The sequence below is a fragment of the Acidovorax sp. AC410 genome, from assembly GCF_979253235.1.
The window spans coordinates 2,781,249-3,231,678 of the sequence record NZ_CEEDCG010000001.1 but is presented as its reverse complement, the minus strand read 5'-3'; the positions used below and the strand labels follow the sequence as shown (position 1 = coordinate 3,231,678).

General features: G+C 67.0%; 413 protein-coding genes, 6 tRNA genes, 1 other RNA gene, 5 pseudogenes and 1 riboswitch (2 of these 426 only partly in view). Of the genes and pseudogenes, 186 read left to right on the top strand and 239 right to left on the bottom strand.

From position 1 onward, the window contains the following. A protein-coding gene (locus AC0IZS_RS15095; RefSeq protein WP_471636346.1) for a tripartite tricarboxylate transporter substrate-binding protein crosses the window boundary here: on the bottom strand, nt 1-825 show its 5' portion. The gene continues 168 nt to the left of window position 1, outside the view; the window shows 825 of its 993 coding nt (coding positions 1-825); its start codon is at nt 823-825; its stop codon lies beyond the left edge, outside the window. Nucleotides 826-997: 172 nt separating this feature from the next. On the opposite strand from AC0IZS_RS15095, the gene AC0IZS_RS15090 reads away from it, so the two are divergent. Together AC0IZS_RS15090 and AC0IZS_RS15085 are read left to right on the top strand one after the other, a co-directional pair. Beyond that, nucleotides 998-1,747, top strand: coding sequence for a TetR/AcrR family transcriptional regulator (locus tag AC0IZS_RS15090; RefSeq protein WP_471636345.1), 750 nt, complete (start codon nt 998-1,000; stop codon nt 1,745-1,747). 249 nt (nt 1,748-1,996) lie between these two features. Further along, nucleotides 1,997-3,151, top strand: a complete 1,155-nt coding sequence (locus AC0IZS_RS15085; protein WP_471636344.1) for a porin — start codon at nt 1,997-1,999, stop codon at nt 3,149-3,151. Here AC0IZS_RS15085 and AC0IZS_RS15080 read toward each other — a convergent pair whose 3' ends face one another. After that, nucleotides 3,152-3,964, bottom strand: coding sequence for a metallophosphoesterase family protein (locus AC0IZS_RS15080; protein ID WP_471636343.1), 813 nt, complete (start codon nt 3,962-3,964; stop codon nt 3,152-3,154). 49 nt (nt 3,965-4,013) lie between these two features. Then, nucleotides 4,014-5,111 (bottom strand): diacylglycerol/lipid kinase family protein, encoded by a 1,098-nt coding sequence (locus tag AC0IZS_RS15075; protein WP_471636342.1) that lies wholly within the window; start codon nt 5,109-5,111, stop codon nt 4,014-4,016. A 234-nt stretch (nt 5,112-5,345) separates the two neighbouring features. On the opposite strand from AC0IZS_RS15075, the gene AC0IZS_RS15070 reads away from it, so the two are divergent. Then, a complete protein-coding gene (locus AC0IZS_RS15070; RefSeq protein WP_471636341.1) occupies nt 5,346-6,191 on the top strand; it encodes a phosphatase PAP2 family protein in 846 nt (281 codons plus the stop codon). A gap of 20 nt (nt 6,192-6,211) precedes the next feature. Here AC0IZS_RS15070 and AC0IZS_RS15065 read toward each other — a convergent pair whose 3' ends face one another. Genes AC0IZS_RS15065 through AC0IZS_RS15055 form a run of 3 tightly spaced genes read right to left on the bottom strand, consistent with a single transcriptional unit; the run spans nt 6,212 to nt 10,134 of the window. After that, complete coding sequence (locus AC0IZS_RS15065; RefSeq protein ID WP_471636340.1) at nt 6,212-8,071, bottom strand: CocE/NonD family hydrolase; 1,860 nt, start codon at nt 8,069-8,071, stop codon at nt 6,212-6,214. Nucleotides 8,072-8,084: 13 nt separating this feature from the next. Beyond that, nucleotides 8,085-9,053, bottom strand: a complete 969-nt coding sequence (locus AC0IZS_RS15060) for a Bug family tripartite tricarboxylate transporter substrate binding protein (RefSeq protein WP_471636339.1) — start codon at nt 9,051-9,053, stop codon at nt 8,085-8,087. A gap of 58 nt (nt 9,054-9,111) precedes the next feature. Next, nucleotides 9,112-10,134 carry a porin gene (locus AC0IZS_RS15055; protein ID WP_471636338.1) on the bottom strand — a complete coding sequence of 341 codons (1,023 nt, stop codon included), beginning with the start codon at nt 10,132-10,134 and terminating at the stop codon, nt 9,112-9,114. A 179-nt stretch (nt 10,135-10,313) separates the two neighbouring features. Between AC0IZS_RS15055 and AC0IZS_RS15050 the strand changes: the two genes are divergently transcribed. Continuing rightward, nucleotides 10,314-11,258, top strand: coding sequence for a LysR family transcriptional regulator (locus tag AC0IZS_RS15050; protein ID WP_471636337.1), 945 nt, complete (start codon nt 10,314-10,316; stop codon nt 11,256-11,258). Between the two features lie 12 nt (nt 11,259-11,270). Here AC0IZS_RS15050 and urtE read toward each other — a convergent pair whose 3' ends face one another. The 6 genes from urtE to AC0IZS_RS15020 form a co-directional block, all read right to left on the bottom strand. Continuing rightward, nucleotides 11,271-11,963, bottom strand: a complete 693-nt coding sequence (gene urtE, locus AC0IZS_RS15045; protein ID WP_471636336.1) for an urea ABC transporter ATP-binding subunit UrtE — start codon at nt 11,961-11,963, stop codon at nt 11,271-11,273. An 861-nt stretch (nt 11,964-12,824) separates the two neighbouring features. Continuing rightward, nucleotides 12,825-13,700 carry an urea ABC transporter ATP-binding protein UrtD gene (urtD, locus tag AC0IZS_RS15040; RefSeq protein ID WP_471636335.1) on the bottom strand — a complete coding sequence of 292 codons (876 nt, stop codon included), beginning with the start codon at nt 13,698-13,700 and terminating at the stop codon, nt 12,825-12,827. Next, the gene (urtC, locus tag AC0IZS_RS15035; protein WP_471636334.1) at nt 13,697-14,836 is read right to left on the bottom strand and encodes an urea ABC transporter permease subunit UrtC; all 1,140 of its coding nucleotides are present in this window, start codon (nt 14,834-14,836) and stop codon (nt 13,697-13,699) included. Before urtC ends, urtD begins: the two co-directional genes overlap by 4 nt. Before the next feature lie 16 nt (nt 14,837-14,852). Then, a complete protein-coding gene (gene urtB, locus AC0IZS_RS15030) occupies nt 14,853-16,433 on the bottom strand; it encodes an urea ABC transporter permease subunit UrtB (protein WP_471636333.1) in 1,581 nt (526 codons plus the stop codon). A gap of 122 nt (nt 16,434-16,555) precedes the next feature. Next, nucleotides 16,556-17,818 (bottom strand): urea ABC transporter substrate-binding protein, encoded by a 1,263-nt coding sequence (gene urtA, locus AC0IZS_RS15025; RefSeq protein ID WP_322595112.1) that lies wholly within the window; start codon nt 17,816-17,818, stop codon nt 16,556-16,558. Between the two features lie 237 nt (nt 17,819-18,055). Next, nucleotides 18,056-18,514, bottom strand: a complete 459-nt coding sequence (locus tag AC0IZS_RS15020; RefSeq protein WP_471636332.1) for an Lrp/AsnC family transcriptional regulator — start codon at nt 18,512-18,514, stop codon at nt 18,056-18,058. A 150-nt stretch (nt 18,515-18,664) separates the two neighbouring features. Between AC0IZS_RS15020 and AC0IZS_RS15015 the strand changes: the two genes are divergently transcribed. The 3 genes from AC0IZS_RS15015 to AC0IZS_RS15005 all read left to right on the top strand — a co-directional run bounded on the left by AC0IZS_RS15015 (nt 18,665) and on the right by AC0IZS_RS15005 (nt 22,126). Next, a complete protein-coding gene (locus AC0IZS_RS15015) occupies nt 18,665-19,273 on the top strand; it encodes a glutathione S-transferase (protein ID WP_471636331.1) in 609 nt (202 codons plus the stop codon). A gap of 96 nt (nt 19,274-19,369) precedes the next feature. Then, a complete protein-coding gene (locus tag AC0IZS_RS15010) occupies nt 19,370-21,643 on the top strand; it encodes a xanthine dehydrogenase family protein molybdopterin-binding subunit (RefSeq protein WP_471636330.1) in 2,274 nt (757 codons plus the stop codon). 21 nt (nt 21,644-21,664) lie between these two features. Beyond that, nucleotides 21,665-22,126: a (2Fe-2S)-binding protein gene (locus AC0IZS_RS15005; RefSeq protein ID WP_471636329.1), complete on the top strand. Its 462-nt coding sequence runs from the start codon at nt 21,665-21,667 to the stop codon at nt 22,124-22,126. A 37-nt stretch (nt 22,127-22,163) separates the two neighbouring features. Here the strand turns inward: AC0IZS_RS15005 and AC0IZS_RS15000 are convergent, their stop codons facing one another. Both AC0IZS_RS15000 and AC0IZS_RS14995 read right to left on the bottom strand, forming a co-directional pair. Further along, a complete protein-coding gene (locus tag AC0IZS_RS15000; RefSeq protein ID WP_471636328.1) occupies nt 22,164-23,219 on the bottom strand; it encodes a sensor domain-containing diguanylate cyclase in 1,056 nt (351 codons plus the stop codon). Nucleotides 23,220-23,233: 14 nt separating this feature from the next. Continuing rightward, the gene (locus AC0IZS_RS14995) at nt 23,234-24,424 is read right to left on the bottom strand and encodes an S-methyl thiohydantoin desulfurase domain-containing protein (protein ID WP_471636327.1); all 1,191 of its coding nucleotides are present in this window, start codon (nt 24,422-24,424) and stop codon (nt 23,234-23,236) included. A gap of 165 nt (nt 24,425-24,589) precedes the next feature. Between AC0IZS_RS14995 and AC0IZS_RS14990 the strand changes: the two genes are divergently transcribed. Together AC0IZS_RS14990 and AC0IZS_RS14985 are read left to right on the top strand one after the other, a co-directional pair. Beyond that, a complete protein-coding gene (locus tag AC0IZS_RS14990; protein WP_471636326.1) occupies nt 24,590-25,291 on the top strand; it encodes a DUF3334 family protein in 702 nt (233 codons plus the stop codon). Nucleotides 25,292-25,314: 23 nt separating this feature from the next. Next, nucleotides 25,315-26,133 (top strand): helix-turn-helix domain-containing protein, encoded by an 819-nt coding sequence (locus tag AC0IZS_RS14985; RefSeq protein ID WP_471636325.1) that lies wholly within the window; start codon nt 25,315-25,317, stop codon nt 26,131-26,133. Here the strand turns inward: AC0IZS_RS14985 and AC0IZS_RS14980 are convergent. Beyond that, complete coding sequence (locus AC0IZS_RS14980; protein WP_471636324.1) at nt 26,093-26,818, bottom strand: glutathione S-transferase family protein; 726 nt, start codon at nt 26,816-26,818, stop codon at nt 26,093-26,095. The genes AC0IZS_RS14985 and AC0IZS_RS14980 overlap by 41 nt on opposite strands. A gap of 74 nt (nt 26,819-26,892) precedes the next feature. On the opposite strand from AC0IZS_RS14980, the gene AC0IZS_RS14975 reads away from it, so the two are divergent. Together AC0IZS_RS14975 and AC0IZS_RS14970 are read left to right on the top strand one after the other, a co-directional pair. After that, complete coding sequence (locus tag AC0IZS_RS14975) at nt 26,893-27,777, top strand: LysR family transcriptional regulator (protein WP_471636323.1); 885 nt, start codon at nt 26,893-26,895, stop codon at nt 27,775-27,777. A gap of 98 nt (nt 27,778-27,875) precedes the next feature. Further along, entirely contained in the window at nt 27,876-28,508 is a 633-nt protein-coding gene (locus AC0IZS_RS14970; RefSeq protein ID WP_471636322.1) for an FMN-binding negative transcriptional regulator, read from the top strand. A 72-nt stretch (nt 28,509-28,580) separates the two neighbouring features. Here AC0IZS_RS14970 and AC0IZS_RS14965 read toward each other — a convergent pair whose 3' ends face one another. After that, nucleotides 28,581-31,502: an EAL domain-containing protein gene (locus tag AC0IZS_RS14965; RefSeq protein ID WP_471636321.1), complete on the bottom strand. Its 2,922-nt coding sequence runs from the start codon at nt 31,500-31,502 to the stop codon at nt 28,581-28,583. 330 nt (nt 31,503-31,832) lie between these two features. Then, nucleotides 31,833-32,729, bottom strand: a complete 897-nt coding sequence (locus AC0IZS_RS14960; protein WP_471636320.1) for a hypothetical protein — start codon at nt 32,727-32,729, stop codon at nt 31,833-31,835. Between the two features lie 405 nt (nt 32,730-33,134). On the opposite strand from AC0IZS_RS14960, the gene AC0IZS_RS14955 reads away from it, so the two are divergent. Continuing rightward, nucleotides 33,135-33,461, top strand: coding sequence for a plasmid stabilization protein (locus tag AC0IZS_RS14955; protein WP_471636319.1), 327 nt, complete (start codon nt 33,135-33,137; stop codon nt 33,459-33,461). Here AC0IZS_RS14955 and AC0IZS_RS14950 read toward each other — a convergent pair. Together AC0IZS_RS14950 and AC0IZS_RS14945 are read right to left on the bottom strand one after the other, a co-directional pair. Further along, nucleotides 33,458-34,504, bottom strand: coding sequence for a response regulator (locus AC0IZS_RS14950; protein WP_471636318.1), 1,047 nt, complete (start codon nt 34,502-34,504; stop codon nt 33,458-33,460). The two genes, AC0IZS_RS14955 and AC0IZS_RS14950, sit on opposite strands and share 4 nt — an antisense overlap. Beyond that, a complete protein-coding gene (locus AC0IZS_RS14945) occupies nt 34,501-38,112 on the bottom strand; it encodes a hybrid sensor histidine kinase/response regulator (RefSeq protein ID WP_471636317.1) in 3,612 nt (1,203 codons plus the stop codon). Before AC0IZS_RS14945 ends, AC0IZS_RS14950 begins: the two co-directional genes overlap by 4 nt. A gap of 200 nt (nt 38,113-38,312) precedes the next feature. Between AC0IZS_RS14945 and AC0IZS_RS14940 the strand changes: the two genes are divergently transcribed. The 9 genes and pseudogenes from AC0IZS_RS14940 (at nt 38,313) to AC0IZS_RS14900 (ending at nt 44,218) form a co-directional block, all read left to right on the top strand. Then, entirely contained in the window at nt 38,313-38,615 is a 303-nt protein-coding gene (locus tag AC0IZS_RS14940; RefSeq protein ID WP_055399013.1) for an urease subunit gamma, read from the top strand. 24 nt (nt 38,616-38,639) lie between these two features. Continuing rightward, nucleotides 38,640-39,236 (top strand): HupE/UreJ family protein, encoded by a 597-nt coding sequence (locus tag AC0IZS_RS14935; RefSeq protein WP_471636316.1) that lies wholly within the window; start codon nt 38,640-38,642, stop codon nt 39,234-39,236. A gap of 28 nt (nt 39,237-39,264) precedes the next feature. Beyond that, nucleotides 39,265-39,570 carry an urease subunit beta gene (locus AC0IZS_RS14930; protein ID WP_057201498.1) on the top strand — a complete coding sequence of 102 codons (306 nt, stop codon included), beginning with the start codon at nt 39,265-39,267 and terminating at the stop codon, nt 39,568-39,570. Nucleotides 39,571-39,644: 74 nt separating this feature from the next. Continuing rightward, complete coding sequence (gene ureC / locus AC0IZS_RS14925) at nt 39,645-41,363, top strand: urease subunit alpha (RefSeq protein WP_471636315.1); 1,719 nt, start codon at nt 39,645-39,647, stop codon at nt 41,361-41,363. Between the two features lie 32 nt (nt 41,364-41,395). Next, nucleotides 41,396-42,037, top strand: coding sequence for a LysE family translocator (locus AC0IZS_RS14920; RefSeq protein ID WP_471636314.1), 642 nt, complete (start codon nt 41,396-41,398; stop codon nt 42,035-42,037). 31 nt (nt 42,038-42,068) lie between these two features. Continuing rightward, a pseudogene (gene ureE, locus AC0IZS_RS14915) lies at nt 42,069-42,620 on the top strand (urease accessory protein UreE); the annotation flags it as partial. Nucleotides 42,621-42,662: 42 nt separating this feature from the next. Further along, nucleotides 42,663-43,379: an urease accessory protein UreF gene (locus tag AC0IZS_RS14910; RefSeq protein WP_471639532.1), complete on the top strand. Its 717-nt coding sequence runs from the start codon at nt 42,663-42,665 to the stop codon at nt 43,377-43,379. Beyond that, entirely contained in the window at nt 43,379-44,074 is a 696-nt protein-coding gene (ureG, locus tag AC0IZS_RS14905) for an urease accessory protein UreG (RefSeq protein WP_471636313.1), read from the top strand. Before AC0IZS_RS14910 ends, ureG begins: the two co-directional genes overlap by 1 nt. A 56-nt stretch (nt 44,075-44,130) precedes the next feature. Then, a tRNA-Ser gene (locus tag AC0IZS_RS14900) sits at nt 44,131-44,218 on the top strand. A 177-nt stretch (nt 44,219-44,395) separates the two neighbouring features. Here the strand turns inward: AC0IZS_RS14900 and AC0IZS_RS14895 are convergent. Further along, on the bottom strand, nt 44,396-44,893 hold the full coding sequence (locus tag AC0IZS_RS14895) for a hypothetical protein (RefSeq protein ID WP_471636312.1): 498 nt from the start codon (nt 44,891-44,893) through the stop codon (nt 44,396-44,398). 206 nt (nt 44,894-45,099) lie between these two features. Here AC0IZS_RS14895 and AC0IZS_RS14890 point away from each other — a divergent pair, with 206 nt between their 5' ends. Together AC0IZS_RS14890 and AC0IZS_RS14885 are read left to right on the top strand one after the other, a co-directional pair. Further along, nucleotides 45,100-45,417, top strand: a complete 318-nt coding sequence (locus AC0IZS_RS14890; protein WP_471636311.1) for a hypothetical protein — start codon at nt 45,100-45,102, stop codon at nt 45,415-45,417. Between the two features lie 210 nt (nt 45,418-45,627). Then, nucleotides 45,628-45,813, top strand: coding sequence for a hypothetical protein (locus AC0IZS_RS14885; protein ID WP_471636310.1), 186 nt, complete (start codon nt 45,628-45,630; stop codon nt 45,811-45,813). A gap of 1 nt (nt 45,814) precedes the next feature. On the opposite strand, the gene AC0IZS_RS14880 is transcribed toward AC0IZS_RS14885, so the two are convergent. Then, complete coding sequence (locus AC0IZS_RS14880; RefSeq protein WP_471636309.1) at nt 45,815-46,327, bottom strand: hypothetical protein; 513 nt, start codon at nt 46,325-46,327, stop codon at nt 45,815-45,817. A gap of 215 nt (nt 46,328-46,542) precedes the next feature. Between AC0IZS_RS14880 and AC0IZS_RS14875 the strand changes: the two genes are divergently transcribed. Both AC0IZS_RS14875 and AC0IZS_RS14870 read left to right on the top strand, forming a co-directional pair. Then, nucleotides 46,543-46,983, top strand: coding sequence for a hypothetical protein (locus AC0IZS_RS14875; protein WP_471636308.1), 441 nt, complete (start codon nt 46,543-46,545; stop codon nt 46,981-46,983). Next, on the top strand, nt 46,980-47,558 hold the full coding sequence (locus AC0IZS_RS14870) for a recombinase family protein (RefSeq protein WP_471636307.1): 579 nt from the start codon (nt 46,980-46,982) through the stop codon (nt 47,556-47,558). Before AC0IZS_RS14875 ends, AC0IZS_RS14870 begins: the two co-directional genes overlap by 4 nt. Before the next feature lie 4 nt (nt 47,559-47,562). Here AC0IZS_RS14870 and AC0IZS_RS14865 read toward each other — a convergent pair whose 3' ends face one another. Then, nucleotides 47,563-48,138, bottom strand: a complete 576-nt coding sequence (locus tag AC0IZS_RS14865) for a hypothetical protein (protein ID WP_471636306.1) — start codon at nt 48,136-48,138, stop codon at nt 47,563-47,565. A 249-nt stretch (nt 48,139-48,387) separates the two neighbouring features. Here AC0IZS_RS14865 and AC0IZS_RS14860 point away from each other — a divergent pair, with 249 nt between their 5' ends. Beyond that, nucleotides 48,388-49,152 (top strand): glutamine amidotransferase, encoded by a 765-nt coding sequence (locus AC0IZS_RS14860; protein WP_471636305.1) that lies wholly within the window; start codon nt 48,388-48,390, stop codon nt 49,150-49,152. Between the two features lie 9 nt (nt 49,153-49,161). Here the strand turns inward: AC0IZS_RS14860 and AC0IZS_RS14855 are convergent, their stop codons facing one another. Both AC0IZS_RS14855 and AC0IZS_RS14850 read right to left on the bottom strand, forming a co-directional pair. After that, complete coding sequence (locus AC0IZS_RS14855; RefSeq protein WP_471636304.1) at nt 49,162-49,566, bottom strand: hypothetical protein; 405 nt, start codon at nt 49,564-49,566, stop codon at nt 49,162-49,164. A 278-nt stretch (nt 49,567-49,844) separates the two neighbouring features. Beyond that, nucleotides 49,845-50,438 carry a Csu type fimbrial protein gene (locus AC0IZS_RS14850; protein ID WP_471636303.1) on the bottom strand — a complete coding sequence of 198 codons (594 nt, stop codon included), beginning with the start codon at nt 50,436-50,438 and terminating at the stop codon, nt 49,845-49,847. Nucleotides 50,439-50,719: 281 nt separating this feature from the next. Here AC0IZS_RS14850 and AC0IZS_RS14845 point away from each other — a divergent pair, with 281 nt between their 5' ends. The 5 genes from AC0IZS_RS14845 (at nt 50,720) to AC0IZS_RS14825 (ending at nt 54,410) form a co-directional block, all read left to right on the top strand. Then, complete coding sequence (locus AC0IZS_RS14845; RefSeq protein WP_471636302.1) at nt 50,720-51,025, top strand: hypothetical protein; 306 nt, start codon at nt 50,720-50,722, stop codon at nt 51,023-51,025. A gap of 16 nt (nt 51,026-51,041) precedes the next feature. After that, the gene (locus tag AC0IZS_RS14840; protein WP_471636301.1) at nt 51,042-51,329 is read left to right on the top strand and encodes a hypothetical protein; all 288 of its coding nucleotides are present in this window, start codon (nt 51,042-51,044) and stop codon (nt 51,327-51,329) included. A 5-nt stretch (nt 51,330-51,334) separates the two neighbouring features. Next, nucleotides 51,335-52,135 (top strand): aminoglycoside adenylyltransferase family protein, encoded by an 801-nt coding sequence (locus tag AC0IZS_RS14835; protein ID WP_471636300.1) that lies wholly within the window; start codon nt 51,335-51,337, stop codon nt 52,133-52,135. 1,084 nt (nt 52,136-53,219) lie between these two features. After that, the gene (locus AC0IZS_RS14830; RefSeq protein WP_471636299.1) at nt 53,220-53,756 is read left to right on the top strand and encodes a hypothetical protein; all 537 of its coding nucleotides are present in this window, start codon (nt 53,220-53,222) and stop codon (nt 53,754-53,756) included. 39 nt (nt 53,757-53,795) lie between these two features. After that, nucleotides 53,796-54,410, top strand: coding sequence for a hypothetical protein (locus AC0IZS_RS14825; RefSeq protein ID WP_471636298.1), 615 nt, complete (start codon nt 53,796-53,798; stop codon nt 54,408-54,410). Nucleotides 54,411-54,427: 17 nt separating this feature from the next. Here the strand turns inward: AC0IZS_RS14825 and AC0IZS_RS14820 are convergent, their stop codons facing one another. Then, nucleotides 54,428-55,813 carry a hypothetical protein gene (locus AC0IZS_RS14820; protein ID WP_471636297.1) on the bottom strand — a complete coding sequence of 462 codons (1,386 nt, stop codon included), beginning with the start codon at nt 55,811-55,813 and terminating at the stop codon, nt 54,428-54,430. Nucleotides 55,814-55,991: 178 nt separating this feature from the next. Between AC0IZS_RS14820 and AC0IZS_RS14815 the strand changes: the two genes are divergently transcribed. Continuing rightward, nucleotides 55,992-56,927, top strand: a complete 936-nt coding sequence (locus AC0IZS_RS14815; protein ID WP_471639531.1) for a LysR family transcriptional regulator — start codon at nt 55,992-55,994, stop codon at nt 56,925-56,927. Next, nucleotides 56,911-57,945: a Bug family tripartite tricarboxylate transporter substrate binding protein gene (locus AC0IZS_RS14810; protein ID WP_471636296.1), complete on the top strand. Its 1,035-nt coding sequence runs from the start codon at nt 56,911-56,913 to the stop codon at nt 57,943-57,945. Before AC0IZS_RS14815 ends, AC0IZS_RS14810 begins: the two co-directional genes overlap by 17 nt. 9 nt (nt 57,946-57,954) lie before the next feature. Here AC0IZS_RS14810 and AC0IZS_RS14805 read toward each other — a convergent pair whose 3' ends face one another. Continuing rightward, nucleotides 57,955-59,109 (bottom strand): ABC transporter substrate-binding protein, encoded by a 1,155-nt coding sequence (locus AC0IZS_RS14805; RefSeq protein ID WP_471636295.1) that lies wholly within the window; start codon nt 59,107-59,109, stop codon nt 57,955-57,957. Between the two features lie 190 nt (nt 59,110-59,299). Here AC0IZS_RS14805 and AC0IZS_RS14800 point away from each other — a divergent pair, with 190 nt between their 5' ends. Continuing rightward, entirely contained in the window at nt 59,300-59,734 is a 435-nt protein-coding gene (locus tag AC0IZS_RS14800; RefSeq protein ID WP_471636294.1) for a hypothetical protein, read from the top strand. A gap of 108 nt (nt 59,735-59,842) precedes the next feature. Here AC0IZS_RS14800 and AC0IZS_RS14795 read toward each other — a convergent pair whose 3' ends face one another. Then, on the bottom strand, nt 59,843-60,184 hold the full coding sequence (locus AC0IZS_RS14795; protein ID WP_471636293.1) for a hypothetical protein: 342 nt from the start codon (nt 60,182-60,184) through the stop codon (nt 59,843-59,845). A 23-nt stretch (nt 60,185-60,207) separates the two neighbouring features. After that, a complete protein-coding gene (locus AC0IZS_RS14790; RefSeq protein ID WP_471636292.1) occupies nt 60,208-60,387 on the bottom strand; it encodes a hypothetical protein in 180 nt (59 codons plus the stop codon). 277 nt (nt 60,388-60,664) lie between these two features. Here AC0IZS_RS14790 and AC0IZS_RS14785 point away from each other — a divergent pair, with 277 nt between their 5' ends. Then, on the top strand, nt 60,665-61,003 hold the full coding sequence (locus AC0IZS_RS14785; RefSeq protein ID WP_471636291.1) for an I78 family peptidase inhibitor: 339 nt from the start codon (nt 60,665-60,667) through the stop codon (nt 61,001-61,003). Nucleotides 61,004-61,118: 115 nt separating this feature from the next. Then, complete coding sequence (locus tag AC0IZS_RS14780; RefSeq protein ID WP_471636290.1) at nt 61,119-62,312, top strand: MFS transporter; 1,194 nt, start codon at nt 61,119-61,121, stop codon at nt 62,310-62,312. Here AC0IZS_RS14780 and hemW read toward each other — a convergent pair whose 3' ends face one another. The 5 genes from hemW to AC0IZS_RS14755 form a co-directional block, all read right to left on the bottom strand. Beyond that, nucleotides 62,313-63,590, bottom strand: a complete 1,278-nt coding sequence (gene hemW / locus AC0IZS_RS14775) for a radical SAM family heme chaperone HemW (RefSeq protein ID WP_471636289.1) — start codon at nt 63,588-63,590, stop codon at nt 62,313-62,315. Nucleotides 63,591-63,610: 20 nt separating this feature from the next. Beyond that, nucleotides 63,611-64,210, bottom strand: a complete 600-nt coding sequence (gene rdgB / locus AC0IZS_RS14770) for an RdgB/HAM1 family non-canonical purine NTP pyrophosphatase (protein WP_471636288.1) — start codon at nt 64,208-64,210, stop codon at nt 63,611-63,613. A gap of 55 nt (nt 64,211-64,265) precedes the next feature. Beyond that, nucleotides 64,266-64,997 carry a ribonuclease PH gene (gene rph / locus AC0IZS_RS14765; RefSeq protein WP_471636287.1) on the bottom strand — a complete coding sequence of 244 codons (732 nt, stop codon included), beginning with the start codon at nt 64,995-64,997 and terminating at the stop codon, nt 64,266-64,268. 126 nt (nt 64,998-65,123) lie between these two features. Continuing rightward, nucleotides 65,124-66,026, bottom strand: coding sequence for a PP2C family protein-serine/threonine phosphatase (locus AC0IZS_RS14760; protein ID WP_322595153.1), 903 nt, complete (start codon nt 66,024-66,026; stop codon nt 65,124-65,126). 76 nt (nt 66,027-66,102) lie between these two features. Then, on the bottom strand, nt 66,103-67,119 hold the full coding sequence (locus tag AC0IZS_RS14755) for a serine/threonine protein kinase (protein ID WP_007855567.1): 1,017 nt from the start codon (nt 67,117-67,119) through the stop codon (nt 66,103-66,105). 75 nt (nt 67,120-67,194) lie between these two features. Between AC0IZS_RS14755 and AC0IZS_RS14750 the strand changes: the two genes are divergently transcribed. The 4 genes from AC0IZS_RS14750 to AC0IZS_RS14735 all read left to right on the top strand — a co-directional run bounded on the left by AC0IZS_RS14750 (nt 67,195) and on the right by AC0IZS_RS14735 (nt 71,372). Then, entirely contained in the window at nt 67,195-68,112 is a 918-nt protein-coding gene (locus AC0IZS_RS14750) for a YicC/YloC family endoribonuclease (RefSeq protein WP_471636286.1), read from the top strand. Nucleotides 68,113-68,148: 36 nt separating this feature from the next. After that, on the top strand, nt 68,149-68,769 hold the full coding sequence (gene gmk, locus AC0IZS_RS14745) for a guanylate kinase (RefSeq protein WP_471636285.1): 621 nt from the start codon (nt 68,149-68,151) through the stop codon (nt 68,767-68,769). Nucleotides 68,770-68,788: 19 nt separating this feature from the next. After that, nucleotides 68,789-68,992 carry a DNA-directed RNA polymerase subunit omega gene (gene rpoZ / locus AC0IZS_RS14740; RefSeq protein WP_005794722.1) on the top strand — a complete coding sequence of 68 codons (204 nt, stop codon included), beginning with the start codon at nt 68,789-68,791 and terminating at the stop codon, nt 68,990-68,992. A gap of 103 nt (nt 68,993-69,095) precedes the next feature. After that, the gene (locus tag AC0IZS_RS14735) at nt 69,096-71,372 is read left to right on the top strand and encodes a RelA/SpoT family protein (RefSeq protein WP_471636284.1); all 2,277 of its coding nucleotides are present in this window, start codon (nt 69,096-69,098) and stop codon (nt 71,370-71,372) included. 25 nt (nt 71,373-71,397) lie between these two features. Here AC0IZS_RS14735 and greB read toward each other — a convergent pair whose 3' ends face one another. The 8 genes from greB to hrcA all read right to left on the bottom strand — a co-directional run bounded on the left by greB (nt 71,398) and on the right by hrcA (nt 76,691). Continuing rightward, complete coding sequence (gene greB / locus AC0IZS_RS14730; protein WP_471636283.1) at nt 71,398-71,991, bottom strand: transcription elongation factor GreB; 594 nt, start codon at nt 71,989-71,991, stop codon at nt 71,398-71,400. 62 nt (nt 71,992-72,053) lie between these two features. Then, a complete protein-coding gene (locus AC0IZS_RS14725) occupies nt 72,054-72,521 on the bottom strand; it encodes a hypothetical protein (protein ID WP_471636282.1) in 468 nt (155 codons plus the stop codon). Between the two features lie 279 nt (nt 72,522-72,800). Next, on the bottom strand, nt 72,801-73,013 hold the full coding sequence (locus AC0IZS_RS14720) for a hypothetical protein (RefSeq protein ID WP_471636281.1): 213 nt from the start codon (nt 73,011-73,013) through the stop codon (nt 72,801-72,803). Continuing rightward, entirely contained in the window at nt 73,003-73,359 is a 357-nt protein-coding gene (locus tag AC0IZS_RS14715; RefSeq protein ID WP_471636280.1) for a hypothetical protein, read from the bottom strand. Before AC0IZS_RS14715 ends, AC0IZS_RS14720 begins: the two co-directional genes overlap by 11 nt. 198 nt (nt 73,360-73,557) lie before the next feature. Beyond that, nucleotides 73,558-73,634 (bottom strand) — tRNA-Arg (locus tag AC0IZS_RS14710). Nucleotides 73,635-73,904: 270 nt separating this feature from the next. Further along, entirely contained in the window at nt 73,905-74,966 is a 1,062-nt protein-coding gene (locus AC0IZS_RS14705) for a hypothetical protein (protein WP_471636279.1), read from the bottom strand. Nucleotides 74,967-75,563: 597 nt separating this feature from the next. Then, nucleotides 75,564-75,640: transfer RNA gene (locus tag AC0IZS_RS14700), tRNA-Ile, on the bottom strand. A gap of 52 nt (nt 75,641-75,692) precedes the next feature. Further along, nucleotides 75,693-76,691 carry a heat-inducible transcriptional repressor HrcA gene (hrcA, locus tag AC0IZS_RS14695; RefSeq protein WP_471636278.1) on the bottom strand — a complete coding sequence of 333 codons (999 nt, stop codon included), beginning with the start codon at nt 76,689-76,691 and terminating at the stop codon, nt 75,693-75,695. Between the two features lie 202 nt (nt 76,692-76,893). On the opposite strand from hrcA, the gene AC0IZS_RS14690 reads away from it, so the two are divergent. Genes AC0IZS_RS14690 through rapZ form a run of 3 tightly spaced genes read left to right on the top strand, consistent with a single transcriptional unit; the run spans nt 76,894 to nt 80,379 of the window. Next, nucleotides 76,894-77,799 carry an NAD kinase gene (locus AC0IZS_RS14690; protein WP_471636277.1) on the top strand — a complete coding sequence of 302 codons (906 nt, stop codon included), beginning with the start codon at nt 76,894-76,896 and terminating at the stop codon, nt 77,797-77,799. A gap of 2 nt (nt 77,800-77,801) precedes the next feature. Beyond that, a complete protein-coding gene (gene recN, locus AC0IZS_RS14685) occupies nt 77,802-79,511 on the top strand; it encodes a DNA repair protein RecN (protein ID WP_471636276.1) in 1,710 nt (569 codons plus the stop codon). After that, nucleotides 79,501-80,379 carry an RNase adapter RapZ gene (gene rapZ, locus AC0IZS_RS14680; protein ID WP_471636275.1) on the top strand — a complete coding sequence of 293 codons (879 nt, stop codon included), beginning with the start codon at nt 79,501-79,503 and terminating at the stop codon, nt 80,377-80,379. The genes recN and rapZ overlap by 11 nt, the downstream gene beginning before the upstream one ends. Nucleotides 80,380-80,550: 171 nt before the next feature. Here the strand turns inward: rapZ and mutY are convergent, their stop codons facing one another. The 3 genes from mutY to mutM all read right to left on the bottom strand — a co-directional run bounded on the left by mutY (nt 80,551) and on the right by mutM (nt 84,564). Continuing rightward, the gene (gene mutY, locus AC0IZS_RS14675; RefSeq protein WP_471636274.1) at nt 80,551-81,621 is read right to left on the bottom strand and encodes an A/G-specific adenine glycosylase; all 1,071 of its coding nucleotides are present in this window, start codon (nt 81,619-81,621) and stop codon (nt 80,551-80,553) included. Further along, the gene (locus AC0IZS_RS14670; RefSeq protein WP_471636273.1) at nt 81,618-83,594 is read right to left on the bottom strand and encodes a dynamin family protein; all 1,977 of its coding nucleotides are present in this window, start codon (nt 83,592-83,594) and stop codon (nt 81,618-81,620) included. Before AC0IZS_RS14670 ends, mutY begins: the two co-directional genes overlap by 4 nt. Nucleotides 83,595-83,748: 154 nt before the next feature. Then, complete coding sequence (gene mutM, locus AC0IZS_RS14665; RefSeq protein ID WP_471636272.1) at nt 83,749-84,564, bottom strand: bifunctional DNA-formamidopyrimidine glycosylase/DNA-(apurinic or apyrimidinic site) lyase; 816 nt, start codon at nt 84,562-84,564, stop codon at nt 83,749-83,751. Between the two features lie 29 nt (nt 84,565-84,593). On the opposite strand from mutM, the gene AC0IZS_RS14660 reads away from it, so the two are divergent. From AC0IZS_RS14660 to pth, 7 genes are all read left to right on the top strand, one after another. Beyond that, nucleotides 84,594-86,393: a tetratricopeptide repeat protein gene (locus AC0IZS_RS14660; protein WP_471636271.1), complete on the top strand. Its 1,800-nt coding sequence runs from the start codon at nt 84,594-84,596 to the stop codon at nt 86,391-86,393. Beyond that, nucleotides 86,393-86,926, top strand: a complete 534-nt coding sequence (locus AC0IZS_RS14655) for a lipoprotein insertase outer membrane protein LolB (protein ID WP_471636270.1) — start codon at nt 86,393-86,395, stop codon at nt 86,924-86,926. Before AC0IZS_RS14660 ends, AC0IZS_RS14655 begins: the two co-directional genes overlap by 1 nt. 29 nt (nt 86,927-86,955) lie before the next feature. Further along, entirely contained in the window at nt 86,956-87,819 is an 864-nt protein-coding gene (gene ispE / locus AC0IZS_RS14650; protein WP_471636269.1) for a 4-(cytidine 5'-diphospho)-2-C-methyl-D-erythritol kinase, read from the top strand. A 24-nt stretch (nt 87,820-87,843) separates the two neighbouring features. After that, nucleotides 87,844-87,920: transfer RNA gene (locus AC0IZS_RS14645), tRNA-Gln, on the top strand. Nucleotides 87,921-87,970: 50 nt separating this feature from the next. Beyond that, nucleotides 87,971-88,945: a ribose-phosphate pyrophosphokinase gene (locus tag AC0IZS_RS14640; RefSeq protein WP_471636268.1), complete on the top strand. Its 975-nt coding sequence runs from the start codon at nt 87,971-87,973 to the stop codon at nt 88,943-88,945. A 183-nt stretch (nt 88,946-89,128) separates the two neighbouring features. Further along, entirely contained in the window at nt 89,129-89,761 is a 633-nt protein-coding gene (locus AC0IZS_RS14635; protein ID WP_471636267.1) for a 50S ribosomal protein L25/general stress protein Ctc, read from the top strand. A 955-nt stretch (nt 89,762-90,716) separates the two neighbouring features. After that, the gene (gene pth, locus AC0IZS_RS14630) at nt 90,717-91,373 is read left to right on the top strand and encodes an aminoacyl-tRNA hydrolase (RefSeq protein WP_471636266.1); all 657 of its coding nucleotides are present in this window, start codon (nt 90,717-90,719) and stop codon (nt 91,371-91,373) included. A 13-nt stretch (nt 91,374-91,386) separates the two neighbouring features. On the opposite strand, the gene AC0IZS_RS14625 is transcribed toward pth, so the two are convergent. Next, on the bottom strand, nt 91,387-91,644 hold the full coding sequence (locus AC0IZS_RS14625; RefSeq protein ID WP_471636265.1) for a YfhL family 4Fe-4S dicluster ferredoxin: 258 nt from the start codon (nt 91,642-91,644) through the stop codon (nt 91,387-91,389). Nucleotides 91,645-91,877: 233 nt separating this feature from the next. Here AC0IZS_RS14625 and AC0IZS_RS14620 point away from each other — a divergent pair, with 233 nt between their 5' ends. The 12 genes from AC0IZS_RS14620 to AC0IZS_RS14565 all read left to right on the top strand — a co-directional run bounded on the left by AC0IZS_RS14620 (nt 91,878) and on the right by AC0IZS_RS14565 (nt 104,998). Beyond that, complete coding sequence (locus tag AC0IZS_RS14620; RefSeq protein ID WP_322595174.1) at nt 91,878-92,840, top strand: ABC transporter permease; 963 nt, start codon at nt 91,878-91,880, stop codon at nt 92,838-92,840. Between the two features lie 21 nt (nt 92,841-92,861). After that, entirely contained in the window at nt 92,862-93,746 is an 885-nt protein-coding gene (locus tag AC0IZS_RS14615) for an ABC transporter permease (RefSeq protein ID WP_471636264.1), read from the top strand. A gap of 15 nt (nt 93,747-93,761) precedes the next feature. Next, complete coding sequence (locus AC0IZS_RS14610; RefSeq protein ID WP_471636263.1) at nt 93,762-94,802, top strand: ABC transporter ATP-binding protein; 1,041 nt, start codon at nt 93,762-93,764, stop codon at nt 94,800-94,802. Beyond that, the gene (locus AC0IZS_RS14605) at nt 94,799-95,677 is read left to right on the top strand and encodes an ATP-binding cassette domain-containing protein (RefSeq protein WP_471636262.1); all 879 of its coding nucleotides are present in this window, start codon (nt 94,799-94,801) and stop codon (nt 95,675-95,677) included. Before AC0IZS_RS14610 ends, AC0IZS_RS14605 begins: the two co-directional genes overlap by 4 nt. A gap of 95 nt (nt 95,678-95,772) precedes the next feature. Then, nucleotides 95,773-97,263, top strand: a complete 1,491-nt coding sequence (locus AC0IZS_RS14600) for an ABC transporter substrate-binding protein (protein ID WP_471636261.1) — start codon at nt 95,773-95,775, stop codon at nt 97,261-97,263. A 150-nt stretch (nt 97,264-97,413) separates the two neighbouring features. After that, nucleotides 97,414-98,817: an amidase gene (locus AC0IZS_RS14595; RefSeq protein WP_471636260.1), complete on the top strand. Its 1,404-nt coding sequence runs from the start codon at nt 97,414-97,416 to the stop codon at nt 98,815-98,817. Nucleotides 98,818-98,823: 6 nt separating this feature from the next. Further along, complete coding sequence (locus AC0IZS_RS14590; RefSeq protein ID WP_471636259.1) at nt 98,824-99,432, top strand: hypothetical protein; 609 nt, start codon at nt 98,824-98,826, stop codon at nt 99,430-99,432. 44 nt (nt 99,433-99,476) lie between these two features. Then, nucleotides 99,477-100,820, top strand: a complete 1,344-nt coding sequence (locus tag AC0IZS_RS14585; RefSeq protein ID WP_471636258.1) for a tetratricopeptide repeat protein — start codon at nt 99,477-99,479, stop codon at nt 100,818-100,820. 173 nt (nt 100,821-100,993) lie between these two features. After that, the gene (locus AC0IZS_RS14580) at nt 100,994-101,635 is read left to right on the top strand and encodes a biliverdin-producing heme oxygenase (protein WP_471636257.1); all 642 of its coding nucleotides are present in this window, start codon (nt 100,994-100,996) and stop codon (nt 101,633-101,635) included. After that, the gene (locus AC0IZS_RS14575; protein ID WP_471636256.1) at nt 101,632-103,863 is read left to right on the top strand and encodes an ATP-binding protein; all 2,232 of its coding nucleotides are present in this window, start codon (nt 101,632-101,634) and stop codon (nt 103,861-103,863) included. Before AC0IZS_RS14580 ends, AC0IZS_RS14575 begins: the two co-directional genes overlap by 4 nt. 5 nt (nt 103,864-103,868) lie before the next feature. Then, on the top strand, nt 103,869-104,270 hold the full coding sequence (locus AC0IZS_RS14570) for a response regulator (protein WP_471636255.1): 402 nt from the start codon (nt 103,869-103,871) through the stop codon (nt 104,268-104,270). Between the two features lie 26 nt (nt 104,271-104,296). After that, the gene (locus AC0IZS_RS14565; protein WP_471636254.1) at nt 104,297-104,998 is read left to right on the top strand and encodes a hypothetical protein; all 702 of its coding nucleotides are present in this window, start codon (nt 104,297-104,299) and stop codon (nt 104,996-104,998) included. Between the two features lie 126 nt (nt 104,999-105,124). Here the strand turns inward: AC0IZS_RS14565 and AC0IZS_RS14560 are convergent, their stop codons facing one another. From AC0IZS_RS14560 to AC0IZS_RS14550, 3 genes are all read right to left on the bottom strand, one after another. Then, nucleotides 105,125-105,811 carry a histidine phosphatase family protein gene (locus tag AC0IZS_RS14560; RefSeq protein WP_471636253.1) on the bottom strand — a complete coding sequence of 229 codons (687 nt, stop codon included), beginning with the start codon at nt 105,809-105,811 and terminating at the stop codon, nt 105,125-105,127. 113 nt (nt 105,812-105,924) lie between these two features. Continuing rightward, nucleotides 105,925-106,722 (bottom strand): VOC family protein, encoded by a 798-nt coding sequence (locus AC0IZS_RS14555; RefSeq protein ID WP_471639530.1) that lies wholly within the window; start codon nt 106,720-106,722, stop codon nt 105,925-105,927. A 23-nt stretch (nt 106,723-106,745) separates the two neighbouring features. Further along, nucleotides 106,746-107,324 (bottom strand): OsmC family protein, encoded by a 579-nt coding sequence (locus tag AC0IZS_RS14550; protein ID WP_471636252.1) that lies wholly within the window; start codon nt 107,322-107,324, stop codon nt 106,746-106,748. Between the two features lie 298 nt (nt 107,325-107,622). On the opposite strand from AC0IZS_RS14550, the gene AC0IZS_RS14545 reads away from it, so the two are divergent. From AC0IZS_RS14545 to AC0IZS_RS14515, 7 genes are read left to right on the top strand one after another with little or no spacing between them, the layout of a single operon-like run. Further along, complete coding sequence (locus AC0IZS_RS14545; protein WP_471636251.1) at nt 107,623-109,299, top strand: TIGR04028 family ABC transporter substrate-binding protein; 1,677 nt, start codon at nt 107,623-107,625, stop codon at nt 109,297-109,299. A gap of 29 nt (nt 109,300-109,328) precedes the next feature. Continuing rightward, nucleotides 109,329-110,270, top strand: a complete 942-nt coding sequence (locus AC0IZS_RS14540; RefSeq protein ID WP_471636250.1) for an ABC transporter permease — start codon at nt 109,329-109,331, stop codon at nt 110,268-110,270. Between the two features lie 3 nt (nt 110,271-110,273). After that, nucleotides 110,274-111,227, top strand: a complete 954-nt coding sequence (locus AC0IZS_RS14535) for an ABC transporter permease (protein WP_471636249.1) — start codon at nt 110,274-110,276, stop codon at nt 111,225-111,227. After that, on the top strand, nt 111,224-112,945 hold the full coding sequence (locus tag AC0IZS_RS14530; protein ID WP_471636248.1) for a dipeptide ABC transporter ATP-binding protein: 1,722 nt from the start codon (nt 111,224-111,226) through the stop codon (nt 112,943-112,945). The genes AC0IZS_RS14535 and AC0IZS_RS14530 overlap by 4 nt, the downstream gene beginning before the upstream one ends. Continuing rightward, nucleotides 112,869-113,984: a putative FMN-dependent luciferase-like monooxygenase gene (locus tag AC0IZS_RS14525; protein ID WP_471636247.1), complete on the top strand. Its 1,116-nt coding sequence runs from the start codon at nt 112,869-112,871 to the stop codon at nt 113,982-113,984. The genes AC0IZS_RS14530 and AC0IZS_RS14525 overlap by 77 nt, the downstream gene beginning before the upstream one ends. Further along, complete coding sequence (locus AC0IZS_RS14520; protein WP_471636246.1) at nt 113,981-114,655, top strand: CMD domain protein; 675 nt, start codon at nt 113,981-113,983, stop codon at nt 114,653-114,655. The genes AC0IZS_RS14525 and AC0IZS_RS14520 overlap by 4 nt, the downstream gene beginning before the upstream one ends. Next, on the top strand, nt 114,652-115,263 hold the full coding sequence (locus AC0IZS_RS14515) for an alkylhydroperoxidase domain protein (RefSeq protein ID WP_471636245.1): 612 nt from the start codon (nt 114,652-114,654) through the stop codon (nt 115,261-115,263). Before AC0IZS_RS14520 ends, AC0IZS_RS14515 begins: the two co-directional genes overlap by 4 nt. On the opposite strand, the gene AC0IZS_RS14510 is transcribed toward AC0IZS_RS14515, so the two are convergent. The 7 genes from AC0IZS_RS14510 to AC0IZS_RS14480 all read right to left on the bottom strand — a co-directional run bounded on the left by AC0IZS_RS14510 (nt 115,264) and on the right by AC0IZS_RS14480 (nt 120,723). Further along, complete coding sequence (locus tag AC0IZS_RS14510; RefSeq protein WP_471636244.1) at nt 115,264-115,506, bottom strand: hypothetical protein; 243 nt, start codon at nt 115,504-115,506, stop codon at nt 115,264-115,266. It abuts the gene before it with no gap. Then, the gene (locus AC0IZS_RS14505) at nt 115,503-116,360 is read right to left on the bottom strand and encodes a DUF429 domain-containing protein (protein ID WP_471636243.1); all 858 of its coding nucleotides are present in this window, start codon (nt 116,358-116,360) and stop codon (nt 115,503-115,505) included. Before AC0IZS_RS14505 ends, AC0IZS_RS14510 begins: the two co-directional genes overlap by 4 nt. Before the next feature lie 3 nt (nt 116,361-116,363). After that, nucleotides 116,364-117,245, bottom strand: coding sequence for a DMT family transporter (locus AC0IZS_RS14500; RefSeq protein WP_471636242.1), 882 nt, complete (start codon nt 117,243-117,245; stop codon nt 116,364-116,366). Between the two features lie 104 nt (nt 117,246-117,349). Then, nucleotides 117,350-117,772, bottom strand: coding sequence for a BLUF domain-containing protein (locus tag AC0IZS_RS14495; protein WP_007855842.1), 423 nt, complete (start codon nt 117,770-117,772; stop codon nt 117,350-117,352). A gap of 2 nt (nt 117,773-117,774) precedes the next feature. Beyond that, entirely contained in the window at nt 117,775-118,503 is a 729-nt protein-coding gene (gene folE / locus AC0IZS_RS14490; protein ID WP_471636241.1) for a GTP cyclohydrolase I, read from the bottom strand. A 118-nt stretch (nt 118,504-118,621) separates the two neighbouring features. Next, nucleotides 118,622-119,839 (bottom strand): cardiolipin synthase ClsB, encoded by a 1,218-nt coding sequence (clsB, locus tag AC0IZS_RS14485; protein ID WP_471636240.1) that lies wholly within the window; start codon nt 119,837-119,839, stop codon nt 118,622-118,624. Nucleotides 119,840-119,985: 146 nt separating this feature from the next. Next, entirely contained in the window at nt 119,986-120,723 is a 738-nt protein-coding gene (locus AC0IZS_RS14480) for an endonuclease/exonuclease/phosphatase family protein (RefSeq protein WP_471636239.1), read from the bottom strand. Nucleotides 120,724-120,856: 133 nt separating this feature from the next. On the opposite strand from AC0IZS_RS14480, the gene AC0IZS_RS14475 reads away from it, so the two are divergent. Beyond that, on the top strand, nt 120,857-122,668 hold the full coding sequence (locus AC0IZS_RS14475) for a response regulator (protein ID WP_471636238.1): 1,812 nt from the start codon (nt 120,857-120,859) through the stop codon (nt 122,666-122,668). A 265-nt stretch (nt 122,669-122,933) separates the two neighbouring features. Here AC0IZS_RS14475 and hpaH read toward each other — a convergent pair whose 3' ends face one another. From hpaH to AC0IZS_RS14455, 4 genes are read right to left on the bottom strand one after another with little or no spacing between them, the layout of a single operon-like run. Beyond that, nucleotides 122,934-123,749, bottom strand: a complete 816-nt coding sequence (gene hpaH, locus AC0IZS_RS14470) for a 2-oxo-hept-4-ene-1,7-dioate hydratase (RefSeq protein ID WP_471636237.1) — start codon at nt 123,747-123,749, stop codon at nt 122,934-122,936. A 2-nt stretch (nt 123,750-123,751) separates the two neighbouring features. Continuing rightward, complete coding sequence (locus AC0IZS_RS14465) at nt 123,752-124,708, bottom strand: fumarylacetoacetate hydrolase family protein (protein WP_471636236.1); 957 nt, start codon at nt 124,706-124,708, stop codon at nt 123,752-123,754. After that, a complete protein-coding gene (locus AC0IZS_RS14460) occupies nt 124,705-125,607 on the bottom strand; it encodes a DODA-type extradiol aromatic ring-opening family dioxygenase (RefSeq protein ID WP_471636235.1) in 903 nt (300 codons plus the stop codon). Before AC0IZS_RS14460 ends, AC0IZS_RS14465 begins: the two co-directional genes overlap by 4 nt. A gap of 31 nt (nt 125,608-125,638) precedes the next feature. Then, a complete protein-coding gene (locus AC0IZS_RS14455; protein ID WP_471636234.1) occupies nt 125,639-127,114 on the bottom strand; it encodes an aldehyde dehydrogenase family protein in 1,476 nt (491 codons plus the stop codon). Between the two features lie 171 nt (nt 127,115-127,285). On the opposite strand from AC0IZS_RS14455, the gene AC0IZS_RS14450 reads away from it, so the two are divergent. Next, nucleotides 127,286-128,191 (top strand): LysR family transcriptional regulator, encoded by a 906-nt coding sequence (locus AC0IZS_RS14450; RefSeq protein WP_471636233.1) that lies wholly within the window; start codon nt 127,286-127,288, stop codon nt 128,189-128,191. On the opposite strand, the gene nudB is transcribed toward AC0IZS_RS14450, so the two are convergent. The 15 genes from nudB to serA all read right to left on the bottom strand — a co-directional run bounded on the left by nudB (nt 128,166) and on the right by serA (nt 147,473). After that, entirely contained in the window at nt 128,166-128,654 is a 489-nt protein-coding gene (gene nudB, locus AC0IZS_RS14445) for a dihydroneopterin triphosphate diphosphatase (RefSeq protein ID WP_471636232.1), read from the bottom strand. The genes AC0IZS_RS14450 and nudB overlap by 26 nt on opposite strands. Continuing rightward, nucleotides 128,651-131,314, bottom strand: a complete 2,664-nt coding sequence (locus AC0IZS_RS14440; protein WP_471636231.1) for a chemotaxis protein CheW — start codon at nt 131,312-131,314, stop codon at nt 128,651-128,653. The genes nudB and AC0IZS_RS14440 overlap by 4 nt, the downstream gene beginning before the upstream one ends. Before the next feature lie 223 nt (nt 131,315-131,537). Beyond that, complete coding sequence (locus tag AC0IZS_RS14435; protein WP_471636230.1) at nt 131,538-132,344, bottom strand: curli production assembly/transport component CsgG; 807 nt, start codon at nt 132,342-132,344, stop codon at nt 131,538-131,540. 140 nt (nt 132,345-132,484) lie between these two features. After that, nucleotides 132,485-134,299 (bottom strand): aspartate--tRNA ligase, encoded by a 1,815-nt coding sequence (aspS, locus tag AC0IZS_RS14430; protein WP_471636229.1) that lies wholly within the window; start codon nt 134,297-134,299, stop codon nt 132,485-132,487. Nucleotides 134,300-134,343: 44 nt separating this feature from the next. After that, complete coding sequence (locus AC0IZS_RS14425) at nt 134,344-134,964, bottom strand: DUF502 domain-containing protein (RefSeq protein ID WP_471636228.1); 621 nt, start codon at nt 134,962-134,964, stop codon at nt 134,344-134,346. A 10-nt stretch (nt 134,965-134,974) separates the two neighbouring features. Further along, nucleotides 134,975-135,322 (bottom strand): FmdB family zinc ribbon protein, encoded by a 348-nt coding sequence (locus AC0IZS_RS14420; RefSeq protein ID WP_471639529.1) that lies wholly within the window; start codon nt 135,320-135,322, stop codon nt 134,975-134,977. A 97-nt stretch (nt 135,323-135,419) separates the two neighbouring features. Beyond that, the gene (locus AC0IZS_RS14415; RefSeq protein WP_471636227.1) at nt 135,420-136,865 is read right to left on the bottom strand and encodes a high affinity choline transporter 1; all 1,446 of its coding nucleotides are present in this window, start codon (nt 136,863-136,865) and stop codon (nt 135,420-135,422) included. Nucleotides 136,866-136,907: 42 nt separating this feature from the next. Further along, nucleotides 136,908-138,491 carry a ubiquinone biosynthesis regulatory protein kinase UbiB gene (ubiB, locus tag AC0IZS_RS14410; protein ID WP_471636226.1) on the bottom strand — a complete coding sequence of 528 codons (1,584 nt, stop codon included), beginning with the start codon at nt 138,489-138,491 and terminating at the stop codon, nt 136,908-136,910. Further along, entirely contained in the window at nt 138,488-139,120 is a 633-nt protein-coding gene (locus AC0IZS_RS14405) for a ubiquinone biosynthesis accessory factor UbiJ (RefSeq protein ID WP_471636225.1), read from the bottom strand. The genes ubiB and AC0IZS_RS14405 overlap by 4 nt, the downstream gene beginning before the upstream one ends. A 75-nt stretch (nt 139,121-139,195) precedes the next feature. Continuing rightward, nucleotides 139,196-140,245, bottom strand: a complete 1,050-nt coding sequence (locus AC0IZS_RS14400) for a Tim44 domain-containing protein (protein WP_471636224.1) — start codon at nt 140,243-140,245, stop codon at nt 139,196-139,198. Nucleotides 140,246-140,281: 36 nt separating this feature from the next. Next, entirely contained in the window at nt 140,282-141,013 is a 732-nt protein-coding gene (gene ubiE, locus AC0IZS_RS14395; protein WP_471636223.1) for a bifunctional demethylmenaquinone methyltransferase/2-methoxy-6-polyprenyl-1,4-benzoquinol methylase UbiE, read from the bottom strand. Nucleotides 141,014-141,249: 236 nt separating this feature from the next. Further along, entirely contained in the window at nt 141,250-141,675 is a 426-nt protein-coding gene (locus tag AC0IZS_RS14390) for a gamma-butyrobetaine hydroxylase family protein (protein WP_471636222.1), read from the bottom strand. A 101-nt stretch (nt 141,676-141,776) separates the two neighbouring features. Continuing rightward, nucleotides 141,777-142,211, bottom strand: coding sequence for an HIT family protein (locus AC0IZS_RS14385; RefSeq protein ID WP_471636221.1), 435 nt, complete (start codon nt 142,209-142,211; stop codon nt 141,777-141,779). Further along, complete coding sequence (locus AC0IZS_RS14380; RefSeq protein WP_471636220.1) at nt 142,208-146,122, bottom strand: DUF3683 domain-containing protein; 3,915 nt, start codon at nt 146,120-146,122, stop codon at nt 142,208-142,210. Before AC0IZS_RS14380 ends, AC0IZS_RS14385 begins: the two co-directional genes overlap by 4 nt. Before the next feature lie 121 nt (nt 146,123-146,243). Continuing rightward, nucleotides 146,244-147,473, bottom strand: a complete 1,230-nt coding sequence (gene serA / locus AC0IZS_RS14375) for a phosphoglycerate dehydrogenase (protein WP_471636219.1) — start codon at nt 147,471-147,473, stop codon at nt 146,244-146,246. A 300-nt stretch (nt 147,474-147,773) separates the two neighbouring features. On the opposite strand from serA, the gene ugpB reads away from it, so the two are divergent. The 6 genes from ugpB (at nt 147,774) to AC0IZS_RS14345 (ending at nt 155,411) form a co-directional block, all read left to right on the top strand. Continuing rightward, nucleotides 147,774-149,084, top strand: coding sequence for a sn-glycerol-3-phosphate ABC transporter substrate-binding protein UgpB (gene ugpB / locus AC0IZS_RS14370; RefSeq protein ID WP_428002391.1), 1,311 nt, complete (start codon nt 147,774-147,776; stop codon nt 149,082-149,084). Nucleotides 149,085-149,207: 123 nt separating this feature from the next. Then, nucleotides 149,208-150,089 (top strand): sn-glycerol-3-phosphate ABC transporter permease UgpA, encoded by an 882-nt coding sequence (gene ugpA, locus AC0IZS_RS14365; protein WP_057265118.1) that lies wholly within the window; start codon nt 149,208-149,210, stop codon nt 150,087-150,089. A gap of 1 nt (nt 150,090) precedes the next feature. After that, nucleotides 150,091-150,942, top strand: coding sequence for a sn-glycerol-3-phosphate ABC transporter permease UgpE (ugpE, locus tag AC0IZS_RS14360; protein ID WP_057265119.1), 852 nt, complete (start codon nt 150,091-150,093; stop codon nt 150,940-150,942). A gap of 78 nt (nt 150,943-151,020) precedes the next feature. Continuing rightward, on the top strand, nt 151,021-152,031 hold the full coding sequence (ugpC, locus tag AC0IZS_RS14355; RefSeq protein WP_471636218.1) for a sn-glycerol-3-phosphate ABC transporter ATP-binding protein UgpC: 1,011 nt from the start codon (nt 151,021-151,023) through the stop codon (nt 152,029-152,031). Nucleotides 152,032-152,036: 5 nt separating this feature from the next. Next, entirely contained in the window at nt 152,037-152,804 is a 768-nt protein-coding gene (gene ugpQ, locus AC0IZS_RS14350; protein ID WP_471636217.1) for a glycerophosphodiester phosphodiesterase, read from the top strand. 72 nt (nt 152,805-152,876) lie between these two features. Then, nucleotides 152,877-155,411, top strand: a complete 2,535-nt coding sequence (locus AC0IZS_RS14345; RefSeq protein ID WP_471636216.1) for a DUF3772 domain-containing protein — start codon at nt 152,877-152,879, stop codon at nt 155,409-155,411. Nucleotides 155,412-155,419: 8 nt separating this feature from the next. Here the strand turns inward: AC0IZS_RS14345 and AC0IZS_RS14340 are convergent, their stop codons facing one another. After that, entirely contained in the window at nt 155,420-155,698 is a 279-nt protein-coding gene (locus tag AC0IZS_RS14340; protein WP_471636215.1) for a hypothetical protein, read from the bottom strand. A 73-nt stretch (nt 155,699-155,771) separates the two neighbouring features. On the opposite strand from AC0IZS_RS14340, the gene hemA reads away from it, so the two are divergent. From hemA to paeA, 6 genes are all read left to right on the top strand, one after another. Further along, the gene (gene hemA / locus AC0IZS_RS14335; RefSeq protein ID WP_322595220.1) at nt 155,772-157,073 is read left to right on the top strand and encodes a glutamyl-tRNA reductase; all 1,302 of its coding nucleotides are present in this window, start codon (nt 155,772-155,774) and stop codon (nt 157,071-157,073) included. Between the two features lie 88 nt (nt 157,074-157,161). Next, nucleotides 157,162-158,250: a peptide chain release factor 1 gene (gene prfA, locus AC0IZS_RS14330; RefSeq protein ID WP_322595221.1), complete on the top strand. Its 1,089-nt coding sequence runs from the start codon at nt 157,162-157,164 to the stop codon at nt 158,248-158,250. A gap of 23 nt (nt 158,251-158,273) precedes the next feature. Next, on the top strand, nt 158,274-159,128 hold the full coding sequence (gene prmC, locus AC0IZS_RS14325; protein WP_471636214.1) for a peptide chain release factor N(5)-glutamine methyltransferase: 855 nt from the start codon (nt 158,274-158,276) through the stop codon (nt 159,126-159,128). A gap of 52 nt (nt 159,129-159,180) precedes the next feature. Next, on the top strand, nt 159,181-159,504 hold the full coding sequence (gene grxD, locus AC0IZS_RS14320; RefSeq protein ID WP_322595223.1) for a Grx4 family monothiol glutaredoxin: 324 nt from the start codon (nt 159,181-159,183) through the stop codon (nt 159,502-159,504). 158 nt (nt 159,505-159,662) lie between these two features. Further along, entirely contained in the window at nt 159,663-160,670 is a 1,008-nt protein-coding gene (locus tag AC0IZS_RS14315) for an AAA family ATPase (RefSeq protein WP_322595224.1), read from the top strand. 100 nt (nt 160,671-160,770) lie between these two features. Next, nucleotides 160,771-162,099: a polyamine export protein PaeA gene (gene paeA / locus AC0IZS_RS14310; protein WP_471636213.1), complete on the top strand. Its 1,329-nt coding sequence runs from the start codon at nt 160,771-160,773 to the stop codon at nt 162,097-162,099. Between the two features lie 10 nt (nt 162,100-162,109). On the opposite strand, the gene AC0IZS_RS14305 is transcribed toward paeA, so the two are convergent. Both AC0IZS_RS14305 and AC0IZS_RS14300 read right to left on the bottom strand, forming a co-directional pair. Further along, entirely contained in the window at nt 162,110-162,781 is a 672-nt protein-coding gene (locus tag AC0IZS_RS14305; RefSeq protein WP_471636212.1) for a lytic transglycosylase domain-containing protein, read from the bottom strand. Continuing rightward, nucleotides 162,778-164,520 (bottom strand): proline--tRNA ligase, encoded by a 1,743-nt coding sequence (locus AC0IZS_RS14300; protein WP_471636211.1) that lies wholly within the window; start codon nt 164,518-164,520, stop codon nt 162,778-162,780. The genes AC0IZS_RS14305 and AC0IZS_RS14300 overlap by 4 nt, the downstream gene beginning before the upstream one ends. Before the next feature lie 92 nt (nt 164,521-164,612). Between AC0IZS_RS14300 and AC0IZS_RS14295 the strand changes: the two genes are divergently transcribed. Beyond that, on the top strand, nt 164,613-165,317 hold the full coding sequence (locus AC0IZS_RS14295; RefSeq protein WP_471636210.1) for an RNA pyrophosphohydrolase: 705 nt from the start codon (nt 164,613-164,615) through the stop codon (nt 165,315-165,317). A gap of 54 nt (nt 165,318-165,371) precedes the next feature. Here AC0IZS_RS14295 and proB read toward each other — a convergent pair whose 3' ends face one another. From proB to rplU, 4 genes and pseudogenes are all read right to left on the bottom strand, one after another. After that, nucleotides 165,372-166,514 (bottom strand): glutamate 5-kinase, encoded by a 1,143-nt coding sequence (gene proB, locus AC0IZS_RS14290; protein WP_471636209.1) that lies wholly within the window; start codon nt 166,512-166,514, stop codon nt 165,372-165,374. 92 nt (nt 166,515-166,606) lie between these two features. Continuing rightward, nucleotides 166,607-167,676: pseudogene (gene cgtA, locus AC0IZS_RS14285) on the bottom strand (Obg family GTPase CgtA). 181 nt (nt 167,677-167,857) lie between these two features. Then, on the bottom strand, nt 167,858-168,115 hold the full coding sequence (rpmA, locus tag AC0IZS_RS14280) for a 50S ribosomal protein L27 (protein ID WP_007854552.1): 258 nt from the start codon (nt 168,113-168,115) through the stop codon (nt 167,858-167,860). Nucleotides 168,116-168,130: 15 nt separating this feature from the next. Further along, entirely contained in the window at nt 168,131-168,442 is a 312-nt protein-coding gene (rplU, locus tag AC0IZS_RS14275; protein WP_007854550.1) for a 50S ribosomal protein L21, read from the bottom strand. A gap of 226 nt (nt 168,443-168,668) precedes the next feature. Between rplU and AC0IZS_RS14270 the strand changes: the two genes are divergently transcribed. The 8 genes from AC0IZS_RS14270 to AC0IZS_RS14235 all read left to right on the top strand — a co-directional run bounded on the left by AC0IZS_RS14270 (nt 168,669) and on the right by AC0IZS_RS14235 (nt 175,486). Continuing rightward, a complete protein-coding gene (locus AC0IZS_RS14270; RefSeq protein WP_471639528.1) occupies nt 168,669-169,598 on the top strand; it encodes a polyprenyl synthetase family protein in 930 nt (309 codons plus the stop codon). A 48-nt stretch (nt 169,599-169,646) separates the two neighbouring features. After that, nucleotides 169,647-169,723: transfer RNA gene (locus AC0IZS_RS14265), tRNA-Pro, on the top strand. A gap of 139 nt (nt 169,724-169,862) precedes the next feature. Next, nucleotides 169,863-171,599, top strand: a complete 1,737-nt coding sequence (gene pilB, locus AC0IZS_RS14260) for a type IV-A pilus assembly ATPase PilB (protein ID WP_471636208.1) — start codon at nt 169,863-169,865, stop codon at nt 171,597-171,599. Nucleotides 171,600-171,627: 28 nt separating this feature from the next. Beyond that, entirely contained in the window at nt 171,628-172,848 is a 1,221-nt protein-coding gene (locus AC0IZS_RS14255; protein WP_471636207.1) for a type II secretion system F family protein, read from the top strand. Continuing rightward, nucleotides 172,848-173,804, top strand: a complete 957-nt coding sequence (locus AC0IZS_RS14250) for a prepilin peptidase (protein WP_471636206.1) — start codon at nt 172,848-172,850, stop codon at nt 173,802-173,804. The genes AC0IZS_RS14255 and AC0IZS_RS14250 overlap by 1 nt, the downstream gene beginning before the upstream one ends. 3 nt (nt 173,805-173,807) lie before the next feature. Continuing rightward, nucleotides 173,808-174,407 (top strand): dephospho-CoA kinase, encoded by a 600-nt coding sequence (gene coaE, locus AC0IZS_RS14245; protein ID WP_471636205.1) that lies wholly within the window; start codon nt 173,808-173,810, stop codon nt 174,405-174,407. A gap of 87 nt (nt 174,408-174,494) precedes the next feature. After that, on the top strand, nt 174,495-175,250 hold the full coding sequence (zapD, locus tag AC0IZS_RS14240; protein ID WP_471636204.1) for a cell division protein ZapD: 756 nt from the start codon (nt 174,495-174,497) through the stop codon (nt 175,248-175,250). A 14-nt stretch (nt 175,251-175,264) separates the two neighbouring features. Continuing rightward, the gene (locus AC0IZS_RS14235) at nt 175,265-175,486 is read left to right on the top strand and encodes a DNA gyrase inhibitor YacG (protein WP_471636203.1); all 222 of its coding nucleotides are present in this window, start codon (nt 175,265-175,267) and stop codon (nt 175,484-175,486) included. Nucleotides 175,487-175,519: 33 nt separating this feature from the next. Here the strand turns inward: AC0IZS_RS14235 and AC0IZS_RS14230 are convergent, their stop codons facing one another. The 5 genes from AC0IZS_RS14230 to AC0IZS_RS14210 all read right to left on the bottom strand — a co-directional run bounded on the left by AC0IZS_RS14230 (nt 175,520) and on the right by AC0IZS_RS14210 (nt 182,082). After that, nucleotides 175,520-175,993 (bottom strand): NUDIX domain-containing protein, encoded by a 474-nt coding sequence (locus tag AC0IZS_RS14230; RefSeq protein WP_471639527.1) that lies wholly within the window; start codon nt 175,991-175,993, stop codon nt 175,520-175,522. Beyond that, a complete protein-coding gene (locus AC0IZS_RS14225; RefSeq protein WP_471636202.1) occupies nt 175,971-176,843 on the bottom strand; it encodes an ATP-binding protein in 873 nt (290 codons plus the stop codon). Before AC0IZS_RS14225 ends, AC0IZS_RS14230 begins: the two co-directional genes overlap by 23 nt. Before the next feature lie 19 nt (nt 176,844-176,862). Then, a complete protein-coding gene (gene argJ / locus AC0IZS_RS14220) occupies nt 176,863-178,092 on the bottom strand; it encodes a bifunctional glutamate N-acetyltransferase/amino-acid acetyltransferase ArgJ (RefSeq protein ID WP_471636201.1) in 1,230 nt (409 codons plus the stop codon). 104 nt (nt 178,093-178,196) lie between these two features. Further along, nucleotides 178,197-180,962, bottom strand: coding sequence for a preprotein translocase subunit SecA (gene secA / locus AC0IZS_RS14215; RefSeq protein WP_471636200.1), 2,766 nt, complete (start codon nt 180,960-180,962; stop codon nt 178,197-178,199). A gap of 139 nt (nt 180,963-181,101) precedes the next feature. Continuing rightward, nucleotides 181,102-182,082, bottom strand: a complete 981-nt coding sequence (locus tag AC0IZS_RS14210) for a M23 family metallopeptidase (protein WP_471636199.1) — start codon at nt 182,080-182,082, stop codon at nt 181,102-181,104. A gap of 32 nt (nt 182,083-182,114) precedes the next feature. On the opposite strand from AC0IZS_RS14210, the gene AC0IZS_RS14205 reads away from it, so the two are divergent. After that, complete coding sequence (locus AC0IZS_RS14205) at nt 182,115-182,414, top strand: hypothetical protein (RefSeq protein WP_471636198.1); 300 nt, start codon at nt 182,115-182,117, stop codon at nt 182,412-182,414. Between the two features lie 56 nt (nt 182,415-182,470). Here the strand turns inward: AC0IZS_RS14205 and AC0IZS_RS14200 are convergent. The 6 genes and pseudogenes from AC0IZS_RS14200 to petA form a co-directional block, all read right to left on the bottom strand. Further along, nucleotides 182,471-182,546, bottom strand: a tRNA-Thr gene (locus AC0IZS_RS14200). A gap of 60 nt (nt 182,547-182,606) precedes the next feature. Further along, nucleotides 182,607-183,166, bottom strand: a pseudogene (locus AC0IZS_RS14195) (ClpXP protease specificity-enhancing factor). A gap of 44 nt (nt 183,167-183,210) precedes the next feature. Beyond that, nucleotides 183,211-183,822, bottom strand: a complete 612-nt coding sequence (locus tag AC0IZS_RS14190) for a glutathione S-transferase N-terminal domain-containing protein (protein WP_007854512.1) — start codon at nt 183,820-183,822, stop codon at nt 183,211-183,213. A gap of 103 nt (nt 183,823-183,925) precedes the next feature. After that, nucleotides 183,926-184,681 (bottom strand): cytochrome c1, encoded by a 756-nt coding sequence (locus tag AC0IZS_RS14185; protein WP_471636197.1) that lies wholly within the window; start codon nt 184,679-184,681, stop codon nt 183,926-183,928. 16 nt (nt 184,682-184,697) lie between these two features. Continuing rightward, a complete protein-coding gene (locus AC0IZS_RS14180) occupies nt 184,698-186,113 on the bottom strand; it encodes a cytochrome b (RefSeq protein WP_471636196.1) in 1,416 nt (471 codons plus the stop codon). 13 nt (nt 186,114-186,126) lie between these two features. Next, on the bottom strand, nt 186,127-186,723 hold the full coding sequence (gene petA, locus AC0IZS_RS14175; RefSeq protein ID WP_007854498.1) for a ubiquinol-cytochrome c reductase iron-sulfur subunit: 597 nt from the start codon (nt 186,721-186,723) through the stop codon (nt 186,127-186,129). A gap of 145 nt (nt 186,724-186,868) precedes the next feature. Between petA and mscL the strand changes: the two genes are divergently transcribed. Next, nucleotides 186,869-187,306, top strand: a complete 438-nt coding sequence (gene mscL / locus AC0IZS_RS14170) for a large conductance mechanosensitive channel protein MscL (protein WP_471636195.1) — start codon at nt 186,869-186,871, stop codon at nt 187,304-187,306. A 10-nt stretch (nt 187,307-187,316) separates the two neighbouring features. On the opposite strand, the gene pdxA is transcribed toward mscL, so the two are convergent. Further along, on the bottom strand, nt 187,317-188,348 hold the full coding sequence (pdxA, locus tag AC0IZS_RS14165; protein ID WP_471636194.1) for a 4-hydroxythreonine-4-phosphate dehydrogenase PdxA: 1,032 nt from the start codon (nt 188,346-188,348) through the stop codon (nt 187,317-187,319). Next, entirely contained in the window at nt 188,345-189,103 is a 759-nt protein-coding gene (locus tag AC0IZS_RS14160; RefSeq protein WP_471636193.1) for a Nif3-like dinuclear metal center hexameric protein, read from the bottom strand. The genes pdxA and AC0IZS_RS14160 overlap by 4 nt, the downstream gene beginning before the upstream one ends. Before the next feature lie 139 nt (nt 189,104-189,242). Here AC0IZS_RS14160 and AC0IZS_RS14155 point away from each other — a divergent pair, with 139 nt between their 5' ends. Next, nucleotides 189,243-190,406: a Do family serine endopeptidase gene (locus tag AC0IZS_RS14155; RefSeq protein WP_471636192.1), complete on the top strand. Its 1,164-nt coding sequence runs from the start codon at nt 189,243-189,245 to the stop codon at nt 190,404-190,406. Nucleotides 190,407-190,621: 215 nt separating this feature from the next. Here AC0IZS_RS14155 and tatC read toward each other — a convergent pair whose 3' ends face one another. The 9 genes from tatC to AC0IZS_RS14110 form a co-directional block, all read right to left on the bottom strand. After that, nucleotides 190,622-191,428, bottom strand: coding sequence for a twin-arginine translocase subunit TatC (gene tatC, locus AC0IZS_RS14150; protein WP_471636191.1), 807 nt, complete (start codon nt 191,426-191,428; stop codon nt 190,622-190,624). A gap of 62 nt (nt 191,429-191,490) precedes the next feature. After that, on the bottom strand, nt 191,491-191,952 hold the full coding sequence (gene tatB / locus AC0IZS_RS14145; RefSeq protein WP_471636190.1) for a Sec-independent protein translocase protein TatB: 462 nt from the start codon (nt 191,950-191,952) through the stop codon (nt 191,491-191,493). Between the two features lie 22 nt (nt 191,953-191,974). Next, a complete protein-coding gene (gene tatA, locus AC0IZS_RS14140; protein ID WP_471636189.1) occupies nt 191,975-192,217 on the bottom strand; it encodes a Sec-independent protein translocase subunit TatA in 243 nt (80 codons plus the stop codon). Nucleotides 192,218-192,290: 73 nt separating this feature from the next. Continuing rightward, on the bottom strand, nt 192,291-192,647 hold the full coding sequence (locus tag AC0IZS_RS14135) for a histidine triad nucleotide-binding protein (protein WP_471636188.1): 357 nt from the start codon (nt 192,645-192,647) through the stop codon (nt 192,291-192,293). 45 nt (nt 192,648-192,692) lie between these two features. Further along, entirely contained in the window at nt 192,693-193,733 is a 1,041-nt protein-coding gene (locus AC0IZS_RS14130; RefSeq protein WP_471636187.1) for a patatin-like phospholipase family protein, read from the bottom strand. Further along, on the bottom strand, nt 193,726-194,112 hold the full coding sequence (locus AC0IZS_RS14125; RefSeq protein WP_471636186.1) for a DUF4870 family protein: 387 nt from the start codon (nt 194,110-194,112) through the stop codon (nt 193,726-193,728). Before AC0IZS_RS14125 ends, AC0IZS_RS14130 begins: the two co-directional genes overlap by 8 nt. Next, nucleotides 194,109-194,486: a phosphoribosyl-ATP diphosphatase gene (locus tag AC0IZS_RS14120; RefSeq protein WP_471636185.1), complete on the bottom strand. Its 378-nt coding sequence runs from the start codon at nt 194,484-194,486 to the stop codon at nt 194,109-194,111. Before AC0IZS_RS14120 ends, AC0IZS_RS14125 begins: the two co-directional genes overlap by 4 nt. 4 nt (nt 194,487-194,490) lie before the next feature. Then, nucleotides 194,491-194,889 (bottom strand): phosphoribosyl-AMP cyclohydrolase, encoded by a 399-nt coding sequence (gene hisI, locus AC0IZS_RS14115; RefSeq protein ID WP_471639526.1) that lies wholly within the window; start codon nt 194,887-194,889, stop codon nt 194,491-194,493. 107 nt (nt 194,890-194,996) lie between these two features. Continuing rightward, entirely contained in the window at nt 194,997-196,682 is a 1,686-nt protein-coding gene (locus tag AC0IZS_RS14110; RefSeq protein WP_471636184.1) for an RCC1 domain-containing protein, read from the bottom strand. Between the two features lie 166 nt (nt 196,683-196,848). Here AC0IZS_RS14110 and AC0IZS_RS14105 point away from each other — a divergent pair, with 166 nt between their 5' ends. Further along, entirely contained in the window at nt 196,849-197,538 is a 690-nt protein-coding gene (locus AC0IZS_RS14105) for a response regulator (protein ID WP_471636183.1), read from the top strand. 14 nt (nt 197,539-197,552) lie between these two features. Then, nucleotides 197,553-199,535, top strand: coding sequence for a sensor histidine kinase (locus AC0IZS_RS14100; protein WP_471636182.1), 1,983 nt, complete (start codon nt 197,553-197,555; stop codon nt 199,533-199,535). 12 nt (nt 199,536-199,547) lie between these two features. Here the strand turns inward: AC0IZS_RS14100 and AC0IZS_RS14095 are convergent, their stop codons facing one another. The 9 genes from AC0IZS_RS14095 to AC0IZS_RS14055 all read right to left on the bottom strand — a co-directional run bounded on the left by AC0IZS_RS14095 (nt 199,548) and on the right by AC0IZS_RS14055 (nt 206,412). Further along, nucleotides 199,548-200,129 carry a hypothetical protein gene (locus AC0IZS_RS14095; protein ID WP_471636181.1) on the bottom strand — a complete coding sequence of 194 codons (582 nt, stop codon included), beginning with the start codon at nt 200,127-200,129 and terminating at the stop codon, nt 199,548-199,550. Then, entirely contained in the window at nt 200,129-200,929 is an 801-nt protein-coding gene (hisF, locus tag AC0IZS_RS14090; RefSeq protein ID WP_471636180.1) for an imidazole glycerol phosphate synthase subunit HisF, read from the bottom strand. The genes AC0IZS_RS14095 and hisF overlap by 1 nt, the downstream gene beginning before the upstream one ends. A gap of 38 nt (nt 200,930-200,967) precedes the next feature. Then, nucleotides 200,968-201,708 (bottom strand): 1-(5-phosphoribosyl)-5-[(5-phosphoribosylamino)methylideneamino]imidazole-4-carboxamide isomerase, encoded by a 741-nt coding sequence (gene hisA, locus AC0IZS_RS14085; protein WP_471636179.1) that lies wholly within the window; start codon nt 201,706-201,708, stop codon nt 200,968-200,970. Nucleotides 201,709-201,770: 62 nt separating this feature from the next. Continuing rightward, complete coding sequence (gene hisH / locus AC0IZS_RS14080) at nt 201,771-202,439, bottom strand: imidazole glycerol phosphate synthase subunit HisH (RefSeq protein WP_471636178.1); 669 nt, start codon at nt 202,437-202,439, stop codon at nt 201,771-201,773. Between the two features lie 54 nt (nt 202,440-202,493). Continuing rightward, complete coding sequence (gene hisB, locus AC0IZS_RS14075) at nt 202,494-203,129, bottom strand: imidazoleglycerol-phosphate dehydratase HisB (RefSeq protein ID WP_305741935.1); 636 nt, start codon at nt 203,127-203,129, stop codon at nt 202,494-202,496. Then, nucleotides 203,126-204,238, bottom strand: coding sequence for a histidinol-phosphate transaminase (gene hisC, locus AC0IZS_RS14070; protein WP_471636177.1), 1,113 nt, complete (start codon nt 204,236-204,238; stop codon nt 203,126-203,128). Before hisC ends, hisB begins: the two co-directional genes overlap by 4 nt. After that, nucleotides 204,235-204,690 carry a PIN domain-containing protein gene (locus tag AC0IZS_RS14065; RefSeq protein WP_057205060.1) on the bottom strand — a complete coding sequence of 152 codons (456 nt, stop codon included), beginning with the start codon at nt 204,688-204,690 and terminating at the stop codon, nt 204,235-204,237. The genes hisC and AC0IZS_RS14065 overlap by 4 nt, the downstream gene beginning before the upstream one ends. Continuing rightward, on the bottom strand, nt 204,687-204,911 hold the full coding sequence (locus tag AC0IZS_RS14060) for a hypothetical protein (RefSeq protein WP_057205247.1): 225 nt from the start codon (nt 204,909-204,911) through the stop codon (nt 204,687-204,689). Before AC0IZS_RS14060 ends, AC0IZS_RS14065 begins: the two co-directional genes overlap by 4 nt. Nucleotides 204,912-204,960: 49 nt before the next feature. Beyond that, entirely contained in the window at nt 204,961-206,412 is a 1,452-nt protein-coding gene (locus AC0IZS_RS14055; RefSeq protein WP_471636176.1) for an aminotransferase-like domain-containing protein, read from the bottom strand. Between the two features lie 183 nt (nt 206,413-206,595). Here AC0IZS_RS14055 and AC0IZS_RS14050 point away from each other — a divergent pair, with 183 nt between their 5' ends. Continuing rightward, on the top strand, nt 206,596-206,952 hold the full coding sequence (locus AC0IZS_RS14050) for a DUF2917 domain-containing protein (protein WP_471636175.1): 357 nt from the start codon (nt 206,596-206,598) through the stop codon (nt 206,950-206,952). 9 nt (nt 206,953-206,961) lie between these two features. On the opposite strand, the gene hisD is transcribed toward AC0IZS_RS14050, so the two are convergent. From hisD to AC0IZS_RS13925, 25 genes and pseudogenes are all read right to left on the bottom strand, one after another. After that, on the bottom strand, nt 206,962-208,344 hold the full coding sequence (gene hisD, locus AC0IZS_RS14045; RefSeq protein ID WP_471636174.1) for a histidinol dehydrogenase: 1,383 nt from the start codon (nt 208,342-208,344) through the stop codon (nt 206,962-206,964). Between the two features lie 41 nt (nt 208,345-208,385). Continuing rightward, nucleotides 208,386-209,030, bottom strand: coding sequence for an ATP phosphoribosyltransferase (gene hisG, locus AC0IZS_RS14040; RefSeq protein ID WP_369819501.1), 645 nt, complete (start codon nt 209,028-209,030; stop codon nt 208,386-208,388). 29 nt (nt 209,031-209,059) lie between these two features. Further along, nucleotides 209,060-210,352 (bottom strand): UDP-N-acetylglucosamine 1-carboxyvinyltransferase, encoded by a 1,293-nt coding sequence (murA, locus tag AC0IZS_RS14035; protein ID WP_471636173.1) that lies wholly within the window; start codon nt 210,350-210,352, stop codon nt 209,060-209,062. Nucleotides 210,353-210,399: 47 nt separating this feature from the next. Then, on the bottom strand, nt 210,400-210,642 hold the full coding sequence (locus tag AC0IZS_RS14030; RefSeq protein ID WP_471636172.1) for a BolA family protein: 243 nt from the start codon (nt 210,640-210,642) through the stop codon (nt 210,400-210,402). A gap of 79 nt (nt 210,643-210,721) precedes the next feature. Beyond that, nucleotides 210,722-211,477: an ABC transporter permease gene (locus AC0IZS_RS14025; protein WP_471636171.1), complete on the bottom strand. Its 756-nt coding sequence runs from the start codon at nt 211,475-211,477 to the stop codon at nt 210,722-210,724. After that, entirely contained in the window at nt 211,474-212,430 is a 957-nt protein-coding gene (locus tag AC0IZS_RS14020; RefSeq protein WP_471636170.1) for an ABC transporter ATP-binding protein, read from the bottom strand. Before AC0IZS_RS14020 ends, AC0IZS_RS14025 begins: the two co-directional genes overlap by 4 nt. Nucleotides 212,431-212,660: 230 nt before the next feature. Then, complete coding sequence (locus AC0IZS_RS14015) at nt 212,661-212,936, bottom strand: STAS domain-containing protein (protein WP_471636169.1); 276 nt, start codon at nt 212,934-212,936, stop codon at nt 212,661-212,663. 16 nt (nt 212,937-212,952) lie between these two features. After that, nucleotides 212,953-213,600, bottom strand: a complete 648-nt coding sequence (locus AC0IZS_RS14010; RefSeq protein ID WP_471639525.1) for an MlaC/ttg2D family ABC transporter substrate-binding protein — start codon at nt 213,598-213,600, stop codon at nt 212,953-212,955. A 123-nt stretch (nt 213,601-213,723) separates the two neighbouring features. Next, nucleotides 213,724-214,560 (bottom strand): MlaA family lipoprotein, encoded by an 837-nt coding sequence (locus tag AC0IZS_RS14005; RefSeq protein WP_471636168.1) that lies wholly within the window; start codon nt 214,558-214,560, stop codon nt 213,724-213,726. Then, the gene (gene mlaD / locus AC0IZS_RS14000; protein WP_471636167.1) at nt 214,557-215,045 is read right to left on the bottom strand and encodes an outer membrane lipid asymmetry maintenance protein MlaD; all 489 of its coding nucleotides are present in this window, start codon (nt 215,043-215,045) and stop codon (nt 214,557-214,559) included. Before mlaD ends, AC0IZS_RS14005 begins: the two co-directional genes overlap by 4 nt. Before the next feature lie 39 nt (nt 215,046-215,084). After that, on the bottom strand, nt 215,085-215,867 hold the full coding sequence (mlaE, locus tag AC0IZS_RS13995) for a lipid asymmetry maintenance ABC transporter permease subunit MlaE (protein ID WP_471636166.1): 783 nt from the start codon (nt 215,865-215,867) through the stop codon (nt 215,085-215,087). Further along, nucleotides 215,864-216,682: an ABC transporter ATP-binding protein gene (locus tag AC0IZS_RS13990; protein ID WP_471636165.1), complete on the bottom strand. Its 819-nt coding sequence runs from the start codon at nt 216,680-216,682 to the stop codon at nt 215,864-215,866. Before AC0IZS_RS13990 ends, mlaE begins: the two co-directional genes overlap by 4 nt. Before the next feature lie 315 nt (nt 216,683-216,997). Continuing rightward, nucleotides 216,998-218,476, bottom strand: a complete 1,479-nt coding sequence (locus AC0IZS_RS13985; RefSeq protein ID WP_471636164.1) for a glutamate synthase subunit beta — start codon at nt 218,474-218,476, stop codon at nt 216,998-217,000. 54 nt (nt 218,477-218,530) lie between these two features. Continuing rightward, entirely contained in the window at nt 218,531-223,267 is a 4,737-nt protein-coding gene (locus AC0IZS_RS13980) for a glutamate synthase-related protein (RefSeq protein ID WP_471636163.1), read from the bottom strand. 176 nt (nt 223,268-223,443) lie between these two features. Next, the gene (locus AC0IZS_RS13975; protein WP_471636162.1) at nt 223,444-224,148 is read right to left on the bottom strand and encodes a transposase; all 705 of its coding nucleotides are present in this window, start codon (nt 224,146-224,148) and stop codon (nt 223,444-223,446) included. Between the two features lie 123 nt (nt 224,149-224,271). Continuing rightward, complete coding sequence (locus tag AC0IZS_RS13970) at nt 224,272-225,210, bottom strand: class I SAM-dependent methyltransferase (protein WP_471636161.1); 939 nt, start codon at nt 225,208-225,210, stop codon at nt 224,272-224,274. Next, on the bottom strand, nt 225,207-225,872 hold the full coding sequence (locus tag AC0IZS_RS13965) for a DUF1415 domain-containing protein (RefSeq protein WP_471636160.1): 666 nt from the start codon (nt 225,870-225,872) through the stop codon (nt 225,207-225,209). Before AC0IZS_RS13965 ends, AC0IZS_RS13970 begins: the two co-directional genes overlap by 4 nt. 104 nt (nt 225,873-225,976) lie before the next feature. After that, complete coding sequence (locus tag AC0IZS_RS13960) at nt 225,977-227,176, bottom strand: deoxyguanosinetriphosphate triphosphohydrolase (RefSeq protein ID WP_471639524.1); 1,200 nt, start codon at nt 227,174-227,176, stop codon at nt 225,977-225,979. Between the two features lie 39 nt (nt 227,177-227,215). Then, complete coding sequence (gene aroB, locus AC0IZS_RS13955; RefSeq protein WP_471636159.1) at nt 227,216-228,367, bottom strand: 3-dehydroquinate synthase; 1,152 nt, start codon at nt 228,365-228,367, stop codon at nt 227,216-227,218. A 174-nt stretch (nt 228,368-228,541) separates the two neighbouring features. Next, nucleotides 228,542-230,065 carry an Ig domain-containing protein gene (locus AC0IZS_RS13950; protein WP_471636158.1) on the bottom strand — a complete coding sequence of 508 codons (1,524 nt, stop codon included), beginning with the start codon at nt 230,063-230,065 and terminating at the stop codon, nt 228,542-228,544. After that, nucleotides 230,062-232,181: pseudogene (gene pilQ, locus AC0IZS_RS13945) on the bottom strand (type IV pilus secretin PilQ). Before pilQ ends, AC0IZS_RS13950 begins: the two are co-directional and overlap by 4 nt. 17 nt (nt 232,182-232,198) lie before the next feature. Further along, nucleotides 232,199-232,744 carry a pilus assembly protein PilP gene (locus tag AC0IZS_RS13940; RefSeq protein ID WP_471636157.1) on the bottom strand — a complete coding sequence of 182 codons (546 nt, stop codon included), beginning with the start codon at nt 232,742-232,744 and terminating at the stop codon, nt 232,199-232,201. Next, nucleotides 232,741-233,451 (bottom strand): type IV pilus inner membrane component PilO, encoded by a 711-nt coding sequence (locus tag AC0IZS_RS13935; RefSeq protein WP_471636156.1) that lies wholly within the window; start codon nt 233,449-233,451, stop codon nt 232,741-232,743. The genes AC0IZS_RS13940 and AC0IZS_RS13935 overlap by 4 nt, the downstream gene beginning before the upstream one ends. A gap of 3 nt (nt 233,452-233,454) precedes the next feature. Continuing rightward, nucleotides 233,455-234,063 carry a PilN domain-containing protein gene (locus AC0IZS_RS13930; protein ID WP_471636155.1) on the bottom strand — a complete coding sequence of 203 codons (609 nt, stop codon included), beginning with the start codon at nt 234,061-234,063 and terminating at the stop codon, nt 233,455-233,457. Next, nucleotides 234,060-235,139, bottom strand: coding sequence for a pilus assembly protein PilM (locus AC0IZS_RS13925; protein WP_184859710.1), 1,080 nt, complete (start codon nt 235,137-235,139; stop codon nt 234,060-234,062). Before AC0IZS_RS13925 ends, AC0IZS_RS13930 begins: the two co-directional genes overlap by 4 nt. 265 nt (nt 235,140-235,404) lie before the next feature. On the opposite strand from AC0IZS_RS13925, the gene AC0IZS_RS13920 reads away from it, so the two are divergent. Further along, nucleotides 235,405-237,816, top strand: coding sequence for a penicillin-binding protein 1A (locus AC0IZS_RS13920; protein ID WP_471639523.1), 2,412 nt, complete (start codon nt 235,405-235,407; stop codon nt 237,814-237,816). An 80-nt stretch (nt 237,817-237,896) separates the two neighbouring features. Here the strand turns inward: AC0IZS_RS13920 and cyaY are convergent, their stop codons facing one another. After that, nucleotides 237,897-238,226, bottom strand: coding sequence for an iron donor protein CyaY (cyaY, locus tag AC0IZS_RS13915; RefSeq protein ID WP_471636154.1), 330 nt, complete (start codon nt 238,224-238,226; stop codon nt 237,897-237,899). Between cyaY and lptM the strand changes: the two genes are divergently transcribed. Both lptM and AC0IZS_RS13905 read left to right on the top strand, forming a co-directional pair. Then, nucleotides 238,200-238,448 carry an LPS translocon maturation chaperone LptM gene (gene lptM, locus AC0IZS_RS13910; protein ID WP_471636153.1) on the top strand — a complete coding sequence of 83 codons (249 nt, stop codon included), beginning with the start codon at nt 238,200-238,202 and terminating at the stop codon, nt 238,446-238,448. The two genes, cyaY and lptM, sit on opposite strands and share 27 nt — an antisense overlap. 118 nt (nt 238,449-238,566) lie before the next feature. Further along, the gene (locus AC0IZS_RS13905) at nt 238,567-239,391 is read left to right on the top strand and encodes an oxygen-binding di-iron domain-containing protein (RefSeq protein WP_471636152.1); all 825 of its coding nucleotides are present in this window, start codon (nt 238,567-238,569) and stop codon (nt 239,389-239,391) included. 5 nt (nt 239,392-239,396) lie between these two features. On the opposite strand, the gene AC0IZS_RS13900 is transcribed toward AC0IZS_RS13905, so the two are convergent. The 5 genes from AC0IZS_RS13900 to AC0IZS_RS13880 all read right to left on the bottom strand — a co-directional run bounded on the left by AC0IZS_RS13900 (nt 239,397) and on the right by AC0IZS_RS13880 (nt 245,508). Next, nucleotides 239,397-240,053: a protein-methionine-sulfoxide reductase heme-binding subunit MsrQ gene (locus AC0IZS_RS13900; protein ID WP_471636151.1), complete on the bottom strand. Its 657-nt coding sequence runs from the start codon at nt 240,051-240,053 to the stop codon at nt 239,397-239,399. 29 nt (nt 240,054-240,082) lie between these two features. Then, complete coding sequence (gene msrP / locus AC0IZS_RS13895; protein WP_471636150.1) at nt 240,083-241,087, bottom strand: protein-methionine-sulfoxide reductase catalytic subunit MsrP; 1,005 nt, start codon at nt 241,085-241,087, stop codon at nt 240,083-240,085. 131 nt (nt 241,088-241,218) lie between these two features. Further along, a complete protein-coding gene (ccsB, locus tag AC0IZS_RS13890; protein WP_471636149.1) occupies nt 241,219-242,559 on the bottom strand; it encodes a c-type cytochrome biogenesis protein CcsB in 1,341 nt (446 codons plus the stop codon). Next, nucleotides 242,556-244,709: a cytochrome c biogenesis protein ResB gene (locus AC0IZS_RS13885; RefSeq protein ID WP_471636148.1), complete on the bottom strand. Its 2,154-nt coding sequence runs from the start codon at nt 244,707-244,709 to the stop codon at nt 242,556-242,558. Before AC0IZS_RS13885 ends, ccsB begins: the two co-directional genes overlap by 4 nt. 154 nt (nt 244,710-244,863) lie before the next feature. After that, nucleotides 244,864-245,508 carry a c-type cytochrome gene (locus tag AC0IZS_RS13880; RefSeq protein ID WP_035203946.1) on the bottom strand — a complete coding sequence of 215 codons (645 nt, stop codon included), beginning with the start codon at nt 245,506-245,508 and terminating at the stop codon, nt 244,864-244,866. Nucleotides 245,509-245,584: 76 nt separating this feature from the next. Here AC0IZS_RS13880 and yihA point away from each other — a divergent pair, with 76 nt between their 5' ends. Together yihA and AC0IZS_RS13870 are read left to right on the top strand one after the other, a co-directional pair. After that, nucleotides 245,585-246,334 (top strand): ribosome biogenesis GTP-binding protein YihA/YsxC, encoded by a 750-nt coding sequence (gene yihA / locus AC0IZS_RS13875; RefSeq protein ID WP_471636147.1) that lies wholly within the window; start codon nt 245,585-245,587, stop codon nt 246,332-246,334. A gap of 56 nt (nt 246,335-246,390) precedes the next feature. After that, nucleotides 246,391-247,296, top strand: coding sequence for an alpha/beta fold hydrolase (locus AC0IZS_RS13870; RefSeq protein WP_471639522.1), 906 nt, complete (start codon nt 246,391-246,393; stop codon nt 247,294-247,296). Between the two features lie 7 nt (nt 247,297-247,303). Here AC0IZS_RS13870 and AC0IZS_RS13865 read toward each other — a convergent pair whose 3' ends face one another. Both AC0IZS_RS13865 and AC0IZS_RS13860 read right to left on the bottom strand, forming a co-directional pair. Further along, entirely contained in the window at nt 247,304-248,170 is an 867-nt protein-coding gene (locus AC0IZS_RS13865) for a lysophospholipid acyltransferase family protein (RefSeq protein ID WP_471636146.1), read from the bottom strand. Beyond that, on the bottom strand, nt 248,167-249,036 hold the full coding sequence (locus AC0IZS_RS13860) for a lysophospholipid acyltransferase family protein (protein WP_471636145.1): 870 nt from the start codon (nt 249,034-249,036) through the stop codon (nt 248,167-248,169). The genes AC0IZS_RS13865 and AC0IZS_RS13860 overlap by 4 nt, the downstream gene beginning before the upstream one ends. A gap of 132 nt (nt 249,037-249,168) precedes the next feature. On the opposite strand from AC0IZS_RS13860, the gene metK reads away from it, so the two are divergent. From metK to AC0IZS_RS13845, 3 genes are all read left to right on the top strand, one after another. Further along, nucleotides 249,169-250,350, top strand: coding sequence for a methionine adenosyltransferase (metK, locus tag AC0IZS_RS13855; RefSeq protein ID WP_057205150.1), 1,182 nt, complete (start codon nt 249,169-249,171; stop codon nt 250,348-250,350). A 350-nt stretch (nt 250,351-250,700) separates the two neighbouring features. Beyond that, complete coding sequence (locus AC0IZS_RS13850; RefSeq protein ID WP_007855816.1) at nt 250,701-250,886, top strand: DUF1328 domain-containing protein; 186 nt, start codon at nt 250,701-250,703, stop codon at nt 250,884-250,886. Between the two features lie 64 nt (nt 250,887-250,950). Next, complete coding sequence (locus AC0IZS_RS13845; RefSeq protein ID WP_471636144.1) at nt 250,951-251,406, top strand: hemerythrin domain-containing protein; 456 nt, start codon at nt 250,951-250,953, stop codon at nt 251,404-251,406. Between the two features lie 28 nt (nt 251,407-251,434). Here the strand turns inward: AC0IZS_RS13845 and AC0IZS_RS13840 are convergent, their stop codons facing one another. Then, on the bottom strand, nt 251,435-252,676 hold the full coding sequence (locus AC0IZS_RS13840) for a diguanylate cyclase (protein WP_305741899.1): 1,242 nt from the start codon (nt 252,674-252,676) through the stop codon (nt 251,435-251,437). A 331-nt stretch (nt 252,677-253,007) separates the two neighbouring features. On the opposite strand from AC0IZS_RS13840, the gene AC0IZS_RS13835 reads away from it, so the two are divergent. From AC0IZS_RS13835 to AC0IZS_RS13820, 4 genes are all read left to right on the top strand, one after another. Further along, complete coding sequence (locus AC0IZS_RS13835) at nt 253,008-253,862, top strand: cysteine hydrolase family protein (RefSeq protein ID WP_471636143.1); 855 nt, start codon at nt 253,008-253,010, stop codon at nt 253,860-253,862. 31 nt (nt 253,863-253,893) lie between these two features. Then, nucleotides 253,894-255,081, top strand: coding sequence for a nicotinate phosphoribosyltransferase (gene pncB, locus AC0IZS_RS13830; RefSeq protein ID WP_471636142.1), 1,188 nt, complete (start codon nt 253,894-253,896; stop codon nt 255,079-255,081). A 145-nt stretch (nt 255,082-255,226) separates the two neighbouring features. Continuing rightward, on the top strand, nt 255,227-256,927 hold the full coding sequence (locus AC0IZS_RS13825; protein ID WP_471636141.1) for an NAD+ synthase: 1,701 nt from the start codon (nt 255,227-255,229) through the stop codon (nt 256,925-256,927). A 13-nt stretch (nt 256,928-256,940) separates the two neighbouring features. Then, the gene (locus AC0IZS_RS13820) at nt 256,941-257,987 is read left to right on the top strand and encodes a bifunctional nicotinamide-nucleotide adenylyltransferase/Nudix hydroxylase (RefSeq protein WP_471636140.1); all 1,047 of its coding nucleotides are present in this window, start codon (nt 256,941-256,943) and stop codon (nt 257,985-257,987) included. Nucleotides 257,988-258,044: 57 nt separating this feature from the next. On the opposite strand, the gene AC0IZS_RS13815 is transcribed toward AC0IZS_RS13820, so the two are convergent. The 6 genes from AC0IZS_RS13815 to AC0IZS_RS13790 all read right to left on the bottom strand — a co-directional run bounded on the left by AC0IZS_RS13815 (nt 258,045) and on the right by AC0IZS_RS13790 (nt 267,003). After that, complete coding sequence (locus AC0IZS_RS13815; RefSeq protein ID WP_471636139.1) at nt 258,045-259,568, bottom strand: methyl-accepting chemotaxis protein; 1,524 nt, start codon at nt 259,566-259,568, stop codon at nt 258,045-258,047. A gap of 249 nt (nt 259,569-259,817) precedes the next feature. Next, nucleotides 259,818-261,074, bottom strand: coding sequence for a Zn-dependent hydrolase (locus AC0IZS_RS13810; RefSeq protein ID WP_471636138.1), 1,257 nt, complete (start codon nt 261,072-261,074; stop codon nt 259,818-259,820). 22 nt (nt 261,075-261,096) lie between these two features. Next, entirely contained in the window at nt 261,097-262,548 is a 1,452-nt protein-coding gene (gene hydA, locus AC0IZS_RS13805; RefSeq protein WP_471636137.1) for a dihydropyrimidinase, read from the bottom strand. A gap of 73 nt (nt 262,549-262,621) precedes the next feature. Then, nucleotides 262,622-264,079: an NCS1 family nucleobase:cation symporter-1 gene (locus AC0IZS_RS13800; protein ID WP_471636136.1), complete on the bottom strand. Its 1,458-nt coding sequence runs from the start codon at nt 264,077-264,079 to the stop codon at nt 262,622-262,624. 213 nt (nt 264,080-264,292) lie between these two features. Next, entirely contained in the window at nt 264,293-265,606 is a 1,314-nt protein-coding gene (gene preA, locus AC0IZS_RS13795; RefSeq protein ID WP_471636135.1) for an NAD-dependent dihydropyrimidine dehydrogenase subunit PreA, read from the bottom strand. A gap of 44 nt (nt 265,607-265,650) precedes the next feature. Then, entirely contained in the window at nt 265,651-267,003 is a 1,353-nt protein-coding gene (locus tag AC0IZS_RS13790) for an NAD(P)-dependent oxidoreductase (protein ID WP_471636134.1), read from the bottom strand. Nucleotides 267,004-267,323: 320 nt separating this feature from the next. Between AC0IZS_RS13790 and AC0IZS_RS13785 the strand changes: the two genes are divergently transcribed. Continuing rightward, entirely contained in the window at nt 267,324-268,052 is a 729-nt protein-coding gene (locus AC0IZS_RS13785) for a TetR family transcriptional regulator C-terminal domain-containing protein (RefSeq protein ID WP_471636133.1), read from the top strand. A gap of 13 nt (nt 268,053-268,065) precedes the next feature. Here the strand turns inward: AC0IZS_RS13785 and AC0IZS_RS13780 are convergent, their stop codons facing one another. After that, a complete protein-coding gene (locus AC0IZS_RS13780) occupies nt 268,066-268,779 on the bottom strand; it encodes a Crp/Fnr family transcriptional regulator (RefSeq protein ID WP_471636132.1) in 714 nt (237 codons plus the stop codon). A gap of 208 nt (nt 268,780-268,987) precedes the next feature. Between AC0IZS_RS13780 and AC0IZS_RS13775 the strand changes: the two genes are divergently transcribed. The 8 genes from AC0IZS_RS13775 to AC0IZS_RS13740 all read left to right on the top strand — a co-directional run bounded on the left by AC0IZS_RS13775 (nt 268,988) and on the right by AC0IZS_RS13740 (nt 276,129). Beyond that, nucleotides 268,988-269,521, top strand: a complete 534-nt coding sequence (locus AC0IZS_RS13775; RefSeq protein ID WP_471636131.1) for an ester cyclase — start codon at nt 268,988-268,990, stop codon at nt 269,519-269,521. Then, nucleotides 269,518-270,303 carry an SDR family NAD(P)-dependent oxidoreductase gene (locus AC0IZS_RS13770; RefSeq protein ID WP_471636130.1) on the top strand — a complete coding sequence of 262 codons (786 nt, stop codon included), beginning with the start codon at nt 269,518-269,520 and terminating at the stop codon, nt 270,301-270,303. The genes AC0IZS_RS13775 and AC0IZS_RS13770 overlap by 4 nt, the downstream gene beginning before the upstream one ends. 9 nt (nt 270,304-270,312) lie before the next feature. Further along, nucleotides 270,313-271,401, top strand: coding sequence for an MBL fold metallo-hydrolase (locus AC0IZS_RS13765; protein ID WP_471636129.1), 1,089 nt, complete (start codon nt 270,313-270,315; stop codon nt 271,399-271,401). Between the two features lie 48 nt (nt 271,402-271,449). Further along, entirely contained in the window at nt 271,450-272,787 is a 1,338-nt protein-coding gene (locus AC0IZS_RS13760; protein WP_471636128.1) for an MFS transporter, read from the top strand. An 81-nt stretch (nt 272,788-272,868) separates the two neighbouring features. Then, nucleotides 272,869-273,231, top strand: coding sequence for a hypothetical protein (locus tag AC0IZS_RS13755; RefSeq protein ID WP_471636127.1), 363 nt, complete (start codon nt 272,869-272,871; stop codon nt 273,229-273,231). Between the two features lie 124 nt (nt 273,232-273,355). Then, nucleotides 273,356-274,006 carry an SCO family protein gene (locus AC0IZS_RS13750; protein WP_471636126.1) on the top strand — a complete coding sequence of 217 codons (651 nt, stop codon included), beginning with the start codon at nt 273,356-273,358 and terminating at the stop codon, nt 274,004-274,006. Between the two features lie 33 nt (nt 274,007-274,039). After that, nucleotides 274,040-274,516, top strand: coding sequence for a copper chaperone PCu(A)C (locus AC0IZS_RS13745; protein ID WP_471636125.1), 477 nt, complete (start codon nt 274,040-274,042; stop codon nt 274,514-274,516). 176 nt (nt 274,517-274,692) lie between these two features. After that, the gene (locus tag AC0IZS_RS13740) at nt 274,693-276,129 is read left to right on the top strand and encodes a sensor domain-containing diguanylate cyclase (RefSeq protein ID WP_471636124.1); all 1,437 of its coding nucleotides are present in this window, start codon (nt 274,693-274,695) and stop codon (nt 276,127-276,129) included. 69 nt (nt 276,130-276,198) lie between these two features. On the opposite strand, the gene AC0IZS_RS13735 is transcribed toward AC0IZS_RS13740, so the two are convergent. Next, the gene (locus AC0IZS_RS13735; RefSeq protein WP_471636123.1) at nt 276,199-277,758 is read right to left on the bottom strand and encodes an RCC1 domain-containing protein; all 1,560 of its coding nucleotides are present in this window, start codon (nt 277,756-277,758) and stop codon (nt 276,199-276,201) included. A gap of 445 nt (nt 277,759-278,203) precedes the next feature. On the opposite strand from AC0IZS_RS13735, the gene AC0IZS_RS13730 reads away from it, so the two are divergent. The 8 genes from AC0IZS_RS13730 to AC0IZS_RS13695 all read left to right on the top strand — a co-directional run bounded on the left by AC0IZS_RS13730 (nt 278,204) and on the right by AC0IZS_RS13695 (nt 286,665). Then, a complete protein-coding gene (locus tag AC0IZS_RS13730; RefSeq protein WP_471636122.1) occupies nt 278,204-279,313 on the top strand; it encodes an ABC transporter substrate-binding protein in 1,110 nt (369 codons plus the stop codon). Between the two features lie 277 nt (nt 279,314-279,590). Further along, nucleotides 279,591-280,772 carry an ABC transporter substrate-binding protein gene (locus tag AC0IZS_RS13725; protein WP_471636121.1) on the top strand — a complete coding sequence of 394 codons (1,182 nt, stop codon included), beginning with the start codon at nt 279,591-279,593 and terminating at the stop codon, nt 280,770-280,772. A gap of 37 nt (nt 280,773-280,809) precedes the next feature. Further along, the gene (locus AC0IZS_RS13720; protein WP_471636120.1) at nt 280,810-281,730 is read left to right on the top strand and encodes a branched-chain amino acid ABC transporter permease; all 921 of its coding nucleotides are present in this window, start codon (nt 280,810-280,812) and stop codon (nt 281,728-281,730) included. 16 nt (nt 281,731-281,746) lie between these two features. Continuing rightward, complete coding sequence (locus AC0IZS_RS13715; protein ID WP_471636119.1) at nt 281,747-282,772, top strand: branched-chain amino acid ABC transporter permease; 1,026 nt, start codon at nt 281,747-281,749, stop codon at nt 282,770-282,772. Then, complete coding sequence (locus AC0IZS_RS13710) at nt 282,769-283,539, top strand: ABC transporter ATP-binding protein (RefSeq protein WP_471636118.1); 771 nt, start codon at nt 282,769-282,771, stop codon at nt 283,537-283,539. Before AC0IZS_RS13715 ends, AC0IZS_RS13710 begins: the two co-directional genes overlap by 4 nt. Beyond that, nucleotides 283,536-284,249, top strand: coding sequence for an ABC transporter ATP-binding protein (locus tag AC0IZS_RS13705; protein ID WP_471636117.1), 714 nt, complete (start codon nt 283,536-283,538; stop codon nt 284,247-284,249). Before AC0IZS_RS13710 ends, AC0IZS_RS13705 begins: the two co-directional genes overlap by 4 nt. A gap of 30 nt (nt 284,250-284,279) precedes the next feature. Beyond that, complete coding sequence (locus tag AC0IZS_RS13700) at nt 284,280-285,071, top strand: alpha/beta fold hydrolase (protein ID WP_471636116.1); 792 nt, start codon at nt 284,280-284,282, stop codon at nt 285,069-285,071. A gap of 124 nt (nt 285,072-285,195) precedes the next feature. Next, nucleotides 285,196-286,665 carry a methyl-accepting chemotaxis protein gene (locus tag AC0IZS_RS13695; protein WP_471636115.1) on the top strand — a complete coding sequence of 490 codons (1,470 nt, stop codon included), beginning with the start codon at nt 285,196-285,198 and terminating at the stop codon, nt 286,663-286,665. Between the two features lie 28 nt (nt 286,666-286,693). On the opposite strand, the gene AC0IZS_RS13690 is transcribed toward AC0IZS_RS13695, so the two are convergent. The 3 genes and pseudogenes from AC0IZS_RS13690 to aceF all read right to left on the bottom strand — a co-directional run bounded on the left by AC0IZS_RS13690 (nt 286,694) and on the right by aceF (nt 291,336). After that, a complete protein-coding gene (locus AC0IZS_RS13690) occupies nt 286,694-288,226 on the bottom strand; it encodes an amidohydrolase family protein (protein ID WP_471636114.1) in 1,533 nt (510 codons plus the stop codon). 135 nt (nt 288,227-288,361) lie between these two features. After that, nucleotides 288,362-289,846, bottom strand: a pseudogene (gene lpdA, locus AC0IZS_RS13685) (dihydrolipoyl dehydrogenase); the annotation flags it as partial. A 5-nt stretch (nt 289,847-289,851) separates the two neighbouring features. Further along, a complete protein-coding gene (gene aceF, locus AC0IZS_RS13680; protein ID WP_471636113.1) occupies nt 289,852-291,336 on the bottom strand; it encodes a dihydrolipoyllysine-residue acetyltransferase in 1,485 nt (494 codons plus the stop codon). 115 nt (nt 291,337-291,451) lie between these two features. On the opposite strand from aceF, the gene AC0IZS_RS13675 reads away from it, so the two are divergent. Next, the gene (locus AC0IZS_RS13675) at nt 291,452-292,582 is read left to right on the top strand and encodes an iron-containing alcohol dehydrogenase (protein ID WP_471636112.1); all 1,131 of its coding nucleotides are present in this window, start codon (nt 291,452-291,454) and stop codon (nt 292,580-292,582) included. Between the two features lie 37 nt (nt 292,583-292,619). Next, nucleotides 292,620-294,080, top strand: coding sequence for an aldehyde dehydrogenase family protein (locus AC0IZS_RS13670; protein WP_471636111.1), 1,461 nt, complete (start codon nt 292,620-292,622; stop codon nt 294,078-294,080). Nucleotides 294,081-294,239: 159 nt separating this feature from the next. On the opposite strand, the gene AC0IZS_RS13665 is transcribed toward AC0IZS_RS13670, so the two are convergent. From AC0IZS_RS13665 to AC0IZS_RS13650, 4 genes are all read right to left on the bottom strand, one after another. Continuing rightward, a complete protein-coding gene (locus AC0IZS_RS13665; RefSeq protein WP_471636110.1) occupies nt 294,240-295,235 on the bottom strand; it encodes a Bug family tripartite tricarboxylate transporter substrate binding protein in 996 nt (331 codons plus the stop codon). Further along, on the bottom strand, nt 295,232-296,131 hold the full coding sequence (locus AC0IZS_RS13660; RefSeq protein WP_471636109.1) for an alpha/beta hydrolase: 900 nt from the start codon (nt 296,129-296,131) through the stop codon (nt 295,232-295,234). Before AC0IZS_RS13660 ends, AC0IZS_RS13665 begins: the two co-directional genes overlap by 4 nt. A 151-nt stretch (nt 296,132-296,282) precedes the next feature. Then, entirely contained in the window at nt 296,283-297,188 is a 906-nt protein-coding gene (locus AC0IZS_RS13655; RefSeq protein WP_471636108.1) for a LysR substrate-binding domain-containing protein, read from the bottom strand. 121 nt (nt 297,189-297,309) lie between these two features. Then, nucleotides 297,310-298,347 (bottom strand): amidohydrolase family protein, encoded by a 1,038-nt coding sequence (locus tag AC0IZS_RS13650; RefSeq protein WP_471636107.1) that lies wholly within the window; start codon nt 298,345-298,347, stop codon nt 297,310-297,312. Between the two features lie 256 nt (nt 298,348-298,603). Between AC0IZS_RS13650 and AC0IZS_RS13645 the strand changes: the two genes are divergently transcribed. After that, nucleotides 298,604-299,653: a porin gene (locus AC0IZS_RS13645; RefSeq protein WP_471636106.1), complete on the top strand. Its 1,050-nt coding sequence runs from the start codon at nt 298,604-298,606 to the stop codon at nt 299,651-299,653. Between the two features lie 121 nt (nt 299,654-299,774). Here the strand turns inward: AC0IZS_RS13645 and AC0IZS_RS13640 are convergent, their stop codons facing one another. After that, entirely contained in the window at nt 299,775-301,400 is a 1,626-nt protein-coding gene (locus AC0IZS_RS13640; protein WP_471636105.1) for an FAD-dependent monooxygenase, read from the bottom strand. A gap of 233 nt (nt 301,401-301,633) precedes the next feature. Between AC0IZS_RS13640 and AC0IZS_RS13635 the strand changes: the two genes are divergently transcribed. From AC0IZS_RS13635 to groL, 5 genes are all read left to right on the top strand, one after another. Next, nucleotides 301,634-301,987 (top strand): putative antibiotic biosynthesis monooxygenase, encoded by a 354-nt coding sequence (locus AC0IZS_RS13635; protein WP_471636104.1) that lies wholly within the window; start codon nt 301,634-301,636, stop codon nt 301,985-301,987. A 10-nt stretch (nt 301,988-301,997) separates the two neighbouring features. After that, complete coding sequence (locus tag AC0IZS_RS13630; RefSeq protein ID WP_471636103.1) at nt 301,998-302,837, top strand: fumarylacetoacetate hydrolase family protein; 840 nt, start codon at nt 301,998-302,000, stop codon at nt 302,835-302,837. A gap of 30 nt (nt 302,838-302,867) precedes the next feature. Next, nucleotides 302,868-303,449 (top strand): VOC family protein, encoded by a 582-nt coding sequence (locus tag AC0IZS_RS13625; protein ID WP_471636102.1) that lies wholly within the window; start codon nt 302,868-302,870, stop codon nt 303,447-303,449. Nucleotides 303,450-303,818: 369 nt separating this feature from the next. Next, nucleotides 303,819-304,109 carry a co-chaperone GroES gene (locus AC0IZS_RS13620; protein ID WP_057200209.1) on the top strand — a complete coding sequence of 97 codons (291 nt, stop codon included), beginning with the start codon at nt 303,819-303,821 and terminating at the stop codon, nt 304,107-304,109. 170 nt (nt 304,110-304,279) lie between these two features. After that, complete coding sequence (gene groL, locus AC0IZS_RS13615; RefSeq protein ID WP_007854022.1) at nt 304,280-305,932, top strand: chaperonin GroEL; 1,653 nt, start codon at nt 304,280-304,282, stop codon at nt 305,930-305,932. Nucleotides 305,933-306,035: 103 nt separating this feature from the next. Here the strand turns inward: groL and AC0IZS_RS13610 are convergent, their stop codons facing one another. Next, nucleotides 306,036-306,683, bottom strand: a complete 648-nt coding sequence (locus AC0IZS_RS13610) for a bifunctional 4-hydroxy-2-oxoglutarate aldolase/2-dehydro-3-deoxy-phosphogluconate aldolase (RefSeq protein ID WP_471636101.1) — start codon at nt 306,681-306,683, stop codon at nt 306,036-306,038. Then, nucleotides 306,674-308,443 (bottom strand): phosphogluconate dehydratase, encoded by a 1,770-nt coding sequence (gene edd / locus AC0IZS_RS13605; RefSeq protein ID WP_471636100.1) that lies wholly within the window; start codon nt 308,441-308,443, stop codon nt 306,674-306,676. The genes AC0IZS_RS13610 and edd overlap by 10 nt, the downstream gene beginning before the upstream one ends. Before the next feature lie 102 nt (nt 308,444-308,545). Between edd and AC0IZS_RS13600 the strand changes: the two genes are divergently transcribed. Then, nucleotides 308,546-309,463, top strand: a complete 918-nt coding sequence (locus tag AC0IZS_RS13600) for an SMP-30/gluconolactonase/LRE family protein (protein ID WP_471636099.1) — start codon at nt 308,546-308,548, stop codon at nt 309,461-309,463. 8 nt (nt 309,464-309,471) lie between these two features. Here the strand turns inward: AC0IZS_RS13600 and AC0IZS_RS13595 are convergent, their stop codons facing one another. Both AC0IZS_RS13595 and pgi read right to left on the bottom strand, forming a co-directional pair. Continuing rightward, complete coding sequence (locus AC0IZS_RS13595; protein ID WP_471636098.1) at nt 309,472-310,686, bottom strand: AGE family epimerase/isomerase; 1,215 nt, start codon at nt 310,684-310,686, stop codon at nt 309,472-309,474. Between the two features lie 90 nt (nt 310,687-310,776). Further along, nucleotides 310,777-312,339, bottom strand: a complete 1,563-nt coding sequence (gene pgi, locus AC0IZS_RS13590; RefSeq protein WP_471636097.1) for a glucose-6-phosphate isomerase — start codon at nt 312,337-312,339, stop codon at nt 310,777-310,779. A 189-nt stretch (nt 312,340-312,528) separates the two neighbouring features. On the opposite strand from pgi, the gene zwf reads away from it, so the two are divergent. Further along, entirely contained in the window at nt 312,529-313,983 is a 1,455-nt protein-coding gene (gene zwf / locus AC0IZS_RS13585) for a glucose-6-phosphate dehydrogenase (protein ID WP_471636096.1), read from the top strand. 155 nt (nt 313,984-314,138) lie between these two features. Here the strand turns inward: zwf and AC0IZS_RS13580 are convergent, their stop codons facing one another. From AC0IZS_RS13580 to AC0IZS_RS13540, 9 genes are all read right to left on the bottom strand, one after another. Then, nucleotides 314,139-314,432 carry a DUF4148 domain-containing protein gene (locus AC0IZS_RS13580; RefSeq protein WP_471636095.1) on the bottom strand — a complete coding sequence of 98 codons (294 nt, stop codon included), beginning with the start codon at nt 314,430-314,432 and terminating at the stop codon, nt 314,139-314,141. Between the two features lie 57 nt (nt 314,433-314,489). Next, entirely contained in the window at nt 314,490-314,783 is a 294-nt protein-coding gene (locus AC0IZS_RS13575; protein ID WP_471635633.1) for a DUF4148 domain-containing protein, read from the bottom strand. 239 nt (nt 314,784-315,022) lie between these two features. Next, a complete protein-coding gene (gene gloA2, locus AC0IZS_RS13570) occupies nt 315,023-315,436 on the bottom strand; it encodes an SMU1112c/YaeR family gloxylase I-like metalloprotein (protein ID WP_471636094.1) in 414 nt (137 codons plus the stop codon). Between the two features lie 2 nt (nt 315,437-315,438). Further along, nucleotides 315,439-316,410, bottom strand: a complete 972-nt coding sequence (gene glk / locus AC0IZS_RS13565; RefSeq protein WP_471636093.1) for a glucokinase — start codon at nt 316,408-316,410, stop codon at nt 315,439-315,441. Between the two features lie 172 nt (nt 316,411-316,582). After that, a complete protein-coding gene (locus AC0IZS_RS13560; RefSeq protein WP_471636092.1) occupies nt 316,583-317,644 on the bottom strand; it encodes an ABC transporter ATP-binding protein in 1,062 nt (353 codons plus the stop codon). Nucleotides 317,645-317,659: 15 nt separating this feature from the next. Beyond that, nucleotides 317,660-318,499, bottom strand: a complete 840-nt coding sequence (locus tag AC0IZS_RS13555; RefSeq protein ID WP_471636091.1) for a carbohydrate ABC transporter permease — start codon at nt 318,497-318,499, stop codon at nt 317,660-317,662. A gap of 18 nt (nt 318,500-318,517) precedes the next feature. After that, the gene (locus AC0IZS_RS13550; protein ID WP_057266202.1) at nt 318,518-319,402 is read right to left on the bottom strand and encodes a carbohydrate ABC transporter permease; all 885 of its coding nucleotides are present in this window, start codon (nt 319,400-319,402) and stop codon (nt 318,518-318,520) included. Nucleotides 319,403-319,563: 161 nt separating this feature from the next. Next, a complete protein-coding gene (locus AC0IZS_RS13545) occupies nt 319,564-320,682 on the bottom strand; it encodes a carbohydrate porin (RefSeq protein ID WP_471639521.1) in 1,119 nt (372 codons plus the stop codon). A gap of 91 nt (nt 320,683-320,773) precedes the next feature. After that, nucleotides 320,774-322,024 (bottom strand): ABC transporter substrate-binding protein, encoded by a 1,251-nt coding sequence (locus AC0IZS_RS13540; RefSeq protein WP_471636090.1) that lies wholly within the window; start codon nt 322,022-322,024, stop codon nt 320,774-320,776. Nucleotides 322,025-322,262: 238 nt separating this feature from the next. On the opposite strand from AC0IZS_RS13540, the gene AC0IZS_RS13535 reads away from it, so the two are divergent. Together AC0IZS_RS13535 and AC0IZS_RS13530 are read left to right on the top strand one after the other, a co-directional pair. Continuing rightward, entirely contained in the window at nt 322,263-322,991 is a 729-nt protein-coding gene (locus AC0IZS_RS13535; protein ID WP_471636089.1) for a response regulator transcription factor, read from the top strand. A gap of 42 nt (nt 322,992-323,033) precedes the next feature. Continuing rightward, on the top strand, nt 323,034-324,443 hold the full coding sequence (locus AC0IZS_RS13530; protein ID WP_471636088.1) for a sensor histidine kinase: 1,410 nt from the start codon (nt 323,034-323,036) through the stop codon (nt 324,441-324,443). Between the two features lie 183 nt (nt 324,444-324,626). Here AC0IZS_RS13530 and tal read toward each other — a convergent pair whose 3' ends face one another. The 4 genes from tal to AC0IZS_RS13510 are packed head-to-tail and all read right to left on the bottom strand — an operon-like array spanning nt 324,627 to nt 329,954. Beyond that, nucleotides 324,627-325,574, bottom strand: coding sequence for a transaldolase (tal, locus tag AC0IZS_RS13525; protein WP_471636087.1), 948 nt, complete (start codon nt 325,572-325,574; stop codon nt 324,627-324,629). Nucleotides 325,575-325,599: 25 nt separating this feature from the next. Continuing rightward, nucleotides 325,600-326,664: an ABC transporter ATP-binding protein gene (locus tag AC0IZS_RS13520; RefSeq protein ID WP_471636086.1), complete on the bottom strand. Its 1,065-nt coding sequence runs from the start codon at nt 326,662-326,664 to the stop codon at nt 325,600-325,602. 42 nt (nt 326,665-326,706) lie between these two features. Continuing rightward, nucleotides 326,707-328,941: an ABC transporter permease gene (locus AC0IZS_RS13515; RefSeq protein ID WP_471636085.1), complete on the bottom strand. Its 2,235-nt coding sequence runs from the start codon at nt 328,939-328,941 to the stop codon at nt 326,707-326,709. Next, nucleotides 328,941-329,954 (bottom strand): ABC transporter substrate-binding protein, encoded by a 1,014-nt coding sequence (locus tag AC0IZS_RS13510; protein WP_471636084.1) that lies wholly within the window; start codon nt 329,952-329,954, stop codon nt 328,941-328,943. The genes AC0IZS_RS13515 and AC0IZS_RS13510 overlap by 1 nt, the downstream gene beginning before the upstream one ends. Nucleotides 329,955-330,186: 232 nt before the next feature. On the opposite strand from AC0IZS_RS13510, the gene AC0IZS_RS13505 reads away from it, so the two are divergent. Then, nucleotides 330,187-331,032 carry a MurR/RpiR family transcriptional regulator gene (locus AC0IZS_RS13505; RefSeq protein ID WP_471636083.1) on the top strand — a complete coding sequence of 282 codons (846 nt, stop codon included), beginning with the start codon at nt 330,187-330,189 and terminating at the stop codon, nt 331,030-331,032. Nucleotides 331,033-331,044: 12 nt separating this feature from the next. On the opposite strand, the gene fabF is transcribed toward AC0IZS_RS13505, so the two are convergent. Then, nucleotides 331,045-332,370, bottom strand: coding sequence for a beta-ketoacyl-ACP synthase II (gene fabF, locus AC0IZS_RS13500; protein ID WP_471636082.1), 1,326 nt, complete (start codon nt 332,368-332,370; stop codon nt 331,045-331,047). 114 nt (nt 332,371-332,484) lie between these two features. Here fabF and AC0IZS_RS13495 point away from each other — a divergent pair, with 114 nt between their 5' ends. Next, the gene (locus AC0IZS_RS13495; protein WP_471636081.1) at nt 332,485-333,081 is read left to right on the top strand and encodes a TetR/AcrR family transcriptional regulator; all 597 of its coding nucleotides are present in this window, start codon (nt 332,485-332,487) and stop codon (nt 333,079-333,081) included. An 82-nt stretch (nt 333,082-333,163) separates the two neighbouring features. Here the strand turns inward: AC0IZS_RS13495 and AC0IZS_RS13490 are convergent, their stop codons facing one another. From AC0IZS_RS13490 to AC0IZS_RS13455, 8 genes are all read right to left on the bottom strand, one after another. Continuing rightward, nucleotides 333,164-334,192 (bottom strand): ABC transporter ATP-binding protein, encoded by a 1,029-nt coding sequence (locus AC0IZS_RS13490; protein WP_471636080.1) that lies wholly within the window; start codon nt 334,190-334,192, stop codon nt 333,164-333,166. Next, nucleotides 334,189-335,169, bottom strand: coding sequence for an ABC transporter ATP-binding protein (locus tag AC0IZS_RS13485; RefSeq protein WP_471636079.1), 981 nt, complete (start codon nt 335,167-335,169; stop codon nt 334,189-334,191). The genes AC0IZS_RS13490 and AC0IZS_RS13485 overlap by 4 nt, the downstream gene beginning before the upstream one ends. Before the next feature lie 26 nt (nt 335,170-335,195). Beyond that, nucleotides 335,196-336,107 carry an ABC transporter permease gene (locus AC0IZS_RS13480; protein WP_471636078.1) on the bottom strand — a complete coding sequence of 304 codons (912 nt, stop codon included), beginning with the start codon at nt 336,105-336,107 and terminating at the stop codon, nt 335,196-335,198. 112 nt (nt 336,108-336,219) lie between these two features. Next, on the bottom strand, nt 336,220-337,797 hold the full coding sequence (locus AC0IZS_RS13475; protein WP_471636077.1) for an ABC transporter substrate-binding protein: 1,578 nt from the start codon (nt 337,795-337,797) through the stop codon (nt 336,220-336,222). An 87-nt stretch (nt 337,798-337,884) separates the two neighbouring features. Then, nucleotides 337,885-339,102 (bottom strand): M20 aminoacylase family protein, encoded by a 1,218-nt coding sequence (locus AC0IZS_RS13470; protein ID WP_471636076.1) that lies wholly within the window; start codon nt 339,100-339,102, stop codon nt 337,885-337,887. Between the two features lies 1 nt (nt 339,103). Then, a complete protein-coding gene (locus AC0IZS_RS13465) occupies nt 339,104-340,084 on the bottom strand; it encodes an ABC transporter permease (protein ID WP_471636075.1) in 981 nt (326 codons plus the stop codon). Between the two features lie 132 nt (nt 340,085-340,216). Beyond that, entirely contained in the window at nt 340,217-341,797 is a 1,581-nt protein-coding gene (locus AC0IZS_RS13460; RefSeq protein WP_471636074.1) for an ABC transporter substrate-binding protein, read from the bottom strand. A gap of 509 nt (nt 341,798-342,306) precedes the next feature. Continuing rightward, nucleotides 342,307-343,356 (bottom strand): porin, encoded by a 1,050-nt coding sequence (locus AC0IZS_RS13455; RefSeq protein WP_471636073.1) that lies wholly within the window; start codon nt 343,354-343,356, stop codon nt 342,307-342,309. Nucleotides 343,357-343,685: 329 nt separating this feature from the next. Between AC0IZS_RS13455 and coq7 the strand changes: the two genes are divergently transcribed. Then, nucleotides 343,686-344,303 carry a 2-polyprenyl-3-methyl-6-methoxy-1,4-benzoquinone monooxygenase gene (coq7, locus tag AC0IZS_RS13450; RefSeq protein WP_471636072.1) on the top strand — a complete coding sequence of 206 codons (618 nt, stop codon included), beginning with the start codon at nt 343,686-343,688 and terminating at the stop codon, nt 344,301-344,303. Nucleotides 344,304-344,410: 107 nt separating this feature from the next. Here coq7 and AC0IZS_RS13445 read toward each other — a convergent pair whose 3' ends face one another. Beyond that, nucleotides 344,411-344,860: an OsmC family protein gene (locus tag AC0IZS_RS13445; protein WP_471636071.1), complete on the bottom strand. Its 450-nt coding sequence runs from the start codon at nt 344,858-344,860 to the stop codon at nt 344,411-344,413. 355 nt (nt 344,861-345,215) lie between these two features. Here AC0IZS_RS13445 and ilvA point away from each other — a divergent pair, with 355 nt between their 5' ends. From ilvA to AC0IZS_RS13430, 3 genes are read left to right on the top strand one after another with little or no spacing between them, the layout of a single operon-like run. Continuing rightward, entirely contained in the window at nt 345,216-346,775 is a 1,560-nt protein-coding gene (gene ilvA / locus AC0IZS_RS13440) for a threonine ammonia-lyase, biosynthetic (protein WP_471636070.1), read from the top strand. A gap of 28 nt (nt 346,776-346,803) precedes the next feature. Next, a complete protein-coding gene (locus tag AC0IZS_RS13435) occupies nt 346,804-347,610 on the top strand; it encodes an adenosylcobinamide-GDP ribazoletransferase (RefSeq protein ID WP_471636069.1) in 807 nt (268 codons plus the stop codon). A gap of 10 nt (nt 347,611-347,620) precedes the next feature. After that, a complete protein-coding gene (locus AC0IZS_RS13430; RefSeq protein ID WP_471636068.1) occupies nt 347,621-348,187 on the top strand; it encodes a histidine phosphatase family protein in 567 nt (188 codons plus the stop codon). A gap of 105 nt (nt 348,188-348,292) precedes the next feature. Here the strand turns inward: AC0IZS_RS13430 and AC0IZS_RS13425 are convergent, their stop codons facing one another. Further along, entirely contained in the window at nt 348,293-348,748 is a 456-nt protein-coding gene (locus tag AC0IZS_RS13425; protein WP_471636067.1) for a type II secretion system protein N, read from the bottom strand. An 89-nt stretch (nt 348,749-348,837) separates the two neighbouring features. Here AC0IZS_RS13425 and gspG point away from each other — a divergent pair, with 89 nt between their 5' ends. From gspG to AC0IZS_RS13375, 10 genes are all read left to right on the top strand, one after another. Further along, nucleotides 348,838-349,266: a type II secretion system major pseudopilin GspG gene (gene gspG / locus AC0IZS_RS13420; protein WP_471639520.1), complete on the top strand. Its 429-nt coding sequence runs from the start codon at nt 348,838-348,840 to the stop codon at nt 349,264-349,266. A 246-nt stretch (nt 349,267-349,512) separates the two neighbouring features. Beyond that, a complete protein-coding gene (locus tag AC0IZS_RS13415) occupies nt 349,513-349,911 on the top strand; it encodes a type II secretion system protein GspH (RefSeq protein WP_471636066.1) in 399 nt (132 codons plus the stop codon). An 11-nt stretch (nt 349,912-349,922) separates the two neighbouring features. Next, nucleotides 349,923-350,282 (top strand): type II secretion system minor pseudopilin GspI, encoded by a 360-nt coding sequence (gene gspI / locus AC0IZS_RS13410; protein WP_471636065.1) that lies wholly within the window; start codon nt 349,923-349,925, stop codon nt 350,280-350,282. A gap of 2 nt (nt 350,283-350,284) precedes the next feature. Then, the gene (locus AC0IZS_RS13405) at nt 350,285-351,013 is read left to right on the top strand and encodes a prepilin-type N-terminal cleavage/methylation domain-containing protein (protein WP_471636064.1); all 729 of its coding nucleotides are present in this window, start codon (nt 350,285-350,287) and stop codon (nt 351,011-351,013) included. Beyond that, nucleotides 351,013-352,011 carry a type II secretion system minor pseudopilin GspK gene (gene gspK / locus AC0IZS_RS13400; protein WP_471636063.1) on the top strand — a complete coding sequence of 333 codons (999 nt, stop codon included), beginning with the start codon at nt 351,013-351,015 and terminating at the stop codon, nt 352,009-352,011. Before AC0IZS_RS13405 ends, gspK begins: the two co-directional genes overlap by 1 nt. A 50-nt stretch (nt 352,012-352,061) precedes the next feature. Further along, a complete protein-coding gene (gene gspL, locus AC0IZS_RS13395; protein WP_471636062.1) occupies nt 352,062-353,318 on the top strand; it encodes a type II secretion system protein GspL in 1,257 nt (418 codons plus the stop codon). Beyond that, nucleotides 353,315-353,971 carry a type II secretion system protein GspM gene (gene gspM / locus AC0IZS_RS13390; RefSeq protein ID WP_471636061.1) on the top strand — a complete coding sequence of 219 codons (657 nt, stop codon included), beginning with the start codon at nt 353,315-353,317 and terminating at the stop codon, nt 353,969-353,971. Before gspL ends, gspM begins: the two co-directional genes overlap by 4 nt. Nucleotides 353,972-354,036: 65 nt before the next feature. Beyond that, nucleotides 354,037-354,807, top strand: coding sequence for a type II secretion system protein N (gene gspN, locus AC0IZS_RS13385; RefSeq protein WP_471639519.1), 771 nt, complete (start codon nt 354,037-354,039; stop codon nt 354,805-354,807). A 3-nt stretch (nt 354,808-354,810) separates the two neighbouring features. Next, nucleotides 354,811-357,423 carry a type II secretion system secretin GspD gene (gene gspD, locus AC0IZS_RS13380; protein ID WP_471636060.1) on the top strand — a complete coding sequence of 871 codons (2,613 nt, stop codon included), beginning with the start codon at nt 354,811-354,813 and terminating at the stop codon, nt 357,421-357,423. A 3-nt stretch (nt 357,424-357,426) separates the two neighbouring features. Continuing rightward, nucleotides 357,427-358,815 (top strand): GspE/PulE family protein, encoded by a 1,389-nt coding sequence (locus tag AC0IZS_RS13375; protein WP_471636059.1) that lies wholly within the window; start codon nt 357,427-357,429, stop codon nt 358,813-358,815. A 111-nt stretch (nt 358,816-358,926) separates the two neighbouring features. Here AC0IZS_RS13375 and AC0IZS_RS13370 read toward each other — a convergent pair whose 3' ends face one another. The 9 genes from AC0IZS_RS13370 to AC0IZS_RS13330 all read right to left on the bottom strand — a co-directional run bounded on the left by AC0IZS_RS13370 (nt 358,927) and on the right by AC0IZS_RS13330 (nt 368,386). Next, the gene (locus AC0IZS_RS13370) at nt 358,927-360,609 is read right to left on the bottom strand and encodes a methyl-accepting chemotaxis protein (protein ID WP_471636058.1); all 1,683 of its coding nucleotides are present in this window, start codon (nt 360,607-360,609) and stop codon (nt 358,927-358,929) included. Nucleotides 360,610-360,784: 175 nt separating this feature from the next. Beyond that, a complete protein-coding gene (thiC, locus tag AC0IZS_RS13365; protein ID WP_471636057.1) occupies nt 360,785-362,680 on the bottom strand; it encodes a phosphomethylpyrimidine synthase ThiC in 1,896 nt (631 codons plus the stop codon). Nucleotides 362,681-362,795: 115 nt separating this feature from the next. After that, nucleotides 362,796-362,919, bottom strand: a riboswitch (TPP riboswitch). 31 nt (nt 362,920-362,950) lie between these two features. Beyond that, nucleotides 362,951-363,124: a hypothetical protein gene (locus tag AC0IZS_RS13360; RefSeq protein ID WP_305741838.1), complete on the bottom strand. Its 174-nt coding sequence runs from the start codon at nt 363,122-363,124 to the stop codon at nt 362,951-362,953. Between the two features lie 10 nt (nt 363,125-363,134). Further along, on the bottom strand, nt 363,135-364,058 hold the full coding sequence (lpxC, locus tag AC0IZS_RS13355) for a UDP-3-O-acyl-N-acetylglucosamine deacetylase (RefSeq protein ID WP_057266235.1): 924 nt from the start codon (nt 364,056-364,058) through the stop codon (nt 363,135-363,137). 57 nt (nt 364,059-364,115) lie between these two features. Next, nucleotides 364,116-364,850, bottom strand: coding sequence for an anti-sigma factor (locus tag AC0IZS_RS13350; RefSeq protein WP_471636056.1), 735 nt, complete (start codon nt 364,848-364,850; stop codon nt 364,116-364,118). Continuing rightward, nucleotides 364,847-365,440 (bottom strand): sigma-70 family RNA polymerase sigma factor, encoded by a 594-nt coding sequence (locus tag AC0IZS_RS13345; protein ID WP_471636055.1) that lies wholly within the window; start codon nt 365,438-365,440, stop codon nt 364,847-364,849. Before AC0IZS_RS13345 ends, AC0IZS_RS13350 begins: the two co-directional genes overlap by 4 nt. Next, complete coding sequence (locus tag AC0IZS_RS13340; RefSeq protein WP_471636054.1) at nt 365,437-367,047, bottom strand: DUF4384 domain-containing protein; 1,611 nt, start codon at nt 367,045-367,047, stop codon at nt 365,437-365,439. The genes AC0IZS_RS13345 and AC0IZS_RS13340 overlap by 4 nt, the downstream gene beginning before the upstream one ends. A 91-nt stretch (nt 367,048-367,138) precedes the next feature. Beyond that, nucleotides 367,139-367,963: a hypothetical protein gene (locus AC0IZS_RS13335; RefSeq protein ID WP_471636053.1), complete on the bottom strand. Its 825-nt coding sequence runs from the start codon at nt 367,961-367,963 to the stop codon at nt 367,139-367,141. A gap of 60 nt (nt 367,964-368,023) precedes the next feature. Next, entirely contained in the window at nt 368,024-368,386 is a 363-nt protein-coding gene (locus tag AC0IZS_RS13330; RefSeq protein WP_471636052.1) for a COG4315 family predicted lipoprotein, read from the bottom strand. Nucleotides 368,387-368,683: 297 nt separating this feature from the next. Between AC0IZS_RS13330 and AC0IZS_RS13325 the strand changes: the two genes are divergently transcribed. Further along, nucleotides 368,684-369,379 carry a response regulator gene (locus AC0IZS_RS13325; protein ID WP_471636051.1) on the top strand — a complete coding sequence of 232 codons (696 nt, stop codon included), beginning with the start codon at nt 368,684-368,686 and terminating at the stop codon, nt 369,377-369,379. A 12-nt stretch (nt 369,380-369,391) separates the two neighbouring features. Further along, on the top strand, nt 369,392-371,245 hold the full coding sequence (locus AC0IZS_RS13320; protein ID WP_471636050.1) for a sensor histidine kinase: 1,854 nt from the start codon (nt 369,392-369,394) through the stop codon (nt 371,243-371,245). 81 nt (nt 371,246-371,326) lie between these two features. Here the strand turns inward: AC0IZS_RS13320 and ftsZ are convergent, their stop codons facing one another. The 21 genes from ftsZ to AC0IZS_RS13215 form a co-directional block, all read right to left on the bottom strand. Then, nucleotides 371,327-372,586: a cell division protein FtsZ gene (gene ftsZ / locus AC0IZS_RS13315; RefSeq protein ID WP_471636049.1), complete on the bottom strand. Its 1,260-nt coding sequence runs from the start codon at nt 372,584-372,586 to the stop codon at nt 371,327-371,329. 154 nt (nt 372,587-372,740) lie between these two features. Continuing rightward, nucleotides 372,741-373,970: a cell division protein FtsA gene (ftsA, locus tag AC0IZS_RS13310; protein WP_057200162.1), complete on the bottom strand. Its 1,230-nt coding sequence runs from the start codon at nt 373,968-373,970 to the stop codon at nt 372,741-372,743. 66 nt (nt 373,971-374,036) lie between these two features. Continuing rightward, a complete protein-coding gene (locus tag AC0IZS_RS13305) occupies nt 374,037-374,837 on the bottom strand; it encodes a cell division protein FtsQ/DivIB (protein WP_471636048.1) in 801 nt (266 codons plus the stop codon). Next, nucleotides 374,837-375,826, bottom strand: coding sequence for a D-alanine--D-alanine ligase (locus tag AC0IZS_RS13300; protein WP_471636047.1), 990 nt, complete (start codon nt 375,824-375,826; stop codon nt 374,837-374,839). The genes AC0IZS_RS13305 and AC0IZS_RS13300 overlap by 1 nt, the downstream gene beginning before the upstream one ends. Continuing rightward, nucleotides 375,823-377,265 (bottom strand): UDP-N-acetylmuramate--L-alanine ligase, encoded by a 1,443-nt coding sequence (gene murC / locus AC0IZS_RS13295; RefSeq protein ID WP_471636046.1) that lies wholly within the window; start codon nt 377,263-377,265, stop codon nt 375,823-375,825. Before murC ends, AC0IZS_RS13300 begins: the two co-directional genes overlap by 4 nt. Then, complete coding sequence (gene murG, locus AC0IZS_RS13290) at nt 377,262-378,332, bottom strand: undecaprenyldiphospho-muramoylpentapeptide beta-N-acetylglucosaminyltransferase (RefSeq protein ID WP_471636045.1); 1,071 nt, start codon at nt 378,330-378,332, stop codon at nt 377,262-377,264. Before murG ends, murC begins: the two co-directional genes overlap by 4 nt. After that, nucleotides 378,329-379,609, bottom strand: a complete 1,281-nt coding sequence (gene ftsW, locus AC0IZS_RS13285) for a putative lipid II flippase FtsW (protein WP_471636044.1) — start codon at nt 379,607-379,609, stop codon at nt 378,329-378,331. Before ftsW ends, murG begins: the two co-directional genes overlap by 4 nt. Continuing rightward, nucleotides 379,609-381,636: a Mur ligase family protein gene (locus AC0IZS_RS13280; protein WP_471639518.1), complete on the bottom strand. Its 2,028-nt coding sequence runs from the start codon at nt 381,634-381,636 to the stop codon at nt 379,609-379,611. The genes ftsW and AC0IZS_RS13280 overlap by 1 nt, the downstream gene beginning before the upstream one ends. A 65-nt stretch (nt 381,637-381,701) precedes the next feature. Continuing rightward, nucleotides 381,702-382,880, bottom strand: coding sequence for a phospho-N-acetylmuramoyl-pentapeptide-transferase (gene mraY, locus AC0IZS_RS13275; protein WP_471636043.1), 1,179 nt, complete (start codon nt 382,878-382,880; stop codon nt 381,702-381,704). Nucleotides 382,881-382,928: 48 nt separating this feature from the next. Next, nucleotides 382,929-384,368 (bottom strand): UDP-N-acetylmuramoyl-tripeptide--D-alanyl-D-alanine ligase, encoded by a 1,440-nt coding sequence (locus AC0IZS_RS13270; RefSeq protein WP_471636042.1) that lies wholly within the window; start codon nt 384,366-384,368, stop codon nt 382,929-382,931. Continuing rightward, the gene (locus AC0IZS_RS13265) at nt 384,359-385,855 is read right to left on the bottom strand and encodes a UDP-N-acetylmuramoyl-L-alanyl-D-glutamate--2,6-diaminopimelate ligase (protein ID WP_471636041.1); all 1,497 of its coding nucleotides are present in this window, start codon (nt 385,853-385,855) and stop codon (nt 384,359-384,361) included. The genes AC0IZS_RS13270 and AC0IZS_RS13265 overlap by 10 nt, the downstream gene beginning before the upstream one ends. Further along, a complete protein-coding gene (locus AC0IZS_RS13260) occupies nt 385,855-387,600 on the bottom strand; it encodes a peptidoglycan D,D-transpeptidase FtsI family protein (RefSeq protein WP_471636040.1) in 1,746 nt (581 codons plus the stop codon). Before AC0IZS_RS13260 ends, AC0IZS_RS13265 begins: the two co-directional genes overlap by 1 nt. Further along, nucleotides 387,597-387,923 carry a cell division protein FtsL gene (gene ftsL, locus AC0IZS_RS13255; RefSeq protein ID WP_471636039.1) on the bottom strand — a complete coding sequence of 109 codons (327 nt, stop codon included), beginning with the start codon at nt 387,921-387,923 and terminating at the stop codon, nt 387,597-387,599. The genes AC0IZS_RS13260 and ftsL overlap by 4 nt, the downstream gene beginning before the upstream one ends. Further along, on the bottom strand, nt 387,920-388,849 hold the full coding sequence (rsmH, locus tag AC0IZS_RS13250) for a 16S rRNA (cytosine(1402)-N(4))-methyltransferase RsmH (protein ID WP_471636038.1): 930 nt from the start codon (nt 388,847-388,849) through the stop codon (nt 387,920-387,922). The genes ftsL and rsmH overlap by 4 nt, the downstream gene beginning before the upstream one ends. A 9-nt stretch (nt 388,850-388,858) precedes the next feature. Continuing rightward, complete coding sequence (gene mraZ, locus AC0IZS_RS13245) at nt 388,859-389,287, bottom strand: division/cell wall cluster transcriptional repressor MraZ (protein ID WP_007857381.1); 429 nt, start codon at nt 389,285-389,287, stop codon at nt 388,859-388,861. Between the two features lie 252 nt (nt 389,288-389,539). After that, nucleotides 389,540-390,871 (bottom strand): ATP-dependent protease ATPase subunit HslU, encoded by a 1,332-nt coding sequence (gene hslU / locus AC0IZS_RS13240; protein WP_471636037.1) that lies wholly within the window; start codon nt 390,869-390,871, stop codon nt 389,540-389,542. Nucleotides 390,872-390,970: 99 nt separating this feature from the next. Continuing rightward, on the bottom strand, nt 390,971-391,534 hold the full coding sequence (hslV, locus tag AC0IZS_RS13235; RefSeq protein WP_471636036.1) for an ATP-dependent protease subunit HslV: 564 nt from the start codon (nt 391,532-391,534) through the stop codon (nt 390,971-390,973). A gap of 82 nt (nt 391,535-391,616) precedes the next feature. Beyond that, on the bottom strand, nt 391,617-393,338 hold the full coding sequence (locus AC0IZS_RS13230; RefSeq protein ID WP_471636035.1) for an STAS domain-containing protein: 1,722 nt from the start codon (nt 393,336-393,338) through the stop codon (nt 391,617-391,619). 53 nt (nt 393,339-393,391) lie between these two features. Next, a complete protein-coding gene (gene dksA / locus AC0IZS_RS13225; protein WP_471636034.1) occupies nt 393,392-394,177 on the bottom strand; it encodes an RNA polymerase-binding protein DksA in 786 nt (261 codons plus the stop codon). A 233-nt stretch (nt 394,178-394,410) separates the two neighbouring features. Continuing rightward, nucleotides 394,411-395,481: a CobW family GTP-binding protein gene (locus AC0IZS_RS13220; RefSeq protein WP_471636033.1), complete on the bottom strand. Its 1,071-nt coding sequence runs from the start codon at nt 395,479-395,481 to the stop codon at nt 394,411-394,413. 218 nt (nt 395,482-395,699) lie between these two features. Continuing rightward, nucleotides 395,700-396,935 (bottom strand): class I SAM-dependent rRNA methyltransferase, encoded by a 1,236-nt coding sequence (locus tag AC0IZS_RS13215; protein WP_471636032.1) that lies wholly within the window; start codon nt 396,933-396,935, stop codon nt 395,700-395,702. A gap of 299 nt (nt 396,936-397,234) precedes the next feature. Here AC0IZS_RS13215 and AC0IZS_RS13210 point away from each other — a divergent pair, with 299 nt between their 5' ends. Continuing rightward, nucleotides 397,235-398,848: a methyl-accepting chemotaxis protein gene (locus AC0IZS_RS13210; RefSeq protein ID WP_471636031.1), complete on the top strand. Its 1,614-nt coding sequence runs from the start codon at nt 397,235-397,237 to the stop codon at nt 398,846-398,848. Between the two features lie 54 nt (nt 398,849-398,902). On the opposite strand, the gene lepB is transcribed toward AC0IZS_RS13210, so the two are convergent. Beyond that, on the bottom strand, nt 398,903-399,568 hold the full coding sequence (gene lepB / locus AC0IZS_RS13205) for a signal peptidase I (RefSeq protein ID WP_471636030.1): 666 nt from the start codon (nt 399,566-399,568) through the stop codon (nt 398,903-398,905). A 291-nt stretch (nt 399,569-399,859) separates the two neighbouring features. Between lepB and AC0IZS_RS13200 the strand changes: the two genes are divergently transcribed. Further along, the gene (locus tag AC0IZS_RS13200) at nt 399,860-402,217 is read left to right on the top strand and encodes a putative bifunctional diguanylate cyclase/phosphodiesterase (RefSeq protein ID WP_471636029.1); all 2,358 of its coding nucleotides are present in this window, start codon (nt 399,860-399,862) and stop codon (nt 402,215-402,217) included. Nucleotides 402,218-402,224: 7 nt separating this feature from the next. Here the strand turns inward: AC0IZS_RS13200 and AC0IZS_RS13195 are convergent, their stop codons facing one another. Genes AC0IZS_RS13195 through dapF form a run of 3 tightly spaced genes read right to left on the bottom strand, consistent with a single transcriptional unit; the run spans nt 402,225 to nt 404,821 of the window. Continuing rightward, nucleotides 402,225-403,223 carry a tyrosine recombinase XerC gene (locus AC0IZS_RS13195; protein ID WP_471636028.1) on the bottom strand — a complete coding sequence of 333 codons (999 nt, stop codon included), beginning with the start codon at nt 403,221-403,223 and terminating at the stop codon, nt 402,225-402,227. 24 nt (nt 403,224-403,247) lie between these two features. Further along, nucleotides 403,248-403,946 carry a DUF484 family protein gene (locus AC0IZS_RS13190; protein ID WP_471636027.1) on the bottom strand — a complete coding sequence of 233 codons (699 nt, stop codon included), beginning with the start codon at nt 403,944-403,946 and terminating at the stop codon, nt 403,248-403,250. Next, nucleotides 403,943-404,821, bottom strand: coding sequence for a diaminopimelate epimerase (dapF, locus tag AC0IZS_RS13185; protein WP_471636026.1), 879 nt, complete (start codon nt 404,819-404,821; stop codon nt 403,943-403,945). The genes AC0IZS_RS13190 and dapF overlap by 4 nt, the downstream gene beginning before the upstream one ends. Nucleotides 404,822-404,948: 127 nt before the next feature. Between dapF and AC0IZS_RS13180 the strand changes: the two genes are divergently transcribed. Next, nucleotides 404,949-405,653: a glutathione S-transferase N-terminal domain-containing protein gene (locus tag AC0IZS_RS13180; protein WP_471636025.1), complete on the top strand. Its 705-nt coding sequence runs from the start codon at nt 404,949-404,951 to the stop codon at nt 405,651-405,653. On the opposite strand, the gene AC0IZS_RS13175 is transcribed toward AC0IZS_RS13180, so the two are convergent. Then, nucleotides 405,650-406,534, bottom strand: coding sequence for a LysR substrate-binding domain-containing protein (locus tag AC0IZS_RS13175; protein WP_471636024.1), 885 nt, complete (start codon nt 406,532-406,534; stop codon nt 405,650-405,652). The genes AC0IZS_RS13180 and AC0IZS_RS13175 overlap by 4 nt on opposite strands. 114 nt (nt 406,535-406,648) lie before the next feature. Here AC0IZS_RS13175 and AC0IZS_RS13170 point away from each other — a divergent pair, with 114 nt between their 5' ends. Both AC0IZS_RS13170 and dkgB read left to right on the top strand, forming a co-directional pair. After that, complete coding sequence (locus AC0IZS_RS13170; protein WP_471636023.1) at nt 406,649-407,851, top strand: MFS transporter; 1,203 nt, start codon at nt 406,649-406,651, stop codon at nt 407,849-407,851. 39 nt (nt 407,852-407,890) lie between these two features. After that, nucleotides 407,891-408,703 (top strand): 2,5-didehydrogluconate reductase DkgB, encoded by an 813-nt coding sequence (gene dkgB, locus AC0IZS_RS13165; protein WP_471636022.1) that lies wholly within the window; start codon nt 407,891-407,893, stop codon nt 408,701-408,703. A gap of 5 nt (nt 408,704-408,708) precedes the next feature. On the opposite strand, the gene AC0IZS_RS13160 is transcribed toward dkgB, so the two are convergent. After that, a complete protein-coding gene (locus AC0IZS_RS13160; RefSeq protein ID WP_471636021.1) occupies nt 408,709-409,578 on the bottom strand; it encodes a LysR substrate-binding domain-containing protein in 870 nt (289 codons plus the stop codon). A gap of 99 nt (nt 409,579-409,677) precedes the next feature. Between AC0IZS_RS13160 and AC0IZS_RS13155 the strand changes: the two genes are divergently transcribed. The 6 genes from AC0IZS_RS13155 (at nt 409,678) to AC0IZS_RS13130 (ending at nt 416,611) form a co-directional block, all read left to right on the top strand. Then, entirely contained in the window at nt 409,678-410,640 is a 963-nt protein-coding gene (locus AC0IZS_RS13155; protein WP_471636020.1) for a Bug family tripartite tricarboxylate transporter substrate binding protein, read from the top strand. 91 nt (nt 410,641-410,731) lie between these two features. Next, nucleotides 410,732-411,484, top strand: a complete 753-nt coding sequence (locus tag AC0IZS_RS13150) for a maleate cis-trans isomerase family protein (RefSeq protein WP_471636019.1) — start codon at nt 410,732-410,734, stop codon at nt 411,482-411,484. Nucleotides 411,485-411,556: 72 nt separating this feature from the next. After that, a complete protein-coding gene (locus AC0IZS_RS13145) occupies nt 411,557-413,224 on the top strand; it encodes an MBL fold metallo-hydrolase (protein ID WP_471636018.1) in 1,668 nt (555 codons plus the stop codon). Beyond that, on the top strand, nt 413,217-414,005 hold the full coding sequence (locus AC0IZS_RS13140) for an rRNA pseudouridine synthase (RefSeq protein ID WP_471636017.1): 789 nt from the start codon (nt 413,217-413,219) through the stop codon (nt 414,003-414,005). The genes AC0IZS_RS13145 and AC0IZS_RS13140 overlap by 8 nt, the downstream gene beginning before the upstream one ends. A gap of 102 nt (nt 414,006-414,107) precedes the next feature. After that, a complete protein-coding gene (locus AC0IZS_RS13135; protein ID WP_471636016.1) occupies nt 414,108-415,376 on the top strand; it encodes a YjgN family protein in 1,269 nt (422 codons plus the stop codon). Beyond that, entirely contained in the window at nt 415,376-416,611 is a 1,236-nt protein-coding gene (locus AC0IZS_RS13130) for a M48 family metallopeptidase (protein WP_471636015.1), read from the top strand. Before AC0IZS_RS13135 ends, AC0IZS_RS13130 begins: the two co-directional genes overlap by 1 nt. Before the next feature lie 73 nt (nt 416,612-416,684). On the opposite strand, the gene rnpB is transcribed toward AC0IZS_RS13130, so the two are convergent. Beyond that, nucleotides 416,685-417,134: RNase P RNA component class A (gene rnpB, locus AC0IZS_RS13125), an RNA gene on the bottom strand. A 10-nt stretch (nt 417,135-417,144) separates the two neighbouring features. Continuing rightward, a complete protein-coding gene (gene rtcR, locus AC0IZS_RS13120; protein ID WP_471636014.1) occupies nt 417,145-418,776 on the bottom strand; it encodes an RNA repair transcriptional activator RtcR in 1,632 nt (543 codons plus the stop codon). Nucleotides 418,777-419,494: 718 nt separating this feature from the next. Here rtcR and AC0IZS_RS13115 point away from each other — a divergent pair. The 14 genes from AC0IZS_RS13115 (at nt 419,495) to AC0IZS_RS13050 (ending at nt 434,349) form a co-directional block, all read left to right on the top strand. Further along, entirely contained in the window at nt 419,495-420,634 is a 1,140-nt protein-coding gene (locus tag AC0IZS_RS13115) for a slipin family protein (protein WP_471636013.1), read from the top strand. Nucleotides 420,635-420,923: 289 nt separating this feature from the next. Next, the gene (locus tag AC0IZS_RS13110) at nt 420,924-421,670 is read left to right on the top strand and encodes a hypothetical protein (protein ID WP_471636012.1); all 747 of its coding nucleotides are present in this window, start codon (nt 420,924-420,926) and stop codon (nt 421,668-421,670) included. A 52-nt stretch (nt 421,671-421,722) separates the two neighbouring features. Further along, the gene (locus tag AC0IZS_RS13105) at nt 421,723-422,532 is read left to right on the top strand and encodes a hypothetical protein (RefSeq protein ID WP_471636011.1); all 810 of its coding nucleotides are present in this window, start codon (nt 421,723-421,725) and stop codon (nt 422,530-422,532) included. A gap of 41 nt (nt 422,533-422,573) precedes the next feature. Next, entirely contained in the window at nt 422,574-423,791 is a 1,218-nt protein-coding gene (locus AC0IZS_RS13100; protein WP_471636010.1) for an RtcB family protein, read from the top strand. Between the two features lie 3 nt (nt 423,792-423,794). Beyond that, nucleotides 423,795-424,520, top strand: coding sequence for a DUF5677 domain-containing protein (locus AC0IZS_RS13095; RefSeq protein ID WP_471636009.1), 726 nt, complete (start codon nt 423,795-423,797; stop codon nt 424,518-424,520). A gap of 37 nt (nt 424,521-424,557) precedes the next feature. Further along, entirely contained in the window at nt 424,558-425,406 is an 849-nt protein-coding gene (locus tag AC0IZS_RS13090) for a nucleotidyltransferase domain-containing protein (RefSeq protein WP_471636008.1), read from the top strand. Continuing rightward, nucleotides 425,400-426,452, top strand: a complete 1,053-nt coding sequence (rtcA, locus tag AC0IZS_RS13085) for an RNA 3'-terminal phosphate cyclase (protein ID WP_471636007.1) — start codon at nt 425,400-425,402, stop codon at nt 426,450-426,452. The genes AC0IZS_RS13090 and rtcA overlap by 7 nt, the downstream gene beginning before the upstream one ends. Nucleotides 426,453-426,540: 88 nt before the next feature. Beyond that, nucleotides 426,541-427,458 carry a cysteine synthase A gene (gene cysK / locus AC0IZS_RS13080; RefSeq protein ID WP_471636006.1) on the top strand — a complete coding sequence of 306 codons (918 nt, stop codon included), beginning with the start codon at nt 426,541-426,543 and terminating at the stop codon, nt 427,456-427,458. 160 nt (nt 427,459-427,618) lie between these two features. Beyond that, nucleotides 427,619-428,386: an endonuclease/exonuclease/phosphatase family protein gene (locus AC0IZS_RS13075; protein ID WP_471636005.1), complete on the top strand. Its 768-nt coding sequence runs from the start codon at nt 427,619-427,621 to the stop codon at nt 428,384-428,386. After that, a complete protein-coding gene (clsB, locus tag AC0IZS_RS13070) occupies nt 428,383-429,612 on the top strand; it encodes a cardiolipin synthase ClsB (protein ID WP_471636004.1) in 1,230 nt (409 codons plus the stop codon). The genes AC0IZS_RS13075 and clsB (AC0IZS_RS13070) overlap by 4 nt, the downstream gene beginning before the upstream one ends. A 9-nt stretch (nt 429,613-429,621) precedes the next feature. Beyond that, entirely contained in the window at nt 429,622-430,680 is a 1,059-nt protein-coding gene (locus AC0IZS_RS13065) for a lysylphosphatidylglycerol synthase transmembrane domain-containing protein (protein ID WP_471636003.1), read from the top strand. Nucleotides 430,681-430,733: 53 nt separating this feature from the next. Then, complete coding sequence (locus tag AC0IZS_RS13060; protein ID WP_471636002.1) at nt 430,734-431,816, top strand: J domain-containing protein; 1,083 nt, start codon at nt 430,734-430,736, stop codon at nt 431,814-431,816. A 254-nt stretch (nt 431,817-432,070) separates the two neighbouring features. Then, nucleotides 432,071-433,801 (top strand): NAD(P)/FAD-dependent oxidoreductase, encoded by a 1,731-nt coding sequence (locus AC0IZS_RS13055; RefSeq protein ID WP_471636001.1) that lies wholly within the window; start codon nt 432,071-432,073, stop codon nt 433,799-433,801. An 11-nt stretch (nt 433,802-433,812) separates the two neighbouring features. After that, complete coding sequence (locus tag AC0IZS_RS13050; RefSeq protein WP_471636000.1) at nt 433,813-434,349, top strand: VUT family protein; 537 nt, start codon at nt 433,813-433,815, stop codon at nt 434,347-434,349. A 9-nt stretch (nt 434,350-434,358) separates the two neighbouring features. Here AC0IZS_RS13050 and AC0IZS_RS13045 read toward each other — a convergent pair whose 3' ends face one another. Continuing rightward, nucleotides 434,359-435,702, bottom strand: coding sequence for an amidohydrolase (locus AC0IZS_RS13045; RefSeq protein ID WP_471635999.1), 1,344 nt, complete (start codon nt 435,700-435,702; stop codon nt 434,359-434,361). A 108-nt stretch (nt 435,703-435,810) separates the two neighbouring features. On the opposite strand from AC0IZS_RS13045, the gene AC0IZS_RS13040 reads away from it, so the two are divergent. Next, entirely contained in the window at nt 435,811-436,860 is a 1,050-nt protein-coding gene (locus AC0IZS_RS13040) for a GlxA family transcriptional regulator (RefSeq protein ID WP_471635998.1), read from the top strand. Nucleotides 436,861-436,866: 6 nt separating this feature from the next. Here AC0IZS_RS13040 and AC0IZS_RS13035 read toward each other — a convergent pair whose 3' ends face one another. Both AC0IZS_RS13035 and AC0IZS_RS13030 read right to left on the bottom strand, forming a co-directional pair. Continuing rightward, nucleotides 436,867-438,441, bottom strand: coding sequence for a methyl-accepting chemotaxis protein (locus tag AC0IZS_RS13035; protein ID WP_471635997.1), 1,575 nt, complete (start codon nt 438,439-438,441; stop codon nt 436,867-436,869). Nucleotides 438,442-438,589: 148 nt separating this feature from the next. Next, complete coding sequence (locus AC0IZS_RS13030; protein WP_471635996.1) at nt 438,590-439,171, bottom strand: TetR/AcrR family transcriptional regulator; 582 nt, start codon at nt 439,169-439,171, stop codon at nt 438,590-438,592. 91 nt (nt 439,172-439,262) lie between these two features. Between AC0IZS_RS13030 and AC0IZS_RS13025 the strand changes: the two genes are divergently transcribed. Continuing rightward, nucleotides 439,263-440,396: a thiolase family protein gene (locus AC0IZS_RS13025; protein ID WP_471635995.1), complete on the top strand. Its 1,134-nt coding sequence runs from the start codon at nt 439,263-439,265 to the stop codon at nt 440,394-440,396. Between the two features lie 63 nt (nt 440,397-440,459). After that, on the top strand, nt 440,460-441,158 hold the full coding sequence (locus AC0IZS_RS13020; protein ID WP_471635994.1) for an SDR family oxidoreductase: 699 nt from the start codon (nt 440,460-440,462) through the stop codon (nt 441,156-441,158). A 90-nt stretch (nt 441,159-441,248) separates the two neighbouring features. On the opposite strand, the gene htpX is transcribed toward AC0IZS_RS13020, so the two are convergent. The 5 genes from htpX to AC0IZS_RS12995 all read right to left on the bottom strand — a co-directional run bounded on the left by htpX (nt 441,249) and on the right by AC0IZS_RS12995 (nt 446,493). Beyond that, nucleotides 441,249-442,121, bottom strand: coding sequence for a protease HtpX (gene htpX, locus AC0IZS_RS13015; protein WP_471635993.1), 873 nt, complete (start codon nt 442,119-442,121; stop codon nt 441,249-441,251). Nucleotides 442,122-442,434: 313 nt separating this feature from the next. Further along, entirely contained in the window at nt 442,435-443,124 is a 690-nt protein-coding gene (locus AC0IZS_RS13010; protein ID WP_471639517.1) for a DUF3025 domain-containing protein, read from the bottom strand. Nucleotides 443,125-443,180: 56 nt separating this feature from the next. Then, nucleotides 443,181-444,227 (bottom strand): dihydroorotase, encoded by a 1,047-nt coding sequence (pyrC, locus tag AC0IZS_RS13005; protein WP_322595485.1) that lies wholly within the window; start codon nt 444,225-444,227, stop codon nt 443,181-443,183. A gap of 46 nt (nt 444,228-444,273) precedes the next feature. Next, nucleotides 444,274-445,263, bottom strand: a complete 990-nt coding sequence (locus AC0IZS_RS13000) for a Bug family tripartite tricarboxylate transporter substrate binding protein (RefSeq protein ID WP_471639516.1) — start codon at nt 445,261-445,263, stop codon at nt 444,274-444,276. 60 nt (nt 445,264-445,323) lie between these two features. Continuing rightward, nucleotides 445,324-446,493 (bottom strand): M20 family metallopeptidase, encoded by a 1,170-nt coding sequence (locus AC0IZS_RS12995; protein WP_471639515.1) that lies wholly within the window; start codon nt 446,491-446,493, stop codon nt 445,324-445,326. A gap of 101 nt (nt 446,494-446,594) precedes the next feature. Here AC0IZS_RS12995 and AC0IZS_RS12990 point away from each other — a divergent pair, with 101 nt between their 5' ends. Continuing rightward, nucleotides 446,595-447,515, top strand: a complete 921-nt coding sequence (locus tag AC0IZS_RS12990) for a MurR/RpiR family transcriptional regulator (RefSeq protein WP_471635992.1) — start codon at nt 446,595-446,597, stop codon at nt 447,513-447,515. 21 nt (nt 447,516-447,536) lie between these two features. Here AC0IZS_RS12990 and AC0IZS_RS12985 read toward each other — a convergent pair whose 3' ends face one another. From AC0IZS_RS12985 to AC0IZS_RS12975, 3 genes are all read right to left on the bottom strand, one after another. Next, nucleotides 447,537-449,021 (bottom strand): hypothetical protein, encoded by a 1,485-nt coding sequence (locus AC0IZS_RS12985; RefSeq protein WP_471635991.1) that lies wholly within the window; start codon nt 449,019-449,021, stop codon nt 447,537-447,539. 81 nt (nt 449,022-449,102) lie between these two features. Further along, nucleotides 449,103-450,122 carry a hypothetical protein gene (locus AC0IZS_RS12980; RefSeq protein ID WP_471635990.1) on the bottom strand — a complete coding sequence of 340 codons (1,020 nt, stop codon included), beginning with the start codon at nt 450,120-450,122 and terminating at the stop codon, nt 449,103-449,105. 151 nt (nt 450,123-450,273) lie between these two features. Beyond that, nucleotides 450,274-450,430 carry the final stretch of an amino acid ABC transporter ATP-binding protein gene (locus AC0IZS_RS12975; RefSeq protein ID WP_471635989.1) on the bottom strand. It continues 581 nt past the right edge of the window, so 157 of the gene's 738 nt are visible here — the last part of the coding sequence; the start codon falls outside the window, past its right edge; the stop codon is at nt 450,274-450,276.

Below are 450,430 nucleotides of genomic sequence, written 5' to 3'. Positions count from 1 at the left end.
GGCCGCGCGCTTGACGGTGTCGGGCGAGGCCTTGCCAGGCAGGAAGAAGCCATACCACTCGTTGACCTTGAGCGGGTAGCCCAGCTCGTTGAGCGTGGGTACCTGCGGCAGAAAGGGCGAACGCCGGGGCCCGGAGATGGCCAGCACACGCAGCTTGCCGCCCTTTTGGTGCTGCAGGTAGTCACCGATGGGGCCCCAGAACGCGGGGATCTGCCCGCCCAGCAGGTCTTGCATGCCCGGCACCGTGCCGCGGTAGGCGATGTGCCGCAGATCCTGCTTGCTGAACTGGCCCAGCAGCACGCCCACCATGTGCGGCATGGAGCCCGCGCCGGGGCTGCCGTAGTTGGCGCTGTTGGGGTGGGCCTTGGTCCAGGCCAGAAAGTCTGCCAGGGTGCGCACGCTGTCGGGGGTGCTGGGGCCCACGGCCAAGCCGTGGTCCATCATGGCGCCCAGGGATACGGGGGCCACGTCGTCCAGCGTATAGCGCAGCTTGGGGTAGGTGTAGGGGTAGATGGAAAGCATGGACGAGGGTGTGATGAGCAGGCTGGTGCCGTCGGCCGGCGCGTCGCGCAGCGTGAGGATGCCGATCTGCCCGCCCGCACCGGGCTTGTTCTCCACCACCACGGCGCCGGCGTAGCGGTCGCGCATGCGGTCTGCCACGCGGCGCGCCAGGGCATCGACCGTGCCGCCCGCGGGAAAGCCGGTAAAGATGCGCGCCACCTCGGGCAGCGGCGCCTTGGGCGCCTGGGCCCGGGCGGCCATGGCCCAGGTGGAGGGCAGCAGCGCTGCGGCAGAAAGCTGGGTGAACCGGCGGCGGGTGGTCATGGTTTTTGTCTCCTGGTGAAAGGGCTGCAATGGCGGATGCGAACGCGGCGAGTCGGTGGTGCAAGGACCTGGCGACACGCCTCGGTGAAAAAATTATACGAACGTACAAACTTGCGGCCACTGGGGTTTGTACGAGTGTTCAATTGTTTTGTACATCCGTATAAATCGGACCATGCCACGCACCAAATCCAACTCCCCTGCCCCGGAAGCTGCTGCCGCTTCCTCAGCCGCCGTAGCCGCTGCACCGCGCAAGCGCACCACCGGCAAGGCCCTGCCCGGCGCCGACGACGCGCTGGCACCGAACCGCCAGGCCAACATCCTGCAGGCGGCCGAGCGGCTGTTTGCAGCACGCGGCTTCCACGGCGTGTCGATCCGTGACATTGCCGACGAGGCCGGCGTGCCGCTGGCGCTGGTGGGCTACTACTACGGCCCCAAGCTGTCGCTGTACCACGCGATCTTTCGCGCGCATGCGGGCTACATCGGCGTGCGGCTGCAGTCGCTGGGGGAGGCGCAGCGCGCCGCCGCGCCCGAGGCGCTGCTGGACGAGATCGTCCGGGCCTTCGTGCTGCCCGTACTCGAGGTGGCCAGCCAGCCGGCCGGCCAGCACTTCCTGCGCCTGCTGTCACGCGGCATGAGCGACCACCTGGAGGAGGACGAGCCCATCATCCGCGAGCTGTTCGACCCGCTGGCGCATGCCTTCATCGACGCCCTGGCCGCCGCCCTGCCCCAGGCCACGCGCAGCCAGGCGGCCTGGTGCTACCAGTTCGCGCTGGGCGCGCTGCTGCACCATGTGAACGACCGGCGCATCGAGCGCCTGTCGCTGGGCCAGAACCAGCCGGGCGACGAGGCCGTGGCCGGGCCGCTGCTGGTGCGCTTCATCGCGCACGGCATGCGCGGCGCCTGCGGCGGGCCGGTGCATTGATGGCCCCGCAGTCGATGCGCCTGACCGGCGCGCCCTGACCCAGCGCCGGGGTCTTACCAACCGATCACACCGCTGCGTGCCGGTGGCATGCCACCGGTGCGAGCGCCTGCGTGCGTGCCCGCCGCAGACAGCGCCCAACCGGCGCTGACCCAGCCCACCACAGCCCTTGGAGCGCTCGCATGGCGAACGCGCCAGGGAGCCGTGCGCCCTCTTCCCCCATCCACCCACCACAACGACTGGAGACACACCATGCAAACCCACTTCCTTTGCGCCCCTGCCGCACGCCACGCAGCCCTTCTGGCCCTGCTGGGCATCACCGCCACCAGCGCACACGCCCAACCGGCCGCCGGCCCGAGCCTGCAACTCTATGGCCTGGTGGATGCGGCCGTGGGCCGCTTCGAGGGCGCGGCCACCGGCGTCAACACGCAGGACGGGCCCGTGGGCAAGCTCGAAGGCGGCGGCATGTCCACCAGCCACTGGGGCGTGCGCGGCAACGAGGACCTGGGGGGAGGGATCACGGCGGCGTTCGAGTTGTCATCCTTCATGCGCAACGACTCGGGCGCCAGCGGGCGCAGCGATGCGCTGCCCGCGCCGGTGAACCTCGCGGCCGACCCGGTGTTCTCGCGCGCAGCATGGGTGGGGCTGGCGCACCCCACGTGGGGGCGCGTGCGGCTGGGCAATGTCACCTCGCTGCTGTTTCTCAACAGCATCACCTCGAATGCCTTCGGCGATTCCACCGTGTTCGGGCCTCTGAACCTGGTGACCTTCATCGGTGCGCCGCTCACGGGCGGCACGGGTTGGACGAATTCGGTGGTGTATGACAGCCCCAATTGGGCGGGTTTCAGCCTGTCCGCAGCGCATGCGCTGTCGGAGGGCCAGGGCGGGGGCAACAGCGCGCTGCGCGCAGCCTATGGCCAGGGCCCGTTCGCCACATCGCTGGCGTGGCAGAGCGTGAAGAAGAACCCGATCACCTTTGCCGACGGCACCTCGCCCAACGACACGCGGGCCTGGCAACTGGCGGCCTCGTACGACTTCACGGCGGTGAAGGTGTTCGCCCACCTGGGCCACATACGGAACCGGGGTACGGCGGCGGCGCCGCTCAAAGTAGGCTACCGCGTGTGGGATGTGAGTGCGGCCGTGCCCATGGGTGCGGGCCGGTTGCTGGCAGGGTATGCATCGCGCCGCACGGCTGACGCCGTGGGGCCGGTGCCGGCCACCGTGGCCGGAGGCAATGTGCAGCGGCGGGTGTTCACCGTGGGGTACGACTATTTCCTGTCCAAGCGCACCGACGTCTACCTGATGGCTATGCGCGACAGCACGCGCACGCAGACGCTGCCGGCCCCGCCACGGGCGGTGGATGCGCACGGCACCAGTTTTGCGCTGGGCATGCGCCACCGCTTCTGATCAGGCGGCCAACGCCCCCTTGGGGTCATCCACCCACTGGCGCTGCACGCAGTGGAAGGCGGCGCGCGCGGGGTCGTAGTCCCAGCGCGCCGCCCAGCGCAGCACCTTGTCGGGGTCGTGCGCATCGGCCTCGTGGCTAAGGATGACCAGGCTGTTGGGGTAGCCATGGCGCAGGCGGTGCGATACGGCCGTGCCGGCCTGGCTGACCCACAGGCCGGGCAGCGGCTGCAGCAGGCCGGCGGCGTGGGCATGGCCCGACAGCAGCATCTGCGCGCCGGCGTCGCGCCAGCGCAGCAGGGCTTCATCGGCGCGCGCCGGGCGGTGCTCCTTGTCCTGCGTGTTGCGGGCGGTGAGCGGGTGGTGGGCGACAACGATGCGCCAGGGCTCTTCGTAGGCCTCGGCCAGTTGCTTCTCGACTCGGGCGATCTGCGCGCTGGAGAGGCTGCCGCGCTCGTGCCGCCAAGGCCGCGTGGTGTTCACGCCGACGATGAAGAAGCGGCCCAGCTGGCGCACGGGCTCCAGGTCCTTGCCGAACTCGTGTTCGAAGCGGTCATAGGCCCGACCCCAGCGCAGCCACCAGGCGAACAGCGGCAAATCATGGTTGCCCGGCAGCACCACCGTGGCACCGGCATCAAGCCCACGGATGAAGCTGGCCGCCTGCGCGAACTGGGCCGCGGTGGCGCGCTGCGTGACATCGCCCGAAACCACTACCACCGACACCCCGAGCTGGCGCGCCAGGGCCTGCACCGCCCGGCAGACCACGGGCTCGTGCGCGCCGAAGTGCAGGTCGGACAGGTGCATCAGTACGGACATGGGCGTAGGGTACAGGCGCCAGGGCGTGAGCGGGTGAATCCGTGCCCGGTCAGCCGGCGGCCATGGCGCCACCCAGCGCGGGCAGGGGCACGATCGCAGGGGACTCGGGCTCGGCACCAACGTGGTCGGGCTCCTGTTCTGCCTGCGGCGCGGCAGAGCTGTCGCGGTCGAGCGTGGTGCGGGTGACCAGCCACAGCGGCTTGTCGTGTACCCGAAAGCGCAGCGGCGGCGCCATCCATTCACGCTCGCCGTCAAAAGCCACCTTGACCTGCGCAGGGCGCCAGCTGGCGGGGGCCACAGTCATCTCGGCACAGGCCATGCTCATCACGGCACTGTCGCGGGCCAACTGGCCGGTGGCCGCATTCCAGACCGTGCGGGCCACGGCCCAGCGGTCCTGCGGCTGTAACAACACCACGGCGAGCTGGCCACCATCGGCCACCGACCGGGCTTGTTCCAGCCCCATGCGGCCCAATTGCAGCGGGTTGTTGCCGACGAACAGCGTGGTGACCAGGTGCTCCTCCTGCTGCGCCTGGGCGCCTTCGTGCGTGCGCATGATGACGCGCCAGCGCCGCCCTCCGGCGGGGCGGAACATGCTCCACACAGCCGACAGGATGGCCACCATGCGCGAGCGGCCAAAGCGCCTGGAGGCCATCTCGCGCTCGGCCAGCAGGCGCGGGTACAGGCCCACGGCGGCGTTGACCACGAACATGCGCTCGTTGACGAAGCCGACCTGCACGGGGCGCATGTCGCTGTGCTGCATGGCGTGCAGCATGTCCTGCACGGCGATCTCGGGGTCGAGCGCCAGTCCGTGCTCACGGCTGAAGTAATTGAAGGTTCCCATGGGCACCACGCCCATCGGCACACCCGCCTGCAGCGCTGCAGAAGCCACCGCATTGATCGTGCCGTCGCCACCGGCGGCCACCACCAGCCCGCCATCGGCCTGTGCATCGCGCACCGCCTGGTAGGCCAGCTCGACGATGTCACCGCGCTCGTCGGGCACGTGCCACACCACGTCGTGGGCATGGGCCGCAAAGGCGCCTTCGAGCTTGGCGCGCACCAGGTCGAAGTCGGCGCCCGGGCGCTTGGGCACCACGAGGTGGATGCGCCCGTGGGGGTGGACGGCGGGAGGGCGTTGGGCAATGGTCATGGGTGAAAGGCAAGGCTCCGGTGGGGCAACGGCATGGCGCCGCTAACGGGCCACGGTGGCACATGACGCCGCTATCGCTCCATGGTGCCCGGCTCTGGCGCCTGGGCCTGTCAGCCACGGCGCTGTGAGCCTGTCGGCTCCTTGTCCTACATTCACAGCCGGTGCGAAGGGGTGATGGGCAGTGCGATACAAGCGCAGTATCCACCCGAAACCGAACGCTTGCCATTGAATCCCATGAACACCACCGCCATCGGCCACCTCATCGCCAGCCACCCTATGGGCTGGTGGCTGGCGGGCTTGGCGCTGGCCGGCTTGGCGGGGCCCCTTGCGCTGTGGGGCCTGCGCACGGTGCGCCGGCACGGCGGGCCGCTGCTGCAGCGCACGCTGCCCACGGCCATCGACCCGCGCTGGGCCCTGCTGGCAGGCATGCTGGCCGCCGCCTGCGCGGTGGTACTGGCCGGCAGCGTGATGGCCGAGCTGGCCGAGAGCGGCAGTGAGCAGGACGGTGACTGGGGCGCGGTGGACGATGCCATTGCCGACGCCCTGCGCCTGCACGCCGCCACCGGGGTGCTGCGTTTCTTTGCCGCCCTCACCCACCTGGGCGACACCGCCGTGCTCACGGCGCTCACGGCCCTGGTGGCCGCCGGCCTGTGGTGGCGCGGCCACCGCCTGCTGGCCACGGGCTGGCTGGCGGCCCTGGCGGGCAATGGGGCGCTGACGCGCATTTTGAAAAGCATTTTTGAACGCGCCCGGCCCGAGCACCTGCACCATGGCGTGGCGCAGGCCGATGGCTACAGCTTCCCCAGCGGGCACAGCAGCGCCTCGATGGTGGCCTACACCCTGCTGGCCTACCTGGCCACGCGCCTGCTGCCGCCACGCTGGCATGTGCCCTGCGTGGTGCTGGCGGGCATGCTGGTCTTCACCACCGGCTGGAGCCGCATGGTGCTGCAGGTGCACTATGCCAGCGACGTGCTGGCCGGCTGGCTGCTGGGCGGCACCTGGATGGTCTGCACGGTGCTGGTGATCGAGAGCGTGGCGCGCTGGCGGCACCGGGTGGGCAGCGCGCCGGTGCCCGGCTGAAATCAGGCCCCGGCCCTGGTTCAGCGCCGTGCCGCAATCACCGGCAGCACCACCCGCGACGGCGCGCCCGGCCCCATGTGTACGCTGTTGCGCGCCACCACGCGCTGCCCCGCGCTGCCCTCCGATGCACCGGTGTTGGGGTTGACGTCGAAGCGCGGGAAATTGCTGCTCGAGATGTCCAGCCGGATCCGGTGCCCCCTGCGAAACAGGTTGGAGGTGGGCATGGGCTCGATGGTGATCTGCACCATTTCGCCGGGCTGCATCATCTCGGGGGCCTCCCAAGAGCGCCGGTAGCGGCAGCGCAGGATGCCGTCCGTGAGGTTCATCGCATACCCCTCAGGATAGTCTTCGCTGGGCGGGTACTGGTCGATCAGCTTGGCGGTGAAGTCCGTGTCGGGGGCGGTGGAAGACACCCACAGCGCGATGGTGATGGGCCCCGAGACCTCCATGTCCTCGTCGAGCACCGGTGTCTGGAAAACCAGCACATCGGGCCGCTGCGCCAGGGGCCCATGGGGTGCCCGGGCCCCGAAGGTCTGCCCACTGGTGCGCTGGTCGTAGGCACCGGCCACCATCAGGGGCTCGCCCGAGGTGATGGAGCCGCCGATGGTGGGCACCGGCGACGCCGGATCGAATTCGAAGCCCAGTGCCTCATCACACTCGGGCTGCACGGGCGAGAGGGTGCCGTCCGCCCCCAGGTACCAGGGCGCGAAGGCGGTGCCGGGCAAGGGCCAGTGGCCGGCGCTGCGCCAGGTGCCACCATGGTCGAGCCGACCGGCGGGCGTGCGCCGCCCCGAGCCGCCACCCATGCGAAAGTAGCGCACGCTGTCGTCCATCGCCGGCGGCAGGGGCTGGCCCTTGAGCCAGTGGTCGAACCAGGCCAGCCGCATGGCCACGTAGTCCGGCGCGAGCGATCCGTCGAGCACGGCGCTGGGGCCGAAGTCCACGTCCCCGGCGTACGGCACGCTGCGTTCGCCGTGGGTCCAGGGGCCTAGCACCATGCGCAGGCCACCCTGGCGCCGCTGGGCGAGCCCCTGGTAGTTGTCCGTCGTGGTCTGGGCGTAGGGGTCCCACCAGCCGCACATCAGCAGGGCGGCGACGCCTTCTAAGGCGTCATAGTGCCCCGCCGCATACAGCTCGGGCTGGCGCCAGTAGTCGTCGAAGGCGCCACGCTCCCACTGCCCGAAGAGATAGTCCTCGTACTCGGGCGCCCATTGCAGCGGCGAATCGCCGCGCGACCAGGGCAGCCGCAGGAACCAGTCTCCGATGTCGGCCGCGTCCAGGGCCTGGCGCGCGGACGCGCTGAGGCGGTTGCTGCCGTTGCGCGCATTGCGCAGCGCCCAGACCGCCTGCTTGAGCTCGAACGCACCGCCGTGGCGGATGCCGCCGCGGTAGGCGTTAGAAAAACCCCCGCATTCGAGGAACATGGCTTTGAGCCCCGCCGGCCGCTGACTGGCCAGCGCCGTCTGGGTGTGGGCCGCGTACGAAAGGCCATAGGTGCCTACCGCGCCGTTGCACCAGGGTTGGGCCATGATCCATTGCAGGGTGTCGGCACCGTCGTGGGCCTCGCCCAGGTACTTGGTGAACTGCCCATCGGAGTCGAAGCGGCCGCGGCAGTCCTGCACGACCACGGCGTAACCTGCCTCGGCAAAGCGGGCTGCCACTTCGCCGCGCCGCAGGGGCGCGGGGTTGGTGGCCGTGCGCTCGCGCCGGGTCTCGGCGTCCTTGCCGTAGGGCGTGCGCTCCAGCAGCACGGGCCAGGGGCCGGGTGATTGCGCGGGCAGGTACAGGTCGGTGGCGAGGTGCACCCCGTCGCGCATGGGCACGCGGTGGGTGTGCCGGGTCACGCTGCCGTGGGCGGCAGCCGTCGAAGTCGTGTTCATGGAATGGCCCCGCTCAGTCAAGCTTGAGATTGCGTTCCTTGACCAGCTTGGCCCAGCGCGCGGTGTCTTGCTGGATGAAGCGCGCCAGTTCCTGCGGCGTGGTCGGGGCCGGCTCTGCGCCCTGGGCCACGAGCAGGTTGCTCACCTCGGCATCGGCCAGCGCGGTGTTGAGCGCCTTGCTGACCTTGTTGACCACATCGGGCGGCGTGCCCGTGGGGGCGAACAGGGCGTACCAGATGTCGTACTCGAAATCCTTCACGCCGGCCTCGGCCATCGTCGGCACCTGGGGGAAGGCGCGCGAGCGCTTGGCGCTGGCCACGGCCAGCGGCACCAGCCTGCCGGCCTTGATGTGCGCGAACACGCTGGGCACGGCATTCATGCCCAGCTGCACATGGCCGCCCACCAGCTCGTTCACGGCGGGGCCACCGCCCTTGTAGGGGATCTGGACCATCTTGGTGCCTGTGGCCGCCTGGAACATCTCCATCGACAGGTGGCCGGGGCTGCCATTGCCGCTGGTGCTGTAGTTCAGGGTGCCGGGGCTCTTGCGGGCCAGCTCGACCAGTTCGCGCACGGTGCGCGTCTGCAGGCCCGGGTGCGTGGTCAGGATGGGGACGTTGACCACCACGCGCCCCACGGGCATGAAGTCGCGCGAAGGGTTGTAGGGCAGCTTGCTGGACAGCAGCGGGGCCGTCACCATCCCCGAGCCGGCGCCCATGAGCAGCGTGTACCCGTCCGCCGCCGACGAGGTGACCGCCTGGAAGCCGTGCGCACCGGGCCGGTTGTCCACGACGACGGGTTGCCGCCATTGCTCCGACATCTTGCGTGCCACCACACGCATGGCCGTATCGGCAGCTGCCCCTGCCGGAAACGGGACCACGATGCGCACGGGCTTCTCGGGAAAATCGGCCGCCCCTGCGACCAGGGGCTGGGACAACACGAAAGGGAGCAGCATCAACGCGATGGCTCGCTGGATTCGGGGCATGAAGAAACTCCTGCAAGATGGCTGGACCTGGTGTTGCGCAACGAGGCGTTCTGGCGGGTTAGAAATCATGGCGAACTCCTGCACCCACCACGCGCACGGCCACATTGCGGCGGCTGGAGTCGATGCCGTCGCGGTCGACGAAGGCCTGCAGTTCGGTGCGCTTGGACAATGCATAGGTATAAGCCACCTGCTGGCGCTTGCGAAGCCCCCGCAGCGAGGCCTGCACGTCGCGTTGCATCACGTTGACCACCAGGGCGTGCGGGCCCGTGGAGAAGCGGCTGCCCACCAGCCAGTAGTCCACGTCGGCACGCACGGTGGCGGAGGCTGCTGCATAGCGGTCGCGGCCCAGCAGCACATAGGGCTCGACGGCGCCGAAGTCGTAGCGCAGGCCCAGTTGCCATTTGCTCGCAAACTCGTTGGCCAGCAGGCCGCCCGGGCGCGTGTCCTTGGCATAGCCGATGCCGGCGGACCAGGGGCCATCGGCATAGTTCAGGCCCAGGTCAAGCGACTTGGCGCCGTTTTCCTGCTCGGGCGTCTTGGCATCGCCGCGCAGGTAGTAGCGCGCACGCAGGTTCACGCCGCCCCAACTGGGGCTTTGGTAGCCCAGCGAATTGGAGGTGCGGTTGCGCGCATTGAGGATGGACGTGCCGATGGCCGTGGCGCCGGCATCGTTGGCCGCGAACGAGGTGATGCGCGTGACCTGCGAATACAGCGGCGAGCCCGTGGGGTTGGCCGAATCGAGCCGGCCCAACGCCAGCGTGCCCAGGCCACCGCGCAAGGCCAAGTAGCTGTTGCGGAACGCGGGCGTGGTGGCGGCGCCCGAGTCGGCTTCGAGCCCCATCTCCAGGCCGAACAGGGCGGCCATGCCATCGCCCAGGTCCTCCCTGCCGCGAAAGCCCAGGCGCGACGCGTTGTCACGCTCTTCCATGACAGAGCCGGCGTTGCCGGTCTTGGTGTTGTTGACGGTGAGCCGCACCTGGCCGTAGACCTGCAGGTCTTGCGTTTGCGCCGCGGCGGGCGTACCCGCAGACAGGAATGCCAGGACGCTGGCAGCCAGCGTGGCGGGGGAAATGGGCCTCATGAATCTCGCTCCTCGAATGGATGGGTGACGTCTGACGCCACGAATTCTGTGGAGCGAAGGAGGTCCCTACAACGCTATGACGAAGCCGTATTACCCTATGCGGATTGCTGTGTGTTTGCGCCCGCGCGGTACCGGTGCAAAGATGCGCACACAGGCCTGTCCACACCGTTCAAGCACCCATGAATTTCAAGCAGCTCGAAGCCTTCCAGGCCATCATGCTCAGCGGCTCGACCACCGGTGCGGCCGAACGCCTGGGGCTGTCGCAACCCGCCATCAGCCGGCTGCTGGCGCAGTTGGAAGAGAGCCTGGCGCTGCGCCTGTTCGTGCGCGAGAAGGGGCGCCTGACGCCGACGGCCGAAGCGCAGGCTTTGCGCAACGACGCCCAGGGCCTGATGGATTCGGCCCAGTGCTTTCGCCGGCATGCCGAGCAGCTGCGCCTGGGTGGTTTCAAGCGGCGGCTGCTCAAGGTGGCCGTACCCAACACACTGGCCACCACGCTGATGCCCACCCTGGCCAGGCGCTTCATGCAGGCGCACCCCGATGTGGTGCTGGAGGTGCTCTCGGGCTCGTACAGCGATGCGGAGCACGCCCTGCTCGGCCGCGAGGCCGACATCGGTCTGGTACGCCTGCCGATGGAGATGCAGGGGCTCAGCACGCTCGCAACCCTCGAATCCGAGGCTGTTTGCATCATGCCCAAGGGGCATGCGCTGGAGCAGCTCGCGCAGGTGAGCCCCGACGACCTGATCGACTGCAGCCTGATCCTGCTGGGGCGCCAGCGCCAGATACGCCACGAGATCGACATGGCGTTCCGCCAGAAGCGCGTGCAGCCCCGCGTCGCGCTGGAGGTGCACTCGGTCAGCGAGGCCTGCGCCCACGTGGCGCAGGGCCTGGGGGTGTCCATCGTCAACGCGCTGCTGGCACGGCATTGCCCGCAGGCCGGCATCAGCTCGCGTCCGTTCCGGCCGCACATCGGCTACCAGTTGGGCATTGCCACCCTGAGCAATGCACCGGCCTCGCCCTTGCACGGCACCTTCACCCGCTTGCTGGTGGAGGCGATGGTGTTGCCTGCCGCTTCAGTCAAGGAGCACCCGGGCAAGCGCACCAAGCCCGCCAAGGCAGGCTGATCCCGGGACCGATCAGATGGCGACGAGGTTGCGGATGCCCTTGGACTCCATCTCGCTGCCAGGGCCTCGCGCGATGACTTCGCCGCGCTCCATGACAAGGTACTGGTCGGCCAGCTCCTGCGCGAAGTCGTAGTACTGCTCGCACAGCAGGATGGCCATCTCGCCCTTGTCGGCGAGCATGCGGATGACGCGGCCGATGTCCTTGATGATGCTCGGCTGGATGCCTTCGGTGGGTTCGTCCAGGATCAACAGGCGTGGCCCCGGTGCGAGCGCGCGCGCAATGGCCAGCTGCTGCTGCTGCCCGCCCGAGAGGTCGCCACCGCGGCGGCGCAGCATCTGCTTGAGCACCGGGAACAGTTCGTACAGGTGCGGCGGCACGGGGGTGGAGCCGCTCTTGTAGGCCAGGCCCATGCGCAGGTTTTCTTCGACGGTGAGGCGGCCGAATATCTCGCGGCCTTGCGGCACGAAGCCGATGCCGGCGCGGGCGCGGTCGTAGGGGGTGGCCTTGTCGATGGGTTTGCCATCGAAGTGGATGGCGCCGCTCTTGATGGGGACGAGGCCCATGAGGCTTTTGAGCAGGGTGGTCTTGCCGACGCCGTTGCGGCCGAGCAGGACGGTGACCTTGCCGGGTTCGGCGGTGAGGCTCACGTCGCGCAGGATGTGGGAGCCGCCGTAGTACTGGTTGATGTTTTGGACGGTGAGCATGTTGGTTGGCCTATGTCTGGTGCGCCGGGGCAGGGTTGCTTTGCGGTTCGAGGTGGTGGTTGCTTCGGCTATCTACTCAAAGGGCGGGAGCCGGGGTGTGCGCCCGGCGGCGCAGTAACTTTCTCTTGCGTCGCCAAGAGAAAGTCACCAAAGAGAAGGCGACCCCCAGTCTGCGTCCCCCGCTCGCCCTGTCGGGCGAACGGGGGCAGCCTGCGATGCTCGGATCTGGGGTGGTGCCGATGAACTCGCTCCGTTCCCCCTGCGGGTGAACTCCGCTCAAACAGCATCGGCAAGCCAGATCACGAAGCGTGTGTGTCCTTCGGCACACACGCCCACCCCAGCTCCTGCGCTTCTCGGCGCAGCCAGCAGGGGTGGGGGGCGGGTACCGAACGGCTGCTGCTGCGCAGCTGCGCCCGGTGTCAGTTACGCGCTGCGCGCTGCCGACGGTGGGGGCGCAATCGCTCTGGCGAGCCGAGCGCAGCGAAGGGCCGCTAGGCCGAGCGAAGCAATGGCCCGTGTGGAGCCCGTTCCCACCCCCTTCTGACCGTGCCGAGAAGCGCAGGGCCTGGGGTGAGCGCGTGCCGAAGGACACGCGCATCGTTGTCTGGCTCGCCGAAGCTGTTTGACCGGAGCTGCCTCGCAGAGGCAGCGCAGGAAGTTCTTCGGCGCCACCCCAGGACCGAGCATCGCAGGCTGCCCCCTCGCCCCTCGGGCGAGGGGGACACGGGCAGCGGGGTCGCCTTTCTTTGGGGTACTTTTCTTTGGCGAAGCAAAGAACAAGTACCTCGGCCGCCGGGCCGAGACCCGGCCTCCACCCTTGGCAAAGGCATGCAGCAACAACAGGAAGCACAGACGAACCCATCACCGCCCCAAATAAACCTCAATCACCCGCTCATCCGACTGCACCTGGTCCAGCGTCCCCTGCGCCAACACAGCTCCATCGCACAGCACCGTCACGATCTCAGAAATGGTGCGGATGAACCCCATGTCATGCTCCACCACCATCAGCGAGTGCTTGCCCTTCAGGGTCAGGAACAGCTCGGCCGTGCGAGCCGTCTCGTCATCCGTCATCCCCGCCACGGGTTCGTCCAGCAGCAACAACTTCGGGTCCTGCATCAGCAGCATCCCGATCTCCAGCCACTGCTTTTGCCCATGGCTCAAATTACCAGCCATGCGCGCCACGCTGCCCGCCAGGTGAATCGTGTGCAGTATCTCGGCCAGGCGATCGGACTGGGCGGAGTCGAGCTTGAAAAACAGGCTCGACGACACGCCCTTGTGGGTCTTGAGCGCAAGTTCGAGGTTCTCGAACACGGTGAGCTGCTCGAACACCGTGGGCTTCTGGAACTTGCGGCCTATCCCCAGGCTGGCGATCTCGGGCTCGTTGTGGCGCAGCAGGTCGATGGTGCTACCGAAGTACACGGTGCCGCTGTCGGGCCGGGTCTTGCCGGTGATGATGTCCATCATCGTCGTCTTGCCAGCGCCGTTGGGGCCGATGATGCAGCGCAGCTCGCCGGGGGCGATGTCGAGGCTCAGGTTGTTGATGGCCTTGAAGCCGTCGAAGCTCACGTTCACGTCTTCGAGGTACAAAATGCGGCCGTGCGTCACGTCCACCTCGCCCGGCGTGGCGATGCGCGAGAAGCCGGCGGCGCGGCCGCCCGATTCGGTCTGGCCCATGGGGGTCGGAGCGGCGTGGCCCGCTACTCGGCGTGCGCCCTCTTCCATCAGGTCCGGGGTCATTCGGTGCCTCCCTTCTTGTCATCGTTCTTTTTGCCGAAACCGAATTTCTTCACCAGGCCCACCACGCCATTGGGCAGGAACAGCGTGACGGCGATGAACAGCGCACCGAGGAAGTACAGCCAGAACTCCGGCGCGGTGACGGTGAGCCAGCTCTTGGCGCCGTTGACGATGAAGGCGCCCACGATGGGTCCTATCAGCGTGGCGCGGCCACCCACGGCGGCCCACACCGCGATCTCGATGGAGTTGGCGGCGCTCATCTCGCCGGGGTTGATGATGCCGACCTGGGGAACGTACAAAGCCCCGGCCACGCCGCACATCATGGCGCTGATGGTCCAGATGGTGAGCTTGTAGGGCAGCGGCGAGTAGCCCGAGAACATGACGCGCGTTTCGGCGTCGCGCACGGCCTGCAGCACGCGGCCGAACTTGCTGCGCACCAGCCAGCGCGCCAGCAAAAAGAAGCCGAGCAGGGTGAGCCCCGTGAGCACGAAGAGCAGCATGCGCATGTTCTGCGTGGCAATGGGCTGGCCCAGGATGCGCTTGAAGTCGGTGAACCCATTGTTGCCGCCAAAACCGGTCTCGTTGCGAAAGAACAGCAGCATGGCCGCGTACGTCATGGCCTGGGTGATGATGGAAAAGTACACGCCCTTGATGCGCGAGCGGAAAGCGAAGTAGCCGAACACGAAGGCCACGATGCCGGGCACGGCCACCACCAGGATGAGCGTGGCCACGAAGCTGTCGGACAGCATCCAGTGCCAGGGCAGTTCCTTCCAGTCGAGGAAGACCATGAAATCGGGCAGCTCGCTCTTGTAGTTACCATCGCGGCCGATCTGGCGCATGAGGTACATGCCCATCACGTAGCCGCCGAGCGCAAAGAACAGGCCGTGGCCCAGGCTCAGGATGCCGGTGTAGCCCCAGATCAGGTCCATGGCCAGCGCGCAAATGGCGTAGCACATGATCTTGCCGAGCAGGGCCACGGCATAGTCGCTCATGTGGAACACGCTGCCAGCGGGCACCACCAGGTTGAGCAGCGGCGCCAGGGCGCAGACCACGATGAGGGCGACGATGAAGGCCGACCAGCCGGTGCGCGTGAGCAGCGGGGCCGGGGCGGGCAGTTGGAGAGAAGGCTTGGTAGTCATGGTATGTCTTGCCCGCTCAATCAGCAGTGCGGCCCTTCACCGCGAAGATGCCCTGCGGCCGCTTCTGGATGAAGATGATGATGAACACGAGCACGGCGATCTTGGCCAGCACGGCGCCGGCCCAGCCTTCGAGGAACTTGTTGAGCACTCCGAGGCCCAGCGCCGCGTACACGGTGCCGGCCAGCTGGCCCACGCCGCCCAGCACCACGACCATGAAGGCGTCGACGATGTAGCTCTGGCCCAGGTCGGGGCCGACGTTGCCCACCTGGCTCAGTGCGCAGCCGGCGAGACCCGCGATGCCCGAGCCCAGCGCGAAGGCCATGGTGTCCACGCGCGCGGTGTTCACGCCCATGCACGAGGCGATCGGCCGGTTCTGCGTGACGCCGCGCACGAACAGGCCCAGGCGCGTGCGCCCGATGAGCCAGCCCATGGACAGCAGCACGGCGATGGCAAAGCCGATGATGACCAGGCGGTTGTAGGGCAGCGTGAGGTTGGAGAGCACCTGCACGCCGCCGCTCATCCAGGCGGGGTTTTCCACGCCCACGTTCTGCGCGCCGAAGACCGTGCGCACCAGCTGCATCAGCACCAGGCTGATGCCCCAGGTGGCCAGCAGCGTCTCCAGCGGGCGGCCGTAGAGGAAGCGCAACACGCTGCGTTCGAGCACCGCGCCCACCAGGGCCGATGCGCCGAAGGCCAGCGGCACCGCGGCCACCAGGTACCAGTCGAAGGCACCGGGCAGGTACTTCTGGAACAGGCCCTGCACCACGTAGGTAGCGTAGGCGCCGATCATCATCAGCTCGCCGTGGGCCATGTTGATCACGCCCATCAGGCCGTAGGTGATGGCCAGGCCCAGCGCCACCAGCAACAAGATGGACCCGAGGCTGATGCCCGAAAACGCGGCACCCAGGCGCTCGCCCCAGGCCAGTTCGCCGTCGATGGCTTTCAGGGCTGCCTGCAGTGCGGCCTTGACCTTGGCGTCCTCTTCCACCGTGGCGCGCTCGTTGAGCAAGAGGCGCGTGTCGGGCGTGGCGCTCAGCGACAGGGCCTGCGCGGCGGCAATGCGCTGGGCGGCGTCATCGCTGCCCAGCAGCGTGGCGGAGCGGGCCAGTTCGAGCTGGGCCTTGATGGCGGCTTGTGTCTCTTGCGCGAGGGCCTTGTCGAGCAGCGGCAGGCGGCCAGCGTCGGGCTCGCGGGTAAGGGCCTTGGCAGCAGCCAGGCGCTTGACGTCGTCCTTGCCGAACAGGGCCAGGCCGGCCATGGCAGTGTCGATCTCACCGCGCATGCGGTTGTTGTTGATGACGTCTTCGGCGTCGTCGGGCACGGGCACCTCGGTGCCGGTGGCGGGGTCGATGCCCTTGCCACCCTGCACGATGATGGCGGCCTTGCCCGCGCCGACGATCTTCACCTCGTCATCGGCCAGGGCCTTGAGGAAGGCGGCGATGCGCTCGTCGGGCTGCACGATGGCCTGCTGCACGGCGGCCACGCGCTCGTCGGTGTCGCCGGCGGCCATGGCCAGCGCCTGCTCGGCCGTGAGTGCCTGCGCGGGGCCGGCCCACGCGAGCAGGCACAGCCATGCCATCGAAAGAAATCTGAACATAGTGCGTCAGTCAATGCCTGTGGAGGCACCCCGCAAGGCGGGGTGCGCCCGGAAAGAAAAAAGGGAGGGGCACGGCAGCGCCCCTCCCCTTGCAAGGCGCCTGTCCGCCTTGGGCGATGCCGTTACTTCTTCGCAGGTTCGTCGGGCTTCTTGTCGTTGCCTTCGATGTAAGGGCTCCATGGCTTGGCCTTGACGGGGCCAGGCGTCTTCCACACCACGTTGAACTGGCCGTCGGCCTTGATTTCGCCGATGAACACGCTCTTGTGCAGGTGGTGGTTCTTTTCGTCCATCTTGGAGACGATGCCCGACGGTGCCTTGAAGGTCTGGCCGGCCATGGCGGCAATCACCTTGTCGACATCGGTGCTCTTGGCCTTTTCGACAGCCTGCTTCCACATGTTGATGCCGATGTAGGTGGCTTCCATCGGGTCGTTGGTGAGCGGCTTGTCCTTGTGGCCGGCAATGCCCTTGGCCTTGGCGTAGTCACCCCACTTCTTGATGAACTCGGTGTTGGCCGGGCTCTTGATGGACTGGAAGTAGTTCCAGGCGGCCAGGTGGCCCACCAGCGGCTTGGTGTCCACGCCGCGCAGCTCTTCTTCGCCCACGGAGAAGGCGACCACGGGCACGTCCTTGGCCTTGAGGCCCGCGTTGCCCAGTTCCTTGTAGAAGGGCACGTTGGAGTCGCCGTTGATGGTGGAGACCACGGCCGTCTTGCCGCCCTGGCTGAACTTCTTGATGTCGGCGACGATGGTCTGGTAGTCGGAATGGCCGAAGGGGGTGTACTTCTCGTCGATGTCGCTGTCCTTCACGCCCTTGGACTTGAGGTAGGCGCGCAGGATCTTGTTGGTGGTGCGGGGGTACACGTAGTCGGTGCCCAGCAGCACCCAGCGCTTGGCGCTGCCGCCGTCCTTGCTCATCAGGTAGTCCACTGCGGGGATGGCCTGCTGGTTGGGCGCGGCGCCGGTGTAGAACACGTTCTTGGACAGTTCCTCACCCTCGTACTGCACGGGGTAGAACAACAGGCCATTCATTTCTTCGACCACGGGCAGCACCGACTTGCGGCTCACCGAGGTCCAGCAGCCGAAGATCACCGAAACCTTGTCCTGGCCCAGCAGCTGCTTGGTCTTCTCGGCGAACAGGGGCCAGTTGGAGGCCGGGTCCACCACCACGGGTTCGAGCTTCTTGCCGAGCACACCGCCCTTGGCGTTGATCTCGTCGATGGCCATCAGCACGGTGTCCTTGAGCACGGTTTCCGAGATGGCCATGGTGCCCGACAGGCTGTGCAGGATGCCGACCTTGATGGTGTCCTGGGCGTGGGCTGGCAAGGCAGACAGGCCAGCGAGCGCAGCGACGGCCGCGAGGGCCTTGAGGGAATAACGACGTTGCATGTGTGCTTCTCCAGTAGAGGGGTTCAAACCGCTTCGCCCGATGGCGCCTTGGTGGGCGCATGGTTCGGTCGATGGAATGGATTCTGGAGACAGCCCCCCGGATCGGAAATACGCCGGGTGGCGTACACGGCCAGTTACAAGCGGGGAAAAAATCGCCACTTCACCTAGGCTGGCAGGTCGCTTTCAGCTACCAAAAGCAGAGCAAAAACCTTCCCCTCGGCATACGCCACCGCCCGCTCAGCGCGCCGGCCGCTTGAGCGCATGCACGGTGGTGGTCTTGCGCACCGGGCTGGACAGCACCAGTGAGGTGGTCACGCCGCCGTGCCGGGCCAGCGCATCGACCACGCGCTGCAGGTCCTCGGGCTCGGGGATGGCGCAGCGCACGATGAAGCAGTCCTCGCCCGTGACGCGGTCGGCTTCGAGCACCTCGGGCATGGTCTCGAACAGCTTCACATAGGGCGCAATGCCGGCATGCGTGGTCTGTATGCGGATGAGCGCCTGCAGGCGCACGCCGACGGCGCGCAGGTTGACGCGCGCGCTGTAGCCTTCGATCACGCCAGCATCTTCGAGCTTGCGCACACGCTCGCTCATGGCGGGCTGCGAGAGGCCGATGCGCTTGCCCAGGGCGGCCAGGCTCTGGCGGGCGTCGGCCTGCAGGGCTTCGAGGATGAGCCAGTCTTTCTTGTCGAGTTCCATGGTGCGTTCTGAACAGGGATTGCGCTGTGGCCGATCATCCATCGGTTTGCGGCGGATTATTCCGATGCCCGCTGCTTCCCGCAGCACCGGCATGTCCCTATCGTGCAAGACCTGCGGCCAGTGGTGGCCGCTTTCAGAGGAAACGATCCCATGCAGTTGGTTGGAATGCTCGATTCGCCCTATGTCCGCCGCGTCGCCATCGCGCTCACGGTGCTCGATGTGCCGTTCACGCACCTGCCGCTGTCGGTGTTCAGCACCTTCGATGTGTTCGGGCGCATCAACCCCGTGGTCAAAGCCCCGACACTTGTCTGCGACGACGGCGGCGTGCTCATGGATTCGACGCTGATACTGCAGTGGGCGGCCACGCTGTCAGCGCGCCGGCTGCAGCCCGCAGGCGGCCCGGTGCTGCAGCGCGCGCTGCGCCTCACGGGCCTAGCGCTGGCCGTGTGCGAAAAGGCGGTGCAGATCGTCTACGAGCACCAGTTGCGCCCCACCGAGAAGCTGCACACGCCCTGGCTAGAGCGCGTGACGGGCCAGTTGCTGGCTGCCTGCGCGCTGCTGGAGGCAGAACTGGCGCGCGAGCCCCTGCCCGCGCCCGCGCAGGACATCGGTGACGCCGGCATCACCATCGCCGTGGCCTGGGATTTCACGCAGATGATGGTGCCCGATACCGTGGCGGCGGCGGGCTACCCGGCGCTGGCCGCCTATGCAGAGGAGGCGGAGAGGTTACCGGCCTTTGCCGCATGGCCTGCGCGCTGAATCGGGCGCTTGTGTCGCCTGGGCGCATCGCGCCCGGTACCCTGCCGGTATACGATGGCCCCTACCCATCGCTCCGACGAGAGGCAGGCAACAACCATGGTGAAACGACGCACAGTGCTCTGGGGGGGCGCCGCCACGGCGGGCGCGCTGGTGATCGGCTGGGGGGCATTGCCGCCACGCCAGCGCCTGCGCACGGGCGCGCCGCTGCCCACGGCGGGCGGCCAGGCGGCGCTCAATGGCTGGCTCAAGATCGGCGCCGACAACACCGTCACGGTGATGATGGCGAAGGCCGAGATGGGCCAGGGCACGCACACCGGGCTGGCCGCCATCCTGGCCGAGGAGCTCGATGCCGACTGGCCCCAGGTGCGGCTGGAGATGGCGCCCATCGATGACATCTACAACAACCTGGCCACCGTGGTCGATGGCCTGCCCTTCCACCCCGACAACGATGGCTCGATGAAGGCCGTGGCCGGCTGGCTCACCGCCAAGACCATGCGCGAGGTGGGCGTGATGATGACCGGCGGCTCCTCCAGCATCAAGGACCTGTGGCTGCCCATGCGCGAGGCCGGCGCCAGCGCCCGGGCCATGCTGGTGCGTGCGGCGGCCGCGCAGTGGAACGTGCAGGCCACCGAGTGCAGCGTGCAGGCCGGCGTGGTGGAGCATGCCGCGGGCCAGCGCGCGAGCTTCGGCGAACTCGCGGCCCTGGCCGCGCAGCAGCCGCTGCCGGGCAAGGTGGCGCTCAAGGAGGCGGCGCAGTTCCGCCTGATCGGCAAGCCGCTCACGCGCATCGAGGCGCGCAGCAAGCTCGACGGCAGCGCCGTGTTCGGCATCGACGCCAACCCGCCCGGCCTGCTGCATGCCGCCGTGGTGGTGTGCCCCACGCGCGGCGGCAAGGTGGCGCGCATGGAGGGCGCGGCGGCCGAGAAGCTGCCCGGCGTGAAGAAGGTGCTGGCCGTGGATGCGCTGAACGGCGGCACCGGCGCCGTGGCCGTGATCGCCGACACGCCCTGGCACGCGCGCAAGGCCGTGGCCGCCGTCACGGTGGAGTGGGACCACGGCCCGGCGGCCGCGCTGTCGAGCGCGGCGGTGTACACGCAACTGGCCCAGGCGCTGGACCAGGCCAAGGGCTTTGGCTACCACCAGAGCGGCGATGCCGAGGTGGCCATGCAGGGCGCGGCGCGCACCCTCATGGCCGACTACCGCGCGCCCTACCTGGCGCACGCAGCGCTGGAGCCGATCAACTGCACGGTGCAGTTCAAGGATGGCGCGGCCACGGTGTGGACCTCCACCCAGGTACCCGACCTGGCGCGCGCGGCTGCCGCCAAGGTGCTGGGCATTGCCGAGGATAAGGTGGACGTGCAGCAACTGCTGCTGGGCGGCGGCTTTGGCCGCCGGCTGGAGGTGGACTATGTGGCCCAGGCCGCGGCCATTGCGCGCGCCGCCGGTGGTGCGCCGGTGCAGACGCTGTGGACGCGCGAGCAGGACACGCAGCACGACTTCTACCGCCCCGCGTGCATGGCGCGCTTCAAGGCCGGCTTTGATGGCGAGGGCCGGCTGGTGGCCTGGGACAACCTCTCGGTGGGCCAGGCCATCGTGCCGCAGGTGCTCGGGCGCATCTTCGGCCTGCCCGGGGCCGGGCCGGACAAGACCACGTCGGAAGGCGCCTTCGACCAGCCCTACGAATGGCCCCATGCACGCATCGCCCACGAAATCATCCCGCTGCCGCTGCCCGTGGGCTTCTGGCGCTCGGTCGGGCATTCGCACCAGGCCTTCTTCAAGGAAAGCTTCATGGACGAGGCCGCAGCTGCGGCCAAGCAGGACCCGGTGGCCTTTCGGGCCGGCCTGCTGCAAAAGCACCCGCGCCACCTGCATGTGCTCACCAAGGCGGCCGAGCTGGCGGGCTGGGGCCAGCCGCTGGCAGCCGATGCATCCGGCGCGAAACGCGCCCGGGGCATTGCGCTGCACCAGTCCTTCGGCTCCATCGTGGCGCAGGTGGCCGAGGTGTCGGTGGCGGCGGACAGCAAGGCCATCCGCGTGCACCGTGTGGTCTGCGTGATCGACTGCGGCGCGGCCATCAACCCCAACCTCATCACCCAGCAGATGGAGAGCGCCGTCGTCTTCGGCCTCACGGCCGCGCTGCATGGCGAGATCACCGTGGACAAGGGCCAGGTGCAGCAGGCCAACTTCCACGACTACCCGCTGCTGCGCATGGCCGAGTGCCCGCGCATCGAGGTGCATATCGTGCCAAGCGCCGAGCCGCCCGAGGGCGTGGGCGAGCCGGGCGTTCCGCCCATCGCCCCCGCCGTGGCAAACGCCCTCTTCGCGCTGAACGGCCAGCGCCTGCGCAGCCTGCCGCTGCGCCTGGCCTGACCCCCTACAGGAGCCCCACCCATGCCCACCACCCTTCGCATCAACGGCAAGGCCATTGCCGTCAACGCCGAGCCCGACACCCCCCTGCTGTGGGTGCTGCGTGGCGAGCTGCACATGAACGGCACCAAGTTCGGCTGCGGCATGGCGCTGTGCGGCGCCTGCACCGTACACCTGAACGGCGAGCCCACGCGCGCCTGTATCACGCCGCTGTCCGCCGTGGGCGAGGCCGACGTGACCACCATCGAAGGCCTGGTCGGCCCGCAGGCCGAGTCCCTGCGCAATGCCTGGACCACGCTGGACGTGGCCCAGTGCGGCTACTGCCAAAGCGGCCAGCTGATGTCGGCCTGCGCGCTGCTCACCAAGACCGCGCGGCCCAGCGATGCCGACATCGACGCCGCCATGTCGGGCAATGCCTGCCGCTGCGGCACCTACCCGCGCATCCGGGCGGCCATCCACCAGGCCGCAAGCAAGCAACCCGGCTGACAGCCCCTGTCGGAAAGCGCCAGCGGCACGGCCCCGCTCAACTGGCCAATGCGCCCTGGGTGTGCCCCGGATCGTGCAGCATGTGGGCCGCTGCACGGGCGGCAGACTCTGCAGCCACCGCCGACTGGACATTGTTGCGCCCGGCCTGCTTGGCCCGGTACAGGGCCTTGTCGGCGGTGTTGACCAGTTCCTCGAAGCTCGCACCGCGCACGTCGTACAGGGTGGCCACGCCGATGCTCACGGTGACGGTGACGCAGGCGCCGTCCGCATCCACCAGCACGTTGTGGTCCGACACGCCCGTGCGCAGCGACTCGGCCAGGCGCAGCGCGCTGGGGGCATCGATGCCCGGCAGCACGATGACGAACTCCTCGCCACCGAAGCGGGCCACGATGTCCACTGCCGTGCGCGCGCGTGCCAGGCAGGCCTGGGCCACGGCACAGATCACGCGGTCACCGGCCAGGTGGCCCCAGGCGTCGTTGACGGCCTTGAAATGGTCGATGTCCACCACCATCAGCGACAGCGGCTGGCCCAGTTGCCCGGTGCGCAGGCACTCGCGCGCGCCCAGGTCCATCAGCGTGCGCCGGTTGGACAGGCCCGTGAGGGAATCGCACGCGGCCAGTTGCTCCAGCGCGGTGTTGAGCTGCTGCAGCAAGGCGTTCTGCTCGCGCAGCTGGCGGTTGATCTGCGCAATCTCATCTTCCTTGCGCTTGCGGTCGTCAATGTTGAAGGTCACCCCGATCAGGCGCTTGCCCGGCGTGTCGGTATGGCCGTCCATGATGCGGCCGTAGTTGGCATACCAGACCCATTCGCCGCTCTTGGCGCGCAGCCGAAACTCGCAGCGGTACTGCGGCGTGACGCCCGACATGTGGTCGGCAACGGCCGTCTGCACCGTTGCCAGGTCATCGGGGTGGAACAGGCCGTAGACGTCCTGCAGGCCCGAGACGATCTCCTCCTCGGTGAAGCCCAGCTCCAGGAAGGTCTTGGTGGCCTTGCGGGTGACGTTGCCGGTGAGCAGATCGTTCTCCCACAGGTCCAGGCCGGCCGCCTCCAGCGCCAGCTCCAGCCGCTCTCGGTTCAGATCTGCTTCGCCCATGGTGGCCCATTCACTCAGGCCGAGGGCATGGCACCGGCGTAGCCGATGTTGCGCAGCAGCCCGGCAAACGATGCCACCACGCCCGGCGTGTTGTACAGCTGGGGCGCGGTCTGCACCTGGATGACGCTGACCTGCTTGCCGGTGCTCTGGCCCGTGGTGGTGTCGAAGTAGAGGGCCAGGTCATCGCTGGCGTTGGAGAAGCCCCGGCCCGTGCTTTCGGAGTAGTAGCAGATCGAGTCGGGCGCGATGATGTCGGGCGAGGTGCTCGCCGTGCTGTACATGATGAGGTTCTCGTTCAGGTTGTACAGGTAGTGGGTTTCGGTACTCTGCGACGGGTCCTGCGCGTTGTCCAGGCGGATGATCCCGGAATCGAGCGAGGACGCGCTGGAGGTGGACTGCGTGACCGCCGTGATATAGAAATTGGTCAGCACCGCCTTGGCCGGCCGACCGGTCAGCTGGGTGATGTTGGCCGCCACGGACGCCGTGGACGGCGGGCTGGCCGCCTGCAGCAGCGAAAACCCCAGTTGGCGCGCCTGCTCCAGCGTGCCGGGAATGTAGTTGCCCGACAGCGCATAGCCGTTGCCCTGGTTGGACGGCCACATGGCAATGCCCGAGTACCCCCCGAAGCCGCCGACCACGCCGCCCGCCAGCGTTTCCACCTTGTCCGCGGTGGGTGCACCCAGCACGGCCGATTCGACCAGCGGCGAAGGGGGGGCGTCGCTGGCCAGCGCGCAGGGGCATGGCGCCAATTGCGCGCTGCCGGTGAAGGTGGTCTGCGGCAGCTCGGGCACCGCGCGGCCGGCACCGTCGCCGTTGACCACGTAGATCGTGCCGCTGGACATGCCGGCCCCGATCAGAGGCACCAGGGAGTTGATGGGGCCGATCTCGACCGGGATCACGCAGCCCAGTGGCGACCCGGTGGCCTGCTCGAACACCTGCGAGGTGTTGGTAATGGAGTTCTGGATGGCCGCCAGGGTCAGCCCGTCGGCGGCGTCGGGCGAGCCCATGATGGCCAGCACGCAGGAAGCGGTGGCACCGTCGTAGTCCTTGACGGTGACCGGCGTGAAGCTGCCCTGCTGCGCCAGCTGCTGCAGGATGGTGCAGGCATCGTTGTAACTGCCACCACCGCCACTGGCCAGTATCGCGGCGCCCGCCGCGACAGCCTCCAGATCGCCCAGCCCATAGGTAAACACTGCAGCCGCCATTGGATTCCTCCCTGTTGTATTGGTTGGCTGGCACGATACGCCTTGCCGCTTGATTGTCAACCCGAAGCAGGCCACAGTGACAGGAAAGCCCACTGGCCGACGGCGGCGGCTTCGCCTATGCTCTGCACAGCCCCCTTTTTCCCGAGTAGCAACCCTGCGAACACCATGAGCCACACCGAAACTTCCGTCATCTACGGCACCGAAGACCTGCTGATCAGCCTGTGCAACTCGGTCACCCGCGTGCTCAACGTCGCTACCCACAGCCAGATCCACTACTCCGGGATGGTGCAGCGCATCAGCAAGACCTGCCTGAAACCCGACATCGGCTGCTTCGTGCTGTTCGACGGCGGCTTCTCGGGGCTGGTGATCATCAATTTCTCGGCCCAGGCGGCCATGGAGCTGTATTCGAGCTACCTGCTGAACATGGGCATGTCCAAGGACGACCTGGTCTCCTCCTACACCTCGGACGAGGTGTCCAACGTCATGGGCGAGCTCATGAACCAGGTGGTGGGCGACTTCACCGGCAAGGTGCGGCGCGAGCTGCAGACCCACATCACCCAGAACCAGCCGAAGATGCTGGTGCTCAACAAGCAGGTGATGCTGAGCGTGGACGCCAACCTGGACAAGCCTGAAGCCCGGCGCGTGACCTTCTACACCGCCAGCAACAACATCTTCTACCTGGAGCTGGCCATCGACCGCACCGAATTCATCAAGATGGTGGATTTCGAAGCCCAGGACACGCCCGATGCGGATGCGCTGATGTCCCAGAACGCGCAGGGTACACAGAGCGCCCCGGCCCCGGCGCCAGCGGCGGACAGCGGCGGCGGATCCGATACGGACGAACTGCTCAAGTCCCTCGGGATGTAGTCCCGGCCCCCGCACCTGCCGGCATGCGCCAGCGCCCCTCGCGGGAGCTCCTGCCCTACGAGGAACTGCCCCTGGGCGTGCTGGACAGCGCGCGCATCGAGGCGCTCTGGCGCTACCGCCCGGGCGTGCCGCGCCGGCAGACTGTGCTGCCCGACGGGCGCATGGACCTGGTGGCCCACGCTGCACTGGAGGATGGCTCCAGCGACCGAGCCACCCGCATCACCCGCGTCACCCTGGCCATTGCCGGCCCGGCCGACCGCCCCGCCGCCGTGGCCCACCGCGGCCCCGCCTGGAGCGTGGGTGTGCGCTTCCAGCTCGGCTGGGGCGGCGCCTGCCTGGGCCTGGAGCCGGCCACACTGGTGAACCGGGTGCTGGCCGGGCCTGCAGCAGAGCAGGCGCTCGGCCCGCTGGCCGCCCCGCTGCTCGCCGCGACCGATACCTGCGCCCTGCAGGCTGCTCTGGTAGCTGCTGCGGCGGCCCTGGCGCAACGGGGCGGCCCGGCCCCGACTACCAACCCATCGCAAGCCCGCGCCCTGCAGGCCCTGCAGTGGCTGCGCCAGCACCCCGGCGCCCCGCTGCACGCGCTGTGCGCCGCCCTGGCCCTGCCCGAGCGCACGCTGCGCCGCGACGTGCTGGCCGCCGTGGGCCTGCCACTGCGCAGCCTGGCGGGCATCCTGCGCTTCCAGCGCGCCATGCTGCTGTTGCAGGGTGGGGCCCTGCCCTCGCTGGCCCATTTGGCACACGAGGCAGGCTATGCCGACCAGGCGCACATGACGCGGCAATTCCGCAAGCTGGGCGGCTTCACGCCGGCACTGCCGCAGCCCGTGCCGGTGGTGGTGTAGCGCCACCCGCCTGCGCAACGCGTGCCGCCAGCGCCCCCTGGCGCGCACGCAGAAAAGCGCGCAACCAGTCCCCATAGTCCGCGTCCACGGCGCCCGCCACCGAGGGCCGGTCCGCCAGCGCCGTGCGCCAGGCCGCCACGCGCGGCAGGCCGGTGAAAACACCGAAGTCGCCGATCCGGTCGAACACGTCGAAGTAGCGAAACACCGGGCCGAACACCGCATCAACCAGCGTGAAATCCGCCCCGGCAAAGTAAGGACCCGCTTCTCCGCGCGTGGCCAACTGTGCATCGACCTGCGTGAACAGGCGCTGCAGGTCCGCGGCCCGGACGGCCAGCGCGGCTTCGTCGGGCGCGCTGTAGAAGGCGCCAATGGCATGGAGCACCACAGAACCGAATTCCATCCAACCCCGGTGCCGGGCCCGGGCCAGCGCATCCTCTGGGTGCAGCCGGGGCGCCACCGTCTCGTCCAGGTACTCGCAGATCACGGCCGATTCGAAGACGGGCTGGCCGTCGACCAGCAGCACAGGGGTTTTGCCGAGCGGTGAAATCTTGAGGAACCAGGCGGGCTTGTCGGCCAGGTCGATGTCGATGCGATGGAATGCGATGCCTTTTTCTGCCAGGGCGATGGCGGCCCGCTGGACGTAAGGGCACAGAGGGTGGCTGACGAGGGTGAGTGCGTGCGGCATGGGGGTCCTTGAAGGCTGGGAGCCCTGAATCTATGATTGCACAAACGAAATACAAATAGGCACTCTTGCAAGTCATGATTGCACCAACGCAATATCAGCTGGGACCCGCCGACTTGGAGAATGTGCTCGCCCTGGTACGCGCCGGCACGCTGGCCGGAGCCGGCGAGCGCCTGGGGGTGGACCCGTCCACCGTCTTTCGCACACTGCAGCGCATCGAGCGGGGCATGGGGCAGGCGCTGTTCACGCGCTCGCGCACGGGCTACCAGGCGCTGGAGCTGGCGCAGACCCTGGCCGGCCATGCCGAGCAGCTGGAGTCGGCGCTGGAATCAGCGCGCTCCGCCGCACAGGCGCAGCAGCCCGAGCGCGTATCGGGTACGGTGCGCATCACCACCACCGACACCATCCTGCACGGCCTGGTGGCGCCCGCGCTGCAGGCGCTGCGGCGGCAGCACCCGCTGCTGGAGTTCGAACTGCATGCGGGCAACGACCTGGCCAGCCTGACCCGGCGCGACACCGACATCGCCGTGCGCGCCACGCGCCGCCCGCCGGCGCACCTGGTGGGGCGGCAGGTAGGCCCCATCCGCATGGCGCTGTATGCCGCGCGCCAGGGTCCCGTGCAGCAACTGGCCGACATGCACACCGGCCAGGACTGGGTGGCGCCCGACGATGCACTGCCCGAGCACCCCTCGGTGCTGTGGCGCAAGCGGCATTTTCCGAAGGCCGTGGCGCGCTACCGCGTGGGCAGCATCCTCACCGTGATGGAGCTGGTGGCGCTGGGGCTGGGCGTGGGCGTGCTGCCGGTCTTTCTGGCGCAGCCGCACCCCGGCCTGGTGGCGCTGACCGACGCGCTCGACGAGTGCGAGACCGGGTTGTGGCTGCTCACCCACCCCGAGTCGCGCCACCTGCGCCGCGTGGCCACGGTGTACGGCCACCTGGCGCGCACGCTGGTGCTGGAGTGAGCAGGCTGAATGGGGGCCATTGGCCGCAACGTTCAATACGCCAGACGCACTGCGTCCGATACTGGACACCATTCCTCGCCCGCCAGACTTCCTCTGCCATGCATATCCAGCCCCTTTTCGCCGAGAACGATCCTGCCACCCTCTACACGCATGTGGCGACCTATCCGCTGGCCACCTTGGTGACCACCAGCGCGGCAGGGGCCACCGATGTCCATCTGCTGCCGCTGGAGCTGCACACCCCCAAAGAGGGCCCGGCATGCCTGCGAGGCCATGTGGTGCGCAGCCACCCGTTGCGCCTGGCGGTGGGCGAAGGCGCGCACATGCTCGCGCTGTTCCAGGGACCCAACGCCTACATCTCACCGCGCTGGTATGTGAACGGCCAGCGCAGCGCGCGCCTGGCACCGAGCTGGAACTACGTGGCCGTGCAGGCGCGCGGGCGCCTGCGCTGGGTGGAGGATGACCCCGCGTGGGTGCTGGCCCACCTGGCGGCCCTCACGAGCGCGCAGGAGGCCGGGCGCTCCCCGCCGTGGTCCCTGGAAATGGCAGCGCCCGACTACGTGGAGAGCGCGGCGCAGCACCTCCTGGGTTTCGAGATCGAGGTCACGGCACTCGAAGGCAAGCGGTTCCTGTCGCAGCAACGCACCGAGGCCGATCGGCGCAGCCTCGCGGAGCACCTGGCGCGCGAGCCGTCGGGCATGGCGCGCGACGTGGCGCGGCTGATCGTGCCCTGACACCGGTCCCCGCGGGGACGGGGCGTGTCATACGGATTTGCACGACGTTAAACGGTTGAAGGCAAATCCGTATCAGTGGGCCGAGTCGGAGCGGCGCTCGCCAAACAGCCCGGCCTGTCCCGACGGCGGGCCGGACGCCCCGAGCAGCTGCACGAACTGCGCCAGCTGCGGGTCTTCGATGAAGCTGGCGGCGGAGGACGCGTTCAGCAGCTTCTCCGGCGACTGGGGCCGCGCCACGACGAAGCCCTGCACATAGTCCACGCCGATCTCGGCCAGGGTCTGCACCGTGGCGTGGTCTTCGGCCCACTCGGCAATGGTCTTCATGCCCAGGTTGCGCGCCAGGCTCACGATGGCCTCGACGATGGCCACGTTGGCCGGGTGGCGGTTCATATTGACGATGAAGTTGCCGTCGATCTTGAGCAGGTCCGAAGGCAGGTCCTTGAGGTAGGAGAACGAGGTGTAGCCGGCGCCGAAGTCGTCGAGCGCCACCTTGGCGCCATAGGAGCGCACCTGGCTGATGAAACGGCGCGTGTTCTCCAGGTCGTGCAGGGCCACGCTTTCGGTGATCTCCAGGCACAGCCAGCTGGCCAGGTGCGGGTGTTCGTCGAACAGGGCGAACACGTCGTCGATGAAGGCCTCGTCATTGAGCGAGGCGCCGCTCAGGTTCAGGCACACGAACTGGGTGCGCCCGAGTTGGCCGTGGTGCTTGCCCAGCCATTCGAACACGGTGCCCAGCACCCAGCGGTCGATGACGCCCATGCGCCCGCTGTGCTCGCCCGCAGCAATCAGCCGTGGGGTGGGCACCAGTGCACCACTGGCATCGCGCATGCGCAGCAGAACCTCGAAGTTGAGCGACTCGGTCGGCGCCGTGAGCGACATGATGGGCTGCATCTCCAGGTACAGGCCCTCGATGCGTTCGTCCGACGACAGCCGCTCCACCAGCTTCATCTCGGTCTCGTGGGCAATCAGTCCGGGCGCGTCGCGCTCGTACACCGCCAGGCCTTGGTGCAGGCCGCGCTTGGCGTCGCGGCAGGCGTGGTCGGCGGTGGACACCACGTCGCGGATGGTGCTGCCCGGCGCCACCTCGATGAGGCCGATGGAGCCGCGCACATGGAACGAGCGCGCGCCCACCCGGTAGGGGCTGGTGCAGATGCTGGAGACGATGCCCTGGCTGATGAGCCGGGCTAGCGTGATGTGCGTGTCCGGGAAGACGATGAGGAATTCGTCGCCCCCCACGCGCCCGATCTGCATGTTGCCCGAGAGCATCTGCGAGACGCGCGCACACACCTGCTGCAGCACGTCGTCGCCAGCCGCATGGCCGAACAGGTCGTTGATGAGCTTGAAGCGGTCCAGGTCCAGGTAGGCCAGCGCCAGCGGCTTGCCCTGGTTGCGCTGGGCCAGGGCCGATTCGAGCACCTGCTCGATGCCGCGGCGGTTGAGCACGCGCGTGAGTGCATCGTGATGGGCCAGCACGCGCAGGTTTTCGGTGGCGCGCGATTTCTCGGTCACGTCCTGCAGCGAGCCTTCGATGCGGCCGCGCGCCTGGGTGGCACGCACCATGAAGCGCCGGGTCAGCTCTCCGTCATCGCGCCCACTCACGGCGAACTCGGTTTCCGTCTCGCCCTGGCCATGCACCATCTGGTCGAGCTGCAGCCAGGCCGCGTCGCCGAACTGCGCGCGCCAGGTGCGCCCGCCGTTGTCCAGCAGGCCATCGCCCAGCATGTCCACCAGCGCGGGGTTGGCACTCAGGAAGCGGCCCTGCAGATCGAGCGTGAACAGGCCGATGGGCATGGCCTCGTAGGCATACTGCAGTTGTGCCTGCACCTCCAGGCGCTTGACGTGCTCCTGGCGCATCTGTTCGGCAATCGCCAGCGCCGCCAGCAGGCTGGACGACAGGGCCGCCGTGACGTGGTTCACGGTGCCCACCAGCACCTTCATGCCGTAGGCCGCCGCCACGATCTCCGAAAAGCTCGACAGGAAGGTGACCCCCAGCGATGCGCCGTACCACAGGGCCACGCGCGAGCGGGTCTTGAACACGATGCGCACCAGGCTCACCGTCATCAACAGCAGCCCCACGCCCGTGGACACCCACATCATGGGCAGGTACAGGCCATAGGGCAGGAACACGGCTGCCAGCAGCAGCGGAACGCAGGCCCATTGCGCACCGCGTATCCAGGGCCCCAGGCGCGAGCGGTCCAGGTCTTCCTGGAACAGGTTCTTGTACAGCGTGATGGTGAGAAAGCCGTAGACCGCCACCGTGAGCGCACGGGTCGGAAACAGCCAGGGCGTGGGCACCAGGTGGCCCAGCCACTGCACGTCCCAGCCGGCAGAGATGGCCCCCACCCGCAGCGTGACCACCAGCCAGGCGGCGAACAGCACGTACAGCGACTGGCGATTGATCAGCGCCGTCATGAGCACGAACATGCCCAGCACCACGAGCCCGCCCTCGAGCAGGCCCAGGTTGCGGTGGAATTCGAGCACCGAGGCCTGCAGGTCGGCCTGCGCCCACCAATCGGCCTGCAGGCGCGCCGGCCCGACAAAGGCCGCACGGCACAGCACGCGCTGGCCGGCACTGGCCTCGGGCAGGCCGAAACCGGCCTTCATGGGGATCAGGCTGCCGCTGGCCTGCTCACGCGTGGCCTGGCCGAGCGACACCAGGCTCTTGCCATCCCAGCAGGCCATGTCCACGGCGTGGCGCGAGGGAAACAGCACCGCTGGGGGCTGCGCCATCGACACCGGCAGATCCACCAGGAGCCAGACCGGCTCCTCGGACAGGTTGGTATCGTGGAAGGACTTGAGCGGCTTGCTCTCCAGCGCGGCCAGCGCCTGCTCGGGTGTGAGCTGCGCCGCTGCCTGGGGCAGCACGCGCATCATCAGGGTGTGGCCGCCGGCCGACAGGTAGTTACTCTGCCAGAACAGCAGCGCCCACACGGCCACGCCAGCCATGGCAATGGGAATGATGTAGATGGACATCGCGCGCAGCAGCCAGTCCATCAAGACTACGCCGCGCCGTACCCAATGCCGTGCGTGCTCCTGCAATCGCGCTGACCCCATGTTTTCGTGTGGATGCGCAGCCCCCACGGCCACGCGCTGGATGGCGCATGGGCCACGGCCAGCCAAGGCCGCAGTCACGCGCAAACTTCCATCTTGTCACGGAACACACGGCCTGCATCGCAAGTCTTTGCGCGTTCCCCCTTTTTGTGGGAGTTTACAAAGCAACCGGCACAAAAAAAGCCACGGCAGGTGTGGCCTTTTTACCAACAGGTGATTTTTCTGGAGGGACCAGGGCGCACCTTTCACCCCACCCAGCGGGGGTGGGATCGCTCAGGCAAATGCCCGGTTGCTGATGCGCGGGGGCAGCTCACGACCTCGGCCACTGGCCGACGCACGGCGCGGAGTCGGTGCCACCACGGTCGGCTTGTCGCTGGCTGGCAGGCCATGGACAGGCACCGGGCCCATGTCGATGTCCGGATGGCGGGTGTGGCAAAAGAAGTTGAGCGCCGGGTGCTGCGCCTGCTGCCAGCGTGCCGGGCCGCTGTCGATGTCGAAAGCCATCACCCGGTGTGGCAGGTTGCCCGCGTGGGCCAGGGGAATGAAGCCCTTTGCAGGGAACAGGTCTTCGAACAGCAGTTGCTCGTAGTGCCGGTCGATGGGCGCGCGGCCGGCGGCAATGGCCTGCTCGATGCCCTGGCGCTCGCAGTACTGGAAGGCGGCCTTGATGAGCACCGTCTTCACCAGCCGGCCCATGGTGCCGCCGACGATGCCCAGGCGCGTCACTTCGGCCAGGTGCATGCCGTCCATCCATGCCGGCAGCTCCACCGACTGCTCCACGCTGAGCGCGCGAAAGCGGTTGCTCTGGATGCGCGCCGTCCCCAGGGGAGAGCCGTCGAGCTTGGATTCGGCCAGCAGCACCACGACCCCGTCTTCGTAATCGGTGGCCTCGGGCTCCTGCAGTTGGAGCGCCAGGTCGGGCACATGGCGCGCGTAGGCCGCGTGGCGGATATGCACGGCCTTGCGCAGGTCGACATCGTTCCTGACCAGCCGCACCCAGAAGGGCAGGCGCTCCTCCTTGGTGGCCAGGCGGTTGAGCGCGTCCATGCGCGTGGGGCGCAAGGCAGTGCGCGCGCCCCGCTCCCTGGAGGCCACGCCAAAGGCCCGCGACGGCAGCGGCGGATGCACGCGCACGGTGGGGGCGGGAGCTGTGGCGATGGACTCAAACATGATCGGGCCTCGGTGACAAGAAAAAATTGGCAAATTGCGCAATTCCACTGTAGAGGCCGCTCCGGTTTTCTTGAGTCAGGGCCGGGATGGAAACCCTGTCTCTTTTTTTCGGACACGCCCAGTCCGAAGTTGCCAGACAGGCTTGTCTCCCTGGCCGGTAGTGGCGCGTCTCCCTTGTGATCGATGGCATTCGAAGAGCTTGCAAACGGGCCGCCCGCATCCCCGAAAAAAAGCCCTGGCGCAACACCTGGGCGTGACGCCCGCGGGGCTCAACGCATCGTGATGCGGGTGCGCAGGGCGCGCGGTCGCAGGCCTGTCCTACACAGGGGCAATGGGCCGTCCTATCCGGGCTGCGCGCCATGGCGCATAAGTTGGGGTACTGGACACATCACCATGGAGGATCCCATGCCCCGGACCACTTGGAGCGCCAAGCGCGAACGCCAGTACGGCCACATCAAGGACAGCCTGCTCGAGCGCGGCAAGAGCGAGCGCACGGCCGAGCAGATCGCCGCGCGCACCGTGAACAAGGAGCGCGCGCAGCACGGCGAGGCCGAGAAGGCCAACCCCAAGACCCTGAAGGACACACCCGCCCCGGTGCGCGGCGGCCAGCGCTCGCACCAGGGCGCGCAGGGCCGCACGCGTGAGCAGCTTTATGAGGATGCCAAACGCAAGGGCATCCAGGGCCGCTCGAAAATGAACAAGGCCCAGTTGCAGAAGGCCGTAGGCCGCTAGCCCTCGAATTGCGGGTGCAGCTGCCGAATGCGGTTCATCGCCATACCGGCAGCGGCCGTGCGCGTCTCCACCCCGAGCTTGGCGAACACGCGCTCCAGGTGCTTCTTGACGGTGGCGGGGCTGGCACCCAGGATGTCGCCGATATCGCGGTTGATCTTGCCCTTGACGACCCAGTAGAGCACCTCGGCTTCGCGCGCGGTGAGCTTGAAGGCCAGGCTCATGGATTCGATGATCTTGGCGTCGGACACCTCACGCATCACGAGCAGCCAGTCGCCGCCGCCCTCGCTGTCGCCGGCCTGCTGGTGCAGGCGGAAAGTCAGGCGCCGCGCACCCTGGTCGATGGCCAGGCGCGGTGGCTCGGCCTGGGCCTGGGCCAGCAACTCGGCCGCGTTGTCGGCCAGCACGTGGCGGCGCAGCCAGGCCTGCACAGTCTCAGGTGCCCAGGGGCTGGCTTCGCCGAAGTAGGCCTGCAGCAGCTCGCGCGCCAGCGGGGTCTGCCAGACGATGCGCCCGTCCACTGCACGCACGGTGATGCTGGCGTAACCGAAGGCATCGAGCGCGTTGCGCGCCTCGCGTGCCTGGCTGGCGTCGGCCCGGGCCTTGCGCGCGGCGCCCAGGTGTACGCCCATGCGCGCCATCACCTCGCGCGGCTTGATGGGCTTGGTGACGTAGTCCACCCCGCCCGCCTCCAGCGCGGCCACCAGGTGCTCGGTCTCGGTCAGGCCGGTCATGAAGATGATGGGAATGTGCGCAGTCGCCGGCGATGCCTTCAGGCGCCGGGCAACCTCGAAGCCGTCCATGCCCGGCATCATGGCGTCCAGCAGCACGATGTCGGGCAGGGCCTGGGCAGCGCGCTGCAGCGCGGCCTCGCCGTGCATGGCAACGAGCACGGTGTAACCCGATTCGTCGAGTGCGTCGTGCAGCACGGCCAGGTTGTCAGGCACATCATCGACGATGAGCACGACGTCGCTGTCACCCCGGTCGAGCGCGTCGGCGGGGGAGGATGCGGCCAGGGGTCCGGTGATGGGTACTGCGGTGTTCACGGTGGTGCCTGCTCAAGTATCTGCCCCATGGCGTCGAACTGGAACTGCCGGGCCAACCCGCGCATGGTATGCACGAAAGCGCCGTGGGCGGGCTGGTGGCGCTCGATGTCTTCCAGGGCGTTGAGGATGCCACGGTAGTAGCCCAGCGACACCGCCTGCGACAGCGCAGCCAGAGCGCCGGGATCGGGGTAGGTCAGCAGCCCACCGCCCGCCGCAGCCGCGTTGGGGGCGGCAAGTGCTGGCGCGGGCCCGGATTCGCCCAGCCACTGCAGCGCCAGGCGCCGCTCCAGCCAGTCGAGCAGCTCGCTGTGGCGCACGGGCTTGACGATGAAATCCTCGGGGCGGATATCGACGTCGTTGTCCAGCGCCTTGTCGAAGGCGTTGGCGGACACGATCGCACATTGCACGTTGGGCAACTGCATCTGCCGCACGCGCCGCAGCGTCTCCCAGCCGTCGATGCCGGGCATGGCCAGGTCCATGAAGAGGGCGTGCGGCCGGTAGCCGGCGGCCAGCAGGTCGAGCGCATCGTGGCCGCTGGCGGCCTGGCGCAGCTCGAAGCCCAGGGGTTCGAGCAGTTGCACCAGCAGTTCGCGGTCGGGCTCTTCGTTGTCGACCACGAGGATGCGGCGGCGCTCGCCTGCGTAGCCCTTGCGCACCCGCTGCACCCGAGCCAGCGGCGCCGCTGCGGCCTTGCCCAGGGCATCGGCATGCACCTCTGGCAGAAACAGCTTGACGTGGAAAACCGAGCCCAGGCCGGGCTCGCTGGTCACGGTGAGCTCGCCGCCCATGAGCGCGGTGAGCATCTTGGCGATGGTCAGGCCCAGGCCGGCACCCGGCGCGGCGGCCACGGCCGCAGCGCTGCTGGCACCACCGCCGCGCGCAAAGGGCTCGAAGATGCGCTCGATCTCGTCGGCACTGAGGCCCGGCCCCGTGTCCTGCACGTCGATGCGCGCGATCTCGCGGGCGTAGCGCACGCGCAGCGTGACCCGGCCGTGGGCGGTGAACTTGACGGCATTGCCCAGCAGGTTGATGAGGATCTGGCGCAGGCGCTTTTCATCGGCGCGCACGACTTCGGGGATCACGCCCTGCACATCGAACTGGAAGGACAGGCCCTTGGCGGCGGCCTGCAGCTCGAACAGGCCGGCCATCTCGTGCAGGCCGTCGGCAAAGCGCATGGGCGTGACATCCAGGGTGAGCTTGCCCGACTCGATGCGCGCGATGTCGAGCGTGCCCTCGATGAGCGACAGCAGGTGCTCGCCACCGCGGCGGATGACATGCACGGCCTGCTTGCGGTGCGGCGGCACGCCGGCGTCTTCGCCCATGAGCTGGGCATAGCCCAGGATGGAGTTGAGCGGGGTGCGGATCTCATGGCTGATGGCGCTGATGTAGCGGCTCTTGGCCTGGTTGGCCTGGTCGGCGGCGCGTTTCGCCTCCTCGGCCACCTGGCGCGCCTGCTCGGCCACGCTGCGGGCGTTCTGCAGGGCCTCGTCGGTCTGGCGGTGCAGCTCGATCTCGCGCACCAGCAGGCCCGTCTGGCGGTTCGATTCTTCCTGCGCCACCTGGCGGCTCTTGTGCGCCAGCACCAGCCACCAGGCGACGATGCCCGAGATGACCAGCAGCGCGAGGTAGGCCTTGAGCAACCCGGAGCGCAGCGCCACCTCGGGCGCGGCCAGCACCTCGGTGTCGGTCATGGCCTGGGCGATGGTGTTGAGTTCCTGGTGGTACAGCAGGCCCATGACGGAGGCCAGCAGCGGCGCGATCACCAGCATGAGCAGCAGGAAGTGGCCCAGGCCCGTGTCCAGGTAGCGCCAGATGGCGCGCGGCAGCACCCAGCGCAGGGCCGACGACCACTGCACAGCCATGCTCGCGTGGGGCTTGCACAGGTCGCCGCAGCGCGCATCCAGCGTGCAGCACAGCGAGCAGATGCCGCCGCCGTAGGCCGGGCACTGGGCCATGTCCGGCGCCTCGTACTCGCGCTCGCAGACCACGCAGCGCTGCACGGTAAAACGTGTGTACGCACCCAGGTCCGCCGCGACCTGGCCACTGACCGGGCCATGCATGGGCACGGCCACAGGCTCGGGCTGGCGCGCGATGTAGTAGCGCCCCTGGGTGGCCCAGGCGATGAGCGGCGCGGTGACGAAGGCCACGGCCATGGCGATCACCGCGGAGAAGGCCTGCGGCAGCGGGCCGAACAGGCCCAGGTGGGCGCTGATGGAGAGCACGGAGGCCAGCGCCATGGAGCCCACGCCCACGGGGTTGATGTCGTACAGGTGGGCGCGTTTGAATTCGATGCCCTTGGGCGACAGGCCCAGAGGCTTGTTGATAACCAGGTCGGCCACCACGGACATGATCCAGGCGATGGCGATGTTGGAATACAGGCCCAGCACCTCGCCCATGGCGCGAAAGACGTTCATCTCCATCAGCATGAAGGCGATGAGGGTGTTGAACACCACCCACACCACGCGCCCCGGGTGGCTGTGCGTGAGGCGCGAGAAGAAGTTGGACCAGGCCAGCGAGCCCGCGTAGGCGTTGGTGACGTTGATCTTCATCTGCGAGACCACCACGAACAGCGCCGTGGCCGCCACCGCCCAGCCGTAGTGCGGGAAGACGTATTCGTAGGCCACCAGGTACATCTGGTTGGGGTCTACTGCGCGGTCGGCCGGCACCATGTGGGTGAGGGCCAGGTAGGCCAGCAGCGCGCCGCCCAGCATCTTGAGCACGCCCAGCACCACCCAGCCGGGCCCGCCCGCCAGCACGCCCAGCCACCAGCGCCCGCGCGTGGCCGGCGTGCAGGCCGGCATGAAGCGCAGGTAGTCGGCCTGCTCCCCCATCTGGGTAATGAGCGCAATACCGACCGTGAGCGCCGCACCAAACAAGGGCAATTGAAAGGTGGCACCGCGCCCAGATTCACCACCGTAGTGCGATATGCCCGTGAATGCACCAGGATCGTGCGTGATGACGTAAACGAAGGGCACCACCAACATCACCAGCCACAGCGGCTGGCTCCACATCTGCAGCCGGCTGATGGCCGAGACGCCATGGGTGACCAGCGGAATCACCACCACGGCGCAGATCAGGTAGCCCCAGGTGGGCGGGATGTCGAGCGCCAGCTCCAGCGCATAGGCCATGACGGCCGCCTCGAGCGCGAAGAAGATGAAGGTGAAGGAGGCATAGATCAGCGAGGTGAGCGTGGAGCCGATGTACCCAAAGCCCGCGCCGCGCGTGAGCAGGTCCATGTCCACCCCATACCGCGCGGCATATACGCTGATGGGCAGACCCGCCAGAAAAATGATGAGCCCCGTGGCGACGATGGCCCAGAAGGCGTTGACAAAGCCGTACTGCACCAGCAGCGTGGCGCCCACGGCCTCCAGGATCAGGAACGAGGCCGCGCCGAAGGCGGTGTTGGCCACGCGCCATTCGGACCACTTGCGAAAGCGCTGGGGCGTGTAGCGCAGCGCATAGTCTTCCATGGTCTCGGTGGCCACCCAGCTGTTGTAGTCGCGCCGGACCTTGACGACCTGCTGCGGGGCCTGGGCGTCCACGTCCATGCCAGACGCTGCCGTGCCCGCTTCGGGAGGCGCGATGGTGGCAGCGGTGGGGGAAGGCATGGGGCGGGAGGGGCGGCGGGCGGCAGTCCCTTTGCTGGTGCAGTTTCCATGCCACTGGCGCCACCCCAAGCAGGGCGGATGCGCCAATCGACGTATGGCCGGCACGGGGCTTGCTCACTATGATGGTGCGGACCAGGGCGAGCCCTTGCTCCAGCGCACGGCACCGCACCGCCCTATCCGATCACCACACCGCCAAGACCATGGAACTCACCCCCCGCGAAAAAGACAAGCTGCTGATCTTCACCGCGGCCCTGCTGGCCGAGCGCCGCAAGGCGCGGGGCCTCAAGCTCAATTACCCCGAGGCCATGGCCCTGATCAGCGCCGCCGTGATGGAGGGCGCGCGCGACGGCAAGACCGTGGCCCAGCTCATGAGCGAGGGGCGCACGGTACTGACCCGCGCCGACGTGATGGACGGCATCGCCGAAATGATCCCCGACATCCAGGTCGAGGCCACTTTTCCGGACGGGACCAAGCTGGTCACGGTCCATCAACCCATCGTCTAAGTATTCTTCCTGGAGATCCACTTCATGCGCGCATCACGCACCTTTGCCCTCATCGCCCTGGCCACGCTGGCCACGGCCGCCCGCGCCCACACCGATGGCGGCGCGCACATGCACAACGACTTCTTCAGCGGCTTTACCCACCCGCTGTTCGGGCTGGACCACCTGGCCGCCATGGTGGCCGTGGGCCTGTGGAGCGCGCTGGCCGCGCGCCGCGCCGGGCCCGAGCTGCTGTGGGGCCCGCTGGGCTTTGCCAGCCTGCTGCTGGTGGGTGCGGTGATGGGCCTGCAGGGTGTGGCTTTGCCGGCGGTGGAGCCGATGATCGCCGCCTCGCTGCTGGCCACGGGGCTGCTGGTGGCATCGCGCCTGCGCGTGCCGGGCATCGTGGCGGCGCTGGGCGTGGGTGTCTTCGCGCTGTTCCACGGCCTGGCCCACGGCTATGAGCTGGCCGGCAGCGACAGCGCTGGGCAGACCCTGGCCGGCATGCTCTGCGCCACGGTGCTGCTGCACTGCGCCGGCCTGGCCGCAGGCTGGGCGCTGCGCCACCGCACCGTGTGGCTGACCCGCGCGGCCGGCGCCGGCGTGGCCGCCCTGGGCGGCGCCATGCTCTTGCAACTGGCTTGACCCCAACAACGCACAAGGACACGCCACCATGATCCCAGGCGAGCTGCTGATCGATGCGGGTGAACACGCCCTGAACCCCGGGCGCCGCACGCTGACCGTGCTGGTGCGCAACACGGCGGACCGGCCCATCCAGGTGGGCTCGCACTACCACTTTGCCGAGACCAACGGCGCCCTGGGCTTTGACCGCGAGGCCGCGCGCGGCATGCGGCTGAACATCGCCTCGGGCACGGCCGTGCGCTTCGAGCCCGGGCAGGAGCGCACCGTGGAGCTGGTGGACTATGCGGGCGACCGCACGGTGTACGGCTTTCGCGGGCTGGTGCAGGGGCCGCTGTGATGCCGCGCCCTGACCCGATCACCATCCATAACCTCTCCAGCCCCGCGTCGGGCATCAGCAAAGGGTTTTGAACCATGGCAACCATTGGACGACGCGCCTATGCGGAGATGTTCGGCCCCACCGTGGGCGACCGCGTGCGCCTGGCCGACACCGACCTCATCGCCGAGGTGCAGGCCGACTACACCCTGCGCGCTGGCGGCTACGGCGAAGAGGTGAAGTTCGGCGGCGGCAAGACCATCCGCGACGGCATGGCGCAGAGCCAGCGCACGCGCGATGCGGGTGCGGTGGACACGGTGCTGACCAATGCCCTCATCATCGACCACTGGGGCATCGTCAAGGCGGACATCGGCCTCAAGGGCGGGCGCATCGTGGCCGTCGGCAAGGCCGGCAATCCCGATACGCAGACGGGCGTGGACATCATCATCGGCCCGGGCACCGAGGTCATCAGTTGCGAGGGCAACATCGTCACCGCGGGCGGCATCGACAGCCACATCCACTTCATCTGCCCGCAGCAGATCGAGGAGGCCCTGGCCTCGGGCGTGACCACCATGCTGGGCGGCGGCACGGGCCCGGCCACGGGCACGCTGGCCACGACCAGCACCTCGGGCACCTGGAACATGGAGCGCATGCTGCAGGCGGCCGACGCCTTCCCGATGAACCTGGGCTTTCTCGGCAAGGGCAATGCCAGCCTTCCGGCACCGTTGCGCGAGCAGATCGAGGCCGGCGCCATTGGCCTCAAGCTCCACGAGGACTGGGGCACCACGCCCGCCGCCATCAGCAATTGCCTGGACGTGGCGGAAGAGACGGACACGCAGGTGGCCATCCACAGCGACACGCTCAATGAATCGGGCTTCGTCGAGAACACCATTGCCGCCGTGGGCGGGCGCGGCATCTGCGCCTTCCACACCGAAGGCGCAGGCGGCGGCCATGCGCCGGACATCCTTCGTGTGGTGGGCGAGGCGAACTTCCTGCCGTCATCCACCAACCCCACCATGCCCTACACGGTGAACACGCTGGACGAGCATGTGGACATGCTCATGGTGTGCCACCACCTGGATGCCGGCATTGCCGAGGACCTGGCCTTTGCCGAAAGCCGCATCCGCAAGGAGACCATCGCGGCCGAGGACATCCTGCACGACCTGGGCGCCATCAGCATGATGAGCAGCGACAGCCAGGCCATGGGCCGCGTGGGCGAGGTGATCCTGCGCACCTGGCAGACGGCGCACAAGATGAAGGCGCAGCGCGGCACGCTCGAAGGCGACAGCGCGCGCAACGACAACACGCGCATCAAGCGCTACGTGGCCAAGTACACCATCAACCCGGCCATCGCCCACGGTATCAGCCACGAGGTGGGCTCCATCGAGGTGGGCAAGTGGGCCGACCTCGTGATCTGGAAGCCGGCCTTCTTCGGCGTGAAACCGGCGCTGATCTTGAAGGGTGGCTTCATCGCCATGGCGGCCATGGGCGACCCGAATGCCTCCATCCCCACGCCGCAGCCGGTGCACTACCGGCCCATGTTCGGCGCCTTCGGCGGGGCCATTGCGCGCACCTCGCTGACCTTCGTCTCGCAGGCGGGACTGGCGGCGGGCATTGGCGAGCGCTTCGGGCTGGCCAAGAACCTCGTTGCCGTGCGCAACATCCGCGGTGTGCGCAAGGAGCACATGGTGCACAACAGCTACACCCCGCGCATGGAGGTGGACGCCCAGACCTACACCGTGCGCGCCGATGGCCAACTGCTCACCTGCGCGCCCGCCACCCAACTGCCCATGGCGCAGCGATACTTCCTGTTCTGACCGATCGCTGAACGAACCCCGGAGTGCCGCCCATGCTGCCCGAAACCCATCTGCTGCTCGCCTTTGCGGGCGCCAGCCTCGTCCTTGCGCTCACCCCCGGCCCCGCGGTGGTCTACATCGTGGCGCGCACGGTGGCCCAGGGCCGCGCCTGCGGCCTGGCCTCGGTGCTGGGCGTGGCCCTGGGCAACCTGGGCAATGCGATTGGCGCGGCGCTGGGCTTGGCGGCGCTGTTCGCCGTATCGTCGGCCGCCTTCACCGTGGTGAAGTGGGCCGGCGCCGCCTACCTGGTCTACCTGGGCTTGCGCATGTGGTTCGCGGCCCCGGCAAGTGCCGGCGATGGTGCGAAGACCGGCGCACGGCAGCCGCTGGGCCGGGTGTTCCGCGACGGCTTCGTGGTGGCCCTGCTCAACCCCAAGACCAGCCTGTTCTTTGCCGCCTTCCTGCCCCAGTTCATGGACGCGCAGGGCAGTGCGCTGGCGCAGACCCTGGCACTGGGCTGTACCTTCGTGGCCATAGCGGCCTGCACCGATCTTTTCTATGTGCTGGCCGCCAGCCTGGTGGCCCCCCGCCTGGGCCAGGCCACGCGCCATGCGGTGTGGGGCAACCGCCTGGCCGGCACCTCCTTCATCGGCCTGGGCGTGCTCACGGCCATGGGCTCGCGCCCCACGCGCTGAGCCCGCCCCCTTTTTCTCTCCCTTGGCATCCATGATTTCCGTCGGCAAACTCCTCGCGCAAGGCCATGGCCTGGCCCCCGTGCTGCTCAAGCGCGCCACCACGGTCGAACTCGACTGGGACGTGCGCCAGAAGAGCCGCTTTTCCACCACCGACTCCAGCGGGCGGGAGCTGGGTGTGTTCCTGCCCCGCGGCACCGTGGTGCGCGGCGGCGACGTGCTGGTGGCCGAAGACGGCTCGCTGGTGCGCGTGCTGGCGGCCCCGCAGGCGGTGCTCTACATCACCCACTGCAAGAACCACGGCACGCCCTTCGACCTGGTGCGCGCGGCCTACCACCTGGGCAACCGCCATGTGCCCATCGAGTTGCAGCCCGACCACCTGAAGATCGAGCCCGACCATGTGCTGGCCGACATGCTGCGCGCCATGCACCTGATCGTGCATGCCAAGGACATGGCCTTCGAGCCCGAGGGCGGCGCTTATGCGCCAGGGCATGGCGGCGGGCACGGACACCATGGGCATGACCATGGACACGATCACGCGCATGGCCACGAGCATGGTGACGGGCACGGCCACGAGCATGCACACTGAGCGCAGCACCACGCGGGGTTGCAGACCACCCATACCATGATGATGCGCGAGCCCCCCGCCCCCACGGCGCTGCCCGCGGCCAGCCTGCTGCAGCTGATCTGGCTGGCCTCGCCCGCGCTGCCCGTGGGCGGGTTCTCGTATTCCGAGGGGCTGGAGAGCGCGATTGAAAGCGCGGGCGTCGCGTCCGAGGCGGCGGTGGCCGCCTGGCTGCTGGACCAGTTGCACATCACCCAGGCGCGCGGCGACATGGCCGTGGTGGCCCAGGCCGTGGGCGCCTGGCGCCAGGGCGACATGGCGCATGTGCGCGAACTCAACGACTGGGTGCTGCACACGCGCGAGACCAGCGAGCTGCGCCTGCAGACCGAGCAGATGGGCCGCTCCCTGGCCGACTGGCTGCGCAACCAGCACCAGGGCGATGCGGCGCGCATGCCCTCGGTGCAGGCCCTGGCCGCGCTGCCGCCCACCTACCCCGTGGCCTTCGCGCTGGCAGCATCCACCACCGAGGCATCGGTGTACGACGTGCTGCTGGCCTTTGCCTTCGGCTGGGCCGAGAACATGGTGCAGGCCGCGCTCAAGTCCATGGCGCTGGGCCAGAGCGCGGGCCAGCGCATCCTGGCCAAGCTCGCCCAGGCCATCCCCGAAGCCGCCACCCACGCGCTGGCGCTGCCCGATGGCGAACGCCAGGCTTTTTCACCGATGCTGGCCATCCTCTCGGCCCGCCACGAAACCCAGTACTCCCGCCTTTTCAGATCATGATGACCACCACGACCCACGCCAGCGCGCTGCACCACGTTCCCAACCGCACCAAGCACCTGCCCCCGCTGCGCGTGGGCATCGGCGGCCCTGTGGGCTCGGGCAAGACCACCTTGCTCGAAATGCTGTGCAAGGCCATGCGCGACGACTACGACCTGATCGCCATCACCAACGACATCTACACGAAGGAAGACCAGCGCCTGCTGACGGTGAGTGGTGCCCTGCCCGCCGAACGCATCCTGGGCGTGGAGACCGGTGGCTGCCCGCACACGGCGATCCGCGAGGACGCCTCGATCAACCTCGAAGCCATCGACCGCATGCTGGAGCAGTTCCCGAACGCCGACGTGGTCTTCGTCGAGAGCGGCGGCGACAACCTGGCCGCCACCTTCAGCCCCGAGCTGTCGGACCTGACCATCTACGTGATCGACGTCGCCGCGGGCGAAAAAATCCCGCGCAAGGGCGGCCCCGGCATCACCAAGAGCGATCTGTTCATCATCAACAAGACCGACCTGGCCCCGCACGTGGGCGCCGACCTCGGCATCATGGAGTCGGACACCGTGCGCATGCGCACCACGCCCCAGGGCCTGCGCCCTTTCGTGATGACGAACCTGAAAACCCTGACCGGCCTGGCCGAGGTGGTGCGGTTCATCGAAACCAAGGGAATGCTGACCAAGGCGGGGGCGCCAGCGGGCGCATAGGCAGTCGTCCGCCAGGCAGGTGGTTTGCGTGGACTAGAATACGCGCCTTCCCTCCCGGAGACTTGGGTGAGTGGTTTAAACCAGCAGTCTTGAAAACTGCCGACGGGCAACCGTCCGTGAGTTCGAATCTCACAGTCTCCGCCAGGTATCAAGCAAACATGCGCCTTTCAGGGCGTTTTTTTGTTTCATTCACCATTCACGCACCCAATGTGAAGGGTCGCAAGCAACTGCGGGTGCGGAGGCTGCTATGCGCGGGCGAGTGCTTATTTGTGCACCAAAGAACAAGCCACCCGACGGCGGCATGCTGCGGTATGACCGGACCTACACTTTTCCCTCGCGAAGGTCTTCAAGCCGGGACATCAACTCATCGAACACAAGGTGCATTGAGTCCACGCGCCGGTGAAGTGCCGTAAGGTCAACCATTGACATGTGCGCATACCAAGCCTCATCCCTCGGGCACACTTCAGTCACCGTCTTTTTGATGTCGGCGACCTTCTCGCGCTGAGACTGGATCTCGGCCTCGAATAATTTGTACCGTGAGTCGCCGAATCCACCGGCCTCTATGAATCGCGAGCGCACACTAGCCATCGCTGAGTTAGCCAGCTTCCCATGGGCAATCACAGCGACCGTCACGCGGTCAACTGCATACAAGATGGCGGACAGCAATCTCGCTCGCTCAAGCTCGGCCGCCCTTCGCTCCGCCCTATCGGCAATATCCGCAGATTTTGCGGCTGCCCGATAAGCAAACACCGCCGCGACGGCACTCGCAACGGCACACACCACTGATGTCACCACCCCAACGTCAGCCCAATCAGCCATACGCACCTCACTTTGAGGCAACTGTACTCGCCAAGCTGTGAAGTTGTAGCCCTACGGCGGTGTTGCTTTAAGGCAGGGCTGACCGTTCGCTTTCCAGCACCGAGCTTTCGGCGAAGTTCCACCGCCTGGTGGCCCACGCTGGCTGCGGGGATGTCGCGTGAAAGGAGGCCCTGCGATACTCACCTTCAATCGAAAAGAGGTGATTTATGCAAAAGTCTCTGGAAGACCGAGTGGCCATACTTGAAGGCAGATCTGAAGCAGAGCAGAACCACGACATTGCGCTTCGGGTGGTTCTCGGAGCAGCACTACAAACAATTTGTAGCAGCGAAACAATGGAGACGGCCTTCATTGGTCACCTGAAAACAATGGTGGACAAATTCGACGGGCACATGCTTGGGGTGGAATGGTCAGACAAGCGAATTGCCGCGACCCGCAAAGCCATCGCAAACTATTTGAGTTCCCCCATCGCCATCAAGGCAGGACTTGAGCAACCGAAAGATGGAAGTGCAACGCGCGGGGGGTGACCCCGATGCAATGCATTCCTTGCCCATTCAGAGGAAACAGAAAAGACCCGCTGGGCGAGCCATGCGGGGCCGGTGCTCACCGCGCAGCGAAGGAAGCTGCTGCGTGCTCTCGGGTTTTGATCGTTCCGGGTCACTCGTCAAGTAACACCCCATCGCTTTGGTCCATGCCGGTGCTCTTGACCCAATGGCCAGAGCGGCTCCCTGCAGAGCGTGGAGCACAAGCAAAGCGGTGTCATCTTCGACCTGTCGCCGCAGGTTTTCAAAGACGCTGTGCGCCTCACCCTCTTGCCCTTCCTCCCGAGCTGGTTTGACAGCAACAGCGCGGACCAGGCCGGCAGCGAACTGCTAGTGCTTCTGCAGGTCACTCGCCAGGCCTCCGCAGCTGTATTGCCTTGAATCAGGCCTTCATCGCGTCAAGCGCTGCTGACAGACCTGCTAGCGACTTGGTGCTTTTGCCAAAGACGATCCATTCGAAGTACTCCATCACGAGTGCGGACAGCTCGCCCATGCTCACGAAGTACTGTGAAAACTCGATATGAACCATATCTCCTTCGAAGTAGGAATCCCACCCAGAACACATGGGTTCCGTTACGAACGACACAACCTGTCGATTCAAGCTCCTTTTGTTAGTAAGTTGCCAATGTTTGCACCCGTTAGACATATCGGTAATTGCTTGAAAAACGTCCTTTGCATCTGCTGGCAGCTGGTTTGCGCGATCCCGTTGGTCTGCGGTGGCAGGGCTGTTCGGGTGAGTGATCCAGTCGTAGTACAGGTGGTGTGCTGTGACGATGAAGTTGTAGGACTCGTATGTACCCCAGGTCTCGCTGAGTCGTGCCAGATCCCATTTCAATTTGTCGAACAGGTCTTCAACCGTGTGCAAAGGAAGGCGTGTCGGTGGGTTCGTAGTCATGGTGTTTCTCCATCTTGGGATCAGCGCATTCTGCGGGATTGGGCGACCTGTTGTCTGGCAAACCGAGGGCCCCGGGCCGGAGACCTTGTGTCGTAGATCCTGGGGTCGGGGTATGGGGTGACAAACCCCATGTTGGGGAGTCGTGCAACCCGTGCCCGGCCCACTCTCACGGGCCTCTCCATCGGTTGTTACACTATTTAACAGGAGGGAAAAGCATGCATAGAATTATTTACCGACCTGACAGCACTTGGTTTTTTCTGGTCGATGTGGTGAAGCTCGCACTGGGTATTTTTATGGGCGGCCTGATGCTCTTTTTTGGGCATGAAGCCCTGCTTGCTCACCGGCTGCAGGCCGCCATGAATCAGCAGGTAAGTCAGCCGCTCTACGGCTCTGACGCGGCCAGCGCCACCAACTCAACCCGCAATCAGGTGCTTGCCCCGCCCCAACAGGCTCAACGCCCTGGCGAGGCCATTTCTCCCGCCACTCAAGCCCTGATCGAGCGAAACAACCGAGCGCGCCAGGACCGCAAGCAGGCCGCGTGGGAAGCCTTCTACCAGCCCCATCCAACCTGCAAGGCTGATCCCAATGCATACGGGTGCGCAAACGCGTTTCTTGCGGCTCGCAAACAGTTCGATAGCCAATACCAAGACCGTTGACCATTTACGGCTACGCCAGGGTTTCGACCACAGAGCAAAACACCGCTGTTCAGCTCGCCGCCTTCAAGCGCGCCGGCATCACGAACGTGGTGCAGGAGAAGCGCAGCGGCGTAGCAAAGCGGCCCGAGCTGCAGGCCCTTCTCGCGCGCCTTCGGCCTGGTGATGTGCTCGCGGTCTACGAGCTGGATCGGCTGTTTCGCAGCCTGCGCGATCTGCTGCGACTGCTGGAAGCACTTGAGCAACGCGGCATCAGCTTCCGCAGCCTCACCGAATCCATCGACACCAGCACACCGGCCGGCCGCATGTTCTGCCACATGCTGGGCGCCTTCGCAGAGTTTGAGCGGGCCATGATCCGCGAGCGTTGCGCTGCAGGATTTGAAGCGGCCAAGGCCAGGGGCCAGAAGTTCGGCCGGGACCGCTCGATGCCCGCCAAGACCGAGGTCAAGCTAGTGCGCATGTACCAATCGGACAAGTACACCATGCAGGCCCTGGCCGACTACTTCGAGGTCCACGTGTCAAGCGTGAAGCGCGCTATCTATCGTGTCACCAAGCCAGATCACAGCAGCCTCAAATAGGATCTCAGGTAGCACTCGCACCTGCGTTGAAAAGGCCTTGCAGCACGGGCCACCATTTCAAACACACTTCCGAAATGTCGTTTGCAACTGAGACTGTCTGAATGACTTTTTCGAGCAACGATTTTCCAACTGCATTGCTTCGGGTTGCTTCTGGTGTTGCAGCTTCCTTAGCGATGACATTCATGCACTCGATGAGCTCATTCTTTTGAGTTGCAGTTAGATCCGAGCTTCCCAATATCGCTTCTGACACACCCTTCACCGCGTCTGCAGCAGCAGTATTTCCAATCCCGTTCAGTGCACTTATGGTCACGTCAACTGACTGCATGACGCCTGTGTTGATCGCGCCAACAACGCTGTTGTTTACATTGATGTTCTGCATCTTGACTCCTTGGATGACAACCGGGACAGGGCTTGACTGCATGCGGGGAATGGTGTGCAGAAAGCCAAACTGCGAATTCATTTGGTCAATCGCAAGGTTTGCAAGCATTCTTGCGTTGTCCATCTCTTGCTGATTGAGAGCCTGCACCTTTGAGAAGCATTCGAGGCATAGAGGGATTTTTTGTTCTCCTACTTGATACATCGCGGGTTTTCCGCATTGATGACACGGCATATGGGTCCTCTACAAGCACCAGGGCGACGACGGTCATCACCCTTCATTTGCTCGTTTTAGCACGCCTTGTTGCTGCTCTGCACGTTCTCGATTGCATCCAGCGTCCCATTGACTTTGCTAGAGTTAGCTTTTTTCCTTGGTTCGAAAACCACAGTCAGTGGCTGGAAGCCAGGCGCCTTCCAGGCGCTTTTTTTATTTGCCGACCCTGCTGCCGCACGCATGACCGAAAGCCCCAACGCCAGGCCCGTCGCTCTGGCAAACAAACCCATCCTCATCGTTTCCGCAGGCGAAACCTTCGCCGACATCCGCGACGCCTTGGGCGATTTCGACGACTGGATTGCTGCCGGGCTCGGTAGCACCCATGCCCAGCGGCGGATGGATGCGCGAAAAGCATCCGCCCTCCCCGATCCGTCCGAACTGGCCGGGGTCGTGGTCAGCGGCTCGCACGCCATGGTCTCGCACCGAGAGCCCTGGAGCGAGCAACTGGCGCTGTGGATGAAGCGCTGTGTCGAGGCCGGGGTGCCGGTACTCGGCATCTGCTACGGGCACCAGTTGCTCGCCCATGCGTTCGGCGGGGAGGTCGATGACCTGCCCGGGGGGCCGGAGGTAGGAACACAGTCCATCCACCTGAGCCAGGACGCGCGCGAGGACGCATTGCTGGCGGGCCTGCCCGATCGGTTTCCTGCGCAGCTGGTCCACTACCAGTGCGTGCTGCGGCTGCCCGACCAGGCGGTGCTGCTGGCCTGCAGCGATCTGGAGCCGCACCAGGCCTTTCGCGTGGGCGGCTGCGGCTGGGGCGTGCAGTTCCACCCCGAGTTCTCGGCGGATGCGATGCGTGCGTATGTCGGGCATGTCAACAGCACGCGCGATGCAGCCAGCCAGTTGGACGGCGGCCTGGTCAGCGCTACGCCTGATGCCGGCAGCGTGCTCGGCAGGTTTGCAGCGATGGTGCAGGCGCCTGAGGCATCGAGCCAAGGCGCCTGATCGACCGGTTCAGCGTGCGGCTGTACGGCGAAGCACATGGCATTCGCCCTCATGGTTCTCGTAGTAGGCCAGGCCGGCGCCGGGAAAGAAGACGATGCAGTCCGTGGATGTGCCGACCAGGGCTTCGAGCACTGGCGCGGTGTCTGCCACGCAGTTGTCGAATTCTCCATGGCTTGCAGCAACGACGAAGCAGCGCGGGCCTGCGCCGAGCGACTTGAGCAGCGCAGCGACCTTGGCGGCAACGGCGTCGACCGCCGGGATCTGCTGCATGAACTTGCGCTCCAGGTGGCGACCATCGTGCGCCAGCGCCGAGATGAAGTCGCGTCTTCGGGATGGCTTGCTGGCAAGCGCCAGGTAGCGCTCTTGCCGCTCTGCAGCGACGAAGGTTCGGATGAACTCTTGTGCGGGCCCCATCGATCCACCTTGCCGAGTGAGTTGTCTGGCATGCATCATGGCATGCGGATCAGCTCAAAATGGAGGCTAGGAGCGTGCGCGGCAGAAGGCATCGAAGCGAAACGTCCGAAAACCGAGGATCGCTGGGTAGCACCGACAAGCACAGGGTGGCCCCCTGGGCGCCGGAGGTGATACCCGGCGAGACCGGTTTGTCGGGCGTTGCAGCCGATGCTCCTTCTGCCGCGCACGCTCCTAGGCGCGAGGCATGCACGCGACCATCTTCATCCCTGCGCCGGGGCTCAGTAGGTCACCGTGACCTGCAGCGTGTCGGTGTACATGCCTGCGGGCAGCGCCGCCGGATTCGACTTGTTGATCTGGCCGTGGATGGGCCACGAGAACGCCGCGCCATTGGCCGGCACGTTGACACCGGTGATGGCCGTGCCGGCGGGATAGGGCTGCGTGTGCCCGGCGTCACGGTACAGCTCGTAGGGCACGTAAGCGGCGGTGCTGCCGTTGCGCATGGCGCGCGAGCCGGTGCCGATGCCCGTGCCCTGGCCCGCATAGGAGCCGGGACCGACCTGGATGCTGATGCCCAGCACCTCGGGCGAGCAGACAAGCTGGGTAGGGCCGGACACACCCTCGGCCCCCGAAGGGGTGGCCGTGACGATGCCCGTGAAGGTGCCAGGGCGCGTGCCGAAGTCCAGGGTGCCGAAGCTCACGCCGGTCGTGGCGCCGGCACTGCCAGCGACCATACAGCCTGCCGTGAGCTGCATCTGCGCTTGCAGGGTACCGCCCAGGGTGCCCGCCACCGCTGGCCCTGCCGCCAAGGCCAGGGCCGCGGCTGCAAGCCGCCCGCATGCCAACGGGTGTTGTCTTCGTGCGCCCGCGTCCATCGCGTGTTTCCTCGAAAAATGTCCCAGATGCCCTTGCCTGTGAGAGCACGCATTGAATCCCCCATGGACTGCACATCCCACGGAGCACCCGGCTCGATCCGCGCAAATCGTATCAGGTTGTAAATTGAATCTGTAGAGGGTTCTCCTCAGACGGCGCTGCCGCCTCCTGCAGGCGGCCGAAAGGACGGCCATGCACGGAGCACCGATCTCCCCGCAGCACCATGGGATTTGCCATGCTGGACATATGCTCGTCCACATCCCTGTCGAAGCGACGAACTCCCATGCCCTTTGAGCCCTACTCCACCGAGGTACCGCCGACGCCATTTGAACGGGTCGGCTACTGGGCATGCCTGATCATCGTCGCCGGCATTGCAGCGCTATTCACTTACGGTATCTGTGTGAGCCTTCTCGATGGCGTGGCCCAAAAATGGGGGAAAGGAGGTGGCGGCAGCTTGGTGTTTCGCGCCAAGGATCCGGTGGGCTTTTACGCGGCACAGGTACCGTCCCTCTTGATTGGAGGATTCTTCTGGTACGCGGTGTACTGGGTGTACCGGACCTACCTGAGCGCTTCGCGCACCAAACCTTGATGGCGCAACCCCACCCATGAACACACTCCCCACGACAGGCGACCTGGCATCCCGGCGACTTGCGAAGCAGGTCCGCAAGCTCGAAAGCCAACTGGCGCGCCTGAACCCGCAACGCGATGCTGCGCTACACACCCAGTTGCAGGAGGAACTGGACCTCACCCGGGCCACCCTGGTGTCGTACGCCGAGTTCCTGGCAGAGCGGCCCAAGCCACCACCCGTGAGGTCATCGCGGGTCGTTGTCGCAGCGGCTTTGCTGGGGCTCGCGGGGCTCATCGGCTTCTTCGTCTTCAGCAAATACGCGTGACGGGCATGGCCACTCTCCCTGCCCACATCGCTTCCCAGCTCACCCGGGTGCGCGGCGTGCTCGCCCACCACCTGGGCGACGACCTGCGAGCCATCCACCTGTACGGCTCGGCCATGCATGGCGGCCTCCAGCCGCGCAGCGACATCGACCTCATGGTGACATTGGCGCGGCCTCTGGGCGAGGCCATGCGCCAAGCGCTGATGCGCGAACTGCTGGCCCACTCGGCCCCGCCCGGCAGCCCCGGCACAACGCTGCGCGCTCTGGAGGTGACGGTGGTGGCGCTCGGCGAGGTCGTGCCCTGGCGCTACCCAGCGCGGCGCGAGATGCAGTTTGGCGAATGGCTGCGCGAAGACATCGTGGCCGGCCACTTCGAACCCGCGATGGTGGACCCGGACCTGGCCATTCTGCTCACCAAGCTGCGGCTGCACAGCACCGCCTTGCTGGGCCCGACCGCCATGGATCTGTTCGCCCCCGTGCCCGCCGGTGACTTCCGCAAGGCACTGGCCGACACCATCGCGCAGTGGAATGCACCGCCCGACTGGCAGGGCGAAGAGGCCCCGATCCTGCTCGCCCTGGCGCGCATCTGGTACAGCGCCAGCACCGGCGCCATCGCCTCGAAGGATGCAGCAGCCGCCTGGGCAGCACAGCGCATGCCGCCCAAGCACGCAGCCCTGGTGCAGCGCGCGGCGCGCGCCTACCTGGGCACAATGGAAGACGATGGGCTGGCGGCCATGCCCGATGCAGTGGAGACCACCATCCATTGGTGCAAAGCACGCATCGCGCAGCTGCTGCGGGCAACGGCATAGCGCGCCACCCCCTGCCGCAAATGCCTGTCGCAAATGACTGCCGCCACACACGGTGCTGCATGCGCGGACAGAGAGTCCACAGCCACCGTGGATGACCCTGTGGAAAACCGCGATGGATACGGCGCAAAGCCAAGGCTGGCGCGACCTGCAACGCGGTGCCTGCGATTTCATCAATGCCGCATGCAGGGCGTGCAGCATGCGCACACACCGTCCACAGACGGCGTGGATGACCCTGTGGACAAGCACTGGGCCTGCGCGCCAAAGCCAGCACCGGCGCGGCCTGCAACGCAGTGCCTGCGAATTCATCAGCCTTGCGCAGCCACCAGCGCCTCTGCCCGTCCGCAGCGAACCTGCCCTGCCCCTTGCCATGCCTCATGCGCCTGCACAGCACAATGAGTCCACAGCCACCGTGGATGACCCTGTGGAAAAGGCCTGTGCATGCTGCGCAGAGCCAATGCTGGCGCGGCTTGCAACGCGGTGCCTGCGAATTGACCAATGGCCGTGCAGCGGGTGAAACAGGGCCGCCACAGGCACCCGCAAACTCCACAGCCGGCGTGGATGACTTTGTGGATAACCCCTGTGCAGACACGCCAGACCCAGCACTGGCGCGGCCTGCAACGCGGTGCCCGCGAATTCATCAGCCACGCGCCGCAGCCACCCCCGAGGCCGGCCCCAAAGCGCGCCGATGGCGCGGCGTGCAGGCACAGACACGCCATCCACAGCTGCCGTGGATGACTCTGTGGAAAACACCCGTGGATACGTCGCAAATCCAGCACTGGCGCGGCTTGCGACGCGGTGCCTGTTCTTTCATCAGCCCGCTGCTGCGCGGCGAGGCACGGCGGTCCGGGCAATTTTTCGGCCCTGGCACAGGGCTGGAAAAAGCCCACCCGTGGTGCTGCGCACAGCCCCGGTGCGCAACGCCCCGCGGCGGGTGGCAATCGTCCACAGCCACCGTGGATGACCCTGTGGATAACACCTGTGCATGCCCGCCGGACCCAGCACTGGCGCGGGTTTCAACGCAGTGCCTGCGATTTGACCAGTGCACTGGCGCATGCACGGCTACACTGCCCGCAGGAGGTGTGCCATGCAACCAGATTCGTCACCCGCGGCCGGCAGAGGCCCCTTTCTGCCGGACGTTGCCAGGATCGCGCTGGGCGTGTTCATCGGCGGCCTGGCGGCCCTGTTCGCCCACGATGCCATCGTCGACCCGCGCCCGCCGGCACCCATTGCCACGCCCACGGCGCTGACACCGCCACGGCCCGTGGGAAACGAAAGCAGCACCAGCAACACACAGCCCCCACCGCCACCCGTGGTGGCCCAGCCCGCGCCGCCCCCAGCACCATCCGCCCCCGAGCCCGCCCCGCCTCCCCCTGCACCGCCGCAGGCCGAGGCCCCGCAGCCCGCGCAGGACCCAGGCCAGAAGAAGGCCGACGAGGATCTCAAGACCGCCCAGGCCCTGTCCGCCCGGCTCGAGGCCGAACGCCAGCAGCGCCGGGCCGACGCCTGGGCCCGCTACTTCCAGCCCAGCCCGGTGTGCCGCGCCGACCCGGCCACCGGCCCCTGCGCCGACGCGCATCTGGCGGCGCGCAAGCGCTTCGATGCGCAGTACGTGGACCGCTGACGGCGCATTCCAGAGAGACGCCCCCGCCCTTCTTCGCCGATGAACAGCCAGCTGCGCTTTGTGATGCACCCCGACGACGAGCGCGAGTTCGCGGCGCAGATCCTTGCCGATCCGGCGGTGGTCTTGATCGACGGGCCGCGCTGGAAGACTGCGGCGCCGCAGACGTACCGCTCCCTCGATGCCATCGGCGGCAGCTACTGCATCCTCTGGTCGCCAGACGATGAGGCCACGCTGGACGCACGCTACATCGCGGGCTGCAATGACTGGTACTGCGAATCGGAATGGGCCACCGTGCAGTTCCTGCGCTCCGAGTCCTTCGCGGACGGCGTGCTGACCGAAGGACGCATTGCGGTAAGCACCGGCAAGGCCAGCGCGCATGCGGCCCAGGGTGTGGAGCTGCGCTACAAGGCACTGAGACGCTTTGTCCGCAAGCACTACATCAACTCGGTGGTCCGCTGGTGCAACCCCGGCATTCCTTTTGGACCTGCCATACCAGGGCGGTCGGCCAACCCCGGCGAGCCGGACGCGCAGGTCTGGGTGGGCCCGCATGCGCTGCAGTGGCTGCGCGACGATGCACAGCAGCGCCGCGTCAAGCAATTCCGCAGTACGGTGGTGGAAGCCCGCCTGGCAGACACCCTGCCCGCCCCGGCGTAACCGCTGCGCAAACCCACTCAGGGCCGCATGCGCACAGGCACCCGCGTCTCCAGTGCGCCGGGCACATACGTCGGCGCAAAGCTGCAGCCGGCTCCGAACTGCGCCTGCATCGCTGTGCAGCGCTGGGCCACGCTCGCGGGCGTGGGCTTGGTGCGCGTTTCCACCCAGTCGAGCAGCGAGGTCACCAGGGCCGGGTAGGTCGGGTCGCTGATGTAGCTGTGCGTACCCGTGGTCACGAAGGTCTGCACCAGGCGGTCGCCGCTGCCGCCGCGGTCCATCACGGTCTTGAAGTACGCGTCCAGCTCCACGAAGGCCGTGGGGTCGCTGATCCACTTGGTGGTGAGCACCGGCACGGGGATGGTGCCCTTGGGGTCGGTGTCGTCGGCGAAGCGCTGCACGGCGACCGGGTCGGCGCGGTAGCGCAGCACGCCGGCATTGAGCGCAGCGTCGTCGGCCGAGCCGCTGTAGACCACGCCGGTGTTGCCAAAGGGGCTGGCGCCGCCGGTGCGCTTGGCGGTCACGTCCTGGAAGTGGTAGGTGCCCCAGCTCAGGTGCGCCGAGATGGCGCTGGCGGGGATCTTGATGACCTTCTCGATGGTCTCGACCTTGCGCTGCTGCTCGGGCGTGCGCTGTGCGGCGGTCTTGTCCAGGCCCAGGCACTCGTTGGCGCGGGCGTTGAAGTCGTCGCGCGCCAGGGTCAGCGTGGCGGGCAGGCCGAGGTTGAGCGCGTAGCTCGCCTCGGTGGGCCGCGGGTGGTTGTTGCACAGGTACTGGTAGACGGCGCGCAGGTCCAGGCGGAAGTCGTACGAGCGCGTGCCGCCGGCCAGCACGCCACTGGTGAGCAGCACCGCGTCGTACGGCTGCGCGCCCACGGTCTGCGCGGTGAACATCTCGGCGGCCTTGGCGGCAACGCCCGCGCCCCACGACTGGCCGTGCAGCACCGTGCGCTTGGGCACCGCCACGTGTTCGTTGAAGATGCGGCGCAGGCGCTCGGTGTCCTCGGCTGCGGCGCGCACTTCCACCCCGCCCTGGCGGAAGGTGGAACCCGCCCAGGCGTAGCCGGCCTTGACCATGATGGCCCAGCGCACCAGGTCTTCCTGCGCGCGCTCAGCCGTGGGGGCGGCCAGGTCGGGCCCACCGTGGGCGTGCAGGATCAGGTTGCCGCCCCAGTCCTTGGGCGTGGCGATGAGGTAGTAGGCGCCGGCCGAGTCGCGCCCGCCCAGGCAGGTGGCGGTGGCGGGCAACTCGGCCGGGCAGGCCACGGCGACGGGCTTGGCCTCGGGTGGGTACGCGGGGCTGTCGCTGCCGCCGCAGGCCGACAGCAAGGTGATGGCCGACAGGGTGGACAGGACGGACAGGGTCGACGAAGCGACCGGGCTGCGCGAGCCGGTGGTGAAACGCATGGATATGTCTCCGGTTGTTGTAGTGGCAAAAGCGTGATCCCCTGCGGGATGCACAGGCGGGCGCGAAGCCCGCCACAGGGAAACCGACGGGGCCGGTCGCAGGGAACAGGGCGTATCCTAGGAGCGTAGGCTGCACATGCCAAACACCTGAATAATCTGTGGTCCATACGTTATGAATATCGAGTTCCGGCACCTGCGCTACTTCGTCGCCGTTGCGGATGCCCGGCACATCACCCGCGCCGCCGAGCGCCTGGGCATGCAGCAGCCCCCGCTGAGCCAGCAGATCAAGGGGCTGGAAGTGGAGCTGGGCGTACCCCTGTTCCTGCGCCACCCCAAGGGTGTGACGCTCACCGATGCGGGCCAGCTGTTCTACGCCGAGGCCACGCGCCTGCTGCGCGACTGCGCGGCCATGCAGGAGCGCATGCTGGCCTTTGCCGACGGCAGCCAGGGCATGCTCTCCATCGGCTTCACCAGCTCGTCGGCGGCGCACGACTTCACGCCCGAGGCGCTGCGCATGTGCCGCGCCACCTACCCCGGAATCCAGTTGGTGGTGAGCGAGAACAACGCCGCCGAGATCACCGATGCGGTGGCCTCCTCGCGCCTGCACTGCGGCTTTCTGCGCGTGCCCGTGGCCTGGCCCAAGGGCGTGGTGCTCAAGACCCTGCTGCAGGAGCCCGCCGTGCTGGCCATGCCGCGCGACCACCCGCTGGCGCAGGCGCCTGCGGGCAAGAAGCAGCCACCCGTGCAGCTCAAGGAACTGCAGGGCGAAAAGTTCATCTTCGTGCGCAAACCCGGTGCGCCGGGCTTGTACGCCAACCTGCTGGAGCTGTGTACGCGCGAGGGCGTGGCCATCAACGTGGTCTCGGAGGTGGACCGCATGATGACCAACCTGAACCTGGTGGCCGCCGGTGCCGGCATTTCGGTGGTGCCCTCGTCCATGCAGGGCACGCACCACAACGCCATCGTCTACCGGCCGCTGGCGCGCGCGGTGAAGCTGGGCGCGCCGCTGACGCTGGCCTGGCGCAAGAGCGATTGCCACGGCCCCACGGCGGCCTTCGTCGAACTGGTCACCAAAATCGCGGCCGGGAGGGCCAAAGTTGCTGCGCCTGCCTGAGCCCCCGCCCTTCCCGGCGCGCCGGCGCCTGCTGCGCTGGGCCACGGGCGGTGCGGCCTTGCTGGCTGGCGGAGTGCCGCCTGCCCTGGTGCAGGCTGCCACCCTGGCCGCACCGCGTTGGCCCAGCCGCCCGGTGCGCCTGATCGTGGTGTACCCGCCCGGTGGCGTGAGCGATGCCACGGCACGCGCCCTGGCACAGCCGCTGGCGCGCGCCCTGGGCGTGCCGGTGCTGGTGGACAACCGCGCAGGTGCCGGCGGCTCGGTAGGCATCGACCTGCTGGCCCGCGCCGCGCCCGATGGGCACACGCTGGCGTTCTCGGCCATCACGCCGGTCACGCTGCAGCCGCTTTTGGTGCCCGGCGGCCTGCGCGACCCAATGGACCTGGTGGCGCCCATCGTCGGCATCATGCACACGCCGGTGCTGGTGATGGGCACGCCGGCCCTGGGCCCGCGCTCGTTCACCGAGATGGTCGCCCTGGCCCGCGCGCGGCCCGGCGCCGTGCGCTGGGCGAGCTCGGGCGTGGCCACCACCGGCCACATGGTGCTGGTGCAGACGCGCCTGCACAGCGGCGCCGACATCACCCACGTGCCCTACCAGGGCGGCGGCGCGCAACTCAACGACGCGCTGGGCGGCCAGTTCGAGGTGCTGTCCTCCAACCTCGCGGCGCAGCAGCTCGAGTATGTGGCCGCCGGCCGCCTGCACGCGCTGGCCGTGGGCTCGCCCACGCGCCTGCCGGCGCTGCGCGAGGTGCCCACGCTGGCCGAGCTGGGGTACCCGCGCGCCAACCTGAGCTCGCTGTTCGGCCTGTTCGCACCCGCGCACACGCCCGCGGCCGTGGTGCAGGGCCTGAACGAGGCGGTCAACCGCATCCTCGGTGCCGGCGGCTTCGCCGCGGTGCTCAGGGACAAGCACCTGCTGCCCGCAGGCGGCACGGTGGCCGCCTTCGCGCAGCAGATCACCGCCGACCGGCAAGGCAACGAGACACTGGTGCGCCAGAGCGGCGCCGTGCTGCGCTGAGGTTGATGGTTACTGCCGGATGCGGCCGGTAGCGCTCACGATGGACAGTTCCACGAAGCGCGAGCCCCCGCGCTGGCCAGGGCGGTAACCCACGGTGTAGCCGCCCAGGTCCAGGCTGTCGATGCTGTCCAGCGCGGCGGCCAGGTTCTCGCGCGTGGGCCGGGCACCCGCGCGGCGCGCGGCCTCGGCGATCACCTTGGCGGCGATGTAGCCTTCCATCATGGCGTAGCTCACGGGCACGTCGGGGTCGCCGCTCTTGGCCTGCACCTCGCGGAATTCCTTGCTCAGCTTGCTGGAGGCGCGGTACGGGTTGGGAGTGACCTGGGCGATGGAGATGCCCTGCATATGCTCTTCGGCCAGGCGCTTGGCGAGTTGCTCCAGGTCCACGTCGGACGAGGCGAAAAGCCGTGCCGTGCCACCCTCCAGGCGGTACTTCTCGATGAAGGCCGAGGCGGCCGCACCGCTGGTGATGAGGATGATGGCCTGGGGCTTGGCCGCCTGCAGCAGCTTGTTGGCGTTCTCCATGCGCAGGGTGTCCATCTCGTAGGAGCCCTTGGCCATGAGGCTGCCGCCGTTCTTCTTCACGGCCTCTTCGGCACTGGCCAGCAGCGCCGGGGCGTCGGGCCCCTCTTCGTACAGCAGGCCCAGCTTGGTGATGCCCACGGTGGCCAGGTGCTCGGCGATCTTGCCGATTTCGTCGCGCAGGCCGGCGCGCACGTTGTAGAGCAGGGGCGAGTCGGGCTGGAAGGTGCTGCTGCGGTAGCCGACCAGCGCGATCTTCTCCTTGGCCAGCAGGCCGGACTTCTGCAGCGCGGCCAGGTTGCCAGCGCCCATGTAGCCGGCCAGCAGCAGCGGGCGCTGCTCGGCCAGCAGTTGCTGGGTGGCGGCCAGCGTCTGGTCGGCGCGGCCGCTATCGTCCTTGCGGGCCAGCACCAGGGTGTTGCCGTTGATGCCACCGGCCTTGTTGACGTGGTTGAAGTACATCTGCATGCCCGCCGAGTAGCCCCGGCCGTCGCTGGCCTTGAGGCCCGACAGCGGCGCCACCTGGCCGACCACGATGGGCGCCGCCTGTGCTGCCCCCAACGCGGCCAACAGGGCGCCGGCACAGAGAACGGGGCTCAAAAGCCATGGACGGGCAGGGGTCGCGGCAGCGCTCGGGTTCATGTGTCTCCTCGGTTTTTCTCGTTATGGACATGCCGACGCAGGCGCGCCGGTGGCCGAGCGCGTTTATACCAGCACCCGTACGCGACCGACAGCCTTCTGTCAGCTTCGATTTCGGAGAAAACTGGCCATGCGGGCTTGCACTCCTGCCCGGAGAGTGCAACCATGGATACCCAATTCCCGGGGGAATACCATGAAGAAGCTGCTCTTGCTGCTGTTGGCCTTGGTGGTATCGCATGGCGCGCTGGCGCAGGCCAGCGAGGCGCCGAACCTCGATGCACTGCAGCTGCCGCCCATCGCACGGCCGGCGGCCAGCCCGGCCGCCAAAGGCGCCACCAGCCAGGCCCTGGCGATCGAGCCCACCTACTTCTACACCTACCTGCTGAGCACCAGCACGGGCACCACGTACCCGGTGGGCACCCAGAGCCTCGGCTACCTGACGCGCAACGATGCCTTCATCGAATTGACTGGCTCGCTGGGATGCACGACAGCCGGTACTTTCATCCCGTTCGATGGCTACTTCGCGGACCGGTACAACTGCCCCTTCTACAACGGCATCATCGTCGTGGCGTGGGCGCCCAGCCTGGTCTATGCGCCCTGGATCTGGTACTACTACCTGATCCCCTGACAGGGCAACGCGCCGCGCCCGCCCAGAGGGCAGCACAGCGCATCGGCAAAAGCGACAGGAAGAGTGCCGGCAGCAGCGCGCGCGGCGGCGCGAGGGGAAACGACCCGATCAGCGCGCCACGACTGCCAGCACCAACAGGCGCTCGGCAATGTCGTCGGCGTCCTGCTCCATTTCTGCCAGGCTGAAGCTGCCCGCGCACCATCCCCCGTACCAGATGCGGAAGGCCTTCACGCCCGCGACAGGCGAATGCTCGCCATACCAGCGGATGGCCTCGTCGATGCGCGAGTGGTACGTGGGTGGGCCAACCTGATCGCGCTCGTCGAACATGCGCGCACGGTAGCTGTGCGCGCCGTCGTGGGCGATGTGCAGGATGAGGCTGCCCGGCAAGGTGCTGTCGTCCTCACGCGCCGTGCGCTGGCGCAGGCCGGGGCTGGCAATGGCGGTAAACATGGTGGTGTGCTCCTGCAAGGCCATCAGCCCATGGCCTGGAATTCGCCATGGAGGGTGTCGCCGAACTGCGGCTCCACCTGCACATGGGCCATGTCGGTTCGGCCCACCATGAGGTACTCGCTCTGCTGGGACTGGGAGGCCGCACGCATGGGCTGGCCCATCTGCAGGGGGTTGGGCTCGCCGATCAGGTCAAGGCGCCTCATCTGAAGATCTTCGAAGTGCATGGTTTCATCCTCGCATGCGGCAAAAACAGGGGGTGTGAATGCATTGGCGCACTTTCAATGGGCGCGCGGGGTCGGAGAGCCGAGGAGGCCCGCGTAGGAAATGTCCTGCACAGCGCCAGCTCCCCAGTAGGCAGCGCCATGGCGGTTACGCCGCGTCACAAATGGGCGGCACGCAAGGCGGTATGGTGGTGGGGTACCACCCTTGTTCCAACGGGTGCCCGCACACCCTTCCGCCCCCCTTTCAGGAGATCATTCCATGCGCCGCAGTCCCCACCGCCCCCTTCTTGCCACCTGCGCGGGCCTCGCCCTGGCCCTGCTCGCGGGCTGTGCCGGCACACCCGCGCGCGCGCCAGTGGCCGACACGCCCTCGGTGGGCCCCGGCCCCAAGGGCGGCACCTGCAATGCCGCGCCGGCCCAGGGCGCCAAGGGCAAGCAGCCCACCGCCAGCACGGTGGAACAGGCGCGCGTGGCCTCGGGCGCGGCCATGGCGCGCGTGCTGCGCGACAACCAGCCTGTGACCATGGAGTTCAACGCCGAGCGCCTGAATCTGGTGACCGACGCGAGCGGCAAGATCACCACCGTGCGCTGCGGCTGAGCGAGCGCCCGAGCGAGCAGGTGCCGGGGAGGTGCGGCACAGGGCCGGATATCATTCCCAGGGCGGCCCGCTCTTTCCCTCCTTTCCACCCCTTCGCGCCGCAGATCCTTGCCCGATGCCGCTGCGCTCGCTCACCACCCCGTCCCCTGCCACCCGCGCCATCGCCGCGCTATCGCTCACCCAGCTCATCGGCTGGGGCTCCACCTTCTGGCTGCCTGCCGTCACGGGGCCGGCCATGGCGGCCGAACTGGGCATGGGGCTGCCACTGGTGATGGCCGGGCCCACGGCCATGCTGGTGGTGATGGCCCTGGTCTCGTGGCCGCTGGGCGCCGTGTTCGAGCGCCATGGCGCGCGCCCGGTGATGGTGCTGGGCTCGCTGCTGGGCGCGCTGGGCCTGGCGCTGGTGGGGCTGGCGCAGGGCCCCGTGTCCTACCTGCTGGCGTGGACGGTGCTGGGCCTGGCGGGTGCCGGCATGCTGAGCACTCCGGCGCAGATCGCCGTGACCGAAATCGCGGGCGACAAGGCGCGCCGGGCGCTGGGGGTGCTGATCCTCGCCGGGGGCCTCACCTCCACCCTTTTCTGGCCGCTCACGGGTCTGCTGCAGGCCCAGTGGGGCTGGCGCGTGGCGACGCTGGCCTTTGCCGCGCTGGTGCTGCTGGTCTGCCTGCCGCTGCACTGGGCCACGCTGGCGCGCCGCCCGCGCCAGAAGACCGTGGCGCACGCCAGCGCCGAGCCCGTGGCCATCGACCGGCCGCGCTTCGCCCTGCTGGCCGTGGGCTTTGCGGCCAATGGCTTCGTGACCTGGGGCTTCGCCCTCACCATCATCATCCTGTTCGAGGCTTCGGGGCTGAGCCATGCGAGCGCGCTGGCGGCTGCGTCCTTCATCGGCATTGCCCAGTGGGCGGGGCGCCTGTTCGACTTCCTGGGCGGTGGGCGCTGGTCGGGCTTTGTCACGGGTCTGGCCGCTGCGGCGCTGTTCCCCTTGAGTTTCATCGTGCTGATGCTCACCAGCAGCTTCACCGGCGCGCTGCTGTTCGCGCTGGTCTACGGCATGGCCGGCGGGGTGATCGCCGTGAGCCGCGCCACGCTGCCGTTGCTGGTGTTTCCGGCCGCGGCGTATGCGCGCGCGTCGGCGCGGCTGGCCATGCCGCTGAACCTGTCGTTCGCCGCCGCACCGCCGGTGTTCGCAGCCATCCTGACCTCGGCCGGGCCCCATGCGGCGCTGTGGCTGGCCTTCGGCATCTCTTTGGTGGCGCTGGGGGCGCTGTTCGGGCTGTGGCGGCTGCAGAGCGCCAGCCCCACCGCCTGATCAGTCGGCCAGGAACAGCTCCTGCAGGTCGCTCAGGAAGTCGAAACCCCGCTCCGTGGGCCGCACCTGGCCACCCGGCTCGCGCACGATCAGACCCTTGGCCTCGGCCTTGTCCAGCGCCTTGGCGATGGCGGTGACGGGCAGGCCGGTGCGCTCGGTGAAATCCTTGAGCGCGAAGCCCTCGCGCAGGCGCAGGGCGTTGAGCATGTACTCGAACGGCAGGTCGGCGCGGCGCACCTCTTCGTCCTGCGCCACGGCGTGGCCGGCCAGGGCGTTGTCCATGTAGCGGCCCGGGTCGCGAAAGCGCACCTGGCGCACCACGCGGTGGGCAAAGCTGAGCTTGCTGTGCGCGCCCGCACCAATGCCCAGGTAGTCGCCGAACTGCCAGTAGTTGGTGTTGTGCCAGCACTGGTGGCCGGGCCGCGCATAGGCCGATATCTCGTAGCGCGACAGGCCCGCCGCTCCCGTCATCTCGGTGATGCGGTCGAGCATGGCGTAGGCCTGGTCGTCCTCGGGGATGGCCGGCGGGTACTTGGCGAAGTAGGTGTTGGGCTCGATGGTCAGGTGGTAGATGGAGATGTGCGGGGGTTTCAGCGACAGAGCCAGGGCCATGTCCTCCTCCAGCTCCGCCGGGGTCTGCCCCGGCAGGGCGTACATGATGTCGAGGTTGAAGGTGTCGAAGGCCTCGGCCGCCTCCTGCACGGCGGCCAGGGCCTGGGCGCGGTCGTGTACGCGGCCCAGGGCCTTCAGGTGCCGGTCGTTGAAGCTCTGCACGCCGATGGACAGGCGCGTGACGCCCGCGGCGCGAAAGGCCTTGAAGCGGTCCTTCTCAAAGGTGCCGGGGTTGGCCTCCATGGTGATCTCGCAGTCGGCCTCCAGGCGCAGGCGCGCGCGGATGTCACCCACCAGGCGGTCGATGGCCGCCGGCGAGAACAGGCTCGGGGTGCCGCCGCCGATGAAGATGCTGTGCACCGAGCGCCCCCAGATGAGCGGCAGCGCAGCCTCCAGGTCGGCCATCAGGGCGTCGATGTAGCGCTGCTCGGGCACCTCGCCGGGCGCGGCATGCCCTGCATCGGCCCCTGCGGCAACGCCCCGGTACTCATGTGAGTTGAAGTCGCAGTACGGGCACTTGCGGATGCACCAGGGCAGGTGCACGTACAGCGACAGCGGCGGCAGGCTCTGCAGCTGCAGCAGGCCGGCGCGCATGTAGTGCTGGATGTCGCGCACCACGGCGGGCTCGGCCGCCTCGGTGTCGGGGACGATGGGGATGTGGGCCATGGGGAAGTCGCTGTAGCCGCTCAGAACCAGCGCTCGCGCATCAGCGCCAGCATCTGCTGGGCCGAGCGGCCGCGGTGGCTGTGGGCATTCTTCACTTCCACGGGCAGCTCGGCAAAGGTCTTGCCGAACTCGGGGATGAACATCACGGGATCGAACCCGAAGCCGTTGCTGCCGCGCGGCTCGCGCGTGATCTCGCCGACCACGCGGCCCACGGCAATCAGGGGCTCGGGGTCTTCGGGGCTGCGCACCGCCACCAGGGTGCTGACCATGGCGGCGCGGCGCTGGTCGATGCCCTGCATCTGCTCCAGGATGGCGCGCACGTTGGTGTCGTCGCCCTTTTCGTAGCCAAACTGCGTGGCGTAGTAGGCCGTGTCCACCCCCGGCAGGCCGCCGAAGGCGTCCACGCACAGGCCGGCATCGTCGGCCAGGGCCGGCAGGCCGGTGTGGGCGGCGGCAAAGCGCGCCTTGGCCAGGGCGTTCTCGACAAAGGTGCGAAACGGCTCGTCGGCCTCGCCCACGCCCAGGTCACCCTGGCGCACAAGTTCGACCGAGAGCGGCGCCAGCATGGCCTGCAGCTCGGCCAGCTTGCCACGGTTGTTGGATGCGAGGACCAGTTTCATCGTGCAAAAATCGTTGTTGTCAGGGCCGACCGGCGGCCAGCCTGGGGGAATCGGATCAGTCGCGCAGTGCCTGCTGCTGCAGGGTGATCAGCTCGGCAATGCCTTTTTCGGCCAGGGCCAGCAGTGCGTCCATTTCCTTGCGCGTGAAGGCCACGCCCTCGGCCGTGCCCTGCACTTCCACATAGTGTCCCGCACCGGTCATGACCACGTTCATGTCGGTGTCACAGCCCACGTCTTCCACATACTCGAGGTCCAGCAACGGCGTGCCTTCGACGATGCCCACCGAAATGGCGGCCACGGGCTGCAGCAGGGGCGACTTCGTGATCTTGCCGCTGGCCAGCAGTTTGCTGACTGCGTCCTGCGCGGCCACCCAGGCGCCGGTGATGGCGGCGGTGCGGGTGCCGCCGTCGGCCTGGATCACGTCGCAGTCAAGCTGGATGGTGCGCTCGCCCAGCAGCTTGAGATCGAACACGGCGCGCAGGCTGCGGCCGATGAGGCGCTGGATCTCCTGCGTGCGGCCGTTCTGCTTGCCGCGCGCGGCCTCGCGGTCGCTGCGGCTGTGGGTGGCGCGCGGCAGCATGCCGTACTCGGCCGTGACCCAGCCTTCGCCACTGCCGCGCTTGTGCGGGGGCACGCGCTCTTCGACCGAGGCGGTACACAGCACCTTGGTGTTGCCGAACTCGATCAGCACCGAGCCTTCGGCATGCATGGTGTAGTGGCGCGTGATGCGCACGGGGCGCAGCTGGTCGACGGCACGGGCGCCGGTGCGGGTGAAGGTGGTGGTCATGTGGTTTCCAGTGTCAAAGGGAAAGCCCGCGCGCACCGGCCCAGGCCGTGGTTCGCGTGCGGGCAGGCAGGCGGGCTTCGGGGCGCGCGGAGGTTCGTCCAGGGCGCTGCGCGCCTGTTCGTTCGGTCAGGCTTTCCGGGCTGCGGAGCGGCGGATGGCTTCGTTGATCTCGGCGATCGAGCGCTCGATGGCTGCATCGTCCAGGTCGTCCACCAGCCCGTCGAGCGGGCCGGCCTGGATGGTGGAGGCGAACACGTCGTCGCTGATGCTGTCGGTGGACACGCCCTGGGTGGACTCGAACGCATCGGGCGTCTCCCATTCGAGCGCCACCACGGTCACGTTGTCGCTGCTGTCACCCGCAGTGCGCAGGGCTTCTTCCACCAGCTCGGGTACGGCGTGCGACACCGTCTGGCGCGACATCTGCTTGGAGATCTCCTCGTCGCTGAGCGTGCCCCACAGGCCGTCGGAGCACAGCAGGATGCGGTCGCCCTGCTCCAGGTACACCGGACCGGTGATGTCGTAGATGGGCTTGGTCGGCGAGCCCAGGCAGGTGAACAGCACGTTGCGGTTGATGCGCTCGAGCCCCGGCGGCGGGTTGTTGCGCAGCTCCATGTACGAGTGGTCGCGCGTGCGGGTGAGCAGGTCACCGTCGCGCACCATGTACAGGCGCGAGTCGCCGCAGTGGATCCAGGTGGCCGTGCCGGCCTGGATGACGGCCGCCACCAGCGTGGTGCGCGGCGTGTCCAGCATGCCCTTGTCGGTGGCATAGCGCAGGATCTGGTGGTGCGCAGCCAGCAGCGCGCCCGAGAGGAACTCCTGCACGTCCTTGAGCTGGGGCTTGGCCTCGCGCTGGAACAGTGCAGAGATGGTCTGCAGCGCGATCTGCGCCGCCACCTCGCCCTCGGGGTGGCCGCCCATGCCGTCGGCCAGCACGAACAGGCCCGATTCGCGCGTGTAGCAATAGCCCATGCGGTCTTCGTTCTTCTCGCGGCCGCCGCGGCGGCTGATCTGGAACACGGAGAACTTCATAGTGATTCACCCAGGCAAGAGGGCACCAGGATGGACAGGCACCTCGTCGCCTGGACCCGCTTTGCGTGCGCCGTGTTCATTTGGGCTTGGCTCCGATACCGGTGGCTTCACCCACCTTCTGCACATTCTTCTTGGTGTCGGACACCAGGGTGTCGAGCTGCAGGCGCATCTTCTCGGCCACCGTGAGCTTGGTGTAGCGGCGCTCGCCCTCGCGGCTGAGCTCCTTTTGCAGGGCGAACACCGACTGCGGGCGCGACAGCGGGTCGAGCGCCATGCACCACTCCACCACCTCGATGAGGTTGTCGGAGTACACGCCGCGCAGCTTGGTCAGCGCCAGCGACAGGCGGTCCTTTTCGATGCGCTGGGGCGCCTCGTTGGGCGGAAAGCCCTGCATGCAGGCATAGATGCAGGCGCCGATGGCGTAGATGTCGGTCCACGGGCCCATGGACGAGTCGCGCCGGTACATCTCGGGCGCGGCAAAGCCGGGCGTGTACATGGGGCGGATGAAGTTGCCCTCCTTCGACAGCACCTCGCGTGCCGCGCCGAAGTCGATCATCACCGCCTTGTTGTCGTCGGTGATGAAGATGTTGGCCGGCTTGATATCCAGGTGCAGCATCTTGTGCTGGTGCACGATGCGCAGTCCGCGCAGCACCTCGTCGAACAACGAGCGGATGGTGGACTCGCGGAACACCTTCTGCGTCTTGAGGTCGCGCGCGGTGATGATGAAGTCCTGCAGGGTCGCGCCCTCCAGGTAGTTCATCACCATATAGACGGTTTCGTTCTCGCGAAAGAAGTTGAGCACGCTCACCACGGAGGCGTGCGAGATCTGCGCCAGCGCGCGGCCTTCCTCAAAGAAGCTCTTGAGGCCCAGGCGGTACAGCGACAGCTTCTCGGACTGCACCTTGGGCAGCAGCTCGCCCGGGGCGCGGGTGGCCAGGGACGAGGGCAGGTATTCCTTGATGGCAACCTGCTGGCCTTCGGTGTCGAGGGCCAGGTAGACCACCCCGAAACCACCGGAAGACAACCGGCGCACCACACGGTAACCACCAATCGCGGTATCGGGTGGCAAGGGGGCCGGTTTGATTTTTGACATATTTTGCGAAGATGACTCGGGGGTAAGGCGGAACCCGGATAATCGCCGGATCGCAAGCAACCATCAAAAAGTCCAATGCCAGTTTACAGCATGACCGGCTATGCCAGCGCGCAGCACGGCACGTCCGCCGCCGGCGCTGAAACCGAAGGCCGCGCCACCCAGGCGCGCCGCCTGGGGCTGGAGATCCGTTCGGTCAACAGCCGCTTCCTGGACCTGTCGTTCCGCCTGCCCGACGAATTGCGTGCCATGGAGCCCGCCCTGCGCGCCCTGCTGACCGCGCGCTTGAAGCGCGGCAAGGTGGAGGTGCGCGCCGCGCTGGAAAACGAAGACAGCAACACCCTGCAGGACCCGCCTGCCCGGCTGTTGCAGCGCCTCAATTCCCTGCAGGACTCGGTCAAGTCCTGGCTGCCCAACGCCGCGCCCTTGAGCGTGGCCGACGCCCTGCGCCTGTGCGCCAACGCGCATTCGGGCAACGAGGACTGGAGCGAGGCCGTGCCCGCCCTGGCCGAAGAGGCCCTGACCGCCCTGATGTCGGCCCGGGAGCGCGAAGGCAAGCGCCTGGCCGCCATGCTGCTGGACCGTTTGAAGCAATTGCGCGCCCTGGCCGAGCAGGCTGTGCCCATGGTGCCCCTGTTGGTGGAGCAGCAGCGGCAGCGCTTCATGGAGCGCTGGAAGGAGGCCATGGCCCTGACCGACGGCGCCACCCTGCCCGAGGCCGCGCGCGACCGTGCCCTGACCGAAGCCACCGCCTTCGCCATCCGCATCGACGTGGCCGAGGAGATCACCCGCCTCGACTCCCACCTGGACGAGATCGAGCGCCTGCTCAAGAAGGGCGGTGAAGTCGGCAAGCGCCTGGATTTCCTGATCCAGGAACTGCACCGCGAGGCCAACACCCTGGGCTCCAAGTCAGCCGCCCTGGACCTGACCCGCATCAGCGTGGACATGAAGGTCCTGATCGAGCAGATGCGCGAGCAGGTGCAAAATATCGAATGACACTCATGTTTTGATAGCGCCCGGCGCACATCATCTATGGACTACCCAGGAAATCTCATCGTAGTGGCAGCCCCCAGCGGCGCCGGTAAATCCAGCCTCGTGAAGGCCTTGCTGGAGCTGGACTCGCACGTCCATCTGTCCATCTCGCACACCACCCGCCCCCCGCGCGGGCAGGAAAAGCACGGGCGCGACTACTATTTCGCGTCGCAGTCCGAGTTCGACGCCATGGTCGAGGGCAATGCCTTCGTCGAGTGGGCGCACGTGCATGGCAACCGCTACGGCACCTCCAAGAAGGCCATCGAGGAGCGCATCGCCCAGGGCTCGGACGTGATCCTGGAGATCGACTTCCAGGGCGCGCTGCAGATCAAGGAGGCGTTTTCCAATGCCCTGCTGGTCTTCATCCTGCCGCCGAGCTGGGAAGAGCTGCGCTCGCGCCTGGAACGCCGGGGCGAGGACTCCCCCGAGGTGATCGAAGTCCGACTCAAGAATGCGGCTACCGAGATGGCCCAGGTCAGCAAATTCGACTTCGTTATAATCAATGAGTTGTTTGAGCGCGCGCTTTTCGACCTGAAAGCCGTCGTGCACGCCCAGCGCCTGAAGTACGCCGCCCAGCGACGCGCCCGTGCTGACACCTTCCAGTCGCTCAATATCACCTGAATCCCCGGAGTACCCACCGATGGCACGCATCACCGTAGAAGACTGTCTGGAAAAGATCCCCAACCGCTTCCAGCTCGTTCTGGCCGCGACCTACCGCGCCCGCATGCTGAGCCAGGGCCATGCCCCGCGCATCGAAAGCCGCAACAAGCCTGCCGTGACCGCCCTGCGCGAGATCGCCGAAGGCAAGGTCGGCCTGGAGATGCTCAAGAAGGTTCCTGGTTGAATCATCGACGGGCCTGTTCGCGGCCCCCGGAGAGCACCGCTGCCATGCGGTGCTTTTTTTTGCCCTGCCGACCCGCATGGCGTACCCGCGCTACATTTAAGGCATGAACGCGGTGTTCAACACTCCCTCGGCATCACCTGCCCGGCCTGGCGACGGCACCCACGCCCCGGTCAGTGCCTCTGCGGCAGCGGCCAACGCCGCGGCTGCCAGCTTTGCCGCGCTCACCGACAACCTCGACTACCTGGACGCCCACAGCATCGAGCAGGTGCGCCAGGCCTACCGCTTCGCCGATGAGGCCCACCTGGGCCAGCTGCGCAACAGCGGCGAGCCCTACATCACCCACCCCATCGCGGTGGCCGCCCAGTGCGCCACCTGGAAGCTCGACGCCCAGGCCCTGATGGCGGCGCTGCTGCACGACGCGATGGAAGACTGCGGCGTCACCAAGGTGGACCTGATCGAGCGCTTCGGCGCGCCGGTGGCCGAGCTGGTGGACGGCCTCACCAAGCTGGACAAGCTGCAGTTCAACACCCGCGAGGAAAACCAGGCCGAGTCGTTTCGCAAGATGCTGCTGGCCATGGCGCGCGACGTGCGCGTCATCCTCATCAAGCTGGCCGACCGCACGCACAACATGCGCACGCTGTCGGACATGCCGCGCAGCAAGTGGGGCCGCATCTCGTCCGAGACGCTGGAGATCTACGCCCCCATCGCCCACCGCCTGGGCCTGAACCAGACCTACCGCGAGCTGCAGGACCTGTCGTTTCGCCACCTGCACCCCTGGCGCTACGCCACGCTGGCCAAGGCAGTGAACAAGTCGCGCAACCGCCGCCGCGACCTGGTGCAGCGCGTGCAGAGCGAGGTGGACGCGGCGTTTTCGCGCATCGGTATGCAGGTGCGCCTGGCTGGCCGCGAAAAGACGCTCTACGCCATCTACCAGAAGATGGACCAGAAGCACCTGAGCTTTGCCCAGGTGACGGACATGTACGGCTTTCGCGTCATCGTGCCCACGGTGACCGACTGCTACACGGCCCTTGGCGTGCTGCACCAGATGTACAAGCCGGTGCCCGGCAAGTTCAAGGACCACATCGCGATCGCCAAGCTCAACGGCTACCAATCGCTGCACACCACGCTGGTGGGCCCCTCGGGCGTGAACATCGAGTTCCAGATGCGCACCGACGAGATGCATGTGATCGCCGAGGCCGGCGTGGCCGCGCACTGGCTGTACAAGGCGCAGGACGGCGACGGCACCTCGGCCGAGCGCCTGGGCACCAAGTGGCTGCAGTCGCTGCTCGACATCCAGAACGAGACGCGCGACGCCGCCGAGTTCTGGGACCACGTGAAGGTGGACCTGTTCCCCGATGCGGTCTACGTGTTCACCCCCAAGAGCCAGATCATGGCCTTGCCCCGGGGCGCGACGGTGGTGGATTTTGCCTACGCCATCCACAGCAATGTGGGCGACCGCACCACGGCCGCCAAGATCAACAACGAGCAGGTGCCGCTGCGCACCGAGCTCAAGAACGGCGACGTGGTGGAGATCATCACCGCCCCCATCTCCACGCCCAACCCGGCGTGGCTGGGCTTTGTGCGCACGGGCCGCGCGCGCTCCAAGATCCGCCACTACCTCAAGACCCTGGCGCATGCCGAGTCCGAGGGCCTGGGCGAGAAGCTGCTGACCCAGGCCATCCGCTCCGAAGGCCTGGAGCAGTTGCCTCCGGTGAACAGCGAGACCCAGCCGATGTGGGACAAGCTGCTGCGCTTCACGGGCAACCGCACGCGCAGCGAGCTGATGACCGACCTGGGCCTGGGCAAGCGCATCGCCAGCATCGTGGCCAAGCGGCTCATGGTGCTGATGAGCGAGCACGGCCACCGGCCCGACGCGCTGCTGCTCAGCCGCGAGCGCTACACCTCGCATGAGCGGCTGTCGCAGGGCGCCGTCACCCTGGACGGCAGCGAGAACGCGTCGGTGCAGTACGCCCACTGCTGCCGCCCCGTGCCGGGCGACGCCATCGTGGGCTACCTGGGCCGGGGCGAGGGCCTGGTGGTGCACAACACCCACTGCGCCGTGGCCAAGCGCCTGCAGCACAAGGACAGCGAACGCTTCATCGCCGTGGATTGGGCGGACGAACCCGTGCGCATGTTCGAGACCGGCATCGTCGTCACCATCACCAACAGCAAGGGCGTGCTGGCCCGCGTGGCCGCCGACCTGGCCAGCGCCGAGGCCGACATCACGCACGTGGACATGGACGACGAAGTGGCGCTGGACACCACCGACCTGCGCTTCATCGTCGCCGTGCGCGACCAGGCCCACATCGAGGCCGCGTTGCGCAACCTGCGCCGCACGCCAGCGGTCATCCGCGCCAGCCGCATCACTCCGGCAGCCTGAACTCGCTGGCACTGCGATTCGGCGATCAGGAGGCCGTTGCATCCTGCGCCGGAGGCGGGGGATCGTGCCGCTCGTAGCGCACCTCCAGTACCTCCAGCGAGCGCACGCCGCCCGGCGTGGGCAGCGGCACCTCGTCGCCCACCCGGCTCTTGAGCAGGGCCCGCGCCACGGGCGACACCCAGCTCACCTGGCCGCGGCCGCTGTCGGCCTCGTCGATGCCCATGATGGTGATGGTGCTGGTCACGTCCTCCTCGTCCACATAGGTCACGGTGGCGCCGAAGAACACCTGGTCGCTGCCGGCATGGACCAGCGGGTCCACCACCTCGGCCACCTCCAGCCGCTTGGTGAGGAAGCGGATGCGCCGGTCGATCTCGCGCAGGCGCTTCTTGCCGTAGAGGTAGTCGCCGTTCTCCGAGCGGTCGCCGTTGCTGGCGGCCCAGTGCACCACCTCGACGATCTTCGGGCGCTCGTTGTCGATCAGGTCCAGCAGTTCGCCGCGCAGCCGGGCATAGCCCGCAGGTGTCATGTAGTTGCGCGCCCCGGCAGGGATGGGGGGCAGTGCCGGCCCTTCGTCGTCATCGGCCTGCGCGTCGGATTCCTTGGTGAAAGCCTTGTTCATGGCGGCATGTTACCCGTGCGTCGGCACGGCTTGCCAGGCGCCCCCACCCGCCACCCTTGGCTTCAGCTGTTCGCCGGGCAGGCGGACGCCTTGTTGCCGAACTCCACGAAGTTCTCGTTCATCAACCGGGTCTTGGCCGTGGTGTAGGCGCGCAGGGCCTCCTTGTCCATGTCGGCGCGGATGAAGGCCACGACGCCCTCAAGTTGCGCATCCATCCCCGCAACGAAGTGCTCGCGGCTTTTCTCCAGGCACCGGGGCAACGCCAGGCCCTGCACCTCCTGGCGCAGCGCCTGCATGGTCAGCACCGGGGTGGACAGGCCGAAGCGCGGCGTGCTGCGGACCACCTGCATGGCTTCCATCCACTGCTTGTGCGCCTTGTCCAGGCGCTCGTTGGCCACCACGATGGCCTGGGCGGCCTCGGCCTTGCGCTGCGCCTTCTGGTAGCCACCCCAGGCAAAGGCCGCCACCAGCACCACGGCCAGCCCTCCCATGAAGGCCAGCGTGGACACGCCCCTCGCGCGCCCCGCCATCGTCGTTTTTCTTGCGCCGTGCATTCCCATCCCTTCCATTGGCGGCAGCTCGAAGCGGCTGCGCACCTTGATGAAGCCGCAGCATAAGGCAGTCGAGGGGGCGCCAGCAGGGTTCATGCATCCCCCAAAAAGGTCATCCAGCCGGGCGTTGCATGGCCTGCCAGGCCCACGGTGCCGGGACTCGCGCCCACTGCCGCCCCGTTGCCACAGGTTTGCCGGGACATTGCCGCAACGGATGGGTGGAGCTTTCCGACTTTGAAGGGCGTCGCAGCGGCACCCTCACATCCTGGGCGGCTTGCCCACAGGATCTCCGGCTTCGTTCTCCGGCTCGCCGGCGAAGGGGCCGGCACCATCTGGCAACGGCACTGCACCGGGTGGCTGCTGCGGATGTGGGGAGGAAGGTGGCGTGCTGACGGGCGGCAGGTCGCCAGGCGGTCGAGGCAAGTGCGTGGGCACCTGGTGCACCGGGTGGTCCTTGGGATCAGTGGCCATGGGGGTCAACTCCTGGGGTAAAGGTCCCATTGGGCCCTTGTCCAGCCGCACCCACTGTAGGAGGAGTCCACGCAACATCTGCCATGGAAGCCGCAGCCACCCAGGTGAGCCCGAGTGCCCGGCACTGCAGGTCCAGCTCCTCGGTGGCAGCATCGCGTTCCTGCACGTCGAAGCGAAGCGTGGCCACCAGCCGGCCTCCCTCGCGCAGCAGCACCTCGTACCCCCGGCCCTCCTGGTCCGTCCAGCTGAAAAGAACGGCTTCCGCGTCTGCCTCCACCGAGGTGGAGGCAAGGTGCTCCGATCCGGGATCGCGCTTGAATTGGCAGGTGACGGCGTGGGTGGGCATGGATGGGAGCCTGTGGCCTGTGCAGTGAACTCACCCCCAGGGTGCGCCGACTGGGACGGTAAATGCGTAGGAAGACGGCGCGACGTGCGCGCGGTGGTGAACTGAATCCCCCCAAATCCCCCAGCCTGGCCAGGCGGCGTGAAAGCAGAAGCCCCAAGGAAAAAGCCCTGATACCTTGCGATATCAGGGCTTACCTGTTGGTGCGGCTGGCAGGAATCGAACCCACGACCCCTTGGTTCGTAGCCAAGTACTCTATCCAGCTGAGCTACAGCCGCTAAGCTTCGAATTATAGCATGGATTTTTCAACATTTCAAAAAATCGCTGCTTTCTGTGTTTGCCCCAACGTAAACCCCTGGAGCAATCACAGAACTCGTCTGCTGCACGTATTGTAGCGCACGCAAAAGGTGCCTCCAGGCAAAAAGGCCAAATTTATTGGCCAGCGCCCCTGATCGGCCGGCGTCCCCTCTGGTCGGTGGCCCCATGCAAAAAGGCCCCGAAGGGCCTTTTTTGTGCAAGCGGGGGAGGCGCCGCGCGCGCCAACCCGTTTACTGGGGCCAGACCTTGCCCTTGCTCACAAAGGCGCCTGTGCTGGTCTTGTAGCCGAAGTAGATCTCGACATTGAAGGCGCGCAGGTCCGTGTCCGTCAGGTCCAGCGAGGGCGAGAACTTCAGGGAGGCCGCATTCGTGCCCAGGCTGGAGTAGGCCACGAGCTCGGGGTTGGGCAATACCAATTGGGCCCAGCCGTCGACCTTGCGGAAGAACCAGACGTCCGTCGTGTAGAACAGGCCGTTGGCGGGGATGCGTGCAGCCACCCAGGTGCTGATCCGCGGATTGGCAGCGACCTCTGTGGCGGACTGGGTCATCGTGATATCCAGCTTGAGGGGCTGACCGGCGGTAGAGGCCACGGACGTGGTTACTGTCGTGCCAGCAACCGGTGGATTGGTGGTGCCACCGCCGCCGCCAGGGCTTGCAGTGTCCACGGGGTCCGGGAAGGGGCTGGTGGTCCAGGTGATGGCGTTGTAGCCGGCCGCGTACTTGGGCATGTCCACGTCCAGGGCGCCCTGGTAGTCGAACAGCGCGGAACCGCTCAGTTGGCGCACATAGAGCCACTGGCCCTGGTTGGTGCTGCCACGGTTGGCGTCGAGCTGGCCGCCCACGAAGCGCAGCGTGCCGCCACCATCGTGCACGACGAAATGGTCAACGTCTTGGGTGACCAGGCGCGCAAACGAGGTGTCGATGCGCTCGCCCGTCTGTGCAGCCTGGTATTCGCTGCCACTCAGGGCTGCGGCACGGGTCGGCTCCTTGCCGTAGCGCAACACGAAGGCCGACTGGGTGCCTTGGGCCGCATAGCCCGAGAACAGGAACGAACGGGTTCCTGCGGGGATGAAGATCTTGAATTCCTGGTTCTGCATCTGGAAACCGGTGAATTCAGGCAGGGAGAGGGAACCACCGCCAGGGAAGGCGCAGCCGCCGGTACCAAAACCGATGGCGCAACCCGTCACCCCGGTAGGCGCGTACTGCTCCTTGAAGCCAACCTTGGTATCGAAGGTGTAATTGAAACTGCCGGGTGCCGGAGGCAGGGCAATCTTGTGCGCCGACTGGTGCATCGAAACGAAATTTGCTGCCTGGGCAAAGGTGGTCACTGCCGCTAAGAACAAAACAATTAGATACCGCATTGAATGGACTCCAAAAACAAAAATGGCCGAGCAGTGTCGGCAGGCTTCCTCCAGCAAAGCCCACCACCCTTTGGGTGAAAGTAGCGCAGACCAGGACGGCCCCGACCCTGCGTCCTGCACACTGGCACCCGGCGCCTGCACACCCCGATGGCCTCAGGGCTTGCAAGAAGCGTGACATTGCGTGTCTTCAAATGGTATCGATGGCCCGATGTCAATGCAGTGACGTGGCGCACAAGTTACATGCTGACACCCGGTCGCGGCAAATGCCTACAGACATGCGTAGTTTGACAGTGCTGGCCTTGAAAAGGGGCAAGACCGACTTCCCATGAAGGGTTTCCACGCGCGCCAGGAGCTCACAGGGGCGTGGCCCAGGGCGCAACGATGTAAAGGCACATCGCTTCAACTGTTGCGGCAGAACGTGACAGCTATCGACGAGAGAGCGTCAAAGCCATTGGCATGGCATTGGGCCATCTGGCCGACTTTTGTGGATTTGCTGCAAAAACAAGCGCAAATCATCCAGGCTGTATATGGTAGGGCGTGAGGGACTTGAACCCGCGACCAAAGGATTATGAGTCCTCTGCTCTAACCAACTGAGCTAACGCCCCGTGTACCTGACCGAAGATGGGGCACGCGGTATTGTAGGGTGTATCCAGGGGCTCAGCGCCGGTGGCTGAGCGCGTTGGACACCAGCTTGGAGGTGATGTCCACAATCTGGATCATGCGGTCGTAGGGCATGCGCGTGGGGCCGATCACGCCCAGCGTGCCGACAACCTTGCCATCCACCTCGTAGGGGGAGCTCACGATGGAGAGTTCCTCGAAGGGCACGACCTGGCTTTCGCCGCCGATGTAGATGCGCACGCCCTCGGCCTGGCTGGAAAAATCCATCAGGCGCAGGATCTGCGTTTTCTGCTCGAAGAGGTCGAAAGCGCGGCGCAGGTTGCCCATGTCGCTGGAGAAATCGCTCACCGACAGCAGGTTGCGCTCGCCGGAGATGACCACCTCGTCCTGCGCCTCGCCCTCCGAGCCCACGTTGACGGCCGCCTGCATCAGCGTGCCGATCTCGCCGCGCAGCGCGTCCACCTCGGACTTGAGGCGCTCGCGCACCTGCTCCATCGCCAGGCCGGCGTAGTTGGCATTGAGAAAATTGGCCGCCTCGATCAGTTGCGACTGCGAGTGGTCGATGTCCGTGAAGATCACACGGTTCTGCACATCGCCCTCGGGCGAGACGATGATCACCAGGAAGCGCCGCTCCGACAGCCGGAGGAATTCGATGTGCCGGAAAACCGAGGTGCGCCGTGGCGCCATCACCACACCCACGAACTGCGACAGGTTGGACAGCAGGTTGGCGGCATTGGCAATCACCTTCTGCGGCTGCTCGGGCGCCAGCGGGGGTGAAATCAAAGGGTCACGCTGCACGGTCAACATGGTGTCCACGAACAGCCGATAGCCTCTGGCCGTGGGAATGCGCCCGGCCGAGGTGTGCGGGCTGGCGATCAGGCCCAGCTCTTCGAGGTCGGCCATCACGTTGCGGATGGTCGCCGGCGACAGGTCCATGCCGGAGGCGCGCGAGAGCGTGCGCGAGCCGACGGGCTGCCCATCGGCTATGTAGCGCTCCACGAGCGCTTTGAGCAACAACTTGGCGCGGTCATCGAGCATGCGGTCGATTTTAATGAGGGAAGTGGGTGATCCCCTGTCGGGTTTCGTCTATCGTTGTACGGAGAAGTCCGCATGGGATGCACTAGCATTAAACACCGAGCCCGGTTGGGGCGGCCCGCACTGTGCCTTCCCGCGACGAACTGCGGCGCGCGCAAGGCCCCGCCCAGGCCCGGTGTTCCTACAACAATGATGTAATTTGACGATGACCTCCAATTTCCGCCACGTAGCGCTCATCGGCAAGTACCAGCAGGCATCGGCTACCGGCGCCTCCTCCATGACCGAAAGCTCGCGCCAGGCCCTGCAGGACATCGCCCAGTTCCTGCAAGGCCAGGGCTGCACCGTGGTACTGGAGGCCGAAACCGCCGCCAACACCGGTCTGTCCGGCTACCCCGCGATGGACGTGGACACCATCGGCGCGCGCTGCGACCTGGGCCTGGTGGTGGGCGGCGACGGCACCATGCTGGGCATAGGCCGGCAGCTGGCGCGCCACAAGACGCCGCTGATCGGCATCAACCAGGGGCGGCTGGGCTTCATCACCGACATCCCCTTCGGCACCTACCAGACCACCCTGCCCCCGATGCTGCAGGGCGAGTACGAGGAGGACCTGCGCCCGCTGATGCATGCCCGCGTGGTGCGCGACGGCCAGGTGGTCTTCGAGGCGCTGGCCATGAACGACGTGGTCGTGAACCGGGGCGCCACCTCGGGCATGGTGGAGTTGCGCGTGGAGGTGGGTGGCCGCTTCGTGGCCAACCAGCGGGCCGACGGCCTGATCATCGCCTCGCCCACGGGCTCGACGGCCTATGCATTGTCGGCCGGCGGCCCCATGCTGCACCCGTCCATTCCCGGCTGGGTGCTGGTGCCCATCGCGCCGCACACCCTGTCCAACCGGCCCATCGTGCTCTCGGACGCAACGGAGATCGCCGTCGAGGTGGTCAGCGGCCGCGACGTGAGCGCCAATTTCGACATGCAGTCGCTGGCCTCGCTGCTGCACGGCGACCGCATCCTGGTGCAGCGCTCCGAGCACTGCGTGCGCTTCCTGCACCCACTGGGCTGGAACTACTTCGCCACCCTGCGCAAGAAGCTGCGCTGGAACGAAGGGGGCTCCTGACCATGGCCTTGAGGCGCATCACCCTGCGTGATTTCGTCATCGTTGAGGCGCTGGAGCTGGAGCTGCAAAGCGGCTTCACCGTGCTCACCGGCGAGACCGGGGCCGGCAAATCCATCCTGATCGACGCCGTGCAACTGGTGCTCGGCGCCCGGGCCGATGCCGCCCTGGTGCGCGAGGGCTGTGCGCGCACCGACGTCTGCGCCGAATTCGACGCGCCAGGCCACATCCGGCCCTGGCTCGAAGAGGCGGGGCTGGAGGGCGAGGACCTGTTGCTGCTGCGCCGCACGGTGGACACCCAGGGCAAGAGCCGCGGCTGGATCAACGGCACGCCCGCCACGGCCACGCAACTGCGCGCGCTGGGCGAGCTGCTGCTGGACATCCACGGCCAGCATGCCTGGCAGAGCCTGACCCGGCCCGAATCGGTGCGCGGCCTGCTGGACGCCTACTCGGGCACCAGCGACCGGGCGACGCTTGCGCGCTGGAACCAGTGGCGGGCAGACCAGAAGGCCCTGGCCCAGGCCCGCGCGGCCCAGGCCACCCTGCAGCAGGAGCGCGAGCGCCTGCAGTGGCAGATTGCCGAGGTGGACAAACTGGCGCCCGGCGACGACGAATGGAGTGAGCTGGACGCCCAGCACAAGCGCCTGTCCAACGCCTCGGCGCTGATGGACGCGGCCAACGCCGCCATCGCGGCCTTGTCGGGCGGCGACGCGGAGGGCGGGGGCGCGCTGGACGGTCTCTCCCGCGCGCAGGACCTGCTGCAGGGCCACGAGCACCTGGAAGCCGAATTCGCCAGCGCCGCCGACATCCTCGACTCCGCCGTGGCGCAGGCCAGCGACGTGGTGCATTCGCTGCACGCCTACCTGCGCCACAACGACCTGGACCCTGAGCGGCTGGCCGCCGTGGATGCGCGGCTGTCGCTGTGGATGACGCTTGCGCGGCGCTACAAGCGCAGCCCGGTGGAGTTGCCCGTGCTGCTGCACGGCTGGAAGGCCGAGCTGCAGCAACTCGACGCCGCCGCCGACCTGGTGGCGCTGGAAAAGGCCGAGGCCGCCAGTGCCCGGGCCTACCAGGCCGCGGCGCGCGCCTTGTCGCTGGCGCGGGCCAAAGGCGCGCCACGGCTGTCGGCCGCCATCACCCAGGCCATGCAGGGCCTGGGCATGGCCGGCGGCCAGTTCGAGGTGGCCCTGGGCAAGCTGGCCGAGCCCGCAGCCCACGGCACGGACGATGTGGTCTTCCTCGTGGCGGGCCACCCGGGCGCGAGCCCCCGGCCCATCGGCAAGGTGGCCTCGGGCGGCGAGCTGTCGCGCATCTCGCTGGCCATCGCGGTCACCACCAGCGCCCTGGGTGAGGCGCCCACCCTGATCTTCGACGAGGTGGACTCAGGCGTGGGCGGGGCCGTGGCCGACACGGTGGGCCGGCTCATGCAGCAGTTGGGGCGCGACCGCCAGGTGCTCACCGTCACCCACCTGCCCAAGGTCGCGGCGCGGGCCGACCACCACCTGGTGGTCTCCAAGCGCAGCGGCGCCAAGGGTACGGCCAGCCAGGTCGTGGCCGTGCAGGGCGAGGACCGCATATCCGAAATGGCGCGCATGCTGGGCGGCGACGACTCCAGCAAGGTGACCGTGGCGCACGCGCGCGAGATGCTCGCCATCGCGCCGCCCGCCGCCCCCGTGCGCCGCCCCAAGAGAAGGAAGCAGACCGATGGCGCTTGAGATCGTGCTGATCACCGGCATGTCCGGCTCGGGCAAGTCGGTGGCCTTGCATGCCCTGGAGGATGCCGGCTACTACTGCGTGGACAACCTGCCGCCCGAGCTGCTGCCAGCCTTCGTGTCGCTGGAGCACCGGCACCACGGCAACCGCGTGGCCATCGCCATGGACGTGCGCAGCGCCACCTCGCTGCCGCTGGTGCCCCTGGAGCTCGACCGGCTGCGCAAGCAGGGCGTGGTGGTGCATTCGCTGTTCCTGGACGCGACCATCGACACCCTGGTGCGGCGCTTTTCCGAAACGCGCAGGCGCCACCCGCTGTCGCACGACGAACTGACCCCGGACGCGCTCAAGCAGGGCCGGCGCGCGCTGGTGCAGATCATCGAGCTCGAGCGCGAGCTGCTGGCCGATCTGCGCGAGGAGGCGCACGTCATCGACACCAGTGCCATCCGCGCCTCGCAATTGCAAAGTTACGTAAAGACCTTGATGGCGACGGCGCCCGGACAGCTGACCCTGGTGTTCCAGTCGTTCGCCTTCAAGCGCGGCATACCGGTGGATGCGGACTATGTGTTCGACGTGCGCATGCTGCCCAACCCGCACTACGAGCCCGAGCTGCGTGAAAAAACCGGGCTGGATGCCCCTGTGGCCGATTTTCTGCGCGCTCAGCCCGATGTGGCGCTGATGCAAAGCCACATCGAGGGTTTTCTGGCCCATTGGCTGGAGATGCTGGACCGCAACCACCGCAGCTATGTGACGGTGGCCATCGGATGCACCGGTGGCCAGCACCGCTCGGTGTACTTGGTGGAACGGCTGGCCGAGGCCTTCGGCAAGCGCTGGGCGACGCTGCGGCGCCACCGCGAGCTGGACGGGCGCTGAGAGGCTGCGAATCTTTCATCCATGCCCGCCTTGCACGCCAAAACACCCCGGCTCGTCGTTGCAAATGCTCGCCATAGCCCGAGCTATGGCTGTGCTTTGCGCCTAGATCCAGTGCGTTTTGACGCGCCATTCGGACACGGCCAAAAAATTCCCAGCCTCTGAGCGGACGCCTTACAACAGGCCGCCGAACAGATTGCCCAACAGCTTGCGGATGGGCGCAGGCAGTCCCATCGCCTCCCACTCGCTGGCGCCGAACCAGCCGCCTTCCCCGGCCGCATCGCGCGCCACGGGCGCCGTGAGCACCACGGGGTGCAGGTGCAGGTCGCGGTGGGTCAACACGTGCAGGAAAGCGCTCAGCGCCTCGGTCTGCCCCGGGGCCACCGGCTCGGGCAGGTGGGCCAGGTGCTCGTGCAGGTGCGCCTCGTCGGCAAACACCGGCAGGCAGAACAAACCGGCCCAGATGCCCGAGTCGGGCCGGCGCTCCAGCCACACGCGGCCCTCGCCATCGCGCATCACCAGCAGCCACCAGGATTCGGCCCGGCGCTTGAGCTTGCGCGTGCGTACCGGGTAGCGCTCGGCATCGCCGGCCTGGCCGGCCACGCAGAGGTCCACCAGCGGGCACGGCGGACAGTCGGGGGCGCGCGGGCTGCACAGCGAGGCGCCCAGGTCCATCAGGCCCTGGGTGTAGCGCGGCATGGCGTTGGCGAGGTCGTCCACGGGCAGCAGCGCCTCGGCCTGGTCCCAGAGCAGGCGCTCGTTCTTCGCCACGGCCAGGTCGGCATCGAAGCCCAGTACCCGCGTGAGCACGCGGCGCACGTTGGCATCGAGGATGGGCGTGCGCTCGGCAAAGCAGAAGGAGGCGATGGCACCGGCCGTGGAGCGGCCAATGCCTGGCAGGGTGGCCAGCACCTCGGCCGTGCGCGGGAAGGCGCCGCCGTGCAGGGCCACCACGGCCTGGGCGCAGGCGTGCAGGTTGCGTGCCCGGCTGTAGTAACCGAGGCCGCTCCACAGGCCCATGACCTCGTCCTGCGGGGCTGCGGCCAGGGCCTGTACGTCGGGAAATTTCTCCAGGAAGCGCGCGTAGTAGCCCAACACCGTGCTCACCTGGGTCTGCTGCAGCATGATCTCGGACAGCCAGACCCGGTACGGGTCGCGCGTGTTCTGCCAGGGCAGGTGGTTGCGCCCGGCCGTCGCCTGCCAGCGCACCACGCGCCGGGCGACCTCCCCTGCCGCAACGCTCATGAAAGCGGCAGTGCCAGGTCCACGGCGGACTCTTCGGGCGCGGCCTGCTCGGTCGCCGGCGGCGCGATCAGTTGGGCGGTCAGCTCCTGCAGGCGGTGCTCCAGCTGGATCAGCTCACCCTCGCCCTGCTCGATTTCGGCGATGCGCTCGACCAGCCCGCTGGCGGCCTGCTGGATGCGGTCCACCGCCTCCATGCGGCGGGCAAAGCTGCGGCGCCGCTCGCGCAACTGCGCGTCGAGCTGCGCCGTGGCGGACTTGCTCCACAGCTCCAGGTCGTTGGCGGCGGATTCGTACACCGTGCGCAGGCGCATGGCCAGTGCGCGCACCAGGCGCTCGGAAAACTCGGGTTGGGCCAGCTTGAGCGAGTTGCCCAGGCCCAGGTACTGCAGGTGGCTCTGCTCGATCTGCGACAGGTCGTGCGAAAAATGTTCCAGTTGCGGGGGCGGTGGCACCTGCAGCGAAAAGCCGAACTCGGCATTGAGCTGGCGGAAGGTACCGCCCAGCATGGCCTGGATCTCGGTGCCCGAGGCCTGGGCCTTGTCCAGCGTGCCACGCAGCTTGTCGAAGGTCTGCACGTAGATCTTCTTCACCCCGAGCTTGAGGCCCTTTTGCTGCAACAGCTGCGCCAGCTCGGCCAGCTCCACCTTGAGCGCCTTGGAGCCCAGTTGCTGGAACACATCGCGCAGGAGCTTCAGATGCACCGCACGCACGGCCTGGATCTTGGAGGCGGAGAGATCGAACTCGTGCTGCTCCTGCTCGATGCGCTGGCGCATGGACTCGATGACCGAGGCGTTCTTGCCGCGCAGGCTGCGCAGCTCGGCCATCTGGTCGTCCAGGTCGCGCCGGCGGATGTTGATGACCCGCCCAGTCTCGGCGCGCAGGCCCGCGACGCCCGTGGCCACGGCCGCGCGCAGGATGGCCTGGCGCTGGCCCATGATGCCCTTGGCCAGCGCTTCCTCGAGCACGGGCAGGCCGCTGGTCTCCAGCAGCAGGTCATCGGCCGAAATCTTGGCCACCAGGCCCTTCTGGGCGGACACGGGCACCACCTTGTCGGGGGATACACCCAGCATCTCGGCCGCCGTGTTGACCTGGCGCACCATCTGCGCCTGGATCTGCTCGGCGGAGTTGAGTGAATCCCACAGGGTGTCGATCTTGTTGAGCACGACCAGCCGGCCGTCCAGGCTCTCGGCCGAGGTGGCCAGGTGTTCGCGCCAGATGGACAGATCCGAGCGGGTCACCCCGGTATCGGCGCTCAGGATGAACACCACGGCATGGGCCTGGGGAATCAGGTTCACCGTGAGCTCGGGCTCGGCGCCCACGGCGTTCAGGCCCGGGGTGTCCAGGATCACCAGCCCCTGCTTGAGCAGGGGGTGAGGGATGTTGATGATGGCGTGGCGCCACATGGGCACCTCGACCAGGCCATTGGCGTCGGGAATCGGGTTCTCGTCCACCAGGTCGTCGTGCCAGAAACCCAGCGCGCGGGCGTTGTCCAGGCTCACGCGGCGCACTTCGGCCACCTTTTCGAGGGCCTTGGCGATCTGGTCCGGGTCGTTCACGTCCAGCGGGATCTCCTGCCAGCGCTCGGGCCTCAGGCGCCATTCGGCCAGGCCGTGCATCTGCAGGCGCGTCTCGATGGGCAACAGGCGCAGGCTGGGGGCGAACTCGGCGTCGTAGCCCAACTCGGTCGGGCACATGGTGGTGCGCCCGGCGCTGGCGGGCATGATGCGCCGGCCATAGTCGGCAAAGAAGATGGCGTTGATCAGCTCGGACTTGCCGCGCGAGAACTCGGCAACGAACGCGACCATCACCTTGTCGGTGCGGACCTGGCTTTCCAGGCGCTGCAGGCGCTCCTGCACGGATGCGTCCATCAGCTCGTGCGAAGACATCCACTCGGCCAGCTGCTTGAGCTGCTGAGCGAACGCACGTCTCCACGCGCCATGCTGGTCAAACTGCTCGTTGAATGAAGGTCCCACTTTGCTCCCGGCGTTCGATAACGACTGTTTCTGTTCTGAACTGAACAAAATATAGCATCGACTGCGCGCCAGCCATAGCTGTGGATGGTGCTTACCCGTCACGATGGGCCGCATACACCACACTCGGCCGGGCAAGCCGCCCTCCGGCGGCCCCTCAGGCGCGCTGGCAGAGCGGGCAGAAAAAGCTGCTGCGCTGGCCCTGGCGCAGGGCCCGGATGGGGGTGCCGCAGACCTTGCAGGGCGCGCCCTCGCGCCCGTACACATTGGCGTGGGCCTGGTAGCTGCCATAGGCGCCGTCGGCGTTGGAGAAGTCCTTGAGCGTGCTGCCCCCCAGCTCCACGGCGCGCTCCAGCACCTGGCGTATGGCGGCATGCAGACGCCCCATTCTGGCGGGGCCGATGCGCGCCGAGGGGGTCTGCGGGCGAATACCCGACAGAAACAGTACCTCCGACGCATAGATGTTACCGACGCCCACCACCACCTTGCCCGCCAGCAGCATCTGCTTGATGGGCGCGCGGCTGGCCTTGATGCCCCGGCTGAAGGCGTCCAGCGTGAAATCATCGGACAGGGGCTCCATGCCCAGGCCACCGAGCAGCTTGTGCGCCACAGCGTCGGCCTCGCCCGCCGCATGCACCACCGCGCCGAAGCGGCGCGGGTCATGCAGACGCAGGGTGCCCTGGGTGGTGACCAGGTCGAAATGGTCGTGCGGGCCCGGCGACGGCAGCCCGTGAGCGAAGCGCAGGCTGCCGGACATGCCCAGATGCACCAGCAGGATGCCCTCGTCCAGGTCCACCAGCAAATACTTGCCGCGGCGGCGCACGCCCAGCACCCGCCGCCCCACCAGGGCATCGCCATCGGCCCCCAGCGGCCAGCGCAGCGGCTTGCCCAGCCGCACGCCCGTGACCCGGGCGCCGGCGATGGCCTGCGCAAAACTGCGCCGTGTTACTTCCACTTCGGGCAACTCAGGCATCCAAAGCCCTCACGAACAGGTAGTCATGCATGGATTATTATGGGTCGATGGTGCCTTCAAACTACTTTCGGTCTGCCGTGTTGACAGTTGCTCTTGCAGCCATCGCCAGCGTGGGCTATGCGCAGCAGCCACCCAGTGGAGCAGCAGCCCCGGCGACCGCGCCGCCATCCGACGACGCCCCTTCGAGCAACCCTGCCCTGGATGCAGAGCTGTTCTATGAAATCCTCATGGGCGAGATCAACGCCCGCACCGGCGAGGCCGGCACGGGCTACGCCCTGATGCTGGAGGCGGCGCGGCGCACCAACAACCCCCAGCTCTACCAGCGGGCCGCCGACATGGCCCTGCAGGCGCGGGCGGGCGACCATGCGCTGGCAGCTGCCAAGGCCTGGCGCGACGCCCAGCCAGACTCGCGTGAAGCCAACCGCTATGTGCTGCAGATCCTCATCGCACTGAACCGCATTGGCGAAACGCCGGAGTTGCTGCGCCAGGAACTGGCCCAGGCCCCGGTTCAGGCCAAGCCCACCATCCTGGGCATCGTGCCCCAGATGTTTGCCCGCGCCAGCGACAAGCCACTGGCCGCCAAGGTGGTCGAGCAGGCCCTGGCCGACGAACTGGCCAAGCCCGCCAACGCGGCCGCTGCGCACATTGCCATCGGGCGCGTGCGCCTGGCCGCTGGCGACAAGACCGGCGCGCTCGCCAGCGCCCGCGCCGCCCAGGATCTGGACCCGGCCAGCGAAGGCCCCGCCCGGTTGGGCATGGAGCTGCAGGAAGAGGGCGTGCCCGAAGGGGAGGCGCTGGTGACCCGCTATTTCGCCAGCCAGCCCCAGGCCACGCCCGAGATGCAGATGGCCTACTCGCGCGTGCTGCTGGGCCAGCAGAAGTATGCCGAAGCCAAGACCCAGCTCGAAGCCGTGACCCGCGCCAAGCCGGACCTGCCAGAGCCCTGGCTGATCCTGGCCACGCTGCAACTGCAGGACAACCGCCTGGACCTGTCCGAAACCTCGCTCAAGCGCTTTCTGACGCTCATCGAGGGCCCGGACATCAACCGCGAAGCGCGCCAGCGCAGCCTGAACCAGGCCTACCTGCTGTACGCGCAGATAGCCGAAAAGCGTGGGGATTTCGCCGCGGCCGAAGGCTGGCTCGCCCGCATCGAGAATTCGAGCGAGCTGTTCAGCGCCCAGAGCCGCCGCGCCTCGCTGCTCGCCAAGCAAGGCAAGATCGCCCAGGCGCGCGCGCTGCTGCGTGCCCTGCCCGGCGTGACCGAAGACGACAAGCGCATGAAGCTGCTGGCCGAAGTGCAATTGCTGCGCGACCAGCGCCTCTTCAAGGAAGCCTACGAGGTGCAGACCGAGCTCGTGGCCCTGGCCCCCGAGGACGGAGAGCTGCTCTACGACCAGGCCATGCTGGCCGAGAAGGTCGGCCGCTTCGACACCATGGAAAAGCTGCTGCGCCAGATCATCGCGCGCCAGCCCGACTACCACCACGCCTACAACGCGCTGGGCTACTCGCTGGCCGAGCGCGGCCAACGCCTGCCCGAGGCCCGCCAGCTGATCGCCAAGGCCCTGGAGCTGGCCCCGGGTGACCCCTTCATCACCGACAGCCTGGGCTGGGTAGAGTTCCGCATGGGCAACAAGGCCAAGGCGCGCGACCTGCTCGAGACGGCCTTCAAGGCCCGGCCCGACGCCGAGATCGCCGCCCACCTGGGTGAGGTGGTCTGGAGCATGGGCGAGCGCGACAAGGCCCTGGGCATCTGGCGCGAAGGCCTGCGCCTGAACCCCGAGAACGACAGCCTCAAGGACACCTTGAAGCGCCTGGGGGCCAAGCCCTGATGCGCAGCAGCACTGGCAGCGCCGCCGGCAGGCCGGGCGATGGCCTGCCGCTGCGCCGGTGGCTGGCATGGCTGGCCCTGGCCTGCACGCTGTGGCTCACGGGCTGCGCCCAGCCGCCCCGCGCTGCCGAATCCGGCTCCGCATCCTGGTCGGGCCGCCTGTCACTGCAGGTGGAGGGCCAGGCAGCGCAATCGTTCTCCGCGCTGTTCGACCTGCAGGGCAACCCCGGCAAGGGCGAACTGGTGCTGACCAGCCCCCTGGGCAATACCCTGGCGCAACTGCGATGGGAAGACGGGCGCGCCCAGCTCACCACCGGGCAGGAGACGCGCGAATCCACCTCGCTCGATGAACTGCTGCGCCAGGCCACCGGCACCGCCATCCCGGTGGCCGCCATCTTCGAATGGCTCAATGGCAACCAGGCCACCGCCGCCGGCTGGCAGGCCGACCTCTCGGGCAGTGCCGACGGCCGCTTGGTCGCGCGCCGCCACGACCCCACCCCCGAAGCCACGCTGCGCATCGCGTTCAGCCGCTGAGCGGCGCCCCGCCCTCCCCCTTTCTTTCCATGCAAGCGCTGTACGACATAGCCGCCCCGGCCAAGCTCAATCTTTTTCTGCACATCACGGGCCGGCGTGCCGATGGCTACCACCTGCTGCAGTCGGTGTTCATGCTCATAGACTGGTGCGACACCCTGCACTTCGAACGCCGGCCGGGCGGCGCCCTGAGCCGCGAAGACCTGGGCCCGGCCCTGCCCGAGATGGACCTGGTGCTGCGCGCCGCGCACGCCCTGCAGGCGGCCACGGGCTGCACCGAGGGCGCGCACATCGGCATCACCAAGCGCATCCCCGCGCAGGCCGGCATGGGCGGCGGCTCGTCGGACGCGGCCAGCACGCTGCTGGCGCTGAACCGGCTGTGGGGCCTGAACCTGTCGCGCCAGGCGCTGCAGAAGATCGGCTTGGCCCTCGGCGCGGACGTTCCATTTTTTTTATGCGGCACGAACGCTTTTGTCGAAGGAATTGGTGAGACAATCACGCCGCTTGAGAATGCACAGCAACTTCCGCAAGCACGCTTCGCGGTCGTCAAGCCCGCAGCAGGGTTGGAGACAAAAGCAATTTTTTCTTCGCCGAGTTTGAAACGCGATTCTGGCTGTGCTACAATCTTAGGCTTTGCTGCAACACACTTTGACTTCGGTCGAAACGATCTGCAGCCAGTTGCCGAGGCGCTGTGCCCCGATGTTACGCAAGCCCTTTCGTGGCTTTCGCAGCGCGGGATGCGACCCAGGATGACAGGCTCAGGAAGTGCTGTGTTTGCACAAATGCCACATGCAGCGGATCTGGAAGGCGCCCCCGGCGACTGGCAGGTCAGGGCATGTGACAATTTGATGGTTCATCCTCTGGCAGGGTGGGCATCAGACGAGAATTTCGGTTAGCTGCTTTCGGCAGTTGACCCGTGTAGGGGAGTCGCCAAGCTGGTTAAGGCACCGGATTTTGATTCCGGCATGCGAAGGTTCGAATCCTTCTTCCCCTGCCAAATATCTACTCGCGTAGTACGGGCTTTTTTTTCAGACCGCTGGGACGCTCATGCAAGGCAATCAACCCGACTTCATGGTATTCACCGGCAATGCCAATCCTGGCATGGCAGCTGAAATTGCCCAACACCTCGGGACCACCCTCGGCGCCGCCGATGTGGGCCGGTTCTCCGACGGTGAAGTGACCGTCGAGATCAAGCAGAACGTCCGTGCGCGCGATGTGTTCGTGGTGCAGTCCACCTGCGCCCCGACCAACGAAAACCTGATGGAATTGCTGATCATGGTCGATGCGCTCAAGCGTGCATCGGCAGAGCGCATCAGCGCCGTGATCCCCTACTTCGGCTACGCCCGCCAGGACCGCCGCCCCCGCTCGTCGCGCGTGCCCATCACCGCCAAGGTGGTGGCCAACATGCTGCAGGCCGTGGGCGTGGCCCGCGTGCTGACCATGGACCTGCACGCCGACCAGATCCAGGGCTTCTTCGACATCCCTGTCGACAACATCTACGCATCGCCCGTGCTGCTGGGTGACCTGCGCCAGAAGAACTACGAAGACCTGATCGTCGTTTCGCCCGATGTCGGTGGCGTGGTGCGCGCCCGTGCGCTGGCCAAGCAGCTCAACTGCGACCTGGCCATCATCGACAAGCGCCGCCCCAAGGCCAACGTGTCCGAAGTCATGCACGTGATCGGCGAGATCGAAGGCCGCAACTGCGTGATCATGGATGACATGATCGACACCGCCGGCACGCTGGTGAAGGCCGCCGAAGTGCTCAAGGAACGTGGCGCCAAGAAGGTGTACGCCTACTGCACACACCCCATTTTCTCGGGTCCAGCCATCGAACGCATCGCCAAGGGCTCGGCCCTCGATGAAGTGGTGGTGACCAACACGATTCCCCTGAACGACAACGCCAGGGGATGCGCAAAAATCCGCCAGCTCTCCGTGGCCCCGCTGATCGCCGAAACGATCCAGCGCATTGCCAAGGGCGAGTCGGTGATGAGTCTGTTCTCGGACCAGGACAACCTGTTCTGACATGCCCCGGGCCTCGCAAGAGGCCCTCGGTCTTGCAAGACGGTTGTTGTTGACATCAAGCCTCCTTCGGGAGGCTTGTCTGTTGGTTCGGGAACGCAATGTGGCCTGCCTGCCCCAGGGCAACGCAGGTCTTTTTAAAACAGGGCAAGACTGGTCGCGGTCTGTCCTTTTCAGGAGCTAGTTATGAACTTCGTCGCTTTTGAGCGCGCCAAGCAAGGTACGGGTGCGAGCCGCCGTCTGCGCAATTCGGGCAAGACGCCTGGCATCGTCTACGGCGGTGCTGCCGAACCCCAACTGATCGAGATCGACCACAACGCACTGTGGCACGCCCTCAAGAAGGAAGCCTTCCACTCCAGCGTGCTGGACATGGAAGTTGCCGGCGCCACCAGCAAGGTTTTGCTGCGTGACGTGCAATACCACCCCTACAAGCAACTCGTGCTGCACATCGACTTCCAGCGCGTGGATGCCAAGACGAAGCTGCACATGAAGGTGCCACTGCACTTCAGCGGCGCTGAAGAGTCCAACGCCGTCAAGGTGGACCACTGCCTGGTGAACCCCGTCGTGAACGAACTCGACGTGACCTGCATGCCTTCGGACCTGCCTGAATTCATCGCTGTGGACCTGTCCAAGCTGCAAAAGGGCGCTTCGCTGCACCTCAAGGACATCAAGCTGCCCAAGGGCGTGAGCGCCGTGATCCGCGGTGGCCAGAACAACCCCGTGCTGGTCTCCGTGACCAACCCGGTCGTGGTTGTCGAAACCCCTGTGGAAGCCGCTCCTGCTGCGGACGCCAAGGGCAAGGGCAAGGGCAAGAAGTAATTCTTGGCTTTTTCCTGGCCGGAGCAGTGCTGCCTACCTGGTGGTGCTGCTTCCAGCAACAAGAACGGCTCACTTCGGTGGGCCGTTTTTGTTTTGTTCGAGCGGTATTGTGTGAAGAGTTTGTGGACGCTTGTTTGTCTGTGGTGGCTGCGTGCGTGTGTAAAGGTTGGAGGCCGGGATGTGCGCCCGGCGGCGCAGTAACTTTCTCTTGGCCGCCAAGAGAAAGTCACCAAAGAGAAGGCGGCCCCCAGTCTGCGTCCCCCATCGCCCTGTCGGGCGATGGGGGCAACCTGCGATGCTCGGGCCTGGGGTGGGCGTCGCTGAACTCGCTGCGTTCTTCGAACTCCGCTCAGACAGCAGCGACGAGCCAGACGACGAAGCGTGTGTGTCCTTCGGCACACGCACCCACCCCAGCCCCTGCGCTTCTCGGCGCAGCCAGCAGGGGTGGGGAGCGGGGTCACAGACGGCTGCTGCTTCGCAGCTGCGCCGGGTGTCGGGTCGCGCTGCGCGCTGCCGACGGCTGGGGCGCAGCCGCCCTGTCCAGGCCAAGCGCAGCGAGGCAGTTGGGGCCGAGCGAAGCAATGGCCAGAGTGGAGCCCGTTCCCACCCCCCTTCTGACCGTGCCGAGAAGCGCAGGGCCTGGGGTGAGCGCGTGCCGAAGGACACGCGCATCGTTGTCTGGCTCGCCGAAGCTGTTTGACCGGAGCTGCCTCGCAGAGGCAGCTCAGGGAGTTCTTCGGCGTCACCCCAGGACCGAGCATCGCAGGCTGCCCCCTCGTACGCAGTGCGAGGGGGACACGGGCAGCGGGGTCGCCTTCTGTTGGGGTACCTTTCTTTGGCGACTCAAAGAAAGGTACCTCGGCCGCCGGGCCGAGACCCGGCCTCCGCCCTCAACCACGGCACGCAGCAACCACAGTCAACAAAACCCACGCGGCAAGCCACCGATAATCTCCCCATGATCAAGCTGTTTGTAGGCCTGGGCAACCCAGGCCCCGATTACGAAGCCACCCGCCACAACGCCGGCTTCTGGTGGATCGACGCCCTCGCGCGCGAACTGAAGGTACACCTGGTTCCCGAGCGTAGCTACCATGGCCTGGCCGCCCGTGCCACCGTGCACGGCCAGAGCGTGTGGCTGCTGCAGCCGCAGACCTTCATGAACCTGTCGGGCAAGTCCGTGGCATCGCTCGCGCGCTTCTTCAAGATCGCTCCCGAAGAGGTCCTGGTGGTGCACGACGAACTCGACATCCCGCCGGGCCAGGTCAAGCTCAAGCGCGGCGGCAGCCATGCGGGGCACAACGGGCTGCGCGACATCCATGCGCAACTGGGCTCGCCCGACTACTGGCGCCTGCGCGTCGGCATCGGCCACCCGGGCGTGAAGTCGGAAGTCGCCAACTGGGTGCTCAAAAAGCCCGCGCCCGACCAGCGCACGCTGATCGAGGACAGCATCAGCCACTCGCTCAAGTCCTACCCGGCCATGCTGGCCGGCGAGATGGACAAGGCCACGCTGCTGATCCACACGGTCAAGCCGCCGCGCCCCAAGCCGCCCCGCCCACCCGAGCTGGCAACAGCAACCCCGCCGCTTGCCGCCAAGCAGCCGGACGCGGCGAGTTGAGAGGGTTTGCGGTTCAGCCCTGAGCGGGAGCCTGCAAGCGCTGGAACTTTTGCCAGAGGGTTTCCCGGGTCTCCACATGCTGGGGATTCACGGGGATGCAGGCCACAGGGCAGACCTGCACGCACTGGGGCTCGTCGAAATGCCCCACGCACTCGGTGCATTTGCGCGGGTCGATCTCGTAGATCTCTTCGCCCAGGTAGATCGCGTCGTTGGGGCACTCGGGCTCGCAAACGTCGCAGTTGATGCACTCGTCGGTGATCATCAGCGCCATGGCACGCCCCCTTGCACGCAGGGTGCGACAACGACCAGGGGAGACAGTGCGCGCTTCATGGGGCACATTATCGTAGGTCCGGGCATGTACCTTGCGAGCCACACCACAACACAACACCGCCGGCGGGGTGTTTTTGCCGTTATGCTGTGTATACACATTAATTGTGACGCCAGGGGATTCACCGCCCAGGGCGCCACGCACAACAACCAACACCACCCACACGACACCCCACCATGGGACTGTTCTTCCTCAAGCGGTTCATCACCCTCCTGGCGACGCTGATCGGCGCCTCCATCGTCGTCTTCCTGGTGCTGGAGATCCTGCCGGGCAATGCGGCGCAGATGCTCATGGGCCCCGACGCCTCGCCCGATGCCGTGGCCGCCCTGGCCACCAAGCTGGGGCTGGACCAGCCGGCCATGCAGCGCTACTGGGAGTGGATCAGCGGCCTGGTGGTGGGCGACATGGGCAACAGCTACGCCTACAGCACGCCGGTGCTGGAACTGGTGCTCGAACGCCTGGCCCTGACGGTACCGCTGGCGCTGATGGCCATGGTGATCACCACCGTGCTGGCGCTGATCGCAGGCGTGTACGCGGCCTCGCGCCACAACAAGGTGGGCGATGTGGGCGTGATGGGCCTGGCGCAGATCGGCATCGCCATCCCCAACTTCTGGTTCGCAATCCTCTTGATCCTGCTGTTCTCGGTCAAGCTGCAGTGGTTCTCGGCCGGGGGCTTTCCGGGCTGGACGGAAGACGCTGGCGGCAGCCCGCTCGAAGCCCTCAAGGCCCTGCTGCTGCCCGCTATCGCACTGGCCGTGGTGCAAGCCGCCATTCTGGCGCGCATCACGCGCTCGGCCGTACTCGAGGTTCTGCGCGAGGATTTCGTGCGCACCGCGCGCGCCAAGGGGCTATCGCAGCGTGCAGCGCTCTGGGGCCACGTGCTGCGCAATGCCATGATCCCGGTGATCACGGTGATGGGCCTGCAGTTCGCCAACCTGCTGGCGGGCACCATCGTGGTCGAGAATGTGTTCTACCTGCCGGGCCTGGGCCGGCTGATCTTCCAGTCCATCTCCAACCGCGACCTGATCGTGGTGCGCAACTGCGTGATGCTGCTGGCGGCCATGGTGGTCATCGTGAACTTCGTGGTGGACATCCTCTACGCAGTGATCGACCCGCGCGTCAAAGCCAGCGATATCTGAGAACGTGTGAACCGATTCACCATGAGCGCCGCTTCCTCCACCTCTCCCATCCGCCCCGCCGGCACACCACCGCCTGGCTGGTGGCACCGCGCGCTGCGCCACCGCAGCTTCGTCATCGGCGCCGCACTGTCGCTGCTGCTGCTCGTCGCGGCCGCCCTGTCCCTGGTCTGGACTCCCTGGTCCCCCTACGAGATGGACCTGGCCGTGAAGCTGCAGCCGCCATCGCTCGCGCACTGGCTGGGCACCGACGCCTTCGGGCGCGACGTGGCATCGCTGCTGCTGGTGGGCGCGCGCAACTCCATCCTGGTGGGCGTGATCGCGGTCGGCATCGGTCTGTCCATCGGCACGGCGCTGGGCCTGCTGGCTGCTGCCAAACGCGGCTGGGTGGAAGAGCTCATCATGCGGCTGGCGGACTTCACCTTCGCCTTCCCGGCCATCCTCTCGGCGATCATGATGACGGCGGTGTTCGGTGCGGGCATCGTCAACTCCATCATCGCCATCGGCATCTTCAACATACCGACCTTCGCGCGCGTCACGCGCGCCTCGGCCAATGCCGTGTGGTCGCGCGAATACATTCTGGCTGCGCGCGCCTGTGGCAAGGGCAGCTGGCGCATCACCATCGAGCATGTGCTGCCCAACATTTTGTCGGTGCTGATCGTGCAGGCCACGATCCAGTTCGCCATCGCCATCCTGGCCGAGGCCGCGCTGTCCTACCTGGGTCTGGGCACGCAGCCGCCCCAGCCCTCATGGGGACGCATGCTCAGCGAGGCCCAGACGCTGATGTTCCAGGCACCGCTGCTGGCCGTGTGGCCGGGCCTGGCCATCGCCTTCGCCGTGCTGGGCCTGAATTTGCTGGGCGACGGCCTGCGCGACCTGCTGGACCCGCGCCTCTCTCGCAAACGATGAAGACGACCTTCTGCCATGCCCTTGCTTGAAGTCTCCAACCTGCAGATCCGCCTGCAGACCCACCGGGGCCCTGCCGACGCCGTGCGCGGCGTGAGCTTTGCCCTGGAGCGCGGCGAAACCCTGGGCCTGATCGGTGAATCGGGCTGCGGCAAGTCCATCACCGCCATGTCGCTCATGGGCCTGCTGCCCGACAGCGCCCAGGTCAGCGGCAGCATCCGCTTCGATGGTGAAGAACTTGTGGGCCGCACCGATGCGCAGATGTGCCGCATGCGCGGCAACCGCATCGGCATGGTGTTCCAGGAGCCCATGACGGCCCTGAACCCCGTGCACAGCATCGGCCGCCAGGTGGCCGAGCCGCTGCGCCTGCACCGCAGCATGGGCGCCGCCCAGGCACGTCAGGAAGCGATATCGCTGCTCGACCGCGTGGGCATACCGAATGCCGCGCAGCGCTTCGACGCCTACCCGCACCAGTTCTCGGGCGGGCAGCGCCAGCGCATCACCATCGCCATGGCCCTGGCCTGCGGGCCCGACCTGCTGATTGCCGACGAGCCCACCACCGCGCTGGACGTGACCATCCAGCAGCAGATCCTGGACCTCATCAGCGACCTGGTGGCCGAGCGCAACATGGCCCTGATCCTGATTTCGCACGACCTCGGGGTGATCTCGCAGAACGTGGACCGCATGATGGTCATGTACGGCGGCAGCGTGGTCGAGAGCGGCTCCACCGCCTCGGTCTTCTCCGCCATGGCCCACCCCTACACGCGCGGCCTGTTCGCCGCCCGCCCACACCTGGGCGCGGTGCATGCACCTGGCCAGCGCCCGCGCCTGTCCACCATTGCCGGCACCGTGCCCGAGCTGGTGGACCTGCCCGCCGGCTGCCCTTTTGCCGGCCGCTGCAGCTACACCGTGGACGCCTGCCACCACGAACGCCCTGCGGCCACCCTGGTGGCCACCGATGCCGATGGCGACCACGAGGTGCGCTGCCTGCGCCGCGATGCCATTGCCCAGGCACTGAGCGCGCAGCAGGCGGTCGAAGTCGTCGAGGTGGCCGCATGAGCAGCAAGCAGCCCCAGGCGCCGGCCAGCGCCGACACCGCCCTGCTCCAGGTCACGGACCTGGTGCGCGAATACACCCTGCCGCGCGAGCACCTCTTCCAGCCACCGGGCAAGGTGCATGCCGTCAATGGGGTGAGTTTCTCCATCGCCTCGGGCCGCAGCCTGGGCATCGTGGGCGAATCGGGCTCGGGCAAGTCCACCCTGGCGCGCACGGTGATGGCGCTCGACGCGCCCACCGCCGGCACGGTGCATCTGCTCGGGCGCAATCTGCACGCGCTGGCGCCGGCCGAGCTGCGCCAGGCACGGCGCGACTTCCAGATGGTGTTCCAGGACCCCTATGGCTCGCTCGACCCGCGCCAGACCGTGGAGCGCATCGTCACCGAGCCACTGCAGGCCCAGGGCGAGACCAGCCGCGCCGAACAGCGCGAGCAGGCCGGCCAGGTGCTCGCGCAGGTGGGCCTGCGCACCAACGACCTGGGCAAGTACCCGCACGAGTTCTCGGGCGGGCAGCGCCAGCGCATCGCCATCGCGCGCGCACTCATCACGCGCCCGCGCCTGATCGTGGCCGACGAGCCGGTGAGCGCGCTCGACGTCTCGGTGCAGGCCCAGGTGCTCAACCTGATGCAGGACCTGCAGCAGCAGTTCGGCATCACCTACATGCTCATCAGCCACGACCTGGCGGTCGTCAACCACCTGTGTGACGAAGTGGTGGTGCTCTACCAGGGGCGCATCGTCGAGCGCGGCTCGCCGGCCGAGCTGTTTCGCAATGCGCAGCACCCCTATACCCGCTCGCTGGTGGGCGCCGTGCCCCAGGTGCAGCCCGGCCGCGCGCGTGCCCGACGCGCCGCTGCGGCCGCAGCCGCGAAAACCGCATAACCATAAGCACCACCAATGGTGTACAAAGCTTCCGTGCTCCCCGGTAACAAATTGCACCGGGGTCTTCGTCAGTTTTTTGTCTGGAGAGTCCGAACATGCTGAACCGCCGTACCGTTCTTGCCACTGGCGCCATCGCCACCGTGCCCCTCGCCACCCCGTTCGGCGCCCTCGCCCAGAGCCGCAAGGACGCCGTGGTGCTGGCCATGACGCTGGAGCCGCCAGGGCTGGACCCGACGGCCGGCGCCGCCTCGGCCATCGCCGAGATCGTGCAGTACAACATCTTCGAGACGCTCACCAAGATCAATGCCGACGGCAGCGTCTCGCCGCTGCTGGCCGAGAGCTGGGAAGTCTCGCCCGACCTCAAGACCTACACCTTCAAGCTGCGCCGCGGTGTCACCTTCCAGAACGGCGAGCCCTTCAACGCCAACACCGTCAAATTCTCGTACGACCGCGCCGGCGGCGAGAAGAGCACCAACAAGGACAAGCGCACCTTCGCCAACCTCACCACGCAGGTGGTGGACGACTACACGGTGGTGGTGCTCAACAAGGACATCGACCCCGACCTGCTGTTCATCCTGGGCCAGGCCACGTCCATCATCGTCGAGCCCAAGAGCGTCGAGGGCAACGCCACCAAGCCCGTAGGCACCGGCCCCTACCAGCTCAGCGCGTGGAACAAGGGTTCTTCCGTGGTACTCGCTGCCTGGAGCGGCTTTCGCGCCCCGGCCAGCATCAAGATCAAACGCGCCACCTTCCGCTTCATCTCCGACCCGGCCGCCCAGGTCGCTGCGCTGCTGGCCGGCGACGTGGACGCCTTCCAGCGCGTCACGCCACGCAGCGTGAGCCAGTTCAAGGCCAACCCGCGCTTCCAGGTGCTGGTGTGCGGCTCCCGCGCCAAGACCATCCTGGCCATCAACAACGCCAAGAAGCCGCTCGATGACGTGCGCGTGCGCCGTGCCATTGCCGCTGCCGTGGACCGCAAGGCCGTGATCGAAGGCGCCGCCGACGGCTATGGCGCGCCCATCGGCAGCCACTACGTGCCCGGCGCCTTCGGCTACGTGGACACCACGGGCGTGAACCCCTACGACGTGGAAAAGGCCAAGAAGCTGCTGGCCGAGGCCGGCGTGAAGACGCCGCTGGAGCTGACCGTGACCCTGCCGCCCACGCCCTATGCGCGCCAGGGCGGCGAGGTGATCGCGGCCCAACTGGCCAAGATCGGCATCACCGCCAAGCTGCAGAACGTGGAATGGGCGCAGTGGCTCAGCGGCACCTACGGCAACAAGAACTACGACCTGACCATCATCTCGCACGTGGAGCCGTTCGACCTGGGCAACTTCGCCAAGCCCGACTACTACTGGGGCTACAACTCGCCCAAGTTCAACGAAATTTTCAACCAGATCAAGAACGCCGCCCGCCCGGCCGACCGCTCGCGCCTGCTCGGCGACGCGCAGCGCCTGCTGGCGCAGGACTCGGTGCATGCCTTCCTGTACTCGAACCAGTGGATCACGGTGGCCAACAAGAACCTCAAGGGCCTGTGGAAAGACATGCCCGTGTTCGTGAACGACATCTCGGTCCTGTCCTGGGCCTGACCGCCACCCGGCGGCTGAGCGGCCCTTGCGGGCCCGCCGCCGCCAGTGCGGCAGGGGCGCCAGCCACAGGCTGTGTGCCCCTGCCGCTGTATCGCTGCCACGCCGCCGGGCAGCCACCTTTCTCCCCCTCTCCTGCCCCTGCCTCCTGCCATGAGTGACCTCCACGACCTGCCCGCCCACGCCCTGACCGCAGCCTACCGCCAGCGCACGCTGTCCCCCGTCGAGGTCACCCAGGCCGTGCTCAGGCACATCGAGGCCTGGGAGCCGCACATCCAGGCCACCTACCTGCTGCGCCCCGACCTGGCGCTGGAGCAGGCCCGTGCCTCCGAGGCCCGCTGGAAGCGCGGCGAGCCCATGGGCCTGCTGGACGGCGTGCCCGCCACCATCAAGGAAAACATCGCCACCCGGGGCGACCCGCTGCCGGCAGGCACAGCCGCGGTGGACCTGGTGCCCGCCGCAGCCGATGCGCCCCCCGCCGCGCGCATGCGCGAAGCCGGCGCCGTCATCGTGTCCAAGACCACCATGCCCGACTACGGCATGCTGTCCTCGGGACTGTCGAGCTTTCACCCGCTGGCGCGCAACCCCTGGGACACGAGCAAGGGCCCCGGCGGCTCCAGCGCCGGCGGCGGTGCGGCCGCGGCGGCCGGCTATGGCCCGCTGCACATCGGTACCGACATCGGCGGCTCGCTGCGCCTGCCGGCCAGCTGGTGCGGCATCTTCAGCCTCAAGCCCAGCCTGGGCCGCATCCCCATCGACCCGCCCTATACCGGCCGCGCCGCCGGCCCCATGACCCGCACCGTGGCCGATGCCGCGCTGATGATGCAGGTGCTCAGCCAGCCCGATGCCCGCGACAGCATGGGCCTGCCCGCACAGGACATCGCCTGGAACCAGTTCGACCAGGGCAGCGAGCGCCTGCGCGGCCTGCGCATCGGCCTGCTGCTGGACGCCGGCTGCGGCCTGCCCGTGGACCCCGAGGTGCGCGCTGCCGTGGAAAACGCCGCGCGCCTGATGGAGGCCGCCGGTGCCACCATCGTGCCCATGCAGCCCTTCATGACGCAGGCCATGCTCGACGGCATGGACCACTTCTGGCGCATGCGCTCCTTCACCGACCTGCAGGCCCTGCCTGCCGTGAGGCGCGAGAAGGTGCTGCCCTACATCCGCGCCTGGGCCGACAGCGCCGAAGGCCTGTCGGGCACGGCGGTGTTCAACGCCAGCCAGCAGTTCCACCTCACCCGCGTGGCCGCCGTAAAAGCCTGCAATGCGTTCGACTATGTGATCTCGCCGGTGGCGCCCAACGTCGCCTTCCAGGCCGAGCTGCCCTCGCCCACCAACGACCCACTGCGCCCGCTGGAGCACATCGGCTTCACCGTGCCGTTCAACATGTCCGAGCAGCCGGCCGCGTCGGTCAACTGCGGCTACACCGAGGCCGGCCTGCCCATCGGACTGCAGATCGCGGGCGTGCGCTTCGACGACCTCGGCGTGCTGCAGGTCTCGCGCGCTTTCGAGCTGATCCGCGGGCCACAGCGCCCCTGGCCGCAGCCGCCCAAGGGTTGATCCGCCATGGACGTCCTGATCCTGTCGATCCTGATCGCCAGCGGCATCTACATGCTCAATGCCAAGGAGCAGCGCAAGCGCATTGCGCTGCTTGGCAGCCATCTGGCCAACTACCAGATCGAAAAGCTCATGGAGGCGTTGACCGAAGGCTACCTGCGCGCCCTGGGCGAGGGCACCGACGAGCGGCGTGGCCAGATCTGGTCGCTGCTGGAGACCACCGAATCCCAGCTGGCCGAGCAGTTCGCGCGCTTTGCAGCCGACTTTGCCAAGGTGGACGAGGCCCAGTCCCGCGTGAGCCGCCTGGCCCTGGCCATTCCCTTCGCGCAGGCCATCCTGCCCGCCGCCACCTTCGACATGCGCCGCGCCCTGGCTGTCCACGCACGCGGCATCGCCGGCGCGGCGGAAAACAGCGAACACCGCACGCCCAAGGACAAGGCCTTCGTGATGACGGCCGAGCTGCTGCTCATGCAGCACAGCTGCCACTGGTTCTGCAAGTCCAAAACCATCGCCACCGCGCGCATGCTGGCCCGCCACAAGACGCCGCACGAGCAGCTCGTGGCATCCGTTTCGGCCCCCACGCGCACGGCCTACCTCGCGCTCATCCACGGGAAATGAGTGACCCCGAGACGGGGTAAGGCCTTGCCCCGCACAATGCACCCATGCACACCGCCACCGACAGCCTGGGCAACCCCGTCACCCTGCACGACCCGAGCAGCCTTGCGGCGCTGAACGACTTCGTCGAGGGCTTCATCGCCTGCGAAGCGCGCGCGGTGAACGTGCTCGCGGCCGAGCAGGACCACAGCGCCATCGTGCAGGCCTGTTGCGCGGCGCTGCACATGTTCGCCGAATCGGCCGACGCGCCGCGCAACGCACAGCCCTACCTGGCGCGCGCGCAGGCGGCCGCCGGCCAGGCCAGCGAGCGCGAGCAGCGTTTCGTCGCCGCCGTGGCCGCCTGGGCGGCGGGCAACCTGCCCGGCGCGATCGCGCTGCACGAGGAGCAGGCCCGGCTGCACCCGCGCGACCTGGCCTCACTCAAGCTGGGGCAGTACCACCTGTTCAACCGCGGCGACTCGCCGGGCATGCTGCGCATCGCGCTGGCAGCGCTGCCCGCAGCAGCCGAGGTGCCCTACCTGCACGGCATGCTGGCCTTCGGCTGGGAGCAGTGCCACTTGCTCGATCGCGCCGAGACCTCGGCACGCCATGCGGTGGCCCTGTGCCGCAAGGAGCCCTGGGCCCACCATGCGCTGGCGCATGTGATGCTGACCCAGGGCCGCATCGCCGAGGGCAGCGATTTCATGGCCAGCGTGAGCGACACATGGACGGGGCTGAACTCCTTCATGGTCACCCACAACTGGTGGCACCAGGCCCTGTTCCTGCTGGAGCAGGAGCGCCATGCCGAGGTGCTGGCGCTCTACGACCAGCAGGTTTGGGGCGTGGTCAAGGAATACACGCAGGACCAGATCAACGCCGTCTCGCTGCTGGCCCGGCTGGAACTGGCCGGCGTGGACGTGGCCGCGCGCTGGGCCGACGTGGCCGACCACCTTGCGCTGCGCCTGTCGGACCAGGTACTGCCCTTTCTGGACCTGCAGTACCTCTACGGGCTGGCGCGCGCCGGGCGTGTGGACGAAGCGCGCACGCTGCTGCGGCACATCGAGGCCCACGCCGCCAGCCGCACCGAGGCCCACGAGCGCAAGGTCTGGCAGCAGGTCTGCGTTCCCGCCGCCCACGGGCTGCTGGCGCACGCGTCCGGGGACTGGGCCACAGCGGCATGGCAACTGGGCCTGGCTCTGCCGCAACTGGTGGCAGTGGGCGGCAGCCATGCACAGCGCGACCTGTTCCACCAGATCTACCTCGACGCCCTGGCCCGAAGCGGCCAGTGGGCCACGCTGCAGAACCTGCTGCAGCCCCAGGCCAACGCCCAGCCCGAATCCCTGCGCCTGGCGCGCCAGCTCCAGGGGGTGTACTCGGCCCTGGCCCTCGACGGCGCCCTGGCCCGCGCGTAGGACAACGCCGCATGGCGTCGTAGCCGCGCAGCCCGCCCCTACGGCGGCACGCCACAGACCGGTGCAAACCCCGGTGGGCACGGGGTCTGCGCAGGGCAATCCGGTTCTAGAATGGGAAAGCACGGTGCCCTGGGGTGCGGTGCCCCCTCCCCCCTCTACAGGTCACCCGTACCTTGCTGCACACCGTCCTCACGCCACTCCAGCCCGCCACTGCCGATGCATTGCAAGCGCTGCGACACGCCACGGCCGCGCGGCATGCGCAGCTCGACTCCGGCCTGCCCATCGCCCGCATGGACGCCAGCCTGGCCGACTACCTGGAGCACGTCCAGGCACTGTCTGCCTGGCTGCAGGCGCTTTGGCCTGCGCTGCAGTGCCTGCAGGCGCAAGAGCCCGGGTTTGGCTTCGCGCCTGCGGGTCGGCTGGGGGCGCTGCGCGAGGACCTGGCGCACCCAGGCCAGGCCAACCTGCCATGGCCCCAGCCCAGCGCGGCCACCGCGCTGGGCTTGGAGCAGGCCTTGTCGCACCACCCGGAGCAGGTCGATGCCGTGCGCTGGGGCCTGGCCTATGTGGTCGAAGGCTCGCAGCTCGGCGGACAGGTGCTGTACCGCGGCCTCGCGCCCCGGCTGGCGCCGCACCCTCTGCGCACCCTGCAGGGCAATGGCGCCGGCACCGGGGCGCGCTGGAAGGCATTCACGGCGCTGCTGCGCGCGCACGTGGCGTCGCCCCCGGCCATTGCGGCTGCGTGCGACGGCGCGCTGGCTGCTTTCCAGGGCCTGCAGGTGCATTTCGATGCCGCACAGGGAACGCCGGCATGAGCTCCGGCACCGCCCCTGTGCAGCCCACCACGCTGGAAAACTGCGACCGTGAGCCCATCCACATCCCGGGCTCCATCCAGTCCCACGGCGTGCTCGTGGCCGTGGATGCGAGCGGCCTGGTGTGCCATGCCAGCGGCAATGCCCAGGCGCTGCTCGGGGTTGCGCTGCAGCCGGGCGAGCTGCTGCGCGGCAGCACACTGGTGGCGCAGCACCCGGTGCTGGGAGAAATGCTCGACGAAGGCCTGGCCGCCCTGGGCGCTGCGGCCGACCTGCCCATGCCGACCGAGCTGGAAGCCGCAGGCCGCAGCTTCGACGTGGTGCTGCACCAGTCGCACGAGCTGCTGGTGATCGAGTTCGAGGCCCGCCAGGCATCCTCCGACGCACTCACCGGCTTTGCCATGCAGGCGCACCGCGCCATGGAGAAGCTGCGCCGCCCGCGTGCCTCCATCGACGACCTGCTGCAACTGGCCACCCAGGAGCTGCGGGCGCTCACGGGATTCGACCGCGTGATGGCCTACCGCTTTCGGCCCGACAGCAGCGGCGATGTAGTGGCCGAATCGCGTGCGGACTTCCTGGACCCCTACCTGGGCCGGCGCTACCCCGCCAGCGACATCCCGGCGCAGGCGCGCGCACTGTACGTGGCCAATACCTTGCGCCTGATCGCCGACGTGCGGGCCGCACCGGTGCTCCTGGCGCAGGCCGCAGGCAGCAAGCCGCTGGACTTGAGCGCCGCCATCCTGCGCAGCGTCTCGCCGATCCACATCGAGTACCTGAGCAACATGGGCGTGGGCGCGTCCATGAGCATCTCCATCGTCATCAACAACCGGCTGTGGGGCCTGCTGGCCTGCCACCACATGGGGCCGCGCCAGGTGCCCTACAGCGTGCGCATGGCCTGCGACGTGATGGCACAGATGCTGGGCGCCACCATCCAGGCGGCCCTGGCGCGCAAGCAGGCCGAGCGCCAGCAGCAGGTGGCCGAGCTGCGCACGCGCGTGATGGAGAGCGTGCTGCACTCCGACGATGAGTTCGCCGCGCTGTGTACCCATGCGGCCGCCCTGGCAGCCTCGATGCACGCAGGGGCCATCATCGTTTCCGAAAGCAGCAAGCTGTGCACCGAAGGCGAGATCAGCGACTCGGCCGCCCAGGCCCTGCTGCACTGGCTCGATGCAACACACGCCGGCGGCACGCTCTACGCGACCCATGCCCTGCCGCTGGAGGCACCCGAGGTCGGCGTGCAGCTGTCCCCCTGGTGTGGCGTGCTGGCCCTGCCGCTGGACATGCACCGCGGCAGTTGGCTGGTGTTCCTGCGCAAGGAGCAGATCGAGACCATCCATTGGGGCGGCAAGCCCGAGAAAGAGGTGCGCGCCGGCCCGCTGGGCCCGCGCCTGACGCCGCGCGGCTCGTTCGACCTGTGGAAGGAGACCGTGCGCTCCACCGCCGAACAATGGGCCGGTGACGACCTTGACATCGCCCGCCAGCTGCTCGCCGAGCTGGTGCGTGCGCAGAGCGCGCGCCACGCCGAGCTGAACAACGCCCGCGCCCACCTGATGGCCGTGCTCGGCCACGACCTGCGCGACCCGCTGCATTCCATCAGCATGGCGGCGCGGGTGCTCGAGAAGAACAACGGCACCGACGGCAACACCGGCAGGCTGGGCCAGCGCATCCAGTCCAGCAGCACCCGCATGCAGCGCCTGGTGAGCCAGGTGATGGACATGTCGCGCCTGCAAAGCCGCCTGGGCCTGGACCTGAGGCCCGCCACCATCGACCTGGTGCAGCTGCTGGCCGACCTGATGGACGAGGCGCGCACCGCCCACCCTGGCATGCAGCTGGTGGGGCATCTGCCGGACAGCCTGCGCGCCGAGGCCGACCCCGACCGCATCGCGCAGGTGTTCGCCAACCTCATCAGCAACGCACGCCACCATGGGGATGCGGGCCACCCGGTCGAGGTGCATGCGCATGGCACACCGACCGGGCCCGTCATCCAGGTGCGCAACGTGGCGCCGGCCATCGCGCCCGAGGTGGCGGCAGACCTGTTCACCCCGTTCAAGTCCTCATCCGTGGGCAAGGTGCGCAACCGTTCCGGCCTGGGCCTGGGCCTGTATATCGCACACCAGATCGTGCAGGGCCACGGCGGCCGCATCGGCTACGCGCACGAAGCGCCGCACGTGGTCTTCACCGTGTACCTGCCCCTGCGCCCCCCGGGCGCCGCCAACAACCCCCTTGCCTGACCACCATGCCGCTAGAGATCCTCGTCATCGACGACAACCAGGACGCCACCGAACTCCTGGAAGAACTGCTGTCCATGGAAGGCCATGCCGTGCGCACGGCCGCTACCGCGGCCCGCGCCCTGGCGCTGGCCCGCGAAAAGCCGGTGCAGATCTTCCTGGTGGACCAGAACCTGCCGGACATGAGCGGCTCGGACCTCGTGCCGCTGCTGCGCGAAAGCGTGGCTGCGCACGGCGGCGGCCCCTGCTTTGCGATCGCCATCACCGGCATGGCCTCGGGCAACGCCCGCACGGCGGCGGGGCAGATGGGCGTGTTCGACTACATCCTGGGCAAGCCGCTCGATTTCGACGCCTTCGATGCGCTGCTGGCGCGCTGCGCCGCCGCGCTGCAGGCACCTCCCGCTCCCTGAGCACCTCCACCCGAACCCTCCACCCCATGCCTGCCCAGAAATCTGCGCCCCCTGTGCCCGACCACGAACGGGAGCTGACGGATGCCGGTCTGCAGCATGCCGTGCTGATGCGTGCCATGCCGGTGCTGCGGCACGACGTGGCCAGCCCCTTGTCGGTGATGCGCATGGGCACCATGCTGCTCAAGCGCCGCCTGGGCCAGGGTGACATGGCACCCGAGCAGGCCGTGGAGCGCGTGGAACAGCTGGAAGAACAACTCAACGAGATTTCGCGCCATATCCGCCGGCTGCGGCTGTGGGACCTGCAGATCAACGACCGCCATACTGTGCTGGAGCTGGCGCGCGAAGCGGTGGAACTGGCACGCCCGATGCTGATGGTGCGCGGTGCCGAGATGGAACCTCTGGCCGAGAACGCGGCCGGCTGGGAGGGTGATGCCAAGGTGCCGCACACGCTGCTGTACCTGGTGCTGGCCGCCATCTACCACCTGGCCGAGCAGCCCGGCCCGGCGCCCGCGCAGGTCACGGTGGAGCCCGTGGGCGCCCTCGGCGTGCGGGTCCGCTCGCACGGCACCTCGACCGCGTCGCAGGACTTTCTGCCCCCACCCGAGGCAGGAGGCCCCGCGCGGCCTCCGGCGCTGGACCTGGCCGCACTGCTGCGGCTGGCCCAGCCCCTGGGCGTGAAGGTACAGGCGAACGAGCGACAGATCGACATCACCCTGCCCGGAGCCTGATGGCTCCAGCGCGCGGCAGGCTCATGCGGATTTGCATTCGATCGTATGACTAGGCGGGAGCCGCAGACAGTGCTGTAGCACGGCAAGGCGAACCAACGACGTCATACGGTTGAAGGCAAATCCGCATCATTGCGTGCTGCCTTCCGTGACCAGCAGCTTGGCCTGGTCATACACCGGCTGCGGCGGCAGGTCCGCCAGGTGGCGCACGTCGCCCCAGTGCAGCAGCTCGATGGCATCTCCATCCAGGCGCACGCGGTTGAAGCCGGCATTCGGGATGTCGCTCTGGCGCGGACCGTGCAGGCCCACGCCGCGGGCCGTGCGCCAGACCATGTCGAGCACGCCGCCATGGGTCACCACCATCAGCGTCTTGCCCGCATGCTCCTGCGCCAGGCGGCGCACCGCATCCATCACCCGGGTATGGAACTGGCGCGTGGTCTCACCGCCGGGCATGCCGCCATCGGCGTCGAAGCGCAGCCAGTTCTCCCAGGCGTCGGCATGCTGCAGCTTGATGTCGTCCACGCGCATGCCGTCGACCAGGCCGAAGCTCTGCTCGCGCAGGCTGGCGTCCACCAGGTCGTCGATGTGCAGCTGCGGCAACAGGGCGCCCAGCACGGGCTGGGCCGTCTGGCGGGTGCGGATGAGGTCGCTGCAGACCAGGTGGTCCACCGCCAGGCGCTCGGCCCCCAGGCGCTCGGCCAGGCGGCGCGCCTGCTCGTGGCCGGTGGCGTTCAGGGGCACATCCACCTGGCCCTGGAAGCGCAGTTCACGGTTCCAGTCGGTTTCGCCGTGGCGTATCAAGATCAGTTCGGTCATCCCGTCCATTATCGAATGCATGCACAGTATTGCAAGCAAGTCCCCTGCCAGTGCTTTCCCTGAAAGCGCTGGCAACGGGTCATGGCAGCGCGCTCCGGGGCTGCCGGCTCGGCTCAGAACCGGATCGGGGCGCCGTGCGTGAGTGCCGGATCGAGCACTTGCGTGGCACCTTGGGCCCCTGCAAGCACGAGCGCATAGGGCCCCTCGCCGCGTGTGGCCAGGTGCCGGGCCAGCGGACCGACCTCGGTGCGTGGCGCGCTCAGCACCAGGGTGGAGGCACCCGCGCGCACCAGCGCCACCTGCACGTCGCTGTGCGGCAGGTCCACCGCCGCACTCGCATGGCTGGCCGGAGCCCCCTGCGGTGGCTCGCCCAGCAAGGCGCGATAGCGCGCCAGGCTGGCGGGCAGGTCATGCACGGCAATGGACAGGCTGGCCACACCGAGCGCGCCATTGGGATGCACGCGTGCATCGCCCTCGGGCACGCGCAGCGTGCGCGGCGTGAGGTCGCCGCACAAAAAGGGCAGGTCGTGCGAGGGCGGGCGTGCCGTCTGCCAGCGCAGCTGTTCGCCGTCGGGCCGCACGCGGCCGCCGTCGTGCGGGCCGCTCAGCGCCAGGCCGCGCGCCTGGGCAGCGGCCACGGTGGTGGCGGTGCCCGGTGGCAGCAAGGCAAAGTCGATGATGCCCTCGCCATGCTGCTGCAGCAGTTGCCACCAGCGGTCGGCGGGCGCCGGCTCGCGCCAGGCGATCAGCTCGAAGTAACTGCCGTCGGCAAACACCACCAGCGCGTTGTGCGTGGGCCGGCCGGGGTGGTCGCCACCGCGCAGCACGTTGAAGCCCAGCGCCTGGTAGTCGGCGATGGCCTTGTCGAGGTCGCTGACCGCGATGACCACATGGTCCAGCGGCAAGCTCAGGACTTGGGCGGGAGTACCTGCGCTCATGCGGCCACCGCCTCTTCGCTTTGCAGTGCGGCGGCAGGTGCCGCAGCCTTGGAGTTGGTGAGCTTCACCTCGGCGCGGATGGTCTGCGGGTTGCGCAACAGGTTCAGGATGGGGCAGTTGCGCTCCACCGCCTCGAACAGGGCATCGATGTCGGCGCGGCTCGCGGGCGAGTCGATGTGCACCGTGTAGGCGATCTCGTGCGGCCAGATGGGCGTGGCCTCGTGGCCCGGCTTGCCGCCGCGCGGGTCGATGATGCCCGTGACCTCGACCTCCAGGCTCTCCAGCGGCACCTGGCGCTCGGCCGCGTGGATCAGGAAGATATGGGTCACGCAGGTACCCAGCACTCCGAGCTGCAGCTCGGGCGAGCTCGGCCCCAGGTTGTAGCCCGCGAAGTCGGGCGGGCTGTCGCTGATGACCTGGTGGTCGCGGATGCGCAGGCGGCGCACACCGCTGCGGCCCTCGGCGCTCACACGCGCCTTCAAGGCGGCGGGCTGGGCGGTGCCCGCGTCGATGGCGGTCTGGCGCGCCAGCACGGCGGCGCGCTTCTCGGCCAGGTAGTCGTTCAGATGGGTCATGGCTCGGCGGTTCTCCAATGCGTGCGCGCCGCCGCTGACATCGGGCGGATCACGGACGGTCAGGCCATTGTTCGGGCCACCGCACCCGCTTGGGAAGCCAGAAAACCGAGCGCGCTTATGCGCATTTCAGATATGCCGCCCCGCGGCGCCAACCCTCGTTTTTCAGATAACGATCCTACTTTATATACCGATACGTTTATGTAGCGTCGCTACCATGAAATGCGTGAACCGGGTCCGCGCCATAGGGCGGGTCGCGGTGTTTTCCAGGCCATTTTGACTGCCGTTGCGGCGACGAGGTATGAACGTGTTTCCCCTGAAAAAATCGTTGGGCTGGGCTGCCGTGGGCATCCCGGTGTTGGTGCTCGGCGCGCTGCTGGCCGGCTGCTCCAAGAAGCAAGCGGAATCCACCGCAGCAGCCGGGGGCGGCCCCGTGCAGGGCGGCACGCTCGTGTACCTGGAGCAGCAGGCGCACACCAACCTGTACCCGCCGGCCGGGGGCTTTTACCCCAACGGCGGTGTGCTCAACCAGATCACCGACAAGCTCACCTACCAGGACCCCAAGACGCTGGAGATCCAGCCCTGGATCGCCGAATCCTGGGAGGTGAACGCCACTGCCACCGAGTACACCTTCAAGCTGCGCAAGGGCGTGAGCTTCTCCGACGGCACGCCGCTCGACGCAACCGCGGTGGCCAGGAATTTCGACACCTACGGCCTGGGCAACAAGGAGCTCAAGCTGCCGGTCTCGGAGGTCATCAACAACTACGACAAGAGCGAGGTGGTGGACCCGCTCACGGTGAAGTTCTATTTCAAGAAGCCCTCGCCGGGCTTCCTGCAGGGCACCTCGGTGATCGGCTCGGGCCTGGTGTCGCTGGCCACGCTGGCGCGGCCCTTCGAGGAGCTGGGCGACGCGACCAAGATCATCGGCTCCGGTCCGTTCGTGGTGACCAGCGAAACCCTGGGCAAGGAGCTCACGCTCTCGGCGCGCAAGGAATACGCCTGGGGCCCGACCAAGCTGGCCCAGCAGGGCCGCGCACGGCTCGACGAGGTCAAGTTCATCGTCACGCCCGAGGACAGCGTGCGCATCGGTGCGCTGCTGGCCGGCCAGGCCGGCTTCATCCGCCAGGTGCAGGCCTATGACGAAAAGCGCGTGCAGGAGCAGAAGTTCCAGGTCTACGCACCCTCCACGCGCGGTGTGAACAACAGCGTGGTCTTCCGCCCCGACAACGCCCTGGTGGCCGATGTGAAGGTGCGCAAGGCCCTGCTGCATGCCACCAACACCCAGGAGATCGTGCAGACCCTGTTCTCGGCCAACTACCCGCAGGCGAAGTCGGTCATTGCCTCCACGGCGGCCGGCTATGTGGACCTGTCGGCCAAGCTGGCCTACGACGAGGCCGCCGCGAAGAAGCTGCTGGACGAGGCTGGCTGGACCCTGGGCGCCAACGGCCTGCGCCAGAAGGACGGCAAGGAGCTGGTGCTCGCGGCCTACGAATCCCTGCCCCAGCCGCAGAACAAGGAGACCCTGCAGCTCATCGCCCAGCAATGGGCCAAGGTGGGCGTCAAGCTCAACGTGCTGGCCGGCGACAGCGGCAGCCGCACGGTGGACAACCTCGACCCCGAGAAGACCCCGGTCTCGCCCGGCATGGTCGGCCGCGCCGATCCCGACGTGATCAAGAGCAACTACTACCCCACCAACCGCAACGTGCTGCTGCAAAAAGGCGGGGTGAGCAGCAAGGTCAAGGGCTTCGTCGACGACAAGCTCAACGGCCTGCTCGACGCCATCGCCGCCGAGACCGACCCGGCCAGGCGCCTGGCGCTGGCGGGCGAGGTGCAGAACTACCTGATCGACCAGGCCTATGTGATCCCGGTGTTCGAGGAACCCCAGGCCTTTGCCGGCGCGCCCTGGGTGCGTGACGTGGGCTTCGAGGCCGTGGGCCGCCCCAGCTTCTACGGCACCTGGGTCAGCAAGCAGCCCTGAACACAACCTGCACTGCCAGGGACACGAGCATGAACCTGCCCTACCTCGCACGCCGCATCGGCCAGGCCCTGTTGGTGCTCTGGGCGGCCTTCACGGCCTCCTTCGTGCTGCTGCAGCTGCTGCCAGCTGATGCGATCCTGATCAAGTTCCTGAGTCCCGAGTTCGCCCTGGGACCGCAGGAGATCGCGGACATCCGCGCCTCCTATGGGGCCGACACGCCCGTGTGGCGCCAGTACCTGCACAGCCTCACCGGCTTTCTCACGGGCAACTTCGGCTACTCGGTGCAGGCCGGCGTGCCGGTCAGCCAGGGCCTGGCCACCAACCTGCCACCCACCCTGCGGCTGGCCAGTTTCGGCTTTGCCACGGCCCTGCTGTTGGCCGTGGCGCTGGCCTTCGCGGCGCAGCTGGCGCCGCTGCGCTGGCTGCGCTCGGCCCTTCAGTCGCTGCCCTCGCTGTTCGTCTCGGTGCCGGTGTTCTGGCTGGGCATCATGCTGATCCAGGTCGTGTCCTTCCGCCTGGGCTGGATCCCGGTGATCAACCCCGGCCGCTGGGAGGGTCTGGTACTGCCCACGCTGACCCTTGCCGTCCCGATTTCGGCGCCGCTGGCGCAGATCCTCTTGCGCAACATCGACGAGGTCCTCACCCAGCCCTTCGTGGCGGTGGCGCGTGCCAAGGGCGCCACGCGCCACTGGGTGCTCTGGAAGCACGTGGCGCGCAATGCGCTGCTGCCCACGCTCACCATCGCCGGCGTGCTCTTCGGCGAGCTACTGGCCGGTGCCGTGGTGACCGAGGCGGTCTTCGGCCTGAACGGCCTGGGCAGCCTGACCCAGCAGGCGGTGGGCAACCAGGACACCGCCGTGCTGCAGGCCGTGGTGGTGTTCTCGGCCACCGCCTTCGTGCTCATCAACCTGGCCGTGGACCTGCTCTACCCGGTGCTCGACCCACGGTTGCGCCACGCCCCCGGAACCTGACCCATGACCACCCACGCACACACCGCAGGCGAAGGCCTGCTGGCAGGGCCCGCACCCTCCTCGGCCGCACCGGTCCTCCAGCGCGTTGCCGCGGTATCGCCCGTATCCTCGGCGCCCCACGCGGCACCTGCGTCGCTCCTGGCACGCAGCACCCGCGCGCTGCGCGCCACGCCGCCCACGCTGCTGCTCGCCTGGGCGGTGATCGCCCTGGTGGCACTGTGGGCGCTGGTGCCGGGCCTGTTCACGGGCCACAACCCCATCCAGGGCACGGCCGGCCACCAGCTGCAGGGCCCGAGCGCCGCGGACTGGCTGGGCACCGACGCCCTGGGCCGCGACGTCTACGCCCGCGTGGTGCATGGTGCCGTGCACTCGCTCTCGGGCGCCTTCGTGGCCGTGGCCGTGGGCCTGGTGCTGGGCACGCTGCTGGGCCTGGTCGCGGGCTCGGTGGGCCGCTGGGTGGACGACGCCCTCATGCGCACGGTGGACGTGCTGCTCTCCGTGCCCCCGCTGCTGCTGTCGCTGTCCATCATCATCATCCTGGGCTTTGGCACCATCAACGCGGCCATCGCCGTGGGCGTGGCCTCGGTGGCGACCTTCGCGCGGCTGGTGCGCTCGGAGGTGGTGCGCGTGCGCCGCACCGAGTACGTGGAGGCGGCTTTCGGCAGCGGCGGGCGCTTCAGTGCCGTGCTGTGGCGCCATGTGCTGCCCAATTCGCTGACTTCGGTGATCGCCATGGCGGCGCTGCAGTTCGGCTCGGCCATCCTGTCCATCTCCACGCTGGGTTTCCTGGGCTACGGCGCGCCGCCGCCCACGCCCGAATGGGGCCTGCTGATCGCCGAGGGGCGCAATTACATTGCCACCGCCTGGTGGCTCACCACCGTGCCCGGCGTGGTCGTGGTGGCCGTGGTGCTCTCGGCCAACCGCATCAGCGCGGCCATCGCGAAAGGCCGCCCATGAGCACCAGCCCTCCCCGCCCCACGCCGGTCCTCGAGGTCGAGGACCTGGCCATTGCCTACCACGACGAGCAGCAGCACGCGCAGCGCGTGGTGCACGGCGTCTCGTTCTCCATCGCGCCCGGCGAGGTCGTGGCGCTGGTCGGCGAGTCGGGCTCGGGCAAGACCACCACGGCACAGGCCGTGATCGGCCTCCTGGCCGACAACGGCCGGCTCGAGCACGGCGCCATCCGCCTGAACGGCACCGACATCGCCGGCTGGCCGCAAAAGCGCCTGGACGGCATCCGCGGCAGCGTGGTGAGCCTGATCCCGCAGGACCCGACCAGCTCGCTCAACCCTGTGCGCACCGTGGGCGAACAGGTGGGCGAGATCCTCAAGATCCACCGCCGTGACGACCGCCGCGCCATCGCGGCACGCGTGTTGGAGCTGCTCGAGCGCGTGGGCCTCTCCCAGCCCGCGCTGCGCGCGCGCCAGTACCCGCACGAGCTCTCGGGCGGCATGAAGCAGCGTGTACTGATCGCCATCGCCATCGCACTGCGACCAGCGCTCATCATTGCCGACGAGCCCACCAGCGCGCTGGACGTGACGGTGCAGCGCCGCATCCTCGACCTGATCGACGACCTGCGCCGCGAGGACGGTACGGCCGTGCTGCTGGTCACGCACGACCTGGGCGTGGCGGCCGACCGGGCGGACCGCCTGGTCGTGATGCAGGGCGGCCGCATCCAGGAGCAGGGCCCTACCCAGGCGCTGCTGCGCGCGCCGCAAAGCGCCTACACACGCCAGTTGCTGGCCGATGCGCCCTCGCTTTCGACCGGCTCCTTTCGCCCGGCGTCCAGGGGCGCCACTGCCTATGGCGGGGACTTCGCCATCGTGGTCGACCAGTTGGTCCACGAATTTCCCGTGGCGGGGCAGACGCCCCCTTTCCGCGCGGTGGACCAGGTCTCGTTCAAGGTGCGCCGCGGCACCACGCATGCGCTGGTGGGCGAGTCGGGCTCGGGCAAGACCACCACCATCCGCGACGTGGTGGGCTTTGCGCGCCCCACGGCGGGCCGCATCCTCGTCGAGGGGGTGGACCTGACCACGCTGCGCGGCGAGGCGCTGCGCCAGGTGCGACGACGCATCCAGCTGGTGCACCAGAACCCCTTCAGCTCGCTGGACCCGCGCCAGACGGTCTACCAGATCATCGAAGAGCCGCTGCTCAACTTCGAGCCCATCGCGCGGACCGAGCGCGAGCGCCGCGTGCACGACATCCTGGCGCGCGTGGGCCTGCCGCCTGCCGTGCTGCAGCGCCCGCCGCGCGCCCTTTCGGGCGGGCAGCGCCAGCGCGTGGCGATTGCGCGCGCCCTGGTGCTGGGCCCGCAGGTGCTGGTGCTCGACGAAGCCGTCTCGGCACTGGACGTGACCGTGCAGGCGCAGATCCTGGCGCTGCTCGACCAGCTGCAGCGCGACCTCGCGCTGACCTACCTCTTCATCTCGCACGACCTGGCTGTGGTGCGCCAGATCGCGGACACCGTCTCGGTGCTGCAGGCCGGCCGCCAGGTGGATGCCGGGCGCGTGCAGGACGTGTTCCTCTCGCCCGGCAGCGACTACACGCGCGAACTCATCAACGCCATCCCCGGCCATGCCGCCCCAAGGAACAACAACCGTGCCCTCCACCCTACCCACGACACCCACCACCACGCCGGGTCCGAAACGCCTGGGCTTCTTCAGCAGGCTGCTTGACGACGCCCCGGCGGGCGAGCGCTACCGCCTGGTGGCCGAGCAGATCGCCCATGCCGAGGCCCTGGGCTTCGACTCGGCCTGGGTCGCGCAGCACCACTTCCATGAGCACGAGGGCGGCCTGCCCTCGCCGCTGGTCTTCCTGGCGCATGTGGCGGCACGCACCCACCGCATCCGGCTGGGCACGGGCATCATCACCCTGCCGCTGGAAAACGCCGTGCGCGTGGCCGAGGACGCCATCGTGCTCGACCTGCTCGCGGGCGGCCGGCTCGAAGTGGGCGTGGGCACGGGCGGCACACCCAAGTCGTTCGCCGCCTTCGGCCTCCACAGCGAGGATCGCTCGGCGATCTTTGACCGGCAGCTGGCCGTGCTGCGCACAGCCTGGGCCGGCCAGTCCCTTCCGGGCGGCGACACGCTCTACCCCGCGGGCCGGCAACTGCTGGGCCGCATCTGGCAGGCCACCTTCTCCGTGGCGGGGGGCACACGGGCCGGGCTGGCGGGCGACGGGCTCATGCTCTCGCGCACCCAGCCGCGCACCGACGAGGCGCCCCATGCCACGCTGGCCGAGATCCAGAACCCCATCGTCGACGCCTACCTGGCCGCCCTGCCCGCGGGCAGCACGCCACGCATCGTGGGCTCGCGCAGCCTGTTCGTGGCCGAGAGCCGGCAGGAGGCGCTGCGCCTGGCCGATACCGGCCTGCGCCGCGCGGCCGCGCGCTTCGCAGCGCAGGCCACCAAGTCGGGCACCGCGCCCCGGCTAGGCCCCGATGCACCGCTGGAACAGCTGATCGCCGCCTACGACGTGCACCTGGGCACGCCCGAGGACGTGATCGCATCGCTGCGCGCCGACACCACGCTCGAGCGCGTGACCGATCTCGTGTTCCAGGTGCACTCCATCGACCCGCCGCACGCAGCCATCCTGCGCTCCATCGAACTCACGGCCACCGCGGTCGCGCCCGCCCTGGGCTGGGTGCCACGGCACCCGCCCACGGCCGCGCCCCGCGCCGTCATCCCCCAACAAGCGACCACGGAGCCTGCATGACCCAGCCCCACGACACCACGCCCGATGTGATCGACCTGCTCACCGGCATCCAGCCGGGCGACCGGCTCGACGCCATCCGCCGCCACCGCCTGCAGGCGCGCACCCATGCCCAGCAAAGCCACCTGGCCCTTTTCGAACCAGCACAGTTGCTGCCAGGAAGCCGCTTCACTCTGGCCGACCGCCAGGCCGTGGCAGCCTTCGTGGCCGGCCTGCACCAGCAGCCCGATGCCACGGCCTTCTACAACGCCGCGCTGGCCTCCGAAGGCGCGCGCCAGGCCCGCCCCGGCGTGCCCCAGGCCATCGCGGCCGAGGTGGTGCGCGGCGCAGCCAGCGGCCCCTATGGCAGCTACCCGCCCGGCCCGCTGAGCGAAGAGGACCAGGCCGGCCCGGCCTACACCGTGGGCGAGGTGCAGCGCGCCGTGCTGGGCAAGCCGCTGTCGGCTGCGCTCGAACACGCGCACCTGCTCACCTTCCACCCACGCGACGCCAGCCCGGCCGCGCTGCAAGCGCTGCTCGACGCGGGCTGGGGCACGACCGATATCGTGACCCTGTCGCAGCTGGTCGCCTTCCTGGCGTTCCAGATCCGCGTGGTGGCCGGGCTGCGTGCCCTGGCTGCTGCCCCCGCGCCACGCGGGCAAGCCACCCTGTCCAACGAGGAGACGCAGGCATGAGCGACACCACCCTTTCGCACCCCGGCAACAATGAGCCGGTGGCCTTCACGCAGGCGCAGCTCAACTGGCTGCCCTGGCTCGCGCCCCTGCCCGAGGCCGAGCTGACCGACCGCCACCTGGCCGGCCTGGTGGACGCAGCGCGCGCCAAGTCGCCCTACTTCATGCTGCTGGCGCGCGACCCTGACATCCTGGGCGCGCGCACGCGCACCGACAAGGACATCTTCTACAACCCCGACGCCGGCCTGCCGCGCGCCGAGCGCGAGCTGTCGGCCACCGCCACCTCGCGCCACAACGGCTGCATCTACTGCGCCTCGGTGCACGCGCGCTTCGCGGCGCATTTCTCAGGCCGCGCGGACGATGTGCAGCGCCTGCTCGACGAGGGCACCAACACCGACCTGGGCCCGCGCTGGAACGCCATCGCACAGACCTCGGTGGCGCTCACGGACACACCGCTCGATTTCGGTACCGAGCACATCACGGCGCTGCGCGAAGAGGGGCTGGACGATTTTGCGATTTCGGACGCGCTGCACGGCGCGGCCTTCTTCAACTGGGCCAACCGGCTGATGCTGTCGCTGGGCGAACCGCAGGAAGCCGCAGTGAAGGTTTAGCTAACGCATCGGCACGATGAGCACCTTGCGGCGCGGAGCGCAGCCGGGGCCGTCGTAGGCCGGGCTGTCCTTCTGCCAGCCGCTGCCGGGCGAGGTCTGGGCGCAAACGCGGGCGCCATCGACCTTGCTGCGCCAGTAGAACCAGGGGGCGGGCGCTGCAAGTGCCGCCGTCGCGGCGAGCGTGCAGGCCAGCACACCGGCCCACAGCCGGTATGCCTGCAGGGAAGTGGCAGCACCTGTCATGGCGCCATTGTGGCCGCCCCTGCGCCCGCCAGGGGCATGGGCGCGGTGACGATCCAGCCCTCCAGCGGGTCCAGGCCGGGCGGCAGGCCGTAGAGCGCATCGCCCTGGGCATGGCGCTGCTCGGCCCAGCCTGCCTGCAGCATGCACAGCACGGCGTCCAGGCTGTCGCCGCTGGCGTCGGCCACCAGGGCGTCGCGCTGGGCGTGGCTGAGTTTGAGGCGCAGGGCCAGGCGGGTCTGCCCCAACTCCAGTGCGGTCAGCAGGTCCTTGCGCGCGATGAGGCGCTCGGGTGTCTGTTTCGCCACGTCGTCGCTCTTGTAGCTGCGCCGCTGCAGCACCTCGCGCGCGAGCAGGCCGGGGTAGGCCTCCAGCGCCACGCGCGTGGGGTCACCGGCATGCAGGCCGGGCAGGTGCGCGCCGGCATCGAGCAGCAGCGGCACGCCCGCATGCAGCATGTAGGCCACGGGCGGGTTGACCCATTTCATCGACGGGCTGGAGCCCGCGGGTCCATCGGTCGCGCGGTGCGCGAACTTGCCACCCACCGGACGCGCGTCGCAAAAGGCGGCAAAGGCATCGCGGATCTGCGCGCGGGTGAGCGACTGGTAGTGCTGCATGCTGGGCAGCCACTGCAGCGGCCAGCCCAGGGTCTGCAGCAGCTCGCGCGGCAGGCCGAAGGGCAGGTCGAACCCGCCCACCCAGTGGCGCGGCTCGGCCAGCCAGGTGCCCACCGCAGCCAGGGTTTCCAGCCGCACCAGTTCCGTGAGCTGCACGCGCGCACCCTCGCGCCGGCCCAGGGCCAGCACCACCGGCTTGCGGCGCGTGGGGCTGCTCGAAAAGTCGCACCCGAGCAGCATGAATCACCCCAGGGCGAGCGCAGTGACGCCGGCCGCGATGAGCACAGCCCCGCAGATGCGCGCCACCCGGTCGCCTTCGCCCAGCAGGTGCCCGCCGATCAGCGCGGCAAAAAGCATGGAGACCTCGCGTGCGGGCGCGACGTGGGACAGGGGCGCCTCTTTCATCGCATACAGCACCAGCACATAGGCCACGGGGCTGACCATGGCCACCAACAGCGCAAAGCGCCACTGCGCGCGCCACAGCTGGCCCGCGGTGGGCAGGTCGCGCAGCACCACGGGCGCGAGCAGCGCCACGCGCACGAAGTTGCCCATGTAGTCGACGAGGATGGGCGACATCAGCAGGATCTTGACGGCATAGCCGTCCACCACCGTGTAGCTGGCGATGAAGGCACCCGTGAGCAGGCCGTAGAACATGCCCTTGTGTACGCGCTCGCGCGCGGCCGGGTCGTGCGCAGCGCGCAGCAGGCCGGGGCCGCCCGCGATCAGAAACACCCCGCCCACCACCCCGGCGATGCCGGCCACGCCCAGCGCCGAGATGCGCTCGCCCAGCAGCGTGATGGCCACCAGCGACGACATCAGCGGCCCCGAGCCGCGCGCCAGCGGGTACACCACCGTGAGGTCGGCCTTGCGGTAGCCGCGCAGCAGGATGACGAAGTAGCCCACGTGCAGCAGCCCGCTGGCCACCACGAAGCCCCATTCCACCGCGCCCCACAGCGGCACCGCATCGCGCCCGAGGTACCAGCCCAGCGGCGCCCAGACCAGCATCATCAGCACCGAGGTGAAGAACGCGAAGCGCGAATCCCCACCCGCCTTCTTGGCCACGATGTTCCAGCAGGCATGGATCAGGCCCGCCAGAATGATGAGGCCGAAGGCATTGAGGGTCACGGTGGGAAGGCGGAAAAAGGAATGCAAAAAGCCGCAGCGCGTCGGCAGCTGCGGCCCAGGCCAGGGTGTCTGGAATGACGGACAGGCCGGCAGGCCCGGCCCTTTTACGCTCTACCGATGATCGAGGCCGTGGCCATGAGTTCTTCGAGCAGCGCGAACGATACCCTGCCGGACACCGCATACGGGTCGAGCTCGGGCTTCTCGGAGTACTTGAGCAGGATCGAGTGGTTGATCTTGGACAGGTTCACCTGGCCCATGGTCCAGCCGCCGAAACGGCGCTCGGTGATCTCCTCGTAGTGCAGCAGTTCCACGTTCTGGTGCCGTGCATCGCGCTGGATGTGACCGTACAGGTCGCTCACGGCCGAGCGGCCGCCCTCGATGGCCTGCAGGAAGATACCGCCGCCGTAGCAGAGCACGCCGGTGATCCCGCTGCCCGGGTTGTGCTGGCGCGACTGCGTCAGGATGGCTTCGATGGCGGCGGGCGAGGTGTCCACCGCGCGGCTGGCATAGAGCAGGCGTACGAGCATGGTCAGTTCTTTCCGGGGATGAGGGACAGGAATTCACGGCGCAGCGAGGGGTCCTTGAGGAACACGCCGCGCATCACGGAGTTGATCATCTTGCTGTCCATCTCGCGCACACCGCGCCAGGACATGCAGAAGTGGCTGGCCTCCATCACGATGGCCAGGCCGTCGGGCTGGGTCTTTTCCATGATCAGGTCGGCCAATTGCACCACGGCCTCTTCCTGGATCTGCGGGCGGCCCATGACCCAGTCGACCAGGCGCGCGTACTTGGACAGGCCGATCACGTTGGTGTGCTCGTTGGGCATCACGCCGATCCAGATCTTGCCGATCACCGGGCAGAAATGGTGGCTGCAGGCGCTGCGCACGGTGATGGGCCCGACGATCATGAGCTCGTTCAAGTGCTCGGCGTTGGGGAACTCGGTGATTGGCGGCTGCGCCACGTAGCGGCCCTTGAACACCTCGTTGAGGTACATCTTGGCCACGCGGCGCGCGGTGTTGTGCGTGTTGTGGTCGCCCGCGGTGTTGATGACCATGCTGTCAAGCACGCCCTGCATCTTCACTTCGACCTCGTCCAGCAGCTTCTCCAGCTCGCCCGGCTCGATGAATGCCGCGATGTTGTCGTTGGCGTTGAAGCGCTTGCGCGCGGCGGCAAGGCGTTCTCGGATCTTGACGGAGACGGGCGTGCCTTCTTCGTCCGGCGGGGTGGTCGTCATATCGGCGGCAGTGGGACTGGACATGTCCGGCATCGTAACAGTGATCGAGGTGGGCCGCCTTGCAAAGGTTTTGCGCAGCTATCGCCCATGGAACATCACCATATAGCTCCTATATATATAGCAAAAAATCGATGCATGGCGCTCAATAGCGCTTTCCCGTAATCCACAGCGCCAGGCGCATCAGCGCATAGGCCGCGCCATCGAGCAGACGCTGGCGCAGCGGGCGGCCCGCGTAGCGCGCCGGCTCCATGCGCCGGCCGGCCTGCTGCATGGCCTGCACCAGGCGCTCGCGCAGGTCGATAGCGAACGCTGCGTCCTCCACCACCACGTTGGCCTCGCGCGCCAGCAACAGGCTCAGCGGGTCGAGGTTGGACGAGCCCACCGTGGCCCAGGGCCGCTCGCCCAACGCATCGACCACGGCCACCTTGGCGTGCAGGAAGCTCGGCGCGTACTCGTGGATCTCCACCCCCGCCTCGAGCAGCGCGCCATACACCGGCCGCGCCGCGTGGTACTGCATGAAGTATTCGTAGCGCCCCTGCAGCAGCAGGCGCACGCGCACGCCGCGGCGCGCCGCCATCAGCAGCGCGCGGCGCAGCTTGCCGCCGGGCAGGAAGTAGGCATTGGCGATGATCACCTCGTGCCGCGCCGCCCCGATGGCGCGGCGGTAGGCCCGCTCGATGCGGCTGCGGTTGCGCACGTTGTCGCGCAGCAGCAGCGCCGCGCGCATGGTCGGCCCCTCCTGTGCCGCCTGGGCCGCATGCTGAGCGGCGCTGGCCGAGCGCAACGCCTGCAGGGCCTCGGGCAGGCGGCGCTCGCGCATGTCGCGCACAGCCTGCATGCGCCACCACAGCTGGTCCATGGTGTCGCTGGCCACGGCCACCAGGCTGCCCGTGGCCTGCACGGCAAAGTCGAAGCGCGGCGCGGCCAGTGTGCCGAAATGGGGATCGTGCAGGTCGTCGAGCACGTTGATGCCGCCGCAGAACAGCATGCAGCCATCCACCACGCACAGCTTGCGGTGCAGGCGGCGCCAGCGGTGCGGCAGCAGCAGGCCCAGCGGCCCGAGCGGCGAATAGACGCGAAACTGCACGCCAGCGGCCGAAAAGCGCTCGGTCCACTCCAGCGGAAACGCACCCGTGCCCACGCCATCCACCACCAGCTGGGTGCGCACGCCACGCCGGGCCGCCCGCTCCAGGGCCTGCGCCACACTGGCGCCGCTGCCGGTGAAGTCGAAGATGTAAGTCTCGAACTGGATGTCGGAGAGCGCCGCATCCATGGCCTCGACCAGCGCGGGAAACAGTTCCTGCGCGCCCTGCAGCAGGCGCACCCGGTGGTCGGCGGTAAAAGCCCGCGACAGAGTCAACGCAGCGGCTCCACCGCGTGGCGCGCCACCCACAGCCTGCGAAACTGGCGCGGCCAGGGCCAGAGCCCCCGTGCAAGGGCCGCCCCGCCGCAGTGGGGGCGTCCCCCTTCAAGGGGGAAAGCGCGAAGCGACTCAAGGGGTGACATTCAGAGCCGGAATTCGGCGATGAGGGGCAGGTGGTCCGACATGCGCCACCAGATGCGGCCCCGCGGCACATGCAGCGACAGGGGCGTGAGGCCGCGCACGTAGACATGGTCGAGCTGCACCAGGGGCAGGCGCGCGGGGTAGGTGAAGGCACGGGCCTCCTCGAACTCGTACAGGCCGAAGCCGGCCAGCATGCGCTTGACCTGCAGGCCCCAGTCGTTGAAATCACCCGCCACCACCAGCGGCGTGCCTGCGGGAATCTCGCGCTCGATGAAGCGCTGCAGCCGCTCGATCTGGCGGATACGGCTGCCCGGTATCAGCCCCAGGTGGACGACGATCACATGGATCTTGCGGCCATGGGCGTCCACCTCGACGTGCAGCAACCCGCGCTGCTCAAAGCGGTGGTCGGAGATGTCTTCGTGCTGGTGGCCGATCACGGGCCAGCGCGAGAGCAGCGCGTTGCCGTGCTCCCCGTGGCGCGTGAAGGCGTTGGTGCGGTAGACCGCTTCGTAGCCCTCGGGCGCCAGGTACTCGGCCTGGGGCAGCTCAGGCCAGCGCTGGAAGTACTTCGCCTCCTGCCGGTTCAGCCGGCGCACTTCCTGCAGGCAGACGATGTCGGCATCGAGCTGCTCGACCGCGTGGCCCAGGTTGTGGATCTCCAGCCGGCGCGCGGGGCCCAGGCCCTGCACCCCTTTGTGGATGTTGTAGGTCGCCACCCGCAGGATGTCTGTGTTGTCCATGGTTGCCATTGTGTCGCAAGCAACCGACAGTTGGCGGGCCGGGCGGTGGTTACCCGCATCGCACAATGCGCAGACCGGGCATACACTGTGCTTGCAGTGAGCAGTTACTTTTAATTACATCACCCGACTGCAGATGGCCACAGCCAAAGACCCGGATCCACCAGAGAGCCTGGCACTGATCATTGACAGCAATGCCACCTCGCGCAGCATTCTGGTGGGGCAGTTGCGTGAGTACGGAGTCACCAAGATCGTGCAGTGCAGCCGCGTGCGTGACGCCCGTGCCCGGCTGGAACACACCGTGTTCGACTATGTGCTGTGCGACCAGTTTTTCAGCGAATCTGGCGACTCCGGGCAGACCCTGCTGGATGACCTGCGCCGTGCGCAGTTGCTGCCGTTCTCCACCGTGTTCTTCATGGTCACCGCCGAGGCCTCGTATGCAGCCGTGGCCGAGGCCGCCGAGTCGGCGCTGGACGGCTACCTGCTCAAGCCCTTCACCCCGAGTGCCCTGTTCGAGCGGCTGAGCCTGGCGCGCCTGCGCAAGATCCACCTCAAACCCATTTTCGACGCCATCGAGCAGGAGGACTTCGAACTCGCCTCGCGCCTGTGCGTGGAACGCTTCGAGGCACGCAAGCCCTACTGGCTGTATGCCGCGCGCATCGGCACCGAGTTGCTGCTGCGCCTGAACCGCCACGACGAGGCGCGCACCCTGTTCGAGGCCGTGATTGCCGCGCGCGCCCTGCCCTGGGCCAAGCTCGGCGTGGCGCGCGCGCAGATCGAATCCGGCCAGGCCAACCGGGCCATCACCACCTTGCAGGGCCTGATCGGCGAAGACGCCTCGTTTGCCGATGCCTACGACGTGCTGGGACGCGCCCAGGTGGAGCTTGGTAACTTCTCCGATGCCATCGAGACCTACCGTACTGCCAGTGCGCTCACGCCCGACTCGGTGGTGCGGCTGCAGAAGCTGGGAATGATGTCCTACTACATGGGTGACCGCAAAACGGCCGCCAGCGTGCTCGCGCGCGCAGCCATGCTGGGCATCGACTCCAAGCTGTTCGACTTCCAGGCCCTGGTGCTGCTGGCCTTTTCCTACTTTTCCGACAAGGACCGCAAGGGCATCGAGCGCTGCGTGGCAGACTTTGCCCGGATCCTGGAGCGCCACCAGGACAGCCAGCGCATCCAGCGCTTTTCCAGCATTGCCCAGACCCTGCTGCTGATCCAGCAGCGGCAGTTCTCTGCCGCCGTGGCGGCGGTGCGCGACATGGCGCGCGAGATCGGCGAGGCCAGCTTCGATTTCGAAGCCGGCTGCAACCTGGCCAGCCTGCTGGCCGTGCTGGCGGCCACCTCCATCGACCTGTCGGACGGCGAGAAATGGGTGCGCTCCCTGGGCATGCGCTACGCCAACACGCGTGGCCTCACGGAGCTGATGGCCAATGCCTGCAACGTCTACCCCGCGCACGCCGACATCGTGCGCGACTGCCTGCCCCAGATCAACCAGGCCGCCGAGAAAGCCATGGCCCAGAGCCTGGCCGGCGATGCCGAAGGGGCCGTGCGCAAGCTGCTGCAATTGGCCGAAAGCTCCCTGAACTCCAAGCTGGCGGACATGGCCCAGCAGGTGCTGCTGCGCCAGCGCGAACGCATTGCGGATGCCGATGCGCTGCAGGAGAATGTGCAGGCCGTGCGCGCCCGCTGCGGCAACGCCCCGACCCGCGCGGTGCTGGGGCAGGACGGCGACCGCCGGCCCGGCGGCGTGGTGATACGCACGCGCACGCCACCGCCGCCCGAAGCGGCGGCGTCTGCCGCGCTGGCGGCCATTGCAGCCCGCACTGAACTGTCGGCAGACCAGATCCTGGACATGCCCGACGAGCCCTCCATCGACGACATCCTGGGCGTGCCCACACCCGAGCCCCCCGATCCGGCGGAGAAGCTCAGGCTGCGGCCCCTTTAGCCCGGCAGGAGCGCTCCTGCCCACCAGAGCCTGTGCAGCGGCCTCCTGATACGGATTTGCCTTCGATCGTATAAGTTATCCACTGCGCTGCGCGCCACCCACGACGCATGAAACTGGCGCTGCCCAGGCCAGTGCCCCCGCGCAAGGGCCGCCCCGCCGCGAAGGCGGCGTATCCAGCCCTTGCGCTGGGCGCGTCCCCCTCCCGACTCGCGCAGCGAGTCGAGAGAGAGGTGAAGGCGCGAAGCGACTCAGGGGGTGTTTCACTTCAAACAAAGCGGAAGGCGATATTGCCCAGCGGCCCGTAGTCTGCATGAAAGGTGTCGCCTGCGGCGGCCGCCACCGGCCGCGTGAACGAGCCACCCAGCACCACTTCACCGGCCGCAAGCCCCTCGCCGTAAGGCGCGAGCTTGTTGGCCAGCCAGGCCACGCCCGTGGCCGGGTGGTTGAGCACGGCAGCGGCCAGCCCGGATTCCTCGATCACCCCGTTCTTGTAGAGCAGCGCGCCACACCAGCGCAGGTCCACCGCATCGGGACGCACGGGCCGACCGCCGGTGACGATGCCGGCATTGGCCGCGTTGTCGGAGATGGTGTCGAACACCTTGCGCATCACGCCGGTGTGGCGGTCGTGCTGCTCGATGCGCGCGTCGATGATCTCGATGGCAGGTACCACGTACTCGGTGGCGGCCAACACGTCGAAGATGTTCACGGGCGGGCGTCCCGGCTCGCCGCGCAGCGGCCGGTTGAGCACGAAGGCCAGTTCCACCTCCACGCGCGGCAGGATGAAGCGCTGCATGGGGATGTCGCCGCCCTCGGCGAAGAACATGTCGTCGAGCAGGGTGCCGAAGTCGGGCTCGGTGATCTGGCTGGCGATCTGCATGGCGCGCGAGGTCAGGCCGATCTTGTGGCCGCGCACCGTGCGCCCCTCGGCGATCTTCATCGCCACCCAGGCGCGCGAGATCGCGTAGCCGTCCTGCACCGTCATGCCGGGATGGCGTTTGGAGAAATGCTCCACCTGCACACGGGTCTTCTCGGCCTGGTGCAGCTCATGGGCGAGTTGCTGGATCAACGCATCATGGAACATCGTCAATCCTTCCCGCTGTTTTTGGCGGCCTGCCGGTAGTTGGCCTTCAGATGCTCGGGCACGCGCTCGTCGAAGCCGCAGGCCACGCGCCGTACCTCGGGGCTGTCGGTGGGCTGGTGGCCCACGCCCAGGGCCGAGGCGCGCGGCGCATCGATCGCGACCACGGTGCCCGCCAGGCGGCCCAGGCCCGTGATCTCGCATTCGACCAGGTCGCCCGGGTCCACCGAGCGCGAGTGGCAGGGCGTGCCCATCAGAATCACGTCGCCCGGCACCAGGGTGATGTGGCGCGCAATGTCGGCCACCACGTAGTGCGGGCCCCAGATGGTCTCGTCGCCAATGTGCGCTTCCTGCACCACCAGGCCGTTGCGGTAGGTGCGCAGCGTCTGTTCGAACAGGTTCACGCCGCGCACGATGCCGGGGCCTATCGGCAGCAGGGTGTCGGCCCCCTTCACGCGCAGCATGCTGCCCTGGTCGGTGTCGCGGTAGTTCTGCAGGCCCATGTCGAGCGCCGGGCAAAAGCCCTCGATGTAGTCCCAGGCCTCGTCGGGCAGCACGTTGCGGCAGGTCTTGCCGATGACCACGGCGTACTCGCCCTCGTAGTTCAGGTACAGGCTGTCGGCGGGCTTATGGATCTCGCAGCCATGGCCGTTGACGGAGGTCGGCGGCTTGGTGAAATAGGTGGGCGTCTCGGTCGGCCTGGGCTGGTTGCGGGTTTCCATGCTGCGCGAGCGGTACGAGATGTGCACGGCGATGACCTTGCTGGGCGAGACCGGCGGCAGGTGCTGCACCGTGGCCGGGTCGAGCACGCGGCCATCGTCCAGGCGCAGCTGCCCCTGCTGCGCGCCCTCTTCCACCATGGTGCCCCAGCAGGCGCTGCCGCCCACCAGCACGCGGCGGCGCTCCACGCGCGGGCCGCGCATCACGGCGGGCAGTTCGGTGACCGGGAATTCGAAGTTCATGCCACCACCTCCGCTGGGGCCGTCGTGGCGCCCTCGCCATCGAACCACATGTGTACATTGCCCGTGCCGCGTGCATTCTCGTAGGCCGACAGGGCCACACCGCGCGCGCGGCAGTCGGCACCGCCCATGGCGCCCAGCATCTGCAGGTAGTGCGCGCCAAAGGCCTCCCAGGGCATCTTGCGGTACTCGTCCTGCCAGCGATCGAGCACCATGTCGTGCCGGCCCTGCTCCATCAGCGCGATGGCGCCCTTGTCGCTCACGATGTTCTCGGGGCGCGAGACATTGCTCTCGTGGAAGATACGTGGGTGCTTGGGCTTCCAGTCGATGGGGTTGAATTTGTGGCTCAGCGCGCCCGATGCCAGCAGCAGCACGCGCAGGTCGCTGCGGCGCACGGCCTCGGCAATCGCCTCGCCCGATTTGAGGAAATGGTGCCAGTCGCAGTTCTGGCACGAGCTCACGGTGACCACCGGGGTATCGCTGCGCTCCAGGCGCAGGTGCTTGACCAGGTTGATGGTGGCGTACTGCTTGCCCAGGTCCGGGTGGTTGATGGCGCGGTTGTAGCCCTTGTGCTCGCGCGAAACGGCCTCGATTGAAAGCGCAAGATCGGGGTGGCCCCGGTAGTCGTAGGGCACGCCGTGCAGGTACCAGGGCATCTCGTCGGAGATGAACATGCCCTGGTAGCGCGGCGCGCCGTCCACCAGGTGGTAGCCGGTGGTGAACCAGTGCGAGTCGAAGATGATGACCACGTCGGGCCGGGCCGCAGCGATGCGCTCGCGCAGGCGCGCATAGCCGGGGATCAGGTCCGAGTCGGCCCCCGCGCCCTGCAGCACGCGAAACTCTTCGCACTGCATCAGGCCGGGGTGGTGCGAGACGATGGCGGCGCCAACGATGCTTCCCATAGTGTGTGTCTCCTGTGTGTTCTGGTTGTACTCAGCGATGGCTGAAACTCGCGCGAAAGGGCTTCTTGGGAACGACGACATCCTTCACGTCGCAGAAGAACTCGAAGCTCCAGTCCCCGCCCTCGCGGCCCACGCCGCTGCGCTTGATGCCACCGAAGGGCGCGGCCAGGTCGCGGATGCCGAAGCTGTTGACCCAGATGAAGCCGGTGCGCACCTGCTGCGCCACGGCGCTGGCGTGTGCCGTTTCGCCGTAGCAGACGCCGCCCAGGCCGTAGTCGGTGCCGTTGGCCAGTGCGATGGCCTCCTCGTCGCTGTCGAAGGCCTGCAAGGTGAGCACCGGGCCGAAGACCTCGTTCTGCACGATCTCGCTGTCCTGGCGCACATTGGTGAGCAGCGTGGGCTGGTAATACTGCGCGCCGAAAGGGTGCTGCGCCCCACCCCAGAGCAGCGTGGCACCATCGGCCACGGCGCGCTGCACGAAGCCGTGCACACGCTCGACCTGGCGCGGGTGGATGATGGGGCCGACCTCGGTGGCCTCGTCGCGCGGGTCGCCCACGGTGAGCTTTTCCACATGGCCGCGCAGGGCCGCCACGAAGGCATCGTGTACCTTGCGGTGCACCAGGAAACGCGTGCCCGCCAGGCACACCTGGCCGGCGTTGCGGTACATCAGCGCGCCGGTGGCGGCGGCGTTGTCGATGTCAGCGTCCTCCAGCACGATGAAGGCCGACTTGCCCCCGAGCTCCAGGCTGCAGGGCACGAGGTTGGCGCCCGCAGCCTGTGCGATCCACTTGGCCGTGGGCACCGAGCCGGTGAACGAGATGCGCGCCAGCCGCGGGTCGCTGACCAAGCGCGCCCCGGTGCTGGCGCCCGCGCCCTGCACGATGTTGAACACCCCGGGCGGCAGCCCGGCGGCGTGCGCGCAGTCGGCCAGCAGGCTGCTGGTCAGCGGCGCCCATTCCGGCGGCTTGACGATGGCGCAGTTGCCCGCGGCCAGCGCCGGGCCGAGCTTCCAGGTGGCGAGCATCAGCGGCGCGTTCCACGGCGTGATGATGGCCACCACGCCGGCCGGGTCGTGGCGCACGAGGTGGGAGGCCTGCTCGGTCTCGATGGGCCGGTCCTGCAGGGTCAGCGCATGCTCGGCGAACCACGTGATGTTGAGCATGGCGCGCGGCACCACGCCGTGCTTCATGCGCGAAAGCAGCACGCCGGCGTCGTTGGATTCGAGCGTGCAGAAGGCCTCGGCGCGCTGGCCGATCTCGGCCGCGAAGCGGTCGAGGTAGGGCTTGCGCTCGGCCGCCGTGAGCGCGCTCCACGCCGGGAAGGCGCGCGCTGCGGCGGTGACGGCTGCATCCACATGGGCCGGCGAGCCTTCGCTGATACGGCCCAGCAGCGCCTGGTCGATGGGCGAGTGCAGGTCGAAGCGCATCTCGGACGCCACGCGCTGGCCGTCGATGTAATGGTGGGGCGACACGGCGATGCCGGCGACGTTCAGCGTCTCATTGCTCACGGGGTTCTCCAGAGGGACAAAGGGACCCTGCAGGCGCCAGCCGCACCCGCGCAGGATTGCCGCGAAGTATCGGCAGCCCGCCTGCCAGCCACAATCAATGCTTTTTGATGGATTGTGAAGATGGTCTAATGAATGGGCTCGTCGTCCATGCACAGCCATTCACCCCGAGACATGTCCCTGCCCCACTTCACGCCGCGCCAGCTCGAAGCCTTCGCCACCGTGGCCGAGATGCGCAGCTTCACGGCCACGGCGGACCGGCTGGCGCTCACCCCCTCGGCCGTGAGCCAGCTCGTGGGCGAGCTGGAGGATGCGCTCGGCTTCAAGCTCTTCGAGCGCAGCACACGCCGCGTGGCCATCACCAGCGCTGGGCGCGAGTTCCTGGGCTCGGCCGAGTCAGTGCTCAAGCACCTGCGCATGGCGCAATCGGCCGCCAGCGACGTGCGCAACCGCGCGGCGGGCATCGTGCGCATTGCAGCGCCCCTGGTCGTGGCCAGCGTGATCCTGCCCCAGGCCATCAAGGCCTACCTGCAGGAGCGCCCCAAGGTGCGCATCCACATCCGCGACGTGCCGGTGGAAAAACTGGTGGATGCGGTCGCCAGCGGCGATGCCGACCTGGCCCTGGGCCCGGACCGGGCCTGCGGCGACGATGTGGCGCGCACGCAGCTATTTCAGAGCCCCTGGGTGCTGTGGTGCGCCCCTGCGCACCCGCTGGCACGCCAGCGCAGCGTGACCTGGCAGCAACTGCACGCCCACCCGCTGGTGGCTGCCGGCCGCGACCACGAGCGCAGCGTGGCGCAGATGCACACCGGCCTGCCCAGCGAACAGCGCGTGACACCGGTGGAGATCGTGGACAACATCTCCACCGCGCTGGGCCTGGCCGCCGCCGACGTGGCCGCCACGCTGGCGCCCGACTACGTCGGCGCACTGGCCAAGCCGCTCGGGCTGGTGCGCCGGCGCATCCTTGCGCCCGAGGCCATGCGCTACGTGTGCCTGTACAGCCCCACGCAGCGCGCCACGTCCCCGGCGGCCGAGGGCTTTGCGGAGCACCTGGTCAAGGTGCTGCCCCAGCGCCGCTGAAGCGGGGAAGCAGCAGGCAGGCCTCGGCGTTGCTGGCAGAAAAGCAGCGGTCCGCCGCATCGCGCCAGGGCAGCCACTGCCAGGCAACGTGCTCGCGCGGGCTCAGCACCACGGGCGTGCCTGCAGGCACGCACAGGCCGAAGACGCGTTCACGGTTGAGTACCACGCCTGGCGCATAGCGATGGCGCCACTGGGGCCAGATGTCGTAGACGTTCTCCAGCAGCCAGTCGCTCAGCACGCAGCCGCTGGCCCGCACGTCGATGCCGGTTTCCTCCTGCACCTCGCGCGCGGCGGTGGCTTCCCAGGGTTCGTCCTCGCGGTCCTTGCTGCCGGTGACGGACTGCCAGTGCTCAACCCCGTCCGCACGACGGATGAGCAGGATGTCGAGGGCTGGCGTGTGCACCACGACCAGCACGGACTGCGGCAGCTTGAAAGGCCGCGCCCCGGCCTCCTGGCCACTCATGCCGCAGCCACGAGCGCGTCGACGTCGTGCGCAGGGCCTTCGGCCAGCGCGCCCAGGGCGCACTGCAGCAGCCACTGCGGGGAGATGCGGCACAGCAAGCCGGGGGCCTGTTTGCCGCCAGCGGTGGGGACCGGGATCACGGCATCGATCAACGCAGTGCCCGCAGGCCCGCCGGCCATGCCCACGGGGCGCAGCTCCCGCCGGTCCAGGTCGAGCATGGCGCCCAGTGCATCGACGCGCAGGACGAACTCGCGCGTGCCGCCGCCTTCCAGCGGCACACGCACCAGCACCATCTGGCGGTTGGGGTCGGCCGCACGCAGCACGGGCGCATCGCCCGGCCCCGCTGCCACCACGCTGCGCAGATCCACCACGGAGTAGACACGCTCGCCGATCTGCGCGAGCCCCAGGAAAGGAACGCGCGATCCCCCGCCATGGAGCACCGCCACGTCGGGGGCAGCCGTGACGACCTGGGTCGCCTCGACCCCCAGCCAGTGGGAGCCGATCAGGAAGGTCGCCATCTGCACGCGGTGGCCGGCCTCCACCCGTGCAGCGCCCGCATGCGCATCGACCATGGGCGCGGGAGGGGTTGCCAGGCGGCGCTCGCACAGGTGGCGCAGCACCAGGCAGCCCAGACCATGGTCGTAGCCATCGCTGGTGCAGAACTCGCGATAGCCCTGGCCGCGCGCCCGGCCCATGCCGTACAGATGGCCGCCGAGCGCAGCCGTGCGTCCGCCCTGTCGGCTGGTGGCGATGGCCTCGGGTGCCTGCAGAACCGCCGCGTCACCGCTGGCGCGCACCAGGCGGTCCTGCGCATCGACGAAGGCCAGCGTGTCTCGCGCGGCCGTGCCCACGGCGCAGTCATCCAGGATGGACTGGAGCTGGTTGGCAGCATCCCAGACGATGGCGATGCCGCCGAGCACCGGTCCACCCGCACTGCGCCCCATCCCGTCGCCGACATCGGCCCGCACGGCTGCGGCATACACGAAGGTGGGACCCTCGGCGTAGAAGCGGCTGGCCTCGTAGCGGCTCACGGTGTAGGCCTGGCTACCCTGCAGGCGCAGGCAGCGCTGCGCCCAGTCCTCGTCCAGCCGGGTGCCCACCTGGTGGGCCTGCCCCGGTTGCGAGACGGCGACGACCCGGCCATCGGTGCCGAACAGCACCAGGCAGGCATACACCGTGTACAGGCTGTTGATCTCCGCCAGCACCGCCGTGGCCTGGCTGCAGCCCTGGGTGCCTGCGGCGAGGGTGCGGGCGAACTGCGGCGTGAGCGCCCACCAGCGGCAGTCGTTGGCCCGCTCGTAGAGGTTGCGGTCCAGGATCTGCATGGCCAGCGCGGCGCGGCCCTGGGCATCGCGCAGCAGGGAGCGCAGCACCACGCTGTAGAGGTCTTGCAGGGCACTGGCAAAGGCCTGCGCGGTCTTGCGCGCGGTGGCACCGATCTCGGACAGCAGGGTCTTGGCAAACAACAGTTCGCGCGGGGCCGCTGCATCCCGGCCACCGCCATCGCCCGAATCGCCGATCTGGTTGAGCTCCAGCAGCCCATTCCAGACCGAGCGCTCCAGCGCCGACTGGATGGTGGCCGAGCGCCGCGGAATCTCGCGCAGTTCCTGCGACAGCAGCTGTGCCTGGCCCGACAGCTCGTTGGCCAGCGCACTGCGCTCGTCGTGCGAGGCCTCGTCGAAAGCGATGTCCAGCGGCAGCAGCGCCACGCCGCGCCAGCCCGGCCCCTGGTAGCCCTGGAAGCCCTGGGTATCGCGCACGGCCATCAGGTAGCGCCGGCTGGCATGGCGCACCGCATGCACCCCAGCGCTGCCCGCCTGGGGCAATAGCCAGCCGGCCGGCAGCTGCAGCGGGTCGCCCGACACGAGCACGCGCCCCGAAGCATCGACCAGGGCCAGCACCACATCACTGCCTTGCAGGGTGCCCTGTGCATCCTCTTGCTGCACCGAGTCGAAGATGGCCGGCATCTCGTCAGCCAGCTTGAATTCCAGGCACAGCAGGCCCACGATGCGCCCGCCCGAGTGCACACGCCGGGCATAGACCAGGGTTTCGGCACCGGTGCCGCAAAAGCCATGCACGGCGTGGTGCTCGACATAGCCCGCATCGCTTTGCAGCACCGAACGCAGGAATGCGGCGTCGGCATCCACCTGGTCGAGCCCGCCCACCGGGCTCACGGCACGCAGGCTGGCACAGGGCTGCAGGTCGGTGTCAAAAAGGAAGATGTTGCCGTAGACCGTGTACTTGCTGGCGTACTCGGCCAGGCGCGCCTCGATCAGCGGGCGCAGGGACGGGTCCGGGTCGGCGAGGTACTCGGCCACACCCACGTCGGTGGCGAAGAAGCCGATGTCGGCCGTGCGCTCGAACAGGTTGCGCACCAGCACGTCGATGCACACCTGGGCGCGGGCGGCCAGGTCTTCGGTGCGGTTTTTCAGGGCCTCGCTGACCAGGCCCTGCATCAGGTCGCTGGAGAGGGCCGCGAAGTCCCTGCGCGCCTGGGCCAGGTCACCGCCCGATGAGGCCTTGGACGACAGCAGCGACAGCGAGGACAGCAGCGAGAGCTGGTCCCAGGCGCTTTCGACCAGGCGAAGCTCCTGGCGCTGGTGCTGGGCGGACGGCATGTAGCGCAGCCATTGTTCGGAGGAATTCGGGGAGGATTGCACGGGAAAAGTCCTTTGCGCGATGGGCCCGGTGACGCTGCATTGTGCGGCGGGGCCTGCCGCCCTCCAACTAGCATATTGCATGCCTTTTGCAAATATATTGCCCAGCTTGGCGCAAGGCTGACGGCAGGGACTCCGCAGCATGCGGCGAGACCTTGCTTCGGGGCACGCCAAGACGACCTGGCCAGGTCCCGGATAGATCGTCAACAGGCCCATGGGCCCGAGCTCAGGGCCTTGACTTGGTCGCCACGGGTGGCGGCAGTTCCTTGGCCTGCAGCTGCTGTACCTGGGTCACGAGCTTGTTGTGCGCATCGAGGAAGGCCGCAGCGATGACCTTGCCCTCGTTGGTGTTGCTCCAGCCCGCGCCGCCGGCGCCGCCCATGCGGCCCCAGAGCAGGCCCGCCGCACCCAGATCGGTGCTGCGCGCGGCGCCGGTGGCGGCGGCCACCTGCTCGGTGGTCTCGTTGTCGGTGAGCAGCAGTGCGGTCTGCGCCTCCTTGAACTTGACCTGCTCGGCCAGGCCCACCAGGCCGGCGATATCGCGCAGCACGGGGATCATGGCGATGATGCCGGCAATGCTGCGGCCCGCGTCCTGTTCGCTGAAGGTCAGGCTCGGGGTCAGGGTGTACTGCGCCTCGTAGCCCTTGCCCTTGGCCACGGTGGAGTTCTTGCGCAGGATGCCGGCGTCCTTGAGCTCCTGCTCCTGCACGGTGCCGCGCAGGCCGGCCGCGCGGTCGACGATGCGAAAGCAGCCGCTCTGCTGGGCGATCAGGCGGATCAGCGGCACGGGCGATGCCGGCAGCTGGTAGCTGCTGGAGACGGTGTAGCCGTTGGGGTTCTCGGCCAGGGCCAGCGTGGCCACGGGCTGGCTGCACTGGGTGAGCTCCTTCGCCGCGTCCTTGGCGCCCGCTGGCCCGGCGGAGCCGGTGACCACCGAGCCGCCCTGGCCCAGCTCGGTCTTCTTTTCACCGCAGCCGGCCAGCACGAGGGACAGTACGGCAAGGGCCAGGGGGACTTTGACGGAAGAACGCATGGGCGACCTCGTATCGGTAGGGTGCAACGGCTTGGAAACAGGGGGCTCCATGAAAAAAGCGGCACCGGCCACAGGCCGCTACCGCTTTTCCTCAGGGATGCCCGGTCATGGAAATGACGGGGTAGATACTATCCGCTGGCTCAGGCCGCCTTGACGGCGTCCACGTTGCGCAGGCGGATGTGCAGTTCGCGCAGCTGTTTTTCGTCCACGGGCGACGGGGCCTGGGTCAGCAGGCACTGGGCGCGCTGGGTCTTGGGGAAGGCGATCACGTCGCGGATCGACTCGGCGCCGGTCATCAAGGTCACGATGCGGTCCAGGCCGAAGGCCAGGCCACCGTGCGGGGGCGCGCCGTACTGCAGCGCGTCCAGCAGGAAGCCGAACTTCTCCTGGGCTTCCTCGGGCGAGATCTTCAGGGCGTCGAACACTTTCTGCTGCACGTCGGCGCGGTGGATACGGACCGAACCGCCACCCATTTCCCAGCCGTTGAGGACCATGTCGTAGCCCTTGGAGATGCACTTCTCGGGGGCCGTGACCATCCAGTCCTCGTGGCCATCCTTGGGGCTGGTGAAGGGGTGGTGAACCGAGTTCCAGCGCTGGTTGTCCTCGTCGAACTCGAACATCGGGAAGTCCACCACCCACAGCGGGGCCCAGCGGTCTTCGAACAGACCGTTCTTCTTGCCGAACTCGCTGTGGCCGATCTTGATGCGCAGCGCGCCGATGGCGTCGTTGACGATCTTTTCCTTGTCGGCACCGAAGAAGATCAGATCGCCGTCCTGGGCACCGGTGCGCTTGAGGACTTCTGCGATCGCCGCGTCATGGATGTTCTTGACGATGGGGCTCTGCAGGCCGTCACGGCCCTTGGACAGGTCGTTGACCTTGACCCAGGCCAGGCCCTTGGCGCCGTAGATCTTGACGAACTCGGTGTAGGCGTCGATTTCGCCACGCGACAGGCCCGAACCTTCCTTGGCACCACCGGGCACGCGCAGGGCCACCACGCGGCCGCCCTTCATGTTGGCCGCGCCGGAGAAGACCTTGAAGTCCACGTCCTTCATGGCGTCCGTCAGGTCCGTGAACTCAAGCTTCACGCGCAGGTCGGGCTTGTCCGAGCCGAAGCGGTAGGCCGCGTCCTGGTAGGTCATGACCGGGAACTCGCCCAAGTCCACGCCCAGCGTGTTCTGGAACACGGTCTTGATCATGCCCTGGAACATGTCACGGATGTCCTGCTCTTCCATGAACGAGGTTTCGATATCGATCTGGGTGAACTCGGGCTGGCGGTCGGCACGCAGGTCTTCGTCGCGGAAGCACTTGGTGATCTGGTAGTAGCGGTCGAAGCCGGCCACCATCAAGAGCTGCTTGAACAGCTGCGGCGACTGGGGCAATGCGAAGAAATGGCCGTCGTGTACGCGGCTTGGCACCAGGTAGTCGCGCGCGCCTTCGGGCGTGCTCTTGGTGAGCATGGGGGTCTCGATGTCCACGAAGCCGTTGGCGTCGAGGAACTTGCGCACCTCCATGGACACCTTGTAGCGCAGCATCAGGTTGTTCTGCATGTAGGGGCGGCGCAGGTCCAGCACGCGGTGCGTGAGGCGCGTGGTTTCGCTGAGGTTTTCCTCATCGATCTGGAACGGAGGCGTGACCGAGGGGTTGAGCACGTTCAGTTCGTGGCACAGCACTTCGATCTGGCCGGTCTTGAGCTTGTCGTTGGTGGTGCCAGCGGGGCGTGCGCGCACCACGCCCTTGACCTGCACGCAGTACTCGTTGCGCACTTCTTCGGCGATCTTGAACATCTCCGCGCGGTCCGGGTCGCACACCACCTGCACATAGCCTTCGCGGTCGCGCAGGTCGATGAAGATCACGCCACCGTGGTCGCGGCGGCGGTTCACCCAGCCCGACAGGGTGACGGTTTGGCCCAACAGGGCTTCGGTCACAAGACCGCAATAGTGGGAACGCATGGCCATGGCAGAACTTCCGGCGCCACTGTGGCGCATTGAGAGAAAAAGGGTTACTTGAGAGGCAACTGGGTCGGATCGACCGGGGCCACCACGCCCATCGAAACAATGTACTTGAGCGCGGAATCCACGCTCATGTCGAGCTCGACGCAGTCGCTCTTGCGCAGCATCACGAAATAGCCGCCCGTCGGGTTCGGGGTGGTGGGCACGTAAACGCTCACGAACTCATCGCGCAGGTAGGCTGCAATCTCCCCATTGGGCGCGCCGGTGACGAAGGCCACCGTCCAGACGCCTTCGCGCGGCCACTGCACCAGCACGGCCTTGCGAAAGGCGTTGCCGTTCTCGGCGAACAGGGTGTCGGAGACCTGCTTGACGCTGGAGTAGATCGAGCGCACCACCGGGATGCGATGCACCAGGGCATCGCCCCACTGCACCAGCTTGCGGCCGGCGAAATTGCTGGCAATGGCGCCCACCACGAGCAGGATGGCCAGCGTGAGCACCACGCCAAAGCCGGGCACATGCACGCCCAGCACCCGGTCAGGCTGCCAGGCCTCCGGCAGTATCTGCAGGGTCTGGTCCAGCGTGCTGACGATCCAGTGCAGCACCCAGGCGGTGATGACACCGGGCACGATGACCAGCAGACCGGTGAACAACCATTTGCGCAAGGAAGGCATCCGCTGAGACTCAGGTTTTGGGGGTGGAGCCCGTGCTGGCGCTCGGAGCGCTGGCGGGAGGGGTGGATTCCTTCTTGGGTGCGGCGTCCGTGCTGGCGGCCGCTGGCGCCGCTGCCGGGGCGTCGCCGCCCTTGGCATCGGCAGCGGGTGCCGCCGCAGGCGCGCCGCCTGTGTTTCCACCGCGAAAATCCGTCACGTACCAGCCCGAACCCTTGAGCTGAAAGCCCGCAGCGGTGACCTGCTTGGAAAACGCCTCGGCGCCGCACGCCGGGCACACCGAGAGTGGTGCGTCGGAGAGTTTTTGCAGCACATCCTTGGCATGGCCGCAGGAGCTGCATTTGTAGGCGTAGATAGGCATGTCGGGCGCGTCGTTGAAGGCAAAGTGCAAAACCTTCAATTATAGGCGTGCAGGGGTAGCCCTTGTACAGCCCACCCCGCCGCCCCGCCCCCGCGCCCTACTCCACACCCACCACGCGGTGGTGCCCGGCGTGGCGATTGGCCAGCAGTTGCGGCAGCAGCGAGCCTAGCAGCATGCCCACAACGGCGGCCAGCAGGCCGGCGAGCTGGGCCGGGAACACTTCACCCCATGGGGTGTTGAGCAGCAGCAGCCAGGTTCCCAGGCCGAGCACGATGGCCAGGATGGCGCCCTGGGTGGTGGCGCGCTTCCAGTACAGGCCCGCCACCAGCGGCACGAAGGCGCCCACCAGGGGCACCTGGTAGGCACCCGATACCAGCTCGTAGATGGACGTGCCTTGCATGCGGATCGCATAGGCCAGCACGCAGCCGCTGAACACCAGGGTGGTGATGCGCATGGTGCGCAGGTGTTCCTTGTCCGTCATCGTGGGCCGGAACTGGCGCCAGATGTTTTCGGTGAAGGTGACGCTGGGCGCCAGCAGGGTTGCCGAGGCGGTGGATTTCAGGGCCGAAAGCAGCGCGCCGAAGAACAGCACCTGCATGATGAAGGGCATCTTGGCCATCACCAGCGTGGGCAGCACCTTCTGCGGGTCTTCCTTGAGCAGCGCCGCCGTCTCGCCCGGCATGATGATCAGCGCGCTGGCCACGAGGAACATGGGCACAAAGGCGAACAGGATGTAGCAGATGCCGCCGATGATCGGGCCGCGCGTGGCGGCTTTGACGTTGTTGGCCGACATCACGCGCTGGAACACGTCCTGCTGCGGGATGGAGCCGAACATCATGGTGATGCCCGCCGCAATGAAGAACACCACGTCGTGGAACTTGGGCTCGGGCAGGAAGCGGAACAGCTCGCGGCTGGACGCGAACTCGATCACCTTGTCGGCCCCGCCGGCCATGTTGCCCGCGAACACCGCGATGATGGCCAGGCCCACCACCAGGATGATCATCTGGATGAAGTCCGTGACCGCCACCGACCACATGCCGCCAAACAGCGTGTAGGCCAGGATGGACACCACGCCAATGGTCATGCCCACCGGGATGCTGATGGCATCACCCGACAGCAGGTTGAACACCAGCCCCAGCGCCGTGACCTGCGCCGAGACCCAGCCCAGGTAGCTGAGCATGATGATCAGCGAGCAGACGACTTCGACCGTGCGGCCGAAGCGCTCACGGTAGTAGTCGCTGATGGTCAGCAGCGTCATGCGGTAGAGCTTGCCCGCAAAGAACAGGCCCACCAGGATCAGGCAGAAGCCTGCGCCGAAGGGGTCTTCGACCACGTTGCCCAGCCCCCCTTCGATGAACTTGGCCGGTATGCCCAGCACCGTCTCCGAGCCGAACCAGGTGGCGAAGGTGGTGGTGATGATCATGTACAGCGGCAGGTGCCGCCCGGCGATGGCGAAGTCCGCCGCGTTCTTCACGCGACGGGCCGCCACGAGGCCGATGGCAATGGTGATCAACAGATAGACAATGACCAGGGTCAACAGCACGGCATGCTCCTCGATGTCGCGAAGGGGTGGAAAAGAGAACGGCTAGAAAATCCGGAAACGCTGCAGCACTTGCAACTGCTGTACCAGCATGAAGAACAGCCAACCCAGGAAGAAGCCGATCCCGGAATAGATGATGCCGTTCAACAGGCGATTGGTGCGTTTTTGCTCGGCCAGCAGCTCCATCAGCTCGCGCCGGTGGTCCTGGGGCCGGTTGCGCAGGTAGTCGTGCAGCAGGCGTGGCAGCTCGGGCAGCATCTTGGCGAAATGCGGGCTCTCGGCCTGGATTTCGCGCCACAGGCGCTGCGGACCCATCTGGTCGAGCATCCATTTCTCGAGGAAGGGCTTGGCGGTGCTCCACAGGTCCAGTTCGGGGTCGAGCTGGCGGCCCAGGCCCTCGATGTTGAGCAGCGTCTTTTGCAGCAGCACCAACTGCGGCTGGATCTCCACGTGAAAGCGCCGCGAGGTCTGGAACAGGCGCATCAGCACCATGCCCAGCGAAATCTCCTTGAGCGGCCGGTCGAAGTAGGGCTCGCAGACGGTGCGGATCGCGGACTCGAGGTCGTTCACCCGCGTGTCCGGCGGCACCCAGCCGCTTTCGATGTGCAGCTCGGCCACGCGCTTGTAGTCGCGCCGGAAGAAGGCCGTGAAGTTCTGCGCCAGGTACTCCTTGTCGAACTCGGTCAGCGTGCCCACGATGCCGAAGTCCAGCGAGATGTAGCGCCCGAAGGTGGCCGCGTCCAGGCTCACCTGGATGTTGCCCGGGTGCATGTCGGCGTGGAAGAAGCCGTCGCGGAACACCTGCGTGAAGAAGATGGTGACGCCATCGCGCGCGAGCTTGGGGATGTCCACCCCGGCATCGCGCAGCCGCTCGATCTGGTTGATGGGCACGCCGTTCATGCGCTGCATCACCATCACCTCGGCATGGCAGAAGTCCCAGAAGATCTCGGGGATCAGCACCAGGTCCAGACCCGACATGTTGCGGCGCAGCTGGGCGGCGTTGGCCGCCTCGCGCACCAAGTCCAGCTCGTCGTGCAGGTAGTTGTCGAACTCGGCGACCACCTCGCGGGGCTTGAGGCGCTTGCCATCGGCGGAGAGGCTTTCCACCCAGCCGGCCATCATGCGCATCAACGCCAGGTCTTTCTCGATCACCGGCAGCATGCCCGGGCGCAGCACCTTCACGGCCACTTCACGCGCGATGCCATGGCGGTCGCGCAGCGTGGCGAAGTGCACCTGGGCGATGGAGGCACTGGCCACGGGTGTGCGGTCGAAGAAGGTGAATACTTCGTCCACCGGGCGGCGGAAGGCACGCTCGATGGTGGCGATGGCGATGTCGGGATGGAACGGCGGCACCCGGTCCTGCAGCAGCGCCAATTCGTCGGCGATGTCCGCAGGCAGCAGGTCGCGCCGGGTGGAGAGCACCTGGCCGAACTTGACGAAGATGGGCCCCAGGCGCTCCAGCGCCTCGCGCAAGCGCTGGCCGCGCGGTGCGTCCAGGTTGCGCCCGACGGAGACGATGCGCGAGACCAGGCGCAGCCACGGCTTCTGGAAGCTGTCGAGCACCAGCCCGTCCAGCCCATAGCGGAACACCACCCAGAGGATGGCCACACCCCGGAGAAAACGCTTCATGGACCGGTCCGGTCGGCGCCAGGGCTGTTGTTGGTGCTGCTGCCCGCCGGTGGCACGGGCGCCGGCGCAGGCGGGTACGCGGCGGTGGGGCTGCTGCCATCGGCCGGCGGCACGCGCGAGCCGACGAACTGGCGCAGCGCCTGCGCTGCCTTGCGCGCCACTTCGCTGATGGTGTGCGCGGGCGCATCACCGACCACGCGGGAGAGGTCTTCCTCCAGGTCCCAGCGCACGTTGTCCACCAGCCAGTTGATCTCGGCCGCCAGTTGCACGTCGCCCTCGATGCGGATGGCGGGCTTGTCGCCGCGCAGCGCCACCTGGGCCAGCGCCAGGGGCGAGGTCTCGGTGATTTCGAGCTGCAGATCGGGCGTGGCGCCTTCGGCCGCCAGGTTCAACAGGCCTGCCGGCGTGACCACCAGCGCCATGGAGAACGCACGCCACTGCACCCGCGCCACACGCCCGCGCTGGCGCACCAGGCGCTCCATGGCCTCGCGCTCCTGCATGAGCACATGGTTCAGGAACAGCACCAGCCGCTGCTGCACCTCGTGCACGAGCCATTGCGGCGGCTGCGGGCCTGCGGCCAGGCGCTCGAAGAGGCCGTCCAGGAACGAAAAAGGGGACTGTGTTGCCATAGTCCCCGATTATTCCCTGAACTCGGTCCAAAACATGGGTTTTGGACCGATCCGAGGTGATTTACAAAGCCGTGCTCACTGCAGGGCCTGCACGCCGGCCACGAGCCAGCCGCTGTCACCGCTCTTGGCCTTGGTCATGTTCCACACTTCGCGGAAGGGGCTCGGGCCTGCCGAGAGCTCTTCGCGGATCATGCCCGAGAACTCCACGCTGGCCATGTAGCCATCGTCCAGCTCTTCGATGCCGAGCAACTGCGCATCGATCATCACCACGTCGGTGTGGTTGGGCTCGGCACCGCGGTGCGTCTCGCGCTCGGCCAGCTGCGAGCGGATCTCTTCGAGCATGCTGTCGGTCATCATCGAGCGCAGGGTGTTGATGTCCGAACGGTCCCAGGCCGCCTGCAGGGTCACGAAGTTGCGCTTGGCAGCTGCGAGGAAACCGGGCGTGTCGAAACCCTCGGGCACGCCCCAGTTCTGCGAACCGGACAGCGCTGCCGCACCGGCGGCGGCACCGCCCAGGCCGGAACCGATCACCACGCCAGAACCGGCCGCAGCGGGTTGTGCGCGCGCCGCCTCGAAGGCCATGCTGTTGCGCTCCCAAGGACGGGCCGATGCATCGTTGCCGACATTGTTGGGGCTGTACTGCGGGGGCACCTGGGCTGCGGCCGGCGTGGCCGCACCGGCGCCCTGGAAGGCGAAGGGCGAACCACCCGCCGCTGCACCGCCCTGGTTGCCAGTGCCGCTGCGCAGGCGCATGACCATCTTGAAGATGGCAAACGCCGCCACGGCCAGCAGCAGGATCATCAGGATGTTGCCGAAGCCTGCGCCCAGGCCCAGGGAGCTGGCCAACCAGGCCAGGCCCAGACCCGCGGCCAGGCCGCCGAGCATGGCGCCCCAGGGCTTCTTGGGAGCGGCGGCCGCAGGGGCCGCAGCCGGCGTGGCCGGCGTGGCCGGTTTGGCCGCGTTGTTGGCGTTTTGGGCAGGGCCGCCGGGCGCCGCGGATTCGCGCTGCGTCACGTTGCTGGACTGCTTGCCCACAGAGTTGCCGCCACCCAGGCGGCGGGCGTCGGCATCCGCATGCGCGAACGCCAGCATTGCCACCAGAACCACAGACCACAGTTTCATCATGTCATCTCCATCTTGTATACGGCTGAACTTTGCTGCTCAGCACTTGATTCCAACATGCAAGGCCACTATGCCGCCAGTCATGTTGTGATAGTCCACATGCCCAAAGCCACTTTGTTGCATGAGGCTTTTGAGCTCCTCCTGGCCCGGGTGCATGCGGATGGACTCGGCCAGGTAGCGGTAGCTCGAGTCATCGCCAGCCACCAGCTTGCCCAATTGCGGCAGCACCTTGAAGGAGTACCAGTCGTAGGCCTTGGTCAGCGGCTTGGCGACCTTGGAGAATTCGAGCACCAGCAGCTTGCCGCCGGGCTTGAGCACGCGGCACATTTCCTTGAGCGCAACATCCTTGTGCGTCATGTTGCGCAAACCAAACGCCACGCTCACCACGTCGAAGTGGGCATCGGGAAACGGCAGCTTCTCGGCATCGCAGACCAGGGTGGGCAGCACCACGCCCGCATCGATCAGGCGGTCGCGCCCGGTGCGCAGCATGGCCTCGTTGATGTCGGTGTGCACCACGCGGCCGGTGGTGCCGACCTTCTTCGAAAACGCCAGGGCCAGGTCGCCCGTGCCACCCGCGATATCCAGCACCTGGCTGCCTTCGCGCAGGTTGGCCACCATCACGGTGTAGGCTTTCCAGGCGCGGTGCAGGCCCGCCGACATGAGGTCGTTCATGACGTCGTACTTGGACGCCACCGAATCGAACACACCGCGCACGTGGCGCGCTTTGTCCTGCTCGTCGACGGACTGGAAACCGAAGTGGGTGCTGCTCATGGGATTCATGCTAGGCGCGTGGGCGCCCAAGGTACAGCGACAACCCCGCACTGAAACGGGGCATCTGCCGCAGGGGTTTTTCAATACCCAGCATCAAAAGACAGGCAACACCTGTCCATGCATGCCGGGTTTGCTATTGTAAGAAGAGCGCCAAAGGCCAGCGCACCGGGCGCCACAGTGGTGCGCGCGGGCCACAGTGCCTGCGCCGGCCCGGCCCATACGGGGTTGGGTGGGTATCAATGGCTGCCGCAGGCGCCGCCGCCGTGGTCGTGGCCCTTGGGGGCCATGGGCGCATCGCGGTCCACGCCGGCATCGGCCAGCCGGCCTTCGTACTGCGCCCACAGCGCGGCCTCCTGCTGGCCCAGCTCGTACAGGTATTCCCAGGTGAAGATGCCCGTGTCATGCCCATCCGAGAACGTGGGCTTGACGGCGTAATTGCCGATGGGCTCCAGGCCTTCGAGGGCCACGTCGCGCTTGCCGGTCTGCAGCACCTCCTGGCCGGGCCCGTGCCCTTTCACCTCGGCCGAAGGCGAGTACACGCGCATCAGCTCGAACGGGATGCGAAATGCCGCGCCATCCGAAAACACCACTTCAAGCACCCGCGACTTGCCATGCACCGTGAGCGCCTGGGGCGTGGGCGAACCCGTTTTCAAACCTGCCATGGATATCCACCTGTGAAAAACGGCCTTGGCGACGACCGCCACGCCGGCCTGCATTGTCCCACCCACAGGCTGTACAGCATGCAACCCGCGGGGCTGCGCGGTTACTGCAGCGCCTGCAGCGCGGACACCATGGCGGCCTCGGTCGCCGGCAGGCGCGCACGCAGCGCGGCTTCCTCGTCCGCTGGGCCGGGCCGCTGGGCCGCCGCCCACACCGGCGCGGGGAAATGGCTGTCCCAGGCGAAGCGCGCAATCACGTGCCAGTGCAGGTGCGGCACCATGTTGCCCAGTGCCGCCAGGTTGACCTTGGTGGGCGCCAGGTGCTGGCGCAGCACCTGCTCCACGGCCGTGACGGCCTCCATGCAGTGCACGCGGTCGGCGGCCGGCAGATCGGAGAACTCGGCCGCGTGCGCATTCCACACCACGCGGTAGAAGGCCGGAAAGCCGGCTTCGTCCGCGCGGATCACGCGCACGCGCTCACCACGCCAGACCAGGGTGCCGCCCTCCGTAGCGCACAGGGGGCAAATCCCCTGGCTCATACCAGAACCCGCTCGATGCCGCCCTGGTTGGCGCGCTCCACGTACTCGGGCATCCAGTTCTCGCCCAGGATCTCGCGCGCCATCTCGACCACGATGTAGTCGGCTTCGAGCAGGCCGTTGTTCAGATCGTCCTGGTAACGGTTCAGGCCCTGCAGGCAGCTCGGGCAGCTGGTGAGGATCTTCACGTTGTCCTTTTCGCCCACGGCGCCGCTGGCACGCAGGGCGGCTTCGCCCTTCTTGATCTCCTCTTCCTTGCGAAAACGCACCTGGGTGGAGATGTCGGGCCGGGTCACGCCCAGCGTGCCCGATTCACCGCAGCAGCGCTCGCTCTTGAGCACCTGCTCGCCCACCAGCGCCTTGACGGTCTTCAAGGCGTCCTGCTGCTTCATGGGGTTGTGGCAGGGCTCGTGGTACAGGTAGGCGCCCTTGCCCTGCAGGGCAATGCCCTTTTCCAGCAGGTACTCGTGGATGTCGATGATGCGGCTGCCCGGAAAGATCTTGTCGAACTCGTAGCCCTGCAGCTGGTCGTAGCAGGTGCCGCAGCTGACCACCACGGTCTTGATGTCGAGGTAGTTCAGCGTATTCGCCACGCGGTGGAAGAGCACCCGGTTGTCGGTGATCATCTTCTCGGCCTTGTCGAACTGGCCGCTGCCGCGCTGCGGGTAGCCGCAGCACAGGTAGCCCGGGGGCAGCACGGTCTGCACGCCCGCATGCCAGAGCATGGCCTGCGTGGCCAGGCCCACCTGGCTGAACAGGCGCTCCGAGCCGCAGCCGGGGAAGTAGAACACCGCCTCGGCCTCGGCCGTGGTGGCCTTCGGGTCGCGGATGATGGGGACGTAGTCCTTGTCCTCGATGTCCAGCAGCGCGCGCGCGGTGCGCTTGGGCAGGCCGCCGGGCAGCTTCTTGTTGATGAAGTGGATCACCTGCTCCTTGACCGGCGCGGTGCCCACGGTGGCAGGCGGCTTGGCGGTCTGCTTGCGGCCGACCTTGCGCAGCAGGTCCACGGCCATGCGCTGCGCCTTGAAGCCCACGCCCACCATGGCCGAGCGCATGAATTTGATGGTCTCGGGGTTGGTGGCGTTGAGCATGGTCATCGCCAGCGCATTGCCGGGGCGGAAGGTCTTCTTGCCCATCTTGCGCAGCAGGTTGCGCATGTTCATGGTGACGTCGCCGAAGTCGATCTTCACCGGGCAGGGGCTCTCGCACTTGTGGCACACCGTGCAGTGGTCAGCCACGTCCTCGAACTCCTGCCAGTGCTTGATGCTCACGCCGCGGCGGGTCTGCTCCTCGTAGAGGAAGGCCTCGACCAGCAACGAAGTGGCCAGGATCTTGTTGCGCGGGCTGTACAGCAGGTTGGCACGCGGCACGTGCGTGGCGCACACGGGCTTGCACTTGCCGCAGCGCAGGCAGTCCTTGACGGAATCGGCGATGGCGCCGATGTCGCTCTGCTGCATGATCAGCGACTCGTGCCCCATGAGGCCGAAGCTCGGCGTGTAGGCGTTGGTCAGGTCGGCGTGCAGCAGCGCCGGGTCGCGCGCCTGGCCTCCGGGGGTGGCGTCCATGGCCAGCACCGGCGCGGCATCGCGCAGCAGCTTGCCCTTGTTGAAGCGGCCCTCGGGGTCCACGCGCTGCTTGTACTCGGCGAAGGGACGCAGCTCCTCGTCGGTCAAAAATTCGAGCTTGGTGATGCCGATACCGTGTTCGCCCGAGATCACGCCATCGAGGCTGCGCGCCAGCACCATGATGCGCTCCACCGCGCGGTGCGCGGTCTGCAGCATCTCGTAGTCGTCGCTGTTGACCGGCAGGTTGGTGTGTACGTTGCCGTCGCCTGCGTGCATGTGCAGGGCCACCCAGACGCGGCCCTTGAGCACGCGCTTGTGGATGGCGGTGGCCTCGTCGAGGATGGGCTTGAAGGCCGCGCCCGCGAAGATGCCTGAGAGGGGCGCACGCAACTGGGTCTTCCAGCTCGCACGCAGGGTGTGGTCCTGCAATTGGGGGAACAGGCTGTCCACGTTCTGCAGCCAGGTGGCCCACAGCGTGCGCACCTCGGTCACCAGGGCGATGGCCTGGGCCACGCGGTCTTCGAGCAGTTCGGCCGAGGGGATCTCGTTGGCGTCGTCCTGCTTTCCGAGGGGCAGATTGCCGCGCTCGAAGAAGTCGGTGAAGGCATCGCACAGCTTGATCTTGTTGCGCAGCGACAGCTCGATGTTGATGCGCTCGATGCCGTCGGTGTACTCGGCCATGCGCGGCAGCGGGATCACCACGTCTTCGTTGATCTTGAAGGCGTTGGTGTGGCGGCTGATGGCCGCCGTGCGCTTGCGGTCGAGCCAGAACTTCTTGCGCGCCTCGGGGCTGATGGCGATGAAGCCCTCACCGCTGCGCGAGTTGGCGATGCGCACCACCTCGCTGGTCACGCGCGCCACCTCGTTGGCGTTGTCGCCCGCGATGTCGCCGATCAGTACCATCTTGGGCAAACCACCGTTGCCCTTCTTGCTCTTGGTGGCGTAGCCCACGGCCTTGAGGTAGCGGTCGTCCAGATGTTCCAGGCCGGCCAGCAGCACGCCGGAGCGCTTTTGCTCGGCGAACATGTAGTCCTTGATTTCCACGATGCTGGGCACCGCGTCCTTGGCGTTGCCGAAGAACTCCATGCACACGGTGCGCGTGTGCTCGGGCATGCGGTGCACCACCCAGCGCGCGCTGGTGATCAGGCCGTCGCAGCCCTCCTTCTGGATGCCGGGCAGGCCCGAGAGGAACTTGTCCGTCACGTCCTTGCCCAGGCCTTCCTTGCGGAAAGTCTTGCCCGGGATGGCCAGGCGCTCGGTGCGCACGGGCGTCTTGCCGTCGGCCTCGAAGTACTGCAGCTCGAAGGTGGCGGTCTCCACATCATGGATCTTGCCCATGTTGTGGTCCAGCCGGGTCACCTCGAGCCACTGGGCCTCGGGCGTCACCATGCGCCAGCTGGCCAGGTTGTCGAGCGCCGTGCCCCAGAGCACGGCCTTTTTGCCGCCGGCGTTCATGGCGATGTTGCCGCCGATGCACGAGGCCTCGGCGCTGGTCGGGTCCACGGCGAAGACGAAGCCCGCGCGCTCGGCCGCATCGGCCACGCGCTGGGTGACCACACCGGCCTCGGTCCACACCGTACCCACCTCGCTGTCCATGCCCGGCAGGCGGCGCATTTCCACCTCGGTCATGGCTTCGAGCTTCTCGGTGTTGATGACCACGCTCTTCCAGGTCAGCGGGATGGCGCCGCCGGTGTAGCCGGTGCCGCCTCCGCGCGGGATGATGGTCAGCCCGAGTTCGATGCAGCCCTTGACCAGCAGGGCCATCTCGACCTCGGTGTCGGGCACCAGCACCACGAAGGGGTACTCCACGCGCCAGTCGGTGGCGTCGGTCACGTGGCTCACGCGCGAAAGACCGTCGAACTTGATGTTGTCCTTGGCCGTCAGGCGCCCCAGCGTGCGCTGGATGCGCCGGCGCAGCTCGGTGGCCTGCACGAAGGTGGCGTTGAAGGCGGACACGGCCTTGCCTGCGGCCTGCACCAGCTCGCCCACCAGGCGGTCGCGCCCGGCGTCGTCGCCCGGGGTGCGGCGCTTGTCGATCTCGGCCAGGCGGTGCTGCAGGGCTTCCACCAACTGCTTGCGCCGGCCGGGGTTGTCCAGCAGGTCATCCTGCAGGTAGGGGTTGCGCTGCACCACCCAGATGTCGCCCAGCACCTCGTAGAGCATGCGGGCGGAGCGCCCGGTGCGCCGTTCCTTGCGCAGTTGGTCGAGAACCTCCCAGGCCGGGGACCCCAGCAGGCGGATCACGATCTCCCGGTCGGAGAACGAGGTGTAGTTATAGGGGATCTCGCGCAGACGCACAGGCTCGGCGGCCTGCGTCTGCAAGGCAGCCAACGCTATCGGAACATTCATGGGGGTCTACCTGGGGTGGGCGCTGCGCGCCCATGAGCCTCGGGGGCGTGATTTTACGCCAGAGGCCCGGCGGGCGCAGGGCAGGCCCCTGCCCCACCCCGCGCACCCGCTCAGGCGCCGTTCAGAACAGCACCCGGCTGCGCAGCGTGCCGGTGACGCCGGCGAGCTTGTCCAGCGCCAGATCGGACGAGGCGGCATCGATGTCGATCACCACGTAGCCGACCTTCTCGTTGGTCTGCAGGTACTGGGCCGAGATGTTGATCTGGTTGTCCGAGAAGATGCGGTTGATCTCGGACAGCACGCCCGGCACGTTGCGGTGGATGTGCAGCAGGCGGTGCTTGCCAGGGTGGGCGGGCAGCGCTACCTCGGGGAAGTTGACCGACGAGGTGCTGGTGCCGTTGTCGCTGTACTTCACGAGTTTTTCGGCCACTTCCAGGCCGATGTTGGCCTGCGCCTCCATGGTGGAGCCCCCCACGTGCGGGGTGAGGATCACGTTGTCCAGGCCGCGCAGGGGCGACAGGAACTCGTCCTTGTTGGTGCGCGGCTCCACGGGGAAGACGTCGATGGCGGCGCCCAGCAGCTTGCGCGACTTGAGCGCCTCGGCCAGGGGCTCGATCTCGACCACCGTGCCGCGCGCAGCATTGATCAGGATGCCGCCTTGCTTCATTGCGGCGATCTCGGCGGCGCCGATCATCCATTGCGTGGAGGGCAGCTCGGGCACGTGCAGGGTCACGATGTCGCTTTGCGCCAGCAGGTCGTGCAGCTTGTGCACCTGGCGCGCATTGCCCAGGGGCAGCTTGTTGACCACGTCGAAGAAGGCCACGTGCATGCCCAGGGCCTCGGCCAGCACCGACAGCTGCGTGCCGATGGAGCCATAGCCGACGATGCCCAGGGTCTTGCCGCGGATCTCATAGGCGTTGTCGGCCGACTTGAGCCAGCCGCCACGGTGCGCCACGGCGTTCTTCTCGGGCACGCCACGCAGCAGCAGGATGGCTTCGGCCAGCACCAGCTCGGCCACGGAGCGGGTGTTGGAATACGGGGCGTTGAAGACGGCGATGCCGCGCTCGCGCGCGGCATCGAGGTCCACCTGGTTGGTGCCGATGCAAAAGCACCCCACGGCCACGAGCTTGCTGGCCTTCGCAAAGACTTCCTCGGTCAGTTGCGTGCGCGAGCGGATGCCCAGAAAGTGCACGTCGGCGATCTTGGCCTTCAACTCCTCGTCGGGCAGGGCGCCGGAGACGGTTTCGATCTGGGTGTAGCCTGCGGAGCGCAGCACGTCCACCGCCGACGGGTGGATGCCTTCGAGCAGCAGGAATTTGATCTTGTTCTTGTCCAGAGAGTTGTTGGCCATGGCAGTTGGTGGTTGCGTATGAAGTCGGAACAGGTCAGGGCATGCGGCCGCGCACCGGATGTGTGCAGCGCATGCACCAACTATGCACCAAGGATGGTGCAATGCACAAAACCTTGCAGGGCTCCGTGAATGGCAAAATGCTGTCACAAAAGCGTCACAATTGGACACATTGCACCTGGTGCAAGGGGATTTCCCCAGTTGTGACCACTACAGTGCTGTGCGACAACGACACATCACTGTCACAAGGGCTGCCTAGCATCCGCCCTTTGTGCATTTCGCCATCTCCGGAAGGAACCATCCATGCAACTCAAGCACCTGGCACTGTCTGCTGCCGTCGCCCTGTCCGTCTGCGCCCCCGCGCAGGCCCAACAAGTAGAAATCCAGTGGTGGCACTCCATGAGCGCCGCCCTGGGTGACTGGGTGAACGACCTGGCCAAGCAGTACAACGCCAGCCAGACCAAGTACAAGGTCGTGCCCACGTACAAGGGCACCTATGACGAGTCGATGACCGGCGCGGTCGCGGCCTTCCGTGCGGGCAATGCCCCCCACATCATCCAGGTGTTCGAAGTGGGCACCGCCACCATGATGGCCAGCAAGGGCGCCATCGTGCCCGCCGCCAAGGTGCTCAACGACGGCGGCTTCAAATTCGACCCCACCCAGTACGTGTCGGCTGTGGCCGGCTACTACACGGCGCCCAATGGCCAGATGCTGAGCTACCCGCTCAACAGCTCCACGACCATCTTCTACTACAACAAGGACGCCTTCAAGAAGGCCGGCCTGGACGCCGACAAGCCGCCCAAGACCTGGCCCGAAGTGTTCGCTGCCGCGTCCAAGCTCAAGGCCAGCGGTCACAGCTGCCCGTTCACCACCAGCTGGATCAGCTGGACGCAGCTGGAGAGCTTCTCGCTGTGGCACAACACGCTGTTCGCGTCCAAGAACAACGGTTTCGACGGCAACGACGCCCAGCTGCAGATCAACACGCCGCTGCACGTGCGCCACTTCGAGAACCTGGCCAAGGCCTCCAAGGACGGCAGCTTCGTCTACAAGGGCCGTGCCAACGCGCCCGATGCGTCCTTCCCGTCGGGTGAGTGCGCCATGATCACCGGTTCGTCGGGCCTGTACGCCCGCGTGGCCAAGGAAGCCAAGTTTGCCTATGGCATCGCCCCCCTGCCCTACTACGACGATGTGAAGGGCGCGCCCCAGAACACCGCCATCGGTGGTGCCAGCCTGTGGGTGATGTCCGGCAAGAAGGCCGAGGAGTACAAGGGCGTGGCCGACTTCCTGAACTTCCTGAACGACACCAAGGTGCAGGCCGCCAGCCACCAGCGTACCGGCTACCTGCCGGTGACGACGGCAGCCTACAAGCTGACCGAAGCCTCCGGTTTCTATGAGAAGAACCCCGGCACCGATGTGGCCGTGACGCAGATGATCCGCAAGGCCACCGACAAGTCGCGCGGCATCCGTCTGGGCAACTTCGTGCAGATCCGCACCATCATCGACGAGGAAACCGAACAGATCTGGTCCGGCAAGAAGTCCCCCAAGGAAGCCCTGGACACGGCCACCACCCGCGGCAACGAGCAACTGGTGCGCTTCGCGCGCGCCAACAAGTAAGCGCTCTCTGAGCGCATATGGCAGCAGCCCTGGCACACCGGCCAGGGCGCTGCCGAAAGCCCGCCTCCCTCGCAAACCGACCCGGTTTGCTGGGTGGCGGGTTGTCTTTTTGAGAGTCTGGACATGGAAAAACGCGTTCTCTTCCGCTCAGCGTGGCTGCCGTGGGTGCTTCTGGCACCCCAGTTGGTCATCATCAGCGTCTTCTTCTTCTGGCCGGCCGGCCAGGCCCTGGTGCAGTCGTTCCAGGTGCAGGACACCTTCGGCTTCTCCAACGAGTGGGTGGGCTTCGACAACTTCAAGGCCCTGTTCCAGGACGAGGGTTACCTGGCCTCGTTCAAGACCACGGCGTTTTTCTCCATTCTGGTGGCGGTCAGCGGCATCAGCCTGTCCCTGATCCTGGCCATCTTTGCCGACCGCATTGTCAAGGGCGCCCTGGCCTACAAGACCGCGCTGCTGCTGCCCTATGCCGTGGCCCCGGCCGTGGCCGGCGTGCTGTGGATGTTCATGTTCTCGCCCTCGCTCGGCGTGGTGTCGTACATGCTGCGCCAGTCGGGCTTCAACTGGAACCACATGCTCAACTCCGACCACGCCATGGCGCTGATCGTGGTCGCAGCCGTGTGGAAGCAGATCTCCTACAACTTCCTGTTCTTCCTGGCAGGCCTGCAGTCCATCCCCAAGTCGCTGATCGAAGCCGCCGCCATCGATGGGGCCGGCCCCTGGCGCCGGTTCTGGAGCATCCAGTTCCCGCTGCTCTCGCCCACCACGTTCTTCCTGCTGGTGATCAACGTGGTCTACGCCTTCTTCGATACCTTCGCCATCGTGGACTCGACCACGCAGGGCGGCCCGGGCCGTGACACCTCGATCCTGGTCTACAAGGTGTATTACGACGGCTTCAAGGCCATGGACATGGGCGGCTCGGCTGCGCAGTCGGTGGTGCTGATGTTCATCGTCGTCACGCTCACCGTGATCCAGTTCCGCTACGTGGAAAAGAAAGTGCAGTATTGAGATGGTTGAACGCAGTCCTTACCTGAAACTCTTCTCGCACCTGATCATGGTGCTGGGGGTGATCATCGTCGGCTTCCCGCTGTACCTGGCGTTCGTGGCCTCCACGCACACGGCCCAGGACATCGTGCAGGCGCCCATGCCCCTGCTGCCCGGCAGCAACTTCTGGCAGACCTACCATGACACGCTGTTCGGCGGCGGCGCGGGCGCGGGCTCTACCGCACCCGTGGCGCGCATGATGTGGGTGAGCTTCGTCACCGCCATCGTGATCACCGTGGGCAAGATCGCGATCTCGCTGCTGTCGGCCTTCGCCATCGTGTACTTCCGTTTCCCCTTCAAGGGCATCTGCTTCTGGCTGATCTTCATCACGCTGATGCTGCCGGTGGAAGTGCGCATCGGGCCCACCTACCAGGTGGTCTCCAACCTGGGCATGCTCAACAGCTACGCGGGCCTGACGGTGCCGCTGATCGCATCGGCGACCGCGACCTTCCTGTTCCGCCAGTTCTTCCTCACGGTGCCGGACGAGCTGGTGGAGGCCGCCCGCGTGGACGGCGCCGGCCCCATGCGCTTCTTCAAGGACATCCTGGTGCCGCTGTCGCGCACCTCGATCGCCGCACTGTTCGTGATCCAGTTCATCTACGGCTGGAACCAGTACCTGTGGCCGCTGCTGGTGACCACCTCGGAAGACATGTACCCCGTGGTGATCGGCATCAAGCGCATGATCGCCGGCGGCGATACCGGCAACGAGTGGAACATCGTGATGGCCACGGCCCTGCTGGCCATGCTGCCGCCCGCGCTGGTGGTGGTGTTCATGCAGCGCTGGTTCGTCAAGGGCCTGGTCGATACCGAAAAGTAAGGCGACTACCCCGCAACCCAATGACCGTGGCGGCCACCACACGTGCCGCCCAGACACAACCCAGATCCCAAAGTTGTTATGGCATCCATCTCCCTTCGCAATATCGTCAAGCGCTACGGCACCGGCCCCAAGGCCAACCAGGTCATCCATGGCGTGAACGCCGAGGTCAAGGACGGCGAGTTCGTCGTCATCGTCGGCCCCTCGGGCTGCGGCAAATCCACCCTGCTGCGCATGGTGGCGGGCCTCGAAGAAATCTCGGGCGGCGAGCTGCGCATCGGCGACCGCGTCGTGAACGATCTGGAACCGGCCCAGCGCGACATCGCCATGGTGTTCCAGAACTACGCGCTCTACCCGCACATGACGAACTTCGAGAACATGGCCTATGGCCTGAAGATCGCCAAGGTGCCCAAGGACGAGATCAAGGCGCGCGTGGACAAGGCCGCCAAGATCCTGGAGCTCGGTCACCTGCTCGAGCGCAAGCCGCGCGAGCTCTCGGGCGGCCAGCGCCAGCGCGTGGCCATGGGCCGCGCCATCGTGCGCCAGCCCCAGGTGTTCCTGTTCGACGAGCCGCTGTCCAACCTGGACGCCAAGCTGCGCGCCCAGACGCGCCTGGAGATCCAGAAGCTGCACCGCGAGCTGGGCATCACCAGCCTGTTCGTGACCCACGACCAGGTCGAAGCCATGACGCTGGCCGAGCGCATGATCGTGATGAACGCCGGCAACATGGAGCAGTTCGGCACGCCCGAAGAGGTCTACCACACGCCCGCTTCGACCTTCGTGGCCAGCTTCATCGGCTCGCCACCCATGAACCTGCTCAAGAACGCACCGAGCGGCAAGCCCGGCACCATCCTGGGCATCCGCCCCGAGCACCTGGACGTGCGCAGCGAGGGCTGGGAAGTCACCGTGGAAACCGTGGAACTGCTGGGCGCAGAGCGCCTGATCTACGGCCGCGTACATGGCGAGCAGCTCATCGTGCGCGTGGAAGAAGGCACACACTCGCCGGCCCCCGATTCGATCATCCACGTCGTGCCGCGCGCCGACCGCCTGCACGCCTTCGACGCCACCACGGGCAAGCGCATTCCGGGCTGAACTCCATGAGTGACGCGCAAACCGAAGCCGGCCTGGCCACTGCCTGGCCCTACCCGCGCTGGATCGCGCACCGCGGCGCGGGCAAGCTCGCGCCCGAGAACACCCTGGCAGCGTTTCGCCTCGGGGCCCAGCACGGCTACCGCATGTTCGAATGCGATGCCAAGCTCAGCCGCGATGGCGTACCCTTCCTGATGCACGACGCCACGCTGCAGCGCACGACCAATGGCCAGGGCACCGGCGGCGACCTGGACTGGAGCGCCCTGTCCCAGCTCGACGCCGGTGGCTGGCATTCGCGCGCCCATGCGGGCGAGCCCCTGCCTACCCTGGAGGCCCTGGCGCGCTACTGCATCGCCAATGCCTACTTCCTGAACATCGAGATCAAGCCCACGCCCGGACTGGAAGAGACCACCGGCCGCGTGGTGGCCGAGACCGCCGCCCGCCTGTGGCAGGGCCAGGCCGTGCCGCCGCTGCTGTCGTCCTTTCAGCCGGCCGCGCTGGCGGGCGCACGTGCCACGGCACCGCATCTGCCGCGCGCACTGCTGGTCGACGTGCACCGCCAGGGCTTCGTAGACGAAGCCCACGGCCTGGGCTGCGTGGCCATCGTCTGCAACCACGCGCTGTGGGATGCCGCGCTGGTGGCCACCGTGCATGGCCAGGGCATGCGCACGCTGAGCTACACCGTGAACGACCCCTGGGCCGCGCAGCGCCTGATCGCTCTGGGCACGGACGGCATCATCACCGACCGGGTCGATCTGTTCAGCCCCGCAGGCTGACCCACCGTTCCAGCCTTGCCGGGCTGGAACACTCTCACACAAGTGGTGCGGCGCGCGCGCCACAATGCACGCATGACATTGCACTGCTTCCGTGACCGCCTTGCGGCCTGCACGGCCCTCCTTTCTGCGCCCCGGTATTCCAGCCGCCTGACCGGCCTGCTGCAAGCCGCCCTCCTGGCGCTGCTGATCGGGCCCTTCGCCCTCCCGTCCACATCGGCCCAGGGCCGTGGAGCCGCGGCACCCGCCGCCGCAGCCAGCAGCGCCGCCGGCGAAAAGCCCGAACTGCCCAGCGTGGACGCGCTGCGCGAGCGCTTCGAGGCCATCCCGGCCAAGATCGGCGAAGACGACGACTACCGCCAATGGCTCAGCGATGTCTCGGCCATCGGCACGGCAGCGAGCCAGGTGGCCGCGCGGCGCGCCGAGGCGCTGGCGGATGTGGACTCCCGGCTTGCGGGCCTGGGCCCCGCGCCGGACAAGGGCGCATCGGCCGAGGCGCCTGACGTGGCGCAGCAGCGCAGCGCGCTGACCAAGGAGCGCAGCGGCATCGACTCCGAACTCAAGCTGGCGCGCCTGATCGCAGTGGATGCCGAGCAGCGCAGCGCCGAGATCATCCGCCAGCGGCGCGAGCTGTTCCAGACGGCGCTGACGACCCGCATCGACTCGCCGCTGACCGGCACCTTCTGGCGCAATGTGCGCAGCTCGTTCCCCAGCGACTGGATGCGCCTGCAGTCCCTGGGCTCCGAAATGCAGGAGGCGGTGGGAAAAGCCTGGGAGCCCCGGCACCGCACAGGTTTTGCAGTGAGCCTGGCCATGGCGCTCTTCGTGGCGATTGCCGGCACCTGGCTAGCAGAACGCCTGCTGCTGCGCCTGGCCCCGGCGCGCCTGCCACAAGGCCGCCTGCGCCGCTCGCTGCTGGCCTTTGCCTCGGTGGTGGTGCATACCCTGCTGCTCGGGCTGGCAGCCCAGTTGGCGTGGAGCAGCCTCACGGTGGATGGCGGCCTGGGCCCGCGCCTGCAGGCGCTCGAGCGGGCCACCATGCAACTGGTGGTGTTCGCCGCCTTCATGATTGCGCTGGGCCATGCGCTGATCTCGCGCAAGCGCAGTTCCTGGCGCCTCACAGCCCTGTCGGACGAGCTGGCCACGCGCCTGGCCCCCTACCCCTGGTGGATGGCGTTCACGGCCCTGCTGGGCGGGCTCATCATCGAGGTCAACCGCGTGGTGGGCGCCAGCCTGTCGGCCGAGGTGTCGGCACACACCCTGTCGGCCCTGCTGATGGCGCTGGTCATCCTGTGCGCACTGCGCCATCTGCGCGCGCCCGCAGCGGCTGCGGGGGACACTCCGGCCACCGAAGCCCCTGCGCAGGAGCCGCCGCCCGCGCCCCGTCCCATCTGGGTGGGCCTGCTGGTGGCTGCGGCAGCCGCCACGGCCTGCGCCATCCTGGTGCTGCTGGTGCTGGGCTTCGTGGCCCTGGCGCACATGCTGGCCGGCCAGATGGTCTGGACCGGCGTGGTGTTTGCCACCACTTACCTCCTGTTCGAGCTGGTGGAAGACCTGGCGCAGGCCGTGCTGTCCTCCCGCGGTGGCTTCGGACAGCGCCTGCACAAGGGCCTGGGCATCGACGGCAAGCTGCTGGACCAGAGCGCTGTGGTGGCCTCGGGTGCGCTGCGTGTGGTGCTGCTGTTCTACATGGTAATTGCCCTGCTGGCCCCGCTGGGCACGGCGCCCGACGAAGTGTTCCGCCGCGGTGGCAGCGTGAACCAGACCCTGCAGGTGGGCAGCGTCACGCTGGCGCCGCAGGCACTGCTGACGGCGCTGGCGATCGCCTGCGCCGGCTTCGTGATGATCCGCATCCTCAAGCGCTGGCTCAGCGACCAGTTCTTTCCGAACACCTCGCTGGAGCCGGGCATGCGCAGCTCCATCGTCACCCTGCTGGGCTACGTGGGCGGCGTGGCGGTGGTCGCGGTGGCGCTGGCGGGCCTGGGCATCAGCGTGGAGCGCATCGCCTGGGTGGCCAGTGCGCTCTCTGTGGGTATCGGCTTCGGGCTGCAGGCCATCGTGCAGAACTTCATCTCGGGCCTGATCCTGCTGGCCGAACGGCCGGTGCGCGTGGGCGACTGGGTGGTGCTGGGCGAGACTGAGGGCGACGTGCGCCGGGTGAACGTGCGCGCCACCGAGATCCAGCTCGGGGACCGCTCCACCGTGATCGTGCCCAACTCCGAGTTCATCACCAAGACCGTGCGCAACATGACACTGACCGGCGCCCCCGGCCGCGTGCTGCTGCGACTGCCGGCGCCGCTCGATACCGACGCCCAGCGCATGCGCGAGGTGATCCTGGCGGCCTTCACGGCCCACGAAGGGATCATGGCCGACCCCGAGCCCATCGTGCAACTCGAAGGCATCCTGAACGGCACGCTGACCTTTTTGGCGATCGGCTATGTGAGCAACCCGCGCAATGCGGGCGGGGTGCGCAGCGACCTGCTGTTCTCCATCCTGGACAGCCTGCGCGATGCGGGCCTGGCGCTGTCACCACCCGCCACCACGGCCATCACGCATGGAACCCGCGCACAGGGGGGAGACACGCCGCTGGCGCCGGTTGCCCAGGCCTGAGGGCGCGCTCAGGCGCGCCAGCTCTTGCCCATGGCCCACTGGCAGGTGGCGCAGGCCAGCACCAGCGCGGCGTAGGTGGCCATCTTGCCGTCGCGGCCCAGCAGCACCAGTCCGCCCAGCAGCACGGCGCTGCCCACTGCGAATTGGATAGCAGCCTGGGCCCACTTGGCGCGGTAGGCGCCGGATTTCCAGCCCAGCAGGCGCGCGCCCAGCACCATCAGCACGGCCATGGCGGCAGCGGGGGCGAAGAAATTCAGCAGGTGGTTGAGCGTGTCCAGAGGACCCATGGCAATTGACCCAGATCAAGGCTTTCCCAGGCAGTTGTACCGGGATGTGCCAACAATTTTATAATCAGCGTCTATGGCAGTCTGGGCCCTCGGCATCAACCACACCACCGCGCCCCTCGATTTGCGCGGCAGGTTCGCGTTCGCGCTCGACCAGATCGCCCCCACACTGCACGGCCTGCGCCAGTCGCTGGGCCAATCCAGTCGCCACCCCGGTGTGGAAACCGCGATCATTTCCACCTGCAACCGCACCGAAATCTATTGTGCGGGCGAGCAGGCGGCCATCGACCACACCCTGGGCTGGCTGGCGCAAAGCGGCGGCGTGAGCCCGGCACTGCTGCGCTCGCATTCCTACTCGCTCGAAGACAGCCTGGTGGCGCGCCATGCCTTTCGCGTGGCCAGCGGGCTCGACTCCATGGTGCTGGGCGAAGCCCAGATCCTGGGCCAGATGAAGGACGCCGTGCGCGCCGCCGAAACCGCTGGCGTCCTGGGCACCACCCTGAACCAGTTGTTCCAGCGCAGCTTTGCCGTGGCCAAGGAGGTGCGCACCTCCACCGAGATCGGCGCGCACAGCATCAGCATGGCGGCTGCCGCCGTGCGCCTGGCCGGCCAGTTGTTCGAGGACCTCGGCAAGATCCGCGTGCTCTTCGTGGGCGCGGGCGAGATGATCGAACTGTGCGCCACCCACTTCGCGGCCAAGAACCCCAAGCAGATCGCGATTGCCAACCGCACGCTGGAGCGCGGCGAAAAGCTCGCCACGCGCTTTGGTGGCGAGGTCATGCGCCTGGCCGACCTGCCCGAGCGGCTGCACGAGTTTGACGCGGTGATCAGCTGCACCGCCAGCAGCCTGCCCATCATCGGCCTGGGCGCCGTGGAGCGCGCGCTCAAGAAGCGCCGCCACCGCCCCATGTTCATGGTCGACCTGGCGGTGCCGCGCGACATCGAGCCCGAGGTCAAGGCCCTGGGCGACGTCTACCTGTACACGGTGGACGACCTGGCCAGCGTGGTGCAGACCGCCCAGGCCAACCGCCAGGCGGCCGTGGAGCAGGCCGAAGCCATCATCGATGCGGGCGTGCAGAGCTTCATGCACTGGATGGACCAGCGCCACCCCGAGGGTGGCGTGGTGCCCCTGATCCAGCAGCTCAACGCCCAGACCGACAGCTGGCGCGCCGCCGAGATCGCGCGCGCCAAGAAGCTGCTGGCCCGTGGCGAGGACGTGGATGCCGTGCTCGAAGCGCTGTCGCGCGGCATCACGCAGAAGATGCTGCACGGCACCATGGCCGAGCTGCATGCGGGCGATGCCGAGATGCGCGCCCAGACGGCGCAGACCGTCTCGCGCCTGTTCCTGCGCTCGCAAAGCAAGAACAGCGGCCTGTAGCGGCGCCCGCCGCTCCTCCCGGCCCGCTGCCCGCCGCAGGGCAGCGCCCGCTACGAACGCGTAGCAGCCCCTCCCCCTTTTTCACCGCATGAAGACATTTCTTAGAAACCAGCTGGAGCGCTACGCCCAGCGCTTGGGCGAGCTTGATTTCCTGCTCTCGCGCGAGGACATCATGGGCGACATGGCCCAGTACCGCCTGCTCTCGCGCGAACATGCCGAGGTGACCCAGGTCGCGGGCCGCTATGCGCGCTACGTGCAGCGCGAGGCCGACCTGGCCGGCGCGCGCGAGATGCTGGCCGACCCCGACATGGCCGAAATGGCGCAGGAGGAAGTCACCAGCGCCGAGGCCGAGCTGCTGCAGCTGGAAGACGAGCTGCAGCGCCTGCTGCTGCCCAAGGACCCGGACGACACGCGCAACGCCTTCATGGAAATCCGCGCGGGCACGGGCGGCGACGAGTCGGCCCTGTTCGCAGGCGACCTCACGCGCATGTACTCGCGCTATGCCGCCAACGTGGGCTGGAAGGTCGAGGTGGTGAGCGAGAACGCGGCCGAGCTCGGCGGCTACAAGGAAATCGTGCTGCGCATCGAGGGTGACAACGTGTATGGCACGCTCAAGTTCGAATCGGGCGGGCACCGCGTGCAGCGCGTGCCAGCGACCGAGACGCAGGGCCGCATCCACACCAGCGCCTGCACGGTGGCCGTGATGCCCGAGCCCGACGAGACCGAGGCCATCAAGCTCAACCCGGCGGATCTGCGCATCGACACCTTCCGCGCCAGCGGCGCCGGGGGCCAGCACATCAACAAGACCGACTCGGCCGTGCGCGTGGTGCACTTGCCCACCGGCATCGTGGCCGAATGCCAGGACGGCCGCAGCCAGCACAGCAACAAGGCCAAGGCCCTGCAGGTGCTGCAGGCGCGCATCCAGGAAAAGGAGCGCAGCGAGCGCGCCGCCAAGGAAGCCGCGCTGCGCAAGGGCCTGATCGGCAGCGGCGACCGCAGCGACCGCATACGCACCTACAACTTCCCGCAAGGGCGGCTCACGGACCACCGCATCAACCTCACGCTGTACAAGCTGCTGCTGGTGATGGAGGGCGACCTGGCCGACGTGCTGCAGGCCATGGCCCATGCCCGCGAGGCCGAGCAACTCGAAGAGCTGGAAATGGGCGCGGCGGGCTGATCCTGCACCCACCCACCCCCGCCATGGACGACACCACCCCCAACCCGCCCGCCACCGTGGCCGACGCCCTGGGCCAGGCCCGCACCCTGGGCCTGGCGCGCATCGACGCGCAACTGCTGCTGCTGCACGCGCTGGGCCGCGCCACCACCGACCGCGCCTGGCTGCTGGCGCACGACACCGATGTGCTGGCACCGGATGCTTCGGACCGCTACCAGGCTCTGTGCCTGCGCCGTGCCACGGGCGAACCGGTGGCCTACCTCACGGGCCGCAAGGAGTTCTACGGTCTGGCGCTCTCGGTGGACGCCCGTGTGCTGGACCCCCGCCCCGACACCGAGACGCTGGTGGACTGGGCCCTGGAGGTGATCGCCCCCCTGCCCGCCCCGCGCGTGGTGGACCTGGGCACAGGCAGCGGCGCCATCGCCCTGGCGCTCAAGCACCAGTGCCCAGCGGCCCGCGTGCTGGCCGTGGATGCCAGCACCGATGCGCTGGCCGTGGCCCAGGCCAACGCACAGCGGCTGGCGCTGCCGGTGCAGTTTGCGCACGCCGACTGGCTGCAGGGGGTGGAGGGCCGGTTCGACGCCATCGTCTCCAATCCGCCCTACATCGCCGCAGCCGACCCGCACCTGGCCGCGCTGACCCACGAGCCGCTCTCGGCACTGGCCAGCGGCACCGATGGGCTGGACGACATACGCACCATCGTGGTGCAATCCCCCGATCACCTGCTGCCCGGAGGCTGGCTGCTGCTGGAACACGGCCATGACCAGGCAGTTGCCGTGTGCCAACTGCTGCGCGAGCGCGGCTTCGGCGCGGTGCAAAGCCGCATGGATCTGGCCGGCATCGCCCGCTGCTCGGGCGGACAGTGGCCGACAGTGAAATAATCGCGCTGTTGCGGGCCTGCGAGGCCCGCCAGCCCTTTCAAGGAGTATCCCCATGAGCGACACCCAGCAACGCATCGACGCCCTCGTGAAATCCAGCGACATCCTGCTGTTCATGAAGGGCAACGCCAGCTTCCCCATGTGCGGTTTTTCGGGCCGCGCGATCCAGATCCTCAAGGCCAGCGGCGTGGACCCCAAGTCCGTGGTCACGGTGAACGTGCTCGAGGACGACGAGATCCGCCAGGGCATCAAGGAATACAGCCAGTGGCCCACCATCCCGCAGCTGTACGTCAAGGGCGAGTTCATCGGCGGCTCGGACATCATGATGGAGATGTACGAATCGGGTGAACTCAAGCAGGTGCTGGGCACCGGCGCGTAAGCGACTCTTCGCCTGGCACAAGGCCGCCTTCGGGCGGCCTTGTGCTTTGCGGGCAACACCCAGCGTTGTCAGGGCTTGCCCTGCATTTGCGCAGGCATGTTGTGTGCTTGAATGCTTGCGTGACGTGACGTTTTTGCAACTCACAAGGAGAGCATGCGATGACCAGCCATAGCCTTGTTCCCCAAGCACCCACCCTGCGCCTGCCGGTGGCCCAGATGCGCAATGTGTTCCACCCTGGCGATGTGGAGCGCAAGCTCTCGCGGCTGCAGGAGTCGGGCAACCAGCGCGAATACGAAACCCTGCGCACCGTCTACGAGCGCATGCTGGAGCGCGGGCCGGAGCGCTTTCAGGTGAAGCCCTCGGGGGTGCCCGACATGGTGAGCCTCTACGAACAATTGCCCAATTTCACGGACGTGCTGGACGACGTGAAGCGCCATGTGGCCCTGGCCCAGGACAGCTGCGACGGGCTGGAGGTGACGCCCATGCTGCTGCTGGGCCCCCCGGGCATCGGCAAGACCCATTTTGCGCGCCACCTGGCCGAGCTGCTGGGCACGGGCATGAACCTGTTGCCCATGAGTTCCATGACCGCAGGCTGGCTGCTGTCGGGCTCGTCGGCCCAATGGAAGGGGGCACGCCCCGGCAAGGTTTTCGAGGCCCTGGTGGAGGGCGAGTACGCGAACCCGGTGATCGTGGTCGACGAGATCGACAAGGCCGCGTCGGACGCGCAGTACGACCCGCTGGGCGCGCTGTACAGCCTGCTCGAGCACGACACCGCGCAGAGCTTCACCGACGAGTTCGCCGAGGTGGCCATCGACGCGAGCCAGGTCATCTGGATCACAACGGCCAACGACACCCGGGGCATTCCCGACCCCATCCTGAACCGCATGAACGTGTTCGAGGTGGAAGCCCCCACGCTGGCGCAGGCGCGCACCATCGCGCGCAACCTGTACCAGGGCATACGCGCCGGGCACGACTGGGGCCGCCTGATCGACCCCGAGCCGCAGGGCGATGTGCTGGACCTGCTGGCCACGATGCCGCCGCGCGAGATGCGCCGGGCGCTGATGACGGGTTTTGGCAACGCGCGGCTGGAGCGGCGCTCCACGGTGGAGATCGCCGACCTGCCGCGGGCGGCCTCGGGGCGCAATCGCATCGGCTTCGTGCAGTAGGGTTCTGCCAAGGCGCGCTGCACGCGGCCTGTTGGGGCGCCGGGCTCCCAGATACACTCTGTAGCCCGGTGTGCCGCAGCGCCACGTTCTGTCGCTCTTCATGTCCCTGACCCAAAGCTTTTTCGTGATCGGGCTGCTGATTGCAGCCAGTGCCTTCTTCTCCATGGCCGAGATTTCGCTGGCGGCCGCGCGCCGCCTGCGCCTGCGCCAGATGGCCGACGAGGGCGACGCGCGCGCCGACCGCGTGCTGCGCATGCAGGAGCAGCCGGGCGACTATTTCACGGTGGTGCAGGTAGGGCAGAACGCAGTGGCCATCCTCGGCGGTATCGTGGGCGAGGGGGCGCTGAGCCCGCACTTCAGCACGCTGTTCGGCTGGTGGCTGAACGAGGGGCATGCGCAGAAGGCGGGCTTCCTGGCGTCGTTCCTGGTCATCACCTCGCTGTTCATCCTGTTTGCCGACCTGTTTCCCAAGCGCCTGGGCATGGCCGAGCCCGAGCGGCTGGTGGTGCGGCTGGCCAAGCCCATGGCCTGGTGCATGGCGATCCTGCGCCCGGTGGTGTGGTTCTACAGCCGGCTGGCAGATGCGCTGTTCCGCGTGCTGGGGCTGTCTTCGCTGCGCGATGACCGCATCACGTCCGACGACATTCTGGCCATGATGGAGGCCGGCACCCGTGCCGGCGTGCTGGCAGCGCGCGAGCAGCAGGTGATCACCAACGTGTTCGAGCTGGACACACGCATGGTGTCGAGCGCCATGTCGCAGCGCGACCGGGTCTCCTTCTTCCTGCGCGACGAGTCGGACGCGGTGATACGCCTGCGCATCGCGGCAGAGCCGTTCTCGACCTACCCGGTGTGCGAGGGCGACATCGACCACGTGGTGGGCTATGTGGATGCCAAGGACCTGTTCCAGCGCGTGCTCAACAACCAGCCGATATCGCTGGCCGACGACAGCCTGGTGCGCAAGGTGCTCATCGTGCCGGACCGGCTCACGCTGTCCGAGGTGCTCGAGCAGTTCCGCCAGGTGCACGAGGACTTTGCGGTCATCGTCAACGAGTACAGCCTGGTGGTGGGCGTGGTCACGCTCAACGACGTGATGAGCACGGTGATGGGCGACCTGGTTTCGCCGCTGGACGAGGAGCAGATCGTGCGGCGCGACGAGAACTCGTGGCTGATCGACGGCGTGACGCCCATCGGCGACGTGCTGCGCGCCCTGTCGCTGGACGAGTTGCCGCATGCCGAGGAGTACGAGACCCTGGCCGGCTTTTTGATGGTGATGCTGCGCCGCGTGCCGCGCCGTACGGACAGCGTGAGCTGGGGCGGCTACAAGTTCGAGGTGCTGGACGTGGACAGCTACCGCATCGACCAGGTGATGGTGTCACGGCTGTCCCAGTCCGCTAACGACAATGCGAACACCCCCGGCACGATAGTGTGAAGCGGGATTGCTAGCCTGCGGCTGGCCGGTCGACGTACTCCCAGCTGCGCTGGGCACCGAAGACGGCATTCGGGTAGGGAGGGCGCCCCCGGCTGCCGTTGTAGCGGCCGAGCGCCATGAACAGGTCGCCGCGCTCGCGGTCGATGTAGTGGCGCAGGATCACGCAGCCAAAGCGCAGGTTGGTCTGCATGTGGAACAGCTTGCCGGCGTCGCCGTCGCCGATCACGCGCGTCCAGAACGGCATGACCTGCATGTAGCCGCGCGCCCCCACGCTGGAGACGGCGAACTTGCGGAACCCGCTTTCCACCTGGATCAGGCCCAGCACCAGGGACACGTCGAGCCCCGCACGCTTGGATTCGTACCAGACGGTCTGCAGAAAGTCACGCCGCACCTGCCACTCGGGCTTGCGCCGACGCAGGCGGTCGCTCATCGCGGCCAGCCAGCGCACGTAGTGCAGGCGGGTGTCGGTGGTGAAGAACTCGGGCTCGGGCGGGGCCTGGTTGGCGATGGCGGAGCTCAGTGCGGTGCGCACCGAATCCATCAGCGGCTCTTCGAGCTGGCCGCCGGCATGCGCCGCGCTGGGCGCCCCCAGCCACGCCGATGGCCCCGCCAGCGAAGCGGCCAGGCAGGCGCGGCGGGAAAGGCCGCGGCCCTCGCCGCCCAAGCCGTGCACCCCGTTCATACCGCCATGCGGCCCTTCACGTGGGCCCAGATGTCGGTGATCGCCACCTTGGTGGCAGCGCTGTCGCGGCGGTGCTGGTACTCGACCTGGCCTTCCTTGAGGCCGCGGTCGCCGATCACCACGCGGTGGGGCACGCCGATCAGCTCCCAGTCGGCGAACATGGCGCCAGGGCGCTCGCCACGGTCGTCCAGCAGCACATCGACGCCGGCCACCAAAAACTCGGCGTACAGCTTTTCGGCCGCGACCTTGACCTCTTCGCTGCGGTCCATGCCGATCGGGCAGATGACGACGGTGAAGGGGGCGATGGCGTCGGGCCAGATGATGCCGCGCTCGTCATGGTTCTGCTCGATGGCGGCAGCGGGCAGGCGGGTGATGCCGATGCCGTAGCAGCCCATCTCCAGCGGCTGGGGCTTGCCGTTCTCGTCCAGGAAGGTGGCGTTCATGGCGCGGCTGTACTTGGTACCGAGGTAGAACACATGGCCCACTTCGATGCCGCGCTCGATGGCCAGTTCCCCCTTGCCGTCGGGCGAGGCATCGCCCGCCACGACGTTGCGCAGGTCGGCCACGGCGTCGGGCTCGGGCAGGTCACGGCCCCAGTTCACGCCGGTCATGTGGAAATCGGCCTCGTTGGCGCCGCAGATCCAGTCGGCCATGAGCGCCACGTCGCGGTCGACCACGGTCTTCACGGGCTTTTTCAGGCCCAGGGGGCCCAGGTAGCCGGGCTTGCAGCCGAAGTGCTCCTCGATCTCGCCAAGGGTGGCGAAGCGAAAGCCCGCCAGGCCCGGCACCTTGCCAGCCTTGATCTCGTTCATGTCGTGGTCGCCGCGCAGCAGTAGCAGCCAGACCTGGGTCTTGACGATTTCGCCCGCTTCGTTGGTCTCGTCGGTGGCCAGCACCAGCGACTTGACGGTGGTGTTCAGCGGTACGTTGAGCAGTTGGGCCACATCGGCGCAGGTGCTCTTGCCGGGCGTGGGGGTCTTGGTGAGCGCCTGGCTGGCGGCACCGCGCGGGCCGGCGGGCGCCAGGGCCTCGGCCTTTTCCATGTTGGCGGCGTAGTCGCTGCCGGGGCAGTAGACGATGGCGTCTTCGCCGGTGGCGGCGATCACCTGGAATTCTTCGCTCAGGTCGCCGCCGATGGCACCGCTGTCGGCGGCCACGGCACGGTAGGTCAGGCCGAAGCGGTCGAAGATGCGGCGGTAGGCCTGGGCCATGACCTGGTAGCTCGCCTTGGCAGCAGTCTGGTCGCGGTCGAAGCTGTAGGCATCCTTCATGGTGAATTCGCGCCCGCGCATCAGGCCGAAGCGGGGACGGCGCTCGTCACGGAATTTCGTCTGGATCTGGTAGAAATTCTTTGGCAACTGTTTGTAGCTGCGCAGTTCCTGGCGAGCGATGTCAGTGATCACTTCTTCGCTGGTGGGCTGGATGACGAAGTCGCGGCCATGGCGGTCCTGGATGCGCAGCAGCTCGGGGCCCATTTTTTCGAAGCGGCCCGTCTCCTGCCAGAGCTCGGCTGGCTGCACCACGGGCATGGCCAGTTCCACAGCGCCGGCACGGTTCATTTCCTCGCGCACGATGGCCTCGACCTTGCGCACCACGCGCAGGCCCATGGGCATGTAGTTGTAGATGCCGGCGCCCAGCTTCTTGATCAGGCCGGCCCGCGTCATCAACTGGTGGCTGACCACCTCGGCGTCGGCAGGCGCTTCCTTGAGGGTGGAAATAAAGAATTGGGAGGCTTTCATCGGCTTCGGCAGAGGGCGTCTGGGTGCAGCCCACTTGCTGCGCTCAAAGCGCCGTGCATAATGGACACAGTTTAAAAATTTGGGGTTTGATTATGCTTGACCGGGACGGCTTTCGGCCGAACGTCGGCATCATCCTGCTCAACCAGAAGAACCAGGTGTTCTGGGGCAAACGCATCCGCACCCACAGCTGGCAGTTTCCACAGGGTGGCATCGACCGGGGGGAAACCCCGGAACAGGCCATGTTCAGGGAGCTGCACGAAGAAGTGGGCCTGCACCCCAACCATGTGCGCTTGGTGGCCCGGACACGGGACTGGTTGCGCTATGAGGTGCCTGACCGGTACATCCGCCGCGATGCGCGCGGACACTACAAGGGCCAGAAGCAGATATGGTATCTGCTGCAACTGGTCGGACACGACTGGGATCTGAACCTGCGTGCCACCAACCATCCGGAGTTCGACGCCTGGCGTTGGAACGACTACTGGGTTCCGCTGGACGTGGTGGTGGAGTTCAAGCGCGGCGTCTACGAAATGGCGCTGACAGAGCTGGCGCGTTTCCTGCCCCGCAACGAGCAGCGCAACCGCTACCTGCGCAGCGGCATGCGCGCGCGCGATGGCGAGCATGCGGGCAGCGCCATGTTCCGCACCGGCTCACTGCTGGTGAATCCGGGCATGGAGCTTCCGCCGGGCGCGAGTTTCGACCCTGATCCGCAGAGCAGCCGGCCCATGGGGCTGGAGGGCTTGCCTGCGTCCTCTCCAGAGCCAATGGTGGCCAGCAGCGCCCCGCCCCCTCTCAAGTAGCTGGGGCTGGCGCACGCGCCGGGAGAATGCCCATGCCCCGGCATCGGTCCACCATCAAGCGATGGTGAGCACCATGTTGTCGCGGTGTACCATCTCGGCCTCGGCCACATAGCCGAGCAGGCGCTCGAACTCTGACGAAGACTTGCGGCACAGCAGGCGCGCCTCGGCGCTGGCGTAGTTGGCCAGGCCCCGGGCGATCTCCACCCCGGCCAGGTCGCGCACGGCGATCACGTCGCCGCGCGAGAAATCTCCCTCGACGGCCGTCATGCCGATGGGCAGCAGGCTCTTGCCTTCATCGCGCACCTTGGCCGCCGCTCCGGCATCGACCAGCACGGCACCGCGCAGCTGCAGGTGGTCGGCCATCCACTGCTTGCGGGCCTGCTTCTTCTGCGTCTGCGCGACCAGCAGGGTCCCGAGGGCTTCGCCCTTGACGAGGCGCACCAGCACGTCCTGCTCACGCCCCCAGGCGATGACAGTGGAGGCGCCGGAACCGGCTGCGCGCTTGGCCGCCAGGATCTTTGTGATCATGCCGCCCCTGCCGATGCTGGAGCCGGCGCCGCCGGCCATGGCTTCGAGCGCAGGGTCTCCAGCCTTGGCCTCATGCACGAACTGTGCGGCAGGGTCACGGCGCGGATCGGCCGTGTACAGGCCCTTCTGGTCGGTGAGGATGACAAGGGCGTCGGCCTCCACCAGGTTGGCCACGAGCGCACCCAGGGTGTCGTTGTCGCCGAACTTGATTTCGTCGTTGACCACCGTGTCGTTCTCATTGATCACCGGCACCACGCCCAGGCGCAGCAGGGTGAGCAGGGTGGAGCGGGCGTTCAGGTAGCGCTCGCGGTCGGCCAGGTCGGCGTGGGTGAGCAGCACCTGGGCGCTGCCCATGCCCTGCTCGCGCAGCTTGGTCTCGTACATCTGGGCCAGGCCCATCTGGCCGACGGCGGCGGCGGCCTGGAGCTCATGCACTTCATGCGGACGGGTGGTCCAGCCCAGGCGTTTCATGCCCTCGGCAATGGCTCCGCTGGACACCATGATGACCTCGCGCGGCGCCCCACCGCCCTCGCCGCGCACCAGCGCAGCGAGTTGCCGGCTCCACTCGCCGATGGCTGCCTCGTCGAGGCCCCGCCCCTCGTTGGTGACCAGGCTGGAGCCTACCTTGACGACGATTCGGCGGGCATCCCGCAGCACACTGGAAACCATTTTTGCTTCTTTTGCCTCTGTCGCTGGGCGGCCAGGACGGCTGCCATCAGTGCATTGTTGTCTGGGGGCCCTAGGGCCGTGCTGCCCGGCTTTCAGTCGGGCGCATCACCTGCAAAGCGCGGATCGATCTCCTCGGGCGTGTTTTCAACGCGCTGTTGCGTCTGCACATGCCGGTAAATGGCATGGATCAAAGGCTCGCAGCCTTCGCGGGTGAGCGCGGAGATCTGGAACACCGGGCCCTTCCACTTGAAGCGCTTGACGAAATCCTTCACCCGCTGCTCGCGCTCTTCGGCGGGCACCATGTCCAGCTTGTTGAGCACCAGCCAGCGCGGCTTGTCGTGCAGTTGCTGGTCGTACTTCTTGAGCTCACCCACGATGGCCTTGGCCTGCGCCACCGGGTCGACCGCGTCGTCGAACGGCGCCAGGTCCACGATGTGCAGCAGCAGGCGGGTGCGCTGCAGGTGGCGCAGGAACTGGTGGCCCAGGCCCGCCCCCTCGGAGGCGCCCTCGATCAGGCCCGGGATGTCGGCGATCACGAAGCTCTGCTCGGGTGCCACGCGCACCACGCCCAGGTTGGGGTGCAGGGTCGTGAAGGGGTAGTCCGCAATCTTCGGCCGTGCATTGGACACGGCAGTGATGAAGGTGGACTTGCCCGCATTGGGCATGCCCAGCAGGCCGACGTCGGCCAGCACCTTGAGTTCCAGCTTGAGGTTCTTCTTCTCGCCGGGCCAGCCAGGCGTCTTCTGCCGCGGCGCACGGTTGATGGCGCTCTTGAAGCGCATGTTGCCAAAACCGCCGTCCCCCCCTTGGCGATGGTGACCACCTCGCCCGGATTCAGCAACTCGTACAGCACCTCGCCGGTTTCGGCGTCCGTGAAGATGGTGCCCACAGGCACCTTGAGCGTGATGTCCGAGCCTGCGGCTCCGAACATGTCCGAACCCATGCCGTGCTCGCCGCGCTTGGCCTCGTGCCGGCGCGAGTAGCGGAAATCGACCAGGGTGTTCAGGTTCGGGTCCGCCACGGCGAACACATGCCCGCCCCGGCCGCCGTCGCCCCCATTGGGACCGCCGAACTCCTTGTATTTTTCGTGCCGGAACGACACGCAGCCATTGCCACCATCACCGGCGGCAATGTCAATATAGGCTTCATCGACGAACTTCATGGGTATCCAGTTTACAAAAGAGCGCTGCGCAAGAAAATCACCGGTGAAGGAGCAGCAGGGCTTTGCTCTTTTCGAGGGGCGTGCAGGACGCTGACAGGACGCCTCCGGCAGGAAGTACCAGGGGTCCAAACAACAAAGCCCCGACCAGGCGGGGCTTCGTTTGCTGCCGGGGTGAAAACCCTCAGGCGGCCGTCACATTGACCGTCGACTTGGACAACGCGCCCTTGGTGCCGAACGACACGTGGCCGTCCACCAGTGCGAACAGGGTGTGGTCCTTGCCCACGCCCACGTTGGTACCGGGATGGAAACGCGTACCGCGCTGGCGCACGATGATGGAGCCAGCACTGATCAGTTCACCACCGAACGCCTTGACACCCAGCATCTTTGGCTTGGAGTCACGTCCGTTTCGCGTAGAGCCGCCGCCTTTTTTCTGTGCCATGACATCAGCTCCCTGTTAACCAGCGATCACGCCGATTTGCAGTTCGGTGAACTGCTGACGGTGACCTTGACGTTTCTGATAGTGCTTGCGACGGCGCATCTTGAAGATGTGCACTTTGTCGTGCTTGCCGTGCGCCACCACAGTGGCTTTGACCGTTGCACCGGACACCAGGGGCGTGCCAACCTTCAGTTCAGCGCCGTTTCCGACAGCCAGAACTTGGTCGATCACAATCTCCTGGCCTACGTCCGCAGCAATCTGTTCTACTTTAATTTTTTCGCCGGAAGCAACGCGATACTGCTTGCCGCCGGTTTTTATGACCGCGTACATGTTGACCTCTTGATATGAGTTCCGCAGACGAATTTCTGCAGAGCCCGCTAGTTTAGCATAGCGGGCAGTTCGTAGCAAGCCAGCGACATCCGCTGTGAACCTGGCGCACCGCGACGCGAGGAAGGCCACGGCCGTTCCTATAATCCGCTGCACTCCGAGCGCTCCTATCTTGACTGACCACTCCCAAACAGCCGCCACGCCCGCACTCACGCTCATCGCCGCCGACATGCACGAGGTGGACCGGGTGATTGCCGCACGCCTTACCTCCTCCGTCCCCCTGGTGGCGCAGATTTCGCAGTACATCATCGCGGCGGGCGGCAAGCGCCTGCGTCCCGCGCTGCTGCTGCTGGTGTGTGGTGCGCTGGGCTACCGCGGCGCGCATCGCTTTGGCTTGGCGGCCGTGGTGGAACTGATCCACACCGCGACGTTGCTGCACGACGACGTGGTGGATGCATCCACCCTGCGGCGCGGTCGCGCAACGGCCAACGAGACCTTCGGCAACCCGGCCAGCGTGCTGGTGGGCGACTTCCTGCACACGCGGTCCTTCCAGATGATGGTCGAGACCGGCAGCATGCGGGTCATGGAGATCCTCTCGGAGGCCACCAACGTGATCGCCGAGGGCGAGGTGCAGCAGCTCATGAACATGCACGACGCCTCGCTGGACGAGGACGGCTACCTGCGCGTGATCCGCTCCAAGACCGCCAAGCTCTTCGAGGCCAGCGCGCGCCTGGGCGCGGTCCTGGCGGGCAGCCCGGCCGAACTCGAAGAAGCCTGCGCCATGTACGGACAGGCCCTGGGAACCGCCTTCCAAATCATCGACGACGTGCTCGACTACGACGGCAATGCCAGCGAGATGGGCAAAAATCTCGGGGACGATCTGCGCGAAGGCAAGTCCACCCTGCCCCTGATTGCGGCCATGCAGCGCGGCACGGCGGCGCAGGCGGCCATCATCCGCGAAGCCATCGAACAAGGCTCCACCGAGCAACTGCCCACCATCGTCGGCATCGTGCGGGACACCGGTGCGCTGGAAGTCACCCGGGCGGCAGCCATTTCAGAAGCACGCCGGGCCATCGCCGCCCTGGGAGCTTTTCCAGACAACGAATACACCGCTGGTTTGCTACACTTGGCTTCTCAATTGCTGGACCGCCGCGCATAGGCCCGCCCCCATGCGACCCGCAGGTCCCCGCGCCCCACGGGCGCCATACGGGGTGTAGCTTAGCCTGGTAGAGCGCTACGTTCGGGACGTAGAGGCCGGAGGTTCGAATCCTCTCACCCCGACCACTGCCCCGTGAAGACCCGCTACCCCACAAAACCAGCGTGGACTGTGGTTCAGGCGCCAATATGCAATGCTGTACAGGTCTTTGCCAATAGGCGATGATAGGATGGCTTGCTGCTCAACTCCTAACACATTACCGGTTACATGGCTGCTGTAGATACTGCTCAGAAAGAAACACCTGCAATAGCCCTTCCGGGCTTGGGCCGGGCGTTGATGTCTGCGGGAAAGCTGACCCAAAAAGCAGCCGAAGATATTTACAAAAAGTCACAAGTCAGCCGAACCAGTTTTATTGCGGAGTTAACGGGCTCAGGGGTCGTGTCCGCGACCGACCTGGCCCACACCGTATCCGCTGTATTTGGCGCTCCGTTGCTGGACCTGGAAGCCATCGACCCTTTGCGGCTACCCAAGGACTTGCTGGACGTAAAAATCTGCCAGTCGTATCGGGTCGTGGTGCTGAGCAAGCGCAACAACCGCCTGATCGTTGCCACTGCCGATCCTACGGACCAGGAGGCTGCCGAGAAAATCAAGTTCACGACCCAGATGGGGGTGGACTGGATTATTGCCGAATATGACAAACTGAATCGGCTGGTAGAAAGCAGTACGAAATCGACGTCCGAGTCGATGGAGAGCATGACCAGCGGAGGGGATTTCGAATTCGACGATATTCCCATCGAGGAAGCCGCTGATCCAGCCGATGCTGGCGCCTCCGATGTCGAGGATGCTCCGGTCGTCAAGTTCCTGCACAAGATGCTGCTCGATGCATTCAATATGCGGGCATCGGATCTGCACTTCGAACCCTATGAGCACCAATACCGGGTGCGCTTTCGCATTGACGGGGAGCTTCGGGAAATCACCTCACCACCAATTGCCATCAAGGACAAGCTGGCCTCGCGCATCAAGGTGATATCGCGCATGGACATTTCCGAAAAGCGGGTGCCGCAGGACGGGAAAATGAAGCTAAAAATCGGTCCCGACCGGGTGATCGATTTTCGGGTGAGCACGCTGCCCACGCTGTTTGGCGAAAAGATCGTGATCCGTATTCTGGATCCCTCCAGTGCCAAATTGGGTATCGATGCGCTCGGCTATGAGCCTGAAGAGAAGGCGCGCCTGCTGGACGCCATCAGCCGCCCTTACGGCATGATTCTGGTGACCGGTCCCACTGGCTCGGGCAAGACGGTATCGCTGTACACCTGCCTGAACCTGCTGAACAAGCCGGGGGTGAACATCGCCACGGCGGAAGATCCCTCGGAAATCAACCTGCCTGGCGTCAACCAGGTCAACGTCAACGACAAGGCCGGACTGACTTTTGCCGTGGCGCTCAAGTCCTTTCTGCGCCAGGATCCCGACATCATCATGGTCGGGGAAATCCGCGATCTGGAAACTGCCGACATCTCGATCAAGGCCGCGCAGACCGGTCACTTGGTGCTGTCCACGCTGCACACCAACGACGCGCCCACGACACTGACACGGATGCGCAACATGGGGATTGCCCCGTTCAACATCGCCTCCAGCGTCATCCTGATCACGGCGCAGCGCCTGGCACGTCGGCTTTGCCCCGTGTGCAAGGTGCCCGCAGATATTCCGCACGAGGCACTGGTGGATGCGGGTTACCCCGAGGAAGAGCTCGATGGCTCCTGGGTTCCCTACCGTCCGGTGGGATGCTCTGCCTGCAACAACGGCTACAAGGGCCGCGTCGGGGTCTACCAGGTCATGCCCATCACCGAAGAGATCCAGCGGATCATCCTGCGCGACGGCAGCGCCCTTGAGATCGCCGAACAGGCCAGGAGCGAGGGTGTGCGATCCCTGCGCGATGCGGCACTGTACAAGGCCAAGCTGGGGCAGACTTCCCTCGAAGAAGTCCTGGCCGTGACCAACGAATAAACACTACAGAATAGCGACGGGGAATACCATGGCGACTGCAGCAGCATCGAAAGACATCAAGGATTTCGTCTTCGAATGGGAAGGCAAGGACCGCTCCGGGAAGATCGTGCGGGGTGAGATCCGTGCGGGGGGCGAAAACCAGGTCCAGGCCACGCTGCGCCGCCAGGGCGTGTTCCCGACCAAGATCAAGAAACGGCGGATGAAATCGGGCAAGAAGATCAAGCCCAAGGATATCGCCCTGTTCACCCGCCAGCTCGCCACCATGATGAAGGCTGGCGTGCCCTTGCTGCAGTCGTTCGACATCGTCGGACGCGGCAACACCAATGCCAGCGTGACCAAGCTGCTCAACGATATCCGCACCGACGTGGAAACGGGGACTTCGCTGAACGGGGCGTTCCGCAAGCACCCGCTTTACTTCGACACCCTCTACTGCAACCTAGTGGAAGCCGGAGAGGCCGCCGGTATATTGGAAGCCCTGCTGGACCGCTTGGCCACCTATATGGAGAAGACAGAGGCCATCAAATCCAAGATCAAATCGGCATTGATGTACCCCATCTCCGTGCTGATCGTGGCCTTTGTGGTGGTCACGGTGATCATGATTTTTGTGGTTCCTGCATTCAAAGAGGTTTTTTCGTCCTTTGGAGCTGACCTTCCTGCGCCTACTCTTTTTGTCATGGCGATCAGTGAAATTTTTGTCAAATGGTGGTGGCTTATCTTCGGCGTCATCGGAGGCGGGTTCTATTTCTTCTTCCAAGCATGGCGCCGCAATGAAAGAATGCAGAAATTCATGGATCGCGCGCTTCTAAAAATGCCGATCTTTGGAGCATTGATCGACAAGTCTTGCGTGGCCCGGTGGACTCGAACATTGGCCACAATGTTTGCTGCCGGCGTTCCACTGGTAGAAGCTCTGGATTCCGTGGGCGGCGCCTCAGGCAATTCCGTCTACGCAGTAGCCACTGAAAAAATTCAGCAGGAGGTCTCAACCGGCACGAGCCTCACTGCAGCGATGGGAAATGTGAACATCTTTCCATCGATGGTGATTCAAATGTGTGCCATCGGCGAGGAATCTGGCTCTATCGACCATATGCTGGGCAAGGCCGCCGATTTCTATGAAGCAGAAGTCGACGAAATGGTGGCAGGCCTCTCGAGCCTGATGGAGCCCATCATCATCGTGTTCCTGGGAACGCTGATCGGTGGCATTGTGGTGGCGATGTACCTGCCCATCTTCAAGCTCGGCCAGGTTGTTTAATGGTCCTGGATCCGTGGTGGAGCGCCGCGCTCGTCGGCGTGTTGGGTTTGTTGATCGGTAGCTTCCTGAATGTGGTGATCTACCGACTGCCCAAGATGATGGAGCGTCAATGGGATGCCGAAGTGGCCGCGTATGCCGAAGAAAAAAGAGCGGCACAACAGACCGTCGCCAGTGCAACGGAGACAGTGCCGGCCAGTGACTCGCCTTTGCCTGCCGCAGAGCCTTTCAATCTCATGCTTCCCCGCTCGCGATGCCAGGCGTGCGGGCATGTGGTGCGCTGGTATGAAAACATACCTGTCCTGAGCTATTTGTTCCTGCGCGGGAAGTGCTCATCTTGTGGCGTGCACATCAGTCTGCGCTACCCCTTGGTAGAACTGACCACTGCAGGCCTGTTTGCATTCCTGGGCCACTGGGCAGGTCTGTCGGTCCTGACCCTGGTGTGGTGTGGATTTGCCGCAGCGGTACTGGCGCTTGCTTTGATCGATTGGGACACAACCCTGCTTCCCGACGACATCACCCTGCCATTGCTGTGGGCCGGGTTGCTGGCCTCCACGTTGGGCTGGACCGGCGTTTCGCCCACCGCCGCGGTGGCAGGTGCCGCTGCAGGGTATCTATCGCTCTGGCTGGTCTATTGGGGGTTCAAGGGGATCACGGGCAAGGAAGGCATGGGGTACGGGGACTTCAAGCTTTTTGCCGCGCTGGGTGCTTGGTTTGGCTGGCAAGCCCTGGTACCCATCATTCTCATGGCCTCAGTGATCGGCTCGGTGGTGGGCCTCGTGATGAAATTCAGAAACGCATTGCGCGAAGGTGTCTACGTTCCGTTCGGCCCCTTTCTGGCACTGGCAGGACTGACCGCGATGGTGTTCGAACCCCATACCATCATGGGCCCGTTTCTGCGCCTGGTGGAACTGGCTGCACATTGGCTGGGGATGGTTCTGCAGCGACTGGGCCTGTAAGCCATGCGCATCGGCCTGACCGGAGGCATCGGCAGCGGCAAGAGCACCTTTGGCCAGTTGCTGGCGTCATTGGGAGCGGCAGTGATCGATGCCGACCAGATCGCACGCAGCGTGACAGGCCCGGGGGGCTTGGCCATCGGCGCGATCCGGCAGACCTTCGGCACCGACTATGTCGATGCCTCTGGTGCGCTTGACAGGGCGCGCATGCGCACCCTGGCCTTCTCCGACGCCAACGCGCGGCTGCGTCTGGAGTCCATCGTGCATCCGCTGGTGACGCAGCGCAGCGCTGACGAGGCCCACCGGGCCCTGAAGGACGGAAAGCGACTGATCGTGCATGACATCCCGCTGCTGGTGGAGTCCGGGCGCTGGGCCCGACAACTCGATGCCGTGGTGGTGATCGACTGCCCCGCAGAGACCCAGATCGAGCGCGTGATCCAGCGCAGCGGCCTCGCACGCGAGGCCATTCAGGCCATCCTGTCACACCAGGCCAGCCGCGCCGTGCGCCGGGCCGCAGCCGATGCGGTGGTACACAACGGCCCGCTCTGCACATTGACGCAATTGCAGGCCCAGGCCGTGCAGTTGGGGCGGCTGTTCGGGCTATGATGCATGCGCACGCCTGAGGGCCCTGCCTTGACAGGCGGAGACCCGCAGCGACTCAAAATACCCTGAGAGCCCCGGGAACCCGCCAGCGTGATCCTTTACGAATACCCTTTCAATGAGCGCCTCAGAACGTACCTGCGTCTGGAGCAGCTGTTTCGCCGGCTCGGCGAACTGATACCGCGCTCCCACGCCCTGGACCACCATTTCGCGCTGGTCACGATCTTCGAGATCATGGACGTGGCTGCCCGTGCCGACCTGAAGTCGGACGTGCTCAAGGACATCGAAAAGCACAAGCACCAGCTCGATGGCTACCGCGGCAACCCGTCCATCTCGGAGGCGGCACTGGACGCCGTCATCGCCCAGCTCGACCACTGTTTCACAGCCCTGAACACGCAGAGCGGCAAGTCCGGTCATGCCCTCACCGAGAACGACTGGCTGATGAGCATCCGCAGCCGGGTCGGCATTCCGGGTGGAACCTGCGGCTTTGACCTGCCCGCCTACTATGCCTGGCAGCACCGCGACGTGGCCTACCGCCAGAACGCACTGCAGGAATGGGCGTCGACCCTCGCGCCCATGGCCGAGTCCATCTATGTGCTGCTCAAGCTGCTGCGCGACTCGGGCGTGCCGCAAAAGGTGGCCGCCGAACGGGGCCAATTCCAGCAGAACCTGCCCCAGGGTCGCACCTTCCAGCTGCTGCGCCTGCGCATGGACCCGTCGCTGGGTCTGATTCCCGAAATCAGCGGCAACCGCCTGATCGTCTCGGTACGGCTCATGCGGCAGGAGGCCGATGGCCGACTGCACTCCTGCGCGGAGGACGCCGCGTTCGAACTGACCCTGTGCGCGTGAAGGAGACGCCCACCATGGCCCAAAAATCAAACCAGAGCAGCAGCGCTACCCGCATCGTCGTCTGCCCCACCTGCGGCGGCGACAGCATCTACAGCCCTGCCAACGCCTACCGCCCGTTCTGCAGCGAACGCTGCAAGCAGGTGGACCTGGGTGCCTGGGCCAGCGAAGACTTCCGCATGCCTGCCGAGGCGCCGCCGCTGGACGCCCAGTATGGCGACCCCAAGCTGCAGCACTGACTGGGCCGCGGATCGCAGCCCTAGAGCCATGCTTCAGGCCGTTGGAAGTTCCGGCGCCACGAACACCAGGCCGCGCTCCTCAGACAGCCATTGCAGCACCGGGTAGGCCCCCGGCAAGACGGGGCTGACATCCAGCGGCAACTGCTGCCAGGCCATCTCCTGGCCTTCGCGCATCTCGAATTCCCCCGACCAGGCGTGCACCTTGCACCAGTGCAGGCGCACCAGGGCGTGCGGGTAGTCGTGCTCGGTGACCTTCCAGACCTCAGCGGGCCCGATGGTCACGCCCAGTTCCTCGACCAGTTCGCGCCGCAGGGCCTGCTCCACCGTTTCGCCCACCTCCAGCTTGCCACCCGGAAACTCCCAGTAGCCCGCGTAGGGCTTGCCCGGTGGCCGGGTCGACAACAGCAGCGCGCCATCCGGGCGCACCAGGATGCCCACCGCCACCTCCGTGTGCTTGCGCACCACCGCCTCGCCGGCCACGGGCTCAGCCACCCCGGCGCCCCGCATAGTCACGCGCGAACTGGTAGGCCACGCGGCCGCTGCGCGAACCGCGCTCCAGCGCCCATACGAGGGCCTGGGGACGCGCCGCAGCGATGTCCTGGGCATTCACGCCCAACGACGAGAGCCACTGTGCCACGATGGCCAGGTATTCGTCCTGGCTGAAAGGGTAGAAGCTCACCCACAGGCCGAAGCGCTCCGACAGCGAGATCTTTTCCTCGACCACCTCGCCGGGGTGTACCTCACCGTCCTCGCTGTGCGTGTAGGTCAGGTTCTCGGCCATGTACTCGGGCAGCAGGTGGCGGCGGTTGCTGGTGGCGTAGATCAGCACGTTGGGCGTGGCCGCGGCCACCGATCCATCGAGGATGGACTTGAGCGCCTTGTAGCCCGGCTCGCCCTCCTCGAAGCTCAGGTCATCACAGAAGACGATGAACTTCTCGGGCCGGGCCGAGACCACGTCCACGATGTCTGGCAGATCGGTCAGGTCGGCCTTGTCCACCTCGATCAGGCGCAAGCCCTCTGGCGCATAGGCATTCAGGCAGGCCTTGATCAGCGAGGACTTGCCCGTGCCACGCGCGCCCGTGAGCAGCACGTTGTTGGCCGGCTTGCCCTGCACGAACTGGCGCGTGTTGCGCTCGATCTTGTCCTTTTGACCATCGATCTCCTTGAGCTCGGTGAGGGCCATGGCCGCCACATGGCGCACGGGCTCCAGCGTGCCATGGCCGCTGCTGCGCTTGCGATAGCGCCAGGCGATAGACGCCGTCCAGTCGGGGGCCGAGAGCGGCTGCGGCAAGGCTGCCTCAATGCGGGTGATCAGTTGCTCCGCGCGCGCGATCAGGTGTTCCAGTGCTTGGTTCATGTGCCAGAGGCTCGCGTGTTCAGGAGCGGTAATCCGCGTTGATCGTCACGTACTCGTGGCTGAAATCGCAGGTCCACACGGTGTCGGCCGCATCACCCCGGCCCAGCAGCACGCGCACGGTGATCTCGCTTTGCTTCATCACGCGCTGGCCGTCTTCCTCGCGGTAGGCCGGATTGCGCCCGCCCTTGACGGCCACATGCACGTCGTCCAGGTACAGGTCGATCCCGGTCTGGTCCAGGTCGTCGATGCCGGCGTAGCCCACGGCCGCCAGGATGCGGCCCAGGTTCGGGTCACTGGCGAAGAAAGCCGTCTTGACCAGGGGCGAATGGGCGATGGCGTAGGCCACCTTGCGGCACTCGTCGCCGGTCTTGCCGCCTTCGACGCGCACGGTGATGAACTTGGTGGCACCTTCGCCATCGCGCACGATGGCCTGGGCCAGCTTCTGCGCCACCTGCAACATAGCGGCCTGCAGGGCCTTGCCTTCGGCACTGGCCAGGTCGGTGATGGGGGCGTGCGCCGCCTTGTTCGTGGCCACGACCACAAAGGAATCGTTGGTCGAGGTATCGCCGTCGATGGTCACGCGGTTGAACGAACCATCGGCCAGTTCGCGCGCCAGCTGCTGCATCACCGAAGGGTGCACGCAGGCATCCGTGGCCATGAAACCCAGCATGGTCGCCATGTTCGGGCGGATCATGCCGGCGCCCTTGCTGATGCCGGTGATGGACACCGTCGAGCCCGCAATCTGCACCTGGGCCGAAAAAGCCTTGGGCAGCGTGTCGGTGGTCATGATGCCTTCAGCGGCGCGGGCCCAGTGGTCGGGTTGCGCATCGGCAATGGCAGCGGGCAAGCCGGCCTCGATGCGGTCAACGGGCAAGGACTCCATGATCACGCCGGTGGAGAACGGCAGCACCTGCTCGGGCGCCACGTCCAGCTGGCGCGCCATCGCCACGCAGGTGGCACGCGCACGCGCCAGGCCGTCGGCACCGGTGCCGGCGTTTGCATTGCCGGTGTTGATCACCATCGCGCGGATGCCCTGCCCGCCGGCCAGGTGCTCGCGCCCGACCTGCACCGGCGCCGCGCAAAAGCGGTTCTGCGTGAACACGCCCGCCACGCTGGCGCCCTCGTCGAGCAGGAACACGGTGAGGTCCTTGCGGTGGGCCTTGCGGACACCGGCTTCGGCGACACCAATGCGGACGCCGGCAATCGCATGCAGATCGGCGGCGACAGGGGCAAGAAGATGGACGGGCATGGGGGAAGCTCTTTCTTGAAGGAAAACTTGCGTCCGATTATGCGGAAAACCGTGGCGCGCCAATGAAAACACGGGCCGAAGCCCGTGTTGCAGTCGTCAGAAGATCAGGCCAGCTTGCCGTGGCATGCCTTGTACTTCTTGCCGCTGCCGCAAGGGCAAGGGTCGTTGCGCGACACGCGCACGCCTTCGGGCAAAGACAGTTCCTGGGCACCTGCGGCCTGGCGCTGCTCCAGCGTGGTTTCCACCTCGCCGGTTTCGGTGGGCGCCGTGTAGGTCACGTTGGCAATGCTTTCGGCACGGCTTTCCATGTCCTGCGCGGCCTGGTCGAGCTGGGCCTGCGACTGCACCTGCACCGTCATCAGCACCTTCGTGACTTCGTTCTTGACCTGGTCGATCAGCTGGCGGAACAACTCGAAGGCTTCGCGCTTGTACTCCTGCTTGGGCTGCTTTTGGGCATAGCCGCGCAGGTGGATGCCCTGGCGCAGGTAATCGAGCGAACTCAGGTGGTCGCGCCAGTTGGAGTCGAAGTTCTGCAGCAGCACCACGCGCTCGAACTGCGTGAAGTTCTCGCGGCCGACCTGCTCCACCTTGGCGTCGAATGCGGCCTGGGCGGCCTGCACGACCTTCTCCAGGATCTCATCGTCGGTGATGGCGCTCGAACCTTCCACCAGGGCCTTGAGATCGATATCGACCTGCCACTCGTCGGCCAGCACCTTCTGCAGCGTGGGGAGCTCCCATTGCTCTTCCACGGACTCGGCAGGCACGTACTGGCGCACCAGGTCGGTCATGCAATCGTCGCGCATGGCGGCAATCACGTCCGACAGCTCCGAGGCGTCGAGGATGTCGTTGCGCTGCTGGTAGATCACCTTGCGCTGGTCGTTGGCCACGTCGTCGTATTCCAGCAATTGCTTGCGGATGTCGAAGTTGCGGGCCTCCACCTTGCGCTGGGCCGATTCGATGCTGCGGGTCACGATGCCCGCCTCGATGGCCTCGCCGTCGGGCATCTTCAGGCGGTCCATGATGGCTTTGACGCGGTCGCCCGCAAAGATGCGCATCAGCGAATCGTCCAGGCTCAGGTAAAAGCGCGAGGAGCCGGGGTCGCCCTGGCGGCCCGAACGGCCACGCAGCTGGTTGTCGATGCGGCGCGACTCATGGCGTTCGGTGGCGATGATGCGCAGGCCACCCAGGGCCTTGATCTTCTCGTGGTCCACGGACCAGTCGGCGCGCACCTGGGCAATCTTTGCTTCGCGTCCCGCTGCGTCCAGCGCCTCGTCGGCTTCGACAGCAGCGATCAGCTTTTCGATGTTGCCGCCCAGCACGATGTCGGTACCGCGCCCGGCCATGTTGGTGGCGATGGTGATCATGCCGGCACGCCCGGCCTGGGCCACGATGTCGGCCTCGCGGGCATGCTGCTTGGCGTTGAGCACCTGGTGCGGCAGGCCTTCCTTGTTGAGCAACTGGTCGATGATTTCGGAGTTCTCGATCGACGTCGTGCCCACCAGCACCGGCTGGCCACGCTCGTGGCACTCGCGGATGTCCTTGATGGCGGCTTCGTACTTTTCGCGCGTGGTCTTGTAGACGCGGTCGAGCTGGTCGTCGCGGCGGCTCGGGCGGTTCGGCGGGATCACCATGGTTTCCAGGCCATAGATTTCCTGGAACTCGTAGGCTTCGGTGTCGGCCGTACCGGTCATGCCGGCCAGCTTGTTGTACAGGCGGAAGTAGTTCTGGAAGGTGATCGAGGCCAGCGTCTGGTTCTCGGCCTGGATGTTCACGCCTTCCTTGGCTTCCACGGCCTGGTGCAGGCCTTCGCTCCAGCGGCGGCCCGACATCAGGCGGCCGGTGAACTCGTCGACGATCACGATCTCGCCGCCCTGCACCACATAGTGCTGGTCGCGGTGGTACAGGTGGTTGGCACGCAGCGCTGCATACAGGTGGTGCATCAGCGTGATGTTGGCCGGGTCGTAGACCGAGGCGCCTTCGGCGATCAGGCCGTGGCTGGCCAGGATGCGCTCGGCGCTTTCGTGGCCCTGCTCGGTCAGGAACACTTGGTGGGTCTTCTCGTCGAGCGTGAAGTCGCCTGGCTTGGTCACGCCCTCGCCGGTACGGGGATCCGCTTCGCCTTCCTGGCGGATCAGGAGTGGCACCACCTTGTTCATGGCGATGTACATGGCCGTGTGGTCTTCGGCCTGGCCGCTGATGATCAGGGGCGTGCGCGCCTCGTCGATCAAGATCGAGTCCACCTCGTCGACGATCGCGAAGTTCAGGCCCTGCTGCACGCGGTCCGCGGCCTCGTAGACCATGTTGTCGCGCAGGTAGTCGAAACCGTATTCGTTGTTCGTGCCGTAGGTGATGTCGGCGCGGTAGGCAGCCTGCTTTTCCTCACGCGGCATGTTGGGCAGGTTGATACCCACCGAGAGGCCCAGGAAGTTGTACAACCGGCCCATCCATTGCGCATCGCGGTTGGCCAGGTAGTCGTTCACGGTGACCACATGCACGCCCTTGTCGGACAGCGCATTCAGGTACACCGGCAGCGTGGCGGTCAGGGTCTTGCCTTCGCCGGTGCGCATTTCGGCGATCTTGCCGAAGTGCAGCGCCATGCCGCCCAGCAGCTGCACGTCGAAGTGGCGCATCTTCATGATGCGCTTGGAGCCTTCGCGCACCACCGCAAACGCCTCGGGCAGGATGTCGTCCAGCGACTCGCCCTTGGCCACCCGGTCCTTGAACTCTTGCGTCTTGGCGCGAAGCGCCTCGTCCGTCAGCTTCTCGTAGTCGGGCTCCATCGCATTGATGCGGGAGACCGTCTTGCGGTACTGCTTGAGAAGCCGGTCATTGCGGCTGCCGAATAGTTTGGTAAGGAAGTTGGTGGCCATGCGAACAGGACCGCCCCACCCGCTGCAATCAGCGCGCGAAGCGACCGAAACCCCTAAGATGAATTGAGATCAGGTGGGTCCGCCGCCCGGTATTGCAAGGACTGCACTACCGAGGGCTGCGAACGCCGGACCCGCGATTTTACCTGCCTGCAGCAGGGCTGCCGGAAGCTGCCACCAGGCCCGGCTTTTGTGCCGTGGCAACCTGGCCTCCCGCGACCGCACTGCCCGCGCTGAGAAACTTCTGCGGGTCCTGGAAAACCCCTTGCACCAGCACCTCGAAGTGCAGGTGCGGACCAGTCGAACGCCCGGTAGTGCCCACCTCTGCAATCTTCTGCCCGCGCTTGACGATGTCCCCTTGCTTTACCAGGGTACGTGAGGCGTGGGCATAGCGTGTCACCAGCTGGTTGCCATGGTCCACCTCGATCATGTTGCCGTAGGCGGGGTGGTATTCCTGAGTCACGACCACACCGCCGGCAGCGGCCAGGATGGCCGTCCCCGTGTCGGCCTGGAAGTCGAGCCCCGTGTGCAGTGCCGACTGCCCGGTAATGGGGTCGATGCGCCAGCCAAAGGACGACCCCGGCGCCTTGCCGGCCACGGGTGCATGCGTGGGAACCATCTTCTTGCGGATGTGCTGGTCGAACAGGCGCGACTCCATCACCGTCATCAGGTCCACGCGCTGGTTGGTCAAGCGCTCCAGGTCGTCGAGCGTGGCCTGCAGCTCTTCCATGCTCAGGTTGTGGGCACTCACCAACGCGCCGCCGCGCCCGTCGCTGCGCAGCTCCGTGGCAGGCATGCCGGCCAGACCCAGCACGCGCTCGCCCAACGACTCAAGCTGCACCATGCGCGCCTGCATCTCTCCGACGCGCCTGGCCATGGCATCCAGGTTGGCGCGCATGAAACGGTCGCGTTCGGCGAACTCATCCTTTACCACCAGGCGCACCAGCGCACCGAAGACCGGCCAGCCTTCGCGCGCGCCCTTGAGGAAGACCCAGTGGTACAGCCCGGCGGCCGTGACCATGAGTCCGAGGGAAAGAACCAGGCCCGCCAGCAGAAGGCGAACCCCGGAAAGGTGAATGGCGCGGCTGCGCGCCAAACGGGCGTCCGTGATAATCAGGTGCACTACGACATCTCCACGCCCACCGGCGCATCCCCATGACCCGCCGCCACCACGCCGTCACCCTGCAGCAAGCCAGCGAGGAATCTCCCACGCTGCACATGCTGACCGCATTGACACGCGACTCCAGCGAACGGCTCAAGGCCATTGAATTGTTGTTACCTGCCGGCCTGCGCCAGTCCGTCCAGGCCGGGCCCATCGATGGGTCCACCTGGTGCCTGCTGGTCAAGAGCAATGCCGCCGCGGCCAAGATCCGTCAACTGCTGCCTGCATTGCAGGCGCACTTGCGCAGCCGGGGGTGGGAGGTTAACTCCATTCGGCTGAAAGTTCAAACCTGAAAAACAAGCGATACGCCTGTCAGGTGCAGCGAATGGACGAAAAAAGAGGTGAAAGGTGGTGCCGGTTATCGGAATCGAACTGATGACCTACCGCTTACAAGGCGGGTGCTCTACCAACTGAGCTAAACCGGCGAAGGCTGGATTTTATCCTGCAAAAACAGCCCGAAAAATGAACCGGGAAGGTGCGCCGGCTTATTTCACCCGCTTGAGTGCGGGGCGGCTGCCACCACCGGAGGGCGATGGACGCGGCGGATTGCCATCACCGCCATCGGCGGCGGGGGGGACTCCCCTGGCACAAGATGCACCACCCGGTCGTCCGCAGGCGATGGTACTGCCGACGGGGGTACGGCGACCGGTACCTGGGACAACTCGGCCGGCGCCGAAGCCGGTACTGACAGGCCTTGCGGCGGGGCGCCACCCACCAGGTTGTCCACCGGCGGCGGAAACGCCATGCCCTGCCCGTTCTCGCGCGCATAGATCGCAATCACCCGGCCCACAGGCACCAGGATCTCGCGCGGCTTGCCGCCGAAGCGGGCCTTGAACTCGATGAAATCATTGCCCAGCTGCAGCGCGCTGGTGGCGTCGTAGCTGATGTTGAGCACGATTTCGCCATCGTTGACATACTCGCGCGGCACCTGCACGGACTCGTCCACCCGCACCGCCACGTAGGGCGTGAGCCCGTTGTCCGTGCACCACTCGTACAGGGCGCGGATCAGGTAGGGGCGTGTGGACGTGGATTCCGTGGCATTCATGGGCTAAAGGCAGGCGTTCTGGGACGGACGATGGCGCACGCGCATTACTTGCGCATGACCTTTTCGGAGGGTGTCAGCGCTTCGATGTAGGCCGGGCGCGAGAAGATGCGCTCGGCATACTTGAGCAGCGGGGCCGCATTCTTGCTCAGGTCGATGCCATAGTAGTCCAGACGCCACAGCAGCGGGGCAATGGCCACATCCAGCATGGAGAAGTTGTCGCCCAGCATGTACTTGTTCTTGAGGAACACGGGTGCCAGTTGCGTCAGGCGGTCACGGATGTGGGCACGCGCCTTTTCCAGCGCCTTCTCGTTGCCCTTGGTCGCACGCGACTCCAGGATGTTCACATGCACGAACAGTTCCTTCTCGAAGTTGAGCAGGAACAGGCGCACACGGGCACGGTCCACCGGGTCGCCGGGCATCAGCTGCGGGTGCGGGAAGCGCTCGTCGATGTACTCGTTGATGATGTTCGACTCGTACAGGATCAGGTCGCGCTCGACCAGGATAGGCACCTGGCCGTAGGGGTTCATCACGCTGATGTCTTCGGGCTTGTTGTACAGGTCCACATCGCGAATTTCGAAGTCCATGCCCTTTTCGAACAGGACGAAGCGGCAGCGGTGGGAGAAGGGACAGGTCGTTCCCGAGTAAAGCACCATCATGGTGTGAGGCTCCTAAAAATCAAAAGAGTGGGAGCCAAAAGCGCCCACTCTGTAAAGACCCCGCCGCACCCCGCGAAGGGGTGTGGCATGTGGATCCGGCGTGTTACTTGACGTCTTTCCAGAACGCTGCGTTCAGTCTCCAGGCAATGACCGTGAACACACCCAGGAAGAGCAGCACCCAGACACCGACGCGGATGCGGGTGTTCTGCGCGGGCTCACCCATCCATTGCAGGTAGTTCACGAGATCGCCGATATTCTGTTCGAACTGCAAAGGCGTCACCGTGCCAGGGGTCACCTGCTGCCAGCCCTTGAAGACCTGGGTCTTGTGGCCATGGCTTTCATGCTCCTCGAAGACCGGGCGGCGATCGCCCTGCATCTCCCACAGCACGTGCGGCATGCCCACGCTCGGAAAAGCCAGGTTGTTCCAGCCCGTGGCCTTGGTCTCGTCGCGGTAGAAAGTGCGCAGGAAGGTGTACAGGTAGTCCGCACCCGTGCCGCCATGGCCGGCACGCGAACGCGCGATCACGGTCAGGTCCGGCGGGTTGGCACCGAACCATTCCTTGGCCTGCTTGGGATCGATGGACGCCTTCATGGTTTCGCCGACCTTATCGGTCGCGAACAGCAGGTTGTCCTTGATCTCCTGCTCGGTCAGGCCGATGTCGCGCAGGCGGTTGTAGCGCATGAACGCAGCAGAGTGGCAGCTCAGGCAGTAGTTGACGAAGATCTTGGCGCCGTTTTGCAGCGATGCCAGGTCGTTGGTCTTGTTGGGCGCCTTGTCCCAGGCGATGCCGCCTTCAGCGGCCTGCGCACCCGAAACAATGCCCAGGGCTGCGATCAGCGTGAGGATGAGTTTCTTCATTGTTCTTGTCTCCCGCTCAGTGCGCGGCAAAGGTCACACGGTCAGGCACCGGCTTGGGCGTACCCAGGCGGCTCCACACGGGCATCAGGATGAAGAAGCCGAAGTAGAACAGCGTACCGACCTGAGACACGCGCTCACCGATGGCCGATGGCGGCTGCACACCCAGGTAACCCAGGATCAGGAAGTTGATCACGAAGATGCCGTACAGGTACTTGTGCCAGTCGGGGCGGTAGCGGATCGACTTGACCGGGCTGTAGTCCAGCCATGGCAGGAAGAACAGGATGATCACGGCACCGCCCATCACCACCACACCCCAGAACTTGGCGTCGATGGCCAGCATCAGCGCGGCGACCACCAGCGAGGCCACCACGGCTCCGGCCTTGATGAAGCTCGGCAGCTTGAGCTTGACCGAAGCCAGTACTGCACCGCCCACCACGCACAGGATCAGCGCATACATCATCTCGCTGGTGATGGCACGCAGCATCGAGTAGAACGGCGTGAAGTACCAGACCGGCGCAATGTGCGCAGGCGTCTTCAGCGGATCAGCCGGGATGAAGTTGTTGTATTCGAGGAAGTAGCCGCCGAACTCGGGGGCGAAGAAGATCACCGCCGTGAAGGCCATCAGGAACACGCAGACACCGAAGATGTCATGCACCGTGTAGTAGGGGTGGAAGGGCACGCCATCCAGGGGCTTGCCATTGGCATCCTTGGGCGCCTTGGGTCCCTTGATCTCCACGCCGTCGGGGTTGTTCGAGCCCACGTCGTGCAGCGCCAGCAAGTGGGCCACCACCAGGCCCAGCAGCACCAGCGGCACGGCAATCACGTGGAAGCTGAAGAAGCGGTTCAGCGTGGCATCACCCACCACGTAGTCGCCACGGATCAGCAGCGCCAGGTCCGGGCCCACGAAGGGGATCGCGGCGAACAGGTTCACGATCACCTGGGCGCCCCAGTACGACATCTGGCCCCAGGGCAGCAGGTAGCCCATGAAGGCCTCGGCCATCAGGCACAGGAAGATCGCGCAGCCGAACACCCACACCAGCTCGCGCGGCTTGCGGTAGCTGCCGTAGATGAGCCCACGGAACATGTGCAGGTAGACCACCACGAAGAAGGCCGAGGCCCCCGTGGAGTGCATGTAGCGGATCAGCCAGCCCCAGGGCACGTCGCGCATGATGTACTCGACCGACTCGAAGGCCTTGGCAGCGTCGGGCTTGTAGTGCATCACCAGGAAGATGCCGGTGACGATCTGGATCACCAGCACCAAGAGCGACAGCGAGCCGAAGATGTACCAGAAGTTGAAGTTCTTCGGAGCGTAGTACTCCGACATGTGTACGCGGTAGGCATCGAAAGCGGTCGGGAACCGGTTCTCGAACCAGTTGGTGACCTTCGCGCCTGCCGAGGCGTTGGGGGAGATTTCCTTGAATTCGTGGGCCATGTTCTTGTATCCCTCAAGCCTTGTCTTCACCGATCAGGAGGCGGGTCTCCGACAGGTACATGTGGGGCGGCACTTCCAGATTGTCCGGGGCCGGCTTGTTCTTGAACACACGGCCGGCCATGTCGAACGTGGAGCCATGGCATGGGCACAGGAACCCACCCTTCCAGTCATCGGGCAGCGAGGCCTGCGCGCCGGTCTGGAACTTGTCCGACGGCGAGCACCCCAGGTGCGAGCAGATGCCCACCGCCACCAGGATCTCGGGCTTGATGGAGCGCGCTTCGTTGCGGGCGTACTCGGGCGTCAGTTCCGAGGGCTTGCGCTCGGACTTGGGATCCGCCAGCTGGCCATCGAGCTTGGGCAGCTCGGCGAGCTGCTCGGGCGTGCGCTTGACGATCCAGACGGGCTTGCCGCGCCACTCCACGGTGACTTTTTCTCCGGGCTTGAGCGCGGAGATATCCACCTCGACGGCCGCACCTGCAGCCTTGGCCCGCTCGGAAGGCTGGAAGGTACTCACGAAAGGAACGGCGGTTGCCACGCCGCCCACCGCACCAGCACAGCCGGACGCAATCAGCCACGTCCGCTTGCTGGAGTCGATTGGGGTGTCACTCATGGGGATCCTCGATGTACATCGCTATTGGGGTCAACCGCGAATTGTAGCGGAGTGAAAAGGGTCATTGCAGGCGGGCAGTCCGCCTTGACAGGGCGCTGACCTGGGCAATACTCGGCTTCTTGTCTATTATCAAGGGGGGTTATCCATGGGCATTGCACAAGAGTTCCGGGAATTTGCGGTCAAGGGCAACGTGATCGACCTGGCTGTGGGGGTCATCATCGGCGGCGCCTTCGGCAAGATCGTGGATTCGGTCGTATCCGATCTGATCCTGCCCGTGGTGGGACTGGTGTTCGGGAAACTCGATTTTTCCAACCTGTTCATCGTGCTGGGCAACGTGCCGGCCGGCACCGCGATGACGCTGGACGCCCTCAAAAAGGCGGGCGTCCCGGTATTCGCCTACGGCAACTTCATCACCGTGGCGGTGAACTTCATCATCCTCGCATTCATCATCTTCATGATGATCAAGCAGATCAACCGCTTGAAGCGCGAAACCCCGGCGGCACCGGCTGCTCCAGCCGCGCCGCCCGAAGACATCGCGCTGCTGCGCGAAATCCGCGACAGCCTCAGGAACCGCCAGCCCTGAGCATCCGGCGCTATCGCGCCAGTTGGCGGGCCATGCGCACCGCCTCCACCAGGCTGCTAGCGTCGGCGATGCCCTGGCCGGCGATGTCGAAGGCAGTGCCGTGGTCGGGGCTGGTGCGCACCAGCGGCAGGCCCAGCGTCACGTTCACGCCCTTGTCCACCCCCAGGTACTTCACGGGGATCAGGCCCTGGTCGTGGTACATGGCCACCACCACATCGAACTCGCCCGGGTGGCCGGGCGCATGGCGCGCACGCATGAACACCGTGTCGGGCGCGAACGGGCCATGCACGTCCATGCCCTGCGCCCTCGCCGCCGCAATGGCCGGCGCGATGGTGTCCATCTCTTCGCGGCCGAACAGGCCGCCCTCCCCCGCGTGGGGATTGAGCCCCGCCACGCCGATGCGCGGTGCCCGGCCCAGGGTGCGCAGCAGGGCGTCATGGGTGATCTGCAGCGTCTGCGCCAGGTTGGCGGGCGTCACAGCCTCAATGGCGTCGCGCAGCGACATGTGGATGCTGACCAACACCGTGCGCAGTTCATCACTGGCCAGCATCATGCGCACTGGCATGGTGGCCGGGGGCACGCCCTGGTGCCGCGCCGCCTCGGCCTGCAGCAGCTCGGTGTGGCCCGGAAAGGCCACCCCAGCGGCCGACAGCGCCTCCTTGTGCAGCGGCGCCGTGACCAGGGCCGCCACCTCCCCGCGCAGTGCGGCCCGTGCCGCCCACACCACGCAATCGGCTGCCGCTCGGCCGGCCTCGGCGCCGATGCGGCCCCAGGGCTGTGGCCCGGGCAACCCCGGCAACGGCAGCACCGGCACGCAACGCGGGGGTACCTGCAGTGCCTGCGCCGGCACCTCGATCAGCGCCACCGGCAGCGAGGGCATGCCGGGGCGCTCGATGCACTGCGCCGCCCGGCGCAGCGTGGCCACGTCGCCCACTACAAAGCAGCCGCGCAGATCGGCGGGCGCATCGCGGAAGGCCTTGGCAATGATTTCGGGACCGATCCCGGCGGGATCGCCCTGGGTAATGGCGATGGCGGTGCTCATGCGGGGTTGTCCACCTCGATGAAGACATGCTCCACACCCGCCTGCTGCGCCACATGCGCGGCCACCGCCGGGGCGCCGTAGCGCTCCGTTGCATGGTGGCCCGCCGCGATGAAGCACACACCCGTCTCGCGCGCCAGGTGGGCCTGGGGTTCGGAGATTTCCCCGGTGATGAAGGCGTCGGCCCCGGCGGCAATGGCCGGCTCGAAATAGCCCTGCGCCCCGCCCGTACACCAGGCCACGCGGCGAATCGGCCGCCGCAGCGCCCCCTCGGGCTGCACCAGCGTCACGGCGCGGCCGAGGGCGCCGGCCACCTGATCGGCCAGGGCCTGGCCATCGGCGAACTGCGCACCGGCCACGCAGCCCAGGTCCTGCTCGCCAAAGCGCGCATCGGCTGCCAGGCCCAGCACCCGGCCCAGCTGCGCGTTGTTGCCCAGCTCGGGATGGACATCAAGCGGCAGGTGGTAGGCAAACAGGTTGATGTCGTGCGCCAGCAGCAGTTGAAGGCGCTGCTTCATCCAGCCGACCACGCGGCCGTCCTGCCCGCGCCAGAACAGGCCGTGGTGCACGAAGATCGCGTCCGCGCGCGCATCGATGGCTGCCTCGATCAGCGCGCGGCTGGCCGTCACGCCACTCACGATGCGGGTAATGGTTTCCCGGCCCTCGACCTGCAGGCCATTGGGCCCGTAGTCCTTGAAGCGTGCGGGCTGCAGCAGCGCATCGAACGCCTGCAGAAGTTGGTGCCGGGAAATGCTCATGCGCCTATTGTCGCGCGGGTGCGTGGCCCCAGATAGTCACGGATGGCACGCATGGAGGACAATGTCAGCCCGGCACAGGCTGCACGCCCGTGCCGTGACCGCCACCGATCATTTTCCAGGCCCTCCCCTTCCAAATCCCATGAAGCGCATCTGGCTGCTGTTTTCCCAAACCGTGACGGTGCTCGTCGCGGCCTATTTCGTGGTGGCGACCCTGCAGCCCGGCTGGCTGGGGCGTGGCAACGTCCGCTCGGGCGCCGGTATCGCGCTGATCGAGGCACCCGCCAATACCTCCTCTGCAGGCCAGCAGCCTGCCGCCGGCAGCTTCAGCAGTGCCGCGCGCAAGGCCGCCCCGGCCGTGGTGAGCATCAACACCAGCAAGGCCGTGCGCCACCCGCGCAGCAACGACCCGTGGTTCCAGTTCTTCTTTGGCGACCAAGGCAACAACAGCCAGCAGCAGCAGGCGGGCCTGGGCAGCGGCGTGATCATCAGCCCCGATGGCTACATCCTCACCAACAACCATGTGGTGGAAGGTGCCGACGAGATCGAGGTCACGCTCACCGACAGCCGGCGTGCCCGCGCGCGCGTGATCGGCACCGACCCCGACACCGACCTGGCGATCCTGCGAATCGAGCTCGACAAGCTGCCCGTCATCGTGCTGGGCAACTCGGACACTCTGGACGTGGGCGACCAGGTGCTGGCCATCGGCAACCCCTTCGGCGTGGGCCAGACGGTGACCAGCGGCATCGTCAGTGCCCTGGGCCGCACCCAGCTCGGGATCAACACCTTCGAGAACTTCATCCAGACCGACGCGGCCATCAACCCCGGCAACTCGGGCGGCGCTTTGGTGGACGTCAATGGCAACCTGCTGGGCATCAACACCGCGATCTACTCGCGCTCGGGCGGCAGCATGGGCATCGGCTTCGCCATCCCGGTGTCCACGGCCCGCCTGGTGCTCGACGGCATCGTCAAGGACGGCCAGGTCACGCGCGGCTGGATCGGCGTGGAGCCCAACGAGCTCTCGCCCGAGCTGGCAGAAACCTTCGGCGTAAAGGCTTCCGAAGGCGTCATCATCACCGGCGTGCTGCAGGACGGCCCCGCCGCCCAGGCCGGCATGCGCCCGGGCGACGTGATCGTGAAGGTCGACGGCAAGAACGTGGGCAATGTCTCCGAACTGCTCACCGCCGTGGCGGCCCTCAAGCCCGGCACGGCCGCCCCTTTCAACGTCAAGCGCGCCGATGCCCTGGTGGAGCTGAACATCACCCCGGGCCTGCGCCCCCGCCCTCAGCGCAATGTGAGAAGGTAGGCCCCCGAGGCGCTTCACGCCATCCCGCGTGGGGAACTTCCAGAGCAAGCGCCGCATCCGCAGCCTGGCGGCCCGTGCACAGGGGCATTGGCATGGGCCGAACCGACTTCAAAGGTCGGCCGCTACCGAGGTCATTCCAATAAAAAAGCAACTGTCGCACTTGGCAGCAGTTGCTTTTCTTTGATCCATCCCATCGCGGGAAGGATGGCGCCCTGTCAGGAGGAAGAGGAGGACGACGAGGCCGTGCTCTCAGCGTCTTCCGGCGCTTTGGTGTGCTTGATGAAGATCTGCGCGGCCCAGATGCCCACCTCGTAGAGAATGCACATGGGCACGGCCAGCGCGAGCTGCGATACCACGTCCGGTGGCGTCACGATGGCCGCGACGACAAAGGCACCGACGACGAAGTAACCGCGAAAGCTTTTGAGCTTTTCCACACTCACGATGTTCATGCGTGCCAGCACCACCACGGCGATCGGAACCTCGAACGCCAGGCCGAAGGCCAGGAACATCGAAAGCACAAAGCTCAGGTAGGCCTCTATGTCAGGCGCAGCCGTGATGCTCTTGGGCGCAAAGCTCTGGATGAAAGCGAACACCTGCCCGAACACGAAGTAGTAGCAGAACGCCACGCCGATGAAGAACAGCAGCGTGCTCGATACCACCAGCGGCAGCACCAGCTTCTTCTCGTGCGAATACAGGCCCGGCGCCACGAAGGCCCAGACCTGCCACAGCACGAAGGGCAGCGCCATCAGGAAGGCCGACATCAAGAGGATCTTGAGCGGCACCATGAAGGGCGAGATCACCGAGGTGGCGATCAGCGTGGCGCCCTTGGGCAGGTGGGCCACAAGAGGGGCCGCGAGGAAGTCGTAGAGCGCGCCAGGGCCTGGAAAGAAGAACAGGATCGCCGCCGCAATGGCGATGGCGATGATGGCCTTGACCAGCCGGTCGCGCAGCTCCATCAGGTGCTGCACGAACGGCTGCTCGGTGCCGGCCAGTTCGTCTTCTTTGGGGGGAGTTTCGGACATGTTGGATTTTCAGGGGCGTGGGGGCCGCCCATGCAGCGCGCACCGGAGGCCGCGCGGCATCGTCAATGGAATTTCTGGGGCCGGTACCGGGCGACGCGTGCCGCGCCGGACTGGGCCTTGGTGCGCACGCCGCTGCGCGACTTGTACCACTGGGGCGTGGCGCCGCGCTTGAGGCGCCAATTCTTGCCGGGGTGCTTGTAGGCGGGCACCACCACCGCGGACTCGAAGGGCTCGGTGGTGCTCATGTCCGTCGCTGCGGCCCAGTCCTTCTCGAACTCGCTGGCGCCGGTCTGGATGGACTGCTGCACGTCGCGTGCGGCGCCCTCCACCGTGTCCTTCATCTTGCGCAGCTCATCAAGCTCCATGGAGCGGTTGACCTCGGACTTGACGTCGGCCACGTAGCGTTGGGCCTTGCCCAGCAAGGTGCCCACCGTGCGGGCCACGCGCGGCAGCTTTTCGGGGCCGATGACGATCAACGCCACGGCGCCGATCAGCGCCATCTTGGACAGGCCAATATCAATCATGAAGCAGGCGTCCGCTCAGCGCTCAGCTCTTTTGCTTGGCTTCGACGTCGATGGTGGTCTTGTCGGCTGCCTGGCTGGCAGTCACCTGGCCAGCGGGAGGATTGACAGCACCGCTGTCTGCCGTGGAACCGTCCTTCATGCCGTCCTTGAAGCCCTTGACCGCGCCTCCGAGATCGGAGCCCATGTTCTTGAGCTTCTTGGTGCCGAACACCATGACGACGATCAACAGCACGATCAGCCAGTGCCAGATGGAAAAAGAGCCCATGGAAAATCTCCTAACGAATTGCAATCATTTTAGACCCGGCCCGTGACCAGAGTTCACGGACCGTCAGTTCAGGTCAGCCTTTGAGCCACGGGCGCGGACCACCCATCACATGGATGTGCAGGTGGTGGATTTCCTGCCCACCTTCAACCCCCGTGTTTACCACGATGCGAAAACCGCCATCCGGGTAGGGATTGCAGCCCTGCTCCTGGGCCAGCTTCGGTGCCAGCACCATCATGCGCCCCAGCAGGCCTGCATGCTCTGCGGAAACCTGGGCCATGGAAGGGACATGCAGCTTGGGAACCATCAGGAAGTGGATGGGTGCCGACGGATGGATGTCGTGGAAGGCAAACACTTCCTCGTCTTCATAGACCTTCTTCGAAGGAATCTGGCCCGCGGTGATTTTGCAGAAAAGGCAGTTCGGATCGTGCATGGTGGATGGAAGGAACGGGTTTCGGTGGCCCCAAGGCCTGTTCATTCACGCATTGTCGGTGATCTTGATGCTGGGCCGCACCCCGACGTCCCTGCGATGCGCCTTCATCCATTTCTTGCCCGCCTCGCGCCCGAGCTCGAACAGCTGGCGCACGAAGGCCGTGTCGGCGCGCGCCTTGCTATCGGCACCAAAGGAGGCCAGCACCTTGCCCCCGTCGATGCGGTGCATCAGCACGTTCTTGTAGCGGCGCGCGTCGAGCTTGCCCTCGGCCAGCAGCCGGCGCACGAATTCGATGGCGCGCAGCTCGGCCAGCAGGCTGGCGTTGAAGGTCACCTCGTTCATGCGCTCCATGATCTCGTGCGCGTTGTCAGGTACGGTCAGGTGCTCGATGGGGTTGATCTGCACCAGCAGGATGTCCGAGGTCTCGGTCTGGTAGATCAGCGGGTGCAGGGCCGGGTTGCCTGAGTAACCGCCGTCCCAGTAGTGTTCGCCATCGATCTCCACGGCCTTGAAAACCATGGGCAGACAGGCTGAGGCCATCACGGCATCGGCGCTCAGCCGCGGGCCAGAGAAGATCTCGCCGCGCCCCGTGCGCACGTTGGTCGCGCAGACAAACACCTGGGGCACCACGGTGCCGATGCTGGCGCGGGTCGAGCACAACAGGCTGAAATCCACCTCTTTTTCGAGCAGCTTGCGCAGCGGGTTGAAGCCGAGCGGATTGGTCTGGTAGGGCGAGAACCACTGCGCCATCATGCCCATCAGGGGGTTGGCCGCCGACAGCGGCGTCCCCCACGTCAGGCTGCCCAGGGACCCCACCCCCTCCCACAACCGGGCAAGGGCCTGTCTGGCCAGCACGCAGCCGGCCGCATGGGCCTCGACAGGGTCCTTGTGGGCCTGTGCCGCCTGGGCAAAGCCATGGGCCAGCGCCACGGCATTCATGGCGCCAGCGCTGGTGCCGCTGATCCCGTCGAGCTGCCACTGCCCGTCTTCGAGCAGGACATCCAGCACGCCCCAGGTCAGCGCGCCGTGCGAGCCCCCGCCCTGCAGCGCCAGGTTCAGGCGCTGAGGCGCATGGGGTTCAGCCATCCACTGCCTGGTTCTTGCTCATGGCCAGCATGCCGCGCACGATGCGGTACAGGAACCACAGCGAGATGATGCCCCAGGCGATCCAGCCGGGAATGATGAAGAACAGCCACAGCGGCGCGGTCACCGCGTACAGCACGCCCGCCCAGATCACCGAGCGGATGCGCCAGGAGAAATGGTTCTCCTGCCAGGTGCCCTCGGCATCGCCGCGCTTGACGAGGTCGAGCACCAGGGCGATGACCAGCAGCAGCGCGCTGGCCTGCGTGCCCGGCAGCACGGCGCCCAGGGCCACGATCAGGTGCAGCGCATAGCTGACCCAGCCGATGTTCTTGAGGCTTTCGGCCTTCTGGTCATTGGTTCGCACGTCGATGATGTCGCTCATGGGGATTCTTCCTCGTGGGCTGCACGCGCAACGGCCTTGCGCAGGGCTTTCTCCTCGATGCCGCTGGTGCCTTCGCGGCGCTCGAGCTCGGTGACCACGTCGGCCGGCGACAGGCCATAGTGGGCCAGCGCGATCATGGAATGGAACCACAGGTCAGCCACCTCGTAGACCAGCTTGCTGGCATCGGCCCCATGGTCCACGTCCTTGGCGGCCATGACCACCTCGGTGGCCTCCTCACCGATCTTCTTGAGAAAGGCATCGGGGCCCTTGTGCAGCAGGCGCGAGACATAGCTCTTCTCGGGGTCGCCGCCGTTGGCGGGTTTGCGGCTTTCGATGACGGCCGCCAGGCGGGCCAGGGAATCGTTGGAGCTCATGGTCTTATTTGTAGATGGATTCGGGGTCTTTCAAGACCGGATCGACGGCTTTCCATGCACCGTCCTTGAGCACGCTGAAGAAACAGCTGTGGCGGCCCGTGTGGCAAGCGATGCCGGGCGCGTGGCCCAACTGGGTCACCTTGAGCAGCACCACGTCGTTGTCGCAGTCCAGGCGGATCTCGTGCACGGTCTGCACATGGCCCGATTCCTCGCCCTTGAACCACAGTTTGCCGCGCGAACGGCTGAAGTACACGGCACGGCCGAGTTCCGCCGTCTTCGCAAGGGCTTCGCGGTTCATCCACGCAAACATCAGCACGTCGCCCGTGCCCTGCTCCTGCGCGATCACGGGCACCAGGCCCTGCGCATCCCATTTCACTTCGTTGAGCCAGTTCATGGCCCGGATTGTCGGCGATTTGGTGGACCGGCCCGAATTGCGGGGCCCGGACCAGACAGGAAAACGGCCCCTCTGCGCCCTGGAGGGGCAGCGGGGCCGTGCAGACAAGCGGGCGCTCAGCGCAGATTCAGCACGTTGGAGTAGCGCCCCGAACGCAGCATCTCTGCCGCAGCAGCCTGGCCGTTCACGCCCAGCCCATAGCCCAGGATAACGATGCTGCCGGCCAGCGCGCTCAGGTCCATGCCATTGATGTTGAGCACCGGAGCCGAGACAGGCAATGCCCCGACATACAGCGCGGCCATGTAGAACGGGTTGTAGGGCACGAAATTGGACCGCGCGCCATCGAGCATGAGCAACTGGCCGTCGGGCAGCAGCAGGGCTACGAAGATCGCTCCAGGCTGGCCTGCGTGGGCTGCGGGCAGGGTCACGCCGGCCTTGGCCGTCAGGCTGGTGAGCGGCCCGCTCTGGGCGGTGCTGAACGCAGGCTGGTCGCCGGGGGCCGGGGTGCCCGTGCCGGGGGTGCCGCCGGAGCCCGGGTTGCCGGTATTGCCCGGATTGCTGCTGTTGTCCACCCCGGCGTTGAGCTGGATCGGCGTGGGCGTGCTCACGACACCGTTGGAGGTGGTCACCCCGTTGCCCAGCAGGCCGCCGTCGGTTCGGCCCCAGGTGTAGACCGCACCGTCGGGCATGAGCGCCGCCGCGGCAAAAGCACCCGTGAATACGTACGACACTGGGCCGGGCAGGCCCTGCACACGCACCGGCCCCGCCTTGGCATTGGCGGGCACGGAGTCCCACTTGGTAGAGACCGTCGTTCCGTCTCCCAGCAGGCCGTTGGCGCCCTGGCCGCACGCAAACACGCTGCCAGCACCGTCCACGAACAGCGCGGAGCCCCCGCCCGCGGCGATCTGGCGCAGGTTTGCGAGGTTCTTGATGGTGTAGGGCTGGGCCGCCGTCTGCGCATTCTCCTGGCCACAGGTCAGCACGCCGCTGCTGGTGTCGCCCCAGGCCAGCGCCTGGCCATTCTTGATGCCGTAGTACAGCCCGGCCGCGTTGCCCGTGGCCGTCGCGTCGATGAAAGCCAGGCCCGTGGGCCGGAGCGCCGTCACGCCCAGGGGGTCGGTGGCAGCGCTCACCGCCTGCATGGGGTTGTCGCGCACACTGTTGCTGCCCCAGCCGATCAGGCTGCCGTCCTGGCGCCGGCCGATCATCTGCGTTCCCGTCACGGCCAGTTGCACAATGCCGGTGGCACCGGCGACGGGCAGCGGCTGCCCCCGCTGCTGCGGGCCGTTGGGTCCCAGGCCCAGGTTGCCATAGCCGCTGTCATAGCCCCAGGCCCAGACCTGCCCGTTGCCGTCCGTGGCGTAGAGCGAGTAACCATTGGTCGCTGCCAGCACCGAGACGATGCCCGAGAGGCCCGGCACCTGGACGGGCTCGTAGCGGAACTGCCCGCCCGAGGTGTTGGAGCCGATCAGCCCGTCGGAGACATTGCCCCAGACCCAGACGCTTCCGTCGCGCTTGACGGCCGCCGACAGCTGCCCCCCTGCGGTCAGGGCAACCACGTCCGTGCCCAGCGAAGCGATCTTCGCCGGCGCGGGGTTGCTGCGGTCGGCCTGGCCACGGCCCAGTTGCCCGGAGTCACCGCGCCCCCAGGAGGTGACGCTGCCGTCGGCATGGAGCAGCAGCATGTGGTAGTCGCCGATGACGATGTGCGGGATGGCGGCCATCGCCGGACAGACCAGCCCGACCAATGCGCCGGCCAGCACGACGGCCCGGCGCAAGAACCTGTTCAAAGAATCAGCCATGGAGCAACTCCTGCAAGAGGGAAAGAAGGTGCATGGATTCTTCCGCCGCCGGCGTTCGCCGTCTGTCCCTCGAACACGGGACAAAACGGTTCATGTGCAAGCAGCTGTGACAGCAGGCCCCGCGTATCATGAAATGCACCGCCGAGCTTCCAAGGCCTGCCCATCCATGTCCGCTTTGCTCTCCGTGCTCGTGATCGAGGACGACCCGCTCTTCAGGCAGCGCCTGTGCGACAGCATTGCCGCCGCGCCCGACCTGCGCCTGGTGGGCGCTGCCGGCGACGCCGCCTCGGGACTGGCCCTGCTGGCCCGGCACCAACCACAGGTCCTGCTGCTGGACCTGGGCCTGCCCGACCTCAACGGCATCGAGGTGATCGCGCGCAGCGCGGGCGTCGCTCCCCATTGCGAGGTGGTGGTGGTCACCGTGTTCGGCGACGAGGCCCATGTCATGCAGGCGCTGGCCGCGGGCGCCACGGGCTATGTGCTCAAGGACACGCCGGCCCTGGACCTGGCCGAGATGGTGCGTGCCGTACATGCGGGCGGCAGCCCCATCAGCCCCGTGATCGCGCGCCGCCTGCTGACCCGGCTGGCGCCCGCCGGCCCGTCGCGCCAGCGCGTGCAGGCCGGCCCGCCGGAAACCGCGGCCAGCGAAGCCGACGCGGGCCTGCTCAGCGAGCGCGAATGCGAGATGCTCGGCATGGCCGCCAAGGGCTACAGCTACCGCGAGATCGCACAAATGATGGGCGTGACCCAGCAGACCGTGCTTACCTACGTCAAGCGCAGCTACCGCAAGCTGCAGGTGCATTCCCGCTCGGAGGCGGTCTACGAGGCCCGCAAGCGCGGGCTGATGGGCGACTGAAGCCCCGCTGCCCCGTGCTCGCCGTCGCCCGCCCATCCCGACCGCCATGCCGGCAGGCCCTGCGCTGGATCCTGGCTGCCAGCCTGGCCATGGCCCCCCTGCTGGCCCAGGCCCAGGCGGCCGCCCCCGAGGCCACGGAATCCATGTCGGTCACGCGCGTGGAACGCTGGGCACCCGCACCGGGCACCGAGCCCTCCATCGGCCCGCCGGCGGACGACGCTGCGCAGGGCACCTGGCAAGCGGTCGACCTGCCGCAGGCGGTACAGCGCCAGCCGATCACCCGCGCCGCCGTCAACCTGCCCCTGCCCACCGTCTGGTACCGCACTGCATGCCCGGCGCCCGTGGCGCAGGAAACCCTGGCCCTGTACCTGCCGCGCGTCAACGGTGGCCCGCTGCAGGTCTGGCTGCGCACCGCGCAGGGCACGCGGCAGTTGCTGGACAACAGTCCGGCCTGGCCCTCGCAATGGAACCAGCCTATCCAGCTGCGCCTGCCCGGTGCCGCCTCTCAATCCTCGCAGCCCGGCAGCAGCTGCCGGCTGTTCCTTGCACTGCCGCCGCGCGCCGACGGCAGCTATGCCCTGAGCCGCCTGTGGATGGGGCCGGAGCCTGAAGTCCAGGGCCTGTGGTCGGCGCGCCAGCGCTGGGTCGTCACCGTGCCCCTGGCGGCCAGCACCACGCTGGTCATGCTGGGCCTGTTCGCGCTGGCCTTCTGGTGGCGCCGCCGCCAGGACACGGCCTACCTGTACTTCGGGCTCGCGTCGCTGGCCTGGTGGTTCCGCAACCTGCACTACGGCATCGAGTTGCCGCAGAACCTCGACGCCCTGCGCTGGTTCTGGTGGGCCACCGATGCCTCGATGACCTGGGTCATGCTGCTGGTCTACCTGTTCTCGCTGCGCTTTGCGACACGCAGCTTCCCCTCTGTGGAGCGCCTGCTGCTGGGCTTTGCGCTGCTGGTCTCGGCCGCGTCGATGCCGGTGCTGCCCTGGGCGCTGGACACGCCGCTGCTGCTGCATGCTGCCAATACGCTGGTGGCAATGGGCGTGACCCTGCTCATTGCCTGGTCGGCCTGGCACGGCAGCCGCGAGTTGCGCGTGCTGGCAGTGGCGCTGTGCATCTGCCTGGGCCTGGGCGTGCATGACCTGGCGCTGCTGCAGCTGCGCATCTCGCCCGAGAGCCTGTACCTGATGCCCTACGCCATGGTGCTGGTGCTGGGCGCCTTCCTGTATGCCGTGAACCGCCGCTATATCGGCGCGCTGGAGCACGCGGAAGGCGCAGCCCAGGTGCTGCAGGACAAGCTCTCGGAACAGCAGCGCGCACTGCAAGGCAACTTCGCCCTGCTGGCCGAGGTGGAGAACGAGCGCGTGCGCCTGACGGAGCGCCAGCGGCTCACGCGCGACATGCACGACGGCCTGGGTGCGATGCTGGTGTCGTCGCTCGGCCAGATCGAGCAGGGCCGCCTGTCACAGGGCGAGATGGCCCAGGTGTTGCGCGAGTGCCTGGAAGACCTGCGCCTGACCATCGATTCGATGGAGCCCATCGACCAGGACCTGACCACCCTGCTGGCCACCCTGCGCCAGCGCGTGGGCCACCGCCTGGCACAGGGTGGCATCACCCTGCACTGGCACATGGACGACCTGCCGCCCCTGCCCTGGCTTGACGCCCCCGCCGCGCTGCACGTGCTGCGCATCGTGCAGGAGGCGCTGGCCAACGTGGTCAAGCATTCCGGGGCGTCCAATGTCACGCTGTCGGCCACGCTGGACGCGGGAGCAGGGGTGTGCGTGCAGATCGAGGACGACGGGCGCGGGCTGCAGGCCAGGCCGGATGGGAACCAGGGCCGTGGGCTGGGCCACATCGAGGAGCGCGCACGGCAACTGGGCGGCCATGCGCGGATCGTGCTGGGGGCCGGGGGCGGTACGGTGGTGCAGCTGTGGCTGCCGCTGCAGGGTCCGCCCCCTTTGGCGGAGGGGTTCAGGCATTCGCGCTGGCCTGCACCCTGACCGTTCAGGGTTTCAGGGCTTGGCCACCGTCAGGAAGACCCGCTTGCGGTCCCAGTTCTTGCGGCCCAGGTACTTGATGGCGATCACATAGCGGCCGGGCGGCAGGAAGTCCTGCGTCAGCGTCTCCTGCTGCGTAACCACGGGCTGGCCGTTCACGCGCACGCTCTGCTGCGCCACCATTTCGGTTTCGCTCTCCAGGTCCTGGCCGTCAAGGCCGTAGACCGTGACGTCAGGCTCTTCCTTTTCTTCGCCCACATGGGGCAGGCCCATGGCGTTGGGGCGCGTGAGCACATCGAGCGCCACCTTGCCGTCCACCGGTTCGCGCACGATCCAGTAGACCTCGCGCACGTTGTCGTTGAGCTCGGCCAGGAGGGCCTTGAGCTTTTCGTACTCGGCCTTGTCGGCAATCACCTGCACCGCCTTGCCGCCGATGGTCGCGTCAAAGCAACGACCGATGCGGTCCACGCAGGGAATGCGGTCGAAATAGCCGCGCGCATAGGACGGCGCCGGCACCTGCTGTGCTGCGGCTGGCATGGCGGCAAAGCCGGCGCACAGGGCCATGGCAGCGGCCAGGGACCGCAGGGAGCCCCTCATCACAGCCGCACCGGGATGCCGCGCCCCGCCATGTGCAGCTTGGACTGGCCCACGGTGTATTCGCCGTAGTGAAAGATGCTGGCGGCCAGCACCGCATCGGCACCGCCGATCTGGATGCCGTCGGCCAGGTGGTCGAGGTTGCCCACGCCGCCCGAGGCGATCACGGGCACGCTCACCGCATCGCTCACCGCGCGCGTCAGCGCCAGGTCGAAGCCGGCCTTGGTGCCGTCGCGGTCCATGCTGGTCAGCAGGATCTCGCCCGCGCCGCGACGCGCCATCTCGGTGGCCCAGGCCACCGCGTCCAGGCCGGTGTTCTTGCGCCCACCATGGCTGTACACATCCCAACCCGGGCCCACGGGCTGGCCGTCGGCGCCGGTGCGCCGCGCGTCCTCTTCGGAGCGGCGCTTGGCGTCGATGGCCACCACGATGCACTGCGCACCGTACCTGTCCGAAGCGGCATTGATCACGTCGGGGTCGGCGATCGCGGCCGAGTTGAAACTGGTCTTGTCGGCGCCCGCATTGAGCAGGCGGCGCACATCGGCCACCGTGCGCACGCCGCCACCCACGGTGAGCGGAATGAACACCTGGCTGGCTACGGCTTCGATGATGGGCAGGATCAGGTCGCGGCCATCGCTGGTGGCGGTGATGTCGAGGAAGGTCAGTTCATCGGCGCCCTGCGCGTTGTAGCGCGCGGCGATCTCGACGGGGTCGCCCGCGTCGCGCAGCTCGACGAAATTGACGCCCTTGACCACCCGGCCTCCGGTCACGTCCAGGCAGGGGATGATGCGTTTGGCAAGCATGTCAGAGGTCCAATGGGGCGGCGCTGCCGCCCCGGGGGTTATCCATTCAGTTCGTCGGCGCGCGCCTGCGCGGCCGCGAAATCGAGGTCGCCGCTGTAGATGGCGCGGCCGCAGATCACGCCTTCCACGCCCTCGCCCTCGACGGCGCACAGTTGCTCGATGTCGGCCATGTTCGACAGGCCGCCCGAGGCGATCACGGGAATGCTCAGCGACTGCGCGAGCTTGACAGTGGCATCGATGTTGATGCCCGAGAGCATGCCGTCGCGGCCGATGTCGGTGTAGATGATGGACTCGACGCCCCAGTCCTCGAACTTCTTGGCCAGGTCCACAACCTCATGGCCGGTGAGCTTGCTCCAGCCGTCGGTGGCGACCTTGCCATCCTTGGCATCGAGGCCGACGATGATGTGGCCGCCAAAGGCGCTGCAGGCGTCCTTGAGGAAGCCCGGGTTCTTCACGGCCGCCGTGCCGATGATCACGTAGCGCAGGCCGCCGTCGATGTATTTCTCGATGGTGTCCAGGTCGCGGATGCCGCCACCGAGCTGCACCGGGATGTCCTCGCCCACTTCCTGCAGGATGGACTTGATCGCGCTGAAGTTCTTGGGCACGCCGGCAAAGGCGCCGTTCAGGTCCACCAGGTGCAGACGGCGTGCGCCAGCCTCCAGCCACTTGCGCGCCATGGCGGCAGGGTCTTCACCAAAGGTGGTGGATTGGTCCATGTCGCCTTGCTTGAGGCGTACGCAGTGGCCGTCCTTGAGGTCGATGGCGGGAATGAGCAGCATGGTGGGTTCGGGTGAAAAAGGGCGAGGCCGGGCTCGGCCCGAACAGGGTTGAAAATGAAAACTCAGGGGTTCCAGTGCAGGAAATTGCGGTACAGCGCCAGGCCGTGCTCCGCACTTTTCTCGGGATGGAACTGGGTGGCAAAAATATTATCGCGTGCAATCGCTGCGGCGAACACACCGCCGTAGTCGGCTTCGCCAGCGCAGTGCGCTGCATTCTGCGGCCGGGCATAGAAACTGTGCACGAAATAGAAGTAGCTGCCGTCAGGCACGCCGGCCCATACCGGATGTGCCGCACCGCCGTGCGCCACCTGGCGCACCTGGTTCCAGCCCATCTGCGGCACCTTGAAGCGGCTGCCATCGGGCTGGGTGCGGCCGGCCAGGTCGAACTTGCGCACCTCGCCAGGGATCAGCGACAGGCCGGGCGTGTCGCCCTCGGCGCTGTGGTCCAGCAGCATCTGCATGCCCACGCAGACGCCGAACATCGGTTTGCTGGCAGCAGCTTCGAGCACGGACTGCTGCAAGCCCGAATCGCGCAGCTCGCGCATGCAGTCGGGCATGGCGCCCTGCCCCGGCAGCACGATGCGCTGGGCGGCGCGCACCTCTTCAGGGCGCGAGGTGACGACCACGGTCCAGCCCGAGCCTTCTGCTGCGGCCTGCACGGCCTGCGACACCGAGCGCAGGTTGCCCATGCCGTAATCGACCACGGCGACGGTTTTTGCTTCCATATTCATAGCTATCGGCGCTTGACGAAAAATCGGTAGCGGCCTTTTTTCAGCGTGTGGGGATCAGAGACTGCCCTTGGTGGACGGAATGGTGCCGGCGGCGCGCGGGTCGCGCGTGAGGGCCGAGCGCAGCGCGCGGGCAAAGGCCTTGAACACCGTTTCGCACTGGTGGTGCGCGTTGATGCCCTTGAGGTTGTCGATGTGCAAGGTCACGCCCGCGTGGTTCACGAAGCCCTGGAAGAATTCGTAGGTGAGCTGCGTGTCGAAGCCGCCGATGCTGCCCGCGGTGAACGGGATGTGCAGGTGCAGCCCGGGGCGGCCCGAGAAATCGACCACCACGCGGCTCAGCGCCTCGTCCAGCGGCACATAGGCATGGCCGTAGCGGGTGATGCCCTTCTTGTCGCCCACGGCGCGCGCGAAGGCCTGGCCCAGGGTGATGCCCACGTCTTCCACCGTGTGGTGGCCATCGATGTGCAGGTCGCCGTCGCAGTCGACCTCCAGGTCGATCAGCCCGTGGCGGGCGATCTGTTCGAGCATGTGGTCGAAAAAGCCGATGCCGGTGTGCAGCTTGGCCTGGCCGGTGCCGTCGAGGTTGATGCGCACGGTGATGTGCGTCTCGGCGGTGTTGCGGCTGACCTCGGCGGTGCGGTCGGCCTGGGGATCGGTCGAGGCGGAGGTTACGAGTGCAGAAGAAGTCATAGGGAGGCTTGGAGCGCAGCAAGCATCTGCGCGTTGTCATCGGCGTTGCCCACCGTGAGGCGCAGGCAGTTCACCAGCATGGGGTGCATTGTAGAAACGTTCTTGACGAGGACCTTGCGCTTTTTCATGCCCTCGCAGGTTGTGGCGGAATCGGCCACACGCACGAGCACCATGTTGGCCTCGCTGTCCCAGCACTTTTCGATGCCCGGCAGGGCCCTGAGGGCCTGCACCAGCAGTGTGCGCTGGGTGCGCAGTTCGGCCGCCTGCTCGGCGAACACGTCCGTGTGCTCCAGCGCGAACAGGGCCGCCTCGCAGTTGAGCACGCTCACGTTGTAGGGCGGGCGCACCTTGTCGATCTCGGTGCTCACGGCCGCTGGCGCGATGAGGTAGCCCAGGCGCACCCCGGCCAAGCCGAACTTGCTGAGCGTGCGCATGAGCAGCACATGGGCGTTGCGCGCCGGTTCGGCGCGCATGCGGTCGATCCAGGTGCGGCTGGCAAAGGGCTGGTAGGCCTCGTCCATCACCACGAAGCCGCCCTGCGCGCCCACCGCGTCGATGATGCGCTGCACGGCGCCCTCGTCCCACAGGGTTGCCGTGGGGTTGTTGGGGTAGGCGATGTAGGTGATGGCCGGGCGGTGCTGGGCGATGGCGGCCAGCATGGCCGGCTCGTCGAGCTCGAAATCGGGCGTGAGCGGCACGCCCACAAAATCCAGGCCCTGCAGCTGTGCGCTCAGCGGGTACATCACGAAGCCCGGCATGGGCGCCAGCATGGTGGCGCGCTCGCCGGGCTGGGCGCAGGCCAGGGCCAGCAGGGTGATGAGTTCGTCCGAGCCATTGCCCAGCACGATGCCGTGGCCCTCGGGCATGCCGGCGTACCTGGCCAGGGCAGCCTTGAGGTCGTTCAGGCGCTCACCGGGGTAACGGTTCAGCGCCAGCGCGCCCAGGCGCTGGCCCAGCGCGGCCTGCAGGTGGGCGGGCAGGCGAAACGGGTTCTCCATCGCGTCCATCTTGAGCATGCCGGTGGACGGCTGCACGCCATAGGCATGCATGGCGCGCACGTCGGCACGGATGCGGTTCAGGGCGGCCAGAGGCGGGGCAGTGGAGGTCATTCAGCGGTGTCCAGTTCGTGGGGGGCGACAAGAAAAGGGTTGACGGCGCGCACGGCATCGAAGACCTGGTCGTGCGGCAGTGCTTCGGTGAGCAGGTAGCGGCAGCCCTGCTGGTGGGCGGAGGAAACGATGAGCGCGTCCCAGTAACCCAGGCCGTAGCGGTCCTGCAGGTCCCAGGCGCCGTCCACGGTGTAGGCGTCGAGGTGCGGCGGCAGCCACACGCGCAGGCGCCGCACCTGGGCGCGCACCAGGGGCACGGTGCGTGGCCCCTCGAAGCGCTGGATGGCCTGGTTGTACAGCTCGTTGAGCACCTGGGAGCTGATGCGCCCGCTGCGCGTCTGCCAGCAAAAGCCCAGCCACTCTCGGGCCCGCGCCTGGCGCACCGGGTCGCGGTCGTCCACGCTGGCCAGCAGCAGCTCGGTGTCGACGAACAAGGGCACGGTGCTGCTCATCGCTGGAACAGGATTTCGCGCGGCACATAGGGGCCGCTGGAAGCGCCCCAGCTCTCGAAGCCCAGCGCCTCGCGCATGGCCTGGGCGTAGGCGTCTTCCTGGCGCATCTTTTCGGCCAGCCACTCGCCCACCAGGCGCGACACGCTGCTGCCGCGCTTGGCGGCTTCGATGCGCACCCATTCGGCGGCGGCGTCGTCCATGGTGATGGTGACGTTTTTCATGGGATCCATATTACACGAACTTCGTGTTTCACGAAGTTCGTGTAAAAAATCAGGCCGCTTTTCGGGTGATGGCCTGGAGCACGCGACAGGCCATGTCACCCACCTTGCGCAGGGCCATCAGGTGTTCCGGGGTCCAGTCGCCCCCCACGCCGATGCGCAGGCAGTTGCGAAAGCGCCCACTGGCGCTGAATACCGTGCCGGGCGCGATCAGGATGTGCTCGGCCAGGCAGGCCTCGTGCAACTGCACCGAGTCGAGTGCGCGCGGCAGCTCCACCCACAGCAGCATGCCGCCGGGCGGGTCGCTGACCCGCGTACCCGGTGGAAAGTGCGCGCCGATGATGTGGCGCACCTCATCGAGCCGCGCCGCTGCGGCAGCGCGCAGCTGGCGCATGGCGGCCGCATGCCCGCTCTGGTTGATCAGGTCGGCCAGCGCCAGCTCCAGCACGGCCGACTGGCCGCCGGCCTGCATGTCCTTGATGCTGCGCAGTTGCTCTGTCCAGCGCCCGGCCTCGACCCAGCCCAGGCGCAAGCCGGGGGCCAGCGTCTTGGAGAAAGAGTCGCAGAGCATCACGTGGCCTGTGGTGTCATAGGACTTGACGGTGCGGCGCATCTCGTCAGACTCGGCCAGATCGGCGTAGATCGCGTCTTCGATCACGGCCATGCCGTGGCGCGCGGCCATCTGCGCCAGCCGCCGGCGCTCGGGCTGGGGCATGCAGCTGCCCAGCGGGTTGCTCAGCGTGGGCACCACCATCAGGGCCTTCACGGGCTGCGTATCGAGCGCAAGCTGCAGCGCATCGAGCGAGATGCCGTGGCGCGGGTGCGTGGGGATCTCCAGCGCCTTGAGGTGCAGGCCCTGCAGCACTTCGAGGAAGGAGAAATGCGTGGGCGACTCCAGCGCCACCACGTCGCCCGGCTGGGTGACGGCGCGCAGGCACAGGGCGATGCTGTCCATGCAGCCGCCAGTGATCACGATGTTCTCGGGGTCCAGGCTACAGCCCAGGCCCACGGCATAGCGCGCCAGGGCGCGCCGCGCCTCTTCCTGCCCGGCGGAGGACGGGTAGGTACACAGCAGTTGGCGGTTGCGCTGCACGGACCGCACCACGGCGCGGCGCACGCGGTCGGGGTTGAGCATGTCGGGCCCCGGCGTGCCGCTGCTGAAGGAGAGCATGTCCACCGGCTGGGCACGGCCCATGATGCGCTGACCCAGCCAGTCCACCGACACTTCGCGCGGGCGGCGCAGCGGGCGCGGGGTGGTGGGCTCGGGCAGGTTCACCGGGCGCGCCGCCACGAAGAAACCCGAGCGCGGACGCGCGGTGATCAGGCGCGCATCCTCGAGCCAGTGGTAGGCCTGCACCACGGTGCTCTGGGCCACGCCGCGCTGGCGCGCCAGCTCGCGCACCGAAGGCATCTTCTCGCCGCGCGCCAGGGTGCCGTTGCGCACCAGTTCGGCCAGCTGGGCTGCGATCTGCAGGTAGAGGGGAGTGGTTTCCACGGCGTCCATGGCTTCATTCTGTACTGGCAGAACCTGCGTTGACCAATACAGATTGGCCTCAGTCAATACGACACAGAACCCCACGGCGGGGAATCTGTACTGCACCAGCTCGCCTCATGCTGTGGCTGGTGGCCCGGGACCCGGGCGCGCACAGTGCAAGGCATGAACTCACTTCACACCCCCTCCCCCGCTTTGCCCACTGTCCCACCGCTGCGGCCGCAGGCCCTGGCGCTGCAGTGGAACCGCCAACCCCTGCCGCCACCGCAGGCGGTGCAGACACTCGAATTCCGCGCCGGCGAAACCGCCTTGCTGGAAGTGGAGCAAGGCCGGGTCTGGGTGACCTGCGACGGCCTGCTCGAAGACTATTTTCTGGAAGCCGGACAACGCCTGAGCTTCACCGGGCCGGTGCGGCTGCGTGTGAGCGCCGAGGGCCAGTGCCCTGCGCGTCTGAACTGGGCCTGCCTGCGCGCCAGCGATGCGGCCAGCCGCGCCGCCACCCCGCAGGCCGGTGCGCACCCCGCTGCAGGCCTGCGCATGCGCGCGGCCTGAAGCCAGCCGTCAGCCCCGCGCTGGCGGCACCGGCACGAGCCGCAGCTCGGCGGCGCGCGCGTGGGCCTGCAGGCCCTCGCCATAGGCGAGTTCAGCCGCAATGGTGCCCAGCGCCTGGGCACCGGCCTCGCTCACCTCGATGAGGCTGCTGCGCTTCTGGAAGTCGTACACCCCCAGCGGCGAGCTGAAGCGCGCCGTGCCGCTGGTGGGCAGCACGTGATTCGGGCCAGCGCAGTAGTCGCCCAGGCTCTCGCTGGTGTAGGCCCCGAGGAAGATGGCGCCCGCGTGGCGCAGCAGCGGCTCCCAGCGGTGCGGCTCGCTGCTGCTCACCTCCAGGTGCTCGGGGGCGATGCGGTTGCTGATGGCGCAGGCCTCTTCCATGCTGCGCGTGTGGATCAGCGCGCCCCGGCCGTTCAGGCTCTTGGCGATGATCTCGGCGCGGGGCATGGCGGGCAGCAGGCGGTCGATGGCCTCCTGCACGGCGTCGATGTAGGCCGCATCGGGGCACAGCAGGATGCTTTGCGCCAGTTCGTCGTGCTCGGCCTGGGAGAACAGGTCCATGGCCACCCAGTCGGCCGGGGTGCTGCCGTCGGCCAGCACCAGGATTTCGCTGGGGCCGGCGATCATGTCGATGCCCACGGTGCCGAACACGCGCTTCTTGGCGCTGGCCACGTAGGCATTGCCCGGACCGGTGATCTTGTCCACCTTGGGCACCGTCGCTGTGCCATAGGCCAGCGCAGCCACGGCCTGCGCACCGCCGATGGTGAAGGCGCGCGTGACCCCGGCCACGTAGGCCGCGGCCAGCACCAGCTCATTGCGCTCGCCCTTGGTGGATGCCAATTGCGCGCCCGAGCCCCCGGTAGCGACACTGCCGCGCACGGGCGTGGGCACCACCATGATGATCTCCTGCACGCCGGCCACGTGGGCGGGGATGGCGTTCATGAGCAGGCTCGACGGGTAGGCCGCCTTGCCGCCGGGCACGTAGATGCCCACGCGATCGAGCGGGGTGACCTTCTGGCCCAGCAGGGTGCCGTCTTCGTCGCGGTAGCTCCAGCTCTCACCCGAAGCCTTCTTCTGCGCCTCGTGGTAGGTGCGCACGCGCTTCGCCGCTGCCTGCAGCGCTTCGCGCTGGGCGGCGGGAATGGCGTCGAAGGCAGCCTTGAAGTCGGCCTGCGTCAACTCCAGCGCGGCCATGGACTCGGCGGCCAGGCCGTCGAAGCGGGCCGTGTAGTCGAGCACGGCGGCATCGCCGCGCGCCTGCACGTCGGCCAGGATATCGGCCACGCGCTGCTCGATGGCCGCATCCGTGTCGGCGGACCAGTGCAGGCGATCGCGGAAGGCGGCTTCGAAATCGGCGCTGTCGGTGCTCAGGCGGATGGGCTTGGCTTGCATGGCTCTAGGGTCTCTGTCGCAGTGGGAAATCGGTGATTCGTTCAGGCGCGCGCCGCAGTGGCTGCGGCAAACGCATCGATGATGCGGCGCAGCGGGGCCTGCTTGAGCTTGAGCGCAGCCTGGTTGACCACCAGGTAGGAGCTGATGTCCATGATGCGCTCGACTTCCACCAAGTGGTTGGCGCGCAGGGTGTTGCCGGTGGACACCAGGTCGACGATGGCGTCGGACAGGCCGATCAGCGGGGCCAGCTCCATGCTGCCGTAGAGCTTGACCATGTCCACATGCACCCCCTTGGTGGCGAAGAAGTCGCGCGCGATGGAGGTGTACTTGGTGGCCACCTTCAGGCGCGAGCCCTGCTTGACGGCGCGCTCGTAGTCGAAGTCGTTGCGCACGGCGACGCTCACGCGGCACTTGGCGATCTGCAGGTCCAGCGGCTGGTACAGGCCCTGGCCGCCGTGCTCGATGAGGGTGTCCTTGCCGGTCACACCGATGTCGGCGCCGCCGTACTCCACGTAGGTGGGCACGTCGGTGGCACGCACCAGCACCACGCGCACGTCGGGCTGGTTGGTGGGCAGGATGAGTTTGCGCGACTTCTCGGGGTCTTCGAGCACCTCGATGCCGGCAGCGGCCAGGAGCGGCAGGGTTTCGTCGAAGATGCGGCCCTTGGACAGGGCGAGGGTGATCATGGTCATACGGGTTCTCTGAAAAGGGGCGCTCAGGACATGCGCTCGATGTCCGCTCCGATGCCGCGCAGCTTGGCTTCCATGCAATCGTAGCCACGGTCCAGATGGTAGATGCGGTCCACCACGGTCTCGCCGTCGGCCACCAGGCCTGCAATCACCAGGCTGGCCGAGGCGCGCAGGTCGGTGGCCATCACGGTCGCACCCGACAGCGGCGGGTCCACAGCTTCGGCATTGCCCAGCCCCTCGATCACGGCCACCTTGCCATCGGTCTGGATGCGGGCGCCCAGGCGCACCAGTTCGTCCACATGCATGAAGCGGTTCTCGAAGATGGTCTCCATCACCGTGGAGGTGCCCTGCGCCACGCAGTTGAGGGCCATGAACTGGGCCTGCATGTCGGTCGGAAAGCCCGGATATTCGGTGGTGCGGAAACCCTGGGCGCGCAGCTTGCCGGCACCAGGGCTCTGCACCCGGATACCGCCATCCACGGCCTGCACCTGCACACCGGCCTCGCGCAGCTTGTCGATCACGGCATCGAGGTGGTCGGCGCGGCCATGGCGCAGCACCACATCGCCGCCCGTGGCGGCCACCGCGCACAGGAAGGTGCCGGCTTCGATGCGGTCGGCCACCACGCGGTGCGTGCAAGCATGCAGGCGCTCCACGCCCTGGATGCGGATGCGGCTGCTGCCGTGGCCCTCGATCTTCGCGCCCATGGCGATCAGCATCTCGGCCAGGTCAATGATCTCGGGCTCCTGCGCTGCGTTCTCCAGCACCGTCTCGCCCTCGGCCAGCGACGCGGCCATGAGGAAGTTCTCGGTGCCGGTCACGGTCACCATGTCGGTGGTGATGCGCGCGCCCTTGAGGCGCGTGGCGCCGGCGGGTAGCCTGGCGATCATGTAGCCGTGCTCGACCACGATCTCGGCACCCATGGTGGCCAGGCCCTTGATGTGCTGGTCCACCGGGCGCGAGCCGATGGCGCAGCCGCCGGGCAGGGACACCGTGGCCTCGCCAAAGCGCGCCAGCAGGGGCCCCAGGGCCAGCACCGAGGCGCGCATGGTCTTGACCAGCTCGTAGGGGGCCTCGGGCGTATTCAGCGCGCTGGCGTCGATGCGCACCGTGCCATCTGGCGTGCGCTCAGCCGCCACGCCCATGTTGCGGATCAGGGTGAGCATGGTGCTCACGTCCTGCAGCTGGGGCACGTTGAGCAGGGTGACGGGGTCTGCCGTGAGCAGCGCGGCGCACAGTTCGGGCAAGGCGGCGTTCTTGGCGCCGGAGACCAGCACCTCGCCCTGCAGGGTGCGGCCACCACGGATGAGGAGTTTGTCCATCACGAAACCAGTGAAAAAGAAAATTGGAGGTGCCGGGTTGTAGCCGCTCAGCGCGGCTGCGCCGCCCATTCGGCGGGCGTGAAGGTCTTCATGGACAAAGCATGCACCTCGTCCGTCTGCATGCGCGTGCCCAGCGTGGCGTACACGCGCTGGTGGCGCTGGATGAGGCGCTTGCCCTCGAATTCGGTCGAGACGATGGTGGCGTACCAGTGGCGGCCATCGCCCTGCAGGTCGATGTGCTCGCAGGCCAGGCCGGCGGCGATGAGGTCTTGGAGTTGGTCGGCGGTCATGGGTGGGGCGTGGTTGTCTGCATCATCCGGGGCGGGCGGCAAGGGTACCGCGAACCGCCCCCGGGCGGGTCAGTATCGGTCAATGGCGGATCTTGTAGCCCGTGCGCAGCAGGTGCACGGCCAACCAGCTCACCGCGAGCCAGGCCACGCCGACGATTCCAAGGCTGAGCCAGGGCGAAGTGTCGCTCTGGCCGAAGAAGCCATAGCGAAAGCCGTCGATCATGTAGAAGAACGGGTTCAGGTGGCTCACGGTCTGCCAGAACGGCGGCAGGGACTGGATGGAATAGAACACGCCGGACAGGAAGGTCATCGGCACGATCACAAAGTTCTGGAACGCCGCCATCTGGTCGAACTTGTCGGCCCACAGCCCGGCGATGAGACCCAGCGTGGCCAGCAGCGCGGCGCCCAGGAAGGCGAACGCCAGGATCCACAGCGGTGCGGCGAACTCGGGCCGCGCGAAGGCGATGGTCACCAGGAACACCCCCAGCCCCACGGCCAGCCCGCGCACGATGGACGAGCCCACGTAGGCCACAAACCAGGCCCAGTGCGACAGGGGCGTGAGCAGCACGAACACCAGGCTGCCCATGATCTTGCTCTGGATCAGGCTCGACGAGCTGTTGGCGAATGCGTTCTGCAGCACACTCATCATCACCAGGCCTGGCACCAGGAAGGCGGTGTAGCTGATGCGGTCATAGACCTTCACATGGTCTTCGAGCACGTGGCCGAAGATCAGCAGGTACAGCACGGCGGTGAGCACCGGGGCGGCCACGGTCTGGAAGCTGACCTTCCAAAAGCGCAGCACCTCTTTGTAGAACAGGGTCTGCCAGCCGGTCATGCGCGCACCTCCACGGGCGCCGCAGTGGGCGCTGGCGGGGGGTGGGATGAGGAAGTGCCGGCCATCACCTGCAGGAACACGTCCTCCAGGTCGGGGCGGCGGATTTCCATGTCATGCACTTCGACACCGGCAACGCGCAAGGCGGCCAGGTGCTCTTCGATCTCGCGCGCATCGTGGGCCGGGATCTGCACGATGCGGCCGGTGACGCGCGCCAGGCGCGCCAGCGTGGGCGGCAGGTCCACGTCGGCCTTGAACTGCAGCACGTTGCCCGAGGCGGCTTTGAGCAGGTCGCTGGTATCGGCCAGGGCCACCACCTGCCCGGTCTTGAGCATGGCGATGCGGTTGCACAGGGCCTCGGCCTCTTCCAGGTAGTGCGTGGTGAGCAGCACGGTGTGCCCTTCCTTGTTCAGGCGGGCGATGAATTGCCACAGCGTCTGGCGCAGCTCCACATCCACCCCAGCGGTGGGCTCGTCGAGCACAATGATGGGCGGCTTGTGTACCAGGGCCTGGGCGACGAGCACGCGGCGCTTCATGCCGCCCGACAACTGGCGCATGTTGGCATTGGCCTTGTCGGTGAGGCCCAGGTGGTGCAGCAGCTCGTCGATCCAGGCGTCATTGTTCTTGACCCCGAAGTAGCCGGACTGGATGCGCAGCGCCTCGCGCACGTTGAAGAAGGGGTCGAAGACCAGTTCCTGCGGCACCACGCCGAGCTTGCGCCGGGCTTCAGCGAAGTCCGCCTGCACATCGCTGCCCTGCACCAAGACACGGCCATTGCTGGGGCGCGCCAGGCCGGCGAGGATGCTGATGAGGGTGGTTTTACCGGCACCATTGGGGCCGAGCAGTCCGAAGAACTCCCCCTCCTCGATGTCCAGGCTGACCTGGTTGAGTGCCTGGAAAGGGCCTTTGGGCGTATCAAAGGTCTTGGAAACGGCTTGGAATGAGACTGCGGGCATGAGCCGCTGATTTTAAGGCCTGGTGCACAAACCTGCTGTGCCGGCCCCAGGAGCCCCTGCCTGGCAGCTCAGAGGCTGGGAATTTTTTGACCGTGCCCGAAAGGCGCGACACAACGCCCTGGATCTAGGCGCAAAGCGCAGCCATAGCTCGGGCTATAGCGAGCATTTGCAACGCGGAGCCGGGGCGTTTTGGCGAGCAAGGCGGGCATGGACGAAATATTCTCAGCCTCTCAGGCCGCAGGCAGCAGGCCTGCGACGCCGTAGAGGCCGGCCATGCTGGCCAGCGCTGCGGGCAGACCCTGCACGGCAAAGGTCTTGCGGTCCGAAAGCGCCTCGCGCCGGCACTCTAGCAGCACCGCCAGCGCGGATGTGTCGAACACGGCCAGCGCCTGGGCATCCACGACGACACTCGGCTCCTTGTGTACCTTGAGGCCCTGCAAGAGCATGCGCAGGCACGCCGGTGCCTGGCGATGGGTCAGCTCCTGGGGAAGGACCAGTACGGGCATGGAGGACGGCGCCCGATCAGCCCTTGGTGCCGGCATTGGACTTGTTGCGCGCCTCGAGCGAGGCGATCAGGCCATCCACGCCCTTGGCGTTGATTTCCTGCGCGAACTGGCCCTTGTAGGTTTCCACCAGCCACACGCCGAGCACGTTGAGGTTGTAGATCTTCCAGCCCGCGCCATCGCCCGGGGTCTTTTCCAGGCGGTAGTCGAGTTGGATCGGGTCGCCACGGCCCACGATCTCGGTGCGCACCAGGACGTCCTTGTCGGCCGGATCGGCGCGCAGGGGCTTGACCTGGATGCTCTGGTCGTTGACCTGGGCCAGGGCGCCCGCATAGGTACGCACCAGCAGGATCTTGAACTCGTCCTGCAGGCGCTTTTGCTGCTCAGGCGTGGCCTGGCGCCAGCCGGGGCCCACGGCGGCGGCTGTCATGCGGCGGAAATTCACATTCGGCATGACCGTCTTGTCCACCAGCGCGATCACCTTGGAGATGTCGCCCCCCTGGATGGACTTGTCGGCCTTCACCGTGTTGAGCACGTCGGTGGACAGGCGCTTGATCAGGGCATCGGGCGCCTCATCGGCTGCGGAGGCCACCAATGGCAGGCCCAGGGAAGTCACGGCCACCAGGGCCAGGGCCATGTGGCCTGCGATTCGTCGGTTCATCATCATGTCGTCATCTTTCATGGGGCAGGCAAGGCGCCCTTGATTTCATTGTGGGCGCGAAGTGCCTGCGGCGTGCTTCTGCCCGGTAGCGGGTTGCAAGCAAGTGCAACACCTGCCAGGTGCCAGTGGTCAGCGGGTCTTGGCATCCGCTGGTGGGGGCTCCTCGGGCAGCACGCCGTCATTCGCGTCGCGTTCGCTGTCGTCCTTGTCCTTGTCGTACGGGACCGCCCCAGCCTGGCTGCGCACCTGCAGGAACACGTCGCGCGTGAAGCTGTACTTGTCGAGCGCAGCGCTGTCGAGCACCGAACCGGCACGCAGCAGGTTGGCGCGCGCATCCACCGCGCGCAGGGCGTACAGCGAGTTGCGGGCCGAGGTCGGGTCCACGTAGCGCACGGGGTTGCCCATCATGTCGACCGGCAGGGCGAGGGTGTCGCGCACGGTGGAAGGGCCCAGGATGGGCAGAACCAGGTACGGGCCGGTGTCCATGCCCCAGCGGCCCAGCGTCAGGCCGAAATCCTGGCGGTAGCGGTCGATGCCGATCTCGCTGGCCACGTCCAGCACACCACCCAGCCCGAGGAAGGTGTTCACGTTGACGCGCATGAAGCTGGAGGCCGCACCTTCGAGCCGGAACTGCAACACGTTGTTCACGAAGGACCAGACGTCAGTCAGGTTGGCGAAGAAGTTGCTCACTCCGGTGCGCACCAGGGGGGGCGTGACTTCCTTGTAAGCCGTGGCCACGGGCTTGAGCACGATGGCATCGACCTGCTCGTTGAATTGGGTGACGCCACGGTTGTACGGCTCCAGCGGGTCGCGCGGATCGTTGCGGGGGCCACTCGCGCAGCCGACCAGCAAGGCCAGACCGATCACGGCCACCAAGGCCCGGCCGGCGCGCAACAGCGCTGCAGCGCCATGCCCGAGGTGGTTTTCATCGTCGCGGGCAGTACCCGCTAGCATCCTGTTCATCATTTTTTGCTACCTGCCCCTGCGGGCTTACTGCCGTCTTCGGCTTTGCTGTAAAGAAATTGTCCAATCAGGTTTTCGAGCACCACTGCGGATTGCGTGGCGGTGATCGTGTCTCCCGCGGCAAGGTTCTTCTCGTCGCCACCGGCCTCGATGCCGATGTACTGCTCACCCAGCAAGCCGCTGGTGAGAATCTTGAGCGAACTGTCCTTGGGGAACGCATAGCGGTCCTGCATGGCCAGGGTGACGCGCGCCTGGTAGGTCTTGTCGTCGAAGCTGATCGACTCGACCCGGCCCACGACCACGCCGGCGCTGCGCACGGCCGCCTGGGGCTTCAAGCCGCCGATATTGTCGAAGCGCGCGGTGAGCTGGTAGCCGCGCTGGAAATTCAGGGTCAGCAAATTGGCCGACTGCAGCGCCAGGAACACCAGCGCCGCGATGCCCAGCATCACGAACAGGCCTACCCAGACATCATTCTTGGATCGTTGCATCGTTAAGGTCTCTTTTCTTCGTCTGCCGGCAGTCCGGCATCAGATGCTGAACATCATGGCGGTGAGGAGGAAGTCCAGCGCAAGCACCGCCAGCGAGGCCATCACCACGGTGCGCGTGGTCGCGCGGGAAACCCCTTCGGGCGTGGGCTTGGCGGCATAGCCCTGCAGCAGCGCCACGAAGGTGACGGTGATGCCGAAGACAATGCTCTTGGCGACGCCGTTGCCGACATCCTTCCACACGTCCACCCCGCCCTGCATCTGGCTCCAGAAGGCACCGGGGTCGATGCCGATCAGCACCACGCCGACCACCCAGCCGCCGATCACGCCGACCGCACTGAACACCGCTGCCAGCAGCGGCATGGTGATCACGCCGGCCCAGAAGCGCGGGGCCAGGATGCGGCGCACGGGGTCCACCGCCATCATTTCCATGGCGCTGAGCTGCTCGCCCGCGCGCATGAGGCCGATCTCGGCCGTGAGCGAGGTGCCTGCCCGGCCGGCGAACAGCAGCGCCGTGACCACGGGCCCCAACTCGCGCACCAGCGACAGCGCCACCAGCATGCCCAGCGCCTCAGACGAGCCGTACCGCTGCAGCGTGTAGTAACCCTGCAGGCCGAGCACGAAGCCCACGAACAGGCCCGACACGGCAATGATGGCCAGCGAATAATTGCCCAGGAAGTGCACTTGGTCGCGCACCAGTGAAGGCCGCATGAAGGTGGCACCGAACAGGCGCACCAGGCGCACGAACAGGTGCGCTGCGGCGCCGATGTCGGCCAGTTGCTGGCGCACGGCCAGGCCCACGTCGGAAGGTTGGTACCAGCTCACAGGCCTATCCCCCCGGCAGGGCCGAAGTCCTGCGCCGCCGTGGGCCCCGGGTAGTGGAAGGGCACCGGCCCGGTAGGCAACGCATGCACGAACTGGTGTACCAGCGGGTCCTTGCTGGCGCGCACCTCGTCGGGCGTGCCCTGTGCGGCGACCACCCCCTCCCCGAGGATGATCACGTGGTCGGCCAGCCGAAAGGTTTCTTCCAGGTCGTGCGAGACCACGATGCTGGTCAGGCCCATGGCATCGTTGAGCTGGCGGATGAGCTGGGCGGCAGTGCCCAGGGAAATCGGGTCGAGCCCGGCAAAGGGCTCGTCGTACATGACAAGCTCGGGGTCGAGCGCGATGGCCCGCGCCAGCGCCACGCGCCGGGCCATGCCGCCGGATATCTCGCTGGGCATGAGGTCGCGTGCGCCGCGCAGGCCCACGGCGTTGAGCTTCATGAGCACCACGTCGCGCACCAGCGCCTCGGGCAGATCGGTGTGCTCGCGCAGCGGAAAGGCGACGTTCTCGAACACATCGAGGTCGGTGAACAGAGCGCCAAACTGGAACAGCATGCCCATGCGCCGCCGCGCCGTATAGAGGGCGGCTGCGTCCATCTTTCCCACATTCTGGCCATCGAACAGCACCTCGCCCTGCTGGGCCTGTTGCTGTCCGCCGATGAGGCGCAGCACCGTGGTCTTGCCCCCACCCGAAGCCCCCATGAGCGCCGTGACCTTGCCGCGCGGCACGGTCAGCGACACGTCACGCAGGATGGCACGGTCACCGTACGAGAAGGTGACGTTGCGCAATTCGGCGAAAGGAGAAGGCTCGGGCATGCAGAAGAGAAAAAAGGGCGAGTATTCAGCAGGAAAGGACTGTCCGCGCGCGCAGCATTCCCTGCGCACCAAACAGCAGCGATGGTAGTCGAATCCATAAACATACATACATGTATGTTTGCAATTTTTCGGTACGGCTTTGGGAGCGATGCCCGGTATCCCAGTGTCTGGCATTCCTGGATGGACATTGCTTCCAATTGTGCCTATATCCAGCGTCGCGCGTGCGCAACGGTCTTTCCCGGATGGGCGCCCTGCGGCACACCATGAAAAACGGCGCCACCAGGGCGCCGCTCTCAGCCGTTGCCTTGCCAACAATCAGCGCGGCAGGTCCGAGTAGCCCATGAGGAACTCATCGACCGAACGCGCGGCCTGGCGGCCTTCGCGGATGGCCCAGACCACCAGGGACTGGCCGCGGCGGATGTCGCCGGCAGCAAACACCTTGGGGGCGCTGGTGGCGTAGCCGCCATCGAACTCGGTGGTGGCGCGGGCGTTGCCGCGGGCATCCTTCTCGACACCAAAGGCTTCGAGCACGGCGGCCACCGGGCTCACGAAGCCCATGGCCAGCAGCACCAGGTCGGCCTTGAGGATCTGCTCGGAGCCAGCGACCTCGACCATCTTGCCGTCCTTCCACTCCACGCGCACGGTCTTGAGGCCGGTGACCTTGCCCTTTTCGCCGATGAACTCCTTGGTGGAGATGGCGAACTCGCGCTCGCAGCCTTCTTCATGGCTGGAACTGGTGCGCAGCTTGATCGGCCAGTAAGGCCAGGTCATGGGCCGGTTTTCGACCTCGGGCGGCTGGGGCATGAGTTCGAACTGCGTGACGCTGACGGCGCCGTGGCGGTTGCTGGTGCCCACGCAGTCACTGCCGGTATCACCGCCACCGATCACGATGACGTGCTTGCCGTCGGCGCGCAGCTGGTTCTTGAGCTTGTCGCCGGCATTGACCTTGTTCTGCTGGGGCAGGAACTCCATGGCGAAATGGATGCCATCGAGGTCACGGCCGGGCACGGGCAGGTCGCGGCTCTGTTCGGCACCGCCGGTCAGCAGCACGGCGTCAAATTCGGCCTGCAACTGCTCGGGGGTGATGGTCTCCTTGGCCCAGTTGGTGACCTTGGAGCCCTTGCCCAGACCGTCCTTGGCCGCACCGACGAAAACGCTGGTGCGGATGGTGACGCCTTCGGCCTTGAGCTGGTCGGCGCGGCGGTCGATGTGCGACTTCTCCATCTTGAAGTCGGGGATGCCATAGCGCAGCAGCCCGCCGATGCGGTCGTTCTTCTCGAACAGGGTCACATCGTGGCCCACGCGCGCCAGTTGCTGGGCCGCGGCCATGCCAGCCGGGCCGGCACCGATCACGGCGACCTTCTTGCCGGTCTTGTGCTTGGACGGCAGGGGCTTGACCCAGCCTTCTTCCCAGGCGCGGTCGATGATGGCGTGCTCGATGGACTTGATGCCCACGGCATCGTCGTTCACGTTGAGCACGCAGGCCGCCTCGCAGGGTGCGGGGCAGATGCGGCCGGTGAACTCGGGGAAGTTGTTCGTGCTGTGCAGCACGGCGATGGCGCTCTTCCAGTCCGCCTGGTAGACCAGGTCGTTGAAGTCCGGAATGATGTTGTTCACCGGGCAGCCGCTGTTGCAGAACGGCGTGCCGCAGTCCATGCAGCGCGCGCCCTGTACCTTGGCCTGGGACTCATCCAGGCCGATGACGAATTCCTTGTAGTGCTTGAGGCGCTCGCCGACGGGCTTGTAGCCCTCTTCGATGCGCTCGTACTCCATGAAGCCGGTGGTCTTTCCCATGATTGCGTGTCCTATGTCTATGAATGCTGTGCGGGTGTTCGGTCGGGCAGCGCCTTATTTGGCGGGCACGGCCACGTTCTTGGCAGCCGGTGCCACCGCGGGGGTGGCAGGCTCCTCAAGCACCTTGCGTTCATAAATCTCGGCCAGCGCGCGCTTGTACTCGGTCGGGAAGACCTTGACGAACTTGCTGCGCGATGCCGCCCAGTTGTCGAGCAGTTCGCGCGCGCGCTTGCTGCCCGTCCAGCGGTTGTGGTCTTCCAGCAGCTTCTTGAGCTGGGCTTCGTCGGTCTGGCCACCGTGCCAGATGGCGCGTGGAACCGTGGCCTCCTGCTCGGACGACGGCAGGATGCGCTCGAGCGTGACCATGGACATGTTGCAGCGCGTGTCGAACTGGCCGTCTTCGTCATAGACGTAGGCCACGCCACCGCTCATGCCGGCCGCGAAGTTGCGGCCGGTCTTGCCCAGCACCATCACGGTGCCGCCGGTCATGTATTCGCAGCCATGGTCGCCCGTGCCTTCGACGACGGCCGTGGCACCCGACAGGCGCACGGCAAAGCGCTCGCCGGCCACGCCGCTGAAGAAGGCTTCGCCCGTGGTGGCGCCGTACATCACGGTGTTGCCCACGATGGTGTTGCGCACCGAGTCGCCACGGAAGTCGATGCTGGGGCGCACGATGACGCGGCCGCCCGACAGGCCCTTGCCGGTGTAGTCGTTGGCGTCGCCGATCAGGTACAGCGTGATGCCGCGCGTGAGGAAGGCGCCAAAGGACTGGCCGCCCGTGCCTTCGAGCTGGATGCGGATGCTGTCGTCCGGCAGGCCTTCGGGGTGGGCACGCGTCACGGCACCCGAGAGCATGGCGCCCACGGAGCGGTTGACGTTGCGCGCCACCTCGATGAACTGCACCCGCTCGCCCTTGTCGATGGCGGGGCGGCTGCGCTCGATGAGCTTGCGGTCCAGCGTGTTCTCGATGTTGTGGTCCTGCACGTCCACATGAAAACGCGGCACGTCGGCGGGCACGTTGGGCTGGGCGAACAGGCGGCCGAAGTCGAGGCCGCGGGCCTTCCAGTGGGCAATGCCGGAACGCGTGTCGAGCAGGTCGGAGCGGCCGATCAGGTCGTCGAACTTGCGGATGCCCAGCTGGGCCATGATCTGGCGCACTTCTTCAGCGATGAAGAAGAAATAGTTGACCACGTGCTCGGGCTTGCCCGAGAACTTGGCGCGCAGCGCGGGGTCCTGCGTGGCCACACCCACCGGGCAGGTGTTCAGGTGGCACTTGCGCATCATGATGCAGCCTTCGACGACCAGGGGCGCCGTGGCAAAGCCGAACTCGTCGGCACCGAGCAGCGCACCGATGGCGACGTCGCGGCCGGTCTTCATCTGGCCGTCGGCCTGCACGCGCACGCGGCCGCGCAGGCGGTTGAGCACCAGGGTCTGCTGGGTCTCGGCCAGGCCGATTTCCCAGGGGCCGCCTGCGTGCTTGATCGACGACCAGGGCGATGCGCCCGTGCCGCCGTCGTGGCCGGCGATCACGATATGGTCGCTCTTGCACTTGGTGACGCCCGCGGCGATGGTGCCCACGCCGACTTCGGACACCAGCTTGGTGCTGATGCTGGCGTGCGGCGCCACGTTCTTCAGGTCGTGGATGAGCTGCGCCAGGTCTTCGATGGAGTAGATGTCATGGTGCGGCGGGGGCGAGATCAGGCCCACGCCGGGCACGCTGTGGCGCAGCTTGCCGATGTAGTTGGAGACCTTGCCACCGGGCAGCTGGCCGCCTTCGCCGGGCTTGGCACCCTGGGCCATCTTGATCTGGATCTGGTCGGCCGAGGACAGGTACTCGGCCGTGACGCCGAAGCGACCCGAGGCCACCTGCTTGATGCGGCTGCGCAGGGAGTCGCCGTCCTGCAGGGGCAGGTCGACTTCGACGTTCTCGGCGCCGATCACGCTCTTCAAGGTGTCCCCCAGCTTGATCGGGATGCCCTTGAGTTCGTTGCGGTAGCGCGCGGCGTCCTCGCCGCCTTCGCCGGTGTTGCTCTTGCCGCCGATGCGGTTCATGGCCACGGCCAGGGTGGCGTGCGCCTCGGTGGAGATCGAGCCCAGCGACATGGCGCCGGTGGCGAAGCGCTTGACGATCTCCTTGGCGGGCTCGACCTCGTCCACGGGGATGGCCTTGGCGGGGTCGATCTTGAACTCGAACAGGCCGCGCAGCGTCATGTGGCGCTTGCTCTGGTCGTTGATGATCTGCGCGTATTCCTTGTACGTGTTCCAGTTGTTGGAACGCGTGGAGTGCTGCAGCTTGGCGATCGCGTCAGGGCTCCACATGTGCTCTTCACCACGCGCGCGCCAGGCGTATTCGCCGCCAGCGTCGAGCATGGTCTCAAGCACGGGGTCGTCGCCGAAGGCGGCCTTGTGCATGCGGATGGCTTCCTCGGCGATCTCGAACACGCCGATGCCTTCCACGCGGCTGGCGGTGCCGGTGAAGTACTTGCCCACGGTGTCGGTGTTCAGGCCGATGGCCTCGAACAGCTGCGCGCCGCAGTAGCTCATGTAGGTGCTCACGCCCATCTTGGACATGATCTTGGACAGGCCCTTGCCGATGGCCTTGACGTAGTTGTAGATGGCCTTGTCCGGCGACAGATCGCCCGGCATGTTCTTGTGCATCTCGGTCAGGGTTTCCATCGCGAGGTAGGGGTGCACGGCTTCGGCGCCGTAGCCGCCGAGCACGGCGAAGTGGTGTACTTCGCGCGCGGTGCCGGTCTCAACCACCAGGCCGGCCGTGGTGCGCAGGCCTGCGCCCACCAGGTGCTGGTGGATGGCCGACAGGGCCAGCAGCGCGGGGATGGCCACCTGCGTGGCGCTCACGGCGCGGTCGCTGACGATCAGGATGTTGGCGCCGCCCTTGATGGCGTCCACGGCCTGCGCGCACAGCGAGGCCAGCTTGGCTTCCACACCCTCACGGCCCCAGTCCAGCGGGTAGGTGATGTCGATGGTGGCGCTCTTGAACTTGCCTTGCGTGTACTTTTCGATGTCACGCAGCTTGGCCATGTCGGCGAAGTCGAGCACGGGCTGGCTCACTTCGAGCCGCATCGGCGGGTTGACCTGGTTGATGTCCAGCAGGTTCGGCTTGGGGCCGATGAAGCTGTTGAGCGACATCACGATGGCCTCGCGGATCGGATCGATCGGCGGGTTGGTCACCTGGGCGAACAGCTGCTTGAAGTAGTTGAACAGCGGCTTGTTCTTGCCCGAGAGCACGGCCAGCGGGCTGTCGTTGCCCATGGAGCCGATGCCCTCCTCGCCATTGCGGGCCATGGGCGCCATCAGGAACTTGATGTCTTCCTGGGTGTAGCCGAAGGCCTGCTGGCGGTCGAGCAGCGGCAGCGTGGCGGCTTCGGCCACGGGCGCGTCGGCGGCAGCATCGATGCTGTCGAGCTTGATGCGCAGGTTTTCGATCCACTGCTTGTAGGGCTTGGTGTTGACGACGTTGGCCTTGAGCTCCTCGTCGTCGATCATGCGGCCCTGTTCCAGGTCGATCAGGAACATCTTGCCGGGCTGCAGACGCCACTTGCGCACGATCTTGTTCTCGGGGATGGGCAGCACGCCCGATTCCGAGGCCATGACGACCAGGTCGTCGTCGGTGATGCAGTAGCGCGAAGGGCGCAGACCATTGCGGTCCAGCGTGGCGCCGATCTGGCGGCCATCGGTGAAGACGATGGAGGCCGGGCCATCCCAGGGTTCCATCATCGCGGCATGGTATTCATAGAAGGCGCGGCGGCGCTCGTCCATGGTGGTGTGCTGCTCCCAGGGCTCGGGGATCATCATCATCACGGCCTGGCTGATGGGGTAGCCGGCCATGGTCAGCAACTCGAGGCAGTTGTCGAACGTGGCGGTATCGGACTGGTCCGCAAAGCTGATGGGGTAGAGCTTGTGCAGGTCGGCCGCGAGCACGGGCGAGGCCATCACGCCTTCGCGCGCCTTCATCCAGTTGTAGTTGCCCTTGACGGTGTTGATCTCGCCGTTGTGCGCGACATAGCGGTACGGGTGGGCCAGCGGCCACTCGGGGAAGGTGTTGGTGGAAAAGCGCTGGTGCACCAGGCCGATGGCCGAGACGCAGCGCTCATCCTGCAGGTCCATGTAGTAGGTGCCCACCTGGTCGGCCAGCAGCAGGCCCTTGTAGACCACGGTGCGGCTGGACATGCTGGGAACGTAGTATTCCTTGCTGTGCTTGAGCTTGAGGTTCTGGATGGCGGCGCTGGCGGTCTTGCGGATCACATACAGCTTGCGCTCCAGCGCGTCCTGCACGATCACGTCGTTGCCACGGCCGATGAAGACCTGGCGCAGGATGGGCTCCTTTTTGCGCACCGTGGGCGACATGGGCATGTCGACGTTCACCGGCACATCGCGCCAGCCGAGCAGCACCTGGCCTTCGGCCTTGATGGCGCGCTCCATCTCCTGCTCGCAGGCCAGGCGCGAGGCGTGCTCCTTGGGCAGGAAGATCATGCCCACGCCGTACTCGCCGGCGGCAGGCAGCGTGACGCCCAGCTTGGCCATTTCTTCCCGGTACAGCGCGTCGGGGATCTGGATCAGGATACCCGCGCCATCGCCCATGAGCTTGTCGGCACCCACGGCACCCCGGTGGTCGATGTTCTCCAGGATCTTCAAGGCCTGCGTCACGATGTCGTGGCGCTTGACGCCCTTGATATGGGCGACGAAACCGAGGCCGCAGGCGTCGTGTTCGTTGGACGATGAATACAAACCGTGTTGTTGGAGATGCAGGATCTCGGCAGCCGTGGTCATGGCGCACTCCTCATGAATTTTCGCAGGGAGTGCAAGATTAGTGCATTGCAACATGCAAGGCAAGCATATTAATTAGGGTCAGATTCTAATTAAATTACCCAACTGAAAAAGTCGGGTTTAATTGGGGACAGGTTTAATCGGAGCGAGTGTCGGGTGCAAATGCATTGGCGACTCGCTCAGAACTCGATGGGAGGCGCGGGCATGGGTGGCCGACCGGGTTTGGCCTTGGCCACCCGGCGAGGGGTCAGTTTCTGCAGCTCGGCCACGAAGTCGGCCTCGCCCAGGGCCCAGCCACTCAGGGCGGATTGCGTCAGCGCATGCAGTTGCTTCTCGCCGAGCCCCGATTGCACCAGTGCGGCATAGGCGGCCTCGCGCGCAAAGGGCGTGTTGCCCAGCGCCCAGTACAACGCATGGGTGGTGAGCAGCTTATCGGTGCGCAACCCCAGCCAGTGGCCGTGGCTGGACCAGGGGTAGTCCGCCGCGCGCGTGGCGATGCCGGCGCGCACAGGGTTGAGGTCGATGTAGACCATGCAGGCCAGCAGGTAGCGCTCGGCCTCTATCACGGTGGAACGGTAGCGCCCCTCCCACAAGGTGCCCGTGCGGCCATGGCGTTGGTTGAAGTAGCGCACATAGCTGCGGCCGATGGACTGCATCATCTGCGGCAGGCCGTCGTCGGTGGATGGGGTGGCCAGCAGATGGAAATGGTTGTCCATGAGCACATAGGCATGCAGGGCCACCTGGAACTTGCGCGCGTTTTCATCCAGTAGCGCGAGCATGGCCTCGAAATCGGCCCGGTCCAGGAAGATCGCCTGGCGGTTGTTGCCGCGCTGGATTACATGGTGGGGAAAGCCGGGCAGTGTCAGTCGGGGCAGGCGGGCCATGGCGAAGGCAGGTGGTCGATGGTGCGGGAGAGGCATGATATACCTGTCCCCCATTTGGCCTGACGCCGTGCGGCCAGGCTCACCAACCGACCATGGGTGCCGAGCCCCACACCCTCGGGAAATTTAAGGCGCAGCGGCTTCGACGCCGTCCACCTGCTCCTCGCCCACGGGCTGCAGCCCGAACCGCGCGGCCATCGCCTGCTCCAGCCCCATCTCGCGCAGGATGGCGCGCAGGCGCTCTGCAGCGCTGCGCTTCTTCTGGCCGGTGTAGCGCGCGATGATGAGTTCGTTCTTCATGCTGTGCTCCCAGCCGACGAGCTCGGTCACCGTGACCTGGTAGCCGCTGGCCTCCAGGTACAGGCAGCGCAGCACGTTGGTGACCTGGCTGCCCAGCTCGCGCGTGTGAAAAGGGTGGCGCCACAGCTCGGCCAGCGGCGTGCGCGACAGCTGCAGCGCCTTGCCCTGGCGCAGGCAGGCCGCCATCTCCGCCTGGCAGCAAGGCACCAGCACCATGGCCCGGGCACGCTTTTGCAGGCCGAAGGCGATGGCATCGTCGGTGGCGGTATCGCAGGCGTGCAGCGCGGTGACGACGTCGACCTGCGCGGGCAGCTCGGCGGCATCGGCGGATTCAGCCACCGACAGGTTCAGAAAGGACATGCGCCCGAAGCCGAGCCGCTGGGCCAGCGCGCGCGACTTGTCCACCAGTTCACTGCGCGTTTCGATGCCATAAATGTGGCCACGCAAGAGCGCCTTGAAATACAGGTCGTAGAGAATGAAGCCGAGGTAGGACTTGCCTGCCCCATGGTCGGCCAGGCTCGGGCTGCGCCCGTCGGCCGACAGCTCGGTGAGCAGGGGCTCGATGAAATTGAACAGGTGGTACACCTGTTTGAGCTTGCGCCGCGAGTCCTGGTTCAGCCGCCCATCGCGCGTGAGGATGTGCAGTTCCTGCAGCAGCTCCAGCGACTGGCCTGGGCGCAGCTCGGACAACACAGGATCCACTGGCGAGGCAGAAGCGCCCTTGCCCGTGGACTTGGCGCCCTGCTTGTTGCGGGGCGCGTTCATGCCGCACCCCCGGTCGCTGTGGTCAGCGCATCCGGCACTGCAGCAGCAGCAGTCGCGGCAGCACAGCCAGGGCCCACCTGCAATGCCTCCCACCCCTGCAGGCCGAGTTGCTCCAGCACTTCGATATTGCGCTCGTAAATGGTTTCCGCCTCCGGAAAGACCTCCACAGCGCGGTCGATACTTTCTTCGCGCAGCAGGTGCAGCGTGGGGTACGGGGAGCGGTTGGTACAGTTGCTCACGTCATCTTCACGGGTGCCGGCAAACTGGAACTGCGGATGGAAGCTGGCGATCTGCAGCGTGCCGTCCAGCCCGAGCTCTTCGAGCAGGTCTTCCGCCTCACCCAGGAAGTCATTGAAATCCAGGAAGTCTGCCAACACCGGCGTGGGCACGACCAGCAAGGTGGTGTCCCGGACGGCAGCATCCATCTGCGCCAACGCAAGCAGCTCTTCACGCAGATCGGCCAGCAGCTGGCGTGGATCGACGGCGGCACTTGCCACGCAGTGGATCTGCCCCTTGGCATGCACGCCCTTGGCAAAGGGACACAGGTTCAGGCCGATGACGGCACGCTCCAGCCATTGCACCGTGTCGCGAATAGCCGGGTGCACGGCAAGGGAGGAAGAGGCCTCGGGCAATGGCGAGGCCGCGGAAGATGGAGAGTTCATGCAAAGGCGCTGGGCGCGCGTGGGGTGGCCCGCAATTTTAACGGGCGGACCCCAACCCGGTCTCCGCCCGTTCTTTGCACCGGAAACCCAGCACCCGACATGCCTCAGTCGAGCAGGCGCTGCCCCGTCAGGCGCTCGTGCTCGCGCGCGGCGAAGCGGTCGGTCATACCGGCAATGAAATCGGCAATCGCACGTGCCTTGACCGCGCTGTCGCCAGCGCTGGCCTGCTGCGCAAAGGCAGGTTTCATCTCTTGCGGCGCCTGCAGGTAGGCAGCAAAGAGATCGCGCACGATCTGCTGCGCGCGCCCGGTGGTCTCCATGACCTGGGGGTGGCGGTACAGGTTCTTGAATAGAAAGCGCTTGAGCACCACGGACTGCTCCCGCATGCCATCGCTGAACATCACCAGCGGCGGGGACTGGCGCACCGCGTCGGCATTGCCAGGCGCCACCCGCGCCAATGCCGCCGAGGTGGCATCGATCACGTCGTACACCTGGGCGCTGAGCATGAGCCGGATGGCCTCGAACAGCAGGCGGCGGTGCATGGCGGTGTCGCCCAGGTGGGGGTGCGCCGCCTGGGCCGCCTGGCGGTACTGGTCGAACAGAGGCACTTCGCCCAGTTGCACCAGGGTGATGAGGCCCGAGCGCACCCCATCATCAATGTCGTGGGCGTTGTAGGCGATCTCGTCGGCCAGGTTGCACAGCTGCGCCTCCAGGCTGGGCTGTTCGCGGCGCAGAAAGCGCCCACCGATCCCACCCGGTTCGGCGTCTTCGAGTTGCTGCGCGTGTACACGCGAACAGTGCTTGAGGATGCCCTCACGCGTCTCGAAGCTGAGGTTCAGCCCATCGAACTGGGGGTAGCGCTCCTCCAACTTGTCCACGACCCGCAGGCTCTGCAGATTGTGTTCGAACCCGCCCTGGTCGGCCATGCAGGCGTGCAGTGCGTCCTGCCCGGCGTGGCCGAAGGGGGTATGACCGAGATCGTGGGCCAGCGAGATGGCTTCGACGAGGTCTTCATCGATGTACAACGAGCGTGCAATCGACCGCCCCAGTTGCGCGACCTCGAGCGAATGGGTCAGGCGCGTACGGAAAAGGTCGCCTTCGTGGTTGAGGAACACCTGGGTCTTGTAGACCAGCCGGCGGAACGCCGTGGAATGCACGATGCGGTCGCGGTCGCGCTGGTACTCCGTGCGTGTCGGTGCCGGCGCTTCCGCATACCGCCGCCCCCTGCTCTGCGACGACAGGCTGGCATAGGCGGCAAGGCCGGTTCTACCGGTCAAAGTGCCTGTTGCCACTTGACAGGTAATGGTGCAGGTGCGCGGACAGGACAGAGGCCCGCCACGCCGTTACCGGCAGCACGCATCAATCACCTCCCGGACCAACTTGTCGGGAGCGGCGCGGACAATCGCCTTGCCGGGACCATCGATGAGCACGAAGCGAATTTCACCCGCCTCGGATTTCTTGTCGATGCGCATGAGCTCCAGGTAACGGCCGGCATTGTCCGCCGCATCGAGCACCGGGCCCCTGGTGGGCAGACCCGCTCGCTCGATCAGTGCGACGAGCCGCTGCACGAATGCATCGTCAACCAGGCCCAGCCGCAGGGAGAGTTCAGCCGCCATCACCATGCCGGCACCCACGCCTTCGCCATGCAGCCACACGCCATAGCCCATGCCCGCCTCGATGGCATGGCCAAAAGTGTGGCCGAAATTCAGGATGGCCCGCAGGCCGCCTTCGCGCTCGTCCTGGCTGACCACCCAGGCCTTGATCTCGCAGCTGCGGCGCACGGCATGGGCCAATGCGCCCCGGTCGCGGGCGCGCAATGCATCAATGGAGGACTCCAGCCACTGCATGAACTGCATGTCGGCGATGGGCCCGTACTTGAGCACTTCGGCCAGCCCTGCGCTCATCTCCCGCGCACTCAAGGTGTCGAGCGTGGCCAGGTCGCACACCACGAGCCGGGGCTGGTAGAACGCGCCCACCATGTTCTTGCCCAGCGGGTGGTTGATGGCCGTCTTGCCTCCCACTGAGGAATCCACCTGCGCCAGCAAGGTCGTGGGAATCTGCACGAAGGGCACGCCGCGCATATAGGTCGCGGCGGCGAAGCCCGTCATGTCGCCGATGACGCCGCCACCGAGCGCAAACAACACGGCCTTGCGGTCACAGCCATGGGTCAGCAGGGCGTCGAAAATGCGCTGCAGGGTTTCCCAACCCTTGAACTCCTCACCATCCGGAAGTTGCACCGTGTGTACGACTGGATAGCGCTTGCGCAGAGCCTCCACCACCTGTGCCCCGTACAAAGGGCCCACGGTGTCGTTGGTGACAACCAGCGCCGACGTGCCGTTGGGGAGTTCCAGGCCGTCTTTCAGGCTACCGAGGAGGCCAGCGCCGATTTCGATACCGTAGCTGCGCTCTCCCAGATCAATGGAGACTGTGTGGGAGGCGACGCCTGCCGCAGATGCAGGGAGAGAAGCGGGGATCAGATCGACAGTTTCAGACATAGGCCCTTAGTTTACGCAGAATGCCATCGCGCTCCTCCAGGAGACAGCATGGGCGGCAATCTCCCATAGAGAAAGCCCCGTGGATCGGGGACCCACGGGGCTTTCTAATTTTCCTGCAGGGTGCTTAGCAGATTTGAGGATTTCGAATCCAGCCAAACACCCCCTTTGAGCCCATCAAGGGCAGGCTGCCGTATTGGCGCCGATCTGCACAGACACCTGCTGGGTGACCGTGACCTTGCCACGAGTCGCCGTCACCAGGAATCTGGCATTGCAAGAGGCGGTAGGGGTACCACTGATCACGCCATTGTTCCCCGTGCTGCCTCCCCTCAAGCCTGCGGGCAAGGTCGCTGGGGCATAAGTCCACACCACTGGCTCTGCCACATCCCCGCCAGTCACCGACAAGCTGTACAGGTACGCCTCACCTACATTCGCAGCAGGCAAGGAGCACACCGCCGAGCCATTGCTCACACAGCCGTTCACTGTCAGAGGGTTGGGGACTGAAGCCCCCTCCGCCACCGTGAACTTTATATTACCGGATGCTTTGGCACCCAATGAATCAACTACGGTGATCACCCCGCTATAGGAGCCAGGACCTTGGGGCACGCCACTTACAATGCCATCACTGCTAATGGACAAACCACTTGGAAGTGCTATCGCAGACCACGTGTAGGGGCCAACGCCACCCTGAACAGGAAATACCGCGGCAAAAGGGAGGCCAACGACGGCCTCTTGGTCACCTAGGTCAGGCAGAGTCAACAGTGCCACCGCAACGTTGTCGACAACAGGTACTGCATGAAGTGCCGTTACCGGGTCTTGAATGCCATTGGTGACATTATTGTCAAACCGGTCGGTGACATATTCCAGCACGATGGATCCGGTACTGGGGCCGCTTGCAAGCGAGAACAGACCAACACCGCCAATCGTACGTACTTGCAGTACGCTTCCCGACTGATTTCCTTGCAGCAAGCGCGCGCCTACCGCTGCTGGACCAATCGGCCGAATGCTGACCTGGAGATTGGGAGCAGAAGGGGCAGGAATAGGTTGGTTGGCGTCATCCATGACGAAAGCCTGCACGCCGATATTGTTTCGATAAGGTGCCCGAGAGACACTGTCTCGCGAAAGCAGGACACTCGGTGCTTCAGCCTTACCGGTTACGCTTGAGACCTTGCCCGTCGCGGCGCCCACGGCAATATCGACACTCGCACTGTAAACCTTGTTGTCGCGGGGATCGGTTACCGAACATACCACGCGTGCCGTACCTGCTTGTGTGCCAGCATGGAAGTGGAAGGAAGCACCACCAGCATTTGCACCTAGGACAACAGAACGATAGGCCAATGCATTTCCGTCGTCGTCTTCGTGCTCATCATCACCGTCAAGGTAATACAAAGCACCCGTATCCAGGCCCTGCACGATGTTGCAAGCAAATATGTCTTCACCACCCGGAATAGCATTCGAGCCGACTCGTGCATCCACGTACAACGTCGTTGTATACGGAGCAAATGCGCCCAGATTGGCAGGCTGATTGGCGATATTGATAGGCAGTTGGGACTTGGCAGCAGTTAATGTAATGCGGTACTGAAGATTGGATTCGCCCCCACTCCCTCCGCCGCCTCCACATGCCGCCAATACCGCAGCGGAAGTGAGGAGTAAACTCTTCCATAATTTTTTCATTTTCTTTCCCATTTCAAAAAACTTCAACGAAATGCCGAGCGATCGGTAATGACCTTGGGGGTGATAAAAATCAGCATTTCCTGTTTGTTGGCTGATTTAGAACGTGTTTTGAACAGATTCCCCACACCAGGTATGTCACCCAACAAAGGGACCTTGGTTTCGGTACTATCTTCAAACAGTTCAAAAATACCACCGATCACGACCGTTCCACCATTCTCCACAAGGACCTGAGTCTTGATATGTTTGGTATTGATTGCCCGAACATTGTTCAACACTTCACCAGGACTATCCTTATTGACATCCAGATCAAGAATGATGTTGCCCTCAGGCGTAATCTGAGGGAGCACTTCCAATTTGAGAACGGCTTTCTTGAACGCAATCACGGTCCCGCCGTTCGGAGCAGTCACAGGATAAGGAAATTCCGTGCCTTGCTCAATAGAAGCCTTTGTCTGATCCGCAGTCACAACCCGTGGGCTGGAAACAATCTTTCCCTTGCCATCCGCCTCTAGAGCGGAAATCTCCAGATTCAAGAACCGATTGGCGGCCGAGTTGAAAATAGAGATCGCGAAGCTAGAGGGATCGTAACCGCCAATGGCAGTGGCCGGCAGGTTGACAAAGTTACCATTTGTATTGATCGCGCCACCCGCAGATGTGGACGCGACTGCATTGCTATAGTTGGTTCCAAAACCTACTCGATTGCCACTGGTCCCCAACGAATATCCGCCGTCCCCGCCACGCGAGGCGCGGAGGTCTGTAGCACCCAATCGCACACCGAGAGACCGGCCAAACGTATCGGAAGCTTCCACGATCCGTGCTTCGATCATGACTTGTCGGACTGCCACATCCAAAGTGGAGAGCAGTTGGCGCACCTCTTCCAGCTTGCTCGCTGTATCAGTCACAAACAACTGGTTGGTACGGGGCTCGGCGAGAGCACTGCCACGCTCGCTCAAGAAGCGATTCGATGTCCCCCCCCCGCCCCGCCAGAAGTTGTCGAAAGCTGCAGAACCATATCTGTAGCCTTGGCATAGTTCATCTGGAAAGCCTGCGTCCGCAGCGGCTCTAGCTTCTGTATCGCTAATGCAGCCTCAAAATCCTTTTTGGTTCTATCGTCAATCTCATCTTTGGGAGCGATCCAAAGAACAGAACCATTCTTGCGCATCCCGAGCCCTTTTGCATCCATGATGATTTGGAGGGCTTGGTCCCAAGGTACATCCTTCAGCCGCAGAGTCAATGCGCCCGTTACGGTGTCAGAAGTAACGATGTTGAAATTGGTGAAATCGGCGATTACCTGCAGCAAGGACCGTACTTCAATATTCTGAAAATTGAGCGAAAGTTTTTCACCGCTGAAGCCAGGTCCCTGGGTCAGCTTGGTGAGGTCAACTTTCTTCTGGCGCACTTCCACAACGAACTGGTTGTCACTTTGATAAGCACTGTGCTCCCAGTCGCCCACCGGTTCGATCACCATCCGTACTCGCTCACCCTGCTGGGTGGTCGAGATGATCTGCACAGGCGTTCCGAAATCCGCGACATCCAAGCGTCGACGCAAGCCTTCGGAGAGAGAGGATTTCAGGAAATCAACTGTCAAGCCCTTACCAATCGGCCGCAGATCTACACCTACTTGATTGTTAGGCAGAGTCACAACCACTCTGCCAGAGCCATCCGCACCACGTCGAAAATCGACGTCCTTGATGGCCATCACTTCCGTATTCACATTTTCCGCGAAGCTTACCGGCTGCGACGAAGTGGCAACCACCGGACTTGTAGTGGTATCCAGATAAACCAGTACCGACTTGCCTTGGAGTTCCGTTCGATAGGATGCGGCCTGCTTCAGGTTCAGAACGACCCGCGACCGTCCTGGAGCCTGGACCAAATTTGCAGAACGGATATTACCCTGATTGATCTGAACCGCCGACTTCCCTAAGGCACTCGTTGTATCAGGAAAATCCAAGGCAATACGTGCAGGAGACTGAGTTACGAAACCAGTCGGCAGTGCCGAAACAGGCTCTGAAAAGTCAATCCGAACAATCTCGACCCCCCCCTGCATGGCACCCGAAATATTTTCAATGGAGCCTTGCGCCCATGCCAGCGAAGACGCGGCAACCGACGTAACTAGTAGTACGCCTCGATTGAAAAATCGCATCATCCCAAAACTGTTCTGCTTCATTTTTTTACCCCTTCTTGCAACTCAAGTGACGTCGTGCGTTCAATCCAGTCTCCTGTCGCATCCTGCACGATCTCACGCAGTTGAATAGCTGTTTCATTAATGGACGTGATCCGCCCATAACTCTGGCCAAGATACTGACCCACCGTGACTTGGTACAGCAGTTTGTCGACAGTAACCAGAGCGGCTGGTTGCCCTTTCTTTTGCAAACTACCAACCATCTTGATAGTGTCCAATGGATAAGCTTCCAGGGGTTCTTTCCGACGCGCCATTTCTGGAGCTATCAGCGCGGCGTTGGAAGCGAGTTGTGCCGAGTCCCTGCGCAAAGCCTGCGTCAGCTTCAGGGGATTGAAAGGCTCCAATTGCGCATCTGCCGTATAGGCTTCAGGCTTGAATTGCTTCGGCTCAGTGATCGGAGTTATGCGCGGCTTGGCCTGTGCGCGCTCATCACTAATCCACTGCCTCACTTCATCCTCGCCAGAAGCAATACAACCAGCCAGCATCGCCACACAGGCAAGTACCAGACTGCTTTTCAAAACTCTCATTTTGCAGCTCCCTTCGCAGAAGCCGCGGTCGCCGTCTTGCGCTGCGCTTGAATTTCCTCTGTATCTAGATAGCGGAAGGTTCGTGCCGTAGCATCCATGACTAGGACGCCATTGGCCATATCCTTTTCTTTGTCTTTCCCTTGCGACGCAGCAATCGCCACGTCGTTCAAAGTGACGATGCGAGACAAATGTGCAATATCAGAGGCAAATGCTCCCATGTCATGGTAGCGCCCCGTCACCCGCACGGCGATAGGCAACTCCGCATAATATTCGCGCACAACCACTTGCCCAGGCCTAAACAGCTCAAACTGCAAACTCCGCCCCAATCCTGACTGGTTAATATCAGAAAGAAGTGCAGCCATTTCAGCTTTACTCGGCAATTGCTTTTCCAACTGAATTACGTACTGCTGAATCTGCTCGCGCTGCTTTTTCAAGGCATCCAAACTCACTGCCTTTTGAAGCTTCTTTTTGTAATCTTCACGCAGAGTTAGCTCTGTGGCCTTTTCAGTCTGCAGTTCTGCCTCATAGTCCGTGAGTTTGACGAACCAGAGGGCGGCAGCCACCGCCACAACAATAAACAGGCACAGGATATAGCGTGGAAGCGGCGGCCACAGCGAAGGATCCTTGGTATCCAGATTGGTGAACTGGCGCTGCAGGCTCGCAAACTGCTCAGACACATCGATTTTTTGGACTTTTTTTGTTGCCATGGTTCAACCTCCAGCAGCGCTTGCTGCTGTTTCCATCGCCTTGCGCGCCTCACTGGATTTCACCAGTTGGAAGCGAAGGTTGAATGACGCTACACGCCGCGTATCCCTTGGAGACAATGCCACATTGCTCGCCACAATCTCCACCAGCTCAGGCTTGGATAGCCAAGGCGTATTGTTGGAAAGGTTGCGAAGCATTTCCGAGATGCGTTCATTCGATTGGGCTACTCCCTTGAGTTCGATTGACTGGTTGGTCTGCTTTAGACTTGTCACATAGACCCCATCGGGCAGTTGCTTGACCAACTCCGTCAGCAAGTGAACCGGCAGATTGCGATCCGCCTGCAGGTCCTCCACGGCCTTCTGGCGCGCGCGCAGCGCCGCAATTTCCTCTTCGATATTGGCAATTTCCTTGATCTGGCCTTCAAGCACTTGAATTTCAGCCTTGAGGACCCCATTCTTGGCTTGCTGGTCCGCAATCAGTGTTTGCAAGACCCAATAGATCAGCCCGGCGATCAGCAGACCGACGATCGCGGAAGCCACCATCGTCGCCTGAAATCCTTCACGGCGGCGTTTTCTGGCGGCTTCCCGGTGGGGAAGTAAGTTAATCAAAATCACTGCAGGAACCTCCGCATGGCAAGGCCGCACGATGTCAGATAGGACGGCGCTTCGCGCACCATCTTCTTGAGCCGTACCGAGTTGCCGATTTCCATGCCATCAAAGGGATTGGCCAGGCTGCAGGCAAAACCTGTTTGCTGGGTGACTGCCTCCGTCAAGCCGGGCAGCGGCGCAGACCCCCCCGCCAGGACGATGTGATCGATGCGGTTATGGGGGGTGCTGGTGAAGAAGAATTGCAGCGCCCGGCCGATTTCCTGGGCCATGTTGTCCACAAAGGGGCGCAGCACGGCCGCTTGGTAATCCTCAGGCAGATCGCCATTGCGCTTCTTGTTCTCGGCCTCTTCCACTGAGAAACCATACTGCCGAACAATCAGTTGGGTCAGTTGCGCTCCGCCGAATGCTTGGTCGCGGTCATAGACCACTTCCTCATTGCGGATGACCTGCATGCTGGTGGTCACGGCGCCGACCTCGAACAATGCCACCAGGGCATCCACGCCCTTGTTGGGCAATGCCTCGATCAAGCGGCCTGCGGCAAGGCGCGAGGCATTGGACTCGATATCCACCACCACCGGCTTGAGACCCGCAGCTTCTGCCAGGCCTTGCCGGTCCTGCACCTTTTCCTTGCGGGACGCGGCGATCAATACCTCCACATCACCCGGGGAACTCTTGCTGGGCCCTATGACACAAAAGTCCAGGCTCACCTCGTCCAGAGAGAAAGGAATGTACTGATTTGCTTCAGACTCGACCTGGACTTCGAGCTCCTGCTCGGTCATGCCGCCCGGCAGAGTGATCTTTTTGGTGATCACGGCCGAGGGCGGCAAAGCGAGCGCCACATTTTTGGTGCGGGTGCCGCTTTTTTTGACGAGACGACGCAGGGCTTCGGCCACTTCGTCGAACTTTTCGATATTGCCATCAGTGATCCAGCCGCGTTCCAGCGGCTCGATGGCACAGCGCTCAAGGACTAGGCCTCCCGCCTTGTCCCGCCCCAACTCGACCAACTTGACGCTGGATGAGCTGATGTCGATACCCAGCAGAGGCGCAGCCTGGCGACTGAACAAAGATCCCGTTGAGATCAAGATGGGTCCCCTGTAACTTGTCAAAATGACGCAACAAAACTTAACACTTCACATGAATGCTATCAGTAAGGTAGTTCACCGGCAAAGAATTTTCCCCATCTGATCGGTTCAGAGCGTTGCCAAAACCACACGATTGGTTGGGCGGGCTCTGCGCAATTGCAAGACCGTAAAGCGGCCGCCGAGACCGTTGGTCGGAGCCTTTGGACCGTTTCCACTGAAAGATGCCCGACATTTTTATAATGGCGTCTCCACCAATCGGAGCGATATGCCGCCGCCCTCTTCTTCACAGCCAAAGCCAACCGACTCTTCGACCACCGCTTCCGCGCCTTCCCGCCCCACCTGGCTTCGCTGGCTGCTTCGCTTCGTGCTCTGGACCACAGGCTTGGCGGTCGCAGGCGCGCTCGGCCTGCTGCTGACCATTGCCGTGGCGCTGTCGGTGGCCTATCCCAATTTGCCGGACATCTCGGATCTGGCGGACTACCGCCCCAAGCTGCCCTTGCGGGTCTACTCCTCGGAAGGCGCGTTGCTGGGCGAATTTGGCGAAGAACGGCGCAACCTCACACCTATCCAGGACATCCCCAAGGTCATGAAGGACGCAGTGCTGGCCATCGAGGACTCGCGCTTCTTCCAGCATGGTGGTGTGGACTACAAGGGCGTGATTCGCGCGGGCCTGGCCAATCTGGGCCGCGTCAAAAGCCAGGGCGCGTCCACTATCACAATGCAGGTGGCGCGCAATGTTTATCTGTCGTCAGAGAAAACATTTACTCGCAAAATTTACGAAATATTACTGACATTCAAACTGGAGCATATGTTGACCAAGGACCAGATCCTTGAGATTTACATGAACCAAATTTACCTGGGCAACCGAGCCTACGGATTTTCTGCGGCCGCAGAGGCTTACTTTGGCAAGCCGCTCAAATCCATTTCGATTGCCGAGGCGGCGATGCTGGCCGGCCTGCCCAAGGCGCCTTCCGCCTACAACCCCATCAGCAATCCCAAGCGTGCCCGCTCGCGCCAGCTCTACATCATCGAGCGCATGGAAGAGAACGGCTTCATCACCGCGCAGGAAGCCGCGGCCGCCAAGAAAGAAGACCTCAAGATCCGCAGCGGCCCGGACAACACGCGCATCCACGCCGAGTACGTGGCCGAGATGGCCCGCCAGCTCATTTTCACGCAGTACGGCAATGAGGCCTACACCCGCGGCCTCAACGTGTACACCACGCTGAATGCAGGGGAGCAAGAAGCGGCCTACACTGCGCTGCGCCGCGGCATCATGGACTACGAGCGCCGCCAGCAGTACCGCGGCCCCGAGAAGTTCGTGGTGCTGCCCACTGCCGCCCAGGAAGTCGAAGACGCCGTGGACGATGCCCTGGCCAACCACCCCGACAACGGCGACGTGATGGCTGCCGTGGTGCTTGAAGCCGGCCCCCGCAAGATCGTTGCAGCCCGCGCCAATGGCGACAACCTCGAGATCACGGGCGACGGCCTCAAGCCTGCCCAGTCTGGCCTCAGCGACAAGGCACCGCCCAACATCAAGATCCGCCGCGGCGCCGTGATCCGCGTGGTCAAGACACCCAAGGGCGCCTGGGAGATCACCCAGTTGCCCGAGGTCGAAGGCGCCTTCGTCGCGCTCGATCCGCGCAACGGTTCCATCCGGGCCCTGGTCGGCGGGTTCGACTTCGACAAGAACAAGTTCAACCATGCGGCCCAGGCCTGGCGCCAGCCGGGCTCCAGCTTCAAGCCCTTCATCTACTCGGCAGCATTGGAGAAAGGGTTCACACCCGCCACCGTGGTCAATGATGCCCCGCTGTTCTTCGACGCCGGCACCACCGGCGGTCAGCCCTGGGAGCCCAAGAACTACGACGGCAAGTACGACGGCCCCATGACCCTGCGCACCGGCCTGGCGAAGTCCAAGAACATGATCTCCATCCGCATCTTGCAGGCCGTCGGCCCCAAGACTGCGCAGGAATGGGTGTCGCGCTTCGGCTTCGATGCGGAAAAACACCCTGCCTACCTGACCATGGCGCTGGGAGCGGGCTCGGTCACCCCGCTGCAGATGGCCTCGGCCTACGCAGTGTTCGCAAATGGCGGGTACCGAGTGAACCCCTGGCTGATCGCCAAGGTCACCGACCACAAGGGCCGCGTGATCTCCGAAGTCACGCCGCCCGCAGTGTCCGAGCTCCCGCGCGCCATCGACGCGCGCAATGCCTTCGTGATGAACAGCCTGCTGCAGGAAGTCACCCGCTCCGGCACCGCCGCACGAGCCCAGGGCACACTGAAGCGTTCGGACATCGGTGGCAAGACCGGCACCACCAATGATTCGGTGGATGCCTGGTTCGCGGGCTACCAGTCGACCATCGCCGCGGTGACCTGGATCGGCTACGACACGCCGCGCAACTTGGGCAGCCGCGAAACCGGTGGCGGCCTGAGCCTGCCGGTGTGGATCAGCTTCATGGAGCGCGCGCTCAAGGGCGTCCCCGTGACCGAGCAGGTCGTTCCTCCCGGCGTGGTCAACGTGGGCGGAGAATGGTTCTACGAGGAATATGCACGCAACGCAGGCATTGCCAGCGTCGGGCTGGAGGAACAGCAGCGCACCACCGGCGGTCCCGATGTGGCACCGCATGCGCCACCGCCCACGGAAGAGCGCAACCGAATCCTCGATCTGTTCCGCAACTGATAGCCAGCGCCGGAAGCAAGGGCCGCCGTGTGCGGCCCTTGTTCTTTTTCGCTGCCCGTTCTTTCAACGCTGCCGGCGTGTCAGGCGGAAAAGACCAGCAGCATCCCCGACTGTGCGCGCGCATCCTCGGTCAGCCGGGCAAAGAACTCACCGCTCCCCTTGGTGTCCTGCCACACCGAACCATCGAACTTGTAGTGGTAGCCACCGGACTTGGCGGCCATCCACACCTCGTGCAGCGGCTTTTGCAGGTTGATGACGATCTGGCTTCGGTTCGCAAAGCTCAGCGTGATCATGCCGCCCGAGCGCTGGTTGTCGATGTCGGCGTCGGTCGTGTCATTGAGTTCATCGCAACTGCGCTCGACGGCCGCCAGCAGTTTCTCGGCATGGTCCTGAAATTCAAGGTCAGTCATTACAATTCGCGCATGTTGAAAGCATCCCAAATTCTAGTCAGGACGCTTGTCCTTGCTGCCAGTGCGGCGGCCATCGTGGGTTGCGGTCAGCGCGGCCCGCTGTTCCTGCCCTCCGGTCCCGCGGCCGCCCAGCGCGCCACCCTGCCCGAAACACTCACGCCCGGCGCCACTCCCTCGACAGCCACGTCAGCACCCCAGGCACCCGCTTCCACCGCGCGCTGACCCCATCTCAGGGACCCCGGCGTTCCCGGAGCCCTGATTGCCCATGGCTTGATTTCCATCAAGCCGCTTGGCCATGCGCCGTCCTACAGTCGGTTTTTCACTGCACTGCTGCATTGCCATGGCCATCGAACTGTACCGCGACAAGAACCACGCCTGCCTGATGTTCACCGATCTGATCGAGGAGGATGGCCAGGCGGTGCAGGCGAATCAGTTTCTGATCGTGGACGACGACACCGGCGCCATCATCGACCCGGGCGGCAACCTCGCGTTCAACGAGCTGTTCGTCGGCATGACCAAGCACTTTGCACCGCACAAGCTGTCCTACCTGATTGCCTCGCATGCGGACCCGGACATCATCGCTTCGCTGGACCGCTGGATGACCAGCACCAAGGCCTCGCTGGTGATCTCGCGCGTCTGGGAGCGCTTCGCGCCCCATTTCACCAAGGTCGGCAAGACCGAGAACCGGGTGATAGGCGTGCCCGACAGCGGCGGCCGGCTGCCGCTGGGCCTCAGCGAGCTGGTGCTGCTGCCCGCGCATTTCCTGCACTCCGAAGGCAATTTCCACTTTTACGACCCCATCAGCCGCATCCTCTTCACGGGTGACCTGGCCGTGTCGATGACCTCGGGCGCGCAAGCGGGTATTCCGGTCACCGACCTGGCTGCGCACATTCCGCGCATGGAGGGCTTCCACCGCCGCTACATGGTCTCCAACAAGATCCTGCGGCTGTGGGTGCGCATGGCGCGGCAGTTGGACATTGCCATGCTCGTGCCGCAGCATGGCGCACCCATCCTGGGCAAGAAGGCCATCAATGACTTCTTCGACTGGGTGGAGAACCTGATGTGCGGCATTGACCTGTTCGACGACCGCGCCTACCAGATCCCGACGGCCTCCATCGACCCCGTCACCCGCCAGATGCGACCTGCGCTGCGTACCGCCGGCTGACGCCGCTAGCGCTGCGCCGCGGCACTTTGCCGCGTTGCTGCAACGCCGATAGCCGCCTTGGCTGCCCGCTTGCGCAAGGCCTGCCACACACGCCAGCCAAGCAGCACCGCCAGGATGGCCGCGTACACCGCCACCTCGCCGAAGTTGTTCTTGCCAGCGCGCATCCAGAAGAAGTGCAGGATCGCCAGGCCCGCCACGGCATACACCGTGCGGTGCAGCACCTGCCAGCGCTTGGCACCCAGCGCGCGGATGGCGCGGTTGAACGAGGTGGCGGCCATCAGGGTGAGCAGCACGAACGCCAGGAAACCCACCAGGATGAAAGGCCGCTTGGCAATGTCCACGGCAATGTCGTTCACCTCGAAGCCCATGTCGAACCAGCTGTAGCTCAGCAGGTGCAGCAGCGCATAGAAGAACACGAACACCCCCAGCATGCGCCGAAAGCGTGCCAATTGGGGTGTGGACGTCATGACGCGGACAGGCGTCACCGCCAGCACCAGGCACAGCGCACGCAGGGTCCAGTCACCCGTGGCGCGGATCAGCGCCTCGGCCGGATTCGCACCCAGTTGGTTGGCCACGGCGGCATACACCAGCCACGCCAGCGGCAGCAGGCACAGCACGAACACCACAGGCTTGGCCAGGGGGTGGAGCAGGAACTTTCGCATGGCGGCGAAGGGGTCGGCTTCTGGGGGGCTCAGAAAAATTTCTTGAGGTCCATACCCGCGTACAGCTGGCCGACCTGGGCCTCGTAGCCGTTGAACATCAGCGTCTTGCGCTTCTTCGCGAACAGGCCATCCTCGCCGATGCGCCGCTCGGTCGCCTGGCTCCAGCGCGGATGGTCCACATTGGGGTTCACGTTGGAGTAGAAGCCATATTCCTGCTGCGCCGCCTTGTTCCAGGCCGTGCCCGGCTCCTTGTCGGTGAAGCGGATCTTGACGATGCTCTTGGCACTCTTGAAGCCGTACTTCCACGGCACCACCAGGCGCACCGGCGCGCCATTCTGGTTGGGCAGCACCTCGCCGTACATGCCGAAGGCCAGCAGGGTCAGCGGATGCATGGCTTCGTCCATGCGCAGGCCTTCCACGTACGGCCAATCGAGCACGCGCGAGCCCACGAAAGGCATGGTGGCCTTGTCCGCCAGCGTCACGAACTCCACGTATTTGGCGCTGCCCTGCGGCTCCACGCGCTTGATGAGTTCGGCCAGCGAATAGCCCACCCACGGGATCACCATCGACCAGCCCTCCACACAGCGCAGGCGGTAGATGCGCTCTTCCTGCGCACTGAGCTTGAGCAGGTCTTCGATACCGTACTTGCCCGGCTTCTTCACCAAGCCCTCCACCTCCACCGTCCAGGGCGAGGTCTTGAGGGTGTGCGCATTGCGTGCCGGGTCGGCCTTGTCGGTGCCGAACTCGTAGAAGTTGTTGTAGGTGCTGGCGTCCTTGTAATCGGTCAGCTTCTCCATCGACACCGCGCCCGCCACGGACGACTTGGCACCCGCCAGCGCGGCCAGCTTGCCTGGCCGGGCAGGCGCCGCCGCCTGCGCCAGCGCTTCGCGCCCGGCCCAGGCGGCCATGGCCGCACCGGCGGCGCCGCCAGCCATCAGGCGCAGCATATCGCGGCGCCCCTCGTAGGCCGCACGCGGCGTGATGTCGGAGGAATGCGGGTGGTTGAAACCCGGGTCACGGGAGTGAAATGGCATGGGGGCTCCGGTCAGGCGGTGATGGAATCGTCTACGGGTAGAGCGATACCACCCCTAGTTCGTTCCAAATACGGATCAGGTTACACCGCAGATGCAATGTTTGCAGAGGCCAGGGCCCCGCTGCCCCTGTCCTACAGCGTGCCGTAGCTGTGCAACCCGCTCAGGAACATGTTGACCCCGAGGAAGGCGAAGGTCGTGACCGCCAGGCCCACCAGCGCCCACCAGGCCGACACCGTGCCGCGCAGGCCCTTCATGAGGCGCATGTGCAGCCAGGCGGCATAGTTAAGCCAGACGATCAGCGCCCAGGTCTCCTTGGGGTCCCAGCTCCAGTAGCCGCCCCAGGCCTCGGCCGCCCACAAGGCGCCCAGCACCGTGGCGATGGTGAAGAAGGCAAAGCCCACGGCGATGGCCTTGTACATCACATCGTCCAGGATCTCGAACGAGGGCAGGCGCTCGGCAATGCGCTTGCGCCCCAGCAGGATGCCGGCCACGATCAGCGCCGAGATGCCGAAATACACCATCCAGTAGCTGCCGCCGTTCTCCGTCGCGCCCTGGCGGAACACGATGGGCTCGAAGCACAGCACCACGCCCAGCAGCCACAGCGGCGCCAGCTTGTACCAGCGTGTCTCCGTGGCCTGCTGCTTGATCAGGTAGGCAAAGGCCACCATGGCCGACAACGCGAACGTGCCATAGCCGATGAAGTTGGCCGGCACGTGCAGTTTCATCCACCAGCTCTTGAGCGCAGGCACCAGCGGCTGGATCTCGTGCGCCTCGCGCACCACCGTGTACCACAGCAGAAAGCCCACGGCCGCACTCACCACCAGCATCACGAAGCCGCCCAGGGCGCGCGTCTTGTACTGCGCCTCGTAGTACAGGTAGAAGGCGGCCGTCATCCAGCAGAACAGCACGAACACCTCGTACAGGTTGCTGACCGGGATGTGGCCGATGTCGGGCCCGATCAGGTAGCTCTCGTACCAACGCACCAGGGTGCCGATCAGCGCCATGCCCACGGCCACCCAGGCCAGGCGCGAGCCGAGGAGGTTCATGGTGTGGCCCTCGCCGCGCGAGAACATGCCAATCCAGTAGAACGCGGTGCTCATGAAAAACAGCATGCTCATCCACAGGATGGCCGACTGGCTCGACAGGAAATACTTGAGCCAGAACACCGAATCGGCGCGCGCCAGGCTGCCGGCCCCGTCGACCTGGTACAGGCCGATGGCCATCAGCGCAACCGCGGTCACCACCAGCATCAGCGCGCGCAGCGGCCGCCAGAACCAGCCCAGCCAGATGGTCGAAGGAATGGCGCCCAGCAGGATGCCCTTTTCATAGACATCCATGAAACTGCCGTAGCGCTGCAGCGCGAACAGCCCCCCCGCCGCCACGATGGCGGCAAAGGCCCAGTCCAGCCAGTTGCGGCGGGAGAAGAAGCCCTCGTTCAGGGTGATCGTGGTGTTGCGGGTGGCCGTGTTCATGGGTTGCCTTGCAGGGGCTTGGCCCCGATCAGTTTTTCTGCGAGTTCCACGAACTCGTTGTCTCCGTCCATGGTCTTGCGGTTGGTCGAGAGCGCCATCATGGCATGCGTCTTGTCCCCCTGCGGCGCCACCCAGACCCAGATCCGGCGTTCGCGAATGTAGAGCATGGCAAAAACCCCCAGAATGAGCAAGGCACAGCCCAGGTAGACGATGTTCCTGCCGGGCGCGCGGGCCACCTGGAACACACTGGCCTGCACCTGCGTGAAATCCTTGAGCTCGAAGGCAATGGCCGCCGGGTAGATCTGCACATCGCTGAGCGAGAGCACCGCCTGGGTCATGAAGCCGCGCGTCTTGTCGTCCGCCGGCAGGGGCTGCAGGCCGGCGTTCCTGCGCGAGAGTTGCGCCAGCTCGAACAAGGTGCCATTCAGGATGCGGATCAGCACCTCGCCCGCCCGGCCGCGCTCGGCCTCCGGCACGTTGGATTCCATGAAGTCGGAGATCGCCTGCAGCCCGCCCGTGGGCTTGCCATCGACGATGCCATTGCCGGCAAACAAGGCCAGCGCGCGCATGGCCGATTGCGCCAATTGCTCGCCCACGTCGGGCCGCGAGGGATCGATGGCCTGCGCCACATAGCTGCGCACCGCCTGTTCGCGCGCCGCCGGGTCGGCCAGCGCCACGCGCAGGCGCAGGAAACCGTCCATCCCGCCCTGGTCATCGGCAGGCACCCGCAGGTAGCGAAACGGGTCTGCCGGCATCTCGCGCACACCCAGCAAGTACACCGGCACGCCATCGCCCGTGTCCACGGGCAGCATGTAGTTGTGAAACTCGCGCGCCTGGCCTGCCGCATCGCGCAGCTTGTAGCTCACGCTCGGGCCCACGTTGCGCAGTTCCTTCTTGGTCACGGTCTTGTTGGCGGCGCCCAGGCGCGACTCCACGGCCTCGCGCAGGTCGACCTTGCGCACGTCCACACCTGTGGCGCCCGGGCCGGCACCACCGAAGTTCTCGACGTTGATGGTGCGCAGCGCCGTGAACTCCAGCGTCATGGTGTCGCTGCCCGCCACGCCACCCTTGTTGGTCAGTTGGGTCGAGCCCCCCACCACGCCTTCCACGTCGAAGGCCTTGGCGCCTGGCACCATGGGCACGGCGCGCAGCTTGAGGTGCGAGCCCCCGTCGTCGAAGCTCGATTGGTAGATCTCCACGCCCTTGTAGCTGGCCGGGTGGTTCACTTCCACGCGGGCCGGCGTCTTCTCGCCCGTTGCCTTGTCGTGGATGATGATTTCACTGGCAAACAGCTTGGGCATGCCCGTGGAATAGTGCTCCACGATGAACTTCTTGAGCTCGATGGCAAAAGGCAGCTCCTGCAACAGCACGCCGTCGGACTGGTTGAGCAGCGCAATGCTCGACTGCGTGCCCTCGGCCACCAGCAGGTTGCCGCGGAAGGTGGGGTTGCGCTCGGACAGCCGGTGTTCCGGCTTCACGTCGGCAATCAGGCCGCCACCGGCATACGGCGTCTTGCCGCCCAGCAGCATCTGTGCGCGCACGATCAGGTCGCCATCGAGCAGCCCGCCCACGCACACCAGCACGATGGCGCTGTGCGCGGCGATGTAGCCGATCTTGTTGGCCGCCCCGGCCTTGGCCGCCACCATCCAGCCCGTGCCGGCACCGGCCGGCGTGTCGCGCTGCTGCAGGCGCACTTTCCAGCCGCCGCCGGCCAGCAGGGTCCCGATGCGTCTCGCTTCGGCCTCGGGGCCCTCGGGCAGCTCGGCCTCGGCCTTGTGGTGGAAAGCCTTGAGGCTCTGCTCGCGGATGTTTTCCTTGTAGACCCGGATGTCCACCAGGATCTTGGGCGTGTTGCGGGCGATGCACAGCGAGGTGCTCAGCACCAGGAACGCCAGGATCAGCAGGAACCACCAGGCGCTGTACACCGCATTGAGCTGGATGGCGCCGAACAGCGCCGCCCAGAATGGACCGAACTGGTTCACATAGTTCGCCGCCGGCTCGTGCTGCTTGAGCACGGTGCCGATCACCGAGGCGATGCAGATCACCGTCAGCAGCGAAATGGCGAAGCGCATCGAAGACAGCATCTCGATCACGGCGCGCAGGGCCTTGGAGCCGTACTGGACGCGAACGCCTTGGGTGTTGTCAGACATGGAGGAAAGAGGGGCGATGGGGCAGGCAAAGAAAAAGGACGGGGCCATCTGCTCGATGGACCCGCCCTTTTTGGGTTTGTTTTTGGCGGTTGGTTCCGGTCGGCCCGCGCTGTGTGGGCCTTGCTTGAGAAAGATCAGTCAGCCAGTCGATCCATCAACGCAGACCGGCGATGTAGTCCGCCACGGCCTTGATCTCTCGGTCGTTCAGCTTGGCGGCCACCTGCGTCATCTGCAGGCTGTTGCCGCGCTTGCCGTCGCGGAAGGCGACGAGCTGCGTGGCGGTGTAGTCGGCATGCTGGCCGGACAGGCGCGGGTACTGGGCCGGGATGCCGGCACCGTTGGGGCTGTGGCAGCCGGCGCAGGCCGCGATCTGGCGGTCGGCAATGCCGCCGCGGTAGATGCGCTCGCCCAGGGAGACCAGGGCCTTGTCCTTGGCGAAGCCGGGCTTGGCCGCCTTGGCCGTCACCCAGTAGGCGATGTTCTTCATGTCCTCGTCGGACAGGGCCATGGCAAAGCCCTTCATCACGGGATCGTTGCGCTTGCCGGACTTGAACTCCTGCAGCTGCTTGACCAGGTACTCGGGATGCTGTGCCGACAGCTTGGGGTTGGCTGCGATGGCAGAGTTGCCGTCCGCGCCGTGGCAGGCCGCGCACACCGCCGTGAAGCTGGCTTCGCCCTTGACCAGGTCAGGCTTGGCAGCCGCCTTGGTTGGCGCAGCGGGTGTCTCGCCCGCGGAAAAAGCCGGAAAAGCAGGTGCTGCCAGCACGGCAGCCATCAGCATAGAGGCGAGCAACTTCATATCGAGGGTCTGTGTGTTTATGTGCGCAAAATCTCCGCGATTCTACAATGAGGCCCCACTAGCATCTCAACTTCTCATGACGACCACCCCTATCGCGCCAGTTGCTGGCTCTCTTCCGCCTGCACCCGACGCCAAGATCGCCATGGGTTGGATGCACACGGCCAGGTTCCTGACCACGGCGGCGCAACTGCACCACCTGCCCCCCATCACGGTGCCCGAAATTGCATTCGTGGGCCGTTCCAATGCCGGTAAATCCACCTGCATCAACACGCTCACGCAGCAAAAACAGCTTGCATTCGCCTCCAAAAAGCCCGGCCGCACCCAGCACATCAACCTGTTTTCCCTGGGAAAACAGGGTGTGATGGACGCCGTGCTCGCCGATCTGCCGGGCTACGGCTATGCCGCCGTCTCGCGCTCGGACAAGGTGCGCTGGCAGCAGGTGATGGTCAACTACCTGGTCAGCCGCCCGGGCCTCACGGGCATCGTGCTGCTGTGCGACCCCCGCCTGGGCCTCACCGAACTCGACGAAGCCCTGCTCGAAGCGGTGCGCCCCCGGGTCGAAGAGGGCCTCAAGTTCCTTATCGTGCTCACCAAGGCCGACAAGCTCACGCGCGCCGAGCAAGCCAAGGTGCTGTCGATTACGCGACTGCAGGCCGGCGGCGGCGAGGTCAAGATGTTCTCTGCCTTGAAGAAACAGGGCGTGGACGAGGTGGCCCAACTGCTGTGGCAATGGGCCCACCCCCTGCCCGGCGCCGAGCCGGCTCCTGGCGATGCCCCTGCGCCTGGCGCTGCCGAAGCCGACGACCAGGAACCCGAGGAAGATTGAGCGCCAACGCTGGTCCCATGAGCGCTGGCAGCTACCCCAACGATAGCAACAGCGCCATGATCCAGACCCGCAACCTCACCCTGACCCACGGCACCTCCCTGCAGTACCGCGAAAGTGGCGCCGCCGGCCGGCCCGTGCTGCTGTTCCTGCACGGCTTTCCCGAAGGCGCCTTCATCTGGGACGCCATGCTGGCCCATTTCGCGCAGCCCGAAAACGGCGGCTACCACTGCGTGGCGCCGTACTTGCGCGGTTTCGGCGAATCCAGCAGCCCCGGGGAGGTGGAGGCCTACCGGGCCAAATACCTGGTGCAGGACCTCGTGGCCCTGATCGCAGCCGTGAGCCCTGACCAACCCCTTGAATGCCTGGTGGCCCACGACTGGGGCGGTGCCGTGGCCTGGAACCTGGCCAACCAGCAGCCGCAGCTCATGCGGCGGCTGGCCATCGTCAACTCGCCCCACCCCGGCACCTTTTTGCGCGAGCTGCAGCACAACCCGGCGCAGCAGGCCAACAGCCAGTACATGCACTTCCTGTGCAGGCCCGACGCCGAGGCCCTGCTGGCCGCGAATGATTTCGCGCGCCTGTTCGCGTTCTTCGACGACCCCGAAGGCCGCGCCCCCGCCTGGCTGACCGACGGGGTGCGGGCCCAGTACCGCACCCTCTGGCAGCAAGGCCTGACCGGCGCCTGCAACTATTACCGCGCCAGCCCGCTGCGGCCGCCGCGCGGCGACGACAACGCCATCGCCGACATCACCCTGCCCGACAGCATGCTGACCATCGCCCTCCCCACCCTGGTGGTCTGGGCGATGCAGGACCCGGCCCTGCTGCCCGGACTGCTCGATGGCCTGGAAGACTGGATCCCGCAGCTGCAGATCGACCGGGTGGAAGGTGCCTCGCACTGGGTGGTGCATGAGCAGCCTGAGCGGATCATGGCCGCGCTCGGGCGCTTTCTTCGTGGGGCCTGAACCCCAGTCAGTAGATGGAGGGGTCCCCTTCGGGCCGGGTCTTGAAGCGCTTGTGTACCCAGTAGTACTGGCCTGGCGACACGTCGATGTACGACTGCAGGTTGCGGTTCATGAGTGCCGTGTCCGCCTCGGCATCGTCCGTCGGGTAGCCGGGCCAGGCGGGCGACAACTCGGCAACATAGCCCGTGGGTGTGATGCGCGTGACCATGGAGATCACCTTGGCGCGCCCCAGCCGGGCAAAGCGCGAGAGCGAAGGCACCGTGGCCGCCGTCACGCCGTAGAACGGCACGAACAGCGAATCGTTGCGCCCGAAATCCATGTCGGGCAGCAGGTACAGCAAGCCGCCCTTGCGCAGCCCGCTCAGGATGGGCTTGACGCCGTCACCCCGGTTGAGCATGCGCACATTGCCAAAGCGCTGGCGCCCGTTGCGGATCCACATGTCGACCGCCGGGTCGGGCTGGGGCGTGAAGATGGAGGTGAAGGCCCGGTCGGTGTGCAGGGTGAGTGCGGAGCCCCCGGCGTCCATGCCGTAGAAATGCGGTGCGAAGATGATGGTGGGCGTGTCGCCCAGCAGCTCGTCCAGCGCGCCCGTGAGCTTCACGCGGTCCAGCACCATTTCGCGCGGCGCGAACCACAGCCAGCTGCGGTCCAGCCAGGTCTGGCAGAAACCCACGAAGCTTTCGCGCGCCCATTGGCGGCGCTGGGCCTCGGTGAATTCCGGGAAGCACAGCGCCAGGTTGCGCAGCGCCACCCTGCGCCGCGGCGTCGCCAGCAGGTACAGCGCCTGGCCGATGAGCCAGCCCATGCCCCGCAGCACGCGCAGTGGCAGCAAGGCCAGCAGGCGCATGAACAAAACCCCCAGGCGCCCGGTCATGCGGCACCTCCGGCAGGCGTTGCCGCCGCAGCAGCAGCGGTTTCCACGCGCGGCTCCTTGTAGCGGCCGTAGCCCCAGAGGTACTGCTGGGGGGACTGGCGTATCAGGTGTTCCATGGCCTGGTTGATCTGTAGCACTGCGGCATCAGCGTCGGCAGCCAGCGGCGCGGGCAGGGGTTCGAAATGCACCACGTAGCCGCGGCCCCAGGACAGCCGTTCGCAGCGCGCCAGCACCACGGCCGCGCCGGTCTGCTGCGCCAGCCGTATCGACAGCGTCATCGTATAGGCGCCCTTGCCAAAGAAGAGGCTCCACAGCCCCTGGCCCTGGGGCGGCACCTGGTCGGGCAGCAGGCCCACGGCTTCGCCCCGGCGCAATGCCTTGATCATCTGGCGTACGCCCGAGAGGTTGGTGGGCACGGCCAGCATGCCTGGCCGGTTGCGCGCGGTCTCCATCACCTTGGCCAGCCAGGCCTGGCGCGCGGGGCGGTAGAGCACGGTGATGGGGCCGTGCGTGGCGCTCCAGCGGTGCGCAGCGGCCTGGGCCGACAGCTCGAAGCATCCCAGGTGCGGCGTCAGGTACAGGATGCCCCGCCCCTGGGAATAGGCTTCTTCGACGCAGGCCCCGCCCTCGATGCGAAACGGCAGCGGCGCGCCCAGCCACAGGCGCGGCAGCTCGGCCACCATGCGGCCCGCATGGCCCACGGCGGCGCTCACCTCACCGAAGCGGTAGCCAGCCTGCGCGGCGTTGGCCCGAAAGCGCCCGCGGTAGATGGGCGACGCCAGAAAAGCCACCCATCCCATGGCAGCGCCCAGGCCATGGAGCAGCCACAGTGGCAACACGGAAAAGAGACGGAACAGAGATGGCATTAAAATGACAGGGTCGCTGAGTTAAATGAGCAACTTGCAGGGCGACGTTAAATAAATCTGCTAAAGCGTTCGCCAAAGCTCCTTCGGGGTGAGGGCAACGCCCCAAATGCCGGAACACAGGAGTTTATTCAAATGGCGAACGACTTTCTTTTTACCTCGGAATCCGTCTCCGAAGGCCATCCCGACAAGGTGGCGGACCAGATCTCGGACGCGATCCTCGATGCGATCTTCAAGCAGGACCCCCGCAGCCGTGTTGCCGCCGAAACGCTGACCAACACCGGCCTGGTGGTGCTCGCTGGTGAAATCACCACCAACGCCCACGTGGACTACATCCAGGTGGCGCGCGACACCATCAAGCGCATCGGCTACGACAACACCGACTACGGCATCGACTACAAGGGCTGCGCCGTGCTCGTGGCCTACGACAAGCAATCGAACGACATCGCCCAGGGCGTGGACCAGGCCAGCGACGACCACCTGAACACCGGTGCCGGCGACCAGGGCCTGATGTTCGGTTATGCCTGCGACGAAACGCCCGAGCTGATGCCCGCGCCCATCTACTACGCCCACCGCCTCGTGGAACGCCAGGCCCAGCTGCGCAAGGACGGGCGCCTGCCCTTCCTGCGCCCCGACGCCAAGAGCCAGGTGACCATGCGCTACGTGGACGGCAAGCCCCACAGCATCGACACCGTGGTGCTCTCCACCCAGCACCACCCCGACCAGAGCGAGACCGCCAAGACGATGAAGGCCAGCTTCATCGAGGCCGTGATCGAGGAGATCATCAAGCCCGTGCTGCCCAGCGAGTGGCTCAAGGACACCAAGTACCTGATCAACCCCACAGGCCGCTTCGTCATCGGCGGCCCGCAAGGCGACTGCGGCCTGACCGGCCGCAAGATCATCGTCGACACCTACGGCGGTGCCTGCCCCCACGGCGGTGGTGCCTTCAGCGGCAAGGACCCAACGAAGGTCGACCGCTCGGCCGCCTACGCCGCCCGCTACGTGGCCAAGAACATCGTCGCCGCCGGCCTGGCGCGCCAGTGCCAGATCCAGGTGGCCTACGCCATCGGCGTGGCCCGCCCCATGAACGTGACCGTCTACACCGAAGGCACGGGCGTGATCCCCGACGACAAGATCGCCGCGCTGGTGCAGGAGCATTTCGACCTGCGCCCCAAGGGCATCATCCAGATGCTGGACCTGCTGCGCCCGATCTACGAAAAGACCGCCGCCTACGGCCACTTCGGCCGCGAAGAACCTGAGTTCACCTGGGAAAGAACTGACAAAGCTGCAGCACTGCGTGCTGCAGCCGGGCTGTAAGCCCGCCGCGCGATCAGCGCGGTTTGCCAGTTCTTCGGCGCAGGCTCATATCGCGCAGCGATGTGAAGGCCCGCAGGGCCGGCCGAAGCCAAACTACAGCCAAGGCGGCAGTACTGCGTGCTGCAGCAGGGCTGTAAGCCGGGCGCATCCCCTCTTCGGGAAGCACCGTAAAACGAAGCCGCAGCGTTCACCGCGCTGCGGCTTTGTCGTTTCTGGACCGACGCTCCACAAGATCGGCACTCTCCTACACCCACACTCCGCGCCCACCGACGTTCCTTGCACGGCCACCCCGGTATCGTTCAGTCACACCATTCGCAGCAACCGCTGTGCCCCACTGCAAGGAACCCATCATGCTCAAGTACGCCATTATTTTTGCCCTGATCTCGCTGGTTGCGGGTGCCCTGGGTTTCACCGGCGTGGCCGCAGGCACTGCGGGCATTGCCAAGGTCCTGTTCGTGCTGTTCCTGGTGCTGGCAGTGCTTTTCGTGGTGCTGGCAGCGGTTGGCGTGGGCGCGGCCCGCAAGGCGCTCAAGTAATCGCCAGCCTGCGGCAGGGGCCTCGCGCCCCTGCCGCCCGACACAAAAAATCAGAGGGAAAGCCATGAGCCAACAGAACATCTTCGAAGCCCTGCGCGAGAGCCACGAGCTGCAGCGCGACCTGTACCGCCGCCTGACCGAGACCAGCGGCGACACCCCGGAGCGCCACGAACTGTTCCTGCAGCTCAAGACCGAACTGGCAGCCCACGAGCTGGCCGAAGACCGGAACTTCTACGCACCACTGATGCAGTTGGACGCAGGCATGGACCTGTCGCGCCACGCGATCTCGGAGCACCACCAGATCGATGAACTGGTGGAATCACTGGAAAAAGCCGACCCTGCCACCCCTGCCTGGCTGCCTCTGGCGAAAAAACTGGCCGAGAAGGTGGAGCACCATCTCCAGGAAGAAGAACACCGCTTCTTCCAGATGGCCGGCAAGCTGCTGACCGAAAAGCAGAAGACATCCCTGGCCGGCGACTACCTGACCGACTACGACGAGGCCAAGGCAGCCACGGCCTGATCGTTCCGTGGCGTTGCAGGCGACAGGCTCAGACTGCGTCCTTGGCCTGCACCACGCAGTTGCGGCCACTGGACTTGGCCACATACAGGGCCGTGTCGGCGCGCTTGATCAGCGCATGCGCGTCTTCCACCTGGTTCCAGGTGGCCACACCGAAGCTGGCGCTCACATGGCCCACCGCGTCGAAGGGCACCGTGGCGATGCGTGCGCGCACGGCCTCGGCCATGGCCATGGCGGCGTCGACCGGCGTTTCCTTGAGCAGCAGGATGAACTCCTCGCCACCGAAGCGCGCCGCGCAATCGGAAGAGCGCAGCAGCTCGCGCACCCGCAGTGCCGTGGCCTTGAGCACCACGTCGCCCGAATCGTGGCCGAAGGTGTCGTTGATGCGTTTGAAGAAGTCGATGTCGAACATCACCACCGAGAGGCTGCTCTTCTTGATGCGCGTGTCGGCCATCTCGGCCTCCAGCCGCTCGAAGAATTTGCGGCGGTTCACCAGGTCGGTCAGGAAGTCCTTGGTGGCAAGGTCTTCCAGTTTGCGGTTCAGGCGCGCCATGGGCTCGATCACCAGCGACGACAGCGACAGGTTCAGTATCGCGAACAGCAGCAAAAAGCTGCCCGCCAGCGCCGTCATCACCGTGTTGAAGGTGGTGCGCGCCTTCTCCAGCGGGTAGAACATGGGCACCCGCACCACCTGGATGCCGATGGTTTCGTTCATCTGCCAGCCAAAGCCGTTCTTGTCGCCGTAGATCTTGAGCATGGTCGGCGGCGCGGCGGCGGGCGTGCTGTGGCAGGCCAGGCACTGGGGCTGCTTGATCGTGATCGGACGGGCGACATAGAGCGTGCGGTGCATGCCCTCGCCGACCTCACCGGTCACTTCCTTCTTGAGGTCGGCCCGGCCTTCGCGGAAATCCTTGATGATGCGCTCTTCCCACTCGTTGGCACGGTCGCGCAGATTGGTGGGGTTGAGCACCGCCTCCTTGTACTCGTAGCCCGGAAAGCGGTTCTGCAGCCGGCGCAGCGTTTCGGTGGCTGCAAAGGCCGGCACCGTCTGCGGCAGGAACTGCTCGGCCAGCGTCACATCCAGGTGCGGCTTGACCAGTTCGGTGGTGTAGTCGCGGATGGCCATGGCCGCATGCATCATGAGCTGCGAGTTGTGCTGCACCTCCTCGATGGCCGTCTTCTGCAGGAAGCGGTGCACGTACAGGCCCGTGCCTGCCGCCGCCACCAGCAGCACGCAGGCCAGCACCAGATTGAATTTGAGCCGCAATGACATGGAAAACCCTCGTAGCCGACTGTAGCCAGCATGTATGACGGATGGCAAGCAAGCTTTGGCAGCCCGCGGCGCACCCCATCGTGGTGGTGTCGTGCCCATCCCAGGACCAAAAGACCCATTGCAACAAGACACAAAGTTTTCGTTTGTGCCAGATTTTGCACGCCCGGTCCAATGAAATTCGCCCAGGGACACGCCGGGTGGAACACCCTCTCCACCCTGGGGCGCGATCCGGCCATCCGGTCACGCATCCAACGTTGCCTTCGAATAACTTAGTTGCACAGTTGAATTAACTGATTTACACTGGCGCCATCAATAGACAAGGACAAGAGCCATGGCACACACCACCCAGCTTCTGGTGATCGACCCGCAAAACGATTTCTGCGACCTGCCCGCTGCCTGGCAACCTGCCGATCTGGTCACCGGCATGCGCACCGCCCCCTCGCTGCCGGTCGCGGGTGCCCATGCCGACATGCAGCGCACGGCCGCCTTCATCCGGGCCCATGGCGCACTGCTCGACGGCATCACCATCACGCTCGATTCGCACCAGCAGTTCGACATCGCCCACCCCGGCTACTGGCAACAGGCCGATGGGCGGGCGGTGGCGGCGTTCACGCCCATCACTGCCACCCAGGTGCGGGCCGGCGCCTTCTCGCCCCGCAACGGTGCGCTGCTGCCGCGCACCCTGCAGTACCTGGACGCGCTAGAACAGCAAGGCCGCTATATCCACATGGTGTGGCCCGTGCACTGCGAGATCGGCAGCTGGGGCCATGGTGTGCATGCCGAAGTGCTGGCCGTCTGCGGCGAGTGGCAGCTGCAGCGCCAGCGCGCGGTGCGCAACGTGTTCAAGGGCACCAACCCCTTCACCGAGCACTACAGCGCCATCGAGGCCGAGGTGCCCGATGCGGACGACCCGGACACGGCCCTGAACACCCGCCTGCTTGCAGCGCTGGGCACTGCCGACCGGCTGCTCATTGCCGGCGAGGCCAGCAGCCACTGCGTGCGCGCCACCACCGAGCACATCGTGCAGCACCTGCCGCGGCTGCAGCCGGGCTGGACGCCCGCACGCATCACCCTGCTGACCGACTGCATGAGCCCCGTGGGCGGCTTCGAGGCGCAGCACACGGCCTTTCTCGATGCCATGCGCGCCCAGGGCGTGCGGCTGGCGCAGAGCACCGACGCCCTTTAGACCCCAGCGACCCGCTTCTCAAGGAACCACCATGAGCTACGTCATCCACAGCCTGCTCGATACCGACCTCTACAAGTTCACCATGTGGCAGGCCTTGCTGCACGGCCACCCGCAAACGCAGAGCGAGTACCGCTTCGTCTGCCGCAACCAGAGCGCCTACCCGCTCACCGAATTGCTCGCCGAGGTAAACGCCGAACTCGACCACCTGTGTACGCTGCGCTTTGCGCCCGACGAGCTGGCCTACGTGGGCGGGCTGCGCTACATCAAGAGCGACTTCATCGACTTCCTGCGCATCTTCCAGTTCCAGCGCAACTTCATCGAGGCCTCTGCCGAGGACGGCCAACTGCACATCGTCGCGCGCGGCCCCCAGGTACATGTGATGGGCTTCGAGATCTTCGTGCTGGCCATCGTCAACGAGCTGTATTTCCGCCGCTTCGACCCTGCCGCAGCGCTCGCCGAAGGCCGCAGCCGCCTGGCCGCCAAGGTGCAGACGCTCAAGGACCTGGCGCAGCAGGCCACGCTGCGCCACCCCTTCGAGCTGTTCGACTTCGGGCTGCGCCGCCGCTACAGCGGCGCCTGGCAGCGCGAGGTGGTGCAGACCTTCGCCCAGGAAACACCGCAGTGGTTCAAGGGCACATCCAACGTGCTGCTGGCGCGCGACCTGAACCTGGTGCCCATCGGCACCATGGCCCACGAGTACCTGCAGACCTACCAGGCCCTGGGCGTGCGGCTGCGCGACTTCCAGAACACGGCCCTCGAAGAATGGGTGCAGGAATACCGGGGCGACCTCGGCATCGCCTTGACCGACACCGTGGGCATGGACGCCTTCCTGGCCGACTTCGACCTGTACTTCGCCAAGCTGTTCGATGGCCTGCGCCACGACTCGGGCGACCCGGTCGCCTGGGGCGAAAAGGCGCTGGCCCACTACGCGCGGCTGCGCATCGATGCGCACACCAAGCGCCTGGTGTTCTCCGATGGCCTGGACCTGGAGCGTGCCCTCATGCTCTACCGCCACTTCGGCGACCGCACACAGTTGGGCTTCGGCATCGGCACCCACCTCACCAACGACATGGGGCAGACGCCGCTGAACATCGTGATGAAGCTCACGCGCGCCAACGGCCAGCCCGTGGCCAAGCTCTCGGACACGCCCGGCAAGACGCTGTGCGACGATGAGACCTTTCTGGCCTACCTGCGCCAAGTATTCAATGTCAAGGGATGAGCGACTGAGACAACTCTCCTGGCGTCGTTGTTCCGTCTTGCCGTACTTTCAGTACTGTCTGCGACGCAACGCCTAGCCAGGACCGCTTCGCTGAGTTTTTCAGCCGCTCTGCAAGCACATAGATTCGCCACAAGGAAAAGCACGCATGCTCCGCATCACCCTTGCCCAACTCAACTTCACCGTCGGCGACATCGAAGGCAATGTCGAGCGCATGGTGGCCGCCGCACGGCAAGCCGCCAGCGAGCAGGCCGACCTGGTGGTCTTCACCGAACTCGCGCTGTGCGGCTACTACCCGGGCGACATGCTCGACGAAAGCGCCTTCCAGCAGCGCGTGGCCGCCGGGCTGGCAGCGCTGCAGCAGGCATCGGCCGAGCTGCCCGGCCTGCACTGGGTGGTGGGCGGGCCCACGCCCGCGCAAGGGCCCGGCAAGCGGCTGCACAACAGCCTGCTGGTGCTGCAAGCCGGCGAGGTGCGCCTGCGCTATGCCAAGCAGCTCCTGCCCACCTACAACATTTTCGACGAGCGCCGCCACTTCGAGCCCGGCCCCGACGTGGCCAAGGTGCTGCGCATCGGCAATGCCCAGGTGGGCCTCTTGATCTGCGAGGACGGCTGGAACGACAGCGGCGCCGACTATGCGACCAACCCCTTCGACCGGATGCGCGACGCGGCCCCCGATCTGGTGGTGAGCATCAACGCCAGCCCCAGCCACATCGCCAAGCGCGAGCAGCGCCACCAGATCTTCGGCGATGCCTCGCGCCGCAATGGCCTGCCCATCCTGTACGTGAACCAGATCGGTGGGCACGACCAGATCGTGTTCGACGGTGCCTCGTTCGCGGTGGAGCCCGAGGCCGGCATCGTCTTCGAGGCCCGGCGCTTCGTGGAGGACGTGCGCACCCTGCAGTTCGACAACGGCCGCTTCCTCACAGCCGAAGGTGAGACGCCCGAACCCGTGCCCGCGCAGGGCCTGCCCACCATGGAGTTCTACCGCCAACAGATCGTGCTGGGCCTGTCGGACTATGCGCGGCGCTGCGGCTTCAAGCAGGTGGTGGTGGGCAGCTCGGGTGGCATCGACAGTGCCCTCACGCTGGCGCTCGCTGCCCAGGCGCTGGGCCCCGAAAACGTGGTGGGCATCACCATGCCCTCGCGCTTTTCATCGAGCGGCTCGGTGGACGACTCCGTGGCCCTGTGCCGCAACCTGGGCGTGCAGTTGCTCACCCACCCCATCGCCGACCTGGTGGCGGTCTATGCGCAGCAGTTCGAAGCCAGCTTCGGCCAGGTGCTGCAGGGCCTGCCGCTTGAAAACCTGCAGGCGCGCATCCGCGGCACGGTGCTGATGGAGTATTCCAACGCCTTCGGCCACCTGCTGCTCACCACGGGCAACAAGTCCGAGATCTCGGTGGGCTACTGCACGCTGTACGGCGATACCAACGGTGGCCTGGGGCTGATTGGCGACCTGTACAAGACAGAGGTTTTCGCCCTGTCGCGCCACATCAACGCGCATGCCGGCCGCGAACTGATACCCGAGGCCATCATCGAAAAGGAACCTTCGGCCGAGCTGGCACCCAACCAGCGCGACGTGGACAGCCTGCCACCCTACCCGGTGCTCGACGAGGTCCTCAAGATGCTCATCGAAGGCGACCGCCTGGCGCCGGCGGAGTACGATGCCGCCAACGCCTTCGTGCAGCACCTGCAGCAGGGCGAAGATGGACGCGCCCTGGTACAGCGCGTGCGCATGATGGTCGCCCGCAACGAATACAAGCGCCGCCAGGCGCCGCCCATCGTGCGCGTGCGTGCGCGCGCCTTCGGCAGCGGCCGGCAGATGCCGATCGCGGCCCGCTACGTCTGATCCAATACACCCCATGTACGACACCGCCATCTATATCGGCCGCTTCGAGCCCGTCCACCAGGGCCACATGGCCCTCTTGCAGCGCGCGCTCGACAGCGCGCGCCAGGTCATCGTGGTGATGGGCTCGGCCTGGCAGGCCCGCTCGCCCAAGAACCCCTTCACCGCCGCCGAGCGCGAGCAGATGCTGCGCGAGGCCCTGCCCGAGGCCGACCGCGCCCGCGTGCAGGTGCTGCCCGTGCGCGACTACTACAACGAGGCCGTGTGGGTGCAGGCCGTGCGCGAGGGCGTCGCCCGCATCGCACCCGGGGCCGGCCGCATCGGCCTGGTCGGCCACTTCAAGGACGCGACCAGCAGCTACCTGGGCGCCTTCCCGGGTTGGGAGCTGATCCACATGGAGCGCCAGGGCCGCATCGACGCCACCGCCATCCGGGACGCCTACTTCGGCGCCACACCGGCCACCGTGCGCACGGAACTCGACGATCTGGCCGGCGAGATGCCCGCGAGCACGCTGGCGTTCCTGGAAAGCTTTGCGCAGACCCCGCATTTCGAGGCCCTGCAGGAAGAATGGCGCATGCTGCGCCGCTACCGCGAGGCCTGGTCCGCAGCGCCCTACCCGCCCGTGTTCGTGACGGTGGACGCCGTGCTGCGCTGCCAGGACCATGTGCTGCTGATCCGCCGCGCCCATGCACCCGGCAAGGGCCAGTTGGCCGTGCCCGGTGGCTTCATCGAGCAGCGCGAGACGGTCTGGCAGTCCTGCCTGCGCGAGCTGGTGGAAGAAACCCACTGCCAACTGCCCGAGGCCACCATGCGCGCCGCGCTGCAGGCCGTGGCGGTTTTCGACCACCCCGACCGCAGCCAGCGCGGGCGCACGCTCACGCATGCGCACTATTTCGACCTGGGCCAGGCACCGTTCCCCACCGTGCAGGCCGATGACGACGCCCAGCAGGTGCAGTGGACGCCAATTGCCGAACTGGCGGGCATGGAAGGGGAGTTCTTCGAGGACCACTTCCACATGCTGGACCATTTTCTGGCGCTGACCGGCTCCGCCCAGCCCGCATAGCACCCGTAAACGAAAAAAGGCAGGGCGAACCCTGCCTTTGTGAGGGCCTGCCCCGGATCAGGCTACGCGGAACTGCCCCACGGTCTGCGCCAGTGCCACGGCCTGCTGGCTCAGCGACTGGGCGGCCGCCAGGGCCTCCTCGACCAGCGCGGCATTCTGCTGCGTGCCCTGGTCCATCTGAGAGATCGCCTGGTTCACCTGGGCGATGCCCGCGCTCTGCTCGGCACTGGCAGCGCTGATCTCGGCCACCATGGTGGTCACGTTCTTCACACCGTCGACCACCTCGCGCATGGTGGAGCCGGCCTGCTCCACGAGCTGGGTGCCCACACCGACCTTGGCCACGGAGTCGTCGATCAGGCCCTTGATCTCCTTGGCGGCGGCGGCACTGCGCTGCGCCAGGCTGCGCACTTCGCTGGCCACCACGGCAAAGCCACGGCCCTGCTCACCCGCGCGCGCCGCTTCCACGGCGGCGTTGAGCGCCAGGATGTTGGTCTGGAAGGCGATGCCGTCAATGACGCTGATGATGTCCACGATCTTGCGCGAGGACTGGTCGATGGAGCCCATGGTGCCCACCACCTGCTGCACCACGTCGCCGCCGCGCACGGCCATGTCGGAGGCGGCGCGTGCCAGCTCGTCGGCACGGCGTGCGTTGGCCGCGTTCTGCTGCACGGTGGAGGTCAGCTGTTCCATGGAGGCTGCGGTCTCCTGCAGCGCACTGGCCTGCGACTCGGTGCGGCCCGACAGGTCGCCGTTGCCGGCCGCGATCTCGGCCGAGGCGGTGTTGATCGAATCGGTGCTGTCACGCACCTGGCGCACCAGGTGGGCCAGGTTGTCGCGCATGGCACGGATGGCGTGCAGGATGCTGGTCTGGTCGCCCGGCTGGGTGATGACCTCCACGGCCAGGTTGCCCTCGGCGATCTGCGTGACCACGTCGGCCGCATACTGGGGCTCGCCGCCGAGCTGGTGCACCAGCGTGCGCAGCATCTGCCAGGCCATGAGCGCGATGATGATCATCAGCACCGCGCCGATGGACAGCAGGATGGCGGTGTTGCGCCAGAAGGCCTGGTCGATATCGTCGATGTAATCGCCGAAGCCGATGGTCCAGTCCCAAGGCTCGAACTTGATGATGGCGTAGAGCTTTTCCACCTCGTCCTTGGCGCCCGGGCGCGTGCCCTTGGCGATCACGGTGCCGATGGTCTTGCCCTGCAAAGCGGCGCGGTAGCGCACACCGGCTTCCTTGCCGCCTTTTTCATCGACGATGCCGATGCGCTTGGGGTTGGGGTGCACGTAGTTCACGTCGTCGGTGAAGCCGCGCACGAAGAAGTACTTGTCCTTGTCGACGAAGCTGCCGATGTTGCGCTTGGCCTCCTTCTGCGCATCCTCTTTAGAGAGTGCACCGCTCTTTTCCTGGTCATGGGCCTTTTGCGCCGCCGCATGGGCGAGCACCACCAGGTTGGACAGCTGCGCCGTGCGCTCCTTCATCATCGACTGGTACAGCGTGGTCAACGCCACGGCGGAGAGCACGACCAGGCCCAGCAGGGTGGCCGCGCACAGCCACAGGATTCGGGTTCGCAATTTCATGGGCAGGCTTTCTCTCTCAGGATACGGAACAAGACGTAACCAGAAGATACACCCGCGCTGCCCAATTTTTAATCAAAACCTCGATTTGTCACGGTTTTGTCACATTTGCACGGCAGGCGCCTCTGCCTGCGCAAGCCGCTGGCACCGGGGCAGGAGGCCAGGCAGCCCCCACCGGGGCCCGCTCCAACGACAAATGTAAAACCCGCCCGGCGTGTCGCGCAGCCACAACGCCGGCGAGGGTGGGCAGGCTCAGGTGCCTGCGCGCTCCAGCATGGCATGCAGCAGCACATTGCAGCCGGCCGTGATGTGCTCGGGCTTGGCGTCCTCGATCTCGTTGTGGCTGATACCGTCCTTGCACGGGATGAACACCATGCCGGCGGGCGCCAGGCGCGCCATGTAGACGGCGTCGTGCCCCGCGCCCGAAACGGCGGGCATGTTGGAGTAGCCCAGCTTGGCGGCAGCGCGCGCCACGGCGTCCACGCAGTCGGCGTGGAACACCTGGGCCGGGTAGGCCGAGACCTGTTCGATCACGATCGGCAGGCCGGTGTCGGCACTCAACTTGGCGGCCACCGCGCGGATGTCCTGGTCCATGCTCTCGCACAGCGCATCGGTGGCATTGCGCAGGTCGATGCTGAACTTGACCTGGCCCGGGATGACGTTGCGGCTGTTGGGGTGCACGTGCACCATGCCCACCGTGCCGCGCCCGTGCGGCGGGTGGCGGTGGGCGCAGGCCACCACCTCCTGCATGAGGTGCGTGGCGACCTGCAGTGCATCCTTGCGCAGGGCCATGGGCGTGGGGCCGGCGTGGGCCTCCATACCGGTGACGGTACAGTCGTACCAGCGGATGCCGAGCACACCGGTGACCACGCCGATGGTCTTGTCGTGGTCCTCCAGCACCGGGCCCTGCTCGATGTGGGTCTCGAAGTACGCGCCGATGGGGTGCTCACCCGGCACCTGCTCGCCGATGTAGCCGATGCGTTCGAGCTCGCCCTTGACGGTCTTGCCCTCGGTATCGGTGGCGGCATAGGCATGCTCCAGCGTGAAGGCTTTGGCGAACACTCCCGAGCCCATCATCACCGGAACGAAGCGCGAGCCCTCCTCGTTGGTCCAGAAGGCCACCTCGATCGGTGCCTCGGTCTCGATGCCATGGTCGTTCAAAGTACGCACCACCTCGATGCCGGCCAGCACCCCGTAGTTGCCGTCGAACTTGCCGCCTGTGGGCTGGGTGTCGATGTGGCTGCCGGTCATGATAGGCGGCAGGCTGTTGTTGCGCCCGGGGCGGCGCATGAAGCCATTGCCGATCTGGTCGATGGTCACGCTCATGCCGGCTTCGCGCGCCCAGCGCGTGACCAGGTCGCGGCCCTGCTTGTCCAGATCGGTCAGCGTCAGGCGGCACACGCCGCCCTTGGGCGTGGCGCCGATCTGCGCCAGCTCCATGAGGGAGTCCCACAGGCGCTCGCCGTTGATGCGCAGGCTGTCGATGTCGGTCTTGACTTGGGTGTCCATGGTGTTCTCCGGGTGGGTTCTGTCAGCGGGCCACCGCGGTGGGCGCCAGGTCCTGGGCGCGCTTTTGCACCGCCTGAAAGTTCGCGCCGAAGGCCGGGCGCTTGAGGTAGCGGCCCTGGCCCTGCTCGGCGCGCAGCTCGCCGTTGGCGTACACCACGCGGCCCTGGCTCACGGTGTGGCTGGGGATGCCGCGCACGGTGCGACCCTCGAAGATGTTGAAGTCGCCCTTGCTGTGCTGGGTCTTGGCCGAGAAGGTCTTGGTGCCCTCGGGGTCCCACAGCACCAGGTCGGCGTCGGCGCCCTCGCCGATGAAGCCCTTGCGCGGGTAGATGTTGAACAACTTGGCCGCATTGGCCGAGGTGATGGCCACAAACTCGCTGGGCGTGAGGCGCCCGGTATTCACGCCACCATCCCAGATGGCAGCCATGCGCTCTTCCACACCGCCCGTACCGTTGGGGATCTTGGCGAAACTCTCCTTGCCCATGGCCTTCTGCGCGGCGCAGAAGGTGCAGTGGTCCGTGGCGGTGGTGTGCAGCTGGCCCGACTGCAGGCCGCGCCACAGCGCCTCCTGGTGGCCCTTGGGGCGAAACGGCGGGCTCATCACATAGGCGGCGGCCTTGGCAAAGTCAGGGTCGCGGTACACGCTGTCGTCAATCAGCAGGTGCCCCGCCAGCACCTCGCCATACACCCGCTGGCCGCGCGCGCGGGCACGGGCAATCGCGTCGGCCGATTCCATGCAGCTCACATGCACCACGTAAATGGGCACACCCAGCACGTCGGCAATGGCAATCGCGCGATTCGCGGCCTCGGCCTCGACCATGGGCGGGCGCGACAGCGGGTGGCCCTCGGGCCCGGTGATGCCCATCTTGGCCACCTCCTGCTGCAGCAGGTACACCAGCTCACCGTTCTCGGCGTGTACCGTGGGCATGGCGCCCAACTCCAGCGCGCGCTTGAAGCTGTTCACCAGGGTTTCGTCGTCGCACATGATGGCGTTCTTGTAGGCCATGAAGTGCTTGAAGCTGTTCACGCCCTCCTCCTGCACCAACGTGCCCATGTCGGCGCGCACCTGCTCGCTCCACCAGGTGATGGCGACGTGGAAGCTGTAGTCGGCCGCCGATTTTTCGGCCCAGCCGCGCCACTTGCGGTAGGCGTCCATGATGGGTTCCTGCGGGTCGGGGATCACGAAGTCGATGATGCTCGTGGTGCCGCCCGCCAGGGCCGCAGCCGTGCCGGTGAAGAAGTCGTCCATGGTGACGGTGCCCATGAACGGCAGCTGCATGTGGGTGTGCGGATCGATGCCGCCAGGCAGCACGTACTGGCCGCTGGCGTCCAGCACCTGCGCACCGGCGGGCGCCTGGGTGGCCGCCCCTTCCCCGACGGCCACGATGCGGCCATCCACACACAGCACGTCGGCGCGCTGCTCGCGGTCTGCATTGACCACGGTGCCACCGCGGATCACAAGGGCTTGGCTCATGGGGTTCTCCTTCAGGGGTTGCAGGGGTGGCCAGCCTGCAGCCGGCCGCAAAGTCCGGCTGCAGGGCGTGTCATCATTTCTTCTTCGCGGTCAGGTAGTAGTAGGTGCCGGCGACGGCCAGGCTGAAGAACCAGCCAAAGTCGAACAGCGACTGCAGCAAGCCGGGCACCGAGCCCTTGTCCACCACGCCCGAGACCGCCAGGTAGCCCGGCAGGCAAGGCAGCACGCCCAGGAAGAAGGCCACCAGGGCGTGGATGTTCCAGCCGTTGCTGTACTCGTACTCGCCGCCACGGCGGTATAGGTCGTCCACCTTGAGTTCGCCCTTGCGCACCAGGTAATAGTCCACCAGCAGGATACCGGCGATGGCGCCCAGCAGCGTGCCGTAGCCGCCCAGCCAGGTGAACAGGTAGCCGCCCGAGGTGGCCAACAGCTTCCAGGGCATGAACAGGAGGCCGATGAGCGCCGCGATCAGGCCGCCCATGCGAAAGCTGATCTTCGATGGTGCGATCTGGCTGAAGTCGTACGAGGGCGAAACCAGGTTGGCCGCCACGTTGGTGGTGAGGTTGGCCAGCAGGATCACCAAGAGGCCGATGCCGGCGGCCAGGCTGCCCATCTGGGTGAGCAGTCCGTCAGGGAACAGCTGCGCCTTGCCGTAGAGGATGGCCGAGGCCGAGAAACCGATGACGCCCACCATGGAGAACAGGGCCATGGGAATGGGCAGGCCGATGGCCTGGCCGATGACCTGGTCCTTCTGCGAGCGCGCAAAGCGCGTGAAGTCGGGGATGTTCAGGGCCAGCGTGGCCCAGAAGCCCACCAGCCCGGTCAGCGCGGCCCAGGTCTTGGGCCCGCCCTCCACCACCTTGGCGGGCAGGTTGAACAGCTGGCCTGCGGGCACCTTCATCATCAGCACCACGACCAGCAGCAGCGAGGCTCCGACCATCAGCGGCGCAGCGATCACCTCCAGAAGGCGGATGGACTCGGGCCCCTTCCAGATGAACCAGATATGCACCGCCCAGAACGCCAGGAAACACATGAACTGCGAGGTGCTGATGGTCTGCCCGTCGGCCGGCCCCGCGAGCCCCATGCCCAGGATGTTCAGGAAGCCGTGCAGCGCCAGCGCACCGAAGTAGCAGTTGATGGAAAACCAGCCGCAGGCCACCAGCCCGCGCAGGATGGCTGGCAGGTTCGCGCCCTTGACGCCGAAGGAGGCGCGCGCCAGCACCGGGAACGGCACGCCGTAGCGTGGCCCGACACGGCCGATGAGCACCATGGGAATCAGCACGATGCAGTTGGCCAGGAATACCAGCCACACCGCCATCTGCCAGGTGAAGCCCTGGTCCAGCATGGAGCTGGCCATGGTGTAGGTCGGCACGCAGACCACCATGCCCACCCACAGGGCGGCATAGTCCTTCCACGCCCAGTGGCGCTGCGCCGGCGTGGTGGGGAGCAGATCTTCGTTGGCCAGCGGATTGGACGCTGCGCCGGGCAGATGCCCCGCCCCGTGGGCGGCGCTGCCGGTACTGTGGTTCATGCCTGTACTCCTGTGAAATGTTGACTTCTTGGGGTTGCACACAAGCCGCTGTCTGGTCCGGCGCTCCGGTACCGGCAGATGGCGGACTGGAACGCGGTCACCGCGCTCCGGGGGAAGCCGGCGATGCTATAGACCCGCTGCCGGCTCCGCCAGATGCAGTGCAGCACCGCGTTGCGATTGCGCACTCGCCGCGCCGGATGGCATCTCCCCGCATCACGCGCCCGCAGCCACGCGCTGGGGATTGTTCGGGTGCGTGGTCCAGTTGGCGTACTCGCCCGTGACCACCTTGCCGGTGCGTGCGTCCACCTCGCCGGGTTCCAGGCTGCGCAGGGTGATGCACTCGGGTACGGGGCAGATCGAGACGCACAGGTTGCAGCCCACGCACTCGGCGTCGTTGACCTCGAACTTGCGCACGCCGCCCTCCTTGGTGAAAGTGATGGCCTGGTGCGAGGTGTCCTCGCAAACCACGTGGCAGCGGCCACACTGGATGCAGGCATCCTGGTTGATGACGGCCTTGTCGATGTGGTTGAGGTTGAGGTTCTTCCAGTCCTTGACGGTGGGCACGGCCTGGCCCTGGAAGTCGGCAAGGGTCTCGTAGCCATGCTCGTCCATGAAGTTGGACAGGCCGTCGCACATGTCCTGCACGATCTTGAAGCCGTAGACCATGGCGGCGGTGCACACTTGCACCGTGCCGCAGCCCAGCGCGATGTACTCGGCCGCGTCGCGCCAGGTGGTGATGCCGCCGATGCCGCTGATGGGCAGGCCCGCGGTCTGCGCGTCGCGTGCGATCTCGGCCACCATGTTCAGGGCGATGGGTTTGACGGCCGGGCCGCAGTAGCCGCCGTGCGAACCCCAGCCGTCGGTGCTGGGGCTCATGACCATGCGGTCCAGGTCCACGCCCATGATGGAGTTGATGGTGTTGATCAGCGACACCGCGTCGGCCCCGCCGGCCTTGGCCGCGCGCGCCGGCTGGCGCACGTCGGTGATGTTGGGCGTGAGCTTGACGATCACCGGCAGGCGGCTGTAGTGCTTGCACCAGGCGGTGACCATCTGGATGTATTCGGGCACCTGGCCCACGGCGGCGCCCATGCCGCGCTCGCTCATGCCGTGCGGGCAGCCAAAGTTCAGCTCGATGCCGTCGGCCCCGGTGTCCTCCACTAGGGGCAGAATGTTCTTCCAGCTTTGCTCCTCGCAGGGCACCATGAGCGAGACGATCATGGCGCGATCGGGCCAGTTGCGCTTGACGCGCTTGATCTCCTCGAGGTTGGTGTGCAGCGGCCGGTCGGTGATGAGCTCAATGTTGTTCAACCCGATCACATGCCGGTCCTGCGACATCAGCGTGGAGTAGCGCGGGCCGTTGACGTTGACGACCGAGGGGTCCTCGCCCAGGGTCTTCCAGACCACGCCGCCCCAGCCGGCCTCGAAGGCGCGGGTGACGTTGACTTCCTTGTCGGTCGGCGGCGCCGAGGCCAGCCAGAAGGGATTGGGGCTGCTGATGCCCAGAAAATTGCTGCGGATGTCGGCCATGGTGTGGTGCTCCGGTGTAGGGATGGTTGCGCAGTGGCGCGGGCTCAGGCGCCTTGCAGCGCGGCGTGGATGGACACGGCTGCCACCTTGCCGTGCTCCACCGCCTCCACGGTCAGGTCGCGCCCGCCGGCACGGCAGTCGCCGCCGGCCCACACCCGGGCCAGGCTGGTGCGGCCGTCCGCGTCGGTGGCGATGCGCCCGCCGGTGAGGGCAATGGTCTTGCCCACGGGCTCGGGCACATAGGTCTGGCCGATGGCCTTGAGCACCATGTCGGCCGGGATCACGAAGGTTTCACCGGTCTCCACCAGCCGGCCTCCCTCCACTGCGGTGGCGGCAAAGCGCACGCCGGTGACGGCGCCATCGGCGCTGAGCACCTCCTTGGGCGCGGCGAAGTGGCGGATGGTGACGCCGTTGGTCTGCGCCCATTCCTGCTCGACGTGCGAGGCGGACATGCTCTCGGCCCCGCGGCGGTAGGCGATGGTCACCTCCTCGGCACCGAGCTTGCGCGACTGCACTGCAGCATCCACCGCCGTCATGCCGCCGCCGATCACCACCACGCTGCGGCCCACGGGCAGGGTGGACAGGTCGCTGGTCTGGCGCAGCTCGGCAATGAAGTCCACCGCATTGCGCACGCCGGCGGCCGTGGGCTCGGCGATGCCCAGGGCGTTGACGCCCGACAGACCCAGGCCGAGGAACACCGCGTCGTGGCTGGCCAGCAGGCTGTCGAGGGTCATGTCGCGGCCCAGCAACTGGTGCGTTCGCACCTCGATGCCGCCCACCGAGAGCAGCCACTCGACCTCCTTCTGGGCGAAGTTGCCGGCAGTCTTGTAGCTGGCCAGGCCGTATTCGTTGAGGCCGCCGAGCTTGGGGCGGGCGTCGAACAGCACCACGTCGTGGCCGCGCACGGCCAGGCCATGGGCGCAGGCCAGGCCGGCCGGCCCGGCGCCGACCACGGCGATGCGCTTGCCGGTGGGCGCGGCGCGCTGGAACAGCGGCGCCCCGGGCTTGGCGAAGAAGGCGTCGGTCGCGTAGCGCTGCAGCGAACCGATCTCGACCGGCTTGTCTTCGTTGGTGTTGCGCACGCAGGCCTGTTCGCACAGCACCTCGGTGGGGCAGACGCGAGCGCACATGCCGCCCAGGGGGTTGGCCTCCAGGATGGCGCGGGCCGCGCCGCGGTTGTTGTCCTGCGCAATGCGGTGGATGAAGGAGGGGATGTCGATCCCCGTGGGGCAGGCCGTGGCGCAGGGTGCGTCGTGGCAGTAGTAGCAGCGCTCGGCCTCGATCAGCGCCTGCGGACGCGTCAGCGGGGGGTGGGCATCGCCGAAACGGGTGGCGTAGTCGGCCAGGTTCAGGCGTGCGGCATGAATGCCGCAGGCGTGGCTTGCGGGTGTGTCCATCAGTTTTCCTCCGGCAGGGTCAGGGTGGGGGTGGGGGCGCTGCACGCCAGCCGCGCAGCGGCGTGGCCTGGTCCGCACGGACGGCGGCAGGAGACTGCGCAAACAGGGCGCCCGGCGCATGCACGGGGGCATGCAGCCGCAAATTCCGGAGGTTTCATCGTGGGCCTCGCTAGGGGGTGCAGGTGCCCGGCACTCTGTCTGCGCCGGTGCCCTGCTTTGCCATTCAATTTACCAACCAGTAAAAATTTACCAATTAGTAAAATCCCTACAGCAAACCGCATGCCAGGCTTTTGCCAGCCACATTGACACACAATGGTGCAATGACCGACGCCCGACAGTCCCCCTCTCCACCCGCCCGGCGGCGCCCGGAAGCCCCCCTTGCCCCCGCCGCCGAAACCGTCGCCAAGGCGCCCACCGCATCGCGCCTGCTCAAGGAGCAGGGCATCCTGACCGAGGCGGAGAACCATTTCGCGCAGTTCGGCTTCGAGGGCGCCTCCCTGGAGAACATCGCTGCGGCCATCGGCATCAGCCGGCACAACCTGCTGTACTACTTCCCGAACAAGGAAGCGCTGTACCAGCGCGTGCTGGACGACGTGCTGACGCAGTGGCTCGAAGGCATGGAGGACCTGTCGCACAGCGACGACCCGCAGCAGGCGCTGCGCCGTTACATCCGAGCCAAGCTACGCTATTCGCGCGAGCGCCCGAATGGTGCAAAGGTATTCACCAAAGAGGTGATTGCCGGTGCACCACGCTATGGCAAGGCCATCGCAGCGCGGGTGGGGCCGCTGCTCAAGGCCGAGGTGCGCACCTTCGAGCGCTGGGCGCGCGAGGGGCGCATCGCGCGCGTGAATTTCACGCACCTGATGTTCATCATCTGGTCCGTCACCCAGGCCTATGCCGAGCAGGAGGCACAGTTCGCCCTGCTGCTGGGCAAGCCGGCGCTGACCGAGCGCGACTACGCCAAGGCCGAGGAGCTGATCTGCCGCATGGTGATCAAGGCGCTGGAGCCTGAAGACGCGGGACTGGACAGCCCGCCCGAGCCGGACTGACGGACGGACGGCATCACGCAGCCTGCGCTGCGTAGCGGGCCAGGCGCTCGCGGTCGAGCAGCTCGACCACGCGGTAGCCCACGCGCAGCACCCCCTCCTCCTCCCACTGCTTGAGCTGGCGGTTGATACTCTGGCGCGAAACGCCAAGCATGAAGGCCAGGTCCTCCTGCGAGACGGCCAGCACCGTGGTGGGCTCGCCGCTGGCCGAGCGGGTGTCAAGCGTGGCGAGCCGGTGCGCCAGCCGCACGGGCAGCGGCTGCAGGATGGCGTCGTCGATCCAGGCCAGGGCCTGGCGCAGCCGCAGGCACACCAGCCGCGTGAAGGCCATGTGCAGCGCCGGCTGCGTGGCGATCAGGTGGTGGAAGTCCGCCGCCTGGACCACGGCCACCTCCGACGGCTCCGCCGCGCAGGTGTCGTACACGCGCTGCTGGCCCACGAACAGCGAGACCTCGCCGAACCAGTGGCCTGGTTCCAGCACCGCGATCACCGCCTCGCGCCCATCGGGCGCGGCCACGCTCACGCGCAGGGCGCCCTGCACCATGCCGAACAGCGCATCGGGCGCCGAGCCCTTGAGAAACAGTGAATCGCCGCGCTGCAGCTGGCGCCGGTGGGCCACCTGCAGCAATGCGTCCTGCACCTCCTGCGGCAAACGCAGGCGCTCGTCCGCCCGGTGGCCGAGGTGGGCCGGCAATTCGGCAGTGCTTGCCGGTTCGGGCAGGGATGGCATGGCGTGCGCTCGCTGAGAGGGGGGTGGCTGGCGCCGCCATTGTGCGGGCGCACAGGTCGCCCCGGGCGACGCCTGGCGGACACCTGCGGGTTTGTACCGAGCCGCAATTGCCAACACCGGACAGTCTCGCCGCGGCGCTCTGCGGATAGTGGGCCTGCTGCAGCGCTGCGCTGCACCCCGACCCGCAACCGACACCAAGGATCCCCCCATGACGAACACCCCTACCGCCACCACCGAGCGCAACGCCCGCCGCGAGAAGACCGTGCTCGACCACTTCGCCGACGAGACGCGCCAGGATTTCGGCGCCGTGCTGAGCACCTTTCCGCACCCGCACTACGAGCTGATCCCTACTGGCGAGGTACACGACGGCAACGAGGATGTGCGCCGCTACTACACCGCCACGCGCCAGGCCTTCCCGGACCAGCGGCACGAAATCATCGAACTGCGCCATGCCGGCGACTCGGTCATCGTGGAGTTCTGGCTGCTGGGCACGCACAAGGGACCTCTGGGCGCCTTGCCGCCCACAGGCAACACCTTCCGCTGCCGCATGATCGCGCTGTTCATCTTCGACGAGGCCGAGAACCTGGTCTGCGAGCGCGTGTACTTCGACACGCTGACCATGCTGCGCCAGTTGCTGGTGGGCGTGCCGCCGGCCGCGCTGCCCGGCATCATCGGCTCGCTGCTGGGAGGCCAGGCCGCCACCGCCGGCAAGACCCCGGTGCCCGAGCAGGCCACGGTATGAGCGGGCGCCTGCAGGGCCACCACGCGGTGGTGACCGGCGGGGCGCAGGGCATCGGCCTGGCGATTGCGCGCCGCTTCCTGCACGAGGGCGCCAGCGTCTCGCTCTGGGACATCAGCGACCGCCAGCTGCAGGCCGCGGCGCAGGCGCTGGACGCGCCGGGCCGGGTGTTCACCGCAGCCGCCGACGTGCGCGACGAGGCCGTCGTTTCGGCCGCCGCCCAGGCCAGCGCCGCGGCCCTGGGGCCGGCCACCGTGCTCGTGAACAACGCCGGCGTGCTGGGCCCGCTGGTGCCCACCTGGGAGCACAGCGCGGCCCAGTGGCGCGCGGTGCTGGACACCAACCTCACGGGCGCCTTCCTGTGCTGCCGCGCGCTGGTGCCGCAGATGCTGGCCGATATCGCCGGCCAGCGCGCGCCCGCGCTCGGACGGCGCGTGGTCAACATCGCCTCGGTCGCGGGCAAGGAGGGCAATGGTTTGAATGCCGCGTACTCCGCCTCCAAGGCCGCGCTGATCGCGCTGACCAAGTCGCTCGGCAAGGAGCTGGCCATGGCCGGCGTGCTGGTGAACTGCATCACGCCCTCTGCCGCGGAAACCGGGGTGTTTGACGGTGTTCCCGAGGAACACCGTGCGCAACTGCACCAGGCCCTGCTGTCGCGCGTGCCCATGGCCCGCTTCGTCGAACCGGTCGAGGTGGCCGCCATGGCGGCCTGGCTGGCGTCTGCCGACTGTTCGTTCAGCACCGGCGCCGTCTTCGATATTTCGGGCGGCCGCTCTTTGTACTGAGGAGACCTGATGAACATGATGACCGAACCCCTCTCGCCGGCCAGCCTGCTGCAGCCCGTGGCCGACTTCGACGGCGCGCGCAGCGCCCCCACGCCGCAGGACCGGCTGCGCGCGCTGCGCCGCGCGGGCAAGCAGTTCCGCGAGCGCTTTCTCGGCGAACCTGCCGTGCGTTATGCGCGCAGCTTCGACCTGCTGCGCATCCCCTACCCGGCCTGGTACGCCTTCAACGGCGTGTACTCGCAGCAGTTGCTCAAGCCGCACATGGTGCACCTGCTGGCGCGCACGGTGCTGGTGCAGTTCGAGGATTTCGAAGGACGCCTCAGAAACCTGTTGTTCACCCCCGCCGATTTCGAGACCGGCAGCGAGACGCCCTATTTCAAACGCCTGAGCGAGCAGACCCCGAAGTTCCTGCACGGCGTGATCGCGCCGGTGCATGGCACCGTACTGCAGGCCCTGGCCTCAGTGGGCGTGGCACCCGGGCAAATCGACTTCATCACCTACGACCACCTGCACACCCAGAACCTGCGCCGCTGGTTGGGCACGGGCAGCGAGCGCGGCCTGCTGCCCAATGCCCGGCTGCTGGTGCATCGCCAGGAGCTGGCCAGCGTGGCAGGGCTGTTGCCCACGCAGGCCGACTGGTACTGCCCCGAGGGGCTGCAGGGCGTTGCGCCCGAGCGCATCGTGCCCTTCGACGGCAGCGTGCTGCTGGGGCGCGGCATCGCGCTGGTACACACGCCGGGCCATACCGAGGGCAACCATTCGCTGGTGTACCGCACGGGCGACGGCATCCGCGTGAGCAGCGAGAACGGCGTGAGCGCCGACAGCTGGGCGCCCGAGGCCTCGCGCCACAACGGCATACGCCGCTATGCGAAGGCCACCGGCTCCGAGGTGGTCCTGAACGGCAACACGCAGGAAGGCAGCGTCGACCAGTACCTGTCGATGGTGCTGGAGAAGACCATCGCGGGCACCTCGGCCACGCATGGCTTCAGCAACGTGGTGCCGTCCAGCGAATGCTCGCCGCACTGGCTGTTTCCGGGGGCACCCACCAGCCACCTGTGGGGTGCCACCACGTCCGGCGCGCTGCAGCAGACCCCCTGATCCTGCGCGCTGATTCCCCCAAAAAACAGACAACACGAGACAAGCGCCATGAACTCCCCCGCCGCCCTCTTCCCCGCCAAGGCGAGTGCCTCGCCAACGCCCGCAACCGCCGCCGACGACGCCACCTACCGCCAGATCGCCTGGCGGCTGATTCCGGTGCTGTTCGCCTGCTATGTGTTCAATTACCTGGACCGCACCAACATCGGCTATGCCCAGCTGCAGATGAAGAGCGACCTGGGCTTCAGCGACGCGGTGTTCGGTCTGGGGGCGGGCATCTTCTTCATCGGCTATGCGCTGTTCGAGATACCGAGCAACATGCTGCTGGCGCGCGTAGGCTTTCGGCTCACGCTGCTGCGCATCATGGGGCTGTGGGGCCTGGCGTCGGCCGCCACGCTGTGGGTGACCACGCCAGCGCAATTCTATGTACTGCGCTTCCTGGTGGGGATGTTCGAGGCGGGTTTCGCGCCCGGCGTGCTGTTCTACCTCACGCTGTGGTTCCCCTCGCAGCGCCGGGCCAAGGTGACGGCACTGTTCTTCATGGCCTATGGCGCGGCGCCCATCGTCGCCGGGCCGCTGGCGGGCGCGACCATGACGTATCTGGACGGCCTGTGGTCGCTGCACGGCTGGCAGTGGCTGTTCATCGTGGAGGGCCTGCCCTGCGTGCTGCTGGCCGTGCTCGCCTACCGCCTGCTCGACGATGGGCCGCAGGCCGCCCGCTGGCTCACACCCGAGCAGAAGCGCCAGGTACAGGACGATCTGGCGCGCGACCAGGCCGCCAGCGGCGCGGATGCGCGCAGCAGCTTTGGCAGCGCCTTGCGCAACGGCCATGTGTGGCTCTTGGGCTTCATTTCGTTCCTGGTGATCCTGGGCATCTACGCCATGTCGTTCTGGCAGCCCACCATGCTGCAGTCCATGGGCCTGTCGGTGATGCAGATCGGCCTGTACTCCGTGGTGCCGGCAGTCACGGGCATCGTGGCCACGCTGCTCATCGCCGGGCATTCCGACCGGAAGCAGGAGCGGCGCTGGCACTTCGCGGTGACGGCCTGCATCGGCGCCGCCGGCCTGTCGCTCACCACCCTGTTCATGCACAGCCCGGTGGCCGCCGTGGCCTGCCTGTCGCTGGCCTCGGTCGGCATCTCCAGCGCCTTCGCCATCCTCTGGGCCGTGCCCGGCAGCCTGCTCAGCCGCAACGCCGCGGCGATGGGCATCGCCCTCATCACCACCATCGGCGGCACAGCCGGTGTGGTGGCACCCGTGATGGTGGGCGCCATCAAGACGGCGACCGGCGGCTTCACGCTCAGCCTGTACCTGCTGAGCGGCGCCCTGGCGCTGGCGGCGGTGCTGATGGTGCTGGCCGTGGGGCGCGGCCGGCAGGCGACGCGCTGACTGCCCTGGACTGCCCTGTGGGGGTGGGACAAATTGCCCCACCCCCACCCGCGCACAGGGGCCCGGGACGATAATGCGCCCATGCACACGCTGCGCACCTCGTCACTGCTGGGCCGCCTGATCCTGGCGTGGTTCGTGCTGACTGTGGGCGCTGCCATCGCCTCGCCCATCGTCCACCCCCAAGCCCTGCAGGTGGTCTGCACCACGGGCAGCAGCGCCAAGCTGGTGGTGGTCGGCGAGGACGGCGGCGCCACCGAACTGGGTCAGCACACCCTCGATTGCGCGGTGTGCCTGGGCGCCAGCGCACCGCCGCCACCCGCGCAGCAGCATGCACAGCGCCATGGGCCCCTGGCGCACGCGCTCGCGCCCCCTGTGGCGGCCACCATCGCTGCCATCGTTGGCGCCCCCCTGCCCGCCCGCGGGCCACCGACCTCCCTCGCCTGAGACCTGCGCTGCTGCATGCCCACCAAGGGCATGCGCGTGCTTTGAGCGGTAGCCACCGCGCCTTGACGGCGCCGGTGCGCGCCCCGGCGGCAGCCCGCCGTCCCATCCTCCGATACGTGCCCCCATGAACACCCCATCGACACCACCACGCCTGGCCGCTGCCGCAGCGCCGGGCCCCTCCCTCCACCGCCGCGGCCTGCTGGCCCTGGCGCTCGCTCCCCTGCTGGCGGCCACGCTCGCCGGCTGCAAGAAGGCGCCCGTGGCCTACAAGGGTATGGACATCACCGGCGCCGAGTACGCGCGAGATTTCCAGCTCAAGGATGCCCAGGGCCAGGTGCGCACGCTGGCCGACTACCGCGGCAAGGCCGTGATGCTGTTCTTCGGCTTCACGCAGTGCCCCGACGTGTGCCCCACCGCCCTCACCCGTGCGGCCGAGATCCGCCGCCTGCTCGGCGACGACGGCCAGCGGCTGCAGGTGGTCTTCATCACCATCGACCCCGAGCGCGACAACCCGACCGTACTGGGTGCCTACACCCAGGTGTTCGATCCGAGCTTCATCGGCCTGTACGGCGACCTGGAGCAGACGGCGGCGGCGGCCAGGGAGTTCAAGGTCTACTACAAGAAGGTGCCCACGGGCGCCTCCTACACCATGGACCACTCCGCGTTCAGCTATGTCTTCGACCCGCAAGGCAAGCCGCGTCTGGTGCTGCGCCACGAACAAAGCGCCAAGGACTGCGCCGACGACCTGCGCCAGTTGCTGCAGCAGTCCGCCTGAACCGACCCCACCCCAACCCAGGAAATCTTCTCCATGCATTCCATTCCACGCCTTGCCTCTCTCGCCATCGTTCTGACCTCCCTCGCCTGCACTGCCCAGGCCCAGGTCACCGTCAAGGACGCCTGGGTGCGCGCCACCGTGCCCCAGCAGCAGGCCACGGGCGCCTTCATGCAGCTCAATGCCACGCGGGACACCCGGCTGGTCGCGGCCAGCTCACCGCTGACCCAGGCGGTGGAGGTCCACGAAATGGCCATGCAGGACAACGTGATGCGCATGCGCCAGGTGCCCGGTGTGGACCTGCCCGCCGGCAAGCCGGTGGACCTCAAGCCCGGTGGCTACCACGTGATGCTGTTGGACCTGAAACAGCAGGTGAAGGCCGGCGACACCGTGCCGATCACCCTGGTCTTCGAGGGCAAGGATGGCAAGCGCGAGTCGGTGAACATCCAGGCGCCTGTGCGCCCGCTCAACGCCACGGCGGCGCCCGCCGCGCATGGCGAACACAAGCACTGAAAGATGCCTGCTATTTCACCCGCCCTTCGCACCACCGTCCAGGCCATCCACGTGCTGGCCGGCCTGCTGGCCGTATCGCAGGCGCAAGCGCTTTGCGGGCACCGATGGTATGTAAACAGATGGTATTTTGTGTAACTAAAAGCTAGTATCTGGCGAGCACGGCAAGGCCTGCCGCCATGAACAGCAACCCGCACCATCCACCATCCAACGCTTCGCTTGCCAGCGAGCCTGCGGGGGCCAGGAAAACCTTTGCCGCCTGGCTCACGGTCGTCCTGTCGTTGGCGCTGTTCGCAGCCGCCCTGCCCCATGCCCAGGTGGCGCTCACGCCATTCCCGGCGTTCATTCCGATCTATGTCACGGCCCTGGTGATCTTCGATCTGGTCACGGCGGTGCTGCTGTTCGGCCACTACCGGGCCTTGCGGTCCGTGGGGCTGCTGGTGCTGGGGGGTGCCTATCTGTTCACCGCCACGGCCACCGCGGCCTATGCGCTGATCTTTCCCGGGCTGTTCGCACCGACCGGCCTGCTGGGCTCCGGCCCCCAGACCTCCTCCGCCCTGTACATGCTGTGGCATGCGGGCTTTCCGCTGATCCTGATCGCCTATGCATCCATCAAGCGGCGGGAGCAGGCGGGCCCGGCGCGCCGCAAAGGCCTCCGAGCGCTCTGGAGCATTACGGCCATGTCCGCCGGGACAGGGCTGGTGGTGGCGCTTTTCACCGTGTTCGCCACCGCCGGGCATGATTTCCTGCCCGTGTTCATCGAGGGCAACCGAACGACGGTCGTGGGCAAGGCCTTCCTGGCCGGTATCTGGTTGCTGAGCCTGGTGGCGCTGGGGGTGCTCCTGCGCACCCGGCCCCATTCGCTGCTCGATGTCTGGCTGCATGTGGTGATGTGCGTCTGGCTGCTGGACCTCGCCCTCGCGGCGGTTCTGAACACCGGACGTTACGACCTGGGCTGGTACATGGGGCGCATCTACGGGCTGCTGGCCGGTGGCTTCCTGCTGATCGTGTTGCTCAGCGAGAACGCGCGGCACCATGCGCGCCTGCGGGAGCTGACGACCGCGCTGGAAAGCGCGAACGAGACCCTGTGGCGGATGTCGATGCAGGACAGCCTGACCGAGGTGGCCAACCGCCGCGCCTTCGATATCCACCTGGCAGAGCATGTGGCCCTTGCCCTGCGCCACCAGCGGCCGCTGGCCCTGGTGCTGCTGGACGTCGATCATTTCAAGACCTACAACGATGAATACGGGCACCAATTGGGCGATGCGTGCCTGAAGGCCATTGCCCAGGTGCTACAGGCCAGTGGCAAACGCCCCTCCGACCTCGCTGCCCGCTATGGCGGCGAAGAATTCGCCCTGGTGCTGCCCGAGACCGACGCCGAAGGCGCCATGCACATCGCCAACGCTGCCCAGCAGGCCGTGGCGCAGCTGTGCATTCCCCACCGCCAGTGCTCGACCGGACCGCATGTGACCGTCAGCGCGGGCATCGCGACCCTCTACCAGGGCAGCAGGCTGACACCACAAAGCGTGATCGAGATGGCAGACAAGGCGCTGTACCAGGCCAAGAGCAACGGCCGCAACCGGATCGTGCTGCTGGAGTCCTCCGACGGGGTTTGAGGGACGCAATGGCGCTTTACCAGGGCAGGGGCTCTGGGCCTGCCCCCTGACCAGGCGACAGTGTGCCGCTCAGTTCAGCGTATGCACGACCTTGTAGCGGCCTGCACGGACCATTTCCGCAGCGGCCGAAGCGTCGTCGCCCACACCGTAACCCACGACCAGTTGCACACCCTCCAGCCCGCTGAAGTTCAGGCCGGACGCAATGCGCACGGGCACCGTGCGGGGCAGCGGGCCGCCCAGATAGGCCGGGAAGGCACCGCCGTTGTAGGGCGCCCACCCATTGGGGCCTAGAAACAGTACGGTCGACCCTGCGAGGGCGGCTACGTAGACGCGGCCCGTCTTGCCGCGGTGCAGCGTCGACACCGTGGCGCCCACGTCCACCGTCACATTGCTCAGGGGCCCGGTCTGCCCGCCGGCAAAGGTGCCGCTGGCTTCACCCACCCGGCCCGCGTCGAATGGAGCGCCGTTGCCCTGCATCACGCGAACAGGTGTCGTGGACTTGTCGGTACCGCCCAGATTGCTGGTCTTGCCCCAGACCCAGACGCTGCCGTCCACGCCGATGGCAGCGGAATTGGCCGAACCGGCTGCAGCCGCCACCACGGGCGGCAGACCCGCGACATGGGCGATCTTGGGCGCTTCTCTGGAGGGATTCACCAGGGTGCCATCGCCCAGCTGTCCAGCGCTGTTGACGCCGCAGGCATGCACGGCGCCATCGGCATCGACGAACAGGGTATGGCCGTCGCCCGGCTCAATCTGGCTGATGCGCGACAGGCCCTGGATGGGCGATATGTCGATCACCGCATACTGCGAGTTGATGACACCCGGTTGACCGCAAAAGGGGGCATTGTTCAACGCTTGGCCCCAGGCCACCACGGTCCCGTCGTTCTTGAGCGCGTAGTACTGGCCGGAGATATTGAAGGAGGTCGAGGCCACGGCCTGCACCGAGGACAGGGGATCGATCACGACCGGTGCCGTGGCGGTGCCTGCGACCGGCGCCAGCGCCTTGTTTCCGTTCGAGCCCCAGGCAACGACTTTGCCGTCCTGGCGCAGTGCGAGCACCGCCGCATCGGATGCACTCACCGCCACGGCGCCCTGCGCGCCGGCCACCAGGCGGGGCACGGGGTTGCCGCCACCACTGGTCTGGCCGGACCCCAGTTGCGCCGTGCTGTTGCTGCCCCACGCGAAGACCTGGCCAGACACGTCGGTTGCAAAGGCCGCCGCCGTGTTGGTCCCGGCATTGATGCTGACAATGTTGGACAGGCCGTTGATCTGCACCGGCACGCTGGTGCCGTTGCCGCCGGTTCGGCCGCCGGAGTTGTCGCCCCAGGCCCATACGGTGCCATCGGCCTTGAGCGCCATCGAGAACGAGCCCCGTGCCACCACCTGGACTACGTTCTGCAGGGTGGGGATCTGCGTGGGCGACGTGCGAGTGCCGGAACTGCCAAGGCCTAGCTGTCCGCCATTGCCGTAACCCCACGACCAGACCGTGCCGTCGGCGCGTAACACGAGGGCATGGTCGTAGCCCATGGAAATGGCAGGCTGCACGGCCTGGGCGGAGGTCATCACGAAAGCGGAGCACAGCGCGGCCGCGCCCATGGCAGCGGCAGTGCGCAAAGGCTTTATCGTCATCAGATGTTTCATCGGTTCCCTCAACAAGAATAAAAAAGAAAGATTGGCCGGACGTTCAGCGCCTGGCCTCGCTCGCTGGAAACGGCCGTACGCAGACCGTCTGGAGCCGGGCCGCTGCGAGCCACCTGGCCGTCAGCTGCAGTCGCGTGGCACGGGACGGGGCGGCCGCGAACGCCAAGACAGCGCAAGGTACCCAGGTTCGGCTTGTTTCGCCCCACCCCAAGGGGGTGAGACAGCACAAGCCACCACGCCACCGCACCTGACGCTGCACGAGGAACCTGCCCGACCGGGACCTGCCATCGCAAGCTGCGGCGGCGCATCACCGGGCGAAGGCATCTTCGCGCCGATGCCAAAGGCCTATCACCCGGGAAAAAGCGCCATCTGTCCTTCGATGGAAGGACCTTCTACGGTGCTGGCCACCTCCATTTCACAGGCGCAAAGACCCATGCAACACCTCGCATCGCTGATCCTGGCAAGCCTGGCACTCGTGACCACGAGCGCCATCGCACAACCGCTCCTGGTCGGGCGTTCGCTGCCGCTCAGCGGGCCACTGCAATCGATCGGGGAACTCAAACGCGACGGCGCGGACGCCTACCTCCACAAGGTGAACTCCAGCGGCGGTGTGGCCGGGCGGAAGGTGGAAACCATCACCTGGGACGATGGCTATGTGGCGGACAACACCGTCGCCAACCTTCGGCGCATGGCCAGTGAACACAAGCCCCTGGCCTTTCTGAGCCTGCTGCGTGTGCCCGCTGCCGGCCAGGAAATCCCGCTGCTGGACGAGCTCAGGACCCCGGTGGTGGGCATTGCGTCCGCGACGCACCTCCTGCGGGCCCGCCTCCACCGCTACGGATTTCCGGTCAGAGCGAGCGTCACGGACGAGGGGCGGGAGCTCGCCAAACATGTCAAGGTCGTGGGGATCGACCGGATCGCCATCATCTTCCAGGATGTGCCCCTGGGCCACGCCACCCGGCAGTCCATGGACGCGGGACTGGGCGAGGTGGGCCTGCAGGCCAGCCATGTCCTGCTGGACGCTGCAGCCACCCAGGCAGCCGAGGTGGCGCGCAGCGCCGTCCAGTCCAAACCCCAGGCCATCTTCCTGGGGGTGCTGACGCCGGCTGCAGCAGCGCTGATCCTGGAATTGCGCAAGCTGTCCTTCAACGGCTCCCTGTACACGTTCTCGTCCACCGACGTGGTGGTCCTGACGAAGCTGGTCGGCGACAGGGCCGTCGGCGTGGCGCTGTCGCAAATTGTTCCCATGTCCGATGGGCTGCGGGTCAAGGTCGTCGCGGAATACATCCAGGCGGTGAAGGAGATGGGCAAGGGCAGCCCGACGATGCTCGGGCTCGAGGGCTTCCTGGAAGCGAAGGTCCTCGTGGAAGGGCTGCGGCGCAGCGGCCCCAAGCCGACATCGGAGGGGCTGGTCAAGGCGCTGGAGACCCTGCGCGACTTCGACCTCGGTGGCTTCTTCGTGAACTACAGCCCCCAGGCGCACATGGGCAGCCTGTTCGTGGAGATCGACATGATCGGCCCCGGCGGAAAACTCATGCGCTAGGCGCCTGCCTCCTGCAGGCGTTGGAGGCGGACACAGCGATACGCAGTGCGAATCACCTGGCCCTTTTTGACATCTTCTTGATGCACTGAAGCGCCCCTAGCATGCGCCCACGTCCCATGCATCGAGTGTCCACGTGAACCGTCCCCATGTGCCCGATCCGGGCGTTCTCACTGCAGGCCTGCGCCTGCCGCGCTACGCCGTGCCCCGCTGAATTCCACCATCCCGTGCAAGAGCCTCGCCACAAGGGGCCGCATGTTCCACCTCACCGGAGACAACCATGTTCAAGTTCACCACCTTCAAGACCGCCGCCGCCGTCCTGGCGCTGGGCGCCGCGTGCGGCGCGCAGGTGCATGCCCAGTCGCCCATCAAGATCGGCTACCTCGGCACCTTCTCCGGCCCCATCGGGGCCCTGGGCCAGGACAACTACGACGGCTTCATGCTGGCGCTGGAGCAGCGCGAGGGCAAGCTCGGCGGCACGCCGGTGCAGGTGCTCAAGGAGGACGACCAGTTCAAGCCCGACGTGGGCCTGCAGATCGTGCAGAAGCTGGTCGAGAAGGAGAAGGTGCCGATCATCACCGGCGTGATGGGCTCCAATGTGATGATGGCCGTACACCGCCCGATCACCGAAAAGCAGGTGTTCCTGATCGGCTCCAACGCCGGTCCGTCTGCCCAGGCCGGCGCGCAATGCTCACCCTACCAGTTCGTCGTGTCCTGGCAGAACGACGGCCACGCCGAGGCAGCAGGCAAGTTCTCCATGGACAAGGGCTACAAGCGCATGGTCCTGATCGCCCCCAACTACCAGGCCGGCAAGGATGCGATCCAGGGCTTCAAGCGCACCTACAAGGGCCAGGTGCTCGAAGAACTCGCGCCGGGCATGGCGCAGCCCGACTTCTCCGCCGAGATCGCCCAGATCGCGGCGGCCAAGCCTGACGCCGTGTACGCGTTCTTCCCCGGCGCACTGGCGGTGAATTTCATCCGCCAGTACCAGCAGGCCGGCTTGGGAAAGACCATTCCGCTGCAAAGCTCGTCCATGCTGGACGCCACCACCCTGCCGGCGCTCAAGGACTCGGCCCTGGGTCTCAACAGCACCCATTGGTGGGCACCTGACCTCGACAATGCCGCCAACAAGGGCTTCGTCGAGGCCTTCGAGAAGAAGTACAACCGCATCCCCTCGCTGTTCGCCGCGCAGGGCTACGACGCCGCGCTGCTGCTGGATGCGGCCATCGCCCGCGTCAAGGGCAATGTGGGCGACAAGCCGGCCTTCATGGCGGCGCTCAAGGCCGGCAACCCCCACTCCGTGCGCGGGGTGCTGAGGTTCGGCAACAACAACTTCCCCATCAACGACTACTTCGCCTTCACGGTGGTCAAGGACGCCAAGGAACGCTACACCCTCAAGACGCTGGCCACGCCGCTCAAGGCGCACCAGGACGCCTACCACACCCAGTGCCCGCTCAAGTGATTGCCACCCGCGCAATCCCTTGCAAGGAGCATTCGACATGACAGGTTCTCTGCTGTTCGCGCAGTTGCTCAACGGGTTCCAGCTCGGGGTGCTGCTGTTCCTGCTGTCCGCCGGGCTCACGCTGGTGCTCGGAATCATGCACGTGATCAACCTGGCACACGGCTCGCTGTTCATGATGGGGGCGTACTTCGCCGCGGCCGCCTACGGGGCCAGCGACTCCTTCGTGCTGGCGGCGCTGGCCGCCGTCGGCGGCAGCCTGCTGCTCGGTCTGGCGCTGGAGCGCTTGGTGATCGCCCGGCTGTACGACCGGGACCACCTCTACCAGGTGCTGGCCACCTTTGGCGTGATCCTCATCTTCAACGAAGTGGCCCGCTTCGGTTGGGGCCAGGCGCCGGTGTTCATGAACGTGCCCGACGCCCTTTCCGGCACGGTGGACCTCCTCGGTGTGGCCTACCCGGCCTACCGGCTGGCCATCATCGCCGTGGGGCTGCTGGTGGGCGCCGCGCTGTTCTGGCTGGTACACCGCACGCGCATCGGCATGCTGATACGCGCCGGGGCCAGCGACGCCGGCATGGTATCGGCGCTGGGCGTGAACATCGGGCGGCTCAATGCCCTGGTCTTCGCGGCCGGTGCCGCGCTGGCAGGCCTGGCCGGGCTGATGGCCGGCCCCATCCTGTCGGTGCAGCCCGGCATGGGCGAGCCCATACTGATTCTGACCCTGGTGGTGCTGATCACGGGGGGCGTCGGTTCCATCCGCGGCGCCTTCTATGGCGCCTTGATCGTGGGCGTCGTGGACACCATCGGCCGCGCCTTCATGCCCGGGCTGATGCGCGAACTGATGGAGCGCTCGCTGGCCCAGGCCGCCGGGCCGGCCATCGCGTCGATGCTGATCTACCTGCTCATGGCGGTCGTGCTTGCGGTGCGGCCTGCTGGATTGTTCCCGGTGAAACATGGCTGAAGTCCTTCCAACCCCTATGTCCCCCCTCCACGCCCCCACCACCGGCAAGCCCATTGGCGCGCGGCGCCCCTCCCTGCGGCTGGCGGTCGCAGGCGCGCTGCTCGTCCTGCTGGCCCTGGTCCCGGTGTTCTCGCACGCCCTGGGCCAGAGCTTCTACGTGACGCTGGTGTCGCGCATGATGATCTTCGCGCTGGCCGCTACCGGGCTCAACCTGGTGATGGGCTATGGCGCCATGGTCAGCTTCGGCCATGCGCTGTACATCGGTCTGGGAGCCTATGCGGTCGGCATCCTGTCGCAGCATGGCATCGGCAACGGCTGGCTGCACCTGGCAGCGGCGCTCGGTGCCGGCGCTGTGCTGGCCACGCTGATCGGCCTGGTGTGCCTGCGCGCCCGGGGCGTGGGCTTCATCATGATCACGCTGGCGTTCGCGCAGATGTTCTACTTCCTCGCGGTCAGCCTCAAGCAGTACGGCGGCGACGACGGCTTCAGCATCGGCGGGCGCAGCGACTTCGGCGTGGTCGATCTCAATGACAACGTGGTCCTGTACTACGTGATCCTCGCAGCCCTGGTGGCAACGCTGTTCCTGTTCCACCGGCTGGTGCATGCCCGCTTCGGCATGGTCCTCAAGGGCTGCCGCACCAACCAGCGGCGCCTGGAGGCACTGGGCATGCCCGTGGCGCGCGTGAAGCTCGCGGCCTATGTGCTCTCGGCCCTGGTCTGCGTGCTGGCGGGCGTACTGCTGGCCAACCTCACGCGCTTCGTTTCGCCCTCCTACATGCACTGGGTGGTCTCGGGCGACCTGATCGTGATGGCCGTACTCGGCGGCCTGGGCACCCTGATCGGCCCGGTGGTCGGCGCCATCCTCTGGCTGGCGCTGGAAGACCTGCTGTCCTCGTTCCACATCGGCTGGGCCGTGCTCGATGACTTCGTGCGCAACCACTGGCTGGGTGTGCTCGGTCTCATGGCCCTGCTGGTCGCCCTGTGGCTCAAGGATGGCATCTACGGCATCCTCACTGCCCGCGAGCAGAAGGACCAGCCATGAGCGCCGCCACGCAAGGGTCCACGCTGCGCGTGGAGGGACTGGTCAAGCGTTTCGGCGGCCTGCTGGTCACGGACCACTTCCGCCTCGAAGTACGGCCCGGCGAGCTGCACGCCATCATCGGCCCCAACGGCGCCGGCAAGACCACGCTGGTCAACCAGCTCTCGGGCGAGCTGGCGCCGCAGGCCGGCAGCATCCAGCTCGACGGGCAGGAACTGGTCGGCACATCGGTGCAGCGCCGCGCACGCATGGGAATCGCGCGCAGCTACCAGATCACCTCGGTGTTCCACGAGTTCACGGCGCTGCAGAACGTGATGCTGGCGGTGCAGGGCGCCAGCGGCCACAACTTCGCGTTCTGGAAGCCGGTTCTGCAGGACACGGACCTGGTCGATCCAGCGCAGGCCCTGCTGCTGCAGGTGGGGCTGGGCGCCCAGGCCGGGACCCGCGTCTCGGCCATGGCACACGGCGCGCGCCGCCAGCTGGAGCTGGCGATGACCCTGGCGCTGAAGCCCCGGGTGATGCTGCTCGACGAGCCCATGGCCGGCATGAGCCAGAAGGAATCGGAGGACATGGTGCGCCTGTTGCACACGCTCAAGGGCCGCTACGGCATCGTGCTGGTGGAGCACGACATGGACGCCGTGTTCGCGCTGGCCGACCGCATCACCGTGATGGTGTACGGCAAGGCCATTGCCTGCGGCACGGCCGACGAGATCAAGAACGACCCCGAGGTGCGCAGAGCGTACCTGGGAGACCAGGTGGAGGCGGTATGACGACGACGTTGCTGGAAGTCGATGGCATCGAGACCTTCTATGGCGCCAGCCAGGCGCTGTTCGGCATGAGCTTCGACGTGCGCGAGCGCGAGGTGGTGACGCTGATCGGGCGCAACGGCATGGGCAAGTCGACGACCGTGAAGTCCATCATGGGCCTGCTGGCCCCGAGCCGGGGCGCGGTGCGCGTCGCGGGCGAGGACGTGACGGGCCGCGCCGCGCACCGGGTGGCGTGCAGCGGCATCGGCCTGGTGCCCGAGGGGCGGCGCATCTTTCCCAACCTCACGGTGCGTGAGAACCTGGTGGCCACGGCCGGCAACCGGCGCGGCCACGCCGCGCCCTGGACGCTGGCGCGCGTGTACGAGATGTTCCCGCGCTTGCAGGAGCGCGAGCGCAACCTGGGCAGCAACCTCTCGGGCGGCGAGCAGCAGATGCTGGCCATCGGGCGCGCGCTGATGACCAACCCGCGCCTGCTGATCCTGGACGAGGCGACCGAGGGCCTGGCACCGCTGGTGCGTGCCGAGATCTGGAAGTGCCTGGCACGCCTGAAGGACGAGGGCCTGTCGCTGATCGTGATCGACAAGAACATCGAGCCCCTGCTGCGCCTGGCAGACCGTCACTGCATCGTGGAGAAGGGCCGCGTGGTCTGGCGCGGCAGCTCGGACGAGTTGCGCCAGCAGCCCCGGCTGCTGCAGGAATACGTGGGCCTCTGAACGCACGCCCTACAAGACAAGGAGACATGGATGCAGAACGATTCGATGCATGTGACGCACTGGGGCCAGGCCGGCCCGCGCGTGGTGATGGTGCATGGCAGCGCGCAAGGCAGCCGCCTGGGCGGCGAGCGGCACTTCGTGGCGCAACAGCGCCTGGCCGGGCAGGGATGGCAGATCCTCGTGCCCGACCGGCCGGGCCACGGGCGCAGCCCCGACCCCGGCCGCCCCGATGATGCCGAGGCCGATGGTGCGCTCGTGGCCGCACTGATGGAGGCCGAGGACGGGGCCCACCTGGTGGGCCATTCCTTCGGCGGCTGCGTGGCGCTGGCGGCGGCGGCGGGCCACCCGGAACGCGTGCGCTCGCTGACCATCATCGAGCCCGCCATGGCCGCGCTGGCGACGGACCTGCCGGTGGTGCGGCGCTTCCTGCTGCAGATTGTGAACGTGCTGTTCTTCTCGCTGTCGGCGCGCTCGCGCATCGAGCGCTTCATGCGTCTGGCCAACATCCCGGCGGAAATCGGCGGCCGCTCGTCTGAGGAGGAGCTGCGGCAGATGGGCCGCGCCCTGCGGCGCATGAAGCTGCCCAACAAGAAACCGCTGGCGCACCAGCTCGCGGCGGTGCGGCAGGCAGGCATCCCCGTGCTCGTGGTCTCGGGCGGCTGGAGCCCGGCTTTCGACGCGATCTCCGACCGTGTGGCCGAGGCCGCGGGCGGGCGCAGCCTGGTGATCGCCTCGCCCCACCATTTTCCGCAGCAGGTGTCCGAGGAGTTCAACCAGGTGCTGGACGGCTTCATGCGCGAGGCCGACGCCAGGCAGACCTGACAGCCGCACCGCGGCCTGCGCCGCAGCCGCAGGCCCGCCCTGTGACAACACCTCCCGCCCCCTTGCGGGTGGCGCCGGCCATGCCCGGCCGCCGCGTGACCCGCCCCCTTACAGGAAACGCCAGATGAAATTTCGCCAGAAGATATGGGCCCTGCCCGTGAGTGCCTGCCTGGTGTTCGGCCTGGGCGTATCGGCCAGCCTGCTCATCGCTTCGGGCAGCGCCTCGCAGCTGGACCGGCTGCGCCACACCGACAACCGGCTGCTGGAGACCACGCTGCAGATGGAGCGCCTGTCCGAGCACATGGACAACTCTCTTGAGGCCGCCGCCATGGGCGACCCACGCCGGCTGCAGGAAGCCAAGGGCCACGCCCAGGCAATCGAGCAGCGCCTGGCGGGCACCACGCCGGCGCTGCAGGCCGCGTTCGCGGCGCACCGCGAGCACAGCTTCGCCGTGGTGGAGGGCATGATGTCCGGCCAGGATGTGTCGGACCGCGTTGCACCGCGGCGCAGCGCGCAGGCCCAGTGGAACGCGGGCCGCCAGGCCGTGGTGGAGGAGACCCGGCGCGCGGTGGAAGCGGGTTTCGACAGCCTGGAGAAGGCCCTGCGCGACACGGTGCTCGCCAGCGCCCTCACGGCCGCCAGCGTGCTGCTGGTGCTGGGGCTGGCCTCCTGGCTGATCGTGCGCTCGGTGTGGCACGAACTGGGCGGTGAACCCGGGGAGCTGCGCCGGGTGGCCGAGCAGGTGGCCGCGGGCCAGCTGGACTGGGATGCCACGCCCCAGATCCGCAACTCGCTGCACGACGCCATGGGCCAGATGACCGGCCGCCTGCGCGAGACGGTGGCCACGATCCGCGAAGCCTCGCGCTGCATCGACGATGCCGCCATCGAGATCGCCACGGGCAACCAGGACCTGAGCCACCGCACCGAAAGGGCTGCAGGCAGCCTGCAGGAGACCAGCGGCTCGGTGCAGCAACTGGCCGACGGTGCGCGCGCGAGCGGACGCGCGGCCACGGCCGCCAATGCCCTGGCTGCGGCGGCAACCGAGGCCGCCAGCCACGGCGGCCTGGCGGTCTCGCAGGTGGTGGCCAGCATGGATGCGATCAACCAGTCCTCGCGCCACATTGCCGAGATCATCGGCGTGATTGACGCGATCGCGTTCCAGACCAACATCCTCGCGCTCAACGCGGCGGTGGAGGCGGCCCGCGCCGGCGAGCAGGGGCGTGGCTTCGCCGTGGTGGCCAGCGAGGTGCGCACCCTGGCCGGCCGCAGCGCCGAGGCCGCCAGCCAGATCAAGACCTTGATCCAGGCATCGACGGCGCGCGTGGACGGCGGCGCCCTGCTGGTGCGCGAAGCCGGCGAGGCCATGGCCCGCATCGTCGACAGCGTACACCAGGTCAGCCAGATGATCGACGGCATCCACCGGGCCACCGGCCACCAGGCCGAGGAGATCGGTGGCGTGAGCGAGGCCATCGTGCAACTGGACGGCATGACCCAGCAGAACGCCGCCCTGGTCGAGCAGTCCGCGGCCGCCTCGCTGAGCCTGCAGGAGCAGACACGCCGCCTGTCGGGCACGGTGGCGGTCTTTCGCCTGTAGCGGCCAGCCTGCCGCTGGCCGCCGCCGCTCAATGGCGGTGGCTGGTGTCGATCACCGTGCTCGGGTCGCGCAACGGTGCAGCCGCATGGGTCGAGGCCACGCCATCCAGCAGGGCATCGAGCGCGCTGCGCGGGAAGTACTTGCCGGCATTGAACACGCCCGCGATCTTCGACAGGTTGGCGACGTCGGCCACCGGATTGGCATCGAGCAGCACCAGGTCGGCATTCTTCCCCGCTTCCACCGTGCCCATGCTGGTCTCGCGGCCGAGAAAGCGCGCCCCATTGAGGGTGGTGGCCTGCAGGATCTCCAGCGGCGTGAACCCGGCCTTGGCAAAGGCGCGAAACTCCTGGTGCAGCGAAAAGCCGGGAATCACCCAGATGCCGCCGACGTCGGTGCCCACCAGGGTCCGCGAAGCACCGCCGTTCTGGCGCAGCTGCGCCAGGGTGCGCTCGAACGAGGCATAGGAACTGCGAAATGTGGCCGCCGCACTGGCCGGCTGCATGGTTTCGAAGTCGCGCGAGAGTTTGTTCCACAGCGCGCGCGTGGTCGGGTCCACGTAGCGCAGGAGCGGGTCGTTGCGGAACTCGGCGCTGTCGCTCTGGGTCATGGTGCGCATCCGGACCATGGTGGGCACCTGCCAGGTGCCCTTCTGCACCACGGCGCGGGTGACCGCGTTGCATGCCGCGCTGTCGTAGCTGTCCAGCGAACGCTGCACGAAAGGCGCATCGGCGGCCGCATGGATGTAAGGGCTGATGGCGTAGGTTGGCGGGAACGGCGACGGCATGGTGGCGCCCTTGCCGGCCAGCAGGTCCGCGCGGATGGCGGCCTGGTCGCGGGCACAGTCCAGGGCAATGCTCCAGCCGCCGCCCAAATGCTCCATCGCGGTCCAACCAATGGTGGCGGCCTCCACCGCGCCCATGCCGGGCGAGAGGTGGCCCGCCACGGCCAGGCCCTGGGCACGCGCCTCGGCCACGATGGCTGCCAGCGCCGCGGGCGAGGCGCCGACCACCTTGACGAAGCTGCCGCCCATGGCCTGGGTCTGCCGCACGGCGGCCACGCCGTCTTCGGCCGTGCGCGCACCCACCACCGGCGGGCCAGGGATCTGCAGCACCTCGGGCGCATCGAGCGTGCCAGCCGCACGCGCTGCGTTGAACTGCCGCGCGGCGGCGATCAGCGGTGGCGCGCCGGCCATGTCGCGGATGCCCGTGACGCCGTTGGCCAGCAGCAGCGGCCAGTGGGGCGCTTTCTGGAACACCGCGGGCGGGACCGAATGGGTGTGCATGTCGAGGTAGCCCGGAACCACGTACTTGCCAGCGCCCTCCACCACCGTGGCGCTGCCTCCGGTGCGCACGGCCGCATCGGGCAGTACCTGGCGGATGCGGCCCTGCTCGATGACCACGGCCATGCGCTGCGCCAGCGCACCCGTGCGGGTATCGACCACCGTGACATTGCGCAGCACGGTGCCGCTGGTCACCGGCGGGTTGTCTGGGGGCACGGCGCAGGCCGTGAGCGTGGCGCCGATGGCTGTGGCGGCCGCGATGGCGAGAAGGGATCGCTGCATGGAAAGAGTCTCCTGGTTGAATGGGCGCTCCGAAGGAGCGCCAGCGCCCAGGGACTCTAGGTGGGGCAGCCTGATTGAAAAAGATGCTCCGTAGCTGCGGGCGATGCGCCTGCGGCATCGCCCCCAGGTCGGTGCTCAGCCACGTTGCGGCGGCACATCCGTGCAGCTGCCGTGCGCAATCTCCGCCGCCATGCCGATGCTCTCGCCCAGCGTGGGGTGCGGGTGGATGGTCTTGCCAATGTCCACCGCGTCCGCGCCCATCTCGATGGCCAGCGCGATCTCGCCGATCATGTCGCCGGCGTGGGTGCCCACGATGCCGCCGCCCAGGATCTTGCCGTGGCCATGGGCCTCGGGGCTGTCGTCGAACAGGAGCTTGGTATAGCCCTCGTCGCGGCCGTTGGCAATCGCCCGTCCCGAGGCCGTCCAGGGGAACAGGCCCTTCTTGACCTTGATGCCCTGGGCCTTGGCCTGGTCTTCGGTGAGGCCCACCCAGGCCACTTCGGGGTCGGTGTAGGCGACGCTCGGGATCACGCGGGCGTTGAAGGCGGCGCTCGCCAGCTCCTTGTTGCCCTGGATCTCGCCGGCGATGACTTCTGCCGCCACATGCGCTTCATGCACCGCCTTGTGCGCCAGCATGGGCTGGCCCACGATGTCGCCGATGGCGAAGATGTGCGGCACGTTGGTGCGCATCTGGATGTCGACGTTGATGAAGCCGCGGTCGGTGACGGCCACGCCGGCCTTCTCGGCGGCGATCTTCTTGCCGTTGGGGGTGCGGCCCACGGCCTGGAGCACCAGGTCGTACGTCTGCGGTGCCGGCGCGGTGCCGCCCTCTTCCGCCGCGGCAAACGTCACCTCGATGCCTTCGGGCGTGGCCTTGGCCCCCACCGTCTTGGTCTTGAGCATGATGTTGTCGAAGCGCTTGGCGTTCATCTTCTGCCAGACCTTGACGAGGTCGCGGTCGGCGCCCTGCATCAGGCCGTCCAGCATTTCCACCACGTCCAGGCGCGCGCCCAGGGTGCTGTACACCGTGCCCATTTCCAGGCCGATGATGCCGCCGCCCAGGATGAGCATGCGCTTGGGCACTTCCTTCAATTCCAGCGCGCCGGTGGAGTCCACCACGCGCGGGTCGTCGGGCATGAACGGCAGGCGCACGGCCTGGCTGCCGGCGGCGATGATGGCGTTCTTGAAGGCGATGACCTTCTTGCTGCCCGTCTTCTCCTGGCCGGTGGCGCCGCTGGTTTCTTCCACTTCAAGGTGGTGGGCACCGACGAACTGGCCCAGGCCGCGCACGGTGGTCACCTTGCGCATCTTGGCCATGGCGGCCAGGCCGCCGGTCAGCTTGCCGATGACCTTCTCTTTGTGGCCGCGCAGCTTGTCGATGTCCAGGCTGGGCTCGCCAAAGCTCACGCCCAGGTCGGCCATGTGGCTCACTTCGTCCATCACGGCCGCTACGTGCAGCAGAGCCTTCGATGGGATGCAGCCCACGTTCAGGCACACGCCGCCCAGGGTGGCGTAGCGCTCGACCAGCACGACCTTGAGGCCGAGGTCGGCCGCGCGGAAGGCGGCGCTGTAGCCGCCGGGGCCGGCACCGAGCACGAGCAGGTCGCATTCGAGGTCGGCGGCGCTCACAGCAAGATCCTCCGGTAGTCGGCCAGGAGTTGCACCAGGTAGGCGTTGAAGCGGCCGGCGGCCGCGCCATCAATCACGCGGTGGTCCCAGCTCAGGCTGAGCGGCAGCACCAGGCGCGGCTGGAAGGCCTTGCCATCCCATATGGGTTTCATGGCACTCTTGGACAGGCCCAGGATGGCCACTTCGGGCGCGTTGATGATGGGCGTGAAGTGCGTGCCGCCAATGCCGCCCAGCGAGCTGATGGACATGCAGCCGCCCTGCATGTCGGCCGAGCCGAGCTTGCCGTCGCGGGCCTTCTTGGCGAGGTCTCCCATTTCGGTGCTGATCTGCATGATGCCCTTCTTGTCGGCATCCTTGAGCACGGGCACCACCAGGCCATTGGGCGTGTCCGCCGCGAAGCCGATGTTGTAGTACTGCTTGTAGACCAGGGTGTCGCCGTCCAGGCTGGTGTTGAACTCGGGGAACTTCTTGAGCGCGGCCACCACGGCCTTGATCACGAAGGCCAGCATGGTCACCTTGACGCCACTCTTCTCGTTCTCCTTGTTGGTGGAGACGCGGAAGGCTTCGAGCTCGGTGATGTCGGCTTCGTCGTTGTTGGTGACGTGGGGGATCATCACCCAGTTGCGGTGCAGGTTGGCGCCGCTGATCTTCTTGATGCGCGAGAGGTCCTTGCGCTCCACCGTGCCGAACTTGCTGAAGTCGACCTTGGGCCATGGCAGCAGGTCAAGGCCTGCGCCGGAACCACCACCGCCGCCTGCAGGCGCCTTGGCGGCCTGGGCCTTGGTCTGGGTCGCGCCGCTCATCACCTGCTTGGTGAAGGCCTGCACGTCGTCCTGCCCGATGCGGCCCTTGGGGCCGGTGCCCTTGACTTCTTCGAGCGGCACACCGAGTTCGCGGGCGAACTTGCGCACCGAGGGCGATGCGTGGGGCAGGCCTGTGATGGGGCCGCCGGGCTGGTGGGCGGGCACCGATGCGGCGGCAGGCGCCGCGGCAGCTGCGGCCTGTGCCGGCGCGGGGACTGCGGCAGTTGGCGCTGGCGCTGGGGCACCTGCATCCGCCACCTCCAGCACGGCGATGGCGGAGCCCTGCTTGACCTTGTTGCCCACGGCGATCTTGATCTCCTTTACCACGCCTGCGTGGCTCGACGGGATCTCCATCGACGCCTTGTCGGATTCGACCGTGATCAGCGACTGCTCGGCCTTGACCGTGTCGCCGGGCTTGACCAGCAGCTCGATCACGCCGACTTCGTCGAAGTCTCCGATGTCCGGAACGAGGATGTCCAGCCGTGTCATGGCGCCTCTCCCGGTGCCATGGCCGTGGGGCGTTGCGTGCTGGCGGGCGCTGCGCCATGCAGCAGTGTTGCGGTCGGTATGTCTGTCATTGGGGTTCTCCTGGGCGGCAGACTGTAGGCGCACGCCCCCGGCATTTGGCGCTGAACATGCTCGCCATAGTGACCCTGCGCAGCACGAAATGCTGCGCATCGCACTGCGCCGGCGAGCGGCCGGCTGCGGGTGATTCAGTGACGCTATCGGCGGTCCGAAAAAGCCATCTTCCGCGCAGCGCTGCGGCTGCCTACGATGCAACGCAATGACCGCCGTGCCCTCGCCTTCCCTTCACCCCGCCGTCCTTCCCCTGCCCCGCTGGCTCCTCGGTCCCGGCAGCCTCTCTGGCCTGCCCGGCGAGCTCACGCTGCTGCGCGTGGCGCGCCCCCTGCTGCTGAGCGACGAGGGGCTGGCGCGGGCCGGTGTGCTGGAGACGGTGGCGGCCTTCCTGCCGCCTGATACCGCACGCCACCTGCTCGCCGCAGAGGACCCGACCTGCCGCGATGGGGACCAGGCCTTCGCCGTCTACCAGGCGTCTGGGTGCGACGGCATCGTGGCGCTGGGCGGCGGCTCGGTCATCGACACCGCCAAGATCGTGGCAGCGCTGGTGCAGGCCCCTGCCGACGGCGCGCGCGGCCTGCTGGGCCGGCCCGAACGCATCGGCCCCGGGGTGGCGCCGCTGCTGGCGGTGCCGACCACCATCGGCACCGGCAGCGAAAGCTCGCCCGCCACCGGGCTGCACCCCGACACAGGCACGCGCGCCATCGGCACGCGCAGCCCCTTCCTCGTGCCGCGCTCGGTGGTCAGTGACCCGCAACTGGTGCGCAGTCTGCCGCCGCGGCTCGTGGCTGCCACGGGCATGGACGCGCTGGCGCACTGCCTGGAAGGTTTTCTCGCCGACCCGCCGCACCCGCTGGTGGACGCCATCGCCCTCGACGGCTTGGCGCGCGCCTACGGCCACGTGCAGGCGGCGCTGCACGCCGACGCGGACGCTGCGCGCCAGGAACTGATGGTGGCATCGTTCGCGGGCGGCGTGGCCATCCACAAGGGCCTGGGGCCCGCGCATGCGATTGCCCTCGCCTGCGGTGACCAGCGCCTGCACCACGGGATGATGGTGGCGGCCGCACTGCCCGAAGCCATGGCCATCGCTGCCGACAAGGTGCCGGCCAAGTCCGACCGGCTGGCCCAGGCGCTGGGCCTGCGCTCCCGCTTCGACATCGCCCCGGCACTGCGCGAGCTGAACGCCGCGCTGGACCTGCCCGCGCACCTGGGCCGCGCCGGCTACCGCGTGTCGGACCCGGACGGTCTGGTCCAGGCCATGGCGACCAGCCCCTTCAACCGCAGCGCGGCCTACGCGCCCAGCGCCGACGAGTACCGCGCAATGGCAGCCACGCTGCTCTTCTGACGCCACCAATTCGCCCCAGAACCGGAGACACGACCCCATGCCCCCCTTGATCGACCACACCACCCACTTCATCGCCGGGCGCTGGAGCGCCCCCGACGCAGCCACCTTCCCTGACCGCAATCCGTTCACGGACGAGGTCGTGGCGCAGGTGGCCGCCGGCACGCGCCAGCATGCGCAGGCTGCCATCGATGCGGCGCACGCCGCCTTCCCCGCCTGGGCGGCGATGCCGCCGGGCCAGCGCCAACGGCTGTTCCTGGCTGCGGCCGACATCGTGGAGCGCCGCACCGAGGACTTCGTGCGTTTGCTGGCGGCCGAAACGGGCACCGCCTCGGGCTTTGCGCGCTTTCAGATCCGCTGGTCCATCGACCTGCTGCGCCAGGCCGCGGGCTGGGGCTACCGGCCCGCAGGCGACGTGCTGCGCAGCGACACCCCCGGGCGCTTCGCGATGGCCGTGCGCAAGCCCCTGGGCGTGGTGGCCGGCTTCGCGCCCTGGAACGGCGCCTTTTGCCTGGCCTGGCGCACCGTGGTGCTGCCCATGGCCTTCGGCAACACCATGGTGCTCAAGCCCTCGGAAGAGGCGCCCCTGTCGGCCGGGCTGGTGCTGGCCGAGGTGCTGGAGGAGGCCGGCTTTCCCGCAGGCACCTTCAACGTGGTGACGCATGGCCCCGGCGAGGCCGGCCCGATCGCCGACGCGTTCTTCGAAAGCCCGCACGTGCGCAGCATCAACTTCACCGGATCTTCGGCCACGGGCCGCATGCTGGCCGAGCGTGCGGGCCGCGCGCTCAAGCGCATCGTGCTGGAGCTGGGTGGCTACAACCCGCTGCTGGTGCTGGACGATGCCGACCTCGACCTGGCGGTGAACGCCACGGCCTTCGGCGCCTTCTTCCACCAGGGGCAGATCTGCATGAACACGCGCAAGGTGCTGGTCGACCGCAGCATTGCCGATGCCTTCGTGGAGAAGCTGGCGGCCAAGACGCGCTCGCTGCCCCTGGGCGACCCGGCAGCGCCCGGCACCGTGATCGGCCCGCTCATCAACGACCGGGCCCTGGCCCAGGTGCGCCAGCGCGTGGAAGAAGCCGTGGCACTGGGCGCGCGCGTGGTGACCGGCGGGCGCGCCAACGGCCGCGTGTACGAGCCCACCATCCTGGTGGATGTGCCGGCAACGGCCCCGGTGAGCTGCGAAGAGACCTTCGGCCCGGTGCTGATCGTGCAGCCCGTGGACAACGCCGAGCAGGCCATGGCCGAGGCGCTGGCCACGCCCTACGGCCTGTGCGCCGGCATCCTCACGCGCGATGCGCAGCGCGGCCTGGCGCTGGCGGACCGCTTCGACTGTGGCATGGTACACATCAATGGCGCCACCATGGCCGGCGAACCGGCCATGCCCAACGGCGGCGTCAAGGACAGCGGCTGGGGGCGCTCGGGCCACTACGCGATTGAGGATTTCACCGAGGTGCGCCTGACCACGCTGACCCAGGGCGCACTGCAGTACCCGGTCTGAGGTTCTCGCCGCAAACCAAAGGCCCTGGCTGCAGTTCTGCGTCCAGGGCCTTTTGCCTTGCTCTGCCTGCTTCCACAAAAGAAAGCCAGCCGGCACCGGCCAACTGGCTTTGCTTGCATCGCGCGCACCTGGCCTGGCCATGGCGGCCAGGCCCAGGGATCAATCCGCCGTGATTCCTGCGCGCTTGACCACGCCCTTCCAGCGGGCCAGGTCGCTGTTGATCAGCGCCCCCATCTGCGCCGGGCTACCCGTGCTCACGCGCAGGCCCTGCTTGGCCAGTTCGGCCTGCACGTCGGGGCGGCCCATCGCCTCGACGAAGTCACGGTTCAGGCGCTGCACCAGGTCGGCCTGCGTGCGGCCTGGCGCGAGCACGGCGTACCAGGCGTCCACCGCGTCCATGGCGGGGTAGCCCTGTTCGCGGAAGGTACGCACCGCGGGCAGCAACTCGCTGCGCTTCTCGCCGGTCACGGCCAGCGCCCTGACTCGCCCTGCCTGGATCTGTGTGCGCAGCGAGGGCACGGAGCCGAACATCATGTCCACCTGCCCGCTGATCAGGTCGGTCGTGGCATTGGCGATGCCACGGTAAGGCACATGCACCACGAACAGGCCCTGGTCCGCCTTGAACAGCTCCATGGCCAGGTGGTGCGGCGTGCCGTTGCCCGGCGTGGCGTAGTTGAGCTTGCCCGGCCGGGCCTTGGCCAGCGCGAGCAGCGAGGCCACGTCCTGCACCGGCAGGGCGGGGTTCACCGCAAGCACGAAGTTGGCTTCGGCCAGCTTGGCCACGGCGGCGAAGTCGCGCGCTGCGTCGTAGGGCTGGTTGGGCTGCACCGCAGGCGTCATGGTGTGGGTGTTGATGGCCATGAGCAGGGTGTGGCCGTCCGGCTCGGCCCGGGCCACGGCCTGCGCGCCCATGGCACCGCTGGCCCCGGGCTTGTTGTCCACCACCACGGGCTGGCCCCACTTGGCGGCCAAGTGCGGACCGATCAGGCGGGCAATGGTGTCGCTGCCGCTGCCGGGCGTGAAGGGCACGACCAGGGTCACGGCCCGGGCCGGGAACGCGACGCGGGCCTGCGCGACTGCGTCCCACTGCACGGCCAGCAGGCCGGGAGCAGCCAGGCAGGAGAGCAGCTGTCTTCTGCGCAGTGCCATCGTCATGCAGCCTCGCAAGCGCATTGCAGGGCGAATGCCAGCTGCTGCAGCTGCAGCGCGTGGCCGTAATGGTGGAAGTCCATGCAGTGGCCGGTCTGCTGCACCATGGCGGCATCGACGCGCGGCGAGTGCGCCAGGGCCCGCGCGAAGCCGGCGACCTCGTCGGCGCCCATGATCCAAAGCGGGTCCTGCGCCGACTGGCGGTAGTGCACCGGCACGCGGATGGCCGAGAGCGTGGCGGGTGCGTTGTCCGTCCAGGTGCTGACGATGTCCACCAACTCGGCCTTGGGCGCAGGCGCGTCGGCGGCCTGGCTGGCCTCGACCATGGCGGGGGCATAGCTGCCTGCAGGGCCGAACATCATCTGCACCTTGACGGGGCCGGGCATCTCCACGGTCGGGGTGTCAGGCAGACTTTCCCACAGCGGCTTGTGCTCGGGCGGCGTCTTCAGGCACATGCCCGACAGTGCAATGCCCAGCAGCGGAAAGGCGGGCGCTGCACTGGCCGCTTCGGCCGCGATGCTGGCCGTGATGGCGCCGCCGATGGAGTGGCCGATCAGGAAGATGCCGCGCGTGCCCTCGCCATAGCGCTGCCAGCAGTCTTCCAGCGCCTTGAGCAGGTAGGAGGCCTGTCCCTTCACTGTGCTTTGCCCTGCGGGCAGGGCCGGGCTGCCGCCGTAGCCGGGGCGGTCCAGCGCCACCACGGGGATGCCGTTGGCCACCGCCCGGTCCAGCAGCGATGCGCCGGGAATGTCGAAGTAGCGCGAGGTGTAGGTGCCGCCGTGCAGGGCGACCACCAGGGGCAGCGGGGGGCGGCTGTTGCTGCTGCCGGGCAACCGCACGCGCCCGGTCAGGTCGCCCGCGACCTTGGCGGCAGGGCCGGGTTGGAATGATGAGGTATTCATGCTTTTTGTCTCCGTTGAAAGGCTTCCGTGGGGCCATGCCCGGGGGCACACCCACCATCGAACGCGCAGCGTAATGCCTGGGAGAAACAACGGACAGATGAGAAAGATGGAGAACCGATGCTGCGATTGCATCGCAGCGGGCACCGCGGCCTCAATGCACCACGGTGTCCATGTGCAGTGCGGCCCTGCGGATCATGTCGCAAAAGTATTCGGCCGCGGGCGTGAGCGGAAGGCCGGTGCGGCGGACGATGCAGATGGGCGGCGCAGCCAGTGATTCCTGCACATCGATCTTCTGCAGAAATCCCTTGAACAAGGGTACCTGCGCCCACTGCTGGGGCAGCATCGTCAACAGGTCGGAGTGCGCCACCGTGAAAAAGAAGGTCAGCGCAGAGTGGCCCTGCACGACCAGCCTGGGTGCGGGCAGATCGTGCTGCTTGAACAGGGGAGAGAGCTCATCTTCGGCACGGTGCGTCACCGAGGTACTGACCCATTCCGCGCCCACGAGGTCCCGCAGGGACCTCGCGGATGACAGCGGGTGCCCTTTGCGCCCCAGGATGACGCGCTCGTTGTCGAAGAGCTTCTCCACCGTCAACTCGCCGGACACCTCCCCGAGGATCGGGCCGATGTAGAAGTCCATCGTCCCGCCCGTGAGCTCCAGCTCCACCCGAGGCAGTACGGCGTCAAACAGGTCCAGGGTTACCTTGGGGAAGGCCTGCCTGAACGGCCCCAGGGCGTTGGGAAGCAAGGCCATGTGGGCAACGCTCGAGAGGCACATCCGGATGTGCCCATGGGTCGCACCTTGCAGCTGTTCAATCTCTTCCTGGGCGCGCCGGAACTCGCTGCGCACCGCCTTCGCACGCCGCAGGAATACCTCTCCCATGGGTGTCAGTTGCACGCCTTTCGCACGGCGCTCGAACAGCACCGCCCCGAGCTCCTTTTCCAGCTCCTGGATGCTGCGCGTCATGGCCGGCTGCGCCAGCCCCAGTTGGCGCGCTGCGGCACGCAAACTTCCACGCTCCGCCACTGCCAGAAAATCACGAATCGAGTTGAACTTCACTGGCGGAGCTTGGCTTGGGATGCGCTATGGAAAGAGGGAGAAAGCCAAAAATTATCGACCCTCCCTCGTGCGCCATGCATCGGGGGAATCCCGCACCATCGGCCCGATGGCGGCAATGCGTTCAGCAATCGCCGTGCATCCCGAGCAGCTTGTACGCGTTGCCGAAGTACAGCTTGCGCGCATCGCCTGCGTTCAAATCCAGCTCCTCGATCGAGCGGATTCCCTCGCGGATGAACATGGGCCCGCCTTCGGGGTCGAACGGGCAGTCGCTGGCGAAGACCACATGGTCCGCGCCAAAGAAATCCAGCCCGCAGCGCAGCGCGGAACTGGACCCACCGAGCACGGTGTCGCCGTAGAACATCTTGAAGTATTCGATCGGCGGCCTGGACAGGCGTTTGAGCGCGTCGGCGTCTGACCCATCGATGCTGCGGCTGCCCAGCTGGGCCCACAGCGTTTCAGCACGCCCGGAAAAGTACGGCAGCATGCCGCCGCAGTGGTGCGTGATCAGGCGCAGATCGGGCAGCTTTTCGAGCAGCCCCGAGAACACCATGCGGGCCATGGCGACACTGGTCTCCACCGGCCAGCCCAGCACCTGCCAGATCTCGTACTGCGACTTGTCCTCGTCGGGGTAGTCGGCCCGGCTCGCGGGGCGCGTGGGGTGCATCCACACCGGCATGCCGTGCCTCTTGGTCACGCGCTCGAAGATCTGGAACAACTCGGGCCGGTCCAGGGCGCTGCCGTTGACGCTGGTCAGCATCTGTACGCCCTTGGCTCCGAGGACCTCGATCGCATAGTCCATCTCATCGAGCGCAGCCGCCGGGTTGTTCATGGGCAGCGAGGCCACGAAGGCCGGGAACTTGTGCGGCCACTGGCGGCAGATTTCGGCCATGCCTTCGTTGGCCACCCGCGCGTAGCCCGGAGAGACATCGGGCCCGCCCAGCATTTCCGGCGACGGCACCGCACAGGTGATGACCTGCCGAACCTCGGGCCACTGGTCGAGCATGTTCACACGTGCCTCCATGTCCCAGAGCATGCGCAGGGAATTCATGCGCCGGACCATGCCGGGCTCCTTGCCGTGCCGGTTCACCAGCTCCAGGTAGGCGGGGGGCATGACGTGGTTGTAGATATCGATCTTGATGGGCTTTGCAGTCGTGGTCATGGGTCTCGGCGTCTCCTGCAGGCACTTTAAGCGACCCGGGCTGCTGCCCGGCAGATCACAAAAACGCGCATGCGCCACGGATTCTGAATCGCTCCAGGCCGCTGGCCATCCCCTGCACGGGGTGAGGCCCGAGAGATACGCCAGCGCTATCGAACCGACGATTCCGTCATCTGTTGCGGAACATCTTCGCTGCCTATCTTCAGGGCCCAGTTGCTCGCAACCCCATGCGGTGACTGACAACCCATCAGGAGACACAGTGAAAAAATCCATGCTTGCCGTGGCAGCCGTTGCTGCCACCGTTCCGTTTTCCACCCACGCCCAATCGAGCGTCACGCTGTACGGCCGCATCAACGTCGGCGTCGAGCACTTCAGCTACGGCTCGACGCCCACGCGCGCCGCATCGCGCCTGAACGTGCTGACCACTGACGCGTCGCTGTGGGGCGTGCGTGGCAGCGAAGACCTGGGCGGCGGCAACCGCGCCTTCTTCAAGCTGGAGTCGGGATTCCAGGCGGACACGGGCGCGGTCACCGACTCCACCAAGTTCTTCAGCCGCGAATCCTACGTGGGCCTGAGCAGCCCCACCTGGGGCACACTGCAGCTGGGAAGCCAGTGGGCGCCTGGCCTTTGGCAGTCGCTGCGTGCAGACCCGTTCCTGCGCTTCGGCCCGGGCGGGCAGCCCTATGTCCTGCAAGTGCAGCGCGGCTACACCCTGCGCTACGACAACGCCCTGCAGTACCAGGCGCCCAAGTTCGCGAACCTGTCGACGCGCTTCTACCACGCCCTGGGCGAGGGCCAGGCCGCAGGCAGGGCCAGCGCCGCCAGCATCGACTACGACGGTGGCCCGCTGTACCTCGGGGCCTACGTGGAGCAGAGCCGGGTCGACGGGGCCACCGTGGGCCGGCCCGGCGGCCCGGTCTCCAGCCGCACGACATCGCTGGCCGCGACCTACGACTTCTCGGTGGTGAAGGTCCACGCCCAGGCCCAGACCAACCGCGTGGCAGGCCTGCCCAACGTCGACGGCTACCTGCTCGGCCTCTCGGTACCCCTGGGCGTGGGCCAGATCAAGGCCTCCTACGTACACAAGGATGCCAACAACGCCGATGCCTCGTCCCTGGGCGTCGGCTACTGGCACTCGCTGTCCAAGCGCACCACGCTGTTCGCCAACGTGGCGCGCCTGTCCAACAAGGGCCTGGCGGCCTACCGCATGGGCCCCGCGCTGGCCGAGCAAGGTGCCCTGGGGCCCAACGGGCCGGTGGCCGGACAGAACGCCACGGCCATCAACATCGGCATGATGCATTCGTTCTGACGTGATGCGGGCGCACCCGATGCGCCCCTGATGCCCATGAAGCATCGCCGCAACACGCACGGTGTTGCGGCGATTTTTCGTTGCCCGACGCTGGGGCGGCTACGCCGCCCGATGCAAGGCCTCAGCCGCCCCGCCCGCTCACACGCGCCAGCAGCGCCGCCACATCGGCGGGCACGGCGTCGCCGCGCCAGGCCACGTGCTGGTCCGGTCGCACCAGGGCGTGGCGCGCGCCGTACAGAGCCGCCACCGAGCCCTTGGGCGCCTGCACCACGGTCAGCGGCAGGCGGCAGGCCCGTGCTGCAGCCTGCACCTGCTCGACGCTTGCGTCTTCCGAGCCGTCAGTGACCAGCCAGGTGAAGCCGGCGCCGAAGGTGTCGTAGAGCGAGCGCCCGTCGTGCAGCCAGGCGTGCGGCGCGATGCTGCCGGGGCGCCCCGAGGGCAGGTAGTTGAGGAAGTCGGCGGCGGGCTCGGGCCCCTCCTCTGCGGCGATGATGGGGGAGGCCGCGTAGCGGTAGCCCTTGACCACGCCCAGGGTGTTGAACTCACGCAGCTTGGTGGCCATGACGCGCGCGCCGATGGCGGCCCGGGCCTGTGCGCCCGCTTCCGAGTCGTCTTCCAGCCCGTCCTGCACCAGCTGGTTGCTCAGCGTCGAGTGGTTGGCCGTGGCTTCGTCCAGCACGAACTGGTGTACCGGGCGGCGCTCGGCCTCGTAGCTGTCCAGCAGCCTCGCGCCTCCCCAGCCCTGCAGCACGGCGGCCAGCTTCCAACCCAGGTCCACGCCGTCGGCAATGCCCATGTTCATGCCATAACCGCCGAAGGGCGGGTGCAGGTGGCAGGCATCGCCCGCCAGGAACACGCGTCCCTGGCGGTAGCGGTTGGCCAGCAGCTTGCTAGCCACCCATTCGTCGGAACTGAGGACCTCGTAGGGCAGGTCGATGCCGGTGGCACGGCGGATCAGCGGCGCGGCGTCGGCCGCGCGGAACTTGACGCTGTCGGACACCGCGGTGGGCATGAAGAACCAGCGGTCGCCGCTGTCCATGGGGCCAATCAGGCTGGGCACGTCGGTGTTGACCTGCCAGTACATGATGGCCGGGCCATGGCGGTGGGCCTTGTCCAGGCCGGGCGCGCGGAACACCACGTTGTAGTTGCGCGAGAGCCCGTAGGTGCCCTCCATCTTCGCACCGATGGCGTCGCGCACAGCGCTGCGGGCGCCGTCCGCACCCACCAGGAAGTCGGCCACGATCACGGACTCGCCACCACCTTCGAGGTCCTTGACCCGGGCGGCCACGGTGTCACCCTGCTCGAAGCCCAGCAGCTCGCAGTTGAAGCGGATCTCCACGCCCGGCAGCGAGGCGGCGTGCTCGCGCAGGACCTCCTCCACCGTGTACTGCGGTATCCACTGCGCATGCTCGGAGTACATGGGGTTCTTGCCGGGCGCGCAGTACATCGCGTTCTCGAAGCGGGCCAGCTCATGGCCGGCCAGCCGTGTCACGAAGAGCACATTGGAGGGGTAGTCCACGCCCAGCGGCGAGGCCTGGCGCAGCTTGTCGGCAATGCCCCAGCGGCGCAGGTGCTCGCGCGTGCGCACATTGGTGGTCTTGGCGCGCGGCGCATGGCCTACCCGGGCATTGCGCTCGATGACCAGGCAGGGGATGGAGCGGTGGCCCAGTTCGATGGCCAGGGCCAGACCGGTGGGGCCTGCACCGACGATCAAAACGCGCGGCGTGGTGCGGGGGGTGTGAATCATGTTGTCATCCTTGGCTTGTTGGCGCAGCTGTCGTCGCTCTGCGAGTCGGGATCGTAGAAACGAAGCCAGGGTGCCAACAGATGCCGCACGCATTGCATTGATAGCTGTTTTCGATCACCTGGCCATCGATGGCGCGAAGTTGATTCACTGGCGGCATCGGCAGGCGCTTTTTTCTATCTCCCGCGGCAGCAGCACCGGTCCTACGATGCGCTCCCATAACAAAGGAGATGGCAGTGACAGCCGAGACAACCCCGTGGATACGTTCCGCGTTCTGGACTGGCCGGGTCAAGACCGGCGCCGAAACACGCTTCAAGCAGCACATGCAGGAGGTGCTGGTACCGGGCCTCGCGGCCATGCCCGGTGTGCATGGTGTGTACGCGCTGTGGCCTCGCAATCTGGAAGACTCCCCGCCCGCCATCGCCTGCCAGGTGCTGGTGACCTTTGCCAGCCGCGCCGACCTGGAGCGCATGCTCGCGTCCGAAGAGCGCCGCCAACTGCGCCCCCAGGTGATCGAGGCGGTCTCCATGTTCGACGGCAGCATCAGCCACATCGAGTTCGTGGCCAGCGCCCCCCCAACCCCCTACTGAAGTCCATCCCATGAAGCTGCTACGCCATGGCCTGCCCGGCCAGGAAAAGCCCGGCGCCCTCGACGCCGCCGGAAATGTCCGCGACCTGTCCCTGCTGGTTGCCGATTTCACCCCCGAATGGCTCGCGCCCGAGAAGCTAGGCGCGTTGGCGGCCATCGACCTCACCCGCATGCCCGTGGTGCCCGCAGGCACGCGGCTCGGCGTGCCGGTGGCCGGCATCCGCCAGTTCGTCGCCATCGGCCTGAACTACCGCAAGCATGCACAGGAAGCCGGCATGGAGATCCCCAAGGAGCCGGTGGTCTTCAACAAGGCCCTGACCTCGATCGCCGGGCCCAACGACGACATCACCCTGCCCCCGGGCTCTGAGGCCGGCGACTGGGAGATCGAGCTGGCGTTCGTGATCGGCACGCTGGCACGGCAGGTGCCGGTCGAGCGCGCGCTGGCGCACGTGGCCGGCTACTGCCTGGCCAACGACGTGTCCGAGCGCGACTGGCAGATCAAGCGCGGCGGCCAGTGGGGCAAAGGCAAGAGCTTCGACGGCTTCGGCCCGATCGGTCCATGGCTGGTCACCGCCGACGAACTGCCCGACCCGCAGGCCATCCCCCTGGAACTCAGGGTCAACGGCGAGCTGCGCCAGCGCAGCAACACCTCCGACATGATCTTCGGCGTGGCCGAGGTGGTCTCGCACCTGAGCCAGTTCATGACGCTGCTGCCGGGCGACGTGGTGATCACCGGCACACCCGAAGGCGTGGGCCTGGGCATGAAGCCCAACCCCGTGTTCCTGCGCCGTGGCGACGTGATGGCGCTATCCGCCGGCCCGCTCGGCACCCAGACGCAGCGGGTGGTCTGAGCCCCCTCTCTCTTCTTTCAGGAGTTGTCCATGACCGATACCATACGCCCCCGCTCGTTCGCGCATGTCGTGTACCGCACCTACCGCTTCGAGCAGATGCTGCAGTGGTACGTGACCGTGTTCGGCGGCCATGTCCAGTACCAGAACCCCGTGATCGCTTTCGTCACCTACGATGACGAGCACCACCGCGTCGCGCTGCTCAACCTGGGCATCATCAAGGGCGACTCCCAGGACCGCGCGCCGCGCGGGCAGCCCGGCGTGGACCATGTGGCCTATGGCTTCCAGAGCCTGACCGAGCTGCTCGCCAAGTACGCCGAACTCAAGGCCCGGGGCGTTCTGCCGTATTGGTGCATCCACCATGGCGTGACGGTCTCCATCTACTACGCCGACCCTGATGGCAACCAGATGGAATTCCAGGCCGACTGCTTCACGACCAACGACGACGCCAACGGCTTCATGAACGGTCCCCATTTCGAGACCAATCCGATCGGCGTGGAGTTCGACCCCGAGGTCTACCTGGCACGCCTGCACATGGGAACGGCGGAGACCGACCTTCTGCCGCGCAAGGAACACCTGCCGGTCTCCGAGATCCGCGGCAGCCTGATGGGCTAGCCGGCGCCGCGTCGGCAAGGCGGCTGGTGCACCCCGCGAACAATTGGCACCTCCAAGGATTCGGGCCCCTTCGCGGGCCCTTTTTTTCGCCTGGAGATCCTGGACCTGTCCGCTGGTAGCTTCGGGTAGACCACGCGGCAACCGACACAATTAGTTACGAAATCCCCATTCGACGGTGGCGGTCCTCACAACCGGATGCGTGTTTGACATCTTCCAATCACCCCCATGTCTTGAAACGGCAACAAATGCCCGTATCATTAGCACTCACTGCAATGGAGTGCTAACACCCCTTGCTGGATGAAGTTTGGCAGCGACTGGCTTTTCCAGGCGCTGCGTACTGTCGGTAATTTTTGAACCAGGAGCAATGCAATGAACCTTCGCCCCCTGCACGATCGCGTGATCGTCAAGCGTATCGAAAGCGAAACCACGACCGCCTCCGGCATCGTGATCCCCGACAACGCCGCTGAAAAGCCCGATCAAGGTGAAGTGCTGGCCGTCGGCCCCGGCAAGAAGAACGACAAGGGCGAACTGCTCGCCCTGAACGTGAAGGTCGGTGACCGCGTTCTGTTCGGCAAGTACTCGGGTCAGACCGTCAAGATCAAGGGCGACGAGCTGCTGGTCATGAAGGAAGACGACCTGTTCGCCGTAGTGGAGAAGTAAAGCTACTGCGCAGGCGCCATGCGTCGCTGCGCGGTGCTCGCAATCCTCACGTACAGGAAGTACGTTCCGGTTGCTGTGCTCCGTGCGCCTAGCCTGGCACCTGCTCGCTGCGCTTTCCCCTCTCCCCCAAGACAGTCGTAATTGATTCAGTTAATTTTCAGGAGCTCCAAATGGCAGCAAAAGACGTAGTTTTCGGCGGCGAAGCCCGCGCACGCATGGTTGAAGGCGTGAACATCCTGGCCAATGCGGTCAAGGTGACCCTGGGCCCCAAGGGCCGCAATGTGGTGCTGGAGCGCTCGTTCGGCGCCCCTACCGTGACCAAGGACGGCGTGTCCGTGGCCAAGGAAATCGAACTCAAGGACAAGCTGCAGAACATGGGCGCCCAGCTCGTGAAGGAAGTGGCCTCCAAGACCAGCGACAACGCTGGTGACGGCACCACCACCGCGACCGTGCTGGCCCAGGCCATCGTGCGCGAAGGCTTCAAGTACGTGGCCGCCGGTATCAACCCGATGGATCTGAAGCGCGGTATCGACAAGGCCGTGACGGCCCTGGTGATCGAACTGAAGAAGGCTTCCAAGCCCACCACCACCTCCAAGGAAATCGCACAGGTCGGCTCGATCTCTGCCAACTCCGACGAAACCATCGGCAAGCTGATCGCTGACGCCATGGACAAGGTTGGCAAGGAAGGCGTGATCACCGTGGAAGACGGCAAGTCCCTCGACTCCGAACTGGACGTCGTGGAAGGCATGCAGTTCGACCGCGGCTACCTGTCGCCCTACTTCATCAACAACCCAGAAAAGCAATCGGCCATTCTGGACAACCCCTTCGTGCTGCTGTTCGACAAGAAGATCAGCAACATCCGTGACCTGCTGCCTACCCTGGAGCAAGTTGCCAAGGCCGGCCGTCCGCTGCTGATCATTGCCGAAGAAGTCGAAGGCGAAGCCCTGGCGACGCTGGTGGTCAACACCATCCGCGGCATCCTGAAGGTCGTGGCCGTGAAGGCTCCTGGCTTCGGCGACCGCCGCAAGGCCATGCTGGAAGACATCGCCATCCTGACGGGCGGCAAGGTCATCGCCGAAGAAGTGGGCCTGACCCTCGAGAAGGTGACCCTGGCCGACCTGGGCCAGGCCAAGCGCATCGAAGTGGGCAAGGAAAACACCATCATCATCGACGGCGCCGGCGCTGCTGGTGACATCGAAGCCCGCGTCAAGCAAGTGCGCGTGCAGATCGAGGAAGCCACGTCCGACTACGACCGCGAAAAGCTGCAGGAACGCGTGGCCAAGCTGGCCGGCGGTGTGGCCGTGATCAAGGTCGGCGCTGCCACCGAAGTCGAAATGAAGGAAAAGAAGGCCCGCGTGGAAGACGCACTGCACGCTACCCGCGCTGCCGTGGAAGAAGGCGTCGTGGCCGGTGGTGGCGTGGCTCTGCTGCGTGCCAAGCAAGCCGTGGGTGACTCGGTCAAGGGCGACAACGCCGACCAGGAAGCCGGTATCAAGCTGGTCCTGAAGGCCATCGAAGCGCCCCTGCGCGAAATCGTGAACAACGCCGGCGGCGAAGCCTCGGTGGTGGTGAACGCTGTGTTGGCCGGCAAGGGCAACTACGGCTTCAACGCTTCGAACGACACCTACGGCGACATGCTCGAACTGGGCATCCTGGATCCCACGAAGGTCACCCGCACGGCCCTGCAGAACGCTGCCTCCGTGGCATCGCTGCTGCTGACGACCGAAGCCATGGTTGCAGAAGCACCCAAGGACGAGGCCGGTGCCGGCGGCGGCATGCCCGACATGGGCGGCATGGGTGGCATGGGCGGCATGGGCATGTAATTGCCCGGCCTGGCGCAGTGACCCGCTCACTGCGCTGCCAACCAGCAAAAAGCCCGCAGGCCTTACGGCCTGCGGGCTTTTTTTATGGTGCGCGCCGTTCAGGTCATTTCAGCGCCTGCGTGGCCTGGGCCAGTTGCGTGATGCGCGCCCAGTCGCCCGAGCGCACGGCGTCAGCGGGCGTGAGCCAAGACCCGCCCACGCAGCGCACATTGGGCAGCGCCAGGTAGTTGGGCGCCGTGGCGTTGGTGATGCCGCCCGTGGGGCAAAAGCTCACCTGGCCGAACGGGCTGGCCCAGGACTTGAGCAGCGGGATGCCGCCCACGGCCTCGGCCGGGAACAGCTTGAGGAACTGGAAACCGTCGGCCAGCGCCTGCATGATCTCGCTGGAGGTGGCCACGCCCGGCAGCAGGGGCAGGTTCAGCCCCTTGCAGGCCGAGCCGACCGCCGAGGTGTAGCCCGGGCTCACGGCAAAACGGGCACCGGCCTCGCTGGCGCGGCGTGCATCCTCGGCATTGAGCACGGTGCCCACGCCGACCACGGCCTCGGGCAACTGGCGCGCGATGGCTTCGATGGCGGGCAGGCCTGCGGGCGTGCGCAGCGTGACTTCGAGCACCTTGACGCCGCCGGCGAGCAAGGCCTCGGCCAGCGGGATCGCGTCTTCGACACGGTCGATCACGATGACCGGGATCACCGGGCCGTAGCTGGCGATATCGAGGGGATTCAGGGCGGGGGTGGAGGCATTCACAGCCATGTACAGGCTCCTTGTTCAGCGCCGCCCGCATGGCGGCGAAAGTTGGCAAACAGTTCCCGCCCGAAGCCGGTGGCTGCGGGCGCCTTGCATTCGTCGGGGGTGCGCGCGGCCCACTCGGCCTCGTCCACCAGCACATCGAGCGTACCGGCCACGGCGTCCACACGCAGCATGTCGCCGTCGCGCACCTTGGCCAGCGGGCCGCCGCCCAGCGCCTCGGGCGTCACGTGGATGGCGGCCGGCACCTTGCCCGAGGCACCGCTCATGCGGCCGTCGGTCACCAGCGCCACCTTGAAGCCCTGGTTCTGCAGCACGGCCAATGGCGGCGTGAGCTTGTGCAGCTCGGGCATGCCATTGGCACGCGGGCCCTGGAAGCGCACCACGGCCACCATGTCCTGCTGCACTTCGCCCGCAGCGAAGGCCGCGAGCAGCTCTTCCTGCGAGTCGAACACGCGCGCAGGCGCCTTGATGATGTGGCGGTCTTCCGGCACGGCCGAAACCTTGATCACGGCACGGCCCAGGCGCCCCTGCAGCAGGCGCAGGCCACCGGTGGGCGAGAAGGGCTTGGCCACTGGGCGCAGCACGGCCTCGTCACCCGAAGTGGCGGGCGCCGGCGCGCCACCGGCCGCGATGCCGCCCTCGTTCACGCTCAGCACGTCGGGATGCATAAGGCCGTTGGCCAGCAGTTCGCGCAGGATCCAGGGCGGGCCGCCCGCGGCCTGGAACTGGTTCACATCGGCATCGCCGTTGGGGTAGACGCGGGCCAGCAGCGGCACCACGGAAGACAGGTCGTCGAAATCGGTCCAGTCGATCAGGATGCCGGCGCTGCGCGCGATCGCCACCCAGTGGATCAGGTGGTTGGTGGAGCCGCCCGTGGCCAGCAGCGCGGCCATGGCGTTGACGATGCAGCGCTCGTCCACCAGATGGCCGATGGGCGTGAAGCGCTTGCCGCGCTTGCCGATGTCGAGCACGGTGCGCATGGCCTGGCGCGTGAACGCCTCGCGCTCGCCGGTACCCGGTGGGGCAAACGCCGCATCGGGTACGTGCAGGCCCATGGCTTCCAGCAGCATCTGGTTGCTGTTGGCCGTGCCGTAGAAGGTGCAGGTGCCGGGGCTGTGGTACGCGGCCGACTCGGCCTTGAGCAGTTCGTCGCGACCGACCAGGCCCTGCGCGTAGAGCTCGCGTACCTTGGCCTTGTCCTTGTTGGGCAGGCCCGAGCCCATGGGGCCGGCGGGCACGAACACGCAGGGCAGGTGGCCGTAGTGCAGCGCGCCGATCAACAGGCCCGGCACGATCTTGTCGCACACGCCGAGCAGCAGCACGCCATCAAACACGTCGTGGGACAGCGCTACCGCAGTGGCCATGGCAATGGCGTCGCGGGAGAACAGCGACAGCTCCATGCCGGGCGTGCCCTGCGTCACGCCATCGCACATGGCGGGCACACCGCCGGCCACCTGGGCCATGGCGCCGTGGCGCGCGGCCTCGTCGCGCAGCAGCGCCGGGTAGCTCTGGTAGGGCTGGTGGGCCGACAGCATGTCGTTGTAGGCCGTGACGATGCCGATGTTGGGCGCCTTCTCGACCGTGACCTTGAATTTTTCGGAGCCCGGCAGCGCCGCATAGGCATGGGCCAAGTTGGCGCAGCCCATGCGGTCCTGCGGGGGCTTGCGCTGGACCATTGCGTCGACCGTGGCCAGGTAGGCGGCGCGGGTGTCCTTGCTGCGTTCGATGATGCGGGCCGTCACGCGCGCTACGACTGAATGCATGGGATGCTCCATCGGGGGTGGATTTGGGGTAGTGGGGAAAGAGACAACGGCTCCGGTTAGAGCCTCTAGAATGTAACTCGATAACCACCCCGGATCAAGCCCATGACCCTGCAGACCCTGCCTTTGCCCCCTTCTGAACTGGGCGAATCACCGTTCTGGCACCCCCATGAAACATCCCTTTACTGGTGTGACATCCAAGGCAAGCGGGTGAATGCCTGGGAGCCGTCCAGTGGACGCCTGCGCACCTGGGAGATGCCTTCCGAGACGGGCTGCTGCGCGCCGGCGGGTGGTCAAAAAATAGTAATCGGGTTACGGGACGGTTTTTACCTGCTCGATACCAACAGCGGCGCCCTCACCTGTCTGGCCCTGCTGCCCCCCCATGTACACGACACCCGTATGCTGCGCCTGAACGACGGCCGCTGTGACTCGGCGGGACGGTTCTGGGCCGGCTCGGTGATCAGCCCGCGCACCGCGCCCGACGCGGCACTGTGGCGGCTGGAGGCAGCACCGGGCGGCTTTCGGGTGCAGAAGATGGCCGGCGACAACTTCACCGCCAACGGCCTGGCCTTCAGCCCGGACGACCGCTGGCTCTACTGGTCGAACACGCCCGAGCACCGCATCGACCGCTTTGCGTTCGATGCCGCCACCGGCAGCATCGAAAGCCGTGCGCCGTGGGCGACCTTCCCGCCCAAGGTGGCGGGCGAGCCCTACGGCGGTCGCCCCGACGGCGCGGCTGTGGACGTGCAGGGCAACTACTGGGTCGCCATGTACGAGGGTGCCTGCGTGCTGCAGCTGTCGCCCGCGGGCCAGCTGCTGCAGCGCATTGCCGTGCCCGTGCAGTGCCCCACCATGGTCTGCTTTGGTGGTGAGGACCTGCGCACGCTGTACATTACCTCGGCGCGCGCCGGGCGGCCGCAGGAGGAACTGGATGCCGCCATCCCGGCGGGCTCGCTGTTCAGCCTGCACGTCGAGGTGCCGGGCCTGCCCGTGAACTTCTTCCAGGCCAGCGCGGCACTGTAAGACCGCGCTCAGGGCGCGCGCTGCGCGCCCAGCGCCAGCAACACGTCGTAGCAGGCGCCCATGTTGTGGTAATCGACCTTGCCGGCGTTGCTCTTCTCGCGCGTGTGGTTGCGATTGCGGCCGTCGAGGATGCGGAACCAGGCGCCGTGCTCGTGGTCGACGAAATGCTGCCAGCAGTAGGCCCAGATGCGCTCGTACCAGTCCCAGTAGCGCGGCTCGCCGGTGTGTACGGCCAGCACGGCGGCGGCGGCCATGCTCTCGGCCTGCACCCAGTGGTATTTGCCGTGGTCGCAGATGCTGCCGTCGGGCGCCATGCCGTAGACGATGCCGCCATGGGTCGCATCCCAGCCTTTGTCCAGCGCGGCATCGAACAGAAAACGGGCGCACGGCAGGTGCCAGGGCGCGGGCGCCAGCGCGTCGAGCTGCAGCAGCAGCTTGGCCCATTCGGTCTGGTGGCCGATCTGGTAGCCCCAGGGGCGGAAGATGTTGGTCCGGTCGTGGCGGTTGTAGTCCCAGTCCACCGACCAGTCGGCGCGGAAATGCTCCCACACCCAGCCGCCCGCCAGCGCCGCCTGACGCTGGCAGATGTTCTGCGCGAGCTGCTCCGCACGCTCAATGTAGCGCTGCTCGCCCGTTGCGCGAAAGGCCGAGATCATGGCCTCGCAGGCATGCATGTTGGCGTTCTGCCCGCGGTAGTCCGACAGCGCCCAGTCGCGCGTGGCTTCGTCGGCATAAAGGCCCTCGGCCGGTTGCCAGAAATACTGCTCGGCAGTCTCGAAAGCCTCGGCCAGCCACTGCCGCGCCTCGGGCACGCCGGCTTCGTGCGCACGCGCATAGGCCAGCATCACGAAGGCCATGCCATAGCAGTGGCGCGTGGCGTCGAGCAAGGTGGCGTGGCCGCCATGCCAGTCGATCAGCCAGGCGTAGCCGCCGGTGGCCGGGTCGAGGAAGGCGGTGCGCAGAAACTGCAGCGCATGCTCCATGCCGTGGCGGTAGCGCGCTTCGCCCGTGGTCTTGAACAGCATGGCATGCGTGACCACGAAGCGCGTGGCGCTCACCAGGTGGCGCGTGCGCTCGTCGTAGACGGTGCCGTCGTCGAGGAAGAAGTGGTACATGCCGCCGCCCGCATCGGTGGCCACGGGCTCGTAGAACGCCATGGTCTGGCGGATGTGCGCGTGCAGGAATGCGGGCGAACGGAAATCGGGCGGCTGCGGTGCAGTCATGGGCTTGTCTCCTCGTTGGGCCGCGGCGTGCGGCCTGGGCGCCTCGAAGCGCCTCGTTGTGAAATGCAATTAACGCTGCTGCGCTGCGGCTCAGCCGCCGCGCAGGCGCGCCAGCAGCCCCGCCGTGGAGCCATCGAGTCCCGTGGCATCGCCCGAAGCCAAGCGGGATTCGAGGTCGCGCGCCAGCACCTTGCCCAGCTCCACGCCCCACTGGTCGAAACTGTTGATGCCCCACAGGCTGCCGCTCACGAAGACGCGGTGCTCCTGCAGCGCGATCAGCGCACCCAGCGAGGCCGGGGTCAGCGAGTCGAGCAACAGGAAGGTGCTGGGCCGGTTGCCCGGAAAGTGGCGGTGCCCGTCCTCGGGGCTGGCCTTGCCCACCATCAGCGCCTGGGCCTGGGCCAGGGCGTTGGCAAGCAGCTTGTCCTGGTGGCCCGGCAGCGGGTGCGCCGCCTGGCGCACGGCCACGATCTCCAGCGGCAGCACGTCGGTGCCCTGGTGCAGCATCTGGAAGAAGGCGTGCTGGCCGTTGGTGCCGGGCTCGCCCCAGAGCACGGGCGAGGTGGCATAGGGCAGCTCCTGCCCGTCGGCCCCCACGCGCTTGCCGTTGCTCTCCATCTCCAACTGCTGCAGGTAGGCCGGCAGCCGGCCCAGCGAGGCATGGTAAGGCGCGATGCAGCGGCTGGTGAAGCCGTGGAAATTGCGGTACCAGATGTCGAGCAGGCCCAGGCGCACCGGCAGGTTGGCAGCCAGCGGCGCGGTGCGGAAATGCTCGTCCATGGCATGCGCGCCAGCCAGCAGCTCGCGAAAGCCCGCTGCGCCGATGGCAATGGCAATCGGCAGGCCGATGGCCGACCACAGCGAATAGCGCCCCCCCACCCAGTCCCAGAAGCCGAAGGTGGTGGTGATGCCCAGGGCACCTGCGGCCTCCACATTGGTGGTCAGCGCCGCGAAGTGGCGCGCCACATCGGTGCCGCCCTGCGCGCCGAACCAGGCCAGCGCCGAGCGCGCATTGGCCATGGTCTCGGCCGTGGTGAAGGTCTTGGAGGCGATGAGGAACAGCGTGCTCTCGGGCTTCACGCCCTGCAGCACGCCATGCAGTTCGTGCCCGTCCACATTGGAGACGAAGTGCAGGCGCTTGCCGGCCGCGCGGAACGCATCGAGCGCGAGCACCGCCATGTGCGGCCCCAGGTCCGAGCCGCCGATGCCGATGTTGACCACGTCGGTGATCGCCGCGTCGTTGCGCACCTGTTCGGCGTACTGCAGCATGGCGCTCTGTGTGCCATGCACCTCGGCGAGCTTGTGCGCGATATCGGAGCCATCACCGGGCAGCGCCAGGCCCAGGGGGCGGCGCAGCAGCGTGTGCAGCACGGCACGGCCCTCGGTGTGGTTGATGGGTTGGCCCGCGAACATGGCATTGCGCTGCGCAGCGAGGCCACAGCCCTCGGCCATTCCCAGCAACAGGGCTTCGGTGGGCCGGTCCCACAGGTTCTTGGAGAGGTCGGCGAACACCTCGGGGGCGGCCTGACTGAAGTGCGAGAAACGCTCTCTATCCTCGGCGAAGGCCTGCCGAAGGTCCAATGCGCGCCCTTGCGCCTGGAACAAGGCCTGCAGCGCGGGCCACTGGGGAGTCTGGTCACAACGAAGGGACATGGAGAGCTACCTGGACGGGAAAATGGAAAACGGCGAAATAGTAACTTGATTACCAAAACAGCCTGGTACTTTTTTGTTGCAGACACAGCTTGGAACGCCAGTTGCTCTGCTGTCCTACACAAAACGATGTAACGTGATTACAATTTCGAGCCACACGCGATTACACAAATGCACTGATACGGAGACCCCATGAGTTTTGACCTTGTCCTGTTTGGCGGCACCGGCGACCTGGCCTGGCGCAAGCTCATGCCGGCGCTGTTCCAGGCGTTCCGCCACGGAACGCTGCCCGAAGGGGGCCGCATCATCGCAGTGGCCCGTGACGAGCTCAGCCATGAACAATACCGCAGCCTGATCCACTCGCGCTTCGATGGCGTGGACCTGGCCAAGCGCCCCACCCCCGACGAGTTCGCACGCTTCGGCGCCCTGCTGCACTACCTGCGCATGGACCTGTCGCAAACCCAGGACTATGCCCGCCTGGCGGAGATGCTGCACGAGCGCAATGCCGAGTCGGTGGTGATGTACGTGGCCACGGCACCGAGCCTGTTCACCAATGTCTGCGAGCAGATCGCCGCCGTGGGCCTGAACGGCCCGACCACCCGTGTGGTGCTCGAAAAGCCCCTGGGCCACGACCTGCGCTCCAACCAGGCCATCAACGACACGCTGCGCCGCGTGCTCAAGGAAGAACAGGTCTTTCGCATCGACCACTACCTGGGCAAGCCCTCGGTGCAGAACCTGTTCGCCATGCGCTTTGGCAACGCGCTGTTCGAGCCCCTGTGGCGGCGCGAGACCATCGCCAACATCCAGATCACCATTGCCGAAGAGCTGGGCGTGGAAACACGCGGCGCCTTCTACGACCAGACCGGTGCCCTGCGCGACATGGTGCAGAACCATGCCCTGCAGCTGCTGTGTGCCATCGGCATGGAGCCGCCCATCAACGCCAGCGCCAACGCCATCCGCGACGAGAAGCTCAAGGTGCTGCAGTCGCTCAAGCCCTGGAGCGTGGAGACCATCGGCCAGCACGTGATCCGCGGCCAGTACGTGGCCGGCAAGACGCACGGTGCCAGCGTGCCCGGCTACCTGCAGGAAAAAGGCGTGGCCGCCGGCAGCACCACCGAGACCTTCGTTGCGCTGCGCACCGAGATCTCCAACTGGCGCTGGGCCGGCGTGCCCTTCTACATCCGCACCGGCAAGCGGCTGGCGGGGCGCGATGCGCACATCGTGGTCAACTTCCGGCCCGTGCCGCACCCGATCTTCCGCACCTCGGCCGGCGCGGCCAACCGCCTGGTGATCAACCTGCAGCCCAAGGACGGGCTGGAGCTGCACCTGATGGCCCAGGGCGCCGCGCAGCACCAGACCGAACCAGCCCTGTCGCAGGTGTACCTGAACCTGGACTTCGACCAACGCTTCGGCACCGAGCGCGTGGGCGCCTACGAACGCCTGCTGCTCGACGTGATCGCCGGCCGCCTGAACCTCTTCGTGCGCAGCGACGAGCAAGAGGAAGCCTGGCGCTGGGTGGAACCCATCCTGCAGCACTGGCGCAACGATGCACTGGGCCCACGGCCCTACACGGCCGGCAGCTGGGGCCCTAGCGCCGCGAGCGCGATGATCGCGCGCGATGGTTATTGCTGGAGCGAGGAGGTCTGACCTCCGGCGCTCTTCGCGCTGCCCCACAACGAAAAAGGCTCCCAAAGGAGCCTTTTGTCATTCATGCCGTCGCAGGGCATTTGGGGGAAACACTTCCACATGGTGGCGGCACCCACGACCGTGAGATACCACCACCATGGGAAGGCCCGCATTCTTTACATCGAGCTGATTTCGCCCGAAGGGATCTGGCCCAGGCGCACGGCTTCGGCAGCCGCTGCACGCACGGCAGCACGGTCAGCCGTCGACTTGTAAGTCACAACGCGCGAACCAGCTGGCTCGATGCTGCGCGTCTGTGCCACGGTAGCGGCTTCAGCAGCCACTTCGGCACGGGTGCGGTTCGTGTCGAACTTCAGGGCGAACTGCGAGCTGTCGGCTTCGTCAGCGTGGGCACCGAAAGCGGAGAAAGCAGCCACAGCGGCGATGGACAGGAAACGTGCGGTCTTGTTCATGGTGATCTCGATTCTTGATTTGATTGGGGGTAGGGGGTCAGTTCAATCCGGGGCTGCTTACAGGGCGCCGACTTCGCCGGAAGAAATCTGGCCGGTGCGCACAGCATCAGCAGCCTGGGCACGCACGGCAGCGCGGTCAGCGGTGGACTTGTAGGTCACGACACGCGAACCAGCAGGCTCGATGCTGCGGGTCTGGGCCACGGTAGCGGCTTCAGCGGCCACTTCGGCGCGGGTGCGGTTGGTGTCGAACTTCGTGGCGAATTGCGAAGCATCGGCTTCGTCGGCCTGGGCACCGAAAGAAGCGAAAGCGGCAACAGCGGCGATGGAGAGGAAGCGTGCGGTCGTGTTCATGATGAATTCCTTGAAGATAAAAAAGCGTCTCAATAAAACCGGGACAAAACCATTTCGAACCGGGTTCGGTGAGTCGCCTTGCGGGTTCGGCTCATCGATGGGTTGAACTGTACGCCGCAGGGGTCCAAAGAAAAACCACCCAGTCGCGAACTGACTGTTCCGGTTTTGAAAACAATGCGCCCAAGAAAAATGCCGCGAGGGAACCCCTGGGCGGCATTTTTCTTGGAGTGGGAGATCGCCTATTCCGGCAGCGGCCCCACCAGTTCGATGGGCAGGCCATCGGGGTCGGCAATGAAGGTGAAGGGGCAACCCGTGAACGGGTCCAGGCGCACGGGCTCGGCTGCGACGCCGTGGGCGGCCAGGGCCCGCAGGCTGGCCTCAAGGTCGCCCACGCGCATCGCCAGGTGGCGCAGGCCGCAGGCCTCGGGGTAGGAGGGGCGGGGTGGCGCCTCGGGAAAGGAAAACAGCTCGATCTGCGTGCCATCGGGCAGCGCGAGGTCGAGCTTGTACGACCGGCGCTCGACGCGGTAGGTCTCGTTCACCACGGCCAGGCCCAGCACCTCGGTATAGAAGCGCTTCGAGCGTGCGTAGTCCGAGCCGATGAGGGCCACGTGGTGCATGCCCGCAAACATCGGCGATGGCGCACTGGCCATGCTCAGACACCCGCGATGTCGAGCGCGCGCGAGGCGCCGTAGAGCGCCGGGGTGGCACTCGGGTCGATGATCCAGCAAGGAATCGACGCCAGGTACGGCGCAAAGCGGCCCTTGGCCTCAAAGCGCTGGCGAAAGGAGGACTGGTCGAACCATTCGCCCAGGCGCGGCACCATGCCGCCGCCGATGTACACCCCGCCGCGCGCGCCCAGCGTGAGCGCCAGGTTGCCCGCCACACTGCCCAGAAAGCCGCAGAACAGGTCCAGCGCCTGCAGTGCCAGCGGATCCTTGGCCTGCAGGGCCATCTCGGTCACCTGCGCGGCCGAGCTGACCTCAGTGCCACCGGCGTGCGCCACAGTGCGCACCGCGTGGTACAGGTCCACCAGGCCCGCGCCCGAGACGGCGCGCTCGGCCGACACATGGCCGTAGCGCTCGTGCAGCACGCGCAGCACGTCGAACTCGTGCTGCGTGTCGGCCGCCAGCGTGACGTGCCCGCCCTCGCCCGACAGCGGCACGCCGGCCGGCGAGTGGGGCGGAAACACCAGGCCCGAGACTCCCAGGCCGGTGCCCGCGCCCACGAGGCCGATGGCCTCACCCGGCACGGCCTGGCCGCCGCCCACCTGGCGCAGCAGGTCGGGCGTGAGCAAGGGCAGCGCCAGGGCCAGCGCAGTGAAGTCGTTGATGACCACCAGCCGCGCAAAGCCGAAGGCCTCGCGCACCGCCTTCTGCGAAAAGCTCCAGCTGTGGTTGGTCATGCGGATGGCATCGCCCGTGACCGGGTTGGCAATGCCGAAGGCCGCCTCCTGCGGTGCGGCGATGTCCACCTCGGCCAGGTAGGTGCGAATGGCATCGTCCACCGTGGGGTACTGGGCACATTGCAGCACGCGCGTGTCGTACAGGGTGTCGTCGCCCGGGGCCTGCCAGGCCAGCCGGATGTTGGTGCCGCCGATGTCGGCGAGAAGGCGTGTTGCGGGCATGGTCGAAGGGGCAGCGTCCACCACAAGGCAACGGACCGCTCACCCGGAAGTGGATGGCTGAAAACGGCAGAGCCGACACAGACAGGTTTTTAACCCAGAACGCCGAAAGCAGCCGGGTCAAAGCCCCCATGCAGCGAGGCCGAAGGCAGGCGGGGGTTGCCGCCTTGCGGGCTCAGGCGATGCGCTGCTCGGTGCCGGTGTCGAACCAATGCGCGTGCGCAGGCTCCACGGCCAGGCCCACGCGGTCACCGGGCTTCACGCGCGTCTGCGCATCGGTGCGCAGCGTCATGCTGCCGGCGGCGGTGTCCACCATCACATAGGTGTCGGGGCCCGTGGGCTCGACCACGCTGACCTCGCCGCGCCAGGGCGAGCTGTCCTGCATCACCAGGTGCTCGGGGCGCACGCCCAGCATCACCTCGGGTATGGCCTGCGGTGCGGCCAGGTCCAGCGACACCCCCTGGATGGCAAAGTGACCAGCCGCCTGCGTGCCGCGCAGCAGGTTCATGGTGGGCGAGCCGATGAAGGTCGCCACATAGGTGTTGGCCGGGTGGTTGTAGATCTCGTCGGGTGTGCCCAGTTGCTGCACCACGCCGCCCTTCATCACCGCGATGCGCGAGCCCAGGGTCATGGCCTCGACCTGGTCGTGCGTGACGTAGACGCTGGTGATGCCGCTGGCCTGGTGCAGGCGCTTGATCTCGGCTCGCATCTCCACGCGCAGCTTGGCGTCCAGGTTGGACAGCGGCTCGTCGAACAAAAACAGCTGCGGCTGGCGCGCCAGGGCCCGCCCCATGGCCACGCGCTGGCGCTGACCGCCCGACAGCTGGCTGGGCCGGCGGTCCAGCAGGTGGGTGATCTGCAGCATGGCAGCCACTTCGTCGATGCGCTTCTTGCGCTCGGGCTTGGGCATCTTGCGCATCTCCAGCGCAAAGCCGATGTTGTCCGCCACGCTGAGCGTCGGGTACAGCGCATAGCTCTGGAACACCATGGCGATGTCGCGGTCGCGCGGGGGCATGCCCACCACGTTCTTGTCGGCGATGCGGATCTCGCCCTCGGTCGGCTCATCGAGCCCCGCGATGATGTTCAGCAGCGTGGACTTGCCGCAGCCCGAGGGGCCCACCAGGATCAGGAACTCGCCCGGTGCGACATGGATGTCGATCTTGCGCAGCACCTCCACGCTCTTGTCACCCTTGCCGAAACGCTTGTTGATGCCTGCGATATCCAATGAAGACGCCATGATTGCTTAACCTCTTTAACCCTTGACCGCACCGGCCGTCAGCCCGCGCACGAAAAATTTTCCCGCCAGCACATAGATCACCATGGTCGGCAGGCCGGCGATGATGGCGGCCGCCATGTCCACGTTGTAGGCCTTCACGCTGGAACTGGTGTTGGCCAGGTTGTTCAGGCCCACCGTCACGGGCTTGGAGTCGGTGCCCGAGAACACCACACCGAACAGGAAGTCGTTCCAGATGTTGGTGAACTGCCAGATCAGCGTGACCATGATGATGGGCGTGGACAGCGGCAGCACGATGCGCCAGAAAATCTGGAAGAAGCTCGCGCCATCCATGCGCGCCGCGTTCACCAGTTCCTTCGGGATGGCCGCGTAGTAGTTGCGAAAGAACAGCGTGGTGCCGGCCAGGCCCGCCAGGCAGTGCACCAGCACCAGGCCCGTGATGGAGCTCGACAGCCCGAGCCAGCCCAGCACCTGGCTCATGGGCAGCAGCACCACCTGGAAGGGCATGAACACGCCGAACAGCAGCATGCCGAACAGCGCATCGCTGCCGCGGAACTTCCACAGGCTGAGCACATAGCCGTTGAGCGCGCCCCAGACGGTGGAGATCAACACGGCCGGCACGGCCATGGCCACCGAGTTCCAGAAGAAGGGGCGCAGGCCGTTGCAATCGACCCCTGTGCAGGCGCTGGACCAGGCCGTGCTCCAGGAAGACAGGTTGAGCGCTGCAGGCAGCGCCAGCAGCGCGCTGCTGCGGATCTCCTCGGCATCCTTGAACGAGGTGACCAGCATCGCGTACAGCGGCAGCAGGAAGAAGGCGGTGGCCAGGGCCAGCACCGCATAGACCAGCAGGCGGCCCACGGAAGGGAAAGGGAGGGCTTAGCGGTCATGGGGTTTGCTGCGCAATTCGCTGTACAGGTAGGGAATGACCAGGGCGGCCACGGTGGCCAGCATCATGGTGGCGCTGGCCGCGCCCAGGCCGATCTGGCCACGCGAGAACGACATGGTGTACATGAACGTTGCGGGCACGTCGGTGGCATAGCCGGGCCCGCCGGCCGTGAGCGCCATCACCAGGTCGAAGCTCTTGATCGCCAGGTGCGACAGCACCATCAGCGTCGAAAAGAACACCGGCCGCAGCGCAGGCAGCACGATGCGCCAGTAGATGCGCGGCAGCGAGGCCCCATCGACCTGCGCGGCCTTGATGATGCTGTCGTCGATGCCGCGCAGGCCGGCCAGGAACAGCGCCATCGCAAAGCCCGCGCTCTGCCAGATGCCGGCGATCACCACGCAGTAGATGGCCATCTCGGTATCCACCAGCCAGCCGAATTCAAAATTGGGGAAACCCCAGTCGCGCACCATCTTCTCGATGCCCAGGCCCGGGTTGAGCAGCCACTTCCAGGCCGTGCCCGTGACCACGAAGGACAGCGCCATGGGGTACAGGTAGATCGTGCGCAGCGCGCCCTCGGCGCGGATCTTCTGGTCCAGCAGCACGGCCAGCAATACGCCGATGGCCAGAGAGCCACCCACGTAGCCCACGCCGAAGATGCCCAGATTCTTGAGGGCGACCCACCAGCGGTCCATCTCCCAGAGCTTTTCATACTGCGCCAGGCCCGCCCATTCGTAGTTGGGCAGCATGCGCGATGCGGAGAGGCTCAGCACGCCGTTCCACACCATCAGGCCGTAGATGAAGGCAAAACCCAGCACGAAGGCGGGTGCCACGACCAGCTTGGGCAGCCAGGATTCAAAGGAGTTCTTGGTCGTCATTGCAAAAGAGGCATCGGGTGCATACGCTGGCTGGGACATGGGCGACGGCCACGCCGACCATCATCACTTCAACAGGAAAAACAACAAGGAAAAAAGGGGGGCACACAGGGAGTGCCCCCCAAGAACAAAGTCACCTCTGACTTAACTCGCTTTCTCCCTCCTTACCACCAGATCTCGTACTGCACACCCACCAGCGTGCGCGAGGTCTTGCCGTTGGCGCCGAAGGTCGCGGCATTCGCCACGGCGGCGGCCTGGTTCCAGTTGGCCTTGGTCACGTACAGACGCAGCTCGGGGCGCGACCAGAAGTCCTCGTTCATGGCCAGGGCGCCAGCCAGCGTCACCTTGCTCAGGCGCTGGTCAGGACCCGTGCCCTTGCGCGTGGTGGTCGACACTTCGGCCAGGGCCTTGAAGTTCTTCGACAAGGCGTAGGAACCACGTCCGCCCAGCGAGAAGTCCTTGGTCTCCACATTCGTCAGGTCGGTCTTGTTGGTCTGGTAGCCAATCAGGGCCTGGCCGCCGAAGGGACCGCTTTGCCAGTTGATGGAGTCGGCGATGCGCGTGGAGCGCCGGCCTGGGCGGGTGCCATCAATGGCTTCGAACTCGCCATCGATGCGGGCATGGCCGCGCGAGCCCTGCAGGTACAGGGTATTGCTCACGCCGGACAGCAGGAAGTCCTTCTGGGTGTGCATCAGCGAGATGCCCGAGCCCGAACCGCCGTTGACCTGGTTCTTGCCGCCCACGGCAGTCAGCAGCACGCGCAGCTTGCCGTTGGGGTTGGTATTGATCTCCGACAGGTCGACGTTCAGGCGCTGGGCCTTGACGTCGTTGGGCAGGTTGCCGTCGAACTTGTCGCCGCTGAACACGCCCACGCCGAGCTTCATGCCGCCGATCGGCACGTCGGTCACGCCGGCACCGACGTTGTCGCCGTAGTTCAGCAGGAAGTAGTCGACGATGTGTACGTCCTGGATACGCAGACGGCGCTGGCCAACCCAGAACTTGGCCTCGGGCGAGAACGACAGGCCGCTCATTTCCACATAGGCCTGCTCGGTGCTGATGTCGCCGCTGCCCCACTTGGCGGGCATGTAGTTCACTTTCCACTTGACGCCGCCAGCCTCGAAGCTGCGCGCAAAGTTGACTTCGATGCCGTTGTCGCCTTCGTTGCCCAGGCGGAACTTCTGCAGCTCGCCGCCAAGCGACAGGTTGCCCTTGACACCGTCGGAATGGTTGAACACCGGGCCACCCCGCGAGTAACCGTTGAACTCGAAGCCGGCAACATCCATTGCCATGGCGCTGCTCATCGCGCATGCGGCGGCCAAAGCCACCGCCGTGAGGCGGTTTCTTTTCATCATGATGGGATCCCTCAGTGTTGGTTTACTTGGTCTTCGCGGCGGTCGCGATCTTCTTCATGGCGTCGGCGACGCTCACCTTGTCGTCATTCCAGAACTGGCTGACGGCGTCCTTGATGGCACCTTCCGTGGCGGGCGCGATGGCCATGCCGTGGGCCACGCTGGGCAGCAGGCTGGCGCTCTTGGCGGTGTCAACGAAGTCCTTGGCGGAGGCCTTGGCACAGTCGTCGAACTTGTCCATCTTCTGGCCGGCGCGCACCGGGATGGAGCCCTTGTTGAGGTTGAACACCTCCTGGAACTCGGGGCTCATGATGGAGCTGGCCAGGTCGCTTTGCGCCTTCTGGGCGGAAGCATCCTTGAGTTTGAACAGGATGAACGAGTCCACGTTGAAGGTGTAGGACGTGGTCGTGCCCGGCGCAGCAGCGCACAGGAAGTCCTTGCCCGGCACCTTGTTGGCGGCCAGGAACTCGCCCTTGGCCCAGTCACCCATGAGCTGGAAGCCCGCCTTGCCCTGGATCAGCATGGCCGTGGCCAGATTCCAGTCGCGGCCGGGAGCACCGGGGTCGGTGTAGGACTTGATGCGGCGGAAGGTCTCCAGCGACTTCTTCATGGTGTCGCTGTTGAGGGCCTTGTCGTCGAGCTTGACCAGGGCATCCTGGTAGAACTTGGGGCCGCCGACGCCGAGCACCACCGATTCGAAGGTGGTGAAATCCTGCCAGTTCTGGCCACCGTGGGCCACGGGCACCAGGCCCGCGGCCTTGAGCTTGTCGGCCGCAGCGAAGAACTCGTCCCAGGTCTTGGGCATGGCGGTCACGCCGGCCTTCTTCAGGGCCTCGGAGCTGCCCCACATCCAGTTCACACGGTGTACGTTGACCGGGGCGGCCACGTAGGCGCCCTTGTACTTCATGATGTCGGCGACCACCTTGGGCAGCAGCTCGTCCCACTTCTCGGCCTTGGCCAGCGCATCCATGTTGGCCAGCACGCCTTCGGAGGCCCATTCCTGGATGGCCGGGCCCTTGGTCTGGGCGGCCGAGGGCGGGTTGCCCGAGATCACGCGGCTCTTGAGCACGGTCATGGCGCTGTCGCCACCGCCGCCGGCCACGGCGAAGTCACGCCAGGTATGGCCCTTGCCCTGCATGATCTTCTTGAGCTCGGCCACCGACTTGGCTTCGCCGCCCGAAGTCCAGTAGTGCAGAACCTCCACTTCCCCTGCACCGGCGGTCGCCGATGCCGCCAGAACCGCCGCGATGGCGGCGACTTTTGTCAACTTCCACATACCCATGTCTCCTCGTTTGTGTGAGTCCGTTTGTGCGCCGGCTGACCCATGCCGGTCAGCGCAGTCGGTACTTTAATTACAATAATTAATGAACATATCAGGGCTTTCCCGGGGTGTGCGTTACACGCCAATGGAATTTCACTGTTATCGAATTACGACGCGGCTTTCGCCTCGGTGCTTTCCCTGCTGCGAACCATTCACGGCGCTGGCGCTCAGAGCCCTTTGCTATCCTCTATCCATGGCCACCCTATTGATAGTCGAAGACGATGCCTTGCTGCTGGACGCCTTGACGGGCCAGCTCCAGCAACTGGATTTCAGCGTGTGTACGGCCTGCAGCGTGGCCGAAGCCACCGCTGTGCTGCAAAGCCAGGCGGTGGACGGCATCATCCTCGACCTGGGGCTGCCGGGCGGTGCCGACGGCATAGAGCTGCTGACCTGGGCACGCACCCACATTGCCGGCCTGCCGGTGCTGATTCTGACCGCACGCGACGGCATCGACGACCGCATCCACGGCCTGAACGCCGGGGCCGACGACTACATCACCAAGCCCTTCAACATGCAGGAGCTGCAGGCCCGCCTGCAGGCCATGCTGCGCCGCGCGCGGCAGCCCGCGTTTACGCAGGCCAGCAGCGCCTCCGGGGGCCCCAGCACCGCCATCGGCAGCCTGCAGATAGACCATGGCAACCGCAGCGCGGTGCTCAGCGGCGAGCCGCTGGAACTCACCCAGCGCGAATGGGAGCTACTGGAGCTGCTGGTCAACCGCTGCGGCGAGGTGGTCACACGCGACGACGTTCTGGCGGCCTGGCGCGCCGGCCCGCCCGAGCCCGGGCAGGCGGCAGCGGCGCCGCTCAACTCGAATGCGCTGGAGGTGTACGTACACCGCCTGCGCAGGAAGCTTGACGCATCGAACCTGGTGATCCGCAACATCCGGGGGCTGGGCTACATGCTGGCCAAGCCCGCGGAATAAGCGCGTCCCAGGCACCCGGCTGAACACGCCCCAATGGCTTCCATGCGCCCGATTCCCGGTGTCTCCCTGCAACGCAAGCTGCTGCTGTGGCTGCTGCTGCCGCAGCTCGTGCTGTGGCTCTCTGGCGGGTTTCTGGCCTGGCGCATCGCGCTGCAGAACGGCGAAAAGGGCATTGACCAGACGCTCACGCAGTCGGTGCGTGCACTGGCGCGCCAGATCAAGCCCATCGGCGACGGGCTGCTGGTTGATTTTCCGAAGGCTGCGCAGGACATCCTGGAGCAGGACCCGGCCGACCGCATCACCTACATGGTGTCCTCGCCGCCCGGTCGCTTCCTGCTGGGCAATGCGCAGTTGCCGCCGCCCCCGCCGGTGAACGTGGACGTGGGCGAGCCCTTTCTGTACCAGGCGCGGGTGGACGATCGCCCGGTGCGCGTGGCCTTGCTGGACGTGGACTACGGCACGCCGCAGACGCGCCAGCGCCTGCGCGTGCAGGTGGCGCAAAGCCTCACGGTGCGCGAGCGCATTGCGCAGGAGCTGCTCGAACAGATGCTGCTGCCGATGGGACTGATGGGCCTGGCGCTCAGTGCCGTGGTGTATGCCGGCGTGCTGCGTGGCCTGCAGCCCCTCAAGCGCCTGGAGGCGCAGATCGAAAAGGCCGGCGCACGCAAGCGCAACACGGCCGACCCCCTGCCGCCCATCGAACTGACCTCGGCGCCGCAGGAAGTGCATTCGCTGGCCAGCACCATCAACGCCTTGCTGGAGGCCGTGGCGCGCGGCCAGCAAAAGGAAAAGCGTTTCCTCAACGATGCCGCCCACCAGCTGCGCACGCCGCTGGCGGGCCTGATCGGCCAGACCGAACTGGCGCTGCACGAAAGCCGCGAGCCTGCCGTGCAGGAGCGGCTGCACAAGGTGTTGTCGGCCGCGCGGCGCAGCGCCCACCTGGTACATCAGCTGCTGCAGCTGGCGCGCTCGGAGAGCAGCGTGGCCATGCAGACCCTGGACCTGCCGGCCCTGGCGCGCGAGGTGGCCCGCGACTGGGCTGCGCGTGCCGTGGCCAGCGGCGTGGACCTGGGCTACGAGGGTGAGGAGCAACTGGCCGTGCAAGGCCACCCACTGCTGCTGCGCGAGGCGCTCAACAACCTCATCGACAACGCCCTGCACTACGCGGGCCACGGCGCCACGGTGACGGTGCGGGTGGACATTGCGGGTGCGGGCCTGGCCACCCTGGCCGTGGAAGACGATGGGCCGGGCGTGGAGCCCGCCCACCTGCGCGACCTGTTCGCGCGCTTCTGGCGCGGCTCGGACAAGCCCGGTGGTTGCGGCCTGGGCCTGTCCATCGTCGAGGAGATTGCGCTGCAGCACGCAGGCCAGACCTTTGCCGAGCCCTTGGTACCGCATGGCCTGCGCGTGGGTCTGAAGGTGCCGCTCAGCGCGGTAGCTCCTCGCACGTAAGGCGTGCTGCGGGCTCCTTACTGCTGAACGCATCGTCTTTGACCGACAAAACTGGCGCGCTCCATACCAGTGCACCCGCGCAAGGGCCGCCCCGCCGCGCTGGGTGCGTGCCCCTTCCCGAATTGAGCAGCAATTCGAGAGAAGGGGTGAAGGCGCGGAAGCGCCTCAGGGGGATGTACCGAATCAGGCAGCGAGGATCAGTTTCTCCAGCTTCACGGCGTCCACGGCAAAGCCGCGGATGCCCTCGGCCAGCTTCTCGGTGGCCATGGCGTCTTCGTTGAGCGCGAAGCGGAAACCCGCCTCGTCGTAGTTCACGGCCGGCAGATCCAGGGTCTTGGCGGCCGCGGCATCGAGCGCGGGTGCCAGCGGCGCCTCGCTGGCGGCCAGCTGGGCCAGCAGGTCGGGGGCGATGGTGAGCAGGTCGCAGCCGGCCAGCGCGGTGATCTGGCCGGTGTTGCGAAAGCTCGCGCCCATGACTTCGGTGGCGATGCCGAAGTGCTTGTAGTGGTTGTAGATCTGCGCGACGGACTGCACGCCGGGGTCGTTGGCACCCGAGCGCGCGGCCTCGTCCCACTGGGCGCCGGCCTGCTTCTTGTACCAGTCGTAGATGCGGCCCACGAAGGGCGAGATCAGCTGCACCTTGGCTTGCCCGCAGGCCACGGCCTGGCAGAACGAAAACAGCAGGGTGAGGTTGGTGTGGATGCCGCGCTGCTCGAGCTTCTCGGCCGCCTGGATGCCTTCCCAGGTGGCGGCGACCTTGATCAGCACGCGGTCGATGTGGATGCCCTCGGCCTGGTACAGCTCGATGATGCGCTCACCGCGCGTGATGGTGGCCTGTGTATCGAAACTCAGGCGCGCATCGACCTCGGTGGAGACGCGGCCGGGGATCGTGTCCAGGATCTCGCGGCCGAAGCGCACGATCAGGCGGTCGATGATCTCGTCCATCGGGCGGCCACGGAACTGGTTCACCGTGTCGGTGAGCAGTGGCGCGTACTCGGGCTTTTGCACCGCCTTGAGGATCAGCGACGGGTTGGTCGTCGCGTCCTGCGGCTGGAACTGGGCCAGTTGCTTGAAGTCGCCGGTGTCGGCAACCACGGTGGTGAACTGTTTGAGGGCATCGAGTTGGTTCATGCCCCCATTATTCCGCATCGCCGTGTCAGGTGCCGGTACTATCAACCACCGATACGCCATGCACGCTGAGAGCGAGCTGCACCGCGTCGCCGACGGCCAGCACATCGCCCAGATCGGAGGAGACGACGAAGATGCTGCCCAGCGCCGTCTCGAAGGTGTATTCATACACGGCGCCCAGGTAGGCGCGCTTGCGCAGCGTGGCGGGCAGCAGGCCATCGCCGACACGCCGGATGCTCCATGCCTCGGGCCGCACCGCCACCTTCACCGGGCCCGGCGCGGCCGCCGTGCGCGGGCGCATCACCAGCGGGCCGAGCTGCACCGAGCCATCGGCCAGCGCGGTGCCGGGGAACAGCATGGCCTCGCCCATGAAGCCTGCGACGAACTCGGTGCGTGGCGTTTCGTAGAGCGCCTGCGGCGTGCCGCTCTGCGCGATCAGGCCCTGGTCCATGACGATGATCTGGTCGCTCACGGCCATGGCCTCGGCCTGGTCGTGCGTGACGTAGGCCACGGTGAGCGACAGGCGCTGCTGCAGCGCGCGGATTTCCTCGCGCATCTCGCGGCGCAGCCGGGCATCGAGGTTGGACAGCGGCTCGTCGAACAGCAGCACCTCGGGCTCCAGCACCAGGGCGCGCGCCAGCGCCACGCGCTGCTGCTGGCCGCCCGACAGCTCGCTGGGCAGGCGATCGTCGAAACCCACCAGCCCCACGCCGCGCAGCGCGTCCACGGCCTTGCTGCGCGCCACGTCCTTGGCCAGGCCGGACATGCGCAGGCCGTAAGAGACGTTCTCCACCACGTTCATGTGCGGGAACAGCGCGTAGCTCTGGAACATCATGCTCACGTTGCGCTGGGCCGGGCCCAGCGTGGTGACGTCCCGGCCGCCGATGAAGATCTCGCCCGAGGTCGGCGATTCGAGCCCGGCGATCATGCGCAGGGTGGTGGTCTTGCCGCAGCCCGAGGGCCCCAGGATGGTGGTCAGCGTGCCTCGCGGCACCTCGAAGCTGATGCCCTTGACTGCCAGGGGCGCCGAGGCATCGGCCCCGTAGCGCTTGGTGATGTGGCGAAACACGATGCCCGCGCCGCTGTTGTTCATGGTGTCATTTCTCTCAGCATTCAGCATGCGTTCTGCTTGCGTTCAGTGGGGGGCGGGCATGGCGGCCGCGCCGGAGCGCCGGCCCAGCTTGCGCTCGCCCACCAGCCACTGGATGAGGGCAATGGCCAGCGACATCAGCACGATGAGCACCGTGCAATAGGCCAGGGCCACGCCATAGTCGCCGTTGCCCACACGGCCGATGATGTAGGTGGTGGCCAGCTCGTTCTCGGCCGTGACCAGGAAGATCACCGCGCTCACGGTGGTGATGGCGCGCACGAAGCTGTAGACCAGCGCGGCCACCAGGGCCGGCTTGAGCAGCGGCAGCACCACGTGGCGCAGGGTCTGCACGCTGCCGGCACGCAGCATCAGCGAGGCCTCGTCGAGCGAGCGGTCGAGCTGCTTGAAAGCGGCTGTGCCAGCGCGCACGCCCACCGGCAGGTTGCGGAACATGAAGCACAGCACGATGATCAGCGCCGTGCCCGTGAGCTCGAACGGCGGCACGTTGAAGGCCAGGATGTAGCTCACCCCCAGCACCGTGCCCGGGATGGCGAAAGCCAGCAGGGCCGAGAACTCGAAGGCCCCCTGCCCCCGGAACTCGGTGCGCGCCAGCAGCCAGGCGATGCCGATGCCCAGCGCGGCCGTGAGCGGTGCCGACAGTGCGGCCAGCTTGATGGTCGTGAAGAACGAGTTCCATGCCGTGCCGGCCCAGACCACCCCGAACTCGCCCCACTCCATGTTGAACGCGGTGCGAAAGTGGTTCAGTGTGATGGTGTAGTCGCGCCCCCATGTCTGCACGAAGCCGCCGGCCAGCGCGAACAGGTAGACGATGAGCGTGAAGGCCATCCATGGCAGCGCCACCGAATGCACCACGCGGCGCACGCCCGTGGGCAGCGGCATGGCAATGCCTGCATCGCCCTTGCCCGAGACGGTGGTGAAGTTCTGCCGCCCGAGCAGCGCGCGCTGGATGGCGAACACCGCCAGCGCGAACAGCGTGAGGATCCACGCCAGCGAGGCCGCACGCCCCTGGTCGTACTGCGCCCCGACGATGGCAAAGAAGATCTCGGTGGACAGCACCGAGAACTGACCGCCCACGACGATGGGGTTGCCGAAGTCGGCCATGCTTTCGATGAAGCCGACCAGGAAGGCGTTGGCCAGGCCCGGCTTGAGCAGCGGCAAGGTCACCGTCATGAAGGTCTGGTGCGGACTGGCGCGCAGGGTCTGCGCCGCCTCTTCGAGGCTGGGCGCCACGCCCTGCACCACGCCGCGCATGATCATGAAGGCAATGGGCGTGAAGGCGAAGGTCTGCGCCACCCACACGCCGAGCCAACCGTAGAACCAGCGCGAGGGCGTGATGCCGAAGGCGTACTCGAGGAACTGGTTGAACACCCCCGCGCGGCCGAACAGCAGGATCAGCCCCAGGCCCACGACGAAGGGCGGCGTGATGATGGGCAGCAGCGCCACGATGTTCAGTGGCCGCGCATAGCGGCGCGAGGCGCGCTCGGCCATCAGCGCCATGAAGGTACCGAGCAGCGTGGTGCTGGCCGCTGTCATGAGGCCCAGGAACAGCGTGTTCCAGGCCACGCCGCAGCGCTGGCCGCCGGTCAGGCACGCGAGGCCGAAGTTGCGCTCGTGCGCCACGCGCTCCCACATCACGGCCAATGAGAACGGCCCGTCTTCGAGGAAGAAGGCGCCGCTGAGCGCCTTGAGCACCGGGAACACGATGAACAGCGCCAGCAGGCTGCCCATGCCCAGCACCGCGGCGGCCACGAACAGGTCGCCCTTGAAGTAGCCGCGCCGCGCCACGCCGAATGAGGCCAGCACCAGCAGGGCCGTGAGCACCACGAAGCCGCCCCAGCCCACGCCGGGCTGGCGCATGGCCAGCTCGCCGAAGCTGGCGTTGAGCCAGTCGAAGGCCCAGCCGCGCGCGCCGATGGCAAAGCCGCTGACCAGCAAGGACACGAGGCCGAGGCCCCCACCCAGCACCAGGAAACCACCCTGCCGGCGCCCCGCGGGCAGCAGTGTACCCACGCCGGCAACCGCCAGACCCAGCAGCGCCAGCCAGAGCCAGGGTCGCCCGAAGGCAGCGGCCTGCATGAGGCCGCTGCCCGTCTGCGCCTGGCTGAAGACCTGGCCCAGCACGCTGAGGCCATTGGCATCCTGCTGGGCATACCAGGGCAACGCCACGTAAGCCACAAGCCCCAGCGCCAGCCAGACCCACAGCGGCTGGTTGACCGCGGGCCTGCCGGCCAGCGGCGCCTGCCATGCGTGCGCCGACATCAGCGCCCGGCGTTCTGGACGTCTTTTTCCCAGCGCGCGATCAGGCGGCGGCGCTCGGCACTCGCGCCGTACTTGGCGTAGTCGTAGTTGATGAGCTTCATCTTGGCCGGGTCCGTCATGCGGGGATCCCGGGGCACCTGCGTGTTGCTGGGCAACTGGAACTGCTTGGCCGCGAGTCCGAACTGCTGGCCGCCAGGCGTGAGCGCCCACTCATAGAACTTCTTGGCGGCCTCGGTGTTGGGGCCGTTCTTGACGATGCTCATCGAGCCCACTTCGGCGCCTGTGCCCTCGGAAGGCGTGGTCGAACCCACGGGAAAACCGTTTACGGCCTCGGTGGTCACGTCATGCACGAAGCTCACCGACACCGTGGTTTCGCCCCGCGCGGCGGCCTTGACCGGGGCCGTGCCGGAGCGGGTGTAGGCGCTGATGTTGGGGTGCAGCGCCTTGAGGTAGTCGAAGGCCTTTTCCTCGCCCATGATCTGCACCAGCGTGGCGATCATGGTGTAGGCCGTGCCGCTCGATGCGGGGTTGGCCATCTGCACCTCGCCCTTGAACTCGGGCTTGAGCAGGTCGGCCCAGGACTGCGGCGGGTTGAGCTTGCGCTTGGCCAGCAACTCCTTGTTGTAGCCAAAGCCCAGCGGGCCCAGGTACACGCCCACCGTGCGGTACTTGGAGTCTGCCGCCTGTTTCTGCGCCCAGGGGTACAGCTGCGTGAGCTGCTGGGACTTGTATTCGAGCGTCAGGCCCTGCTCGGCCGCCTGCAGATGCGGGTCACCCGTGCCGCCGAACCAGATGTCGGTCTTGGGGTTGGCCTTCTCGGCATTGAGCTGGGCCAGCGCCTCGCCCGAGCCCTTGGCCGTCATGTTGACCTTGGTGCCCGTGGTCTTGGCGTAGACCGTGGACATCAGGTTGCACCACTCGGCCTGCACCGAGCAGATGATATTGACCTGGCCCTGGGCCAGCGCGCCGCAGGCGGCCAGGGACAGCGTCGCACCCACAAGAAATTTCTGCATGGAAGTCTCTTTCTGTAGTTGTTTGTTTTGTGACAGTTTAATGACAAACATCCTACGGTGGCCCCCTGGAGGCGACCAGCGGGATTACACGAAGGCAGGCGCTCACCCCCGTGTGCCGCCGCCCGGGTGGCATCAGGGTTTCATGCGCTCCCCCAATCGATGAAACCCAGTTACCATTGATCGCAACCATCCCAACCAGCCATGAACATGGTGCCCCCGAGGACCTGCCAGCGTGCTTGACCGCATCACCGCCTCCCTGTCGTCCCTCGCCCCTGCGGAGCAGCGCGTGGGCAAGCTCGTGCTGGCCGACCCGCGCAGCTTTGCGCGCCTGCCCGTGCGCGAATTGGCCGAGCGCGCCCACGTGAGCAAGCCCACCGTGGTGCGGTTTTGCCGCAGCATGGGCTATGACGGGCTGGCCGACTTCAAGCTCAAGCTGGCGGGCAGCGTGAGCGAGGGCGTGCCCTTCATCCACCGCAGCGTGGACGCCGACGACAAGACCGGGGACGTGCTGGTGAAGGTGGTGGACAACGCCGTGGCCGCCTTCCTGCAGTACCGCAACGCCGCGAGCACCGTGGCGCTGGAGCGTGCGGCCGAGGCCATTGCCGCCACCTGGAAGACCGGGCGGCGCATCGAGTTCTATGGCGTGGGCAATTCGGGCATCGTGGCGCAGGATGCGCAGCACAAGTTCTTTCGCCTGGGCGTGACGTCCATCGCCACCAGCGACGGCCACATGCAGGTGATGAGCGCCACCCTGCTCGGCCCGGGCGACTGCCTGGTGATCATCTCCAACTCGGGCCGCACGCGCGACCTGATGGACGCCGCCGACATCGCGCGCAAGAACGGCGCGACCACCATCGCCATCACGGCCAGCGGCTCGCCCCTGGCCAGCACCTGCCAGATCCACCTGGCCGCCGACCACCCCGAGGGCTACGACCGCTACAGCCCCATGGTGTCGCGGCTCATGCACCTGCTCATCATCGACGTGCTGGCCACCTGCGTGGCCTTGCGCATCGGAGCGCCGCTGCAACCCATCCTGCAGCAGATGAAAGAGAACCTGCGCGCCAAACGTTACGCGTAGGACTTCCTTCTCTTACGCAGCGGCCGGTGCCCAGCGCTTGAGCACCAGGGTCGCGTTGACTCCGCCAAAGCCAAAACCGTTGAGCATGGCATGCTCCAGCGCCATCGGGCGGCTCTTGAGCGCCACCATGTCCAGCCCCTCGGTCAGTTCATCGGGCTGCTCCAGGTTCAGCGTGCCGGGCACGATCTGGTCGCGCAGGGCCAGCGTGGTGAAGATGGCCGCCACGGCCCCGGCAGCCCCCAGCAGGTGGCCCGTGGCCGCCTTGGTGGAGGCGATGGCCACCGACTTGCCGGTGCCGAACACGCGGCGGATCGCAGCGAGCTCGCCCCGATCGCCCACATAGGTGGAGGTGGCATGGGCGTTGAGGTGCTGTACCTGGCTGGCCGCCAGGCCCGCCTGGGCCAGCGCGATCTCCATGGCACGGCGCGCGCCGTCGCCGTCCTCAGGTCCGGAGGTGATGTGGTGGGCGTCGGCCGAGGTGCCATAGCCCACGATCTCGGCCAGTGGCGTGGCGCCTCGCGCCAGCGCATGGTCCAGCGATTCGATCACCAGCATGCCCGCACCCTCGCCCATCACGAAGCCATCGCGGCCTGCGTCAAAGGGGCGCGAGGCCTGCTCTGGATGCTGCGCGAAGCCGGTGGACAGCGCCTTGGCCGCCGCAAAGCCGCCCAGGCTCACGCGGTCGATGGTGGCCTCGGTGCCGCCGCAGACGGCGATATCGGCCTCACCGCAGCGGATCATGCGTGCGGCGTCGCCAATGGCCTGCACGCTGGCCGCGCAAGCCGTCACGGGGGCACCGATGGGCCCTTTGAGGCCATGGCGTATGGAGACTTGGCCGGCAGCCAGGTTGACCAGGAAGGACGGTATGGTGAACGGCGACAGGCGCTGCGGCCCGCGCGTGTCGGTGGTGCGCACGGCCTCGGCAATGGCGCCGAAGCCCCCGATGCCCGAGGCGATGATGGTCGCTGTGCGTTGCTGGGCCTGCTCGTCCGTGGGGGCCCAGCCGGCCTGCGCCAGAGCCTGCTGTGCAGCGCCCAGGGCGAACGGGATGAAGCGGTCCATCTTGCGCTGGTCCTTGGAGCTGGCCACGGTGTCGGGGTCCCAACCGCCCTCGGGGTCCTGCTCCTTCGTGGGTACCGCGCCACCGACCTTAGCCGCCAGCCCCCCCACCACGGCATCGGGCAGGCGGCGCAGGCCCGAGGCGCCCGCCAACAGGCGGCGCCAGGCCAGTTCCACCCCGACACCGAGGGGCGAGACCAGGCCCATGCCCGTGATCACCACGCGCGGCAGGCGCAGGCCCTGGCCCGGTTCCTGTGTTCCCTTGAGTTCATTCACCATCGCTATGCCCTTGGTTCAGTGCGCGTTGCAGGCCGCGCATTTATGATTGCGGGCGTCATCATAAATGCGTTGGCGTATTTTGCGTACGACCATCATCAAAAAGAGGTTTCCACCATGAAGGTCTCGAAGGCGCAGTCCGCAGAGAACCGCCAGGGCATCCTGGATGCGGCGGCACGCCTGTACCGCGAGCACGGCTTGACGGGCGTGGGCGTGGCCGATATCACGCGCGACGCGGGGCTGACACACGGCGGCCTGTACCGCCACTTCGAGAACAAGGAGGCGCTGGTGCGCGAGGCCTGCGCGCGCGCCTTCGACTGGTCGATTGCGCCGCTCGATGGCATGGATGCAGGCGCCGGAGGCCTTGCGGCGCGGGTGACGAGCTACCTGTCACCCGAGCACCGCGACCACCCGGGCGAAGGCTGCCCCGCGGCGGCCCTTGCAGTGGATGCAGCGCGCGCAGGCAGCGATCTGTCCGAGGTGTTTGCGCAGGGCATAGAGCGCAACATCGAGCGCTTTGCGCGCGTGATCGAGGGCCTGGAACAGGGCCAGGAGCCCAGCGCCGAAGGCCGCACGCGTGCCATGCAGATGCTGGCCACCATGGTCGGCGGGCTGGTACTGGCACGCGCCACGGCGGCGGGGCGGCCGGCCCTGTCCGACGAGATCCTCGCGACCCTGCGCAAGCACCTGGTTGCGGGCTCCGAGCACCCCTGAAACGCGGCGTGCCTGGAACGGCTCTGGCATGAAAAAGGGCTCCCGAAGGAGCCCTGGGTCTACCGGCACCGATGGCCAGGACCTACTGGATGCGCCCCTCTTCCACCGCATGGCAGGCGATGCGGATACCGCCGATGCTCAGCAGTTGCGGGCGCTCGGTGCGGCAGCGGTCGTTCACATGCGGGCAGCGCGGGTTGAAGGCGCAGCCGGGTGGTGGGTTGAGCGGGTTGGGCACTTCGCCCTGCACAGGGGTGCGCGCCTTGCCCGTGTCGTGCATCTTGGGGATGGCATCGAGCAGCATGCGCGTGTACGGGTGGCGCGGGTTGTCGAACAAGGTGTGCTTGTCGGCCAGCTCCACCAGGCGGCCCAGGTACATCACGCCCACCTGGTCGCTCACGTGGCGCACCACGGCCAGGTTGTGCGAGATGAACAGGTAGGTCAGGTGCCGCTCGCGCTGCAGGTCCTTCATGATGTTGAGCACCTGCGCCTGCACCGACACGTCGAGTGCCGAGGTGGGCTCGTCGCACACCAGGAACTCGGGCTCGGTGGCCAGAGCGCGCGCAATCGAGATGCGCTGGCGCTGCCCGCCCGAGAACTGGTGCGGGTACTTGACCATGTCCAGCGGCGACAGGCCCACCGACTTCAGCAACTCACCCACGCGCTGCTTGAGCTCGGCCTTGTCGGTGATCAGGCCGTGCTCGCGCAGCGGCTCGCCAATGATGTCTTCGACCAGCCAGCGCGGGTTCAGGCTGGCGTAGGGGTCCTGGAAGATCATCTGGATGCGCCGGCGCATGGCGCGCGCATCGTTGCCCTTGAAGGCGGCGTGGGCGTCCTGGTTGTCGAAGGTCAGGCCGCCGCGCGTGGGTTCGTACAGGCCCACCAGCAGGCGCGCCACGGTGCTCTTGCCGCAGCCCGACTCGCCCACCAGGGCCAGGGTCTTGCCCTTTTCGATCTCGAAGCTCACGCCGTCCACCGCATGCAGCAGGGTGCGCGGCTTGCGCTCGATCATGCGGTTGAGCCAGGGGGCGGAGACGTCGAAAGTCTTGGCCAGGTCGTGCGCCTGCACGAGGGGCTTGCCGGGGCTTGCGGCGGTGGAAGGCACGGCGCTCATGCGGACACCTCCGCCGTGGCAGGGGCGTGCAGCCAGCAGGCCGCGCGGGTGGAACCTGCAGGCATCAGGTCGGGGCGCTCGACCATGCAGCGGTCGAAGGTCTTGGGGCAGCGCGGGTTGTAGGCGCAGCCCTTGGGGATGGCGTTGAGGCGGGGCATGGCTCCGTCGATCTGGTTCAGGCGTTCACGGTCCACCGCCATGTCGGGGATGGAGGCCATCAGGCCGCTGGTATAGGGATGGGAGGGCTTGTTGATGACATCGTGCACGGGGCCGATCTCGGCCACGCGGCCGGCGTACAGCACGGCCACGCGGTCGCAGGTCTCGGCGATCACGCCCATGTCGTGCGTGATCAGCATGACGGCGGCGCCACGCGATTTGCAGATGTTCTTGAGCAGCGTGATGATCTGCGCCTGGATGGAGACGTCCAGGGCCGTGGTCGGCTCGTCGGCAACGATGAGCTTGGGCTCGGCCGCCAGGGCCAGGGCGATCACCACGCGCTGGCGCATGCCACCCGAGAACTGGTGCGGATAGTGGTCGATGCGCTCGGCCGCCGCCGGGATGCCGGTGTCCTGCAACAGCGAGATGGCGCGCTGGCGCGCTTCGGCGGCGCTCACCGGCAGGTGCGCGAGGATGGTTTCGGTGAGCTGGCGGCCCACGGTGTACAGCGGGTTCAGCGAGGTCAGCGGGTCCTGGAAGATGGCGCCGATGCGCCTGCCCCGGATGTGCCGCATCTGGTCGTTGCTGAGGTTGTCGATGCGCTCGCCCTCCAGCAGGATCTGGCCCGAGGCCACGCGGCCCGGCGGTTCGAGCAGGCCGATGATGGCGGCGCCGGTGAGCGACTTGCCCGCGCCGGACTCTCCCACCACGCCCAGGATCTCGCCGGGCGCAATGGAAAAGGAAATGTCGTCCAGGGCGCGCAGGGTACCGCGGCGGCTCGGGAATTCGACAACGAGGTTTTTGACTTCTAGAAGACTCATGGGAATACCGCTTTTCTTTTTCTCGTTCAGCGCAGACGCGGGTTCAGTGCGTCGCGCAGCCAGTCGCCGAGCAGGTTCACGGACAAAGCGATCAGCACCAGCATGGCACCGGGGAACACGGTGATCCACCACTCACCGGAGAACAGGTAGTCGTTGCCGATGCGGATCAGCGTGCCCAGCGAAGGCGAGGTGGGCGGTGCGCCCACGCCCAGGAAGGACAGCGTGGCCTCGGTGATGATGGCGGTGGCCACCTGGATGGTGGCCAGCACCATCACCGGGCCCATCACGTTGGGCAGCACGTGCTTGCGCATGATGCGCAGCGACGAAACGCCCGTGACGCGGGCGGCCTGCACGTATTCCTTGTTGCGCTCGACCAGGGTGGAGCCACGCACGGTGCGTGCGTACTGCACCCAGCCGGTCAGCGAGATCGAGATGATGAGCACCCCGAAGGCCAGCGACTCGTGGGCATTCGGGAACAGCGCCCGGCCGACGCCGGCGATCAGCAGGGCCACCAGGATGGCGGGGAAGGACAGCATCACGTCGCACAGGCGCATGAGCACCGCGTCGATCCAGCCGCCGCGGAAACCGGCCAGCAGGCCGAAGGCCACGCCCACCACCACGGACAGCAACACCGAGGCGAAGCCCACCACGAGCGAGATGCGTGCGCCATAGATCAGCGCCGAGAGAATGTCGCGCCCCTGGTCATCGGTGCCCAGGGGGTATTTCATGGAGCCCTCCGCAATCCAGGCGGGGGGCAGGCGTGCATCGCCGAGCTCCAGCGTTGCCAGGTCAAAGGGGTTGTGGGGTGCGACCCATCCTGCAAACAGGGAGCAGAACAGGCATATCAGGGCGATCGCCGCCGCGACCATCGCCATGGGCGAGGTGCGAAAGCTGTAGCCAACGTCGCTGTCAAACCAGCGGGCAAGGGTTGTTTTCATTGTGGGAAACCAGTGGGCAGACAGCACGCACGGCGCGGGTAGCGGTCGTGGTGGCTGTCTGCTGAAATGTCCGTCTCTAACTAACTCACTAACTCGATCAACTGCAGCGGGCTTACTTGATGCTCATCCACTTGAAGGGCATGAAGTTGTCGGCCAGCTGGACCAGCGTGACCTTCTTGCTCACGCCCCAGGCCAGCGCCTGCTGGTGCAGGGGCAGCGTGCCCACGTCGGCGGCATGGATGTCGAAGGCTTCCTTGATCATGGCGTTGCGCTTGGTCTTGTCGGTCTCGGACTGGATCTTCTTGGTCAGCTCGTCCACCTTGGGATTGCAGTACGAACCCAGGTTGAACTGGCCCGTGCCCTTGTCGTCCACGCAGGCCACCAGCGCATTGAGGGCGTTGTGCGAGTCGTAGGTGGCGGGCGTCCAGCCCAGCATGTAGAAGCTGGTGTCGCGGCGCAGGATCTTGGGGAAGTAGGTGCCCTTGGTCTCGGCCTGCAGGTTGATCTTGACGTTGATGCGCGAGAGGTTGGCGGCCACGGTCTGGCAGATGCGGCCGTCGTTCACGTAGCGGTCGTTGGGGCAGTTCATCGACACTTCGAAGCCATTGGGATAGCCGGCCTCGGCCATGAGCTTCTTGGCGGCTTCCACGTCATACGGCAGGCGCTTGGAGTCGGACTCGAAACCGTTGATGCCAGGGCCCACCAGCAAGGCGGACGGGTTGGACGCACCACGCATCACGGTCTTCTTGATGCCTTCGATGTCGATGGCCTGGTAGAAGGCCTGGCGCACGCGCTTGTCCTTGAAGGGGTTCTTGCCCTTGACGTTGGAATACAGCAGCTCGTCGCGCTTCTGGTCCATGCCCAGGAAGATGGTGCGCAGCTCGGGGCCGGTGATGGCGCGGGTGTTGGCGCTGGTGTTGACGCGGTCGATGTCCTGCACGGGCACCGGCTCCATCACGTCCACTTCGCCCGACAGCAAGGCCGCCACGCGCGTGGCGTCGTTGCCGATGGGGGTGAACACCACTTCGGTGGCGTTGCCTTCGATCTTGCCCCAGTAGCTGCCGTTGCGCGTGAACACCGAACGCACGTTGGGCTGGCGCTCGCGCAGGCGGAAAGGACCCGTGCCGTTGGCCTTGAACGATGCGGCGTTCTCGACACCCTTGCGGCGGTCCACGGGGACGGTGGCCTGGTTGGTTTCGCACCACTTCTTGCTCATCATGTACACCAGCGAGACAACGTCGGGCAGGATGGGGAAGGGGCTCTTGGTTTCGATCTCGACGGTGTGGTCGTCGATCTTGCGCACTTCCTTGAAGTCGTTGGTGTAGCTCTTCATGTCCGAGCCTTCGACCTGGGTGCGGGCAAAGCTGAAGAGCACGTCGTCGGCCGTGAAGGGGGTGCCGTCGTGGAATTGCACGCCCTTGCGCAGCTCGAAGCGCCACACGGTGGGGGAGGTCTGCTTCCAGCTCGTGGCCAGGGCCGGGGCCAGGCTCAGGTCCTTGTTGCGGCCTACCAGCGGCTCGTAGACGTTGCCGGTGACGCTCAGCTGCAGCGATTCGTTGAGCGAGTGCGGGTCCATGGACAGCGAGTCGCCCTGGTTGGCCACGCGGATGGTCTGCGCATTGGCAACCACGCTGGACGCAGCCAGCGCGGCAAACAAGGCCGTCACGGCCAATTTCTTCTGGAATGTCATGCAGTTCTCCTGGTGGATGGAAAGTGGGTTTTAGGAGGGGTGAGGGAAAGCGCTGGGAACGGGTGGAATCAAGCCGCCGCGGCAGGTTCAGAGCGTCGGCAGGGGCATGGCCTGCTCGATCAGGCTGGCATGCAGCGCAGAGCCCAGCGGCAGGATGTCGTCATTGAAGTCGTAGCGGCTGTTGTGCAGCGCGCTGCCGCTGGCACCCGTGCCCTGCCCTATGCGCAGGTAGGCCCCGGGCTTGTCCTGCAGCATGAAGGAGAAGTCCTCGGCGCCCATGCTGGGCTCCAGGTCGCGCACCACGTGGTCAGCGCCCAGCAGCGATTCGGCGACGTTGCCGGCAAAAAGCGCCTCGTCCTCGGAATTGATGGTGGCCGGGTAGATGCGCTCGTAATGCACGGTGGCCGTGGCACCGAAGCCGAGCGCAATCGCGCTGCACAGCTCCTTGAGGCGCTTTTCGACCATCTCCTGCACCAGGGGATTGAAGGTGCGCACGGTACCCACCAGCGTGGCCGAACCCGGCAGCACGCTGAAGGCCCCGAGGTCGCCGGCCTGCATGGCACACAGGCTGACCACGGCCCCATCGAGCGGGCGCACATTGCGCGAGACGATGGTCTGCGCGGCGGTGATGATGTGCGCTGCCACGAGCATCACGTCCACCGTCTGGTAGGCGTGCGCGCCATGGCCGCCGCGGCCGGTGATCTCGATGGTGATGCGGTCGGCCGCCGCCATCATGGCACCGGAGTTCAGGCCCACCGTGCCGGGCGCCATGGCCGGCCAGTTGTGCATGGCGAAGATCGACTGCACAGGGAAGCGCTCGAACAGCCCGTCTTCCATCATCACGCGCGCACCGGCGAAGCCTTCCTCGCCGGGCTGGAACACCAGCACGGCCGTGCCGTCAAAGTTGCGGGTCTCGGCCAGGTAGCGGGCGGCGCCCACCAGCATGGCGGTATGGCCGTCGTGGCCACAGCCGTGCATCAGGCCCTGCTTGCAGGACTTCCAGGAAAAGTCGTTGTGTTCGGTGAGCGGCAGCGCATCCATGTCGGCACGCAGGCCCACCATGGAGCCGCTGGCCGTGCTGCGCCCGCGGATCACCGCCACCAGTCCGGTGCGGCCGATGCCGTCGTGGATTTCGTCCACGCCGCAGACCTTGAGCGCCTCCTTGATCCGCGCCCCGGTGTAGACCTCTTCGAAGCCCAGTTCGGGGTGTGCATGCAGGTCGCGGCGCAGGGCCGTCAGCTCCGGATGGAACTGGGCGATGTGCGCAAAGGCCCGGCCGCCCGCCTTGAGTCGGGGAGCCTGCATGTCAGTGGCCTCCGGCCTTGCCCACGCGCAGGCGGGGGTCCACTGCAAAGTACAGCAGGTCCACCACCAGGTTGATGACCACGAAGATCAGGGCGATCAGGCACAGGTAGGCGGCCATCACGGGGATGTCGGCAAAGGTCACCGCCTGGATGAACAGCAGGCCCATGCCCGGCCACTGGAACACGGTTTCGGTGATGATCGCGAAGGCGATCAGACCACCGAGCTGCAGGCCGGTGATGGTCATCACGGGCACCAGCGTGTTCTTGAGCGCATGGCCGAAGTGGATAGCCCGGTTGGACAGGCCGCGGGCGCGTGCGAACTTGATGTAGTCGGTGCGCAGCACCTCCAGCATTTCCGCGCGCACCAGCCGCATGATGAGCGTGAGCTGGAAGATCGCCAGCGTCACCGCAGGCAAGATGATGTGGTGCCAGCCCTTGGCCTTGAGCAGGCCGGTACTCCACCAGCCCATCTGCACAACCTCGCCACGACCGAAGCTCGGGAACCAGCCCAGGTGTACGGCAAACACCAGGATCAGCAAGATACCGATCAGGAAGGTGGGCAGCGAGACCCCCAGCAGCGACAGCGTCATGAACAACTGGCTGGTGAAGGTACCGCGCTTCAAGGCCGCGTACACGCCCATGGGTACGCCGATCGCCAAGGCCAGCACGGCTGCGACCAGGGCCAGTTCCAGCGTGGCGGGAAAGCGTTCTGCGATCAGGCGCGACACCTTGGCGCCCTGGCGCAGGCTCAGGCCGAATTCGCCCTGAGCAGCGTTCACGAGAAAGTGGCCGAACTGAACGAAGAAGGGTTTGTCCAGACCCAGCGCAACGCGCAGTTCGCGGATCTGGTCGGGGGTTGCGTCCTGGCCCAGCAAGAACACCACGGGGTCTCCGACGTACTGGAACAGCATGAAGGAGATGAAGGCCACGGCGACCATGACGATCACGGCCTGGATCAGGCGGCGCAAAATAAAGGCAAGCATCAGAGAGTCGAGTGTGTATTCGATGGGACGCCTTGGCCACTTTTGGTGGCGGGGCGCTCGTGGGGATCGTGTCGAAAAAAACCAAGGAGAGCAAAGACCGGAAGGCCCTTGCTCTCCATCTGCAAGGATAGATCAGTTCACCTTGACCAAACGCATGTCCACGCGGTTATCGGCGCGGTGGACGACCTCGACGTTCTTCTTCATGGCCCATGGGATCACCTGGTCATACAGAGGAATGTGCGAGACGGTGTCGTTGGACAGTTGCAGCGCCTCGGTCAGCATGCGGGTGCGCACAGGAGCATCGGTTTCGGCCTTGATGCGGTCCACCAGGTAGTCCATGCGCTGGTTGCTGTAGCGGCCCACGTTGTAGTTGCCGTCACCGCCCTGGCCCACGGTGCGCACCAGCGATTGCAGGCTGTACAGCGCGTCGAAGGTCGGCACGCCCCAGCCGAGCATGTAGATGCTGGCTTCGTAGCGCTGGATCATGGGGAAGTAGGTCACCAGCGGCAGCGTGCGCAGCTTGGCCTTCACGCCGATGCGCGACCACATGGCGGTCACGGCCTGGCAGATGGCTTCGTCGTTGATGTAGCGGTTGTTGGGGCAGGCAAAGTCCACCTCGAAGCCATCGGGGTAGCCGGCTTCTGCCAGCAGCTTCTTGGAGGCATCGACGCTGTAGGGGAAGCGCTTGCCCACGGCTTCGGTGTAGCCGGCCACCTGCGGTGCCACCAGCGTGCCGGTGGGCTTGCCCAGGCCGCGCAGGGTGACGCGCTCCAGCGCGGCGGTGTCGATGGCCTGGTACAGGGCCTTGCGCACCTTGACATCCTTGAGGGGGTTCTTGCCCTTGACGTTGGAGCCTGGCAGCTCTTCGCGGAACTGGTCCATGCCGAGGAAGATGGTGCGGTTTTCAAGGCCGTCGATCACCTTCAGGTTGGTGTCCTGGCGCAGGCGGCCCAGGTCCTGGGGAGCGGGGTCGAGCACCATGTCCACCTCACCCGAGAGCAGCGCGGCGATGCGGGTCGCGGCCGACTTGATGGGGGTGTAGACGATCTCCGTCACGTTGCCGTCCATCTTGCCCCACCAGTTGGGGTTGCGCTTGAACACCATCTTCACGTCGGGCTGCCAGGAGTCGAGCGTGTAAGGGCCCGTGCCCATGGCGTTGCGGTGGGCGAAGTTCTCGTCCGTGCCCTTGATGTCCTTGGGTTCCACGGACTTGTTCTTTTCGGCCCAGGCCTTGCTCATCATGCGCAGCTCGGTCATCTGGCGCAACAGCACGGGGTTGGGCGCCGACAGAATGACGTCAACGGTCTGCGCATCGACCTTGTTGACCTTGCTGATGCCCTGCACGTAGGGCGTGAAGTTGGAAGTCTTGGCCATGGCCCGCTGCAGCGAGTACACGGCATCGTCGGCGGTGAACGCCGACCCATCATGGAACTTGACGCCCTGGCGCAGCGTGAAACGCACCTGCGTGGGGGTCACTTCCTTCCAGGCCGTAGCCAGGACGGGCTCCACCTCGAAAGTCTTGCTGTTGTAGTACACCAGGCTTTCATACACATTGGCATGGATGCCGTTTTGCAGCGCGTTGTTTTGGGAATGAATATCCCACGTGGCGATTTCGCCCTGGCTCGCCCATTTGAATGGTTTGGCATTAGCACCCGTGGCCATCAGCATGGCGGCAGCTGCGGCAATCGACAGCAGGCTGAGATTGAGTTTCATGAAACCTCTTCAACAATGTAAAAGTTTTACTATGCAGTAAATAGCGGCCATCGGCCAACGGGAAATCCCTGAATCCCGCCCCTTTGCGAGGGACTATCCACGCCCCGGTGAGGCCTGTTGACATGCAAGTAAAGTGCCAACACTGCGCGGGTCAAAACCGCCCACGGGTGATGAACCCCAGGCCAGACAGGGCCTGGATGGGCATTTGCACCTACAAACCCTCCTGGTCCGAAGCCTGGCCCTTCAACCCAGAGCCCGCATCCGCCTGTATTGCGGGAGTCCCCGCCCTATTGCACCAAACACACCACCAAAGGCTGCACTGCCACCCCAGCGACATAGCCCCATGGGTACCCACGACTGCACCTGAAAATACCCACCCCTTGCGGCACCATTTGCAAATCCACCGCGGGGCAGCACACAACAAATCTGCAATGGAAATAAAAAAGCCGCCCGAAGGCGGCTTTTTTGTATTCATCCATTGATGACTGGCATATAGCCAGCCGTCAATATCAGAAGCTGTGACGGATACCGAAGTCGTAACCGCTGGAATTGCGGCCAGCTGCAGTCACGGAACCGTTCAGAGCTTGAGCAGCGCCGTTCTTGTTCTTCACAGCGGCAGCCGTTGCGTACACAGCGGTGCGCTTCGACAGGTTGTGCACATAGCCCAGAGCGAACTTGTTGCTACGTGGGTCAGCTGCGTTGGCAACTTCGATTTCGTAGGTGGAGTAAGCAACGCGGATTTCGCCAGCGCCGACGGGGATCAGACCACCGATCAGCCAGCCGGTGCCTTCGTTGCCGTTCTTGACGTCGTCACGGTTGACGTGGGCCAGCAGCTTGCCGAAGCCGAAGTCGTATTGGCCACCCAGGTTCCAGGCCTTGATGTCGGCGTTCAGGAACTTGGTTTGCGAAGCGGCCAGAGCCACGTTCACAGGACCGTTGGCCCAGCCAGCGCGCAGAGCCAGACCGTTGCCGTCCTTCTTGTTGGCAACGTTGCTTGCGTTTTCGCCCAGGTAGTACTGCACTTGGCCGTAGAAACCGCCCAGGTTGCCTGGCAGGAAGTAGCCGATGGCGTTCGAAGCGCGGATGGTGGTTGGGCCACCCAGGCTGGAGTTCAGCGTTTGGGTCGTGCCAACGCCGTTCGTGCCGAACGGATCGAACACGGTCAGGTTCCAGAATTGTGGGGTGTAGTCACGGCCCAGACGCAGTTCACCGAAGCCGCCATTCAGGCTGACCGTCGAACGACGGTTGAACACCAGACCGCCTTGCGTAGGAGCCGTGGTTTGGTTGTTCAGGCTGGTCGAGCCGCCGGTACCGTTGTCGTTGTTCAGGCCAGCTTCCAGCCAGAACGAAGCAGACAGGCCACCGCCCAGGTCTTCAACGCCGCGGAAACCCAGACGGCTGCTGTTGTAGCCGGAGTTCGTCAGTTGCGAGCGGTTAGCAACGCTGCCGTTGCCGTAGGCGTAGGTTGCGTCAACCACGCCGAACAGCGTCACGGACGATTGAGCCATTGCAGCGCCGGAAGCAGCCAGCACAGCCAGGGCAATCAGGGATTTTTTCATTGCGAGTTACTCCAAGGTTAAACATAGGGCGCCGGTACGGGGGGTCTAGGAGTGCCTTGCACCTGCTCAGTCCCGCCGGTTCCCCGGGCCAACCTCCTGGTGGGGAAGTTGTTCTTATTGCACCAGAGGCCGCCCCGTTTCGCAAAGGAATTCACCCACAATCGACCCGAAAGGGAGATTTCGTTGCAGTGTTGCAACATTTCAGTGCGCCCCGGCAAAATCCACCACCGATGCACCAGCGAAGTGCCTTTCGATCGCTTTTTTGGCCCCGGCACACCTGTGTCAATTTGCAACACCTGTTTCCACATCCATCCCTACCCCAGCCTGCCATGGACGCCTTCTTGACTGCCGCCGACAACGCCTTGCGCACCCTTTTTGCCACACCGCGTGCCTCGGAACCCTCCCCAGCCACCGGTCATGCGGAGGGCGCCTTGACCCCAGCACAGCGGAAATTGGCGGGCTCCCTGATGCGCGTCAACCACGTGGGCGAAGTCTGTGCGCAGGCGCTGTACACCGCCCAGGCGGCCGTCACCCGCGACGACAGCCTGCGCGGCCACCTGCTGGAGGCCGCGCGCGAGGAGACCGACCACCTGGCCTGGACCCGGGAACGACTCGACGCCCTGGGCGCCCGCCCCAGCGTGCTCAATCCCTTGTGGTTTGCCGGGGCTTTCGCGCTGGGCCTCGTGGCGGCCAAGGTCAGTGACCGGGTGAGCCTGGGTTTCGTGGCGGAAACCGAGAACCAGGTGGCGGCCCATCTGCAGGGGCACCTGGCGCGCCTGCCGGCAGAGGACCTGGCCTCGCGCGCCGTGGTGGCGCGCATGAAGGACGACGAAGAGCGCCATGCGGCGCAAGCCCTGGCCGAAGGCGCCACGGTCTTGCCACCCCCCGTCCAGGCACTGATGCGTGCCGCCGCCAAGGTGATGACGAGCACCGCGCATCGCATTTAAGCCCCCCTTGAGTCGCCTTCGGCGCCCCCAGTGCGGCGGGACGGCCCTCGGCCCTTGTACGGGGCGCCGGCCTTGGCGCGCCCGTTTCATGGGTGGCGCCAGAAGGGTCAGGCTTCCACGATCTCGAAACCGGTGGTGATCTCGGCCATCTTGCCCAGCATGATGCTGGCCGAGCAGTATTTTTCGTGGCTCATGGCAATTGCGCGCTCCACGGCGGCGGGGGGAATGCCCTTGCCGGTCACGGTGAATTGCATGTGGATCTTGGTGAACACCTTGGGATCGACCTCGGCACGCTCGGAGGTGAGCTTGACACTGCAGCCACGCACATCGTGGCGCCCGCGCTTGAGGATCAGCACCACGTCGTAGGCCGTGCAGCCGCCCGTGCCGGCCAGGACCGTCTCCATGGGCCGGGGCGCCAGGTTCTGGCCGCCATTGGCCGGGTTGGCGCTGTCGGGCGCGCCGTCCATGGTCAGGACGTGGCCACTGCCTGTTTCCGCCACAAACCCCATTCCTGAGCGGGTACCGGCGCCGCCGGTCCAGCTGACTGTGCATTCCATCTGTTCTCTCCTCGGTGATTCATCAAAAAAACGTGGCTTTTTTCACAAAATGGATGGACCACTCCAAAAAAAGTCGGTGAATTTTGCTGCATCGCAGCATCCATTGCGCTAATATTGCGCCATGCGTTGCCCTTTTATCGAAAAGGGACAGGTTCTGGAAAGTTCTCCACCACCTCCAACGCGCCGATTGTCTCCTCCATCTCCTCAAAGGATGGATTCAGCCCCGGGCTTTGCGGCCTGGGGCTTTTTTTTGCCCGGACGGGGCACTCGGCACCGCCTGCATCCCGGGCGCAGGAAATCTATGATGTGTGCCCCGCTCACACCCGAGCCGGGAGCCTGGAGCCTGTCCCCTGCCATGACCCACGACCTGACCCCCGCCGATTACCTCAAGAAGATCCTCACCGCCCGCGTGTACGACGTGGCGATCGAGTCGGACCTGGAGCCCGCCCGCGACCTGAGCCGCCGCCTGAACAACCGCGTGCTGCTCAAGCGCGAGGACCAGCAGGCCGTGTTCAGCTTCAAGCTGCGGGGCGCTTACAACAAGATGGCGCACCTCACCCCCGGCCAGCTGCAGCGGGGCGTGATCTGCGCCTCGGCCGGCAACCACGCCCAGGGCGTGGCCATGAGCGCCAGCAAGCTCGGCGCCCGCGCGGTGATCGTGATGCCCACCACGACCCCCCAGGTCAAGGTGGATGCCGTGCGCACGTTGGGCGGCGAGGTGGTGCTGCATGGCGAGAGCTATTCCGATGCCTACCAGCACGCCGCCGAACTGCAGGCCAAGGAAGGCCTGACCTTCGTGCATCCCTTCGACGACCCGGACGTGATCGCCGGCCAGGGCACGATCGCCATGGAGATCCTGCGCCAGCTGCAGCGCCTGGGCAGCAACCGCCTGGACGCCGTGTTCGTGGCCATCGGCGGTGGCGGACTGGTGAGTGGCGTGGCCAACTACATCAAGGCCGTGCGCCCGGAGATCAAGGTCATCGGCGTGCAGATGAACGACTCGGACGCAATGATCCAGTCCGTGCGGGCGCACCAGCGCGTCACGCTGGCCGATGTGGGCCTGTTTTCCGACGGCACGGCCGTCAAGCTCGTGGGCGAGGAGACCTTCCGCATCGCCAGCGGCCTGGTGGACGAGTTCATCACCGTGGACACCGATGCCGTCTGCGCCGCGATCAAGGACGTGTTCGTGGACACGCGCAGCATCGTCGAGCCCTCGGGCGCGCTGGCCGTGGCCGCCATCAAGCAGTATGTCGAAACGCACCAGACCGAGGGCGAGACCTATGCCGCCATCCTGTGCGGCGCCAACATGAACTTCGACCGCCTGCGCTTCGTCGCCGAGCGTGCCGAAGTGGGCGAGGAGCGCGAGGCCCTGCTGGCCGTGACCATCCCCGAGGAGCGCGGCAGCTTCCGGCGCTTTTGCGAGGTGGTGGGCGCGCTGCCCGGTGGCCCGCGCAACGTGACCGAGTTCAACTACCGCATCAGCGACGCCGCCGAGGCGCATGTGTTCGTGGGCCTCACGACCCAGGGCAAGGGCGAGTCGCAAAAGCTCGCGCAGATCTTCACCGGGCACGGCTTCGGGGCGCTGGACCTCACGCACGACGAGATGGCCAAGGAGCATCTGCGCCACCTGGTGGGTGGCCACTCCGCGCTGGCCCAGGACGAGCGCCTGTTGCGCTTCGTGTTCCCCGAGCGGCCGGGCGCGCTGCTCAAGTTCCTGAGCCTGATGCAGCCCACCTGGAACATCAGCCTGTTCCACTACCGCAACCAGGGCGCGGACTATGGCCGCATCCTGGTGGGCATGCAGGTACCGCCCGAAGACTCGGCCACATTCGACGCATTCCTCTCCACCCTGGGCTACCCCCATGTGGAAGAAACGCTGAACCCGGCCTACCGCCTGTTCCTGCGCGCCAAATAGGCCCGGCGGGCCCGCACAGCGCCACTCCATGCAAGCCCTGCGCCACTACCTGCTGGCCGTCCAGTTCTTCACCCGCATCCCGGTCACCGGGCGGCTGGCCGGCTGGGTGGGCTTCAGCCCCGCCATGCTGCGCGCCAGCGCTGCCCACCTGCCGGGCGTGGGCTGGCTCGCGGCGGCCGTGGCGGCAGGGGTGTATGCGGCGCTGTACCTGGCCCTAGCGCCCAACCCGCTGGGCCCGGCCGTGGCAGCCGTGTTCTGCACCGTGGCCACGGTGCTGCTCACCGGGGGCTTCCATGAGGATGGCCTGGCCGACGTGGCCGATGGCCTGGGCGGCAGTTACGACCGCGAACGGGCGCTGGACATCATGAAGGACTCGCGCGTCGGCGCCTTCGGCGCCATGGCGCTGGTGCTGGCCCTGCTGGCCAAGGTGAGCCTGCTGGCACTGCTCGGCGTGCATGGCCTGGCCACGGCGCTGGCGGCCCTGGTGGGCGGGCATGTGCTGTCGCGCCTGTGGCCGCTGTTCATCGTGCGCCGCCTGCCGCACGTGGGCGATACTGCGCGCTCCAAGAGCAAGCCGCTGGCCGACCAGATCACCGGCGCGGCGCTGGCGGTGGCCATGGCCTGGTGCGTGGCCCCGCTGGCGCTGGCTTGGCTCTGGAGCACCACTGCCATCAGCCTCGCTGCCTTCACGCTGAGCGCGCTGGGCGCGGCCTGGATGGCACGCTGGTTCGCTCGGCGCCTGCAGGGCTTCACCGGGGACTGCCTGGGCGCCACGCAGCAGATCGGCGAGATCGGCTTCTACCTGGGTGCCGCACTGGCCCTGGGGCAGGGCTGAGGACCCCACCGTGCAGCTCTGGCTGGTGCGGCATGCGCCGCCCGTGGTCGCCGCGAGCACCTGCTACGGCATGCTGGACATGCCCGCCGCGAGCGCCCCCACCCTCGCCTGCGCACAGCGCCTGGGCCAAGCCCTGCCGGGCCCCGCACTGGTCTGGCATTCGCCCCTGCAAAGGTGCGTGCAGCTTGCCCAGGCCGTGCAGTCCACCCGCCCCGACTGGCAGCCCCTGCCCGACGCCCGGCTGCGCGAGATGGATTTCGGCGCCTGGGAGGGCCGTGCCTGGAGCAGCCTTGCCAAGGCCGACATCGATGCCTGGACCGCCGACTTCGCCCACCACCGCCCGGGTGGCGGCGAGCCACTGGCGCACATGCTGGAGCGCGTGGCCCAGGCCCTGCAGGACACGCGGGCCGCGGCGCGGTCGGCCGGCCTGGCCCACGCTGTGTGGCTCACCCACGCGGGCGTGGCCCGCTGTGTGGACTGGCTGCTGCGCCATGCAGACGAGGCCCCACCCCAGGCGGACCAATGGCCGATGCATGCCCCGGCATGGGGTGAGTGGGATACGGTGGACCTGGGGTGACGCGCAGCAACTCCCGGGTGGCAAAATACCAACGGCCAGCGCAGTAAGGAGAAGCAAGCCGTGCAAGCGCCGGATTCCGCACCAGCGCCTGCCGTCCCTGAAAGCTCAGTTCTTGCGCGGCATGTCCAGCGTGAGCATGGCCGGGCCGCCCACATCGGCGCCCAGTTGGGCCTGGCGTGGGCTCAGCGCCTGCAGGACCAGGCCGGAATCCACCACGGTCCCCACGCGAAACGGCTTGGCGGGCTTGCCGTCCACCGCGATCAGCGCCGCACCGCCGCCACTGTGGCGCCCGGACAGCACACCAATCAAGGCAAACCGGCTGGCCAGCGAGGCCACCGGCGCAGCCACCGCCACCACCGCGCCGGCGGGCAGGGCCCCGAGGACGCGCGCGACCGCCTGGGCATCGGGCATCGCCGCCATGGACGCCGCCGCCGGGACGGTTTGCGCGACTGGCCGGTTCGACAGGCGCAGGCCCCAATAGACCACGCTGGCGCCCGCGGCAGCCCACAGCGCCAGAGTCCCCAGGCGCACGCCCCATTTGCTGTATGAATTGGTCACCATGCGGGGATTATGATTCACCCGATACGACCCTAGCGAGACCGCCTGCAGTGAACACCCTCTCTTTCATCCAGTCCTCATCCTCCCCTGCCCTGCCCCGAGCACGCCGCAGCCTGGCCCGGGGCTTCACCCTGATCGAGCTGATGGTGGTGGTGGTCATCATCGGCGTGCTGGCCGCGCTGATCGTGCCTAACGTGCTCGACCGCGCCGACGACGCGCGCAGCACCGCTGCCAAGACGGACATCACCAACATCATGCAGGCGCTCAAGCTGTACCGGCTGGACAACCAGCGCTACCCGACGCCCGAGCAGGGTCTGCAGGCGCTGGTCGCCAAGCCCACGGCGGGGCCCATCCCCGGCAACTGGAAGCTGTACCTCGAAAAGCTCAACAACGACCCCTGGGGCCGCCCTTACCAGTACCTGAACCCCGGCATCAAGGGCGAAATCGACGTGATGTCCTTTGGTGCCGATGGGCAGTCGGGCGGCGAAGGCAAGGATGCCGATATCGGCAGCTGGCAGTGACCGTCGCCCCCACGCTCCCGCACTGCGTGTCGTCGCTGCCCCCCGAGGGGGCCGGGCCTTGCTTGGGGCGGCCCGGCGCTGCGGCCGCCCGCCCTGAGGGGGCACCGTGATCGGTTCAGCCACGCCCCATGGCGACCGTGGGTCGCATCGGGCCAAGCCCATGGCGAAACCGTGACCGTCCCGATTTCTCCATGTGTACGATCCGTGCCACATAAACCAATGACACGCCATGCACGTGGATTCACCATGCTGGAGTTGCTGGTGGTCATCAGCATCATGGCGCTGGCGACGGCGGGTATTTCGCTGGCGCTGCGCGACAACGGGCAGACGCAGCTGGAGCGCGAGGCGGCGCGGCTGGCGGCTCTGCTCGAATCGGGGCGGGCGCAGTCGCGGGCCAGCGGCGTGCCGGTGCGCTGGCGTGGCGGTCCGCAAGGTTTCAATTTCGAGGGGCTGCCGCCCGACGCCCTGCCGCACCAGTGGCTGGCGACCGGCACCCTGGTGCGCGGCAATGCCATTTTGCTGCTCGGACCCGAGCCGGTGATCGGTGCGCAGCAGGTGCTGCTCACGCACCAGGACCATCCCGACCAAGTCCTGCTCGTGGTGACGGACGGGCTGCGCCCGTTCAGCGTGGAGTCTCCGAAATGATCCGCGCTCCCATGAACGCACACCAGCAGGGCTTCACGCTGGTGGAGGTGCTGGTGGCCCTGAGCATCGTGGCGATTGCGCTGATGGCCGGACTGCAGTCCACCAATGCCCTCACGCGCAATGCGCTGCGCCAGTCTGACATCGTGCTGGCCCAGCTGTGCGCCGAGAACGAACTGGTGCGCGTGCGCCTCTCGCGCCAGATGCCCAGCATCGGCGACAGCACCCAGGCCTGCGAACAGGCAGGCCAGCGCTTCGATGTGCGCCTGATCGTGCGGCCCACGCCCAACCCGAGCTTTCGGCGGGTGGATGCACAGGTGCTCGACGGCGAGAACTCGGTGCTCCGCATCTCCACCATCCTGGGGCGCTACTGAAAATGCCCTCCCTGCTTTCTCAGACCCGGCGCCGTGCAGTGCCACCGTGCCGCGGGCGCAACACGCCACCGGCTGCATTGCGCGGTTTCACGCTGATCGAACTGCTGGTGGCCATTGCGCTGATGTCCATCCTGGCCATCATGAGCTGGCGCGGTATCGACGGCATGGTGCGCGCGCAGGAGCAGACACGCCAGCGCGCCGACGATATGCTGGTGATCCAGTCGGCCCTGGGGCAGTGGGCCGCCGACCTTGATGCCATCCTGCCGCTGGCCAGCACGACCCCGATGGACTGGGACGGGCAGGTGCTGCGTATCACGCGCCGTACCACGGCCGTGCCCGACGAAGGCGCGCTGGTGGTGGCCTGGACACGGCGCGAAGCGCCCGGCGTGGAGGGCGGCGGCCAGTGGGTGCGCTGGCAATCCCCGCCCGTGCGCAACCGCACCGAATGGCAGCAGGCCTGGCAACAGGCCGAGCAATGGGCGCGCACGCCCGAAGCGCAGGCCCGGCGCTACGAGATCAGCCTGGTGCCCATCACCAGCTGGCAGCTGTTCTATTTCCGCGGCGGCGCCTGGTCCAACCCGCTGTCGAGCGCCGGTCAGACCGCAGGCACGCCGGCGGCCACCCTGCCCGATGGCGTGCGACTGCAGATCACCTTGTCACCGGGCCAGGCACTGAGCGGCCCCATCGTGCGCGACTGGGTCAACCCGACGCTGGGCGGGGGCCGCACCTGATGCGCTGCACTCCCAACGCCCGGCAGCGCAAAGCGTGGTCTCAGCGCGGGGCGGCGCTGCTCGCGGCCATGCTCACCGTCACGCTCGTTGCCACCTTCGCCGCCGCATCCCTATGGCAGCAGTGGCGTGCCATCGAGGTCGAGACCGCCGAGCGCGCCCGCGTGCAGGCGGCCTGGATCCTGATCGGGGCGCTGGACTGGTCGCGCCTGATCCTGCGCGAAGACGGCCGCGCCGGCGGCGCCGACCACCTGGCCGAACCCTGGGCCGTGCCACTGCAGGAAGCCAGATTGTCCAGCTTCCTCGCGGCCGAGCGCGGCGTGGCCCAGGTGGACGACGCCAGCACCGACACCACCGATGCCTTTCTCTCGGGCCAGATCACCGACCTGCAATCGCGCCTGAACATCACCAGCCTGGCCGAAGGCGGGCAGGTGCAGGCCGGGGCCCTGAAACAGTTCACCCGGCTGTTCGAGCGGCTGGGGCTGCCGTCGCAGGAGCTGGCGTTGCTGGTGGAGAACCTGCGCAAGGCCCAGGCCCGCACCGGGACCGAAGGCAGCGCCCCCCTCATGCCGCAGACGGTGTCGCAGCTGGGCTGGCTGGGGCTGTCGCCGCCGACCATCGCGGCGCTGCTGCCGCATGTCACCATCCTGCCGGTGCGCACCCCCGTCAACCTCAACACGGCCGGCATCGACGTGGTCTGGGCCGCCATCGACGGGCTGGACATGGCCGGTGCCCAGAAGCTGGTGCAGGCCCGCGAATCGAAACATTTCCGCTCCATGGCCGAAGTGGTCGAGGTGCTGGGCAAAGTCCCTTTCGAGACCAATGACCTGGCCATCGCCTCGGCCTACTTCGAGGTGCGGGGCCGGCTGCGCATGGACAACACCACCGTGGACGAGCGTTCCCTGGTACGCAAGCTGGGCCTGGAAGTGACGACGCTGTGGCGGGAACGCGGCGCCTTCGACCGGGATACTGCCGCCCCGGCGCAACAGAGCTTGCGCTGAATGCGCGCAGCACAGGAGCCACCGCCTAAAATGACCCGCACTACCCGCCCATGAGCACGCTGATACTCTCCCTGCCGCCCACCCCTCCGGGGCTATCGACCCAGTACGGCTATACGCTGACGGCGGACGGGCATACCGCCCAGCGCCATGCGCTAGCCGAGGCGGCCCTGTTGCCCGAGACCGCACGCCCCGGCGAAGTCGTGGCCGTGGTGCCGGTACAGGCACTCTCCTGGCAGAAGGTGCAATTGCCGCCCGGCCTGCCCCTGGGGGCCAGCCAGCAGACACCGCGCCTGCGCTCGGTGCTCGAAGGCTTGCTCGAAGACCGCCTGCTCGACGACCCGGCCCAACTGCACTTTGCGCTGCAGCCGGGCGCCCAGGCCGGCGTGCCGGCCTGGGTGGCCGTGTGCGACCGGGCCTGGCTGCGCGCCCACCTGCAGGCCCTGGAGGCCGCTGGCCGGCGCGTGTCCCGGGTGGTGCCCGAGTTCGCGCCCGGCCCCACGGCCAGTGGCGGCCCCGAGGTGTCGGCCGTTGGCACGGCAGACGACCCCCAACTGATCCTGTGCGGCCTGGGTGCCGACCAGGGCATTTCGGTGCTGCCCCTGACACCGGCCACGCTGGCACTGGCAGGCCTGGGCAGCGCCGCCGGGGGCGATGCACCACCCACCCCCTTGCGCGCCGACCCGGCCGTGGCGGAACTCGCCGAGCATGCCCTGGGCCACCCCGTGAGCCTGCACACGGCCAGCGCCCGCGCCCTGGATGCCGCCCGCAGCGACTGGGACCTGGCGCAGTTCGAACTCTCCAGCAACAGCCGCTCGCGTGCCCTGCGCAAGGCCGGCGGCGCCCTGAGCGCCTTGCTGTATGCCCCCCAGTGGCGTGCAGCACGCTGGGCGCTGGGGGTGCTCGTGCTGGCGCACCTGGCAGGTCTGAACGTCTGGGCCTGGCAGGAGCGGCAGGCACTGGCCGCCAAACAGGCCAGCGTGCGCAGCACCTTCACCCAGGCATTCCCGCAGGTACAGGCCGTGATCGCGCCGCTGGAGCAGATGGAGCGCGAGATGGCGCTGCTGCGACAGGCGTCGGGCAGCTTCTCGCTGCGCGACCTGGAACCCATGATGGCCGCGGCCGGCAGTGCGCTGCCCGATGGCCGCATCCCTTCCGGCCTGGAATTCACCACCGGCGAGCTTCGCCTGCGCGGCCTGCCGCTCGCCCCCCAAGAGGAACCCGTGATCACCACCCGACTGCGGGCTGCCGGCTACACCGGCCGCCTGGACGATGGCAGCCTGGTGCTGCGTGCGGAGACCGCCCCATGAGCCAGCTCGCTCCCTTGAAAGCGCAGTGGCGGGGCATGGCCCCGCGCGAACAGAATTTCGTGCTGGGCGCGGGCGCACTCGTGGGCCTGGCCCTGGTGTGGTGGGTGGCCATTTCCCCGGCCCTGCAAACCCTGCGCACCGCCCCCAAGCGCCATGCCGAACTGGACACGCAGCTGCAGCGCATGCGCAGCCTGCAGGCCGAGGCCCAGCAGTTGCAGGCCATGCCCCGCAGCAGCACGGGCGATGCCACCGGCGCCCTGCGCAGCGGCCTGACGGAGCGCATGGGTACAGCCGCCCAGCTCAATGTGGTGGGTGACCGCGCCACCGTGACGCTCAAGGCCGCCCCCGCCGATGCGCTCGCGCAGTGGCTGGCCCTGGCACGCAGCAATGCCCGGGCCGTTCCCATCGAGGCGCGCCTGACCCGTACAGCCACCCCGATCACCCCTGCGGCGACAGGCAACGCCCGCCCGGGCCCGCAAGGCCCCGCTGTGGCGCCGGCCTTGCCCGCACCTTCGGGCCCGCTGGTGCCCCCGATCCCCGGGGCCATGCCGGCCATGGCTGCCGCCCCCACGCCAGGCAGCGCGCCAGCAGGCCCTGCCCTTGGTACCCCGCGTTGGGACGGCACCTTGGTGCTGGCCCTGCCTGCGCGGTGAGCCCCACGAAACGCCCCGTGTCGCCCGCCCGCAGCCCACGCCATTCCTCGCGCGCCACTGGCGCCATGCCACGCTCGCCCTGGGGCTGGGCCGTGGGCGGCGCATTGGCCGGGCTGCTGCCGGCACTGGTGGTCTTTGCCCCCGCGCAATGGCTGGCCCAGGGCCTGGCCCGGGCCACGGGCGGTCAATTGCTGCTGTCGGAAGCGCGTGGCACGGTCTGGAACGGATCGGCCCAACTGGTGCTGACCGGCGGCACCGCCAGCCAGGACCGCACGGCCCTGCCCGGGCGCCTGCAATGGACGCTGCGCCCCACCTTCACCGGCGTACATGCCCAGGTGCAGGCCCCCTGCTGCACCGTGCAGCCGCTGCAGGCCCGGCTGGCGCTGGGCATATCGCAGCTGCGCGTGGTGGTGGGCGACAGCCAGAGCCGCTGGCCCGCCGCGCTGCTCTCGGGCCTGGGTACGCCCTGGAACACGCTGCAGCCGCAAGGCCAGCTGGTGCTGCAGACGCAAGGGCTGCAGGCCGCCTGGCAGGCCGGCCGCATGGTGCTGGACGGCAAGGTCCAGCTCGATGCGCTGGACATGTCATCGCGCCTGTCCACCCTGCGCCCCATGGGCAGCTATCGCCTGGCCATGCAGGGCGGCGAAGTGCCGATTCTGACCTTGAGCACCCTGGGCGGCCACCTGCAATTGAGCGGCACCGGCCAATGGGTGGGCCAGCGCCTGCGCTTTGCGGGCGAGGCCAGTGCGGCGCCCGACCGCGAAGCGGCGCTCACCAATCTTCTGAACATCATCGGACGGCGCAACGGCGCGCGCTCCCTCATCAACGTGGGTTGACCTATGACGACTTCCGCCTCCTCCCTTTCGCCGCATCTGCAATTCGCTGTCAGCTCGGTCACCCTGGCCGCCATGCTGCTCACCAGCAGCCCGCTGGCCCTGGCGCAGACGGCTGTCGGCACGGGCACCAGCAGCGTGCGCGGCAACGAACCCGTCACGCTGAACTTCGCCAACGCCGAGATCGAGGCCGTGGCCCGCACCATGGCCACCATCACCGGGCGCAACGTGGTGGTCGATCCGCGCGTGAAGGGCCAACTCACGCTGATCACCGAGCGCGCCGTACCGCCCTCGGCCGCGTTCCAGCAGTTCCTGGCGGCGCTGCGCCTGCAGGGCTTCACGGTGGTCGAATCGGCAGGCCTGTACAAGGTAGTGCCCGAGGCCGACGCCAAGCTGCAGGGCGGCAGTGTGGGCGTGAGCGAATCGGGCTCGGCGCGCGGCACGCCCGGCGGCGGGCAGATCGTGACGCAGATCTTCAAGCTCAACTACGAGAACGCGGGCAACCTGGTGCCGGTGCTGCGCCCGCTGATCAGCCCCAACAACACCATCAACGTGAACCCCGGCAACAACTCGCTGGTGATCACCGACTACGCCGACAACCTGCAGCGCCTGGGCCGCATCATCGCGGCGATGGACGTCTCCAACGCCAGCGACGTGGAGATCATCCCGCTGCGCAACGCCCTGGCGGTTGACCTCGCACCGCTGGTGGCGCGGCTCATCGATGGCGGCAGCGGCGCCGCACCCGCCGCCGCCCAGGGCCAGGCGGACACCTCGTTCAAGACCACGCTGCTGGCCGAGCCGCGCAGCAATTCGCTGATCCTGCGTGCGGCCAACCCTGCGCGGGTGGCCATGGTGCGTGCGCTGGTGGACAAGCTCGACCAGCCGCCGGTGCCCGGCAGCAGCGCCTCCATGGGCAACATCCATGTGGTCTACCTCAAGAACGCCGATGCCACCAAGCTCGCCACCACCCTGCGCGCGGCCATGGCCAGCATGGGTGGCAACTCCACCGGGGGCGCCAGCGCCAGCACGCCGGCGATTTCCGGCGGTGGTGCATCGTCCAGCTCACTCTCGGGCGGCGGCAGCAACAGCGGTGGCCTGAGCGGCGGCTCCAACAGCAGCAGCAACAGCAGCCTCGGCGGGCTGGGCAGCAGCTCCGGCATGGGTGCCGGCTCGGGCATGGGCAGCGCCAACAGCAATCAGCCCTCCACCGGCGGCCAGATCCAGGCCGACCCGACCACCAATTCGCTGATCATCACGGCGCCCGAACCGCTGTTCCGCCAGCTGCGCACCGTGATCGACAAGCTCGATGGCCGCCGCGCCCAGGTGCTGGTGGAAAGCCTGATCGTGGAAGTCTCTGCCACCAAGCTGGCGGAGTTCGGCATCCAGTGGCAGGGCGTACTGGGCAAGCAGGGCGATGGCACCGTCGGCGTCATCGGCACCAACTCCACACAAGGTGGCGGCGTCAACATCCTGAACGCTGCCGCCAACCTGGCAGCCGGCAACTACACCGGGCTCCTCCCCTCGGGCAACGGCGGAGGCCTGAGCAACGGGCTGAACCTCGCACTGGCGCCGCGCATCAACGGCCAGTACTACCTGGGCGCCCTGGCCAACTTCCTGCAGAACAGCGGCGACGCCAACGTGCTGTCCACCCCCAACCTGATGACGCTGGACAACGAAGAGGCCCGCATCGTGATCGGCAACAACGTGCCCTTCCCGACCGGCTCGTATGCCAACACCGGCGGCAGCAACACGGTGAACCCCTTCACCACGGTGGAGCGCAAGGACGTGGGCCTGATGCTCAAGGTGCGCCCGCAGATCAGCGAGAACGGCACCGTGAAGATGTCGATCTACCAGGAAGTCTCCAAGATCGACGGCAACACACTGAGTGCCGTGAACGGACCGACGACCAGCAAGCGCTCCATCGAATCGAACGTAGTGGTGGACGACGGAAGCATCATCGTGCTGGGCGGCTTGTTGGAAGACAGCTACTCGCAGGGCGAGGACAAGGTGCCGGTGATGGGCGACCTGCCCGTGGTGGGTGGCCTGTTCCGCAGCGAGAAGCGCTCGCGCAACAAAACCAACCTGATGGTGTTCCTGCGCCCCGTCGTGGTGCGTGACGCGGCCACCAGCGAAGCCCTGATGGTGGACCGGTACGATGCGATCCGTGGCCTGCAGCAGGTGACGCAACCCGCGTCGAGCCTGCCACTGCGCTCGGTATCGGGCGCCCCCGTGTTGCCGGAACTGCCCCAGCGTGGCACCCCTGCACCGCGTGTGCAACCCGCCGCCCCCATGCAGGACCTGGTGACGCCTGTTCAGCCAGCGCCCCGGTTGACGCCTTCGGGCGTGCCCATCAGTGAAGCCCCGGCGCCCGCTGCGGCCACCGCACCGACCTACTACGTGCGTGCCGGCGTGTTTGGCGACGATGCCGCCTCGCAGGCATCACTGTCAAAGCTGCGCAATTCGGCACTGCCTATCTCCGAGCAGATCGTCGACACCAGCCAGGGCCCCCGCACCAGTGTGCGCGTAGGCCCGTACCACAACCCGGCTTCGGCCGATTCCGCTGCGGCGATGGTGCGCGAGCTCGCGCCCGCTGCCACGGTGACCCGCCAGACGCTCTGACCCATGCGCCACCCCCTGCCCTACGCGTTTGCCCGTACCTCGCAGCTGCTGCTGGAGGACGATGGTCAGCAGCTCGTGCTGTGGCACGGCCCTGCACCCGATGTGACCGCGCTGTCGGAAGTGATGCGCAAGCACAAGGTCCGCCACCTGCAGTCGCTGGAAGCTCCGGCCCTGGCCCAGCGCATCAGTGCCGCCTATGCCCAGGGCGAATCGAGCGCCGCCACCGTGGTGAGCGAGGTCGAGTCCGACGCCGATCTGTCGCGCATGATGCAGGACCTGCCGGCGGTGGAAGATTTGCTGGAGACGGCCGACGACGCGCCCATCATCCGCATGCTCAACGCCCTGCTCACGCAGGCGGCGCGCGACGGCGCGAGCGACATCCACATCGAGCCCTACGAGCGGCATTCGAGCGTGCGCTTTCGGGTGGACGGCTCGCTGCGCGAGGTGGTGCAGCCCAACCGCGCCCTGCATGCCGCCCTGATCTCGCGCCTGAAGATCATGGCCGACCTCGATATCTCGGAAAAGCGCCTGCCGCAGGACGGGCGCATCAGCCTGCGCCTGGGCACGCGCGCCATCGACGTGCGCGTCTCCACCCTGCCCAGCGCCCATGGCGAGCGCGCCGTGCTGCGCCTTTTGGACAAGAGCGAGAGCAAGCTCAGCCTGGAGGCCGTGGGCATGCAGGGCGACACGCTGCGCCGCTTCGAGGGCCTGATCGCCCAACCCCACGGCATCATCCTCGTGACCGGGCCCACGGGTTCGGGCAAGACCACCACGCTGTATGCGGGCCTGGGGCGCCTGGACGCTTCGCGCAACAACATCATGACGGTGGAAGACCCCATCGAGTACGAACTGCCCGGCGTGGGCCAGACCCAGGTCAACAGCAAGATCGAGCTGACCTTCGCCAAGGCCCTGCGCGCCATCCTGCGCCAGGACCCGGACATCATCATGATCGGCGAAATCCGCGACTTCGAGACCGCGCAGATCGCCATCCAGGCCTCGCTCACCGGCCACCTGGTGCTGGCCACGCTGCACACCAATGATGCGGCCAGCGCCGTCACGCGCCTGACCGACATGGGCGTGGAGCCCTTCCTGCTGTCATCCTCGCTGCTGGGCGTGCTGGCCCAGCGCCTGGTGCGCAAGTACTGCAGCCACTGCCAGGGTGCCGGCTGCGAGCATTGCAGCCAGACCGGCTACACCGGCCGCACCGGCCTGTTCGAGCTGCTGGTGACCAACGATGCCATCCGCGCGCAGATCCACAACCAGGCCTCCGAGGCAGATATCCGCACGGCGGCACTGGCCGGCGGCATGGCGCTGATGCGCGAAGACGGCGAGCGCCTGATCGCGGCCGGGATCACCAGCCGCGAAGAAGTGCTGCGCGTTACACGGGACTAATAGCCCTTCGCACCGCAAGCGCCACGCGCCCCCCAAAAAAGCCCCCGTCATCTACCGGTGACGGGGGCTTTTTGCTGGGCGCAACCGGGGGCTCTACCAGCCGGCAGACCGTCAGCGGATCTGCAATGCCTGCTTGGGCGCGCGCACCGAAACGGCAGGCCGCTGGGCCGGCGCAGGGATGCCTTGGCGTGGGGTCGGCATGCTGCCGCCGGCACCCGGGCTGGCGGCCCTGGCTCCTGGCTGCAGCTTGAACTGGCTCACGGCCTGGGTCAGCTGCAAAGCCTGCTCACGCAGGGATTCGGAGGCCGCGGTCGACTGCTCGACCAGCGCGGCATTCTGCTGGGTCATGTTGTCCAGCTGGCTCACCGACTGGCTGATGTGGCCCACGTTGTCGCGCTGCTCGGCCGACGAGGCCGTGATCTCGCTGATGATGTCCGAGACGCGGCGCACGCTGCCCACGATCTCGTTCATGGTGGCGCCGGCCTGGCTCACCAGGCGCGAGCCGTCTTCGACACGCTCCACCGAGGAACCGATCAGGCCCTTGATCTCCTTGGCGGCCGCTGCCGAGCGCTGGGCCAGGCTGCGCACCTCGCTGGCCACCACGGCAAAGCCCCGGCCTTGCTCGCCGGCCCGGGCGGCTTCCACGGCGGCATTGAGCGCCAGGATGTTGGTCTGGAAGGCGATGCCGTCGATGACACCGGTGATGTCGGCGATCTTGCGCGAGCTGGTGGTGATCTGGTCCATGGTGGTCACCACCTGCGAGACCACCACACCGCCGCGCCCGGCCACCTCGGCGGCCGACGAAGCGAAGTCGCTGGCCTGGCGTGACGATTGGGCGCTCTGGCCGATGGTGCTGGTGAGCAGCTCCATCGACGAAGCGGCCTCTTCGAGGTTGGCCGCGGTCTGCTCGGTGCGGTGGCTCAGATCATGGTTGCCCGAAGCGATCTCGGTGCTGGCCGTGGAGATGTTGCTGGCCGCCTCCTGCACCTGCTGCACCAGACCACGCAGAGCATCCTGCATGCGCGCCATGGAGGCCACGAGTTGGCCCACCTCGTCCTGCGAAGTGACCTGCACGTCCTGCGACAGGTCACCGCCGGCGATGCGCTCGGCCAGGGCGCTGGCTTGCGAGATCGAGCGGGTGATGGAGCGCACGCTGAAGAAGGTCAGCGGGATGAGCACGGCCAGGGCCAGCACCAGCACGATGCCGATCAGCCCGGACATGGTGGTGGTCAGCGTGTTCACGCCTTCGCGCGCCTCGTCCATCTTGGTGCGTGCAGTCACGGAGAGATCGGACAACAGCTTGTCCGTGGCCTCCATGTGCTTCTTGAGGCGGTCAGCATAGGCGCCGCCCACAGCGCCATCGATCTGGGCGCGCTCGATCTGTTCGAACACGGGCGAGATGCCGGCCTCGTACTCCTTGACCTCGGCCACCGACTTGTCGATGGCCTCGACGAAAGCCGCATCGCCCGACTGCACCTGGCGCACGTCGGCCATGCCCTTGTTCAGCGCCGTGAGCGATTTCTTCCAGCCCTCGCGCAGGGCCGCGACCTCGACGGAGTTGTTGAAGCTGATGATGATGTCTTTCTCGAGGCGGCGCAGGTCCCCCAGGGTGGTGCGCAACTCGGCCACGTCGGTCAGGGTCTGCACCCGCTGGGAGAACAGCTGGTCCAGGGTGCTTCGGGTGCGCTCCAGGGCCAGGTAGCCCATGGCACCGATGACGACGAGCAGAACCAGAGAAAAGATCGTGCCGAAATAGAGACGTGCGCGGATGGAAAGACGGCTGAGCAGGTTCATCGCTCTTCCTTACATTTATTGACAACTACAGCATAGCAAATTCGGTGCCACAGGACTTGCTGTACCTATGGTGCGGGTGTGGGCGCGACTGTATGCGCCCATGCAGACTCCGCCCCAGAGGGTATGTACCTCCCCACTGCGCCCAACAGCCAAACTGCGAGGGCAGTAGCCGCGCTTATTTCAGCGGGTGGATGGGCACATACAACTCGCCACCGCCGCGCTGGAATTCCACGGCCTTGGCCTCCATGCCACTGGAAAGCGCTTCGCTCTCTGCCAGGCCCTTCTGCGCCGCGAATTCGCGCACTTCCTGCGTGATCTTCATCGAGCAGAACTTGGGCCCGCACATGGAGCAGAAATGCGCCACCTTGGCGCTGTCCTTGGGCAGGGTTTCGTCGTGGTATTCCTTGGCGGTCTCGGGGTCCAGGCCCAGGTTGAACTGGTCCTGCCAGCGGAAATCGAAGCGCGCCTGGCTCAGCGCATCGTCGCGCGCGCGAGATCCCGGGTGCCCCTTGGCCACGTCGGCCGCATGCGCGGCAATCTTGTAGGCGATGATGCCCTGCTTGACGTCGTCACGGTCGGGCAGGCCCAGGTGCTCCTTGGGCGTCACGTAGCACAGCATGGCGGTGCCCATCCAGCCGATCATCGCGGCACCGATGGCCGAGGCGATGTGGTCGTAGCCGGGCGCGATGTCGATGGTCAGCGGGCCGAGGGTGTAGAACGGCGCCTCGTGGCAGGTTTGGAGCTGCTCGGTCATGTTGGCCTGGATCATGTGCATGGGCACGTGGCCGGGGCCCTCGATCATGGTCTGCACATCGTGCTTCCAGGCCACCTGGGTGAGCTCGCCCAGCGTGTGCAGTTCGGCGAACTGGGCTTCGTCATTGGCGTCCGAGGCGCAGCCGGGGCGCAGGCCGTCGCCCAGGCTGAAGGACACGTCGTAGGCCTTCATGATGTCGCAGATGTCCTCGAAATGCTCGTACAGAAAACTCTCGCGGTGGTGTGCCATGCACCACTTGGCCATGATGGAGCCGCCGCGCGAGACGATGCCCGTGCGCCGCGCCGCCGTGAGGTGGATGTAGGCCAGGCGCACGCCAGCGTGGATGGTGAAGTAGTCCACGCCCTGCTCGGCCTGCTCGATCAAGGTGTCGCGAAAGATCGCCCAGGTCAGGTCCTCGGCCACGCCGCCGACCTTCTCGAGCGCCTGGTAGATGGGCACGGTGCCGATGGGCACCGGGCTGTTGCGCACGATCCAGTCGCGCGTGGTGTGGATGTTCTTGCCGGTGGACAGGTCCATCACGTTGTCGGCGCCCCAGCGGATGGCCCAGACCAGCTTTTCGACCTCTTCCTCGATGCTGGAGGTGACGGCCGAGTTGCCGATGTTGGCGTTGATCTTCACGAGGAAATTGCGCCCGATGGCCATGGGCTCCACCTCGGGGTGGTTGATGTTGGCCGGGATGATGGCGCGCCCGCGCGCCACCTCGTCGCGCACGAACTCGGGCGTGATGACCCGCGGAATGCTCGCACCCATGGGGTTGCCCGCCAGGCGGCGCTCGCGGCCGGCGTCGGCCTGGTACTGCGCCATCCACTCGCGCTTGCCGTTCTCGCGGATGGCCACGTACTCCATCTCGGGGGTGACGATGCCCTTTCTGGCGTAGTGCATCTGCGTCACGTTGGCACCGCTGCGCGCGCGCAGGGGCTTTCGCTGCAGGGCGGCCGCTTCGGCGCGCAACTGGGTCAGGCGCACTGCGTCCTCGCTCTTGCTGCCATCGTCGAGAGCCAGCGGGGCGCGGCCCTCGTAGTGCTCCACGTCGCCCCGGCCTGCGATCCAGCCGCCGCGCACGCTGGCCAGGCCGCGGCGCACGTCGATCACGGCGTCGGGGTCGGTGTAGGGGCCGGAGGTGTCGTAGACACTGACCTGTTCGCCGTTGGTCAGCGCGATATCGCGCACGGGCACGCGCAGTTCGGCATGCAGGTGGCCAGGCAGGTAGGCCTTGCGCGAGGCCGGGAAAGGCTCGCGCGTGGCGGCCAGCAGGTCGGCGAATTCTTCGCGGGCGAGGGGATCGGGTGCATTCATGGGGCGGGTCTCCAGTTCCGGTGGCAAAGGGAATTGCTCCGGAATGGACCTGCGCCCCGCACACGCGCCAGGGCGCATGTACAGCACACCCTGCGGGCCAGCAGGGGCGCGCACGGGCATGGAGGTCGGCTCTTCTTCCGCCGGTATGAACCGGATCAAGTTCGTCGGGTTCGCAGGCAGCCTGATTGTTGGTCAGACCCCTTGCATCTCAGCGCTTTCGCACACCCCGGAGCAGGTGCCAGTATATCGGTACCGGTCTGCAGTGGCGTTTCAGATGCGCCCGATGATCGCCACGGCGAAGAAAAACACAGCGGCGATGACAGTCCACTTGAGCACCACCAGCCCCCAGCGCTTGTAGTGGGCCTGGCCCGTGCCCGCGTAGAACGCGAACGACACAGCCGCTGCCAGCAGCAGCGCCATGACGGCCCAGCGAAAAAGCAGCATGGGGATGCGCCTACCAGGCGCGCGCAGGCTGCGCAAAGCCGCGCGGTGCCTGGCGCTCATCCTCGAAGGTGACTTCCTCCCAGGCATCGGGCTGGGACAGCAGCTCGCGCAGCAGCAGGTTGTTCATCGCATGGCCCGAGCGGAAGGCGCTGTAGGCCGCCAGCAAAGGCTTGCCGATGATGTACAGGTCGCCCATGGCGTCGAGGATCTTGTGCTTGACGAACTCGTCATCGTAGCGCAGCCCGTCGCTGTTGAGCACCTTGTAGTCGTCCATCACGATGGCGTTGTCCAGCCCGCCGCCCAGGGCCAGGCCGTTGGAGCGCATCATCTCCACGTCACGCGTGAAACCGAAGGTGCGCGCCCGCGCGATGTCGCGGCTGTAGTTGCCCTCACCCAGGTCGAACTCGACGCGCTGGCCGGTGGAGTCCACCGCAGGGTGGTCGAAATCGATCTCGAAGCTCAGCTTGTAGCCATGGTAGGGCACGAGGCGCGCCCACTTGGCCTGGGCACCGCTGCCCTCGCGCACCTCCACCGGGCGCTTCACACGGATGAAGCGCTTGGGGGCTTTCTGCAGCTCGATCCCCGCGCTTTGCAAGAGGAACACGAAGGACGACGACGAGCCGTCGAGGATGGGCACCTCTTCGGCCGTGATGTCCACATACAGGTTGTCGAGCCCCAGCCCGGCGCACGCCGACATGAGGTGCTCCACGGTATGCACCTTGGCGCTGCCGACCCCGATGGTGGAGGCCAGGCGCGTGTCCGTCACGGCATCGGCACGGATCGGGATGTCCACCGGCTGGGGCAGATCGACCCGGCGGAACACGATGCCGGTGTCGGGCTGCGCAGGCCGCAGGGTCAGCTCGACCCTCTGGCCACTGTGCAGCCCCACGCCGACGGCGCGGGTCAAGGTCTTGAGGGTGCGTTGCTGGAGCATCCCCCGATTGTAAAAGGGTGGGCCCGTCCCTGCTTGCCGCAAGACCATGGCAAGGCCTTACGGTACCCGCCACAGTTTCCCGCAAAGGCCCCGGTACACATAGGCGCTGGAGGGCGTTGCGGGGCTGCTGCCCTCTCGCTCCACGCTCACCGCCAGCTCCACCGCCTTGGCAAACACGGTTTCAGATGGGGCACCCAGTTGCAGGTGCACGAACGCCCCTTGCGGCAGCGGCGCCACGGGGCTTGCCTTGCCCGCTGCATCCAGCGACCACAGGTACAGCACCTGGCCGGCAGGCACGGGCACGGCCGCCACGCGCTTGATGTCTACCGTGCGGCCCTGCCGCAGGCTGGAGACGATGAGCCCTGGGCGCCCGTCGGACAGGCCCAGCACCCCCACATAGCTTTCGGGCAGTTGGGTGGAGGCCGGTGCATCCGGCCCGCCGTGCTGCGCCTGCCAGAGCGACGGCAGCAGCACCCCCACCATCAGGCCCAGCGCCAAGGCGCCCGCCGGGGCTGGCTGCAGCAACCTTTTCCACCACGGCACCCGCGCCCCAGGGGCAGGAAACCCCAGGCGTTGCTCGATGGCGCGCCAGGTAGCGGGTGCCGGCGCCTGGGGTGGCAGGGCCAGCAGCGAGGGCGCCATGCGCTCGTTCCAGCGCGCCACGGCTTCGGCCAGATCGGGCCGCCGCACGAGCAGCTTCTCGAAGCGGCGGCGGGCGCCCCCCTGCAGCGTGCCCAGGGCGTACTCGCCTGCCAGCAGGTCCACGAGCCGGGGGTTCTGGTGCCATGTCATGCGCAGGACTCCATGCAGTCGCGCAGGCGCGCCAGGCTGCGGCGCATCCAGGCCTTGACCGTGCCCAGGGGGCGGGCCAGGCGCTGGGCCAGCTCGGCATGGGTGAGCCCTTCGTAGTAGACCAGCAGCAGCGCGCTGCGCGGCTCGCTGTCGATCTGGCCCATGCAGCGGCCCAGGCGCGAGCCATCCTCCTCGGCCAGCAGCAGCTCCAGCGGCGAGCCGCCTTCGGCTGCGGCATCGTGTACCTGTTCCTCGCCATCGGCATCGCGCCAGTGCAGCGGCGTTTCGGGGCGGCGCTTGCGCAATGCGTCGATGGCCCGGTTGCGCGTGACCACGCACAGCCACGACAGGCTCAGCGCCTGCCCGGGTGCACCGGTCTGCGGCCGGTTCCACAGGTGCACGAAGACCTCCTGCAGCACGTCTTCGGCCAGGGCCCGATCCTGCACCACGCGCACGGCCACCGCCAGCAGGCGGCTGGCCACCAGCTGGTACAGGCGCTGGAAGGCCGATGTGTCGCGCAGCACCACGCGCGACAGCAGCTGCGCCACGGCGTCGGGCAGCTCATCGGCGGGCAATGCAACAGCAGTCATCGTGGCACCGCGAAGAGCTGCACGGGCATGCCCGAAGCCTGTGCGAAACCGGCACGGATCTCGTCGAACGTGCCGACGCGGATGTCCTCGAAATCACCCCAGCGCAGCGGCGGCGGCAGGTCGCCATAGACCTCGCTGGGCGCATGCAGGCAGGCGTATTCGGCTGCGGGGTTGAGCACGAAGCGCTCGTTGCCCGGCAGGCGCTGCGGCTTGCCCGGCACCATGCGCGGGTCGCGCGTGAAGCGGTTGGGAAAGATGCGCTGGATGCGCCGCGTCACCGGGTCCTGCGAGTAGCAGTACACATAGCCTGGGCGCAGCACCGCAATGTCCAGGCTGGCGCTGCCGCGCTGCGGTGCCCCCAGCGCCACGGCAAGGGCCGCAACCTCGGGCGCCGCAACGGGTGCAGGCGGTGGCGGGGCAACCGCTGCGCTGGCATCGCCGGGCGTGGGCACAGCGGCGGGCACGGCGGCCAATGCGGCGCCCGACGCGCGCGTGGAGGCATTGCGCGGCAGCGCCTTCAGCGGGCCGCGTGGCACCTTGGCAAGCACGAAGGAGCGAAAGAACCCCTCGTCCAACGCGCCCTGGGCGGGCAGGCCGAGCGCCTGGCGGTAGCTGCGCAGTGCCGCGTCGAAGGCGGCGTCGGCCTGGTCGTCGATGGCGCCGTCGTAGTAGCGCCGCTCGCGCATGCGCTCCTTGTAGAAGGCGATGCGTTCGGCCTCGTCCATGGACAGGAACCAGTCGGCCAGTTCGCGCTGCACCTCGGCATCGCTGTCGGTGGTGCCCAGGCACTGCCAGTAGGGCGCGCGCAGCAGCTTGCCCACCAGTTCCACGGCGGCCAGTTCGACCATGTTGCGCGCCGCCTGCGAAGGGCCATCGGCGCGCGAGGTCGAGAACGAGAACACCACGCCGATGCCGGGGTTGACCAGTTGCGCCTGGCCATCGGCCGCGCTGGCGTCGCGGCTGGCCAGCACGGTGGTGTTCTTGGACGACACGCCGGGCAGCAGCGTCATGCTCGCGGTCTCCACCACGGCGGCGTCCAGGCCCAGCACCGAGAACTTGGTCTCGCTGCCCAAGCGCACGCCGAACACCGATTGGGCGAGCGTGGCGCCAAAGGAGCTGCCGTTCTTGAGCACCGATTCGTCGAGCTGGCTCACCGTGCCGCGGATGTTGTAGGCCGGCACCACACCGAAGGCGCTGGTGCGCTGCGCCTGTGCCAGCACCTGGGCCAGGTTCTGCTGGTCGCTGCCGAAGACCGACAGGCGCACGCCGCGCGAGCGCCGCGTCATGTCCGACACGGCCGAGGTCAGCATGTCGCGCGCCGAGATGGGCACCTTCTGCGTGGCGTCGCGAAACTCCTCCATCATCATGGTCACGTCGCGCGTGCCCATGTCGAACATCATCTCGTCCATGCAGCGCAGCGCGGGCGTGAAGTTGGTGATGGTGCGCTGCGCCTTGTCCGTGGGGTTGGCCTGGGCGCGCACCTCGTTGAGGGCGGCACGGTCGGGTGCACCGGCACAGCCGGCCAGAGCCGCCGCCAGGGCCAGCACGGCGGCCGCAACGGCCGCGCGGCGTGCACGGCTGTGCACGGGGGAGTGGTTGAAGGTCATGGCAATCTCGGCAAAGGGGATGGACGTGCACAGGCCAGCCCGCGGTGCGCACCCAAGCCGGTGCGTACACAGCGCGGGCTGGTGCGGGATGTCAGCGGCCTACGGGACGGGTGTAGGACACGCGCACCCAGCGGTCCTCGTTGCCGGCGGCGTCGGTGTCCAGGTCCCAGTCGTTGCCGGGGCCGGCATGCTCGCCCTCGGGCTTGGTCGGGCCTTCGGTGGGGCCCTGGCAGCGGTCTTCACCGCGCTTGACCTCCAGGCGCCAGCCAATGCCGTTGACGTTCTGGCACATGGGCTTTTTCTTCTCGATCCTTTCGCAGCCCAGGCTGTCCTGGCTGCGGCCGGTGACGTCGGTGTAGCCATTGGGGCAGCTCACGCCGTTGGCTGGGTTCTTGCCCAAGGTGTAGTGCACGGGGTAGCTCGCGGGCCACAGGTGAACGATCTTCTCGGCCACGAATTTGTCGGCGCCGCCGGCGTTGACGACGCGCTGGTAGCGCCCTTCGTCAGGCCCGAGCAGCGCGGCCGGACCGACGGCCGTGAGGTAACCCATGATGTCGCCGGGCAGGCCCGACTGGCCCTTGAGCTTGGGCGGGCCGGCCACCGGGTTCATGGCCGACGGCACGCTGACCACGTCACCCGTCACGGCGGGCAGGCATTTGTCGGCGCCCGCCATCTGGATGGTCACGTAGTTGGGTTTGTTGGCAGGCGGGCAGATCGAGCCGCGCTCGAACACCAGGGTCACGCTGCACTTGAGCACGCCGCCGGCGCGGTTGACCTCGGTGTTGGCCGGGCATTCGGCGCGCTCCGGCACGTTGCCGGTGGCGCGCAGCAGGGAGGCCTTGTCGGCCCAGGCGGAGGTGGAAACGGCGGCACCGGCCAGGGTGAGGCAGGCGATGGCGATGGAAGAGAACTTCATGGGGGTGTCCTTCAGGAAATGGGGGAATGCAATCGGTGATGGGCCTTGGGGGCGATCAGGTCAGGGCTTGGGCACCACGTGCCATGCGCCGCCCATGCCGTCGCCCAGGCGGTCGCCGGCTTTGGCATCGCTGGCGTAGTAGTACAGGGGCTTGCCCTTGAAGCTCCACTGGCGCGCACCACCGGCCTCGATGACGCCGAAGTCGCCCTCTGCCTTGGCGCCGGCCTTGGCGGCAAAGGCCGGCCATGCGGCCAGGCAGCCGCCGCTGCAGTTGCTCTTGCCGGGAGCGTCCTTGTCGAAGGTGTAGACCGTGCGGCCGGCGGCATCGGTGAGCACGCCCTGCTGAAAGACGGGCTGCGCCTGCGCGGTCAGGGTGGCCAGGCCCAGGAGCAGTGCGGGTGCGAAGTACTTGAGCTGTTTCATGTTGGTTCCTGTATCTCGGTAGGTCCGGTTGAAGAGCGCCACATGGCGTCCTGCTTGTGGAACGGCGCGGTGCAGCGTTTGGATGCAGGGGGCAAAAAACTTTTTTTCGAGGTCTCGACCTGCACCCATGCCGAGGCCCTGTGGCTCCTGCAGCACCGGGAAAATCGTAGGTTCCGGGCGCTTTGCCCGCACCCCATGAACATGGGAGGGGCGCCGCCGAGAAGATGGGATGACGCAGCGCAGGCGGGCGCTAAGATGGCGCGACGCACCCCCGCCGACCTCCCTACCCTGCCACTCATGAGCACACCCCGCTGGCGCGTCGTACTGATAGAGGACGATGCAGAGATGCGCAGATTCTTCGAAGGCTGCGTTACCGCCCACCCCGACCTGGAGCTGGCCGCTTCCTTCGGCATGCTGGCGCCTGCGCGCCGCTGGCTGGACGAGCACCCTGCCGACGTGCTGCTGACCGATCTGGCGCTGCCCGATGGCCATGGCCTGGCGCTGCTGCAACACGTGGTGCGCACGCAGCCGGCGTGCGAGGTGCTGGTGGTGTCGGTCTTCGGCGACGAGGACACCGTGATCGCCTGCGTGGAAGCCGGTGCCGTGGGCTATATCCAGAAGGACTCCACGCCCGCGGACGTGGGCCGGATCATCGTCGGCGTGAAGCACGGCGAGTCGCCCATCTCTCCCATGATCGCGCGCAAGCTGCTGGCCCGCCTGCGCCAGCGTGGCGCGCGCGAGGAGCCTCAGCCCCAGACCGTGGACCAGACGCTTCCCAGCCTGGAACTCACGCCACGCGAGTCGGACGTGCTGGAGCTGATCGCGCGCGGCTACTCGTACGCCGAGATCGCGCGCCTGCAGGACATCTCCAAGCACACGGTGCAAAGCCACATCAAGAACCTGTACAGCAAGCTGGCCGTGCATTCGCGTGGCGAGGCGGTCTTCGAGGCCAGCCGCATGGGCCTGCTGGACCGCCACCGTCGCGCTCCCTGACAGTTCACAGTCATGCAGCGCACCCTGGGCCTGCCCGCGTCGTTCATCGGCCACCTGCTGTGCGGCCTGGTCCTTTGGAGCCTGCAGGTTCTGCCGGCGCTGGCGCAGGACGCCGCCCCGCCCCCGGGCGTGCAGGTGCTGCGCGACGCCGAGCTGACGGTGCGCCTGCGCCAGAGCACCGCCCAGACCACGACGGCCCACACACTTCCGCTGCATTGGGACGTGCTGCACCGGCGCAAAGCCGGCTGGGCCACCGCCACGCTGCGCTTCGACGCCGTGGAGGCTCAGCGGCTGCAGCCGCAAGCCCTGTTGATCCCCCGGCTGGGCAATGCCTACCGCATCTCGCTCAACGGCATGGAACTGGCCACCGGCGGAGAACTGCTGCGGCCCAATGATGGCTGGACCGGCCGGCGCCCGCTGTGGATCCGGCTGCCGGGCACGCTGCTGCAGGCGCACAACGTGCTGGAGATCCACATCCGTGCGGACTATCTGCGGCGCGCCGGCATCTCGTCCGTGCAGTTCGGGCCGGAGGCGGCGCTGCAGGGCACCTGGCACGCGCTGGAGTGGCAGCGCGTGACGCTGCCGCGCGCCGTCTCGCTGTTCAGCCTGGTGGTGGGCATCTTCTGCCTGCTGCTGTGGTGGCAGCAGCGCCAGGCGCTGTATGCGTTTGCGGCGCTGTGCGAGCTGGCATGGGCCTGCCGCGTCACCGCAGCCTGGCTGGAGGAGATCTTTCTGGCCTGGCCCGCCTGGTTCCAGGCCGTTCAGGGCCTGTTCTGGACCGGCTGCCTTGCCACCTACTGGCTCACGCGCACCGTCTGGGAGCCCCGGCCACGGGCAGAGCTGTATGTCGCGTCAGCGATCTTTGGGCTGTGCCCTTTTGCCGTAGCCGGCGGTGCCGACTGGGTGCTGGGCTGGACCGTCGTGCTGGTCGTGGCCTGGGCCGCACTGATCCTGCGGCTGGGCTGGGAGTGCAGGCACACCCGCGACAGCCCGCGGCTGTGGATGCTGGTGGCCCTCGGTGTCTGCTGGGCGGCCCTGGTGCGCGACATCGCGGCAGCACGCCTGGCGCCTGCACAGTACATGGACGGCGGCTGGACGCAATGGGCAGCCGCCTTCGCTGGCGTGGCCGTGCTGGCCATCGTGGGGCAACGCTTTCAGCAGGCGCGCAATGCGCTGATCGACCTCACGGCGTCGCTGGAGCAGCGCGTTCTGCAGCGCGAGGAGAAGCTGGCCGAACAGCACCAGGCGCTGCGCACGCTTGAGCGCATCAGCGCCAAGTCCGAAGAGCGCGCACGCATCCTGCGCGACATGCACGACGGTGCGGGCGCCCACCTGATCACGGCCATGCGCCAGCTCGAAGGCGGGGTGGCATCGCAGGCCGAGGTGATGCAGACGCTGCGCGAGTCGCTGGACCAGCTGCGCCTGTCGGTGGACGCGATGTCCTTGCCCAACGGCGACGTCAACGCACTGCTGGCCAGCCTGCGTTTCCGCCTGGAGCAGCGCATCCGCGATTCGGGTCTGGAGCTGCTGTGGAAAGTGGAGCTGCTGCCCCTGTGGCCCGACAGCAGCGAGGAGGCCATGCGCCACCTGCAGTACATCGTGTTCGAGGCCATCTCCAACGTGCTGCAACACGCCCACGCGCGGCAGCTGGCACTGACCGCCCGCGCCGACGGCCAGGCCATCACCATCCACCTGCGCGACAACGGCGTGGGCAGGCAGGGCGGCGCCTGCGGCAATGGCCTGCGCACCATGCACGAGCGAGCGGGGCTGATCGGCGCGTCGCTGGAGCTGCGCCGGGAAGGCGGCTCAGGCACCAGTGTGTGCGTGTCGTTGCCGCTGCAGGCGCCCACCCTCGCAGCAGACTGACGCCCCCAGGGCACCGCCCATGGAAAAAGGGGCCCAGAGGCCCCTTCCGGCAGGCACGGGCCGCAATGGCCCGCCGCACGGTCAGTCCGCCTGCTTGCGCAGGAAGGCCGGGATTTCCAGGTCGTCCATGCCGCCCGAAGACAGCGCGTCCACGCGGGCGGCTGCCTGCGTGCGGTTGGTGCGCCAGACGCTGGGCACCGACATGCTGCCGTAGTCGGCCTGCGAGCTGCCGCCGCCGCCATGGCCGGTCTGGCCCGGTGCCACGCCCATGGCATTGCCCATCGCACCCGCAACGCCTGCCACGGGGATCTGGTAGGCCATGTTGTCGGTGCCGGTGCGCAGGCCGCCCTGCACCACCGAAATCGGCTGGCGGCGGGCGTTCTGGCGCGACAGGCCGGTAGCGACCACCGTCACGCGGATCTCGTCGCCCAGGGTGTCGTCGTAGGCGGCGCCGAAGATCACGTGCGCATCCTTGGACGCGTAGGCGTTGATGGTGTTCATCGCCAGGCGCGATTCGGACAGCTTCAGGCTGCCCTTGCTGGCCGTGACCAGCACCAGCACGCCTTTGGCGCCCGACAGGTCGATGCCTTCGAGCAGCGGGCAGGCGATGGCCTGCTCGGCTGCGATGCGGGCGCGGTCGGGGCCGCTGGCCGTGGCCGTGCCCATCATGGCCTTGCCGGGCTCGCCCATCACGGTGCGTACGTCTTCGAAGTCGACGTTCACCTGGCCGTACTCGTTGATGATTTCGGCAATGCCGCCCACGGCGTTCTTGAGCACGTCGTTGGCGTGCGCGAAGGCTTCGTCCTGGGTGATGTCGTCGCCCAGCACCTCCAGCAGCTTCTCGTTGAGCACGACGATCAGCGAATCGACGTTGGCTTCGAGTTCGGCCAGGCCGTTGTCGGCATTGGTCATGCGGCGCCCGCCTTCCCAGTCGAAGGGCTTGGTGACCACGCCCACGGTGAGGATGCCCATTTCCTTGGCGATGCGCGCGATCACGGGCGCAGCGCCCGTGCCCGTGCCGCCGCCCATGCCGGCGGTGATGAACAGCATGTGCGCGCCGTCGATGGCCGCGCGGATATCCTCGGCTGCGGCCTCGGCTGCGTCACGGCCCTTGTCGGGCTTGCTGCCGGCGCCCAGGCCGCTGGCACCCAGCTGGATCACGCTGTGGGCAGAGCTGCGCGTCAGGGCCTGCGCATCGGTGTTGGCACAGACGAATTCCACGCCCTGCACGCTGCGGGCAATCATGTGCTCGACGGCATTGCTGCCGCCACCGCCCACGCCGATCACCTTGATCTGGGTGCCCTGGTTGAAAGTTTCGGCTTCGATCATTTCGATGGACATGTTGGAGCTCCTGGTTCTGTCTTCGTACGCAATTGCAAAATGGGGTTCGGTGTTGTCTGGCGGCGCGGGCGGCATGGCGGTCCTGTGCATCGCCATCGCCCGCGGGGCATTCGAGGGCCTGCGCGGGCAAAACTGTGGTGGTGGAAGTTCCTCATCAGAAGTTCCCCACGATGAAGTCCTTGAAGCGGCCGAATGCCGTCTTCATGGAGCCGCTCTTTTGCGCCACCTTGAAGCCGCGCAGGCGCGCCAGGCGCGCCTCTTCGAGCAGGCCCATGACGGTGGAAGCACGGGGCTGGGCCACCATGTCCGACAACGCGCTCGAATACTTGGGGATGCCGCGGCGCACGGGCTTGAGGAAGATGTCCTCGCCCAACTCAATCATGCCGGGCATGACGGCGCTGCCGCCGGTGAGCACGATGCCCGAGGACAGCACCTCTTCATAGCCCGACTCGCGGATCACCTGTTGCACCAGCGAGAAAATCTCTTCCACGCGTGGTTCGATCACGCCGGCCAGCGCCTGCTTGCTCAGCATGCGCGGGCTGCGGTCACCCAGGCCCGGCACTTCCACCTGGCTTTCGGGGTCGGCCAGCAGCTGCTTGGCATAGCCGCTCTCGACCTTGATGTCCTCGGCGTCCTTCGTTGGCGTGCGCAGCGCCATGGCGATGTCGCTGGTGATCAGGTCGCCCGCGATCGGGATCACGGCCGTGTGGCGGATGGCACCGCCGGTGAAGATGGCCACATCGGTCGTGCCCGCGCCGATGTCCACCACCACCACGCCGAGCTCGCGCTCGTCGTCGGTCAGCACGGCCTGGCTCGATGCGAGTGGGTTGAGCAGCAACTGCTCCACTTCCAGCCCGCAGCGGCGCACGCACTTGATGATGTTCTCGGCCGCGCTCTGCGCGCCGGTCACGATGTGGATCTTGGCCTCCAGGCGGATGCCGCTCATGCCTATGGGCTCCTTGACATCCTGCCCGTCGATCACGAACTCCTGCGGCTCCACCAGCAGCAAGCGCTGGTCGGACGAGATGTTGATGGCCTTGGCCGTCTCCACCACGCGCGCCACATCGGCCGAGGTGACCTCCTTGTCCTTGACGGCCACCATGCCGCTGGAATTGAGGCCGCGGATGTGGCTGCCGGTGATGCCGGTGTACACACGCTGGATCTTGCAGTCGGCCATCAGCTCGGCTTCTTTCAACGCCTGCTGAATGCTCTGCACCGTGGCGTCGATATTGACCACCACGCCGCGCTTCAAGCCATTGCTCGGGGCCACGCCCAGGCCTGCGAGCTTGAGCTCGCCATTGGGCAGGACCTCGGCAACCACGGCCATGATCTTCGCCGTGCCGATATCCAGGCCGACCACCACGTCTTTGTATTCTCTTGCCATATTCAGTCACTGCCCTTCGTTGTTCTGCCCTGCCCGCTGCGCCGTCTGTACCTTGCATGCATGCTGCTACCTCCGTGTGGCGGCACCCGCGGCCGCCTCCGGGCTCGTGGTGGTCACCCCCTTGAGCCGCAATGCATAGCCCCCCGCGTGCCGCAGGTCCGCCGACTCGAGCGCATCCACCCGGCGCTTGTACTGGGCCGCCACCTGGGTCAGCGTGCGCGCAAAGCGCTTGGCGCGCGCCACCACTTCCGCCGGCGTGCCGCCCCCGAGTTCCACCACCGCCCCGGTGTCCAGCGTGGCGCGCCAGCCACCGCGGCCGGTCAGCGCCAGTTCCTCCACATCCATGCCCAGCGGCTCGAACACTGGCTGCATCAGACCGTACATCTGCAGCACCTCGCTGGAGGTGCCGCTCGGCCCCTGCAGGCGCGGCAGGCCGTCCTGCTCCACGTCGCCGACGTTGGCCTCGAACACCTCGCCCTGGGGGTTGACCATGGCCGATCCCGACTCGGGGCCCCAGTACGCCACGGCTTCGTGCTCTTCGAGCACCACGTGCAGGCTGCCCGGGAACTCGCGCCGCACCGAGGCCTTGCGCACCCAGGGCACCTGCTCGAAGGCCTCGCGCGCCTTGCGCAGGTCCACCGTGAAGAAGTTGCCCACCAGGTGCGGCGCCACATTGGCACGCAAGGTGACGGCGTTGTTGTGTACCAGCTCGCCCTGCACGACGATGCGCGCGATGGCAAAGCCCGGGTAGCGCAGCACCCACCAGGCACCCGCCGCCAGCACGAGCATGGCGCAGCCCACGAACAGGACCGATGCGGTCATGTTCATGAGCTTGACGTCCAGCGGTGCGGGCAGCGCGTTGTTCATCAGGTCCCCAGGGTGCTGCCGGCGGGCGTGTCCATGGTGGCGCTGGCCAGCACCCCCACGCACAGATCTTCGTAGCTGATGCCCGAGGCACGTGCCGACATGGGCACGAGCGAGTGGCCCGTCATGCCAGGCGAGGTGTTGATCTCCAGCAGAAAGGGCTGGCGGTCGCTGGCACGGATCATGATGTCCGCACGCGCCCAGCCACGGCAGCCCAGCGAGCGGAAGGCCGCCACCACCAGGCGCTGGATCTCGCGCGCCTCGGCTTCGGGCAGGCCGCTCGGGCAGTGGTACTGCGTGACGTCGGTGAAATACTTGTTCTGGTAGTCGTAGTTGCCCTCGGGCGCGACGATGCGGATCACCGGCAGCGCATAGGCGCCGGCGCCCTCCCCCAGGATGGGGCAGGTGGTTTCCTCACCCGCGATGAACTGCTCGCACAGCACCTCGGGGTCGTAGCGCGAGGCCAGGGCATACGCCTCGCCACACTGCTCAGCCGAGGTGACTTTGGTCAGGCCGATGGTGGAGCCCTCGCGCGAGGGCTTGACGATCATCGGCGCTCCCAGGGCCGCCAGCGCGCCCTTGGTCTCCGCCACACTGCCCACCAGGCGCCAGTCCGGCGTGGGCAGACCTTCGGCGCGCCAGATGCGCTTGGTCATGATCTTGTCCACCGCGATGCTCGAGGCCATCACGCCCGGGCCGGTGTAAGGGATGCGCAGCAGCTCCAGCGCGCCCTGCACCGTGCCGTCCTCGCCATGGCGGCCATGCAGTGCGATGAAGCAGCGCGCGTAGCCGTCGCGGCGCAACTCGCCCAGGTCGTTCTGCGAGGGATCGAAGGCATGCGCATCCACGCCGCGCGAGCGCAGCGCCTGCAGCACGCCGGTGCCGGACATCAGCGACACCTCGCGCTCAGCGGACGCGCCGCCCATCAGCACGGCGACCTTGCCCAGTGCCTTCACATCCACGTTGGAACCCAGTTTCGTCGTCATCGTCATGTCGCGCTCCCCGCCAGCGCCTTGCTATCGGATTGGTTGTTGTTCTGCAGCATGTCCACCACCTTGGCCGGCACGGCACCAATGGAGCCTGCGCCCATGCACATCACCACATCGCCGTCGCGCGCGTTGTCGGCAATGGCCTGGGGCAGCTCGGCCACGTCGTCCACGAAGACCGGCTCCACGCGCCCGGCGACGCGCAGTGCGCGTGCCAGTGAACGGCCATCGGCCGCCACCACGGGCGCCTCGCCCGCGGCATAGACCTCCGTGAGCAGCACCGCATCGGCGTTGCCGATGACTTTCACGAAGTCCTCGAAGCAGTCGCGCGTGCGGCTGTAGCGGTGTGGCTGGAAGGCCAGCACCAGACGCCGCCCCGGGAAGGCACCGCGCGCTGCGGCCAGCGTGGCCGCCATCTCCACCGGGTGGTGGCCGTAGTCGTCGATCACGGTGAAGCGGCCGCCATCCTTCGCGGGCAGGTCGCCATAGCTCTGGAAGCGCCGGCCCACGCCCTTGAAACCGGCCAGCGCACGCTGCACCGCTTCATCGGGAATGTTCAGCTCCACCGCCACGGCAATCGCCGACAGCGCATTGAGCACGTTGTGCTCGCCCGCAAGGTTGAGCACGATCTCCAGGTCGGGCAGGGTGACACCATTGCGCCGTTGCACGGTGAAGCGCATCTGGCCGGCCTCGGCGCGCACGTTCACGGCGCGCACCTGGGCATCTTCGGAAAAGCCGTAGCTGGTGATGGGGCAGGTCACGCTCTGCAGGATGTCGCGCACGGCCGGGCTGTCCACGCACAGGATGGCCGTGCCGTAGAACGGCATGCGGTGCAGAAAGTCGATGAAGGCGCCCTTGAGCCGGCCGAAGTCGTGCCCATAGGTCTCCATGTGGTCGGCATCGATGTTCGTCACCACCGCCATCACGGGCAGCAGGTTCAGGAACGAGGCGTCGGATTCGTCGGCCTCGACCACGATGTAGTCGCCGCTGCCCAGCTTGGCGTTGGCACCGGCACTGTTCAGGCGCCCGCCGATCACGAAGGTGGGGTCCAGGCCCGCCTCGGCCAAAACGCTGGTCACCAGGCTGGTGGTGGTGGTCTTGCCGTGCGTACCGGCAATGGCGATGCCCTGCTTGAGGCGCATCAGCTCGGCCAGCATCAGCGCCCGTGGTACCACGGGAATGCGCTTGTCGCGCGCCGCCAGCACCTCGGGGTTGTCGGCCGTGACCGCCGTGGAGGTGACCACGGCGTCGGCACCGTCAATGTGTGCGGCCGCGTGGCCCAGGCAGGTCTTGATGCCCAGGCCCTGCAGGCGGCGCAAGGTGGCGCTGTCGGCCAGGTCCGAGCCGGAGATGCGGTAGCCCAGGTTGAACAGCACCTCGGCGATGCCGCTCATGCCGGCGCCCCCGAGCCCTACGAAATGGATATGGCGAATGGCGTGCTTCATGGTGTTGCAAGCTCCTCGCAGGCAGTCACCACCGCGTGGGTGGCATGGGTCTTTTGCATCTTCTTGGCTTGTGTGGCCCGGCGCAGCAGCTCCGGGCGCTCTGTGTTGCTCAGCACCGCCGCCAGACCCTGGGCCGTGAGCTCGCGCTGCGGCACCAGCCAGCCGCCCCCGGCATCCACGAGGAAGCGGGCGTTGGTGGTCTGGTGGTCGTCCACCGCCGAGGGAAAAGGCACGAACAGGGCGGCAGCGCCCACGGCGGCGATCTCGGTCACGGTGCTGGCGCCCGCGCGGCAGACGATGATGTCGGCCTGCGCAAACGCCGTGGCGGTGTCGTCGATGAAGGGGGTCAGTTCGGCTTCGACCCCGGCGGCGGCATAGTTGGCACGCAGCGCGTCGATCTGGGTGGCACCGCTCTGGTGCGTCACCACGGGCCGGTTCTCGGCCGGGATGAGGGCCAGCGCCTGGGGCACGACCTCGTTGAGCGCGCGCGCACCCAGGCTGCCGCCGACGACCAAAAGGCGCAGCGGGCCGCTGCGGCCGGCAAAGCGCTCGGCCGGATCGCTCTGGCGCGTGAACGGGGCACGCAGCGGGTTGCCCACCCACTGGCCCTTCTTGAAGACAGTCGGGAAGGCGGTGAACACCCGGTCGGCCACGCCGGCCAGCACCCGGTTGGCCATGCCGGCCACCGAATTCTGCTCGTGCAGCACCAACGGCTTGCCCCACAGCACGCCCATCATGCCGCCCGGGAAGGTGATGTAGCCACCCAGGCCCACCACCACGTCGGGCTGGACGCGGCGCACCACCTGCAGCGCCTGCCAGAAGGCGCGCAGCAGACGCAGTGGCAGCAGGGCCAGCGTCACGATGCCCTTGCCGCGCACGCCCGAAAAGTCGATGGTCTCCAGCGCAAAGCCCTGCGCGGGCACGATGCGCGACTCCATGCTGCCGGGCGCACCGAGCCAGTGCACGCGCCAGCCGCGCGCACGCAGCTCCTCGGCCACGGCCAGGCCGGGAAAGATATGGCCGCCTGTGCCACCGGCCATGATGAGGGCGGTCTTGGGCGCCGTCATACGCGGCCTCCGCGCATCATGTGTTTGTTTTCGTAATCGACGCGGAGCACTACCGCAATCGCCACCAGGTTCATCAGAATGGCCGAGCCGCCAAAACTCATCAGCGGCAGGGTGAGCCCCTTGGTGGGCAGCGCCCCCAGGTTCACGCCCATGTTGATGAAGGCCTGGAAGCCCAGCCAGATCGCCACGCCCTGGGCGACCAGACCCGCGAACACGCGGTCCAGCGCGATCGCCTGGCGGCCGATGTGCATGATGCGGCGCGTCATCCACAGGAACAGCACGATCAGCACCAGCACGCCGACGAGCCCGAACTCCTCGCCGATCACGGCCAGCAGGAAGTCGGTGTGCGCCTCGGGCAGCCAGTGCAGCTTCTCGACGCTGCCGCCCAGGCCCACGCCGAAGATCTCGCCGCGCCCGATGGCGATCAGCGAGTGCGACAGCTGGTAGCCCTTGCCCAGCGCATGCTGCTCGCTGAAGGGGTCGAGGTAGGCGAACACCCGCTCGCGGCGCCAGGGCGAACTGGCGATCATCAAAGCGAAAGCCCCCACCAGCACGGCTGCGATCAGGAAGAACATGCGGGCGTTGACGCCGCCCAGGAACAGGATGCCCATGGCGATCACCGCCACGACCATGAAAGCGCCCATGTCGGGCTCGGCCAGCAGCAGCACGCCGACGATGGCCACGGCGGCGCCCATGGGCAGCACGGCGCGAAAGAAGCGCTCCTTGACCTCCATCTTGCGCACCATGTAGTCGGCGGCATAGATGAGCACCGCGAACTTGGCGACCTCGGAAGGCTGGAAGCCCACCGGCCCGATGGACAGCCAGCGCCGCGCCCCGTTGACCACCTTGCCCACGCCCGGGATCAGCACCGCCACCAGCAGCAGCAGCGCCGCCACGAAGAGCCAGGGCGCCGCGCGCTCCCAGAGCTTCATGGGCACCTGGAAGGCCAGCAGCGCAGCTACAAAGCCCACCACCAGGTACATCATGTGGCGGGTCAGGAAGTGAGTGGGCGCGTAGTTGGCGAAACGCGGGTTGTCCGGCATGGCAATCGATGCCGAATACACCATCACCAGCCCCCAGGCCAGCAGGGCGACCACCACCCACAGCAAGGCCTGGTCGAAACCGAGCACGCTCGCGGGCGTGGTGGTCGACTGGCGGTATTCGGTGCCGCCCACGCGCACGGGCAGCACCTCGCCGGCCTTGCCGGTGAGGCGGCCGAGCCAGCCAGCCAGGCGCTGGGGAAAGCTGGCGGGAGCGTTGGCGATGCTGGCAGCCATCACATGCCCTCCAGGGATTGGCCGGCGTCCTGCGCCATGGCCAGCACCGTGTCGCAGAACACGCGTGCGCGGTGTTCGTAGCCGGTGAACATGTCGAAGCTTGCGCAGGCGGGCGACATCAGCACCGCATCGCCGGAGCGCGCGCGCTGCGCGGCCTGGTGCACGGCCTCGGGCAGCGTGGCTGCGTCGAGCAGCGGCACGCCGCCTTCCTGCAGGGCCGCGCGAATCAGCGGCGCATCGCGCCCGATGAGCACCACCGCGCGTGCATAGCGCGCCACCGGCGTGGCCAGCGGCGCGAAGTCCTGCCCCTTGCCGTCGCCGCCCAGGATCAGCACGATGCGCCGATCGGCCCCCAGGCCGTTAAGCGCGGCCACGGTGGCACCCACATTGGTGCCCTTGCTGTCGTCGAAATACTCCACGCCGTCGATCAGGGCCACGGGCTCGACGCGGTGCGGCTCGCCCCGGTACTCGCGCAGGCCGAACAGCATGGCCGATAGCGTGCAACCTGCCGACGACGCCAGGGCCAGGGCGGCCAGCGCGTTGGAGGCATTGTGGCGCCCGCGGATGCGCAGCGCGTCGGCCGGCATCAGGCGCTGGATGTGCAGATCTTCCTCGTCCGCCGGGACGGTGGCAGCAGCTTCGCCATCCTGCGCCGCAGGGGCGGCACGGCGGCGCGTGCTGCGCTTGCGGGTCTCGTCCGCTTCGTGCGCGCGCACCAGCCAGGGCATGCTGCCCACGGTTTCAATGCCGAAGTCGCCCGGGCGCCGGGGCATGTCGATGCCGAAGGTCAGGTGCTCGCGCAACGGCACCTTGGCAGGCTGCTTGCTGCGCGAGGTGGGGGCGGGCTTGCCCGAAGCGGCTTGCGCCGCCTGTGCCGCAGCGACCGAGGCGGTGCCCAGCATCTCCATGACGGTGGGGTCTTCGCGATTGAGCACCATCAGGGCCGCGCCCCCGAAGATGCGCGCCTTGGCCGCTGCGTAAGCGCCGATGTCGCCATGCCAGTCCAGGTGGTCCTGGGTGATGTTGAGCACGGTGGCCGCCGTGGGCTCGAAGCCGATGGCACCTTCGAGCTGGAAGCTCGATAGTTCGAGCACCCAGACCTCGGGCAGGGTCTCGGCGTCGATGTGCCCGGCCAGCGTGTCGAGCAGCGTGGGGCCGATGTTGCCGGCCACGGCCACGGTCTTGCCGGCGCGCTCCACCAGTTGGCCGGTGAGCGAGGTGACGGTGGTCTTGCCATTGGTGCCGGTGATGGCCAGCACCGCCGGGGCATAGCCGTGCGAGGCGCGCAGGTACTGCAGCGCCGCGGCATACAGGCCCAGCTCACCGCCGGTGGCCAGACCGATGGCCTGCGCCGCCGCCCAGACGGGCGCCACGGTGGCCGGGCTCAGGCCGGGCGAACGGTAGACGGCATGCACACCGGCGCCGCCTTCGACCAGGCTGGCATCGAACGGACCGGCCACGAAACGCACGCCCGGCAGTTCCTGCTGCAGCACCGACAGTTGGGGCGGCGCGGCGCGCGTATCGGCCACGGTGACAGTGGCGCCGCAGCGCACGCACCAGCGTGCCATGGCCAGGCCCGAGGCACCCAGGCCCAGCACCAGGAAGTGTTTTCCCTCATAGGGCAGCATGCCCTCGCCGGGGCGGCCCTGGGGCTGCGCTGGCTCGGCCTCGCCCTCGGACTCGTCCACGGGTGCAGCCAGCAACGGCGAAGGCTCGGTCGCGTCGGGTGCATTCACCTCGGCAAAGATCTGTGCCACGAAATCGGCGGCCGCCTTGGCGGCAGAAATGGCCGGGGCCACATAGCCGTCGGCGGGCTGCACCGGGGTGGGCGCGGGCGTCGCGGCAGTCTGCGGCGCATCGACCGGTTCACCGCCTTGCAATGCGTCGGCGGGTACGTCGTCGGGTTGTGCCAGGGCCTCGGCACCGGGCAACGCCACATCTTCTTGCGACGGGGCCGCCCCTGGCGCGAGTTGAGGCACGCGCACGGTCTCGTCCCCGGCCGGCACATGCAGGCCATCACCTGCCATCGGGGGCAGGTGATCGCCAGGCTCGATGCCGTTGGCGTGGGGATCGTGGGGCGTGGTCGTCATGTTCAGCGCAGCTTGAGCGTGGACAGGCCGATCAGGCACAGCAGCATGGTGATGATCCAGAAGCGCACGACCACCTGGGTCTCCTTCCAGCCGCTCTTCTCGAAGTGGTGGTGCAGCGGTGCCATCTTGAGCAGGCGGCGGCCTTCGCCATAGCGCTTCTTGGTGTACTTGAACCAGGTCACCTGAAGCATCACCGACAGGGCCTCGACCACGAAGATGCCGCCCATGATGGCCAACACGATCTCCTGGCGCACGATGACGGCGATGGTGCCCAGGGCCGCACCCAGCGCCAGCGCGCCCACGTCGCCCATGAACACCTGTGCCGGATGGGCGTTGAACCACAGGAAGGCCAGCCCGGCGCCGGCCATGGCGGCGCAGAAGATCAGCAGTTCGCCAGCCCCCGGGATGTTCGGGAAGAACAGGTACTTGGAATAGACCGAGCTGCCGGTGACGTAGGCGAACACCCCGAGGGCCGAGCCCACCATCACCACCGGCATGATGGCCAGGCCATCCAGGCCGTCGGTCAGGTTCACGGCATTGCTCGAACCCACGATGACCAGGTAAGTGAGGATCACGAAGCCGAGCACGCCGAGCGGGTAGCTCACCTCCTTGAAGAACGGCAGCTGCAGCCCGGCCTTGGGCGGCAGGTCCAGCGAGAAGCCCGACTGCACCCAGGTCAGAAACAGTTCGAACACCTTGGCATTGGAGCTCTCGGAGATGCTGAACACCAGGTAGACGGCCGCGATCAGGCCGATGACGGACTGCCAGAAATACTTTTCGCGCGAGCGCATGCCCTCGGGGTCTTTGTTGACCACCTTGCGCCAGTCATCGACCCAGCCAATGGCGCCGAAGCCCAGGGTGACGATGAGCACGATCCATACAAACCGGTTGGACAGGTCGAACCACAGTAGCGTGGAGATCGCGATCGACAGCAGGATCAGCACCCCACCCATGGTCGGCGTGCCGCTCTTGGACAGGTGCGACTGCATGGCGTAGCCGCGGATGGGCTGGCCGATCTTGAGCGAGGTGAGCACGCGGATCACCTTGGGGCCGGCCAACAGGCCGATGAGCAGCGCCGTGAGCGCCGCCATCACCGCACGGAAGGTGAGGTACTGGAACACGCGGAAGAAGCCGAGCTCGGGCGACAGCCCCTGCAGCCATTGCGACAGGATCAGCAGCATGCGGCACCTCCCTGCAAGAGGCAACGCGCCCGGCGTGCGCTTGTCGATTCAGTGCGTTGCGTCATGGCTTCCCTCGAACTTTCCTTGTTGTTCTTGTTGTGTTGCTTGCGCAGCGGTGGCAGCCGCAATGGCCTGTACCACCCTCTCCATCTTCATGAAGCGCGAACCCTTGACGAGCACGCTGCCCACCGTGGGCAAGGCGGCGCAGACCGCGGACTGCAGCTGCTCCATGCTCTCGAAATGCGTGGCCGCGCCATGGGCGCGCGCCGTGTGTGCCGACAGCGTTCCCAGCGCATACAGCGTGGCAATGCCCGCTTCCTTTGCCTGGGTGCCAGCCTCGGCGTGGAACTGCGGCCCCTGCTCGCCGACCTCGCCGATGTCGCCCACCACCAGCAGGTGCGGGCCGGGCAAGGCGGCCAGCACCTGGATGGCGGCCTGCAGCGAATCGGGGTTGGAGTTGTAGGTGTCGTCCACCACCGTGATCTCGCGCCTGGCGTGCTGCACGCTGAAGGCGCGCGAGCGGCCCTTGACCGGCACAAAGGCATCCAGCCCCCGGGCGATGGCGGCCAGCGGTGCACCGGCGGCCAGTGCGCAGGCCGCGGCCGCCAATGCGTTGGTCACGTTGTGGCGGCCGGCGATCTGCAGCCGGCAATCCAGGGCCCCGGCCGGTGTCTGCACCTGCAGCACCCAAGCGCCCTGGGTCCATTCGGCAGACGCGCAGGCCACATCGCCCCCGTCGCCGAACGCGAGGCATGGGCGTGCCCCGGCCAGTTCGCGCCACAGCGGCGTGAAGGCGTCGCCGGCCGGGAACACGGCCACGCCGTCGGCGGGCAACGCCGCGAACACCGAGCCGTTCTCGCGCGCCACGGCTTCGACCGTGTGCATGAACTCCATGTGCTCGCGCTGGGCGTTGTTCACCAGGGCCACCGTGGGCTGGGCCATGTCGGCCAGCACGGCGATCTCGCCGGGGTGGTTCATGCCCATCTCGATCACGGCGGCGCGGTGCGCGCCGTTCAGGCGCAGCAGCATCAGCGGCACGCCGATGTCGTTGTTGAAGTTGCCCTCTGTGGCCAAGGCGGCATCGCCCTGCCAGGCACGCAGGATGGAGGCGATCATCTGCGTCACCGTGGTCTTGCCGTTGCTGCCGGTCACGCCGATCAGCGGCAGATCGTGCTGCGCGCGCCAGCCGGTGGCCAGCGCACCGAGTGCAGCCAGGCTGTCGGGCACCTCGATGCCGGCCAGGCCGGCCGCTTCGAGGCCGCCGTGCGCGATGGCGGCGGCGGCACCGCCCGTGCGGGCCTGGTCCAGGAAGGCGTTGGCGTCGAAGCGCTCGCCCTTGAGCGCCACGAACAGGTCGCCGGACTGCAGGCTGCGGGTATCGGTGTGTACGCGCTGCAGCGCGGTGCCGCCATCACCCAGCAGGCGTGCGGACGCGATGCGCTGCGCGATGAGGCCATGGGCCTGGTGCAGGTTCATCATCATGCCCATGTGCGGGCTCCTCGGGCCTGCAGCGCGGCTTGCGCATGGGCCATGTCGGAGAACGGCAGGCGCACGCCAGCCGTCTCCTGGGTGTCTTCGTGTCCCTTGCCGGCGATCAGCACCACGTCCAGGGCATCGGCCTGGCCGATGGCGGCCGCGATGGCAGCGGCCCGGTCGGGCTCGGGCTGCACCGAGGGGCCGGCGATCGTGCCTTGCAGGATCTGGTGGATGATCACAGCGGGGTCTTCGCTGCGCGGGTTGTCGCTGGTGACCAGCACGCGGTCGGCCTGCTGCTGCGCCACGGCCCCCATCAGCGGGCGCTTGCCGGCGTCGCGGTCGCCGCCGCAGCCGAACACGCACCACAGCTGGCCGCCGCGTTCGTCGGCCAGGGGGCGTAGCGCGCGCAGCGCCTTGTCCAGCGCGTCGGGGGTGTGGGCATAGTCCACGGCCACCAGCGGCTGGCCAGCCGCCACCAGGCGCTGCATGCGCCCGGGCACGGGTTGCAGGCGGCTGCAGGCGTCCACGGCGTCGGCCAGGGGCACGCCCAGGCTGCGCAGCGTGGCCAGCACGCCCAGCAGGTTCAGGATGTTGTACTGGCCGATCACGCGGGTCTGCAGCGCGTGCCGCTCGGCGCCCTCCACCACGGTGAAGCGCAGGCCCTGTTCGCCCAGCGCCACCTCGCGGGCGACCAGGCGGGCCTCGGCGTCGAGCGCGATGCTCCACAGGTCCAGCGCCGTGCCCGCCAACTCGGCATGCAGCTGCGCGCCGGCCGGGTCGTCCACGTTGATGATGGCCGCTTCCAATCCGTTCCAGCCGAACAACTCGCGCTTGGCCAGCCAGTAGTCGGCCATGCTGCCGTGGTAGTCGAGGTGGTCCTGCGTGAAATTGGTGAACACGGCCACACGGATGCGCGTGCCGTCCAGGCGGCGCTCGGCGATGCCGATGGACGAAGCCTCGATGGCGCAAGCGCCCATTCCCTCGTCCACGAACTGTGCGAAGGCACGCTGCAACCTCACCGGGTCGGGCGTGGTCATGCCGGTGTAGGTGAGCGCGGGTGGCCGCCCCATCCCCAGGGTGCCGACGATGGCGCAGCCCTTGCCGTACTGCGGGCCCGCCAGCAGGTTGAGCGCATCGGCCAGCCACGATGCGGTACTGGTCTTGCCGTTGGTGCCTGTCACGGCGAGCACGTCCAGCCGCTGGGCGGGATGGCCGAACCACTCGGCCGCGATCGGGCCGGTGGCGGCCTTGAGGCCCGGCAGTGCGGCGATATGCTCACCCTCCAGCGCAAACACCTCCACGCCCGCCTGCTCCACCAGGCAGGCCGTGGCACCGCGCACCAGGGCATCGGCCACATGGGCGCGCCCGTCGGTGGCCGCACCGGGCCAGGCAATGAAGCCGTCGCCCGGGCCGATCAGACGGCTGTCGGTCTGCAGCGTGCCGGTGACGCGGCTGCGCAGCCACTGCACGGCGTCGCGGGAGGAGTTGATCACCTGCATCACAGGGACTCCTCCACCGGGTTGGCCACGATCTGGGGCTTGACGGCCATGTCGGGCTGCACGCCCATCATGCGCAGTGTCTGCTGCACCACCTCGCTGAACACCGGCGCGGCCACGGCGCCGCCATAGAAAACGCCGTTGCTGGGCTCGTCGATCATCACCGCGACGATGATGCGCGGCTTGTCGATGGGCGCCATGCCCGTGAACCAGGCGCGGTACTTGCCCGAGGCGTAGTTCTTGCCCACTTGCTTGCGCGCCGTGCCGGACTTGCCGCCCACGGAGTAGCCCAGGGTCTGGGCCTTCTGGCCGGTGCCACCCGGGCCGGCCGCCATCTGCAGCATCTTGCGCACCTGGTCGGCCGTGCGCTCGGAGAACACGGGCACGCCGATGGCGGCTTCGTCGGTCTTGAACATGGTGGCCGGGATCACGCGCCCGCCATTGGCGAACACGGTGTACGAGCGCGCCATCTGGAACAGACTGGCCGACAGGCCGTAGCCGTAGGACATGGTGGCCTGCTCCACCGGGCGCCAGGTCTTGTAGGGACGCAGCTTGCCGCTCACCACGCCGGGAAAGCCGATCTGTGGCTTCTGGCCGAAGCCCGCGGCCGAGAAAGTCTCCCACATCTCACGCGCCGGCATCTGCATGGCGAGCTTGGTGGTGCCCACGTTGCTCGACTTCTGGATCACGCCCTCGACCGTCAGCAGGCCGTAGTTGTGCGTGTCCGAGATCGTGGAGCCGGTAATGGTGATGCGCCCGGGATTGGTGTCCACCGGCGTCTCGGGGCGCACGCGCCCGCTCTCCAGGGCCAGGCCGATGGTGAACGGCTTCATGGTCGAGCCCGGCTCGAACACGTCGGTCAGCGCGCGGTTGCGCAGCTGCTCGCCGGTCAGGTTCTGGCGCTTGTCGGGCACGTAGCTCGGGTAGTTGGCCAGCGCCAGCAACTCGCCGGTGTGGGCATCGAGCACCACCACACTGCCGGCCTTGGCCTTGTGCGCCGTGACCTGGTCGCGCAGCTTCTGGTAGGCGAAGAACTGCACCTTGCTGTCGATGGACAGCTGCATGTCGCGCCCGTCCACGGGTGGTACGGTCTCGCCCACACCTTCGACCACGCGGCCCAGGCGGTCCTTGATCACGCGGCGCGAGCCGGCCCTGCCGGCCAGTTCCTTGTTGAAGGCCAGCTCCATCCCCTCCTGGCCATGGTCCTCGACGTTGGTGAAGCCCACCACGTGCGCGGCGGCCTCGCCTTCGGGGTACTGGCGCTTGTATTCCTTGCGCTGATAGATGCCCTTGATACCCAGCGCCGCGATCTGCTGGCCCACGTCCCAGTCGAGTTGGCGCTTGATCCAGACGAAGGTCTTGTCCTCGTCGGCCAGTTTGGCATTGAGTTCGGACAGCGGCATCTCCAGCAGCTTGGCCAGTTGCTTCATCTTGGCCCGGACCTCGGGCTGGTCCTGCTCCACATCCTCGGGGATGGCCCAGATGCTGGCGGCCGGCACGCTGGAGGCCAGGATCAGGCCGTTGCGGTCCAGGATCTTGCCGCGGTTGGCGGGCATCTCCAGGGTGCGCGCAAAGCGCACCTCGCCCTGGCGCTGGAAGAACGCGTTGCCGAACACCTGCACATAGGCCGCCCGCGCGCCCAGGCCGAGAAAGCCCAGCGCGATCATCGCCACGATGAACTTGCTGCGCCAGACCGGCGTCTTGCTGGCCAGTAGCGGGCTGGAGGTGTACAGAACGCTGCGGCTCATGGCTGCGTTCCTGCGGCAGGCGCTGCGGCCTGCGAAGACGACGCGGCGGCCGTGACACCGGCCGGATCGGACACGTACTGCGTGATGGCCGGCGTGGCCGTGCGCATCTGCAGCTGCGCGCGCGCGAGCTTTTCCACGCGCAGCGGCGTGGCCTGGGCGCGCTTTTCCACCTGCAGGCGCTGGTGTTCGGTCTCCAGGCGGCGCGCCTCGGCCGTGGCCCGGTCGAGCTCGGTGAACAGGCGGCGCGACTGGTACTGGGTGTGCACCAGGAACAGTGCACTCGCCAGTACCGCCAGCAGCAGCACCAGGTTCAACCGCGTCATGCAGGCACCTCCGTGCGCTCGGCCACGCGCATGATGGCGCTGCGCGAGCGGGGGTTGCCCGCCACCTCGGCGGCGCTGGGCTTGATGCGGTCCAGGGCCACCAGCCTCATGGCCTGGGGCGCGGCAAACGGCGCCCGGCGGTCGTAGACTTCCTTGGAGTGCTTGGCAATGAACTGCTTGACGATGCGGTCTTCCAGTGAATGGAAGCTGATGACCGCCAGGCGCCCGCCCGGCTGCAGCACCGAGAGGCTGGCCTCTAGCGCCTGTTGCAGCTCTTCAAGCTCGGCGTTGATGAAAATCCGAAGAGCCTGAAATGTGCGCGTTGCAGGGTTCTGGCCCGGCTCGCGGGTTTTGACCGTGCCAGCCACGAGACTGGCCAGTTCACCGGTGGTTGCAACAGGCCCCCGCTCTTCGCGCCGCGCAACAATCGCCTTTGCAATGGGGCCAGCAAACCGTTCTTCACCGTAGTCACGTATCACCTCCGCAATCTGTTGAACCTCGGCAGTTGCCAACCACTGGGCCACGCTTTCGCCGCGCGTGGTGTCCATGCGCATGTCCAGCGGACCATCGAAACGGAAACTGAAACCCCGCTCGGGGCTATCGATCTGGGGCGAGCTCACGCCCAGGTCCATCAGCACGCCCGCAGCGCTGCCGGCAGGCAGCTCTCCGAGGTGGCGAAATCCCTCATGCCGAATGGAAAAACGCGCATCGTTGATGCGCGTTGCTTCGGCGATGGCTTCAGGGTCCTTGTCAAATGCCACAAGACGCCCCTCTGGCCCCAGCCGCAACAGGATCCTGCGCGAGTGCCCCCCGCGACCGAAGGTGGCGTCCACAAAGGTGCCAGACGGCTCGGGGCCTGCGCCGCCGAGCAGCGCGTCCACCGCTTCTTCGAGCAGGACGGTCGTGTGTTGCAAAGCCTCGGTCACCGCGCGCCCTTAGAAAGAAAAGTCCTTGAAGACGTCCGGCATCTCACCCTGCATGGCCTTGGCCTCCTGCTCGTCATAGGTGGCCTTGTCCCAGAGTTCGAAGTGGTTGCCCATGCCCAGCAACATGGTCTCGCGCGAGATGCCGGCAGCCTCGCGCAGCTCGGGCGACACCAGCACGCGGCCCGTGCCATCCATCTCCACGTCCTGGGCATTGCCCAGGAAGATGCGCTTCCACCACTGGGCGGACATGGGCAACTCGGCGATGCGCTCGCGGAACTTCTCCCACTCCGGGCGGGGGAAGACCATGAGGCAGCCGTGGGGGTGCTTGGTGATCGTGAGCTGGCCGCCCGCCGTCGCCGCGAGGACGTCACGATGCCGGGTCGGCACGGACAGCCGACCCTTCGCATCGAGACTGAGCGACGAGGCACCTTGAAACACGGACAGATTTCCCACTCGGTTGGAATCCACTCGGGCCCTGGAATCGGGCTCTGAGGGCACTTTTCACCACTTAATTGCACTTTTTTGCACTGTAGCAGGAAAAGCACACCGAGCAAGGGGGTGCACAACAAACTTTTGCAATGAAATCAAGGACTTAGGCGCGACTCCAAAGTAGCCAGACAAGCAAAAGTCTTTGAGAAAGAACCACTTACAGCGGCCTATGCAAGTGATACCTCAAGGCAGGGCCCGTGGTCACAGGATGTAGCGCGAAAGATCCTCGTTCTGACTCAGGGTTTGCAGCCGCGCATCCACATAGGCAGCATCAATAACCACGGTCTGACCCGATAGCCGCGTTGCATCGAAGCTGACTTCGTCAAGCAGCCGCTCCATCACCGTGGACAGGCGCCGGGCGCCGATGTTCTCGGTGCGCTCGTTGACCTCGAACGCGATGTGCGCCAGGCGCGTGATGCCCTCGGGCGCAAACTCCAGGGTGACGCCCTCGGTGGCCAGCAGCGCCTGGTACTGCTTGACCAGGGAGGCATGGGTCTGCACAAGGATGGCTTCGAAGTCCTGCACCGACAGCGAACCCAGCTCCACCCGGATCGGAAAGCGCCCCTGCAGTTCGGGAATCAGGTCGCTGGGCTTGGCCAGGTGGAAGGCGCCCGAGGCGATGAACAGGATGTGGTCGGTCTTGACCATGCCGTACTTGGTGGACACCGTGGTGCCCTCCACCAGCGGCAGCAGGTCGCGCTGCACGCCCTGGCGCGAGACGTCGGCACCACTGCTTTCCTGGCGAGAGGCCACCTTGTCGATCTCGTCGATGAAGACGATGCCGTTCTGCTCGGCGTTGGCAATGGCGCGGGTCTTGATCTCTTCTTCGTTGACGAGCTTGGCGGCCTCTTCCTCGACCAGCAGCTTGAGCGCCTCCGCGATCTTGAGCTTGCGCGTGCGCCGCTTGTCCTGGCCCATCTGGCTGAACATGCCGCGCAACTGCTCGGTCATCTCCTCCATGCCCGAGGGGCCCATGATCTCCAGCGCCGGCCGGCTTTCGGCCACGTCGATCTCGATCTCCTTGTCGTCGAGCGATCCCTCGCGCAGCTTCTTGCGGAACACCTGGCGCGCCGTGCTGTCCGCGGCAGGAGGCGATTCACTGCCTGCGGCCGAACGGGCCACGGGGATCAGCACATCCAGGATACGCTCCTCGGCCGCATCTTCGGCGCGCGTGCGCACCTTGCGGGTCTCTGCATCGCGGGTCTGCTTGACGGCGATCTCGGCCAGGTCGCGGATGATGGAGTCCACATCCTTGCCCACGTAGCCCACCTCGGTGAACTTGGTGGCCTCGACCTTGATGAAAGGCGCGTCGGCCAGCCTCGCCAGGCGCCGGGCGATCTCGGTCTTGCCCACGCCCGTGGGGCCGATCATGAGGATGTTCTTGGGGGTGATCTCGTGGCGCAACACGCCCTCGACCTGCTGGCGGCGCCAGCGGTTGCGCAGCGCAATGGCCACGGCGCGCTTGGCGCTGGCCTGGCCGACGATGTGGTGGTCGAGTTCGGAGACGATTTCTTGGGGGGTCATGGACGACATGGGGATCCGCCTGGTAGCAAGGGGGGACCGGCCGCCACAGCACACTGCGGCCGGCACCATGAAGGGAAAGGCCCGGGGCTGGCGCGCCGGGCGAGGCACTCACAGTGTTTCGATGGTGTGGTGCATGTTGGTGTAGATGCACAGCTCACCCGCGATTTCGAGGGACTTCTTGACGATATCCTGCGCCGGCAGATCGGTATGGTTGAGCAGCGCCTTGGCGGCCGAATGGGCGTAGGCCCCACCCGAGCCGATGGCGACGATGCCCTGCTCGGGCTCCAGCACGTCGCCGTTGCCGGTGATGATGAGCGAGGCCTCCAGGTCGGCCACGGCCAGCATGGCTTCCAGGCGCCGCAGCACCCGGTCGGTGCGCCAGTCCTTGGTCAATTCAATGGCGGCGCGCACCAGGTGGCCCTGGTGCTTGTCGAGCTTGGCCTCGAAGCGCTCGAACAGCGTGAACGCATCGGCCGTGGCACCGGCAAAGCCGGCCAGCACCTTGCCATGGTGCAGCTTGCGCACCTTGCGGGCCGAGCCCTTGACGACGATGTTGCCCAGGGTGACCTGGCCGTCGCCGCCGATGGCGACCTGCACACCGGACGGGGTCTGGCGGCGCACGCTCAGGATGGTGGTGCCATGAAACACCGGGTGGTTGTGAGAGGAGTCCATAGCTGCCGCAGATGGGGGCGCCGGCACTGCTTTCAAGCCAGGGCAACGCCCACGCCCAGCGCAGGCCCCGACGGACAGCCCGTCAGTTCTTGCGGGGGAGGACCCAAGCGTGCTCGCTGATGCCGATCACGTTGAAGAAGATGGCCACCAGGCGCTGCAGGTTGTGGAAATGCACTTCGTGGCCCTGGCCCTGCTGCTCTGCGGCCCAGTTGAGCACCGAGCCGGCCGCGGCAAAGTCGACGCGGATCAGCTTGTCGCAGGACACCACGAGCGGCATCCCGGGGCGCATCAGCGCCTGGAAGGGCTCCAGCAGCGGGGTCGCATCGCCATCGATATGGCCGCTGAGCGATGCCACGGGGGCGGTGTCCAGCGTTGCAGGAATGGATGCATCAAAACCAAAATCCGATGCCAGCATGTCGCGCTCGGCGGGCGCCGCCGCCTGGCTGCTGGCTGCAGTGGCGTCGTCCGAGTAACCCATCTTGGGCGCAACCCAGGACGGCGGGGACACCTCGTAGGTCACGCAGTAGTCGAGCGCCACCAGTTCGAACTCGTCCGGCCGGCCCATCAGGCGCAGCGCAGCCATGCGCAGGCGCCACCACTCGGGGCCCGAGGCCCGGTCGCCCGACTGGGTCATGATCTCCATCAGGGTGGTGAGCCGGTCCACGCCCGAGAACACGAACTGGCCCGCGCGGTCCGCCCATTTGGTGAACTGGTCGGCCAGCAGGGGCACGGCGGCATCGTCGATGCCGGCGATGCGTGTCCACGCCAGGGTCCAGGGCGCGGCAGAGCGTTCGATGGACGCCTGCAGCGCCGCCACGGATGACACCGTGAGGCGCGCGGGCGCGTTCCAGCTGAAATCGCGGCGCGCCATGCCCGCCTTGGGCTCTTGCTCCTGCACCAGGCCAAGTTGTTCGGGCATGGAGAACCACAGGGGTGCCGAGCGGCTGAAGCCGGCGGCAAAGTCGATGGCCAGGGTGTCGAAGCGATCATGCTGGCCTGTAGCGCGGTACAGGTCGAACAGCGTCATCCAGATTTCCAGCTGCTGCGCCGGGTCGTCCTGCTGGTGCTGGGCCAGCACATCGAGCAAGCCGGACTCCGCCCCCGCGTGATCGCCATTGGCGAAGCGGATAGCGGCTTCTTCAAGGTCGGGTTCGTGCACGAATTCCTCCGGTGCGGATGCGGTTTCGGGCGTTGGTGCCGGACTCGGGTCAAACGATGCCAGTACGTCCTGCCGCGGCGGCTCCCCCCGCATGGTCGCATCGGTGCCGCCAAACTGGCCGATCGCCATGCTGTCGTCGTCAAAAAGGGGCTTGACCGCCGCAGGGGCGGCAGCAATGGGCGCGGCCAGGCTGACCGGCGCGGTGGGCGCGAAGGCGCGTGCGGCGGCCTCGTCCTCCCCGCGAAAATCCGCAGGCTGGGTGGGAGCATCGCCATTGGCTTTGCTCTTCCACCACTGCTGCGACATCTGCGCCTCGATCTCGTCGATCTTCTTGAGCGTCACCGCGCGCTCGTCGGGCGAGGCCATGCTGCTCTGGAAGAACGAAGGTCGCGCGGTGGGGTCCTCGGTGCGCTGGCCTTGCAGCACCTCGCGCTGGCGCAGCTTGCGCAGCTGATCGAACTCGCGGCGGCGCACGAAATCGTTGCGGCGCTTGCGCTCGATCATCTCCTTGAGCATCTGCTTGCTGTACTGGCTCTCCCGGTCATCCTGGAGTGAGTCGAGCTCGGTCCAGTTCGTCGTCGGGTTGCGCACAAACCGCACCATCTTGGACAGCAGGCCGCCGGGCGTGGTTTCTTCCTTGCTCATGGGGTAGGCGAGAGAGGGTGCGTGCGCAGGGATGTGTTCAGGCCGGGCAGACTTCAGTCACCAAACATTTTCTGCTTGAGTTCACGGCGTTGCTGCGCTTCCAGCGACAGCGTGGCCGTGGGACGTGCGATCAGGCGGCCGACGCCGATGGGCTCGCCGGTCTCGTCGCAGTAGCCATAGTCGCCTGCATCGATGCGGGCGATGGACTGTTCGATCTTCTTGAGCAGTTTGCGCTCGCGGTCACGCGTGCGCAACTCCAGGGCGTGCTCTTCCTCGATGGTGGCGCGGTCGGCAGGGTCCGGCACCACCACGGTGTCTTCACGCAGGTGTTCGGTGGTTTCACCGGCACTGTTGTGGATGTCCTGCTTGAGCTGGACCAGCTTCAGGCGAAAGAACGCCATCTGCTTGTCGTTCATGTATTCGCTGTCAGGCATGGCCAGGACTTCCGCGTCGGTCAGCTCCTGGGCCGTCTTGGCTTTCCAGTTGTTGGCCAGCTTGGGGTCTTTTTTGGCAGCAGTGAAAGTGGGATGCACTTGCGCGGTCGTGGGCATGGTCTGTTGGTAGCTGGCTTTGGCAGCGGTGGAAGCCGTTGCCTGTGCCATGGATGGTACGGTCAATTGGGCCAATCGGGAAGAAGGCCGGGTCGTGCGCACGGGTACATGGGATCCCGCCTGCAGGGCAGGGGCGGGGGCGACGGGTACCGGGGCGGCTGTCACCTTGGGAGCAGCCTTGGCAGGGGCCTTTGCAGCAGCTTTGGCTGCCGCTGGGGCGGCAGCGCTTTTACCCGCGCTCGGGGCTGCTTTCGCAGCCGCCTTGGATTTGCTGGTTTCGGCTTTCACTTCCTGGTCTCCTCGCTATACGGGCGGGCCCAGGCTGCGCTGGCAGCCAAGGGCGGATGGCAAGCCTTCCGGGGTTTTACCGGGGCGCGATTGTATCGACCTGGGCTGGCGCAAACGAAAACGTTGCAGATACGACACAACTTGCCCCCCATATCACCCCATCCAGAGGGAAATCCGGGGCGTCGGGGGACCGCGACAGTCTTTGACAATCCCGCGCCCACCGCCACGCCCGGTCAGACCAGGCTCTGTTCCAAGCCCTGCAGGAGGATGTCCTTGGGCAGGTCGATGCCGATGAAGACCATCTTGCTCAGGCGCTCCTCGCCCTCGGCCCACTGCGGCCCCAGGTCGCTGCCCATGAGCTGGTGCACGCCCTGGAAGATCACCTTGCGCTCGGTGCCCTTCATGTACAGCACGCCCTTGTAGCGCAGCATGCGCGGACCGTAGATATTGACGATGGCCCCCAGGAAGTCCTCGAGCTTGGCCGGATCGAATGGCCGCACCGAGCGGAAGACGAAACTCTTGACGTCGTCATCGTGGTGGTGGTGGTGCCCGTGGCCGCCATGCCCGTGCGATGGATGGTCGCAGTGCTCGCCGTGTTCATGGTCATGGTGGTCATGGCCATGGTCGTGGTGGTCGTGGGCGCCCTCTTCCTTGAGGAAGTCGGGGTCGATGTCGAGCTTGGCATTGAGGTTGAAGCCGCGCAGGTCCAGCACTTCCTTGAGCGGCACTTCGCCGAAATGCACGGCCTTGATGGGCGCACGCGGGTTCATGTGCTTCAAGCGGTGGATCAGGGCGTCGGTCTCTTCGGCGCTCACCAGGTCGGTCTTGGACAGGAAGATCTGGTCGGCAAAGCCCACTTGGCGGCGTGCCTCCTGGCGGCCATTGAGCTGCTGGGGTGCGTGCTTGGCATCCACCAGCGTGACGATGGAGTCGATCAGGTAGGTCTCGGCGATCTCCTCGTCCATGAAGAAGGTCTGCGCCACGGGGCCGGGGTCGGCCAGGCCGGTGGTCTCGATCACGATGCGGTCGAAATCGAGCAGGCCCTTGCGCTTCTTCGCGGCCAGCAGTTGCAGCGTCTCGCGCAGATCCTCGCGGATGGTGCAGCAGATGCAGCCGTTGCTCATCTGCACGATCTGCTCCTTGGACTCGGTCACCAGGATGTCGTTGTCGATGTTCTCTTCGCCGAACTCGTTTTCGATCACGGCGATCTTCTGGCCGTGGGCTTCGCTGAGCAAGCGCTTGAGCAGGGTGGTCTTGCCCGAGCCCAGGAAGCCGGTGAGGATGGTCGCAGGAATGAGGGACATGGGAAAAGCCTAGAAAAGGATACGGGTGCCAGGGGGACAACTTGCGGAAGTTTAGCCACGAAATCAAGACCACACCGGGACCCCGCCCCGATGGATACACCTACTTTTCCCGCCCTATCAAATGCCAGTCATGTATTCTCAGCTATTGATACAGGAGCAAAAACGCATTCCTTGATGTAAGGAAGTTGCGTTAGTGCGCGGACACGGGGCGCTGTGCTTCAGGATTTGCGCATCACCACCAGCCCCTTGAGGTACTCGCCCTCCGGGAACTCCAGCGTCATCGGATGGTCGGGCGCGCCCGCCAGGCGCTCGACGATGTAGCCGTCCACCCCGGCGTCGGCACCGGCCGAGGCCACGATCTTGTGGAACAGGTCGGCGCTGATGCCACCCGAGCACGAAAAGGTGAACAGCACACCGCCGGGCGTGAGCAACTGCAGCGCCAGGCGGTTGATGTCCTTGTAGGCGCGCGCGGCACGCTCGGCATGCGCTGCGGTGGGCGCGAACTTGGGCGGGTCGAGCACGATGGCGTCGAAACGCTGTCCCTCCTTGAGGAACTGGCGCAGCGAGGCGTTCACGTCGGCATCGAGAAAACTCGCACGGTTCACGTCGAAGCCATTGAGCACCACGTGGGCGCGCGCCCGCTCCAGCGCGGGGCCGGACGAATCGATGGAAGTCACGTGGCCACCACCCGGGCCGCCCGCCGCTTCGGCCGCCCGCATGCCGGCCAACGCCGCGACGCTGAAGCCACCGGTGTAGCAAAAGCAGTTGAGCACGTGCTGGAAGCCCAGGCGGCGCGCATAGTCGGCAAAGCGCTTGCGGCTGTCGCGCTGGTCCAGGTAGAAGCCGGTCTTGTGGCCTTCGGCGATGTTGAGCGTAAGCTGCCACTGGTGCTCGTGGATGGTCAGCTCCACCGGGGGTGCCTCGGCACCGGCCACCGGGCCGCCGCGCAACCAGCCGGTAGCGGGCTCCAGCCCCTCCAGGGTGCGAACGCTCGCATCGGAGCGTTCGTACAGACGGGTGAGGCCGGTTTCGCGCAGCAGGGCATCGGCCAGCACGCCTTTCCAGCGCTCGGTGCCGGCACTCGTGAACTGCGCCACCAGTGTGTCGCCGTAGCGGTCCACGATCAGGCCCGGCAGGCCGTCGGACTCGCCATGCACCAGACGGATGCCGTCGCTCTGCACGTCGAACCGGGCGCGGGCGATGATGGCGCGCGCACAGGCGGCGATGAAGAAGGGCTCGTCGATGCGCTGCGCCTCGTCGAAGCTCCACACCCGCGCGCGGATGCGCGAACTGGGGCTGAACGCGGCCCAGGCCAGGAACTGGCCCTCGTGCGACTCGACGCGCACCGTCTCGCCGCTGTCGCCGCCGCCCTTGGCGATGGCCGACTCGAAGATCCAGGGATGGCGGCGCAGGAGCGAGCGCTCCTTGCCAGGGCGAAGGCGAAGGGTTTTCATGGGCCCGATTGTGCCGGCTGGGGACCGCATTGCGCACCACATTCCCTCCGCCCCCCCGCTCACAACGCTGCGCGCCCCAACACCACCAGATGGGACACAAGAAACAAGCTCCCGCCCTGTGGGACCCTCACCCGAAAGGGTTGCCAATTTCCTTTCGCCAGCAAAGACCTTAAGTGGTACAAAACGCCGACGTTTCTACCGGAGTTTCACTCCACCACCCCACGCGACGCAGGGCCCCTTTTCCACGCTGCGCACCGCCCCCCGCTCCGGAACTCCGATCAACCAACCGGTCCGATGCCATGAACCTCCACCAGATGAAAGTGTCCACCCGCCTGTCGCTGCTGCTGGTGGTGCTGTGCGCGCTGACCGTCGTGATCGGCTGCGCGGGCTTGATGGGCATGCAGCGATCCAATGCGGGTCTCGACACGGTCTACCAGGACCGCGTGGTTCCACTCAAGCAGATCAAGCTCGTGTCGGACGCCTATGCGGTCAACATCGTGGATACGGCGCACAAGGTCCGTGACGGCGCATTGACGGCCCAACAGGGCCTCGATTCCATTGGCAAGGCGACCCAGGACATCAACGACCACTGGAGTGCCTACCTCGCCACCAGCCTGGTGCCCCAGGAAACGCGCCTGGTCGAGCAGTTCCGGCAATTGCAGCCCACGGCGGACGCGGCCGTCGCAGCCCTGAAGGCCCACCTCCAGCGTGGCGATACAGCAGCCCTGACCGCGTTTGCCGCCAGGGACATGTACCCCGCGCTGGATCCATTGCAGAACGTGCTCGGGGACCTGGTGCAGGTGCAACTCGATACCGCGCACACAGAATACAAGCGCGCTGTGGAGTCCTATCGCGGCACCCGGCTTTTCGTGGCCAGCGCGATTGCCATGGGCCTGGCGTTCACCCTGGTATTGGGCTACCTGGTGACACGCAGCATCATCCGCCAGTTGGGCGCCGAGCCCAGCGCCGCCGTCCACCTGGCGCGCAGCGTGGCGCACGGCGACCTCACGGTGCCCATCGCGCTCAAGAGCGGGGACACCAGCAGCCTGATGGCACAGCTCAAACGCATGCAGGAGAGCCTGGCGGCCATGGTCTCCCTGGTACACCAGAGCTCTGAAAGCGTGGCCAGTGCGGCCGAGCAAATAGCCCAGGGAAACACCGCCCTCTCCTCGCGCACGGAAGAACAGGCCAGCGCCCTCGAAGAGACGGCGGCATCCATGCAAGAGCTGAACTGCGCCGTGCGCCAGAACGCCGACAGCGCTCGCCAGGCCAACGAACTGGCACTCTGCGCCTCCACCGTGGCACGCCAGGGCGGCGCCGTGGTTGCCGAAGTGGTCGACACCATGAAACGCATCAACGAAAGCTCGGCCCAGATCGCCGACATCATTGGCGTGATCGACTTGATCGCCTTTCAGACCAATATCCTGGCACTCAATGCTGCGGTGGAGGCCGCCCGTGCGGGCGAACAGGGCCGGGGCTTTGCCGTGGTGGCCACGGAAGTGCGCAACCTCGCGGGCCGTGCCGCAGCAGCGGCACGCGAGATCAAGACCCTGATCGGTGCCAGCGTGGAGCGCGTCGAAATCGGTACGGCGCTGGTTGACCGTGCGGGCCAGACCATGGGCCAGGTGGTCGACTCCATCCGCCAGGTCACCGACATCATGGGAGAGATCAGTGCGGCCAGCGGCGAGCAAAGCACGGGTGTCGACCAGATCAAAGAGGCGGTGGCGCAGATAGACCAGGTCACCCAGCAAAATGCCGCGCTGGTCGAGGAAATGGCCGCTGCGGCTGCCGGGCTGAGCCACCAGGCCCACGGGCTGGTGGCGACAGTGGCAGTGTTCAAGCTGCCGGGAATGCGCCCCCCGACACTGGCGCTGCCGGGCACAAGCGTTCGCCCAGCACTCCTGAACGGCTGATCCCGCAGGAAGCGGCATGTGCGGACACCATCCGCAGCCAGTGTCAGCGGACTGTCAAAGCGCCTTGCCGAACCGCTCGAAACGCGGCATGAAATAGCGGTCGGTATCGGCCGACACCAGCACACCGAGCGCTCGGCCGATCAGCAGGTGGCGCGGCACCAGGCCGATGTAGCGCGAATCGGCGCTGTTGTCCCGGTTATCACCCAGCACCAGGTACTCACCCGCGGGCACCGTCAGCGGAGCGAAGCTGCTGCGCGCCGTCACGCCGTGCAGCCACTGCACCCGGCGCTCATGGCCCTGTACCTGCTCCGTCAGGCGGGTGGCATCGACGGTGCGGCCCAGGCCCACGGCCTCCTGCAGCGCCTGCGGTGCGTCGTACTGGGCAGCTTCGCCGTTGATGATGAGCACTTCGTCGCGCATCTCCACCGTATCGCCGGGCACCGCCACCAGGCGCTTGATGAGACGCGTGCCGTCCAGCGGTGAAGAGAAGGTCACCACGTCGCCGCGCCGCGGCTCACCCATCGGGGCCAGCACCACGTCGGTCAGGGGAATCTTCACGTTGTAGGCCAGGCGGTTGACGAACACCACGTCGCCCTCGACCAGGTTGGGCCGCATCGAGCCCGAGGGAATGGGGTTCCAGTCCGCCACCGCTGTGCGGAACAGGCCGAAGCACATCAATAGCACCAGGAATCCCTTGTTGGCCTTGATCCAGCGTCCCATCAATTCTTCTCCTATGGTTGTCTCTTGAGCGGCTTTTCGCGTGGCCCTGCGCTGCACGGCCACAGCGCTCGGAGCCCGCCACGGCGCCAAAGGTTCCCGGCCGGCCGTGCATACGCATGCCTGCACGCCGTGCGGTCGACGCAACGGACCGCAGCGGCCCCTGGTTTGACCCCTGGGCAGGCACACAGCCGAGGGTGCACAATGGTTGCAAAGTGTGTTTTGCCGAAACCTGTGTGATGACGCAGCCGCCAAGCCCAGAGGGCCGGTGGCTGCCCCAACGGACCCGCCTGCATGGCAGAACCCCGCCTTTTGACACTCCTGCCCGCGCGCGTGCAGCAATGGCTGGCCCCCTACGAGGCCGATGAACCGCTGGCCGCGAGCTTTCGCGCCCAGCAGCTGCAGGCCATGCTGCGCCTGACCCCGCTGGCCATGGCCGTCAACGTCTTCAACGGGTGCTTCATCACCTGGCGCCTGGCCACGGTGCCCCCCTGGCTCTGGGTCTGGATGCTGGCGCTGCTGTTTGTGGCGGCACAGGGACTGCGTGCCTGGCAGCGCGCACGCAACCACCCTCCCCGGCTGCTGGCCTCGAAGAAGGCGATCCAGCGCGCTGCCCGGCACGCCGGCGTGCTGGGCCTGCTGTGGGGCGCCATACCGGCGACACTCTTCGCTTCGGCCTCGGCGCCGGACCAGATGATGATCCTGGCGATCAGCTGCGGAATGATCTGCGCCGGGGGCTTCGCGCTGGTGACGGTGCCCGAGGCGGCGCTGAGCTATGTGCTGCTGCTCGCGGGGGGCTCGGCCATGGGGCTGGCGCGGGCGGCCGACCAGCCGGGCACGGTAACGCTGCTGGTGCTGCTGGTGACCTATGGCCTGGTGGTGATCGCCTCGGTGCGCGTGATGGCCCGCTCCTATGGATCGCGCCTGGCGGCCGAGGCCGATGCCGCCCACCAGCAGCAGATCGTGGGCCTGCTGCTGCGTGATTTCGAGGAGAACACCAGCGACTTCCTCTGGGAGGTTTCCAGCGAGGGCACGCTGCGCCACTCGTCCAACCGCCTGGACCAGGCCCTGTGCTACAGCCGCCAGAACGACCCCGAACTGGGCCTGGTGGAGCTGATCGCCCGCACCCACCAGGGTGCCACCCATGGCGTGGACCCGGCCAGCTACCTCCATGCGCTGCACAAGGCACTGGAAGGGCCGCAGCCCTTTCGCGACCTGCTGGTCCCCCTCGTGATCGGCGGCCAGTTGCGCTGGTGGGCGCTTACCGCCAAGCCCATCTGGCGCCTGGACCAGACACAGCAGGACTGGCGCGGCGTGGGTGTGGACATCACCCACAAGAAGCATGCCGAGGACGAGATGCACCGCCTGGCGCACTTCGACGTGCTGACCGGGCTGGCCAACCGGCGCCACTTCCAGCACCGCCTGCAGCAGCATTGCGCGCTGGACAGTGCTGGCGCCGGTGGTGCCGCTCTGCTGTGCCTGGACATGGACAACTTCAAGCGGGTCAACGATGCCTACGGCCACGGCAACGGCGACCTGCTGCTCAAGACCGTGGCGCAGCGCATGGCGCAGCAGGTGCGCAGCCGCGACCTGGTGGCCCGCCTGGGCGGGGACGAGTTCGCCATCCTGCTGGACGGCGCCAGCATGCGTGCCGAGGTGCAGGTGTTCTGCGAACGCCTGCTGCGCGCCATCGAGCAGCCCTGCGATCTCTCGGGCCTGGCCATCACGCCGCACCTGAGCATCGGCGTCGCCTTCCTGCCGCACGACGGCAACCACGTGGACGCCCTGCTGCACCATGCCGACCTGGCGCTGTACGAAGCCAAGCAGCGCGGGCGCGGACAGGTGCAGTTCTTTTCCATCGAGATGGACCAGCGCGCCCACCGGCGCATCGCACTCGAAGACGGCCTGCGCACCGCCCTGGCCCAGGGTGAGCTGCATCTGGCCTTCCAGCCGCAATGGCACCTGGCCTCGGGCCGCATCGCGGGGCTGGAGGCCCTGCTGCGCTGGACCAGCGCGCGCTTTGGCAGCGTGTCGCCCGTGGAGTTCATCCCCGTGGCCGAAGAGGCCGGGTTGATCCGCGACATCGGCCTGTGGGTGCTGGAGCATGCCTGCCAGGCCGCCCGCCAGTTGCCGGGCGACTTGGTGATGTCGGTCAACCTCTCGGTGTGCCAGTTCGACGATGCCCTGCTGGCCGAGAAGATCCTCTCCGTGGTGGAGCGTTGCGGCCTGCCCCCGGCGCGGCTGGAGCTGGAGATCACCGAGTCGGTCTTTCTGCAGGACACGGACGACGTGATGACCACGCTGCACCGGCTGCGCCATGCGGGTGTGCGCATTGCGCTGGATGACTTTGGCACGGGCTACTCCTCGCTGGCCTACCTGCGCAGCTTTCCGTTTGATCGGCTCAAGATCGATCGCTCGTTCATCGCCCCCATCGAGGGCAGCCCCGAGTCGGAGGCCATCGTGCATTCGGTGATCGAACTGGCGCAGGCGCTGCACATGGAGACCACGGCCGAGGGCATCGAGACCGCCGAGCAGGCCCATCTGCTGCAGGGCCTGGGCTGCGTGACGGGCCAGGGCTTCTACTTTGCCCGGCCGCTGGATCTGGCGGCGGTGACCGCCTTCATTGCCGCGCAGCCGGTGACGGCGGACTGAGCCTGGACTATTCGGAGCCTGGCTTGCGCCTGGCCCTTGGATGCGCCGCGTCGTACACCTTGGCCAGGTGCTGGAAATCCAGGCGCGTATAGACCTGCGTGGTGGTGATGTTGGCGTGGCCGAGCAATTCCTGCACGGCACGCAGGTCGCCACTGGACTGCAGCAGGTGGCTGGCGAAAGAATGGCGCAGCATGTGTGGATGCACCGGCGTGGTCAGCCCCGCCTGCTGGCTGCGCTGGCGCAGGCGCAGCCAGATGGACTGCGCCGTGAGCCGCGCGCCGCGCTGGCCCAGGAACAGCGCGGCATCCATGCGCGCCGAACCCTCACCGCCGAACGGCCCGGCACGCAGCGCCAGCCAGGCCGAGAGCGCCTCGGTCGCGGATTTTCCCACCGGCACGCTGCGCCGCTTGCTGCCTTTGCCGAAGACGTGGGCCTCTCCGGCCTGCAGGTCGATCCAGCCCCGTCCGTGGCGCTCGGTGTCAGCGCTGGCCACGGCATCGAGCCCCGCGAGTTCACCCACGCGCAGACCGCAGCCGTAGAGCAGCTCCACCATGGCCGCATCGCGCGCCTCCAGCCAGGGGTCGGCACCGGTGTTGTCGAATTCAGCCAGGCGCACGGCGTCGTCCACGCCCAGGGCCTTGGGCAGGGGCTTGGGCGCTTTGGGCGCGCGCACGTCCTGCACCGGGTTGTGCGGCACCAGGCCCTGGCGCCCGGCCCAGATGAAAAAGCCGCGCCAGCCCGAGAGGATGAGCGCAATGCCGCGCCCGCTGCGCCCGCCGCTGTGCATCTGCGCGACGAAGCGGCGGATGTGCGCCGTCTGCAGCTGCAGCAGGGGCAGGCCCACGCCGGCTGCGAACTGCGCGAGCTTTTCGAGGTCCAGTGTATAGAGCGTGAGCGTGCGCGCCGCCAGGCGTTTTTCCACCCGCACATGCTCCAGGTAGCGCAGCACCAGTGGATCTGGCGCCGGGGTGCCGGCGTCAGGGGCGATGGACGCGGCGGTGGTCACGTAGGCAGCCGTCCGCCTGGCAGGTCAGCGCAGGCGCACCAGCGCCGAGCTGGCCAGCTCGGCAATGCGCGAGAGGAATTCGGTGCCCATGGTGGCATCGAAACGCTGGGGGTCGTGCGAGCCCAGCACCAGCAGCCCGAAGGCCGGCGTGGCACTGTCGATGGCGCCCTGGCGTAGCGGCAGCAGGGCCAGGGACTGGGCCTGCACACCATCGATCGCGCTGAGCCAGCCGGCGGGCTCGAAACCCAGGTTGGGGCCACAGAAAGGCATGGTCAGCGACGAGGCGAAGGCCCGCGCGTCCTCGCTCGCGCCCTGGGCGAAATCGGCATCCACATAGGGGCCAGCCACTTCCCACACGCGCACGGTGGCCTGGGGCACGTCGAACAGGGTGCGGATGCCTTCCACCACCGCCTCGGGCAAGTCGAACGGGTCCTTGACCTGCAGCAGCGCGCTGGTCCACTGGTGTACCTTGGCCGCAATGGCGGTGTTCTCACCGCTGTTGCGCACCATGTCCATCACGCGGTGCTCCAGGCCCTTGATCTTCTCGCGCAGCATCTCCGCCTGGCGCTCCTGCAGGCTCACGGCGCGGGCGCCATGGGGGCTGGTGATCTGCACGCTGGCCAGCACTTCGGCGTGGCGCTCGAAGAAGCCGGGCGTGTTCTCCAGGAAGCGGGCGATATCGTCTTCGGTGATGGGTGGGATATGGGTGCTGGGGTTGGTCATGCTGCGTCCGGAATGTCGATCTGGCCTTCGAATACGGTGGTGGCCGGGCCGGTCATGAAAAGGGAATCGGTGTCCTCGCCGCTCCAGGCGATGGTCAGGCGCCCGCCGTGCATGTCCACATGCACCTCATTGTCGAGCAGCCCCAGGCGGATGCCGGCGGCCACGGCCGCGCAGGCGCCCGAGCCGCAGGCCAGGGTCTCGCCCGTGCCACGCTCGAACACCCGCAGGCGCACGTGGCCACGGCCCACGATCTGCATGAAGCCCGCGTTCACACGCTCCGGAAAGCGCGAGTGGCTTTCGATCAGCGGGCCCCACAGGCCCACCGGGGCCGTGTCCACGCTGTCCACCAGTTGCACCGCATGCGGGTTGCCCATGGAGACCACGGCCACCTGCACGGTGACGGGAATGCCCTGCACGTCGAACGCCAGGGGCCAGGTGCGGCCGGAGCCCTGCACCGTGGGGGTAAGGGCTGTGGCATCGAAGGGCACGCGGGGCTCGTCGAGCACCGGCACACCCATGTCCACCGTGACCCGACCGTCGGCATTGAGCTTCGGCGAGAGCACGCCACTCAGGGTCTGCACGCGGATGGTGTCCTTGTCCGTCAGGCCCTTGTCGCGCACATAGCGTGCAAAGCAGCGCGAGCCATTGCCGCACTGGCCCACCTCGCCGCCATCGGCATTGTGGATCACGTATTCGAAGTCGATGCCCGCAGCGGGCGAGGGCCGCACGGTGAGGATCTGGTCGGCGCCCACGCCGAAATGGCGGTCCGCCAGGTAGCGGTACTGGCCAGCCGTGAGGTTCAGCCGCGCGCGGGTCTCGTCGAGCACGACGAAGTCGTTGCCCGCGCCCTGCATTTTGGTGAAGTGGATCTTCATGCCCGGATTATCGTCGGTGGCGGGGCAGCCCTGCCAACCTCCGTGGCAATGGCAATGCCCCCATCCAGCACAGGGCGGCCAAGCGGTTTAGGCTAACGCGTCTTTGAAAACAACGAACGAGGAGCCCATGGCAGACATTTCCGCTTTCCCCATCACCCGCAAGTGGCCGGCCCAGCACCCGGACCGCATCCAGCTGTACTCGCTGCCCACGCCCAACGGCGTGAAGGCCTCGATCGCGCTCGAAGAACTGGGCCTGCCCTACGAGCCGCACCTGGTGAGTTTCGAGACCAACGACCAGACCTCGCCCGAGTTCCTGTCGCTCAACCCCAACAACAAGATCCCTGCCATCCTCGACCCTGACGGCCCGGGCGGCCAACCGCTGGCGCTGTTCGAGTCGGGCGCCATCCTGCTGTACCTGGCCGACAAGACCGGTAAGTTGGTGCCCGAGGACGCCGCTGCCCGCTATGAAACCTTGCAGTGGGTGATGTGGCAGATGGGCGGCGTGGGCCCGATGTTCGGCCAGCTCGGCTTCTTCCACAAGTTCGCCGGCAAGGACTACGAAGACAAGCGCCCGCGCGACCGTTACGTGGCAGAGTCCAAGCGCCTGCTCGCGGTGCTGGACCAGCGCCTGGCCGGCCGCCAGTGGGTGATGGGCGACACCTACACCATTGCCGACATCGCCATCCTGCCCTGGGTGCGCAACCTGGTGGGCTTCTATGGCGCGGGCGAGCTGGTGGAGTTCGACCAGTTCAAGGAAGTCAAGCGCGTGCTCGACGCCTTCGTGGCGCGCCCGGCCGTGATCAAGGGCCTGAACATCCCCGCGCGGGGCTAAGCCATCCTTTCCTGGAGAAAGTCCAGGAAGCACGCAATGCGCGCGGCCAGCTGCGTATTGCGGTAATACACCGCGTTGATGGGCTGGCGCACGTCCACCGTCTCGCGCGCCAGCACCTGCACCAGGCGGCCGGCATCGCGGTCGGCTGCGGTCATGAAATCCGACAGGCACACCAGGCCCACATGTTCCAGCGCCAGCTGGCGCAATGTTTCTCCGCTCGACGCGGTGAGGCTGGGCACGATGGGCCACTCGTCTCCATGCGCGCCGCGCAGCGGCCAGCGGTTGAGCGACTCAGGCTCGTTGAAGCCCAGCAGCGTGTGCCCGGAGAGTTCGGCCACGCTTTTGGGCTTGCCGGCACGCGCCAGGTAGCCGGGGCTGGCCAGCACGCGCAGGCGGCTGGTACACAGCGGGCGCGCATGCAGCGTGGAGTCGCGCAACTGGCCGATGCGAATGGCTATGTCCGTGCGCCGCTCCAGCAGGTCGATGTACATCTCGTCCGTATGGAGCTCCAGCGTGATCTGCGGATAGGCCGCGCGGAACGCCGGTACCAGCGGCACCACGGCGTGCAGCATGAAGGGCGTGGCCGCATTCACGCGCAGCCGGCCAGCGGGCTGCTGGCGCCGCGCGGCCATGCTTTCCTCGGCATCGTCGATGGACGCGAGGATGGCGCGCGTGCGCTGCAAAAAGGCTTGCCCCTCCTCGGTCAGCTCGGTGCGCCGCGTGGTGCGGCGCAGCAGCGTGGTGTCGAGCTTCTTTTCCAGCCGCGCCAGCGCGCGGCTGATGCCCGAGACCGTCTGGCCCAGTTGGTCAGCGGCAGCGGTGATCGAGCCGCCATCGACCACGGCGACAAAGGCCTGCAGCTCTTCCAGGGTGGTTTTCATGGGTCTAACGATCTTTGATTGTTGATTCACAGTCAACTATCTATCGAGCGTAACCGTCTTTTTCTGCAAGACTGAAAACCCCACACTCCTTCCCATTGCCACAGGAGTGTTTCCATGCCCATTGCCTTGCTCGCGCTGACGCTCAGCGCTTTCGCCATCGGCACGACCGAGTTCGTGATCGTTGGCCTGCTGCCCACCGTGGCGGCCGACCTGTCCATCAGCATCCCCTCGGCGGGCCTGCTGGTGAGCCTGTATGCCCTGGGGGTCGCCATCGGTGCCCCGGTGCTCACCGCGCTGACCGGCAAGCTGCCGCGCAAGGCGCTGCTGCTGTCGCTGATGGCCCTGTTCACCGCCGGCAACCTGCTGGCCTGGCAGGCACCTAGCTACGAATCGCTGGTGGCCGCGCGCATCCTCACCGGCCTGGCGCACGGGGTGTTCTTCTCCATCGGCTCGACCATCGCCACGGGCCTGGTGCCGCGCGAAAAAGCCGCCAGCGCCATTGCCATCATGTTCACCGGGCTCACCGTGGCGCTGGTCACGGGCGTGCCGCTGGGCACCTTCATCGGCCAGCACTTCGGCTGGCGCGAGACCTTTTTGGCCGTCTCGGCCCTGGGCGTGGTCGCCTTCATCGGCAGCGCACTCTTCGTGCCGCGCAATATCGCCCACACGCCACCGGCCTCGCTGCTGCAGCAGGCCAAGGTGCTGGCCGAGCCACGCCTGCTGCTGGTGTATGCCAAGACAGCCATCGGCTACGGCGGCACCTTCATCCCCTTCACCTTCCTCGCGCCCATCCTCACCGACATCTCGGGTTTCAGCGCCGGCGCGGTGGGCTGGGTGATGCTGGTCTACGGCGTGTCGGTCGCCGTGGGCAACATCTGGGGCGGCCGGCTGGCCGACCGGCTGGGCCCCATCCCTGCGCTGCGCATCGTGTTCGCACTGCTGGCCGCCGTATTGCTGCTGCTGCAGTTCACCGCGCCGCACCCCTGGCTGGCGCTGGTGACCGTGCTGCTCTGGGGCGCCGTGGCGTTCGGCAATGTGCCCGGGCTGCAGGTGTACGTGGTCAAGCAGGCCGAGCGCTTCACGCCGCAGGCGGTGGACGTGGCCTCGGGCCTGAACATCGCTGCCTTCAACCTGGGCATTGCCGGTGCCGCCTGGGCCGGTGGCCTGATCGTGACGCACCTGGGCCTGATGCACACACCCTGGATCGGCGCCGTGGTGGTGCTGGGCTCCCTGGCCCTGACGCACTACAGCGGCGTGCTGGACCGGCGCGCCGGTATCCCCGTTCGCTCCAGTGGCCCGGTCCCGGTTAGCCACTGATCACCCTTTTTCCTGCACATCCAAACGGAGTCTTTCTTCATGCATTCTTCTTCCATCCCCGCCTTCGGCCTGGGTACCTTTCGCCTCAAGGACCGGGTCGTCATCGACTCGGTGCGCAACGCGCTCGACCTGGGTTACCGCGCCATCGACACCGCGCAGATCTACGGCAACGAGGCCGAGGTCGGCCAGGCCATTGCCGAAAGCGGCGTGCCACGCAGCGCGCTGTTCATCACCACCAAGGTCTGGACCGAGAACCTGGCGGCGGACAAGCTCATCCCCAGCCTCAAGGACAGCCTCGCCAAGCTGCGCACCGAACAGGTGGACCTGGCGCTGATCCACTGGCCTTCACCCGGCGCTACCGTGCCCATGGCCGAGTACATGGGCGCACTGGCCGAAGCCAAGGCCCAGGGCCTGGCGCGGCAGATCGGCGTCTCCAACTTCACCGTGGCGCTGATGCGAGAGGCCATTGCCGCCGTGGGCGCGGGCGCCATCGCCACCAACCAGGTGGAGCTGCATCCCTACCTGCAGAACCGCAGCGTGGCTGACTTCGCGAGAAGCCAGGGCATCCCCATCACCTCGTACATGACGCTCGCCTACGGCAAGGTGCTGAACGATCCGGTGATCGAAGCCATTGCCCGCGCGCATCAGGCCACCACGGCCCAGGTGGCACTGGCCTGGGCGCTGCAACTGGGCTACGCGGTGATCCCTTCGTCCACCCGGCGCGAGAACCTGGCCAGCAACCTGAAGGCGCAGCATCTGCGCCTGAGCGATGCCGATATGGCGCAGATCGCCGCGCTTGACCGCGGTGGCCGCCTGGTCGACCCCGAAGGCCTCGCACCTTCCTGGGATTGATCCTTTCAGCCGCCCACCACACGCACAAAGGCCGGCACCACGCCTAGCAGGTCGTCGCGCCGCTGCACCGCATGCACGTCGGCGCGCGGCGCCTTGGCGCCCAGGGGCTTGAACACCACGCGGGGCCCGAACAGAGCGCCCAGGGACGACGGCACCAGGGCCACGCCCAGCCCTGCGGCCACCAGGCTCAGCAGGGCCGCCAGCTCCACCGTGGTCTGCGCCACCCGGGGCGCAAAGCCGGCCTGCACGCAGCACTGCACCATGTGCTCGGCATGGGCCGATGAATCGCGGCGCAGCATCACGAAGGCTTCGCTGCGCAGGTCCTTCAAGGCCAGCGCCTTGCGCGCCGCCAGCGGGTGGCCGGGCGGCAGGGCCGCCACCACGGGGTCGGGCCACAGCAGGGTGCTCGCGAGCTGGTCGTCGTTGACCGCCGTGCGCGAAATGCCCACGTCGATGCGCTTGTCGCGCAGGGCCGCCTGCTGCAGCGAGGGCTGCATCTCGTGCAGCACCACGTCCACGCCCGGGTGGCTGTGCCGGTAGCGCGCCAGCGCCGCCGGAAATGGCCCGAGGAAGTGCGAGCCTGACAGCCCCACCTCGATGCGCCCGGCCTGCCCCTGGCCGATGGCCGCCACCCGCTGGCGAGCCGTGTCCAGCCGCTCCAGCACCGCGCGCGCATCCACCAGGTAGGCCTGGCCGGCCAGCGTCAGCTCCACGCGCCGGCTGGTGCGCACGAACAGTTGCGCGCCCAGTTCCGCCTCCAGCTGGGCGATCTGCAGGCTCAGCGGCGGCTGCGAGACATGCAGGCGCTGCGCGGCACGCGTAAAGCTCAGCTCTTCGGCCAGGGCGATGAAGTAGCGCAGGTGCCGCAGTTCCATTGATACTTTTCAAGTCTTGATCAAGACCAACAATATATTGGACTGCGGGTTCTCTTGTTTCCACAATACCCTGACTACAACATCCAGGCGGAGACAAACATGACGATCAAGCACAGCCTGCTGGCTGCCACGCTGGCCCTTTCGGGTCTGGCCTCGGCGCAGGACAACTTCCCCAGCAAGGCCATCACGCTCACAGTGCCCAACCCGCCCGGCGGTGTGGTGGACACCTCGGCCCGCTTGCTCAACGAGCCGCTGGCACGCGTGCTGGGCCAGCCGGTGGTGATCGACAACAAGGCCGGCGGCAGCGGCAACGTGGCCTATGGCGCCGTGGCCCGCAGCAAGGCCGACGGCTACAACCTGCTGATCTCGTACTCGGCCTACCATGTGGGCAACCCGGCACTGACACCCAGCCTGCCCTGGGAGGCCAAGGATTTCGCACCCGTGGCCCTGCTCACCGTGGCCACCAACGTGATTGCGGCCCACCCTTCGGTGCCGGGCAACAACCTCAAGGAGTTCATCGCCTACCTCAAGGCAAACCCGGGCAAGGTGAACTACGCATCGCAAGGCAACGGCTCGCTCTCGCACATCGGCACCGAGATCTTCAAGCAGCAGAGCGGCACCTTCATGACCCACATCCCCTACCGCGGTTCGGGCCCGGCCGTGGCCGACGTGCTGGCCGGCCAGGTGCAGGTGTTCATCACCACGCCGCCCTCCGTCATGCAGCATGTGGTCAGCGGCAAGCTCAAAGCCTTTGCCGTGACCGGCACCAAACGCCACCCCGGCCTGCCCAATGTGCCGACGGTGGCCGAGGCCGGCATGCCCGACTTCAAACTCGAAGCCTGGGTGGGCCTGTTCGCCCCGGCGGCCACGCCACCGGCGGTGATCAGCAAGCTCACGGCCGACGTCAAGAAAGCCTTGGAGATGCCCGAGACGCGCCAGCGCGCCGACGCCGCCGGCATCGAACTGCGCTACCTCGCGCCCGAGGCGCTGGGTGATCTGGTGAAAACAGAGACCGCCTACTGGGCCAAGACCATCAAGGGCGCCGGCATCAAGGCCGACTGAACCGACAGCCCCTCCCCCCGTGTGATCCCATTCCCGGCGCCCCGCGCGCCGGGCAGGGCAGCGCCTTGCCCATTTTTCCTGAAAGACCGCCATGCAACGCACCTACCGCATCGGGCAGATCGTGCCCAGCTCCAACACCACCATGGAGACCGAGATCCCCGCCATGCTGCGCGCCCGCGAGCAGATCCTGCCCGAGCGCTTCAGCTTCCATGCCAGTCGCATGCGCATGCAGAAGGTCACCCAGGAAGAGCTGGCCGCCATGGACCGCGACTCCGACCGCTGCGCGCTGGAGTTGTCGGATGGAAAGATGGACGTGATGGGCTATGCCTGCCTGGTGGCCATCATGAGCATGGGCCTGGGCTACCACCGCACGTCCGAAAAGCGGCTGCACGAGATCACCGTGGCCAACGGCAAGCCAGCGCCCGTGGTGTCGAGCGCCGGCGCCCTGGTCGAGGGCCTCAAGGCCATGGGGGCGAAGAAGGTCTCCGTGCTCACCCCGTACATGAAGCCGCTCACCCAGCTGGTGGTGGACTACATCGAGCACGAAGGCATCGCCGTGCACGACAGCCTGTCGCTGGAGATCGCCGACAACCTGGAGGTGGGCGCACAAGACCCTGCGGCCCCGGCCCAGATCGTGCAGCGCCTGGACACGCGCGGCGTGGACGTGGTGGTGATCTCGGCCTGCGTGCAGATGCCCTCGCTGGCCTCGGTGCAGGTGGCACAGGACCGGTTGGGCATCCCCGTGGTGTCCGCTGCCGCTTGCACCACCTGGGCCATGCTCAAGCGCCTGGGGCTCGAGACCCGGGTGCCGAATGCCGGTGCCCTGCTCTCCGGCAAGTACTGATCCGCGGGAAAGCCCCGCGCTTTCCCCCTGCGGCGCCCGGCAGGCTGCGGGTCAAAGCCGGATAATGGCCCCATGCCCCGCCCAAGCCAGCAACTCCATCCCCACCGCGAACCCGTACCCACCCGCCTGGCCGCCACCGTGCTGCTGCTGCGCGATGCCGAGGGCGACGGGGCGCTGGAAGTGCTGATGACACGGCGCTCGCCCAACGCGAGCTTCGCCCCGGGCGCCTACGTCTTCCCGGGTGGCGGCATCGATGCCCTCGATGCCCAGTCGCACCAGGTGGCAGACCGCCGACCGGCCCAGAGCGATCTGCACCTGACCCAGGCGATCGCCGCCATCCGCGAAAGCTTCGAGGAGCTGGGCGTGCTTCTGGCGCGCCACGCCGACGGCCGCATGGCCGATGCCGCGGACATCGCCGCGCTGGACCGCAGCGCGCCGTTTGCCGCGCAATGCGAAGCCCGGGGCCTGCGCCTGGCGGCCGACAGCGTGTACCTGCTGGCCTACTGGACGGCCGACCGCGACCTGCCGCGCCGCTTCGAGGTACCGTTTCTTGCTGCCCGCATGCCCGAGGGCCAGACCCCGGTGGCCGACGAGGCAGAGCAGTTCGAGCCCGTGTGGGTGCGCCCGGCCGATGCGCTGGCGCGGCACGAGGCGGGCCAGTTCTTCATGATCTTCCCGACCATCCGCACGCTGCAGCGGCTGGCCAAGTTCAGCAACACCGACGCAGTGCTCGGCGCGCTGGCCAACGAACATCCCCTGTGGGTCAGTTGCCCGCGCGCGGGTCTTCTGGGTGGCAAGGAAGCGCGCTACATGGAAGACGAGATGCCCTTCGGCGAGCTGGCCCTGGTCTGCCCGGACGGGCAGATCGTGCACCCGCTCGACTGGCAGACCGACCACCCCGTGCCGCTCCTGAAGAACGTGCAGCGCCTGACGGCCCCCAATTCGGGCGTGATGACCGGCCCGGGCACCAACAGCTACCTGGTGGGCGACCCGGCCACGGGTTATATCGCCATCGATCCCGGCCCGGCCGACCCCGAGCACCTGGAAAAGCTCTGGCGCGCCGCCGGTGGCGACATCCGCGCCATCGTCTGCACGCACTCGCACCCCGATCACTCCCCCGGCGCGGCGCCGCTGCAGGCCCTGTGCGTGCAGGCTGGCCAGAGCGCCCCGCCCATCCTGGGCCTGCGCTCGGCCCCCACGGCCCGCGTGGCCAGTGCCTTCACGCCCGAGCGCGAGCTGGCCCATGGCGAGCGCCTGGTGCTGTCCGCCCCGGTGGCCGATGCCGCCACCAGCCACACCCTGCAGGTGATCCACACCCCCGGCCATGCGGCCAACCACCTGTGCCTGCTGCTGGAGGAGGACGGCCTGCTGTTCAGCGGCGACCACATCCTCAATGGCAGCACCACGGTGGTCGACCCGCCGGACGGCAACATGGCCGACTACCTCGATTCGCTGGACGCGCTGGACGCGGCCTGCGAAGCCCATGGCGTGAGCTTCATCCTGCCCGCGCACGGCTATGTGCTGGGCGAGGCACGCAGCGCGATCGCCCGCCTCAAGGCCCACCGCCTGGCGCGCGAGGCCAAGGTGCTGGCCGCCATGCAGGCCCTGCCCCAGGGCAGCATGGACGACTGGGTGCGCCACGCCTACGACGATGTGCCCCCACGCATGTGGCCCGTGGCCCAGCGATCGCTGCTCGCCCACGTAGAACGCATCCGCGCCATGGAACCCGGTAATGACTGAAAAAAACCCTGAAGCCGGCCATGTGCGCCTGGCCAAGCGCGTGGCCGAGCAACTCAACTGCTCGCGCAGCACGGCCGAGCAATTCATCGAGGGCGGCTTCGTGAGCGTGGAGGGCGCCATGGTCGAGGCGCCCGGCGCGCGCGTGGCACTGCACCAGAGCGTGACCGTAGACCCCGACGCGAGCCTGCTGGAGCTCACCCCCGTCACCCTGCTGCTGCACAAGCCCGCCGGATTCGAGGCGGGCCTGGGCGCGCCGGGCCAGGCGGGCGCCGCCCATGCGAGCCGCAGCCAGGGCGCGACGCCCGCTGTGACGCTGCTCGCCGTGGCTTCGCACCTGCCCGAGGACGCCTCGGGCATCCGCGTGCTGCAGCGCCATTTCCGCCAACTCGAATGCTTCACCCCGCTGCCCACCGAGGCCAGCGGCCTGGTGGTCTTTACGCAGGACAAGCGCATTGCGCGCAAGCTGGCCGAGGACATCGAATCGCTGGAGCAGGAGTGCATCGTGGAGGTGGCCGGCGAGATTGCCCCCAACGGCCTGCAACGGCTGTGCCACGGCCTGTCCTTCAACGGGCGTGCCCTGCCCCCCATCAAGGTGAGCTGGCAGAACGAGACGCGGCTGCGCTTTGCGCTCAAGGGCATCCGCCCGGGGCAGATTCCTGCCATGTGCGAGGCCGTGGGCCTGCGCGTGGTGGCGATCAAGCGCATCCGCATCGGCCGCGTCCCGCTGGCCAAGGTGCCCGAAGGCCAGTGGCGCTACCTGCAGCCCTGGGAGCGTTTCTGAACGTCCATTTTTAGCTATCAATAAATGAGCAATCACCATTTCGAGGGATGGTGATCCGCCGCAGGCCGCTGATACACTGCCCGCCATAACAGGAGGGAGTCCATGGACCATCAGCAATCAGGGGCAGGAGCGGCGCCCGTCTCGAACTTCGCGCAGGAGATCGGTGCACATCCGCTTGAATTCACCGGCAGCGGCGGCGAATACTTCCGGGTATGGATCGTCAACGTGCTGCTGACCATCCTCACCCTGGGCATCTACACGCCCTGGGCGCGGCGGCGCACTGCGCAGTATTTCTACGGCCACACCATGGTCGCCGGCAGCCCGCTCGAATTCACGGCCCAGCAGGGTCGCATGGTCAAGGGCTTCATCGTGCTGGTGATGATCAGCATCGCCTACCAGATCGCCGTCAATACCGGGCAGGACACGGCTGTCGGGGTCTTTCTGCTCGCCGGGGCACTGCTGTCCCCCTTCATCTGGGGCAGCGCCATGCGCTTTCGCCTGGGCTCCACGCGCTGGCGCGGCCTGCGCCTGCAGTTCACCGCCTCGTGGCGCGAGGTGTACAAGGCCAGTTGGCCGGTGTTCGCCATTGCCCTGGTGTGGTTCGGCGTGTTCTTCGGCATCCAGTACCTGGCGCCCGAATCGGCCAGCGCCCTGCAGGAACTGGCCGCCGACGAGAGCGGCGACGCCGACCTGCCGACCATGACGGCCGGCATCTGGGGCCTGCTGGTGCTGGGACTGCTGCTGTCGGTGATGTGCTTCATCCGCCTCGAATACAACTACAAGAGCCTGCTGGTGCTGCGCACCCAGGTGGGCGCCGAGGCCGGCCGCTGGAAACCGGTATACCTGGATTTCATCAAGGTCTGGCTGGCCACGGTCGCCGTGTTCCTGCTGTTCGTGCTGGGGGTCTCCGTGCTGCTGGGCGTGCTGGCCGGCGGGACTGCGGCACTGTTCATCGACGACGCCAAGGACCGCTCGTTCGCCTTGATCATGGTGGCCATCGTCGTGGGCATATTCGGCGGTATCTTCATGCTGCTCCTGACTTCGGCGCCTGCACGCGCCTACCGCGAAGCCCGCATGTTCCAACTGATGTGGGACAACATCGGCCTGAGCCAGGTGGCGCGCTTCAAGTGCCAGCTGCGCACCGGGCGTTTCGTGCTGCTGCGCGTCAAGAACCTGTTCCTGACCCTGCTCACTCTGGGCCTGTACCGCCCGTTCGCACGGGTGAGCGAGTACCGCATGAAGGCCGAGTCCGTAACCCTGCACGTCAAGGGCAGCGTGGACCAGGTGACCAGTGCCATGGTGCGCCAGCAGAAAGAAGGCGGTATTGGTGATGCGCTGGCCGATGCGGCTGGGCTGGACCTGATCGGCTGATGAACACCCCCCTCTCCCCTGCTGCAACACCCACCTGCACCCTGGTGCCAGGGCGCTGGTTCGATGGGCTGAGCAGCCAGGCCCGACCCGTGCTCGTGGGCCTGCAGCCCACCCCCAAGGGTCCATCGCTGGCGCTGCACCCGCTGTCACAACCCGGCGCGGCCCCGACGGTTTTCAACTGGGGCGAGGTGGGCTGGCCCGAAGCCTGGAGCGAGCGCCGCCCGCAGCAGCGGGTGGTGGTGGACCTGCGCGACCAGGGCAGCCTGGAGATCGACGCCGTGGCCCAATGGCATGCTGCGCTGGCCGAGGCGGGTGCCCGCCCCAGCCTGGCCGAGCGCATGCAGACGCGCTGGCCGGTGCTGCTCGGCGTGACGGCGGTGGCCGTCGTCGGGCTGACCCTGTTCTACCGCTATGGCACGCCCTGGGCGGCCACGGAACTCACGCGCTTCGTGCCCCTGTCCTGGGAAACCAGTGTGGCCAGCAATGTACTCACGCAGATGGACAAGGGCACGCTCAAACCGAGCAAGCTGCCCCAGGAACGCCAGGCCGAGTTGAAGGCACGCTTCGACACGCTGGTGCAGCAGTTGCCCACCCAGCTGCAGCGATACCCTGGCTACGCCCCCACCTACACACTGTCGTTCCGCTCCGGCATGGGGGCGAATGCCTTCGCCCTGCCTGGCGGCACGGTGGTGATGACCGATGGCCTGGCCAAGGCGGCAGAGAAAAAGGGGCTCAGCGACGACGCCCTGATCGGCGTGCTGGCCCACGAGATCGGCCACGTGGCCAACCGCCACACCACGCGCATGGTGGTGCAGCAAGGCGTGCTGCAGATGGGCATGGGGCTGGCGCTGGGCGACGTGTCGGGCATCGTCTCCACCGGCGCATCGGTGCTCACGGGCCTGGCCTACAGCCGCAACCACGAGCGCGAGGCAGACTGCTTTGCCATCGCTCTCATGGGCCACGCCAAGCTGCCCACGGCACCCATGGGCAAGCTGCTGCTGGCCATTGCGAAAGACGAGGACGACGAAGAAAAAGCGGCCAAGAAGAAGGCCGCCACCGCCGCCAAGGAAGGCGCCAGCGCACCGGCCGAAGGCTCTGCATCCACCACCGCAGAACCCAAGGCGCCGGAGGCACTGGGCCCCGTGTGGTCGCTGCTCAGCAGCCACCCCGACACCGTGGAGCGCGCCACCGAACTGGAACAGGGGCATGCCTTGCACTGCCCCAAGCGGGGCTGATCAGCGTGTCGCCTGCACAGGGCAGGCCTGCGCAGCATTGACGACTGCCGTCGCCGCGGATTTGAATTCAAAAGTGTGAAGCGCGCCGATAAGCCGGATTCTGTGCACCGCGGTTGCCCGCGGCGTGACCGCCATTACTCTGGGCCGGGTGTCGCCACCACGGCTCGATGCTACCTACCCGCCAACTCTGCGGAACCACATCAACGTTGGCCTACTTGGTATTGCTGCGCGTAGAGATTGCCCGTTTCACCCCAAACAGGCTGCGGGCATGCCCGCTGCCTGTTTGGGGTGGCTGTTCGGACCTGGCTTTCGCCAGGTTCGGACAGCTCTCGCTGTCCTCTCGCCAGCTTGCGCTGGCGCCTCACAGAACACCTCGTACAGGCACCTGTCTAGACTCGTCTCTGTTGCTCTGATCCTCACCTCGCGGTGGGCAGCCGTTAGCTGCTACGCTGTCCTGTGCAGTCCGGACGTTCCTCCAGTGCCTGGTTTCCCAGATTGCACCAGCGGCGGTCTGGCACGCTTCACGGAGTGAATTATCGTTCACTGCCGCTGGCCTGCTCCCACGTAAGGCCAAACCGGGCCAGGTATTTGCGCAAGCGGTCGGCATCATTGACCACCGTGCGCTGCGCGCGCGAGGCCTGGAACAGCTGGCGCCCGGCATCCGACAGGGTGCGCGCCTGGCGGCACACGCGCAGCACGGCGGCCAGTTGAAGCTGGTCGAACAGGTCCATGGCGTCCAGGGTTTCTTCGCCCAACAGGGCACGCAGATCGATCGCATCGGCAGTCCGCGCGCCAGAGAGGCCGTCGCGTGCATCCTTGGCCGGCTGCCACAGCCACTGCAGGCGCGCGATCTCGGCCTGCACCAGGGGCAGGCCGATGCGGCCGCTGTCGGCCAGGGTGGCCAGGCGCGTGGCGCTGGCCGAAAGGTCGCGAAAGTTGCCGCTCCACAGCGCATCGGGCGACTGGGCGTAGCGCAGGTAGGCCGTGCGCGCCTCGGCCGACAGGCGCACCGTGCGGCCCAGCTCCGTGCCGGTGCGGGCCAGCAGGTGATCCAGGTTGGGCTCGATGTCTTCGGGCCGCTGGGCCAGGCCCGGCAGTTGGTAGCTCCAGAGGTTGATGCGCGCGTACAGGTCTTCGCGAAAGCGCCCGGCCGCCACCTCGGTGCGCAGGTCGCGGTTGGTGCCGGCGATCAGCTCGAAATCGCTGGCCACCTCACGGTCGCTGCCCATAGGGTAAAAGCGCTTTTCCTCCACTGCCTTGAGCAGCATGGCCTGCTCGTCCAGGCCCAGCTCGCCGATCTCGTCGAGGAACAGCACGCCCTTGTGCGCCGTGCGCAACAGGCCTGCCCGGTCGGCCGCAGCGCCCGTGAAAGCGCCCTTCTTGTGGCCGAACAGCGTGGATGCAGCCCCATCACCATGCAGGGTGGCGCAGTTCACCTCGACGAACTCGCCCTCCACCTGGTGGCGGGCCTTCTTGAGCTCGTACATGCGCCGCGCCAGATGCGATTTGCCCGCTCCGGTGGGCCCGGTAAACAAAATGGGCGCGCGCGAGCGCACTGCCACGCGCTCCACCTCGTCGATCAGCGCGTTGAAGCGCGCATTGCGCGTGGCGATGCCGCTCTTGAGGAAGTCCACCGCATCGCGCTGCTCGGCACCGAAACGCTGGGCGATGACGTCGTAGCGCGACAGGTCCAGGTCGATCAGCGCATAGCTGCCCGCGTCGCCCATCTGCTGGCGCCGGGGCGGCGAGGTCTGCGCCAGCACGCCCGGGATGCGCCGCGACTCCACCAGCAGAAACAGGCAGATCTGCGCCACGTGCGTGCCGGTGGTGATGTGGGTCCAGTACTCCTCGCGCTCGGTGTCGAAGCGGTAGGCCTGCGTCCAGTCGAACAACTTGGCGTAGACCTCGCCGAAGTCCCAGGGGTCGGCGATCTCCATGGGCACCAAGCGCACCGTGGTTTCGGGCGAGGCGATGGCGATGTCGTTGCGCACCTGGTGCGCCAGCTCCTGGTGGGCCGGCGTGTACAGCAGCTCCATGCGGTGCACCACCATGTCCTCGTGCTGCACCAGCGACACGGTGGGCCGCCATTTCTCCCAGCGCCCGGCACCTTTGCCCGAGTCGAGCTGGGTACCGATGAAACCGATGACAACCCTGTTTTTACGCATCGCCAGCAATCTATAAAACTAGCTGTCATTCTATTTAATTCAGAAACCAGCACGTTCAATAATTTCTTCAATTTGAACTAATTCTTTGCGAATCAATGGGTTGCGATACTTCATCCAGCAGATCGCGCGGCTGGCACGCAATTCGCAAACACCAAGGCACTCGGCGCAGACAGCGAACGCTCACAGGCCAGGGTTGGGGCCAACGCCCGCCCTGCCGGTGCCGGGAGTCCAGGGCCTTGGGGTCCGTCGGATTCCCCGCATGCCGCACGCTGCGAACGCCGGGTGACTGCAGGGCTGTGGAAGCCAGCTCCGAAAGGGGTTGCCGGGTTCGACTCCCGGTCTGCACCACTGGTAGCTCAGTCTGGAAGAGCACCCCTGAAAAGGGACTGTCGCAGGTTCGACTCCTGCCCATTCTTCCGGCCTTCGGGCCGGCTATCGAAGACGGTCGAAAGACCACCCGCCGGACGCGGGGTGAAGGACCAAGGGTTGCGCCGCAGCCTGCAAGCCATTGCCCCGTCAGCGGTGGCGGTTTGTGCCAGGACCCGGCACGGCCCGCGCCCGCAGCCAGCCCAAGCGAAGCCCCTCGGGGCAACCGCCACGGCGCACTGCAGGGCCCGAGCCGCGCCCCCTGGGACCACTGCCTCGCTGTAACGGCCCCGATGCAAGTCAGATGCGGCGACCACAAGACATTGAAAAAAGAAAGAACGAGGGTAGACACATGCTGAAGATCCAACGCACCACCGTCAAGAAGAACGAACGCGCACTGCTGCTGCGCAATGGCGATTTCGACCGCGTGCTGCACAGCGGCACGCACTGGCTGTTTGCCGGCCTGGACCAATTGCGCGTGGAAACCTTCGCGCTGGAGCAAGCCGCCTTCACCCACGGCCTGGCCGACTACCTGATGGCCCGTGAGCCTGAGGTGGTGGCCGCCGAGTTCGTGCGTGTGGAACTGGCCGAGAACGAGGTCGGCCTGCGCAGCGAGAACGGTGTGCTGGTCGAGATCCTGCCCCCCGGCACCCGCCGCCTGTACTGGAAGGGCCAGGTGGAGGTGTCCGTGCAGGTGGTCGACCTGAACGCCGGCCCCGAACTGCCTGCTGCCCTGGTGGCGCGCCTGACGCAGCCCCAGCTGCGCCATCGCACGGTGACCGGCCTGGCCGGTTTGCTGCAGGTGCAGGTGCCCGAGTCGTCCTGCGGCCTGTTGACGGTGGACGGCAAGGTGGAGCGGCTGCTGGCTGCGGGCTCGTACGCCTTCTGGAAGTACGGCCGCACGGTGGCGGTGGAGCTGGTGGACCTGCGCCTGCAATCGGTGGAAGTCTCGGGCCAGGACATCATGACCCGCGACAAGGTGGGCCTGCGCATCAACCTGAGCGCCACCTTCCGCTACACCGACGTGCTGCGCGCCTGGAGCCAGCTGCAAAAGCCTGCGGAGCACCTGTACCGCGAGCTGCAGTTCGCTCTGCGCGCCGCCGTGGGCACCCGCACGCTCGATGAGCTGCTGGAGAACAAGACGGTGATCGACGATGTGGTGGGCGCCCACATGGCCGCCAAGCTCGCGCCCTTCGGCATCGCGCTGGAGAGCGCTGGTGTGAAGGACATCGTGCTGCCCGGCGACATGAAGGCCATCCTGACCCAGGTGGTGCAGGCGGAAAAGCAGGCCCAGGCCAATGTGATCCGCCGCCGCGAAGAGACGGCCGCGACGCGCTCGCTGCTCAACACCGCCAAGGTGATGGAGGACAACCCCGTCGCCCTGCGCATGAAGGAGCTGGAAACGCTGGAACGCGTGGCCGAGCGCATCGACAAGATCTCGGTGTTCGGTGGCCTGGACCAGGTGCTCAACGGCCTGGTGAAGCTGCGCTGAACAAGGAGCCAAGAGGAATACGGGCGCGCTGGCACAGAAGGGAGCGCCACTGCCAAAAATGTTGTTATTGCCGGCAGGTCGGGTAACACCGAGTGCAGCGGGAGAGTCGGTGAACGGGCAAGGTTGAGGATGCAGGTGCTGGCTCCGATGACGGGTCTGCCACTGGCGCGCGTTTCCAACCGTTCACTGGGCCACAGGACTAAAGAACCGTGGTCGTTGCAGTGATGCGGGTTCGAATCCCGCCGCGTCCACCATTGAAAAAAGAAGAGAAAGAGCTGGAGAGAACGCCATGAGCCATAGCAAACCGACAGGCCGCCAGAAGCGACTGGCCCGGCAGGCACCGAAGCCGCTGACACCCGAGTCCATCGGACTCGATGCCACGCTGTATGCCGATGCCGTGCGCTACCTCTTCGACCGGCCCGTGCCGGGCAAGAAGGAGCAGGAGTGGTACTGGGACAACGATGAACCGGAATTCAAGGCAACGCCCCTGCAATGGACCCACATCCAGACCGTGCTGTTCGCCAACGCGGGCACCGACCTGGCGCCCTACAGCGACGAGCAGGTGGGCATGGGCTTGACCCATGTGATGAGCACCAACACAGGCGATGTGCCTCTCCAGGTGCTCGACCCCTCCGTACCGCTGGCGGATGCGATGCGCATGATGCAGGCCCTCCCCCGCCTGTGGAGCGAATGCTTCGCACCGCGCATGGCCCATGTGGACGAGACCATCGGCAGTAGCAGCGGCCGACTGGGCTTTGCCTGCTACATGTGGTTCGACGTGTGGCCGACGTTCTGGAATGTCAAACATATTCCTGACTGGCGGGACGCGATGTGGGCGGTGTTCTGCAGCATGCTGGACGTGCCCTGCCGCGAAGTGCAGGTCTCGGCCCTGCATGGCATCGGCCATGAGGGCCGCTATGTGCAGCGGCCCCGGGAGCTGCAGGAGCGCGTGGAGCAATTCATCCGCAGCGTACCGGCGCACGACGAGGAACTGAAGAACTATGCGCGCGCTGCAGCCCAGGGGATGGTGCAGTAGCAGATGCGATGAATGGAAGAACGGCGAATGGAACGCCACGGAGAGTACGAAGATGAGAGCCAAACAAGCCACTGAAGCAGAAGCCCCCCTCTCGCCCGCCCTGCGCGAGGCCGTGGATGCCACGTACGCCACCTTTGGGCACCACGGCGCGCCCACGCAGGTGCTGGACGTGTGCATGCCCTGCTGCGTGGACGAACCCACGGAGCGCGCAATGCGCCGCCTTCCGCTGCGCCAGCTCACGGCCCGGCACTTCTACGAGTACAACGGCTCCGCCAAGAGCAGCGAACAGCCTGCGGATGAGCTTCTGTACTTCCTGCCCCGCATGCTGGAACTGCTGGCCCAGGGCAAGGAGTTGCACCACTCGACCGAGCTGTACCTTGATCGGCTGGGCCGCTGCTGCGCCGATGCCCTGTCGCCCAAAGAGCGGGCTGCCGTGGATGCCTTCGCGCTGGCCTTCTTCCACGAAGGATTGGATTGCGATGCACGGGCACCCAGCCCCTTCGATGGTGCGAACGCGTTCGACATCCTGCTGATGTTCCACAAGGGTGGCGTGTCCATCGCTCCCCTGCTGGCACATTGGCTGCAGGACGATCGGGAAAGCGCTGTGCTGCACTACGCCAATGCAAGTTACTGGGACTTCTGGGGCCAGCGTGAAATACAGAATGCCTTCGCAGAAGACCAGCCGGAGTTTCGCGAAACGATGAAGGCCTGGCTGCTCGATGCGGGCAACCGGAAGCGCTTTGCGCAGAAGATCCTGGCGATGGATACGAGCGCCATGGGCCCGCCCGCGCACTGCACTTGCGGCAACTGCATGGGCCAGCGCCAGGTACTGGAATCGGTGTTTGACGTGATCAGCGAATGAACATCAAACAACAGAACAACAACGAATAGAAGGAAAAAGAAATGAGCTACCTGCAACGCAACGTGGAAAACGGCGTCCCCATCAAGATGTGGACCCAGGGCGTCCCTGTGGAGGACGAGGCCCAGAAGCAACTGGAAAACGCAGCGCGCCTGCCCATCGTGTTCAAGCACGTGGCAGCCATGCCCGACGTGCACTACGGCATCGGCGCCACGGTGGGCTCGGTGATCCCCACCTTCAAGGCCATCATCCCGGCCGCCGTGGGCGTGGACATCGGCTGCGGCATGATGGCCTGCAAGACCACGCTGCATGCAAACGACCTGCCCGACAACCTGGCGCCCCTGCGCTCGGCGATCGAGAAGGCCGTGCCGCACGGCAGCAACCCGCGCCGCATGGGCCGTGACAAAGGCGCGTGGGAAACGCCGCCTGATGAGACCGACGTGGCCTGGGCAGCGCTCAAGGGCGAGTTCGACGCGATCTGCGAGGACTACCCGCGCTTTCGCAACACCAACAACCACAAGCACCTGGGTACGCTCGGTACCGGCAACCACTTCATCGAAGTGTGCCTGGACGAGCACGGCAGCGTGTGGTTCATGCTGCACTCGGGCTCGCGCGGCGTGGGCAATGCCATCGGCACCCACTTCATCGAGCTGGCCAAGAAGGACGCCGAACTGCACCAGCACAACCTGCCCGACCAGGACCTGGCCTACTTCGAGGAAGGCGCCCAGTACTTCGGCGACTACGTGCGCGCCGTGGGCTGGGCGCAGAAGTTCGCGCGCGCCAACCGCGAGGTGATGATGCAGCGCGTGATCGCTGCCGCCCGCAAGGTGATCACCAAGCCCTTCGAGGCGCATGTGGAGGCGGTGAACTGCCACCACAACTACGTGAGCCGCGAGACGCACTTCGGCGAGGACGTGCTCATCACCCGCAAGGGCGCGGTGAGCGCCAAGGCCGGCGAGCTGGGCATCATCCCGGGCAGCATGGGCGCCAAGAGCTTCATCGTGCGCGGCAAGGGCAATCCCGAGAGCTTCATGAGCTGCAGCCACGGCGCGGGCCGCAAGATGAGCCGCACCAAGGCCAAGAAGATGTACACCATCGCCGACCAGATCGCCGCCACCGAGGGCGTGGAATGCCGCAAGGACGCCGACGTGATCGACGAGATCCCGATGGCCTACAAGGACATCGACGCCGTGATGGCCGCGCAGCAGGACCTGGTGGAGGTGGTCTACACGCTCAAGCAGGTGGTATGTGTGAAAGGGTAGCAAATGACCGAAGAAGAAATACAGAAAAAGCACGCATCAGCATTTGCGACTTTGGATGCTCAGCTTGAGCAATTGGAAGCGGCGATACAAGAAACGCCATTCCTATCTGGGAATCTGCAGCACGTGATTGTTCATGCTCTTGCTTTGCGCATGCTCGAATTTGCACGCGGCTGCAAGACTCTGGCGAGATCTGGTCTCGCAGCGGCCAATGCATCGTTAGGGAGGCAATGTCTAGAAGTTGGCTTCAAGCTAAAGGCAGTCAGCGGCGGTGCTGTGAGCGCAAATTGCTACCTTGAGCAGGAAACCATCACCCGAGGAAATTCACTGAAGCGAGTATTGGATCTCCCTGCAGCGGCCAGCCTCTTGGATGTGGACTCACTCGCAGAATACCGGCAGGAATATCGGGAGTATCAAGATCGTAAGAAGTCACTGTCTGGAGAGATTTCGATCCGAAAGTGGGCAGAGCATGCCCAAGAGGTAGAGGTATACGTGTTTGCGTACTCAGCCCTCTCCGATCATGTTCACACGGGTGCTGGATCTCTAGAGCACATCACAGCGGTGACGGCAACTGGTCAAGTGTTCATGCAGACCGGGCCATCGGACTATTTACTTCATGCAGTCCTTGAGGGGGTCTGCCATTGTTTGGCTTCGTCATCGACTGCAATTCGGAATATGAATGCCCCTGCCGGCATTTCTACACAAGACGTCACTTCTCCAACACAGTCCTAGCACTGATGGTGTGGTGCTGCCTCAGAAAATCGTCATCATGCAACAGCAAAAAGAATTCCTGCGCTCTGCCCACCCCATCGATCCGGGAGTGCGCAGCCAGGTCATGGAATCGCTCGAACGCATCGAGCGCGAGCACGCGGCCACCGTCCTCTTCGCCTGCGAATCGGGCAGCCGGGGCTGGGGCTTTGCCTCGCCCGACAGCGACTACGACGTGCGCTTCATCTACGTGAACCGCCTGCCCTGGTACCTCACGGTCACGCCAGGGCGTGACGTGATCGAGGTGCCCATCAGCGGCGACCTGGACATCAACGGCTGGGACCTGCGCAAGGCGCTGGGCCTGATGCGCGAGTCCAACCCCACGCTGCTCGAATGGCTGCGCTCGCCTGTGGTCTACCGCGAGGACGGGCCCACCATGGATCGCTTTCGCGCGCTGGCCGAGACCGTGTTCTCCAACGCCAAGGGCTGGCACCACTACGCATCCATGGCCAAGAAGAACTTCCGCGAGCACCTACAGGCCGACGAAGTGCGCTACAAGAAGTACCTGTACGTGCTGCGCCCGCTGCTGGCCGCGCGCTGGATACGCGCGCGCCCGGGCGTGCCGCCCATGCGCTTTGCCGAACTGGCCCAGCACACGCTGGACGCCGCGGCCGACGCTGCCCTGATCGCCGAGATCAACGCCCTGCTGGAGGTGAAGATGCGCGCGGGCGAAGCCGCGACCAGCCCGCGCTGGCCCGGCATCCACGCCTTCATCGAAGCGGAGCTGGCACGCAACGCGGCCGAGCCGGTGCAGCCTTTGCCCGTGCCCGGCCATGCCGCGCTCGATGATCTGCTGCACGACACGGTGCTGCGCTTCAACGCGCCCCCAGCCCAGGAGGCGCCATGCTGACGCTCGACGGCTCCCAGGGCGAAGGCGGCGGCCAGATCCTGCGCACCGGCCTGGCCCTGTCCATGGTCACCGGCCGGCCGCTGCGCATCGAGCGCATCCGTGCCGGCCGCGCCAAGCCCGGGCTGATGCGCCAGCACCTGGCCTGCGTGCAGGCAGCGGTCCAGGTCAGCGGCGGGCAGGCCGATGGGGCGGAGCTGGGCTCGCAGTCGCTGCAGTTCGCACCCGGTGTGGTGCGGGCGGGCGACTACACCTTTCGCATCGCCGGTGCCGGCAGTTGCCTGCTGGTGCTGCAGACCGTGCTGCCTGCGCTGATGCTGGCCGATGCGCCCAGCCGCATACAGCTGGCGGGCGGCACGCACAACCCGATGGCGCCGCCATTCGACTTTCTGCAGCGCGCCTATGCACCGCTGCTCGCGCGCCTGGGCGTGGGGCTGGTGCTCACACTGGAGCGGCGTGGCTTCTACCCCGCGGGCGGCGGCCTGCTGCAGGCCCTGATCACCCCTGCCACGCAAGCGCTCACGCCGTTTGACCTGACCGAGCGCGGTGCGGCCTTGGCTGCCTGGGCCGAGGCGCTGGCCCCGGGGCTGGCGCGCAGTGTGGCTGCACGCGAGCTGGAGGAACTGGGCCGGCGCCTGGGCTGGACGCATGAGGCCGATCAGTTGCGCGCGCCCGGCGTGCGCCAGCACGAAGGGCCAGGCAATGTGCTGATGGCCACGCTGGAACATGCGCAGGTGACCGAAGTGTTCTGCCAGTTCGGCGAACGCGGGGTGTCGTCCGAACTCGTGGCACGCCGGCTGGCCGACGAGGTGCTGGCCTTCCAGCACAGCTCGGCGGCTACTGGCCCGCATCTGGCCGACCAGTGGATGCTGCCGCTGGCGCTGGCCGTGTGGCGCACCGGCCGTGCGGCCCGCTACACAGCCAGCGAGCTCACGGACCACACGCGCACGAATGCGGCGGTGATCAACGCCTGCCTGCCGGTGCGCGTGGCGACTGACGCCATGGACGGTGCCAGCCTGGTGCGCATTGAGCCCCTGCCCGTGCCCTGAAGGCCCAGCAGCGCCCATGGGCTCCGGACTGGGCCAAAATGGCCCTTTTGCATTTTCCCTTCCATCCTTCGCCTGACCAGGAGACGCCATGAAAGTCGACACCATTCTGCAGACCATCGGCAACACGCCGCACGTGCGCATCAACCGCCTGTTTGGCAGTGCTGCCAACGTCTGGGTCAAGGCTGAGCGCGCCAACCCCGGTGGCTCGATCAAGGACCGCATCGCCCTGTCCATGGTGGAAGATGCCGAGCGCTCGGGCGCGCTGCAGCCCGGCGGCACCATCATCGAGCCTACCTCGGGCAACACCGGCATCGGGCTGGCCCTGGTGGCCGCCGTCAAGGGCTACAAACTGGTGCTGGTGATGCCCGACAGCATGAGCATCGAGCGCCGCCGCCTGATGCTGGCCTACGGCGCCACGTTCGACCTGACCCCGCGCGAAAAGGGCATGAAGGGCGCCATCGCCCGCGCACAGGAACTCCTGGCCCAGACGCCGGGCGCCTGGATTCCCCAGCAGTTCGAGAACCCCGCCAACATCGACGTACACGTGCGCACCACGGCGCAGGAGATCCTGGCGGACTTTCCCGACGGGCTCGACGCCATCATCACCGGCGTGGGCACGGGCGGCCACCTCACGGGCGTGGCGCGCGTGCTCAAGGCGAAATTCCCGCAACTCAAGGTGTTCGCGGTGGAGCCCTCGGCCTCGCCCGTGATCTCGGGCGGTGCGCCCTCGCCGCACCCCATCCAGGGCATCGGTGCAGGCTTCGTGCCCAAGAACCTCGATACCACCCTGCTCGACGGCGTGATCCAGGTCGATGCCGAACCGGCCCGCGAGTACGCACGCCGCTGCGCACGCGAAGAAGGCATGCTGGTGGGCATTTCCTCGGGCGCCACGCTGGCCGCCATTGCCCAGAAACTGCCCGAGCTGCCGGTGGGCGCGCGCGTGCTGGGCTTCAACTACGACACGGGCGAGCGCTATCTCTCGGTCGAAGGCTTTCTGCCTGCTTGACCCCCTGGGGTGGGCCTGCGCTGCACAGGCTGACGGCCCACCGTCCTACAGCGTCACCGGCCTGCGGCCGGAACAATCAAGGTGATACCACCCTCGGCTGCCAGTGCATCCGGGCGGTGGACCGCACCAAGGGGGTGCGGTACCTTTTCAGATTGTTTCCATGGCGCATACCTCCGCATCCCAGCCCATTGCCTTCAAGGTATTGACCGTGAATGTGCACAAGGGCTTCACCACCTTCAACCGGCGCTTCATGCTGCATGAGCTGCGCGATGCCGTGCGCCACGTGGCGGCGGACCTCGTGTTCCTGCAGGAGGTGCTGGGCACGCACCACCGCCATGCGGGGCGGGTGGAAAACTTCCCCCAGGAGCCCCACTACGAGTTCCTGGCAGACACCATCTGGACCCAGTTCGCCTATGGCCGCAATGCGGTGTACGACAACGGCCACCATGGCAATGCGCTGCTGTCCAAGTTCCCGATCACCCACTACGAGAACCACGACATCTCGGTGAGCGGACCCGAGCGGCGCGGCATGCTGCACTGTGTTTTGCAGCCGCCCAAGCACCACAGCCCTGTGCATGCGATCTGCGTGCACCTGGGCCTGCAGGAAGCCCACCGCCAACGGCAGTTGCGCAGTGTGTGCGACCTGGTCAACAGTTTCGATCCCGACGAGGCGGTGGTGGTGGCCGGCGACTTCAACGACTGGCGTGGCCGCGCCCACGAAGTCTTGCGCGAGCGTGCCAACCTGCACGAAGTGTTCGTGCAGTCCACCGGCCGTGCGATACGCACCTTCCCCGCATCGATGCCCTTGCTGGCGCTGGACCGCATCTACGTGCGCAATGCCTCTGTGCACACCCCCTTGAACCTGCCGAAGAAGCCCTGGGACAAGCTCTCGGACCACGCGCCCCTGGCTGCGGAGATCTCGCTATGACGCGCGCATCACAGTCCTCTCGCTGGGTTCCTGGAAACCAGTTCGAGCTGCTCGAGAACGGGGAGGATTTCTTCCCCCGGGTGTTCGATGCCATTCGCAAGGCACGCCGCGAGGTCATGCTCGAAACCTTCATCCTGTTCGACGACAAGATCGGCCAGGAACTGCATGCCGTGCTGCTCGCTGCGGCACAGCGCGGGGTGCAGGTGCATGTGCTGGTGGACGGCTTCGGCTCGCCCGACCTGCCGGACCAGTACCTGGATGCACTGGTGGAAGCCGGCGTTCATTTTCGCGTTTTCGACCCCGGCAAGCGCGTGATGGGACAGCGCCTGAACGTCCTGCGCCGCATGCACCGCAAGATCGTGGTGGTGGATGGCGAACTCGGCTTTATCGGGGGCATCAACTACTCCGCCGACCATGTGGCCGATTTCGGGCCGGAGGCCAAGCAGGACTATGCCGTGCAGGTGCGTGGCCCCATCGTCGCCCAGATGCACCATTTCACGCGTGAAGCGGTGCTCGACCCCGATGACCGCCGCCGCAACAAGGCGTCCAACACGCGCGGATTGCCGTACGAGGGCACGGCGCATGCCATCTTTGTCACGCGCGACAACCACGGCCATACCAACGACATCGAGCGCCACTACCGCATTGCGCTGCGCTCGGCGCGCAAGCGCGTGGTGATCGCCAACGCCTATTTCTTCCCAGGCTACCGCTTCATCCGCGAGATGCGGCGCGCGGCACGCCGTGGGGTGGACGTGCGGCTGATCCTGCAGGGCCAGCCCGACATGCCCATCGTGAAGACGGCAGCAGGCCTGCTCTACGACCACCTGCTGCGCGCCGGGGTGCGCATCTACGAATACTGCGACCGACCGCTGCACGGCAAGGTAGCGCTGGTGGACGACGAATGGTCCACCGTGGGATCGAGCAACCTGGACCCGCTGAGCCTGTCGCTCAATCTCGAAGCCAATGTCATCATCAGGGACCGTGCCTTCAATTCCAACCTGTACGGGCGCCTGGCGCACCTGATGGAGAACTCCTGCAAGCAGGTGGAGCCCACGCCCAAAAGCCGCTGGGAAGGCCTGCGCCTGGTGCGCAGCTACTGCGTGTTCCACCTGATGCGCTGGTTCCCGGCCTGGGCCGGCTGGTTGCCACGCCACGAGCCCACCATCTCCCTGGTCAAGGCCAATGCGCTGGCAACTGACAATCCCCAGGCGGCTTCGGCCACTTAGGATGCAGCCATGAGCGCTCCCGCCACCCACCCTTTGCACGGCACTGCGACGCCCCCCTCCACCGCAGCCCCGCACAAGGGGTCTGGCCGCTGGAGCACCGTGCGCAACAGCCGCTGGTGGCCGTGGGCCATCACGCTGGTCACCGGCGCGTTCGTGCTGCTGATCGGCGCGCTGCTGTTCCGGCAGGCACGCAGCGTGGATTGGGGCGCCGTGTGGAATGCACTCATCGACCTGCCCATGGCCGCGCTGCTGGGTGGCGCTGCGCTGGCGTTCGCCAGCCACGGCATCTACAGCACCTTCGACCTGTTCGGGCGCTACTACACCCGGCATGGCTTGCCGGTGGCACGCACCGTGGGCACCACGCTGATCGCCTACCCGTTCACGCTGAACCTGGGATCCCTCATCGGCGGGGTCACGGTGCGCTACCGGCTGTACTCGCGCCAGGGCCTGTCGGTGGGCGACATCGGCCAGGTGGTGGCCATCAGCATCATCACCAACTGGCTCGGCTATTTCGTGCTGGCGGGCGCGGTGTTCTGGCTCTGGACGCCGCACCTGCCCGAGGGCTGGGACATGGCCTCCGGCCAGTTGCGCTGGATTGGCGGCGCCATGGCGGGCGTCACCGCCGCCTACCTGGTGGCCTGCGTGTGGCGCCGGGGCCAGCCGCTCACGCTGCGGGGCTACAGCTTCCCCATGCCGCACTGGTCGGTGGGATTGCTGCAGGTGGCAGTATCTGCGGTGAACTGGATGGTGATGGGCGGAGCGATCTGGCTGCTCACCCAGCAGCAGGCGCCCTATGTGGCGGCCCTGGCCACGGTGTTGCTGGGTGCCGTGGCCGGCCTGATCTCGCGCATCCCTGCGGGCCTGGGCGTGCTGGAGGCCGTGGGTACGGCCGTGCTATCAGCCTATATGCCGGCGCCCCAGGCGCTGGCCGCTATCCTCGCCTACCGCACGCTCTATTTCTTTGCGCCGCTGGCCGTCGCCGCGTTGGCTTTCGGGGTGGTGGAACTGCGTTGGCGCAAGGGTGGCACAAGCACGCCGGCACCAGCCTCGGCGACCTCCTCGAACTGAGCAGCCCCCGTGCGGGCAAAATCGGGGGCCTTTTGCCCCTGCCACGCGCCTTCATGTCCTCTTCCCTCCCCGCCACCCCGCTGCGCATCACCGCGCAGCAAGGCCAGGCGCCGCTCTCGCTGGCACAACAGTCGTTCAACGGCTTGCTCGCGCAGATCGCAGAACAGCGCCAGATCCTGGCTGCATGGAACCAGGCCATCGACGCCTACCACCAGCGCTACGCCAAAGACGTCGCCCCCCTGCTCGACAGGTACTACGCTGCGCACGCCGGTCTGGTGAACGCCCTGGTGGAGGCCTCGGCGCGCAAGGGCCTGGGCCGCACGCTGCTGCGGGACCTGCATGCCGTGATCGCCCGGCTCGCTGGCGACCTGGCCCACAACATGCGCGATGCCACCACGCGCGCAGCGATGCAGGCGCTGCACGCCCAGTACACCGAAGAGCCGCTCGACGCCGAGGAAACACCCGACAGCACCGACGCGCCGCGGCTGCCATCCGCAACCGAGCCGGAATCGCCCGAAGACATCGTGCGCCGGGTGGAGGAGGAAATGCAGGCCCGGCAGGCGCGCGCGCAACAGGAGCGCGAGCGCCACCGTGCCGGCCGCGCCCGCAAGCCCAGCGCGCAGGAGCGTGCGCAGCAGGAAGCCGCGCAGGAGGCCAGCCAGTCGGTGCGCGCGGTGTACCGCAAGCTGGCCAGTGCCCTGCACCCCGACCGCGAGCCCGACGAGGCCGAGCGCCTGCGCAAGACCGCGCTCATGCAGCGCGTGAACCTGGCCTATGCCGCCAACAGCCTGCTCGACCTGCTGCAACTGCAGCTGGAGGTGGAGCAGATCGACGCGCAGCACATGGCGGGGGTGGGCGACACGCACCTGCAGCGCTACAACCAGGTGCTCACCGATCAATTGGCCGAACTGCAGCAGGAGGTGGTCACGCTGGAGGCCACCATGCGCGCGCAACTGGGCGTCACCTCGCGGCGCAAGCTGCTGCCCGGCCAGTTGATGGGCCAGCTGCGCAGCCAGATCCAGGCCCTGGAGCACGACATTCCGCTGCTGCAGCGGGAGGTGCAGGCGGTGGAGGACAACGACTACCTCAAGCAATGGCTCAAGGCGCAGCGCGAGGACCTGCTGGACGCAGACTGACCACCCTGGCGGGCGTGGCAGGACCGCCTCCTTTAAAATACCAGGAGCCTGTCGGACTTGGAAATCGTCGGCTGCAAATCGGCCCCAGCGGTCCATTTTTCACCGTCTTCTTGCCCCATAGCCTGGCTATGGGGCTGCAAATCCGGCAAAAACTGTCCTCGCTGGGGCCGATTTTCGCTTTCGACGCTCCAAGTCCGACAGGCTCCTAGCCCCACGACATTGCCACCGCCCGATCGACACGGGCCTGCAAGACCATGATCCGCCTTTCCGAAATCAAGCTGCCGCTGGCCGCCGTGCCGGCCGACGCCGCCGAACACCCGCTGGACGCGCTGCGCGCCCAGGCCGTCCAGATCCTGGGCATCGCCCCGACCGACATTGCCGGCGTGCATGTACACAAGCGCAGCTTCGATGCGCGCAAGGCCGACCTGCTGGCGGTCTACATCATCGACCTCGCCCTGGCCGACCCGTCGGGCGAAGCCGTGCTGCTGGCCCGGCATGCCGGCCGCCCGCACATCCAGCCCACGCCCGACATGGCATGGCAGCCGGTTGGCCAAGCCCCCGCCGATCTGCCGCTGCGGCCCGTGGTGGTGGGCTTCGGGCCCTGCGGCATCTTTGCCGCACTGGTGCTGGCGCAGATGGGCTTCAAGCCCATCGTGCTGGAACGCGGCAAGCCGGTGCGCGAGCGCACCAAGGACACGTGGGGCCTGTGGCGCAAGCGCGAGCTGCATGCCGAAAGCAACGTGCAGTTCGGCGAAGGCGGCGCGGGCACCTTCAGCGACGGCAAGCTCTACAGCCAGATCAAGGACCCGCGCCACCTGGGCCGCAAGGTCATGGGCGAATTCGTCAAGGCCGGCGCGCCCGAGGAAATCCTCTACGTGGCGCACCCGCACATCGGCACCTTCAAGCTGGTGAAGGTGGTGGAGAACCTGCGCGAGCAGATCATCGCCCTGGGTGGCGAGATCCGCTTCGAACAGCGCGTGACCGACGTGGTCGTCGAAGGCACGGGCGAGCGCCGCCACCTGCGCGGCCTGACGGTGCTGAACCAGGCCACGGGCGAAACCACCGAACTGCGCGCCGACCATGTGGTGATGGCGCTGGGCCACAGCTCGCGCGACACCTTTGCCATGCTGTACCAGCGCGGCGTGGCCATGGAGGCCAAGCCGTTTTCCATCGGTTTCCGCGTGGAGCACCCGCAGGGCGTGATCGACCGCGCGCGCTGGGGCCGCCATGCCGGCCACCCGCTGCTGGGAGCGGCCGACTACAAGCTGGTGCACCATGCCGCCAACGGGCGTGCGGTGTACAGCTTCTGCATGTGCCCGGGCGGCACGGTGGTGGCCGCCACCAGCGAGCCGGGCCGGGTGGTCACCAACGGCATGAGCCAGTACTCGCGCAACGAGCGCAATGCCAACGCCGGCATGGTCGTGGGCATCGACCCCACGGACTACCCCACGGGCGCCGACGCCTTCGCGCTGCACCTGGGCGCCACCTACGGTGTCGAGGCGCAGCCGGCCGGCCAGCACCATCCGCTGGCGGGCATCGTGCTGCAGCGCCAGCTTGAATCCAATGCCTATGTGCTGGGCGGTAGCGACTACAGCGCACCCGGCCAACTGGTGGGTGACTTCATCGCAGGTCGCGATTCGCAGCAGCTCGGTGACGTGGAGCCTTCGTACAAGCCCGGCGTGGCCCTGGGCGACCTGCATGCGGCCCTGCCGGGCTATGCCATCGCGGCGCTGCGCGAGGCGCTGCCGGCCTTCGGCCGCAAGATCAAAGGCTTCGACATGCACGACGCGGTGCTCACCGGGGTGGAGACGCGCACCTCGTCACCGCTCAAGATCGGGCGTGGCGAGAACCTGCAAAGCCTGAACACCGGTGGGCTCTACCCGGCCGGCGAAGGCGCCAGCTATGCGGGCGGCATCCTGTCCGCAGGGGTCGATGGCATCAAGGTCGGCGAGGCCGTGGCCCGCGCCATGCTGGGTATTGCCTGAGGCCGGTGACCATGCTGTTCACCGCCCCCACGCGCACACAGTTCACCGTCGCCGCGCTGGCCATGGCCGCCGTGGTGCTGGCCTCCAACATCCTGGTGCAGTTTCCGATCAACGACTGGCTCACCTGGGGCGCCATCACCTACCCGGTGGCCTTCCTGGTCAGTGAACTGGTCAACCGCCGCCATGGCCCGCAGCAGGCGCGGCGCGTGGCCTGGGTGGGGTTCGCGGTGGCCGTGGCGGCCTCGCTGGTGCTGGCGCCGGCCCGCATTGCCGTGGCCTCGGGCACGGCCTTTTTGCTGTCGCAGTGGCTCGATATCGGCGTGTTCGACCGCCTGCGCCACGGCAGCTGGTGGCGCGCGCCGCTGGTCGCCACGCTGCTGGCGGCCGTGCTGGACACGGCCGTCTTCTGGAGCATCGCCTTTGCAGGCACCAGCGACCCATGGGTCACCTGGGCCCTGGGCGACCTGGCCGTGAAACTCACTTTGGGCGTGGCGCTGCTGCTGCCCTTTCGCCTGCTCATCGGCAGCCGGGCAGCAGCGCTGCGCTGACGCGCTGGCTTACTTGCGCTGCAGGAAGTCGACCGCCAGCGCGGCCAGGGTGCGTGCGCCCACGGGCAGTTGGTCCTCGTCGATGTCGAACAGCGGCGAGTGGTTGGACGGGGCCTTGTTGAAGTCCACGCCCTTGGGTGGCGCGCCCAGGAAGTAGAAGAAGCCCGGTGCCACCTTCTGGAACTCGGAGAAGTCTTCCGAACCGCTGACCTTGGGGATGATCATGGCCTTGCCGCCCGATGCCAGCTTGAGCGCGGGCAGCGAGGCTTCGGTCAGCGCCGCAGGGTTGGAGGTCACCGGGTAGGCCACGGGGCCGAAGCGCACCTTGGCCTTGGCACCGCTGGACGCCGCGATGGACTCGGCCGTGGTGGTGATGCGCTTGAGCGCTTCCTGGCGCATCTCTTCGTCGAACGTGCGCAAGGTGCCCAGCAGTTCCACGTTGTCGGGAATGATGTTGTAGCGCGTGCCGCCATGGATGGAGCCGATGGTGATGACGGCGGGTTCCTTGCTGATGTTGAGCTGGCGGCTCACCACCGTCTGCAGGCCCAGCACCACCTGGCTGGCGGCGATCACCGGATCCACCGCATTCCAGGGCGAGGAGCCATGGCCACCCCGGCCTTCGACCTGGATACTGATGTTGTCCGACCCTGCCATCAGCGGCCCACTGCGGTAGCCCACCACGCCGGCCGGCAGGTTGGCCGTGATGTGCAGGCCGTAGATGGCCTGCACGTCTTTCAGCGCGCCCTCTTCCACCATGGCCTTGGCGCCGAAGCTGGGTACCTTGCCGCTGGCGTCGGCCTCCACCGGCGCGCCTTCCTCGGCGGGTTGGAAGATGAACTTGATGGTGCCCGGCAGCGTGGCCCGCATGCTGGCCAGCGCCTCGGCCGCGCCCATCAGCATGGCCACGTGGGCATCGTGCCCGCAGGCATGCATCACCGGCACTTCCTTGCCCAGGTAGTTGGCCTTGACCTTGGAAGCGAACGGCAGTTTGGTGTTCTCGGGCACGGGCAGGGCATCCATGTCCGCACGCAGGGCCACCACCTTGCCTGGCAGCCCCCCGCGCAGCGTCCCCACCACGCCGGTGCCGCCCACGCCGGTCTGAACCTCCATGCCAAGGCGCTTGAGATGCTCGGCCACCAGCTTGGCGGTGCGCACTTCCTGGCCCGACAGCTCGGGGTGGGCATGGATGTCGCGGCGCCAGTTGACCATCTTGCCGGCCACGCTGTTCACGGCGGCATCGATGGCCTGCAGGCCGGCGGCATCGAGTGCCTGGGCATGGGCGGGGGTAACCAGTGCCAGACTGCCGGCCACGAGGCCGGCGGCAATGGCGATCGACGAGAGGGTTTTGTGCATGAGGCGGGGTCCGTGCAAAGGGGGATGAAAAAGAACGAGCGTTCATGCTACGGGTGCCCAGATGTTTCATGACAAGCGAAAATCGCCATCTACAGAGCCGATACCGCCATGCCCGCACCCACCTTTCGCATCGATATTCCGCTGGTGCCTGAATCCTCCTTGGGCACTGCCCTGCACTTCATAGACCTGTTGCGCAGCGCCAACCTGCTGGCCCGCTTGCGGGCGGGGAACCAGGCGCAGCGCATGGACTGGCGGCTCCTCGATGCCGATGGCCGGCCCCTGCCCACCTCGCCCGGGCCGTGGTCCCACTACACCGCTGCCACGCCTTCCACCGATGGACCCGCGGGCCCTGCACAGGCGGTGTTCATTCCGTCGTTCCTCGCGGCCGACATCCCGGCGATTCGCGAGGTGGTGGCGCGCCACCCTGCGCTGGTGCGCCAGGTCGGCATCGCGGTGGACGCCGGGCAGAAGCTGCTGACGATGGGCGACGGGGCCTGGCTGGCCGCGGCCAGCGGCCGCCTGCAGGGGCGCACGGCCAGCCTGCCCTGGTTCTACATGGCCGGCTTTGCACGCGACTTCCCTGGCATCGCGCTGGTGCCGGGCCGGGACTGGACCGACGATGGCCCCTGGCTCAGCGGTGCCCTGCCCCACAACCTGGTGGACCTGGCGATCGCCCTGGTGCGCCATGCCTTTGGCGAGGAACTGGCCCGGGCCTGCGCCACGGTGATGGCGCCCGACCACCAGCGGGCACAAGCGGCCCTGCAGGCCAATGCCCAGCAGCACATACCCGCCACGCGCGACAGCACCCTGGCGCGCGCCATCGCCTGGATGGAAGCCCATCTGGAAGAGCCGTATTCACTGGAACGCCTGGCGCAGGCCGCATCGGTGAGCACGCGCACCCTGCTGCGGCATTTCCAGGCCGAGCTGGCGCAGTCGCCGCTCGACTACCTGCACGCCCTGCGCTGCGCACGCGCGAAGGTGATGCTCGAAGTGACGCTGGAGAGCGTACCCAGCATCGCCGTGGCCTGCGGCTACGCAGACCCTGCGGCCTTTCGCCGCATCTTCGTGCGGCATGTGGGCATGCCGCCGGCAGAGTACCGCAAGCGCCACGCCCTGCGCGCGCCGCGCCGGCGCTGGCGGGTGGACGTTGCGGGATAGATGGCTTCAGCGCAGCGTGGCCGCGGCCCCTGGGGGCAGGCGGAACGCATCCACCAGTTCGGCCAACTGCTGCGCCTGCACGCGCAGGCCCTGCGCTGCGGCAGAAGACTCCTCCACCAGCGCGGCGTTCTGCTGCGTCATCTGGTCCAGCTGGGATACCGCTTCGCCCACCTGGCTCAGGCCCGTGGTCTGCTCGCGCGCAGCGGTGCTGATCTCGCCGATGATGGTCGCCACCTGTTTCACCGAGTCGACAATCTCGCCCATGGTGTCGCCAGCAGCGTGGACCAGCGCCGAGCCTTCGTCCACCTGGCGCACGCTGTCGCTGATCAGCCCGCCGATTTCCTTCGCGGCCGTGGCAGAGCGCTGGGCCAGGCTGCGCACCTCGCTGGCCACCACGGCAAAGCCCCGGCCCTGCTCGCCGGCACGGGCGGCTTCCACGGCAGCATTGAGCGCCAGGATGTTGGTCTGGAAGGCGATGCCATCGATCACGCTGGTGATGTCGGCAATGCGCCGCGAGGACTGGGCGATTCCTTGCATGGTGCCCACCACGCGGTCCACTGCCTCGCGCCCGCGCTGGGCCACGCCACTGGCGCCGGTCGCCAGGCTGCTGGCCTGCGCGGCCGCATCGGCGCTGTGGCGCACGGTGGCCAGCAGCTCTTCCATGCTGGCGGCGATTTCCTCAAGGTTGGACGCCGTCTGCTCGGTGCGGGCCGACAGGTCGCTGTTGCCCGCCGCAATTTCACCGCTGGCATCGGCCACGGAACTGCTGGCCCCGCGCATGCCCACGACCAAGGCCGCCAGGCGCGACTGCATGCCACCCAGGCGGGCCACCAGGGCCTGCAGCTCATCGCGGTTGCCCGCATCCACCGCAGGCACCTGCGAGGTCAGGTCGCCCTCGGCGATGCGGTCGGTCACCCCCGACGCCAGGGCCAGCGGCCGCAGGATGGAGCGCGACAGCAGCCAGGCACACACCAGGCTCAGCAGCAGGCCCACGGCCGAGCCCGTGGCCAGCAGCAGCTTGCCCTGCCGCTCGCTGCGCAGGGCGGCCTCGCGCGCATCGGCCACGCGCTGGCGCTGGTATTCGGCCAGTTCGTCCACGGCTTTCGCGTAGGCATCGGCGGCGGGGCGCAAACTGCCCGCTATGGCATCAGCGGGGAGGGCCTCGCCTGCCTTGCGGCGCTTGACGAGGTCGTCGCGCACGCTGCGGAACTGGTTGCCGGCCTTGTCGATGGCGTCGAAGAGGCGCTGGGACTGGGGGTCTTCGGCCAGCTCGTCGAGCCGCTTGCGCACTTCGGCGGAGCGCGCCGAGGTCACCTTGCGGTCGGCATCGATGCGCGCGGCGTAAGCGGGGTTGTCGATTTCGAGCAGGGTCTCGGCGCGCACCGAGCTGAGCACCACGATGGCATGCAGCTCGCGGGCGAGCAGTGCCCGCTCGGAGGAGCTGCCGCCCAGGTCATCGGCAATGTCCTGCAGTTCCCCCAACCGCCAGATGCCCACGGCGGCCGACAGGGACATGACAAGGCACACGACGCCAAAGGCCAGGGCCAGGCGGAAGGCGACACGCGTCTGGGAAAGGGACATGGTGGGAGTCTGCTCGTTGGGTCAATGGTGTTCCGGGCAGGATGAAGCCACAAACCCGGGTTTTCCCTTGTATCGTCATTCCATGGCGCCGACTTGAGCACCCTTTGCTCCCGAGCATCCCGGTGGCTGGTCAACGCCCCACCAGGGATCATCCAGCCGCCTGCTCCCTCATCACCGCCGCACCCGCAGCGGCACGCAGGTCCCTGGACAGTTCCGGGCTGCGGACAGCCCGTGCCAGCACCAGCGACCCGACCAGTTGCGACAAGGTGGACAGGGCCTGTTCCCTGCGCTTTTCCGCTCCATCGGCCTGCATCAGCGGCTCCAGAACCCGCAGAAAGTTCTCGACACCGGCCTCGAAGGGGACCTGCAGCGAAGGGCCGACGCGGGCCACATCGCCGGCCAGCGCGGCCATCGCACAGCCATTGGCCAAGCGCTGGCAGTGCAGGTCCGAAAGGTAGAAACCCACCAGCGCCTGCAGCGCCTCGGCCGGGGGCTTGGCAGACAGCTCTTCCCAGTAGTGGTTGTTGGCCGCGAGTGCGCGCTCACACGCCAGGCTGGCCAGCTCGTCCTTGGACTCGAAATGGCCATAGAAGCCGCCACGGGTCAGCCCGGCGGCCTGCATCAGCTCGTTCAGCCCGATGCCGTCGAACCCCTTTTCACGGAACAACTCGCCTGCCACATCCACGATGCGTTCGCGGTTGGCCTCGGCCTGCGCCCTGGTCACCTTCATGGCTTTCTCCTTGTGCTTGACTTATTTTACATGTTGATCGACATTTATATTTATTCATGTCAATCGACATTTAACGAAGCCCGAGGTCGCCATGCAAGCCCTGATTTCCGCCTATGCCCGCACCCCCTTCCATTTCGCACGCAAAGGTGCGCTGGCCACGGTACGGCCCGACACCCTCGCCGCCGAGCTCATCAAGGACCTGGTTCGGCGCACGGGCATCGACCCTGCGACGCTGGAAGACGTGATCGCCGGCTGCGCCTACCCCGAGGGCGCGCAGGGCAACAACATCGCGCGCATCGCGTCGCTGCTGGCGGGGCTGCCGCACGGGGTCAGCGGCATGACGGTGAACCGCTTTTGCGGCTCGTCCATGTCGGCGGTACACATCGCCGCCGCGCAGATCGAGGCCGGCCTGGGCGAGGCCTACCTGTGCCTGGGCGTGGAGTCGATGAGCATGGTGCCGCAGGGCGGCCTCACCTTCTCGCCCCACCCCGCGCTGAATGAAGAGACCGATGCCTATATCTCCATGGGCGAAACGGCCGAGAACGTGGCCGAGCGCTACGCGGTGTCGCGCACCGACCAGGAGCAACTGGCTTTTGAATCCCACCGCAAGGCGGCCGCCGCGCGCGAGGCCGGCCTGCTGCGCAGCGAGATCGTGCCCATCGCTCTGCCCGACGGCCAGATGGTGGCCGAGGACGGCTGCATCCGCCCTGGCACCTCGCTCGAAGCGCTGGCCGGCCTCAAGCCCGCATTCCGCGCGACCGGCACGGTCACAGCGGGCACTTCGTCGCCCCTGACCGATGGTGCGGCCGCCGTGCTGGTGACCAGCGAGGCGTACGCCGCGCGCCATGGACTGCAACCGCTGGCCCGCATCGTCGCCATGGCCACGGCGGGCGTGGACCCGGCCTTCATGGGCCTGGGCCCCATCCCGGCATCGCGCAAGGCGCTGGCGCGCGCGGGCCTGGCCGCAGCCGACATGGACGTGGTCGAGATCAACGAGGCCTTCGCCTCCCAGGCGCTGGCCTGCATCCGCGAACTGGGCCTGCGGCCCGGGGCCATCAACCTCGATGGCGGCGGCATGGCCATCGGCCACCCGCTGGGCGCCACGGGCGTGCGCATCACCGGCAAGGCGGCGGCATTGCTGCAGCGCCAGGGCGGGCGCTATGCGCTGGCCACGCAATGCATCGGCGGCGGCCAGGGCATTGCCACGGTGCTGCAGGCACTGTGAGCGCCACAAACCAACCCATTTCTCCCACCACACCTCGTATCTTTTGCCCCAAGGACTGCTTCCATGAACCTCCAGAACTCCGTCGTCTTCATCACCGGTGCCAACCGGGGCCTGGGCCTGGCCTTTGCCCAGGCGGCCCTTGCCGCTGGTGCCCGCAAGGTCTACGCGGCGGCACGCGATCCCGCCACCGTCACGCTGCCCGGCGTCATCCCCGTGCAGCTCGATGTCACGAACCCCGCCCAGATCGCGGCCGCCGTGGCCGCCTGCCCCGACGTGACCCTGCTGGTGAACAACAGCGGCATCTCGCGCGGATCGAGCTTGCTGGGCAGCCCCGATGCCATGGTGGCTGCGCGCGCAGAACTGGAGACCAACTTCTTCGGCCCCTGGGCCATGGCCCAGGCCTTTGCCCCGGTACTCCAGGCGAACGGTGGCGGGGCGGTGCTCAACGTGCTGTCGGTGCTGAGCTGGCTGACGATTCCCGCCGTGGCCACCTACAGCGCCTCCAAGGCGGCAGCCTGGTCGCTGAGCAATGGCCTGCGCAATGAACTGCGCGCCCAGGGCACGCAGGTGACCAGCCTGCACGTGGCCTACATGGACACCGACATGACCCGGGGCCTGGACGCCCCCAAGGCGGCACCCCTCGACGTCGCACGCCTGGCGCTGCAGGGCGTGCAGGCAGGCCTCGCCGAGGTGCTGGCCGACGACACCACGCGCCATGTGAAGCAGTCGCTGTCCAGCGCCACACCGGCCTACGCAGGCTGAACCCGGGCGCAGGCCCCATGAAAAAAGCCGCCGGGTGTGAACCCGGCGGCTTTTTTACTGAGCGATACGGCCCCGGGGCCGTTCAACGCATCACGCCTTGTTCTGCAGCGCAGCAATGCGCTCTTCGATGGGCGGGTGGGTGCTGAACAGCTTGCCGATGCCACCGGCAATGCCCATGGCGGCCACGCTCTTGGGCAGCTCGCCCGGGTGCATGCCGCCCAGGCGGGCCAGGGCATTGATCATGGGCTGGCGGCGGCCCATCAGCTGGGCAGCACCCGCATCGGCGCGGAACTCGCGCTGGCGGCTGAACCAGGCCACGACCATGGCCGCGGCAAAGCCCAGCACGATGTCCAGGACGATGGTGGTCACGTAGTAGCCGATACCGGGGCCCGAGCTGTTCTCGTCGTTCTTGCGCAGGAAGCTATCGACCGCATAGCCGACCACGCGCGACAGGAACACCACGAAGGTGTTCATCACGCCCTGGATCAGCGTCATGGTGACCATGTCGCCGTTGGCGATGTGGGCCACCTCGTGGCCGATCACGGCCTCGACCTCTTCACGCGTCATGCCCTGCAGCAGGCCAGTGGACACCGCCACCAGCGCCGAGTTCTTGAACGCGCCCGTGGCGAAGGCGTTCGGGTCGCCCTCGAAGATGCCGACTTCGGGCATGCCGATCTTGGCCGCGTCGGCGAACTTGCGCACCGTCTCGACGATCCAGCGCTCATCGGCCGAACCGGAACCGTCGATGACACGCACACCCGAGGTCCACTTGGCCATGGGCTTGCTGATCAGCAGCGAGATGATGGCGCCGCCAAAACCCATGATGAGCGCGAAGCCCAGCAATGCGCCGAGGTTCAGGCCGTTGGCCGTGAGGTAGCGGTTCACGCCGAGCAGGCTCGCGACCACCCCCAGCACGACGACGACGGCCAGGTTGGTCAGTACAAACAAAAATATCCGCTTCATGTTCTCTCCGTGGGGTAAACAAGGAACTGCGGTCGGTGGACCGCAACAGTCGATTCGGGAGTGAGGGCCGCACCTGCGGTGTGCAGGGCTAGGCGCAAAGCGCAGCCATAGCCGAAGCTATGGCGAGCATTTGCAACGACGCCCTGCGCGTCGCAGGCGTGGCAAGCACTTCTGAATTGGCTGTTACGGTTCACTACATGGGGGGTGGAATGGCCCGATTCAAGCGCCCCGGGTCCGCATGCCGCAGTGTCCCGTCGCGGTATGGTAGGGCGAATTACCTGGAAGGCCCTTATCACACAGTCGCTGACGGGAATTAGGAGGCTGGGCCCGCCAGCACGCGGGGCGGGCGAAACACCTGGGAATCGGCGTAGAAACAGGGATCCTCATTGGCCGCCCACCAGCCCGGCACACCCAGCACCGGCAGCGGTGTGAACGGCTTGCCGGCCCAGTTCCCTGGCTCCATCTGCTGGGCCAGCCATGCGTCGGCATTCGCTACCGAATCCATAGCACACTGTGCCCGATACACATGCGCCACGATGGGCTTGCGGGGTGCTACCAGTTTTTCGAGCAGCGCATGGCCGAACAGTAGCAGCCGGGCCTCGTGCCACAGCGGGCGCAGGTCCACGAACAGCCGCGTCCATTCACGCGCCTGCAGCGCTTGCCAGATCGGCGCGGGGGCGTCGAGCAAGGCGCCGTTCTCATCGAACACCGTGAGCGCATCGCGCAGCGGGCCGCGCACCGCACCAATGCCGTGGGCCACCATGGCACCGGCCTGCAACTCGTTCAGCCGCCGCTTGGCCTGCGGGAAGTGCAGCCACACCAGGCCGTTGAAAAAATCGTGCAGGTTGTCGCGCGTGGGCACGCAGCGCGTGTCGAAGATGTGCTGCTCGTAGGCGACGCCTTCGGGCAGGTCGTCCTGGGGGACAAACTGCACGGGCGCAGCCATGGCTCCCTGCAGCGCACGGTGCACGGGCGCGCCGTGCTGCAGCACCTGCTGCGCCACCGGCTGACCGGAGGCTCGCCACGGGGCCAGCCAGGCGGCGGCCCAGTCAATGGCCTCTAGACCAGCCGCCACGGCAGCGCTTCACCCGCGCGCAAAGGCTTGAGCTCGGCTTCGCCAAAGGCGAAGCTGTCGGGTGGCGTCCACGATTCGCGTTGCAGCGTGATGGTGCCGGTGTTGCGCGGCAGGCCGTAGAAGTCGGCGCCATTGAAGCTGGCGAAGGCTTCGAGTTGGTCGAGCGCGCCTGCATTGTCGAAGGCCTCGGCGTACATCTCCATCGCCGCATGGGCGGTGTAGCAGCCGGCGCAGCCGCTGGCATGCTCCTTGAGGTGCGCAGGGTGGGGCGCACTGTCGGTACCGAGGAAGAACTTGGCGCTGCCGCTGGTGGCAGCCTGCACCAAGGCCACGCGGTGGGTTTCGCGCTTGAGCACGGGCAGGCAGTAGTAATGCGGGCGCACGCCGCCGATGAAGATGGCGTTGCGGTTGTACAGCAGGTGGTGCGCCGTGATGGTGGCGGCCGTGAAGCGGTCGGAGGCGTTGACGTAATCGGCCGCATCCTTGGTGGTGATGTGCTCGAAGACGATCTTGAGCTCGGGGAAATCACGGCGCAGCGGGATCAGCTGCTGCTCGATGAACACCGCCTCGCGGTCGAACAGGTCGATGTCGCTGCTGGTCACCTCGCCGTGCACCAGCAGCAGCATGCCGCTCTTCTGCATGGCTTCGAGGGTCTTGTAGGTCTTGCGCAGGTCGGTCACGCCCGCGTCGCTGTTGGTGGTGGCACCGGCGGGGTAGAGCTTGGCGGCGACCACCCCGGCTTCGCGCGCGCGCACGATCTCCTCGGGCGGCAGGTTGTCGGTGAGGTACAGCGTCATCAGCGGCTCGAACTGCACGCCGGCAGGCACGGCGGCGAGGATGCGCTCCTTGTAGGCCAGGGCTTGCTCGGCCGTGGTGACGGGCGGGCGCAGGTTGGGCATGATGATGGCGCGGCCGAACTGGGCGGCGGTGTGCGGCACCACGGTGAACAGAGGCTCCCCGTCGCGCACATGCAGGTGCCAGTCGTCGGGGCGGGTGATGGTGAGGGTGTTGGTGGGGGCTGCTGCGGTCATGGGCGATATTCTCCCATTCCCCGCATCACCCCCCGGCCAGCACCACTCATTCGGCCGTGATACCGGCCTTGCGCACCACGTCGCCGAACTTCACCAGGCGCTCGGCCATCATCTTCTCGAAGGCCGCGGGTGGCATTTCCTCGGGCACGATCACGCCACGCTCCTTGAGGTTGGCCACCATGGCCGGTGCCGTGGCGGCCTGGCGCACGGCCTTGTACAAGGTCTGCACGATGGCGTCGGGCGTGCCGCCGGGGGCGGCCAGGCCGGTCCAGGAGCTGAGGTTGAGCTCGGGATAGCCGGCCTCGGCCATGGTGGGCACGTCGGGCAGTTGCGGCAGGCGCTGCTCGGAGGCGACGGCCAGCGCGCGCACCTTGCCGGCCTGCACATGGGGCAGCATGATGACCAGGTTGTCGAGGATGAACTGCACCTCGTTGGCCAGCACGGCCGTGATCAGCGGCGTGCCGCCGCGGTAGGGGATGTGCGTGGTGTAGATGCCGGTGACCGCCTTGAACATCTCCACGTTGAGTTGGCCCATGCTGCCCACGCCGCCGCTGCCGTAGTTGAGCTTGCCGGGGTTCTTCTTCGCGTACTCGATGAACTCCTTGACCGACTTGATGGGCCGGCTCGAATGCACCACCAGCGCATTGGGCTGGCGGCCCAGGATGGCGATGTTCTCGAAATCCTTGATGGGGTCGTAGCCGACTTTCGGCTGCGTCAGCGGGTTGGCCAGGTGGCTGCTCTGCGAGGACACAACCAGGGTGTAGCCATCAGGCTTGGCGCGGGCCACGCCCAGCGACGCGACAGAGCCGCCCGCCCCTGCGCGGTTTTCCACCACGATGGGAACGCCCAGAATGCGCGACAGCGGCTCGGAATACTGGCGCGCCATGATGTCCACCGAGCCCCCAGGCGGAAAGGGCACCACGAGCGTGATGGGACGCGAGGGGTACTTGTCCTGGGCCTGTGCGGCCAGCGGTGCCAGGCCCGCGAGGCCCAGCCCGAGGCCGGCGTTGAGGATGTGGCGGCGATTGGGTTGCATGAAGGGGTTCACAGGGTCTTCTCTCAGGGTCTTCTCTCAGGGTCTTGCAGGAATCGGAAATCAGGGATGGTCGAGAACGGCCAGCGCCACGGCCTGCGCGCGCGGCATCAGGGTGGACAGCTCGCAGTACTCACGCTCGGTGTGCGGGTGGCCACCCACGGGGCCGGTGCCGCACAGCGTGGGCGCGCCCACCGAGGCCGTCAGGCCGCTGTCGGCCGCGCCGCCGGTGAACTCGCCCTGCACCGAAAAGCCCAGCGATTGCGCGCCGCGCTGGTACAGCGCCAGCAGCGCGTGGGGCGTGGGCTTCATGGGCAGCGTGCGGCGCACGGCGGTCACGCGGCCCTGGGTGCGGGGAAGGCTCTCTGCCTCGACGATGGCGCGCACACGCTCGAAGAGTTCGTCGGGGTCGGTCTCGGCGGTGTAGCGCACGTCCAGCTCGGCCTTGGCGTGCGGCGCCACCATGTTCGGCACGATGCCGCCCTGCACCACGCCGACGTTGGTGGTGATGCCCGCAGCCACGTCGGTCAGCGCATGCAGCGCCAGGATCTTGTGGGCCAGCGCCCCGATGGCGCTGGCGCCGGCCGCATGGTTGATGCCCGCATGGGCGGCCACGCCCTGCACCTCGAATTCGACGGCCATGGAGCCCTTACGGCTGGTGACCAGGTTGCCGTTCACACGGCCGGGCTCGGCATTGAGCACAGCGCGTGCGCCACGGGCTGCGGCCATGATCTGCTCGCGCGTGGCGGGCGAACCGATCTCCTCGTCGCACGAGAAGAACAGCCGCAGCGGTGCCGTGAGCCCGCCGCAGCGCGCAAAGGCCTCGGCGACAAAGGCATTCATCACCAGGCCCGACTTCATGTCGGCCACGCCGGGGCCATACGCCCGCCCCTCTTCCACGCGGAAGGGGCGGCGCGCTGCGGTGCCGGCCGGGTAGACGGTGTCCATGTGGCCCATGAGCAGGATGGGTGCGCCCTCGGTGGGGCCAGGCACCTGGGCCTGCAGCAGCACGCCATAGCCGGGCACAGGCACGAGCTCCACCGCCACACCGGCAGCCATGAGCCGTTCGCGCAGCGCGCTGGCCACGGCCGTCACGCCCGCTTCGTCGCGGCTGCCGCTGTCGATGTCCACCACCTTCTGCAACAGATCTTGCATGGCCTGCTGCTGGCCTGCCAGCCAGGCCAGGATGCGTTCGCGCACCCGTGTGCGGCTTTCTTCAAGGGTATCCTGCATGTCGTCCTTTGCGACCATGCCCGGGAACGGCATGGTGATGGGGCGAAAGTGTTGCATGCAGCTGCCTTGTTTGCAATACATTTTTCATAAAATGGATATTCATGAAATTACCATTGCAAACCGCTGACGGCCTGCTGCCCGAGCGCCTGGCACGCCAGGGCGCAGGCCTCACAGCCAGCGAGCGTGCGCTGGCCGAGGCGCTGGAACGCGACTACCCCCATGCGCTGCTGGAGTCGGCCACCTCGCTGGCCGCCCGCACGGGCACCAGTGCCTCTACCGTGGTGCGGCTGTTCGCCAAGCTGGGCTATGGCAGTTACGCCGAGGCCCAGCGCGAGGCCCGCGCCGAGGTCACGGCCCTGCTGCAGACGGCGGGCCAGCGCGCGCCCGTGACCATCGGCACCCGGCGCAGCCTGCAGCAGTGCGTGGACGACGCCCTGCTGCACGACCAGCACAACATCAGCGCTACGCGCGACGGCCTGGACATGGTGGCCTTCGAAGCCATCGCCAACCGGCTGGCCCAGGAGAAAGGCCGGGTCTTCGTGCTGGCACAGATCAACAGCGCGCCCGTGGCGGCCTGGCTGGCACTGCATCTGAACATGTGCCGCCCCGGCGTGCATGAGCTGGGCGCAGGCGCCGTGGCGGCCACCGACCAATTGCTCTGGGTGCAACCCGACGATGTGCTGCTGGCCTTCAGCATCCGCCGCTATGCGAGCGGGCCGGTGAAGGTGGCGCAGCGCTTTCGCGAGACCGGTGGCCAGGTGCTGGCCCTCACCGACAGCGCATCGGCGCCCCTGGCCACGCTGGCGCACGAGCGCATCCTGGTGCGCACTTCCAACGCCTCGCCGTTCGACTCCTACACAGCGGCTTTCTTCCTGTGCAACGCGCTGGTGTCGGCGGTGGCGCAGCTGCGCCACGCATCGGTGTCGGAAGCACTCAGGCGCCGCGACACGCTGTGGAAGGATGTCGAGGACCAGCAGCTCATCGTGGGCGAACCGCCTGCGCGCAAGCCCCCGCGCAAATAGCGCCCCTGTCCTGGCGCAGGCTCAGCCCTGTGCGGCCTTGCGGCGCCAGGCCTCGAAGCGCCGCGCGATCTTCGGGGCGATGCGGTCGAAGGCCTCCCAGCTGTCGGGCGTCATGGCCTCGCCATCATCGCGAAAGTGGTTGGACGACCCGAACACGGTCTTGACGTCCGTGACCCAGCGCTCGGCATCGGGCGTGCCAAAGCCCCGGTAGTAGCTGCCCCAGAAGTCCGAGGCACCCGGTGCCAGGTCGTCGGTCCAGACGACGCGCCCGCAAGGGCCATGCAGCAACTGCAGCGGCGTGGCCGTGCGTTCGTGCCACGGAGCGAGCACGTCGGCCGGATAGCGCACGGGGTCCAGCAGCCCGTGCAGCGCGCACCAGGTTGCGAAGAATGCGTCCTCGACATAGACCAGGGGCTTGGTCTGCTCGTAGTCGGCACTGGCCTCCATGAAGTCGCGCTGCTGGGGCAGCCGGGCGTCGATGCGGGCGATACCGCCACCCTTGTCCGCGCGCAGAAAGGCCAGCTCCAGCATGTCGCTGACCGCCTGCTCCACGAAATCATCGCCGTCGGCGGTACCGGGAAAGTGCTTCCAGGACAGACCCTCGGGCAGGGGGATGAGCCCCGCCGCCTTCACGGGCACGATGATGCGCGTGACATAGGTGCGCCAGATGCGCCCGTCCTTGTGCGGAGGCCAGAAGCCGCGGTGCTTGGGGGCCATCTCAGCGCTGACTTCGATGCCGGTGGCGCGCACGCTGATGTAGGTGCTGTCGTTGTGCGGTGTGGCGGGCTTGAGGGGCTTGGCCCCCACAGCAGCCAGCCACTGCTGTACCAGCGGATCGTCGATGCGCCGGCCGATGCAGGCCAGCATCTGGTCCCAGAGATTGCCCTCGGCGGCCGCGGCCACAGGCGCCGTTGCCGGGGGCACCTGCGCAGGCTCCGCTGTCGCCAACCGCCCGGAAATCGCGTCCTCCATCCAAGCGTCGAAGTCGGGCCAGCGCTGCTCGGCCTCGGCAAGAATGTCCTCCCCGGTCGCAGGCACCGACAGCCCCTGCGCCGCCAGCCAATCCAGCAGCTCGGGCGCCACCGCGCCGTCCTCTTCGGGGGGCTCGTCCAGGTTGCCATACAGCGCGAATTCGTCGTAGCCGACGCCCAGCAGCCGCAGGAACTGCAGGGCATCGCTGGCCAGCACCCGCCCACCCCCTTCAGAGCCGAGGTAGACCACCGGCAGGCCGCCCTGGGGAGCGCGCCAGACGGCAATGGCCGAGCCATCGGGCTCCACGCCGAACACCCCCAGGTGCTGCGCCGCGCGCAGTCCGCCGGCATGGCCTTCGTCGCCAAAATAGCGGGCCACGGCACTGGGCGGCTGGGCATGGAAGGCAAAGCAGCCGCTCACCGACACGGTCGGCTGGCACCACTGTGGAAACGCCTGCAGCAGGTCGAGCAAGGCTTGCGGCACGGGCAGGTCCGCCGGGAAGGAAAATGCGCCGTTCTCTGGGATGCTGCTCATGGCAGTGCGTGCTCCTGTCGGTCCGTCCATGCCCGGGCGTCACCGCGACGCCCCAGGGCAGGCCAGCCATCCGGCGTTGTATCAGGGCCCGTCGCCGGGGCGCCCTGCGGCACGCAAACTTTGGCAGAAAATCCGGCATTCCGTCACATCGCCGCCAGGATGGTCGGCCGGGGGCGCCACCAACACCACCGCCAGCGCGGGGGTGAGTTGCAGCAGCACGGCATCCGCACTGCCCGCGCCCGCATACATGGCGTCATAGGGCGCCTTGACCCGGGTGCGGTACCACGACATCCGCACCAGCACCTCCCCCCGATAAGCCGGCTTGCCAAAGAAATCCCAGCGCTCCGTCGCTTGCGCCGGGGCGTACGGGTTGGGCAGACGCCAGGCGTCGTCCTCGAACATGAAGGGATCCACCTGCTTGCGCTCGGTGTCGATGCGCGTGCGCGCCACCTGGACGGTGGGCCAGCCCTTGCGATCGGTGATGGCCCAGTCGCACACCTTGTAAGGAGGCGAGCCGCCATCTTCCTTGTCTTTGCAGTCCAGCTGCGGCGGCTCTTTTCGGGCCGCCACCACGTCGAAGGAACACAGGGGCACCCCCTCCAAGGTTTCAGAACGGCGCGGCTTGGTGATGCGGTAGTGCACCGGCAACTCGAAGGCCAGGCCACAGGCCATCACCGTCGGCGGGGGCATGGCATCAGCCACGAGCGGCTTGGCTGCTCGCCTGCCTGTGGCCAGATCCCAGGGATGGACCCACTGCGTGCGGCGGTCCACCTCGTAGTAGCCCACCAGATTGCTGCTGCCATCGCGCACTTCGGGGCCCTGGTAGCGCAGGGCAAGCACCTGGCCCGCAGGCGTGCGCTGCTGCAGATCGCACTGGTAGCGGCCTGCCGTGCCAGGCCCTGCCAGGTGGAGGGCCTGGGCCACCTGGGCCAGCCGCGCGCAAGCCGGTGGCGGCGCGCCCTTGCGGTCTGCCGCCTTGTCCTGCGCCGTGGCGAGAACCGGCGCCAGCGCCAGGAGCAGCCAGGCCCCGCCTGCAAGGCAACGCCACCAACGGCCAGCGGGCGCTGCAGGGCAGGGAGATACAGGGTGCGTGGAACGCATGGCGAATGCACCAAAAATTGGACAAGCCGCGAACGTAGCACGCAGGGCCCGCACCCCAGCCGCCCGCACGAACGGAAAAGGCGCCCGAAGGCGCCTTGTGTGACATCCTGCACATTGCGCCCTAAAAAGGGAGCCAGTGCCCGCAGCCGGTTCAGTGCTGCAGGATCTTATTGAGGAAGTCCTTGGTGCGTGGCTGGCGCGCTTCGGGGTGGTTGAAGAAGTCGTCCTTGGAGCAGTCCTCCAGAATCTTGCCGCCCACGTCCATGAAGATCACGCGGTTGCTCACCTTGCGGGCGAAGCCCATTTCG

Excerpts from the sequence above, each read along its gene's own strand:
- AC0IZS_RS14725 (WP_471636282.1), bottom strand. The coding sequence starts at position 72,521 with ATGGCGGGGCGCGCGAGGGGCGTGTCCACGCTGGCCTTCATGGGAGGG.
- AC0IZS_RS14465 (WP_471636236.1), bottom strand. The coding sequence starts at position 124,708 with ATGAACTTCGAATTCCCGGTCACCGAACTGCCCGCCGTGATGCGCGGC.
- mraY (WP_471636043.1), bottom strand. The coding sequence starts at position 382,880 with ATGCTGCTGATCCTGTCGCAATGGCTGCAGGGGCTGTCGCCCGAGCTC.
- preA (WP_471636135.1), bottom strand. The coding sequence starts at position 265,606 with ATGGCCGACATCCGCAGCAATTTTCTGGGCATCAGCAGCCCCAATCCC.
- AC0IZS_RS14205 (WP_471636198.1), top strand. The coding sequence starts at position 182,115 with ATGACCCGCCGCCACCACGCCGTCACCCTGCAGCAAGCCAGCGAGGAA.
- AC0IZS_RS14515 (WP_471636245.1), top strand. The coding sequence starts at position 114,652 with ATGAGCGACACCACCCTTTCGCACCCCGGCAACAATGAGCCGGTGGCC.
- AC0IZS_RS13445 (WP_471636071.1), bottom strand. The coding sequence starts at position 344,860 with ATGGAATGCACAGTCAGCTGGACCGGCGGCGCCGGTACCCGCTCAGGA.
- AC0IZS_RS13860 (WP_471636145.1), bottom strand. The coding sequence starts at position 249,036 with ATGCCATCTCTGTTCCGTCTCTTTTCCGTGTTGCCACTGTGGCTGCTC.
- pth (WP_471636266.1), top strand. The coding sequence starts at position 90,717 with ATGATCAAGCTGTTTGTAGGCCTGGGCAACCCAGGCCCCGATTACGAA.
- gloA2 (WP_471636094.1), bottom strand. The coding sequence starts at position 315,436 with ATGGCCAGTGCGCCATCGCCGATGTTTGCGGGCATGCACCACGTGGCC.
- AC0IZS_RS13920 (WP_471639523.1), top strand. The coding sequence starts at position 235,405 with ATGCCGCCGCCCTCTTCTTCACAGCCAAAGCCAACCGACTCTTCGACC.
- AC0IZS_RS13750 (WP_471636126.1), top strand. The coding sequence starts at position 273,356 with ATGAACACCCCATCGACACCACCACGCCTGGCCGCTGCCGCAGCGCCG.
- AC0IZS_RS14255 (WP_471636207.1), top strand. The coding sequence starts at position 171,628 with ATGGCGACTGCAGCAGCATCGAAAGACATCAAGGATTTCGTCTTCGAA.
- AC0IZS_RS14130 (WP_471636187.1), bottom strand. The coding sequence starts at position 193,733 with ATGGCTGAACCCCATGCGCCTCAGCGCCTGAACCTGGCGCTGCAGGGC.
- AC0IZS_RS14020 (WP_471636170.1), bottom strand. The coding sequence starts at position 212,430 with ATGCCCGCAGTCTCATTCCAAGCCGTTTCCAAGACCTTTGATACGCCC.
- AC0IZS_RS13900 (WP_471636151.1), bottom strand. The coding sequence starts at position 240,053 with ATGCGAAAGTTCCTGCTCCACCCCCTGGCCAAGCCTGTGGTGTTCGTG.
- AC0IZS_RS13325 (WP_471636051.1), top strand. The coding sequence starts at position 368,684 with ATGAGCACACCCCGCTGGCGCGTCGTACTGATAGAGGACGATGCAGAG.
- AC0IZS_RS14520 (WP_471636246.1), top strand. The coding sequence starts at position 113,981 with ATGACCCAGCCCCACGACACCACGCCCGATGTGATCGACCTGCTCACC.
- AC0IZS_RS13540 (WP_471636090.1), bottom strand. The coding sequence starts at position 322,024 with ATGTGGAAGTTGACAAAAGTCGCCGCCATCGCGGCGGTTCTGGCGGCA.
- rtcR (WP_471636014.1), bottom strand. The coding sequence starts at position 418,776 with ATGCGTAAAAACAGGGTTGTCATCGGTTTCATCGGTACCCAGCTCGAC.
- AC0IZS_RS14460 (WP_471636235.1), bottom strand. The coding sequence starts at position 125,607 with ATGGGAAGCATCGTTGGCGCCGCCATCGTCTCGCACCACCCCGGCCTG.
- murC (WP_471636046.1), bottom strand. The coding sequence starts at position 377,265 with ATGAAGCACGCCATTCGCCATATCCATTTCGTAGGGCTCGGGGGCGCC.
- AC0IZS_RS14005 (WP_471636168.1), bottom strand. The coding sequence starts at position 214,560 with ATGATGAACAGGATGCTAGCGGGTACTGCCCGCGACGATGAAAACCAC.
- gspM (WP_471636061.1), top strand. The coding sequence starts at position 353,315 with ATGAGCCAGCTCGCTCCCTTGAAAGCGCAGTGGCGGGGCATGGCCCCG.
- AC0IZS_RS14105 (WP_471636183.1), top strand. The coding sequence starts at position 196,849 with ATGTCCGCTTTGCTCTCCGTGCTCGTGATCGAGGACGACCCGCTCTTC.
- AC0IZS_RS13130 (WP_471636015.1), top strand. The coding sequence starts at position 415,376 with ATGAACACCCCCCTCTCCCCTGCTGCAACACCCACCTGCACCCTGGTG.
- AC0IZS_RS14920 (WP_471636314.1), top strand. The coding sequence starts at position 41,396 with ATGCTGCCCGAAACCCATCTGCTGCTCGCCTTTGCGGGCGCCAGCCTC.
- AC0IZS_RS14390 (WP_471636222.1), bottom strand. The coding sequence starts at position 141,675 with ATGGCAGGTTTGAAAACGGGTTCGCCCACGCCCCAGGCGCTCACGGTG.
- AC0IZS_RS14780 (WP_471636290.1), top strand. The coding sequence starts at position 61,119 with ATGCCGCTGCGCTCGCTCACCACCCCGTCCCCTGCCACCCGCGCCATC.
- hslU (WP_471636037.1), bottom strand. The coding sequence starts at position 390,871 with ATGTCGTCCATGACCCCCCAAGAAATCGTCTCCGAACTCGACCACCAC.
- AC0IZS_RS13780 (WP_471636132.1), bottom strand. The coding sequence starts at position 268,779 with ATGCCATCCCTGCCCGAACCGGCAAGCACTGCCGAATTGCCGGCCCAC.
- AC0IZS_RS13375 (WP_471636059.1), top strand. The coding sequence starts at position 357,427 with ATGCGCCACCCCCTGCCCTACGCGTTTGCCCGTACCTCGCAGCTGCTG.
- AC0IZS_RS14755 (WP_007855567.1), bottom strand. The coding sequence starts at position 67,119 with ATGTCAAAAATCAAACCGGCCCCCTTGCCACCCGATACCGCGATTGGT.
- AC0IZS_RS13705 (WP_471636117.1), top strand. The coding sequence starts at position 283,536 with ATGACGACGACGTTGCTGGAAGTCGATGGCATCGAGACCTTCTATGGC.
- pyrC (WP_322595485.1), bottom strand. The coding sequence starts at position 444,227 with ATGACCGCAGCAGCCCCCACCAACACCCTCACCATCACCCGCCCCGAC.
- AC0IZS_RS13330 (WP_471636052.1), bottom strand. The coding sequence starts at position 368,386 with ATGAAACAGCTCAAGTACTTCGCACCCGCACTGCTCCTGGGCCTGGCC.
- rapZ (WP_471636275.1), top strand. The coding sequence starts at position 79,501 with ATGGCGCTTGAGATCGTGCTGATCACCGGCATGTCCGGCTCGGGCAAG.
- grxD (WP_322595223.1), top strand. The coding sequence starts at position 159,181 with ATGAGCGACACCCAGCAACGCATCGACGCCCTCGTGAAATCCAGCGAC.
- AC0IZS_RS14230 (WP_471639527.1), bottom strand. The coding sequence starts at position 175,993 with ATGCGGGGCGCCGGGGTGGCTGAGCCCGTGGCCGGCGAGGCGGTGGTG.
- AC0IZS_RS14450 (WP_471636233.1), top strand. The coding sequence starts at position 127,286 with ATGTCCCTGCCCCACTTCACGCCGCGCCAGCTCGAAGCCTTCGCCACC.
- AC0IZS_RS13485 (WP_471636079.1), bottom strand. The coding sequence starts at position 335,169 with ATGAGTCTTCTAGAAGTCAAAAACCTCGTTGTCGAATTCCCGAGCCGC.
- AC0IZS_RS13775 (WP_471636131.1), top strand. The coding sequence starts at position 268,988 with ATGACGAACACCCCTACCGCCACCACCGAGCGCAACGCCCGCCGCGAG.
- AC0IZS_RS13695 (WP_471636115.1), top strand. The coding sequence starts at position 285,196 with ATGAAATTTCGCCAGAAGATATGGGCCCTGCCCGTGAGTGCCTGCCTG.
- AC0IZS_RS13790 (WP_471636134.1), bottom strand. The coding sequence starts at position 267,003 with ATGGACACACCCGCAAGCCACGCCTGCGGCATTCATGCCGCACGCCTG.
- AC0IZS_RS14585 (WP_471636258.1), top strand. The coding sequence starts at position 99,477 with ATGCACACCGCCACCGACAGCCTGGGCAACCCCGTCACCCTGCACGAC.
- AC0IZS_RS14270 (WP_471639528.1), top strand. The coding sequence starts at position 168,669 with ATGCACGAGGTGGACCGGGTGATTGCCGCACGCCTTACCTCCTCCGTC.
- AC0IZS_RS14655 (WP_471636270.1), top strand. The coding sequence starts at position 86,393 with ATGCGCAGCAGCACTGGCAGCGCCGCCGGCAGGCCGGGCGATGGCCTG.
- AC0IZS_RS13800 (WP_471636136.1), bottom strand. The coding sequence starts at position 264,079 with ATGAACCACAGTACCGGCAGCGCCGCCCACGGGGCGGGGCATCTGCCC.
- AC0IZS_RS13455 (WP_471636073.1), bottom strand. The coding sequence starts at position 343,356 with ATGAAAAAATCCCTGATTGCCCTGGCTGTGCTGGCTGCTTCCGGCGCT.
- hydA (WP_471636137.1), bottom strand. The coding sequence starts at position 262,548 with ATGAGCCAAGCCCTTGTGATCCGCGGTGGCACCGTGGTCAATGCAGAC.
- AC0IZS_RS14880 (WP_471636309.1), bottom strand. The coding sequence starts at position 46,327 with ATGACTACGAACCCACCGACACGCCTTCCTTTGCACACGGTTGAAGAC.
- AC0IZS_RS14305 (WP_471636212.1), bottom strand. The coding sequence starts at position 162,781 with ATGAACGGGGTGCACGGCTTGGGCGGCGAGGGCCGCGGCCTTTCCCGC.
- tatB (WP_471636190.1), bottom strand. The coding sequence starts at position 191,952 with ATGATTGATATTGGCCTGTCCAAGATGGCGCTGATCGGCGCCGTGGCG.
- rdgB (WP_471636288.1), bottom strand. The coding sequence starts at position 64,210 with ATGAAACTGGTCCTCGCATCCAACAACCGTGGCAAGCTGGCCGAGCTG.
- ugpC (WP_471636218.1), top strand. The coding sequence starts at position 151,021 with ATGGCATCCATCTCCCTTCGCAATATCGTCAAGCGCTACGGCACCGGC.
- rtcA (WP_471636007.1), top strand. The coding sequence starts at position 425,400 with ATGCTGACGCTCGACGGCTCCCAGGGCGAAGGCGGCGGCCAGATCCTG.
- AC0IZS_RS14850 (WP_471636303.1), bottom strand. The coding sequence starts at position 50,438 with ATGGACGCGGGCGCACGAAGACAACACCCGTTGGCATGCGGGCGGCTT.
- hemW (WP_471636289.1), bottom strand. The coding sequence starts at position 63,590 with ATGGCCCACATCCCCATCGTCCCCGACACCGAGGCGGCCGAGCCCGCC.
- AC0IZS_RS14185 (WP_471636197.1), bottom strand. The coding sequence starts at position 184,681 with ATGAAGAAACTCATCCTCACGCTGATCGCAGCCCTGGGCATTGTTTCG.
- gspD (WP_471636060.1), top strand. The coding sequence starts at position 354,811 with ATGACGACTTCCGCCTCCTCCCTTTCGCCGCATCTGCAATTCGCTGTC.
- AC0IZS_RS13045 (WP_471635999.1), bottom strand. The coding sequence starts at position 435,702 with ATGCACAAAACCCTCTCGTCGATCGCCATTGCCGCCGGCCTCGTGGCC.
- AC0IZS_RS14385 (WP_471636221.1), bottom strand. The coding sequence starts at position 142,211 with ATGAGCCAGGGGATTTGCCCCCTGTGCGCTACGGAGGGCGGCACCCTG.
- ftsL (WP_471636039.1), bottom strand. The coding sequence starts at position 387,923 with ATGACGCGGTTGAACCTGGTGCTGCTGCTGGCGGTACTGGCGAGTGCA.
- AC0IZS_RS13510 (WP_471636084.1), bottom strand. The coding sequence starts at position 329,954 with ATGCAGAAATTTCTTGTGGGTGCGACGCTGTCCCTGGCCGCCTGCGGC.
- lptM (WP_471636153.1), top strand. The coding sequence starts at position 238,200 with ATGGTCCTGAAATTCAAGGTCAGTCATTACAATTCGCGCATGTTGAAA.
- AC0IZS_RS14855 (WP_471636304.1), bottom strand. The coding sequence starts at position 49,566 with ATGGGGCCCGCACAAGAGTTCATCCGAACCTTCGTCGCTGCAGAGCGG.
- AC0IZS_RS13090 (WP_471636008.1), top strand. The coding sequence starts at position 424,558 with ATGCAACAGCAAAAAGAATTCCTGCGCTCTGCCCACCCCATCGATCCG.
- AC0IZS_RS14890 (WP_471636311.1), top strand. The coding sequence starts at position 45,100 with ATGCAAAAGTCTCTGGAAGACCGAGTGGCCATACTTGAAGGCAGATCT.
- rph (WP_471636287.1), bottom strand. The coding sequence starts at position 64,997 with ATGACCACCACCTTCACCCGCACCGGCGCCCGTGCCGTCGACCAGCTG.
- ftsZ (WP_471636049.1), bottom strand. The coding sequence starts at position 372,586 with ATGTCCATCGAAATGATCGAAGCCGAAACTTTCAACCAGGGCACCCAG.
- AC0IZS_RS13865 (WP_471636146.1), bottom strand. The coding sequence starts at position 248,170 with ATGACCGGGCGCCTGGGGGTTTTGTTCATGCGCCTGCTGGCCTTGCTG.
- AC0IZS_RS14910 (WP_471639532.1), top strand. The coding sequence starts at position 42,663 with ATGATGCGCGAGCCCCCCGCCCCCACGGCGCTGCCCGCGGCCAGCCTG.
- murG (WP_471636045.1), bottom strand. The coding sequence starts at position 378,332 with ATGACGGCGCCCAAGACCGCCCTCATCATGGCCGGTGGCACAGGCGGC.
- AC0IZS_RS13465 (WP_471636075.1), bottom strand. The coding sequence starts at position 340,084 with ATGCTTGCCTTTATTTTGCGCCGCCTGATCCAGGCCGTGATCGTCATG.
- gspI (WP_471636065.1), top strand. The coding sequence starts at position 349,923 with ATGAACGCACACCAGCAGGGCTTCACGCTGGTGGAGGTGCTGGTGGCC.
- AC0IZS_RS14790 (WP_471636292.1), bottom strand. The coding sequence starts at position 60,387 with ATGAGGCGCCTTGACCTGATCGGCGAGCCCAACCCCCTGCAGATGGGC.
- petA (WP_007854498.1), bottom strand. The coding sequence starts at position 186,723 with ATGAGTGACACCCCAATCGACTCCAGCAAGCGGACGTGGCTGATTGCG.
- AC0IZS_RS14015 (WP_471636169.1), bottom strand. The coding sequence starts at position 212,936 with ATGCCCGTACTGGTCCTTCCCCAGGAGCTGACCCATCGCCAGGCACCG.
- glk (WP_471636093.1), bottom strand. The coding sequence starts at position 316,410 with ATGCCCGCAACACGCCTTCTCGCCGACATCGGCGGCACCAACATCCGG.
- AC0IZS_RS14250 (WP_471636206.1), top strand. The coding sequence starts at position 172,848 with ATGGTCCTGGATCCGTGGTGGAGCGCCGCGCTCGTCGGCGTGTTGGGT.
- hslV (WP_471636036.1), bottom strand. The coding sequence starts at position 391,534 with ATGGACTCCTCTCACAACCACCCGGTGTTTCATGGCACCACCATCCTG.
- AC0IZS_RS13190 (WP_471636027.1), bottom strand. The coding sequence starts at position 403,946 with ATGACCAACCCCAGCACCCATATCCCACCCATCACCGAAGACGATATC.
- AC0IZS_RS13660 (WP_471636109.1), bottom strand. The coding sequence starts at position 296,131 with ATGAATACCTCATCATTCCAACCCGGCCCTGCCGCCAAGGTCGCGGGC.
- rplU (WP_007854550.1), bottom strand. The coding sequence starts at position 168,442 with ATGTACGCGGTCATAAAAACCGGCGGCAAGCAGTATCGCGTTGCTTCC.
- ubiE (WP_471636223.1), bottom strand. The coding sequence starts at position 141,013 with ATGAGCAGCACCCACTTCGGTTTCCAGTCCGTCGACGAGCAGGACAAA.
- AC0IZS_RS14615 (WP_471636264.1), top strand. The coding sequence starts at position 92,862 with ATGAGCGCCGCTTCCTCCACCTCTCCCATCCGCCCCGCCGGCACACCA.
- AC0IZS_RS13200 (WP_471636029.1), top strand. The coding sequence starts at position 399,860 with ATGGCAGAACCCCGCCTTTTGACACTCCTGCCCGCGCGCGTGCAGCAA.
- thiC (WP_471636057.1), bottom strand. The coding sequence starts at position 362,680 with ATGAATGCACCCGATCCCCTCGCCCGCGAAGAATTCGCCGACCTGCTG.
- urtC (WP_471636334.1), bottom strand. The coding sequence starts at position 14,836 with ATGACTACCAAGCCTTCTCTCCAACTGCCCGCCCCGGCCCCGCTGCTC.
- AC0IZS_RS13880 (WP_035203946.1), bottom strand. The coding sequence starts at position 245,508 with ATGAAGTTGCTCGCCTCTATGCTGATGGCTGCCGTGCTGGCAGCACCT.
- AC0IZS_RS14545 (WP_471636251.1), top strand. The coding sequence starts at position 107,623 with ATGAACGTGTTTCCCCTGAAAAAATCGTTGGGCTGGGCTGCCGTGGGC.
- AC0IZS_RS13640 (WP_471636105.1), bottom strand. The coding sequence starts at position 301,400 with ATGATTCACACCCCCCGCACCACGCCGCGCGTTTTGATCGTCGGTGCA.
- AC0IZS_RS13110 (WP_471636012.1), top strand. The coding sequence starts at position 420,924 with ATGAGCCATAGCAAACCGACAGGCCGCCAGAAGCGACTGGCCCGGCAG.
- ugpB (WP_428002391.1), top strand. The coding sequence starts at position 147,774 with ATGCAACTCAAGCACCTGGCACTGTCTGCTGCCGTCGCCCTGTCCGTC.
- AC0IZS_RS13270 (WP_471636042.1), bottom strand. The coding sequence starts at position 384,368 with ATGGGCATGATGATGAACCTGCACCAGGCCCATGGCCTCATCGCGCAG.
- AC0IZS_RS15075 (WP_471636342.1), bottom strand. The coding sequence starts at position 5,111 with ATGACCATTGCCCAACGCCCTCCCGCCGTCCACCCCCACGGGCGCATC.
- AC0IZS_RS14380 (WP_471636220.1), bottom strand. The coding sequence starts at position 146,122 with ATGAATGTTCCGATAGCGTTGGCTGCCTTGCAGACGCAGGCCGCCGAG.
- AC0IZS_RS13140 (WP_471636017.1), top strand. The coding sequence starts at position 413,217 with ATGACTGAAAAAAACCCTGAAGCCGGCCATGTGCGCCTGGCCAAGCGC.
- AC0IZS_RS14540 (WP_471636250.1), top strand. The coding sequence starts at position 109,329 with ATGAACCTGCCCTACCTCGCACGCCGCATCGGCCAGGCCCTGTTGGTG.
- AC0IZS_RS13715 (WP_471636119.1), top strand. The coding sequence starts at position 281,747 with ATGTCCCCCCTCCACGCCCCCACCACCGGCAAGCCCATTGGCGCGCGG.
- prfA (WP_322595221.1), top strand. The coding sequence starts at position 157,162 with ATGAAGACATTTCTTAGAAACCAGCTGGAGCGCTACGCCCAGCGCTTG.
- AC0IZS_RS13520 (WP_471636086.1), bottom strand. The coding sequence starts at position 326,664 with ATGAACAACAGCGGCGCGGGCATCGTGTTTCGCCACATCACCAAGCGC.
- AC0IZS_RS13475 (WP_471636077.1), bottom strand. The coding sequence starts at position 337,797 with ATGACATTCCAGAAGAAATTGGCCGTGACGGCCTTGTTTGCCGCGCTG.
- AC0IZS_RS13515 (WP_471636085.1), bottom strand. The coding sequence starts at position 328,941 with ATGTCGGCGCACGCATGGCAGGCGCCGCTGGCCGGCAGGCCCGCGGTC.
- AC0IZS_RS13650 (WP_471636107.1), bottom strand. The coding sequence starts at position 298,347 with ATGACCACGACTGCAAAGCCCATCAAGATCGATATCTACAACCACGTC.
- tal (WP_471636087.1), bottom strand. The coding sequence starts at position 325,574 with ATGAACCAACTCGATGCCCTCAAACAGTTCACCACCGTGGTTGCCGAC.
- urtD (WP_471636335.1), bottom strand. The coding sequence starts at position 13,700 with ATGACCCCGGACCTGATGGAAGAGGGCGCACGCCGAGTAGCGGGCCAC.
- metK (WP_057205150.1), top strand. The coding sequence starts at position 249,169 with ATGGCGAACGACTTTCTTTTTACCTCGGAATCCGTCTCCGAAGGCCAT.
- AC0IZS_RS14590 (WP_471636259.1), top strand. The coding sequence starts at position 98,824 with ATGGACGTCCTGATCCTGTCGATCCTGATCGCCAGCGGCATCTACATG.
- AC0IZS_RS13175 (WP_471636024.1), bottom strand. The coding sequence starts at position 406,534 with ATGAAAACCACCCTGGAAGAGCTGCAGGCCTTTGTCGCCGTGGTCGAT.
- ilvA (WP_471636070.1), top strand. The coding sequence starts at position 345,216 with ATGACCCACGACCTGACCCCCGCCGATTACCTCAAGAAGATCCTCACC.
- zwf (WP_471636096.1), top strand. The coding sequence starts at position 312,529 with ATGAGTTTTGACCTTGTCCTGTTTGGCGGCACCGGCGACCTGGCCTGG.
- AC0IZS_RS15020 (WP_471636332.1), bottom strand. The coding sequence starts at position 18,514 with ATGGAACTCGACAAGAAAGACTGGCTCATCCTCGAAGCCCTGCAGGCC.
- mutM (WP_471636272.1), bottom strand. The coding sequence starts at position 84,564 with ATGCCTGAGTTGCCCGAAGTGGAAGTAACACGGCGCAGTTTTGCGCAG.
- AC0IZS_RS13710 (WP_471636118.1), top strand. The coding sequence starts at position 282,769 with ATGAGCGCCGCCACGCAAGGGTCCACGCTGCGCGTGGAGGGACTGGTC.
- AC0IZS_RS13170 (WP_471636023.1), top strand. The coding sequence starts at position 406,649 with ATGCCCATTGCCTTGCTCGCGCTGACGCTCAGCGCTTTCGCCATCGGC.
- AC0IZS_RS14405 (WP_471636225.1), bottom strand. The coding sequence starts at position 139,120 with ATGGCAACACAGTCCCCTTTTTCGTTCCTGGACGGCCTCTTCGAGCGC.
- AC0IZS_RS13535 (WP_471636089.1), top strand. The coding sequence starts at position 322,263 with ATGGCCACCCTATTGATAGTCGAAGACGATGCCTTGCTGCTGGACGCC.
- AC0IZS_RS14635 (WP_471636267.1), top strand. The coding sequence starts at position 89,129 with ATGAACTTCGTCGCTTTTGAGCGCGCCAAGCAAGGTACGGGTGCGAGC.
- AC0IZS_RS14340 (WP_471636215.1), bottom strand. The coding sequence starts at position 155,698 with ATGGGTCCTCTGGACACGCTCAACCACCTGCTGAATTTCTTCGCCCCC.
- ureG (WP_471636313.1), top strand. The coding sequence starts at position 43,379 with ATGACCACCACGACCCACGCCAGCGCGCTGCACCACGTTCCCAACCGC.
- AC0IZS_RS13840 (WP_305741899.1), bottom strand. The coding sequence starts at position 252,676 with ATGTCATTGCGGCTCAAATTCAATCTGGTGCTGGCCTGCGTGCTGCTG.
- AC0IZS_RS13625 (WP_471636102.1), top strand. The coding sequence starts at position 302,868 with ATGACCGATACCATACGCCCCCGCTCGTTCGCGCATGTCGTGTACCGC.
- clsB (WP_471636004.1), top strand. The coding sequence starts at position 428,383 with ATGACGCGCGCATCACAGTCCTCTCGCTGGGTTCCTGGAAACCAGTTC.
- cysK (WP_471636006.1), top strand. The coding sequence starts at position 426,541 with ATGAAAGTCGACACCATTCTGCAGACCATCGGCAACACGCCGCACGTG.
- AC0IZS_RS13060 (WP_471636002.1), top strand. The coding sequence starts at position 430,734 with ATGTCCTCTTCCCTCCCCGCCACCCCGCTGCGCATCACCGCGCAGCAA.
- AC0IZS_RS14735 (WP_471636284.1), top strand. The coding sequence starts at position 69,096 with ATGAACGCGGTGTTCAACACTCCCTCGGCATCACCTGCCCGGCCTGGC.
- hisC (WP_471636177.1), bottom strand. The coding sequence starts at position 204,238 with ATGACCTCCACTGCCCCGCCTCTGGCCGCCCTGAACCGCATCCGTGCC.
- AC0IZS_RS14705 (WP_471636279.1), bottom strand. The coding sequence starts at position 74,966 with ATGCACCAGTCGGCGCACAAGATTGCCCTGCCTCCGGCACCCGGCAGT.
- AC0IZS_RS15065 (WP_471636340.1), bottom strand. The coding sequence starts at position 8,071 with ATGAACACGACTTCGACGGCTGCCGCCCACGGCAGCGTGACCCGGCAC.
- AC0IZS_RS14805 (WP_471636295.1), bottom strand. The coding sequence starts at position 59,109 with ATGAACCCGAGCGCTGCCGCGACCCCTGCCCGTCCATGGCTTTTGAGC.
- AC0IZS_RS13050 (WP_471636000.1), top strand. The coding sequence starts at position 433,813 with ATGCTGTTCACCGCCCCCACGCGCACACAGTTCACCGTCGCCGCGCTG.
- AC0IZS_RS13550 (WP_057266202.1), bottom strand. The coding sequence starts at position 319,402 with ATGACGACCAAGAACTCCTTTGAATCCTGGCTGCCCAAGCTGGTCGTG.
- AC0IZS_RS13725 (WP_471636121.1), top strand. The coding sequence starts at position 279,591 with ATGTTCAAGTTCACCACCTTCAAGACCGCCGCCGCCGTCCTGGCGCTG.
- AC0IZS_RS13825 (WP_471636141.1), top strand. The coding sequence starts at position 255,227 with ATGCTCCGCATCACCCTTGCCCAACTCAACTTCACCGTCGGCGACATC.
- ccsB (WP_471636149.1), bottom strand. The coding sequence starts at position 242,559 with ATGAACACGGCCACCCGCAACACCACGATCACCCTGAACGAGGGCTTC.
- AC0IZS_RS13560 (WP_471636092.1), bottom strand. The coding sequence starts at position 317,644 with ATGGCGTCTTCATTGGATATCGCAGGCATCAACAAGCGTTTCGGCAAG.
- AC0IZS_RS14225 (WP_471636202.1), bottom strand. The coding sequence starts at position 176,843 with ATGAACCAAGCACTGGAACACCTGATCGCGCGCGCGGAGCAACTGATC.
- AC0IZS_RS14595 (WP_471636260.1), top strand. The coding sequence starts at position 97,414 with ATGAGTGACCTCCACGACCTGCCCGCCCACGCCCTGACCGCAGCCTAC.
- AC0IZS_RS14475 (WP_471636238.1), top strand. The coding sequence starts at position 120,857 with ATGGCCACAGCCAAAGACCCGGATCCACCAGAGAGCCTGGCACTGATC.
- AC0IZS_RS13260 (WP_471636040.1), bottom strand. The coding sequence starts at position 387,600 with ATGAGCCGCAGCGTTCTGTACACCTCCAGCCCGCTACTGGCCAGCAAG.
- AC0IZS_RS13145 (WP_471636018.1), top strand. The coding sequence starts at position 411,557 with ATGCCCCGCCCAAGCCAGCAACTCCATCCCCACCGCGAACCCGTACCC.
- AC0IZS_RS14510 (WP_471636244.1), bottom strand. The coding sequence starts at position 115,506 with ATGACAGGTGCTGCCACTTCCCTGCAGGCATACCGGCTGTGGGCCGGT.
- AC0IZS_RS13545 (WP_471639521.1), bottom strand. The coding sequence starts at position 320,682 with ATGGATGTTGCCGGCTTCGAGTTCAACGGTTACTCGCGGGGTGGCCCG.
- AC0IZS_RS14830 (WP_471636299.1), top strand. The coding sequence starts at position 53,220 with ATGCAACCAGATTCGTCACCCGCGGCCGGCAGAGGCCCCTTTCTGCCG.
- dapF (WP_471636026.1), bottom strand. The coding sequence starts at position 404,821 with ATGAAGATCCACTTCACCAAAATGCAGGGCGCGGGCAACGACTTCGTC.
- proB (WP_471636209.1), bottom strand. The coding sequence starts at position 166,514 with ATGGTTTCCAGTGTGCTGCGGGATGCCCGCCGAATCGTCGTCAAGGTA.
- AC0IZS_RS14785 (WP_471636291.1), top strand. The coding sequence starts at position 60,665 with ATGCGCCGCAGTCCCCACCGCCCCCTTCTTGCCACCTGCGCGGGCCTC.
- AC0IZS_RS13575 (WP_471635633.1), bottom strand. The coding sequence starts at position 314,783 with ATGAACACGACCGCACGCTTCCTCTCCATCGCCGCTGTTGCCGCTTTC.
- AC0IZS_RS15055 (WP_471636338.1), bottom strand. The coding sequence starts at position 10,134 with ATGAGGCCCATTTCCCCCGCCACGCTGGCTGCCAGCGTCCTGGCATTC.
- AC0IZS_RS12995 (WP_471639515.1), bottom strand. The coding sequence starts at position 446,493 with ATGCAGGATACCCTTGAAGAAAGCCGCACACGGGTGCGCGAACGCATC.
- gspN (WP_471639519.1), top strand. The coding sequence starts at position 354,037 with ATGCCACGCTCGCCCTGGGGCTGGGCCGTGGGCGGCGCATTGGCCGGG.
- AC0IZS_RS14480 (WP_471636239.1), bottom strand. The coding sequence starts at position 120,723 with ATGGACAACACAGACATCCTGCGGGTGGCGACCTACAACATCCACAAA.
- AC0IZS_RS13030 (WP_471635996.1), bottom strand. The coding sequence starts at position 439,171 with ATGAAGGTGACCAGGGCGCAGGCCGAGGCCAACCGCGAACGCATCGTG.
- AC0IZS_RS14995 (WP_471636327.1), bottom strand. The coding sequence starts at position 24,424 with ATGGCGGCTGCAGTGTTTACCTATGGGCTGGGCGATCTGGAGGCTGTC.
- argJ (WP_471636201.1), bottom strand. The coding sequence starts at position 178,092 with ATGCCCGTCCATCTTCTTGCCCCTGTCGCCGCCGATCTGCATGCGATT.
- AC0IZS_RS13600 (WP_471636099.1), top strand. The coding sequence starts at position 308,546 with ATGACCCTGCAGACCCTGCCTTTGCCCCCTTCTGAACTGGGCGAATCA.
- AC0IZS_RS13105 (WP_471636011.1), top strand. The coding sequence starts at position 421,723 with ATGAGAGCCAAACAAGCCACTGAAGCAGAAGCCCCCCTCTCGCCCGCC.
- AC0IZS_RS14550 (WP_471636252.1), bottom strand. The coding sequence starts at position 107,324 with ATGACCCATCTGAACGACTACCTGGCCGAGAAGCGCGCCGCCGTGCTG.
- AC0IZS_RS14845 (WP_471636302.1), top strand. The coding sequence starts at position 50,720 with ATGCCCTTTGAGCCCTACTCCACCGAGGTACCGCCGACGCCATTTGAA.
- AC0IZS_RS13735 (WP_471636123.1), bottom strand. The coding sequence starts at position 277,758 with ATGACGATAAAGCCTTTGCGCACTGCCGCTGCCATGGGCGCGGCCGCG.
- AC0IZS_RS13305 (WP_471636048.1), bottom strand. The coding sequence starts at position 374,837 with ATGAACAACGCGCTGCCCGCACCGCTGGACGTCAAGCTCATGAACATG.
- AC0IZS_RS13610 (WP_471636101.1), bottom strand. The coding sequence starts at position 306,683 with ATGGCTGTGAATGCCTCCACCCCCGCCCTGAATCCCCTCGATATCGCC.
- AC0IZS_RS13765 (WP_471636129.1), top strand. The coding sequence starts at position 270,313 with ATGAACATGATGACCGAACCCCTCTCGCCGGCCAGCCTGCTGCAGCCC.
- AC0IZS_RS14025 (WP_471636171.1), bottom strand. The coding sequence starts at position 211,477 with ATGACCGGCTGGCAGACCCTGTTCTACAAAGAGGTGCTGCGCTTTTGG.
- hisD (WP_471636174.1), bottom strand. The coding sequence starts at position 208,344 with ATGCAAGCCAAGCCCATCCGCCTGAGCACCGACAGCGCCGATTTCGAA.
- AC0IZS_RS13425 (WP_471636067.1), bottom strand. The coding sequence starts at position 348,748 with ATGGTGACCAATTCATACAGCAAATGGGGCGTGCGCCTGGGGACTCTG.
- AC0IZS_RS14605 (WP_471636262.1), top strand. The coding sequence starts at position 94,799 with ATGAGCAGCAAGCAGCCCCAGGCGCCGGCCAGCGCCGACACCGCCCTG.
- coq7 (WP_471636072.1), top strand. The coding sequence starts at position 343,686 with ATGGACGCCTTCTTGACTGCCGCCGACAACGCCTTGCGCACCCTTTTT.
- AC0IZS_RS13940 (WP_471636157.1), bottom strand. The coding sequence starts at position 232,744 with ATGAGAGTTTTGAAAAGCAGTCTGGTACTTGCCTGTGTGGCGATGCTG.
- AC0IZS_RS13530 (WP_471636088.1), top strand. The coding sequence starts at position 323,034 with ATGCGCCCGATTCCCGGTGTCTCCCTGCAACGCAAGCTGCTGCTGTGG.
- murA (WP_471636173.1), bottom strand. The coding sequence starts at position 210,352 with ATGGACAAACTCCTCATCCGTGGTGGCCGCACCCTGCAGGGCGAGGTG.
- AC0IZS_RS13980 (WP_471636163.1), bottom strand. The coding sequence starts at position 223,267 with ATGACCACGGCTGCCGAGATCCTGCATCTCCAACAACACGGTTTGTAT.
- AC0IZS_RS12980 (WP_471635990.1), bottom strand. The coding sequence starts at position 450,122 with ATGCGTTCCACGCACCCTGTATCTCCCTGCCCTGCAGCGCCCGCTGGC.
- AC0IZS_RS15085 (WP_471636344.1), top strand. The coding sequence starts at position 1,997 with ATGCAAACCCACTTCCTTTGCGCCCCTGCCGCACGCCACGCAGCCCTT.
- AC0IZS_RS14295 (WP_471636210.1), top strand. The coding sequence starts at position 164,613 with ATGCTTGACCGGGACGGCTTTCGGCCGAACGTCGGCATCATCCTGCTC.
- AC0IZS_RS14010 (WP_471639525.1), bottom strand. The coding sequence starts at position 213,600 with ATGATGATGAACCGACGAATCGCAGGCCACATGGCCCTGGCCCTGGTG.
- htpX (WP_471635993.1), bottom strand. The coding sequence starts at position 442,121 with ATGAAGCGGATATTTTTGTTTGTACTGACCAACCTGGCCGTCGTCGTC.
- AC0IZS_RS15010 (WP_471636330.1), top strand. The coding sequence starts at position 19,370 with ATGGTGAAACGACGCACAGTGCTCTGGGGGGGCGCCGCCACGGCGGGC.
- AC0IZS_RS13740 (WP_471636124.1), top strand. The coding sequence starts at position 274,693 with ATGAACAGCAACCCGCACCATCCACCATCCAACGCTTCGCTTGCCAGC.
- hisG (WP_369819501.1), bottom strand. The coding sequence starts at position 209,030 with ATGATCACCCTCGCCCTGTCCAAGGGCCGCATCTTCGACGAAACCCTG.
- AC0IZS_RS13150 (WP_471636019.1), top strand. The coding sequence starts at position 410,732 with ATGCAACGCACCTACCGCATCGGGCAGATCGTGCCCAGCTCCAACACC.
- AC0IZS_RS14560 (WP_471636253.1), bottom strand. The coding sequence starts at position 105,811 with ATGACCGAACTGATCTTGATACGCCACGGCGAAACCGACTGGAACCGT.
- AC0IZS_RS14895 (WP_471636312.1), bottom strand. The coding sequence starts at position 44,893 with ATGGCTGATTGGGCTGACGTTGGGGTGGTGACATCAGTGGTGTGTGCC.
- hisH (WP_471636178.1), bottom strand. The coding sequence starts at position 202,439 with ATGAATATGGAAGCAAAAACCGTCGCCGTGGTCGATTACGGCATGGGC.
- AC0IZS_RS14840 (WP_471636301.1), top strand. The coding sequence starts at position 51,042 with ATGAACACACTCCCCACGACAGGCGACCTGGCATCCCGGCGACTTGCG.
- AC0IZS_RS14945 (WP_471636317.1), bottom strand. The coding sequence starts at position 38,112 with ATGCCTTCCCCCACCGCTGCCACCATCGCGCCTCCCGAAGCGGGCACG.
- AC0IZS_RS12990 (WP_471635992.1), top strand. The coding sequence starts at position 446,595 with ATGAAATTACCATTGCAAACCGCTGACGGCCTGCTGCCCGAGCGCCTG.
- AC0IZS_RS14160 (WP_471636193.1), bottom strand. The coding sequence starts at position 189,103 with ATGAGCATTTCCCGGCACCAACTTCTGCAGGCGTTCGATGCGCTGCTG.
- AC0IZS_RS13760 (WP_471636128.1), top strand. The coding sequence starts at position 271,450 with ATGAACTCCCCCGCCGCCCTCTTCCCCGCCAAGGCGAGTGCCTCGCCA.
- AC0IZS_RS13810 (WP_471636138.1), bottom strand. The coding sequence starts at position 261,074 with ATGGACACCCAAGTCAAGACCGACATCGACAGCCTGCGCATCAACGGC.
- AC0IZS_RS13755 (WP_471636127.1), top strand. The coding sequence starts at position 272,869 with ATGCACACGCTGCGCACCTCGTCACTGCTGGGCCGCCTGATCCTGGCG.
- hrcA (WP_471636278.1), bottom strand. The coding sequence starts at position 76,691 with ATGCTCGATGACCGCGCCAAGTTGTTGCTCAAAGCGCTCGTGGAGCGC.
- secA (WP_471636200.1), bottom strand. The coding sequence starts at position 180,962 with ATGGCCACCAACTTCCTTACCAAACTATTCGGCAGCCGCAATGACCGG.
- AC0IZS_RS14690 (WP_471636277.1), top strand. The coding sequence starts at position 76,894 with ATGACCTCCAATTTCCGCCACGTAGCGCTCATCGGCAAGTACCAGCAG.
- nudB (WP_471636232.1), bottom strand. The coding sequence starts at position 128,654 with ATGAGTGGCCAGGAGGCCGGGGCGCGGCCTTTCAAGCTGCCGCAGTCC.
- AC0IZS_RS13345 (WP_471636055.1), bottom strand. The coding sequence starts at position 365,440 with ATGACTGCTGTTGCATTGCCCGCCGATGAGCTGCCCGACGCCGTGGCG.
- AC0IZS_RS13580 (WP_471636095.1), bottom strand. The coding sequence starts at position 314,432 with ATGAACAAGACCGCACGTTTCCTGTCCATCGCCGCTGTGGCTGCTTTC.
- AC0IZS_RS14110 (WP_471636184.1), bottom strand. The coding sequence starts at position 196,682 with ATGGCTGATTCTTTGAACAGGTTCTTGCGCCGGGCCGTCGTGCTGGCC.
- AC0IZS_RS15050 (WP_471636337.1), top strand. The coding sequence starts at position 10,314 with ATGAATTTCAAGCAGCTCGAAGCCTTCCAGGCCATCATGCTCAGCGGC.
- mlaD (WP_471636167.1), bottom strand. The coding sequence starts at position 215,045 with ATGCAACGATCCAAGAATGATGTCTGGGTAGGCCTGTTCGTGATGCTG.
- ugpE (WP_057265119.1), top strand. The coding sequence starts at position 150,091 with ATGGTTGAACGCAGTCCTTACCTGAAACTCTTCTCGCACCTGATCATG.
- AC0IZS_RS14820 (WP_471636297.1), bottom strand. The coding sequence starts at position 55,813 with ATGCGTTTCACCACCGGCTCGCGCAGCCCGGTCGCTTCGTCGACCCTG.
- edd (WP_471636100.1), bottom strand. The coding sequence starts at position 308,443 with ATGCATTCAGTCGTAGCGCGCGTGACGGCCCGCATCATCGAACGCAGC.
- AC0IZS_RS13135 (WP_471636016.1), top strand. The coding sequence starts at position 414,108 with ATGGACCATCAGCAATCAGGGGCAGGAGCGGCGCCCGTCTCGAACTTC.
- AC0IZS_RS13350 (WP_471636056.1), bottom strand. The coding sequence starts at position 364,850 with ATGACATGGCACCAGAACCCCCGGCTCGTGGACCTGCTGGCAGGCGAG.
- serA (WP_471636219.1), bottom strand. The coding sequence starts at position 147,473 with ATGGCCAACAACTCTCTGGACAAGAACAAGATCAAATTCCTGCTGCTC.
- AC0IZS_RS14750 (WP_471636286.1), top strand. The coding sequence starts at position 67,195 with ATGCCAGTTTACAGCATGACCGGCTATGCCAGCGCGCAGCACGGCACG.
- AC0IZS_RS13180 (WP_471636025.1), top strand. The coding sequence starts at position 404,949 with ATGGCAGACATTTCCGCTTTCCCCATCACCCGCAAGTGGCCGGCCCAG.
- AC0IZS_RS13470 (WP_471636076.1), bottom strand. The coding sequence starts at position 339,102 with ATGCAGGCTCCCCGACTCAAGGCGGGCGGCCGGGCCTTTGCGCACATC.
- AC0IZS_RS15070 (WP_471636341.1), top strand. The coding sequence starts at position 5,346 with ATGAACACCACCGCCATCGGCCACCTCATCGCCAGCCACCCTATGGGC.
- AC0IZS_RS13595 (WP_471636098.1), bottom strand. The coding sequence starts at position 310,686 with ATGACTGCACCGCAGCCGCCCGATTTCCGTTCGCCCGCATTCCTGCAC.
- AC0IZS_RS13870 (WP_471639522.1), top strand. The coding sequence starts at position 246,391 with ATGATCCAGACCCGCAACCTCACCCTGACCCACGGCACCTCCCTGCAG.
- pilB (WP_471636208.1), top strand. The coding sequence starts at position 169,863 with ATGGCTGCTGTAGATACTGCTCAGAAAGAAACACCTGCAATAGCCCTT.
- AC0IZS_RS13490 (WP_471636080.1), bottom strand. The coding sequence starts at position 334,192 with ATGAGCGCCGTGCCTTCCACCGCCGCAAGCCCCGGCAAGCCCCTCGTG.
- AC0IZS_RS14065 (WP_057205060.1), bottom strand. The coding sequence starts at position 204,690 with ATGAGCAGCACCGTGCCCTTGTTCGTCGACACCGAGCTGCTGCTGGCC.
- AC0IZS_RS14120 (WP_471636185.1), bottom strand. The coding sequence starts at position 194,486 with ATGAGCTCCAACGATTCCCTGGCCCGCCTGGCGGCCGTCATCGAAAGC.
- gmk (WP_471636285.1), top strand. The coding sequence starts at position 68,149 with ATGGACTACCCAGGAAATCTCATCGTAGTGGCAGCCCCCAGCGGCGCC.
- AC0IZS_RS13025 (WP_471635995.1), top strand. The coding sequence starts at position 439,263 with ATGCAAGCCCTGATTTCCGCCTATGCCCGCACCCCCTTCCATTTCGCA.
- AC0IZS_RS14400 (WP_471636224.1), bottom strand. The coding sequence starts at position 140,245 with ATGATGAAACTGTGGTCTGTGGTTCTGGTGGCAATGCTGGCGTTCGCG.
- AC0IZS_RS14620 (WP_322595174.1), top strand. The coding sequence starts at position 91,878 with ATGGGACTGTTCTTCCTCAAGCGGTTCATCACCCTCCTGGCGACGCTG.
- AC0IZS_RS13835 (WP_471636143.1), top strand. The coding sequence starts at position 253,008 with ATGGCACACACCACCCAGCTTCTGGTGATCGACCCGCAAAACGATTTC.
- tatC (WP_471636191.1), bottom strand. The coding sequence starts at position 191,428 with ATGTCCGAAACTCCCCCCAAAGAAGACGAACTGGCCGGCACCGAGCAG.
- aspS (WP_471636229.1), bottom strand. The coding sequence starts at position 134,299 with ATGGCCATGCGTTCCCACTATTGCGGTCTTGTGACCGAAGCCCTGTTG.
- prmC (WP_471636214.1), top strand. The coding sequence starts at position 158,274 with ATGGACGACACCACCCCCAACCCGCCCGCCACCGTGGCCGACGCCCTG.
- AC0IZS_RS14565 (WP_471636254.1), top strand. The coding sequence starts at position 104,297 with ATGCCTGCCCAGAAATCTGCGCCCCCTGTGCCCGACCACGAACGGGAG.
- AC0IZS_RS13720 (WP_471636120.1), top strand. The coding sequence starts at position 280,810 with ATGACAGGTTCTCTGCTGTTCGCGCAGTTGCTCAACGGGTTCCAGCTC.
- AC0IZS_RS14835 (WP_471636300.1), top strand. The coding sequence starts at position 51,335 with ATGGCCACTCTCCCTGCCCACATCGCTTCCCAGCTCACCCGGGTGCGC.
- ftsA (WP_057200162.1), bottom strand. The coding sequence starts at position 373,970 with ATGGCAAGAGAATACAAAGACGTGGTGGTCGGCCTGGATATCGGCACG.
- AC0IZS_RS14640 (WP_471636268.1), top strand. The coding sequence starts at position 87,971 with ATGCAAGGCAATCAACCCGACTTCATGGTATTCACCGGCAATGCCAAT.
- AC0IZS_RS13905 (WP_471636152.1), top strand. The coding sequence starts at position 238,567 with ATGGCCATCGAACTGTACCGCGACAAGAACCACGCCTGCCTGATGTTC.
- AC0IZS_RS13970 (WP_471636161.1), bottom strand. The coding sequence starts at position 225,210 with ATGAACGCGCCCCGCAACAAGCAGGGCGCCAAGTCCACGGGCAAGGGC.
- greB (WP_471636283.1), bottom strand. The coding sequence starts at position 71,991 with ATGAACAAGGCTTTCACCAAGGAATCCGACGCGCAGGCCGATGACGAC.
- AC0IZS_RS14940 (WP_055399013.1), top strand. The coding sequence starts at position 38,313 with ATGGAACTCACCCCCCGCGAAAAAGACAAGCTGCTGATCTTCACCGCG.
- AC0IZS_RS13435 (WP_471636069.1), top strand. The coding sequence starts at position 346,804 with ATGCAAGCCCTGCGCCACTACCTGCTGGCCGTCCAGTTCTTCACCCGC.
- AC0IZS_RS14625 (WP_471636265.1), bottom strand. The coding sequence starts at position 91,644 with ATGGCGCTGATGATCACCGACGAGTGCATCAACTGCGACGTTTGCGAG.
- AC0IZS_RS15090 (WP_471636345.1), top strand. The coding sequence starts at position 998 with ATGCCACGCACCAAATCCAACTCCCCTGCCCCGGAAGCTGCTGCCGCT.
- AC0IZS_RS13040 (WP_471635998.1), top strand. The coding sequence starts at position 435,811 with ATGCCCGCACCCACCTTTCGCATCGATATTCCGCTGGTGCCTGAATCC.
- urtE (WP_471636336.1), bottom strand. The coding sequence starts at position 11,963 with ATGCTCACCGTCCAAAACATCAACCAGTACTACGGCGGCTCCCACATC.
- AC0IZS_RS14660 (WP_471636271.1), top strand. The coding sequence starts at position 84,594 with ATGGATTATTATGGGTCGATGGTGCCTTCAAACTACTTTCGGTCTGCC.
- AC0IZS_RS13700 (WP_471636116.1), top strand. The coding sequence starts at position 284,280 with ATGCAGAACGATTCGATGCATGTGACGCACTGGGGCCAGGCCGGCCCG.
- AC0IZS_RS13035 (WP_471635997.1), bottom strand. The coding sequence starts at position 438,441 with ATGTCCCTTTCCCAGACGCGTGTCGCCTTCCGCCTGGCCCTGGCCTTT.
- AC0IZS_RS14155 (WP_471636192.1), top strand. The coding sequence starts at position 189,243 with ATGAAGCGCATCTGGCTGCTGTTTTCCCAAACCGTGACGGTGCTCGTC.
- AC0IZS_RS14990 (WP_471636326.1), top strand. The coding sequence starts at position 24,590 with ATGAGCCACACCGAAACTTCCGTCATCTACGGCACCGAAGACCTGCTG.
- folE (WP_471636241.1), bottom strand. The coding sequence starts at position 118,503 with ATGTCCAGTCCCACTGCCGCCGATATGACGACCACCCCGCCGGACGAA.
- AC0IZS_RS13320 (WP_471636050.1), top strand. The coding sequence starts at position 369,392 with ATGCAGCGCACCCTGGGCCTGCCCGCGTCGTTCATCGGCCACCTGCTG.
- yihA (WP_471636147.1), top strand. The coding sequence starts at position 245,585 with ATGACGACCACCCCTATCGCGCCAGTTGCTGGCTCTCTTCCGCCTGCA.
- AC0IZS_RS13020 (WP_471635994.1), top strand. The coding sequence starts at position 440,460 with ATGAACCTCCAGAACTCCGTCGTCTTCATCACCGGTGCCAACCGGGGC.
- AC0IZS_RS14800 (WP_471636294.1), top strand. The coding sequence starts at position 59,300 with ATGAAGAAGCTGCTCTTGCTGCTGTTGGCCTTGGTGGTATCGCATGGC.
- AC0IZS_RS14435 (WP_471636230.1), bottom strand. The coding sequence starts at position 132,344 with ATGCGTTCTTCCGTCAAAGTCCCCCTGGCCCTTGCCGTACTGTCCCTC.
- mutY (WP_471636274.1), bottom strand. The coding sequence starts at position 81,621 with ATGAGCGTTGCGGCAGGGGAGGTCGCCCGGCGCGTGGTGCGCTGGCAG.
- AC0IZS_RS14300 (WP_471636211.1), bottom strand. The coding sequence starts at position 164,520 with ATGAAAGCCTCCCAATTCTTTATTTCCACCCTCAAGGAAGCGCCTGCC.
- AC0IZS_RS13210 (WP_471636031.1), top strand. The coding sequence starts at position 397,235 with ATGAACCTCCACCAGATGAAAGTGTCCACCCGCCTGTCGCTGCTGCTG.
- AC0IZS_RS13000 (WP_471639516.1), bottom strand. The coding sequence starts at position 445,263 with ATGCAACCCAATCGCCGCCACATCCTCAACGCCGGCCTCGGGCTGGGC.
- AC0IZS_RS13230 (WP_471636035.1), bottom strand. The coding sequence starts at position 393,338 with ATGAGCAAGGAAGAAACCACGCCCGGCGGCCTGCTGTCCAAGATGGTG.
- hemA (WP_322595220.1), top strand. The coding sequence starts at position 155,772 with ATGGCAGTCTGGGCCCTCGGCATCAACCACACCACCGCGCCCCTCGAT.
- AC0IZS_RS13820 (WP_471636140.1), top strand. The coding sequence starts at position 256,941 with ATGTACGACACCGCCATCTATATCGGCCGCTTCGAGCCCGTCCACCAG.
- AC0IZS_RS13620 (WP_057200209.1), top strand. The coding sequence starts at position 303,819 with ATGAACCTTCGCCCCCTGCACGATCGCGTGATCGTCAAGCGTATCGAA.
- hpaH (WP_471636237.1), bottom strand. The coding sequence starts at position 123,749 with ATGTTCCATGATGCGTTGATCCAGCAACTCGCCCATGAGCTGCACCAG.
- AC0IZS_RS13665 (WP_471636110.1), bottom strand. The coding sequence starts at position 295,235 with ATGACGATGGCACTGCGCAGAAGACAGCTGCTCTCCTGCCTGGCTGCT.
- AC0IZS_RS13095 (WP_471636009.1), top strand. The coding sequence starts at position 423,795 with ATGACCGAAGAAGAAATACAGAAAAAGCACGCATCAGCATTTGCGACT.
- AC0IZS_RS13215 (WP_471636032.1), bottom strand. The coding sequence starts at position 396,935 with ATGAAAACCCTTCGCCTTCGCCCTGGCAAGGAGCGCTCGCTCCTGCGC.
- AC0IZS_RS13965 (WP_471636160.1), bottom strand. The coding sequence starts at position 225,872 with ATGAACTCTCCATCTTCCGCGGCCTCGCCATTGCCCGAGGCCTCTTCC.
- AC0IZS_RS14970 (WP_471636322.1), top strand. The coding sequence starts at position 27,876 with ATGCATATCCAGCCCCTTTTCGCCGAGAACGATCCTGCCACCCTCTAC.
- AC0IZS_RS13975 (WP_471636162.1), bottom strand. The coding sequence starts at position 224,148 with ATGGCCCGCCTGCCCCGACTGACACTGCCCGGCTTTCCCCACCATGTA.
- AC0IZS_RS13075 (WP_471636005.1), top strand. The coding sequence starts at position 427,619 with ATGGCGCATACCTCCGCATCCCAGCCCATTGCCTTCAAGGTATTGACC.
- ugpQ (WP_471636217.1), top strand. The coding sequence starts at position 152,037 with ATGAGTGACGCGCAAACCGAAGCCGGCCTGGCCACTGCCTGGCCCTAC.
- AC0IZS_RS13845 (WP_471636144.1), top strand. The coding sequence starts at position 250,951 with ATGAGCCAACAGAACATCTTCGAAGCCCTGCGCGAGAGCCACGAGCTG.
- aroB (WP_471636159.1), bottom strand. The coding sequence starts at position 228,367 with ATGTCTGAAACTGTCGATCTGATCCCCGCTTCTCTCCCTGCATCTGCG.
- AC0IZS_RS14180 (WP_471636196.1), bottom strand. The coding sequence starts at position 186,113 with ATGGCCCACGAATTCAAGGAAATCTCCCCCAACGCCTCGGCAGGCGCG.
- fabF (WP_471636082.1), bottom strand. The coding sequence starts at position 332,370 with ATGGTGAATGAACTCAAGGGAACACAGGAACCGGGCCAGGGCCTGCGC.
- AC0IZS_RS14530 (WP_471636248.1), top strand. The coding sequence starts at position 111,224 with ATGAGCACCAGCCCTCCCCGCCCCACGCCGGTCCTCGAGGTCGAGGAC.
- AC0IZS_RS13670 (WP_471636111.1), top strand. The coding sequence starts at position 292,620 with ATGCCCCCCTTGATCGACCACACCACCCACTTCATCGCCGGGCGCTGG.
- ureC (WP_471636315.1), top strand. The coding sequence starts at position 39,645 with ATGGCAACCATTGGACGACGCGCCTATGCGGAGATGTTCGGCCCCACC.
- AC0IZS_RS14315 (WP_322595224.1), top strand. The coding sequence starts at position 159,663 with ATGACCAGCCATAGCCTTGTTCCCCAAGCACCCACCCTGCGCCTGCCG.
- rpmA (WP_007854552.1), bottom strand. The coding sequence starts at position 168,115 with ATGGCACAGAAAAAAGGCGGCGGCTCTACGCGAAACGGACGTGACTCC.
- AC0IZS_RS13850 (WP_007855816.1), top strand. The coding sequence starts at position 250,701 with ATGCTCAAGTACGCCATTATTTTTGCCCTGATCTCGCTGGTTGCGGGT.
- AC0IZS_RS13745 (WP_471636125.1), top strand. The coding sequence starts at position 274,040 with ATGCATTCCATTCCACGCCTTGCCTCTCTCGCCATCGTTCTGACCTCC.
- AC0IZS_RS13160 (WP_471636021.1), bottom strand. The coding sequence starts at position 409,578 with ATGGAACTGCGGCACCTGCGCTACTTCATCGCCCTGGCCGAAGAGCTG.
- AC0IZS_RS13115 (WP_471636013.1), top strand. The coding sequence starts at position 419,495 with ATGCTGAAGATCCAACGCACCACCGTCAAGAAGAACGAACGCGCACTG.
- AC0IZS_RS13690 (WP_471636114.1), bottom strand. The coding sequence starts at position 288,226 with ATGCAGCGATCCCTTCTCGCCATCGCGGCCGCCACAGCCATCGGCGCC.
- urtA (WP_322595112.1), bottom strand. The coding sequence starts at position 17,818 with ATGCAACGTCGTTATTCCCTCAAGGCCCTCGCGGCCGTCGCTGCGCTC.
- AC0IZS_RS14060 (WP_057205247.1), bottom strand. The coding sequence starts at position 204,911 with ATGAAAAACGTCACCATCACCATGGACGACGCCGCCGCCGAATGGGTG.
- paeA (WP_471636213.1), top strand. The coding sequence starts at position 160,771 with ATGTCCCTGACCCAAAGCTTTTTCGTGATCGGGCTGCTGATTGCAGCC.
- AC0IZS_RS13815 (WP_471636139.1), bottom strand. The coding sequence starts at position 259,568 with ATGAAATTGCGAACCCGAATCCTGTGGCTGTGCGCGGCCACCCTGCTG.
- AC0IZS_RS13100 (WP_471636010.1), top strand. The coding sequence starts at position 422,574 with ATGAGCTACCTGCAACGCAACGTGGAAAACGGCGTCCCCATCAAGATG.
- AC0IZS_RS14865 (WP_471636306.1), bottom strand. The coding sequence starts at position 48,138 with ATGTATCAAGTAGGAGAACAAAAAATCCCTCTATGCCTCGAATGCTTC.
- AC0IZS_RS14935 (WP_471636316.1), top strand. The coding sequence starts at position 38,640 with ATGCGCGCATCACGCACCTTTGCCCTCATCGCCCTGGCCACGCTGGCC.
- urtB (WP_471636333.1), bottom strand. The coding sequence starts at position 16,433 with ATGTTCAGATTTCTTTCGATGGCATGGCTGTGCCTGCTCGCGTGGGCC.
- aceF (WP_471636113.1), bottom strand. The coding sequence starts at position 291,336 with ATGCGCAGCATTTCGTGCTGCGCAGGGTCACTATGGCGAGCATGTTCA.
- pdxA (WP_471636194.1), bottom strand. The coding sequence starts at position 188,348 with ATGAGCACCGCCATCGCCATTACCCAGGGCGATCCCGCCGGGATCGGT.
- AC0IZS_RS13360 (WP_305741838.1), bottom strand. The coding sequence starts at position 363,124 with ATGCTGCTTTTTCGCTGGGCCGTCATGGCGCTGCTGCTGGCAGCGGCT.
- AC0IZS_RS13415 (WP_471636066.1), top strand. The coding sequence starts at position 349,513 with ATGCTGGAGTTGCTGGTGGTCATCAGCATCATGGCGCTGGCGACGGCG.
- AC0IZS_RS14965 (WP_471636321.1), bottom strand. The coding sequence starts at position 31,502 with ATGGACTGGCTGCTGCGCGCGATGTCCATCTACATCATTCCCATTGCC.
- AC0IZS_RS13885 (WP_471636148.1), bottom strand. The coding sequence starts at position 244,709 with ATGTCTGACAACACCCAAGGCGTTCGCGTCCAGTACGGCTCCAAGGCC.
- mscL (WP_471636195.1), top strand. The coding sequence starts at position 186,869 with ATGGGCATTGCACAAGAGTTCCGGGAATTTGCGGTCAAGGGCAACGTG.
- AC0IZS_RS14825 (WP_471636298.1), top strand. The coding sequence starts at position 53,796 with ATGAACAGCCAGCTGCGCTTTGTGATGCACCCCGACGACGAGCGCGAG.
- coaE (WP_471636205.1), top strand. The coding sequence starts at position 173,808 with ATGCGCATCGGCCTGACCGGAGGCATCGGCAGCGGCAAGAGCACCTTT.
- hisB (WP_305741935.1), bottom strand. The coding sequence starts at position 203,129 with ATGACTTCTTCTGCACTCGTAACCTCCGCCTCGACCGATCCCCAGGCC.
- gspK (WP_471636063.1), top strand. The coding sequence starts at position 351,013 with ATGCGCTGCACTCCCAACGCCCGGCAGCGCAAAGCGTGGTCTCAGCGC.
- AC0IZS_RS14960 (WP_471636320.1), bottom strand. The coding sequence starts at position 32,729 with ATGTTTGAGTCCATCGCCACAGCTCCCGCCCCCACCGTGCGCGTGCAT.
- groL (WP_007854022.1), top strand. The coding sequence starts at position 304,280 with ATGGCAGCAAAAGACGTAGTTTTCGGCGGCGAAGCCCGCGCACGCATG.
- AC0IZS_RS13300 (WP_471636047.1), bottom strand. The coding sequence starts at position 375,826 with ATGACGATGACGACGAAACTGGGTTCCAACGTGGATGTGAAGGCACTG.
- AC0IZS_RS14570 (WP_471636255.1), top strand. The coding sequence starts at position 103,869 with ATGCCGCTAGAGATCCTCGTCATCGACGACAACCAGGACGCCACCGAA.
- AC0IZS_RS13340 (WP_471636054.1), bottom strand. The coding sequence starts at position 367,047 with ATGACCTTCAACCACTCCCCCGTGCACAGCCGTGCACGCCGCGCGGCC.
- AC0IZS_RS13460 (WP_471636074.1), bottom strand. The coding sequence starts at position 341,797 with ATGAAACTCAATCTCAGCCTGCTGTCGATTGCCGCAGCTGCCGCCATG.
- AC0IZS_RS14190 (WP_007854512.1), bottom strand. The coding sequence starts at position 183,822 with ATGATGGTGCTTTACTCGGGAACGACCTGTCCCTTCTCCCACCGCTGC.
- AC0IZS_RS14600 (WP_471636261.1), top strand. The coding sequence starts at position 95,773 with ATGCTGAACCGCCGTACCGTTCTTGCCACTGGCGCCATCGCCACCGTG.
- AC0IZS_RS14095 (WP_471636181.1), bottom strand. The coding sequence starts at position 200,129 with ATGAGGGGCTCCCTGCGGTCCCTGGCCGCTGCCATGGCCCTGTGCGCC.
- AC0IZS_RS15005 (WP_471636329.1), top strand. The coding sequence starts at position 21,665 with ATGCCCACCACCCTTCGCATCAACGGCAAGGCCATTGCCGTCAACGCC.
- AC0IZS_RS13770 (WP_471636130.1), top strand. The coding sequence starts at position 269,518 with ATGAGCGGGCGCCTGCAGGGCCACCACGCGGTGGTGACCGGCGGGGCG.
- AC0IZS_RS15060 (WP_471636339.1), bottom strand. The coding sequence starts at position 9,053 with ATGCCCCGAATCCAGCGAGCCATCGCGTTGATGCTGCTCCCTTTCGTG.
- hisF (WP_471636180.1), bottom strand. The coding sequence starts at position 200,929 with ATGCTTGCCAAACGCATCATCCCCTGCCTGGACGTGACCGGAGGCCGG.
- AC0IZS_RS13155 (WP_471636020.1), top strand. The coding sequence starts at position 409,678 with ATGACGATCAAGCACAGCCTGCTGGCTGCCACGCTGGCCCTTTCGGGT.
- AC0IZS_RS13990 (WP_471636165.1), bottom strand. The coding sequence starts at position 216,682 with ATGCCCGAGCCTTCTCCTTTCGCCGAATTGCGCAACGTCACCTTCTCG.
- dkgB (WP_471636022.1), top strand. The coding sequence starts at position 407,891 with ATGCATTCTTCTTCCATCCCCGCCTTCGGCCTGGGTACCTTTCGCCTC.
- AC0IZS_RS14715 (WP_471636280.1), bottom strand. The coding sequence starts at position 73,359 with ATGCCCACCCACGCCGTCACCTGCCAATTCAAGCGCGATCCCGGATCG.
- ispE (WP_471636269.1), top strand. The coding sequence starts at position 86,956 with ATGCAAGCGCTGTACGACATAGCCGCCCCGGCCAAGCTCAATCTTTTT.
- AC0IZS_RS13265 (WP_471636041.1), bottom strand. The coding sequence starts at position 385,855 with ATGCAGGTGATCAACTCCTCCCGCGACGCCGTGCAGTGGCTGCGCAGC.
- AC0IZS_RS13495 (WP_471636081.1), top strand. The coding sequence starts at position 332,485 with ATGAAGGTCTCGAAGGCGCAGTCCGCAGAGAACCGCCAGGGCATCCTG.
- AC0IZS_RS14985 (WP_471636325.1), top strand. The coding sequence starts at position 25,315 with ATGCGCCAGCGCCCCTCGCGGGAGCTCCTGCCCTACGAGGAACTGCCC.
- ugpA (WP_057265118.1), top strand. The coding sequence starts at position 149,208 with ATGGAAAAACGCGTTCTCTTCCGCTCAGCGTGGCTGCCGTGGGTGCTT.
- msrP (WP_471636150.1), bottom strand. The coding sequence starts at position 241,087 with ATGCCATTTCACTCCCGTGACCCGGGTTTCAACCACCCGCATTCCTCC.
- AC0IZS_RS14420 (WP_471639529.1), bottom strand. The coding sequence starts at position 135,322 with ATGCCTATCTACGCCTACAAATGCAGCTCCTGCGGCCATGCCAAGGAT.
- AC0IZS_RS13935 (WP_471636156.1), bottom strand. The coding sequence starts at position 233,451 with ATGGCAACAAAAAAAGTCCAAAAAATCGATGTGTCTGAGCAGTTTGCG.
- lepB (WP_471636030.1), bottom strand. The coding sequence starts at position 399,568 with ATGGGACGCTGGATCAAGGCCAACAAGGGATTCCTGGTGCTATTGATG.
- rpoZ (WP_005794722.1), top strand. The coding sequence starts at position 68,789 with ATGGCACGCATCACCGTAGAAGACTGTCTGGAAAAGATCCCCAACCGC.
- AC0IZS_RS13730 (WP_471636122.1), top strand. The coding sequence starts at position 278,204 with ATGCAACACCTCGCATCGCTGATCCTGGCAAGCCTGGCACTCGTGACC.
- AC0IZS_RS13480 (WP_471636078.1), bottom strand. The coding sequence starts at position 336,107 with ATGAAAACAACCCTTGCCCGCTGGTTTGACAGCGACGTTGGCTACAGC.
- AC0IZS_RS13370 (WP_471636058.1), bottom strand. The coding sequence starts at position 360,609 with ATGAACCTGCTCAGCCGTCTTTCCATCCGCGCACGTCTCTATTTCGGC.
- AC0IZS_RS14055 (WP_471636176.1), bottom strand. The coding sequence starts at position 206,412 with ATGGACGCCGTGGAAACCACTCCCCTCTACCTGCAGATCGCAGCCCAG.
- AC0IZS_RS14795 (WP_471636293.1), bottom strand. The coding sequence starts at position 60,184 with ATGTTTACCGCCATTGCCAGCCCCGGCCTGCGCCAGCGCACGGCGCGT.
- AC0IZS_RS14425 (WP_471636228.1), bottom strand. The coding sequence starts at position 134,964 with ATGCCTTCCTTGCGCAAATGGTTGTTCACCGGTCTGCTGGTCATCGTG.
- gspL (WP_471636062.1), top strand. The coding sequence starts at position 352,062 with ATGAGCACGCTGATACTCTCCCTGCCGCCCACCCCTCCGGGGCTATCG.
- recN (WP_471636276.1), top strand. The coding sequence starts at position 77,802 with ATGGCCTTGAGGCGCATCACCCTGCGTGATTTCGTCATCGTTGAGGCG.
- AC0IZS_RS13335 (WP_471636053.1), bottom strand. The coding sequence starts at position 367,963 with ATGAAGTTCTCTTCCATCGCCATCGCCTGCCTCACCCTGGCCGGTGCC.
- AC0IZS_RS14125 (WP_471636186.1), bottom strand. The coding sequence starts at position 194,112 with ATGAGCGACATCATCGACGTGCGAACCAATGACCAGAAGGCCGAAAGC.
- AC0IZS_RS14720 (WP_471636281.1), bottom strand. The coding sequence starts at position 73,013 with ATGGCCACTGATCCCAAGGACCACCCGGTGCACCAGGTGCCCACGCAC.
- tatA (WP_471636189.1), bottom strand. The coding sequence starts at position 192,217 with ATGGGCTCTTTTTCCATCTGGCACTGGCTGATCGTGCTGTTGATCGTC.
- AC0IZS_RS15000 (WP_471636328.1), bottom strand. The coding sequence starts at position 23,219 with ATGGGCGAAGCAGATCTGAACCGAGAGCGGCTGGAGCTGGCGCTGGAG.
- AC0IZS_RS15015 (WP_471636331.1), top strand. The coding sequence starts at position 18,665 with ATGCAGTTGGTTGGAATGCTCGATTCGCCCTATGTCCGCCGCGTCGCC.
- AC0IZS_RS14980 (WP_471636324.1), bottom strand. The coding sequence starts at position 26,818 with ATGCCGCACGCACTCACCCTCGTCAGCCACCCTCTGTGCCCTTACGTC.
- cyaY (WP_471636154.1), bottom strand. The coding sequence starts at position 238,226 with ATGACTGACCTTGAATTTCAGGACCATGCCGAGAAACTGCTGGCGGCC.
- AC0IZS_RS14610 (WP_471636263.1), top strand. The coding sequence starts at position 93,762 with ATGCCCTTGCTTGAAGTCTCCAACCTGCAGATCCGCCTGCAGACCCAC.
- AC0IZS_RS14345 (WP_471636216.1), top strand. The coding sequence starts at position 152,877 with ATGACATTGCACTGCTTCCGTGACCGCCTTGCGGCCTGCACGGCCCTC.
- AC0IZS_RS14575 (WP_471636256.1), top strand. The coding sequence starts at position 101,632 with ATGAGCTCCGGCACCGCCCCTGTGCAGCCCACCACGCTGGAAAACTGC.
- lpxC (WP_057266235.1), bottom strand. The coding sequence starts at position 364,058 with ATGCTCCAGCAACGCACCCTCAAGACCTTGACCCGCGCCGTCGGCGTG.
- AC0IZS_RS14535 (WP_471636249.1), top strand. The coding sequence starts at position 110,274 with ATGACCACCCACGCACACACCGCAGGCGAAGGCCTGCTGGCAGGGCCC.
- AC0IZS_RS13405 (WP_471636064.1), top strand. The coding sequence starts at position 350,285 with ATGCCCTCCCTGCTTTCTCAGACCCGGCGCCGTGCAGTGCCACCGTGC.
- AC0IZS_RS12985 (WP_471635991.1), bottom strand. The coding sequence starts at position 449,021 with ATGAGCAGCATCCCAGAGAACGGCGCATTTTCCTTCCCGGCGGACCTG.
- AC0IZS_RS13280 (WP_471639518.1), bottom strand. The coding sequence starts at position 381,636 with ATGGCAGGTGATGGCCTGCATGTGCCGGCCGGGGACGAGACCGTGCGC.
- pncB (WP_471636142.1), top strand. The coding sequence starts at position 253,894 with ATGAGCTACGTCATCCACAGCCTGCTCGATACCGACCTCTACAAGTTC.
- ftsW (WP_471636044.1), bottom strand. The coding sequence starts at position 379,609 with ATGGCTGCCAGCATCGCCAACGCTCCCGCCAGCTTTCCCCAGCGCCTG.
- AC0IZS_RS14495 (WP_007855842.1), bottom strand. The coding sequence starts at position 117,772 with ATGCTCGTACGCCTGCTCTATGCCAGCCGCGCGGTGGACACCTCGCCC.
- AC0IZS_RS13065 (WP_471636003.1), top strand. The coding sequence starts at position 429,622 with ATGAGCGCTCCCGCCACCCACCCTTTGCACGGCACTGCGACGCCCCCC.
- AC0IZS_RS14930 (WP_057201498.1), top strand. The coding sequence starts at position 39,265 with ATGATCCCAGGCGAGCTGCTGATCGATGCGGGTGAACACGCCCTGAAC.
- AC0IZS_RS14135 (WP_471636188.1), bottom strand. The coding sequence starts at position 192,647 with ATGCACGATCCGAACTGCCTTTTCTGCAAAATCACCGCGGGCCAGATT.
- AC0IZS_RS14975 (WP_471636323.1), top strand. The coding sequence starts at position 26,893 with ATGATTGCACCAACGCAATATCAGCTGGGACCCGCCGACTTGGAGAAT.
- AC0IZS_RS14760 (WP_322595153.1), bottom strand. The coding sequence starts at position 66,026 with ATGAAGTTCTCCGTGTTCCAGATCAGCCGCCGCGGCGGCCGCGAGAAG.
- hisA (WP_471636179.1), bottom strand. The coding sequence starts at position 201,708 with ATGCTGCTCATTCCCGCCATCGACCTCAAGGACGGCCACTGCGTACGC.
- ubiB (WP_471636226.1), bottom strand. The coding sequence starts at position 138,491 with ATGAAGCGTTTTCTCCGGGGTGTGGCCATCCTCTGGGTGGTGTTCCGC.
- AC0IZS_RS15080 (WP_471636343.1), bottom strand. The coding sequence starts at position 3,964 with ATGTCCGTACTGATGCACCTGTCCGACCTGCACTTCGGCGCGCACGAG.
- AC0IZS_RS14860 (WP_471636305.1), top strand. The coding sequence starts at position 48,388 with ATGACCGAAAGCCCCAACGCCAGGCCCGTCGCTCTGGCAAACAAACCC.
- AC0IZS_RS13220 (WP_471636033.1), bottom strand. The coding sequence starts at position 395,481 with ATGTCCCTCATTCCTGCGACCATCCTCACCGGCTTCCTGGGCTCGGGC.
- AC0IZS_RS13055 (WP_471636001.1), top strand. The coding sequence starts at position 432,071 with ATGATCCGCCTTTCCGAAATCAAGCTGCCGCTGGCCGCCGTGCCGGCC.
- AC0IZS_RS14505 (WP_471636243.1), bottom strand. The coding sequence starts at position 116,360 with ATGCTGCTCGGGTGCGACTTTTCGAGCAGCCCCACGCGCCGCAAGCCG.
- AC0IZS_RS14030 (WP_471636172.1), bottom strand. The coding sequence starts at position 210,642 with ATGACCGCCGACCAACTCCAAGACCTCATCGCCGCCGGCCTGGCCTGC.
- AC0IZS_RS13630 (WP_471636103.1), top strand. The coding sequence starts at position 301,998 with ATGAAGCTGCTACGCCATGGCCTGCCCGGCCAGGAAAAGCCCGGCGCC.
- AC0IZS_RS13785 (WP_471636133.1), top strand. The coding sequence starts at position 267,324 with ATGACCGACGCCCGACAGTCCCCCTCTCCACCCGCCCGGCGGCGCCCG.
- AC0IZS_RS14875 (WP_471636308.1), top strand. The coding sequence starts at position 46,543 with ATGCATAGAATTATTTACCGACCTGACAGCACTTGGTTTTTTCTGGTC.
- AC0IZS_RS14235 (WP_471636203.1), top strand. The coding sequence starts at position 175,265 with ATGGCCCAAAAATCAAACCAGAGCAGCAGCGCTACCCGCATCGTCGTC.
- pgi (WP_471636097.1), bottom strand. The coding sequence starts at position 312,339 with ATGTCCCTTCGTTGTGACCAGACTCCCCAGTGGCCCGCGCTGCAGGCC.
- AC0IZS_RS13985 (WP_471636164.1), bottom strand. The coding sequence starts at position 218,476 with ATGGGAAAGACCACCGGCTTCATGGAGTACGAGCGCATCGAAGAGGGC.
- AC0IZS_RS14955 (WP_471636319.1), top strand. The coding sequence starts at position 33,135 with ATGCCCCGGACCACTTGGAGCGCCAAGCGCGAACGCCAGTACGGCCAC.